At 39.8% G+C, this 461,373-nt stretch carries 424 protein-coding genes, 2 tRNA genes, 3 rRNA genes, 8 pseudogenes and 2 riboswitches (2 of these 439 cut by a window edge); of the genes and pseudogenes, 219 read left to right on the forward strand and 218 right to left on the reverse strand.

The window, feature by feature from the left end:
• The 3 genes from leuE to aceR form a co-directional block, all read right to left on the reverse strand.
• Window positions 1–311, reverse strand: the beginning of a protein-coding gene (leuE, locus tag AC4CU0_RS06120; protein WP_180170168.1) for a leucine efflux protein LeuE. The gene continues 340 nt to the left of window position 1, outside the view; 311 of the gene's 651 nt are visible here — the first part of the coding sequence; it begins with the start codon at window positions 309–311; its stop codon lies off the left edge, out of view.
• Window positions 312–384: 73 nt separating this feature from the next.
• Window positions 385–1,374 carry a transaldolase gene (gene tal, locus AC4CU0_RS06125; protein WP_490742708.1) on the reverse strand — a complete coding sequence of 330 codons (990 nt, stop codon included), beginning with the start codon at window positions 1,372–1,374 and terminating at the stop codon, window positions 385–387.
• An 89-nt stretch (window positions 1,375–1,463) separates the two neighbouring features.
• Complete coding sequence (gene aceR, locus AC4CU0_RS06130) at window positions 1,464–2,354, reverse strand: HTH-type transcriptional regulator AceR (protein WP_490742709.1); 891 nt, start codon at window positions 2,352–2,354, stop codon at window positions 1,464–1,466.
• Window positions 2,355–2,471: 117 nt separating this feature from the next.
• Between aceR and aceI the strand changes: the two genes are divergently transcribed.
• Together aceI and AC4CU0_RS06140 are read left to right on the forward strand one after the other, a co-directional pair.
• Complete coding sequence (gene aceI / locus AC4CU0_RS06135) at window positions 2,472–2,897, forward strand: chlorhexidine efflux PACE transporter AceI (RefSeq protein ID WP_078191799.1); 426 nt, start codon at window positions 2,472–2,474, stop codon at window positions 2,895–2,897.
• A 204-nt stretch (window positions 2,898–3,101) separates the two neighbouring features.
• Complete coding sequence (locus tag AC4CU0_RS06140) at window positions 3,102–4,202, forward strand: OmpW/AlkL family protein (RefSeq protein WP_490742710.1); 1,101 nt, start codon at window positions 3,102–3,104, stop codon at window positions 4,200–4,202.
• A 69-nt stretch (window positions 4,203–4,271) separates the two neighbouring features.
• Here the strand turns inward: AC4CU0_RS06140 and AC4CU0_RS06145 are convergent, their stop codons facing one another.
• Window positions 4,272–5,792, reverse strand: coding sequence for an acetyl-CoA C-acetyltransferase (locus tag AC4CU0_RS06145; RefSeq protein WP_490742711.1), 1,521 nt, complete (start codon window positions 5,790–5,792; stop codon window positions 4,272–4,274).
• A gap of 241 nt (window positions 5,793–6,033) precedes the next feature.
• Here AC4CU0_RS06145 and AC4CU0_RS06150 point away from each other — a divergent pair, with 241 nt between their 5' ends.
• From AC4CU0_RS06150 to dnaX, 6 genes are all read left to right on the forward strand, one after another.
• Window positions 6,034–7,425 (forward strand): 3-oxoacyl-ACP reductase, encoded by a 1,392-nt coding sequence (locus AC4CU0_RS06150; RefSeq protein ID WP_180005219.1) that lies wholly within the window; start codon window positions 6,034–6,036, stop codon window positions 7,423–7,425.
• Window positions 7,426–7,593: 168 nt separating this feature from the next.
• Entirely contained in the window at window positions 7,594–8,448 is an 855-nt protein-coding gene (locus AC4CU0_RS06155; RefSeq protein WP_490742712.1) for a MaoC family dehydratase, read from the forward strand.
• Window positions 8,449–8,523: 75 nt separating this feature from the next.
• On the forward strand, window positions 8,524–9,810 hold the full coding sequence (locus AC4CU0_RS06160; RefSeq protein WP_490742713.1) for a serine hydrolase domain-containing protein: 1,287 nt from the start codon (window positions 8,524–8,526) through the stop codon (window positions 9,808–9,810).
• An 84-nt stretch (window positions 9,811–9,894) separates the two neighbouring features.
• The gene (locus tag AC4CU0_RS06165) at window positions 9,895–10,347 is read left to right on the forward strand and encodes a copper resistance protein NlpE N-terminal domain-containing protein (protein WP_490742714.1); all 453 of its coding nucleotides are present in this window, start codon (window positions 9,895–9,897) and stop codon (window positions 10,345–10,347) included.
• Between the two features lie 79 nt (window positions 10,348–10,426).
• On the forward strand, window positions 10,427–11,158 hold the full coding sequence (locus AC4CU0_RS06170) for a hypothetical protein (protein WP_180010374.1): 732 nt from the start codon (window positions 10,427–10,429) through the stop codon (window positions 11,156–11,158).
• A gap of 60 nt (window positions 11,159–11,218) precedes the next feature.
• Complete coding sequence (gene dnaX / locus AC4CU0_RS06175) at window positions 11,219–13,438, forward strand: DNA polymerase III subunit gamma/tau (protein ID WP_180161154.1); 2,220 nt, start codon at window positions 11,219–11,221, stop codon at window positions 13,436–13,438.
• 21 nt (window positions 13,439–13,459) lie between these two features.
• On the opposite strand, the gene AC4CU0_RS06180 is transcribed toward dnaX, so the two are convergent.
• Together AC4CU0_RS06180 and AC4CU0_RS06185 are read right to left on the reverse strand one after the other, a co-directional pair.
• Complete coding sequence (locus AC4CU0_RS06180) at window positions 13,460–13,891, reverse strand: acyl-CoA thioesterase (RefSeq protein ID WP_180041166.1); 432 nt, start codon at window positions 13,889–13,891, stop codon at window positions 13,460–13,462.
• A gap of 36 nt (window positions 13,892–13,927) precedes the next feature.
• Window positions 13,928–15,088, reverse strand: coding sequence for an iron-containing alcohol dehydrogenase (locus tag AC4CU0_RS06185; protein WP_168377751.1), 1,161 nt, complete (start codon window positions 15,086–15,088; stop codon window positions 13,928–13,930).
• Window positions 15,089–15,206: 118 nt separating this feature from the next.
• On the opposite strand from AC4CU0_RS06185, the gene AC4CU0_RS06190 reads away from it, so the two are divergent.
• The 4 genes from AC4CU0_RS06190 to AC4CU0_RS06205 are packed head-to-tail and all read left to right on the forward strand — an operon-like array spanning window position 15,207 to window position 18,973.
• The gene (locus AC4CU0_RS06190; RefSeq protein WP_439737112.1) at window positions 15,207–15,722 is read left to right on the forward strand and encodes a low molecular weight protein-tyrosine-phosphatase; all 516 of its coding nucleotides are present in this window, start codon (window positions 15,207–15,209) and stop codon (window positions 15,720–15,722) included.
• A 9-nt stretch (window positions 15,723–15,731) separates the two neighbouring features.
• Window positions 15,732–16,769 (forward strand): UDP-N-acetylmuramate dehydrogenase, encoded by a 1,038-nt coding sequence (murB, locus tag AC4CU0_RS06195; protein WP_490742715.1) that lies wholly within the window; start codon window positions 15,732–15,734, stop codon window positions 16,767–16,769.
• A gap of 21 nt (window positions 16,770–16,790) precedes the next feature.
• The gene (locus tag AC4CU0_RS06200; protein ID WP_490742716.1) at window positions 16,791–17,930 is read left to right on the forward strand and encodes a YdcF family protein; all 1,140 of its coding nucleotides are present in this window, start codon (window positions 16,791–16,793) and stop codon (window positions 17,928–17,930) included.
• Complete coding sequence (locus AC4CU0_RS06205; protein ID WP_168377747.1) at window positions 17,930–18,973, forward strand: alpha/beta hydrolase; 1,044 nt, start codon at window positions 17,930–17,932, stop codon at window positions 18,971–18,973. The genes AC4CU0_RS06200 and AC4CU0_RS06205 overlap by 1 nt, the downstream gene beginning before the upstream one ends.
• Window positions 18,974–19,424: 451 nt before the next feature.
• Here the strand turns inward: AC4CU0_RS06205 and AC4CU0_RS06210 are convergent, their stop codons facing one another.
• Entirely contained in the window at window positions 19,425–21,095 is a 1,671-nt protein-coding gene (locus AC4CU0_RS06210; RefSeq protein ID WP_180114059.1) for an FMN-binding glutamate synthase family protein, read from the reverse strand.
• Between the two features lie 840 nt (window positions 21,096–21,935).
• Entirely contained in the window at window positions 21,936–22,934 is a 999-nt protein-coding gene (locus tag AC4CU0_RS06215; RefSeq protein WP_180102508.1) for a helix-turn-helix transcriptional regulator, read from the reverse strand.
• Between the two features lie 260 nt (window positions 22,935–23,194).
• Between AC4CU0_RS06215 and AC4CU0_RS06220 the strand changes: the two genes are divergently transcribed.
• Genes AC4CU0_RS06220 through AC4CU0_RS06235 form a run of 4 tightly spaced genes read left to right on the forward strand, consistent with a single transcriptional unit; the run spans window position 23,195 to window position 26,895 of the window.
• Window positions 23,195–24,742, forward strand: a complete 1,548-nt coding sequence (locus AC4CU0_RS06220) for a circularly permuted type 2 ATP-grasp protein (protein WP_490742717.1) — start codon at window positions 23,195–23,197, stop codon at window positions 24,740–24,742.
• Between the two features lie 22 nt (window positions 24,743–24,764).
• Entirely contained in the window at window positions 24,765–25,367 is a 603-nt protein-coding gene (locus tag AC4CU0_RS06225; RefSeq protein ID WP_168377743.1) for an alpha-E domain-containing protein, read from the forward strand.
• Window positions 25,364–26,143 (forward strand): transglutaminase family protein, encoded by a 780-nt coding sequence (locus AC4CU0_RS06230; RefSeq protein ID WP_168377742.1) that lies wholly within the window; start codon window positions 25,364–25,366, stop codon window positions 26,141–26,143. Before AC4CU0_RS06225 ends, AC4CU0_RS06230 begins: the two co-directional genes overlap by 4 nt.
• A 17-nt stretch (window positions 26,144–26,160) precedes the next feature.
• Window positions 26,161–26,895: a proteasome-type protease gene (locus AC4CU0_RS06235; RefSeq protein ID WP_168377741.1), complete on the forward strand. Its 735-nt coding sequence runs from the start codon at window positions 26,161–26,163 to the stop codon at window positions 26,893–26,895.
• A 96-nt stretch (window positions 26,896–26,991) separates the two neighbouring features.
• On the opposite strand, the gene alr is transcribed toward AC4CU0_RS06235, so the two are convergent.
• The 14 genes from alr to ppsA form a co-directional block, all read right to left on the reverse strand.
• The gene (gene alr, locus AC4CU0_RS06240; RefSeq protein ID WP_180073997.1) at window positions 26,992–28,065 is read right to left on the reverse strand and encodes an alanine racemase; all 1,074 of its coding nucleotides are present in this window, start codon (window positions 28,063–28,065) and stop codon (window positions 26,992–26,994) included.
• 48 nt (window positions 28,066–28,113) lie between these two features.
• Complete coding sequence (dnaB, locus tag AC4CU0_RS06245; RefSeq protein WP_078188586.1) at window positions 28,114–29,553, reverse strand: replicative DNA helicase; 1,440 nt, start codon at window positions 29,551–29,553, stop codon at window positions 28,114–28,116.
• Window positions 29,554–29,792: 239 nt separating this feature from the next.
• The gene (gene rplI / locus AC4CU0_RS06250) at window positions 29,793–30,239 is read right to left on the reverse strand and encodes a 50S ribosomal protein L9 (protein ID WP_078188585.1); all 447 of its coding nucleotides are present in this window, start codon (window positions 30,237–30,239) and stop codon (window positions 29,793–29,795) included.
• A 9-nt stretch (window positions 30,240–30,248) separates the two neighbouring features.
• Entirely contained in the window at window positions 30,249–30,476 is a 228-nt protein-coding gene (gene rpsR, locus AC4CU0_RS06255; protein WP_004278792.1) for a 30S ribosomal protein S18, read from the reverse strand.
• A gap of 12 nt (window positions 30,477–30,488) precedes the next feature.
• Window positions 30,489–30,875, reverse strand: a complete 387-nt coding sequence (rpsF, locus tag AC4CU0_RS06260) for a 30S ribosomal protein S6 (protein WP_004696436.1) — start codon at window positions 30,873–30,875, stop codon at window positions 30,489–30,491.
• Between the two features lie 157 nt (window positions 30,876–31,032).
• Entirely contained in the window at window positions 31,033–31,821 is a 789-nt protein-coding gene (locus AC4CU0_RS06265) for a DUF3142 domain-containing protein (RefSeq protein WP_180007955.1), read from the reverse strand.
• A 6-nt stretch (window positions 31,822–31,827) separates the two neighbouring features.
• Window positions 31,828–33,945, reverse strand: coding sequence for a PA5441 family protein (locus AC4CU0_RS06270; RefSeq protein WP_490742718.1), 2,118 nt, complete (start codon window positions 33,943–33,945; stop codon window positions 31,828–31,830).
• A gap of 101 nt (window positions 33,946–34,046) precedes the next feature.
• Window positions 34,047–34,925 carry a heme o synthase gene (gene cyoE, locus AC4CU0_RS06275; protein ID WP_078188583.1) on the reverse strand — a complete coding sequence of 293 codons (879 nt, stop codon included), beginning with the start codon at window positions 34,923–34,925 and terminating at the stop codon, window positions 34,047–34,049.
• Window positions 34,926–34,935: 10 nt separating this feature from the next.
• On the reverse strand, window positions 34,936–35,262 hold the full coding sequence (locus tag AC4CU0_RS06280) for a cytochrome o ubiquinol oxidase subunit IV (RefSeq protein ID WP_078188582.1): 327 nt from the start codon (window positions 35,260–35,262) through the stop codon (window positions 34,936–34,938).
• Window positions 35,262–35,882 carry a cytochrome o ubiquinol oxidase subunit III gene (gene cyoC, locus AC4CU0_RS06285; protein ID WP_078188581.1) on the reverse strand — a complete coding sequence of 207 codons (621 nt, stop codon included), beginning with the start codon at window positions 35,880–35,882 and terminating at the stop codon, window positions 35,262–35,264. The genes AC4CU0_RS06280 and cyoC overlap by 1 nt, the downstream gene beginning before the upstream one ends.
• A 4-nt stretch (window positions 35,883–35,886) precedes the next feature.
• Window positions 35,887–37,875 carry a cytochrome o ubiquinol oxidase subunit I gene (gene cyoB / locus AC4CU0_RS06290; protein WP_078193968.1) on the reverse strand — a complete coding sequence of 663 codons (1,989 nt, stop codon included), beginning with the start codon at window positions 37,873–37,875 and terminating at the stop codon, window positions 35,887–35,889.
• Window positions 37,876–37,878: 3 nt separating this feature from the next.
• On the reverse strand, window positions 37,879–38,946 hold the full coding sequence (cyoA, locus tag AC4CU0_RS06295) for a ubiquinol oxidase subunit II (RefSeq protein WP_490742719.1): 1,068 nt from the start codon (window positions 38,944–38,946) through the stop codon (window positions 37,879–37,881).
• A 302-nt stretch (window positions 38,947–39,248) separates the two neighbouring features.
• Complete coding sequence (locus AC4CU0_RS06300) at window positions 39,249–40,031, reverse strand: RDD family protein (RefSeq protein ID WP_180145314.1); 783 nt, start codon at window positions 40,029–40,031, stop codon at window positions 39,249–39,251.
• Window positions 40,032–40,113: 82 nt separating this feature from the next.
• Entirely contained in the window at window positions 40,114–42,492 is a 2,379-nt protein-coding gene (ppsA, locus tag AC4CU0_RS06305) for a phosphoenolpyruvate synthase (RefSeq protein WP_078188577.1), read from the reverse strand.
• Window positions 42,493–42,645: 153 nt separating this feature from the next.
• On the opposite strand from ppsA, the gene ppsR reads away from it, so the two are divergent.
• Complete coding sequence (ppsR, locus tag AC4CU0_RS06310; RefSeq protein ID WP_168377735.1) at window positions 42,646–43,482, forward strand: posphoenolpyruvate synthetase regulatory kinase/phosphorylase PpsR; 837 nt, start codon at window positions 42,646–42,648, stop codon at window positions 43,480–43,482.
• Window positions 43,483–44,482: 1,000 nt separating this feature from the next.
• Here the strand turns inward: ppsR and AC4CU0_RS06315 are convergent.
• The 5 genes from AC4CU0_RS06315 to AC4CU0_RS06335 all read right to left on the reverse strand — a co-directional run bounded on the left by AC4CU0_RS06315 (window position 44,483) and on the right by AC4CU0_RS06335 (window position 48,457).
• Window positions 44,483–45,055, reverse strand: a complete 573-nt coding sequence (locus tag AC4CU0_RS06315; RefSeq protein WP_490742720.1) for an NAD(P)/FAD-dependent oxidoreductase — start codon at window positions 45,053–45,055, stop codon at window positions 44,483–44,485.
• A 263-nt stretch (window positions 45,056–45,318) separates the two neighbouring features.
• Window positions 45,319–45,795 carry an inner membrane protein YiaA gene (gene yiaA / locus AC4CU0_RS06320; RefSeq protein WP_180007913.1) on the reverse strand — a complete coding sequence of 159 codons (477 nt, stop codon included), beginning with the start codon at window positions 45,793–45,795 and terminating at the stop codon, window positions 45,319–45,321.
• 229 nt (window positions 45,796–46,024) lie between these two features.
• Entirely contained in the window at window positions 46,025–47,032 is a 1,008-nt protein-coding gene (locus AC4CU0_RS06325; protein ID WP_490742721.1) for an LLM class flavin-dependent oxidoreductase, read from the reverse strand.
• Window positions 47,033–47,211: 179 nt separating this feature from the next.
• Complete coding sequence (locus AC4CU0_RS06330) at window positions 47,212–47,739, reverse strand: YMGG-like glycine zipper-containing protein (RefSeq protein WP_168377731.1); 528 nt, start codon at window positions 47,737–47,739, stop codon at window positions 47,212–47,214.
• A 289-nt stretch (window positions 47,740–48,028) separates the two neighbouring features.
• Complete coding sequence (locus tag AC4CU0_RS06335) at window positions 48,029–48,457, reverse strand: glycine zipper domain-containing protein (RefSeq protein ID WP_078193959.1); 429 nt, start codon at window positions 48,455–48,457, stop codon at window positions 48,029–48,031.
• 367 nt (window positions 48,458–48,824) lie between these two features.
• Between AC4CU0_RS06335 and prfA the strand changes: the two genes are divergently transcribed.
• Both prfA and prmC read left to right on the forward strand, forming a co-directional pair.
• Complete coding sequence (prfA, locus tag AC4CU0_RS06340; RefSeq protein WP_078188570.1) at window positions 48,825–49,913, forward strand: peptide chain release factor 1; 1,089 nt, start codon at window positions 48,825–48,827, stop codon at window positions 49,911–49,913.
• Window positions 49,913–50,731, forward strand: a complete 819-nt coding sequence (prmC, locus tag AC4CU0_RS06345) for a peptide chain release factor N(5)-glutamine methyltransferase (RefSeq protein WP_490742722.1) — start codon at window positions 49,913–49,915, stop codon at window positions 50,729–50,731. The genes prfA and prmC overlap by 1 nt, the downstream gene beginning before the upstream one ends.
• A gap of 76 nt (window positions 50,732–50,807) precedes the next feature.
• Here prmC and AC4CU0_RS06350 read toward each other — a convergent pair whose 3' ends face one another.
• Window positions 50,808–51,161, reverse strand: a complete 354-nt coding sequence (locus tag AC4CU0_RS06350) for a hypothetical protein (protein ID WP_078188566.1) — start codon at window positions 51,159–51,161, stop codon at window positions 50,808–50,810.
• A 200-nt stretch (window positions 51,162–51,361) separates the two neighbouring features.
• On the reverse strand, window positions 51,362–52,396 hold the full coding sequence (locus tag AC4CU0_RS06355) for an AraC family transcriptional regulator (RefSeq protein ID WP_180040374.1): 1,035 nt from the start codon (window positions 52,394–52,396) through the stop codon (window positions 51,362–51,364).
• Between the two features lie 141 nt (window positions 52,397–52,537).
• Here AC4CU0_RS06355 and AC4CU0_RS06360 point away from each other — a divergent pair, with 141 nt between their 5' ends.
• From AC4CU0_RS06360 to AC4CU0_RS06370, 3 genes are all read left to right on the forward strand, one after another.
• Entirely contained in the window at window positions 52,538–53,308 is a 771-nt protein-coding gene (locus tag AC4CU0_RS06360; RefSeq protein WP_180116734.1) for an SDR family NAD(P)-dependent oxidoreductase, read from the forward strand.
• Between the two features lie 319 nt (window positions 53,309–53,627).
• Complete coding sequence (locus AC4CU0_RS06365; RefSeq protein WP_490742723.1) at window positions 53,628–54,764, forward strand: acyl-CoA dehydrogenase family protein; 1,137 nt, start codon at window positions 53,628–53,630, stop codon at window positions 54,762–54,764.
• 311 nt (window positions 54,765–55,075) lie between these two features.
• Window positions 55,076–56,719 (forward strand): AMP-binding protein, encoded by a 1,644-nt coding sequence (locus AC4CU0_RS06370; protein ID WP_180063550.1) that lies wholly within the window; start codon window positions 55,076–55,078, stop codon window positions 56,717–56,719.
• Window positions 56,720–56,881: 162 nt separating this feature from the next.
• Here the strand turns inward: AC4CU0_RS06370 and AC4CU0_RS06375 are convergent, their stop codons facing one another.
• A complete protein-coding gene (locus AC4CU0_RS06375) occupies window positions 56,882–57,397 on the reverse strand; it encodes a pyridoxamine 5'-phosphate oxidase family protein (RefSeq protein ID WP_180026408.1) in 516 nt (171 codons plus the stop codon).
• A 659-nt stretch (window positions 57,398–58,056) separates the two neighbouring features.
• On the opposite strand from AC4CU0_RS06375, the gene AC4CU0_RS06380 reads away from it, so the two are divergent.
• The 6 genes from AC4CU0_RS06380 (at window position 58,057) to AC4CU0_RS06405 (ending at window position 62,510) form a co-directional block, all read left to right on the forward strand.
• Window positions 58,057–58,785 carry a HesA/MoeB/ThiF family protein gene (locus AC4CU0_RS06380; RefSeq protein WP_490743469.1) on the forward strand — a complete coding sequence of 243 codons (729 nt, stop codon included), beginning with the start codon at window positions 58,057–58,059 and terminating at the stop codon, window positions 58,783–58,785.
• 58 nt (window positions 58,786–58,843) lie between these two features.
• Complete coding sequence (locus AC4CU0_RS06385; RefSeq protein WP_490742724.1) at window positions 58,844–60,142, forward strand: ABC1 kinase family protein; 1,299 nt, start codon at window positions 58,844–58,846, stop codon at window positions 60,140–60,142.
• Window positions 60,143–60,225: 83 nt separating this feature from the next.
• Complete coding sequence (gene folB / locus AC4CU0_RS06390) at window positions 60,226–60,606, forward strand: dihydroneopterin aldolase (protein WP_180004951.1); 381 nt, start codon at window positions 60,226–60,228, stop codon at window positions 60,604–60,606.
• Complete coding sequence (locus AC4CU0_RS06395; protein WP_180122341.1) at window positions 60,563–61,012, forward strand: 2-amino-4-hydroxy-6-hydroxymethyldihydropteridine diphosphokinase; 450 nt, start codon at window positions 60,563–60,565, stop codon at window positions 61,010–61,012. Before folB ends, AC4CU0_RS06395 begins: the two co-directional genes overlap by 44 nt.
• A 161-nt stretch (window positions 61,013–61,173) precedes the next feature.
• Entirely contained in the window at window positions 61,174–61,752 is a 579-nt protein-coding gene (locus AC4CU0_RS06400; protein ID WP_228144785.1) for a DedA family protein, read from the forward strand.
• A gap of 77 nt (window positions 61,753–61,829) precedes the next feature.
• Window positions 61,830–62,510 (forward strand): hypothetical protein, encoded by a 681-nt coding sequence (locus AC4CU0_RS06405; RefSeq protein WP_490742725.1) that lies wholly within the window; start codon window positions 61,830–61,832, stop codon window positions 62,508–62,510.
• Between the two features lie 69 nt (window positions 62,511–62,579).
• Here the strand turns inward: AC4CU0_RS06405 and coq7 are convergent, their stop codons facing one another.
• Together coq7 and AC4CU0_RS06415 are read right to left on the reverse strand one after the other, a co-directional pair.
• Window positions 62,580–63,215, reverse strand: a complete 636-nt coding sequence (gene coq7, locus AC4CU0_RS06410) for a 2-polyprenyl-3-methyl-6-methoxy-1,4-benzoquinone monooxygenase (protein ID WP_490742726.1) — start codon at window positions 63,213–63,215, stop codon at window positions 62,580–62,582.
• A 3-nt stretch (window positions 63,216–63,218) separates the two neighbouring features.
• Window positions 63,219–64,538, reverse strand: coding sequence for an MFS transporter (locus AC4CU0_RS06415; RefSeq protein ID WP_490742727.1), 1,320 nt, complete (start codon window positions 64,536–64,538; stop codon window positions 63,219–63,221).
• A gap of 177 nt (window positions 64,539–64,715) precedes the next feature.
• On the opposite strand from AC4CU0_RS06415, the gene AC4CU0_RS06420 reads away from it, so the two are divergent.
• Window positions 64,716–67,457, forward strand: coding sequence for an autotransporter assembly complex protein TamA (locus AC4CU0_RS06420; RefSeq protein ID WP_490742728.1), 2,742 nt, complete (start codon window positions 64,716–64,718; stop codon window positions 67,455–67,457).
• Window positions 67,458–67,478: 21 nt separating this feature from the next.
• A complete protein-coding gene (locus AC4CU0_RS06425) occupies window positions 67,479–71,999 on the forward strand; it encodes a translocation/assembly module TamB domain-containing protein (protein ID WP_490742729.1) in 4,521 nt (1,506 codons plus the stop codon).
• Window positions 72,000–72,070: 71 nt separating this feature from the next.
• Here the strand turns inward: AC4CU0_RS06425 and xseB are convergent, their stop codons facing one another.
• The 4 genes from xseB to AC4CU0_RS06445 form a co-directional block, all read right to left on the reverse strand.
• Window positions 72,071–72,265 (reverse strand): exodeoxyribonuclease VII small subunit, encoded by a 195-nt coding sequence (xseB, locus tag AC4CU0_RS06430; RefSeq protein WP_180004957.1) that lies wholly within the window; start codon window positions 72,263–72,265, stop codon window positions 72,071–72,073.
• Window positions 72,240–73,535, reverse strand: a complete 1,296-nt coding sequence (xseA, locus tag AC4CU0_RS06435; protein ID WP_490742730.1) for an exodeoxyribonuclease VII large subunit — start codon at window positions 73,533–73,535, stop codon at window positions 72,240–72,242. Before xseA ends, xseB begins: the two co-directional genes overlap by 26 nt.
• Window positions 73,536–73,671: 136 nt before the next feature.
• Window positions 73,672–74,967 carry a Y-family DNA polymerase gene (locus AC4CU0_RS06440; protein ID WP_490742731.1) on the reverse strand — a complete coding sequence of 432 codons (1,296 nt, stop codon included), beginning with the start codon at window positions 74,965–74,967 and terminating at the stop codon, window positions 73,672–73,674.
• Between the two features lie 15 nt (window positions 74,968–74,982).
• A complete protein-coding gene (locus tag AC4CU0_RS06445) occupies window positions 74,983–75,630 on the reverse strand; it encodes a LexA family protein (RefSeq protein ID WP_078193940.1) in 648 nt (215 codons plus the stop codon).
• Between the two features lie 298 nt (window positions 75,631–75,928).
• Between AC4CU0_RS06445 and AC4CU0_RS06450 the strand changes: the two genes are divergently transcribed.
• The 10 genes from AC4CU0_RS06450 (at window position 75,929) to AC4CU0_RS06495 (ending at window position 84,774) form a co-directional block, all read left to right on the forward strand.
• Window positions 75,929–76,363, forward strand: coding sequence for an I78 family peptidase inhibitor (locus AC4CU0_RS06450; protein ID WP_111884976.1), 435 nt, complete (start codon window positions 75,929–75,931; stop codon window positions 76,361–76,363).
• A gap of 112 nt (window positions 76,364–76,475) precedes the next feature.
• On the forward strand, window positions 76,476–76,835 hold the full coding sequence (locus tag AC4CU0_RS06455) for a hypothetical protein (RefSeq protein ID WP_078193938.1): 360 nt from the start codon (window positions 76,476–76,478) through the stop codon (window positions 76,833–76,835).
• A 296-nt stretch (window positions 76,836–77,131) separates the two neighbouring features.
• Window positions 77,132–77,401, forward strand: a complete 270-nt coding sequence (locus tag AC4CU0_RS06460; protein ID WP_078189189.1) for a hypothetical protein — start codon at window positions 77,132–77,134, stop codon at window positions 77,399–77,401.
• 296 nt (window positions 77,402–77,697) lie between these two features.
• Window positions 77,698–80,337, forward strand: a complete 2,640-nt coding sequence (locus AC4CU0_RS06465; RefSeq protein ID WP_490742732.1) for a bifunctional aconitate hydratase 2/2-methylisocitrate dehydratase — start codon at window positions 77,698–77,700, stop codon at window positions 80,335–80,337.
• Window positions 80,338–80,436: 99 nt separating this feature from the next.
• Window positions 80,437–81,447: a hypothetical protein gene (locus AC4CU0_RS06470; protein WP_180040398.1), complete on the forward strand. Its 1,011-nt coding sequence runs from the start codon at window positions 80,437–80,439 to the stop codon at window positions 81,445–81,447.
• Window positions 81,448–81,553: 106 nt separating this feature from the next.
• Window positions 81,554–81,769: a hypothetical protein gene (locus tag AC4CU0_RS06475; protein ID WP_180059714.1), complete on the forward strand. Its 216-nt coding sequence runs from the start codon at window positions 81,554–81,556 to the stop codon at window positions 81,767–81,769.
• Window positions 81,770–81,974: 205 nt separating this feature from the next.
• A complete protein-coding gene (gene gltS / locus AC4CU0_RS06480; RefSeq protein ID WP_490742733.1) occupies window positions 81,975–83,198 on the forward strand; it encodes a sodium/glutamate symporter in 1,224 nt (407 codons plus the stop codon).
• 93 nt (window positions 83,199–83,291) lie between these two features.
• Complete coding sequence (locus tag AC4CU0_RS06485; protein WP_490742734.1) at window positions 83,292–84,149, forward strand: tetratricopeptide repeat protein; 858 nt, start codon at window positions 83,292–83,294, stop codon at window positions 84,147–84,149.
• A 203-nt stretch (window positions 84,150–84,352) separates the two neighbouring features.
• A complete protein-coding gene (locus AC4CU0_RS06490; RefSeq protein WP_078193931.1) occupies window positions 84,353–84,565 on the forward strand; it encodes a DUF4177 domain-containing protein in 213 nt (70 codons plus the stop codon).
• Window positions 84,562–84,774: a hypothetical protein gene (locus AC4CU0_RS06495; RefSeq protein ID WP_490742735.1), complete on the forward strand. Its 213-nt coding sequence runs from the start codon at window positions 84,562–84,564 to the stop codon at window positions 84,772–84,774. The genes AC4CU0_RS06490 and AC4CU0_RS06495 overlap by 4 nt, the downstream gene beginning before the upstream one ends.
• Window positions 84,775–84,859: 85 nt before the next feature.
• Here AC4CU0_RS06495 and AC4CU0_RS06500 read toward each other — a convergent pair whose 3' ends face one another.
• Both AC4CU0_RS06500 and AC4CU0_RS06505 read right to left on the reverse strand, forming a co-directional pair.
• Window positions 84,860–85,345, reverse strand: a complete 486-nt coding sequence (locus tag AC4CU0_RS06500; RefSeq protein ID WP_078188537.1) for an Lrp/AsnC family transcriptional regulator — start codon at window positions 85,343–85,345, stop codon at window positions 84,860–84,862.
• 215 nt (window positions 85,346–85,560) lie between these two features.
• Window positions 85,561–86,421 carry an alpha/beta hydrolase family protein gene (locus AC4CU0_RS06505; protein ID WP_490742736.1) on the reverse strand — a complete coding sequence of 287 codons (861 nt, stop codon included), beginning with the start codon at window positions 86,419–86,421 and terminating at the stop codon, window positions 85,561–85,563.
• Window positions 86,422–86,595: 174 nt separating this feature from the next.
• Here AC4CU0_RS06505 and AC4CU0_RS06510 point away from each other — a divergent pair, with 174 nt between their 5' ends.
• On the forward strand, window positions 86,596–87,057 hold the full coding sequence (locus AC4CU0_RS06510) for a hypothetical protein (protein ID WP_180107444.1): 462 nt from the start codon (window positions 86,596–86,598) through the stop codon (window positions 87,055–87,057).
• A gap of 273 nt (window positions 87,058–87,330) precedes the next feature.
• On the opposite strand, the gene AC4CU0_RS06515 is transcribed toward AC4CU0_RS06510, so the two are convergent.
• Together AC4CU0_RS06515 and brnQ are read right to left on the reverse strand one after the other, a co-directional pair.
• Window positions 87,331–87,567, reverse strand: coding sequence for a hypothetical protein (locus AC4CU0_RS06515; RefSeq protein ID WP_078188534.1), 237 nt, complete (start codon window positions 87,565–87,567; stop codon window positions 87,331–87,333).
• Between the two features lie 559 nt (window positions 87,568–88,126).
• Entirely contained in the window at window positions 88,127–89,419 is a 1,293-nt protein-coding gene (gene brnQ, locus AC4CU0_RS06520) for a branched-chain amino acid transport system II carrier protein (protein ID WP_180162632.1), read from the reverse strand.
• 349 nt (window positions 89,420–89,768) lie between these two features.
• On the opposite strand from brnQ, the gene map reads away from it, so the two are divergent.
• Window positions 89,769–90,563, forward strand: a complete 795-nt coding sequence (map, locus tag AC4CU0_RS06525; RefSeq protein WP_078188532.1) for a type I methionyl aminopeptidase — start codon at window positions 89,769–89,771, stop codon at window positions 90,561–90,563.
• 312 nt (window positions 90,564–90,875) lie between these two features.
• Here the strand turns inward: map and AC4CU0_RS06530 are convergent, their stop codons facing one another.
• A complete protein-coding gene (locus AC4CU0_RS06530) occupies window positions 90,876–91,790 on the reverse strand; it encodes a LysR substrate-binding domain-containing protein (protein WP_490742737.1) in 915 nt (304 codons plus the stop codon).
• 279 nt (window positions 91,791–92,069) lie between these two features.
• Between AC4CU0_RS06530 and AC4CU0_RS06535 the strand changes: the two genes are divergently transcribed.
• Window positions 92,070–92,981, forward strand: a complete 912-nt coding sequence (locus AC4CU0_RS06535) for a LysR family transcriptional regulator (protein WP_078188530.1) — start codon at window positions 92,070–92,072, stop codon at window positions 92,979–92,981.
• Between the two features lie 133 nt (window positions 92,982–93,114).
• Here AC4CU0_RS06535 and AC4CU0_RS06540 read toward each other — a convergent pair whose 3' ends face one another.
• Together AC4CU0_RS06540 and AC4CU0_RS06545 are read right to left on the reverse strand one after the other, a co-directional pair.
• Window positions 93,115–94,023 carry an alpha/beta fold hydrolase gene (locus AC4CU0_RS06540; RefSeq protein WP_490742738.1) on the reverse strand — a complete coding sequence of 303 codons (909 nt, stop codon included), beginning with the start codon at window positions 94,021–94,023 and terminating at the stop codon, window positions 93,115–93,117.
• Window positions 94,024–94,047: 24 nt separating this feature from the next.
• Complete coding sequence (locus AC4CU0_RS06545) at window positions 94,048–94,587, reverse strand: PadR family transcriptional regulator (protein ID WP_180022122.1); 540 nt, start codon at window positions 94,585–94,587, stop codon at window positions 94,048–94,050.
• A gap of 181 nt (window positions 94,588–94,768) precedes the next feature.
• Here AC4CU0_RS06545 and AC4CU0_RS06550 point away from each other — a divergent pair, with 181 nt between their 5' ends.
• The 3 genes from AC4CU0_RS06550 (at window position 94,769) to AC4CU0_RS06560 (ending at window position 98,615) form a co-directional block, all read left to right on the forward strand.
• Window positions 94,769–96,793: an oxidoreductase gene (locus AC4CU0_RS06550; protein ID WP_490742739.1), complete on the forward strand. Its 2,025-nt coding sequence runs from the start codon at window positions 94,769–94,771 to the stop codon at window positions 96,791–96,793.
• A 123-nt stretch (window positions 96,794–96,916) separates the two neighbouring features.
• A complete protein-coding gene (locus AC4CU0_RS06555; RefSeq protein WP_121532411.1) occupies window positions 96,917–97,321 on the forward strand; it encodes a nuclear transport factor 2 family protein in 405 nt (134 codons plus the stop codon).
• 202 nt (window positions 97,322–97,523) lie between these two features.
• Window positions 97,524–98,615 carry a YheT family hydrolase gene (locus AC4CU0_RS06560; RefSeq protein WP_180022124.1) on the forward strand — a complete coding sequence of 364 codons (1,092 nt, stop codon included), beginning with the start codon at window positions 97,524–97,526 and terminating at the stop codon, window positions 98,613–98,615.
• A 38-nt stretch (window positions 98,616–98,653) separates the two neighbouring features.
• On the opposite strand, the gene AC4CU0_RS06565 is transcribed toward AC4CU0_RS06560, so the two are convergent.
• Together AC4CU0_RS06565 and dkgB are read right to left on the reverse strand one after the other, a co-directional pair.
• The gene (locus AC4CU0_RS06565) at window positions 98,654–99,829 is read right to left on the reverse strand and encodes an MFS transporter (protein ID WP_490742740.1); all 1,176 of its coding nucleotides are present in this window, start codon (window positions 99,827–99,829) and stop codon (window positions 98,654–98,656) included.
• Window position 99,830: 1 nt separating this feature from the next.
• The gene (gene dkgB, locus AC4CU0_RS06570) at window positions 99,831–100,637 is read right to left on the reverse strand and encodes a 2,5-didehydrogluconate reductase DkgB (RefSeq protein ID WP_490742741.1); all 807 of its coding nucleotides are present in this window, start codon (window positions 100,635–100,637) and stop codon (window positions 99,831–99,833) included.
• 109 nt (window positions 100,638–100,746) lie between these two features.
• Between dkgB and AC4CU0_RS06575 the strand changes: the two genes are divergently transcribed.
• On the forward strand, window positions 100,747–101,631 hold the full coding sequence (locus AC4CU0_RS06575) for a LysR substrate-binding domain-containing protein (RefSeq protein ID WP_490743470.1): 885 nt from the start codon (window positions 100,747–100,749) through the stop codon (window positions 101,629–101,631).
• Window positions 101,632–101,742: 111 nt separating this feature from the next.
• Here AC4CU0_RS06575 and AC4CU0_RS06580 read toward each other — a convergent pair whose 3' ends face one another.
• Window positions 101,743–102,156 (reverse strand): internalin, encoded by a 414-nt coding sequence (locus AC4CU0_RS06580; RefSeq protein WP_168378628.1) that lies wholly within the window; start codon window positions 102,154–102,156, stop codon window positions 101,743–101,745.
• Window positions 102,157–102,385: 229 nt separating this feature from the next.
• On the opposite strand from AC4CU0_RS06580, the gene pyrG reads away from it, so the two are divergent.
• The 6 genes from pyrG to rodA all read left to right on the forward strand — a co-directional run bounded on the left by pyrG (window position 102,386) and on the right by rodA (window position 108,588).
• The gene (gene pyrG, locus AC4CU0_RS06585; protein ID WP_078188523.1) at window positions 102,386–104,026 is read left to right on the forward strand and encodes a CTP synthase; all 1,641 of its coding nucleotides are present in this window, start codon (window positions 102,386–102,388) and stop codon (window positions 104,024–104,026) included.
• Between the two features lie 31 nt (window positions 104,027–104,057).
• Window positions 104,058–104,915, forward strand: a complete 858-nt coding sequence (kdsA, locus tag AC4CU0_RS06590; RefSeq protein ID WP_078188522.1) for a 3-deoxy-8-phosphooctulonate synthase — start codon at window positions 104,058–104,060, stop codon at window positions 104,913–104,915.
• Between the two features lie 64 nt (window positions 104,916–104,979).
• A complete protein-coding gene (eno, locus tag AC4CU0_RS06595) occupies window positions 104,980–106,269 on the forward strand; it encodes a phosphopyruvate hydratase (RefSeq protein WP_078188521.1) in 1,290 nt (429 codons plus the stop codon).
• 16 nt (window positions 106,270–106,285) lie between these two features.
• Window positions 106,286–106,678 carry a septum formation initiator family protein gene (locus AC4CU0_RS06600; RefSeq protein WP_078188520.1) on the forward strand — a complete coding sequence of 131 codons (393 nt, stop codon included), beginning with the start codon at window positions 106,286–106,288 and terminating at the stop codon, window positions 106,676–106,678.
• The gene (gene ispD / locus AC4CU0_RS06605; RefSeq protein WP_180117334.1) at window positions 106,641–107,366 is read left to right on the forward strand and encodes a 2-C-methyl-D-erythritol 4-phosphate cytidylyltransferase; all 726 of its coding nucleotides are present in this window, start codon (window positions 106,641–106,643) and stop codon (window positions 107,364–107,366) included. The genes AC4CU0_RS06600 and ispD overlap by 38 nt, the downstream gene beginning before the upstream one ends.
• Window positions 107,367–107,451: 85 nt before the next feature.
• Window positions 107,452–108,588: a rod shape-determining protein RodA gene (gene rodA / locus AC4CU0_RS06610; RefSeq protein WP_490742742.1), complete on the forward strand. Its 1,137-nt coding sequence runs from the start codon at window positions 107,452–107,454 to the stop codon at window positions 108,586–108,588.
• A 194-nt stretch (window positions 108,589–108,782) separates the two neighbouring features.
• Here rodA and AC4CU0_RS06615 read toward each other — a convergent pair whose 3' ends face one another.
• A complete protein-coding gene (locus tag AC4CU0_RS06615; protein WP_490742743.1) occupies window positions 108,783–109,148 on the reverse strand; it encodes a hypothetical protein in 366 nt (121 codons plus the stop codon).
• Window positions 109,149–109,184: 36 nt separating this feature from the next.
• Here AC4CU0_RS06615 and AC4CU0_RS06620 point away from each other — a divergent pair, with 36 nt between their 5' ends.
• Together AC4CU0_RS06620 and AC4CU0_RS06625 are read left to right on the forward strand one after the other, a co-directional pair.
• Entirely contained in the window at window positions 109,185–109,640 is a 456-nt protein-coding gene (locus AC4CU0_RS06620; RefSeq protein WP_004973749.1) for a helix-turn-helix domain-containing protein, read from the forward strand.
• A gap of 16 nt (window positions 109,641–109,656) precedes the next feature.
• Complete coding sequence (locus AC4CU0_RS06625) at window positions 109,657–110,196, forward strand: IS630 family transposase (RefSeq protein WP_141730351.1); 540 nt, start codon at window positions 109,657–109,659, stop codon at window positions 110,194–110,196.
• Between the two features lie 335 nt (window positions 110,197–110,531).
• Here the strand turns inward: AC4CU0_RS06625 and AC4CU0_RS06630 are convergent, their stop codons facing one another.
• The 10 genes from AC4CU0_RS06630 to AC4CU0_RS06675 form a co-directional block, all read right to left on the reverse strand.
• A complete protein-coding gene (locus tag AC4CU0_RS06630; RefSeq protein ID WP_078188516.1) occupies window positions 110,532–110,834 on the reverse strand; it encodes a cyd operon YbgE family protein in 303 nt (100 codons plus the stop codon).
• 3 nt (window positions 110,835–110,837) lie between these two features.
• Window positions 110,838–110,939 (reverse strand): cytochrome bd-I oxidase subunit CydX, encoded by a 102-nt coding sequence (gene cydX / locus AC4CU0_RS06635; RefSeq protein ID WP_002120988.1) that lies wholly within the window; start codon window positions 110,937–110,939, stop codon window positions 110,838–110,840.
• Window positions 110,940–110,963: 24 nt separating this feature from the next.
• On the reverse strand, window positions 110,964–112,109 hold the full coding sequence (gene cydB, locus AC4CU0_RS06640) for a cytochrome d ubiquinol oxidase subunit II (RefSeq protein WP_168378622.1): 1,146 nt from the start codon (window positions 112,107–112,109) through the stop codon (window positions 110,964–110,966).
• Window positions 112,106–113,692 (reverse strand): cytochrome ubiquinol oxidase subunit I, encoded by a 1,587-nt coding sequence (locus tag AC4CU0_RS06645; protein WP_078188514.1) that lies wholly within the window; start codon window positions 113,690–113,692, stop codon window positions 112,106–112,108. The genes cydB and AC4CU0_RS06645 overlap by 4 nt, the downstream gene beginning before the upstream one ends.
• On the reverse strand, window positions 113,692–113,883 hold the full coding sequence (gene cydP, locus AC4CU0_RS06650) for a cytochrome oxidase putative small subunit CydP (protein WP_078188513.1): 192 nt from the start codon (window positions 113,881–113,883) through the stop codon (window positions 113,692–113,694). The genes AC4CU0_RS06645 and cydP overlap by 1 nt, the downstream gene beginning before the upstream one ends.
• A 528-nt stretch (window positions 113,884–114,411) precedes the next feature.
• Complete coding sequence (locus AC4CU0_RS06655; RefSeq protein WP_490742744.1) at window positions 114,412–115,491, reverse strand: porin; 1,080 nt, start codon at window positions 115,489–115,491, stop codon at window positions 114,412–114,414.
• A gap of 310 nt (window positions 115,492–115,801) precedes the next feature.
• Window positions 115,802–116,215, reverse strand: coding sequence for an HIT family protein (locus AC4CU0_RS06660; RefSeq protein ID WP_180005095.1), 414 nt, complete (start codon window positions 116,213–116,215; stop codon window positions 115,802–115,804).
• 31 nt (window positions 116,216–116,246) lie between these two features.
• Window positions 116,247–116,516: a YARHG domain-containing protein gene (locus tag AC4CU0_RS06665; protein WP_180005094.1), complete on the reverse strand. Its 270-nt coding sequence runs from the start codon at window positions 116,514–116,516 to the stop codon at window positions 116,247–116,249.
• A gap of 88 nt (window positions 116,517–116,604) precedes the next feature.
• Window positions 116,605–117,477, reverse strand: coding sequence for an NAD(P)-dependent oxidoreductase (locus tag AC4CU0_RS06670; protein WP_490742745.1), 873 nt, complete (start codon window positions 117,475–117,477; stop codon window positions 116,605–116,607).
• A gap of 18 nt (window positions 117,478–117,495) precedes the next feature.
• A complete protein-coding gene (locus tag AC4CU0_RS06675) occupies window positions 117,496–118,590 on the reverse strand; it encodes an alpha/beta fold hydrolase (protein ID WP_490742746.1) in 1,095 nt (364 codons plus the stop codon).
• A gap of 142 nt (window positions 118,591–118,732) precedes the next feature.
• On the opposite strand from AC4CU0_RS06675, the gene AC4CU0_RS06680 reads away from it, so the two are divergent.
• The 10 genes from AC4CU0_RS06680 to trpB all read left to right on the forward strand — a co-directional run bounded on the left by AC4CU0_RS06680 (window position 118,733) and on the right by trpB (window position 127,191).
• Window positions 118,733–119,920: an O-succinylhomoserine sulfhydrylase gene (locus tag AC4CU0_RS06680; protein ID WP_180077034.1), complete on the forward strand. Its 1,188-nt coding sequence runs from the start codon at window positions 118,733–118,735 to the stop codon at window positions 119,918–119,920.
• 32 nt (window positions 119,921–119,952) lie between these two features.
• Window positions 119,953–120,282 (forward strand): YbaB/EbfC family nucleoid-associated protein, encoded by a 330-nt coding sequence (locus AC4CU0_RS06685; protein ID WP_180074039.1) that lies wholly within the window; start codon window positions 119,953–119,955, stop codon window positions 120,280–120,282.
• A 12-nt stretch (window positions 120,283–120,294) separates the two neighbouring features.
• Window positions 120,295–120,891: a recombination mediator RecR gene (recR, locus tag AC4CU0_RS06690; RefSeq protein WP_078188505.1), complete on the forward strand. Its 597-nt coding sequence runs from the start codon at window positions 120,295–120,297 to the stop codon at window positions 120,889–120,891.
• A 201-nt stretch (window positions 120,892–121,092) separates the two neighbouring features.
• Window positions 121,093–122,235 carry a ribonuclease D gene (locus AC4CU0_RS06695; protein WP_490742747.1) on the forward strand — a complete coding sequence of 381 codons (1,143 nt, stop codon included), beginning with the start codon at window positions 121,093–121,095 and terminating at the stop codon, window positions 122,233–122,235.
• 124 nt (window positions 122,236–122,359) lie between these two features.
• The gene (locus AC4CU0_RS06700; protein ID WP_078188503.1) at window positions 122,360–122,668 is read left to right on the forward strand and encodes a YcgL domain-containing protein; all 309 of its coding nucleotides are present in this window, start codon (window positions 122,360–122,362) and stop codon (window positions 122,666–122,668) included.
• 21 nt (window positions 122,669–122,689) lie between these two features.
• Complete coding sequence (locus tag AC4CU0_RS06705) at window positions 122,690–123,073, forward strand: hypothetical protein (protein WP_078193907.1); 384 nt, start codon at window positions 122,690–122,692, stop codon at window positions 123,071–123,073.
• A gap of 22 nt (window positions 123,074–123,095) precedes the next feature.
• Window positions 123,096–123,947, forward strand: coding sequence for an AAA family ATPase (locus AC4CU0_RS06710; protein WP_078188501.1), 852 nt, complete (start codon window positions 123,096–123,098; stop codon window positions 123,945–123,947).
• A 185-nt stretch (window positions 123,948–124,132) separates the two neighbouring features.
• Entirely contained in the window at window positions 124,133–124,459 is a 327-nt protein-coding gene (locus AC4CU0_RS06715; protein WP_490742748.1) for a hypothetical protein, read from the forward strand.
• A 204-nt stretch (window positions 124,460–124,663) separates the two neighbouring features.
• Complete coding sequence (locus AC4CU0_RS06720; protein WP_078188499.1) at window positions 124,664–125,851, forward strand: vWA domain-containing protein; 1,188 nt, start codon at window positions 124,664–124,666, stop codon at window positions 125,849–125,851.
• Window positions 125,852–125,982: 131 nt separating this feature from the next.
• A complete protein-coding gene (gene trpB / locus AC4CU0_RS06725) occupies window positions 125,983–127,191 on the forward strand; it encodes a tryptophan synthase subunit beta (protein WP_313044249.1) in 1,209 nt (402 codons plus the stop codon).
• A 9-nt stretch (window positions 127,192–127,200) separates the two neighbouring features.
• Here trpB and AC4CU0_RS06730 read toward each other — a convergent pair whose 3' ends face one another.
• The 4 genes from AC4CU0_RS06730 to AC4CU0_RS06745 form a co-directional block, all read right to left on the reverse strand.
• Window positions 127,201–127,551 carry a hypothetical protein gene (locus tag AC4CU0_RS06730; protein WP_180111298.1) on the reverse strand — a complete coding sequence of 117 codons (351 nt, stop codon included), beginning with the start codon at window positions 127,549–127,551 and terminating at the stop codon, window positions 127,201–127,203.
• 124 nt (window positions 127,552–127,675) lie between these two features.
• Window positions 127,676–128,107: a CBS domain-containing protein gene (locus AC4CU0_RS06735; RefSeq protein ID WP_078193901.1), complete on the reverse strand. Its 432-nt coding sequence runs from the start codon at window positions 128,105–128,107 to the stop codon at window positions 127,676–127,678.
• Window positions 128,108–128,213: 106 nt separating this feature from the next.
• A complete protein-coding gene (locus tag AC4CU0_RS06740; protein WP_180182769.1) occupies window positions 128,214–128,591 on the reverse strand; it encodes a DUF2750 domain-containing protein in 378 nt (125 codons plus the stop codon).
• A 139-nt stretch (window positions 128,592–128,730) separates the two neighbouring features.
• Window positions 128,731–128,964 carry an SEL1-like repeat protein gene (locus tag AC4CU0_RS06745; protein ID WP_078188494.1) on the reverse strand — a complete coding sequence of 78 codons (234 nt, stop codon included), beginning with the start codon at window positions 128,962–128,964 and terminating at the stop codon, window positions 128,731–128,733.
• A gap of 222 nt (window positions 128,965–129,186) precedes the next feature.
• On the opposite strand from AC4CU0_RS06745, the gene AC4CU0_RS06750 reads away from it, so the two are divergent.
• Together AC4CU0_RS06750 and AC4CU0_RS06755 are read left to right on the forward strand one after the other, a co-directional pair.
• Window positions 129,187–129,546, forward strand: coding sequence for a hypothetical protein (locus AC4CU0_RS06750; RefSeq protein ID WP_180023554.1), 360 nt, complete (start codon window positions 129,187–129,189; stop codon window positions 129,544–129,546).
• 109 nt (window positions 129,547–129,655) lie between these two features.
• A complete protein-coding gene (locus AC4CU0_RS06755; RefSeq protein WP_490742749.1) occupies window positions 129,656–129,979 on the forward strand; it encodes a hypothetical protein in 324 nt (107 codons plus the stop codon).
• On the opposite strand, the gene AC4CU0_RS06760 is transcribed toward AC4CU0_RS06755, so the two are convergent.
• Window positions 129,903–131,471, reverse strand: coding sequence for a M16 family metallopeptidase (locus tag AC4CU0_RS06760; protein WP_490742750.1), 1,569 nt, complete (start codon window positions 131,469–131,471; stop codon window positions 129,903–129,905). The genes AC4CU0_RS06755 and AC4CU0_RS06760 overlap by 77 nt on opposite strands.
• A 126-nt stretch (window positions 131,472–131,597) precedes the next feature.
• Window positions 131,598–132,911: pseudogene (locus tag AC4CU0_RS06765) on the reverse strand (M16 family metallopeptidase); the annotation flags it as partial.
• Between the two features lie 250 nt (window positions 132,912–133,161).
• Between AC4CU0_RS06765 and ftsY the strand changes: the two are divergent.
• The 10 genes from ftsY to AC4CU0_RS06815 all read left to right on the forward strand — a co-directional run bounded on the left by ftsY (window position 133,162) and on the right by AC4CU0_RS06815 (window position 143,480).
• Complete coding sequence (ftsY, locus tag AC4CU0_RS06770) at window positions 133,162–134,268, forward strand: signal recognition particle-docking protein FtsY (protein WP_180162644.1); 1,107 nt, start codon at window positions 133,162–133,164, stop codon at window positions 134,266–134,268.
• A gap of 174 nt (window positions 134,269–134,442) precedes the next feature.
• Window positions 134,443–135,129, forward strand: a complete 687-nt coding sequence (locus AC4CU0_RS06775) for a nitroreductase family protein (RefSeq protein WP_490742751.1) — start codon at window positions 134,443–134,445, stop codon at window positions 135,127–135,129.
• A 213-nt stretch (window positions 135,130–135,342) separates the two neighbouring features.
• On the forward strand, window positions 135,343–135,936 hold the full coding sequence (locus AC4CU0_RS06780; protein ID WP_180007270.1) for a nitroreductase family protein: 594 nt from the start codon (window positions 135,343–135,345) through the stop codon (window positions 135,934–135,936).
• A 182-nt stretch (window positions 135,937–136,118) separates the two neighbouring features.
• Window positions 136,119–136,796, forward strand: a complete 678-nt coding sequence (locus AC4CU0_RS06785) for a DUF2057 domain-containing protein (protein ID WP_490743471.1) — start codon at window positions 136,119–136,121, stop codon at window positions 136,794–136,796.
• A 510-nt stretch (window positions 136,797–137,306) separates the two neighbouring features.
• Window positions 137,307–138,845: ribosomal RNA gene (locus AC4CU0_RS06790) — 16S ribosomal RNA — on the forward strand.
• Between the two features lie 61 nt (window positions 138,846–138,906).
• Window positions 138,907–138,983 (forward strand) — tRNA-Ile (locus AC4CU0_RS06795).
• A gap of 71 nt (window positions 138,984–139,054) precedes the next feature.
• Window positions 139,055–139,130 (forward strand) — tRNA-Ala (locus tag AC4CU0_RS06800).
• Between the two features lie 457 nt (window positions 139,131–139,587).
• Window positions 139,588–142,481 (forward strand): 23S ribosomal RNA (locus AC4CU0_RS06805).
• A gap of 190 nt (window positions 142,482–142,671) precedes the next feature.
• Window positions 142,672–142,786 (forward strand): 5S ribosomal RNA (rrf, locus tag AC4CU0_RS06810).
• The 16S, 23S and 5S rRNA genes sit together here with 2 tRNA genes alongside, the layout of an rRNA operon.
• 346 nt (window positions 142,787–143,132) lie before the next feature.
• A complete protein-coding gene (locus tag AC4CU0_RS06815; protein ID WP_180026298.1) occupies window positions 143,133–143,480 on the forward strand; it encodes a hypothetical protein in 348 nt (115 codons plus the stop codon).
• Between the two features lie 84 nt (window positions 143,481–143,564).
• Here the strand turns inward: AC4CU0_RS06815 and AC4CU0_RS06820 are convergent, their stop codons facing one another.
• The 6 genes from AC4CU0_RS06820 to AC4CU0_RS06845 form a co-directional block, all read right to left on the reverse strand.
• Window positions 143,565–144,149, reverse strand: a complete 585-nt coding sequence (locus AC4CU0_RS06820; protein ID WP_180060136.1) for a lytic transglycosylase domain-containing protein — start codon at window positions 144,147–144,149, stop codon at window positions 143,565–143,567.
• Between the two features lie 339 nt (window positions 144,150–144,488).
• A complete protein-coding gene (locus AC4CU0_RS06825; protein ID WP_490743472.1) occupies window positions 144,489–144,974 on the reverse strand; it encodes a GNAT family N-acetyltransferase in 486 nt (161 codons plus the stop codon).
• Between the two features lie 89 nt (window positions 144,975–145,063).
• Window positions 145,064–146,263: an acyl-CoA dehydrogenase family protein gene (locus AC4CU0_RS06830; protein WP_490742752.1), complete on the reverse strand. Its 1,200-nt coding sequence runs from the start codon at window positions 146,261–146,263 to the stop codon at window positions 145,064–145,066.
• A gap of 29 nt (window positions 146,264–146,292) precedes the next feature.
• A complete protein-coding gene (locus AC4CU0_RS06835) occupies window positions 146,293–147,579 on the reverse strand; it encodes an acyl-CoA dehydrogenase family protein (RefSeq protein ID WP_490743473.1) in 1,287 nt (428 codons plus the stop codon).
• A 241-nt stretch (window positions 147,580–147,820) separates the two neighbouring features.
• A complete protein-coding gene (locus tag AC4CU0_RS06840) occupies window positions 147,821–149,194 on the reverse strand; it encodes an ABC1 kinase family protein (RefSeq protein WP_180005577.1) in 1,374 nt (457 codons plus the stop codon).
• A gap of 157 nt (window positions 149,195–149,351) precedes the next feature.
• A complete protein-coding gene (locus AC4CU0_RS06845; protein WP_078193872.1) occupies window positions 149,352–149,657 on the reverse strand; it encodes a hypothetical protein in 306 nt (101 codons plus the stop codon).
• 312 nt (window positions 149,658–149,969) lie between these two features.
• Here AC4CU0_RS06845 and prmB point away from each other — a divergent pair, with 312 nt between their 5' ends.
• The 3 genes from prmB to AC4CU0_RS06860 all read left to right on the forward strand — a co-directional run bounded on the left by prmB (window position 149,970) and on the right by AC4CU0_RS06860 (window position 152,817).
• Window positions 149,970–150,980 (forward strand): 50S ribosomal protein L3 N(5)-glutamine methyltransferase, encoded by a 1,011-nt coding sequence (prmB, locus tag AC4CU0_RS06850; protein ID WP_490742753.1) that lies wholly within the window; start codon window positions 149,970–149,972, stop codon window positions 150,978–150,980.
• 13 nt (window positions 150,981–150,993) lie between these two features.
• On the forward strand, window positions 150,994–152,088 hold the full coding sequence (gene aroC, locus AC4CU0_RS06855) for a chorismate synthase (RefSeq protein ID WP_490742754.1): 1,095 nt from the start codon (window positions 150,994–150,996) through the stop codon (window positions 152,086–152,088).
• Window positions 152,089–152,301: 213 nt separating this feature from the next.
• A complete protein-coding gene (locus tag AC4CU0_RS06860; protein ID WP_180005575.1) occupies window positions 152,302–152,817 on the forward strand; it encodes a GNAT family N-acetyltransferase in 516 nt (171 codons plus the stop codon).
• Window positions 152,818–152,921: 104 nt separating this feature from the next.
• On the opposite strand, the gene AC4CU0_RS06865 is transcribed toward AC4CU0_RS06860, so the two are convergent.
• Window positions 152,922–153,185 (reverse strand): hypothetical protein, encoded by a 264-nt coding sequence (locus AC4CU0_RS06865; protein ID WP_252725827.1) that lies wholly within the window; start codon window positions 153,183–153,185, stop codon window positions 152,922–152,924.
• 440 nt (window positions 153,186–153,625) lie between these two features.
• Complete coding sequence (locus tag AC4CU0_RS06870; protein WP_490742755.1) at window positions 153,626–154,399, reverse strand: hypothetical protein; 774 nt, start codon at window positions 154,397–154,399, stop codon at window positions 153,626–153,628.
• Window positions 154,400–154,628: 229 nt separating this feature from the next.
• A riboswitch (glycine riboswitch) is annotated at window positions 154,629–154,719 on the forward strand.
• A gap of 135 nt (window positions 154,720–154,854) precedes the next feature.
• On the opposite strand from AC4CU0_RS06870, the gene AC4CU0_RS06875 reads away from it, so the two are divergent.
• Window positions 154,855–156,096: a D-amino acid dehydrogenase gene (locus AC4CU0_RS06875; protein WP_490742756.1), complete on the forward strand. Its 1,242-nt coding sequence runs from the start codon at window positions 154,855–154,857 to the stop codon at window positions 156,094–156,096.
• 93 nt (window positions 156,097–156,189) lie between these two features.
• Here AC4CU0_RS06875 and AC4CU0_RS06880 read toward each other — a convergent pair whose 3' ends face one another.
• Entirely contained in the window at window positions 156,190–156,840 is a 651-nt protein-coding gene (locus AC4CU0_RS06880) for an A1S_1983 family putative colistin resistance protein (RefSeq protein ID WP_490742757.1), read from the reverse strand.
• Window positions 156,841–156,940: 100 nt separating this feature from the next.
• On the opposite strand from AC4CU0_RS06880, the gene ispF reads away from it, so the two are divergent.
• Complete coding sequence (gene ispF, locus AC4CU0_RS06885; RefSeq protein WP_168378679.1) at window positions 156,941–157,429, forward strand: 2-C-methyl-D-erythritol 2,4-cyclodiphosphate synthase; 489 nt, start codon at window positions 156,941–156,943, stop codon at window positions 157,427–157,429.
• Here ispF and AC4CU0_RS06890 read toward each other — a convergent pair.
• The 3 genes from AC4CU0_RS06890 to AC4CU0_RS06900 form a co-directional block, all read right to left on the reverse strand.
• Window positions 157,417–157,941 (reverse strand): protein tyrosine phosphatase family protein, encoded by a 525-nt coding sequence (locus AC4CU0_RS06890; RefSeq protein ID WP_180003786.1) that lies wholly within the window; start codon window positions 157,939–157,941, stop codon window positions 157,417–157,419. The genes ispF and AC4CU0_RS06890 overlap by 13 nt on opposite strands.
• Window positions 157,942–157,998: 57 nt before the next feature.
• Entirely contained in the window at window positions 157,999–159,090 is a 1,092-nt protein-coding gene (locus AC4CU0_RS06895; protein ID WP_143221612.1) for a 3-deoxy-7-phosphoheptulonate synthase, read from the reverse strand.
• Between the two features lie 127 nt (window positions 159,091–159,217).
• Window positions 159,218–160,114 carry a sulfite exporter TauE/SafE family protein gene (locus tag AC4CU0_RS06900; RefSeq protein ID WP_078193863.1) on the reverse strand — a complete coding sequence of 299 codons (897 nt, stop codon included), beginning with the start codon at window positions 160,112–160,114 and terminating at the stop codon, window positions 159,218–159,220.
• Window positions 160,115–160,870: 756 nt separating this feature from the next.
• On the opposite strand from AC4CU0_RS06900, the gene lpxB reads away from it, so the two are divergent.
• Entirely contained in the window at window positions 160,871–162,043 is a 1,173-nt protein-coding gene (gene lpxB / locus AC4CU0_RS06905) for a lipid-A-disaccharide synthase (protein ID WP_490742758.1), read from the forward strand.
• Window positions 162,044–162,413: 370 nt separating this feature from the next.
• Here lpxB and AC4CU0_RS06910 read toward each other — a convergent pair whose 3' ends face one another.
• Complete coding sequence (locus AC4CU0_RS06910) at window positions 162,414–163,364, reverse strand: AraC family transcriptional regulator (protein WP_490742759.1); 951 nt, start codon at window positions 163,362–163,364, stop codon at window positions 162,414–162,416.
• A 181-nt stretch (window positions 163,365–163,545) separates the two neighbouring features.
• On the opposite strand from AC4CU0_RS06910, the gene AC4CU0_RS06915 reads away from it, so the two are divergent.
• Complete coding sequence (locus AC4CU0_RS06915; RefSeq protein WP_490742760.1) at window positions 163,546–164,751, forward strand: alkane 1-monooxygenase; 1,206 nt, start codon at window positions 163,546–163,548, stop codon at window positions 164,749–164,751.
• A 457-nt stretch (window positions 164,752–165,208) separates the two neighbouring features.
• Here the strand turns inward: AC4CU0_RS06915 and AC4CU0_RS06920 are convergent, their stop codons facing one another.
• The 8 genes from AC4CU0_RS06920 to AC4CU0_RS06955 all read right to left on the reverse strand — a co-directional run bounded on the left by AC4CU0_RS06920 (window position 165,209) and on the right by AC4CU0_RS06955 (window position 172,081).
• The gene (locus tag AC4CU0_RS06920) at window positions 165,209–166,153 is read right to left on the reverse strand and encodes a phosphatidate cytidylyltransferase (RefSeq protein ID WP_490742761.1); all 945 of its coding nucleotides are present in this window, start codon (window positions 166,151–166,153) and stop codon (window positions 165,209–165,211) included.
• On the reverse strand, window positions 166,153–166,803 hold the full coding sequence (locus tag AC4CU0_RS06925) for a lysophospholipid acyltransferase family protein (RefSeq protein ID WP_490742762.1): 651 nt from the start codon (window positions 166,801–166,803) through the stop codon (window positions 166,153–166,155). The genes AC4CU0_RS06920 and AC4CU0_RS06925 overlap by 1 nt, the downstream gene beginning before the upstream one ends.
• A 62-nt stretch (window positions 166,804–166,865) precedes the next feature.
• Window positions 166,866–167,294, reverse strand: a complete 429-nt coding sequence (locus tag AC4CU0_RS06930) for a hypothetical protein (protein ID WP_490742763.1) — start codon at window positions 167,292–167,294, stop codon at window positions 166,866–166,868.
• Window positions 167,291–168,643: a phosphatase PAP2 family protein gene (locus AC4CU0_RS06935; protein ID WP_490742764.1), complete on the reverse strand. Its 1,353-nt coding sequence runs from the start codon at window positions 168,641–168,643 to the stop codon at window positions 167,291–167,293. The genes AC4CU0_RS06930 and AC4CU0_RS06935 overlap by 4 nt, the downstream gene beginning before the upstream one ends.
• A gap of 18 nt (window positions 168,644–168,661) precedes the next feature.
• The gene (locus AC4CU0_RS06940) at window positions 168,662–170,416 is read right to left on the reverse strand and encodes a bifunctional alpha/beta hydrolase/class I SAM-dependent methyltransferase (RefSeq protein WP_490742765.1); all 1,755 of its coding nucleotides are present in this window, start codon (window positions 170,414–170,416) and stop codon (window positions 168,662–168,664) included.
• Between the two features lie 47 nt (window positions 170,417–170,463).
• Entirely contained in the window at window positions 170,464–171,099 is a 636-nt protein-coding gene (locus AC4CU0_RS06945; RefSeq protein ID WP_168378667.1) for a CDP-alcohol phosphatidyltransferase family protein, read from the reverse strand.
• A 90-nt stretch (window positions 171,100–171,189) separates the two neighbouring features.
• Window positions 171,190–171,696, reverse strand: a complete 507-nt coding sequence (locus AC4CU0_RS06950; protein ID WP_490742766.1) for an acyl-CoA thioesterase — start codon at window positions 171,694–171,696, stop codon at window positions 171,190–171,192.
• Window positions 171,697–171,736: 40 nt separating this feature from the next.
• On the reverse strand, window positions 171,737–172,081 hold the full coding sequence (locus AC4CU0_RS06955; RefSeq protein WP_490742767.1) for an acyl-CoA thioesterase domain-containing protein: 345 nt from the start codon (window positions 172,079–172,081) through the stop codon (window positions 171,737–171,739).
• Between the two features lie 153 nt (window positions 172,082–172,234).
• Between AC4CU0_RS06955 and ybaK the strand changes: the two genes are divergently transcribed.
• Window positions 172,235–172,702, forward strand: a complete 468-nt coding sequence (gene ybaK / locus AC4CU0_RS06960) for a Cys-tRNA(Pro) deacylase (RefSeq protein WP_180011910.1) — start codon at window positions 172,235–172,237, stop codon at window positions 172,700–172,702.
• 113 nt (window positions 172,703–172,815) lie between these two features.
• Here ybaK and AC4CU0_RS06965 read toward each other — a convergent pair whose 3' ends face one another.
• Window positions 172,816–173,307, reverse strand: coding sequence for a hypothetical protein (locus AC4CU0_RS06965; protein WP_180107185.1), 492 nt, complete (start codon window positions 173,305–173,307; stop codon window positions 172,816–172,818).
• A gap of 357 nt (window positions 173,308–173,664) precedes the next feature.
• Between AC4CU0_RS06965 and AC4CU0_RS06970 the strand changes: the two genes are divergently transcribed.
• The 15 genes from AC4CU0_RS06970 (at window position 173,665) to AC4CU0_RS07040 (ending at window position 191,738) form a co-directional block, all read left to right on the forward strand.
• Complete coding sequence (locus AC4CU0_RS06970) at window positions 173,665–173,934, forward strand: hypothetical protein (RefSeq protein WP_168378663.1); 270 nt, start codon at window positions 173,665–173,667, stop codon at window positions 173,932–173,934.
• Window positions 173,935–174,525: 591 nt separating this feature from the next.
• A complete protein-coding gene (locus AC4CU0_RS06975; protein ID WP_490742768.1) occupies window positions 174,526–176,310 on the forward strand; it encodes an IucA/IucC family protein in 1,785 nt (594 codons plus the stop codon).
• Window positions 176,303–177,760 carry a lysine N(6)-hydroxylase/L-ornithine N(5)-oxygenase family protein gene (locus AC4CU0_RS06980; protein WP_490742769.1) on the forward strand — a complete coding sequence of 486 codons (1,458 nt, stop codon included), beginning with the start codon at window positions 176,303–176,305 and terminating at the stop codon, window positions 177,758–177,760. The genes AC4CU0_RS06975 and AC4CU0_RS06980 overlap by 8 nt, the downstream gene beginning before the upstream one ends.
• A complete protein-coding gene (locus tag AC4CU0_RS06985) occupies window positions 177,760–179,595 on the forward strand; it encodes an IucA/IucC family protein (protein ID WP_490742770.1) in 1,836 nt (611 codons plus the stop codon). The genes AC4CU0_RS06980 and AC4CU0_RS06985 overlap by 1 nt, the downstream gene beginning before the upstream one ends.
• Window positions 179,596–179,649: 54 nt before the next feature.
• Window positions 179,650–180,282 (forward strand): GNAT family N-acetyltransferase, encoded by a 633-nt coding sequence (locus AC4CU0_RS06990; RefSeq protein WP_490742771.1) that lies wholly within the window; start codon window positions 179,650–179,652, stop codon window positions 180,280–180,282.
• The gene (locus AC4CU0_RS06995) at window positions 180,279–180,671 is read left to right on the forward strand and encodes a hypothetical protein (RefSeq protein WP_078190999.1); all 393 of its coding nucleotides are present in this window, start codon (window positions 180,279–180,281) and stop codon (window positions 180,669–180,671) included. The genes AC4CU0_RS06990 and AC4CU0_RS06995 overlap by 4 nt, the downstream gene beginning before the upstream one ends.
• The gene (locus AC4CU0_RS07000; RefSeq protein WP_490743474.1) at window positions 180,647–181,918 is read left to right on the forward strand and encodes an MFS transporter; all 1,272 of its coding nucleotides are present in this window, start codon (window positions 180,647–180,649) and stop codon (window positions 181,916–181,918) included. Before AC4CU0_RS06995 ends, AC4CU0_RS07000 begins: the two co-directional genes overlap by 25 nt.
• A 15-nt stretch (window positions 181,919–181,933) precedes the next feature.
• On the forward strand, window positions 181,934–184,201 hold the full coding sequence (locus AC4CU0_RS07005) for a TonB-dependent receptor (protein ID WP_490742772.1): 2,268 nt from the start codon (window positions 181,934–181,936) through the stop codon (window positions 184,199–184,201).
• Window positions 184,202–184,312: 111 nt separating this feature from the next.
• Window positions 184,313–185,533 carry an MFS transporter gene (locus AC4CU0_RS07010; protein ID WP_490742773.1) on the forward strand — a complete coding sequence of 407 codons (1,221 nt, stop codon included), beginning with the start codon at window positions 184,313–184,315 and terminating at the stop codon, window positions 185,531–185,533.
• 234 nt (window positions 185,534–185,767) lie between these two features.
• Window positions 185,768–187,939, forward strand: coding sequence for a bifunctional mannitol-1-phosphate dehydrogenase/phosphatase (gene mtlD / locus AC4CU0_RS07015; protein ID WP_490742774.1), 2,172 nt, complete (start codon window positions 185,768–185,770; stop codon window positions 187,937–187,939).
• Between the two features lie 190 nt (window positions 187,940–188,129).
• Window positions 188,130–188,804, forward strand: coding sequence for a 2'-5' RNA ligase family protein (locus AC4CU0_RS07020; RefSeq protein ID WP_490742775.1), 675 nt, complete (start codon window positions 188,130–188,132; stop codon window positions 188,802–188,804).
• Window positions 188,801–189,322 carry a bifunctional adenosylcobinamide kinase/adenosylcobinamide-phosphate guanylyltransferase gene (gene cobU, locus AC4CU0_RS07025; RefSeq protein ID WP_180110939.1) on the forward strand — a complete coding sequence of 174 codons (522 nt, stop codon included), beginning with the start codon at window positions 188,801–188,803 and terminating at the stop codon, window positions 189,320–189,322. Before AC4CU0_RS07020 ends, cobU begins: the two co-directional genes overlap by 4 nt.
• Complete coding sequence (gene cobT, locus AC4CU0_RS07030) at window positions 189,319–190,371, forward strand: nicotinate-nucleotide--dimethylbenzimidazole phosphoribosyltransferase (protein WP_490742776.1); 1,053 nt, start codon at window positions 189,319–189,321, stop codon at window positions 190,369–190,371. Before cobU ends, cobT begins: the two co-directional genes overlap by 4 nt.
• Window positions 190,372–190,995 (forward strand): histidine phosphatase family protein, encoded by a 624-nt coding sequence (locus AC4CU0_RS07035; protein ID WP_490742777.1) that lies wholly within the window; start codon window positions 190,372–190,374, stop codon window positions 190,993–190,995.
• Window positions 190,992–191,738, forward strand: a complete 747-nt coding sequence (locus AC4CU0_RS07040; RefSeq protein WP_490742778.1) for an adenosylcobinamide-GDP ribazoletransferase — start codon at window positions 190,992–190,994, stop codon at window positions 191,736–191,738. The genes AC4CU0_RS07035 and AC4CU0_RS07040 overlap by 4 nt, the downstream gene beginning before the upstream one ends.
• 64 nt (window positions 191,739–191,802) lie before the next feature.
• On the opposite strand, the gene AC4CU0_RS07045 is transcribed toward AC4CU0_RS07040, so the two are convergent.
• Together AC4CU0_RS07045 and AC4CU0_RS07050 are read right to left on the reverse strand one after the other, a co-directional pair.
• Window positions 191,803–192,513, reverse strand: a complete 711-nt coding sequence (locus tag AC4CU0_RS07045; protein ID WP_490742779.1) for an LrgB family protein — start codon at window positions 192,511–192,513, stop codon at window positions 191,803–191,805.
• On the reverse strand, window positions 192,510–192,962 hold the full coding sequence (locus tag AC4CU0_RS07050) for a CidA/LrgA family protein (RefSeq protein ID WP_168378650.1): 453 nt from the start codon (window positions 192,960–192,962) through the stop codon (window positions 192,510–192,512). Before AC4CU0_RS07050 ends, AC4CU0_RS07045 begins: the two co-directional genes overlap by 4 nt.
• A 97-nt stretch (window positions 192,963–193,059) precedes the next feature.
• Here AC4CU0_RS07050 and AC4CU0_RS07055 point away from each other — a divergent pair, with 97 nt between their 5' ends.
• Both AC4CU0_RS07055 and AC4CU0_RS07060 read left to right on the forward strand, forming a co-directional pair.
• Window positions 193,060–193,959 carry a LysR family transcriptional regulator gene (locus tag AC4CU0_RS07055; RefSeq protein ID WP_490742780.1) on the forward strand — a complete coding sequence of 300 codons (900 nt, stop codon included), beginning with the start codon at window positions 193,060–193,062 and terminating at the stop codon, window positions 193,957–193,959.
• 149 nt (window positions 193,960–194,108) lie between these two features.
• Complete coding sequence (locus AC4CU0_RS07060; protein WP_078191046.1) at window positions 194,109–194,588, forward strand: winged helix-turn-helix transcriptional regulator; 480 nt, start codon at window positions 194,109–194,111, stop codon at window positions 194,586–194,588.
• Window positions 194,589–194,670: 82 nt separating this feature from the next.
• Here AC4CU0_RS07060 and AC4CU0_RS07065 read toward each other — a convergent pair whose 3' ends face one another.
• From AC4CU0_RS07065 to tusD, 4 genes are read right to left on the reverse strand one after another with little or no spacing between them, the layout of a single operon-like run.
• Window positions 194,671–194,982 carry a TusE/DsrC/DsvC family sulfur relay protein gene (locus tag AC4CU0_RS07065; protein WP_180026275.1) on the reverse strand — a complete coding sequence of 104 codons (312 nt, stop codon included), beginning with the start codon at window positions 194,980–194,982 and terminating at the stop codon, window positions 194,671–194,673.
• A 48-nt stretch (window positions 194,983–195,030) separates the two neighbouring features.
• Window positions 195,031–195,318 carry a DsrH/TusB family sulfur metabolism protein gene (locus AC4CU0_RS07070; protein ID WP_490742781.1) on the reverse strand — a complete coding sequence of 96 codons (288 nt, stop codon included), beginning with the start codon at window positions 195,316–195,318 and terminating at the stop codon, window positions 195,031–195,033.
• A gap of 13 nt (window positions 195,319–195,331) precedes the next feature.
• Entirely contained in the window at window positions 195,332–195,682 is a 351-nt protein-coding gene (locus AC4CU0_RS07075; RefSeq protein ID WP_168378646.1) for a hypothetical protein, read from the reverse strand.
• Window positions 195,683–195,727: 45 nt separating this feature from the next.
• Complete coding sequence (gene tusD, locus AC4CU0_RS07080; RefSeq protein ID WP_078190984.1) at window positions 195,728–196,096, reverse strand: sulfurtransferase complex subunit TusD; 369 nt, start codon at window positions 196,094–196,096, stop codon at window positions 195,728–195,730.
• A 301-nt stretch (window positions 196,097–196,397) separates the two neighbouring features.
• Between tusD and AC4CU0_RS07085 the strand changes: the two genes are divergently transcribed.
• From AC4CU0_RS07085 to AC4CU0_RS07105, 5 genes are all read left to right on the forward strand, one after another.
• Complete coding sequence (locus AC4CU0_RS07085; RefSeq protein ID WP_078193832.1) at window positions 196,398–196,994, forward strand: phosphatase PAP2 family protein; 597 nt, start codon at window positions 196,398–196,400, stop codon at window positions 196,992–196,994.
• 516 nt (window positions 196,995–197,510) lie between these two features.
• The gene (locus AC4CU0_RS07090) at window positions 197,511–198,518 is read left to right on the forward strand and encodes an SDR family NAD(P)-dependent oxidoreductase (protein ID WP_180011423.1); all 1,008 of its coding nucleotides are present in this window, start codon (window positions 197,511–197,513) and stop codon (window positions 198,516–198,518) included.
• Between the two features lie 199 nt (window positions 198,519–198,717).
• A complete protein-coding gene (gene fumC, locus AC4CU0_RS07095) occupies window positions 198,718–200,112 on the forward strand; it encodes a class II fumarate hydratase (protein WP_180110934.1) in 1,395 nt (464 codons plus the stop codon).
• A 362-nt stretch (window positions 200,113–200,474) separates the two neighbouring features.
• Window positions 200,475–200,966, forward strand: a complete 492-nt coding sequence (locus AC4CU0_RS07100) for a hypothetical protein (protein ID WP_490742782.1) — start codon at window positions 200,475–200,477, stop codon at window positions 200,964–200,966.
• Window positions 200,967–201,172: 206 nt separating this feature from the next.
• Window positions 201,173–201,775, forward strand: coding sequence for a nitroreductase family protein (locus AC4CU0_RS07105; RefSeq protein ID WP_490742783.1), 603 nt, complete (start codon window positions 201,173–201,175; stop codon window positions 201,773–201,775).
• A 154-nt stretch (window positions 201,776–201,929) separates the two neighbouring features.
• Here AC4CU0_RS07105 and AC4CU0_RS07110 read toward each other — a convergent pair whose 3' ends face one another.
• The gene (locus tag AC4CU0_RS07110; protein WP_490742784.1) at window positions 201,930–203,717 is read right to left on the reverse strand and encodes an acyl-CoA dehydrogenase; all 1,788 of its coding nucleotides are present in this window, start codon (window positions 203,715–203,717) and stop codon (window positions 201,930–201,932) included.
• 122 nt (window positions 203,718–203,839) lie between these two features.
• Between AC4CU0_RS07110 and AC4CU0_RS07115 the strand changes: the two genes are divergently transcribed.
• Window positions 203,840–204,826 (forward strand): GlxA family transcriptional regulator, encoded by a 987-nt coding sequence (locus tag AC4CU0_RS07115; protein WP_490742785.1) that lies wholly within the window; start codon window positions 203,840–203,842, stop codon window positions 204,824–204,826.
• Between the two features lie 7 nt (window positions 204,827–204,833).
• Here the strand turns inward: AC4CU0_RS07115 and AC4CU0_RS07120 are convergent, their stop codons facing one another.
• From AC4CU0_RS07120 to AC4CU0_RS07140, 5 genes are all read right to left on the reverse strand, one after another.
• On the reverse strand, window positions 204,834–206,033 hold the full coding sequence (locus AC4CU0_RS07120; RefSeq protein ID WP_490742786.1) for an MFS transporter: 1,200 nt from the start codon (window positions 206,031–206,033) through the stop codon (window positions 204,834–204,836).
• A complete protein-coding gene (locus AC4CU0_RS07125) occupies window positions 206,017–206,466 on the reverse strand; it encodes a MarR family winged helix-turn-helix transcriptional regulator (protein WP_490743475.1) in 450 nt (149 codons plus the stop codon). Before AC4CU0_RS07125 ends, AC4CU0_RS07120 begins: the two co-directional genes overlap by 17 nt.
• 187 nt (window positions 206,467–206,653) lie before the next feature.
• Complete coding sequence (locus AC4CU0_RS07130; protein WP_180085043.1) at window positions 206,654–207,427, reverse strand: DUF805 domain-containing protein; 774 nt, start codon at window positions 207,425–207,427, stop codon at window positions 206,654–206,656.
• Between the two features lie 139 nt (window positions 207,428–207,566).
• Window positions 207,567–208,121 (reverse strand): thermonuclease family protein, encoded by a 555-nt coding sequence (locus AC4CU0_RS07135; protein WP_078190973.1) that lies wholly within the window; start codon window positions 208,119–208,121, stop codon window positions 207,567–207,569.
• 216 nt (window positions 208,122–208,337) lie between these two features.
• Complete coding sequence (locus AC4CU0_RS07140; protein WP_490742787.1) at window positions 208,338–209,255, reverse strand: LysR family transcriptional regulator; 918 nt, start codon at window positions 209,253–209,255, stop codon at window positions 208,338–208,340.
• Window positions 209,256–209,348: 93 nt separating this feature from the next.
• Here AC4CU0_RS07140 and AC4CU0_RS07145 point away from each other — a divergent pair, with 93 nt between their 5' ends.
• The 5 genes from AC4CU0_RS07145 (at window position 209,349) to AC4CU0_RS07165 (ending at window position 214,621) form a co-directional block, all read left to right on the forward strand.
• Complete coding sequence (locus AC4CU0_RS07145; protein WP_490742788.1) at window positions 209,349–210,590, forward strand: acyl-CoA dehydrogenase family protein; 1,242 nt, start codon at window positions 209,349–209,351, stop codon at window positions 210,588–210,590.
• Window positions 210,591–210,700: 110 nt separating this feature from the next.
• On the forward strand, window positions 210,701–211,822 hold the full coding sequence (locus AC4CU0_RS07150) for a phosphotransferase family protein (RefSeq protein ID WP_168377545.1): 1,122 nt from the start codon (window positions 210,701–210,703) through the stop codon (window positions 211,820–211,822).
• On the forward strand, window positions 211,819–212,517 hold the full coding sequence (locus AC4CU0_RS07155) for a histidine phosphatase family protein (RefSeq protein WP_078193820.1): 699 nt from the start codon (window positions 211,819–211,821) through the stop codon (window positions 212,515–212,517). Before AC4CU0_RS07150 ends, AC4CU0_RS07155 begins: the two co-directional genes overlap by 4 nt.
• Window positions 212,518–212,536: 19 nt before the next feature.
• Window positions 212,537–213,280 (forward strand): SDR family oxidoreductase, encoded by a 744-nt coding sequence (locus AC4CU0_RS07160; protein ID WP_180134707.1) that lies wholly within the window; start codon window positions 212,537–212,539, stop codon window positions 213,278–213,280.
• Between the two features lie 294 nt (window positions 213,281–213,574).
• Complete coding sequence (locus AC4CU0_RS07165; protein WP_490742789.1) at window positions 213,575–214,621, forward strand: fatty acid desaturase; 1,047 nt, start codon at window positions 213,575–213,577, stop codon at window positions 214,619–214,621.
• Between the two features lie 26 nt (window positions 214,622–214,647).
• Here AC4CU0_RS07165 and AC4CU0_RS07170 read toward each other — a convergent pair whose 3' ends face one another.
• Entirely contained in the window at window positions 214,648–216,051 is a 1,404-nt protein-coding gene (locus AC4CU0_RS07170; protein ID WP_490742790.1) for an alpha/beta hydrolase-fold protein, read from the reverse strand.
• Between the two features lie 218 nt (window positions 216,052–216,269).
• Here AC4CU0_RS07170 and AC4CU0_RS07175 point away from each other — a divergent pair, with 218 nt between their 5' ends.
• Both AC4CU0_RS07175 and AC4CU0_RS07180 read left to right on the forward strand, forming a co-directional pair.
• Window positions 216,270–216,986: an SGNH/GDSL hydrolase family protein gene (locus tag AC4CU0_RS07175; protein WP_490742791.1), complete on the forward strand. Its 717-nt coding sequence runs from the start codon at window positions 216,270–216,272 to the stop codon at window positions 216,984–216,986.
• Window positions 216,987–217,025: 39 nt separating this feature from the next.
• Complete coding sequence (locus AC4CU0_RS07180; RefSeq protein ID WP_490742792.1) at window positions 217,026–217,634, forward strand: uracil-DNA glycosylase family protein; 609 nt, start codon at window positions 217,026–217,028, stop codon at window positions 217,632–217,634.
• Window positions 217,635–217,741: 107 nt separating this feature from the next.
• Here AC4CU0_RS07180 and AC4CU0_RS07185 read toward each other — a convergent pair whose 3' ends face one another.
• Complete coding sequence (locus tag AC4CU0_RS07185) at window positions 217,742–218,179, reverse strand: hypothetical protein (protein WP_180152907.1); 438 nt, start codon at window positions 218,177–218,179, stop codon at window positions 217,742–217,744.
• Window positions 218,180–218,341: 162 nt separating this feature from the next.
• On the opposite strand from AC4CU0_RS07185, the gene AC4CU0_RS07190 reads away from it, so the two are divergent.
• The gene (locus tag AC4CU0_RS07190; protein ID WP_490743476.1) at window positions 218,342–218,986 is read left to right on the forward strand and encodes a class I SAM-dependent methyltransferase; all 645 of its coding nucleotides are present in this window, start codon (window positions 218,342–218,344) and stop codon (window positions 218,984–218,986) included.
• Window positions 218,987–219,078: 92 nt separating this feature from the next.
• Here the strand turns inward: AC4CU0_RS07190 and AC4CU0_RS07195 are convergent.
• Window positions 219,079–220,634: pseudogene (locus AC4CU0_RS07195) on the reverse strand (phospholipase D family protein).
• A 125-nt stretch (window positions 220,635–220,759) separates the two neighbouring features.
• On the opposite strand from AC4CU0_RS07195, the gene AC4CU0_RS07200 reads away from it, so the two are divergent.
• The 3 genes from AC4CU0_RS07200 (at window position 220,760) to AC4CU0_RS07210 (ending at window position 224,391) form a co-directional block, all read left to right on the forward strand.
• The gene (locus tag AC4CU0_RS07200) at window positions 220,760–221,875 is read left to right on the forward strand and encodes an S-(hydroxymethyl)glutathione dehydrogenase/class III alcohol dehydrogenase (RefSeq protein WP_168377538.1); all 1,116 of its coding nucleotides are present in this window, start codon (window positions 220,760–220,762) and stop codon (window positions 221,873–221,875) included.
• A gap of 291 nt (window positions 221,876–222,166) precedes the next feature.
• On the forward strand, window positions 222,167–223,186 hold the full coding sequence (locus AC4CU0_RS07205; protein ID WP_490742793.1) for a flavin reductase family protein: 1,020 nt from the start codon (window positions 222,167–222,169) through the stop codon (window positions 223,184–223,186).
• A 35-nt stretch (window positions 223,187–223,221) separates the two neighbouring features.
• Window positions 223,222–224,391 (forward strand): fatty acid desaturase family protein, encoded by a 1,170-nt coding sequence (locus AC4CU0_RS07210; protein ID WP_490742794.1) that lies wholly within the window; start codon window positions 223,222–223,224, stop codon window positions 224,389–224,391.
• 493 nt (window positions 224,392–224,884) lie between these two features.
• Here AC4CU0_RS07210 and AC4CU0_RS07215 read toward each other — a convergent pair whose 3' ends face one another.
• The gene (locus tag AC4CU0_RS07215; protein ID WP_490742795.1) at window positions 224,885–226,468 is read right to left on the reverse strand and encodes an ATP-binding cassette domain-containing protein; all 1,584 of its coding nucleotides are present in this window, start codon (window positions 226,466–226,468) and stop codon (window positions 224,885–224,887) included.
• 701 nt (window positions 226,469–227,169) lie between these two features.
• Between AC4CU0_RS07215 and AC4CU0_RS07220 the strand changes: the two genes are divergently transcribed.
• Both AC4CU0_RS07220 and AC4CU0_RS07225 read left to right on the forward strand, forming a co-directional pair.
• Window positions 227,170–228,255: a 3-deoxy-7-phosphoheptulonate synthase gene (locus AC4CU0_RS07220; RefSeq protein ID WP_490742796.1), complete on the forward strand. Its 1,086-nt coding sequence runs from the start codon at window positions 227,170–227,172 to the stop codon at window positions 228,253–228,255.
• A 270-nt stretch (window positions 228,256–228,525) separates the two neighbouring features.
• Window positions 228,526–229,716, forward strand: a complete 1,191-nt coding sequence (locus AC4CU0_RS07225; RefSeq protein ID WP_490742797.1) for a PilT/PilU family type 4a pilus ATPase — start codon at window positions 228,526–228,528, stop codon at window positions 229,714–229,716.
• Window positions 229,717–229,813: 97 nt separating this feature from the next.
• Here AC4CU0_RS07225 and gcvH read toward each other — a convergent pair whose 3' ends face one another.
• The 11 genes from gcvH to AC4CU0_RS07280 all read right to left on the reverse strand — a co-directional run bounded on the left by gcvH (window position 229,814) and on the right by AC4CU0_RS07280 (window position 241,948).
• Entirely contained in the window at window positions 229,814–230,188 is a 375-nt protein-coding gene (gcvH, locus tag AC4CU0_RS07230; protein ID WP_078193810.1) for a glycine cleavage system protein GcvH, read from the reverse strand.
• Between the two features lie 72 nt (window positions 230,189–230,260).
• A complete protein-coding gene (locus AC4CU0_RS07235; protein WP_490742798.1) occupies window positions 230,261–231,289 on the reverse strand; it encodes an AraC family transcriptional regulator in 1,029 nt (342 codons plus the stop codon).
• Window positions 231,290–231,438: 149 nt separating this feature from the next.
• Window positions 231,439–231,888 (reverse strand): MaoC family dehydratase, encoded by a 450-nt coding sequence (locus AC4CU0_RS07240; protein WP_490742799.1) that lies wholly within the window; start codon window positions 231,886–231,888, stop codon window positions 231,439–231,441.
• On the reverse strand, window positions 231,866–233,740 hold the full coding sequence (locus AC4CU0_RS07245) for an ABC transporter ATP-binding protein (RefSeq protein ID WP_490742800.1): 1,875 nt from the start codon (window positions 233,738–233,740) through the stop codon (window positions 231,866–231,868). Before AC4CU0_RS07245 ends, AC4CU0_RS07240 begins: the two co-directional genes overlap by 23 nt.
• A 95-nt stretch (window positions 233,741–233,835) precedes the next feature.
• A complete protein-coding gene (locus AC4CU0_RS07250) occupies window positions 233,836–235,119 on the reverse strand; it encodes a GGDEF domain-containing protein (protein ID WP_490742801.1) in 1,284 nt (427 codons plus the stop codon).
• A gap of 315 nt (window positions 235,120–235,434) precedes the next feature.
• A complete protein-coding gene (locus AC4CU0_RS07255) occupies window positions 235,435–236,691 on the reverse strand; it encodes a mechanosensitive ion channel family protein (RefSeq protein ID WP_490742802.1) in 1,257 nt (418 codons plus the stop codon).
• Window positions 236,692–236,934: 243 nt separating this feature from the next.
• Entirely contained in the window at window positions 236,935–237,471 is a 537-nt protein-coding gene (locus tag AC4CU0_RS07260; protein WP_168377529.1) for a DUF2058 domain-containing protein, read from the reverse strand.
• 12 nt (window positions 237,472–237,483) lie between these two features.
• Entirely contained in the window at window positions 237,484–238,158 is a 675-nt protein-coding gene (locus tag AC4CU0_RS07265) for a YoaK family protein (protein WP_180003692.1), read from the reverse strand.
• Between the two features lie 34 nt (window positions 238,159–238,192).
• Window positions 238,193–239,386 carry a serine/threonine transporter SstT gene (gene sstT / locus AC4CU0_RS07270; RefSeq protein WP_490742803.1) on the reverse strand — a complete coding sequence of 398 codons (1,194 nt, stop codon included), beginning with the start codon at window positions 239,384–239,386 and terminating at the stop codon, window positions 238,193–238,195.
• Window positions 239,387–239,590: 204 nt separating this feature from the next.
• The gene (locus AC4CU0_RS07275) at window positions 239,591–241,327 is read right to left on the reverse strand and encodes a SulP family inorganic anion transporter (protein ID WP_490742804.1); all 1,737 of its coding nucleotides are present in this window, start codon (window positions 241,325–241,327) and stop codon (window positions 239,591–239,593) included.
• 303 nt (window positions 241,328–241,630) lie between these two features.
• On the reverse strand, window positions 241,631–241,948 hold the full coding sequence (locus AC4CU0_RS07280; RefSeq protein WP_078193801.1) for an ArsR/SmtB family transcription factor: 318 nt from the start codon (window positions 241,946–241,948) through the stop codon (window positions 241,631–241,633).
• A gap of 282 nt (window positions 241,949–242,230) precedes the next feature.
• Between AC4CU0_RS07280 and cysK the strand changes: the two genes are divergently transcribed.
• The 5 genes and pseudogenes from cysK (at window position 242,231) to AC4CU0_RS07305 (ending at window position 247,149) form a co-directional block, all read left to right on the forward strand.
• Window positions 242,231–243,229 (forward strand): cysteine synthase A, encoded by a 999-nt coding sequence (cysK, locus tag AC4CU0_RS07285; RefSeq protein WP_490742805.1) that lies wholly within the window; start codon window positions 242,231–242,233, stop codon window positions 243,227–243,229.
• A gap of 619 nt (window positions 243,230–243,848) precedes the next feature.
• Window positions 243,849–243,956, forward strand: a pseudogene (locus tag AC4CU0_RS07290) (cation transporter); the annotation flags it as partial.
• 72 nt (window positions 243,957–244,028) lie between these two features.
• A complete protein-coding gene (locus AC4CU0_RS07295) occupies window positions 244,029–246,467 on the forward strand; it encodes a heavy metal translocating P-type ATPase (RefSeq protein WP_490743477.1) in 2,439 nt (812 codons plus the stop codon).
• 1 nt (window position 246,468) lies between these two features.
• Complete coding sequence (cueR, locus tag AC4CU0_RS07300) at window positions 246,469–246,888, forward strand: Cu(I)-responsive transcriptional regulator (RefSeq protein ID WP_490742806.1); 420 nt, start codon at window positions 246,469–246,471, stop codon at window positions 246,886–246,888.
• Window positions 246,889–246,954: 66 nt separating this feature from the next.
• Window positions 246,955–247,149: a heavy-metal-associated domain-containing protein gene (locus AC4CU0_RS07305; protein ID WP_078190942.1), complete on the forward strand. Its 195-nt coding sequence runs from the start codon at window positions 246,955–246,957 to the stop codon at window positions 247,147–247,149.
• Window positions 247,150–247,216: 67 nt separating this feature from the next.
• On the opposite strand, the gene AC4CU0_RS07310 is transcribed toward AC4CU0_RS07305, so the two are convergent.
• On the reverse strand, window positions 247,217–247,822 hold the full coding sequence (locus tag AC4CU0_RS07310; RefSeq protein WP_078190941.1) for a TetR/AcrR family transcriptional regulator: 606 nt from the start codon (window positions 247,820–247,822) through the stop codon (window positions 247,217–247,219).
• 605 nt (window positions 247,823–248,427) lie between these two features.
• Here AC4CU0_RS07310 and AC4CU0_RS07315 point away from each other — a divergent pair.
• From AC4CU0_RS07315 to AC4CU0_RS07330, 4 genes are all read left to right on the forward strand, one after another.
• Complete coding sequence (locus AC4CU0_RS07315) at window positions 248,428–250,206, forward strand: acyl-CoA dehydrogenase C-terminal domain-containing protein (RefSeq protein ID WP_490742807.1); 1,779 nt, start codon at window positions 248,428–248,430, stop codon at window positions 250,204–250,206.
• A 101-nt stretch (window positions 250,207–250,307) separates the two neighbouring features.
• On the forward strand, window positions 250,308–251,477 hold the full coding sequence (locus tag AC4CU0_RS07320; RefSeq protein WP_078193795.1) for a thiolase family protein: 1,170 nt from the start codon (window positions 250,308–250,310) through the stop codon (window positions 251,475–251,477).
• Between the two features lie 133 nt (window positions 251,478–251,610).
• The gene (gene scpC, locus AC4CU0_RS07325) at window positions 251,611–253,110 is read left to right on the forward strand and encodes a succinyl-CoA:acetate CoA-transferase ScpC (RefSeq protein WP_490742808.1); all 1,500 of its coding nucleotides are present in this window, start codon (window positions 251,611–251,613) and stop codon (window positions 253,108–253,110) included.
• A 223-nt stretch (window positions 253,111–253,333) separates the two neighbouring features.
• Complete coding sequence (locus tag AC4CU0_RS07330) at window positions 253,334–253,651, forward strand: hypothetical protein (RefSeq protein WP_373683882.1); 318 nt, start codon at window positions 253,334–253,336, stop codon at window positions 253,649–253,651.
• Between the two features lie 90 nt (window positions 253,652–253,741).
• Here AC4CU0_RS07330 and AC4CU0_RS07335 read toward each other — a convergent pair whose 3' ends face one another.
• Window positions 253,742–254,443 carry an HAD family hydrolase gene (locus AC4CU0_RS07335; RefSeq protein ID WP_490742809.1) on the reverse strand — a complete coding sequence of 234 codons (702 nt, stop codon included), beginning with the start codon at window positions 254,441–254,443 and terminating at the stop codon, window positions 253,742–253,744.
• Window positions 254,444–254,633: 190 nt separating this feature from the next.
• Here AC4CU0_RS07335 and AC4CU0_RS07340 point away from each other — a divergent pair, with 190 nt between their 5' ends.
• From AC4CU0_RS07340 to uca, 4 genes are all read left to right on the forward strand, one after another.
• Window positions 254,634–255,527, forward strand: coding sequence for a LysR family transcriptional regulator (locus tag AC4CU0_RS07340; RefSeq protein ID WP_078190935.1), 894 nt, complete (start codon window positions 254,634–254,636; stop codon window positions 255,525–255,527).
• A 197-nt stretch (window positions 255,528–255,724) separates the two neighbouring features.
• Window positions 255,725–255,836: riboswitch (guanidine-I (ykkC/yxkD leader) on the forward strand.
• Window positions 255,837–255,865: 29 nt separating this feature from the next.
• Window positions 255,866–256,603 carry an urea amidolyase associated protein UAAP1 gene (locus AC4CU0_RS07345; protein WP_490742810.1) on the forward strand — a complete coding sequence of 246 codons (738 nt, stop codon included), beginning with the start codon at window positions 255,866–255,868 and terminating at the stop codon, window positions 256,601–256,603.
• Window positions 256,604–256,614: 11 nt separating this feature from the next.
• Window positions 256,615–257,277, forward strand: a complete 663-nt coding sequence (locus tag AC4CU0_RS07350) for an urea amidolyase associated protein UAAP2 (protein WP_490742811.1) — start codon at window positions 256,615–256,617, stop codon at window positions 257,275–257,277.
• A 4-nt stretch (window positions 257,278–257,281) separates the two neighbouring features.
• Window positions 257,282–260,887 (forward strand): urea carboxylase, encoded by a 3,606-nt coding sequence (uca, locus tag AC4CU0_RS07355; protein ID WP_490742812.1) that lies wholly within the window; start codon window positions 257,282–257,284, stop codon window positions 260,885–260,887.
• Between the two features lie 119 nt (window positions 260,888–261,006).
• Here the strand turns inward: uca and AC4CU0_RS07360 are convergent, their stop codons facing one another.
• Together AC4CU0_RS07360 and AC4CU0_RS07365 are read right to left on the reverse strand one after the other, a co-directional pair.
• Window positions 261,007–261,288, reverse strand: coding sequence for a hypothetical protein (locus AC4CU0_RS07360; RefSeq protein ID WP_180088355.1), 282 nt, complete (start codon window positions 261,286–261,288; stop codon window positions 261,007–261,009).
• A 2-nt stretch (window positions 261,289–261,290) separates the two neighbouring features.
• Window positions 261,291–262,844 (reverse strand): PepSY-associated TM helix domain-containing protein, encoded by a 1,554-nt coding sequence (locus AC4CU0_RS07365; RefSeq protein ID WP_180115603.1) that lies wholly within the window; start codon window positions 262,842–262,844, stop codon window positions 261,291–261,293.
• A 118-nt stretch (window positions 262,845–262,962) separates the two neighbouring features.
• Here AC4CU0_RS07365 and AC4CU0_RS07370 point away from each other — a divergent pair, with 118 nt between their 5' ends.
• Window positions 262,963–263,094, forward strand: coding sequence for a hypothetical protein (locus AC4CU0_RS07370; RefSeq protein WP_257220934.1), 132 nt, complete (start codon window positions 262,963–262,965; stop codon window positions 263,092–263,094).
• Between the two features lie 120 nt (window positions 263,095–263,214).
• On the opposite strand, the gene AC4CU0_RS07375 is transcribed toward AC4CU0_RS07370, so the two are convergent.
• From AC4CU0_RS07375 to AC4CU0_RS07395, 5 genes are all read right to left on the reverse strand, one after another.
• On the reverse strand, window positions 263,215–263,826 hold the full coding sequence (locus AC4CU0_RS07375) for a DUF4198 domain-containing protein (protein ID WP_180088351.1): 612 nt from the start codon (window positions 263,824–263,826) through the stop codon (window positions 263,215–263,217).
• Window positions 263,827–263,892: 66 nt separating this feature from the next.
• Entirely contained in the window at window positions 263,893–266,046 is a 2,154-nt protein-coding gene (locus AC4CU0_RS07380; protein WP_490742814.1) for a TonB-dependent siderophore receptor, read from the reverse strand.
• A 131-nt stretch (window positions 266,047–266,177) separates the two neighbouring features.
• A complete protein-coding gene (locus AC4CU0_RS07385) occupies window positions 266,178–266,522 on the reverse strand; it encodes a transposase family protein (protein WP_490742815.1) in 345 nt (114 codons plus the stop codon).
• Between the two features lie 72 nt (window positions 266,523–266,594).
• Entirely contained in the window at window positions 266,595–266,990 is a 396-nt protein-coding gene (locus tag AC4CU0_RS07390; RefSeq protein WP_490742816.1) for a transposase family protein, read from the reverse strand.
• A 263-nt stretch (window positions 266,991–267,253) separates the two neighbouring features.
• Window positions 267,254–268,342 (reverse strand): zinc-binding metallopeptidase family protein, encoded by a 1,089-nt coding sequence (locus AC4CU0_RS07395; RefSeq protein WP_490742818.1) that lies wholly within the window; start codon window positions 268,340–268,342, stop codon window positions 267,254–267,256.
• Window positions 268,343–268,789: 447 nt separating this feature from the next.
• Between AC4CU0_RS07395 and AC4CU0_RS07400 the strand changes: the two genes are divergently transcribed.
• Genes AC4CU0_RS07400 through AC4CU0_RS07410 form a run of 3 tightly spaced genes read left to right on the forward strand, consistent with a single transcriptional unit; the run spans window position 268,790 to window position 270,457 of the window.
• Window positions 268,790–269,239 (forward strand): CopG family ribbon-helix-helix protein, encoded by a 450-nt coding sequence (locus AC4CU0_RS07400; protein WP_180170063.1) that lies wholly within the window; start codon window positions 268,790–268,792, stop codon window positions 269,237–269,239.
• Between the two features lies 1 nt (window position 269,240).
• Window positions 269,241–269,438 carry a hypothetical protein gene (locus AC4CU0_RS07405; protein WP_490742819.1) on the forward strand — a complete coding sequence of 66 codons (198 nt, stop codon included), beginning with the start codon at window positions 269,241–269,243 and terminating at the stop codon, window positions 269,436–269,438.
• Window positions 269,435–270,457: an ABC transporter substrate-binding protein gene (locus tag AC4CU0_RS07410; protein ID WP_490742820.1), complete on the forward strand. Its 1,023-nt coding sequence runs from the start codon at window positions 269,435–269,437 to the stop codon at window positions 270,455–270,457. The genes AC4CU0_RS07405 and AC4CU0_RS07410 overlap by 4 nt, the downstream gene beginning before the upstream one ends.
• A gap of 97 nt (window positions 270,458–270,554) precedes the next feature.
• On the opposite strand, the gene AC4CU0_RS07415 is transcribed toward AC4CU0_RS07410, so the two are convergent.
• A complete protein-coding gene (locus AC4CU0_RS07415) occupies window positions 270,555–271,223 on the reverse strand; it encodes an epoxyqueuosine reductase QueH (protein WP_490742821.1) in 669 nt (222 codons plus the stop codon).
• A gap of 145 nt (window positions 271,224–271,368) precedes the next feature.
• Window positions 271,369–271,809, reverse strand: coding sequence for an Rrf2 family transcriptional regulator (locus AC4CU0_RS07420; protein ID WP_490742822.1), 441 nt, complete (start codon window positions 271,807–271,809; stop codon window positions 271,369–271,371).
• A 108-nt stretch (window positions 271,810–271,917) separates the two neighbouring features.
• Between AC4CU0_RS07420 and AC4CU0_RS07425 the strand changes: the two genes are divergently transcribed.
• From AC4CU0_RS07425 to AC4CU0_RS07445, 5 genes are all read left to right on the forward strand, one after another.
• The gene (locus AC4CU0_RS07425) at window positions 271,918–272,805 is read left to right on the forward strand and encodes an NAD(P)/FAD-dependent oxidoreductase (protein ID WP_490742823.1); all 888 of its coding nucleotides are present in this window, start codon (window positions 271,918–271,920) and stop codon (window positions 272,803–272,805) included.
• 471 nt (window positions 272,806–273,276) lie between these two features.
• A complete protein-coding gene (locus AC4CU0_RS07430) occupies window positions 273,277–274,266 on the forward strand; it encodes a putative oxygenase MesX (RefSeq protein WP_168377507.1) in 990 nt (329 codons plus the stop codon).
• A gap of 269 nt (window positions 274,267–274,535) precedes the next feature.
• Complete coding sequence (locus AC4CU0_RS07435) at window positions 274,536–275,564, forward strand: methionine synthase (protein WP_490742824.1); 1,029 nt, start codon at window positions 274,536–274,538, stop codon at window positions 275,562–275,564.
• A gap of 104 nt (window positions 275,565–275,668) precedes the next feature.
• On the forward strand, window positions 275,669–276,163 hold the full coding sequence (locus AC4CU0_RS07440; RefSeq protein ID WP_180023652.1) for a flavin reductase: 495 nt from the start codon (window positions 275,669–275,671) through the stop codon (window positions 276,161–276,163).
• Between the two features lie 220 nt (window positions 276,164–276,383).
• Window positions 276,384–277,184 carry a sulfite exporter TauE/SafE family protein gene (locus AC4CU0_RS07445; RefSeq protein WP_078193778.1) on the forward strand — a complete coding sequence of 267 codons (801 nt, stop codon included), beginning with the start codon at window positions 276,384–276,386 and terminating at the stop codon, window positions 277,182–277,184.
• A gap of 140 nt (window positions 277,185–277,324) precedes the next feature.
• Here AC4CU0_RS07445 and AC4CU0_RS07450 read toward each other — a convergent pair whose 3' ends face one another.
• The 7 genes from AC4CU0_RS07450 to AC4CU0_RS07480 all read right to left on the reverse strand — a co-directional run bounded on the left by AC4CU0_RS07450 (window position 277,325) and on the right by AC4CU0_RS07480 (window position 283,393).
• Window positions 277,325–277,654, reverse strand: coding sequence for a DMT family transporter (locus AC4CU0_RS07450; RefSeq protein ID WP_117007380.1), 330 nt, complete (start codon window positions 277,652–277,654; stop codon window positions 277,325–277,327).
• Between the two features lie 7 nt (window positions 277,655–277,661).
• A complete protein-coding gene (locus tag AC4CU0_RS07455) occupies window positions 277,662–278,543 on the reverse strand; it encodes a hypothetical protein (RefSeq protein ID WP_490742825.1) in 882 nt (293 codons plus the stop codon).
• Entirely contained in the window at window positions 278,540–279,556 is a 1,017-nt protein-coding gene (locus AC4CU0_RS07460; protein WP_490742826.1) for an isopenicillin N synthase family dioxygenase, read from the reverse strand. The genes AC4CU0_RS07455 and AC4CU0_RS07460 overlap by 4 nt, the downstream gene beginning before the upstream one ends.
• 81 nt (window positions 279,557–279,637) lie before the next feature.
• The gene (locus AC4CU0_RS07465) at window positions 279,638–280,519 is read right to left on the reverse strand and encodes an ABC transporter ATP-binding protein (RefSeq protein ID WP_490742828.1); all 882 of its coding nucleotides are present in this window, start codon (window positions 280,517–280,519) and stop codon (window positions 279,638–279,640) included.
• Window positions 280,519–281,463: an ABC transporter permease gene (locus AC4CU0_RS07470; RefSeq protein WP_490742830.1), complete on the reverse strand. Its 945-nt coding sequence runs from the start codon at window positions 281,461–281,463 to the stop codon at window positions 280,519–280,521. The genes AC4CU0_RS07465 and AC4CU0_RS07470 overlap by 1 nt, the downstream gene beginning before the upstream one ends.
• A 188-nt stretch (window positions 281,464–281,651) precedes the next feature.
• Window positions 281,652–282,353 (reverse strand): SIR2 family NAD-dependent protein deacylase, encoded by a 702-nt coding sequence (locus AC4CU0_RS07475; protein ID WP_490742831.1) that lies wholly within the window; start codon window positions 282,351–282,353, stop codon window positions 281,652–281,654.
• A gap of 104 nt (window positions 282,354–282,457) precedes the next feature.
• Entirely contained in the window at window positions 282,458–283,393 is a 936-nt protein-coding gene (locus AC4CU0_RS07480; RefSeq protein WP_490742832.1) for a LysR substrate-binding domain-containing protein, read from the reverse strand.
• 246 nt (window positions 283,394–283,639) lie between these two features.
• On the opposite strand from AC4CU0_RS07480, the gene AC4CU0_RS07485 reads away from it, so the two are divergent.
• The 3 genes from AC4CU0_RS07485 to AC4CU0_RS07495 all read left to right on the forward strand — a co-directional run bounded on the left by AC4CU0_RS07485 (window position 283,640) and on the right by AC4CU0_RS07495 (window position 287,786).
• Entirely contained in the window at window positions 283,640–284,860 is a 1,221-nt protein-coding gene (locus AC4CU0_RS07485; protein ID WP_490742834.1) for an acyl-CoA dehydrogenase, read from the forward strand.
• Window positions 284,861–285,069: 209 nt separating this feature from the next.
• Window positions 285,070–286,497, forward strand: a complete 1,428-nt coding sequence (locus tag AC4CU0_RS07490; RefSeq protein ID WP_180050987.1) for an MFS transporter — start codon at window positions 285,070–285,072, stop codon at window positions 286,495–286,497.
• A 50-nt stretch (window positions 286,498–286,547) separates the two neighbouring features.
• Window positions 286,548–287,786, forward strand: coding sequence for a CaiB/BaiF CoA transferase family protein (locus AC4CU0_RS07495; protein ID WP_490742835.1), 1,239 nt, complete (start codon window positions 286,548–286,550; stop codon window positions 287,784–287,786).
• A 638-nt stretch (window positions 287,787–288,424) separates the two neighbouring features.
• On the opposite strand, the gene pcaD is transcribed toward AC4CU0_RS07495, so the two are convergent.
• The 6 genes from pcaD to AC4CU0_RS07525 all read right to left on the reverse strand — a co-directional run bounded on the left by pcaD (window position 288,425) and on the right by AC4CU0_RS07525 (window position 293,531).
• Window positions 288,425–289,204: a 3-oxoadipate enol-lactonase gene (pcaD, locus tag AC4CU0_RS07500; RefSeq protein WP_490742836.1), complete on the reverse strand. Its 780-nt coding sequence runs from the start codon at window positions 289,202–289,204 to the stop codon at window positions 288,425–288,427.
• A gap of 66 nt (window positions 289,205–289,270) precedes the next feature.
• The gene (pcaF, locus tag AC4CU0_RS07505) at window positions 289,271–290,476 is read right to left on the reverse strand and encodes a 3-oxoadipyl-CoA thiolase (RefSeq protein WP_490742837.1); all 1,206 of its coding nucleotides are present in this window, start codon (window positions 290,474–290,476) and stop codon (window positions 289,271–289,273) included.
• Window positions 290,477–290,600: 124 nt separating this feature from the next.
• Window positions 290,601–291,251: a 3-oxoacid CoA-transferase subunit B gene (locus AC4CU0_RS07510; RefSeq protein ID WP_490742838.1), complete on the reverse strand. Its 651-nt coding sequence runs from the start codon at window positions 291,249–291,251 to the stop codon at window positions 290,601–290,603.
• Window positions 291,252–291,270: 19 nt separating this feature from the next.
• Complete coding sequence (locus AC4CU0_RS07515) at window positions 291,271–291,957, reverse strand: 3-oxoacid CoA-transferase subunit A (protein WP_078193765.1); 687 nt, start codon at window positions 291,955–291,957, stop codon at window positions 291,271–291,273.
• A 153-nt stretch (window positions 291,958–292,110) separates the two neighbouring features.
• Complete coding sequence (gene catC / locus AC4CU0_RS07520; protein ID WP_168377484.1) at window positions 292,111–292,401, reverse strand: muconolactone Delta-isomerase; 291 nt, start codon at window positions 292,399–292,401, stop codon at window positions 292,111–292,113.
• Window positions 292,402–292,421: 20 nt separating this feature from the next.
• A complete protein-coding gene (locus tag AC4CU0_RS07525; RefSeq protein WP_490742839.1) occupies window positions 292,422–293,531 on the reverse strand; it encodes a muconate/chloromuconate family cycloisomerase in 1,110 nt (369 codons plus the stop codon).
• 103 nt (window positions 293,532–293,634) lie between these two features.
• On the opposite strand from AC4CU0_RS07525, the gene catM reads away from it, so the two are divergent.
• The gene (catM, locus tag AC4CU0_RS07530) at window positions 293,635–294,558 is read left to right on the forward strand and encodes a cis,cis-muconate-binding transcription regulator CatM (RefSeq protein ID WP_078193763.1); all 924 of its coding nucleotides are present in this window, start codon (window positions 293,635–293,637) and stop codon (window positions 294,556–294,558) included.
• A 77-nt stretch (window positions 294,559–294,635) separates the two neighbouring features.
• On the opposite strand, the gene AC4CU0_RS07535 is transcribed toward catM, so the two are convergent.
• Together AC4CU0_RS07535 and AC4CU0_RS07540 are read right to left on the reverse strand one after the other, a co-directional pair.
• Window positions 294,636–295,631 carry an ABC transporter substrate-binding protein gene (locus AC4CU0_RS07535; protein WP_490742841.1) on the reverse strand — a complete coding sequence of 332 codons (996 nt, stop codon included), beginning with the start codon at window positions 295,629–295,631 and terminating at the stop codon, window positions 294,636–294,638.
• A 3-nt stretch (window positions 295,632–295,634) separates the two neighbouring features.
• Window positions 295,635–296,222, reverse strand: coding sequence for an ANTAR domain-containing response regulator (locus AC4CU0_RS07540; RefSeq protein WP_078190882.1), 588 nt, complete (start codon window positions 296,220–296,222; stop codon window positions 295,635–295,637).
• Window positions 296,223–296,668: 446 nt separating this feature from the next.
• Here AC4CU0_RS07540 and AC4CU0_RS07545 point away from each other — a divergent pair, with 446 nt between their 5' ends.
• The 18 genes from AC4CU0_RS07545 (at window position 296,669) to AC4CU0_RS07630 (ending at window position 320,542) form a co-directional block, all read left to right on the forward strand.
• Window positions 296,669–298,018: an MFS transporter gene (locus AC4CU0_RS07545; protein ID WP_180054753.1), complete on the forward strand. Its 1,350-nt coding sequence runs from the start codon at window positions 296,669–296,671 to the stop codon at window positions 298,016–298,018.
• Between the two features lie 66 nt (window positions 298,019–298,084).
• On the forward strand, window positions 298,085–300,631 hold the full coding sequence (gene nirB, locus AC4CU0_RS07550) for a nitrite reductase large subunit NirB (protein ID WP_490742842.1): 2,547 nt from the start codon (window positions 298,085–298,087) through the stop codon (window positions 300,629–300,631).
• 113 nt (window positions 300,632–300,744) lie between these two features.
• Window positions 300,745–302,355, forward strand: a complete 1,611-nt coding sequence (nirD, locus tag AC4CU0_RS07555) for a nitrite reductase small subunit NirD (protein ID WP_490742844.1) — start codon at window positions 300,745–300,747, stop codon at window positions 302,353–302,355.
• Between the two features lie 226 nt (window positions 302,356–302,581).
• A complete protein-coding gene (locus AC4CU0_RS07560) occupies window positions 302,582–305,374 on the forward strand; it encodes a molybdopterin-dependent oxidoreductase (protein ID WP_490742846.1) in 2,793 nt (930 codons plus the stop codon).
• Window positions 305,374–305,997 carry a molybdenum cofactor guanylyltransferase gene (mobA, locus tag AC4CU0_RS07565; RefSeq protein ID WP_490743478.1) on the forward strand — a complete coding sequence of 208 codons (624 nt, stop codon included), beginning with the start codon at window positions 305,374–305,376 and terminating at the stop codon, window positions 305,995–305,997. Before AC4CU0_RS07560 ends, mobA begins: the two co-directional genes overlap by 1 nt.
• 356 nt (window positions 305,998–306,353) lie before the next feature.
• On the forward strand, window positions 306,354–307,394 hold the full coding sequence (moaA, locus tag AC4CU0_RS07570) for a GTP 3',8-cyclase MoaA (RefSeq protein ID WP_490742848.1): 1,041 nt from the start codon (window positions 306,354–306,356) through the stop codon (window positions 307,392–307,394).
• Window positions 307,395–307,396: 2 nt separating this feature from the next.
• Complete coding sequence (locus tag AC4CU0_RS07575; RefSeq protein ID WP_180004419.1) at window positions 307,397–307,648, forward strand: MoaD/ThiS family protein; 252 nt, start codon at window positions 307,397–307,399, stop codon at window positions 307,646–307,648.
• Window positions 307,649–307,650: 2 nt separating this feature from the next.
• Complete coding sequence (locus AC4CU0_RS07580; RefSeq protein WP_490742849.1) at window positions 307,651–308,214, forward strand: molybdenum cofactor biosynthesis protein MoaE; 564 nt, start codon at window positions 307,651–307,653, stop codon at window positions 308,212–308,214.
• Window positions 308,215–308,274: 60 nt separating this feature from the next.
• Window positions 308,275–309,198 carry a bifunctional molybdenum cofactor biosynthesis protein MoaC/MoaB gene (gene moaCB / locus AC4CU0_RS07585; protein WP_490742851.1) on the forward strand — a complete coding sequence of 308 codons (924 nt, stop codon included), beginning with the start codon at window positions 308,275–308,277 and terminating at the stop codon, window positions 309,196–309,198.
• Entirely contained in the window at window positions 309,195–310,445 is a 1,251-nt protein-coding gene (locus tag AC4CU0_RS07590) for a molybdopterin molybdotransferase MoeA (protein ID WP_490742852.1), read from the forward strand. Before moaCB ends, AC4CU0_RS07590 begins: the two co-directional genes overlap by 4 nt.
• Before the next feature lie 9 nt (window positions 310,446–310,454).
• Window positions 310,455–311,216, forward strand: a complete 762-nt coding sequence (gene modA / locus AC4CU0_RS07595; protein ID WP_490742853.1) for a molybdate ABC transporter substrate-binding protein — start codon at window positions 310,455–310,457, stop codon at window positions 311,214–311,216.
• Window positions 311,217–311,219: 3 nt separating this feature from the next.
• Window positions 311,220–311,918, forward strand: coding sequence for a molybdate ABC transporter permease subunit (gene modB / locus AC4CU0_RS07600; RefSeq protein ID WP_490742854.1), 699 nt, complete (start codon window positions 311,220–311,222; stop codon window positions 311,916–311,918).
• Window positions 311,905–312,543: an ATP-binding cassette domain-containing protein gene (locus tag AC4CU0_RS07605; protein WP_490742855.1), complete on the forward strand. Its 639-nt coding sequence runs from the start codon at window positions 311,905–311,907 to the stop codon at window positions 312,541–312,543. The genes modB and AC4CU0_RS07605 overlap by 14 nt, the downstream gene beginning before the upstream one ends.
• 213 nt (window positions 312,544–312,756) lie before the next feature.
• Entirely contained in the window at window positions 312,757–314,160 is a 1,404-nt protein-coding gene (locus AC4CU0_RS07610; protein WP_490742856.1) for an amino acid permease, read from the forward strand.
• 198 nt (window positions 314,161–314,358) lie between these two features.
• Window positions 314,359–314,787: a cation efflux protein, CzcI-like gene (locus tag AC4CU0_RS07615; RefSeq protein WP_490742857.1), complete on the forward strand. Its 429-nt coding sequence runs from the start codon at window positions 314,359–314,361 to the stop codon at window positions 314,785–314,787.
• Between the two features lie 47 nt (window positions 314,788–314,834).
• Window positions 314,835–316,157 (forward strand): TolC family protein, encoded by a 1,323-nt coding sequence (locus tag AC4CU0_RS07620; protein ID WP_490742858.1) that lies wholly within the window; start codon window positions 314,835–314,837, stop codon window positions 316,155–316,157.
• 13 nt (window positions 316,158–316,170) lie between these two features.
• On the forward strand, window positions 316,171–317,397 hold the full coding sequence (locus AC4CU0_RS07625) for an efflux RND transporter periplasmic adaptor subunit (protein ID WP_490742859.1): 1,227 nt from the start codon (window positions 316,171–316,173) through the stop codon (window positions 317,395–317,397).
• Window positions 317,387–320,542: an efflux RND transporter permease subunit gene (locus AC4CU0_RS07630; RefSeq protein WP_490742860.1), complete on the forward strand. Its 3,156-nt coding sequence runs from the start codon at window positions 317,387–317,389 to the stop codon at window positions 320,540–320,542. Before AC4CU0_RS07625 ends, AC4CU0_RS07630 begins: the two co-directional genes overlap by 11 nt.
• Window positions 320,543–320,646: 104 nt before the next feature.
• On the opposite strand, the gene AC4CU0_RS07635 is transcribed toward AC4CU0_RS07630, so the two are convergent.
• The 9 genes and pseudogenes from AC4CU0_RS07635 to AC4CU0_RS07675 form a co-directional block, all read right to left on the reverse strand.
• Window positions 320,647–321,345 (reverse strand): DUF1826 domain-containing protein, encoded by a 699-nt coding sequence (locus AC4CU0_RS07635; RefSeq protein ID WP_490742861.1) that lies wholly within the window; start codon window positions 321,343–321,345, stop codon window positions 320,647–320,649.
• 128 nt (window positions 321,346–321,473) lie between these two features.
• Window positions 321,474–321,714, reverse strand: a pseudogene (locus AC4CU0_RS07640) (VF530 family protein).
• 519 nt (window positions 321,715–322,233) lie between these two features.
• Complete coding sequence (locus tag AC4CU0_RS07645; RefSeq protein WP_180008152.1) at window positions 322,234–323,571, reverse strand: MFS transporter; 1,338 nt, start codon at window positions 323,569–323,571, stop codon at window positions 322,234–322,236.
• A gap of 202 nt (window positions 323,572–323,773) precedes the next feature.
• Window positions 323,774–324,799 carry an enoyl-CoA hydratase/isomerase family protein gene (locus AC4CU0_RS07650; RefSeq protein ID WP_180111521.1) on the reverse strand — a complete coding sequence of 342 codons (1,026 nt, stop codon included), beginning with the start codon at window positions 324,797–324,799 and terminating at the stop codon, window positions 323,774–323,776.
• Between the two features lie 23 nt (window positions 324,800–324,822).
• Window positions 324,823–325,596 carry an enoyl-CoA hydratase gene (locus AC4CU0_RS07655; RefSeq protein ID WP_180111519.1) on the reverse strand — a complete coding sequence of 258 codons (774 nt, stop codon included), beginning with the start codon at window positions 325,594–325,596 and terminating at the stop codon, window positions 324,823–324,825.
• Between the two features lie 80 nt (window positions 325,597–325,676).
• Window positions 325,677–326,804 carry an acyl-CoA dehydrogenase family protein gene (locus AC4CU0_RS07660; protein ID WP_490743479.1) on the reverse strand — a complete coding sequence of 376 codons (1,128 nt, stop codon included), beginning with the start codon at window positions 326,802–326,804 and terminating at the stop codon, window positions 325,677–325,679.
• A 120-nt stretch (window positions 326,805–326,924) separates the two neighbouring features.
• The gene (locus tag AC4CU0_RS07665; RefSeq protein ID WP_490742862.1) at window positions 326,925–328,580 is read right to left on the reverse strand and encodes an AMP-binding protein; all 1,656 of its coding nucleotides are present in this window, start codon (window positions 328,578–328,580) and stop codon (window positions 326,925–326,927) included.
• An 89-nt stretch (window positions 328,581–328,669) separates the two neighbouring features.
• Complete coding sequence (gene mmsB, locus AC4CU0_RS07670; RefSeq protein ID WP_180114644.1) at window positions 328,670–329,563, reverse strand: 3-hydroxyisobutyrate dehydrogenase; 894 nt, start codon at window positions 329,561–329,563, stop codon at window positions 328,670–328,672.
• A gap of 15 nt (window positions 329,564–329,578) precedes the next feature.
• Window positions 329,579–331,096, reverse strand: a complete 1,518-nt coding sequence (locus tag AC4CU0_RS07675) for a CoA-acylating methylmalonate-semialdehyde dehydrogenase (RefSeq protein WP_180011812.1) — start codon at window positions 331,094–331,096, stop codon at window positions 329,579–329,581.
• A 163-nt stretch (window positions 331,097–331,259) separates the two neighbouring features.
• Between AC4CU0_RS07675 and AC4CU0_RS07680 the strand changes: the two genes are divergently transcribed.
• Complete coding sequence (locus AC4CU0_RS07680) at window positions 331,260–332,141, forward strand: LysR family transcriptional regulator (RefSeq protein WP_078193328.1); 882 nt, start codon at window positions 331,260–331,262, stop codon at window positions 332,139–332,141.
• 179 nt (window positions 332,142–332,320) lie between these two features.
• Here AC4CU0_RS07680 and AC4CU0_RS07685 read toward each other — a convergent pair whose 3' ends face one another.
• Entirely contained in the window at window positions 332,321–332,938 is a 618-nt protein-coding gene (locus tag AC4CU0_RS07685) for a hypothetical protein (RefSeq protein ID WP_490742863.1), read from the reverse strand.
• 238 nt (window positions 332,939–333,176) lie between these two features.
• On the opposite strand from AC4CU0_RS07685, the gene AC4CU0_RS07690 reads away from it, so the two are divergent.
• A complete protein-coding gene (locus AC4CU0_RS07690; protein ID WP_168379604.1) occupies window positions 333,177–333,335 on the forward strand; it encodes a hypothetical protein in 159 nt (52 codons plus the stop codon).
• 209 nt (window positions 333,336–333,544) lie between these two features.
• Here AC4CU0_RS07690 and AC4CU0_RS07695 read toward each other — a convergent pair whose 3' ends face one another.
• Complete coding sequence (locus tag AC4CU0_RS07695) at window positions 333,545–334,360, reverse strand: hypothetical protein (RefSeq protein ID WP_490742864.1); 816 nt, start codon at window positions 334,358–334,360, stop codon at window positions 333,545–333,547.
• A gap of 197 nt (window positions 334,361–334,557) precedes the next feature.
• Between AC4CU0_RS07695 and AC4CU0_RS07700 the strand changes: the two genes are divergently transcribed.
• Both AC4CU0_RS07700 and AC4CU0_RS07705 read left to right on the forward strand, forming a co-directional pair.
• On the forward strand, window positions 334,558–335,982 hold the full coding sequence (locus tag AC4CU0_RS07700; protein WP_490743480.1) for an aminotransferase-like domain-containing protein: 1,425 nt from the start codon (window positions 334,558–334,560) through the stop codon (window positions 335,980–335,982).
• A gap of 120 nt (window positions 335,983–336,102) precedes the next feature.
• Window positions 336,103–337,539, forward strand: coding sequence for an amidase (locus AC4CU0_RS07705; RefSeq protein WP_490742865.1), 1,437 nt, complete (start codon window positions 336,103–336,105; stop codon window positions 337,537–337,539).
• 108 nt (window positions 337,540–337,647) lie between these two features.
• Here AC4CU0_RS07705 and AC4CU0_RS07710 read toward each other — a convergent pair whose 3' ends face one another.
• From AC4CU0_RS07710 to AC4CU0_RS07725, 4 genes are all read right to left on the reverse strand, one after another.
• On the reverse strand, window positions 337,648–339,777 hold the full coding sequence (locus tag AC4CU0_RS07710) for a TonB-dependent receptor family protein (RefSeq protein ID WP_490742866.1): 2,130 nt from the start codon (window positions 339,775–339,777) through the stop codon (window positions 337,648–337,650).
• A 368-nt stretch (window positions 339,778–340,145) separates the two neighbouring features.
• On the reverse strand, window positions 340,146–341,459 hold the full coding sequence (locus AC4CU0_RS07715) for a DcaP family trimeric outer membrane transporter (RefSeq protein WP_490742867.1): 1,314 nt from the start codon (window positions 341,457–341,459) through the stop codon (window positions 340,146–340,148).
• 125 nt (window positions 341,460–341,584) lie between these two features.
• A complete protein-coding gene (locus AC4CU0_RS07720) occupies window positions 341,585–342,958 on the reverse strand; it encodes an MFS transporter (protein WP_180004495.1) in 1,374 nt (457 codons plus the stop codon).
• 191 nt (window positions 342,959–343,149) lie between these two features.
• The gene (locus AC4CU0_RS07725; RefSeq protein ID WP_180022865.1) at window positions 343,150–344,064 is read right to left on the reverse strand and encodes a LysR family transcriptional regulator; all 915 of its coding nucleotides are present in this window, start codon (window positions 344,062–344,064) and stop codon (window positions 343,150–343,152) included.
• 281 nt (window positions 344,065–344,345) lie between these two features.
• Between AC4CU0_RS07725 and catA the strand changes: the two genes are divergently transcribed.
• From catA to benE, 6 genes are all read left to right on the forward strand, one after another.
• Entirely contained in the window at window positions 344,346–345,266 is a 921-nt protein-coding gene (gene catA, locus AC4CU0_RS07730; RefSeq protein WP_490742868.1) for a catechol 1,2-dioxygenase, read from the forward strand.
• 85 nt (window positions 345,267–345,351) lie between these two features.
• Window positions 345,352–346,749, forward strand: coding sequence for a benzoate 1,2-dioxygenase large subunit (benA, locus tag AC4CU0_RS07735; protein ID WP_490742869.1), 1,398 nt, complete (start codon window positions 345,352–345,354; stop codon window positions 346,747–346,749).
• Window positions 346,746–347,255 (forward strand): benzoate 1,2-dioxygenase small subunit, encoded by a 510-nt coding sequence (gene benB / locus AC4CU0_RS07740; protein ID WP_490742870.1) that lies wholly within the window; start codon window positions 346,746–346,748, stop codon window positions 347,253–347,255. The genes benA and benB overlap by 4 nt, the downstream gene beginning before the upstream one ends.
• Window positions 347,256–347,349: 94 nt before the next feature.
• On the forward strand, window positions 347,350–348,366 hold the full coding sequence (benC, locus tag AC4CU0_RS07745; protein WP_078190731.1) for a benzoate 1,2-dioxygenase electron transfer component BenC: 1,017 nt from the start codon (window positions 347,350–347,352) through the stop codon (window positions 348,364–348,366).
• 14 nt (window positions 348,367–348,380) lie between these two features.
• Window positions 348,381–349,166 (forward strand): benzoate diol dehydrogenase BenD, encoded by a 786-nt coding sequence (gene benD, locus AC4CU0_RS07750; protein WP_180027182.1) that lies wholly within the window; start codon window positions 348,381–348,383, stop codon window positions 349,164–349,166.
• A gap of 64 nt (window positions 349,167–349,230) precedes the next feature.
• Complete coding sequence (gene benE / locus AC4CU0_RS07755; RefSeq protein WP_490742871.1) at window positions 349,231–350,454, forward strand: benzoate/H(+) symporter BenE; 1,224 nt, start codon at window positions 349,231–349,233, stop codon at window positions 350,452–350,454.
• 179 nt (window positions 350,455–350,633) lie between these two features.
• On the opposite strand, the gene AC4CU0_RS07760 is transcribed toward benE, so the two are convergent.
• Window positions 350,634–351,470 carry an SDR family NAD(P)-dependent oxidoreductase gene (locus AC4CU0_RS07760; RefSeq protein ID WP_490742872.1) on the reverse strand — a complete coding sequence of 279 codons (837 nt, stop codon included), beginning with the start codon at window positions 351,468–351,470 and terminating at the stop codon, window positions 350,634–350,636.
• Between the two features lie 524 nt (window positions 351,471–351,994).
• Here AC4CU0_RS07760 and AC4CU0_RS07765 point away from each other — a divergent pair.
• Window positions 351,995–352,435 (forward strand): DUF2147 domain-containing protein, encoded by a 441-nt coding sequence (locus AC4CU0_RS07765; RefSeq protein ID WP_168379617.1) that lies wholly within the window; start codon window positions 351,995–351,997, stop codon window positions 352,433–352,435.
• 85 nt (window positions 352,436–352,520) lie between these two features.
• Here the strand turns inward: AC4CU0_RS07765 and AC4CU0_RS07770 are convergent, their stop codons facing one another.
• The gene (locus tag AC4CU0_RS07770; protein WP_490742873.1) at window positions 352,521–353,576 is read right to left on the reverse strand and encodes a Rieske 2Fe-2S domain-containing protein; all 1,056 of its coding nucleotides are present in this window, start codon (window positions 353,574–353,576) and stop codon (window positions 352,521–352,523) included.
• Window positions 353,577–353,824: 248 nt separating this feature from the next.
• Here AC4CU0_RS07770 and AC4CU0_RS07775 point away from each other — a divergent pair, with 248 nt between their 5' ends.
• Window positions 353,825–354,754 carry a LysR family transcriptional regulator gene (locus AC4CU0_RS07775; RefSeq protein WP_078190745.1) on the forward strand — a complete coding sequence of 310 codons (930 nt, stop codon included), beginning with the start codon at window positions 353,825–353,827 and terminating at the stop codon, window positions 354,752–354,754.
• Window positions 354,755–354,858: 104 nt separating this feature from the next.
• On the opposite strand, the gene hpxO is transcribed toward AC4CU0_RS07775, so the two are convergent.
• A complete protein-coding gene (hpxO, locus tag AC4CU0_RS07780; RefSeq protein ID WP_180050824.1) occupies window positions 354,859–356,016 on the reverse strand; it encodes an FAD-dependent urate hydroxylase HpxO in 1,158 nt (385 codons plus the stop codon).
• Between the two features lie 207 nt (window positions 356,017–356,223).
• Here hpxO and alc point away from each other — a divergent pair, with 207 nt between their 5' ends.
• Window positions 356,224–357,231 (forward strand): allantoicase, encoded by a 1,008-nt coding sequence (gene alc / locus AC4CU0_RS07785; protein ID WP_490742874.1) that lies wholly within the window; start codon window positions 356,224–356,226, stop codon window positions 357,229–357,231.
• 90 nt (window positions 357,232–357,321) lie between these two features.
• The gene (locus AC4CU0_RS07790) at window positions 357,322–357,822 is read left to right on the forward strand and encodes an ureidoglycolate lyase (RefSeq protein WP_490742875.1); all 501 of its coding nucleotides are present in this window, start codon (window positions 357,322–357,324) and stop codon (window positions 357,820–357,822) included.
• A gap of 203 nt (window positions 357,823–358,025) precedes the next feature.
• On the opposite strand, the gene AC4CU0_RS07795 is transcribed toward AC4CU0_RS07790, so the two are convergent.
• The 6 genes from AC4CU0_RS07795 to AC4CU0_RS07820 all read right to left on the reverse strand — a co-directional run bounded on the left by AC4CU0_RS07795 (window position 358,026) and on the right by AC4CU0_RS07820 (window position 363,170).
• Entirely contained in the window at window positions 358,026–359,405 is a 1,380-nt protein-coding gene (locus tag AC4CU0_RS07795; RefSeq protein ID WP_490742876.1) for a nucleobase:cation symporter-2 family protein, read from the reverse strand.
• Between the two features lie 30 nt (window positions 359,406–359,435).
• The gene (uraH, locus tag AC4CU0_RS07800) at window positions 359,436–359,756 is read right to left on the reverse strand and encodes a hydroxyisourate hydrolase (protein WP_490742877.1); all 321 of its coding nucleotides are present in this window, start codon (window positions 359,754–359,756) and stop codon (window positions 359,436–359,438) included.
• Window positions 359,753–360,256, reverse strand: coding sequence for a 2-oxo-4-hydroxy-4-carboxy-5-ureidoimidazoline decarboxylase (uraD, locus tag AC4CU0_RS07805; protein WP_490742878.1), 504 nt, complete (start codon window positions 360,254–360,256; stop codon window positions 359,753–359,755). The genes uraH and uraD overlap by 4 nt, the downstream gene beginning before the upstream one ends.
• 144 nt (window positions 360,257–360,400) lie before the next feature.
• Window positions 360,401–361,363, reverse strand: a complete 963-nt coding sequence (gene puuE, locus AC4CU0_RS07810; RefSeq protein ID WP_490742879.1) for an allantoinase PuuE — start codon at window positions 361,361–361,363, stop codon at window positions 360,401–360,403.
• Window positions 361,364–361,480: 117 nt separating this feature from the next.
• Complete coding sequence (locus AC4CU0_RS07815) at window positions 361,481–362,026, reverse strand: hypothetical protein (RefSeq protein ID WP_490742880.1); 546 nt, start codon at window positions 362,024–362,026, stop codon at window positions 361,481–361,483.
• Between the two features lie 958 nt (window positions 362,027–362,984).
• Complete coding sequence (locus tag AC4CU0_RS07820) at window positions 362,985–363,170, reverse strand: ferredoxin reductase domain-containing protein (protein WP_180004515.1); 186 nt, start codon at window positions 363,168–363,170, stop codon at window positions 362,985–362,987.
• 475 nt (window positions 363,171–363,645) lie between these two features.
• Between AC4CU0_RS07820 and yddG the strand changes: the two genes are divergently transcribed.
• On the forward strand, window positions 363,646–364,569 hold the full coding sequence (gene yddG, locus AC4CU0_RS07825) for an aromatic amino acid DMT transporter YddG (RefSeq protein ID WP_490747069.1): 924 nt from the start codon (window positions 363,646–363,648) through the stop codon (window positions 364,567–364,569).
• Window positions 364,570–364,592: 23 nt separating this feature from the next.
• Here the strand turns inward: yddG and AC4CU0_RS07830 are convergent, their stop codons facing one another.
• The 14 genes from AC4CU0_RS07830 to AC4CU0_RS07895 all read right to left on the reverse strand — a co-directional run bounded on the left by AC4CU0_RS07830 (window position 364,593) and on the right by AC4CU0_RS07895 (window position 382,986).
• Entirely contained in the window at window positions 364,593–365,891 is a 1,299-nt protein-coding gene (locus AC4CU0_RS07830) for an MgtC/SapB family protein (RefSeq protein WP_490747070.1), read from the reverse strand.
• 273 nt (window positions 365,892–366,164) lie between these two features.
• Entirely contained in the window at window positions 366,165–367,052 is an 888-nt protein-coding gene (locus AC4CU0_RS07835; RefSeq protein ID WP_490742884.1) for a DMT family transporter, read from the reverse strand.
• A 240-nt stretch (window positions 367,053–367,292) separates the two neighbouring features.
• Window positions 367,293–368,921 carry a long-chain-fatty-acid--CoA ligase gene (locus AC4CU0_RS07840; protein WP_180163411.1) on the reverse strand — a complete coding sequence of 543 codons (1,629 nt, stop codon included), beginning with the start codon at window positions 368,919–368,921 and terminating at the stop codon, window positions 367,293–367,295.
• A gap of 403 nt (window positions 368,922–369,324) precedes the next feature.
• Window positions 369,325–370,071, reverse strand: a complete 747-nt coding sequence (locus AC4CU0_RS07845) for an OmpA family protein (protein WP_490743481.1) — start codon at window positions 370,069–370,071, stop codon at window positions 369,325–369,327.
• A gap of 20 nt (window positions 370,072–370,091) precedes the next feature.
• Window positions 370,092–371,051, reverse strand: coding sequence for a type VI secretion system-associated protein TagF (gene tagF, locus AC4CU0_RS07850; RefSeq protein WP_168379476.1), 960 nt, complete (start codon window positions 371,049–371,051; stop codon window positions 370,092–370,094).
• A 57-nt stretch (window positions 371,052–371,108) separates the two neighbouring features.
• The gene (gene tssM, locus AC4CU0_RS07855) at window positions 371,109–374,939 is read right to left on the reverse strand and encodes a type VI secretion system membrane subunit TssM (protein WP_490742885.1); all 3,831 of its coding nucleotides are present in this window, start codon (window positions 374,937–374,939) and stop codon (window positions 371,109–371,111) included.
• A gap of 28 nt (window positions 374,940–374,967) precedes the next feature.
• Window positions 374,968–376,413 (reverse strand): hypothetical protein, encoded by a 1,446-nt coding sequence (locus tag AC4CU0_RS07860; RefSeq protein WP_490742886.1) that lies wholly within the window; start codon window positions 376,411–376,413, stop codon window positions 374,968–374,970.
• 2 nt (window positions 376,414–376,415) lie between these two features.
• Window positions 376,416–377,408, reverse strand: coding sequence for a type VI secretion system baseplate subunit TssG (gene tssG / locus AC4CU0_RS07865; RefSeq protein ID WP_180163413.1), 993 nt, complete (start codon window positions 377,406–377,408; stop codon window positions 376,416–376,418).
• Window positions 377,372–379,180, reverse strand: coding sequence for a type VI secretion system baseplate subunit TssF (tssF, locus tag AC4CU0_RS07870; RefSeq protein ID WP_180144710.1), 1,809 nt, complete (start codon window positions 379,178–379,180; stop codon window positions 377,372–377,374). The genes tssG and tssF overlap by 37 nt, the downstream gene beginning before the upstream one ends.
• Window positions 379,181–379,195: 15 nt before the next feature.
• Window positions 379,196–379,672 carry a type VI secretion system baseplate subunit TssE gene (tssE, locus tag AC4CU0_RS07875; protein ID WP_078190770.1) on the reverse strand — a complete coding sequence of 159 codons (477 nt, stop codon included), beginning with the start codon at window positions 379,670–379,672 and terminating at the stop codon, window positions 379,196–379,198.
• A 70-nt stretch (window positions 379,673–379,742) separates the two neighbouring features.
• Window positions 379,743–380,246 carry an Hcp family type VI secretion system effector gene (locus tag AC4CU0_RS07880; RefSeq protein ID WP_078190771.1) on the reverse strand — a complete coding sequence of 168 codons (504 nt, stop codon included), beginning with the start codon at window positions 380,244–380,246 and terminating at the stop codon, window positions 379,743–379,745.
• A gap of 48 nt (window positions 380,247–380,294) precedes the next feature.
• The gene (tssC, locus tag AC4CU0_RS07885) at window positions 380,295–381,779 is read right to left on the reverse strand and encodes a type VI secretion system contractile sheath large subunit (protein WP_078193363.1); all 1,485 of its coding nucleotides are present in this window, start codon (window positions 381,777–381,779) and stop codon (window positions 380,295–380,297) included.
• Complete coding sequence (gene tssB, locus AC4CU0_RS07890) at window positions 381,772–382,275, reverse strand: type VI secretion system contractile sheath small subunit (protein WP_078193364.1); 504 nt, start codon at window positions 382,273–382,275, stop codon at window positions 381,772–381,774. Before tssB ends, tssC begins: the two co-directional genes overlap by 8 nt.
• 15 nt (window positions 382,276–382,290) lie before the next feature.
• Window positions 382,291–382,986 (reverse strand): hypothetical protein, encoded by a 696-nt coding sequence (locus AC4CU0_RS07895; RefSeq protein WP_490742887.1) that lies wholly within the window; start codon window positions 382,984–382,986, stop codon window positions 382,291–382,293.
• 373 nt (window positions 382,987–383,359) lie between these two features.
• Here AC4CU0_RS07895 and tssH point away from each other — a divergent pair, with 373 nt between their 5' ends.
• The 6 genes from tssH to AC4CU0_RS07925 are packed head-to-tail and all read left to right on the forward strand — an operon-like array spanning window position 383,360 to window position 391,002.
• Entirely contained in the window at window positions 383,360–386,032 is a 2,673-nt protein-coding gene (gene tssH / locus AC4CU0_RS07900) for a type VI secretion system ATPase TssH (RefSeq protein ID WP_490742888.1), read from the forward strand.
• A gap of 19 nt (window positions 386,033–386,051) precedes the next feature.
• Complete coding sequence (gene tssA, locus AC4CU0_RS07905; protein WP_180027198.1) at window positions 386,052–387,182, forward strand: type VI secretion system protein TssA; 1,131 nt, start codon at window positions 386,052–386,054, stop codon at window positions 387,180–387,182.
• Between the two features lie 5 nt (window positions 387,183–387,187).
• Complete coding sequence (gene tssK / locus AC4CU0_RS07910) at window positions 387,188–388,552, forward strand: type VI secretion system baseplate subunit TssK (protein ID WP_180089499.1); 1,365 nt, start codon at window positions 387,188–387,190, stop codon at window positions 388,550–388,552.
• A 9-nt stretch (window positions 388,553–388,561) separates the two neighbouring features.
• Entirely contained in the window at window positions 388,562–389,365 is an 804-nt protein-coding gene (icmH, locus tag AC4CU0_RS07915) for a type IVB secretion system protein IcmH/DotU (RefSeq protein WP_111885479.1), read from the forward strand.
• Window positions 389,366–389,377: 12 nt separating this feature from the next.
• Window positions 389,378–390,049, forward strand: coding sequence for a hypothetical protein (locus tag AC4CU0_RS07920; protein WP_490742889.1), 672 nt, complete (start codon window positions 389,378–389,380; stop codon window positions 390,047–390,049).
• Window positions 390,046–391,002 (forward strand): M15 family metallopeptidase, encoded by a 957-nt coding sequence (locus AC4CU0_RS07925; protein ID WP_168379487.1) that lies wholly within the window; start codon window positions 390,046–390,048, stop codon window positions 391,000–391,002. Before AC4CU0_RS07920 ends, AC4CU0_RS07925 begins: the two co-directional genes overlap by 4 nt.
• A gap of 45 nt (window positions 391,003–391,047) precedes the next feature.
• On the opposite strand, the gene AC4CU0_RS07930 is transcribed toward AC4CU0_RS07925, so the two are convergent.
• From AC4CU0_RS07930 to AC4CU0_RS07960, 7 genes and pseudogenes are all read right to left on the reverse strand, one after another.
• Window positions 391,048–391,809 carry an alpha/beta fold hydrolase gene (locus AC4CU0_RS07930; protein ID WP_490742890.1) on the reverse strand — a complete coding sequence of 254 codons (762 nt, stop codon included), beginning with the start codon at window positions 391,807–391,809 and terminating at the stop codon, window positions 391,048–391,050.
• Between the two features lie 176 nt (window positions 391,810–391,985).
• Window positions 391,986–392,669, reverse strand: a pseudogene (locus AC4CU0_RS07935) (MBL fold metallo-hydrolase); the annotation flags it as partial.
• Between the two features lie 218 nt (window positions 392,670–392,887).
• Window positions 392,888–393,133 (reverse strand): hypothetical protein, encoded by a 246-nt coding sequence (locus tag AC4CU0_RS07940; RefSeq protein WP_180128050.1) that lies wholly within the window; start codon window positions 393,131–393,133, stop codon window positions 392,888–392,890.
• 43 nt (window positions 393,134–393,176) lie between these two features.
• Complete coding sequence (locus tag AC4CU0_RS07945) at window positions 393,177–393,908, reverse strand: ATPase (RefSeq protein WP_490743482.1); 732 nt, start codon at window positions 393,906–393,908, stop codon at window positions 393,177–393,179.
• Between the two features lie 27 nt (window positions 393,909–393,935).
• Window positions 393,936–394,196, reverse strand: a complete 261-nt coding sequence (locus tag AC4CU0_RS07950) for a hypothetical protein (RefSeq protein ID WP_078193376.1) — start codon at window positions 394,194–394,196, stop codon at window positions 393,936–393,938.
• A 267-nt stretch (window positions 394,197–394,463) separates the two neighbouring features.
• Complete coding sequence (locus tag AC4CU0_RS07955; protein ID WP_490742891.1) at window positions 394,464–394,856, reverse strand: hypothetical protein; 393 nt, start codon at window positions 394,854–394,856, stop codon at window positions 394,464–394,466.
• Between the two features lie 3 nt (window positions 394,857–394,859).
• Window positions 394,860–395,228 carry an immunity protein Imm33 domain-containing protein gene (locus tag AC4CU0_RS07960; protein ID WP_078190788.1) on the reverse strand — a complete coding sequence of 123 codons (369 nt, stop codon included), beginning with the start codon at window positions 395,226–395,228 and terminating at the stop codon, window positions 394,860–394,862.
• Between the two features lie 1,119 nt (window positions 395,229–396,347).
• On the opposite strand from AC4CU0_RS07960, the gene aroQ reads away from it, so the two are divergent.
• The 3 genes from aroQ to accC are packed head-to-tail and all read left to right on the forward strand — an operon-like array spanning window position 396,348 to window position 398,614.
• Window positions 396,348–396,803 carry a type II 3-dehydroquinate dehydratase gene (gene aroQ / locus AC4CU0_RS07965; protein WP_078190789.1) on the forward strand — a complete coding sequence of 152 codons (456 nt, stop codon included), beginning with the start codon at window positions 396,348–396,350 and terminating at the stop codon, window positions 396,801–396,803.
• Window positions 396,804–396,818: 15 nt separating this feature from the next.
• Window positions 396,819–397,235, forward strand: coding sequence for an acetyl-CoA carboxylase biotin carboxyl carrier protein (gene accB / locus AC4CU0_RS07970; RefSeq protein WP_078190790.1), 417 nt, complete (start codon window positions 396,819–396,821; stop codon window positions 397,233–397,235).
• A gap of 17 nt (window positions 397,236–397,252) precedes the next feature.
• Window positions 397,253–398,614 (forward strand): acetyl-CoA carboxylase biotin carboxylase subunit, encoded by a 1,362-nt coding sequence (gene accC / locus AC4CU0_RS07975; protein WP_180005521.1) that lies wholly within the window; start codon window positions 397,253–397,255, stop codon window positions 398,612–398,614.
• A gap of 71 nt (window positions 398,615–398,685) precedes the next feature.
• Here accC and AC4CU0_RS07980 read toward each other — a convergent pair whose 3' ends face one another.
• Window positions 398,686–399,168, reverse strand: a complete 483-nt coding sequence (locus AC4CU0_RS07980) for a hypothetical protein (protein WP_180064171.1) — start codon at window positions 399,166–399,168, stop codon at window positions 398,686–398,688.
• A gap of 251 nt (window positions 399,169–399,419) precedes the next feature.
• On the opposite strand from AC4CU0_RS07980, the pseudogene AC4CU0_RS07985 reads away from it, so the two are divergent.
• Window positions 399,420–400,851: pseudogene (locus AC4CU0_RS07985) on the forward strand (GGDEF domain-containing protein).
• 24 nt (window positions 400,852–400,875) lie between these two features.
• On the opposite strand, the gene AC4CU0_RS07990 reads toward AC4CU0_RS07985, so the two are convergent.
• Window positions 400,876–402,036 (reverse strand): MFS transporter, encoded by a 1,161-nt coding sequence (locus AC4CU0_RS07990; RefSeq protein ID WP_180005519.1) that lies wholly within the window; start codon window positions 402,034–402,036, stop codon window positions 400,876–400,878.
• A 246-nt stretch (window positions 402,037–402,282) separates the two neighbouring features.
• Window positions 402,283–404,253: a glycine betaine transporter gene (locus tag AC4CU0_RS07995; protein ID WP_490747071.1), complete on the reverse strand. Its 1,971-nt coding sequence runs from the start codon at window positions 404,251–404,253 to the stop codon at window positions 402,283–402,285.
• A 527-nt stretch (window positions 404,254–404,780) separates the two neighbouring features.
• Here AC4CU0_RS07995 and AC4CU0_RS08000 point away from each other — a divergent pair.
• The 3 genes from AC4CU0_RS08000 (at window position 404,781) to AC4CU0_RS08010 (ending at window position 407,348) form a co-directional block, all read left to right on the forward strand.
• Window positions 404,781–405,341 (forward strand): lipocalin family protein, encoded by a 561-nt coding sequence (locus tag AC4CU0_RS08000; protein ID WP_180111330.1) that lies wholly within the window; start codon window positions 404,781–404,783, stop codon window positions 405,339–405,341.
• A gap of 176 nt (window positions 405,342–405,517) precedes the next feature.
• Complete coding sequence (locus AC4CU0_RS08005) at window positions 405,518–405,751, forward strand: DUF2171 domain-containing protein (protein WP_078193451.1); 234 nt, start codon at window positions 405,518–405,520, stop codon at window positions 405,749–405,751.
• Window positions 405,752–406,134: 383 nt separating this feature from the next.
• Window positions 406,135–407,348, forward strand: a protein-coding gene (locus tag AC4CU0_RS08010) for an IS3 family transposase (RefSeq protein ID WP_490742892.1) whose coding sequence is annotated in 2 segments (ribosomal slippage) — window positions 406,135–406,462 and window positions 406,462–407,348 — 1,215 coding nt in all. Because the reading frame shifts where the segments join, the coding sequence is not laid out codon by codon here.
• A 60-nt stretch (window positions 407,349–407,408) separates the two neighbouring features.
• Here AC4CU0_RS08010 and AC4CU0_RS08015 read toward each other — a convergent pair.
• The 6 genes and pseudogenes from AC4CU0_RS08015 to AC4CU0_RS08040 all read right to left on the reverse strand — a co-directional run.
• Window positions 407,409–407,534 (reverse strand): annotated as a pseudogene (locus tag AC4CU0_RS08015) (putative metallopeptidase); the annotation flags it as partial.
• A 296-nt stretch (window positions 407,535–407,830) separates the two neighbouring features.
• Window positions 407,831–408,040: a cold-shock protein gene (locus AC4CU0_RS08020; RefSeq protein WP_180115730.1), complete on the reverse strand. Its 210-nt coding sequence runs from the start codon at window positions 408,038–408,040 to the stop codon at window positions 407,831–407,833.
• 366 nt (window positions 408,041–408,406) lie between these two features.
• Entirely contained in the window at window positions 408,407–408,676 is a 270-nt protein-coding gene (locus tag AC4CU0_RS08025; RefSeq protein ID WP_490742893.1) for a hypothetical protein, read from the reverse strand.
• 127 nt (window positions 408,677–408,803) lie between these two features.
• Window positions 408,804–409,190: a hypothetical protein gene (locus AC4CU0_RS08030; protein ID WP_490742894.1), complete on the reverse strand. Its 387-nt coding sequence runs from the start codon at window positions 409,188–409,190 to the stop codon at window positions 408,804–408,806.
• A gap of 271 nt (window positions 409,191–409,461) precedes the next feature.
• Window positions 409,462–409,677, reverse strand: a complete 216-nt coding sequence (locus AC4CU0_RS08035) for a cold-shock protein (RefSeq protein WP_067766972.1) — start codon at window positions 409,675–409,677, stop codon at window positions 409,462–409,464.
• Window positions 409,678–409,773: 96 nt separating this feature from the next.
• Complete coding sequence (locus AC4CU0_RS08040; protein WP_490742895.1) at window positions 409,774–410,643, reverse strand: IS982 family transposase; 870 nt, start codon at window positions 410,641–410,643, stop codon at window positions 409,774–409,776.
• A gap of 232 nt (window positions 410,644–410,875) precedes the next feature.
• Here AC4CU0_RS08040 and AC4CU0_RS08045 point away from each other — a divergent pair.
• A pseudogene (locus AC4CU0_RS08045) lies at window positions 410,876–412,098 on the forward strand (IS256 family transposase).
• A 160-nt stretch (window positions 412,099–412,258) separates the two neighbouring features.
• Here AC4CU0_RS08045 and AC4CU0_RS08050 read toward each other — a convergent pair.
• The gene (locus AC4CU0_RS08050) at window positions 412,259–412,489 is read right to left on the reverse strand and encodes a hypothetical protein (protein ID WP_078190858.1); all 231 of its coding nucleotides are present in this window, start codon (window positions 412,487–412,489) and stop codon (window positions 412,259–412,261) included.
• Between the two features lie 236 nt (window positions 412,490–412,725).
• On the opposite strand from AC4CU0_RS08050, the gene AC4CU0_RS08055 reads away from it, so the two are divergent.
• The 4 genes from AC4CU0_RS08055 to AC4CU0_RS08070 all read left to right on the forward strand — a co-directional run bounded on the left by AC4CU0_RS08055 (window position 412,726) and on the right by AC4CU0_RS08070 (window position 414,801).
• The gene (locus AC4CU0_RS08055) at window positions 412,726–413,202 is read left to right on the forward strand and encodes a CinA family protein (protein ID WP_180007802.1); all 477 of its coding nucleotides are present in this window, start codon (window positions 412,726–412,728) and stop codon (window positions 413,200–413,202) included.
• Between the two features lie 79 nt (window positions 413,203–413,281).
• Window positions 413,282–413,899: an aminotransferase gene (locus AC4CU0_RS08060; protein WP_490742896.1), complete on the forward strand. Its 618-nt coding sequence runs from the start codon at window positions 413,282–413,284 to the stop codon at window positions 413,897–413,899.
• Between the two features lie 89 nt (window positions 413,900–413,988).
• Complete coding sequence (locus tag AC4CU0_RS08065; protein ID WP_490742816.1) at window positions 413,989–414,384, forward strand: transposase family protein; 396 nt, start codon at window positions 413,989–413,991, stop codon at window positions 414,382–414,384.
• Between the two features lie 72 nt (window positions 414,385–414,456).
• Entirely contained in the window at window positions 414,457–414,801 is a 345-nt protein-coding gene (locus AC4CU0_RS08070; RefSeq protein ID WP_490742815.1) for a transposase family protein, read from the forward strand.
• A gap of 81 nt (window positions 414,802–414,882) precedes the next feature.
• Here AC4CU0_RS08070 and prpC read toward each other — a convergent pair whose 3' ends face one another.
• Both prpC and prpB read right to left on the reverse strand, forming a co-directional pair.
• The gene (gene prpC, locus AC4CU0_RS08075) at window positions 414,883–416,019 is read right to left on the reverse strand and encodes a bifunctional 2-methylcitrate synthase/citrate synthase (RefSeq protein WP_180051268.1); all 1,137 of its coding nucleotides are present in this window, start codon (window positions 416,017–416,019) and stop codon (window positions 414,883–414,885) included.
• Window positions 416,020–416,022: 3 nt separating this feature from the next.
• Window positions 416,023–416,907 (reverse strand): methylisocitrate lyase, encoded by an 885-nt coding sequence (gene prpB / locus AC4CU0_RS08080; RefSeq protein ID WP_180145808.1) that lies wholly within the window; start codon window positions 416,905–416,907, stop codon window positions 416,023–416,025.
• 239 nt (window positions 416,908–417,146) lie between these two features.
• On the opposite strand from prpB, the gene AC4CU0_RS08085 reads away from it, so the two are divergent.
• The 3 genes from AC4CU0_RS08085 (at window position 417,147) to AC4CU0_RS08095 (ending at window position 419,401) form a co-directional block, all read left to right on the forward strand.
• The gene (locus tag AC4CU0_RS08085) at window positions 417,147–417,800 is read left to right on the forward strand and encodes a TetR/AcrR family transcriptional regulator (RefSeq protein WP_111883702.1); all 654 of its coding nucleotides are present in this window, start codon (window positions 417,147–417,149) and stop codon (window positions 417,798–417,800) included.
• A gap of 112 nt (window positions 417,801–417,912) precedes the next feature.
• Window positions 417,913–418,833, forward strand: a complete 921-nt coding sequence (gene argF, locus AC4CU0_RS08090) for an ornithine carbamoyltransferase (protein WP_078193464.1) — start codon at window positions 417,913–417,915, stop codon at window positions 418,831–418,833.
• A 91-nt stretch (window positions 418,834–418,924) separates the two neighbouring features.
• Window positions 418,925–419,401, forward strand: coding sequence for a hypothetical protein (locus AC4CU0_RS08095; protein WP_180109203.1), 477 nt, complete (start codon window positions 418,925–418,927; stop codon window positions 419,399–419,401).
• Window positions 419,402–419,451: 50 nt separating this feature from the next.
• Here the strand turns inward: AC4CU0_RS08095 and AC4CU0_RS08100 are convergent, their stop codons facing one another.
• From AC4CU0_RS08100 to argC, 5 genes are all read right to left on the reverse strand, one after another.
• On the reverse strand, window positions 419,452–419,805 hold the full coding sequence (locus AC4CU0_RS08100; protein WP_180110966.1) for a YnfA family protein: 354 nt from the start codon (window positions 419,803–419,805) through the stop codon (window positions 419,452–419,454).
• A 76-nt stretch (window positions 419,806–419,881) separates the two neighbouring features.
• Entirely contained in the window at window positions 419,882–422,158 is a 2,277-nt protein-coding gene (gene clpA, locus AC4CU0_RS08105) for an ATP-dependent Clp protease ATP-binding subunit ClpA (protein WP_180007808.1), read from the reverse strand.
• A 12-nt stretch (window positions 422,159–422,170) separates the two neighbouring features.
• Window positions 422,171–422,584: an ATP-dependent Clp protease adapter ClpS gene (gene clpS, locus AC4CU0_RS08110; protein WP_180051274.1), complete on the reverse strand. Its 414-nt coding sequence runs from the start codon at window positions 422,582–422,584 to the stop codon at window positions 422,171–422,173.
• Window positions 422,585–422,602: 18 nt separating this feature from the next.
• A complete protein-coding gene (locus tag AC4CU0_RS08115) occupies window positions 422,603–423,352 on the reverse strand; it encodes a hypothetical protein (protein WP_180110949.1) in 750 nt (249 codons plus the stop codon).
• Window positions 423,353–423,431: 79 nt separating this feature from the next.
• The gene (gene argC / locus AC4CU0_RS08120; RefSeq protein WP_180094555.1) at window positions 423,432–424,484 is read right to left on the reverse strand and encodes an N-acetyl-gamma-glutamyl-phosphate reductase; all 1,053 of its coding nucleotides are present in this window, start codon (window positions 424,482–424,484) and stop codon (window positions 423,432–423,434) included.
• A 214-nt stretch (window positions 424,485–424,698) separates the two neighbouring features.
• Here argC and AC4CU0_RS08125 point away from each other — a divergent pair, with 214 nt between their 5' ends.
• Window positions 424,699–425,187, forward strand: a complete 489-nt coding sequence (locus AC4CU0_RS08125) for a hypothetical protein (protein WP_490742898.1) — start codon at window positions 424,699–424,701, stop codon at window positions 425,185–425,187.
• An 81-nt stretch (window positions 425,188–425,268) separates the two neighbouring features.
• Window positions 425,269–425,619: a hypothetical protein gene (locus AC4CU0_RS08130; protein ID WP_490742899.1), complete on the forward strand. Its 351-nt coding sequence runs from the start codon at window positions 425,269–425,271 to the stop codon at window positions 425,617–425,619.
• A 5-nt stretch (window positions 425,620–425,624) separates the two neighbouring features.
• Here AC4CU0_RS08130 and AC4CU0_RS08135 read toward each other — a convergent pair whose 3' ends face one another.
• On the reverse strand, window positions 425,625–426,302 hold the full coding sequence (locus tag AC4CU0_RS08135) for a YgjP family zinc-dependent metalloprotease (RefSeq protein ID WP_490742900.1): 678 nt from the start codon (window positions 426,300–426,302) through the stop codon (window positions 425,625–425,627).
• 265 nt (window positions 426,303–426,567) lie between these two features.
• Window positions 426,568–427,239 carry a ribose-5-phosphate isomerase RpiA gene (rpiA, locus tag AC4CU0_RS08140; RefSeq protein ID WP_120402688.1) on the reverse strand — a complete coding sequence of 224 codons (672 nt, stop codon included), beginning with the start codon at window positions 427,237–427,239 and terminating at the stop codon, window positions 426,568–426,570.
• A gap of 107 nt (window positions 427,240–427,346) precedes the next feature.
• On the opposite strand from rpiA, the gene ilvA reads away from it, so the two are divergent.
• The 4 genes from ilvA to AC4CU0_RS08160 all read left to right on the forward strand — a co-directional run bounded on the left by ilvA (window position 427,347) and on the right by AC4CU0_RS08160 (window position 431,700).
• Window positions 427,347–428,885: a threonine ammonia-lyase, biosynthetic gene (gene ilvA / locus AC4CU0_RS08145; RefSeq protein ID WP_490742901.1), complete on the forward strand. Its 1,539-nt coding sequence runs from the start codon at window positions 427,347–427,349 to the stop codon at window positions 428,883–428,885.
• A gap of 173 nt (window positions 428,886–429,058) precedes the next feature.
• Window positions 429,059–429,547, forward strand: coding sequence for a hypothetical protein (locus AC4CU0_RS08150; protein WP_180114236.1), 489 nt, complete (start codon window positions 429,059–429,061; stop codon window positions 429,545–429,547).
• A 104-nt stretch (window positions 429,548–429,651) separates the two neighbouring features.
• Window positions 429,652–430,311, forward strand: coding sequence for a potassium channel family protein (locus AC4CU0_RS08155; protein ID WP_180065508.1), 660 nt, complete (start codon window positions 429,652–429,654; stop codon window positions 430,309–430,311).
• A gap of 51 nt (window positions 430,312–430,362) precedes the next feature.
• Window positions 430,363–431,700 (forward strand): TrkH family potassium uptake protein, encoded by a 1,338-nt coding sequence (locus AC4CU0_RS08160; RefSeq protein ID WP_168378596.1) that lies wholly within the window; start codon window positions 430,363–430,365, stop codon window positions 431,698–431,700.
• 65 nt (window positions 431,701–431,765) lie between these two features.
• Here AC4CU0_RS08160 and AC4CU0_RS08165 read toward each other — a convergent pair whose 3' ends face one another.
• From AC4CU0_RS08165 to AC4CU0_RS08180, 4 genes are all read right to left on the reverse strand, one after another.
• Window positions 431,766–432,923 carry a phospholipase A gene (locus AC4CU0_RS08165; RefSeq protein ID WP_490747072.1) on the reverse strand — a complete coding sequence of 386 codons (1,158 nt, stop codon included), beginning with the start codon at window positions 432,921–432,923 and terminating at the stop codon, window positions 431,766–431,768.
• 18 nt (window positions 432,924–432,941) lie between these two features.
• On the reverse strand, window positions 432,942–435,881 hold the full coding sequence (locus tag AC4CU0_RS08170) for an insulinase family protein (protein ID WP_490747073.1): 2,940 nt from the start codon (window positions 435,879–435,881) through the stop codon (window positions 432,942–432,944).
• A 141-nt stretch (window positions 435,882–436,022) separates the two neighbouring features.
• Entirely contained in the window at window positions 436,023–436,790 is a 768-nt protein-coding gene (locus tag AC4CU0_RS08175) for a COG4705 family protein (protein WP_490743483.1), read from the reverse strand.
• 173 nt (window positions 436,791–436,963) lie between these two features.
• The gene (locus tag AC4CU0_RS08180; RefSeq protein WP_078188654.1) at window positions 436,964–437,413 is read right to left on the reverse strand and encodes a GNAT family N-acetyltransferase; all 450 of its coding nucleotides are present in this window, start codon (window positions 437,411–437,413) and stop codon (window positions 436,964–436,966) included.
• A gap of 277 nt (window positions 437,414–437,690) precedes the next feature.
• Between AC4CU0_RS08180 and AC4CU0_RS08185 the strand changes: the two genes are divergently transcribed.
• The 3 genes from AC4CU0_RS08185 to AC4CU0_RS08195 are packed head-to-tail and all read left to right on the forward strand — an operon-like array spanning window position 437,691 to window position 439,646.
• Window positions 437,691–438,695: an adenosine kinase gene (locus tag AC4CU0_RS08185; RefSeq protein ID WP_180173186.1), complete on the forward strand. Its 1,005-nt coding sequence runs from the start codon at window positions 437,691–437,693 to the stop codon at window positions 438,693–438,695.
• Window positions 438,695–439,021, forward strand: a complete 327-nt coding sequence (locus AC4CU0_RS08190) for a Rieske (2Fe-2S) protein (RefSeq protein ID WP_078188656.1) — start codon at window positions 438,695–438,697, stop codon at window positions 439,019–439,021. The genes AC4CU0_RS08185 and AC4CU0_RS08190 overlap by 1 nt, the downstream gene beginning before the upstream one ends.
• A 16-nt stretch (window positions 439,022–439,037) precedes the next feature.
• Window positions 439,038–439,646 carry an OB-fold-containig protein gene (locus tag AC4CU0_RS08195; RefSeq protein ID WP_180183465.1) on the forward strand — a complete coding sequence of 203 codons (609 nt, stop codon included), beginning with the start codon at window positions 439,038–439,040 and terminating at the stop codon, window positions 439,644–439,646.
• Window positions 439,647–439,745: 99 nt separating this feature from the next.
• On the opposite strand, the gene AC4CU0_RS08200 is transcribed toward AC4CU0_RS08195, so the two are convergent.
• Together AC4CU0_RS08200 and AC4CU0_RS08205 are read right to left on the reverse strand one after the other, a co-directional pair.
• Window positions 439,746–440,372 (reverse strand): YidB family protein, encoded by a 627-nt coding sequence (locus tag AC4CU0_RS08200; protein WP_490742903.1) that lies wholly within the window; start codon window positions 440,370–440,372, stop codon window positions 439,746–439,748.
• A 111-nt stretch (window positions 440,373–440,483) separates the two neighbouring features.
• On the reverse strand, window positions 440,484–440,954 hold the full coding sequence (locus AC4CU0_RS08205; protein ID WP_180114243.1) for a DUF6231 family protein: 471 nt from the start codon (window positions 440,952–440,954) through the stop codon (window positions 440,484–440,486).
• Between the two features lie 34 nt (window positions 440,955–440,988).
• On the opposite strand from AC4CU0_RS08205, the gene AC4CU0_RS08210 reads away from it, so the two are divergent.
• Window positions 440,989–441,858, forward strand: a complete 870-nt coding sequence (locus AC4CU0_RS08210; RefSeq protein ID WP_180183473.1) for a DUF2797 domain-containing protein — start codon at window positions 440,989–440,991, stop codon at window positions 441,856–441,858.
• A gap of 77 nt (window positions 441,859–441,935) precedes the next feature.
• On the opposite strand, the gene AC4CU0_RS08215 is transcribed toward AC4CU0_RS08210, so the two are convergent.
• From AC4CU0_RS08215 to AC4CU0_RS08235, 5 genes are all read right to left on the reverse strand, one after another.
• Entirely contained in the window at window positions 441,936–442,862 is a 927-nt protein-coding gene (locus AC4CU0_RS08215) for an alpha/beta fold hydrolase (protein WP_490743484.1), read from the reverse strand.
• Between the two features lie 241 nt (window positions 442,863–443,103).
• Window positions 443,104–444,453: an Ig-like domain-containing protein gene (locus AC4CU0_RS08220; protein WP_490742904.1), complete on the reverse strand. Its 1,350-nt coding sequence runs from the start codon at window positions 444,451–444,453 to the stop codon at window positions 443,104–443,106.
• 187 nt (window positions 444,454–444,640) lie between these two features.
• Window positions 444,641–446,506 (reverse strand): SurA N-terminal domain-containing protein, encoded by a 1,866-nt coding sequence (locus AC4CU0_RS08225; RefSeq protein WP_490742905.1) that lies wholly within the window; start codon window positions 446,504–446,506, stop codon window positions 444,641–444,643.
• 132 nt (window positions 446,507–446,638) lie between these two features.
• Window positions 446,639–446,911 (reverse strand): HU family DNA-binding protein, encoded by a 273-nt coding sequence (locus AC4CU0_RS08230; RefSeq protein WP_078188662.1) that lies wholly within the window; start codon window positions 446,909–446,911, stop codon window positions 446,639–446,641.
• 166 nt (window positions 446,912–447,077) lie between these two features.
• Entirely contained in the window at window positions 447,078–447,548 is a 471-nt protein-coding gene (locus tag AC4CU0_RS08235) for a phasin family protein (protein WP_490742906.1), read from the reverse strand.
• A 207-nt stretch (window positions 447,549–447,755) separates the two neighbouring features.
• Between AC4CU0_RS08235 and AC4CU0_RS08240 the strand changes: the two genes are divergently transcribed.
• The 8 genes from AC4CU0_RS08240 (at window position 447,756) to fdx (ending at window position 453,930) form a co-directional block, all read left to right on the forward strand.
• A complete protein-coding gene (locus tag AC4CU0_RS08240) occupies window positions 447,756–448,403 on the forward strand; it encodes a hypothetical protein (RefSeq protein ID WP_180004651.1) in 648 nt (215 codons plus the stop codon).
• A 112-nt stretch (window positions 448,404–448,515) separates the two neighbouring features.
• Window positions 448,516–448,989 (forward strand): Rrf2 family transcriptional regulator, encoded by a 474-nt coding sequence (locus tag AC4CU0_RS08245; protein ID WP_078188665.1) that lies wholly within the window; start codon window positions 448,516–448,518, stop codon window positions 448,987–448,989.
• A gap of 1 nt (window position 448,990) precedes the next feature.
• Window positions 448,991–450,208: an IscS subfamily cysteine desulfurase gene (locus AC4CU0_RS08250; protein ID WP_180183467.1), complete on the forward strand. Its 1,218-nt coding sequence runs from the start codon at window positions 448,991–448,993 to the stop codon at window positions 450,206–450,208.
• 104 nt (window positions 450,209–450,312) lie between these two features.
• Entirely contained in the window at window positions 450,313–450,699 is a 387-nt protein-coding gene (iscU, locus tag AC4CU0_RS08255; protein WP_078188667.1) for a Fe-S cluster assembly scaffold IscU, read from the forward strand.
• A 37-nt stretch (window positions 450,700–450,736) separates the two neighbouring features.
• Window positions 450,737–451,057: an iron-sulfur cluster assembly protein IscA gene (gene iscA / locus AC4CU0_RS08260; protein ID WP_078188668.1), complete on the forward strand. Its 321-nt coding sequence runs from the start codon at window positions 450,737–450,739 to the stop codon at window positions 451,055–451,057.
• A gap of 103 nt (window positions 451,058–451,160) precedes the next feature.
• A complete protein-coding gene (hscB, locus tag AC4CU0_RS08265; protein WP_180034816.1) occupies window positions 451,161–451,676 on the forward strand; it encodes a Fe-S protein assembly co-chaperone HscB in 516 nt (171 codons plus the stop codon).
• 39 nt (window positions 451,677–451,715) lie between these two features.
• A complete protein-coding gene (hscA, locus tag AC4CU0_RS08270) occupies window positions 451,716–453,575 on the forward strand; it encodes a Fe-S protein assembly chaperone HscA (RefSeq protein ID WP_490742907.1) in 1,860 nt (619 codons plus the stop codon).
• A gap of 16 nt (window positions 453,576–453,591) precedes the next feature.
• Window positions 453,592–453,930, forward strand: coding sequence for an ISC system 2Fe-2S type ferredoxin (gene fdx / locus AC4CU0_RS08275; RefSeq protein ID WP_180163468.1), 339 nt, complete (start codon window positions 453,592–453,594; stop codon window positions 453,928–453,930).
• Between the two features lie 172 nt (window positions 453,931–454,102).
• On the opposite strand, the gene AC4CU0_RS08280 is transcribed toward fdx, so the two are convergent.
• The 5 genes from AC4CU0_RS08280 to aspA form a co-directional block, all read right to left on the reverse strand.
• The gene (locus AC4CU0_RS08280; protein WP_490742908.1) at window positions 454,103–455,569 is read right to left on the reverse strand and encodes an adenylate/guanylate cyclase domain-containing protein; all 1,467 of its coding nucleotides are present in this window, start codon (window positions 455,567–455,569) and stop codon (window positions 454,103–454,105) included.
• A 61-nt stretch (window positions 455,570–455,630) separates the two neighbouring features.
• A complete protein-coding gene (locus tag AC4CU0_RS08285; protein ID WP_067762788.1) occupies window positions 455,631–456,065 on the reverse strand; it encodes an HIT domain-containing protein in 435 nt (144 codons plus the stop codon).
• Between the two features lie 223 nt (window positions 456,066–456,288).
• Window positions 456,289–459,756, reverse strand: a complete 3,468-nt coding sequence (mfd, locus tag AC4CU0_RS08290) for a transcription-repair coupling factor (protein WP_490743485.1) — start codon at window positions 459,754–459,756, stop codon at window positions 456,289–456,291.
• A gap of 179 nt (window positions 459,757–459,935) precedes the next feature.
• On the reverse strand, window positions 459,936–460,292 hold the full coding sequence (locus AC4CU0_RS08295; protein WP_180007827.1) for a hypothetical protein: 357 nt from the start codon (window positions 460,290–460,292) through the stop codon (window positions 459,936–459,938).
• A 334-nt stretch (window positions 460,293–460,626) separates the two neighbouring features.
• A protein-coding gene (aspA, locus tag AC4CU0_RS08300; protein WP_490742909.1) for an aspartate ammonia-lyase crosses the window boundary here: on the reverse strand, window positions 460,627–461,373 show its 3' portion. It continues 702 nt past the right edge of the window; the window shows 747 of its 1,449 coding nt (coding positions 703–1,449); its start codon lies beyond the right edge, outside the window; the stop codon is at window positions 460,627–460,629.

Here is a 461,373-nt window from a genome sequence, read left to right on the forward strand (position 1 = left end):
ATTTGAACGGCATTCCATGTTTGGTAGGCAGCCTTGAAAAGTTTGATACCTAAATAACTTAAATACAGCGCACCGACAATTTTTAATAATAAGAATAACCAAGGAAAGGCATGAAGTAAGGATGCAGCACCGAGAGCGGTGAGTAAGATTAAGATCAAATCGCCAGTATAGACGCCAAAAGCCCCTAAATAGCCGACCTTAATGCCATAGCGAGAGGCAACAGACATGACATAAAGTGAATTTGGCCCGGGTAAAATCACAATTAATATCGTACCAATAATAAAGGTCGTTAAGTCTGTGATTCCAAACACTGAAGACACTCAAATAAAAAACCGAAGCTGTAGTATACAACTTCGGTTCTAGATGAAACTGAAAATTTCTAATTTATGCTTTTATTTCAGCATCTAAGCCAAAAGTTTGACGCAGTAAGCTACTTAATTGCTCACGGGCTTTAATAAAGCCATCAATACCGCCTTGTAATAGTTGGAAAGACATTAAGTCTTTTTCAACTTCAGCTTTGAAAGTTTGCTTGTCGAGCACTTGTACATCGTGTTGACAGTGTGCATGCGCATGATGATTAGACAATTGCACTTCCACGGTACGCTGATCTTTTTCCAGTTCTGCCAATAAATTCGGTGAAACCGTCAATAAATCACAACCTGCTAAACCAAGCACTTGATCAATACTACGGAAGCTAGCACCCATAATTTCAGTTTTGATGTCATGTTGTTTATAGTAGTGGTAAATCTGCTTCACTGATAACACGCCCGGATCTTTCTCAATCGGGTAGCTATCCACATTTTCAGCTTTTTTGTACCAATCTAAAATACGACCAACAAATGGCGAAATCAGCGTGACTTGAGCATCTGCACAGGCTTGAGCTTGATGCAAACCAAACAAAAGCGTCAGATTACAGTGAATGCCTTCAGCTTCAAGGGCTTTAGCGGCTTGAATGCCTTCCCACGTTGAGGCAATTTTAATTAAGATACGGTTTTGATCGATACCATACTGTGCATATAAAGCCAATAACTCTTTAGCTTTTGCAATGGTGGCATCAGTATCATAGGACAAGGCTGCATCGACTTCTGTAGAGACACGTCCTTCGATCAATTTTAAAATTTCTACACCAAATTTGACCGTAAGAATATCGATGGTGCGCTCAACCAGCTCATCGTTTTGATAACCTTCTTTACGCGCTTGTTCAAAAGCACTTTCAATCAGTTCTTTATTTTCAGGTTGAGTTGCTGCTGCTGTAATTAAAGATGGATTTGTGGTCGCATCCAATGGACGGAATGTATTAATCGCAGCTAAATCACTGCTGTCAGCAACAATCGTTGTTAGGCTTTTTAATTGGTTTAACGCATTTTGAGTCATTTGAAATCTAGTTCTTAATGTTCTTGGTGTACATACTTTTATAACACAATCTGTTTAGAACCCAACCAAAAACCGCCCAATTAGGCGGTCTAAATCGTAGTTTTTCGTGAATTTCGGATGTGATTAATCAAAAAATGAGCAGCCGAGCCGAGAGGTTTTTCACGGTTCCAGACCAAGTCGACGAAATATTCAAATTTGGGTGTGAAATCTTGAAAGCTTAAGATTTTGAGTTGATCTTTGAGTGTCGGATTTTCATTAAACATCTCTAATGGAAGCACACCCCAACCCAGACCTTGAATAATCATCGAACAAGCAGAGTGGTGGTTATCTGTACGCCAACTGTGTTTGGAAAATAACAACTCTGGTTTGATACTTTTATCACGACTTGCAACCACGATTTGCCGACTTTGCAAAATTTGCTCAAAACTGACTTGCTTAAATTTCGACAGGCCATGTTTTGTCGCAGCAACAGGAACCAATGCTTCACGTTTCAATTCGACAAATTGTTCATAACTCTCAAGCTGTTCACGTTCAAACATTAGAGCAAGCTGTGCTTGACCTAGTAATAACATCTTTTGGGCATCTTCTTGAGGCGCAGAAAAAATATTGATTTGCAAAGATGGAAAATGAGTTTCTAGCAAAGAGATATAGTTGGTCCACTGCGTATGTAGTAGCTCTGATACCACCACGATATTCAGTGAAGACTCTAAACCATGACTCAGCGCAATTGCATGCTGTTTCCACTGATTAATTTCTATCAATAATTGTTCAGTTTTTTCATACAGGTTTAGCGCTTGAGCTGTGGGCATAGGTTCACGACCAACCCGCTCAAACAGTTTAAGGTTGAGATCAATTTCGAAATTCGCAATGGACATGCTGACCGCCGAAGGTACTTTGCCGAGTTGCCGAGCTGCAGCGGAAAATGATCCTGTTTCCATGACTGTTTTAAAAATCATCAGTTGTTCTTGATTAATATTCATGTGCATACAGAAAAAATAAAGGAATACAACCTTTCAATAATATTGAAAGAACCTGACTCGATTAATCAATAATATAAAAATAAAATAAGTTTTTTACAAATAATAGAGTGTTTCAAAATGACGATTTCCAAGAGAAGGATTATTCATGCGCTAAGCTATGAAATCATCCTATTGGTGATCATTGCTATTGCATTAAGTTTTATTTTTAAAGTTCCGATGGAGGTGACAGGTACGCTCGGTATTGCAATGGCGGTCACTTCTGTGATTTGGAACATGATTTTTAATCATTATTTTGAAAAATTTGAAGCAAAAAGAAAGTTAAAAAGAACCTTTGGTGTACGTGTTTTGCATGCGATTGGATTTGAAGGCGGCTTAATGCTTGCAACCATCCCAATGGTGGCTTATGCCATGCATATGACCTTATGGCAGGCGATTTTGCTCGATTTTAGTATGACCATGTGCATTTTAGTCTACACATTTATTTTCCAATGGTGCTATGACCAGATCGAAGCGTACCTAGGTTACCAACCACAATATCGTTAAATTTCAATAAGAAAATAACATTGGCCTGTACTGATAAATACAGGCCTTTTTTGCATCAAAATAGTGCAATATTTAACAAATAATAATATATAAAAACATAAACTAACTATAAAAAGTTAGAATAATTACATAACTTTTAAATATAAGAACAAAGAATGTTTTTATAAATTAATTAAAAAAATATGCAAAACAAGGAGTTGGCATATGAAATTGATAAAAATTGTCACACCTGTTGTTTTACTTGGGCTTACACAATTTACATTTGCAGATGGTAACTTTAAGCGCTTTTCTGTATCTGCGGGTTGGATGCATGTGATGCCGCAAGGAAAGGCAAATCCATTTAATATTAATACTGCGGTAGCAAATGGCACACAGGCTGAAGTAGGCACAATTAGTACTGAAGGTTTTCTAAAAGCGATTGATCCGAATGCAATTTATAATGAAGGGAGTAATTCTGCGAATCTTAAGGACACTTTAACCGACCTTGTGAATGGCCCTTTGGGAGGATTAATTAAAGATAAAGATGGCAATATCAAGTCAGAGATTGCAGGGATCGCAACGATCAATGGACTAGATAATTGGTCAGCTGAAGGTACGGGGCTTGAAGCAGAAGATGTTGATACATTAGGTTTAACATTTAACTACCATATTAATGATAATGTTTCTTTGCAAGTGATTGGCGGCATCCCACCTAAGGTGGACATTAAAGGTAAGGGTATGATTACCGCGCCATTATCTGGTCTAGCAGAGCCAGGTGGTCTAGGCGGTTTATTATTCCCTGATGGTTTGCCACTAGATTACGCAGTACCCATTACGGATTTATCATCTTATGGTAAAGCGGCGAGTGCAAGAGCTTGGACGCCGGTATTTCAGGCACAGTACCAATTTGGAAAATCGGGCGTGAATAAATTCAGACCTTATGTAGGTGCAGGGATTATGTATGCGTATTTTAATGATATTGAACTCAATAAAGGCATTGAATCTGACTTAATTGCTGCAGGGCATATGATTCAAAACATTAAAGATAATAATGCAGGTGCAGCACTCGATGGTAAAGAATCATCTGGAAAAATGGTGGTCGATGTCGATGCGGATGATGCGATTGCTCCAATTGTCACACTCGGATTTACCTATGACTTCACCCCAAGTTGGTTTACAGTTGCTTCGGTGTCTTATGCGAAGTTAAATAACAAAACCAAGATTGATGTGATTAACCAAACGACGGGTGAACAATTAATTCATGCAACGACCAAGGTCGATATTGATCCCATCATTACTTATTTAGGTGTTGGTTATCGTTTCTAAAGTTTTATGGAAGCTCTGAAATAAAAAACCGCTCATAAGAGCGGTCTTTTTGCTTTAAAGCATAAAGGATTATTTTTCAATAATTGCTGTTACGCCTTGACCACCCGCAGCACAGATCGATACAAGTACACGGCCTGAACCTTTTTGGTTCAATAGTTTTGCAGCAGTTGCGATAATACGACCGCCAGTTGCAGCAAATGGGTGACCTGCAGCAAGAGAAGAGCCTTTCACGTTCAATTTAGAACGATCAATTGAACCCAATGGCGCATCTAAGCCTAAACGTTCTTTACAGAATTTTGGATCTTCCCATGCTTTCAGTGTAGACAATACTTGAGATGCAAACGCTTCATGAATTTCATAGTAATCGAAATCTTGTAGCGTAATACCTGCACGTTCAAGCATACGAGGCACTGCATACGCAGGCGCCATCAATAAGCCTTCTTTTTTCTCTACAAAGTCAACCGCCGCTGTTTCTTGGAAAGTTAAATAAGCAAGAACTTCGTGACCGTTTGCTTTGGCCCATTCTTCTGACGCAAGAAGGACACATGATGCACCATCAGTTAGTGGAGTCGAGTTACCCGCAGTCATCGTACGCGCATCGCCTTTACCAAACGCTGGTTTTAACTTCGCAAGTTTTTCTACTGATGAGTCTGCACGTAAGTTGTTGTCACGCTCTAAACCAAGGAATGGTGTAATAAGGTCATCGAAGAAACCTTCATCATATGCTGCTGCCATTTTTTGATGTGAAGATGCAGCAAGTTCATCTTGCGCTTCACGAGAGATACCCCATTCAAGTGTCGTAATTGCTTGATGGTCACCCATAGAAAGACCTGTACGTGGTTCACCGTTCTTCGGTGCATCCATCAAATCTTTAACATTAATTTTAGTTAATGCTTTTAGGCGGTCTTTGCCCGTTTTAGCAATGTTCAACTCAAGTAAAGCTTTACGTAGGCCATCACCAAAAGCGATCGGTGCATCAGAGGTTGTATCTACACCACCAGCAACACCCACTTCGATTTGACCCAAAGCAATTTTATTAGCAACTAAGAAAGCAGCTTGTAAACCTGTACCACATGCTTGTTGAATATCGTAAGCAGGTGTTTCAGGAGCAAGTTCAGTATTGAGTACACACTCACGGGTCATGTTAAAGTCACGACTATGTTTTAACACGGCACCAGCAACAACTTCACCAAGGCGTTGACCTTGAAGGTTGAAACGTTCAACAAGACCATTTAATGCGGCGGTGAACATATCGCTGTTCGATGCAGTGAAGTAAGCGCCGTTAGAACGAGCGAAAGGAATACGATTACCACCGATAATAGCAACGCGGCGAACTGTGTTTTGACTCATGGTATTATCCTGTTGAACAGACGTTTGAGTTGTTGATTTTGAAGCTGTTTTAGGGGTTGAAGCGGGTGTCTTAGTACGTGTAGATGCACGACGAGGACGGCTTATTTTAGCGGCATCACTTGTAGACTTGGTTGCTGTGCCCGTACTTTTAGCGGTACGTGGCGTACTCTTTGATGTATTTGACACAGTTTCCGTAGTCGGACTTTCGACTGCTGGATTTTCTTGAGTTGTTTTGCTCATAAGGCTTTTCCAAGCATGTTGATGATCTTCTTGACGGCTACATTAGCATATTCACCAAAGGGGTAAATTGACTAAAATGACATTCGCTAAAGCATTCAGGTCAAGCCATCTGCGGTTTAACTCAAGTATGATTCCATGGAAACTGATGGAACTATTGAAATATAAGTATCTGACATCATCTTGAAGTTAAAGGGATATCTTCAGATCCATCAAAAATTAATCTGTATGAGAGATAATAAACATGACTGATCAATACCAAACATTTGCAAAATCTCCTATTGGTAAATTTGTCATCAAAAATTTAGGTTTACCATCACCGACTTTTTTAGAGCGTTTTGAGTCTGCAACCCCTGTAGTTAAAGGTGCGGTTTTATTCGGTGCAGCGCCTGCTTCAACATTATCTGGTGCTATTGCACAAGTCTTGGCAAATATTCATGCCAATAGCTATGCAGGCAATAATGCTGAATTACAACAAGCTGCGGCAAAATCAGGTCTAAACTTAAGCGCATTCAACGAAGGCGATAAAGAGTCTAAGTTTAAAGTTGTGGTGTTTGATGCTTCAGGTATTCAAAACTCAGAACAATTGCATGCCTTATATGCATTTTTTAACCCAATCGCGCGTCAAATTCAGGCATCTGGTCGCGTTGTCGTTGTTGGTACAACACCAGAGACTGCGAAAACTGTGAAACAAGCCATTGCACAACGTGCATTAGAAGGTTTTGTAAAATCAGTGGGTAAAGAGTTTAAGAAAGGGATTGCAGCACAATTAGTTTATGTGGACGAAGGTGCTGAAGCAAACTTAGAATCTGCATTACGTTTTGTGATTTCACCACGTTCAGCTTATGTATCGGGTCAGGTGATTCGTGTTTCGAAAGCAGATGTTGTGGATGTTGACTGGAATAAACCGCTTGCAGGCAAAACAGCTGTTGTAACAGGTGCAAGCCGTGGTATTGGTGAAGCAATCGCACATGTATTGTCACGTGATGGCGCGCATGTGATTTGTTTAGACGTTCCACAGCAGCAAGCAGACCTTGACCGTGTTGCAGGTGAAATTGGCGGTTCTACGCTCGCGATTGATATTACTGCAAACGATGCCGGTGAAAAAATCAAAGCGGCTGCAGCTGCTCAAGGTGGTTTGGATATCATCGTGCACAATGCAGGGATTACCCGTGACAAAACTTTGGCCAATATGAAACCTGAGCTTTGGGACTTGGTGATTAACATTAACTTGTCTGCGATTGAACGTGTAAATGATTACCTTCTTGAAAATGATGGCTTCAATGCAAATGGTCGTATTGTGTGCGTATCTTCTATTTCAGGTATCGCAGGTAACTTAGGTCAAACCAACTATGCTGCATCTAAAGCAGGTGTTATTGGTGTTGTGAAGTTCACAGCGCCGTTACTTAAAAATGGTGTAACGATTAATGCTGTTGCTCCGGGTTTCATTGAAACGCAAATGACTGCTGCGATTCCATTTGCAATCCGTGAAGCAGGTCGTCGTATGAACTCGATGAGTCAAGGTGGTTTACCTGTGGATGTTGCTGAAACGATTGCGATGTTTGCTTCAACTGCGTCGACTGGCTTGAACGGTAACGTGGTACGTGTGTGTGGTCAAAGCTTGTTAGGGGCTTAAAGCATTCCTCTTAAAATTCCCTCTCCTTTTAGGAGAGGGCTAGGGAGAGGTAAAAATTTGCTATAAATGGAATGGGGCTAAGCCGCATCCAGCCTTCTCCTCGAGCCATATATGGCGCAAGCGAAGAGGCTTTTAAAACATTGAAATAAAAACTTCCAAAGGTTTCGTATGAATACTCGCCATTTTAGTCAACTTCCAAAGCCTTATTTAGCCTATCCAAAAGTGATTCAAGGCTTGATTTTTAAAAAGCCAAAAGGTGAAAAAGTTCTGCCGCAAGTTGAATATGTGGTGGATTCATTTAAGGTCGATCAAAAGCATTTAAAAGCTTATAACGAAGTGTGTGGCTTTAAAAACAATGGTTATATCCCAGCGATTTATTTGGCTGTGCTTTCTCAAAGTTTGCAAATGCATATGATGACTACGGAAGCTTTTCCATTTGCGATCTTAGGTTTGGTACATATTCGTAACCAAGTGAAGCAATATCGCAAAGTTGGTGTGAATGAAACACTGTCATTGTCATGCAAATTCGGTGAATTACAGCCACATGATAAAGGTGTGCAATTTGACTTTATTACTACTGCAAAAGTGGGCGATGAAGTGGTTGTAGAATCATTAACCACGTATTTAGCACGTCAAAAAAACGACAACAAAGCTGTGGCAAAATCTACCGAAATAAAGCCAGCAGAGTTGCAAGTTCAAGCTGAATGGAATGTTTCTGAAAATACCGGTCGCCGTTATGCGTTGACTTCTGGTGACTTTAACTTGATTCATATTCATGCTGTAACAGCAAAAGCGTTTGGTTTTAAACAAGCCATTGCACATGGTATGTGGAGTAAAGCCAAAGCCTTGTCGAGCTTAACTTTGCCAGATGCCTATGAAGCAGATGTATGGTTTAAATTACCGATGTATTTGCCTTCTCAAGTCGAGTTCCTAACTGCGCAAACAGCTAAAGATACAGAGTTTGCCATTCGAAATAGTAAGAACAAAAAACCGCATGTCGCGGGAAGTGTGAAGGCACTTTAAGACTTAAGCCTAAATCGATATCGGTTTAGGCTTTTTTGTTTTAATCTCAAGCGATTCATATTCAAAGGAATGATGATGCAGGCGCTCAAAGAATATCTATTTGCACAGAAGAATAATTATCAAGGTACAGTCGACGAGGCGTTTCAAGATTTGGCGGTGCAATTTAGCCGGATGCAGGATGCTCGAACCCACTTAGGCGGAGCTGCCTTAGTGGTGTATTTTAAAGGTCAAAAAGTCGTGGATATTTGGACCGGTAAAAAGTCAGCCGAAGAAGCTTGGCAGTCCAATACGCCCTCGGTCTGTTATTCCACGGGTAAAGGTGTACTTGCAACGCTTGCACATATCTTAGTGAGCGAAGGCTTTCTAGATTACGATACTCCCGTTGCCGTATATTGGCCGGAGTTTGCTCAAAATGGTAAGTCGGATATCACATTAAGGCACATACTGAGTCATCAGAGTGGTTTATACGATATTCGTAATATCATTCAAACAGCATCTGAAATGGCTGATTGGTCACATATGCTTAAAGTCATCGAACAAGCTAAGCCACGTTTTGAGCCATCAACTGATGCAGCATATCAACCGTTAACCTTCGGTTGGCAAGTCGGTGGTGTACTTGAAAAGGCCACTGGTCGACCGCTTGCTGAACTAATGCAACACTATTTGGTTGAGCCTTTAGCATTGGATCATGCATTTTTTGGCGTACCAGAGCATCAACTTGGTAAGGTTGCACGCTTGATCCCGAAAAAGAAAAAAGAAGAACGTGCTGTAGATACATCTGCACAAGAAAATACCCAAGCGCAGACAACGAAAAAAAAGACAGAGACACGAAAAGCGTCAATCTTTGATCAGCTTCTGCAACTTTCTGGACAAAATTTGCAAGACTTTCAAGATGGTATGATTCCTAAAGGAATGCGCAAGTTTTCATTTTTTAGTGATGAGGGTTTACAAGCCATTATTCCTGCGGCAACAGGCGTATTTAGTGCCAATAGTTTAGCGAAAATCTATGCAATGCTAGCCAATCATGGCCAGTGGCAAGGACAGACCTTAATCACAACACAAGTTTTTGATTCTTTAAGTGAAATTCAATATAAAAAACGTGATCGTATTATGCCTTTACCGATGAATTGGCGTTTGGGATATCATCGAATTTTGACTTTAGGCAAATCGAGTCAAGGTTTTGGACATATTGGTTTTAATGGTTCTGGGGCCTGGTGTGATCCGCAGCGTGATTTAAGTTTTGCCTATACACATAACTTTGCGACGGGTTCAATCACTGGCGATTATCGCTTATGGGGCTTAACTCAAGAAACGCTACGCTGTGCAGACAAAGCACTTAAAGGACGTAAGGGCTGGCTTTAAGATACTTCGGGATAGAACAGGAATTGGGGAAATGTGAAAAATATGCTATTTTCCCACGCAGTTTTAGACTGCTGTGATATCCCTATGAAAAAAGTTGTTTTGATTCCCTTAGTAGCAACGTCGGCAATGTTGGGTTGTCAGGATTCAACTCAAACGAAAGCAAAAGAGATAGAAGCGATTACTGCCGAAAAACAGCAAGCTGCATGGGTCGGTGATTTTAAAGGTACAACGCCGTGTATGGGCTGTCTTTCTCGTTGTGAAGATTGTCCCGGTATGGCTGTGGCTCTTGAGCTACATGAAGACCAAACCTATACACTTACTCGTGAAAGTCTAAGTGGTCATAACGAAGTAGAAGTGCTAAAAGGTGTAATTCGTTTTAAAGATGAATCAAAGCAGCAGCTAGAACTTATGAATGTGCAAACGCGTAATCTTTTGTATGTTGATTTGGATCAGCAATTACTTGAAATTCGGGAAGACCAGACGGCGAAACGCTATCAAATGCAGAGTGATTTTTTGCTTAAGCGGGCAGAGACTTAATTATAATTAAATCGTTCTTTCTTTACGTAGTTTGTCAGTCATGATAAAAAACCACTTTATAGTCTAATTTTTATAAATAATGATAAAAAAAGAATTATCAATTACGGAGTTATTTGGAATTTTATCCATAGCAGCCCTCACAATTTCTGTTATTTCGAATGCATTTTTCTATTACTCTTTAGATGCTATATGGATAATGTCTGTTTTATCTCCATCATTTTATATTTTTGAAATTATTAAGGTATTAGTCTTAAGTTGTTCAGTCATAGCCGTAGTTGGTGTTCTATTAGATTTCTATAAATTTTTATTTAAACAATATTGCAAAAGTAAGCCTAAAAAGAAAATTTTAGTTTCTAATCATATTACGGAAGCAGAGCTGAAAGAAAAAATCGAACAGTTTTTAAAAAAGCATAAGCTGCTACAAGCTATATTTGTCATTATTGTATGTGTTAGTGGGCTAATTACGCTCTATGTAAATAACTTTATTGGTCAAACTTCAATGCTATGGGGTGCTGTTCTAATTGGTATAACTCTCAATATTTTTACCGATGATGAAGTGCGCAGAGATAAACCACTTAAATTTTTGGTGTTAACCATTCTTGCCATATTTGCTACCTGTTTTTCTGCACAGTTAAAATTAAATGATATAAAGAAGTCGCCTGTAGCTACATTGAAAATCAAAGACGTAAATAAATGGTATGTTCTGGACAGTTTTCAAGGTAATGTAATCTTGTTTAATGATTCAGAAAATAAATCAAATATTAAAGTCGTTAAATTCGAAGATATTGATCGAATTAGTTCCACTGACTAAGAACTTCATTCACTCTTAGACAAAAAAACAGTATGCTTACACCTGTAAAAAGGAGCATACATGTATCAAGTACTTGCACGAAAATACCGTCCACGAAATTTCATTGAACTCGTGGGGCAAAACCATGTGTCACGCGCACTTACCAGTGCCTTAGAACGTGGTCGGTTACATCATGCGTATTTATTTACAGGTACTCGTGGCGTGGGTAAAACCACCATTGCCCGTATTTTGGCAAAATGTCTGAACTGTGAAACAGGTGTAACCTCAACGCCTTGTGAAGTCTGCCCAACGTGTAAAGCAGTAAATGAAGGTCGTTTTATTGATTTAATTGAAATCGATGCGGCATCACGGACCAAAGTTGAAGATACCCGAGAACTTCTCGACAACGTTCCTTATGCACCAACGCAAGGTCGCTTCAAGGTTTATCTAATCGATGAAGTACATATGCTCTCTACGCATTCATTTAATGCGTTATTAAAGACTCTCGAAGAACCGCCAGAGCATGTGAAGTTCTTATTTGCAACCACAGATCCACAAAAATTACCGATTACTGTCATTTCACGTTGCTTGCAATTTACTTTGCGTCCTTTAGCCGTGGATGAAATCACATCGCATTTGACAGATATCTTACAAAAAGAACAAATTCAAGCAGAGCAAGATGCGATTTGGCAAATTGCTGAGTCGGCACAAGGCTCACTGCGTGATGCTTTGTCACTGACCGATCAGGCCATTGCCTATGGTCAAGGTTCAATTCAGCACCAAGATGTTAAAGACATGTTGGGCCTAATTGACCGTACGATCATTTATGATTTGATTTTAGCCATTCATCAAAATCAGCGTGAACGCGTGAGTGCTTTACTCATGCAATTCCGTCAACAAGCGCTGGATGTTTCGCTGGTATTAGATCAGTTGATTTCAACGTTACATGAACTGGCATTATTACAATACTTGCCAGACTTAGCGTTGAAATATAGCGCTGAGATCAATCAAAAAATTATGCAATTGTCGCAGTTGATTTCAGCTCAAGATTTGCAGTTGTATTATCAAGTCACATGCAAAGGTCGGGCAGACTTGCAGTTGGCAGTCACGCAAGAGCAAGGTTTTGAGATGTGTGTGCTACGTCTATTAGCATTCCGACCATTACAGCCAAACGAAATGTTGGTCTCTGCCGTACAGCAAGAGTCAGCCGCACAGCCACAGCTTGCTCAAAATCAGGCCGAAACAGTTCAGCCGACTCAAACACAGTCTTTGCAGAAACCCAATACCGTTGTTGAGTCTGCTGCACAGGTTGCCACTGTTGAGCAGCCTGAAGCTGTACCCGCTGTAGACACATCGCCAGCTTTCGATGATTTTGATGATTCACATTATGATGACGATGATGGCTATGTTTCTGCACCTGCAGTCGATGAACCTTCATCTGATGATTTTTTAGATGATCCTGAAGAAGACGCAATAAGCCAAACTTCTACAGCATCTACAGCAAATGGCACTCTAGATACGCAAGAGGTTGCACCGGTTGAGTCTGTATCGACACAGCAAAATGACACGCTTGTTATGGATGCCGTGGCAGAAGACACATTATTTGATTTAGATCCGACGCCGAGTACTGAAACTGAAGAAGTTGATGTGAGCGCTATAAATTTTGAAGATATTGCACCTTTAGAACCAACAGCTTTAGAGTCAAAAAGTGTAGAGCCTGAAACAGCTCAGCCACATTTGATAAATGCCATTGAACCACAACATGTGGTGAATGAATCAGTTTCGGGTGCTCAAGGCGACAATGGTTTTGATCTAGCATCACCACAAGTTACGCAAAGTTCCGTTTCTTCGGATGCTGTTCAAACGGGTTCATCCTCTACCTTGATGCCACAAGATATTTTGACTTTACAGCCTCAAAACCTAGAAGGTGAGTGGACGGTCGAAAAGTGGGAGTATTGGTTCCGTAATAGTCAACTTTCACCTGCGGTACAAGAGTTGGCGCAGCATGGAATTATGCGCGGTACGATTGACGGTGAATCGACTTTCCATATTCCAAAGCGGTACGAAGCTTTAGTGACTCAATTACAGCATGTATTGGAACAAGCGATTCATACGCAATGGTCAAAATGTCGTTTCCATATCAGCTTTGAAGATGTCGAAGAAACCACACCATATGCTTTACAACATGTCCGCAAGGAAAAGGCCTTTGCACGTGCAAATGAGTTATTACATGCAGAGCCTGTTGTGAAAGACTTACTCAAAAGCTTTGATGGTGAGTTGCAAAATATCCAGCTCAAATAAGTTTTAAGCTGGATATAAAAATTAAAGTAAAAACTGAGTTAAAGCATCTCGCATTTCATCGGGTATCGAGGTGCTTTTTCGTGTTTGGCGGTCGACAAACACATGTACGAAATGTCCTTGGGCTGCAGCCTCATTTTGTCCTTGTTTAAAAATAGCCAAGTCATAGCGCAGTGAAGAATTACCAATTTTTTCAATCGCAACCCCAACTTCAATGATTTCTGGATAGGACAGTTCTTGTAAAAAACTGCAGGCTGAATCGACCACTAAACCGATGATCGGGGTATTTTGCAAATCAAAACCGGCATGTTGAATCAAGAGTGCATTTGCAGCGGTATCAAAATAGCTGTAATAGGTGACATTATTAACGTGGCCATACATATCGTTGTCTGCCCAACGCGTTTGGATTGGAAATAAAAATCGATAGTTTTGGCGGCGTTTAGTTTCAGGTTTCATCGTTGGTATTTTCTTTATTTCAAAAATGAGTGAACTTTAGGCATATATTGATTGGTAAATCTGGCGAGCATCTTCAAACTGCAGTTCTCGCGGATTATTTTGTAATAGTCGTGTTTGTAATAATGCGTCTTCTGCTAAACGATCGAGCATATTTTCAGGCACATTGAGTTGACTGAGTTTAAGCACTAAACCGCTCTGATCTAAATGATTTTGCATATGATCTATAAATAAATCACATAAACCATCGGTACAGCCCGTACTGTATGGGTCTAGCCAACTCATAAGTTCTGCATAATGCTGCTTGGCCTGAGGTGCATTAAACTTTAACACTTCAGCGAGAACCAGTGCATTGGTATGACCATGCGAGAGATGAAAGTGTCCACCGAGTGGATAGGCGAGTGCATGCACCGCTGCAACTGGTGCATTAGCAAAGGCCTGACCTGCAAGCATTGAACCGACTAGCATGTGCTGACGCGCTTCGAGGTTATGTCCATCTTGTAAAACCAGTGCTAAGTTTTTATTTAATAAACGCAAAGCTTGTTTGGCGAGCATATCCGCATACGGATTTTTTTTGATTTTTGATGTATAGGCTTCAATGGCATGCACCATGGCATCGATACCGGTCGCTGCGGTAATGTGTGCGGGAAGATTTAATGTAAAGTTCGCATCGAGGATGCAGACATCGGCATACAGTACAGGGGAGACGATACCAGTTTTGGTGGTTTCACCTGTAGTGACGATAGAGATTGGTGTGACTTCAGAGCCGGTCCCTGCCGTTGTCGGGATCAAAATGAGCGGTAAGCGTGGTCGTTTTGCATTAGCAACACCATATAAATCACTGATCTGTTGTGTTTGCTTAGGATGAGCCAAGATCGCAATAATTTTAGCCACATCCATTGAACTGCCACCGCCAAAACCAATAATCAAATCCACTTTTTCATTCTTGGCAAATTGAACTGCATCCAAAACTATATGTTCTGCAGGGTCAGCTTGAATACTGGAATAAATCACATAATCTTGATGGATACTTTCTAAAATATCCAAAATGGGTAAATGTAATTGTTGTTGCAACATACCGGGGTCGGTCACAAGCATGACACGTTTGGCTTGAAAGTCGTCTAGGACCTCTCTCAGTTGGGAAATAGAGCCTAAGCCTGAAATAATATTGCTGACGGTTTGAAACTGAAATTGACTCATTGGCTTATCCCTAATTTTTTATATCCAAATAAACATTATTCTTGAGTGTTGATATAGGATTCATCCTGTAAATAACTTAACATAAGACGCTTGAAATAAAAGTAGTCTTGAGGTTGTTATGTCATCCAGCACGCCATATAAGGTGTTGTGTGTTTGTTTAGGAAATATTTGCCGTTCACCTACGGCTGAAGTGGTTCTCAGACATTTTTGTGATGAAGCGCAACTCAATATTCACGTCGATTCTGCGGGTACGAGCAATTATCATCCGGGCAAAGCGCCAGATCTACGTAGCCAAAAGCATGCAAAATTACGTGGCTATAGCTTATCTGCATTACGTGCACGTCAATTAACAGTTCATGATTTTATTGAATTTGATTTGATCTTGGCCATGGACTACGAAAATTTAGACAATATTCAAAACCTCATGCAAAAGGCGCAGCAACAATTCGGTCAACTACGTGCACAAGTGTCTTTGATGAGTCAACATGATCACCAATATCCGCAACAAGAAGTACCAGATCCGTACTATGGTGGTGATGCAGGGTTTGAACATGTATTAGATCAATGCGAATCTAGCAGTCAGGCGTGGGTCAATTATTTAAAAACTCAGTTACAAGCACAGCAAAAAAATTAAGGTTTAAGAATGCAAATTCAAACTCAGGTTCAGCTTAAGCCATTTAATACATTAAGCCTCGATGCTGTAGCATCTCATTATGTACGTGTTCAATCGGTAGAAGATATCCAAGCAGCGCTCGACTTTGCCAAAGCTGAGCAATTAAATGTATTGGTACTTTCAGGAGGCAGTAATATGCTGTTGCCTGAGCAAATTCATGCTTTAGTGATGCACATGGATATTCAAGGGATTGAATATGTACAAGACGATGCCGCAACCCAAACTTTAAAAGTGGGTGCAGGGCAAGTGTGGCATGACTTTGTGCTATGGACGACGGCACACCAGTTTTATGGCTTACAAAATTTAGCATTGATACCTGGTTTAGTCGGTGCTTCACCTGTGCAAAATATTGGAGCTTATGGTGTTGAAGCGGGTGAATTTATTGAATCTGTGCAGGTCTATGACCGAGTAACAGAACAGCAAAGTAGTATTAGCGCTGCCGATTGTCATTTTTCATATCGCCATAGTATTTTTAAAGATGAGCCAGAGCGTTTTATTATTACGCATGTCACGTTTAAACTTTTAAAACATGCCGATTTAAAATTAAATTATGGTGATTTAAAGCAGGCGGTAGGCGAAGACTTAAGTGCAGAAAACCTACAACAACAAGTCATTCATATCCGTCAAACCAAACTGCCAGATCCCAAAGAATTTCCAAATGTCGGAAGTTTCTTTAAAAATCCCGTGATTAGCCAGCAAGTCTTTGACCAAATTGCGCTGCAATTTCCAAATTTACCCCATTACCCGCAGCCGAATAATGCGGTAAAACTGGCAGCGGGCTGGTTGATTGATCAAGCGGGTTGGAAAGGGAAATCAGTAGGTTCAGTGGGTATGTTCCATAAGCAAGCTTTGGTATTGGTCAATTACCAAGACGCCACGCTGCAAGATGTACGTACAACTTACAAAGCTGTACAACATGATGTTTTTGAAAAATTTAATATTGAACTACATCCTGAGCCTGTATTATTTGATACAAATGGCTTGATTCGATCTCACGCAGATCAATAAAAACACATAGGTTTTAGATTTATGCATAAAACACATTGGATGGTTCGCTTAGTACAAATTGCCGCAGTGCTATTTGTACTTTTGGGCTGTCTAATGATTTTTATCTATACGCCGTTTTATTCTAAATTGATCGTTAAAAGTTTAAATTATTTCGTTCCAGTAGAAGTCAATCAGCTCGCAGCGCAAAGTCAAAAACTCGGCGCTTTGAGTGACGATGATAACTATGAGCCGGGTTCTGACTTATGGATAGCGCGCCAAGCGTATTTAAAACTCATGGAGCAAGCCATACAGTCTGATGAGCCTCAAGATTTAACCCTTATACAAGCACGTTATAAGGCGTTACAGCAGCTCATTGAAGAAGAACATGAAAAAGAAAAGAATGATAGTCAAAAGGACACACCGAAAGTACCTCTGCTGAATCCTTCTGCGTCCGAGGCGGCATCTTCTGAAGCATTGGCGGAAAATCCTGCTCAAAAAATGAAAGAGCTGCTTGAGCTCAATAGTGCGGAAAATAAAGGATTGATGACTCAATATACGGAGTTCTTAAAAACCCATGAAATAGAGAAAGCTGCTTCAGAAGCAGAACCGATCGATGATGAAACTTATCTTGATCTTGCCAAAATGAAAGATAAAACCCTGAAGCAGCCAACCGCAGAGCCGTATGCGATCGTGGTGTTAGGTGGTGGTTTAACCTTAGATAAAAATGATAAAGATATCGTAGTGAATGACTACACTCGACTTCGACTGGAAAAAACACTCGATGTCGAACGTGCAAATAAGTTACCGATTGTACTGAGTGGTGTAGAAGCACCGTATATGCAAGCATGGTTAAAGCAATATGATGTCGATGCGAAATTGCTAGAAGACCGCAGTATGAATACTTGCGAAAACTCACGGTTTAGTTCGTTGCTTTTGCAGAAAAAAGGCGGCGCACCGACCGTTATTTTAATCACCGACCAATATCATATGCCTCGAACACGTCGTTTATTTGCATTAAATGGTATCGAAACCATTCCTGTTGTTGCACCTATGCCAACGACATTAACCACATGGCGACCAAGTGAAAAAAATTATGACCATAGTCGTCGTGCCAATTATGAATTATTAGCTACCTTACGTGACGTTTGGTTTGGCTCAAGTGACTGTCGGGAGGTCCCATAATGTCAGATATCCCATTTCTTAATCCTTCGATCCTTAAACAATTAGATCTTCCTGTTCCAAGTCGAGAATTAACCCCACAATTATTAGAACCGCTAAATTTAAATCGGCCGTTTGAGCCTAGTGTCGAAATACAATCTTATCGACGACTCTACGGCTTAGATGCCTTGAACTGCGAACATTGGCAAGGCTATGTAGAAATGCCTTTGTTCAAACTACATGTACAAGTGTTTCAACCGAAACTAAAGGCTGAAACAGATGTCATTAAAGGCACTGTATTTTTATTACATGGTTATTTAGAGCATAGTGGAATATATCAGCCGATTATTCGTGAGCTCTTAGATCAAGGTTTTAGTGTTTTGACCTATGATTTACCGGGGCATGGTCTAAGCAATGGCTCGCCAGCCAGTATTCAAAACTTTGACCATTACCAACAAGTTTTGGAAGCGGTATATCGTTATGTGAAACATGCAGCTCAACTACCAACCCCATGGTTAGGGATTGGGCAGAGTACGGGTGGTGCGATTTGGCTGCATCATCTGTTAGATTTTGCTGAACATCGCAAAAACCCTTATGTCGAACGGGTTTTATTATTATCTCCGCTGATTCGCCCTGCAAAAACGGCATGGTGGCATAACTCGGTTGGATTAGGCATTATTCGTCGTATTAAACGTGAAGTGCCCCGTCATTTTAGACGGAATAATCACAACCCTGAGTTTTTACGTTTTGTACGTTTAAAAGATCCTCTACAACCTCGAATGATGGGCATGGACTGGATTTTGGCCATGTCAAAATGGATGCAGGAAATGGAAGAACGACCTGCGTGTCGTATTCCAGTGTGGTTAGCCCAAGGTGCACAGGATCAGACGGTGGATTGGCGTTATAACATTGAGTTTATACGTCGTAAATTCCGTTTACAGACGCTTCTCATGCTTGAAGAAGGTTCACATCAGCTGATTAATGAACGTGCCGATATTCGTGCTGCATTAACAGGTTTGATCCCGGCATTCTTGCATGCTCAATCCAACAGTAAGTCTTATTACTAACTGATGTTACGCACTAACATCAGGAGCGTAATTTGATTTAAATAAAAGTACGATACGCGGGAAGGTCATCCGCAAGTGTTTGAGACTGGACTACTCCTAATCAAAAATGTTTTTGCAATACTTTGAATAATTTGACGCTAGTGAACGAGTTTTGCGGGTGAGGTGCATTGCACCGCAAGATGGTTTCCTTGCGAAGCACGCTTCTCATTTTACCAAATGAGAAACAACGTTTCGTAAGAGTACCTCCAGCCGAAGGCTAATCCCTTTATTTAAGCCCTAGATGTAAGACTCCGTCGAATAGGCTTAAAAATTATTTTAAAAAATGCGTATTTACTTTTACGCGCGTAACATCAGTTACTAATTGACGATTGAGCACAGCTTACCTTAATCAGTGTGATGGATCTAGACGAAAAAAAGAGGCGTAGTCGCCTCTTTTTTTTGGGTGGAGGAATCAGAACTTTTCTAGATGAGCCATATTCCACATACGGAAATAGAAGTTTTCTTCATCTTTATTTTCACAACTGAGCAGCTCACCATCTTTTAACCAAAAATGTAGCTGTGCATAGTTTTTAATTTCACGGTTATTAATCCGCTGCGCTAGATGGTGCGCACGGATATCAGATGGATGTTGTAAACCTGCTGAAGCAATAAGTTCAGATAAGCCATGCAAGGTATTTTTGTGGAAATTAAAAACACGTTCTGCTTTGGTCGGAACATGGATGGCTTTTTGACGGTCTTTGTCTTGTGTCGCAACGCCAACTGGACATTGGTTGGTATGACAGCTTTGAGCTTGAATACACCCAACTGCAAACATAAAGCCACGAGCTGAGTTGACCCAATCTGCACCAATTGCCATGGTACTGGCAATATCAAAAGCACTAATAATTTTACCACTGGCACCGACTTTAATTTTTGAACGTAAGCCTGCACCAATCAGGGTGTTATTAACAAAGAGTAGGCCTTCACGCAGGGGTGTACCCATATTATCAATCAATTCAATCGGTGCTGCGCCAGTCCCACCTTCAGAACCATCTACCACGATAAAATCGGGTGTAATCCCTGTATGTAACATAGCTTTTACGATACTCATAAATTGCCACGGTTGCCCGATACACAGTTTAAAGCCTACAGGTTTACCTTCGGAAAGCTCGCGCAATTGCTGAATAAATTGCATCATTTCAATAGGGGTGCTAAAGGCAGGATGGCTAGATGGAGAGATACAGTCATGTTCACGGCTGACACCACGGATTTGAGCAATCTCTTCGGAAATTTTGTCTTTAGGTAAAATACCACCATGGCCTGGTTTTGCACCTTGAGATAATTTGATCTCAATCATTTTGACTTGAGGGTGCTTGGCTTGTTCAGCAAAACGTACAGGATCGAATTGACCATCAATGGTACGACAGCCAAAGTAACCACTACCGAGTTCCCAAACAATGTCGCCACCATTTTCCAAGTGATACGGACTAATACTGCCTTCACCGGTGTCATGGTAGAAATTGCCCATTTTTGCACCTAAGTTTAAGGCACGAATGGCATTGGCACTTAAGCTACCAAAGCTCATCGCAGAAATGTTTAATATCGATGCACTATACGGTTGCTTACATTGTTCATTACCGATGTTAATACGGAATGTTTCAGGAATGGCAGGAATGCAAGGTGACAAGGAGTGATTGATAAAGCGGTAATCATTTTGGTATACATCAACAATTGAACCAAATGGTTTATCTGCATTTTGGTTTTTTGCACGTTGATAGACCAAACTACGCTGCATACGAGAAAAGGGCAGTGCATCTTGATCAGATTCAATAAAATATTGGCGAATTTCAGGTCGAAATTCTTCAAAAAGAAAACGAAAGTGCCCCATGATGGGGTAATTTTTTAAGATAGAATGTTTGTTTTGTATGACGTCATACAAACCCAATAAACTCAAAAGCCCAGTAATGACCCAGATACTATTCAATAAGGTCTGTGGAATAAAATATTGAATATAACGAGGGGAATAACCTAAATGAAAACTCGAAATGAGTAGGAAGATAAAAATACAAACAAACCAAATGGAATGCCGAGAAAAAAAAGTATTCAGTAGCTTGTGGCGAATAGTTTGCGCTGGACTGGCCATATTTTGAAAAATCTTATTCAGCTCATTTGCTCATAATTTGCCGAGTTTATGCACAATGCTCAAGCTTTAATTTGTTGATTCAGTGTAGCATTTATAAAAAGCAGCACTCAAGTTGGATGAAATTTTCATTTAAAGCCAAATCAGATAAGAAAAGCAGGAATGTTCTTTAAGAAAATTTGTGAAAAGTAGCGCGGTTCTTGTTATTTCACAGTGCGCAAAATGGAGGTTAAAGTGATTTTACTTTCTAAACACGAGGTGCTGAATATGACTATGAAATCTATTCGTTATAATAATGCCGACCTAGCCTGCCTATGTCAGTAATTGATTATAGCCATGAGAAATTAGCGCTACGGCATAAGGTATTCAGCAGATACTTATGCTGTAGTTCCTTTGACCTAAACGACTAAAATTACAAAAATATTCTAAGAAATTATCCAGTCCCAGCGTTGGGACTTTTTTATGTGTTGATATTTTAAGGGAAAATCTAAGCATAAATAATGTACTAGATATTCATTATGCGTTAGAAGTTGTCACCTCAAATAAAAGAATGATACGCGGTAAGGTCATCCGCAAGTGTTTGAGACAGGACTACATTTATTTAAAAATGTTTTTGCGATACTTTGAATAAGTAGACGTTAGTGAACGAGTTTTTCGGATGACAATGGTTTTGGGTACTTTTGCCGAAACAAAAGTACCTCCAGCCGAAGGCTAATTCCTTTATTTAAACCCTAGATGTAAGACTCCGTCGAATAGACTTAAAAATCATTTTAAAAATGCGAAATTACTTTTATGTGCGTAACATTAGTTAGTATTTAAGGTAGCAGAAAACCTTAGATCGGTTTAATCATTGCGTTGTTGTACAACTATAGCGACTTCTTCAGGTTCAATTTTCTGAATCTTTTTCCCAAAACTACGCAGCCACCATGTTAACTGAGAGGTAAATGGTACTGTTGCACTAACTTCAACCCAGCCATCTTCGGTTTTTTGAATCACTTGATCTTTACTTAGCTGACTTTCTTCAAAATAAACTGCCTCTGCTTCAGACATGGTTAATTTGAGCTGAATCATTTCAGTCGGTTTATTGAAGTCCACACGGAAGCCAAGCGCTCCAGAGTCAATATAGGCATCAATATCAAAATCGACAGGGTGTAATGCACGTGAATTTAAGACCGTAGCAGATTTAAAACGATGTAAAGCAAAGGTTTGGATGTCTGTTTTGTCATGACGTGTGCACACCAAATAAATAATTGCACCTTTTTGGACCAAAGCCAGTGGATTTAAAATATAGGTCTTTTCTTCGCTTTGCTGTCCACGACCTTGATATAGACATTCAAGTTGTTTGTCTTGTAGTAAACCTTCATAAATCGATTGCTGTGCGGCCTTTTCAACCACTGGTGGAATCAATGGCTGAGTTGCTGGCACGATACGCACGCGGTTAATCCACTGACGAACATTATTTTGCGACGACAGGCTCCGACGTGCGAGGTCAAACCAAGGATTCATTTCTTCAATTAAGCTTGGTGGAAGCAAATGTTTTAGGTGTTCCTCAACCATCATAAAGGTGACCGCTTGTGAGCTAGTCATATGTGGCAAGCTTTGAATCGGTGCATCAGAACGCCAACGCCAGCCTTGTGGCGTTGTTTTACTACTCTCAATTGGGAAACGCAGAGAAATTTGATTTAAGTCACGCTGAATGGTGCGTAGGCTGATATCAATGCCTTCACGGTTCAGTATTTCTTGTAATTCACGCGTACCCATCCACTTACCTGTGGACAGTCGTGAAAGAATTTGCCACTGACGATAGAGGCTGTTCGACGTTTCTTTTTCTTGTGAAGACATAATCTAGTGCTTGAACTTGGACTTAAATGAATAAAATGATGCTGTGGGACACAATAAGAAATCTTCCTGCGTTAAGCAAGTCTTCATCTGAAAAAACTAAGATGATTTTAATAACGCAATTTGACACAACTTGAGCAGTTACATGCTGTACCACTTTGCAAAAATGATGCATAAATAATCAAAGAGAAGCAGCATATGTATTGATGGCATATATATTGCTTTATCTGATTTACAAAACATGACAAAAACATGGAGTTGCTATGCTGAAAGAAAATCGTAATACAACTTCAAATGGAATTGAGGGTTATGAGGCAAAGTTAGTCAATACTTCTGTCTCTACATTAAAAAATTTACCTCTTGCTCGAGGACATGCGCTGTTTAATCAATTTTATTCGGATTTTTTTAATGAAATGCGCGACAGCAAAACGGTAGCTAAAGAATCATGCCAACGGATAGAGCAGTGGTTATCACAGCATACGCTTGATGAATTGAAGCAGCTGAATCAGGTTGCAAAACAACATTTTCTCTATGAAGGCATTACCTTTACAGTGTATGGCGAAGATGAGGGCATTGAACGCACCATACCTTATGATCTTATTCCTCGTGTGATTGCACGAAAGGAATGGAATAATTTATCTCTAGGCTGCGCACAGCGCGTGAAAGCACTCAATCTGTTTTTACATGATGTCTATCATCAACAAGATATTTTAAAAGCAGGAATTATTCCTGAACTGCAAGTCTTAACCCATGAAGCCTATTTGCCACAAATGTATATGCATGGGCTAAAAGGTAAAATTTATAGCCAAATCAGTGGCATTGATATCATCCGAGATCAATCAGGCGAATTTTACGTCCTTGAGGATAATCTTAGAACACCGTCTGGTGTGTCGTATATGCTAGAAAGCCGTAAGATCAGTCAAAAACTGATGCCTGAACTTTGCCAGCAAAGCAACATCATGGGGATTGAGCAGTATCCGCAGCTTTTACGTGAAATTCTTGCAGAAAATGCCTACGTCGATAACCCGTTTATCGTGGTTTTAACCCCAGGGCGTTTTAACAGTGCTTATTATGAACATGCTTTTTTGGCAAGGGAGATGGATGTACCCTTAGTGACATCGCGTGACCTTTATGTAGAAAACGATAAGGTTTATGTGAAAACCATTAAAGGCCGACAACAGGTTGATGTAATTTATCGTCGTGTGGATGATGCTTTTCTCGATCCATTATGTTTCAAACCTGACAGTACTTTGGGCGTAGCAGGGCTCATGTCAGCGTATATGCAACATAATGTGGTCATTGCAAATACACCGGGAACAGGCGTAGCAGATGATAAATCGATTTATCCATATGTGGATAAAATGATTCATTTCTATTTAGGCGAACAAGCGATCCTGAAAAATGTGCCTACCTATCAATGTCGTGAGCAGAACGAATTGGATTATGTGCTCTCGAATATCGAAAAATTGGTGGTCAAAGAAGCGCAGGGTTCAGGTGGTTACGGCATGCTGATCGGTCCGCAAGCCTCTTTACAAGAATTAAATAGCTTTAAAGATAAAGTGGCCGCAGCACCACATTTATATATTGCACAGCCGACTTTAAATTTATCTGTCAGCCCAACCCTAAGTGAGGCGGGTGTTTCGGAACGCCATATCGATTTACGCCCATTTGTACTGAGTTCACCATATCGAACTGAAATTGTACCGGGTGGCTTAACTCGTGTCGCGATGCAAGCAGGTTCATTGGTAGTGAATTCTTCTCAAGGCGGCGGCATTAAAGATACGTGGGTAGTAGACGATTTACGCTCATAGCACTCCAGTGAAGGAGCAAAACATGATTTTATTAAACAGTAATGCAGAACATATTTTTTGGTTGGGGCGTTATTTAGCACGTACTCAATATTTATGCAGTATTTTCCCTTTTCAAGATGTTGATACGGCATTGAACTATGCACATGCTTTTTGTTTGCCAGCATTTGATGCCGACTCAATGAATGAGTTAGTTTTAAATGCGGAGCAGCCGGCGTCATTTTCCAGCCAATTTCAATATGCGCAAAGTAATATTCAGGACTTAAGGGGTGTACTTTCAGCAAAAAGTTATGCAGAACTCAGCCGTTTAATTCGTAATGCGAGTGATAACCCTGGTTATATCTGTGACGTGGTAACAGATTGCCAAGATGTTTTAGAGTCCGAATCTGAAGATGTATTTTTATTTTTTAGTTTAGGACAAGCCATAGAGCAGCTTGATCGCCAGTTACGCATGCAGCAGGACATTCAACACACCCTAGCGAAGATTGAACATATTGTCATGGCTTTGGTTCAGTTTGGATGGGAAAGCGTGCAAGAGGCATGGTTGGCACTTAAACAGCAGCCGAATAGCCAAAACTTCTACCATTTCAGTGATCATATCCAAAATATGTTTGAGGTGGCTGTATGAGGCTCATGATCAACCATCAGACCCATTATGTTTACACTGATGTGGTAAACAGAAGCATTCAATATATCAAAATGACCCCGTCCACCAATGCGCATCAACAAGTGCAAAATTGGGATGTGAGTGTGCCGGGGCAGCGTGATATGCAATTGGATACTTTTGGTAATGTGTGGTTGACCACAACGCAGCGCGAACCTTATCTGCAAATGACCATTATGGCGCAGGGCATCGTAGAGATGAATTTGAGTTCAAATGATTCAAATGCGGATGATTTAAACCCGAAATTGTTTTTACAGCCAACGCCGAGTACGCAGTACGATATTCACATGAAAAGTTTTGCCGATTGCTATGTCCCTCGTATCAATCGTGCCAATCTGATTCGTTTGGCTGAAGCGATATTGGCGCATATTCCCTATGTATCGAATCAAACATCGGTACATACTTCAGCGATTGATGCTTTTCATCATAAGCAAGGGGTATGTCAGGATCATAGCCATGTCATGATCGCAATGTGTCGCTATTTGGGTATTCCTGCACGTTATATTTCTGGGTATTTATTTGTGCCGAATAGTAGCCACCTTGCCAGTCACGCTTGGGTAGAAGTCTATATCGAAAATAAATGGTATTGTTTTGATGTCAGTAATCAGCTATTTACACCACAATCACATATTTATGTTGCGATTGGGCGGGACTACTGGGATGTAGCTCCAGTTCGAGGCGTTCGTGATAAAGGTGGTATTGAGTCTATGAGCTCAATTGTACAAGTGCTGAGTTGTTAATCATTTGAGGGATAAAAATGACCTATTGTTGTGCATTACGGTTAAAAGATGGCATGGTATTTATCAGTGATACACGGACAAATGCAGGTGTTGACCATATTTCAGTTTTTCGCAAACTTTATTCCTTTGGTATTGTGGGTGAGCGATTTATTACCATCCAAACCTCTGGAAATTTAGCCACAACACAAGCGGTCATTGGGCATTTACAAAATCAGCTAGAGGTCAAACAAGAGCCGAATTTATATAGTGTAAATACGATGTTCGAAGTGGCTGAATTGGTCGGGCATACCTTAAAAAAAGTCATCTCAGATGTCACCTCAGATATTTTAGAACAAAGTAATTATTACTGTAGTTTATTGGTAGGCGGTCAAATTGGCAGTGCGGATATGCAGTTATATAACATCTATCCACAAGGCAACTTTATTTGTGCGACACCAGATACCCCATATTTTCAAATTGGCGAAAGCAAATATGGCAAGCCGATACTCGACCGAACTTTGCGTTACGATATGCCGCTCGATGAAGCAATGCGTTGTAGCTTAATTTCTTTTGATTCAACGATACGCTCAAATGTGTCAGTGGGTATGCCTTTAGATGCTTTGGTTTATAAAAAAGACAGTTTAGAAATACCAAATGGTAAGCGCATTTATGAAGAGGACCCATATTTCACCATGATCAGTAAAGGCTGGTCAGAAGCATTGCGTCAGGGTTTGATTGAATTGGCAAAACCAACAGCTGACTATTTTCAATAACCATTTGATCAACAAATCGATCAATTTAAAAAGTGAATAAAAAAAGCGAGATAAAAAAAAGCCCAGATTTGATCTGGGCTTTTTGATTTGGCGTAATTAAGCTAATTTACGTACAGGGCGCGCGCTCATACGGCATAATAATTCATAGCCAATGGTTCCGTTCGCTTCTGCAACGTCATCAACCAGACGATCTTTGCCCCAAAGCTCAACTTCAGTGCCTATCGGTGCATGCATACCGGTGATATCAATCGCAATCATATCCATGGCAACACGGCCAATCACACGCGTTTTCTGTCCATGGATGGATACATAGTTTTGTTTAGGGAAGGCACGTGGATAACCGTCACCATAACCAATCGACACAATCGCAAGATTCATTTCTTGTTCTGCAACGAAAGTCGATCCATAACCCACAGATTCACCAGCTTGAATGGTATTTAAAGCAATCACTTCAGCGGTAAAGGTCATCACCGGTTTAAGATCTAATGCTTCTACAGAACGGTCTGAGAAAGGTGTCGCGCCATATAGCATGATGCCTGGGCGAACAAAATCAAAATTCAGTTCTGGCCATTTGAAAATCGCAGCCGAGTTACAGCACGAACCCATGATTGGCGCACAAGCTTCTTTTACGTGTAAGAATTGTTCACGTTGTTGGTCATTTAAAGGATGATTTTCTGCGTCTGCATTGGCAAAGTGCATCGCCAGTACGCAAGTAAAACCTTCCGCCTTTAAAGCATTGATGACATCAATAATTTCAGGCACTTTAAAACCTAAACGGTTCATACCGCTGTTGAGTTTGACCCAAACTTTCAGACCTTGAGCAATATAGGCATCCTTATGTGCACGTAACCAATCTAGTTGTTGCTGATGATGCACCACACATTCAATTTTTTTATCGATGATAATTTGCATTTCATCATCTGAGAAAATGCCTTCAATTAAAGTAATGGGTTGTTCATAACCCAGTTCGCGAATTTCTAAGGCTTCTTCTAGGCAGGCAACACCGAAGGCATCACTGTCTTTTAAGGCTGCTAAGCAGTCTTTAACTCCATGTCCATAAGCATTGGCTTTCACCATGCTTACAATTTTAGCGGTTGGGGCAAGTTGTTTGACACGGTTTAAATTATATTGAAGTGCTTGTTGATCAATATAAACTGTAGCTTGGCGCACCCTAAATACTCCTACAGGGTCGATGAATTAATGGATGATAAAGAGTCTTTACTCTTCATCATCATACTGAGCATAAAACTCAGGGGAGAGGTTACTAAATTTGGTGTATTGACCTTCGAAGGCAAGACGCACAGTACCAATTGGACCGTTACGCTGTTTACCAATAATAATTTCTGCAGTACCTGCTTCTTTAGACTCTTTGTTATAAACCTCGTCGCGGTAAATAAACATGATCAAATCGGCATCCTGCTCGATTGCACCTGATTCACGTAAGTCGGACATCACTGGGCGTTTATTAGGACGGTTTTCCAGTGATCGGTTCAACTGTGACAGTGCAATTACTGGGCAGTGCATTTCTTTAGCCAGTGCTTTTAAGCTTCGGGAAATTTCTGAGATCTCGCCAACACGGTTATCGCCCATACCGGGTACTTTCATAAGCTGCAAGTAATCGACCATGATGCAGCCAAGTTTACCGCCGTGCATTTTGGCAATTCGGCGCGCGCGGGCACGTACTTCCGTTGGAGGTAGTGCAGACGAGTCATCGATATACAAATTCTTTTCTTGGAGATGCACAATGGTACTGGTTACTTTCGACCATTCATCTGCATCCATTTTACCTGCACGTAAATGCCCTTGGTGTACACGACCGAACGAGGATATCAAACGCATGGCAATCGAGTCAGCGGGCATCTCCATAGAGTAAACTAGAGCGGGCAGGTTGTTATTAAACAGCACACTTTCAACCAAGTTCATGGCAAAAGTAGTTTTACCCATCGATGGACGGGCCGCCACAATAATCAAATCGCCTGCTTGCATACCTGAGGTTTTATTATCAAGTTCAACAAATCCAGTGGTTAAACCCGTGATACTGCCTTCAGTTTGAGAAAGTTCATTCAACTTATCAAAAACACTAGCAACGACAGAGTTAATAGCTTTAGGGCCTTGTGCTTTGGCGTTATTGTTGTGTTGCTCGGCAATCGAGAAAATATTGGTTTCTGCCAGATCTAAAATTTCGCTAACCGTACGACCTTTGGTGTCATAGGCATTTTGTAAAATTTCTGAGCTGACTTTAATCATGCTGCGTAAAGTTGAAAACTCTTTAATTTTAGCAGCATAAGTTTCAAGGTTATAGAAACTTGAAGGTGAATCTGACATCAGTTGCATCAGATATTCTTCGCCACCTGCAGCATCGAGCAAGTTTTGTTTAATCAGCCAATCATTGACCAATACCGCATCATAAGGTGAGCTATCTTTTGACAGTTGATCGATTGCACGGAAAATATATTTATGACGGGTCGCATAAAAATCAGCTTCAGTCAGTACATCACCCACTTGCTCAAATGATTCTGCAACGGTCATCAGTGCGGCAAGCACAGCTTGTTCAATCGCTAGGTTATGGGGTGGGGTACGAAACTCTTTCAACGAACTTTGTTCTGTGGTTTTTGCTGTTGGCGTAGAGTTTGGCTTGCTGGCATTCGCCTGTGACATAAAAATCCCTGATGCTGAAACCATTTAATGTGATGGAAATGGGTGCTAATTACAGTTTTTTCAACTCTTCATTGAACTGAAATGATAGGCGTTTTCTACAGAAATGCGAACAAGTATTTCCGATTAATTCGTCATACATTGAATTGAATGAAGAGTTAAAAATATAAAAAAAGTTGGAGCACTATTTTTTACAGATAAAAAAAGAGCATGCGTAAGCATGCTCTTTTCTTTGCAAGAAATTACTCAGCTACGATAGTAACTAGAACTTCTGCAACAACATCATGATGCAGTTGGATTGCGATGTTGAATTCACCAGTGTTGCGAAGCGCACCATTTGGTAAACGAACTTCTGCGCGGTCTACAACAAGACCAGCATTAGTTAACGCGTCAGCGATGTCACGAGTACCGATAGAACCGAATAGTTTACCTTCGTCACCAGCTTTAGCAGTGATCACGATGTTAACTTCGTTCAATTGGTCAGCACGTGCTTGAGCAGCAGCTAATACTTCAGCTTCTTGTTTCTCAAGTTCAGCACGACGAGCTTCAAATGCAGCAGTGTTAGCTTCAGTAGCAGCAACTGCTTTACCTTGAGGGATAAGGAAGTTACGGCCGTAACCAGCTTTAACTGAAACTTTATCGCCTAATTTACCAAGGTTTTTAATGCGTTGTAATAAGATAATATCCACAGCTCAACCTCACTTATGATTGTCAGTGTAAGGGATCAAAGACAAGTAGCGAGCTTGTTTGATAGCAAGCGCTAATTGACGTTGGTAACGAGCTTTAGTACCTGTAATACGGCTAGGAACAATCTTGCCGTTTTCAGTGATGTACTGTTTTAAAGTGTCGATATCTTTGTAGTCGATGTACGTAACGTTCTCAGCTGTAAAGCGGCAGAACTTGCGACGACGGTAAAAACGTGCCATGTTATGTTCTCCTTATGCTTCAGCAGAGTCTTGAGCTTGTTGTGCTTCTTCACGTTGAGCTTTACGCGCACGTTTTTCTTCAGCACTCTTAGCCAATAGTGACTCTTCAGTGATAGCGTTTTCACGACGGATGATAAGGCTACGAATGATTGCATCGTTGTAACGGAACAATTCTTCTAGCTCATCAAGAGTAGTTTGACCACACTCAACATTCATAAGAATGTAGTGAGCTTTGTGGATCTTGTTGATTGGGTAAGCCAATTGACGACGACCCCAGTCTTCAAGACGGTGGATTTGACCTTCAGCTTCTTTGATGTGAGTTAGGTAACGTTCTACCATACCCACAACTTGATCGCTTTGGTCTGGATGTACCAATAGTACGATTTCGTAGTGACGCATTGTCAGCTCCTTACGGTTTAGGCAGCCCCAATCATTAATTGATTGAAGCAAGGAGTCACAACCAAAGTTGTGTCGCAATAATTGCGAAGCGTGAATTTTAGAGCGTTTAAGTTTGAAATACAAGGCATGGATTTAAAATGCTTGAGTTATTTATGGTTTAAGGCCGATTAGCGGTACGCAATAAAAACACCACATAACCTTTAAAATAAGGATCATTAATTAAATGTTGAGGTGCGTGCCAACGGCCATGTTGTACGAGGCCTATTTTATAGGGTAGTTTCAATTTTGAGACTTTATTCAGATAACTCGTGTAATTCTCGATCGTGGCACTACCACGATAAGTTTGAATGGCGATCTCATCAATATTGCGGCGCAATATACTGAGCGTTTGCTGATCTTGAACATTGGTCCAATCCATTAAACCAGTAATGCTTAAACGATATTTTTGAGGTAGTTGCTTTCGTATATTTTCAAGGAATAAGGCATATTGATGAATGTTTTTAGTTTTGGCGTCAAAATCGATTTGTAAGCCTTGGATCTGATTGCCGTTATTTTCCCAATGTTTAAGCCGCTGCAAAATTTGCTGAATATTGTTATTTGACCATTGTAAATGATGGCTACGGATTACAATCCAAATTTTCTGCTGTGGTTTATGGAGGACTTGAATACCTTGTGGGATAAACTCGGATTGCTTTAAAGGTTTATTCCAATTCATTTCACCTTGTAAAATATAAAGCTCTGAGGCTTGCTGTAAGTAGGGGCTACTAGAAATATTGCCCCAAATCCAAAAACTTGAATAATGTGCTGCATCAACACATTGCTGTAATTCGGTTTGAGCTTGTTGTGTATTTCCAGATTGGGCCGGTGTGCAAGCTGTACACAGAGCTATACTCAAGATAAGCAAAAGTCGAAATGTTCTTGACCACTTGATCACCTGCAAAATCATCATCAATTACCAATAATATTTTAGAGATTTAGCCCAGCTGGTTTCAGGATAGTCGCGTTTGATTTGATCAAACCATTGTTTTCGAACCGACTTATTTACATCTTTGTCTTGGCATTCATTATTGCCACTTGGCGCATAACATTGAATGGCACGGTACAGCGCATAAGCCGTTAATTCAGATTTTGTCCCTGTTTTAATAATGTTTTTATATACATCGCCACGGGCAAAATAAGTACCCTTGAAACTTTGCAGTGAATGATCAGGCAGGTAGTTGAGATTTAGTATGTTATAGGCTTGTGAACTACGCACATATTCACCTAAGCATAAATTAAGGCTCAGGTCTTTTGGGTTGACTTGCAATTGTTGGGTCAAAGTTGCCAAGTCAGGACATTTAATCGAATTGCTCACGCTTGCACCTTTCCATAAGAAATTTGCAAATGGTGGCTGATTGCGAAACTTCTCCGCAGTGTTTTGTTCAGTATTAAATTGAGCCGCGTTGCTTGGTAATTCACGGTACGCTTGGTTAAATAAATCAAAGTTTTGATAAGCCAATGACTTATTTAGTAGGGTATAAAGCGCAACATTTTTTTGATCTTGTGTGGCCACGTTATTTTTGACTACAGACATTAAACTTTGTTCATTCGCTGCATCGACTAAATATTGTTGCTGTAGATAAGCTTGCTTGATTTTGGCTGAAGAACCAATAAATTGTGCAGTATTTTGCTGTTGAGCATAGTAGCGATAGAGCATAAGTTCAGCCAATCCACGTTGTTCGGCGGTTTTGCTGATGGAAAGTAGGTTTTCCCAATATTGTTGAGTGGCCTGATTTCGCCCACTAGCTTCCAGAATACGGCCTTTAAGTAGTAACTGACTCAACTGTAGATAACTGTTGATGCTGCTCGGTACTTGTTGTGGCAGATATTTGAGTGCTTCTTGTGCTTTGTTTTGCACATTAAATAAGTGATTTGCCTGCAAATACTGAAACAGTTCTGGTGAATCTTTAAAATATTTTTTCTGTGCGTTTAACTCAGCCCATGAAATGACCACATCATCGGCCATTTCTTTTTTGCGCATATGCATAAGGTCATAAATGCTAAGAAAAAATGGATCTTTCAAATTTTTGACATTGAGTCTATTACTTTGAAAAACATGTCGATCTAATTCATAAGGTAGATTTGGCAATTCTAAATTATAGACGCTGGATGTTGGATGATTGATTTGCCAAACATATTCATTGATCAGTAAATCGTGTTTACCGCTGAGCCAAAAACCACGTCTTAATAAACCGCGTGCGCTTGCAGCATATTGACCCTGCGGATAGAGCTTAAAGTACTGAGTAATGTTATTAAAAAAAGTGGTTAATAAGTTTTGATTGAGTTTGTCATGTACTAAATCACCATATTCACCAACACCACTTTGATAGGCTTCATTTAAGGTGCTACGAATAAGCATATATTGAGAAGTTTCTTTTAACCACGTTTGATCAACATTGGTTAGTACTGAATAAATCTTAGTCGCTGTGGAAAAGTTAGCATTATAAAAAGAGATCGTTGCATTTAAATAGGATACATATTGACGTGCAGCGGCAGACCAATTGGGATTCACGCTCAGTAAAGCTAATGTGTTTTCACAGTTATTAATTTTTTCACGCTCGTGGATCAACATGTCTTTTTCACTGCTTGAAAGCTTAGTGTCGGTTTTGACTTGTTGAATAAACGCGTGCGCACCATTTTGCAGGCTATTGCAATGCTCGTTATAGCTTAAATCTGGTGCTTTTAGAGGTTTGCGTGCATTTGGCAATTTATTGTGGCTATTCACTAAAAGACTGGAAACTTCAAAAGGGACTTTGCTATAGCTAGTTGTCCATAAAGTGGATTTTTCTTCTTGAATATTAAATTTGGCAATGCCTAAATCGCTAAGCAACAGCAGCATATTGGTTTGATTGTCATTTGCCGGCGTGAGCGCAGGCAATTCATTGCATGCAGTATAGGCATTGGTCTGAATTTCTGTCGAAGGTTCACAATAGACATCCATACCTGCATGACTGTGTGCACTAAAGAAAATGCCAAAAGGAATAAATGATGTGAAAAGAGCAGAGCGAAGAATTTTTTGTTGAGAAGACATAAGGCACAGTTATTTATAATTGTAGGTGCAATGATATCAAGTGGGGAAAGTTGATTGAAGATGCCTAGAAATAAAAAAGATAGAGTAAAACTCTATCTTCTTTAAAAAAATACAATTGGCTTTAGAGGGGCAGTGGAGGTAAAACTAAAAATTAAACTAATCACTGTGATCAATTTGACCGAAAACATGAAATATTGTTTTGCCCAAACTTGATCATCTTCAGCTTTGAATCCTTGAATGGTTAAATAAATCCAATACAGACTTAAGGCATTCAGGACAATCATATAAATCCAATTGGCATAACCATAAAAGTATAAACCGTTCATGGTAATGCAGAACAAAATCACGTAAACCAAAGATTCAACCTTGGTTCGATGAATTGAACGTGCTACAGGTAAAATTGGAATTCCTGCATTTTTGTAGTCATCAAATCGGTAAACTGCAATTCCCCAAGAATGAGGCATTTGCCAAAATGCATAACCAATAAAAATCAGTAATGCACCTAAATCAAACTGGTTTGCAACTGCCGTATACCCGATTACAGGTGGCGCTGCGCCAGAAAGACTGCCGATAATGGTTTGATGGATTGTTGTTCGTTTTGTCCATAAGCTGTAAAAACCAACGTATACGACAAAACCAATAACAGCAAAAAGAAAAGCGTAAGCATTTACCCAGAACCATAAAATGCTAAAACCAATTACACCTAAAACTAAAGCAAAAACTAAAGCAACAGGAATCGAGATTGATTTTTTAACCATCGCACGATTTTGTGTGCGTTGCATTTTTGAGTCGATGTCTTGGTCAATAACGTTATTGACAACACATCCAGAAGCGACCACAAAGAGGGTGCCTAAGAGGGTAAGAAGCAACAGAAGGAAATCTACAGAACCTTGGGCAGCTACAAAGTAGCCACCCAAAGCGGTAACAAAGTTACCAAAGAGAATTCCTGGTTTAGTCAGGAATAAATACTTTTTCAGCATGACGACCAGTTTAGATCATCATGTTGAAGTGAAGGTAGTTCATAATCCACACAGAACCTACTAAAAGGATAGCAATTGTGAGGATTGTATAAACAAATGCAATCACGTTCCAGCGTTGCTCTGAAGAAGAGTTCATATGCAGGAAGTAAACTAACTGAATAAGAACCTGAGCAACCGCAGTAATCGCGATTACGGCAACCAATAGACCGCGGCTAAAACCACCTGCCATTACCATACCGAATGGAATTACGGTAAGTAGAACAGAAAGGATAAAACCGATTGTATATTGTTTAACGTTACCGTGAGCTGCACCAGCAGAGTTATGATCGTGACTCATTAGATAACTCCCATCAAGTAAACAACGCTGAATACGCAGATCCAAACGATGTCAAGGAAGTGCCAGAACAAGCTTAGGCAAGCAAGACGACGAGTGTTTGGAAGTGTCAAACCATATTTCTTGATTTGGAACATCAACACAAGCATCCATACCAAACCAGAAGTTACGTGAATACCGTGCGTACCAACTAAAGTAAAGAACGCAGATAAGAACGCACTTGTGCTTGGGCCATGACCAGCATGAACTAAATGATTGAACTCATAAAGTTCCATGCCAATGAAGGCTGCACCAAATACCCAAGTAACTGCTAACCAAGTTAAAACTTGACCAACATTTTTCTTGTATGCTGCAAGAACAGCAAAACCAAAAGTTACAGAAGAGATAAGAAGGGCGAAAGTTTCAGTTAAAACGAAACCTAAAGATTCACCAAACAGCTCTTGTGCACTTGGCGTACCCACTGGAACGTGGCTACTTAATACAGCGAACGCGATGAAGAGTGTCCCGAAAAGAACCAAGTCACTCATCAAGTAAGTCCAGAAACCAAAGACAGTGATGTCAGTATCATCGTGATGATGATGTTCGTCATGTCCGTGGTTGTCGTGATGAAGTACTTCAGCCATTGTCTTAGTCCTTCTTCAAATGTTTTTCAAGAAGCGCGTAGCGTTCATTTTCAATACGTTCAACTTCTGCAGCTGGAACATAGTAGTCAACTTTCTTAGTGAAAGAAGAAACGATGAAGCTGATAATTGAAGCAATGAAAGTTACAACGACTAACCACCAAATATGCCAGATTAATGCGAAGCCCATAACTGTAATAAACATTGCAATTACGAAACCAGCCGCACGGTTTGTTGGCATGTGGATGTCTTCATAGGTAGTTGGTTTAGCGTATGCAACACCATTTTCTTTGTCAGTCCAGAAAGTATCAATACCATTGATCTTTGGAAGATAAGCAAAGTTATAGAATGGTGAAGGAGATGAAGTAGCCCACTCAAGAGTACGACCATCCCAGATATCGCCAGTAACGTCCATGTTGTCTTTGCGTTGAAGGAAACCAACAACGATTTGCATAACAAAACAGAAGATACCGATAGCAACCAATACAGAACCAAATAAAGCGATCGCTAAGTACGGATCCCATTCAGGGTTGTCATATGTATTCAAACGACGAGTCATACCCATGAAACCAAGGATATAAAGTGGCATGAATGCAAAGTAGAAACCGAAGAACCAGAACCAGAACGCTGCTTTACCCCAAGTTTCATTCAGTTTCCAACCAAACATTTTTGGCCAGTAGAAAATGATACCCGCGAACATCGCGAACACTACACCACCAATAATTACGTTATGGAAGTGAGCGATAAGGAATAAAGAGTTGTGTACTAAGAAGTCCGCTGGTGGAACTGCCATTAATACGCCTGTTAAACCACCAATACCGAAAGTCACAAGGAAGCCAAGTGTCCAAAGCATTGGAGTTGTATAGGTGATGCGGCCCTTGTACATGGTGAATAACCAAGAGAAGATTTTCACACCAGTAGGGATCGCAATGATCATGGTCATGATACCGAAGAACGCGTTAACGTTGGCACCAGCACCCATTGTAAAGAAGTGGTGAACCCATACAACTAGTGAAAGAACACCAATTGCTACAGTTGCGTACACCATTGATTTGTAGCCGAACAACGCTTTGCGTGAGAACACAGCAGTAACTTCTGAGTAAATACCAAAAGCAGGTAATACCAAGATGTAAACTTCTGGGTGACCCCAAGTCCAAATCAAGTTTACATACAACATTGGGCTACCACCCATGTCATTTGTAAAGAAATGGAAGCCGAAGTAACGGTCAAGTGAAAGCATTGCAATAGTCGCAGTCAAAACTGGGAATGTTGCAACGATAAGCACTACAGTAACTAATGCAGTCCAAGTGAAAATAGGCATGTCCATAAGTTTCATGCCAGGCGCACGCATTTTAATGATGGTAACGAAGAAGTTAACACCAGTAAGAAGCGTACCTAGACCAGAAACCTGAAGTGCCCAGATATAGTAGTCTACACCTACACCTGGAGAGTATTCGATGCCAGAAAGTGGAGGGTAAGCCATCCAACCTGTTGCAGCGAATTCACCAATTGCAAGAGAAGCCATCATTAAGCCCGCTGCGCCGGCGAATAACCAGAAGCTAAGAGAGTTTAATAATGGGAATGCTACGTCACGTGCACCAATTTGAAGTGGTACAGCAACGTTCATTAAACCAACAACTAGACCCATTGCTACGAAGAAGATCATGATTACGCCATGGGCAGTAAAGATCTGGTCATAGTGTTCTGGGTGTAAGTAACCTTCACCGCCACCTTTTGCAAGGAACAGTTGAAGACGCATCATAATCGCATCGGCAAAACCACGCACAAGCATGACAATTGACACGAGGATATACATGATACCAATTTTTTTATGGTCTACAGATGTGAACCATTCGTTCCACAAGTAGCCCCATTTTTTAAAGTAGGTGATACCAGCAACAATTGCGATACCGCCAAGGATCATCATTGCAACAGTAACCAACACGATTGGATCGTGTGGAATTGCATCTGGTCCTAACTTACCTAATAAGCTCATGTCTTATTCCCCTGCAACAGTCGCATGTTCAACGCCTGCATGAGCTTCAGAAGCAGCAGCTTCGTGTCCAACAGTAGCTGTATGATCAGCACCGTGGTAGTTACTCATGTATTTATTGATCACTGATTCGAACAATTTAGGTTCTACTGAAGAGTAATAAGTCACTGGATGTGGCTTAGTAGGGTAAGGCTTCATTGCTTCAGCTTTAGCCTTTTCTTCAGGAGTAGTTGCTCTAGCAACTAAAGCTTCGATCTGATGTTTAGAGCGGTCGCCGTCTTTAAGAGTTTGGAATTCAGCTTGGTCTAAAACAGTTTTTTGAACTGCTTGTGGATTCACTGAAGTACCATTACCAGCTTTAACAGCAGAAACCCATTCAGCAAACTGAGCATCAGTCACAGCATGTGCACGGAAGCGCATTTGTGAGAAACCGTAACCTGAGTAGTTAGATGAGAAACCACGGAAGCCTTCAGCAGGACTAAGTTCGTCAGCTAAAAGGTTCAGGTGAGTTTGCATACCCGCCATTGCATAAATCTGACCACCTAACGCAGGGATGAAGAATGAGTTCATCGTAAAGTTAGATGTAATACGAAGCGATACCGGAGTTTTCTCTGGGAAACGCATTTCGTTTACAGTCGCGATGCCTTGTTCCGGGTAGATAAAGATCCATTTAAATTGTTCAGCAATAACTTGAACTGTTAATGGTGCTTTTTCTGATTTTAATGGTTTGTATGGATCGTACTCGTGTGAGCCCCACCATGTTAATGCCGCTAAAATACCAATAATAATGACAGGAATACCCCAAACTACAACTTCAATTGCAGTCGAGTGTGCCCAAGTAGGTTTATAGTCTGCATCTTTATTTGACGCGCGATATTTCCAACCAAACCATAACGCCATAAGTGCTGATGGAATAACGACCAACAACATTAGGTAGATCGCAGTAAGCATGAGGTTTGATTGACCTTCAGCAACTGGACCTTTTGAGTTTAGAAGTACCATATCACCACCACACCCAGTTAAGAGTGCAGCGATCGCAGATAAAGACAATACAGCTAAAATTGTTTGTCTCATTTTACAACCTCGGTGAAGAGTCCCATTCCCTAAATTTAAAATTTGGGATAGCGAATAAAGTGTCGCATGATTGTGATTTTTTCAGACATGAAAAAACAGTCACAATGATGCGACACCGCTACGTTGTAGGGCATTATGCCTGATATCGGCAAACTAAGCTATACATAAAGATGCTTTAAATGACTGTATTAAAACCCTATTTTGCTAGTCGGGATTGTATTTTTTTTATCTAAATTTTATTTTAATTTCAATATAATGCACAAAAAAGGGATGAAAAAATCATCCCTGAATAAAAGTGAAAATTATTGGTTTATTACCTTGGTTTTTGCCAATTTGTCATGCAAGGTTTGACGCTTCTTGCCGAAAATGAAAACGGAATCGATGATTACGCTTAATGGCATTGATAAAAAGTTCAGGAAAATAAATAAAACACTGCGTAAAGTGAAGCCACGCATGAGGTTTACAGGTTGACTGGTTTCGGCATCTACAATTTTAATCTTGGTGATTTTTTTACCAATGCTTTGACCTGATTTAGCAATCAAATATGCTTGAATGAAAAGCATAATGAAGAGATACGCAAACATTGCAATCCAAGCTTGGTTGGGAAACATTTCAACCATTTGTGTTTGTAGTGCTTGTAAAACATTGGGGTCAGCATTTGGGGTCATCACAGCTTGCATAAACTGTTCATTTAGATTGGCAAATTGTGTCTTTTCACTTGGATTAAAAAATGCCGTTAAGATAAAAGTTGCTGGTATCCAAAGCAGTAAATCGACGATTTTCGCCAAAACACGTTTAGGAATACTAGCTAGGCTAGTTTGCTCTTGTACCGCTTGAGGCTGTGCATAGGTATTTGATGGCGTAGTTGCAGTTTGATTTGATTCGAATGCTGTTGGTGCAGTATATCCTGCAGGCATATAAACCAACTGACCTTGAGTGAGTTCACCCAAAGCTTTCCATTCGGTCATACCTTGGTGCCAAACCAAGTCCGTGAGTAACACTTGTTGGCTCGCGAGCATTTGGTTAAGTTGTTCTAAGGTGTAGGGACCAGCTTGTTGGTTATTTCGTGCCAAGTAAATCTGCATAAAACTAAAATCTCAAAAAACGTCTGTAAAAGTATAAATAAAAAAAAAGACCCACATGTGGGTCTTTTTTTAACACAGTTTATTAAGCTTGTTGAGCTTTTTCTTCAGAAAGGAAGAACCATGTGTCTAATACTGAGTCTGGGTTAAGCGAAACAGACTCGATGCCTTGTTCCATTAACCATTTAGCTAGGTCAGGGTGGTCTGAAGGACCTTGACCACAAATACCTACGTATTTGCCAGCTTTACGACAAGCATGAATTGCCATAGAAAGAAGTGCTTTAACGGCTGGATCGCGTTCATCAAATAGGTGAGAAACGATACCAGAGTCACGGTCTAGACCGAGTGTTAACTGAGTTAAGTCGTTAGAACCGATAGAGAAACCGTCGAAGTGTTCAAGGAACTGTTCAGCCAACAAAGCGTTAGTTGGAAGTTCACACATCATGATCACTTTAAGACCATTTTCACCACGTTTAAGACCGTTAAGCGCTAACAATTCAATAACACGTTTCGCTTCAGCAACAGTACGTACGAAAGGAATCATGATTTGAATGTTAGTTAAGCCCATTTCATCACGTGCTTTTTTCAGTGCGCGGCATTCAAGTTCGAAGCAGTCACGGAAGTTGTCAGACACATAACGGCTTGCACCACGGAAGCCAAGCATTGGGTTTTCTTCTTCAGGTTCGTATAACTTACCACCGATTAAGTTTGCGTATTCGTTTGACTTAAAGTCAGACATACGAACAATCACTGGTTTGTCAGCAAACGCTGCAGCAAGAGTAGAAATACCTTCAACTAGTTTTTCAACATAGAATTCGATAGGGGATGCATAACCCGCAGTACGTGACATTACAGCAGCACGAGTTTCACGTGGTAAGCTGTCAATGTTAAGCAATGCTTTAGGGTGTACACCGATCATACGGTTGATGATGAACTCAAGACGAGCAAGACCAACACCTTCGTTAGGAATTTGAGCAAAGTCAAATGCGCGGTCAGGGTTACCTACGTTCATCATGATTTTGAACGGAAGTTTAGGCATAGATTCGATAGAGTTGCGTTGGATTTCAAAGTCCAAAGAACCTTCGTAAATAAAGCCTGTGTCACCTTCAGCGCAAGACACAGTCACTTCTTGACCGTCAGTCAATACTTCAGTTGCATTACCACAACCTACGATTGCAGGAACACCAAGTTCACGTGCAATAATCGCAGCGTGACAAGTACGACCACCACGGTTAGTGACAATCGCAGCAGCACGTTTCATTACTGGTTCCCAATCTGGGTCAGTCATGTCAGATACAAGTACGTCGCCGTCTTGAACTTTGTCCATTTCTTTGATTGAAGTCACGATACGCACGCGACCAGAACCAATACGTTGACCGATTGAACGACCTTCACAAATCACATTACCTTTTTGTTTAAGAAGGTAGCGTTCCATTGTGCCTACATTTTGACGGCTCTTCACAGTTTCAGGACGTGCTTGAACGATATAGATTTGGCCATCATCGCCATCTTTCGCCCATTCGATGTCCATTGCTGAACCGTAATGGTTTTCAATGATCAATGCTTGTTTAGCAAGTTCTTGAAGTTCGTGGTCATTTAAAGCGAATTGTTGACGATCTGCTTTTTCAACGTCTACAACAACCACTGATTTACCCGCAGCACCTTCTTCACCATAAATCATTTTTTGGTGTTTAGAACCAAGGTTACGACGTAATACAGCGTGTTTTCCTGCATTTAGAAGTGGTTTAGATACATAGAATTCGTCAGGGTTAACTGCACCTTGTACAACCATTTCACCCAAGCCATAAGATGCTGTGATGAAAACTGCGTCACGGAAACCAGATTCTGTATCAAGTGTAAACATTACACCAGCAGCACCTGTTTCAGAGCGAACCATGCGTTGAACACCAGCAGATAACGCAACGACGTCATGTGCGAAGTTTTGGTGTACACGGTAAGAAATTGCGCGGTCGTTATAAAGTGAAGCAAATACTTCTTTAATCGCAACAAGGATGTTATCGATACCACGGATGTTCAAGAAAGTTTCTTGTTGGCCTGCAAATGAAGCGTCTGGTAAGTCTTCTGCAGTTGCAGATGAACGAACGGCAACCGCGATTTCAGGGTTGCCGTTTGAAAGAGCTGTGAAAGCTTCACGAATTTCTTTTTCAAGTTCAGCAGTCAGCGGAGTGTCTACAATCCATTGACGGATTTTCGCACCAGTTTCAGCAAGTGCATTTACATCGTCAACATTGAGTGCAGCAAGTTCAGCGTTAATTTTAGCGTTCAGGCCACTTTGCTCGAGGAATTCACGATATGCTTGAGCTGTAGTAGCAAAACCACCAGGAACAGATACACCAGCATTTGCGAGATGGCTGATCATTTCACCTAATGATGAGTTTTTACCGCCCACGAGTTCTACGTCGTGTTTCCCTAATTTTTCTAGACCAATTACGCGCGCTTCCAAAGTTGTTACTCCACTTTTGCAGTATTAATCACTATCTTGGCATGAAATTATAACAAATTACTTAGCATTCTAAATTTACTAAGTGACAGTCATGTAAGATGGTTTACTATAATGATTATATAGCACTAAGACAAATTTTGGAGGAGAATTTTAATGTCAGAAGGTAAACAGATTCAGCGTAGTGTTTTCTTTGTTTCGGATGGTACCGCGATTACCGCAGAAACGCTTGGTCATTCACTGTTAGCCCAGTTCCCTCATGTAGATTTTGACATTCATATTATTCCTTATATTACCTCTGAAGAAGCAGCTACAAATGTGGTTGCAGAGATCAATCTTAGAGCGCAGCAAGACGGTCAAAAGCCTTTGGTGTTTGACACCCTTGTTGACCCGTATGTACGTGACATTATTAATACGGCAGATGCAGTAAATCTTGATGTTTTTGAAGGGCTTATTAGTAAATTATCTGACGAGTTAGGCACAGCTCCTACAACTTTAGTCGGTCAAACCCATGCAGTAACAGATTCTGAGTCTTATAAAGCACGTATTGATGCGGTGCATTTTGCTTTAGATAACGATGATGGGGCACGTACTCGTCATTATGACAAAGCCGACTTAATTTTAATTGGCGTGTCACGTTCGGGTAAAACACCGACTTCCATCTATCTCTCTTTGCAATTTGGTATTCGTGTAGCGAACTATCCGTTGACAGAAGAAGACTTGGATGACAACCGTTTACCTGCAGTTTTACGTGAGCATAAACATAAGTTATTTGGCTTGATGATTGATGCAGAGCGCCTTGTAGCAATTCGTTCAGAGCGTAAGGCCAATAGCCGTTATGCAAGTTTTAGTCAGTGCCAAATGGAACTACGTGCGATTGAAGGTATTTATATTTCTGAAGGAATTAAATACTTAAACGTGTCTGAAATGTCGATTGAAGAAATTTCTACACGTGTTTTACAAATGACCGGACTGAAGCGTCGCATTGGTTAAGTGTAAATTGAGCCACTTTGGTGGCTCTTCTGATGATAATAAATTACTGTATAAATTATATAAAAATAGTATTAATTTCTGGTTTGTCATACTTTTAATGAATGATAAATATTTAAGATATTGATGAAAATTTTCCTCAATATTTAGACTTAAATTTTAAGCAATTTTTGCATTCATTTGTGTACCAGTTCGATGAATTTCTTTGCCTGGAAATTTATAAAATATGGCCAAATTGACAGCACAAATCTTTTATAAAAATCCGTGTTTTGCTGTATTTTTATCTATGAATTAAGCCTGAATAATCCACTTGATATGAGTTGTATAAATACAAGATTTAGCTAATATGGTTTAATATTTAATCAATTTTTCAAAAATACTGATTTAAATGCTAAAAAAATAGGCAGAAAATAGAATAAAAAATAATCAAACAGTTGCTTTTAGGTGTTAAATATCAAGAAATGTCATCATTTATTTAATTGATGTGGGTGAAAAGTGCTCTAATTGAGACAATTCAGGCTTTAAAAGCTGATATGAAGTGATATTAAAATTGGATTTTAAGCAGTTATTTTCCTATTGAATATAGATTAGAACATAAGTAAATGTTGGCTAAACATGAGCATCGGTATAAATTTGCAAACATATATTTTGGTACTAAAAGAGTTGTGTAAGACAAAATTAAGCGACTGAAAAATTATTGGTTTGAAATAAAGTTTTCATGAAGAATTGATCATAACTATTCAAAAATCGCACCTCTATAAACTCGCTGTAGCTGCTGGTGCAGGTCGGATGCATGATTTAAGTCTGAGCGTTTAAAAAGCATGTAGCACGATTAAAGCTATTTTCATTTATAGATTTTTAAGAATCCTTAGCCTTACCGAATAGAAGTATTCAATAACGTAGGGGATCTAGCAAAAGCCACCAGAGATGGCTATTGGTGTTGTGAGTTTTGATCAATCGGATAAATTATAGTAAATGTTATGTGAAAATCATTTCATTGTAATTACTTTTCTTTAGGCAGGTTAGATTCGCTGCGCACAATGACATCACACTCAAACGTATGCTCATCTAAAGCCGTAATTGAATTATTCTGAATATTCGCAATTGGCCAAGTATTTAAGATGCAGTTGGGCTGCTGTAATGCAGCATAATAATGATCCGATTTTAGGAAGGTTTTGTTCTGAATTGCGGTATTTGGACTGAGTAAATGTCTTAACCAATGGTTCGGCACTTGATCTTCTAAAAACCGAATCGCCAAAATACTCTTAATACGATTGCTAAATAAACGTCGATTTTTTGCAATCAGTGGATGTTGGATTAATTTATTCAGTAGACGTTCGGTGCGTGGTAAGACAAATTGCGGTTTGATTTGATAGACCATGATGTTATCTGCAACCTGACATAGATGATGTAGTTCAGAGACCACATGCTGATCTATCCCAATAATTGCAATTTTTTGATTCTTAAAATCATAATCTTTGATCTGTTCTGAACTGATGATCGTTCCACGAAAGTGTTCAAAATCCTCTAGATGATTATTAAAAATATGGTGGGTTGCATCCTGCTTGTTGGCCATATTTATTCCTTGTCTTTTGTTTTTTTAGTTGAGTCTTAGATAGGAATATATTCTGTGATGGGCCAGTCGGGGTAAAGCGTTTTTTCAGTCTGATGAGTCATGCAATTTGTCTAGAATTGATTTGCTTGGCCCTTGTCATTTATACATTTCTAGGAGTGAACTGATTTTTTTATGCGTTGTAGTTCATTAACCGCTCAAGCAGATCGATAAAACAATGAGCGATCTGCATGAACAGCTTTTGAGATCTATAAATTTTGTGAGTTTTAAAGTGGTTCATCATCTGATGAGTTATAGTCAAGCTGACTCGTGGTTGAATGTTTAAGTTCGGGTTGGTCGGTATGTGTACGTAAATAGTCCATATCACGAATATTTTTTTGTACAGCAACTGCACCAAACAGACTCATTAGGAAAGCCATCATGTAAAAACCTTTTTCACTTAATGCCAGTTCAGCATTCCATAGACCAATGGCAAGAAGTACGAGGCAAATAATGACGGATGCCCAGCACAGTCCAAAGTAGATTGCAGTGACATGCATTCCTTCTAAACGGTCACGAATGATTTTTTGTAGTGAAACCGATGAAAATAATCCATAAAGCAATAAAATGAGATAAAAGCCTTTTTCATTCAACATCATATTTGCATTGAATAAACCTATGCAAAACACCACAGCGCCTAAGATCAGTGCACACCAACTTGCTGCGATAAATGCGGGTGTGGGTTTATTAATATATTGGCTCATCTGCTTATTTTTCTCTTTGTTTTGCTTATGTTTAATATTTATACAGCAATAAAAATGAGTAAAGCAATTATTTCGTTGAGGCAATGATGGTTTTTAAGTGTAGCTTTAGTAAATGTTAGCCAAAGCATTGTTCTCGGTTGTATCCGTCTAAAAGAGCCACAAAAGACGTAATCGCAATTCTGGCTTTAGACGGATCAAACGCTTGGATTAAATCATTAAGCTTAGAGTCTTAAGCTAGATCATTTTTGATTTGCATTAAACGTTCGAAATTTGCAATGCGCTTATCGGTATCGTAAATGTCGCAGGTGAAAATAAATTCATCAACGTCATATTTGGTGAGTAGGTTTTCTAAACCTGCTCGAACGGTTGCATTTGAACCGACTTGTCCCATAGCGTAGAAATTATCAACAGACATCTTCTCTGCAGCAGACCATAAGCCTTGCATACTGTCGACTGGAGCTTTGAGTTTTAAACTTTGACCACGCATTAAACCTAAAACGCGTTGATAAGCACTCGTTGCCAGATATTCTGCTTCTTCATCTGTTTCAGCAACAACCGTTGGTACGCCCATAGAAACATAAGGTTGATCTAAATATTCGGATGCTTGGAAAGTCTCACGATAGAGCTGAATCGCTTGTCCAAGCATGCGTGGTGCGAAATGTGAAGCAAATGAATAGGGTAGACCTAAACGTGCAGCGAGTTGTGCACTGAACAGGCTTGAACCTAAAAGCCATACAGGAACATGTGTATTTTGTCCCGGTGTAGCAATGATGCGCTGCTGTGGCTCAGGTGCTTTAAAATATTGCAATATCTCAAGGACATCTTGTGGAAATTGGTCTTCGGTTTCCTGACGGCCACGGCGTAAAGCGCGCATGGTGGTTTGGTCAGTACCCGGTGCGCGACCTAAGCCGAGTTCAATACGGCCGGGATATAGCGTTTCAAGCGTGCCAAATTGTTCAGCGACAACCAAAGGTGCATGGTTGGGCAACATAATCCCGCCTGAACCGAGCTTGATGGATTGTGTATTTGCTAAGAGATAACTGAGTAAAACCGCAGTTGCAGAACTTGCGATGCCATCCATATTGTGGTGTTCGGCTAACCATAGACGCTCATAGCCAAGTTGTTCTGCTTTCTGTGCTAACTGGAGTGCATGTTTGAGTGAAAATTCGATGGTTTTATCATCTCGAACAGGTGCGAGTTCAAGTATTGAAAATTTTGTATCGGCTAGAGTACGCATGTTTTCTCTCAGAGATCTTTATATCGAAATAATACGATATAAAACGCCTAATGTATATCGAATAAATTCGATATATTGATTGGGCTGTGTAAAAAGACAACTTTAGATATATCTAAACTTTTTTTATATACAAAAAAAGCACCCGAAGGTGCTGATTTTTTTCCATTGAAATATATCGATTACCGTTTACCGTTTTTGTACCAACCTAAGTGACGACCATTGTCTCCACGGTAGCCTCGGTCGTTATAGCTATAATTATTGGTACGATAGCCACGGTTGTTATAACGACGGTCATAGCGATCATCATAACGACCATTATAGCGGTCATCATAGCGACGGTCTTCAGACACTTTTTTACCTAGTGCAGAACCACCAGCTGAACCAAGTGCAGCACCGATATAACCACCGTTTGTGCCGCCCATGTTTTTACCTACGGTATAACCACCTGCGCCACCAAGTGCACCACCGATGATGGCACCATTACGGTCACGTTTGTTTGCCGATGCTGCTGCACCTGCACCGCCACCAATTGCTGAACCAATCATTGCGCCAGTTTGGCCGCCAACTTGGTTACCGATTGCTGCACCAACAACACCACCTAAAGCAGATGTTAATGCAGTATTGGTGCTATTACCTGCATGTGTTGCAGTCATAGTAAGTGCTGAAGCGGCAATTGCTGCACTGAATAGAATTTTATTAATTTTCATTTTTAAACTCCTTACGAAGCATGATGTTTATCTGTTGATATCAATATATGAAAACACATAGCGAATATTTGGAGCGTGATGTGAAATAAAATACGTGTTCCGTTGCTGCAATGTAAATTTTGCACTTTATTTCTACATGATTGATGACTTGGTTGGAGGGAAGGCAAATCTAAATATTTATCAGGAGCAATAAATAAAGTTGTATTTATCATTTGAAAAAAGGCGATACATAAAAAAGCACCCGAAGGTGCTATTTTCACTATTCAATAAGGACTCACTAATTTTTGAATTAGTGACGACGACGGTAACGTTTTTTGTATTTACGTTCTTGGTGTTTGTCGTAAGCTTTGTCTTTAGAGATTTTATTACCTAGAGCAGCACCACCAGCAGCACCTAGTGCAGAGCCGATGTAACCACCGTTTGTACCGCCCATGCTTTTACCAACAGTATAACCTGTACCACCACCTAAAGCACCGCCGATAGCAGATTCTGTACGGTTGCGTTTATTACTTGCTACCGCAGCACCACCAGCACCACCAAGAGCGGCACCAATTGTAGCGCCGGTATTACCGCCCATGTTTTTACCAATTGCAGTACCTGCAACACTACCTAATGCACTAGCTGCAGCAACGCGTGTTGTACTATCTGCATTTGCAGACACAGTGAACATAGAAGCAGTTGCTAGAGTGGCTGTCATTAAAAGAGTATTCAGTTTCATAGTTCACTCCATGTCCTTCATAAACGCGAGGACTTTTTCATAATCATTTCGATGGCAGTAAATGTAACAAAACTATTCGCTGTAAATATGGAGAGCTTTCTCTTTATTTGGTGATTTGAGTGTCTAGTTTGTATAAGTTTTATTAATATTGTGAAAAAAATGGTCGAATGCAGAAAATCTGTACGACTTTGTGGAGAAAGGTAGGAGTGATGAAGTTCACACTTTGATATTTAGGGTCATTGATAGGCCAAAAAACAATATATATGTCATTTCAGACCCATTATCGGTACACTAGCGCCATTATTTTGAATTTTGGCATATCCGTGAAAGTTTAGCGGTAGAGCCTGTGTATTGAGATTTTTTGAAAATGAAAGAATCGTTACGTTTACGATTAGATCAGCTCTCTGACCGTCACGAAGAATTAAATGCATTACTCGCAGATGTAGAAGTCATTTCAGACAACAAACGTTTCCGTCAGTTGTCACGTGAGCATAGTGATTTATCTGAAATCACTGAAGTTTGGAAAAAATACCGTCAAGCAGAAGAAGATATTGAGACTGCTGAAGTAATGATGACGGATCCAGATTTTAAAGAAATGGCCGTTGAGGAAATCAAAGAAAATAAAGCTTTGATCGGTCAGCTTGAAGCAGACTTAAACATTCTGATGATTCCAAAAGATCCGAATGATGCGAACTCTGCTTATTTAGAAATTCGTGCCGGAACAGGTGGTGACGAAGCTGCAATTTTCTCTGGTGACTTGTATCGAATGTACAGTAAATATGCTGAATCACAAGGTTGGCGTATTGAAGTGCTGTCTGAAAATGACGGCGAACATGGCGGTTATAAAGAAGTGATTTGCCTCATCAATGGTGAAGGTGTATATGGTCGTTTGAAATTTGAAAGTGGTGCACATCGTGTACAGCGTGTTCCTGCAACAGAGTCACAAGGTCGTGTTCATACTTCGGCATGTACTGTTGCGATTTTGCCGGAAATTGATGTAGACACAAGTGTTGAAATTAATCCTTCAGAATTACGTATCGATACCTATCGTGCATCTGGTGCGGGTGGTCAGCACATTAACAAAACTGACTCCGCGGTGCGTATTACCCATATACCAACGGGTACAGTTGTAGAATGTCAGGATGAACGTTCACAACATAAAAACAAAGCCAAAGCGATGGCGCTGTTGGTTTCTCGTTTAGAAAATGCCAAACGCGCAGCGGCAGATGCCGCGACGTCTGAAATGCGTCGTGACTTGGTGGGTTCTGGTGACCGTTCTGAGCGTATTCGTACCTATAACTATCCACAAGGTCGTATGACTGATCATCGTATTAACCTAACACTGTATAAGTTGGATGCAGTGATGGAAGGTGATTTGACTGAATTGCTAGATAGTTTGCATCGTGAATATCAAGCCGATCAGTTGGCGTTATTAGCACAGCAGAATGGTGGCTAATGAATATTGCACAGGCTTTGGCCTATCGTGGTGAACCTGAGAGTTATGAACGTCAGGAAAATGCGTGGTTGTTAGAGCATATCATCAAGATTGATTCTTTTGATTTAATCATGAAAAAGGATCAAGAATTAACAGCTGAGCAAGAACAACTCTATGTTGAAAGTCTTGCACGTATTACCGCAGGTGAGCCTTTGGCTTACGTCACAGGTTCTCAGCCATTTTGGACGCTAGACTTAAAAGTGACTAAAGATACTTTGGTACCACGTCCTGATACGGAAGTACTTGTTGAAACTGTACTGCGTTTAGAACTTCCTGAAGATGCTCGTGTGGTCGATTTAGGAACAGGAACTGGTGCTGTAGCGTTATCATTAGCCAGTGAACGTCCAGATTGGTCAATTGTGGCTTCAGATATTTACGAACCTACATTGGAAGTCGCTGAGTTTAATGCCAAAAAGCATGATCTTGAACATGTGCAGTTTGTCTTAGGTTCTTGGTTGAAACCCTTTGGTCGTGCTTTCTTTGATGTAATTGTGTCAAATCCGCCGTATATCGATGCTGATGATGTACACATGAAGGATTTGGCGACAGAGCCTGAACGTGCTTTGGTTGCAGACAATCATGGGCTTGCAGATCTTGAGCAAATCATTCTTCAAGCCAAAAAACATTTAACCGTGAATGGGTGGGTGGTGCTTGAACATGGCTATGACCAAGGTGAAGCAGTCAGACATTTGTTCTTACGAGTTGGATATCGAAATGTTCGGACTGTAAAAGATTATGGTGGAAATGACCGTGTCAGCTTAGGTCAGTGGCAACATTGATTTGGTATTAGAGATAGTCAAAAATAAAGCGCATTGAATGCGCTTTATTTTTTTGTTTTTGATATTCGATCAATACTTACATTGGGTAGTCTTGTAAGCTATCGAAAACTTCAACTTGTTCTAAAGCTGCTGTTTCTACTGCAAGACAGTAAGCAATAATTTTTGCAGTTGCATTCACTAAATTTTCATCTTTTAGATTTGCACCTGCTTGAATTGCTTCAATGTCATCCGCTTGGATATCCAGTGCATGAGCAACTTCAACTGCATTTTCAGTGCTAAAAAATTGTGAGATCAAATTTTGCAAATCGATATCTGCGACAGTTTTAAGCTGTTCATGAAACAGTTCATCAATTGCGTCAATCTGAGTGAAAAGAGAATCTGAAAAGTTTTGAACAAGTTGTTGTTCAAGAACATCAATCATCTTAAGCATAGGATAGCCTTTCAAGGAGATGCAGGAGAATTGAAAAATAAATAAGCAAAGTGCTTTAAATTGAGTGAAAAATAACCTAATTAGACTAAAGTAGCAATCGTTCAAGGATGAATGGTCAGTCTATTTATTGAATATTTTTAAGTTATTGATTTTCTATTAATTAGATGAATATTCAATTTATAAATAGCGAATATCAAATTCTAGGCCTTGAATTCAGGCGCATTATTTTGTCGATACGCACCGGGACTGACGCCTGTCCATTTTTTAAATGCCCGATGAAAAGCACTCGGATCATGAAAATTTAGTTCTTCACTGATATCTTGCAAACTTTTATCGGTATGGGTTAAAAAATCGATGGCAGTATCACGTCGGATATCATTTTTGAGTTGTTGATAACTCACACCTTCACTTTTAAGACGGCGATGCATGGTGGCTTCCGACATATTCATTTTGACCGCCAACTCATAAAACTCTAACCATTCGGCAGGAGAAACGTCTAACAGTTGTTTACGAATTTGGCTACTGAGCGCATACGGGTTTTTAAAGCGCACCAAAAGGTTTTCAGGCGTTTGTTGTAGGAATTGATACCATGAACGTGTGTCTTGTTTGATTGGCAGGGTTAAATAACTGGCATCTAGTTGTATATAGTTTTGACTGGCTTGGTAATGAATATTTTCACAAAAGCGAACTTTATAGTCGTGATCATCAAGCGGCGCATCACATTTGAATTGGATTTGATTTAACAAAATTCGTTGTCCACTCAGCCAGCACAGTAGCGTATGGATGAGCATTAAATAAGTTGCATAGCTGAACATGCGTTTAGGCGCTTGTTGGTCATAGATCACGATATAAGCAAAGTGATCTTCAATGGTTAAATCACTATGCAATTCATCTAAAACCAGATTTAAAAACTGCAAAATTTGCTTGAGTGCATCTCCCAAAGTGCTGTTATGCATGACCATTTTTGAAAGCAGTTTGAAACTACCACGTCGCATGGCATGCCGATCCATGCCAAAAAATTCATCATCCATCACATCTGCAAGATGAGTCCATAAAGCCGCATATTGTGAAACGGAAACTCTGGTTTTACTCGATAGCAGTAACTCAGAGGGAATACCCGCCTTTTGTAAAATAGCAGAAATATCAAATTGCTTTTTTTGCGCATCGTATAATGCTTCATGCACCAAGTCGATTGAAATCGTCCCTTTGCTGTATTCGAGTCCATGCTTCGGCATATGTGCGGATAGGTCCTTGTTCAGAATTGTCCAAATACATCAGAAAAGATGCAACATTTGGAAATTGTACTGAATAAATTCTCTGTTTACTCTGCATCTTAAGTCGAATTTAAAACAAGACATCGTAAATAGGGAATTGATATGGACATTAAAGGAAAAGTTTTTGTTGTGACTGGTGGTGCATCAGGACTAGGCGCTGCGACAGCAACACATCTGATTGGCCTGGGTGCAAAAGTGATTATTGTGGATATGAATCATGAGCATGGCGAAGCGATGCAACGTCAACTGGGTGATCATGCCAAATTTGTTCAATTGGATGTTACCGATGAACAAGCGGTCGGTACTTTCTTTGTACAAGTTGAAGCGGAATTTGGTCAACTTAATGGCTTAGTGAACTGTGCAGGTATCGCACCCTCTGCAAAAGTTTTAGGTCGTGACGGATTACATGATTTGGCGATGTTCCAAAAAGTATTAAATATTAATGTTTCAGGCACATTCAATATGCTGCGCTATGCGGCACAACTGATTGCTAAATATGAATTAAAAGCAGGTGAAGAAGAGCGTGGCGTAATTGTGAATACGGCATCGGTAGCGGCTTTTGATGGTCAAATTGGTCAGTCGGCTTATGCAGCATCAAAAGGGGCAGTGGTTGCAATGACATTACCTCTTGCACGTGAGCTTGCACGTGAATCAATCCGTGTGATGACCATTGCTCCGGGCATTATGGAAACGCCGATGCTCAAAGGCTTAGCACAAAATGTACAAGATGCTTTGGGGCAAATGGTGCCTTTCCCTCCACGTTTAGCAAAACCACAAGAGTTTGCAAAATTAGTGACGCATATTTTTGAAAATGCTTATCTCAATGGCGAAGTGATACGTCTTGATGGCGCGATCCGTATGCAGCCTAAATAGTTATTTATTAAAACTGCTTATTCAGGCTTCTACGACGGAGTCTGATCGAGAATAACTTTGTTGACAGTAGCTCATCTTGTTACTTTTGTTTTAGGCAAAAGTAACCAAAATCATTGTCATTTGCAAAACTCGTCATCAAGTATTTATTGATTTACAGGTCGCAGAAACACTAGAGATTAATAGCGTCCTGCCTCAGACAGTTGTAAATGACGTCGTCGTGTATCCAACTTTGCTTTATACAGCCAAAGAATTTTTAATTCCGCAGTTATCCAAAATTTAAAGCTATTCCCGCTATAAAAGATTTAGAAAAGGAAGTCTCATGATTTTAAATGATGAACAAAAAATGGTTCAGGACATGATGCGAAGCTATTCGCAAGAAAAACTGAAACCAACGGCTGCAGAGCGTGACAAAACGGCAGCATTTCCTGCACAAGAGCTAAAGGAACTTGGTGAGCTGGGTGCTTTAGGCATGACGGTTTCTGACGAATGGGGTGGTGCAGGTTTAGACTATGTGTCTTTGGTTGTTGCCTTAGAAGAAATTGCTGCAGGTGATGGTGCGATTTCGACGATTGTCAGCGTACAAAACTCACTGCCATGTGGCATTACGCAGCGTTATGCTACAGAAGCACAAAAAGAAAAATACTTAAAAAAATTAGCCACTGGCGAATGGTTAGGTTGTTTTTGCTTAACAGAACCACAAGTGGGTTCAGATGCGAGTGCATTGGAATGTAAAGCGGAGCGTGATGGTGATGAGTGGGTGTTAAATGGCACCAAGCAATTTATTACCACAGGAAAACATGCCCAAGTTGCCTTAGTTTTTGCGGTAACGGACAAGTCTGCAGGTAAAAAAGGGATTTCGTGCTTTTTAGTGCCGACGGATGCACCAGGTTATATCGTATCGCGATTAGAAGAAAAAATGGGTCAGCATTGTTCCGATACAGCAACTATTGTTTTAGATCACTGTCGTATTCCTGCAGACAGTCTCTTAGGCCAAGAGGGTGAAGGTTATAAAATTGCCTTATCAAACCTAGAGTCAGGTCGAATTGGTATTGCAGCGCAGTCTGTGGGTATGGCACGAGCAGCATTAGATGCTGCCGTTGAATATGCCAATGAACGCAAGGCATTTGGGGTGGAGATTGTACAGCATCAGGCCGTGGCATTTCGCCTAGCAGATATGGCCACCCAAATTGAGGCAGCACGCCAATTGATCTTCCATGCAGCGACGTTAAAAGATGCCGGTTTTCCATGTTTAAAAGAAGCCTCAATGGCGAAACTTTTTGCATCGACGATGGCTGAACGTGTGTGTTCAGATGCCATTCAAATCCATGGGGGCTACGGTTATGTATCTGATTTTCCAGTAGAACGAATATATCGTGATGTGCGTGTCAGTCAAATTTATGAAGGTGCATCGGACATTCAGCGGCTGGTGATAGCACGTGAAGTAACCAAAAGATAGCTGATTAAAAAATAGACTTTAGTCGATGTTCAAACCCTGCAATGGCGTTGATGGTTATGGAAATTGCAGGGGATATCCAAACATGGTTATCTAGGTATAGACAGTCTAAAAATAGGTAATTTACGAATAGATAGTTTAACAAAGTATAAGTTACAAAACTAAAAACCGACATTGCAATCGGTGTATGGAAAAGCAGTAAAAGCGAACGTGGCAAAGGAATCGTCACGGATACGCAGCGGTATAACAACAAGATCAATAAACCTCAAAGTATTGCACTTTGAATCATAGAGAACAGGATAGGAATTGTCGTCATGAAGACACTAGAACAAGCATATCGTGATTTTAATTTTGAAAAGATTGTTACAGAACAATTGGTCGGTACGCCAAGTTCAATCAATGCTTATGATGAATGTTGTGGGCGCTATGTTGGGCAAAATAGAACTGCGCTGATCTGGGAAAGTAAAAATAGTGAATCTGAGCAATGGACTTTTGAGCAATTAGATTTAGCTTCTGCACAATTGGCGAATTATTATCAGCGCATTGGACTGAAAGCAGGTGATTGCATTGCAGGTCTATTACCACGCACAGCAGAGTTGTTGATTACTATTTTGGCAACATGGCGTATAGGGGCAATTTATCAGCCGTTGTTTACGGCATTTGAGTCTAAAGCGATTGAACATCGGGTGCAAACTGCGGGAACAAAGCTGATTGTAACCAACACTGAGCAACGCTCAAAACTCAATCATATTGATTTACCACATATTTTAACCGTGCATGCCGATCAAGCAATTCAGACAGATCCTGACTTTTGGTCAGAGTTGCAATTGCATGACGCCACATTTAACTCAGTTCCCCGTTCATTTGACGATGAATTTTTAATGATGTTTACATCGGGAACGACCGGTTTGGCCAAGTCTGTACCTGTGCCACACAAAGCGTTATTGGCATTTAAAGGGTATATGACACATGCGGTTGATTTGCGTGATGAAGATTCATTTTGGAATTTGGCAGATCCGGGTTGGGCTTATGGTTTGTACTATGGAATTGCAGGGCCATTAAGTTTAGGACACAGCATTATTATGGATGAACGTGCTTTTAGTGTTGATCATGCACTTCAAGTCATCAAAAAATATAAAGTCAGTAATTTGACCGGTTCACCAACGGCATTTCGTATGTTCTTTGGTTTTAAAGAAAAATTTGATGAATCCCTAAAATCACATTTACGGGTTGTGAGTAGTGCAGGAGAGCCACTAACGCCCGAAGTGATTCAATGGTTTAATCACGATTTAAACGTCAATATTTATGACCAATATGGGCAAACAGAACTCGGTATGGTGATTGCAAATCATCACGCTTTAGAACACTACAAAAAAGTGGGTTCAGCCGGTTTTGCTATACCGGGTCATCGTTTCGCGGTGCTTAATAAAGACTATCAAGAAATTGAACGCGGTGGCATTGGAACATTGGCATTAGATTGGTCGCAATCTCCACTCATGTGGTTCACAGGCTATGGTGGCAATAACCGTAAAGCCTTTGTCGGGAACTACTATTTAACCGGTGATACCGTTCGTTTAAACGAAGAAGGCGGCATTGATTTTGTAGGTCGTGCAGACGATGTCATTACAACGTCAGGCTATCGTGTTGGGCCTTTCGATGTGGAAAGCACATTATTAGAATGTGAAGAGGTTTTAGAGTCGGCAGTTGTTGGTAAGCCTGATCCTGAGCGTACAGAATTGGTCAAAGCTTTTGTGGTATTGAAACCACAATATCAAGCAAGTTCAGAACTCATGGACAAGCTACAAGCTTATGTACGATCTCGTTTATCCAAGCATGCTTATCCAAAAGAAATTGAATTTGTAGATGGGTTGCCTAAAACATCGAGTGGAAAAATCCAACGTAATCTGTTGAAGCAACAAGAAGTGGCCAAAGCTCAATTAATTCAAAAGGTCAGTTGAGTCAATTTATATACGCAAGAAAGGCTGCATGATGCAGCCTTTTTTAAATTGATGTTTGAGCTGGTGAAACCATTCATTCGAGATCATATATGTATTTGACTAACTATGGGACAATCCAAATTAACCTAAAATTAAAGCATTCATTCAAATCAATAAAATCATTTATTTTAAGTTCAGGGTATTATGTTCAGTATCAAGTTCTTGAGTTTTACCCGTTAAATTGCCCTTCAAAACTTTGAATAAATGGGTGACTTTATTGTCTTTGACATTCCAAAATTCTGCACTAATAGCATTAGCTATCAAAACGCGAACAGTAGGATCAGTCTTGCCATCGAACCAGTTTTCAGCCCAAGGATTCCATAATTTATCGATTAGGGCCGCATCTGTACTGATTTCTCCATGAGCACTAATTGATACATAAATATCGTCTGAAGATTTAGCGAATGCTAATCCAAGATGATTACGACCTGCATTGACTGCCTCTACAAGGTCATTATTTTCTTTCATAAGAAAATAGATATTTTCATGCTCATTCATCTTATCAGAATTAAGCATGGTCATGGGTTGAGAATGAATTTCTTGCTTGTCAGTAACATGGCTAATCATGGTGAAACGCACGTCTTTAATGAGTTCCCATAATTTTTGTCGCTGATCTTGTTCAACGTATTCTTGTGACATTTTATTCTCCACTTTTAAGTAATCACTTTGGGGTAAAGGGGTAAATATGACTGAGCACAAAGTATTTGAATAATGTGTGTTAGTTCATAAGTTTATCTAACATATTGTGTCAGCAATTTAATTCTCACTGAATTCATACATATACCTACGGATTAAATCTCTTTGCATACATAAACGCTTAAATGTCTTGGATTAAGTTTTATTTTCTGAGGCTAAGGTAGAAAAGAATCATTAAAATTAACCTAATATAAGCAGCTCTAGTGCAACTAAATACGGTTAAAAATATAACTATATTTTTAATTTATTATTTTTAAAACATGTATACGCTATACCTCTATGATGTTTCTACATACTAAGGTGTTTGAGATACTGTATTTTAAATAATGTAATTGAAGATACGCTAACTGAGAAAAATGCCATGTCTACAGAGCATTTATTTTAACTTTATGCTGTATATTGTCTTGCTCAAATAGCAGGGTGTTTTTACACTGTTTCGGGTTTGTACTCGAACAACATTTGATGGATATCGGTGTTTTAATCTTTTGCGTGCGATATAAACTCGCCCATTTTTTATGCTTGACGAATTTTAATAAGGAAATACTTTGTCTACGTTTAAATCGAATGAATCAACATCTGAATTTGAATTAAGTGATGATGAAATGCATTTATACAGCCGTCAAATATTGCTTGATGGATGGGACATCGATGCACAAGAGAAGCTAAAACTTGCCAATGTACTCATCGTAGGGTGTGGTGGAATTGGGTGTACCTCAGCCGAATTATTGGCACGTGCAGGCGTCGGACAAATTACTTTAATCGATGCAGATCGAATTGAAATCAGTAATTTGCAACGACAAATCGCGTATACCAAAGACGATGTGGGTTTTTATAAATCAGAAATTTTGGCTAAACGCTTAAAAGCGATTAACCCGCATATCCGAGTGCAAAGCTATACCACAAAATTAGATGAAAGCAACGCAAAGACATTGATTTCACAGCAAGATTTGGTTCTCGATGGTTGTGATAATTTCAGCACGCGTTATTTGGTCAATGTGAGCTGCGTAGAAAATAATGTGGCGCTGATTAGTGCTTCAGCGATTGGTTTCCAAGGGCAACTGTTTATGGTCGAAGGAAACGCGGCATGTTATGAATGTCTATTTCCAAAAGAACAACAAGCCAATGAAAGTTTGCGCTGTGCAGACTCGGGTGTGCTTGCAACCACACCAAATGTTATGGCAAGTTTGCAAGCACATCATGCTTTGCTTTATTTGGGTTTAGGAAAGACAGTATTGAAACAAAAACTTTTGTTGTGGGATGGTCTGTCAATGAAACAAAAAATTCTCGCTTTTGAAAAAGATCCCGATTGTCCAATCTGTCAGGCAAGATAAAGCAGCAAGCCCTTATTTTTTTGCTACACTCACGTTAATTATTTTTTTCTAAGACATTATGAAAAACAATATCTGGTTAGATGGAATTCGCTCGGTTGCCCGAATGGGTGAGACCGCAGTGGTCGCGGCTAAAGCCGGTTTTAAATACGCGACAGAAAAACCAAGTAACGCAAAACTCATGCGTGAAACTTTTGAATCACTGGGTTCAACCTATATTAAATTAGGTCAATTTATTGCAAGTACACCTTCTTTATTTCCACGTGAATATGTCGAAGAGTTCCAAGGCTGTTTAGATCAGACACCTTCATTGCCGTTTAGTTATGTGCAGCAGGTATTGGCTTCAGAATTTGCTGGTCGTAATTTAGATGAAATATTTGCTTCAATTGATGAAAAGCCTTTAGCTTCTGCATCGATAGCACAGGTACACGCTGCTAAATTGGTCAGTGGTGAAAATGTCGTTATTAAAGTGCAAAAACCGGGTGTCGAGACGATTCTCTATACAGATTTAAACGTTTTACATTGGGCAACCAAACTGGTTGAAAAAGCTGTACCTAAAGTCAAATTTGCTTCACTTGCAGATATTGTTGAAGAAATTAAAGTTCGCATGGTACGTGAGGTGGACTTTATTGAAGAAGCTCAAAATCTTGACGACTTTGTGAATTATCTGAACGTAACTCAAAACAAAGCCGCAACAGCACCAAAGGTTTATCACCAATATTCAACACGTCGTGTCTTAACCATGGAACGTTTATACGGCGTACCATTGACTGATTTTGATGTTGTCAAGAAAGTCGCTAAAGATCCATCGCAAGTTTTGGTGACAGCGATGAATACATGGTTTGGCAGCTTGATGTTATGTAATAGTTTCCATGCAGACTTACATGCAGGCAACCTGATGCTGCTTGAAGATGGTCGAGTTGGCTTCATCGATTTTGGTATCGTGGGCCAGTTGAAACCTGAAGTGTGGACAGCATGTATTGCGTTTATGGATGCCCTACAAAAAACTGACTACAACTTGATGGCTGAAAATATGCTGAAAATGGGCATGACGGCTGTCAAAATTGACACACAAGTCTTAGCTGCCGACTTAGAGCGCTTATTTAGCGGTGTGCTTTTGGCCGATCCGCAAGATTTATTAACCTCGAATCCTGCCGATTTGAATGACATCATGATGGATATGGTACAAGTCGGAGAGCGTCATGGTATTCGCTTCCCACGTGACTTCGCTTTATTATTCAAACAAATGTTGTACTTCGATCGCTTTATGCGCATCCTTGCGCCATATACTGATATTTATGCAGACCAGCGTATTCAAATGGTGCAGACTATGGACCCTAATTTATTGTTGAAGCAATAATTTAGCTGCAAGATATAAATAAAATCCTCTTGCTTAAACAGGAGGATTTTATCGATGTTTAAGATTTTATTTTGAGTGTAAGAATGGACGCAATTATCATTGAAGGTTTGAAAGTTGAAACTGTAGTCGGCTGTTTCAATTGGGAGCGTCAGATTATTCAGCCTTTGATGCTCGACCTCAATATTCAAACCAGTTTAGCGCAGGCGGCTCAGTCAGATGAGCTTGAAGATACCTTGAATTATGCTGAAATTTGCGAAATATCAGCCAAAGTCATTCAAACTGCTCAACCTAAATTGATCGAACATGCAGCAAAACTGGTGATTGATGCACTTTTTGCTACCTATGACAGCATTGAATCTATTATGATTAGCATCCGGAAGCCTGCCATTATCGCGCAAGCCAATTCTGTAGGAATTCGTCTTGAACGCCACCGAAACGATTTTCGCCCTAGCTCTGGCGAGTAATTTCAATCCTAAACCGCATTTTCAACAGGCTTTACGTCAAATTCAGGCTTTGGGTCATGTTGAATTTTCCAAAATTTATGTGATTCCTTGTCGTGATGGCATTGGGGCGGATTATTGGAATGCAGCTTGTTTGGTGAAAAGCAGTTTATCTGTAGATGAAATCAGCACCTTACTGAAAAAAATGGAAGCAGACTCAGGTCGTGTTCGTCCGTCTCATAATATCGCTTTGGATCTGGATCTGATCGCGTGGGGCGAAAGCTTAGCCCATATGCAATTTAATCCGAAAAAACTGCCTTTAGCACTCGATGTTAAAATTCCAATGTTCGATATATGGAAAAATAAGATGTTTGAACATCCAGCACATCAATTTCCTATGGTGAGTTGTCAAAAAGTTTTAGTGGATTGAGTGAATGAAACGGAATGTTTTTAACGCACATGAGTGATATTTCAAACTGACCTAACTATGCTAGATAAACAATAACAAAAATATTCAAATCCTGTCATGGTATGCGCTAACGTATAGGCTGTCGCAGGATTACATTATCTTTTTAGCTTCAAAATAATGATATGAACTGGACGGATCTGATTCAGCACTATGGCTATATTGCGATTTTTATTGGCACATTGTTTGAAGGAGAAACAGTGCTGATGATTGGCGCCTATGCCGTCCATCAACACATACTTCATTTTCCAATGTTGATTGCAGTGGCGATGTTGGGCAGTTTTATTGGCGATCAGTTTTATTATCAAATGGGCGCTCGCTATGGGCAAAAACTTATCCAGTCGAATGCAGAATTTGCACAAAAATTCGATCGTGCGAGCCAGTTTATTGAACGTTATCCTATTTTGACCATTTTATTTATGCGCTTTGCTTGGGGTTTTAGAACTATTTTACTTATTGCAGTCGGTGTGCGTGCTTATCCTGTTTGGAAATATGTGCTGATTAATCTGGTTGCCTGTTTTATTTGGGCGATGTTGGTCGCAACGATTGGCTTCCAAATCAGTCATTATTTACATCTATTTTGGGCGAAAATGCTGCCTTATCATCAAGATATTTACATCGTTATTGCCGTTATATTATGTATCGTATTCTTCCGTGTGCTCTATACGGTGTTGAAGTGGTGGCGTAAGCATCATCAACATTGATAAAGTGCAAGTGGTTGATCTGATAAAGTCGTCAAAACATAATTAAAAGATTTAAAGGGATATTTAGTGAGAGCAATATGGGCTTAGGTTATGGTGCGGGTGCGGGAGGTTTCCTTATTATTTGCTTTGCGATTTTGGTGCTATTTATCGTCATTGCAATTTGGTTGAGTTGGAATAATTGGTATAAAAAGCAAAAAAATCGACCATATAAAGTAAATGCGGCACTTAAAATTGGTTTATCTGGCGTATTGTTTTTCCCTTTATTTGTTGCAGTAACGCTTGGATTGTTCGTGATTTCAGATCTTATTTCTGACTATGCAGAGTGGCAGCATCAAAAGAAAATTCATATACAGTTGCAGGAACCCTTAAACTATGGAGAGGTTGTACTGCCTGAAGGCACGTGGATTAACCGATCATTTGAAACCGATTATACTCTGGAACAGATGACTGATATTCGTCAAGGTTTGACATCGGCTCGTTTTCCACAGCCGATTCAAATAGCTAGATTTGATGTTATTGCATTTGAGCTGCATCGTCATTTATTGCTTGAGTTGGTACATGATCAAACCGTTATGATGAATAACCAAAAAGAAATTTGTCCGGCTGGATGGTTGCTTGAGTTAGGTGGAGCTGGTTATCCGTCCACTGCACAACGTTATAGTTTGAATTTTGATTGGTTTACACCAAGTCGATGGCAGCCTATAAACTGTTTTGATGGCGAAGGAATTATTGTATTAAAGTCAAAAGATTTCTCATAAAAAAGCCTGCATCATTGCAGGCTTTTTTTTCACTATTTATAAAACTTAGCGATAATCATTAGAAAATCATTAAATGTAATAACTGGTTTTGGTCATCAGCTTTGAAATACCAGTCATGGCAATACGAACTGGAACAGGAAGGTCTACACCACCTGCATTGAGTGCTGTATCACGGTGATGCAGCTCATCTTCATTCATTTGCACTAAGATTTTACGTGAACGTTCGTCTTGTTCAGGAAGTTGGCGGATGTGGTCTTCTAAATGCAGACTCACCTGACGCTCAGTTTCAGCGACAAAACCTAAGCTGTATTTATCACCGGCAATACCTGCCAATGCGCCCATCCCAAAAGAAAGGCCGTACCAAACAGGGTTGAGCAGACTGGTATGGCTGTCTAATTCTTTTAAGCGGTCTTCACACCAAGCCAAATGATCTTGTTCTTCAATCGCAGCTTGTTCCATTTCACGGCGGACATTTGGTAGTTTCGCTGTGAGGGCTTGGCCATGATAAAGCGCTTGAGCACACACTTCACCACTATGGTTGACCCGCATTAGACCTGCCACATGACGTGCTTCACTGACTGCAAGTTGAGTCTTTTCAGCAACCGACGGATTATCACGATGTGCAGCCGTTGCTCCGGGAACTAAACTACGTAAGGCCTGATCAAATGAGTGAATAAGTTTGTCGACACCTGTAAATTGACGCATGGATTAATCCTCCAGAGAGACTTGCGTAGTGTGAAGCAAAGGTTTGATGCGTAATAGCAGCCAAATACAAAAGATTGCACTGAGTACTGCAGTTATACAAAAAAGTATTTTAATATCAATCTTTAAAACACTCAGAATAATAATTGAAAATATAGCAGAAGATACCATAAATACCGCATTTAAAATGTTGTTTGCGGCAACGACTCGTGCACGATGTGAGCGTGGAGAATAAGCTTGCATCATTACATAGAGCGGAACGATGTAAAAACCACCACTAATACCTAATAAAGTCACGGCAATCATGACATGGTAATAGCCCCAACCTTGATGAAAAACTTCTGAAAGGGTAATAAGTGGGCCAGTTTGAGTAGGGACGAGGGTCAAACTAAACGCTAAATACAGTGCAAATACCGTTAAACCTACAGCACCGATGGGAACCATCTTAATATTGACTTGAGTGCCGCCCAATTTACGACAAAGCAATGAACCTACGCCCACACCCACAGAGAAAAAGGTCAATAGCAAGCTAACGACATTTTCAGAGGCATGTAGATTTTGCTGAGTCATTTGTGGAATTTGGGTAAGGTAGGTTGCACCATAAAACCAATACCACGAGTTCCCCAATAAAATAGTAAAAATTAGTGGCAAACTTTTGGCATATTTCATCGTTTGGTAACTGGTACGAAAAAAGTTCCAATCGATTTTTAAATCTGGTGTAGTGACATTTTGCTTAAGAATAAAACGACTGGTGATATAACCTAAAATGGCGATGGTCATTACGGTCAGGCTGATCCACATTAAATTGCCTTGTGATGAAGCAATCACAGCACCACCCAAAATCATCCCGAATAAAATTGCCATGGATGTTGCCGATTGGAAGAGCGCATTGCCTGACATCAGCTCATTGGGCTTTAAAATTTCAGGCAAAATTGCATATTTGATTGGACCAAAAAATGTCGAATGGGTCCCCATCAAAAATAAAGCCAGCAACAATAACCATAAATGACCGGTCAGAAAGCCAATACTGCCGATGATCATGATGATAATTTCTAAAATTTTGATGCCACGGACAAGTTGTGAACGTTCAAACTTATCTGCGATCTGTCCCGCTGTCGCTGAAAAAATAAAGTAGGGTAAAATAAACAATAATGCAGCCAGATTGTTTAGCGTGCTGATGGGTAATGCCTGTTGTTGGATTAATCCATAGGTAATGACCAACAATAAAGCCTGTTTATAGACATTGTCATTGAGCGCCCCAAAAAATTGGGTCAAAAACATAGGCAGGAAACGGCGTGTACCTAGCAGATGTTCGTTGTTATTCATAAGCGTCTTGCTACATTAAGTTTTATTAAGAAATGTGAGTGATTGGTAAAATCTCTAAAAAAATCATGTAATATGTTTTTGAGTTTGGAGATGGCGAAAAACCAATAGATATAAGATCTTTAGCTCTACATCTGGTTGACTAAGTCCATTACATAATGAAATTTGTTAGAGTTTGCTATGCCTGCAAAAATCAAGTTTAAAAAAACAATGCTTCATCACAGTATGGCTCACTGCATACGACAGCATCATAGCAATAAAAGTCTATATATGAGCATCTTTTTGACCTTGTGTGCTCAGCATAGTTTCGCCCAAACTCCCGCAGAAACGGTTCCAACATCTACCGATACAAAAGCAGAGATTGTTGCTGAAATCAAGGATGAGGCTGTAAAGCAAGGGCTATCGACGCCTGAAGCAATTGAAAAAATTGAAAATATAAATGAACCAGAAGAATCTGTTGATAGCATGAAAATGCTGCAAGAACAGCAGCAAGCAGGAACTCAACTACAAGAATTTAAACCCATTGAGTTTGAAGATTTAGAAAACTTACCCGTGACACCGGTTGATCAAAACATGGCGAATGAAATCTTCCAAGTTGCTGAAGAGGCCAAACGTCAGGCGCAGGAGTACCGTGCAACACAGCAAACAGAAGTTGCTGTTGCAGATATTACCCAAAAAGAGTTAACGGAAATTAACCAAGCGCCAGTCAATATTGATCAGCTCATGGGTGAAATTCGTTCGGATAATGAAATTACCGCGACACGAAATGAAAATGCCAATACTCTGCAAGAGCTGCTTAACCCAACAGTTGAGGATGATGCAGAGCCGGGTATTTTCAAGCGCTTATTATATAAAGTACGTCCGCCACGTCAGATGAACACGGCAAAAGTGCCACGAATTAGTGCGGATGTTGAAATTACATCAGCACATAATACCAGTCAAACGTCGAGTAAAGCCTACGGTGCGGCACTGGAAGATCTCAAAGCCAATATTAAAGGCAAGCTTTCAAGTTTTACTCAAGAATCCTTTAGTGATTTTCCATCGGCTTTGCCTCAATTACGTAGCTTGTCCAATCAAGCCGCGCAAGCCGTGGGCTTCTATCAATCTGAATTCAAATTTGAAAAAGTGTCTGACAGCAAAGTTCGTGTATTGGTTACACCAAATACGCCTGTGCAAATTGAAAAACAGAATGTTGAATTTTCTGGGGCTGGGGCGAACCAAGCTCAGTTTCAGGTGATTGGTGTATTACCAGATCAGGAAGAAGGTGACATTCTTAATCATGGTAAATACGAAACCACGAAAAGCCGAATCAATGAGGCAGCGACCAATAACGGTTACTTCGACTCGTATTGGCGTTTACATGATGTAAAAGTGGCGCAACCGCAAAATACTGCCGATATTAATTTGCGCTTTGAGACGGGCGAGCGTTATAAGCTTGGCGCAGTTGAATTTAGAATGAGCGATCCGAATGCAGAGTTTCCATTGGATCGCGATATTTTAGAAAGTTTGGTGACGTGGAAAGACGGTGCTGACTATACTTTCTGGCGTGTGAATGGTTTGGCTAATAACTTGACCAACTCTCGCTATTTTAACTACACCTTGGTTGATGCAATTCGACCAGACCCGATTGAAAAGCCACTTGAACTGCCCCCGGATATTCAAACCTTGGTCGATCAAAATCAGTTGTCAGAAAGTTCACAAGTGGTGAAAGACAAAACTGAAGTGATGTCGAATAAAGAAGTGACGCAAAAAGTGGTCGATGAAGACCAATTTGCGGGGGTGAATGATGCAGAGCAACCATCTAAATTACGCAGTTTGCAAGATACGCAAGATGCTAAACAAGCAGAACAAGAACGCTTAAAAGCCCAAGTACGTGAAGATAAAAAAGTCCCTGTGATCGTGACACTGAATGCAGACAAGCTGAATAGTGCAGAAATTGGTGCAGGTTTCGGTACCGATACAGGTACACGTGTTCGTGGACAGTATCGCCGTGCAATCGTGAATAGACGCGGTCATTCATTTGATGCCAACATGGAAGTATCCAAAATCCGTCAATCGATTGATGGTCGCTATAACATTCCATATAACCATCCATTAAATGACTATGTCAGCTTAGTCGGTGGTTATGAACGTGAAGAACGTGATGATGTCGGTCAAGGTGTTAATCTTTCCATTGAATCTGCTGTAGCGGGTGTGGACCGGATTATTAAAAACCCCCGTGGTAGTTGGCAGCATACCTTTGGTTTACGTTATCGTTTGGACCGTATTACTGATGACGGACTTAATCCTAGTGATGATATTCCAGATGCGTTCTTGGTCAATACTAACAATGAACAGCAATCCTTAATGTTTGGCTATGAAATTTCTCGAACCGACTCAGATAAACGTGTGAATCCAAGTAAAGGGATAAAGCAAACCTATAAAGTTGAAGTCGGAAGTGAAAGCTTACTTTCGGATGTTGATATGGCGATCTTGAATGCGGGCTGGCGCTTTATTTATTCATTGGGTGAAAATGATAATCACCAGTTCGTGGGGCGCAGTGATGTAGGTTATATTCTGACAGAGAACTTTGATAAAGTTCCTTATAACTTACGCTATTTTACCGGTGGTGACCAAACCATTCGCGGCTTTGACTATAAGAGTTTAGCGGCCGAAGAAAATGGCTATAAAATTGGTGGTCAAGTCTTGGCAACGGGTTCATTAGAATACAACTACCAATTTAAAGAAGGCTGGCGTGCTGCGGTCTTTAGTGACTTTGGTAATGCGTACGATAAAGACTTTAATACACCGACTGCATATAGCGCAGGTGTGGGGATACGTTGGGCATCGCCAATTGGCCCAATTCGTTTAGATGTCGCTACCGGACTTTCTGACGACAGCAAACCAATTCGTTTACATTTCTTTATTGGTTCACAATTATAATTTTTAGGTGATGTGTTTTTTATGACTGAACAAGAACAGCAAGAACCAGAAAACGAAACGCCGGTAGAGCAACTGCCGAAGAAGCGTCGTATTCTTCGAAGTGTCATTTTGACCTTCGTGTTCGTGCTTATCTTTTTGGTGGCTGCATTGGCGGTCATGTTCTCTACAGACAAAGGCAGTAAGTTTTTACTTGACCGTGTTCTGGAACGTCAGCAAATCATTCACTATGAATATGAAGGTGGTAACCTGTGGCGGGGCATTATTCTACGAAATGTCCTCGTTACGCTAAAACCTGTCGATGTAAAAATTGACCGTGCCGATATTACACTCGGTTGGCGCGCCATTATTAATAAAGAAATTCATTTAAATAAGGCAGATGTTAAAAATCTGCAAATTATTACCAAGACCCCACCTAGCGATAAACCTTTTGTATTTAGTGAAATCCGTTTGCCGTTCGTACTTCGTGTCGATCATGCAGATTTAGATCATATGTTGATTAAAACCCATAGTTCAGGTGTGGATTTTTATGATATTGAATTAAATGAAGCGCTTTGGTCAGGGACGGAATTAAAATTCGAAGATACCCGTATGGATATGGGGTATTTGTCTGTGCGCCAAGCGTCTGGGAATATGAAGTTTGAAGACATGTATCCGCTAAATGCTGTGGGGATTGTCAATTTACCTTCACTACGTGAAAGCTTGAATATTCATGATATTCAAATGGTGGCTAAAGGATCTCTTGATACGATTCAAGCTGGTGTGGCAACTCATACCCCAGATCTTTTAACTGGTTGGGCTGTGGTTCATCCGATGCGTCAACATGTTCCAATGTTTGGTGCACTCAAATTTAAAAACTATCATTTACCTTTACTGACGGAGCAAAAGCTTTTTGCTAAAAATGGGCTGGCAAAATTCAAAGGGGATATTCAGCGTCTCAATTTAGATTTAGACACGGACCTGAGCGGGGCCAATATTCCTGAGGGTAAATATACTGCGCTCATGAGTACGGACTTGGTCAACCAACTTGATATTTCTAACCTAAATGGTCAAGTGATGGGCGGTGCTGTCAATTTGGGTGGCGTGGTGAGTTGGAAAGATCAGGTCACTTGGGATGTAAGTGGTCGTTTGGATAAAATTAATCCAAAACATAAGCTGATCCCGCAAGTGGTTCAAGATTTTCTACCTGTAAATTTAAACAGTAAGATTGCGTCCAAAGGGACCCTTGAAAAAGGTATGCACTTGACGGCGTTGGTGGATTTTGACCAATATGAAACTTGGAATTTAAAACTCGATCAAGCGCCTGCCAAAAATAATAAAGCTCAGCCGATGCTGATGGATGTGTCTTGGAAAAATATAGACCGTGCAGTGCCATATGTTGGATGGTTGAGTAGTGATTCGGGCAATGTGCAATTGGCGCTTACAGAAGGTCAGCAGAACATTAACGTGGCGACCACCGTGTCAAGACATGAAAAAGGTGCTCTGCCTGCTGGACAATATCAAGCCAAACTGAATCTGAAAAATAACAATCTCAATGTCCCTGCCTTTAGTTATGTGGCCGACAAAGGTCAGCTCAAAGGTAATGCAGTTGTAGAATTGCCTGATCAAAAACGTATGCTGAAATGGCAAGCCAATGTACAAGCACAGCAGTTCAATCCGCAAACCATCGTAGCTGCTGCGCCTGTCGATCAAATTACAGGGTCATTAAAAGCCAATGGTTATGCAAAACCAAATCAACAGATTATTCAGCTGAATAATATTGATTTGTTAGGCCGACTAGCACAGCAAAATGAAACGGTTCATTTAACAGGTAAATCTACTGCTGCGCTGACTTTCCATGATGAGAAACAAGGTGGAGGCTTTAAAGCTTTTGCTGTGAATTATAATGGTGGACTCAATGCAAGCCAAGTTGCCGCAAGTAAAGGCAGTTTGATTTTCAAAGTATCGGGTACACCTGAATTAATTAAAATAGCCGAACTGCGTCATGATGGCGTGGCAGGTAAGATTTCAGCCAATGGACAGGTTTTACTGCAAAAAGCCATTGGTTGGGATATTAATGCATCGTTAGTGCATTTTAAGCCGCATTATTTTGCTTCAAATGTACGGGGTGAATTATCTGGAAATTTAAAAACCAGTGGTGTGTGGTCAGATGCGCTAAAACGTATTCAAATTGAACGTCTGAATTTGGCAGGTATGATCAATAACAAACCTGTCCGTGGTCAAGGTAACTTGGCGATGGTGATTAACTCAAATCAATCTGGCTTTATGCCAAAACAGTTTGAAGCGAATAATTTACTGTTGGCTTATGCCAATAACCAAATTCAAGCCACAGGTAATGCACAAAATTTACAATTGAAAATTAATGCACCGGCGTTATATGAAATTTATGCAGGCCTACGTGGACGTGCTTATGGCTACTTAAATGTTCAAGCACAGCCACGACTGCAAGCATCTGCCAATATCGCAATAGATGATTTTGCTTTTAATAATTTATTCAGTGTGAAAAAAATACGGGTGCAAGGCGAGTTGCCAACTTCTGCGACTTCACCAAGTTTATTAACGGCAACGATGGATAATTTACGCAGTAACAACCGTGAGATTGTGAAAGGTCAAATTTCACTGGCCGGTACACGTAATGCGCATTTATTAAAAGTCAGTGCTGAAAATAAATTATCAAAATTTTATGTGCAGTTAGCTGGTGGTTTTAACGCACAAAATAATTGGCTTGGTCAGATTCAAAAAGGCGACTTTGACTCCTTGCGTACACGTCTTGTGCAGCGTCAAAATGCATCGATTATTTACAACACTGCACAGTCTGACTTATTTGTTGGCGCGCATTGTTGGATGAGTCAGCAAAGTGAATTATGTTTTGATCAGCCGATTCGTGTGAATAAAAACCGCGGCAATGTATCTTTTGTGACAAAAAACCTAGACCTAAATGACTTTGCTGCCTTTATGCCTGAAGGTCTGGCGATTACGGGTAAAGTGAATGGTTATGCGAAAGCGTCTTGGGCGAAAGGTGCAAAACCTAAAATTGATGCACGTTTAGTGACTCGTGATGGTTTACTGGGTTTAGCAGCTGAAGACCCACAGTATTTAGCATCTACTTTAAAATATGATGAAGTAGGTTTGATTGCGAAAAGTGTCGCTGAAGGGCTACAAATTCGACTGGATACCAAAGCTCCAGATATTGGTACAGGTTATGCCAATATTATTATTGATCCATATAAAGCCAATAAACCGATCCGCGGTGAAGTGGCCTTTAACCAAGTTCAATTGAAAATCTTAAAACCATTTATACAAGATGTCCGTTCAATGGGCGGTACGTTGTCTTATGCGGCAAAAATTAGTGGAACATTGTCTCAACCTTTAATGGATGGTGAGATTCGAGTGAAAAATGGCTCGATTAGCATGATTTCATTGCCTGTAAACTTGACCAATATTCAGTTGTATTCTGCTGTGCGTCAAAACTACGCGACGATTGATGGTGCATTTAACAGTGGGCGTGGTGTAGGCAAATTAACCGGAAATATTGACTGGAAAAATGATCCACGTATCCAGTTGAATTTAACGGGTAATGAAATGTTAGTCCGTCAAGCGCCATTGATCACCGCTGTTGTAACGTCTGATTTATCTTTAGATGTGCTGCCTTTCAGTAAGAAATTAACCTTAAAAGGTAAAATTGATGTGCCGCGTGCATTGATTTCGATGCCAGAATCGTCTGCAACAGTGGTTGGGGTATCTTCAGATGTACGTGTGGTACATGAAGGTGATAATCAACTTGAAATCTTAAAATCGGCACGTCCTTGGGATATTCGCGCTGACGTACAGGTGAATATTGGTAATCAAGTGATTTTTCAAGGTTTTGATAGCCGAATTCCTTTGATTGGTCGTTTGAATTTGACACAACGTGGTTTAGAAACAGCAATGCGTGCCAATGGTGCAATCGGCGTTTCTCAGCGTGTGAAAATCGAAGCTTATGGTCAAAGTCTGGACTTGAACCGTGCGATTGCCCGTTTTAATGGACCATTGGCGAACCCTACTTTAGATATTGATGCGAATAAAGCCGTACAAGGCAGTACCGTTGGTGTTCGTGTGACGGGTACAGCATCAAGTCCTGCAATTCAGGTGTATAACGATGCAGGTCTGTCTGAACAAGAAGCCTTAAATGCCTTAATTACAGGTCGTATTAATGAAGGAAGTTCAGGTTTAAGTCAGGCGGAAGGTTTCCGTTCTGATGTGAACAATACGATTGCTGCAGCGGGTATTAGTATGGGCTTGGGTGGTACACGTGCATTGACCAATCAAATTGGTCGTACATTTGGTTTGAGTGGTTTGGCATTGGATGCTCAAGGAACAGGGGATGATACTCAGGTTTCTGTGACGGGTTATATCACACCTGACTTATTCATTCGTTATGGCGTCGGAGTATTTACACCTGTGAATAAATTGACCTTACGTTATCAAATGAATCAACGTTTGTACTTGGAAGCGAGTCAGTCTTTAGAGCGTGCAATCGACTTGTTCTATAACTGGCGCTTCTAAGAGAAGTCAAAATTTGAGTATAAAAAACGCAGCTTAGGCTGCGTTTTTTATACAAATGATGAGCTGAGATATCAATCTTTAAACGTATCATTCAGTGCCTGTTGTACCGCTTCAACACGAGACTTACAGGCTTTATAGGCTTGCATCGACTCTTCAACGATTTTCATAAGATTATCAATATCGGGTTCTTGCTGAGATTCGAGTAATTCAGCATTACGTTTTAAAACTTCATAGCCTTCTTTAAAACTTAGAGTATCGGTCGTCATGATTTTTTACCTGTATATGTTGAATGTCAGCCGTGATGACACCGTCTTGCATTTCAATTTCAATCGGTGAATGCGTGGAAGGCTGAAGATTTTGCGTTGCACGAATGGCGTGACCTTGCTGCCGGACGATGGCATAACCTTTGGAGAGCACATGTGCAGGGTTTTGCAGCAAAGTCTCACGTATGAGTATTTCAATATTCTGTGCAGCTGTTTTAAGTTGTAACTGAGCAAAATAAGCAGTGTTATCTTGGTGTTGTTGTAAGAGCCGAGTTGAGTCATTGATTTGACTCTGTGCCAAGGTCTTAATGACCTGTAGTAACTGATCATTTTGACTTTGATAAAGGGCAATTTGATGTTGAGAGCGCAGTTGAATGCTTTGTATTGCCTCGAAAACTTCCTGAGTTCGCTCAACAATATGATTACGAATCCCCCCAATCACTTTACTCGGGGTGTCGAAAGAACGATGTGCAATTTCATCTAAGATCGTACGGTCTTTTTCATGGCCGATACCAACCCAAATCGGCACGCTACGCTTAGATAGAAGTACAGCCAAATCATAATCATTCAGATAAGCAAGATCGTTAACAGCACCGCCACCACGAATAATCACGATCAAATCTGGCGCAGTTTGAAAGTCATTGGCCCATTGTCTTAAACCCAGTGCTAAAGCATCTCGGATACTTTGTGCTGCGGTATTTCCTTGAAAGGTTGCAGCATGATAGACAAATTCACACACGCCAGCATGTTGTAGTGCATCTGCATCTTTTTTAAAGTCACCTAAGCCAGCCGCATTTTCAGGCGCAATAACCAAGACATGCTGAATATCAAATGGCGCAGGCAAGTTTCGATTTTTATGAATCAGACCTTCGCTGGTGAGTTTTTCTAAAATTTGTTGATAGCGTCGAGCCAGATCACCCAAAGTAAAACTCGAATCAATTTCTTCGATATTGACTGAAAAGCCGTACTGCGGGTCAAACTTGGCACGCACTTTAACCAAGACATTTAAGTCACGACTGAGCTCAATGCCGCTTTCACGTTCAAATTTTCCGACAACTTTATTTGCAGTAAATTTCCAAATTGTGGCCTTACAACTGGCAATGACTCTATCACTTTCTTGTTCTTTTTCAGCCAATTCTAAATAGTAATGTCCACCTTTGATGTTTAAATTTCGAATCTCGGCTTTGACCCACACGGCATCATCAAAAGCCAATTGAATGACTTCTTTGACCGCAAATAGGTATTCGCTCAGCGTTAATTGAACATCAGACATAATTTAAAATAGCAGAATATACAAATGAATATTCATTTAAATACTAAATAAATATTCAGCAATTGCAAATGATCATTTCGGTTAACACAGCAGACATTATCAGCGCCACTACAGCGTAGCGTTTCAATCAAACGTTTTATTTCACACGGAGCAGTTCATTCCAATTACTCAGATAAGCAGGGGAGCACAGATTTTTTTTCATCCGCCATGTTGCAGCATCGTCCTGTGCTAAGCCGATCGAGACAAAATGATGCCCAAATTTTTTTTGAATATCGTCGATGGTGTCGGACAGTTTCAAACGGCTTTGTCTTCGCGTCATATCGCAAAACAAATCTGGGGTAAAGTTTTGTTTTGGAATGATTTCTAATAACACCACACCGGCTTTTTTATATTTAAATCCCGCTTTAAAGATTTTTTCGGCGGCACGCGTTGCTGCTTGGGTGATACTAATTAAGTCATCGGTATGCTCATTCAGTGTAATGGCCAGATAAGGTGCGTATTTTTCAGTAGAATTAAAGCGACTCGTTTGAATAAACACTCCCACCATACGACATAGAGAATGATCTGCTCTTAAACGTGTGACGGCTCGCGCGATATATACACGAATAGAGGCTTTAATATCTTCCAGTTCGTAGACTGGCTGACCATAGGAACGACTACTGATAATTTGCTGTTTGCTCGGTGCTTCTTCTTCAATAGACAGACAAGATAGACCTTGCAGTTCCAAGACGGTTTTTTCCATCACCACACTAAATTTTTTTCGAATATCTTTAGGCTGTGCATTAATCAGATCTAAAACATAATGAATGCCAAGCTGATTCAGGGCTTTTGTATGATTGCGACCGACGCCCCAAACTTCATTGACTGGTGTCTGCGCAAGGAGTTGTTCTGAGGAACAAGGGTCCATTTCAACTAAATTGCACACACCGTTCAAATAAGCATTTTTTTTGGCAAGATGGTTGGCCATTTTGGCTTCCGTTTTAGAGCGACCAATCCCGACACAGCAGGTTAAGCCTAGCCATTTTAGGATCGTATCTCGTATTTCTTTGGCATATAGGCTCAAATCAAACAGTTCTTGATAGGCAGTGAAATCTAAAAAACACTCATCGATCGAGTAAATTTCACGGTCTTCGGGGCCGACATACATGCCTAAAATATTCATAAATCGATTAGACATTTCGGTGTAGAGAGCATAGTTACTCGACAACACCTGAACATGATGCTGTTGGATTAAATCCTGAATTTGATAGACCGGCACAGCCATTTTAATCCCGAGGTCTTTGGCTTCCTGACTTCGAGATACAACACAGCCATCGTTATTGGACAGCACGACGACAGGGACATTATTGAGCTTTGGGTTAAAGACACGCTCACAACTGACGTAGCAGTTGTTAAGGTCAACTAACGCAAATATTTTATTTGCAGCTTTCATGGTGAATTCTTGTGTTTAGGTGTGTGATGAGCGCTTATAAAATTGCTTTAAATTAAAGGTCACAACACCCTGAACAACGATAGATTCGCTATCTGAAGGGATAATATGCGCATAGGCTGGATTTTCTGCTTTTAGCCAAATTTTGGGTAAGACTTTATTGGGGTCACCAAAAATGTCGGCAATTTCTTCTTTTGACATTTTTGCGGTGATCATCAATCGCTTTAAGGTGATTTCACGATTATCAATCAGTGCAACCACGATATCGCCATGTTTGGCTTCTAAGCTACGATCGACTAAAAAAGTATCATTAATTTCAAAGCCGGCATTGAGTAAAGACTCGCTATCGACATGCGCAATAAATGTAGCGAGCGGGTTAATTACCAAATAATCATTTAGGTCTAAGACTTTTTCAAAAACATCTTTATTGGCGAAAGCTGGGCCAGCAGGAATACGTTCCAAGGCAACGGGAAGTTCAATACGGGTATTTTTCTGAACAGGCTGAACATTGAGCGAAGAATCCAAAAATGGATCCATAGATAGTTCTTGAGATTGCCTTTCAAGCAGGGCATTGATGGTGGGACTGGGTTTGCCATCTGCGCCCATGAGTTGTTGCAAAGACGACCAAGCTTCGTCCGAAAAATAAATCGGCAGTTTTTTTGACATATTTTGCTCCTACGCAACGTGGCGTGTTTGAAGAAAAGTACTTTTTTAGCATACGCGTTGAGCAGGTCATTTTTCAAATTTATAAAACCTTTAAAATCAAAGCTGCGACAAGTTTAGTCGTTTTAAATATTGCAAAAATCATCATCAGTTCAAAGAAAATGACGTTCTGTATTTTGAACATAGGGCACGTTGCTGCCTCATTACAGAAAGTGGAATGACAACTAAAAATTTCAATAAACAACTCGTTTATTTGGCACAAACTTGGTAAGTTAAATTTTTATATTCAGAAATAGACTTGATGAAAAATATATGGATTTTAGCTGCACTGACAGCATTTATGGCGGGTTGTAGCACAACACAGCAAACTGAAACGACACCAGAAAAAATTGGTATGGCAAATCCAGCCAGCCAGTATTGTGTAGAACAAAAAGGTAAACTTGAAATTCGTGATGAAGCAAATGCTCAGGTCGGGTATTGTCATCTGCCAAACGGACAAGTGGTTGAAGAGTGGGCATTATTCCGTAGTAGCCAAACTGAATGTGTCGCGGATAAAGCCAAGACGCTGATTGGCCAAGCAAAATTGACTGAAGATCAGATCAAGGCGATTAGCCAAGCTCAAATTGTCCGTTTAGTCAAACCTGGGCAGCCAGTAACAATGGATTATCGTGTAGAGCGCGTCACCGTCACTGTAAATCCAATCAATCAAAAGATTATTCAAGCAACTTGTGGTTAATTTAAACGCATAAAAAAGGCCCGAAAGGGCTTTTTTTGTTTGTTCGGTTGCGACTAATTTAAATGACAAATCCATTACGATCTTTTATATTGCCCCTCGTAAGGAGAAGTTCATGAAAAAGTTATTTGCTTTATCCGTTATGGTGGCTTTGGTCGGCTGTGCTGAAAAAAAACCATTAACCCCTGAAGAGCAGTGGCAGGGTTACTGCCGCAGTGTAGGTAATGCTGCACGTACGATTATGTTAGATCGTCAAAATGCAATTGAAAAAGACAAAGCAGTTGAGCATGCCAACAAAATTGAGGATGAAACCACCAAAGGATTTATCCTGAACATCATTGATGAAGTTTATGCCTTGCCGCAAGCTGAGATTAATACTGATGTTGAAAAAGCACGTGAAAAAATTCGTGCTGAGTTTACTGAAAAATGTATCGCAACACCGCATACTGAAATGCCAGATTATAAACCGTTCTAAGGAACGGTTTTTTATGCGAGAAAGCGCGTAAAGCAAAACCTAAAGGCTGTATTCATCAGTGAGTAGTTACAACTGGGTAACTATCCGTTGTTTAGCCATATGATTGAGTTCATGCTTATTTTGCGAATGCATATTTATCTTCGGGTTACTTTTGAGTATAAGATGCTTAAAGACTTAAAATAGCCTAAGCATAGCGGAATACAAATTGTGACAACTTGCTAAATCATAAATATAGAAAAGCAAATCTTTTTAATGAATAATGAAATGGAGAATAAAAAACAGTAGAGGAGCAGAATATGGACGTTATAGGTTATATGCATCACTCAGATCTACTCCTAGAAGATGAACAAGGCGTAGCAATTATCGGTGGTGGGAACTACGTGCTCAGCATTGGAGATAAAGTCACATTACGCCAAAAAGTAGATGAATTTTCTCAACGCTATTTGGTCGATATCAGCTTTGCAAGTAATCAACATCAAACCACATGTCAGGACGAATGGTGCCTCAGATTTACAGGCGATCGAGCAGAACTTCAGCAATATATCACTGCAACCACTGTACACTAAGGTGGAATATCCAATACTGATAAAAACAGGCAACATTTAGTTGCCTTTTTTTGATGGTTAATTTTAGTCAAAAGTTAATATGCGCAAGAAAAGCGTGTTCTAAGTATTGATTTTGCTTAATGTATAAACGATATGAGGATCATTTATTTATAAAATAACGGGCATCACGAAGAAACACTTGTAGTGCATTAACTTTTAACTGGAATTTTAGTAAAATTTAGCAGTCCATATTATTTGCGTAGCTTTATTTAAAGCAGGAATGCGTAAATAATTTTTTAAAAAAGAGGAATAACACCGTGCTAGAAGCTTACCGCCAACACGTTGAAGAACGTGCCGCACTCGGAGTCCCACCGAAGCCACTTGACGATGCTCAAACAGCTGCATTAGTTGAATTATTAAAAAACCCACCAGCTGGCGAAGAAGCATTTTTAGTTGATTTACTAGAAAACCGTGTTCCAGCGGGTGTTGACCAAGCTGCATATGTTAAAGCTGCTTTCTTAGCTGCTTTGGCAAAAGGTGAAGCGACTTCTCCACTAGTAACTAAAGAACGTGCGGTTTACCTACTAGGTACTATGCTTGGTGGTTATAACGTTGCTCCTTTAGTTGCACTTCTTGATGATGCAGAGCTTGGTGAATTAGCTGCTGACGCACTTAAGAAAACTCTTCTTGTATTTGATGCCTTCCACGACGTTGCTGATAAAGCAAAAGCGGGCAATGCGAATGCACAAGCAGTTATGCAATCTTGGGCAGATGCTGAATGGTTCACTAGCCGTAAAGACGTTCCTGAAGAAATCAAACTTACAGTTTTCAAAGTAACTGGCGAAACTAACACTGACGACTTGTCACCTGCACAAGACGCGTGGAGCCGTCCAGACATTCCGTTACATGCTAACGCAATGCTTAAAAACGTACGTGACGGTATCAATCCAGAAGTTCCTGGCGAAGTTGGTCCACTTAGCCAAATCAAAGAGCTTATCGCGAAAGGCAACCAAGTTGCTTACGTAGGTGACGTTGTTGGTACTGGTTCTTCTCGTAAGTCAGCAACTAACTCTGTACTTTGGTTCTTTGGTGACGAAATTGCTCACATCCCGAACAAAAAAGACGGTGGTTACTGCTTAGGTTCTAAAATCGCTCCGATTTTCTTCAACACAATGGAAGATGCTGGTGCATTGCCAGTAGAAATCGATGTTCAAAACATGAACATGGGCGACGAAATCACGCTTAAAATCGACCACGCTGCTGCTAAAGTAACTGCGTTCAAAGACGGCGTTCAAATCGCTGAATCTGAACTTAAAACTCCAGTTCTTTTAGATGAAGTACGTGCTGGTGGCCGTATCAACCTTATCGTTGGTCGTGGTTTAACAACTAAAGCTCGTGAAGCTCTTGGTCTTGCACCTTCAACTTTATTCCGTACTCCAGTTCAACCTGCAGCTACTGGTAAAGGCTTCACTCAAGCTCAAAAAATGGTTGGTCGCGCTTGTGGTCTTCCTGAAGGTCAAGGTGTACTTCCAGGTACTTACTGTGAACCTAAGATGACTACTGTTGGTTCTCAAGATACAACAGGTCCAATGACTCGTGACGAACTTAAAGATCTTGCTTGCCTAGGCTTCTCTGCTGACCTAGTTATGCAATCTTTCTGTCACACAGCTGCGTATCCAAAACCAGTTGACGTTCAAATGCAACACTCGCTTCCTGATTTCATCATGAACCGTGGTGGTGTATCACTACGTCCAGGTGACGGTATTATTCACTCTTGGTTAAACCGTATGCTTCTTCCAGATACAGTAGGTACTGGCGGTGACTCACATACTCGTTTCCCAATCGGTATTTCTTTCCCAGCGGGTTCTGGTCTTGTAGCGTTTGCTGCTGCAACTGGCGTTATGCCACTAGACATGCCTGAGTCTGTTCTTGTTAAGTTCAAAGGTAAAATGCAACCTGGTATCACTCTACGTGACCTAGTACATGCGATTCCTTACGTTGCGATTCAACAAGGCGACTTAACTGTAGAGAAAAAAGGTAAGAAGAACATCTTCTCTGGTCGTATCCTTGAGATCGACCTTACAGAAATGGAAACTGACCTTACTGTTGAGCAAGCGTTCGAACTTTCTGACGCATCTGCTGAACGTTCTGCTGCTGGTTGTTCTATCACGCTTTCTGAAGAGAAAGTTGCTGAATACCTTAAATCAAACATTACTATGTTGAAATGGATGATTTCTGAAGGTTATGGCGATGCTCGTACTATGGCGCGCCGTGTAGAAAACATGGAGAAATGGTTAGCGAACCCAAGCCTAATCAAAGCAGATCCAGATGCTGAATACACTAAAGTGTATGAAATTGACCTTTCTACAATTACTGAACCAGTTCTTTGCTGCCCGAACGACCCAGATGACGCTAAATTGCTTTCTGACGTTGCTGGTACAAAAATTGACGAAGTATTCGTTGGTTCATGTATGACTAACATTGGTCACTTCCGTGCGGCTGGTAAACTTCTAGACAAAGTTCCTGGTGGTTCTTTATCTACTCGTCTATGGTTGGCTCCTCCAACTCGTATGGACGAACGTCAATTGATGGAAGAAGGTTTCTATAACATCTATGGTAAAGCTGGCGCTCGTACAGAAATGCCAGGTTGTTCATTATGTATGGGTAACCAAGCACGTGTAGCTCCGAACACTACTTGTGTATCGACTTCTACTCGTAACTTCCCGAACCGTCTAGGTCAAGGTGCGAACGTTTACTTAGCTTCTGCTGAGCTTGCTTCTGTTGCTGCTGTACTTGGTAAATTACCAACTCCAGCTGAGTACCAAGAATACGCAGCTCAAATTGATAGCATGTCTGCCGACATCTACCAATACTTAAGCTTCGACAAAATGGGCGACTATACTGACGCTGCTAAAGACGTTGATACTAAGAAAATTGCTGCTGCTCAATTGTCTTAATTGATTAAGTAGTTAATAAGAAAATCCCACGTCATGTGGGATTTTCTTTATATAAAATTGCAATAGAAATAGCAAAATAATATTTTAGAAATTAGACATATGAAACTAAAAAACATTACACTTATACTATTAACACTTTGTTCATCAAATATTTTTGCTGAGGTATCTTTTACAAAGCTAGCAAATATTAAGTTAGTTGATGAAAATGCATATCGAACAAACTCAGAAGTACAATCTGACATTGAAGATTTGATCCAAGCAAAAAAATTCAAAGAAATCTCAACTAACGCCAATCAACTCTTAAATAGCGAAGAATATAATTTTGATGGTAAATTTAAACACACAAGTTATTTAGATTCTTTTCTTAGAATCGTAAATAAGCATCGTGTAACATCTTCAAATTATTACAAAGAGAATATTGCTCAAGGACAGAAATGGATCAAAGCTGAACCAGAATCACCATTAGGTTATATTTATTATGCAATGTGGGTTAGGCAACAGGCTTGGAGTGTTAGAGGGGGAAGTTATAGTTCACAGGTATCGCAAAATAATATGCAATATTTTGCTGATAAATCAATGCAGAATTTAAATTTTCTAATGGAAAATTATGATGTTGCATCAAAAGATCCTTTTTATTACTACATTCTTTTAATGACGCTACGTGATTTAGGTTTTGAAGAAAATTATCTAAGAGCTTATCAAGATGGAATTGTAAAATATCCAAAACAGAGAGTTATTTATAATACATTTATGGAAAGTTTTGAGAAAAAGTGGTTTGGAGAAAATTATGATGCTATTCAAATGATTATTAATGATATACAGGAAATGAATCCTGCAGAAAAAGATTTTCATTATTATCATATTCTATATACAGTACATAACAATAAGTATGATTTGAAAAAACTAAATGTAAATTGGGCTAGGGTTGAGCAAGGTGCCGTAGATTCTTTAAGTAAACTTACTTCTTTGAGTAAAATAAATGATGTGCAAAAATTGTATTGCTCTTATCCTGGGAATAGAGTGAGGTTGGAACGGTTATTAAAATCCTTTAAACAAGGACAATTAGAAAAAAGCTATATAGAAAATAGTTTGAATAACTGTCAAAAATAGAAATAATCGCCTCTTAATTGGAGGCTTTTATTTATAAATGTTATTTACAGTTCTAAGAATACAACGTTTAATCACAACTAATATTATTTTACAGTAGCATAGATCAGTGCCCAAACAATCCCGATTCCTCTGTATTGGTGGCTTCCTCAACGGAACCCAAGTCAAAGACCAAGGCGAAAGCTTTGTCTGTGTCGAAAATGGCAAACAGATGACTTACCACAAAAAAGAAATGTTTAACCAAGATGCTTGGGATCAAGATTACTATGTCTGTGAAACCACCAGTGATAAAGAGGCGCATAACTGGGTATTCGACATAAAATAATATCTCAAAAATCTTTATATTCAGTCATAAATAACCAATGCTCAGCACATTACATACGCTGAGCATTTTTATTTATTTCACTTATTAGGCTTCAAAAATGTGTAGTAGAAGAAGGGGCGTAAATAGCTTATTTACATTTTTCTAGCTGAAAAACTCCAATAATTATGTAAAAGGATAAATAAAATTGAGCACTTAAGATTAAATTATGAATTATGAGCTAGATGCTTTTTTGACAATTGTCGTGGCGGTATTGGTTTTATTTATCGGTTATTTCTTCGTACACAAAATTTCCATCCTGAAAAAATACAACATTCCTGAACCTGTAGCAGGCGGTTTGGTCGCTGCGGTTATTACATTTATATTATTTAAAAACTTTAATATCACTGTAAATTTTGATGCCAAAATCCAGCAAATATTCATGCTGATGTTCTTTACATCTGTGGGTTTGAGCGCAAGTCTTGGAAAACTCAAAGAGGGTGGCAAGGCGTTAGTGCTGTTTTTAGGCTGTGTCATTATATTTGTCATACTGCAAAACATCGTTGGCATCAGTTTAGCCAAAATTTTAGGATTAGATCTGCTCATCGGCTTAATTACAGGTTCCGTAACACTTACAGGTGGTCACGGTACAGCAGGCGCATGGGGTACAGTCTTTGAACAAGATCATGGTATACAAGGTGCAGTCGTACTCGGTATGGCAAGTGCAACCTTCGGCTTGGTCATTGGCGGCATGATGGGCGGGCCAGTGGCGAAATTCCTCATCCGCCGTTTTCAGTTGGCAGAAGAACTTGTACCGACAACAGGACGTAATGAAGCACCGCCTGCATCTGAAACGGCGCCTTTCGAATATCCTGAAAAAACTCGTTTAATTACCGCAGATGATGCCGTCAAAACGATGGGGATGTTTGCCGTCTGTATCAGTTTTGCCTACTTCATGACGGACTTCGCTCGCGGACAGTGGTTTGAGTTGCCAACATTCGTTTGGGCATTGGCTTGCGGTGTATTTTTAAGAAACACCCTTGAACTTGGCTTTAAAATTGAAATGTTTGATCGCTGTATCGATGTCTTTGGTAATGCATCATTGGCGCTGTTTTTATCGATGGCGCTGATGTCATTGCAGCTCTGGTTATTGGCAGATCTTGCAGGCCCACTGGTGATTATTTTAATGGTACAAACCCTCGTTTTAGCACTGTATCTGTACTTTGTAACTTTTAGGATCATGGGAAAAAGCTATGATGAAGCAGTACTTTGTGCAGGGCAGTGCGGCGTAAACCTCGGTGCGACGCCTACAGCGATTGCCAATATTCAGGCAGTGACTAATACCTATGGCCCATCACATAAAGCCTTTTTGATTATTCCTTTGACAGGGGCATTCTTTGTAGATATTGTCAATGCTGTGGTCATTCAGGCAACGATAGGCTTCTTTGGTTAATACTATATATAGCTTTAAAAAATGCTAAAGCATCTAGATAGAGTGCTTTAGCATTTCATTTTTCACCATCTTATTGATTAAGAATAATAAACAATGAAAGTTTTAAAATATCATTTACCTTACATCAAATTGTTCATGCTATTTGTATTAACAGCACTTCCATTTTCTATAACCTTTTCAGCCGAAATTGATGTCCAAAAGACCATCATTCAAGCGAAAAATAACGATAAACAGGCGCTGTATGATTTGGCTGTACTGAAACATATGGGGCTAGAAGGTGTGGAGATTAATCTGCCCGAAGCCATAGCGTTGTATAAACGTGCTTCTGCCTTAGGGCACCGCTCTGCAAATCAAAATTTGGGATTGATATATTACAAAGGTGTCGGTGTAAAAGTAGATTATGTGGAAGCTGCAAAATGGTTTGAGATTGGTGCTGAAAGAAATTTAGAAGATTCAAAGCGTATGCTTTTGATCATGAATAAATATGAACTCATTCCAAGGAATGAGAAAAAATTGGAAAGTCTTTTAATTGAATTTGCAAATAAAGGCAAGCAAGAAGATATCGAACAATTGGCCGACTATTATTACTATACGAAGCAAAATATGCAGCTTGCTGAAAAGCCAACGATGTTGTTGGCTGAACAAGGCTTGGCTCAATATCAGTCCCGTTTGGGTATGATTTATTATCAAGGTATTGATGCAAAGCCTGATTATAAAAAGGCTTATCCGTGGTTTTTAAAGGCTGCGGAAGCAAATGATTTGAACGGAAAAATTAGCGTAGCAAGTTTTTATTTGGGTGGGCTAGGCGTGCAGCAAGATTTTGAAAAAGCTGCTGCATGGTTTAATTCGGCTTATCAGCAAGACCCTGTGAAAACATGTGAAATTCACAGTCTTGTTTTGTCAAAATTGAACAATGAAATACAACAATGTGAGCTAAGTAGAAAACAATAAAAAGCCCCATGGTTAGGGGTTAGTCGTATCACTCGCGTGATACTCATATAAGGCTCATCTCATACTGTGTATATTAAAGCATAAAATTGAAAAAAATGCTGAGTAAATTGACAGTTAAAACTTGGTTGTTTTAGGAAAAAGCGATCGCTATACTTTGCCATGAACATTTGTTCAATTCACTATAACCATAAAGAACTATATTGATGAAAGAATATAAAGTTGTTATCTATCAAGAAGGTATGCTGGGATCTTTGCTGCTTGGCTCTTCAAAAGTTGATCCTGTTAAATTCACCAATTTTTTAAATCAAAATGCACAGCAAGGTTGGGCGGTGATTACGATGGAAAAGGATATCCGTCGTATGCTGCTTTTTTGGAAGCGCGAAGCTTATGTAGTTGTTTTGGAGAGAGAAAAATGAAATACGGTGTCTTTAGTGCACTTATTATTTCAGTTTTATGGGGTTTATTAGCCATCGCTCAATTATGGTTTGAGTTGCTCAGTGTCGAAGTATTTACCAAACTAACCGTCACAGTAGCGATCTTAGAAGCCATCATTATTATTGCAACATTGGTCATACGTGAGTATTTGACAGATAAAAAATTGAAAAAAGATGGCTTTATAGATTAGACCGCATAAATAGGGCGATTGAGTGCTGAACTCAATTGCCCTTAAATTTTAAAGTCATCTTATAGATTAAATCTATATTGGCTCATTACTCAATCATCATGAGGTCAGCACTGCTGGCAGATTTTAATTGTCGTAGCGCAAAAATGGAGCGGGTATGGCGTATACCTTTCATAGAATATAAATTTTTACGTAAAAAACGCTCATAGTGTTCAGCATTTTTAACTGCAACTTTCACCAAATAATCATAATCGCCAGTGACTAAATGTGCTTCTACCACTTCTGGCATATTGGCTAAAGTTTCACTAAATTGATCTAAAATTTCATCGTCGTGACGTTCTAATGTAATTTCAATAAAGAATAATTCATTGATCCCAATCGATTTTGGGTTGATGTTGGCTGTATAGCCGTCGATAATTTTTAAATTTTCTAGACGCTTTAAGCGTGTCCAACACGGCGAAGAGGAGAGACCAACACGTTCAGAAAGCTGGGCTATGGTGAGTCGTCCATCTTCTCTTAATGCGGATAATATTAAACGATCAATTCTGTCGAGGTTGTGTCGTGCTTCACTCATGCCAAAATAGAATATAATTGAGAAAAAATAGTTATATCATTTTTTGCAATGGTCGGCTGATGAAAATAAGTACACTTGGACGTTCAGTGCAGATTTTAAAGATAGAAAAATAAATTATGTAAGGTGTTAGGTAGTGTGATTGAATCTATAAGTAGAAAATCTTGTGCAGACCATAAAAAGACCACTCAGCCGGATTACTGACTGAGTGGCAAAACTTAAGCGTGTAACTGTTGTTCAATGATCGGCCATAAGTTTTGATGTGATGATTTAAACATCAACATATGTCCGATGGCTTTATGACCTGTTTCTTTCGGTTTTAACTCAATCATTTGAGTCGAAGCATTCGGGTATAAGCGCAGCAAGTCTTTGACATTGGCTTCCGTGGCGATTTCGTCATCAGAGCTCCATACGGCAGTGATCGGGCAGCTCACTTGTTGATGAAAATCATGCTGAACAGTTTTGCCTAAGGCATTGATGACATAACCAGGTTTGCTACAAAATTCAGCCCATTCACGAGCTACATCTTTTGGCAAATTTTCACCCATGCCAATTGCATTGGTCGGGCCATAGCCAATGGTATAGCGTGCAATCGGGAAGATCACATTAAACATCACCGGAGCTAAAAGCTTGGTGCGACCTTTAAGATCTTTGACATGACCTGTAGAGCCAGAAACAGCAACCACTTTGGCAACTTTGTCATAATTTGGCACGATACCTAATAATTGTCCGCCTGCGCTATGACCGAGTAATATGACTTTAGGTGCCTGCGTTTTACTGATCAAAGCGTCGATTGCCGCAGGGATATCTAGCTGCCCCCATTGCACAATACTTGCTGTCGATTGTTTTAAAGGGCTGTGTAGTGACTCACCAATACCACGAAAATCAAAAACTAAAACGTCATAGCCTTGTTGGCTCAACCATGTTGCATAACTATTATAAAATTGCTTGGTAATGCCTGTAGCTGGACAAATCAACACAGGTAAAGCCTGTTTTAGGTCTGTCTGGTGCGGATAATAGCGCGCACTCAGTGAATAACCGTCTTGGCAATGAATCGTGAGTTTTTCAGATGATGACATGATTCAAACTTCATGGGTGTGTTCCAATGTCACTAATTTACACAAGTTCCAAAAAGAAACCTGAAAAGAGTATGACTCTAAAGTCATGTCATAACAGGTTTGAAGCAAGTACTATTGCAGTAGGAATACAGATAAAAATAATGCGTGTAATTGAACAATGGATGTAAATTAAAAATGGACATGCTTCAACTTTCGGGTGCAGTAAAAATTGCGATAGTCTTTAGTGGGATTTATTTATGGGTAGGTATGCTCACAGGTGTGTGGAAATATGCACAAATAAGGCAGTCTGAACTGGCACGTGCGCATTATTATGTAGATATCGCACATCGGAGCAGTTTGTTATACGCCCCAGCGACGCTTATTTTAGCGGTATTGGCCTATTTTTCAGCACTTCCACATACACTCAATTTACTCTTTGTAATCATCAATTTGTTCTTTTTTAGCTTTTCGATTTTAAGCTATGTGCTGCATGGCTTTTTAGCTGATACCACCAATCAATTTAAAGTCCCGCACGTCTTAGGCAAATGGCATTTACCTAAATGGATGATGAGTATGGCAATGCTTGGATTGGTGATAGGCGAGTTAATTGCAACACTCGGATTGCTCTTCGGAGTCATCGTTAAATTTTGGTTTTAAACAAAGCAATATCAATTAGAAATGGTTTGCATGAGATTGGAAGCTAATCAAGAACTAAAAGCTTTTAAAGTGCAGACGATGGCTATGTAGAAGAATTTATAAAACAAAATTTGAAGTTAAATAGAATCGAAAATTCATGAGAAAAGGCTGATGATTTTCTGGTTATTTTAGGGATTATTTGTATTGTTTTTTAAAATGGATTGAATAATCGAGAAGGTAGGGGTGGCATCTTTTCTTTTTTCAAGATGGATGATGCCTCATCCATCTTCTAACTTAAAATTCTGTTGATTTTTGCTTTCGATATTTGTGGTCAATGACTGCCCATAAATAAAAGGCTACCGAGACAATAAGAGCATAAGCAAAGTATTCAGGTCTTAAATTTCCTTGTATTAAGCCTTGAATAAGTAGTGTCAGCATGAGAGCAATAGTGGTGCTTGTATAGGTCACCATGTTCTTATTTGCCTTCAGAGCGTTAATGAAGAATTGCTTTTTGAAATGTACTGATAACATCTCCACCCCTCCTTGTTGTTGTTTCGCCAAAACCCATGATTTTGGTCAGGTTTGAACTACTGTTGTACTTCGAAACTAGAAGTATTTCAATAGCAAATGTCATTATTTTGTCATAAAACTATGTTAGATCATCGTATAAGAATAATCATTTTATTCATATACTAAATATTATGAATCTAAAGGTGTTGACTGGTGAGTAAAAGGGTCAATGCATAATATCTATGTATGAATAAGCAATATATATACCAACACGGGTATATCGGCTTTATGACACGAAACCGCCTAGCTTACAGTCATAATCGGGCTTAATCATGGATTTTGTGTACGGTGTATTTTGCAGAAAGTATTTGTATTTTAACTATTATTATATTTTGTAGCCAAAGGGCTGGATTTTTTTCTCATCATGAAAATAAAACTTTATTAAAAAAGTTCAATGACTTAGGATTTTTGCGCTGTAGTAGGACAAATAAATGTCAGTTTGGGTAAAACTCGACAATTATTGGTCGCAGGTAAAATCGTCATTCGGGTAAAACTCCGATTTTAGACAGGTCAAAAAAGGTTATTTTTTAACTTTGTCAATTACAGCAGCAATAATCAGCACAATCGCAGAAGGGATCAGCCATGCTAAATTTTGTTGAGCAAGCGGTAGATTGGCAATAAAGCTTGGAAGTGCATCTTCGAAACCAGCCACTTTTAAACCGTCAAAAATACCGAAAATAAACGCACATGCGGTAACAGGCGCAATAACTCTTGATGGTGAAATAAACCATTTAGAGCAGAAGCTAAGTAGGATAACTGCAATCGCAGGTGGATAAATCGCACTTAAAACAGGTACTGAAACAGCAATGAGTTTGGTTAAACCTAAGTTTGAAATCAGCAGTGAGAAGCCAACTAAAATGAACACAAAAACTTTGTATGGAATTTTAGTCAATTCTGAGAAATATTCAGCACATGCGCAGGTTAAGCCTATCGCGGTCACCATACATGCAACAAAAATCATTGCAGATAGGAAATAAGCGCCCATATCACCAAAAGCATGTTGTACATATGCATGCAGGATCACTGCACCATTTGTTGCATTTGGAGCAATATCATGGCTGCCCATACCGAGTTTGAATAAGCTGATATATACCAGTGTAAGTCCAATACCAGAAATAATACTGGCAATGACAGCATATTTGGTGACGAGCTTACTATCCGTTACGCCGCGTGAAGTAATGGCTTTTACGATCACAATACCAAAAACTAAAGCGCCTAAGGTATCCATGGTTAAATAACCATTGACCACACCTTCTGAAACTGGTGCAGCCACGTAGTTACCAATGGCAGGTGGAATCACACCGGCAGGGATAAAGAACGCAGAGATACCCAGTACGATGAGACCTAAGATCTTGAGTGGTGAAAGGAAATAACCCACAGTATCCAAAATTTTGTTTGGATAAAGTGAAACAATCGTCACCAATGCAAAATAAATCACGCTATAAATTAGCAGACTGTTTGCGCCATTACCAAAATAAGAAGAGAAACCAATTTCATATGAAACGGTAGCTGTACGGGGTGTTGCAAATAAAGGTCCAACAGCTAAGTAACACGCGACAGTAAGGATAATGCTGGCTACTTTACCCAGAGGTGAACTTAAAACTTGAATAGAACCTTCTACACGCGACAAAGCAATAATCGTGATGACAGGTAGGCCAACTGCGGTGATTAAGAAACCAAATGCAGCTAACCAAACATGTTCACCCGCTTGCTGTGCGACAATTGGTGGGAAAATAATGTTACCTGCACCAATAAAAAGTGCGAAGGTCATAAAACCTAAGGCAACAATATCCCGTGTACGAAGACTTGTCATAAAGGGGAGATGAACTGTGAAAAAAGGCAATTTTAGTGCAATTAAGCTCGTTTTTGGAGCAAAATTTATAAATCGTATAGATAGTTTTTATAATACGAATTATGAATATATTGACAGATAAAATAATGTTTTATTTATATTCATGATAAATAAAAGAAATTTATTGTATATAAATTTTTTATAGGAATATGTTTAGCGATTAAGATTTATCAGATATAAATCAATTGTTCTAATTTTCAGCACTAAATAGGATGCTATAAGCCGAATAAATGCAGAAATATTGGCTGAATAAAACAAAAAAAATCTAAAAGGTCTATAATTCGGTGTATTCAAATTTGAGGATATTCAGATGAAAGCTTCCAAAATCACGATTAAAACCGAGCAAGATATTGAAAAATTACGCATTTCAGGTCGTTTAGCTGCTCAGGTTTTAGAGATGATCGGGGAGTATGTCAAGCCGGGCGTGACCACTGAATATCTAGACGATATCTGCAATGATTTTATCGTCAACACACTTAAAGTGATTCCTGCCAACGTTGGCTACTATGGCTATACCAAAACCACCTGCATTTCACCGAATGAAGTGGTTTGTCATGGTATTCCTTCGAAAGAAACCGTATTGAAAGACGGTGACATTATCAATATTGATGTTGCTATCATTAAAGATGGTTATTTCGGTGATACCAGTCGTATGTACTATGTGGGTGAGGTTTCGCCTGCGGCTAAAAAGTTAGTCGAAACTACTTACGAAGCGATGGTTGCAGGGATTCATGCAGTTAAACCGGGAGCAACATTGGGTGATGTAGGCTATGCCATTCAACAAGTTGCTCATCGTGAAGGCTACAGCATTGTACGTGAATACTGTGGTCACGGGATTGGTAAAGTTTATCATGAGCAACCGAGCGTTTTACACTATGGTCAACCGGGTCAAGGTGTCATTCTAAAAAAAGGCATGGTTTTTACCATTGAGCCGATGATTAACAGCGGTAAAGCGCGAACTAAAGAGTTAAAAGACGGCTGGACAGTAATTACCGCAGACCGTTCTTTATCGGCACAGTGGGAACATATGGTTGTTGTGACCGATACTGGTTTTGAGTTGTTATCTCCATGGCCAGAAGGTACAGGCGCATATCCTGCAATCTAAGCTAAATCGCGAATTTAATCCTGAATCTGCTGTATCTAAAGGATTGAAGTTAAATTAAATTGTACAAGTGTATATTTTTTGACTTTAGTCTAATAAGTTGTAGTGTGTATGAGCGTTATAGGTTTTAAGACTAAGAGGTTTTCTCTATAGCTTAATTTATAAGGTTTTGCTTATAACTCTGAAAATCAGTTAGAGCTATTAACGATTTAATAAAGATGTATTTTATTTATATAATATGATTACAGATTCTGCTGTAGTTTCTTAGTTTTTAAGTTTTCGCTTACCCATCACATGGGTAAGCTTTTTTTTTGCTTAAAATTTAGCGTGTTCATGTTTGCTGAGTTTTTCAACTAAGTAATCAATGAATACACGTACAGCAGGTAGTAAGCCACGACGAGATGGATAAACTGCATGGAAAATACCATGTGCAGCTTTCCATTCAGGTAGTACACGAACCAAAGCACCTGATTTCACGTGATCGGACACAATACTGTCGGGTAATAACACCACGCCACAATCTTGGCAGGCCAGTGCAGCTAACATCGATAGGTCAGAGCCCATCACGGTTGGGTTAACTTTGATTTTTTTCTGATGATGCTGTGCATCGGTCACAATAATATGTTGATCGAGATGCTCATCCGCCATACTTAATATTTGATGCTGAGATAAATCTTCAGGTTGTTTGAGTTCACCAAATTTATTCAGATACGCCTGACTGGCAAATAAGTGCTGCTCAATCGTTTCAAATTTACGAATGACTAAATTCGGGTCATCGTCTAGATTTGAACGGACACGTAGAGCAAGATCGAAGCCTTCATTAATGATATCTACGCGGCGATTGGTCACCATCATTTGCACTTTAATTTCTGGATATTGCTTTAAAAATTTAGGCAAAATTTTGGTCATTTCATTTTGCGCGATGGAAACAGGTAAGCTGACTTTAATTAAGCCGCGCGGCTGCGTACTGAGATGATCAACCAAATCATGTGCGGCTTGAGCGGCATTCATCATAACTTGTGCATGGCGGTAGATATTCATACCAATATCTGTAACAGCAAAATGTCGTGAACTACGTTGAATCAGGCGGACACCTAAACGTTCTTCTAAGTTATAGACCCGACGACTCAGTTTTGATTTTGGAATATCTGTTGCACGTTCGGCTGCACTAAAACCACCATGTTCGACCACTTGGGCAAAACAATAAAAATCATCTAGATCACTCAGCACGTTTCTTATTCCATATTTGCAACGATTTAGCTAATTAACTTGAATTGTTTCATGAAGTCAATCACGTTTTGTAGTTTTTCATGTGAGAAAGTTGAGCAAAATTGCCAAGACTAAAGTCGGGTTAACCTTATAATCGTTTCACATTAGCATGACCAAACAATAAATGTGGTGTATACATCTTTTAAATAACCGAATTTGAAGGATGTGATTTGAGTGTCGTCCTGATATATTCAAATAAAAGACCATTATGAAAGAAATTCGACATTAAAGGACAATGTCATGGAATTAAGACATTTACGTTACTTTGTCGCCGTTGTAGAAGAACAGAGTTTTACGAAGGCTGCTGAAAAGCTATTTATTGCTCAACCTCCTTTAAGTCGTCAAATTCAAAATTTAGAAGAAGAGTTGGGTGCACAGCTTTTTGAGCGTGGCAGCCGTCCTTTGAGAACCACCACCATTGGCCGTTTCTTTTATCAGCAAGCCGTGAAATTACTTTCAAATGCAGAAGAAATTAAGCTCATTACACAGCGGGCCAGTGCCACTGAACGTACTATTAATATTGGCTATGGCGGTTCGTTACTCTGTGGTTTATTACCTCGAATTGTTTATTTGTTCCGTCAGCAATATCCACACTTAAATGTAAATTTAATCGAACTGAGTGCAGTTGATCAGATTCAGGCATTAAAAGAAGGTCGGGTTGATGCATGCTTTAGCCGAGTTCGAGTGTCGGATCAGGCGGTTAAACGTGTGCTATTGCGTGAAGAGCCGCTAATTGTTGCGGTGCATTCGAGCCATCCTTTATCTTCACAGCAGCAGATTGCATTAAATAATCTCAAAGATGAGCAGATTTTTATCTATCCAGCAACGGATGGTCAAAGTTATGCAACGCTGATCAAGTCTTTATTTTTAGAATATGGTATGGAGCCGAAACGCTTTAACACCCAAGCAGATTTGCAGCAATCACTAGGCATGGTTGCCGCAGGCGAAGGCATTTGTATTGTTCCTGAATCTGTACAAATTATGCAGTTTAGGCATGTGAATTATGTGAAATTATCGGATAGTGCTGCCATTAGCCAAATTTATTTGATCGTGCGGAATGATGATGAAGGCGAATTGGCGCGTCCTTTATTTGACTGCGTCTACCAAGTGTATGATTTGGAAGCAATTGAATACGATCGTCGGGTTTTCTAACACTTGTTTTAACATTAAAAACAATTTGATTTTGAAATTAATTTTTAAGTTACCTATTAAGTAAAACATCCTGTATATAAAAAAATAGGTTCAATCTTGAAAAGTAATGAGCCTATTTTTTTATTCAGTCTTATTAGAGCGCTTGTTTTAAGAACTTGGTGATTTCACGGCTAAATTTGACCGGTTCACTGAGTAATGGCGTGTGTCCCGATTTTTTAAAAATAATCTGCTCTGCATTGGCTAGACTGTCAGCAATAATTTTTTGACCTTGAGCAGGGTAGAGGATCGATTTTGCCCCTGTGAAAAAAGTTGTTGGTGCGGTGAGTGCTGCAATGGCTTCACGATAATCTTCAGTATGGTTTAAATAATTTTGAATATACCAATATAAATAGGCCACACTTTGTGAGGGTAACATCAGCTTCTGTAAAGTTGGTTGTTGATATGCAATACGGAAAGCGGATAATGCATAAGGATTGCTATTTTGTAAGTCTATGAACCTTAACCAAGCGTCGACTAGACCTTGACGGTCATGTTTATTCATCTGCTGTGCAAATGGCACGGAGAGGTTGGTTGCAAGTACCTTCGAGATGTCTTCTAAAATACTTAAAAACTCATTGTGGCGTTTGCCATATAAACCATATTGCCAATCTGCATCTACTCGTATTTTAGGCGTTTGATCGATGTGCAAATAACGTTTAATTTTTTCAGCAAACTGACCGTATTTTAAACCGTGCATGGTGGTCGTTGCCCCCATGGAGTAGGCAATCACCGTGATTTTATCGTAACCGAGCTGGGAAACTAAGCTGTCAATATCTCGCCAATGGCTTGAAATGGTGTCCATATTTGGAATTTGACAAAGTTTAGAGCCGCCAAATCCACGCCAGTCTGGAATGATAAATTTAAAATGCTTTCGGTGTTGATATAGAAAAGGGTGCCATTGCCAACTTTGCATGCCCAGTCCAGATAAAACCAGAATGGGTTCTCCTTGACCATATTCACGAACATACAGTTGTTGCTGATCGGGCATTGTATAGTGTGGCATGCGGCTTCCTATTTATTTTTTGTTTTAGCGATTAAACTTATGCAACTGTGGAATGATGGTTTCAAGCCATTTGATCCAACCGATTTCCAAATCAATCCCAAGCTGTAAAATCATTTTATGAATGTACAAAGTACGGTCTTCATCATGCGCATGTGCAAAGTCTTTTGCAAAAATAGACTGGTACACTTTTAGTTTTTCTTTGTGAATTTCAAGATGGCGCTCTAATTCGGGTAATACGCCATTTGTACCCAGCTGAGCTTCTGCACGTAAACGAACCATCAACTCTTCACGTAATTGAGCCGGAGGGCTTTGCTCAACCATCCAATTGGCTAATTCAACACGTCCAAGTTGTTCAACTTGGTAGGTTTTTTTACGGGTTGTGCTGTGCTCATCTTCAATAGTGCTGATCCAGCCTTTTTGCTGCATGCCACTGAGTTCACGGTAGATTTGCTGATGTGTCGCATTCCAAAAAAAGCCCATAGAGCGGTCAAAACGGCGTGCAAGGTCGATTCCTGTACTCGGTTTTTCAAGTAAGCTCGTGAGTAAAACATGGGCTAAAGACATATATGGCTCAGTCAAAATAGTTTTGTACTTTTTATTATGCAACATGTTGCATAAAAATCAAATCTCGCATATAAATTAGTGCAACAAGTTGCAAAAATCTTGTATACGTAGATGGAAATAGAAAGCTCGTATACAAGCGAAGATAAAAATAGCCAGCTTTTCAGCACGCTAAGGAGAAAAAATGTCAAATTATCCAAATTTATTGGCACCACTAGATTTAGGTTTTACAACGCTAAAGAACCGTGTATTGATGGGTTCTATGCATATCGGTTTGGAAGAAGCACCGGGTGGTTATGAACGCATGGCAGCTTTTTATGCAGAGCGTGCGAAAGGCGGTGTAGGTCTGATTGTAACCGGTGGTATTTCTCCCAATGATGATGGTGTGACATTTGCTGGTGGTTCAAAATTAGACTCTTTAGAAGAAGCGGAAAAGCATAAAGTGATTACGCAGGCGGTACATGATGCTGGCGGTAAAATTGCGATGCAGATTTTGCATACAGGTCGCTACTCGTATCAGGCCAATAATGTTGCACCTTCATCTATTCAAGCACCAATTAACCCTGTAAAACCGCAAGCTTTAAGCACAGCAGACGTCGAACGCACGATCAATGACTTTGCTCGATGTGCTCAGTTAGCACAGACAGCGGGTTATGACGGTGTAGAGGTCATGGGGTCAGAAGGTTATTTAATTAATGAGTTTATTGCTGCACGTACCAACCACCGTGATGATGAATGGGGCGGCAGTTATGAAAACCGTATTCGTTTTCCAATCGAGATCGTGCGTCGTACGCGTGAATTAGTCGGTGAAAATTTTATTATTATTTATCGTCTTTCTATGTTGGATTTGGTTGAAGGCGGTTCGACTTTCGAAGAAGTTGTGCAACTTGCAAAAGCCATTGAAAAAGCTGGTGCAACCATTATCAATACCGGTATTGGTTGGCATGAAGCGCGTATTCCGACCATTGCAACCAAAGTGCCACGTGCTGCATTTACATGGGTGACTAAGAAATTAAAAGGTATTGTGAATGTTCCTTTAATCACCTCAAACCGTATTAACACTCCTGAAATGGCTGAGCACGTACTTGCTTCGGGTGATGCAGATATGGTGTCCATGGCACGTCCAATGCTGGCTGACCCACGTTTTGTGGAAAAAGCAGAACAAGGTCGTAGTGATGAAATTAATACCTGTATTGGTTGTAACCAAGCCTGCCTAGATCATATTTTCTCAATGAAAATTGCAACATGTTTGGTTAACCCTCAAGCCTGCTATGAAACTGAACTGATATTTAAAGAATCTGCACAGGTGAAAAATATCGCTGTGATTGGTGCGGGACCTGCAGGTTTAAGCTTTGCAACTTATGCTGCAGAGCGTGGTCATAACATAACTATTTTTGAAGCATCGAGCCAAATTGGTGGACAGTTTAATATTGCGAAAACGATTCCTGGTAAAGAAGAGTTTTATGAAACGCTGCGTTATTTCAAACGTAAAATAGAACTATTGCCTCAGATTAAATTGGTATTGAACCATACAGCAACGTATGAAGAATTAGCTCAGTCTGATTTTGATGACATCGTGGTGGCGACGGGTGTAACACCGCGTCAGTTAGATATAGATGGTATTGATCATCCAAAAGTATTGAGCTATTTACAGGTATTACGTGAACGTCAACCTGTTGGCAAACGTGTAGCAATCATTGGTGCAGGCGGTATTGGTTTCGATACGGCTGAATATTTAACGCATGAAGGTGAAAGCGGTAGCCTCAATCCTGAGAAATTTTATGATGAATGGGGAATTGATACCACTTATGCGCAAGTCGGTGGCTTGAAACATCCAGAAGTCGAAGAATCGCCGCGTGAAGTGTATTTATTGCAACGTAAGGCTAAATCGGTTGGTGCTGGCTTAGGTAAAACCACGGGTTGGATTCACCGTACAGGTTTGAAACACCGCGATGTGAAAATGATTGCGGGTGCAAGCTACGACAAAATTGATGATCAAGGTTTGCATATTACCGTTGATGGTCAATCACGTATTTTAGATGTTGATCATGTGGTGATTTGTGCAGGTCAGGAATCCTATACCGCGATGTATGAACAGCTACAAGCAGATGGGAAAAATGTGCATTTGATTGGTGGTGCGAAAGAAGCAGGTGAGTTAGATGCTAAACGTGCCATTCGTCAAGGTGCAGATTTGGCTGCGGTGATTTAATCAGCCTCATACTAAACCACGACAACTTCATTCAATTTAATATGCAGTTGTCGTGCTTCCTCTCCATTTGGGAGAGTAGTTTGAGGAAAGGGAAATGATTCATCAAAAAAAAAGGACATAAACATGACTATTGAAACAACAAAAAAATCTGTTGCACGTTGGCACGAAATGCTCGACACACGGGATATGAATATTTTAAATGAACTCTTGGCAGAGGATGTGGTGTTTCGTTCACCTGTCGCGTTTAACCCATATCCAGGTAAGCCTGTAGTAACTTTTATTTTGACCAATGTGATTCAAATTTTTGAAAATTTTACCTATCACCGTGAGTTTTACTCAGAAGATGGTTTAAATGTGGTGCTTGAGTTTTCTGCCAATGTTGGCGAGAAAAAGTTAAAAGGGATCGACATGATTCAGTTTAATGAACAAGGACAGATGATTGATTTTGAAGTCATGCTCCGTCCGAAAAGTGGGTTGGAAGCATTGGCGGCGAAAATGGGTGAGCGCATTATGCAATATCAGCCTTAACTCTGCTGTTTTTAAAATGCTCATCTCAGAATGATAAAAAGCATGATGGATATTGTCATGCTTTTTGCTTATGAGGCTTAAGCAAACAAATATTGCTAGCTAGATACGGTTTTTTAGATGCGGTTTTTTATGGACATTGTCTGCCAAAGTGAAAAGATGGAAATGATTTGCTGTGGTGCGAAGCGAGGTGAAGGTAGGGTCAATGAATAATGTGATGCATAAAGGGCGTCAGGCTCTTTTAAATTTTGTAGATCATGCAATCGGTGCAGAATTACCACAGCTTTATTATCATCCTGAAGGGCAAATGAAACATGTGCTGCCGAAGTTAAAGCAACTACATGAAAAATATCGCCCTACGCCTTGGCTGTCGAATACCCACGCACATTTACTATATTTTGATGTCATTAAAAAGCGTCAAGTGAAGCTTAAATATGATGCTATAGAGCAGCTAACCATGGCTGATGGAGGGATCACAGCCATTGCATGGTTGGGTTTGGATTTACCTGCAGATGTGCCAACTGTGGTGCTCATGCATACAATTACGGGAACGCCTGAAAGTATGCGGGAAGTGGTTCGGGATCTTCATCTATATACAGGTTGGCGTATTGCACTTTGTCTAAGACGCGGTCATGCCAATTTACCTATGCCTGTTGCCAAAATAAACTTATTTGGTTCAACCGATGACTTACGTGAACAGATTGCCTTTATTCAGCAGAAATTTCCCGCATCGAGTTTGTATGGCGTCGGTTCATCTGCAGGAACGGGGCTATTGGTCCGCTATTTAGGCGAACAAGGTGATGAAACACCACTTAAAGCGGCTTTTGCTTTATGTCCGGGCTATGACACTGAGCTTGGCTTTAAAAATGTCCACCCTTTTTACAGTAAAATGATGACTAAGAAGCTCTTTCAGAAATTTGTAGAACCCTATTCTGCAACATGGTCAGCAACACCCTCTTTAATTGATGTATTGAAAAGTAAAAATCTGGCACAGTTTGAACGTGCATATTTTCAAATGGCGGGTTTTGCAGATTATGAAAGTTATGCCAAATCTACCAACCCAATTTATGTATTTGAAAATCTTAAAATTCCTTTGATGATTTTAAATGCCGAGGATGATCCTGTTTGCCATATTCAAAACTTTGAGCCCTATAAAGAATTAATTCGTTCTTTGCCGAATGTGGTGGTGGTGACCACCAAAAAAGGCAGTCACTGTGGTTATTATGAAGGTTTAGTGGAAACCCATTCATGGGCAACCAAATTGATGGCAGATTTTTTAAAGTTATATGCGAACTAAAAAATAGCCTACTTTGGATAGGCTATTTTAAGTGTGTGTTACTCGGCTTGTGCGCAACATGCAGTTGTTTGAGGTTTAAGCTTCATCTGTATCAATACTAAAATCAACGCTATAGCACTTAGGGTGGCGCCTGCATAAGATACTGCAGCATAGCTTAGGTTTAGATTTAGCACTGCGGCACCAGCAACAGCGCCCAAAGCATTTCCAAGATTAAATGCACCGATGTTCACTGAAGAAGCGAGGCCTGGTGCATCGTGAGCGACTGTCATAACACGCATTTGTAAAGGTGGTACGACTGCAAAAGCTGCTGCTCCCCAGATGATTAATGCAATCGCCGCGCCAATGGTGGTTGTTGCTAAAATTGGAAATAACAGCATCATTAGCATCAGTAAGACTAAAAAGCCAATCAAGGTTTTATCTAAAGATTGATCTGCAAACTTACCACCGAAATGGTTACCGATTGAAAATCCGATCCCGATTAAGACCAACATGAAAGTGATAAGCTTAGGACTTGCATGGGTAAAGACTTTTAAGCTTGGTGCGATATAGGTATAGAGCGCGAACATCGCTCCAGCACTCATGACTGTGGTTAGCAGTGCTAAAACAACAGGCATGCGTGTTAATACTGTTAACTCTGCTCGTACATCAGGTTTTTCGGTCTGTTGCTGATGGGGTAGTGCTTTCCATAATGCCAACATGGTGATGATGCCCAGTAAGGTGATGGCCGCAAAAGACATACGCCAACCGATATTTTGACCCACCCACGTTGCGAGGGGCACACCGCCAATATTGGCAATGGTCAAGCCCATAAACATCATAGCAACAGCACTGGCTTGTTTATCTTTCGGCACAACACTCGCTGCAACGACAGAACCTAAGCCAAAAAATGCACCATGATTTAAACTAGTCACCAAACGTGCAGCCATTAAACCAAGATAATTGGGTGCAATCGTTGCCAAAATATTACCGATGGTAAAGATTGCCATCAGTAAAATAAGGGCAGTACGTTTAGGAAAACGTGCTAACCATAAGGTCATTAATGGGGCACCAATCATTACGCCAACGGCATAGGCACTAATCAGTAAGCCCGCTTGAGGAATAGATACCGATAAATCTGCTGCGATTTCAGGCAAAAAACCCATCGGTGAAAATTCAGTGGTACCAATAGCAAATGCACCTACGGCTAATGCAATTAATGGAAAATTGAATTTCATATTAAATATCCCAAACTGGAGCAAGTTCAGGTGGGTTCACTTCACGCGCATTTCTGTCGAGTGTGGCAATGGCCTGCATCTGTTCAGGTGTTAAGTGAATGTCTTGAGCTTTTAAATTACTGATTAAATGTTCACGTTTGGTTGATGATGGAATCACGGCATAGCCTTTTTGCAGTGCCCATGCGAGTGCAATTTGGGCCGAAGTGACTTGGTGTTCGGCCGCAATATTTAACAGGGTTGGGTCTTGCAAAACTTTACCATAGGCCAAAGTCATATAGGATGTGACATCTATAGTGTTCGCTTGTAGGTAATTGACCAAGTTTTGATTTTGCAAATATGGACTAAGTTCAATTTGATTGGTTGCAATATTTTCCAGCCCGATGTGATCAATGGCTTGTTGAGTGAGCTCAATATTAAAATTAGATACACCAATATATTCAGTCAATCCTTGTTTTTTTGCCTCAAGTAAATGTCCCATTAATTCAGGAATATCGACTCCAAGTGCAGGTGCTGGCCAATGAATAAGTGTAAGGTTAACTGCATTAGTCCTCAATTTAATTAAACTGTCTTTTAGACTGGGTATTAGTTTGTCGGCAGCATAATTTTCAGTCCAAATTTTCGTGGTTAAGAAAATATCAGCTCGATTGACCTGACTTTCATGGATTGCATGGCCTACTTCTGCTTCATTACCGTAAATTTGTGCGGTGTCTACAGCACGATATCCAAGCTCTAAGGCTGTTTTAACTGAGTGAATGACAGTATCACCTGTCAAACGGAAGGTACCGATACCAAATTGAGGAACAATCATCAGGAATTCTCTTTTTTGAATTGATGCTATTGTGCTGCTAATTTTAATGAAGAAAAATGCATGAGTTTGGAATATATTATTGATTAAAAATCACGAATTAGAATATGCAATGAAATCGACCATTGAGGAGCTGCAGGCTTTTACTGTTATTGTAGATAGCGGCTCTATTATCAAAGCAGCAGAAAGACTGGATCAAACAGCATCTGGTGTCAGCCGTGCATTACAGCGTCTGGAATCTAAATTAAATGTAACCCTGTTGGAACGAACAACCCGCAAAATTAAGCTGACGCAAGAGGGGCAATTATTTTTAGCTAAAACACGGCGGATATTGAATGATTTGAGTGAAGCGGAAGATTCTCTGCTGAAATTAGATGCAGATACTTCGGGGGTGGTGCGGGTCGATTCTGCGATTTCGTTTATTCTGCATATGATCGTTCCCTTGATACCAGAATTTAATGCACGTTATCCGCATATACAGATTGAATTGGTGAATCATGATCAAGTGATTGACTTATTAGAGCATAAAGCAGATGTCGCAATTCGCTTTGGAAAATTAAGCGACTCCAGTTTGCATGCAAAACTTATCTACAAGAGTCGACTGTGTTTGGTGGCGAGTCCTGAATACCTTCAGCAGCATGGACGTCCGCAAAATGCTGAAGAGCTAACCGCACATGCTTTACTTGGATTTAGTCAAATTACCCATATGAATACTTGGCCGATCCAAGTCGCAGGGAAGCCCCTGACGATCCGCCCGAACATCAAGGCGTCAAATGGTGAAACGATACGCGAGCTTGCGATTCATGGGATGGGCATCGCTTGTCTTTCGATTTTTATGTTAGAAAAAGATATTGCAGAAGGACGATTGGTACAACTTTTAGACGATCAAATTGAGCCACATGAACAGCTTATTCATGCTGTCTATTATCAACAAGAGCATTTACCGAAACGTGTTCGTTTATTTATTGAATATTTAGCTGAAAAATTACAAGAATAGTTGTGAGAAAAACAGTGCATCGTCGGGTACAGATTTTTATTTACATAGAAACAATAAAAAACCCGACTTTTGCCGGGTTTTTTTGATCATTTGTTTGATAAAACTTCGATCTTAGTTCTCTAAAGCTGGTGTTGCAGCAGCAATGGCAGCAGCCACGGCGTCATCTTCAGACTGAGCAGAACCTGAGTTTTGTTTAGGTTGAGCAGCTTGTGCAGGTTTTTCTGCAGCTTTAGGCGCTTCTGCTTTTGGAGCAGGAGCTTCTGCAGGAGGAGTAGGTTCACGACGAATTTCAGTTGTTGTATTCGGTGTCTCTTCACGAATCACTTCAACTTGCTGTTGAGTCGTTTCTTCAACAACTGGTTGTTCTTCAACTGGTTCTAATTGTGTAGGTACAGATGCTGTTGGTTCAGATGTTGCAACTTCAACCTGTTCCTGTTCTTCTTCTTTTGGTGCTTCTTTTTTTACACATGCTGTAAGAAGTAGACCTGTTGCGATTGCACCGCAGATTAAAAGTTTCTTATTCATAATTACACAAAACAAAAAAGTGTGGATTGGATAAATGCATTATAACAGCAAATAAGAATATAGAAATGATAAGAACTTACTCTAAATTTTTATGATAATTGCTGTTACAATAGCCAATTGTTAATTGTTCTATGAATTGATGCGTAATGACTTTGCTTTCTTGGTACAGAGTAAAGTAAAATCGCACAACATTGTAGGCCAATTTAGGCTCCATTGTACGAGAAACTTAATGACCCATTTTATTTTCGTTACTGGTGGTGTTGTATCATCACTAGGTAAAGGTATTTCAGCTGCATCAGTGGCTGCGCTTTTAGAAGCCCGTGGTTTAAAAGTAACCATGGTAAAAATGGATCCATACATTAATGTCGATCCAGGGACTATGAGTCCATTCCAACACGGTGAAGTTTTTGTCACAGAGGATGGTGCTGAAACTGACTTAGACTTGGGTTATTACGAACGTTTCTTGCGTCGTGCGAAAATGACCAAACTGAACAACTTTACTTCAGGACGAGTGTACCAAGATGTCTTGAATAAAGAACGTCGTGGTGACTACCTCGGTGGTACAGTTCAAGTTATTCCACATATTACTGACAATATTAAAGAACGTGTTCTTCGCGCAGGTGAAGGCTATGACGTTGCGATCGTTGAGATCGGCGGTACAGTAGGTGACATTGAATCTCTCCCATTCATGGAATCTGTACGTCAACTTATGGTCGAACTAGGTCATAAGCGCACAATGTTAATGCACTTAACTTTACTCCCATATATTAAGTCAGCTGCTGAATTAAAAACTAAACCAACTCAACACTCTGTAAAAGAGCTTTTGTCGATTGGTATTCAACCAGACATCCTGATCTGCCGTACAGAGCATGATGTTGATGCTGACACTACACGTAAAATTGCGTTATTTACGAACGTTGAAGCACGTGCAGTTGTGGTATGTAAAGATGCGCGTTCTATTTACCAAATTCCACGTACTTTCTATGAACAAAACGTTGATGATTTAATCTGTGAACGTTTTGGCTATAACGATCTTCCTGAAGCTGATTTAACAGATTGGGATAATGTTGTAGATGCATTACTTAACCCTGAATACACAGTACGTGTCGCAATGGTTGGTAAATACGTTGAACTTCCAGATGCTTACAAATCTGTAAACGAAGCACTTTTACATGCTGGTATTCAAAACCGTGTCAAAGTTCAAATCGACTACGTCAATGCAGAAGAACTTGAAAGCCAAGATGTAAACGACGTATTAAAAGACGCGGATGCAATCTTAGTGCCGGGTGGTTTCGGTGAACGTGGTACAGAAGGCAAAATGAAAGCGATTCGTTTTGCACGTGAAAACGGTGTGCCATTCCTTGGCATCTGTTTGGGTATGCAGTTGGCTGTGATTGAATATGCGCGCAACGTTGCGGGTATTAGCGATGCAACTTCTACTGAATTTAACCGTTCTACAAAATCACCATTGATTGGTCTAATCACTGAATGGTTAGATGAGCGCGGTGAAGTTCAACAACGTAATGCAGATTCTGACTTAGGCGGCACAATGCGTCTGGGTGCTCAAAAATCTGAATTGGTTGCAGGTACAAAAACTGCACAAGTTTACGGTTCTGAAGAGATCGTTGAACGTCATCGTCACCGTTATGAAATGAACAACCGTTATATCCCAGTGCTTGAAGAAAAAGGCATGAAGATTTCAGGTTATTCTCCAGTACAGCGTCTCGTTGAAACTGTTGAAATTCCTGAACATCCTTGGTTTATTGCTGTACAATTCCATCCGGAATTTACAAGTTCACCACGTGATGGACACCCATTATTCGCAGGCTTTATTGATGCTGCTAAAAAGCAGTACCAAAAAGCGAAATAATGTGTTTTTGACTAAACCAGGAAGAGTTTAAATGTCACAATTAAAACCACAGGAAATTGTACGTTTAGGCGATATACAAATGGCAAATCATTTGCCATTTGTACTATTCGGCGGCATGAACGTACTTGAGTCAAAAGACCTTGCTTTTGAAATTGCTGAAACCTATGTGGATATCTGCAAACGCTTGGATATTCCGTATGTGTTTAAAGCAAGTTTTGATAAAGCCAATCGTTCAAGCTTGAACTCTTTCCGTGGCCCAGGCCTGGAAAAAGGAATCGAGTGGTTAGCTGACATTAAAAAACACTTTAATGTGCCGATTATTACTGATGTACATGAACCATACCAAGCTGCGCCTGTTGCTGAAGTTGCGGATATTATCCAACTTCCTGCATTTTTAAGCCGTCAAACTGACCTTGTTGAAGCGATGGCGAAAACTGATGCCATCATCAACATTAAAAAAGCACAGTTCCTCGCACCACACGAAATGCGTCATATTTTGCATAAGTGTTTGGAAGCAGGAAATGACAAACTGATTCTTTGTGAACGTGGTTCAGCATTTGGTTACAACAATTTAGTTGTAGACATGTTGGGCTTTGACATCATGAAAGAAATGAATGTCCCGGTGTTCTTTGATGTTACACATGCGCTTCAAACGCCGGGTGGTCGTGCGGATTCTGCAGGTGGTCGTCGTGCGCAAATCACGACACTGGCACGTGCAGGTATGGCGACTGGTTTAGCAGGTTTGTTCTTAGAAGCTCATCCAGATCCAGAAAATGCCAAATGTGACGGTCCATGTGCGCTACGCATGTCACAGTTGGAACCTTTCTTGGCACAGTTAAAAGAGCTCGATACCTTAGTTAAAGGTTTCGCAAAGTTAGACACACACTAATTCGATACACATTGATGCGTCACTTTTGACGCATCATTTTTATTAATCAACTGAGGAATTGTTCATGAGCCAAATCGTTGACATTCGTGCACGTGAAATTTTGGACTCTCGTGGTAACCCTACCATCGAAGCAGACGTAATCTTAGCCTCTGGCGTTGTAGGCCGTGCATGTGCACCATCTGGTGCTTCAACTGGTTCTCGTGAAGCTTTAGAACTTCGTGACGGCGACAAAGCTCGTTACTTAGGTAAAGGCGTTAAAACTGCGGTTAACAACGTTAACACAGTAATTCGTGATGCATTGTTGGGTAAATCAGTATTCGAACAAAAAGACATTGATAACACAATGATCGCGCTTGACGGTACTGAAAACAAAGAAAAATTAGGTGCGAACGCAACTTTAGCGGTTTCTTTAGCTGCTGCGCGCGCTGCTGCTGACGAAAAGAAAATTCCACTTTTCCAATACATCGCAGACCTTCGTAATAACAGCATTTTGACTATGCCTGTTCCAATGATGAACATCCTAAATGGTGGTTCACATGCAGACAATAACGTAGACATTCAAGAATTTATGATTGAGCCAGTTGGCTTCACTTCATTCTCTGAAGCTTTACGCGCTGGTGCTGAAATTTTCCATTCTTTAAAATCAGTTTTAAAGAAACAAGGTTTAAATACTGCAGTTGGTGATGAAGGCGGTTTTGCACCGAACCTTCGTTCTAACGAAGAAGCAATTACAGTAATTCTTGAAGCAATTGAAAAAACTGGCTACAAAGCTGGTTCAGACATTATGCTTGCGCTTGACTGTGCATCTTCAGAATTCTACAAAGATGGTCAATACATCCTTGCAGGTGAAGGCAATAAAGCATTCACAAGCAACCAATTTGCTGACTACCTTGCTGGTTTTGCAAAACAATACCCAATCATCTCAATTGAAGATGGTTTAGACGAGTCTGATTGGGAAGGTTGGTCTTACCTCACTTCAATCCTTGGCGACAAAATCCAATTGGTTGGTGATGACCTATTCGTTACGAATCCTAAAATTCTTCAACGTGGTATCAATGAAAAAGTGGGTAACTCGATTCTGATCAAGTACAACCAAATCGGTACGTTGACTGAAACTCTAGATGCAATCTACCTTGCAAAAGCAAATGGTTACACTACAGTAATTTCACACCGTTCTGGTGAAACTGAAGATTCAACTATTGCGGATCTTGCAGTGGGTACAGCAGCGGGTCAAATCAAAACTGGTTCACTTTGCCGTTCTGACCGTGTAGCGAAATATAACCAATTACTTCGTATTGAAGAATTGACTAATGCTGCATATCGCGGTAAAGCTGAGTTCAAAGGTTTGAACTAAGCAGATCATGCTATCTATGTTAAATGTATTTGACTCCAAAGCGAGTAAAGCATTGTTGGGCCTTGCGATCTTTTTGATCGCAGGGTTTCAATATTTATACTGGTTCGGTGAAGGTGGTTATCATCAACATCAACAACTGAGTCAGAAAATACAACAACAAGTCGAACTCAATGACGAATTAAAAGAACGAAATCGCGTGCTTGCCGCTGAAGTATACGATTTAAAAAATGGCGTTGAAGCTATTGAAGAGCATGCTCGTCTAGATTTAGGTTTAATTAAACCGCATGAAACTTTCGTACAGATGAGTACGATTAGTACTCAGTACAAACCAATTTATATTGATCCAAACGCAAAAGTAGACCTACGTACCAATGAGTCAGAACCAGCCGAACTTCCACCAGAACCTTAAATTGTGGGCTATTATTCCTGCTGCTGGTTCAGGAAGTCGATTTTCTAAAACTGAACTAAAACAATATCAAAACATTGCGGGTCTAACTGTGCTTGAACACACAGTTGCACGTCTCAACCAATTGCCTTTAACAGGCTATGTATTGGCTATAGGTGAGCAAGATAATGTTGCGCAGACCTTGGCACTCACTAATCAAGAGAAGGCTCATTTTTGTTTAGGCGGTGCAGAGCGTGTGCATTCTGTACTCAATGCATTGCAATATCTATCTTCGATTGCCAATGATGATGATTGGGTGTTTGTTCATGACGCAGCACGACCATGTGTCTCTCAGTTGAGTTTAGAAAATTTAGTTCAATCGGCAGTAGAAACTGAGCAAAGTGCGATTCTCGCCATTCCCGTACGCGATACCTTAAAGCGAGTTGAAACGGCACCACTTATATCAACAACGGTAGATCGTTCAACTTTATGGCAAGCGCAGACACCACAAATTGCCAAATTGGGTGTGCTTAAAAATGCCATTGAACAAGCGCTTGCCGCTGGTGCGACCATCACAGATGAAGCAAGTGCCTTAGAATTTGTCGGTGAGCATGTCAATGTCGTGCAGGGTCGTTCGGACAATATTAAAATTACCTATCCTGATGACTTGGAATTGGCACGTTTAATTTTAGCGTCTCAAGTTAATAGATGATTATTTCAAGGAATATTTAAGGGACAGTGATTTTTACTGTCGCTTTAATCTATAATTCCCGCATCCTTTTTAGATCTGTTTCGCAATGATCCCTTCTCAACAGTATCGTTTTTTACGTCAGTCATTACGCGATGGCCGCAGTATAAAACACGATTCTTCTCGATGGGCTAAACTTCATTTAGACCCGTGGTTACTTTGCTTCTTGGTACTCAATGCAATATTGGGGCTGATGGTTGTCTATAGTGCGACCGCGGAAGATTCGGGAATGGTACTACGTCAAGCCACAAGTTTTGGTGTAGGCTTTATTGTGATGCTGATCTGCGCGCAAATTCCACCCAAAGTTTACCAATCTATGAGTCCGTACTTATATGCCATCGGTATATTTTTACTGTTGTTGGTTCTGGTCATTGGTGAAAAAAGGATGGGGGCGAAACGCTGGATTAGCTTGCCGGGTATTGGCAGTATGCAGCCGAGTGAGTTTATGAAATTTGCCATGCCACTCATGATGGCGTGGTATTTTGCGCGAAAACCTTTTCCACCGAAATTTTTACAAATCGTCGGGGCATTAATTTTATTATTGATTCCATTTGCATTGGTCGCTTTACAGCCTGACTTGAATATCGGTTTGATTATTCCGGGTATTTTTGTTTTATTTTTAAGCGGAATGTCTTGGCGTTTAATTGCAGCTGCTTTAACAGCCTTTGCGATTGCAGCACCTGTACTCTGGATGTTCTTTTTGCAGGAATATCAGAAAAAACGTGTACTGACCTTATTTGACCCTGAGTCTGACGCACTTGGTGCAGGTTGGAATATTATTCAGTCTAAAATTGCCATTGGTTCAGGCGGTTTAATGGGTAAGGGGTATACCGAAGGGACACAGTCGCATTTGGGTTATCTGCCAGAGCATCATACTGACTTTATTATGTCGACCTATGCTGAAGAGTTTGGTTTTATTGGTGTATTTCTTTTATTTAGTTTATTTACAGCAATTATTGTTCGCTGTTTGATTATTGGACTAAATTGCTTCCATAATTTTGGACGACTTTATGCAGGAGCGATAGGATTAACTTTCTTCTTTTTTGTATTTTTAAACTCGGGTATGGTTAGTGGTATCTTGCCTGTAACAGGCGATCCATTGCCCTTGATGAGTTATGGGGGGACGGCAGTCATATCCATGCTTGCAGGTATGGGGATTGTGATGTCGATTCATACGCATCGTTAAGTGTAATAGACAACATTAAGCCGGATTTATATCCGGTTTTTTTTTTGCTTGAGATTTAAAATAGACGAGATAAAACTGCGAAAAATTGACTATTGAAATAGTCATGAAATGTTCAAATAAATTAAAAAGCTTCATCCGGTGATGTGGTGCTTTAATCTATAGTTAAAGTTAAGGCATCATAAAAGAAATAAAATTTAATCTACTAATGTTTGGACCCAATGCAAGCTTCCGCTCATAGATATTTCAACACCACAATTTGCTATATCTAAGTATTCTTTTGGAATATAAGCAAATAACTTATCGTCAATATAAGCAATCCAAAATTCTGGCGGCGGACAATCACACTCATCGAAGAATCCATTGGTTTCTTTATATGCCAAACAATCATACATAGAGCATGAAATATCAAACTCTAATATTCCTCCAGTGGATTCAAATGAGTAAGTTTGTTCTTGCACTTTATATTTAGAAAAGACAGATTGAATTACTTCAGCGTAGTTTTTGTTTGTAAGATCACTAAAATTTCTATTACACATAAGTTGACAAAAATAACTAATCATGCGAAAAAAGTTTTTTTAGTTAACAGATGTTCACACATGCCTCGAATTGTTTCTGTACCACTTAGTTTAGAACAGCGAGAACGACTCATTTTTCTGGCCAAGCATGCAAAACATTGGCGTGAAAGACAACGTGCCCAAACTATTCTCTGGCTTTCTGAAGGTAAAAGTGTTGCGGAAGTTGCCACTCTACAAGAACGTATACCAGAAACCATAAGGCTACAACGCCGACGTTGGGAATTGTATGAGTTTGAATCGATTAAAGAAGGTCATCGCTCAGGTCGGCCCAATACATTGATCTCAGACTATCAGGCGAAAATCCTAGATTGGGTCAATACAAGTCCACTCAATGCAGAACAAATCCGAGTCAAACTACATGAAGAATACGAAGTGTCCGTGTCTGTTGAAACCATTCGTAAGTTTTTACGAGATTCAGGTATGGTCTTCAAGCGTACCCGTCATAGCTTGAAAAAAAAGAGATCCGATTGCATTTGAACAAGCAACACAGCAGATTGAAAAATTACGAGAGCAAGCGGCACGTGGTGAAATTATATTAGGTTATGTTGATGAAACAGGGTTTTCATCTACACCTGATAACCGCTATGCGTGGACAAAGATAGGTGATGTTCATGCGGTTGATGCAATAAGATTAAAACGAGTTAATGTCATGGGGTGTTTGCTTTCAACGGGGAAACTGGTGACAAGTTGTTTACAAGAGTCAGTTACAAGCACTTGGTTTTATGCCTATTTAACTGGAATAGCTCAACAAGTAAAACAGACTTATAACCTTCCATTGGTTCTTATTGTTGATAATGCCTCGATTCATAGAAGTAAAAAGATGGCTGATTACAGAGAGCTACTTAAAAGTAACTTTTCGACGAATTTGTATTTTATTCCAGCTTATAGCCCTGAGTTAAATCGAATCGAGATGGTATGGAAGCAGATGAAATATTATTGGCGAGATTTTCAAGTCATGACAGCTGATAAAATAGAGCAATGGGTGGAGAGAGTATCAAACCAATTCGGAAAAGAATACATGTTTACTTTTTAATGACAGCTTACTCCAGAGTTTTTCTATTTTTAGCATTGAAAAGTTCTTGAATATATTTGCATTTCGATCAAAAAAAATTGGATTTTGGTTTAAAAGAAAACCTTTTATTTTCATAAGACTAGATCCTATATCTAATATATCTATTGATCTAGATATTAAATCCTAATGTCTAGTTTCGATAGTCTAAATACCTTTCATTTACATATTAGTGCTCATACAAACTCTGAAGTGTGCAACTAGGATCGAATTTTTTTATTTATTTGTGGAATTTGAAACAGTTTTGTTGTTTCAATCAAAAATAAAGCCCTCAATTGAGGGCTTTATTTAGATATTAATTAATGTAGGAACCACGTGTAATAGCCCCACAACATTAGTGGCCAAGCGAGGAAGGGGCTAAAAAGCCATTTCCAGAACCAATGGTGTGGTGTAAAACCCACACCATGCACAAAACCACCTGAAATACCTATCATGATGAACATCAGCGCTCGATGGCTATATCCACCATTGTCATCCAGCATGGCAGCAGGATGTACAAGTAACACGGCTGCCAAAGGAAAAGCTAACAGGCAGGAAATGACCATTGCAAATTTATTTGGCTTCTTTTCTACAAGTGATTTTTCTACAGCAGCATCAGTCATTTGTTATTCCTCATCTAGATCTTGATGATGTTCGATGTAAAGCGCACTAAGTACACCTGCAAAACATGCCATCAAAATACCGAGAATCCAAGCAAAATACCACATCGTCTTTTCTCCTTAGACACAGCCTTAGTATAGGCTGTGTGAATTCTCTTCAATATGTTTGTTAGTAACCACGCCCCACATTTTGTAGTAACACCAAGTTGTGTAGCACAGGATAAGTGGGACAAAAATACATGCTGCAACTGTCATCACAGTTAGGGTATTTTTACTTGATACCGCATCCCACATAGTCAAACTTACAGTTGGGTTGATGCTCGATGGCATAAGGAAAGGGAACAATGCAAAACCAGCAGTTAAGATTGCACCAATGACTGCCAAGCTTGAACCAAGGAAGCTGAAACCTGCTTTACCTTTACCTGCGGCAAGGATGATGATCAGCGCACCTAAAATAGCCATGATTGGCGCAATCATAGTAATTGGATAAGTACTGTAATTGTTCATCCAACCTGGGTTGGCATTGGTGATCACTTCTTTAGCCAATGGGTTTGCAACGCCATTTGTGTCAAACGGTTGCGCTAATGTGTAGCCTTGGATATTACCGAAGTATAACCATGCGCCAGCCAGTAAGAAGCAAACCAAAAATACGATACCCATAAGCTGAGTCGCTTTTGCTGAGCGTGCACGTAGGTCGCCGTCTGTACGAAGCATGAGCCATGCACCACCGTGTGCGCAAAGCATAGATAAACTCACGATACCGCAAACTAAAGCGAATGGGTTAAGCAGCGCAAAGAAGCTACCTGTATAAGTTGAGCGAACAGTTTCGTCCATAGTGAATGGAACACCAAGGAACATATTACCAAACGCAACACCAAATACGAGGGCAGGAACGGCACCACCAATTGCTAAACCCCAGTCCCAAGAATTACGCCACTTGGTATTTTCGAGTTTAGAACGGTAGTCAAAACCGACTGGACGTAAGAAGAGAGCGAAGAGTACCAGTAACAGTGCCCAGTACATGCCTGAGAATGCAGTCGCATATACCATTGGCCATGCTGCAAACAGCGCACCACCGGCAGTAATAAACCACACTTGGTTACCGTCCCAGTGTGGGGCAATCGTATTGATTGCCGCACGACGTTCTTCGTCTTTTTTACCTACGAATGGCATGATCGCCATTGAGCCCATATCGAAGCCATCGGTGAGGGCGAAGCCGATCAGTAGGACACCGACTAATACCCACCAAATGATTTTGAGTAATTCATATTCGATCATGCTTGAGCCTCCTCATTTGCCTTTTTTGCAGCTTCAAGTTTCTCGAAGTGGTATTTACCAGTATGTAGAGAACTTGGGCCAAGGCGTGAGAATTTAATCATTAAGTACATTTCAATGATCAGCAGTACAGTGTAGAACGCTGCCAATGCAAGGATAGAACCCCATACATCACCTGTACTTAAGCTAGAAGCTGAAAGATGTGTAGGTAGAACTTCACCGATAGTCCAAGGTTGACGACCAACTTCGGCAACATACCAACCTGTTTGTGCTGCAATCCAAGGTAATGGCAGGGCAAATAAAGCAAACTTTAATAACCAAGGTTTGTTTTCTGCATTACGTTTACCGACAGCAAAGGTAGCAAGTACGAACAGAAGGAGCATTAAGAAACCAGAAGCAACCATTGCACGGAATGCCCAGAACAAGCTTGGGACATGTGGAATAGTGTCTTTTGCAGCTGCTTTGATTTGTTCGTCAGAAGCATCGACAACTTTGTCTGTGTATTTTTTCAGAAGCAGACCATAACCCAAGTCTTTTTGAGACTCAGCAAATGCTGCTTTAAGTTCAGGAGAAGTATCGCCTGCACGAAGTTGTTCTAACTGCGAGTAAGCCACCATACCGTTACGAATACGCGCTTCGTGTTGTACGATCAGGTCTTTAATACCTGTCACTTCTTTGTCAGTTGAACGTGTTGCAATAATCCCCATGACATAAGGAATTTTGATCGCGTAGTCAGTAGACATGGTTTCTTTATTTGGAATACCGAACAAAGTAAATGGCGCTGGAGCTGGGTGAGTGTCCCATTCAGCTTCAATCGCAGCTAGTTTAGTTTTTTGTACGTCACCAATTTCATAACCAGATTCATCACCCAGTAAGATCACCGAAAGTGTAGACGCTAAACCAAAGATAGCAGCGATGGCGAATGAGCGACGCGCAAATGGCAAGTCACGCTTTTTCAATAAGTAGTAACTTGAAATTGCCAGTACGAAAATAGCACCAGTCACATAACCTGCAGATACGGTATGCACGAATTTAACCTGAGCCACGGGGTTGAAAATCAGCGCACCGAAGTCCACCATTTCCATACGCATGGTTTCATAGTTAAAAGCAGAACCAACAGGGTTTTGCATCCAACCATTGGCCACTAAAATCCATAGTGCAGACATGTTCGAGCCTAGAGCAACTAACCAAGTGACAGCCAAATGCTGAACTTTGGATAGGCGATCCCAGCCGAAGAAGAATAAACCAATAAATGTTGATTCAAGGAAGAATGCCATCAGACCTTCAATGGCTAATGGTGCACCGAAAATATCACCGACATAGTGCGAGTAATACGCCCAGTTAGTACCGAACTGAAACTCCATGGTCAAACCAGTAGTAACACCTAATGCGAAGTTAATACCGAAGAGTTTTCCCCAGAATTTAGTCATGTCTTTATAAATTTCTTTGCCAGAAATCACATAGGTGGTTTCCATAATGGCAAGAATAAAAGCCAGACCTAAAGTCAGCGGAACAAAAATAAAGTGATACATCGCGGTCATTGCAAATTGGAACCGCGAAAGATCGACCACGCTTTCAGAAATCATCAACGTGTCTCCTTGATTTGGGAAGGACTGCCAGCAATATGCTCGGCAACTTGATTGTCAAAGTTTTTAGGGATAGTAGGGGCGTCGAACCAGATGTTCTTAATGATCATTAAAATAATCACTTTAATTATTAGTATTGCGGTTATTTCTCTGACCACACGACGATTTAAATCTTTGAATTTTAAGCTCATGGAGATAAGCCTATTCTTTAAACTTGTACTATATTATTAACAAATATATACAAAAAGCAAATAGGTTGAACAGTTAAAATAAAAATATATTATTAAGCATAGTAAATACAAAGACTTATTGTGTTTGATAGTTAAAAAATAAACTAATTTTTTATTTTAAATACTTGACTAAAACACTTGTGTTTAAATATTTTAAATCCGACTAAAACGCTTATATTTATATTTATATTTTAAATTCTGACTAATTTACTATATTTACTAAAAGTTATATTGTTAATAATGAGAATCTTTATTGAATGAATAAGATTTTTATTTGTTATGTTTAAGTTTTGCTAAAAAAAATGGGCTATTGATGTAGTGCTGTTAAACGATCTCTATATGGTTGATGTTAAAGAGGCTGGACTAAGTTTTTTAAATACTTTTTAAATATTTGATACATGATGAACTTAGCTTATTTTAGTCCTGAAACATTTCTTTTGAGTAAAAAAAGACATACCGGAGTATGTCTTTTGGGGGAGATATTGCAGCTTAGAAATCGTAACGTAGACCAAGAGAAAGTGCAGTTGCATTTTCATCACCGATCCCTGAAATACCGTTACCGAAGCTACGACCTTCTTTCCAAGGGTTGAGTTTAGAGTTTTTGTCGTTAAGCACAGTTGCTAAGTTGCCGTATACGCGTAATGTGCTATCCAACTTATGTTCTACACCCACACCGATCAAGCTTGCATTGGCATCATCAGCATCTACGTCACGGTAGAAGTATTCACCGCGTACTGAGGTTTTAGGCGTTACTTTATATTCGCCAGCTACACCGAAAACTTGAGTATCTGGGTTGGATGTATCGTTGTCGTGTTTGGCAATTTGGTATAAGGCACCCAAGTTAAATTCTTCAGTTAATTTATATGCACCGGCAATACGGAATGCATCTCGACTTGCGCCACCTGCTGCGTTTGCTGCATTTTCATCATACTTTTCGTAAGCTGCTGCAAAATCAATTGGACCTTCTTTATAGGTTAGAGCAAGGTCATAGGCTTTGTTATCATCTTTGCCTTCGCCATCTGCTTCACGGTCAATTTGTGTACCTGAATGCATCGACATTGCAGCTAATACATTGAAACCACCACCAAATTTTGGCGATTTATATTCAATGGTGTTTTCATTACGTTCATCAAATTTTAAGTTGCCGACACGTGTTACGTTACGAACGTCACCAACCATGTCACCGAAGAAGTTCACAGGGCTACGAGCGACTTTAAATGGGCTGTCAAAACGACCTACACGTGCTTGACCATAAGTTGAACTTTTTAAACCCACGAAGGTGTCACGTGTTGAAAAATCTACGCCTTTGCTGTCTTGGCTACCGCTTGCAAAGTTTACTTCTTGCTCAATTTGAGCGAATACGTTGAGGTCATCATTAATTTTTTGATCTACTTTGAAGCCTAAGCGTGAAGCGTTAGAAGAAAGACCAATTTCGTTGTAATCTTTACCATCATCTAGATAGTCAAGAGAGACATGTGCACGGCCATAAATTTTTACATCTGCAGCAGATGCCATCATTGGTGTAAGAATTGTTGCCCCGATTGCTAATGCACATAGAGTTTTTTTCATTTGAAGCTCCAGAAGACTTTTCCAGTCATATCAATATGTTTTATCAGTAGCTTGGCTAGAAGTAATTTCGCTATCTAATGGCGCTAAGTATTCATTACAAATAAGACAGTTCTATTAAGGAAATATTTCAAAACGGTGAAAGGTGATTTCTGGTTTAAATTGCTTTTATACTTATAAAAATGAATATTTATTAAATGCTTAGAGTTGTATTGAACAGTAAATTTTGCAGCTAAAAGTTCTTGGGATAATATTCGAGACATAAAAAATGGAGCCGAAGCTCCATTGATCATCACTTTAAACTCAATTGAACTTAAAGTGCTGCTTTGATTTTTTCGCCAATGGCTTTGATTTTTTCCATGTCGCCCATTTGTGCGGCATGTTTACCTAATTCATGGACTGAAGTCGGAATTAGGTGGAAATGCACATGCGGAACAGTTTGACCCGCAGCAGCACCAGACAACTGCATCAATACGATACCTTTCACGTCTAAGGCTTTCTCCATTGCTTTCGCAACTTTTTGGACAATCTGAATGGTATAAGCAGCCGCTTCAGGATCTAAATCAAGTAGCGTAATAGCAGGGGTTTTAGGAATTACGAGCGTATGACCTTCGGCCTGTGGCATGACATCCATAAAAGCGAGTACTTGATCATCTTCATAGACTTTAAACGCGGGAAGTTCTCCACGTAAAATCCGAGCAAAAATATTTTGATCATCATAAGTCATTGCTAAATTCCTTGAGCGAATTGAATCGTAATTATTTACAGTTCAATTCTTTCTGACGATCTTTGATCGCGTCAAGTCGTTGTTGCTCTTTTTCTGAAAATTTAGGCTTAGTTGTGTAGCAATTGTCATTGCCAAACTTCGCTTTAGCGTCAGGATCTTTAAAGCAGAAACCTTTCGATGCATAAATCACGTCATGGTCATTTTTCAACTTTTGGCATTCTTGCTCAGATGCTAAAACAGTAGTAGAAGCCCCGATTAAAGTTACAGCACCTAGCAAAGTTGCGAGGGTAAATTTGTTCATGCGAGTTTCCTCTGTCATTTGTAACAATGTGTGTTATGACACTAGAGTACAATATGATGGTTATTTATCGTTATTCAATGGCGAGTTATTACTCAATTGTAATTTTACTCCATTTTTCATACATAATCATAGCACTTGAAAAATCACTGTTTTCTTCAGCTTGATCGCTTGCTGCTTGGATTAAATTTTGCGTCAAAGAGAGCACCGGTGCTGAAAGTTTTGCTTGTCGCACCAGATCAACAGCAATTCCCGTATCTTTTGCAAGTAATGGAAGTGCAAAGGTTAATGGGAAGCTACGATTCAGTACGCGCTGCGGTAAAACTGTTTCAGTCACATTACTTTTACCGCTCGACGCATTAATACAATCGAGTGCTTCATGTAAGTCCACGCCATGCGCTTTTAAGGTGGTGAATCCTTCAGCAACTGCACAAAGATTTACAGCCATTAACATGTTGTTTACAGCTTTGACGGCAAAACCCGCACCCGGTTCACCCACATGTTTAATCAGTTTGCCAAATGTTTGGATCGCAGGTAATGCACGTTCAAAGGCTACTTTGTCACCACCAATCATGACGGTTAATGTTCCCGTTTCAGCGCCAATGGTTTGTCCACTCACAGGGGCATCTAAGAATGCAATATTTTGCTGCTTTAAGGCAGCAGCGAGTTTTTTTGCAGATTCTGGTACACCGCTGGTACAGTCGACCCAAATCGAGCCTGATTTCAGCGTTACACTCGCAATTAAATTTTCAACATCTTGGCTGATGGGTAGGCAGGAAAAAATAATGTCCGCTTGTGCTGCTTGTTCTAAAGCAGCCGCTTGCGTACCAAATTCAGCAGCATGTTGCTCTGCCTTGGTAAAGTTTCGATTCCAGACATAAACCGTGTCGAACTGTTTTGGTAGGTGCGCTGCCATACGGTAACCCATTGCGCCCAATCCGATAAATGCAACTGACTGAATCATCTTTACCCTCTAAATTTTTTATTTCAATAAACTGGATCTTTGTGTAAGCCACTGGGTCAAAGTTGGCCAAAATTGATTGGCACTTTTTTGACTCGACATCAGGCCGAGGTGACCACCGGGAATGAGAGTAAACGTGACATCTTGACTACTTGTCAATTCGCCTAAAGGACTTGCTGCATCAGCAGTAACGATTTGATCGGTAGAACCCGCGCCAATCAACAAAGAGCAGTGGATATTTTTTAATTGAATAACTTTATCTTTCAATTGAATAATGCCGTTTTTAAGTGGATTTTGTAGCCAAACATTGAACACCATGTCTTGGTTAATGCCACCAGGATAGTCAATCATGTGATTGAGAAAATCGCCCATGGTTGCATGTTCATACAGATCATGCAGATTATCTAAGTTGGAAAGAAATTGTTTTTGGCTTTTGAACCAACCCATTGGATCGACGATTTTAAATCCAATTGCATTGAGTACGCCCGGTGTATGGATAAAATGTTTAGGAATTTTCCCTGTGTAGACCGTATCTTGTAAATTCTTACTACGTGAAAGCAAGCGATTGGTTTTTTGAAATAACTTTCCGATACGACCTGAGGCATAGCTATCAATCGGCGCGCCCATCACCATTAGATTTTTAACATGTTCAGGTTGATGTAATGCGGTATACAGCGTGACAAAGACTCCAGCCATACTCCAACCGTGTAGCGAAATGTATCGACAATCTGCATGCTCACAAATTTGATCAATACAATGTGGAATCACATCATCAATAAACGATAGAAAATTTAAGAAACGATCTTGATAGTTTAATTTTCCCCATTCCAGCAAATAGACATCAAAGCCACTGTGTTGAAAATGTTTAACCAATGAGCGATATGGATACAAATCATAAATCGCCATATTGATGGCCAGTGGAGCAACAAACACTAAGGGTTCTTTGTATTTACGATCAGGCGAAGCGTAATACCGAACTTTTGCATGTTTATATTCAGTAATTACTTCATAGGGTGTCGATTGAGAAAGGACCAACGATTTTGCATTAAACACACGTGTAGACAAGTGTTTAATTTTCTTTTGCTGCGCCAGAAATTTCTGTTTGAAAGGGTGCATAACTGTCAATTGCCTAAGTCCTTGTAGGATTGGTCGAAGTCTAAGCGATAATTTAGTATTTTACCTTGACCTTAAATAGCTTAGACGCTCAAAATATTGGCAATTCTTCACAAAGGCAGTTCTTCGCGACTGAGTAATACAGATGAGCCAACAAGACGACATCGAATACCAATTAGAGACTTTAGCGATTCGTACAGGTCATACTCGTACTTTTGAGGGTGAACATAGTGAGCCAATTTTCCTGACTTCATCATTTGTTTGTGAAAGTGCAGCAGATGCCGCAGCAAAATTTTCAGGTCAAATTGAAGGCAATACCTATTCACGTTATACCAATCCAACTGTACAAGCTTTCGAAAAACGTTTAGCTGTTTTGGATGGTGCTGAAGCCGCTGTTGCGACAAGTTCAGGTATGGCGGGCGTACACGCGATCACTTTGGCATATTTGAAAGCTGGCGATCATGTGGTGTGTTCACGTGCTGTCTTTGGTTCGATCATTTCTCTGTTTGAAAAATATGTCATCAAATTTGGTGTTGACGTTACTTTTGTTGATTTGGAAGATTTAGATGCTTGGAAACAAGCGATTCGTCCAACGACACGCCTCTTGTTTATTGAAACACCGTCAAACCCATTAGCTCAAGTAGGGGATTTACAAGCCATTGCTGATATTGCACATGCGCATGGGGCATTATTTGCAGTCGATAATACTTTCTGTACACCGGTGTTACAGCAACCGATTAAATTTGGTGCGGACCTCGTGATCTACTCATCAACAAAATATATTGATGGTCAAGGTCGTGCGCTCGGTGGTGCTGTTGTAGGTAGTGCAAAATTGATGGAAGAGATTACAGGTGTTATTCGTACACTGGGTAACTCGATGAGTCCATTCAATGCATGGATCTTCCTGAAAGGCCTAGAAACTTTAAGCTTACGTATGAAAGCTCACTGTGTAAGTGCTCAGACTTTAGCTGAATGGTTGGATGCACACCCGAAAGTTGAAAAAGTGTACTATGCGGGACTTCCAAATCACGAAGGTCATGAGTTGGCGAAAAAACAACAAAAAGGCTTTGGTGGAGTTGTATCGTTTGTTGTGAAAGGCGAACGTGAAGGCGCTTGGACAGTGATTGATAATACTAAGTTCCTTTCTATTACAAGTAACTTGGGTGATGTAAAGTCAACAATTACCCATCCTGCAACGACTTCTCATGGCAGAATGTCAGCAGAAGCGAAAAAAGCAGCAGGGATTAGCGAAGGTTTAATTCGCGTATCTGTTGGTTTAGAAGATATTAATGATATTATTCGCGATCTTTCACGCGGTTTAGATCTTATCTAAAGTGAATTCATCAGTTTTGTTCGGAGATTTTTATGAACATTAATATGCTCATGCAGCAAGCTCAACGCATGCAAAAAGAAGTTGAGAGCAACATTAAAAAAGCCAAGGAAGAGCTTGCACAAGTTGAAGTTCACGCTGAAGCAGGTGGTGGTCTGGTTAAAGTTACTATGACTGCACGTCATGTAGTGAAACGTATCGAAATCAATCCTGAACTACTTCAAGATGATGCAGATATGATTGAAGACTTAATTGCAGCAGCAATGAATGATGCTTCACGTCAAGCTGAAGCGATTTCAGAAGAAAAACTGAAATCTGCAAACTCTGGTATGGGTCTTCCACCAGGTCTTTCAGGTTTATTCTAAGGAATACGTTAAATGTTTAGTGATCGTTTTGATCAACTTGTACAGGCATTGCGTATTTTACCAAGCGTTGGGCCAAAGTCGGCTCAACGTATGGCACTGCACTTAATCATGAAAAACAGGGAAGGCGCTGTCGGTCTGGCACATGCCTTGACTGAAGCAACCAACTATATTCATGAATGTTCCATTTGCCATTCATTGACTGAAGATGAAGTATGCAACATTTGCGTCTCTTCAGAGCGTGATGATCAACTGCTTTGTGTGGTTGAATCTCCTGCAGATGTCATGGCAATCGAGCAAAGTGGTAGTTTTAGAGGGAAATATCATGTATTGGGTGGGCATTTGTCGCCACTCGACGGTATTGGCCCCGACGAAATTGGTATCCCATATTTAATTCAACGACTAAGTGATGGTAAAGTGCAGGAAGTGATCTTGGCGACCAATGCAACAGTTGAAGGTCAAGCGACAGCACATTATTTGGTTGAAGCGACTAAACATTTACCAATACAAATGACCCGTATTGCACAGGGTGTACCACAGGGTGGTGAGCTTGAATATGTGGATAGTCATACCTTAAGTCAGGCCGTGCATAACCGAATGCGAATGAAGTAAATATAGAGCGAAACTCGTTTCGCTTTGTATAATTTTCATCTAATTATTTATACTTAATAACGATTAAAGTTTTTGTTTACAATGAATAAAAAAGCTAAATAAAGGAAATAAGTCACTAAAATAACGTTTTTCCTTATAGATAAATAATATATATCAGTTAATATAAGCTCATAGAGCATCTAAAATTAGACTCAGCAACTTATGTATCAATTTATTCAAAATCAGCCAGATTTAAATTCCGTTTTAAATCTTATGGACCAAAGCTCGATTTACGGACTCGACACCGAGTTTATAAAAGTAGATACCCTGTGGCCCAAACTTGGACTTTTCCAAATTAATGTACAAAATCAGGTGTATTTACTTGATGGTACAACCCTCGATTTAAGCCAATTCTGGCAAAAATTATTTGCGGCTCAGCAAAACATTTTTCATGCATGTAGTGAAGATATCGACTTGATTTATCACTATGCACAGCATAAGTCTTTGGAAAATGTCTTTGATACACAAGTTGGGATGTCATTTTTAGGGCATGGCTTACAAGTCAGCTATCAAAACGCCTTAAAAACCATGCTCGATGTCGATATTGATAAAGATCAGACCCGTTCAGATTGGTTGGCTCGCCCACTCAGTGCCGAGCAAATGAACTATGCAGCGAATGATGTACATTATTTAATGAATTTAAGTCAAACGATTCAAAACGAGTTGGCTGCGAAAAGTTTATTAAATTGTGTGCTTGAGGACTGCAAAAATTTAACTTATGAAATTGGCACTGAAACGCCGATCCATATGCTGTATCACGATGTTGGTAATTATCGACATTCACGTCGACAGCTCATGCAAATTCAGCAATTGGCCGTTTGGCGTGAGCAAATGGTGAAAGCCTTAAATCAGCCACGTAGTTTTATTCTTAAAAACTCAACCATCATTGATATGGTAGAAAAAAATCCAAAAAATAATTTTCAATTGAGTGCGGTGAAAGACATTCGTCCGAACATTGTGCGTGAGCATGGTAAAATTATTTTAGATTTGTTGAAGTTTTTACCAGAACAAGCTGAATGGCCGCTGCGTATGGCACGTCCAATTCGTCATTCTTCTCAGGATATTGGTTCGCGCGTCGATACAGTCATTCAACGTGCAGTGCAAGAAACCTCTGTGCCTAAAGAAGTTTTAATGCGCAAAAAATGGTTAAATGCCTTGTATCAGCATGTGGTTTTTCATAATGATGAACAGGATTTACCGAGCTATCTATTGGGCTGGCGCTATGATTTGCTGACGAAGCCTTTAATTGAAGTGCTGCATGCCGATGAAAGCTATCTTTCTGGTCAAATGAAAGTGTTGGAATAAGTTCTGATTGATTAAAGAACTATCACTTATACAAATTCACGACTGATGCGTTAATAAACACTAATGTATCAGTCTTTTTTTTGATGTATCCTTTGCCTTGCGTTTAATGAGTATTGATTCAATTATGTACTGTTCTATCTACAAATCGAGCAAAAAAGATGAAATGTATCTTTATATTGCTCGTCCTGAAGTTAATGAAAACGAAACTGAAGCGACAGATCCGCTTGCAGTAATGCCTGATGCTTTACGTACAGCATTTGGTCGTGCCACATTTGTCATGGATCTAGAACTTAGTGAATCACGCAAACTTGCACGTGTGAATGTATTGCATGTACTAGATTCAATTGAAACAAAAGGGTTCTTTATTCAAATGCCTCCAGAAGGTTTAATTGACCCAAATGCAGTTGAGCCAGAAGGCTTGCGCGGCGCTTAAGTTAATTCAGGAGTTGTGAAAATGAATGGTGTAGTATCGGTATTGGACTCAATTCCTGAAAGCAGTATTGCAATTACGGTTTACCTAGGTGGGGCTGTAATTGCTTTGTTGTGTTGGTATGGGCTGATGAAGCGCTTACCCAAAACGATCGGTGCCATTGGTTGGCTTATCGTATTTGCTATTTTATTAACACCAACCGTTTCTGAAGGTTCAAATGCAGCCATCGCACCTGCGATTTTTGGTTTGATTTTTGGTGTATTAACAAAAGATCAGCCATTGGTTTGGTTGAATCTATCGCTGATTCTCTTTGTGGTGGGTATTGGTTTAGTCCTCGGTTATTTTTGGACCAAATACAATGCAGCGAAACCACAGCACGTTGTAAACAAGAAAATTTCACCGCTTTAAATAAAAAAAATAAGGTTATGTCATGTCTGTTGAAACTCAACAATTTACTGGTACAGATCAATATATTGCGACCGATAGCTTAAAACTTGCAGTAAAAGCTGCACGTTCATTGCAAAAGCCACTTTTGGTTAAAGGTGAGCCGGGGACGGGTAAAACACTTTTAGCCGAACAAGTGGCTGAAAGTTTAGGCCTTAAGCTCATTACTTGGCATATCAAATCTACAACCAAGGCTCAACAAGGTTTGTACGAGTACGACGCCGTATCTCGTCTGCGTGATAGTCAGTTGGGTGATGACCGTGTTTATGACATCAAAAACTATATTAAGCCGGGTAAACTTTGGGAAGCGTTTACCAGTGAAGAACGTTGTGTGCTTCTAATTGACGAGATTGATAAAGCAGATATCGAATTCCCAAATGATTTGCTACACGAACTCGATAAAATGTCCTTCTTTGTGTATGAGACGGGGGAAACGATTACGGCAACACAACGTCCAATCGTGATCATTACTTCAAATAATGAAAAAGAACTTCCAGATGCCTTTTTGCGCCGTTGTTTCTTCCATTATATTGAATTCCCAGATGAAGCAACCATGCGTGAAATCATTGATGTACATTTTGAAAATATTTCAAATACCTTGGTTTCCGAAGCACTACAAATTTTCTTTAAATTACGTCAAGTTCCGGGTTTAAAGAAGCCGCCTTCAACTTCTGAGTTGATTGATTGGTTGAGTTTGCTGATGGCGGATGATATGCCAGAAGATATTTTACGCAACACAGATAAATCAAAATCAATTCCACCGCTTTATGGTGCCTTGATTAAGAACGAACAAGATGTGCAATTACTTGAGCGTCTAGCATTTATGTCACGTCGTTAATTGATATCAATTCTATAAAAGATTTAAAAGCCGGTTATCCGGCTTTTATTTTGAGCGTTAAATCATACAAAGGTGAATTATGCAGACAAGTGCATACGTATCTCGTGTACACATAGCTGTACCTAGGAGGTTTAAGTCGGCAGCACTCTTGTTGATTGCGAGTTTTTATTTTTCTAGTTTTAGCTATGCAATGGATGATGCTCAGTTTGAACAGCAGCATCAACAGCTACTCCAAGATGCGTATTGGGCGTAAAGAAAAGCTAATTGATCAATCAGATCATCTTGCAGCTCAAACGGCCATTCAGCAAAAGGCCTGTGCTGCAACTGTACTTGAGCTGAAATACTATGATTTTGTGATCTTGAACCTAAGCGATTTTAACCGCTATAGAAACCATCAAGGTTTTTATAAAATCGTATCTATTCAAAAGTTGCAGCAAGATCGCCTCAAAGTTCAGCGCAAATATGAAACTCTTAAACTATCGCTTAACAATAGAAATGCGACTTGCGAATAAATCATGCTGTATGTGTTTCTTTGGGTAAATAGGGCGACGTATATGAACACGCAGTAAAAGCTTTTGGCTTTACTTGTAGAGATCAATTTTTCATAATGGTGGATGTAAAGGCAAGACTCAGTTGCAGATGAAATAACAAGATCACATGCATTCACACTGGATTTGACCTCCTGATATTTAATTTTTATTGGATTTTATTCGCCTATGTTTGTGCGATTGTTTTATACCCTTCGAAAATACGGTGTTCCAGTTTCAACCCGTGAATTGATTGACTTGAACCAAGCAGTGGCAGCAGGGCTGGTCTTTGCAGATCAAAATGAATTTTATCAGCTTGCAAAAACTGTCATGGTCAAAGATGAACGTTACTTTGATAAGTTCGACCGTGCAATGAAGGACTATTTTGACGGTATTGCCACCTTTGATTTGGATGAGTTATTAAATCAGGTGCATAAACTGCCAAAGGATTGGTTTGACCTTGAACTCATCGAAAAGCATCTAACACCAGAACAACGAGAAGAATTAAAAAAAGCCGGATCATTGGAAGAGCTGATGAAAATGCTCGAAGAGCGTTTGCGCGAGCAGCATAAAAAGCATCAGGGTGGTAATCGGATGATCGGTACGGGTGGTACCTCGCCATTTGGTGCCTATGGCGACCATCCTGAAGGCGTGCGTATCGGTGGGCCTGGTCGTAAACGATCTGCGGTGAAAGTTTGGGAACAACGACAATACCGAAACCTAGATGATGAGCAGATTCTCGGAAGTCGTCAGATGCAGATGGCTTTGCGTCGTTTGCGTAAATTCGCCCGTCAAGGTGCAGCAGAAGAGCTAGATATCGATGGAACTATTCGTGAAACTGCCAAACAGGGTATTTTGGATGTGCAGTTGGTTCCTGAACGACGTAACCGTATTAAAGTCTTGATGCTTTTTGATGTTGGGGGCTCGATGGATTCACATATTGCCCAATGTGAGAAGCTCTTTACCGCTGCAAAAACGGAATTTAAAACGTTAGAGTATTTCTATTTCCATAACTGTTTATATGATTATGTATGGAAAGACAATATTCGCCGTTCAAGCACGCGTATGAATACATGGGATCTATTCAACACCTATGGTCGAGATTACCGTGTCATCGTTGTCGGTGATGCGAGTATGGCACCATATGAGTTGAACTCGGCAGGTGGATCTGTGGAGTATATGAATGATGAAGCTGGTCAGGTGTGGTTACAGCGCTTACGCAATCATTTTGATAAAACAGCGTGGTTAAATCCAGAAGAAGAAAGTTATTGGCATTACACCCAGACCATTGCTGCGATTAAACAAATCTTTGAAGATCATATGTTCCCGATGACTCTAAAAGGTGTGGAAGATATGACGAAATATTTAGCGCGCTAAAGCTTTAAAAACGCTACTTTTTCTTATCAATGATGTTTATATTACTTACTCCAATTTTGCATTGTTTCTTATTTTTAAAATTGGATAGTATTTAAAAGTCTTTGTTTTGCATACAACATGAAGGAAATATGATGGATCATCAAATTAATGGTATCGCATTACCTAATGAAGAAGGTTTCTTCGGTGAATACGGTGGGCAGTTCATTCCACCAGATTTAAAACAGGCAATGGATGACATTAATGTTGCTTATGAGCAAATTCGTCATACAGAAGAATTTCAAAATGAATTGAAAGAGTTGTTTGCACATTATGTTGGACGTCCAAGCCCATTGTTTTATGCGAAGCGCTTGTCTGACAAATTAGGTGGGGCACAAATCTACCTCAAGCGTGAAGACCTTAACCATACTGGCGCGCATAAAATTAACCACTGCCTTGGCGAAGCATTATTAGCAAAATATATGGGTAAAACCAAAGTGATCGCAGAAACTGGTGCAGGTCAGCATGGTGTGGCATTAGCAACGGCTTGTGCCTTGGTGGGTATTCCATGTGAAATTCACATGGGGCAAGTGGATATTGAAAAAGAACATCCAAACGTGGTGAAAATGAAGATTTTAGGTGCCAACCTAATCTCTGTTACTCGTGGTACAGCTACGCTTAAAGATGCAGTAGATAGCGCATTTGAAGAATATTTAAAAGATCCAACCAATTTTATTTATGCGATTGGTTCAGTGGTTGGTCCACATCCATTCCCGAAAATGGTTCGTGACTTCCAGTCAATTATTGGTGATGAAATTAAAGTTCAGACCAATGAGCGTTTTGGTGCAAATCCTGACTATGTGGTTGCATGTGTGGGTGGTGGATCCAATGCCGTTGGTGCATTTACAGCATTCCTCAATGACACCGATGTTAAACTTGTGGGTGTAGAGCCTGCAGGTCATGGTTTAGATACCAATATGCACTCTGCGACGTTGACATTGGGTAAGCCAAGTCAAATTCATGGCATGGCATGTTATGTCCTTGAAGATGAACAGGGTGAGCCATTGCCAGTGCATTCAATTGCATCGGGTTTGGATTATCCAGGAGTGGGGCCACAACATAGCTTGTTAAAAGACCTAGGCCGTGTTGAATATACAACAGCGACAGACCAAGAATGTTTAGATGCCTTCATGACGCTCTCACGTGTGGAAGGTATTGTGCCTGCACTAGAAAGTTCACATGCGGTTGCTTGGGCAATTCGTGAAGCGCCAAAACTTGCTAAAGATGTGAAGATTGTGGTTAACGTTTCAGGCCGTGGCGATAAAGACTCAGACTATGTGGCTGAAAAATTAGGTTTAAATTAATTACTGCCATTAAAAAAGACTAAGTTGCTCATCATCTGTTGATGGTGCAAAAATCTTTTGCAGTTGTATAGCCCGATCTATATTCGAAGTATCCCAGTTTTTAACTGGGATATTTTTTTTGACATAATTTTTATATAAAGTGTGGTTAACGCTTGATGTAATTGGAATTAACTCAGGATGTAGCGCATAAATAATTGCCTTTGCATCTAAAATTTCAGCGACAGCAGAAGCAATCTCTAAATTGATCGTACGTCGGTGGTATTGCAGCAGTTCATCGTCTTTCATCGATAACATTAAGCGTTCTAATTCTAAAATGATGGCATCTAGTTGGTCTAATTTATCTAAAGCGGGTTTAAACATAAGAAAGGAAATTGAGAAAAGTAATTAATTTGTAATTTGTATGTCATTACAAACTGTGAGTTATATAAAATTATTGATATTTAGAATTCCCCCTTAAAGCTTGTTAAGGGGGAAATTATTGAGTTTAGCCTGAAATATATTGTTGAAGTTGTTCGATCAGTTTTCGTTGATCATCCATTGCTGCTTTTACAAGGTCACCGATGGAGATTAAGCCAGTCAATTTCTGTTCCTCAACGACAGGTAAATGACGTAAATGGCGATCTGTCATGAGTTCTAAACATTCTTCGACAGTCGCTGCACTTGTGACAGTGATAACACTTCCCGTCATAATCTCGCTGACAGAGGTATCGAAAGATGTTCTTTCCATCAGGGCGATTTTACGTGTGTAATCACGCTCAGACAAAATCCCAACAACTGTGCCTTCATGGGTCACAACGAGGGCACCAATGCCTTTTTGTGCCATCAGGGAAATGGCTTCGAGTACAGTCGCATCTGGGGTGATGGTGTAGATTTCTTGATAAGCTTTGTCTTTAAGTACTTGGGCAACTGTAGTCATATTTTCATTCCTTTATAGTAGTTTTTGTTTAATTTAAATTAGCGCGAAATTTGAAAAAAGCAAATACTTTTCAGTGCATGTTGGGGTCAAACATGCACTGAGGGTTTTATGCCATTTGAATCTTATTTTGGTTAAAAAAGAATAAACGCATTTGCGAGGTTGTGAGCTTGAGACGGATGTGGCTAGAGCTATGCAACGCAGGGATAACTTTAAGACGTGTTAATGTCGGTAATAGCGATGCCTCAAAATCTTGTGATGTAATGCGTCGTGGAGTGTAGTTGGGCCAATGCTTTTTGGCATATTTATGCGCTTGAATGCCATTTAGCCAAAACGGGAAGATAATATGATCTTGATCGCTGGTCATTGCCCAACCTTGTTGGTGGTAGAGACCCCAAAGGACTCCACAGTACATCATGGTTTTTAAAATACTAATTTTATAAAATAAATCTTTTGGAATAGGTTTATATTGCTTTAATTTAGACATCATATGCAGCGTGTTGTTGATGTTGCTCCTATTGTAGGAAATTCTTATGAAAAAGCTGTGTAAGCTTTGAACTTGATTGTAAGAATTTATGTAGTTAAAAGTTGAAGGGTGTAAAAAACGCCACCTTAGTGACGTTTTGTTATGCTTGCAAGGTGGCCATGTTCTGCCAATATTGCGCTTTGAGTGAGTCACGTTCTACGCGGAAGCCTTGATAATAAAGTTCAGCCAAAAATAACGCTGCTTTACCATGTCCAGCACGAGCTGCATCTTCCAATTCATGAACTGCATCGCTGAAGTTCATTTGAGATTGAATTGTGTTTACCGCATTTGCGTATACATGTTCGAGTTCATGTTGAGAGAATTGTTGAATCATATTTAACTCCTTATTCTAATTATGATCATTAAGGGCCCATTCTTTAGCCCTATTAACTAATTTAACTAAGTATTATTAAACTAATATTACAATTATCTTGAATTGTCAACTATTCACGTAAATATTTCTAATTTGCTATAGTTTACATGATTAAACAATGGACAATTGTTTTCGTGAGTAAAATACTATCATAAGAAGTTGTAGATAATAAGGAGAAGTAAAATGACAAGAGTTTTAGACGGTTTAACTTTAGATTATCCTCCGACATTAGCGCAAATTGTGGAGTTGGCACATCTACATCGTCGCAATCTTGATGAAGCAATTTTTCATCAGGAAATTCATTTAGGGGATTTTGGTTTGGCACAGCGCAAACGTGTATATGATTTCACACGGGATTTAGATAAGGGACAGCGCTTAGAATTTTACAATGCATATAATGGCGAATTACTCAAAATCGCCGATGATGATGATTTACATCCTGCGCATGCAGAGGGTGGTATGAGTATATTTGCAGTATTTATCGTTTTGGCGATTATTGCATTGATACTTTATTTTGCGGTGATACGTACCATTATTCATTAAATTGTTTAGCTAACTCACAGACTGAAACAGGGGACTGATGCAGTTTTAAGCGCTGTGACTTGAACTTCTTGAACGTCAGCCATACACTACTTTGAACCTGAGGTAGTGTATGACTATTGATTTAGAAAAAATTATTCAATTCAAATCTAAAATACAGCTAGAGCAAATTTATAATATCTTTGTTTCAGTCATGATCGTGGTGATTTTGGTATTGGCTGTGATTGCCTTATATCGTCCAATTTCTGTACAGCAATACCAAAACGTGTCACGACTTGCGTTGCAGCAAAGTTATCCTGAAACTCAGGAAATGGCGATGCTGCTGGGACAGCAAGATCACATTCGCGTTGGTGCTTATCTTAAATTGATGCATGCTTATCAGATGGAGTCTGTGCGGGCACATCAACTTCCGGCTTTGGCAGAGGAACAGCCTTAGTCGCAGGGATTATCTTGGTTGGAGCTGCTTGTACATTCTCCTCCAATATCTGCTGTACTTCATTTTTATCTAAGGTTTTACTGACCACAATCACCGTCATATTTTCAGGGTGCATATAGGTACGAACCGCATTTTGTACATCAGCTACAGTTATTTTTTCCAGTAATTTAGGGTACTGGGTCAAATAATCTGGGTCTTGTTGATAAAAGCCCAATAGACCAAGCTGTGCATTGATCGTTGCATTACTGCTGTAATTATTTGGAAAAGCACGCAGCATACCGGCTTTGGTTTCTTCCATTTGTTTTTGATCAATAGGCATTTTGACAAAATCATTAAAAGCCTTATGTGCCACTCGAATACTATCTATAAGCTGATCTTGACGTGTTCCATAGCTAAAACTAAAGATTCCGGGTGCTTGGCTAAAGCTAAATGCACTATAGGCACCATAAGTATAACCACGTTTAACACGAAGCTCTTGCATGAGGACCGAGTTAAAACCACCACCGCCAAACATTCGATTGGCTACTTCTAAGGCTAATCGATCTTTGTTATCGCGTGTGGTGCCTAAATGTCCGAATATGACGTTGGCTTGGGTGGAATTGTAGGGAAGATGGATAATATCAAAGCCTTGTTTTTCTTCTGGTTGTGCAAGCGCTTTGGCTTTTTCACCTTGGTTTAAGTTTCCAGAAATACGTTCTGCTAGGTTTTGCGCTTCTTTTTTGCTGAGTTTACCTGTAATGGCAATATTCATGTTTTGAGCAACTAAAAATTGATCACGAAACTTCTTTAAAATGTCTGGTGTTATTTTTTTGATACTGCCATTGGTTCCCGTAATCGGTTCTGCATAAGGATGTGTGCCGTATACAGCCCGATAGAAACGAATATTCATTAAGCGACTTGGGCTTTCTTGGAGTTGCTTCTGACCAGCTTGGTTATTACTGAGAGCTAAGTTTAGACTAGAGGTTTTAAAAGTCGCATTTTTAATCACGTCCATCATCATACTTAAAGCAGGTTCTAATTTTTTAGGGTCTGACAATACGCGTAACCGAACGACAAACATATCTCGATGTGCTTGCACGCTAAATTGAGCACCTGTTTGGTCAAAAACCGAGGCAATTTGCGTTGCATTGTATTTTTCTGTGCCTTCATCGATTAAACGTGCAGCCATGTTGGCAACACCATACAAGCCTTTTCCGACTTCTTCATCACGAGCAGAACCTGCATTAAAGGTCAGTTGAATATCCACCATGGGTAGATCTTGCGATTCAACAAACAGGCTATTCACACCATTTCGGTTTTTCAGCACTTGAACAAGTGGAGCACGGTAGTCTTTATCAATCTGTAAATTCTTTAAACTTTGCAGCATGGGGATAGATTGTAATTGGCTCGGATTATCGTTGAGGTCAGGAACATTTTCCGTATATGTTTCTGCATGGAGGATTGAGCCAAACGCAGTGAGTAAGCTTAGGGATAAAATTTTCGTAATAGTCATCACTAATCCTTACAAGACGCTATCTGTGTTTTGGGTTGAGCTGATTTGTTGCTCTGGAATAACAACTTCCGTTTGAGCGGATTTTACTGTTTGATCTGCTTTATTTGAGGTTGTTGGAACCTCCGTCTGTTCTGGGAGTAGATACATGGTGCTTAAATTTTCTCGGACAAAATACGCATTGGCGACACGTTGAATATCTTGTGCGCTGACGTTTTCATATAATTTAGGTAATTCATCCATTAGCCTGAAACTGAGCCCATTGACTTCTAAGTTACCGATCGTCTTGGCTTGGCTGCTGATGTCATCTTGGTTATAGACTAAATTGGAGACAAAACGTGTGGTGATACGTTCAACTTCAGGTGTTTTGACTAATTCTGTTTTTAAAGTGTCGATTTCATCTTGTATCGCTTTTTGCGCTTGTTTCATTTTGACGCCATCGGCAGGGAGTGCTGAAATGGTAAACAAACTGTCTCCACGATTGTATGGATCATAAGAAACACTTACAGCAGTAAGTAATTTTCTATCGCGTACCAGTTTGTCTTGTAGGCGCGATGAGATGCCGCTGTCTAAAATATTGCGAATAATATTGAGAGCATAAGCATCTTGTGGGTTTTTTGCGGTAGCCAGTGAGCGTACATTCCACGCCATATACAAATTGGGCACTTGTACGGGTAAATTTAGTTCCATATGACGATAGCCCACACGCTCGAATTCCCTCACATCGTTACGATCAGGTGTTTTACGTGATGGAATATCACCAAAGTATTTTTGAACTTGACGAATGGCTGCTTCGGCATCGACATCACCGACAATCACCAAAATGGCGTTGTTTGGGGTATACCAATCTTTATACCATTGTTTTAAATCTGCCAATTTGATGTTTTGCAGATTTTTCATGTGTCCAATGACGGGTTGACGATAGTGACTGGTTGGATAAGAGATCCATTTGAAACGTTCATAAGCCAAAGAACGAGGGTTATCATCTGTGCGCTGTCGGCGTTCTTCCATTACCACTTTAATTTCAGGGTCGAAATCTTGTTGTTGTAATCGTAAATTACTCATACGATCCGCTTCGAGCTCCAGTGCCATAGGAAAATAGGCTTTAGGATACAACTGATAATAATTGGTGTAATTGGTAAAGGTTGCAGCGTTGATGCTGCCGCCATAGATACGGCTGAGACGTGTAAATTCATCATTAGGAACTTTGGTGGTTCCTTTAAACATCATATGTTCGAGCGCGTGGGAGATCCCTAATAGATTGCCCGACTCATCACTACTACCCACACGGTACCAAATATGGGTCATTACCATCGGCGCACGGTGGTCTTCACGGATAATGACCTTTAAACCATTTTTAAGCGTGGTTTCAAAGGTGCTACGCGTTAATTGGGTACGTGTGTCTGCATGTAGATGAGTTGCTGACCAAAGGCAACTGCTAATGACACAGATAGGAAGCGCAGAGCGAAATAAAGTTTTAAAAAGACAAGGAGAAAATCTGTTTTTATGGGACACAAAGGAATCCATTAAAATGCATTTTATAGCTATCTAGTTTTCCTAAAGTTAATTTTGATTGCAAGTTCAACATGTTGTTTTTTAGTGTGCTTCGCTCTGACAGGCGTGTAGCGACTCAATTTAAGATAACTTATGATAGAATCGGTTTTTTTAACGCAGTGCTTTTCAAGGATTCGGCATGCAACAGCAATCTCATGGGCAGAATAAATTTTTGATTGATGCTGATATCGGTGATGATGATGTCACGCTACCGAGTTTACCTGCGGTAAATGTGCCGATTATCGAGACACCGAAAGTACAGCAAGACGTTGCTGCACCATTACAAGAAACAGAGTCAGAAACTGAAGATTCGAAGGTGAAAGGCGGCTTCTTTAGTCGTATGAAAGAAGGTCTAGCAAAGTCACGTAAGAACTTGGCAGACGGCATGGTGAATATCCTGATCGGTGGGAAGGAAATTGACGATGAACTTTTAGAGGAAGTTGAAGAGCAACTTTTGGTTGCTGACATTGGTGTCGATGCAACCAAAACGATTATTGCGAACTTAACTGAACGTACTGAACGTGGCGATTTAATCTATTCGCACTCTTTATATAAAGCGCTTCAAGAAGAACTGGTGGCATTACTTGCACCACGTGTTAAACCGCTACATATCGACAGCAATAAAAATCCGTATGTGATTTTGGTTGTTGGTGTAAATGGTGTGGGTAAAACCACCACGATTGGTAAATTAGCGAAACGCTTACAAGGTGAAGGTAAAAAAGTAATGTTGGCTGCTGGTGATACATTCCGTGCAGCAGCCACAGAACAATTACAAATTTGGGGTGAACGTAATAATATTGCCGTTGTGGCGCAAGGTCATGGTGCAGATTCTGCATCTGTTATTTTTGATGCATTTGAAAGTGCTCGTGCAAAAGGCGTAGATGTGCTGATTGCAGACACTGCAGGTCGTTTACACAACAAAGGACACCTCATGCAAGAGTTGTCTAAAGTAAAACGTGTAATGCAAAAAATTGACGCTACAGCTCCACATGAAGTGATGTTGGTTGTTGATGCAGGTACAGGTCAAAATGCCATTAACCAAGTTGAAATGTTTGACGAGGCAGTAGGGCTTACAGGTCTAACCATTACTAAACTGGATGGTACTGCGAAAGGTGGTGTGTTATTTAATATTGCAAGCCGTACCCATGTGCCAATTCGTTTTATTGGTGTAGGTGAGAAAATTGATGACTTGCGTCCATTCTCAGCAAAATCATTTGTCGCAGCATTATTTGAAACTGATAAATAAATTGCGTTAAATGTCACATAAACTCCGCAAAATGCGGAGTTTTTTGTTTTTGAACTTACTGATTGATTTAAAAAGCAACATGTGAATAAATCATAGTCAAAATTTAGCCTGATATACCCTTAGAATAAGTAAGGAATTGTTGTTATATATAAAAATTGCTTTGGGGTGTTTAGGGTGGCGTTACTCGATAAAATTGGTCATGTATTGACTGCGGATATCACTAAAGATTTTAAATTAAAAAAGAAAACTACCGAACAAGAAGTAGAAGCGTCCTTTGTCGACCAACTAAAGAAACGTCGAAGTATTTATGAGCTTGGAAAAAAGGTGCATTACAGTCAGGCTTATTTGGCGGAACTGATTCAAGAATCCGTAAGAAGTTGTCCATCTGCATATAATTCGCAAAGCACACGTATTGTAGTTTTATTTGGCGAATCTCATCAAAAATTTTGGGACATTGTAAAAGACGTACAACGCAAGAATGTTGCGAGTTATATTTTTGAAGGTGTGGCGCTCAAAATAGATCAGTGTGCAGCTGGCCTGGGAACTGTGCTTTTCTATGAAGATCAAGCTGTGATTCAACAATTACAAAAGAAAGTGCCATTAAGTGCAGAAGATTTTCCAGTGTGGTCGGAGCAAACGTCAGGCATGGCTCAATTCGCAGTATGGACTTCGATCGCAGATGCAGGTTTAGGCGCATGTTTACAACATTATAATCCACACATTGATTATGCCGTTGCCGAACACTTTGATATTTCAAAACAATGGCTGCTTCGTACGCAGTTAGTCTTTGGTTCAATTGAAGGTCAAGCGCCTGAACGTTTAGAACTCGAAGATCAAGATCAGTTTAGAATTTATGAGTAATTTCTATGTTCTGTAAGTTGCTTTGATCTCTGCATTCTAAAGCAGTGAAACCAAAATCTGAATGTAAGTGAGTTGTAGGTATTTAGATGCTTATAACTGATTGTTCTAGAAATAAGACACAATGTTGTAAATATAGTCATGCAACTGTTAAAAACATCACCTATTATAAATCACAACTTAGTAAGCTAATTGAAAATAAAAAGAGGTCTTGTAATGTCATTCTTGAATCAAATCGAACAACGTCGCACAATCTATTCTATTGGTAATAACGTGAGTTTATCGCAAGATGAAATTGAGCAAACCATTAAAAATGCTGTACGTTTAAGTCCATCATCATTTAACTCTCAAACATCTCGTGTTGTTATTCTGTTTGGTGATGCACATCAAAAATTCTGGAATATCGTACGTGAAACTTTACGTAAAATTGTACCTGCAGATGCATTTGAAGGAACCAATGGCAAGATTAATAGTTTTGCAGCAGGTTTTGGTACAGCATTATTTTATGAAGATCAGGCTGTAGTAAAAGCACTCCAAGAACAATTTGCACTTTATGCAGATAATTTCCCAGTATGGTCTGAACACTCAACAGCGATTGCTCAATTTGCTACTTGGACGGCTTTGGCTGAAAAAAATATTGGTGCGTCATTACAACATTACAATCCAATTGTTGATGCTGAAACAGCTGCGGCATTTGATGTGCCAGATCAATGGAAACTACGCGCACAGCTTGTTTTTGGTTCGATTGAAGCACCTGCAGGTGAAAAAACCTTTATTGCAGATGAAGAACGATTCAAAACATTCAAGTAATGATGGTGTGTTGAATTAAAAAGGATGCATTAAGCATCCTTTTTTTATATGCAAAATTCTTGAATGAATATCAAAATAATGTCTTGAAACTAAATATACAGTGATTGTTAGATGTCATAAGATTGTCACATATGCATTGCATAGTGCAATCGAAACTAAATAATTGATAAAGAGTGATAATGATGACTTTAAGATTAACTGTTGCTGCTGCAGCGCTGATGTTAAGTAGTGCAGGATTTGCAGCTGTAACTTTGACTGTTCCGGAAGAAATCAAAATAGTTGCAGTTAATGATCAAGAAGTTACTGGTGGTATATTTCGATCTACCGAGAAATATAAGCTAGATGCAGGTGAAAACCTATTAACGGTACGTTATAGCGAATTTTTTCAACATGCTGATAATTCGCACGATATATTAAAGTCAGGTGTTGCCGCTATTCGTACTCCAGCACTGATTGATGGTCAAGAGTATCGTTTGGGTCTAGTCAATGCACCAAAAGATTTTGATGCTGCGCAAAAATATAAAGACCAACCAATATTTGGGTTGTATGACAAATCTAATCAATTACTTGTGCAGCAAGCTGGGGCAAAGAAAGAACAAAAATCGATTTTCTCCAATGGTGTTTTAGGTAATGCTGTAGATTTTACGAAGAAAGAAGCTGTACCAGAAAATCAACCGGCACCTGTTTATGCACAATCCTTAAATGTAAAACCAACAAACGTGGCAGCTCCTGTGGTCGCTCCAAAAAATATAGCTGTTCATCAAAATGGGGCAGATCAACAATTAATTCAGCTTTGGCAGAAGGCTAGTAAAGCTGAACGACAAAAATTTATGAGTTGGTTGGCTGAGCAAGCAAACTAAAGTCACTTTTGTAACTTCATTAGTTTTCTTAAAATCCGTGATATTCGAAAAGTCCGTTGAATTACGGGCTTTTTAGATTAAAGAATATAAAAATCACCAAGAATTATAAAATTCGTCTTTCATAAAGCAAAATATAAGGATATATTGATCTTTAAATAAGCAATAGATTGCTTTTGGTTTAAAAAATATACACTCAAGCAAAATATTATAGAAATTTCTATGATAGGGGCTTGTGTTTGTTTTGAAACTCTATAGAATACGCTGCATACCAACGCAGGCAGCGATAAACGTAAGGTTTTTAGTTGTTTGATGTTGTTTTCTTATTTGCTGACGAAGTATTAAGAAAATCATTAAGAGATTATGAAGAACAACTTGTGTGGATTTTTACTGATTGATCGATCGAAATTATTTTCATTGATTAATGGTAGAAATTACTCGAAGTTTATTTGAGCAAATTTTTGTCAGTAATTGATGAGCCAAGATTGGTACACTATATGTACTATTGATTTTAAACTGAAGAGTTTGATCATGGCTCAGATTGAACGCTGGCGGCAGGCTTAACACATGCAAGTCGAGCGGGAATAGGTAGCTTGCTACCGATTTCTAGCGGCGGACGGGTGAGTAATGCTTAGGAATCTGCCTATTAGTGGGGGACAACATTTCGAAAGGGATGCTAATACCGCATACGTCCTACGGGAGAAAGCAGGGGATCTTCGGACCTTGCGCTAATAGATGAGCCTAAGTCGGATTAGCTAGTTGGTGGGGTAAAGGCCTACCAAGGCGACGATCTGTAGCGGGTCTGAGAGGATGATCCGCCACACTGGGACTGAGACACGGCCCAGACTCCTACGGGAGGCAGCAGTGGGGAATATTGGACAATGGGGGGAACCCTGATCCAGCCATGCCGCGTGTGTGAAGAAGGCCTTTTGGTTGTAAAGCACTTTAAGCGAGGAGGAGGCTACTTTGGTTAATACCTAGAGATAGTGGACGTTACTCGCAGAATAAGCACCGGCTAACTCTGTGCCAGCAGCCGCGGTAATACAGAGGGTGCGAGCGTTAATCGGATTTACTGGGCGTAAAGCGTGCGTAGGCGGCTTTTTAAGTCGGATGTGAAATCCCCGAGCTTAACTTGGGAATTGCATTCGATACTGGGAAGCTAGAGTATGGGAGAGGATGGTAGAATTCCAGGTGTAGCGGTGAAATGCGTAGAGATCTGGAGGAATACCGATGGCGAAGGCAGCCATCTGGCCTAATACTGACGCTGAGGCACGAAAGCATGGGGAGCAAACAGGATTAGATACCCTGGTAGTCCATGCCGTAAACGATGTCTACTAGCCGTTGGGGCCTTTGAGGCTTTAGTGGCGCAGCTAACGCGATAAGTAGACCGCCTGGGGAGTACGGTCGCAAGACTAAAACTCAAATGAATTGACGGGGGCCCGCACAAGCGGTGGAGCATGTGGTTTAATTCGATGCAACGCGAAGAACCTTACCTGGTCTTGACATAGTAAGAACTTTCCAGAGATGGATTGGTGCCTTCGGGAACTTACATACAGGTGCTGCATGGCTGTCGTCAGCTCGTGTCGTGAGATGTTGGGTTAAGTCCCGCAACGAGCGCAACCCTTTTCCTTATTTGCCATCGGGTTAAGCCGGGAACTTTAAGGATACTGCCAGTGACAAACTGGAGGAAGGCGGGGACGACGTCAAGTCATCATGGCCCTTACGACCAGGGCTACACACGTGCTACAATGGTCGGTACAAAGGGTTGCTACTCCGCGAGGAGATGCTAATCTCAAAAAGCCGATCGTAGTCCGGATTGGAGTCTGCAACTCGACTCCATGAAGTCGGAATCGCTAGTAATCGCGGATCAGAATGCCGCGGTGAATACGTTCCCGGGCCTTGTACACACCGCCCGTCACACCATGGGAGTTTGTTGCACCAGAAGTAGGTAGTCTAACCGTAAGGAGGACGCTTACCACGGTGTGGCCGATGACTGGGGTGAAGTCGTAACAAGGTAGCCGTAGGGGAACCTGCGGCTGGATCACCTCCTTAACGAAAGATTGACGATTGGTAAGAATCCACAACAAGTTGTTCTTCATGACGATGTATCTGAGGGTCTGTAGCTCAGTTGGTTAGAGCACACGCTTGATAAGCGTGGGGTCACAAGTTCAAGTCTTGTCAGACCCACCACTACTGACGAAGTATTTGAATAAAATACGGAAGCAAACAGAGAATCAGAAACATTGACTTATTGATAAGCTGGGGACTTAGCTTAGTTGGTAGAGCGCCTGCTTTGCACGCAGGAGGTCAGGAGTTCGACTCTCCTAGTCTCCACCAAATTTCAAGATTATAAAAGCAACGCTTTTACTTGAAATTTAAGCAAGAAGCTACGCTTCGCGCAGTATGTGATCATGCAGTGTTGAAGTTGTTTAGTCCTTAAGCGATCAAGTGTTTAGGTTATAGAGCTTAGCAACAAAGTGGCGTATGATTCGCTTCATTGTTATTAAGCTCTGTGATTTATCACAGTTTCCTGACCTGACGAAGGCTGGAAAAATCATTAACAGAATATATTTGAGTTGAAATAATTTGTTCATACTCGTTTGATTTAACCTAACAAGCAATTGTGAAAGTTGAATGAAATGAGTTACTAGCGAAATTAACTGAATCAAGCGTTTTGGTATATGAATCTAATTGAAGCTGTACAGTGATTAAGTTCACGAGACTCTAACTGTGGCAATTAAGTTTGCGACGCGAAATACAACTTGTATGTATTAGCGACTGTTTGGGGTTGTATAGTCAAGTAATTAAGTGCATGTGGTGGATGCCTTGGCAGTCAGAGGCGATGAAAGACGTAATAGCCTGCGATAAGCTCCGGGGAGGCGGCAAATATCCTGTGATCCGGAGATTTCTGAATGGGGAAACCCACCCGCTATAAGGCGGGTATCATAAACTGAATACATAGGTTTATGAGGCGAACGAGGGGAAGTGAAACATCTCAGTACCCTTAGGAAAAGAAATCAATTGAGATTCCCTCAGTAGCGGCGAGCGAACGGGGAAAAGCCCATTAAGTTATCTAAGCTTTAGTGGAACGCTCTGGGAAGTGCGACCATAGTAGGTGATAGTCCTGTACGCGAAAGGGCTTAGATAATGATGTCGAGTAGGGCGAGGCACGTGAAACCTTGTCTGAATATGGGGGGACCATCCTCCAAGGCTAAATACTCCTGACTGACCGATAGTGAACCAGTACCGTGAGGGAAAGGCGAAAAGAACCCCTGTGAGGGGAGTGAAATAGATCCTGAAACCGCATGCATACAAGCAGTGGGAGCCAACTTGTTTGGTGACTGCGTACCTTTTGTATAATGGGTCAGCGACTTACATTCAGTAGCAAGGTTAACCGATTAGGGGAGCCGTAGAGAAATCGAGTCTTAATAGGGCGTTTAGTTGCTGGGTGTAGACCCGAAACCGGGTGATCTATCCATGAGCAGGTTGAAGGTTGGGTAACACTAACTGGAGGACCGAACCCACTGTCGTTGAAAAGCCAGGGGATGACTTGTGGATAGGGGTGAAAGGCTAATCAAACTCGGTGATAGCTGGTTCTCCCCGAAAGCTATTTAGGTAGCGCCTCGGACGAATACCATTGGGGGTAGAGCACTGTTTCGGCTAGGGGGTCATCCCGACTTACCAAACCGATGCAAACTCCGAATACCAATGAGTACTATCCGGGAGACAGACTGCGGGTGCTAACGTCCGTAGTCAAGAGGAAAACAATCCAGACCGCCAGCTAAGGCCCCAAAATTATAGTTAAGTGGGAAACGATGTGGGAAGGCATAGACAGCTAGGAGGTTGGCTTAGAAGCAGCCACCCTTTAAAGAAAGCGTAATAGCTCACTAGTCGAGTCGGCCTGCGCGGAAGATGTAACGGGGCTAAAACTATATGCCGAAGCTGCGGATTTACACATTAGTGTAAGTGGTAGGGGAGCGTTCTGTAAGCCGATGAAGGTGGATTGAGAAGTCTGCTGGAGGTATCAGAAGTGCGAATGCTGACGTGAGTAACGACAAAACGGGTGAAAAACCCGTTCGCTGAAAGACCAAGGGTTCCAGTCCAACGTTAATCGGGGCTGGGTGAGTCGACCCCTAAGGCGAGGCCGAGAGGCGTAGTCGATGGGAAATTGGTTAATATTCCAATACTTCAGTGTAATGCGATGAGAGGACGGAGAAGGTTAAGTCAGCCTGGCGTTGGTTGTCCAGGTGAAAGGAAGTAGGCATGTATCTTAGGCAAATCCGGGGTACTCTATGCTGAGATCTGACAGCAAGCTGTACTTGTACAGTGAAGTGGCTGATACCATACTTCCAGGAAAAGTCTCTAAGCTTCAGTTACACTGGAATCGTACCCGAAACCGACACAGGTGGTCAGGTCGAGTAGACCAAAGCGCTTGAGAGAACTCTGCTGAAGGAACTAGGCAAAATGGTACCGTAACTTCGGGAGAAGGTACGCTGCTTTTGGTGATGGAACTTGCTTCCTGAGCTGAGAGCAGCCACAGAAACCAGGCCCCTGCAACTGTTTATTAAAAACATAGCACTCTGCAAACACGAAAGTGGACGTATAGGGTGTGATGCCTGCCCGGTGCTGGAAGGTTAATTGATGGGGTTAGCGTAAGCGAAGCTCTTGATCGAAGCCCCAGTAAACGGCGGCCGTAACTATAACGGTCCTAAGGTAGCGAAATTCCTTGTCGGGTAAGTTCCGACCTGCACGAATGGCATAATGATGGGGGCGCTGTCTCCAGCAGAGGCTCAGTGAAATCGAAATCGCCGTGAAGATGCGGTGTACCCGCGGCTAGACGGAAAGACCCCGTGAACCTTTACTGCAGCTTGACATTGAACTTTGATCTTACTTGTGTAGGATAGGTGGGAGGCTTTGAAACCGAGACGCTAGTTTCGGTGGAGCCAATCTTGAAATACCACCCTGGTAATATTGAGGTTCTAACTCTGCTCCATGATCTGGAGCGAGGACCATGTCTGGTGGGTAGTTTGACTGGGGCGGTCTCCTCCTAAAGAGTAACGGAGGAGTACGAAGGTGCGCTCAGCGTGGTCGGAAATCACGCGTAGAGTATAAAGGCAAAAGCGCGCTTAACTGCGAGACCCACAAGTCGAGCAGGTACGAAAGTAGGTCTTAGTGATCCGGTGGTTCTGTATGGAAGGGCCATCGCTCAACGGATAAAAGGTACTCTGGGGATAACAGGCTGATACCGCCCAAGAGTTCATATCGACGGCGGTGTTTGGCACCTCGATGTCGGCTCATCTCATCCTGGGGCTGAAGCAGGTCCCAAGGGTATGGCTGTTCGCCATTTAAAGAGGTACGCGAGCTGGGTTTAGAACGTCGTGAGACAGTTCGGTCCCTATCTACCGTGGGCGCTGGAAATTTGAGAGGATCTGCTCCTAGTACGAGAGGACCAGAGTGGACGAACCTCTGGTGTACCGGTTGTGACGCCAGTCGCATCGCCGGGTAGCTATGTTCGGAAGGGATAACCGCTGAAAGCATCTAAGCGGGAAGCCTACCTCAAGATAAGATTTCCCTTGGACTTTATGTCCACTAAAGAGCCGTTGAAGACTACGACGTTGATAGGTTGGATGTGGAAGTGCGGTGACGCATGAAGCTGACCAATACTAATTGCTCGTGAGGCTTGACTATACAACACCCAAACAGTTGTTGTATAAAAGCTCAATTGATTCGATATTAAGCAAAATAACTTGATTTAGTTAACGCTTAAGAACAAAATACTGCAACTCAGATATGATCTGTTAATAACTCATTTGGTAGAAAACTTAGCACGAAGAGCACTGCTCTGAGATTAGACTAAGCAAGTATCCATAACAGTTGTGCTGGCGACAATAGCAAGAGTGAACCACCTGATCCCTTCCCGAACTCAGAAGTGAAACCTCTTAGCGCTGATGGTAGTGTGGGGTTACCCATGTGAGAGTAAGTCATCGCCAGCTCATTATTCGAAACACCCCCTGACTAGTGCAGGGGGTGTTTTTTTATGCGTGATGAAAAGGGAAGAAAAAAATAATAAGAAAAGCAGAAGAAAAAGCAGGGAAATGATAGATATTTAAAAAGAATAAGGCCGATCAACAATAAACTCGTCTAGAACTCTTTTATATCATTTAAAATGTTTTGCTAATGAAAATGTGTAATAAATCAATATAATAAAATCGTTTGTCTCTTTAATAATATATAGGGTATATAAGATGTTTTTAAAAAAAATTATTAGCTACAGTTTTATTTGCATTTGTTTCTTTCAATACTACAGCCGGTGTGTATCAGGATAAACTAAGTGAATGTTTGGTAAATAAAATTTCAGCAAAAGAGAGTCAGAACTTAACAGCTTGGATTTATTTGGCATTTTCAGCACATCCAGAAATTTCTAAATATAGTAAAGTAACGCCAGTTGAGATACAAAAAATTGATAAAAATATGGCTATTCTATTTCAAGATTTATTTACTAAACGTTGTAATGCTGAAATCAAAGCTGTTACAGAAAATGAAGGAACAAATGCTCTAGGTAAAGCATTTGAACTATTGGGAAATCGTGCAGCTGAAAATCTGATGAAAAATCCAATTGTTGAAAAACGTATTGCATCATTTGCGCAATATTTTGATGAAGATAAAATGCGTCAATCTATGAAATAATTGAAGAGATTAGACCTAACAAAATTTATCCTCTTAAGCTTAGTTAGGTCTATATGGTTAAATAAAAGATTAAATTTTTAGAAATTATAAGGAACTTTTTAAATTATTTTGATGTTCTTTAACTTGTTTTGCATAACGTTTGCCTTGTTTTTTCATTTTTCGATTGGTGTTATAAGCAGTAGGTCCGACATTATAGTAGGCTAAAGCTTTTGGAATACTACCTGCCGCATTTTTATATTTAGTTAAAATAAATGACCCACAATTAATATTGGTTAATTCGTCATATAAATCCCCAGGGCATGTTGCTTGCCAATAACGTGGCATCACCTGAGTTAAACCGACTGCACCTGCAGGTGAGCTGACATAAGGGCGGAAAGTTGATTCTTGGCGAATAACGGCAGCCAGTAGTAAAGGATCTAAGTTGTATTGATCAGCAGTTTGCACAATGTAGGGGGACACTCGATTTGCAGTTTCAGGATTGACTGAATAGGCCTTTTGTATCCCTGATGAAAGTTTAACAGCACGTTTCTCTACAGAGCCACCACCAAGTGATGAACATGCAGAAATCAGACTTACAGATATAATAACAGTTGAAAACTTTAAGCTGTGAGCGCTCAGGAGCGAAGTAAGACGAGTTGAAAGGCGAGTTTTATTCAGTACATTCTGCATTTATATTCACTTTAAAATAATCATGGCTAAGTGTAATTTCTAAAGCGATAGTATGAACTGGAGACTTAGAGGTCAATATTTTCTTAAGATGCTCTGTACAGTGAAATTGTAAGAATTGATGGAAATGTACTCAAATTACATAATTATTTAAGTGAAGAGAGAAAAACAGATCGTGTTAATTGAGTCAGTATTTCTCTCTTTACATTCTTACTTAAGATTGTGGGGCATTCAAATCCCGAGAACTTTAGTTATAAAAAACTAGAATATCCACTCATGAAATATCCCTATTTGAAAAAGCTATAACTTTTTTCAGAGGTATGAATGGAATCTAAGTATAATTTAAAGTGTTTTAAGCATCCAAATTTCGCATGCTTGGCTATGACCTGTATTGCCCTTGGGAGCTTGTAAATGTTGAAATCCTACTTTTTCATAGAGTTTTACCGCTTGTCCAAGTGTATGTGTAGTTTCTAAATAACACGCTTTAAAATTATGATCTTTGGCGAATTGAAAACAAAGTTCTAAAATATCTTTGGCTAAGCCATGACCACGTAATTCAGGCATAAAATACATTTTTTGGATTTCTAAAATGTTTGAGTCTTCAGCTAAAGGAGAAAGGCCGCCACCACCTAAAATTGTACCGTGTTGATTTTCAATAACCCAATATTGTGCATTTGCTTGCGCATAGACGTGATATAAATCATCTAAAATTGGATCTGCAACGGCAAATCCTGATTCAGGTGCTAATCCAAATTCTTTGGAAACTGTGCGAATGACATTGGCAATGCTTGCATTGTCTTCAAGTTGAAGTGGTCGGATCTGAAACATAATCATCGAAAAACAAAAAGATGGATTGTTTATAGACTGATCCTATATAAAAATCCATCTTTAAGTTTCAAATTGCTCAAGCAAAGTAATTATTTTAATTCGTTTGAACTTTTACCCAGTTCACGTCGTGCAACGATTAATTGTTGAATTTGCTGTGTTCCTTCAAATATATCAAGGATTTTTGAATCACGTGCCCATTTTTCCAATAATTCATCTTCGTTATAACCAACTGCAGCTGCGAGCTCTACACATTTTAATGTGATTTCATTACCTACACGGCCTGCTTTTGCTTTAGCGATGGATGCTTCACGTGAGTTAGGTCTTTTGTTGTCGGCCATCCATGCGGCTTTGAGCATGAGGAGACGTGCTGCTTCCCAGTCTGCTTCCATACGGTAGATTTGTGCAGCAATATTCGAGCTTTGTAAGATCGGTGTTGAATACTGCTCATCTAATTCATCTTTAAAGATTTCTTTAATTCGCTCTAAAGATGCTTTTGCACAGCCAACAGCCATCGCGGCAACGAGCGGGCGAGTATTATCAAAAGTTTCCATAACCCCAGCAAAACCTTTTGCTACATCAATTTCAGCATTACCTAATAAGTTTGCAGCAGGGACACGACAATCTACAAAACTAATGGCAGCAGTATCAGAAGCTTTAATACCCAATTTATGTTCTAGGCGTTCTACAGTCATGCCCAGCGTACCTTTTTCAACAACAAAGGATTTTATCGCTGCACGGCCTAATTTTTTATCTAGCGTTGCCCAAACCACCACTGAATCAGCACGTTCGCCCGAGGTGACAAAGATTTTTTCACCATTGAGTATGTATTCATCACCATCTTTCGTCGCTGTTGTCCGAATTGCTGCTGAATCAGAGCCGCAATTCGGTTCCGTAATAGCCATAGCGGCCCAAGTTCCTTTTAAGCGCTCTAATTGTTCATCATTGGCTACTGCTGCAATAGCCGAGTTTCCAAGCCCTTGGCGAGGCATGCTGAGCAACAGGCCTGTATCTCCATAGCACATCTCGATGATACTGAGGGCTGTCGACATATTGACACCGTTTTTATTTCCAGTATCTGTGTCTCCACGTTTATTGACGGCAGCACCTGCATTCATGCCATCACCGCCATCATTCATACCGTCGACGAGGGAAGACAACATGTCTAACTCTTTAGGATAGGCATGTTCGGCTTTGTCATATTTACGTGAAATAGGACGTAGAACATTTAAAGCGACTTCATGGGCTTGGTCGATCAGCAATTTAAATTTTTTCGGATTTTGTAAGTTCATGGACATTTCCTTGTTTTTATTTTGCTGAATTATGCATGTAAGCCAGATTGAAGAATCGCTGTGGCACGTAAGTCTCGATACCAACGTTCTACGGGATGTTCTTTGGTAAAGCCATGACCACCTAATATTTGCACGCCATCGGTCCCAATTTTCATCGATTTTTCAGCACATAGCACGCGGGCTAAATAGGCTTCACGATGAAATGGCTTGCCGGCTTCGGCTAGACTTGCTGCGTTTAGGATGAGCATATGCATGGCATCAATTTCGATTGCCATATCTGCAATCATAAATGCCACACTTTGACGGTGCGAAATTGGCTCTCCAAAAGCTGTACGTTCGTTTGCATATTGAATGCAATATTTTTTGACTGCAGTTGCGGTGCCAACAGCCATGGCACACCACATTAAGTTGCCAAGATCGATAAATGAGGTGTAATTGAAATCTTGATCTCCTAAGCGTTGGGCAGGGGTCTGATCAAATTTTAAAGTTACCGTTTCAGTGGCTTTTAAACCCATAGCTGGTGTTTTTTTAGCGCTAATGCTCTGGTCACGTTGCACAATAAAAACTTCAGGCTGGCCATTGAGCATGGCACTCACTAACAGCACATCTGCCTGTTCACCTAAAATGACTAAGGTTTTCTCCCCACTGATTTTATATTGTTGGCCATCTGCAATCGCTTGAGTTTTAAGTTGATAAGGATTAAATGCCGCCGTGGCCTCTTGTACCGCAAAGCTTGCACGTAGGGCTGAATCATCTGCAAATGCCGCTAAATAGGTTGCTTGAACAGATTCGGAACCCCATTGGGTGATAGCATTGATACAGCAAAACGTCGACAGTAAACCTGCTGTTAAACTAAAGTCACCTTCAGCCAATTGTTCCGCAATTAAGATATTGCTAATGATGTTTTTTTCTGCTGCAACGCCACCCAAATCTTCAGGTAAGGCATAATAATTTAGACCTAGATCTTGGATATGTTGCCATAACGCTTCAGGAAATCTTTCCTCTTGATCGGCTTGATGAGCAAGGGGATACAAGACTTCTGTGGCAAACTGCTGCATCGCATCAGCAGTCATTTGCTGTTCTCCAGTCAGGTTTAAATCAAATAATGATTTTTGTTGATTTGGCAAACGTTGCTTATGCACATCTTTGTTGGTCTGAAATGCTTTTTGCGTCTGGCTCAGGGTTTTAAAACCAGCTTTTGAGCTTTGATACAAAGATTTTTCAACAAATTTGCGCAGTTTAAACTGATCGAGTACATCACTTCCGGCAATTTTCGTTAAAAGTGAGAGCCCAAATCCTTGTGCCTTGTTTACCATATTGGTCATTGTTGTTTTCCATTTGCGTTGTTCTTATTTAATGCTGACATGCCAAAGATAGAAAAACCATGTCATAAATGACATGCATGATTGTCAAAGATAAACGGCGAGATTAGGTGGGATTTGATAGCTAAATGATTAATTAAGAATAGAAAAGTAAAAAGGCTTAAAAGGATTGTTATTTTGAAATTGACTTGGCTGACATTTGAGTCGGCCAAGTCTTAAGGTGTGCATTGAGTGTTTATTGATATTTTTGAATCATACGACGAACATTGGTTTTCGCTTCAATGACAGTCATAAAGGTATATGCACCGATAAATTTACGGCTAATAAACATAAACTCTTTCGGTGGAACTGAGAAGTAGCGAGATGCCATCGATTTTGACGCTTGTTGCATCACACGGCTATGTAATTGGCTTTTTTTCCAGTCATAGCGTTGTTGTTCGTCCATAACACCAGCAGGGATGTTTGGGTTATTTTCAGTGCTACTAAATGCCTCTGTCGCTAACAAAAAGACTTTAGCCATATCAGGTTTAATACTTTGTGGAATACCATCAAAGAACTCATAACCTGTCATCGCTTTGACCATTTGCTCAGAGCTGTGATGGTAACCCGCGGTAATCAAATTACGCGCAACGCCTAATAGATGCTCATCGAACTGACGGATCGCACCAAAGTCGAGGAGAACAATTTTATCTGGTACATCCGCACCATTGCCTAAACGGACCAAATAGTTTCCGAAGTTAGGGTCGGTTTGCATTTCACCCCATTCAAAAATTTCGCGTACGGCAATTTCAAGTGATGCTTCACCTAAGGCGTTACGGCGCTCTTGAGGAAGTGACAGCATTACTGGGCTGTTAATCGGTACACCACGTTCAAAAGTCATACACAGTACTTGAGGTGTTGAATAACCTTCAATAATTTGCGGCACGATATAGCGTGGGTCTTCTTTTAAGCGTGCAGCAAAACGGCGAGTGGTGTCTGCTTCAATTTTATAATTTACTTCACGATGCATCATTTCACGAACTTCATCAAACCACTGATCAAATTCACGGGTTTGAGGAACCATTCGTGTCAGTTTGAGCATGTTTTTGAATAGATTCATATCCGAATCGATGGCATCTGCCACACCCGGATACTGGATTTTTAAAACCAGTTCTAAACCATCAGATTTACGTTTTGCACGGTGAACTTGTGCCAAAGACGCAGTGCCAAGTGGCTCATGATCAATCACGAGATCATCAAGCTTTGAGCCTAGTTGATTTTGTAATTGGACTTTAATGGCTGGCCATGCCAATGCAACTGTTTGATTGTTCAAGGTGTTGAGGGCTTGGGTGATTTCTTCAGGCAGAAAATGTTCACCATACAACGCCATCATTTGCCCGATTTTTACAATTGAACCTTTTAATTTACCAATTTCTGCGACGAGATATTCAGCCTGATCTTTCATGGCTTTTTTACGCTTTTTCTCTTTTTCTTCTTCACTCGAAAAAATAGAAGTCGCGTTTGATGCTGCCCAACGAGTTCCCGCAAGTAGCGATGCCTTTGCGATAGATAAGCGTCGATCCATAGAAGACGTTTTCAAGTGTTTGAGCTTATCGTTCTGATCTGACATGTAAATTAAATCCTTTAATCAGCAATTCGCAGAAAAATACATTGTAGCTAATTTTAACGTTTCTTAACGTATTAAAATAGTTCAACTTACTGAATATGCAGTAAGCATTTGCAAACTTAAGCAAGATGCCGCGTAGACAGGTACATTGGAAAGAAAACTATAAACGATATTTGATTTTTACCGTGTCGTTTTGCATCAATGCCGCTTTATGTTCTTCAATATGTTGATGAATAAGGTGTTGGACAGATTCGTCTTTAAATCCGGCAGCATAACCTTTGACAATAATAATGCTCGGTAAGCTAAAAAATAGGGTACGAGCGTTTTCTAAACTCGGATCAGGGAAAACTTGATGTTCGATCAGCAGTTGCTGAAAAAATGCCTTTTCATTTTGCACGTTTAAAGACTGAGTGTCTTCCCAATAGCTTTGACGCATAGCCATGAGGTTATTGTGCTTATAGCTCATTGGAGCCCCGCATTTAAAATTTAACTGTTTGTATGGGGATGATTTTAAGAAATTAAAGCTTAGGATCAAGTACAAATTGCTAAACAATTGAGCTTGAATTGGTTTTTATTCGTAATTTTCATCTAATTAGATTTTATAGACTGCTGAAGAAAGGCATAAAGTACAAATTTCATTTCAGCGAATGTATCTGACCTATATATGTAGGTTATGAAATGCTTGCAAGCGGTGAATAATGCCGTATTTTTATTATAAATAGCATCAAAACAAGGTATCATAGGGCGTTTAAAAAATTATGAACTGGAGACGCCTTAAGTGGATCGACCGACTATTAGCCCTGAACATTTACAGGAAGCAGCTGAAAACCTATCAACAATTCGTGATTATATCCGCTTTGGGGTAACAGCTTTACGTCAATATGATGCCCACTTAGGACAAGGTACAGAAGACTATTTTGCTGAAAGCTCAGCATTGGTTTTACAAACGTTATCTCTAGATTGGAATGCAGATGCGGAAATCTTAGATGCGAAATTATTGCCAAGTGAAGTTGCAGAATTTTTAGCATTGTTAGAACGTCGTATTAATGAAAAAGTTCCGACGTCTTATTTACTTAACTTGTCGTATTTCTTTGGTAAGCCATTTTATGTCGATGAACGTGTACTGATTCCACGTTCTCCAATTGCAGAATTGATTGAAAACCGCTTTGCGCCATATTGCTTAGGTGAAAATGGCGAAATGGGTGCTGCGGTTAATAATCTACCTGAAAATGCCAATCCAAAAACTCCTCAGCGCATTTTAGATATGTGTACGGGTTCAGGTTGTATCGCGATTGCCTTAGCTTATGCATTCCCTGACGCTGAAGTTGATGCAACAGATTTGTCTAAAGATGCACTTGAAGTGGCACAAATTAACTGTGAACACCACAATAAACAATATCAAGTGGCTTTACTTGAGTCTGATTTATTCGCCAAAATTCCAGCAGAAAATCAATATGATTTGATCGTGTCGAATCCACCATATGTGGATGCTGAAGACATGGCAGATTTACCAGAAGAATTCCACCATGAACCTGAAATGGCGCTTGCTGCGGGTCAAGACGGTTTGGATCTTGTGCGTAAAATGTTGGCACAAGCTGCAGATTACCTGACTGAAGATGGCTTAATTGTGATTGAAGTGGGTAACTCAGAATGGGCAATGCGTCAAAACTTCAATACCGTTGATTTTTACTGGTTACAATTCCAAAAAGGCGGTACAGGTATCTTTGCATTGACTGCTGCTCAATGCCGCGAATACCGAGATTTTTTCATTCAATCTGTTCAGGCATAAGGAGTCGTTTGACATGGCAGGTAATAGTATAGGGCAACTCTTCCGTGTAACGACTTGTGGTGAATCTCATGGCGTTGGTCTGATGGCCATTGTGGATGGGGTTCCACCGGGTATTGAACTGACTGAAGCCGATTTGCAAAAGGATCTGGATCGTCGTAAGCCGGGCACATCTAAGTTTGCGACTCAGCGTAAAGAACCCGATGAAGTTGAAATTATTTCAGGCGTATTTGAAGGTAAAACGACCGGTACATCGATTGGTCTATTGATCCGTAACACAGATCAAAAATCAAAAGATTATGGCAACATCGCGCAAACCTTCCGTCCGGGTCATGCAGACTATACGTATACACATAAGTATGGTTTCCGTGATTATCGTGGTGGTGGTCGCTCGAGTGCTCGTGAAACTGCGATGCGTGTTGCTGCGGGTGCGATTGCTAAAAAATTCTTGTTTGAGAAATTCGGCATCGAAATTCGTGGTCATGTAACGCAAATTGGTACCGAAAAAGCACAGAAATTGGACTGGAATGAAGTTCTGAATAACCCATTTTTCTGTGGTGATGCTGATGCCGTCCCACGTTTTGAAGCTCTAGTAACGTCACTTCGTGAACAAGGAACGAGCTGTGGCGCTAAACTGGAAATTATTGCGACACAAGTGCCAGTTGGCTGGGGCGAGCCTGTATTTGATCGTTTAGATGCAGATATTGCACATGCTATGATGTCCATCAACGCTGTAAAAGGTGTTGAAATTGGTGATGGCTTTGGTGTTGCCGAGCAGTTTGGTCATGAAACCCGTGATGAGTTAACTACGGATGGTTTCTTGGCAAACCATGCTGGCGGCATTTTGGGTGGTATTTCGAGTGGTCAGGACATTCGTGTTGCGATTGCTTTGAAACCAACAGCTTCCATTACTACGCCGGGTAAAACCATTACGATTAATCGTGAAGATACTGATGTGTTGACCAAAGGTCGCCATGATCCTTGTGTCGGTGTTCGTGCGACACCAATTGCAGAGGCGATGTTGGCAATTGTGCTTATGGATCACTTCATGCGTAACCGCGCACAAAATGCGGATGTAGTCGCACCATTTGCCCCAATTGAACCCAAGTGAGGAAACAAAGCGCTGCTTTGTTCCGAACGCGGTTGGTGAGTAGCGTTAGCGAGTCACAGTAGATAAATAACAAAGCGCTGCTTTGTTCCGAACGCGGTTGGTGAATAGCTTTAGCAAGTCACACTGATGAGAAAATTGCATAAAAAAACCAGACAATTGTCTGGTTTTTTTATTTCGGTAAACTAGGCCTATGAAAATAAATAGCAAAAAAATATGAATATACGAAATGCTTTACTTGGTGATATTCAGCAGCTTGAAAGCTTAATGAATACAGCCTATCGGGAAAATCATCCCAAGAGTTGGACGACAGAACATCATATTGTTCGAGGAAATCGAATAAATGTGTCTCAACTCAGTCAACTCTTACAAAAAAGGGATTTTCATTTATATGTGATTGAGTCGGTACATGCGCAGATCATGGGGTGTATTGGTATTCAAATGCAGGGGAAGAGCTGTGAAATTGGTCATTTTGCAATTCATCCAAATGAGCAAGCTCAGGGCTTAGGAAAAAAATTATTGCAATTTGCAGAACAGCAAGCGATGTTGATTGAACCCAATGTTGAAGAATTTGTGATGTATGTGATTGATCGGCGTTTAGAATTAATAAAATATTATCAACGACGTGGCTATAAGCTTACAGATGAAAATCAAGCCTATCCTCTTCATCTAGAGGTAGGTCAACCGATTTGTGAACTGACAATTAAACAATTAATTAAACGAATAAAATAAAGACCATGTGATGCATTTGATCAATTTATAAAGCGAGATGAATAAAAAATCCCAAAAGAAAACATAGACTAACTTTTGGGATTTTGATTTTAGACTATTTGGGCTTAAGAGTAAGCACGTAAAAATAGTCGATAGGCATCTGATGATTTTTGGTTTTTTAGCATATAGTGTGCGATTTCACCTTGGTTGGTATTCATAATCACCGCAATATCTTTTGCGTCACAGAATTGTTTAAGCACAGTATCTGGGATCATCACGGTATTAGAAGAATCAATCACATTTGAATTATCTAAGCGACGATAATTTGTTTGACCTATTGCAGGATAAGACAATACTTTGCCGTCGATCACAAAAGATATTTCATTCATATCAAGCTGCTGTTGATCATAAGAATGCAGTGAAAGTGCATACTCACCTTTATTCTTTTGCTAATCAATTGCAAGTTCAGGACATTTTTGTCCAGTTTCACACAGTAATTGACCTCGAGTAATGGTTAGTTGGATTACGTTACTGTTTTCAACGGTATTCACACCATTCAGCTTTAATGTTCTGGTTTCAAGGTTTATTTTTAGGTACGGTAATACAACCTGTGAGTAGTAGGAGTGTAAATCCTAGAACTAAATAATTTTTCATGTGTTTTTCCATGTTAGCGTTATTTTTATAAGCAATATTTATTTTGGCGCATATTCACACAGAAAAAACAAAAAAGTAAAATACATCACACTTTTCTAGTTTTGTTTGAGCACTGCTTTGATATAAGTGGTCGATATTCAAATAAAAAATATTATTAAGTGATGTAAATCTTATTTCATTGAAATTTAGATAACTTAAGTAAGATCTGTGATTTTGCGCTATCAATCTGCTCGGGATTGGTTTGTTGAGACAATTGAACACGTGGTTTTTCACCTAAAAAATATTTGATCCGTTCAGCATTTGCACCTGATGGATGGGGGAGTCCCGCTAGAATTTGTTGATCATTTAAATAGCCTAAGCTACATACATAATTTAAAACCGCATCTACACCTTTGCCTAGCGGTATATAAATTGCGTTAGTAAGCTGTTGGACCATAGGAATAAAATAATCATCAATATGTTGTTTTAATAATTCATTTTTTAGCATTGCGGGTGTTGAGCCAGCATAATTTTTTCCATTGACCAAAATGCATTGCTGTAAAACCGAGCACATTTGCACTATATCTTGATGATTGCTAAATAGCTCAGCAGTGGTCTGTATGCCTAATTGATTGTGTAATCCAATATGATCTAGCAGTTGAGTTAAATTTTTACGAATAGGGCCACTAAAAGCACCACTATTCTTGGCAAATTTAAGAATGTTTTCCTCAGATAATTGCTGTTCTAAGCCGTCTTTCGCTGCAATTAATGCATTACGCCATTGTTGCTGGCCTGGGCAGATGCCGACGATGACCACTTTTGCATCATGATTTATGGCCTCGAATGGTGCATAAAAACTTTGAACAGGCCCCAGAGTCTTAAGAAGGAGTAAATCACTTTGGGTTAATTCTTCAATAGAATGTGTTTTGATCACAGATGCAAAGCGAGAGAAAAGCGTAGAATCCGACATAAAACTTCAATCTTTCTAGTTATAAATTTCATTTAATATTTTAAACCTTTATTTTAAAGATGAAGTATTTAGGTGTAGGAAAAATGATTTTAAATTTATAACCTAACAACTTAAATCGATATAAAAATAATATTTAACAATATTGACCCAAATAGGACTTGAGATTTGGTACAAATATTGCTCATATCTAACTTAGGCAATACCAAGATGAATGCCGAATAAAAATGAATGGATGATTGCAGGAGAGAAGCACAGATTGTGCTCGCCGAAGGAGCAAGTTCCCCCAGGAAACTCTCAGGCAAAAGGACTGTAATCATATAAAAAAATCTGGAGAGAAGTAGGCTAGACCTACTCACCGAAGGGGAAGGTTCACATTGCTTCGCAAGGAACCAAAGCTCTCAGGTACCAATGACAGATGGGGCGAGCATAGGAAATATAATTTCCAAGGAGCCTATATGTGTCATATTGTTGTGATTGGTGCAGGTATTACTGGGGTAACGACAGCTTACGAACTCGGATTACTCGGTTATCGTGTCACTGTGGTTGATAAACATCTTTATCCTGCGATGGAAACGTCGTTTGCCAATGGTGGTCAATTATCAGCGTGTAATGCTGAGGTCTGGAACCAAAAAGCAACGGTGGTGAAAGGCATCAAATGGATGTCACAAAAAACCGCGCCATTATTATTAAATCCAAGTTTTAATCTACACAAATATTCATGGCTCTTTGAGTTTATGGGACATATTAAAGATTATCGTGAAAATACCCATGAGACAGTGCGTCTAGCGTTGATGGCACGTCAGCGTTTATTTGAAATAGCTGAGCATGAAAACTTACAGTTTGATTTAGAAAAACGCGGCATTTTACATTTCTTTCATAATCAACATGATTATGAGGTGGCGACTCAAGTTAATAATATGCTCTGTGAGGGTGGCTTAGAGCGTCATCCTGTGACATTAGTTGAAATCCGTGATATTGAACCTAGTCTGACAGGTGAATACTATGGTGGATTTTATTGTCCGGGGGATGCCACGGGTGACATCCATAAATTTACGACGCAGCTTGCCAAAGCAACAGAACGCTTTGATGTGAAATATATGTGGGGCTTTGAGGTGACTGACTTTGAACATCATGCAAAAGGTGTCAATGTTCAGTTAAAAGCCAGTGATGAAAATATGGAACATCCCGATGCTGATACCATACTTGAAGCAGATGCTGTGGTGGTCTGTGGTGGTGTAGGGAGTTATGAACTTGCACATAAACTCGGTGATCGCGTAAATGTGTATCCAGTCAAAGGATATTCAATCACCATTAATTTAAATGATGAACAAAGTCAGGCCAATGCGCCTTGGGTAAGTCTGTTGGATGAAAGTGCCAAAATTGTGACTTCACGCTTAGGTGCAAATCGACTCCGTGTTGCAGGCACGGCAGAGTTTAATGGCTATAACCGAGACATTCGTGCAGATCGCATTCAGCCCTTAATTGATTGGTCAAATCGCAACTTTAATCTCTCTACAGAACATGTGGTGCCGTGGGCGGGTTTACGACCAATGATGCCCAATATGATGCCTGTGGTGCATGCAGGTAAGCGAGATCATATTTTCTATAATACAGGGCATGGTCACCTTGGATGGACTTTATCTGCGGCAACAGCTGCAATGATTAGCCAGCAAGTGCAGCAAACACATCCGATTTAACTGACATATTGTAGACATCAAAAAATTGTAGATATCAAAAAAGCCTCAATGTTGAGGCTTTTTTGTATGTTTCTAAGTCATTTGAAATTGATCTTAATCATATAAGCGATAAATCCCTGCAAAACGTTCACAGCCTTTTTGTTCAGTTTTTACTGAGAGTAAGGCTTTACTGTAATTGAACTGATATTTGCAGTCGTGTTCATTATCGGTGATTTGATTTTTTTGTTCGGGTGTTGTGTAGGCTAAAAATGGAATGGTTTGTGTTTCAACTCGATTGTTCGGATTACGATAGGCAATTCCTTCGATTTTGATGCTGTCTTTGCCCAGTTGATGCACTTTTAAATGTACAGGTGATGTCGCAAAATGGCCATTTTCAAATTTAAGATAATGCTGTGTTAAACTTTGGTTCATCGAGGTATAAATATTCAAATCTTCATGGCGAAGCTCAAATTGTTGTTTGAAACACTCCAAGTTTTTGCATTGCTGAACTCGGCTATACCATAATTTTTGCGTATCTATCAGTAAGCGTACAGGGGCATCGGTAATCAACTGTGCCGTTAAAAAAAGCCCATCTAGCTTTTCACGTTGTTCTTCAAAACCGTTAGAACAGTAATTTTTTTTTGCCTGAGTATTGGCATGATCACAGTCAATCTTTTCTGCATGCGTAAACGTCGCTAGGCCAGAACCTATTAGCAGAACCAGTCCGAATTTTTTGATGATATTTATTTCAGTTTTCAACAGCATGATCGCTTATACTTTCACTATGTTGCGCTTGCCCACACTATAGCGAAATAGAAAGCGTGAATACAAGATTTCAATCATTATTTTCTCAAGGAACTCAAGCATGATAGCTCAAATTCGTATCGGTCAGGGCATGGATGTACATGCATTTGAAGAAGGTGACTTTGTAACGCTTGCTGGTGTTCAAATTCCACATACACATGGACTCAAAGCACATTCAGATGGTGATGTGGTACTGCACGCGCTTTGTGATGCATTATTAGGAGCTTTGGCACTTGGAGATATTGGTCAGCATTTTCCAGATACAGATCCAAAATTTAAAGGTGCCGATAGTCGAGTACTTTTAAAACACGTCTACCAACTGATTTTAGATCGTGGATATGTACTTAATAATGCTGATATTACCGTGGCTTGTGAGCGCCCTAAACTAGCAAAACATAATTTAGAAATGCGTCAAAGTATCGCAGATGTTATGGATGTTGAAGTTACACAAATTAGCATCAAAGCGACCACCACCGAAAAATTAGGGTTTACCGGTCGCCAAGAAGGTATTCTTTCTACTGCAACAGTACTAATTTCTCACGCAAAATGATCTGGATGGATCAGCGCATGTTGTAAATCTTGAGTTGCTTTACGGCCTTGGAGTTGTAAGGCAACCGCATGGATTAAACCTGTCCATGTTTCATTAGGTTCCCAAATTTGATGCATAAATTCTTGAGCCTTTGGCATATCAACATCCATATAGTATTGACGGTATAAATACATCAAACTGCTGACACGGAAGTTTTTCGCACAGTGTAGCCAAACCGTTTGACCTTGAACCAAATGGTCAATCATATCGAGTACTAAAAGGCATTGATCATCTGAAGGGGTATCCCAAGAGATTGGAACTTGGATGTAGTTCAGGCCTAGATCTAGGCAAATGCGGTCTTCATGCTCGATATGATTGGATGCATCAGTCAGCGCTAAATTAATAACCGTTGAAACACCATATTCTTTGATCGTTTGAAGCTCAGAAGGAGATGGTTGACCGGACGTTAATAAGTGTTCATGTATATATTGGAAGTTTTCAATGTGACTTAACGCATTTTCGATTTCATTCATCTGACAAATAATCCTTCAAAGTAAAACGCCATCTCGAAGATGGCGTTTTTCATTCACTTAGCGTGTCGGTAACACGTCTTTAAGTGCTTCATGCATCTCTAACAAGACTTTTTCAGTCGTATCCCAATCGATACAGCCATCAGTCACTGATTTACCATATTCGAGGTCACAGAGGTTGGCAGGAATATCCTGACGACCACCTTTTAAGTGACTTTCAACCATAATACCCACGATTGACTTGTTTCCGTCAAGGATTTGTTCAGTAATATTTTTCAGAACAAGGGGTTGTAGGTACGGGTCTTTGTTTGAGTTTGCATGACTGGTATCAATCATGATTTTGCCACTAACTTTTGCTTTGGCTAATGCCGCTTCAGCATCTGCAACTGAACCTGCGTCGTAGTTTGGTTTACCGTTACCGCCACGAAGTACAACGTGTGCATATGGGTTACCACTAGTACGAATAACAGAAACTTGACCTTGGTCACTTAAGCCCAAGAAGCTATGACCATGTTTAACAGATTGCATGGCATTGGTCGCAACGGTTAAACCGCCATCTGTACCATTTTTAAAGCCCACAGGTGAAGAAAGCCCAGAAGACATTTCACGATGTGTTTGGCTTTCAGTGGTACGCGCACCAATCGCTGACCAAGAGATAAGATCTTGGTAGTACTGTGGTGAGTTTGGATCGAGCGCTTCAGTTGCACAAGGCAAACCTTTTTCATTCAATTCAAGTAAAAGTTTACGACCAATACGTAAGCCTTTTTCGATGTTGAAAGAGTCGTTCATATCTGGGTCATTAATTAGACCTTTCCAACCTACAGTGGTACGTGGTTTTTCAAAATACACACGCATCACGACATAGATCGTATCTTGGATTTTGTCACTTAAAACTTTTAAACGGTCAGCATAATCATGTGCAGCAACTGTGTCGTGAATTGAACATGGGCCAATGACAACAAAAAGACGTTTGTCATTTCCATCTAAAATATTACGTACAGTTTCACGGCCCTTAAGGACTGTTTGATAGGCAGTTTCAGTCAGAGGTAGCTCTTTTTTTAGTTCTGCAGGAGTAACAAGAGGCTGAATGCTTTTTACATTCACGTCATCAATGTCGTTTTGGGTAATAGAATTTGACTGTAAAGTATTCATTGCCGTCACTGGTTTGATTATACAAAAGGTTGTTTCGTGAGCCGAATATAACATGAATATAGCATTCAAATGTTATAAAAAAGATCAATAAGTCTCTGAAAAAAAAGTGATGAATCGGGCAGTTAATTTAAACCTGCTGACTATTCACCGTCGGTGCGATCAACATTGCAGTTGTTGGTTTTTCGACAGGTTTTGATTTTACTGGATTAATGATGAAATTCATGCCTAAAACAAACAAGGTAATGCCTAAGACTTTACGAATGACTTTTTCAGGTAAACGTGAGCTGATTAAAGTTCCGACCACAATTGCAGGAATAGAACCCACCAATAACCAACCCAATAAATGAAAATCGACATTACCTGAGCTCATATGACCCAAGCCTGCAACCAGTGTAAGAAGCACGGCATGTACGACGTCAGAACCAATAATACGAATCATCGGTAAGTTCGGGAACATGAGCACCAAGGCCATAATACCGAAGGCACCTGCACCAACAGACGATAGGGTAACGAATACGCCTAAAATAATCCCCATAATGATGATATATGCACGCTTATTTTTTGCTTGGAAATTGATACGTTCAAGATCCGCACTCATATCATCTAACTGATCAGTTTTTCGAAATTTATTAAAGAATTTTTCAATATGACCACGGAAAATAATTGAGATCCCAGTAATCGTCAGCATAAAACCCAAAAACATGGTTAATACGGTTTTGTAATGTGTCGATTGGCTCAGATAGTTTTCAAGGACCCAATGGGTCGCAAAAGACGCAGGGATACTGCCGACAGCAAGCCAAATAACAATGGTCCATACAATATTCATTTTACGTGCATGAACTAAAGAACCACAAAATTTTGAAATTGCGGCATATAGTAGGTCTGTGCCGATCGCAATATGGGGTTCAATTTTATACAGGCTGATCAGGATCGGGGTCATCAATGAACCACCGCCAACGCCGGTAATACCTACGCAGAAACCTACAATTACACCTGCCAGAATGAACTCTAAAGGACCGACCATCGCTGAATGCCAAATATCAAAAAACGTGCATATCTTATGACTAATTGATATAAGTCGTTGTCTCGATTAGTGATTTGCTTGTGAAAAAAATAGATAAAGAGTGGTTTTAATTTGGAAAATAAAGGATTTTAAATAAGCTAAGTTATTGATTTCGGCTTTCTCACGTGGGGGATAGTTCAAATGGAGATTATGCTGCAGTGAAATCATGTATTAAGAATATAAAGGAGTGACGATCTGAAAATAGATATCCAATGTCTAAAACGCACCGTAGATTTTATATTCCTAATCTTCAATTTGTTATTTATCGATATAGGCGACTGTGAACTTAAAGTCCATTCCTGCAAAATCTAATACTCCTTAAAAAGATAAGGTTTCGCCATTATTCGAATATGGGTAGAAGGACACTAACTAGACATTTTAAACATGCGACAGGGCTACTATCGTCACTTGGTTAAATAATGAAAGACTGCGATATGTGGCTGAATTGCTTGAAGTGACGGATTATTCGATTGATAAAATTGCGGAAAGCGCGGGTTTTAATACCGCAGTGCTATTTCGTAAACTCTTTTAAGAATAAATACGGCACAAATCCGAATCATTGGCGGAAAAATTTTAATCAGCAGCTAAATAGCAGTGATGAATATTCCTAAAATGTTGAATTAAAGACGTGCAGCTTTTTTTTGGAAATCTATTAACTTTGTGAAGGACTCGTATAGAATCTATAGCTAAAGAACATTGAGTTAAAAGGACAGACTTTTGCAAAATCGGAAACTGAAAATTGGCATCGTGGTTGGGGAAGTATCCGGGGATACATTAGGCGCCAAGCTTATCCGCAGTTTTCGAGAGCAAGGGATTGATGCGGAATTTGAAGGCATCGGCGGTCCGCAAATGATTGCAGAAGGTTTTAATAGCTATTATCCGATGGATATTTTATCGGTAATGGGGATTGTTGAGGTCTTAAAAGATATTAAAAAACTCTTTGCTGTACGCGATGGTCTGGTTGAAAAATGGACTGAAAATCCTGTCGATGTTTTTGTGGGGATTGATGCGCCGGATTTTAATTTGCGTTTATCTAAGAGCTTAAAGCAAAAACAGCTACCAATTAAAACAGTGCAATATGTTAGCCCTTCAGTGTGGGCGTGGCGCCAAGGCCGTGTGCATGGCATCAAGGCGAGTATCGATTTAGTCCTTTGTTTATTTCCTTTCGAAAAAGCGTTTTTCCAAAAATGGCAAGTTCTGGCTGCATTTGTCGGACATCCATTGGCAAGTCAGTTGCCTTTAGATAATCCACTCGTTGCGGCTAAACACGAGTTAGGCTTAGATGAGCATCAAAAACACATTGCATTACTTCCGGGCAGCCGTCGCGGTGAAATTGAGCGCTTAGGGCCTTTGGTACTGTCCGCCGCACAGATTTTGACGGAGCAGCATCCAGACTATGTGTTCCTGATTCCTGCAATCAATGATGCACGTAAACAGCAAATCGAATTGTTGCTCAAGCAGTACCCTGAAGCATTACAAGCCAAAGTTCGCTTGATGGAAAACAACGATACCGAATCTAAAATTGGCCGTCTGGTGATGAACGCATCGAATATTGTCGCTTTGGCTTCGGGTACAGCGACTTTAGAAGCGATGCTTTTACACCGTCCAATGGTGACCTTTTATAAGTTAAATTGGCTGACTTACCATGTGGTGAAATTGCTGATCAAAATTCCGTATTATTCATTGCCAAATATTATTGCGGGCAAAAAGGTGATTCAGGAACTCATCCAACATGATGCAACGCCTGAAAAATTAGCAGCAGAAATTGAAAGCTTGATGGATGTTGAAAAATCGCAAATTCAAGTGATGCAGCACATCACCATGCATAAACAACTGCTTTCAGGCAACAGTGAAAACCCTGTGGAAGCGATTTTAAAGCTTTTAAATTAAATAACTGATGTTACGCAGTAACATCAGGAGCGTAATTTAATTTAAATAAAAGTATGATACACGGTAACGTCATCCGCAACTGTTCGACGCAGGACTACTTCTAATCAAAAAAGTTTTTGCGATACTTTGAGTAATTTGACGCTAGTGAACGAGTTTTGTCGGTGAGGTGCATTGCACCGTAAGATGGTTTCCTTGCGAAGCTTCGCTTCTCATTTTGCCGAATGAGAAACAACGTTTCGTAAGAGTACCTCCAGCCGAAGGCTAATCCCTTTATTCAATCCCTAGATGTAAGACTCCGTCGAATAAAATTAAAAATCATTTTAAAAATGCAAAATTACTTTTATGTGCGTAACGTCAGTTAAATAAACCTCTAAGGTGACTCAGTTTTTGCGAGTTGATGCTGCTGTCGATACTGGCTCGGTGTGAGATCATAAAACTTTTTAAAAGTTTGGCTAAATGCCGTTTCAGATGAGTAACCTATACGATGGGCAATTTGCTGAATAGTGAGTTGCCCCATTTGTAAGTGCTGTGTTGCCAGTCGCAAACGATGTTGCTGCAAATAGGCGAGTGGTGATTCACCGAGCATTTGAGTAAATAAACTGGCAAATTTAGAACGCGACATACAACATTGTTCTGCCAAACTTTCGACGGTCCAAGCATGCTGCGGTTGTTCATGAATCGCGGCCAAAGCGTTGGATAATTCAGGATGACTCAAGGCATGCAACCAACTGCTTGAATCTGACAAGGCTGCAATATAATCACGCACACATTCGATAAATAAAATACTCACCAAATGATCCAAAATTTTGTCGCGGCCTGGACGGATCTGATGCGCTTCAACGGCCAGAAAATGTAAGCCAATTTGCAACCATTCCGGTGCGGTACTGCTCATAATGTGTGGTGTATGTAACAGCGTGGGGAGGGCATTCACTAAAGGCTTTGCCATAATGCTGTCGACATGTCCACGGATCGCTAGTACAAATAATTCTTCTGCTTCGTGAGATTCGGCAGAATTTAATTCAATGGTTTTATTTCGTTGCTCTTGAAACAGTGGTGTGATGTTCACTGATTCGACCAAGATATCAGACTGTATAGATTTGCAGTGGTGGTTTTGCCCTGACGGAATAAGGCAAAGATCGCCAGCTTCAAGTAAGACCTGCTCTTGATCTATATGTACAACACACTGACCTTGAATCACTACATACGCAACCATGGCATTGTGATCTTGAAAATGAAAAGCCCAAGGATGCTTTGATCTCAAATAAATATATTCAGATCGGTGGAGATGAATATCATCAAAAATTTTACTTAAAGCATCCATATTTCAAATATTTACTCATATTAATTTTCTATTTATAGATGGTCATTATGTGCTTAAAGGTCAACATTTATCCTTAAATGCCAAAGACGATCACATAGTTTTTTTGGACGCTTAAAACTGTTCTGGCTGCCCATATTTTACGAATATAAACACAGAAGAAGTAATTAGGGAAGTCTAGCGCATGAATGCACCAGTAAAATTAAATGAACAGCAGCTCGCTCAGTTAGAAAGCAAAATCGGTAGTGTTTTAGATAAAAAACGTTATGGTTGGCTATTGAGTCCAGGTTTACCAGTCATTGGTATGGGGATCTTGGCGGGTTATCATTTTGGTCCAAAACCGACAAAAAAACTATTTGCCATGGGCGGGCCGCTTCTACTGCATGTCATTATTCCTGCACTAGATGCACTGATCGGTGATGATGCCAACAATCCGACAGATGATGACATCAAAGTTTTAGTGAATGATCCCTATTATGATCGTATCGTCAAATTATTTATTCCACTGCAAATGGCGGCGAATGCTTTTGCTGGCTATGTGGTTACCCGTAAAGATGTTTCAATATTAGATCAAGTTCTACTTGGGATTTCGATGGGTGCCATCAATGGCGTCGGTGTAAATACAGCACATGAACTCTGCCATCGACCACATAAAAAAGACCATTACTGGGCACATGCGACGCTCGCACCTTTAGGTTATAGCCATTTCCGCATTGAACATCCTTATGGACACCATAAACGTGCGGCAACGCCTGAAGATCCTGCATCTTCAAAAATGGGCGAAACCTTTTATGAGTTTTGGCCACGCACTGTATTTGGTGGAATTAAATCGGCGGTGCAGATTGAGAAACAACGTTTAAAACGTAAAGGTTTAAGTTTCTTTTCGAAGGAAAATGAACTGTTTCATGGTTGGGCGATGAGTGCAGGTTTTCATGCCTCGATGCTGAAAATGTTTGGTAAAGGCGTGACACCGTATTTAGTTACACAGGCCTTTTATGGAATCAGCCTTTTTGAAATTATTAATTATATTGAACATTATGGCCTGAAGCGTGAGCAAAAACCGGATGGAAGTTATGCGCGAACCATGCCTGAACATAGTTGGAATAACAATAATATTGTGACCAATCTATTTTTGTATCAATTACAGCGACATTCAGACCATCATGCATATCCGACTCGCCCTTTTCAGGCATTAAGACATTTTGATGAAGCGCCAGAGTTGCCTAGCGGCTATGCCACTATGCTAATTCCTGCTTTAGTCCCATCGATTTGGTTTAAGATGATGGATAAACGGGTCTATGATCACTATCAAGGTGATTTAACTAAAGCCAATATTCATCCTAAACGTCGTGCAAGTATTTTTAAAAAGTTTGCAATTTCAGTCGTTTAAATCGAATACCTGATGAGAAGAATCCCAAGCTTGTTTGCTTGGGATTTTTTTATTGTGCGTATTATTAACCGATGCTACGCAGTAACATCAGAAGCGCACGTTGATTCAAATAAAAGAACGATACACGGTAACGTCATCCGCAACTGTTTGAGACAGGACTAATTGTAATCAAAAATGTTTCTGCGATTCTTTGAATAATTTGCCGCTAGTGAACTATTTTTACGGTGAGGAGCAATGCTCCGCAAGATTGTTTCATTATGAAGCACGCTTCTCATTTTGCCGAATAAGAAACAACGCTTCGTAAGAGTATCTCCAGCCGAAGGCTAAGATCTTTATTCAATCCTTAGATGTAAGACTCCGTCGCATAGACTTAAAAATCATTTTTAAAATGTAAAATTAATTCTACGTGCGTAACATCATTTAAAATCCCAAATTCTGTTTAAAACGGAGTCATTTCTTAAGACCACCAATAGCGCAAAATGTGGAAAAAAATCGGTGCAGAAAAGCAGATTGAATCAATTCGGTCGAGCATGCCACCATGGCCTTGGATAAGTTGTCCCCAATCTTTTACACCACGATCGCGTTTAATAGCCGACATGACAAGACCACCAAAGAAACCAAATATACAAACAATAAAGCCAATACATACAGCCTGTAGATAGCTAAAGGGTGTAAGCCATGACATAGCCACGCCTAGTGCAGTAGCTAAAGCAATGCCTCCGATTAATCCTTCTACGGTCTTAGATGGTGAAAGTATCGGTGCGACTTTGTGTTTTCCAAATAGCTTGCCACAGACATATTGTAAGACATCGGAGGCTTGTACCACCATGATCAGCCAGATCGCTAGCCAAATTTTTTCACCTTCAAATCCGGGAAGTTTAAGATTTAATAGCGCAGGCACATGCGAAATACAGAATACGCTGACCATCAGTCCCCATTGAATTTTTGAACTGCGTTCTAAAAATCGCGTGGTATCTTCGGCTTTGAGTGTAGCGATAGGGATAAGAAGAAATACATACAGTGGAATAAAAATAGAATATAGCCCATACCAATCGATATACACCAAGTAATACTGGTAAGGAATGACAAAATAAAAAGCGATCAGCAAAGGAAGATAATCACCGCGACGGGTTGGGAGCAAGCTGATAAATTCACGTAAAGCAAAGAGTGAAATCAACGCAAACAGGATCACAAAGGCAATTTTGCCTAATGAAATTGCTACACCAAGTACCAACAACATGACCCACCATGCATTGATCCGCGCATTTAAATTGTCGATGACCGGTGCAGGTGCATAACCCGCTTTAAATTTTAGTATTGAGCTAATGGTTGAGGCAATAATCAAAATAATCGCAAAGATACCAAACAATACATAAGTCATTTGCGCATTGGTGAATTCCATTATTGATACTCCAATGCTTTTAATTTGAGTAATTCTTCCTGAGCGTAGTTTAAAAACTCAGATTTGTTCTGTTCATTATGAACTTCTAAAGGCTTACCAAAAATAACGGTAGATAATAATGGCAATGGTATTAGCGCACCTTTAGGCATGACACGTTTTAAATTTGAGATCCACACCGGTACAATTTCAACATCAGGAAATTGATTTTTGAGATGGAATAAACCGCTTTTAAACTCTAATAATTCAACGTCATCATTTAAATTCCGAGTGCCTTCAGGAAAGAAAATAATCGAGTCACCTTGTGCTAATACGGTTTTGATCGGTTCTAATGGATCTTGATTTTGCTCTCGATTTCGCTGAATAGTGACGCCAGTAAACGTATCTTGAATGAGAAAACGTCGAAAGCCATCTTTTAGCCAATAATCCGAAGCCGCTACAGGACGCGTATTCCGTCTGAGATCTGTCGGTAGTGATGACCAAAGCAAAATAAAGTCGATATGGCTATTATGATTTGCATAATAAATACGCTGTTTCATAACCGGTTTGCACCCGACCCATAGACTCCGCGCGCCCGTGAGCAGCCGCGCACCACGACGAGTGAGAAAGGCAATATAGCGAGCAATTGAACGGCTTAAAAAAATACCTTTCATTGGTGAGTGAGAATTCCCTGAAGTGTCTATTGGATTTGGCATGGCTTCAAATTATTGTAAATTTATCTATACAGTAAAAATATGCAGATGAATGCGATGTATTGCAAGCAAAGCACAAATATCTGCCATTTAAATAAAGCCAGACAACCTAACTCACGCAGCTCCCATGCGCGACCACATTTATTTGCAGGCATTAATTTTAAGTTGATTAAACTTAAGTCCAGCTCCTTGGTGGTTTGTTCAAGGTTTTGAGTTTGGCTGTATTCAGCGACAGTGGCTAAAAGTGCCGAATCAAATTTGATTCTCAGGCTTAAATAATGTTGTATTCCGAGCAAAACTAGACAAATTAATATATATAGCAAATCGAATAGCATCACATTGCCAAACTGGATGATGAGCCAGAGCGTGAGAATCGCTGCCACATAAGCTGAGATGAGCAACCCTGTGGTAGATTGCAACAACTTTGATAGCACCACAAGTTGTAAATTCATGGTGCAAGTCCTTTAAGTTTCAAACGATAAGTATTTAAATGTTTTATTTGCGGTGTTTTAAGCACAACCCAAGGACGGTTATGGCGAATAATCCGTAAAACATCTTCGACTGAATATTCAGGATGTTGTTTCAATAATAATGCGGCAACTACAGCACTACTTCGTGAATATCCCAAAGCACAGAAGACCAAGATGTTTTGTGCTTCATCATTGTTATTAGATTTCAAGAATAGTTCTAAAGACTCTACAGCATTATGTAGCTGATTGGCCTGTAAAGGAATCAGGTCTAAACACAAGTTTTGGGCATATGAGCACTTTGGATAAGTGGGCAATTCTGCGCAACAATCGAGTAAAGCATCATATTGTTGCATGACCTGTTTGGACGGATAGCGACCTAAATAAATATAACTCTGATTGATTTTGATGATTTTAGAATCTTTAGGATGGCGATAGGTCCAGATTCGGCTATTGATCCAAGCAAATACAAAGTAAGGCGCAAACAATATTTTTGCAGCAATGGTCATATCACCATGACTGAGTTTTTGAAAAAAATGCGGTCGATTGAATAAATATGCAAACGAAACTAAAAGCAGACTGCTTGCAGGATAGAGCAGCCAAAGCCACCAACCTTTTGCATGTGCGATTGCGCTACACAATAAGGCAGCAAACAGATAAAGGATGCCGATTTTAATGTGCTTTAAGCTTAGACGACTCTGTCGGTTTTGAGCCCAGGGCGCAGGACAGGACATCGGGAATAGCCATAAACATAAGGCACCGACTAATAAACCTGTTGGGATATCTATAAAATGGTGCTGCCAAGTGGTTAGAACCGAGAGACCGATCAAAAAGGACCAACCATCTACCAGATATTTTAGCTTACCTGTGCTATGCCGACGGAAAAAATCCCAAAGTATCACCAGTAGCACAATGTGCAGGGAAGGTGCTTGATTAAACGGTTTATCAAAGCCCATCAAGACATCAAACCATAGGCCGAAAAAACCTGTGAGTTCGGGGCGTTCAAAGCTAAAACGTAGCGGGAAAATTAAAAAGCAGCTGATTGAAAGGATTTGTGCCGAAAATAGTCGCAGGCCATGTTGTTTTAATTCAAACTTATTCCAACAAAGTAATAAAGACAATCCATAGAACAGATCAATCGACCAATAAGGCACAATACTCCATGGCCAAAGTGGAATATATTTTTCCCATTCAAAGACGATAACAGGTACAGACGCTAAACCCGCAGCGTATTGATTGGCAAAACCATAACTTAAGAAGAAAAAAGGTGCCAGAAATGCCAAACACAGTAGGCCGTATTTCCAAGTTCCTGTTTCCGTATCCAGTTTATGCATAAGATTGACCGTCCAAGCTTAAATTTTTTGTGCAACGGAAACGGTGAAAATACCAAACTCATCAATGACTTGATCGACTTTTTTGAAACCAGCTTGCTCAACCAAGGCATCCATTTCTGCTTGTGAGCGTAAACGCATGACCCATGCATCTCCTTGGCGATGTGAGGTCAGAGCACGGGCGATAAACTCTTGTTGTGGATGCCAAATTTGACCTGTGTAGATGAGATAACCATCTTTCTCAATGGCCTGACTTAAGCCAGATAAGGACTGCTTAAGTAAATCATTATCACTAAATAATTCGTATAAACCTGAGACCACGGCTAAAGTCGGTTTAGGTTCAACACTGGCTAGTGATGTGGTATCAAAGGCATCCGCTTCTACAAATTTGGCAATCTGGCTTAAACCTCTTTGCTCAATCATTGCTTGACCTGCTTGTACATTGATCGAGCTATAGTCTCTAAGCAGGATGGATTCAGGCTGCTCAGGCAGTTTTTGTACAGCATCTAAAATATAACGGCCATGACCTGCTGCAATATCCATAATCCGTACTGCGTGTTGGGCATCATTTAACTTAGAAGCATATTTCGTTAATAGCGCTTCAATATTTTGTTTTCTAACGCGAATACCACGCCAACCAATCGCATTTAAATATTGTCGATCGATGATTTTACCCAGTGCATTTTGGCTTTCTGATTTATCTCTGTAGACAAAATCTAAGGTACTGCCGGAGTCATATCCTGTCTCTTCACCAATTTTTAAACCCTTGGAAAAGAGACTACCAATTTTAAGATTTTGTTTGGTTAAGCTCCAAAATGCATGTTTTAAAGAATGCTTTGGAAGCGTTGAACTTAAGGTTTCTGCTACAGCACAGCTCGGGCCAATTTTATCGGCATCTAAAAGTTTAGGTGCGGAATAGGGTTGTTTAAAACATTGTTGAATAAAGCGATGGATTTTATCTGTGGCGATTTTGCGATGTTTTTCACCCAAAGTATCATGATAAAAACCATCTAAGACGTGAAATTCCTTCAATGGATGAGGGAGTTTTTGATAAAACGCCAATTGCGGTTTTTGATGCACCACGAAGTCAGATCCTGAACATAAGACTTGAGTAGGAACAAAAATATTTTGTGCATCTTTAACGATTCGATCTGAGGCTGCATATAGACCCAGCAGCATACGGACCGATATGGCCCGAGCGATTTGCGGGTCAGTGTCATAACTCTGCGCACGTGCAGTATCGTGCGTCAGCATTTTGGCTTTGACATAACTATTAATAAAAAAGTTGCCAGCGAATTTATTGAGAAGTGTTAAGCCAGGTTTTGCAAAAGGCACATAGAGTTTGATGTCAAATGCAGGCGAGGCAAGGCATAAAGCACGAATTTTAGGGGCATAATCATGCACCCATGTCGCGGCTAAAACAGCGCCAACGCTTTGAGCTACAATTGCTATATTTTCTGATCGAATTTGGTAATTTTGTTCTATATGCTGAACAAAATATTGAATGTCTTGAACGCATGCAGAAAAGCTCGGTGCATCTCCTCGTTCACCAGGAGTATTACCGTGACCTCGCGCATCCCAAGCGAAAAAATCAAAAACAGGCAAATTCAATTCATTGACCAAATGCGCCATTCGTCCCGAATGTTCATGGCCACGATGAAATAAGATCACCGCTTTTTTCTTACGGTTGCTTTTTAAACTGCTATTTTCCCAATGTTGATAAAACAAGGATGTTCCATCATGGCTCGTAAAGGTATGCTGAGTATTGTTATACATTGTGTTGTTCTCAAAATAATGAATCGACTGACGATCTAAACTGAAATTTATTGTGGGTTGATAATGCTATTTTTAATGCGGTTATAAATCGTAATAAATAATAAAAAGATGGTAATAATCAAAATACTATTGCAGATAAGAGACAATGTATTTAAGCCAACATTCAATATAGAAGAGGTCACGATGATGACGCAGATGATGCTAAATACAAAAGCGCGGTCACTTTTTCCCATTGGACCATCGTAACGACGTTCTTGCCCCACTAATGGCGCCATCACACCGGTATATTCGGCAAGTATGGCGAGAAAACAGGTTAAAATAAGTAATTCAGCTTGAATAAAAGCAAAACAAATTAAACTAAAATAGAGTGCTGAGTCGGAAATCACATCACATAATTCATTATAAAAAGCACCGAGTTTGGATTGTTGGTTGAACTCACGTGCCAGCATGCCATCTATGGCATTGAAGCCCATTCGAATAAGCATCCACACGGGGAAAATCAACAGTAAAATGCCAATACCGTTGTGAGAAAAATAGATATAAATAAAAAATGCCACAGCTAGCGAAATGAACATTGCCAGTAGTGTTACTTGATTTGCTGTAATACCAAGATGATGAAGTGATTTAACCAAAGGTCGAAGCAGGTTTTGAAATGCAGGCTTAAGCTGGTAGATCGAAGGCATATTATTGTTATAGCGGTATGATTTGCATGAATTTTATACGATTGATGCTTAACTTAACAAGAATTTGAATGTTAAAGATTGTCACAGGCCTCAAGATACGCCTGTATAACGCATTAAGTTTTCTTGTGTAGTACTTGCGACTAATTTTCCATCTTGCCACATTTGCCCATGACTAAGCCCACGTGATTGGGAGGTTCGGGTGGTATTCATGTCATAGAAAACCCAATCATCCACCCGAAAGGCATGATGATAATACATCGAATGATCAAGACTAGTTGCGATGAGTTCAGGAGACAGATAATTTAAACCATGTGTTTTGAGCGCCGCAGAATATAAATTATAGTCTGAATAGTATGCTGCAATGGCCTGATGTATATGAAGTTGGTCAAATTGTGCATCCAAGGCATCATGGAGTTTTAAATATTCTGCATATTGATTTTGATTTAAGACAGAAGCTTGATTGGACGGTGGAAAATCTGTCAGCACGTATTCAATTGGTTTAGATATAAGCTGAAAAGGCTGTAAAAATGTGGATAGATATTCAGGTGAAATAGATGATTGGATTTGCGCTTTATAGAATTGCTCCTCTTTGAGCATACTTGGTGGAAACTGTTGAATTTGATCTGGTTCAGGTATTTTACTCCATACCCATTTCGTTATTCATATAGGACAACATCACCATATATATTGGTTTGCCATGCTGTATGGCGGTCACTTGTCGAGTGGAAAAACTATGGCTATCACGTAAATTTTCGACTTTAAATAAGACGGGCTGATTTGCATGACCCGCAGAAATAAAGTTGGCATGTAAAGAGTGAAGTGCGAGTGTGCAGGTATAGGATGCACTGACTATGCTCTGAGCAAGTAATTCCCCACCAAAAATATAGTCACCAAACAGAGGTTTGCTATGTGCCAAAAAGTAGCCCTGATCTTTGGGCACTACAGTTAATAATTGGATGAGGTCTTGAGTCAGCGTTGTCATATTTTTTAAAATTTTTGCTTTGTTTAAATGTATTCAACTCAAACTTATTGCACAAGTCGTGTTCATGAAAAATATAAAAGTCTTCGCCGGTCTTTCGAGAATAGGCTTATAATTACGTTTTCCTAGTTGTCCGAATGGAATGACGAAAAAGCAATGACACCTGCATGTAAACTCTTAAAATCTAATAAAATCGACTTTACAATTCATGAATATGATCATGACCCAGAAGCAAAAAGTTTTGGTTTAGAAGCTGCGGAAAAACTTGGTTTAACCGTCGAAGAAGTGTTTAAAACCTTGATGGTTACGGACGATAAAAATTACTTTGTTGCCGTATTGCCTGTGGAGTTTCAGCTGAATTTGAAAAAAGTGGCCACAGCATTTGGCTGTAAAAAACTAAAAATGGCAGACCCAAAAGATGCAGAGCGTTTAACCGGTTATTTGGTTGGTGGTATTAGTCCAGTTGGACAGAAAAAACGCTTAAAAACTGTGATCGATGTTTCTGCACAGAACTTAGCTAAAATCTATGTGAGTGGTGGTAAGCGTGGTTTGGACATTGGTTTAAAACCCGAAGATTTAGCAAAAGTTTTGGGCGCAATCTTTGCTGATGTGATTGATGATTAAATGTGGTTTTTGACTACTTAAATTTAAGTGAATTTAGAGGGAATACCTTCCACTTTAAAATTTATAAAATAACAGAAGCCGCATTGAGCGGCTTTGTGGTTCGATGTCGCATCTTAATTGGGGATATTTGAAGGAGAAATCACACATGAATATTCGAACTCTCCGGGTTTAGTCTCTTTAAGTAAGTTTTCCCAAGAACTATTCTTTGTTTTAATCCAACTATAAATATCTTCATAAAATTCAGGATTGAGATTAGCTTTTTGAATATATGATTTATTTAGAAGAAATTTTGTCATCAAACACATTGAATTCAGCTCAATTGGATTTCTATTTTTTTCTAAACTAAAATTATTTTTGGCTTCAACTTCGTATTTTCTCAACATAGTTGCTTTGAGTAGTGTTGATTTAAATAATTCCATAGTTAAATCATTAGGAGGTGTTTGATTCGCTAAGGCAAAGAGATTTCCATCAATTCTCAACATAGACGGGAAAAAATTTGCCTGTACATCTAATTCTTGCTGAGGAGACGGTGAAGATTTACATCCTGTTGTTAAAATACTGCTAAAAATGAGAAAACTTATAAACTTTAAAATTTTGTTATGCATCTAGGTGAATTCCTTGTTCAGCTAAAACTTTTAACATTTTAATCTTGGTTAATTCGTATTTTGTACATACTAATACGGCTCATTTCACTTCAACTGATTATTTATAATTTGGAAGTTCTAGCTAAGACTACACTTTTGTTGTTTCGTTTTTAGCTTTGAATAACGAAAATCCATGAAGTTGCAGAAGCAAAATTTAGTAAAACTTCATGTTTAGAGGCTCATTCATTAATAGTGCTTAATTATATTTAAATGTAAAAAATACCTATAAAAAATAGGTATTTAAAATCCGACTAAAACAGTTGTATTTTAATTTAAAAGCTGTAATTTAAAAGAGCGATCTAATAAAGAGACAACAAAATGCCTTATTCAAATACTAAAGCGATTATTGAGCAAATCTATAATTTTGTATTAGAAAAACATGGTTTAGCGTCTAAAAGTCGATTTATGCAGTTATCGATTTTCTTTAAAGAATTACATGAAGGGGATGAGTCAAAATTTACCGCAGATAGGTCTTTTTATTACAAAGGAATATTTAACAACAGAGAAAAAAGTGTATTTGCGAATGCTGCGCCAGACTTTTTTGATAAGCACAAGTTTTTGGATTGGGTTGTTAAATCAATTGATTGATTTCAACCCAATCGTTTGAGTACATATTCATCATTCATGCTGTATAGCCAGTCTGAATAGAAGATATGGATCAGAAATCAGTAGGTGTTTGTTATGAAATACATGCTTATAGTCAATAAAGATGCATGATCAGTATGATGCCAGTAAAGTCTTCAATGATTAAAATTTAACTGCACATTTCGTTCTTTGATTTAAATAAAAGCTTGGTTCAAAGCAGAATATAAAAACCCATGTAAAAGACATGGGTTTTTAGTTTAAGTTGCACAATGTGATAATTTGGCTAAAAAATAATCAATTCGATTCATTTGTTCTATGCTAAATGAGAAAATTATCATTTAGTTCCATTTCAGAAAATTGTATAAATAAAAACAGAAAAGTTCATATCAAAAAAAATTAATTTTTAAATACATAGAGATAAGACCAAATTTGCAATCCTGTAGCAAATCTTCACAAAAATGCAATTATTAACAATAATGATTATCATTAACATGGTTTCACGCTGGCCAGCGTACTAAGCATGACTTGCACAGTTAAAGAAACATAATTACATGACAAAGCTTGGAAAAGCTTAAAAATAGAGGATATGGTCAGATGAAAGAGCTTGCTAATCGCTTGGCGATGCAGCATCTTGTCAATGCATACTCACAAGAAACCGGTAAAGGTATTTTGCTGGAAAAGTATCAACAGAATTCATCACAATTGACGTTTAGCCAAGGCTTGACGTTATTATGCATCCCTTTAGATTGCATTCAATCACAGTTATTTGTACCACTATCTTATGCCAGCCTTGTTGGTAGACATCGTCTTGCAGATCTCCCACACGTCTTTAACAAGGGACAGAAACAATCATTTAGTATCACCGCGATTGCGAGTTTATTGCTTGAACAGCTCGTACAAGAGTCAGGTCATACACTGGATGCTTCATCATTATTGGAGCGTTGGATCGAAAGTCGTGAAGCGCTTACTCAATTTTTGACACTACGTGAACATGATTTTGAGGCTTTGGTCCAAGCGGAACAAAGTTTCATTGAATCGGAACAAGCTTTAATTTTAGGGCACAGCATGCATCCTGCACCGAAAAGTCGGGTCGGTTTTGTGCATGAAGATTGGGAAAGGTATTCGCCAGAAGCCAAAGGTCTCAGCCAACTGCATTATTGGTTGGTAGCTCCAGAATATATTCAAGAAGGTTCAGCTTTAGATCAATCTGTATCCGCGCAATTGAAAAGCGAATTGCAATGGCATTTATCAGAAACAGATCAAGCACTACTGAATGCTTATTCGCATTATAAGTTATTGCCTTTGCATCCTTGGCAAGCACGTTATTTACAGTCAAAAGCATGGTTTAAAAGTTTAAAAACCAAATTAAAAATTATCGATTTTGGCGAGAAAGGTTGGGTATTTTCCCCAACAACTTCGGTACGTACACTAGCAAGTTTTGCAGCACCGTGGATGTTGAAACCATCGCTATCGGTAATGATCACCAATTCAATTAGAGTCAATCTTGCCAAAGAATGTCACCGTGGCGAAATGACCCATCGACTTTGGCATTCAAGCCTCGGTGAACATATTTTACAACAATCCCCAACGCTCAAAGCGGTGAATGATCCTGCTTGGATGGCATTGAGCATAGATGATGAAATAGTCGAAGAAACTATTTGCATCTTCCGTGATCAGCCTTTTAGTGAAAAGCAGCAGGTGAGTTGTATTGCATCATTATGCCAAGATCATCCTGCACAGCCGAAAAGCCGTTTTAATGCCTTATTTGAACAAATCGCAAAACAACAACCTGAACTTGATCAAAGAGTAATTGCGATCAATTGGTTTAAACAATTCTTAGTTATCAGTCTAAAACCATTAATGTATTTGTACCATCAATACGGAATGGCCTTTGAATCACATCAGCAAAATGTCTTACTTGAGCTGGAAAATGCAATGCCTAAATATCTATGGCTGCGCGACAATCAAGGCTTTTACTATATCGAAGAACTTGCAGGTGAAATCTTAAGCGCGTTTCCAGAGTTGCAAGAAAAAGCGCATGCCGTGGGTTCAAAAGCCTTTGTCGATGAGCGCTTTAGCTATTATTTCTTTGGTAATACTTTATTCGGCATCATCAATGCAATTGGTGCAACTGGATATGTTACAGAGCAAGTGTTGATATCGATATTGCAAAATGAACTGTTGGACTTACATCAGGTTTATCCAGAGAGTTCATTGATTCATTCATTACTGTATCAGCCAACCTTGCCGTATAAGGGCAATCTGTTGACGCGCTTGTATGAGCTGGATGAATTAATTGCCCCAGTCGATAAGCAATCGGTTTATGTACAGTTGCCAAATCCTTTATGTGTGGAACAGAAGGATGTGCAATATGCTTGATTTTATTGGGATAGGCTTAGGGCCATTTAACCTTAGTTTGGCGAGTTTGCTACATAAGCAAAATCATTTGCAGTATCAATTTTTTGAAAAGAAACCACAGTTCGACTGGCATGCGGGTATGCAATTGCCCAATACAGTATTGCAAGTGCCGTTCATGGCCGATCTGGTTTCCATGGTTGATCCAACCAGTCCTTTTAGTTTTTTAAACTATTTAAAGGCACAGCAGCGTTTATATAAATTCTATTTTTTAGAACAAGCTCAGATTCCTAGACGTGAATATAACCATTATTGTCAGTGGGTTGCAGACCAACTAGAGCATATTCAATATCAATCAACCGTAAAAGCCATTTATGCCCAAGAGCAAGGCTTTGAAGTCATGGTTGAGCAAGATGGACGCTTTCGACGTTATCAATGCCGAAATTTGGTCATTGGTTCGGGCAATGTTCCGCATTTACCACAGTGTCTAAAAGATATTCAACAACAATATCCAGAGCGTTGCTTACATTCTGCAAATTATTGCAATGCAGCGTTTAATCACTTGAAAGGGAATGTAGTTGTACTGGGATCAGGCCAGTCTTCGGCCGAAGTCTTTATGGATCTTTTTGATCGTCAATATTTGCAGGATCAAACCACAACAGCGCAGTTTAAGTTGCATTGGCTGACACGCTCTAATGGGTTTTTCCCGATGGAATATGCACCGCTGGGTTTAGAGCATTTTAGTCCAGATTATACCGCGCATTTTTATCAACTAAGCCCCGAAAATAAAGCCGAACAACTGAAGCAACAAGGCTTGTTATATAAGGGCATCAGTGCAAAAACCATCCGTGATATTTACCAAAAACTATATCACCGGAGCATTGGTCAAAATATTCAACAGACGCATTTACATGCTCAGGTGGGTTTGGTCGCTGCCGAGCCGCATAGCGCGGGCATCCGTTTGCAGTTTCAGCATAAAGTCACGGCAGAACAATTCTATCTGGATGCCGACTTTGTCGTGGCTTCAACTGGATATCACAGTCCCGAGTGGCAATATCTCAAATATCTAAAACCACTGATTCAATGTGATGAATTCGATCGCTGGAAAATTAGTCAGGACTACCGCGTACAGCATGATGCTGTCGGGGAGATCTTTGTTCAAAATCAGGAAATGCACAGTCACGGTGTCGGGACTCCTGATTTAGGGTTGGGTGCTCACCGTGCAGCAGTCATTGCCAATCAATTATTGGGTTTTAACTTATACGATTTAGGTGATCAAGCGCAAAGTTTCCAACATTTTTCACCCAGTGAAAATGCTGAAATGCACAGTATGGGCATTGTAAAGAAATCAGCGCAAACCAATATCCAAAGACCATTTTCCGTAAAAAAAACCATTGCTAACTACGCAATGAACCGCAATACGACCATGCCGAATAAGCAAGAACAGAATGCGGTTAAACTCGAGAAATTATAATGACATTTGCAAAATTACAGATAAATCAAACGCAGTGGCGCCGTGCAGGGCAAAGACTGATTGAAATGGCGATTGCTGAGTTTTTATATGAAGAAATTATTCAGATTCAGCAAGTTGAAAATAACACTTGGCAACTCAATCTGGATGACAAAACGTATCAATTTGAAGCGACTCAGCTTCTGCTTGGGCATTGGCGTATTGTTGAAGGAAGTGTTCGCGAATTAAGTGAATCGACAGCACAGCTCGCATGGAATCTGCATGAATTTATTCGTGCTTTTTCAAATCAAGCTGAAGTGAAACCTTTTACCAAGGCTTATTTGATTAAAGAAATGAACAATACATGGTTGGCTGAAGCACATGTTTTTGATGAACAAAGATTGCTAAGTCAGGCTGTCCTGTCAGCGCCACACTATCAAATTGAAGGCATGTTGCGTGGACACCCTTGGCTCATTATGAGTAAAGGCCGTATGGGCTTTGGCTATGATGATTATTTAAGCTCCGCACCAGAGATTTCTCCAACAGTCAAAGTCCTGTGGTTAGCTGTTCATCGTGATTTAGCTGAGTTTCGTTCGACCGAGGCTTGGGATGCGCAAAGCTTATATCGCCATGAGTTGAACTCTGCCCAATTACACGATTTTCAACATCAATTAGCGGACAAAGCCTTAGATGCTGCTGAGTATTACTTTATTCCTGTACATGCATGGCAATGGCATCAGTGGTTAATCCCGACCTATGCCAATGAAATCGTTGATCAGCGTATTGTCGAATTGGAGATTGGACAAGATGATTATGTGCCAATGCAATCAATTCGTACCTTATGCAATACCAGTCATCCTGACCGTCATTATGTGAAGTTACCTGTCAGTATCTTTAATACGGCGGTATATCGAGGGTTGCCTTCAAAACGAAATTTGGCTGCACCTGCGGTGACCGCTTGGCTGAAGGACATTCAACATCATGATGCAGACCTGCAAAAAACACAGGTGGCATTTTTGGGCGAAATTGCGAGTCTCACTTTACAACAGCCGTGTTTTGATCAGATAGACGGTGCGCCTTACCAATTTAAAGAATTGTTTGGTTGCTTATGGCGTGAAAGTGTAGAGCCTTACATCGGTGAACATCAGTTAGCGCTTTCCCAAGCAGCATTGTTGCATCGAGATCTAAATGGTCAGTCTATTTTATCCGTGTTGATTCAGGCTTCAGGTTTGACGCCTTTGCAATGGTTGAAGCGTTTTGCCGAAGTTTGTGTAACACCGTTACTGATTTGCTTATACAAATATGGTTTGGCTTTTTCTCCACACGGTGAAAACACCATGTTGATCCATGAAAATGGTTTACCGAAAAAAATGGTGCTGAAGGACTTTATTGATGATGTCAATTTAGTTGATGAAGATTTTCCAGAACTCGAAAATTTACCACCTGAAGGGCAAATTTTACTGCGTCATCCTGCTGAAGAACTTAGTCACTTTATCTTTACAGGTTTGTTCATGGTGCATTACCGCTATATCTGTAATGTCTTCCTTGAAGATTATCCAGAGCATACAGAACTTGAGTTTTGGCAAACCATCTCCAGCGTGATCGATGAATTTCATCAGGCACATCCTGAATTGGCAGATCGTATTGAAAAATTCAGTATGTTCCGTCCAAGTTTCGTGAAAATTTGTCTGAACCGAGTTCGACTGTTTACCACCAGTTATAACGACGAAGCAGAACGACCAGTACCTGTATTTTTAGATCCAATTGCAAATCCTGTAAGTCCAAACACCTTAAATCAGTGGGTGAAACAACAGCATACTGCTAAGCAGAAAATGACAACCAACCGTATTGCGTCATAAGCAGATTTTTGAGCTAAGAACAGAAAAGATTAAATAAATTTAAAGGACGACATCATGACAACGTTATCACGACAACTACCTGATTTTTATGAATACCATGAGAATGAGACGCAATACTACTTACGACAAATGCAATATCCAGAAGATATGGCTTTGGTTCATAAATGGATGCATGAGCCGCATGTGATTCCACAGTGGCAGCTCAATAAGTCAGAAACTGAACTAAAAGTGTATTACGAAAAAATGCTAGCGGATGATCATCACCGAATTTTGATTGTAGGAGTCAATGGTGAAGATGTGGGCTACACAGAGATTTACGAGGGAAAACGGGATCGTTTAGGTTTGTACTACGACGGTGATGAGCTTGATCTAGGTTGGCATTTGTTATTTGGAGAAAAGTCCATTTTTGGTAAAGGCTATTTACGTCCTGTCATGCGTTTATTGAGTTTTTATATCTTTGAAAATGCAGCATCAGCCAAGATTGTGGGAGAGCCTGATCATAGTGTGAAGCCTTATGCCGTCGTGGTTGAAGACATGTGCTATGAAGCGCAGCGCCTAATCCCAATGCCTGAAAAGACCGCCATGTTGTATTACTGCTTTAGAGAAACATTTTATTCAAAATTTGGTCATTACTTAAACGACTCCAAGGCATTTCAGCATCAGCAACTAGCTAAGGCGGTGTCATGAGTTATCGCTGCACCCACATGCACATACTGGACATGCGCTTTTCAGCGCATGTTTCAGTGGAAGAGTTTGAACAATGGTTGACTCAAGTTGAGCGCTTTTTTCTGAAAAGTCAGCCCTTTGTTTTGGTTATGCAAACGGCTGAGGGAACGACTTTTCCTGAAGAATATCGGCAAATACAGGCCGTTTGGTACAAGAAGTTTAAACATCTCTTTTTTCAATATTGTTTGGGTCTGGTGCGTATTGCGCAAGATCCAGATGACTTCAAACGTTTAAATACACCCGCGCTGCATGCAGCGTGGCGTGTGCCTTATTACGTTTCATTAGAACAGTCTGATGCGCTGCAATGGGCAGTGCAGAGGTGGATATGCAACAACACTCAAGAAAATTAAATCATGCAATTTCACCATCTCAAATTTCAGTTCTGAGTTTGAGCGTCGTGATCATTTTGTACTTAGCACATGCATTGCCTTTGTATTTTTACAATGTGGCTTTGCCTGCCATTTTACGACATCAAGGGGTAGATTTACGCTGGATTGGCATGTTATCGCTGCTTTATATTCCATGGGCATTCAAGTTTTTTTGGGCGCCTTGGATTGATCAGCTCTATGTCAAAAAACTCGGTAAACGTAAAACATGGCTATTGTTTACGCAAATGGCATTGGTACTGGGGGTACTGGTTTTAGCCTTTACGCAGTTTTCTTATGGGCTGACTTTATTTGTTATTGTTGGTTTATGGATTTCAACGTTTGCGGCAACGCAAGATATTGCGATTGATGGTTATACCGTAGAGAAATTTACCGAAGGCAATTACCGTCTGGGCAGTATGGCACAAAGTATTGGGGTGGCCGTCGGGAGCATGCTTGGTGGCGCTGCAACTTTATGGATTTACCAATATTGGGGTTGGCAGTCAGCGCTCACAACTTTAGCGCTGCTGACATTTTTAACCATGTTTGCTGTGTTTTTTATTCAAGAAGAACCACAAACTCAACTTGCCAAAGCCAAACCAAGCCTACGACAAGCGTTTAAACGACCTGAGATTCGTTGGGCCTTGCTGCTCATCGTTTGTTATCGCGTGGTGGAAGCACCCGCAATGGCGATGCTCAATCCAATGTTGATCGATCAAAAATGGTCACTGTCTCAGATCGGGGTGTTGATGTCTGTGGTCGGTGCCGGTGTCGGTCTGATTGCAGCTGTTAGTGCAGCTGTATTGCTGAAAAAAATCAAAGGGACGCAATTGTTGGTCTGGGCAGGATGGTTACGTACATTGCTATATGCCGTCATTGGGGCAGCTGTTGTATTGGGTTGGTTGAATCAATGGCATCTGCTTTTAGGTGTATTTGTCGTGCTGATGCTAGCCATTCGTTATATCGCCATGACATCACTCTATGCCTATTTCATGCAGACAAGTTCTAAAGAACAGGCGGGTACCGATTTCACCATATTAGTGTGCTTTGAATTGCTTGTTTACTTTATTGGCGGCGCATTTTCAGGCTTTCTCGCAAAATCATTAGGCTATGGACATTTTTACTTAGTACTGGCAATCGGCTCCGTGATCAGTGTCCTACTTAGTCAACGCATTGTTTTAAAAACACAAAATTTAAAAACTCAAACACTTCCGACTCAATCGGAACTCTAAGAAATGGAAAAGAATATGAAACGTTTAGCTCTACCGATGCAACTGACTTGTCTCAGCCTTGCAATTTGCACTCAGCTTTATGCACAAGACGTCACAACGGACACAGCACAAAATACTGCAGTTGAAACACAAACTGCAGAAGCTACTAAAATGGCACCGATTGTTGTGACGGCAACGCGTTCTGCGAAAAGCATTGCGGATATTGCGGGTACGGTGTACAGCATTCCTAAAGAAGAAATTGAAAAACAAGCCAATGCAGGTAAAAGCACAGCTGATATTGTCGGTTTATTGGTGCCATCACTGACTCCATCGAGTGGTACAACGTCTAACTATGGGATGACCATGCGTGGACGTGTGGTGCAATACATGATTGATGGTGTGCCGCAAACGGGATATCGTGATGGATCTCGACAACTGGCAAGTATTAGCCCGTCGATGATTGAACGAATTGAAGTGGTCTCTGGCGCAAGTAGTATTTATGGTTCAGGTGCGACAGGCGGTATTATCAATATCATCACCAAACGAGGTGGATCAGAGCCGCTGAGTTTTGAAACGAAAGTCGGTGTTACTTCTGGTAATAACTTTAAGTCTGATGCGCTAGCTTATGAAGCTGCACAAACCATGAACTTTAATCAAGGCAATTTACGCGGGACATTAGGTGCAAGCTATACCAAACGTGGCGAAATACAAGATAGTCATGGCAACCGTATTGGGCCTGAAATTGCGCAAACAGACCGTCAAGATACCGACACCTTAGATCTAAATGGTCGTGTCAGTTGGAAAATTGCCGATGGTCAAACGCTGAGTTTCGGTGCGCAATATTATAATGATGAGCAAGATAGTGACTATGGCCCTGACTATGGTCCAAATTTAAATGCGCTGCGCTCACAGCCCGTGGGTGGAAAGCTGCCGTTGTCATTAAATGCGGTAAAAGGTTTACAACTTGCTGAACAACCACAAACTGAACGCTACAGCATCAATGCACAATATGAAAATCAAGATATTTTAGGCCATCGTCTAAACGCTGAAACCTATTATCGAAATGAAAAAGCACGGTGGTTCCCATCTGCACGTCAAATGGCACCTGAACTTTTCTTGGTGTATCAGTCAGAAACCGATATTGATGTGTTAGGCGCACGTGTTGCTCTACAAAAAGATCTTAACTTAAATGGTCGTGAACTGGGGCTAACCTATGGTGTGGACTATGAAAATGAAAAAGATCAACAAAATATCCAAATGTATGACAGTGCTACATTTATTCAAAGTAATGGTCTGAGTTATCAGCCGTTTAACTATTATGCCTTTGGCCCAGATGTTGAAACAGAAAAACTTGGCGTATTTGCCCAAGCGCAATATGAATTAACCGACCGACTAGGCTTACAAGCCGGCATTCGCCATGAACGTGTAGAAAGCGATGTCAATTCATCTGTGCCTTATATGGAAGCCATTACTGCAGATTTAACCCCAGGTTATGTAGCGAAAACACTGAATGGCGGCAAAGTGAAACATGATGCAACGCTGTTTAATGTGGGCGCGGTGTATCACTTAACAGATGCACAGCAAGTGTTTGCCAATTTCTCACAAGGTTCAAACTTGCCAGATGTGCAACGTATGCTGCGCGATGTGCCGGCAAATTCTGTGATTAATAGCCAAACGATTGACCCGATTAAAGTCAATAACTATGAACTTGGTTGGCGTGTACAAAATGCCGGTGGTTTAAATGCAGGAGTGACAGCTTTTTATAATGACTCAGATAAAAGCCTGAAATTTGGTGCGCCGAATTACACCATTGATGTTATTGATACAGATGAACGTATCTATGGTGTCGAAGCCAATGCCAGTTATGAAGTTCAACCAAATTGGACGGTTGGGGGCACAGTTGCATATACCACGGGCCAATTTAAAAATACCCAAGGTGACTGGCAAGAATTGGATGCCATTCGTGTAGCACCTTTAAAAGGTACAGCATTTTCAGAGTGGCAATTTGATAATGACATGAGCCTACGTGTTCAAGCTTTAGCGATTGGCGGTACAGACAAAGCCCAAAAAGACGCTGTGAAATATGGATCTGCTCCAGCAGCGGCAATTAAAGGCTTTGCAACGATGGACGTGATTGCCAATGCAAAAGTAGGACCGGGTAATGTGGGCTTTGGTGTCTACAACGTGTGGAATACGGATTATAAATCGGTATACAGCCAGTCGGTTGAAACTGTCTATGGCCCAATTTCTAGCCTAGCTGCTCAAGGTCGTACCTACGGTTTAAGTTATACGGTGAAATACTAATTTAAATCCTGAATCGGGTTTAAAGCACGGTATCGTGACTTACAAAATAGAGGTGGCTTAAGTCACCTCTATTGTTTATAACGTAGCCATTAAAAATGGATAACAAAAATAATGGATCGAAATAACAAACTGTTTATTGCCGCCAGTCTTGCCAATGGTGCAAGTTTCTCGATGATATTGCCGCTGTTGGCGCCATTGGTTCGTGAGTTAAAACTTACTGAGCTACAAGGTGGCGCGATGGTTTCCGTCGGTGCGCTGCTGATGGCTGTTGGTGCCATTTACATTTCAAAAAATCAATCCAAGTTTTCGATATATCAACTGTTGAGTATCGGTTTTGTGGGCATGGCTGTGACATGGGGGTTATTTACAGCCGTGTTGATGTATGGCCTTACTGTTCAGATAGGGATGTTGCTGCTGTTTAGTTTATTAATGTTGTCACGCGCAGCGACTGGGGTATTTATGGCGATGCCACAGATTGCCTTGCAAACTTATGTGATGACCCGTTTTAGCAATGAGCAGCAGCGTTCACAAGCGATGTCAAAATTCGGTGCATTAAATAGTGCAGGCGTGATCATTGGGCCATTTCTAACAACTTTGCTGTTGGGCTTCGGTGGAATCATGACGCCGCTTTGGGCTGCAATCATTATTTTAGCGTTGATTTCTGCGGTCTTGGTGTTCAGCTTTGACCGACATACCGAACAGCATAGCGTTGAAAAGCCAGTGACAGAAAAGCATGAGTCACCATCTACGGATTTGAGCATTCAGCAATGCTATCCATGGTTAATGTTGGGATTCAGTCTCTATCTTGCCATCGTGACAGTGAATTTAACGGCAGGGTTTTATATTCAAGACCGCTTTAATATGACTGCTGCAGAGGGTGCAGTGCATTTTGCAGAGTGTTCTCTCGTCGTGGGTATCGCTTTGGTGATTATGCAAACGCTGATTTCTAAGTATTTAAATTGGTCCGTATATCGCTTACTGTGGGTTGGGCTGTTTAGCATGGCAGCAGCCTTGCTGATTTCGGTTTTCACCACTGAATTACAGATATTTCAAGCTACATATCTTTTATATGGTATATCGGTTGCATGTTTAATCCCTGCATTTACAACGGGTGCAGCGCAAACGGCGCCCAATGCGTTACAGACTAAGGTGGCAAGTTGGTGTACAGCCACTCAGGCTTTGAGCTTTGTTGTCGGGCCACTGATTAGTACGGGTTTATATCAGTGGCACAAAGAATTTCCGTATTATTTTTTATTTTTAGTGATGCTCGGTCTGATCGTATTCTTTTTATTTCAAACCAAAACTCAAACCGTGAAGCGAGTGACTGAGTGAAATTGCAGTGAATTGTATATTTACAGCAATAGATCACTGTGTAGACCGTACCATCCTGACAACAGTGGGTTTTGATTACATGATGTTACTTGATCAGCGATTGATTTTACAAAATAGATTTTAAAAGCAAGCTTTTTGATTAAAAAATAACCACAATTGTTTCATTAATTCTCAAAGTACTGAATCAATAGTTTTCTCCGTTATTCTTTTCACATAAAAAATAACGGAGGTTAAATGCTTAAATTTAATAATGATTTGGTTCTGGGCGCCATTTTTGATATGGATGGAACAATGTTTGATACTGAACGTTTACGGTTTCAAACATTGAAACAGGCATCTCTTGAATTGATCGGTGTTGAGTTTTCCGAATCATATCTGATGAATTGTTTGGGGTTAAGTGCACAAAGCGCGCATCGATTGGCCCAAGCCGAATATGATGAAAACATTCCATACGCAGATATTCGCAAACGCGCAGATGAATTAGAGTTGGAGCATGTTCGTCAGTTTGGTGTACCGATCAAAAAAGGCTTGGTTCAAGTATTAGAACGCTTACGCAAGTCAGGACTGAGGATGGCCGTGGCAACATCGAGTCGCCGTGCAATCGCAGAAGAATATCTCATCAATGCCAATGTGTATAAGTTCTTTGATGTCTTAGTCTGTGGCGATGAAGTTGAAAATGGTAAGCCACATCCTGAAATATTTATGCGTGCTGCCGCAAAGCTGAATTTAAATCCTGCTGATTGTTTGATGTTTGAAGACTCGGAAAATGGTGTGACTTCGGCCTTTGACGCTGGCGGTATTACCGTACTGTTTAAAGATATTAAATCGCCCAATCAAAACATGCTGTCCAAAGCCAAATATTATTATGAATGTATGTATGACTGTTTGACGGAACTTGACCCGTTCACTGCGCATTTAGAGATGCCGCATGTGCAAGAGGCTTTTCCACAAACCCTTAATCAGCTCACTGTTGGTATTCATGGTTTTGGGGCGATTGGTGGTGGTTATTTAGCACAAATTTTGTCGCATTGGGATGGTTATACACGCCCGAAAAAAATTTATGCATCGACTCGTAACCCTTTATATCGCTCTGCGGTCAATGCATTTGGTACCTATTGTATTCGCTATGGTCAATTGTCTTATGACGAACGCATTGAAAACATGGCAGTCATTGATGCTGAAAATATTCAGCAGATGCAAGAGATGTACACAGAGTCAAGTTTGGTTGCCATCTGTTTGCCTGAAAAAGCGATTGCAGAAGAGGCCAAAACCATTGCACAAGGCCTGTATGCACGACATATTGCACATGATGAGAAAGCCATCGAACCTCTAACGATGCTGATCATTTTGAACAAAGTCGGAGCAAAACAATTATTAATGTCACATTTAAAACAGGCTTTAACTGAGCTTGCTGGAGCGGTTGTTGCAGAGAAAATCATGCAACAACACTATTTTTGCGATACCGTGGTCAACCGCATGGTATCTAAGTTAAGTGACCAAAACTTATATCGTCAGCTCCGTATAAAATATAATATCTTCAAACAATTTCAATTAGATGAAGTTGAAGTGGATGCTCAATTAGACTTAGAAGATGCGACGAAATTAAATCCAGATCAGGAACGTCAGGCTACTTTATATGTTGAGGATATGCGCCGAAATTTCCACCCAAGTCATATATTGCAAAGCATGGATTTAATTTTATTTAACGCAGAATCTGACATGCCGATCTATGTAGAAAATAATAGTCCTTTGTTAGAAAAAATGCGTCAAATGATTTTGGTCGATCATATTGAAGATATTCAGCTAATCAAAAATCGCTTATGGAATGGCGTACATGCCATGTTGGCTTGGCAATCTGCACTGTTCAATCATCAAACCATAGGTGTGGCACTTGCAGATCATCGTGTTGATCAATTTATGCATGAACTCATTGACGAGGTGCAGGCTGGTTTAGCACGATGCTTACCTAATCGTGCTTTTGATTTAACACGACTGGCAGAAAGCTTTATAAACTCTTGTGAACATGCGTATAAAGATCCATGTGCGCGTGTGGCACGAGATCCTTTACGTAAACTTGCAATTAATGAACGAGTGTTGGGTTCGTTGGCGACCAATCTGAAATATGGACTGGAGACAAAGCACCTACAGCAAGGGATTGTCTATGGTTTGATGTATGCCGTGAGTGTAAATCAATGTTCGATGGAACAGGTTATCAACTTTATCCAGTTGCAATTTTCAGAACTGAAAAAGACCAACGAGCTTGAACAACTGGAACGTATTGAACAGATTGAGGCCAATGTAATGATACAGTTGCAGCATTTTTCTGATCAGTCCACAGAGCAGTTTACATCTTGGAAAAACCATGCTGTAACGCAAGATCAGAAAGATACTGCGAAATTTGCCTAAAATATAATGCTTATCTGTGCGCAATGTATATTGAATCAAAATGCTGAGTATGACTCGGCATTTTTTTCTTACAAAGAAGCTTTAGATGAATGAATTTCAGCTTTAAATGAATATTACTAAATCAAAATTGGGCAAAGTCTGTTTTGATTCATGCTTTAATAAAGCAGATTAAATTTAAAGTGATTTATCTGTGTTTTTAAAACCCTCAATGCAAGTCGTACCGACGCTCAATCAGGATTATCCCGATTGGCATCAAGGTCGTCAGCACTATGCTTTGTGGTATATAGAAATACAGGATCCTGAATTATTGGCATATCTCACAGCACTTCGAGCGCAGTTTTCAGATATTTTATACACGCCGAATACGCGCCAATTTCATATCACCGTGTTTATTTGTGGCTTTTTTGAAGAGTTAAATAAAACCCAATTAATCGATCATTCTGAACAACGATGGAATGATAATTTCTCAGCAGATGAATTGGCACTGCACCAACAACAACTTCGACAGTTATCGCTATCTAATATTCGGTTACGTACAGGTCAGATCAATAGCTTTCAAAGCGCGCTGTTTATTGAAATTGTGGATTTAGATCGTAAGTTAGAGCATCTACGTCAAGCTTTTAATTTAAGTTCGAATGAAATTGCACCGATCGAATATTGTCCGCATATCACATTGGGCTTGTATAAACAGGCATGGAATAGCGATGATATTTTTGAAAGAATCCAACAAGTTGAACAGCACTGCTTTGATTTTGAAAGCGAGCAACTGACTTTTGGTCATTATCAGGCTCAAGTACTACAAGGGGCATTAAGTCCTTATTATCAACATCAGTTTAGACAAAATATAGAGATGGCACAGTCATGATTCATTTCATTTTGGGTGGGGCGCGTTCAGGTAAGAGCCGACTTGCAGAACAAAAAGCCAAAGAAAGTGCTCAAGCCGTCATCTATGTGGCTACAGCACAAGCCTATGATGATGAAATGCAGGAGCGAATTCAGCATCATCAAGCAGACCGACCTGAACATTGGGGGCTGATTGAAGAGCCTCTATATTTAGCCGACCGCTTAGTTGAAATAGACCAAGCTCATCAAACCATTCTTATCGATTGTTTAACGCTGTGGATGAGTAATTTATTGCTGCATGAACAAGCAGACTTTCAACAGCATCAATGCCAAAAATTACTTACGGTGCTGCCAAAATTAAAGTCAGACATTATTTTAGTCAGTAACGAAACTGGGCTGGGCGTTGTTCCCATGGGACAAATCAGTCGAAAATTCGTCGATGAATCTGGGCGCTTACATCAACAAATTGGTCAAATTGCTGACCATGTGGTGTTTTGTGTTGCAGGTTTTCCAATGATCTTAAAAGGAGATAAAGCATGAACTGGTGGCAAGAACCCTGTCAAAATCCGAGTATCGAAGCTAAGCAACAGGCGGCAAATCACCAGTTACAGCTAACCAAACCTACGGGCTCACTTTCAGAACTTGAAAATGTTGCGGTACAACTTGCATCATTACAAAACACGGATCAGCCCAATATCGACTTCCCATGGATTAGCATCTTTGCAGGTGATCATGGTGTGATGGAAGAAAATATTTCGGCCTACCCACAAGCTGTCACACGCCAAATGCTACAAAACTTCACGACCGGTGGTGCATGTATTAGTGTCATTGCACGTGAGTATCAAGCCAAACTACAAGTGATTGACTGTGGTTCGGTGGGTGAAGCCTATGAATATGCAGGGGTAGAGCGCCACTGTATTGCCGCAGGTACGGCAAATTTTGCTAAAACTGTTGCGATGAGCGAATCACAATGTATTGAAGCGATGAATCTTGGCCGTAAAAGTGTTGAAGATGCTATCGCTGCAGGTGCGTCAATTTATGTCGCAGGGGAAATGGGCATTGGCAATACCTGTTCTGCTTCTGCTGTTGCATGTTTTTTATTTAATGAGCCGGCCGAAAAACTGACAGGTGTTGGTACAGGTATTCGTGCTGAACAATTGGCACATAAGAAACAAGTGATTGATCAAGCTTTAGCCTTACATCAGGACTATGTTGGCCAAGATGTCTTTAAAGCCCTATGTGCCGTAGGTGGTTTGGAAATTGCCGCGATGGTTGGAGCATACATTCGCTGTGCGCAATTGGGTCTGGCAATGGTCGTTGATGGATTTATTAGTACGGTTTCTGCCTTGGTCGCTGTTCGTTTAAATCCTGCTGTACGTGAATGGATGCTCTTTGGTCATCAATCGGCTGAATATGGGCACCAACGTTTACTTCAAGCCCTTGAAGCTGATCCACTTTTGAAGTTGAATTTACGTTTAGGTGAAGGCAGCGGTGCCGGTGCGGCATTGGGTTTAATTCGTTTGGCATGTCGTTTACATAACAACATGGCGACTTTTGCACAAGCTGCTGTGATTGGTGAAAAAGTTTAAATGGAACATTTCCGTTTAGATATATTGCGTCATGGTGAGACTGAACTAAGCCATACCTTACGTGGCTCTACAGATGATGCTTTGACGCAAAAAGGTTGGCAGCAGATGCAGCAGACCATAGAAGATGTATTGAACGTCATACATACACACGGTTTAGCGAGCTGGGATGTCATCATCACTTCTGACTTACAGCGCTGCCGTTTATTTGCTTTAGATTTGTCTCAACAACTTAAATGTCCAATGTTTGAAAATGCGAAGTTTCAAGAAATGCATTTTGGCGACTGGGAAGCAATATCAACCAAGTATATCTATGAAAACACCCCAGAGTTACTCGCACAGTTTTGGCAAAGTCCAAGCACATTTACGCCACCGAATGCAGAAAGTCTTCAGCAATTTCAACAACGGATCTTAAGCGGTCTAGATGAGCTAGTCTTGCAGGCTCAACAGCATCATTGGCAACGCGTTTTATTGGTTTCCCATGGTGGTGTGATTAAATTATTAAAATGTATGGCACAGCAAAGTCACTTAGATGATTTATTAAAAATGACTGCAGAATTGGGACAATTAAATTCATTCATTGTGCAGAATCGTACAAATATTCGTCTTTTGGAGCAAAGTGAATGACACCTTTTTGGATTGCTCTACAGTTTCTCACGACTTTCCCGATTCAACTTAAAGCGATGCCATCGAAACAGCAAAATGGACAGTCTTTGCTGTTTTATCCAGTGGTGGGATTGTTGATCGGTGGCATTCTTGCCTTGCTTGCTTTTATATTTCACAGTCTACCAATCATCTTACTCAGCAGTATTTTGCTTGTGGTCTGGATTTGGCTCACAGGTGGATTACATCTAGATGGTTTAGCCGATACGGCAGATGCATGGGTCGGTGGCTTTGGCGATGCCGAGCGTACACTTAAAATCATGAAAGACCCTGCATGTGGGCCGATTGGTGTGTTGAGCCTCGTCGTGATTTGCTTACTCAAATGGTCGGCGCTTTATGTTTTGCTACAACAGCAAATGTATTTGGCATTAATTGTATTTCCAGTATTAGGTCGTTTAGCCCCTTTATTTTTGTTTTTAACAACTCAGTATGTTCGTGAAAAAGGCTTGGGCTCATCGATAGCAGCAACTATTCCACGAAAGTCGGCATACATGATATTTACACTCTGCCTAAGTGCATGTTTGTATTTTAGCTGGACTGGAGTGGTCAGTATTCTTACATTTATTTGTACTTTATTGTATTTACGATGGAAATTTATTCAGCGTATAGGTGGTGTGACAGGAGATACAATTGGTGCCGCGATTGAAATCACAGAAGTGTCGAGTCTTTTAACGTTTGTCATAGCAATACATTATTTAGCTGTATAGTTTTACAGATGAAACAGTTTAAATCATCATTTAAAAAGCCCAGAGACTGCACTGGGCTTTTTATTTATCCCAATAGATAAATGACTAAATGAATAAGCGATGGCCCAAGCAATACCATAAATACTCCAGCAAGTACCATGCTCAAGCAGGCTGCAACACCTTCTTCTTTATGACGTGATAATGCTTTACTTGTACCAAATCCGTGTGCAGCATTGCCAAGAGCCGCACCTTGTGCAAAGCGTAAATGCAATTTAAGCCCAGCCAAAACTAGGTCAGCCATAGCCACGCCGGCAATCCCAGTAATCATGGTAAATAGAATCACCAATTCGACTGAACCCCCAATATTCGAGGTAAGTTCCATGGCAAAGGGGGTAGAAATGGAACGTGCCATTAAGCTATAAGACGTTTCTTGGTCAAACTGAAACAACTGTGCCAAATAAAAAGCACTAATAATCCCAGCTAACATGCCAATCACGATGCCTAAACTAATGCTCAGCGCATGCTGACGGATAATTTGCCGATATTCATAGATGGGAATAGCAAAGGCCACAGTTGCCGGGCCGAGCATCCATACAATCCATTGGCTTTCTTGCATATAGGTGTCATATGAAATATGAAAGCAAAGCATGAGTATAATCAGCACAAACGGGACGAATAGTGCAGGGGAAAGAACCATATACGGTAACTTACGATGTAGCTTTTTCGCCAAAACATAACCGACAAGGGTCAGGACGAAAAACAACACTGAGATACTGTTCAACCCAAAATCGTTCATAAAGTTTTACCTGCTGTGTTGACATTATGATCTGACGAAGTTTGGTATTTCGCTTTAAGTTTTGCCTCGAGTTTAAAGCCCCAATAAACCGTAAATGCTGTAAACACCATGACACAGACGGTACCCAGTACCACGGCTAAAATTAACTGCCAGCCAGAGCTGAGTAATAAATCTTGATATTTAATTAATCCAACTACACAGGGGATAAAGAATAGAACCAGTTCAGCCAAAATAAAATCTGAGCCTTGTTTGACCCACTGCATTTTAAATAAACCACTCAACAATGCGGCTAAAAGGAGCAATAAACCAATCACGCCAGCAGAGATCGGCAAGTTAAACCAAGATTGAATGCAAGAGCCAATCCACCAGATCAATATCAATAAACTTAGCTGCGCTAAAGTTTTAAGAAACTGGGTAAATTTGGAAGTAGATTGTGGAAACGTATCCATGAGACGACAGTAGAATAGGAGATGACGCTATTTTAAAAGTGCATAACCTGTATAATTATGAATAATTAATTATTAATTATGCTTAAATGGAATAATAATGGACATTAAAAGCCTAAAAGTCTTTGTGACCATCGTACAAAAACAGAGTTTTAGTCATGCAGCAGAAGCGCTTTTTGTCACTCAGCCGACCATTAGTAAATTAATTCGTCAGTTAGAAGACGAGATCGGAGTGCCTTTATTTCATAAAGGAGAAGCAGGTCGAAAAAGGGAAGCACAGCTCACCTATATGGGAGAGCAGATTTATCAGCATGCTTTAGTGATTTTGAATGAACAACAACGGATGCTTGATACTGTCACCCAAGTTCGCGCCTTAAAACAAGGTAAATTGACTCTAGGTTTACCGCCATTGGCATCGGTATTGTTCAGTCAGTTAATTGCGCTGTTTCATAAAAAATACCCCAATATTGAACTGAGCTTTTTTGAGGTAGGGGCGACGGGTATTGAAAATGCCATTTTAAAAAAACAGGTCGATGTTGGAATTATTTTGGGTCACTTGAAACCGGTATTAAGCGGTATACCAGTCATGGAATCACCTTTGTGCTTATTATCCAAAAAAAACTCACAATGGCGAAAGCGAAAAACCGTTTCGTTGATTGAATTAAAAGAAGAGTCATTTTTATTGTATGACGATACCTTCACACTCAATGACATCATTATACAGGCGGCAAATTACGTCGGATTTGAGCCCAATGTGGTATGTAAAAGCAGCCAGTGGGACTTCATCGCCAAAATGGTGGATTCAAATGTTGGGATTGCACTCCTGCCTAAAATTTATTGTGAACAACTTGATGCGGTAAAATACCATGTGGCTGAATTAGAAAATCCGAACTTAGACTGGAAACTCAGTATGGCCTGGAATACCACTGTTGCCATGAGTCCCGCAACGCGTGCATGGCTAGAAATAATTGAGGACAATAAAGACAAAATACATTTTTAGTTCATTTACAGATCAATAGATAAAATGAATGCGTTGAAACGATGGTGGATTTTACGATTTGTACAACAAAGATTATTGAAAAGGATTTTGCAAAATCAACAGGCATGAATTAAATTGGGTGTCGGTCGTTATTTTTGATGGTTCATAAAATGAAATGGGATGATATAGGTCAACAACCGTGTTCAATCGCTCGTGCACTTTCAGTGCTAGGGGACCGTTGGACCATGTTGATTATCCGTAATGCATTTATGGGCATTCGACGTTTTGATGACTTTCAACAAAATCTCGGTGTGACGCGTCATGTGTTATCTGACCGATTAAAGCGTTTGGTTGAAGAAGGTATTTTAACCAAAGTTGCTTATGTCGAGCGTCAGGAACGGTTTGAATATCGGCTGACGCAAAAAGGCTTAGACTTGTATCCAATCCTTCTAGCTATGACCCATTGGGCTGATCAATATATGGATCAGGGCTTGGGATCACCAGTTGAATATGTACATCAAGCATGTGGGCAAAAATTTAAACCGGTTTTAGTGTGCTCATGTTGTGCCGAACCGATCCAAGCCAAACAGGTCAAACCGATATTTACCCAAGCCTATTACATCGCTCTCAACCAATTAAAACCTGCCTAAGCTGTTTTATGGCTTTATTTAAAATGCTGATTTGCATCCATCTTGCTAAAATAGCCTAAGCGGTATTTAGATTACTTTAAAATTACAAACAATTTGCAGGTTTAGGGATTCCCGCTAAACGACTTAAATGTCGAGCGACCAAACCCGTATTAAATTTGTCTTGTAACACCGCATTATTAATATCAGCGCTCACCGTTTTCATTAAAAATTTAATGAGTGGGCGAGTTGCCGGCGAGTGACCAAACTGTTGATAAAACTGTCGCACAGCTTTTAAAACTTCAAAATGCCAAGGGCTTAACTCAAGTTCTAAACTTTTAGCCAGTTCTTGGGCAACAGTTTCATTCCAAATAGTGTAATCCACCAAATGGCCATCTTGGTCTAATTCAAGATTCATATTCATTCCAAAAGAGAAGATTGTAGAAATGGATCGCTTTTACTCAATTTATTTGAGTGAAATACATCTTTTAAATCTCAGGCATAGATCAGCAAAAGCGGCATAGTCGATCACTTTCATATGACTATAATTCATGCTTTTACCTAAAATTTCAGCATCATTTTCAAGTACATAACATGTGCCAAATTGCTGAATTTGTTCATCTGCAATATGTAAGACTGCTTCACCCATCAGGATGATTGTATCTTCAGGATTGATTAAACTGGCTAACTGCTGGATGTGCTGTAGGGTATTGGCATAGCTGGCTTGGACTAAATACAGCGTAGAATTTGACATCATCATTCCTCTTTTACCAATACAACACATGATCAAATTGTTGAATCAATTCAGTATTGAATTGAACAAACTCAAGTTCTTGTTCACTATTGATCACAAATGGATGCTGTGAATTTTTTTGTTCAATATAAATCGGGGTGAGATCATAAAACTCAAAGCTATCAACCATGTTGGAAGCGAGTTTAAACGCATGCTTGAGCTGACTAAACTCTTGTTCTGCCTGAAGTAAGCTCAGCGCAGCATCTTTGAGCAACACTTTAACGTCACAACCGAAGGTTGCAAGCACCATGGTCGCAGAAAGACTTTCATGTACTTGTAAGTTTGCAAGATTTGCATGGGTTAAAACAACCAGTACAGATTTCACGTAATTTTCCTTTTCAATGCTACAAATGCGCGGCAATCAAAACACTTAGAATTGCAATAAGCGGTCAGCAGCTTGTACAGCATCGGCAAGTTCGCCTAGGCCCACAAGTTCAAATTGTTCAGCTAAATTATGTTGCTGAATATTGTGACGCTGTGCATTTTCCTGATCTGTGATCCCACGTGCGAGAGCTGCACTTACGCAAACAGGTAAACGAATGCCGAGTTTTTGCCATTCACTGCTGAGTTTGCGCTGATCATCTGGCACCCATTGCAGGGCATTTGCCACATTTACACCATCTTGATAGAAAAAAACCCGAAAGTTTTCGCCTTTCTGCTTCAGTGCTTGGGCAAGACCCAAAGCATGCCAAGCCAATATCGAAGTGGGTGAGGAGGTAATTAGTAATAGAGTACTCATCGAAATTCACTAAATGAATAAACGGTCTAGATCGACAGTTTGTTCTGAGTTCAGAAGAAAAAGCTAGTATACAATGATTTACTCAATGATCTGAATATTTGCACAGTTTTGCTTATTTAGGCAGCGAAGCCCTAGCCAATTTTTCTTCAAATATAACGATTCATTTATTTTGGGTTCAGCCTAAAGTTGCCACTTTTCATAAATTAACTGTGCGGTTACATACTGAAAAATCTTTATATGAATAAAACGCAATTTTTGATTTTGCAGAGTGCTATGATCTTTTCATTTTTTAAACCATCTCATGAATATAGAGAAATTTAACTTAAGTTTATTTAATTCAATCAATGCTTCGGACAATGCTTTAGATTTCACCATTTCTTTTGCCATATTTATAGCCAATGATCTATTTTATATCGTGATTCTCTTGATGTTTTTGGCTTGGTTTAAAGGCAGTTTTGACACCAAAAAACAAATCGTTAAAGCCACTGTTTTTACAATTGTCGCTTTTCTTATCAGCCAAGTGATTTCAAGTTTCTTTTACTATCCTAGACCCTTTGTCTTGGACGTTGGACGTACAATTATAGAACATTCACCGAATGGATCATTCCCGAGTGATCATATGCTGTTTTTTAGCACGATTGCATTTTCTTATATTTTTTCAAAGCAAAAAGCTGTCGGCTATGTATTTCTCGCTTTCGCTTTTCTTGTGGCGTGGTCGAGAGTCTATTTAGGTGTGCATTATCCAATGGATATGGCGGGAGCGCTGATCATTGCGGTTTTGCTGAATTTTGTTGGACTGTCTTTATGGCGAAAATATGGGTCTTATTTGGTGAGCATGATCTTAAAAGTTTACGAGTTCCTATTCTCAGCCATGATTAAAAAAGGCTATATCCGCTAAATTAAGTTTGCTAGATATTTGCGATTTCAAACTTTTGCTGCTGTTACAGTTACATTGCCAACATCCTGCCAGATGAATATTTCTGATGATTCATCTGGCTTTCACATCCTGCTTCTCGACCTCAAAAATAGTCAGACTGCTCAATTCAATTTGCTCATTCGATAAGATCATTTCTAATATTTTGTTGCTGTGTAATATGCTTTCTAGTGCGATTATTTTTAAATATCTTCTTCTAAAAGCGTTCACTCAAATACCACGTAATCTTGAGATTTCTTCAAAATTGATTGGCTAGCGAGGTCATTTGTCGTAAATCAAATACAGTTAATATTCATAACTGCAACACAGTCAAAATTCCAAAGCAGTAAGATAAAACTAGAATGCTCTTGCAGATTGTTCGGCTCATGGAAAATGCTGAGGCGAGGTTTAATAATTTTGATCTGTAGAAAAGTTGGTGACTACTTCAAGATGATGCCAAAGAGTTGTAAAAGCTTGATAACTATAAGGAGTATCTAAACAATGATTTTAGTGACTGGTGGTTTAGGCTTTATAGGCTCACATATAGCCTTGAGTTTAATGGCTCAAGGTCAAGAAGTCATTATTGTGGATAATTTATCCAATGCAAATTTACAAACACTTGAACGACTAGAATTTATTTCAGGCATGTATGTACCTTTTGTCAAACTCGATATTCGAAATACTCCCGCACTCAATAAAGTATTTGAACAATATACCGTCGATGCTGTCATTCATACGGCAGGCTTTAAGTCATTGGAAGAATCCGTCCTTAAACCACTTGAATACTATAATGATAATGTCAGCTGTATCATGAGTTTGCTGCGTGCCATGCAGCGAACAGGTGTACGAACACTGATCCATTTATCAAGTTTGGCGGTATATGGTCAGTCGTCGGCAGAATTAACAGAAGACACAGAAATCAATTTTACCTATCCAAATCCCTATGTGAAATCTCAACAAATGGTGGAAGAAATTATACGGGATACTGCACGTACTGATAATGAGTGGAAAATTGCGATTTTGCGTTTAGGAAACGTCGCAGGTGCTTTCGAGCATGCAGTTTTAGGTGAGTTTGTAGCGCCATTGCCAAAAAATATCGTGCCACTAGCGATGCAAGTTGGGGCTTTACAACGAGACTTTATCGAACTTCGCAAACAAGCCAAAACTGAAGATGGTACTGTGGAACGGAGTTTCTTGCATGTACTCGACTGTTGTAAGGCGGTGTGGCAATGTTTGCAATGGTTGTCGCAGCAGCAATTCGCCTGTGAGGCCTTTAATATTTCAGGTGAATTGGTTTCGATACAGCAACTGTTGGATACGCTTTCAGAAGTGACACAGGCGGAGATTAAGACGGTCGAATCTAGTTTTTACCCAAGCCATGAATATGACCAGCTTGGGGCAAGTACACAGAAAGCGAAAAGTACTTTTGATTGGCAGCCTGAACAAGATTTAAAGAAAATGCTAGAAGATGAATGGCGTTTCTATCAACAAACATTAAGAGGTAATTAACTCGTCTTGTATTCGGTAAATTTAATCGTCGTGCATGATTTTCTTTATAAAATCACGATAAAGATTATCAAATAAACCACTTATAATTGATAATGGTTATTATTTACAAATCTAAGCAAGTTACCTAAACTGTATTTATCAGCAGAGTTTGATTCTGCACAGACGTTCAAGTTTTATAAATAAGGATATGAGGTCATTTATGCAAACACGTATTGAACATGACACAATGGGCGATGTTGAAGTACCTAGCGATGCGATGTGGGGTGCACAAACACAGCGTAGTTTGCAAAACTTTAAAATTGGTGGTGAACGTTTACCGCGTCCAATGATTCGTGCAATGGGACTCGTCAAAAAATCAGCAGCGATTACCAACGCAGCTTTGGGTCAAATCCCTCAGGAACTTTCTGGATATATCGTCAATGCAGCCGAAGAAGTGATCTCCGGTCAATGGGATGCACAATTTCCACTGGTAGTTTGGCAAACTGGTTCAGGTACGCAAAGTAACATGAACTGTAATGAGGTAATTGCCAATATTGCCAATCAAAAACTAGGCAATCCATTGGGTTCACAAAAACCTGTCCATCCCAATGATCATGTCAATCGTGCTCAATCGACCAACGATTCGTTCCCAACTGCAATCCATGTGGCTGCAAGCCTACAAATCAATGAGCTTTTAATTCCTGCTGTAACGAAACTTCGTAATACCTTAGAAGCGAAATCTAAAGAATTTAAAGATATTGTTAAAATTGGCCGTACACATTTACAGGACGCAACGCCTTTAACATTAGGCCAGGAGTTTAGTGGCTATGTTTCACAGCTCGATCATGGTTTGAAGCGTTTAAATCAAGCTTTAGAAGGGCTGTATGAATTACCACTAGGCGGAACAGCGGTGGGTACAGGTCTCAACGCACATCCTGAATATGCTGTAAAAGCAGCAGCAGAACTTGCGAAACAAACGGGTCTGCCATTTGTAACTGCGCCAAATAAATTTGAAGCACTTGCAGGACGTGATGCAGCTGTATTTGCGTCGGGTGCTTTAAAAACACTTGCTGTAAGTTTAAATAAAATCGCCAATGACGTGCGCTGGTTAGCCAGTGGCCCACGCTGTGGTTTTGGTGAGCTACGTATTCCAGAAAATGAGCCAGGCTCAAGCATCATGCCAGGTAAGGTCAATCCAACTCAAAGTGAAGCCATGACGATGGTGGTTGCTCAAGTACTTGGAAATGATACAACTATTAATGTTGCGGGGGCATCGGGTAACTTTGAATTAAACGTGTTTATGCCTGTTATTGCCTTTAACTTATTGCAATCTATTCAACTCCTCGGCGATGCATGTAATAGTTTTAATGACCACTGTGCAGTAGGCATTGAGCCAAACCGTGAAAAAATCGATCATTTCTTACATGATTCATTAATGTTAGTTACGGCACTCAATCCTGTAATTGGTTATGAAAATGCTGCGAAAGTTGCTAAAACTGCATATAAAGAAGGTAAAACTCTAAAGCAAGTTGCGGTAGAACTCGGTTTAGTCACTGCAGAGCAATTTGATGAAGTGGTTCGTCCTGAGCAAATGGTTTCACCCAATACCAAATAAATTGTTTTGAGATCATTCATCTAGAGTGTTTGAAAATAAAAAGAGGGGCTGATTCATATTCAGCCTCTCTTTTTATTGGATAACTTTTTAATTCTTTTTATCGCTGAATACTGGCTAACACATATTTTTTTTGAATCATAGTCATCTTGAAATGTATGTATATAAACAGGACTGTTTATTAAAAATAGGGCAACGAACAGAATGAAGAAAGGCCTGATGATGAAGCGAGTAATTCATTGGATTGGGCTTTGAATTCATTGGCACACTTGTTAAAATGCCTTTCTTTTTCTGTTTTCGTTGCTATTTGACATTTGTTTGAATAAATATTTGCAAGACAGTGTTTTATTTAAGGATTTCCCCCAATGCTCACCATCTATTTGACAGATGTCCAAAAGAACGTTCAATTTAAAGACTATCCGGGCGAGCATCCTGTTAAATTTGTTTTGAATTTTAAAAAGATTTTCCCAAGTGTTATGGAGCTTTTGCTACCAGTTTTGCCTGAAAATGGAAATCTAGAAGAAATGAGCTGGGAATCAACAACGGCAGATTTTGAAAAATTTAAATTGCTACTCAGTGGTTGGGGCGTAATCGAACTACGTTTGAATGCTATTGCCCAATATAAAGACCGTGCTTATGCAGATAACTTGGTAAAAAAAGCACAGCAAAAGCGCAAAGAATATAAAAAAGCACAGTCAAAATTACAAACTGTTGAACTGGATTATCTATTCATGCACGAAGTTCATGGTTTAATTGATGCAGAGTTGGTTGAGCTAGGTGAAAAATTCTATCTACCGACGTTACGTGAGCTTTGGAAAAACCAAGTGTCAGCGAATGTATTAGAAGCAAAATTCTAAACTGTACAAAGTTTTAGTCGAAAAATCCTCCGCTTAGGAGGATTTTTTATATGTACAGCAGAACTTCAGATTTACTTCGACAAGTGACTGTTTCATAGTGACCGATCTAGCAAGTAAAGCATTCAAAACATTTGGAAAGTCGCGAGACTTATCATTCCAAATGTTTCTGACTCATCTGCACATTTTATTTTAAAGGACCATTTTATATGTCAAATCAGTTTATTGACCTGATTAGCAAACGTCGCACTATTTATGCTATTGGGGACAATGTAAGCCAAAGCACAAAATATTTAACTGATTTGATCCAAACAGCGATTAAACAAAGCCCGTCTTCATTTAACTCACAATCTTCTCGTGCTGTTATTTTATTTAATGGTGAAAGCGAAAAATTTTGGGGCTTAGTCGCTGACAAATTAAAATCTTATGCTAAAGATGAAGCAAGTGCTGCGAAGACCATGGCTAAAATGGCAAGTTTTTCAGCAGGTTTGGGTACAGTTCTGTTCTTTGAAGATTTAGAGGTGGTCAGTGGCCTACAAGCACAGTTTCCTTCTTATGCAGAAAACTTTCCGATTTGGGCTGAACATTCAACTGCAATCGCCCAATTTGCAACTTGGACTGCGTTGCATACCGAAGGTTTAGGCGCATCACTACAGCATTACAACCCAATTGTGGATGAACAAGTGCATGCTGAATGGGACATTCCTGCGCATTGGAAACTTCGTGCTCAATTGGTTTTTGGTTCAGTGGAAGGTGAAGCGAAAGAAAAAGGCTATATGGATGATGCCGTTCGTTTTAAAGTCTTCCAATAATTACGGCATATAGCACTCAATTTTGATAAAAAAGGAACGAAAGCTAAGTTCCTTTTTTATTGCAGTTTTATTGAAATAGATAGGGTTGGACAAGATTTTCATCCGTGAAAACCTTGTCCAGATTAGCCCATTGAGGACTGAGCTAAACGGGTGGCTAGAACCAGCTTTCTTGCATGTTGAGGCAAGTATCATCAAGTTCTAGCAATAACTTGGCTTGGTGCTCTATTTCAGGTAATTCCCAGCGGATAAAATATTGCGCGGCTTGTAATTTACCTGCTAAGAATTGTTGATCTTCAGCTAAATCTGAATGTTCAAATTTCACAAGGGCTTGATTGGCCATTTCAAGCCATAGCCATGAAATGATGACTTTGCCCATCATGTCTAGATACAAGGCAGAATTACCCAGTGCCTGATCGAAACGACCTTGGGCGAGGACTTGTCCCAAACTTTGTGTGGTTTTCTTCACCGTGTTTAAATGCGCTGAAAAAATTGCTGCAAGCGCTTGAGTTTTAGCATGTTGAGCTTGATCAATCGTATTTTGCATACGTTGTAATAACAGCATCAAACCTTTGCTGTTGTGCTGCCAAAGCTTACGACCCAACAAATCCAAAGATTGAATCCCAAATGTACCTTCATGGATCGGATTTAAGCGATTGTCACGATAGCATTGTTCAAGTGGATATTCACGGGTATAGCCCGCACCACCTAAAACTTGGATGGCTAAATCATTGGCTTTTGGACCATAGGCAGAAGGGAATGATTTGACGACAGGAATAATTAAGTCTAATAACAACGCACTGTCTTCATTGTTAGTGGCTTGATGTTCATCAATTAATCGTGCAGCAAATAGGCATAATGCAAGTGCGCCTTCCACATAGGATTTTTGCGCCAAAAGCATCCGTTTAACATCTGTATGTTGAATGATATTGACAGGTTTTGTGGCAGGATTTTTATCTAAAACTAAGCGGCCTTGTGGACGGTTTTTGGCATATTCGAGCGACTCTAAATAGCCACGGTATCCAATCATGGCTGCACCTAAGCCGACACCGACTCGTGCTTCATTCATCATCTTAAACATATATTTAAGACCAGCACCTGCTTCACCAATCAGATAGCCTGTACATTGGTCTTTTTCACCAAAGCTCAGTACCGTCGATGTTGTACCTCGGTAGCCCATTTTATGTAATAAGCCGGCCAGTTGAACGTCATTGGCGCCTGCAAGTGAACCATCGCTCAGGGTTTTAAACTTCGGAACAATAAACAGCGATATACCTTTCACGCCCTGAGGTGCATCTTGGATGCGAGCAAGGACCAAATGGACAATATTTTCAGTGATGTCTTGGTCACCTCCTGAAATAAACATCTTTTGGCCTTTGATAAGGTAAGTACCATCGGCTTGTGGTATGGCTTTTGTGGTCAAATCACCCAAAGATGAACCCACATCAGGTTCAGTCATGGCCATCGTTCCAGCAAAGCGACCACTGAACATATGCGGTACAAACATATCTTTTTGTTCAGTCGTACCGAAAGCTTGAATTACATTTGCAGCCGCAGCGGTTAGAAATGAATAAGCCACTGACGATGGATTTGCTGACATGAAATAAGCATTTGCAGCCATGTTAATTAAAGTCGGAAGTTGCATACCGCCTGCATCATAATCATGCTGCGCACAAAGTAGGCCGGCATCTGCAAATTGCTTCCATGCCGTTTTGACTTCTGTAATAGTTTTAACCTGTTGACCATCAAACGTAGGTTCGTTTTGATCGGCTGTTGCGTTATGGGGTGCAAAAAAGTCTTGAGCAATACCTTGTGCAGTTTCTAGGATGCTTTTGAAGGTTTCAGCATCATGCTCAGCAAAACGTGGGTTATGCGTTAAGTCTTGCGCTTTAAACACGTCAAATAGCAAAAAATTTAAATCTTTGTCATTGATTAACTGCGCCATTGATCAATCTCTAATCGGGTCGAATTTTATGGCTTAAGCCTAGCAGTTGATTTTTAGATATAAAATTGTCAATAATGACACTTAATAAGTCAAAAATGACATTTTGATAATTTGAACTTTAAATGAAGAAAATCATAATTTTAGCATTTGATGGTGCTTTGGCTTCTGCGATAACAGGGGTTGTTGATCTCTTTGCAATGGCGGGAGTCAGTTGGAGCCGGATTCAAAAACAAAATGTGCAGCGGCTATTTCAGGTTAAAATTGCCTCACAACATGGTCAAGCTGTGCAATGTATTAATGGCATCAAGCTTTATGCAGATTTAGCATTTTCTGAAATAACAGATGCAGATGTCATCATTGTCCCAACGATAGGCGCGGCGATTTTAGATGTTTTAGCGCAAAATTCAGCACTGATCGAATTATTAAAAACTCGGCAATTGCAGAGCGGACTGATCGCAGGAAATTGTACGGGTAATTTTTTTCTGGCAGAAGCAGGGCTTTTAGATGGTAAGCAGGCAACGACGCATTGGGGCTTTCAGCAAATGTTTAGTGAACGCTATCCTTTGGTGAAACTGAATGCAGATCAGCTCATTAGCCATGATCAAAATATTTACTGTGCTGGAGGTGGCTTAGCATGGTTTGATTTGGGACTGCACCTAATCGAACGTTTTTATGGTTTTGAAACGGCAATCCACACGGCAAAATCATTTGTACTGGATTATCGTCGTGACAGTCAGTTGTCCTATTCATTATTGAAAATATCTAAACCGCATCAGGATGGTTTAGTGCAAAAAGTTCAAGATTGGTTGGAACAGCATTATCATGAAAATATAGTCTTAGATGAACTTGCGGCGCAGTTTAATGTGACAACGAGGACATTGATTCGACATTTTAAAGGCGCTTTGGATATTCCACCGAATCAATACTTACAATCGATACGTATTGAAGCTGCACGAAAGCGTTTAGAAGAAACGGGACATGCTTTAGATCTGATTATGCGAGATGTTGGCTATAGTGACCCAAGCTCATTTCGACGGTTATTTCAGAAAAAAACTGGGCTGAGCCCCTTAGAATATCGTCGACGTTTCAGCCGACGATTTGATGTTTAAATACAGTTTAAGCGGTTCGAACGGCATAACGACCATGTAAAATGTAGTAGGCACCAATACATGCAAAGGCAGCAAATGCGCTATACAAGTACAATTGTGAGTAGCCAATATGATCGAGCAATTTACCGATAAAGTATGGTCCAAAGCCTAAACCGGCATCTAAAAAGATAAAGAAAGTTGAAGTGGCAAAGCCCATACGTTCAAGCGGTGCACTTTTTACCGCAACTGTTTGGCAGACCGACTGAATATTGCCATAACCGAGTCCAAGTAGGCTTGCACAAAGTAAAAGCATCCATGAACTCTGAGTGATGCTGAGTAATACCAATGCCACGCCCATAATCACAAAAGCAGGGTAGATCACTACATTTTCACCTTTACGGTCCATCAACGGGCCAGTAAATGGGCGAGAAATTAAAATCGCAATGGCATACATCAAAAAGAAAAACGAGGCTGTTTCAACCAAATCGATTTCTTTGGCATAGAAGTTAATGAAAGACAATACGCCTGAATAGCAGATTGAAGCGAAAAGCATGATGAACGATATCGGTAATGCTTTAGGTTCTACAAATTGAGCAATCCAACTCGGTTTTTTGACAGCTTCAACAGTATCGAGGGATTTATTGATTTTGGGTAAATCGGGCACTTGAATCAGCAAGGCAATCAATAGGCAGCTCAATGCGATAATCGTAGAAACGATAAAAATCGCGTGATAACCAATGTGTAACATCATCCAAATGGCAAGAAATGGCCCAATAGCTGTACCTAAAGTACTACTCATGCTGTAGTAGCCAATGCCTTCACCGCGACGTGTAGCCGGTAAGATTTGAGCAATTAAGGTACCCAGCACTGTTGATGCCATACCCATCATAAAGCCATGCATAAAGCGTATGAAAAGCAACATGCCGACGCCAAACTGAATGAAGTAAAAACCAGAAAAGACTAAAAAGCCAATTAAACCAACGATCAGTGTTGTTTTACGACCAAAACGTTCTAGGAACTTACCCACCAATAAACGCCCGACCAATGTGCCGACAATGAACAAGCCTGAAACTAAACCTGCTTGGGCTGTAGTCGCACCCAATTCAGCCACCGCATAGCCCACGATCACCACAACCAAGAGATAAAAGGTTAAAACCAATTGGAAGTTAATGGCGCTGACTAAAATAAAATTTCGAGTCCAAAGTGGTGCTTTATCTTGCATGATCATCACCTACAGTGTTTTGTTCAAGTTCTTGCATGACACGGTGTAAAATTTGAATGGCGTGTTGGATATCTTGGCTTGCTAATGGCGCGATCAGGCGCTGCTCAAAGGCATCTATGTCTTTTGCACATTGCTGAAATAACTCACGTCCAGTCTCGCTGAGCATCATTTTCTTTTGACGTTTATCGTCAGTTTGCACATGTGCCAAAATATCCATCTGTGCAAGAATTTTGACTCGCTTTGTGATAGATGGCTTGGATACATTTAAATATTCCGCTATTTCAATAGATGTACAAGCGGTTTTTTCACGGATGACAAACATGACTTGCCAAAGTGAATAGTTCAATTGATAGGGCAATAAAATCGTGTTGATTTCATCACTCATCAAACGCGCACAGCGTAGAAGTGAAGAGCGGAAACCTAATGTGGAATTCATGATAGTTAACTAGGGTAACTAAATTATCGCAACTTTACGCCTAATTTATTTTGAATTCAAGTGAACAACTTAAAGCATAAATAACAGGTATAAAAAAACCTGTGCGCACACAGGTTTTCTTGCATAACATTTCATATAAAGCTTATCGTTCAATGCATATCGTTGAATTGATACTTTAAACAATACGGGTTTATTCTACAGAAGCTTCTGCAGCTGCAATTGCAGCATCTTCCGCTGAACTGTCTGCATTTTCTGAAATTTCTACACTTTCACCATCTGCATAAGCAAGTTCTTCACCTTCTGATTCAGCTTGCTCTAAATAAGCCGCAATTTGTTCATCCGTTAATTCAGGTTCACCTTCAGACATCATCGCTTGTTCTTGTAATTGTGCTTGTTCTAAATTGTTCATCATACTTTGCATATTAAACATCAATGGGATCATGACCAATAAATAAACAATCATCAGGATCAGATACAGTGACCCAATAACTTTCTCTGTTTGTTCCGTTGGACGTTTTATGCCATATTTATTTTCACCTTCGGTGCCTTTTGCAGCCATCACATAAATGCTAAAGATGGTACCGACCAGGGGGATGAGAAAAATTAAACAGAGCCAACCGCTTTTATTTAGATCATGTAAACGACGAATCGTAATGCAGATCATTGCGACAAACATTGCAATAATGGAAACGACAATGAGAGCGATCGCACTGAGTCCTAAAAATGAATTAAAAAGTGCTTCAATACTACGTTCTGCTGAATTGAAAAATGCAAAAAGACCTAGCGCGACGCTGATGCCCAATAGGCAGGTATAAATCATACTAATGATAAATAACCACGCTAAATAGGACAGGCGGCCAAAACGTCCTTCAGGAGACAGTGGATGATCGGCTTTTTGAATTTGAGGCTGAATATTTTGATCTTGTTGAAACGGATTCAATTCGCTTGAAGTAAGTTCAGTCATTATTATTCCAATTTTAATTATCTAATGTATTTTCTATGCCCCAAAGGGCAGCATTATTGTATAGCGAAGTAAAAAAAGGTCAAATATTAGACATGGCTAAGTCATCAAATATTCCTTAGCCATGCTGCAATGTGGTCTGTTATTTATGTAATTTACGATACTCTTTAGGGCGCATTGGACGACTGGCTTTCCACAAACCTTTCTTTTGTTTACGTGCTTTGCTTTGTAAATTCATCATATAGTTCAAATGCTTTTGGTCACGGATGTATTCTTCGTATACCCATGCAGCCCCACGTTTTACCATCTCTTCATTCATGCATTTACGATAGCGATAAATGACCCCAACGCAGCGGCCATAACGGTCTACATCAGTGATTTTTACACGGACAAATTTTTTATAAACCATGGATTTGATCAGTCGAGCGGACTCTTTTCCGTAGGCTTGTGTCGATTCTGGCGCATCCACATAAGCAAAACGCAGTTTGGTTTTAGAACGTCTCAGATTCATCCGATAGCAGGTGAGGGTATCGCCATCACTAATGTCGGATACACGGCAGAGGTAAGATTTTCCTTTCTTAAAAGGTTGAAAAAAATCCTTTAAGAAAATGGTGACTTTATAAAGAACATAGACTGTGATCAGGCACAAAACTGCACCTAACGCCATGAGCCAATTCGCGGAAAGATTTGAAAGCATACACAATGATATGAACGAGGTCATATCGCATAAAAACAGGAATTTAGATTTTATAAGAACTCATGATTTATGGCTGTCGAATAAACCGGCGGTCAGTTAAAAATACATTAAATAATCAGCATTTGATCTATAAATATACAGCAAGTTTCATCACGCAGAATTAAATCTAAATCCATGTAAATAGCCTAAGCAAGCTGACATATCATCATAAATAGCCTAAGCAAATATTTTAGAAATTTCGCTTCGCAAAAAAACATGCCGTGAATTTAATTCTAAATCATTATGCCAATACATTCCTAGTTTAATTTCCGGCAAGTCTACAGGTACATCAAAAATATTCAGTTCGGGAGCAACCTGTAAATGCGTCAAAATATTTTGCGGAATCGTTAATATTGCCTTGGGTTGCTGTGCCAAAATTTGTAGCGCAGTAGAGTAATGCTGACAGCGTAAAAAAATCTCTCTAGAGTGTTTTTTACGATTTAAATAAATATCCTCGACTAATACACCTGCACGTCGGGAAGAAACCCCAATGTGAGGAGCAGAAAGATAAATAGACTCATCCATCTTAGGGTGTTGACTACAAATCACGAATTGGTCTTCAACTAAGGTTTGAAAATTAATCTTTTCACCAAAGTTTTGCTCAAGGTCAATCGCAAAATCAATTTGCTGTGCAGCAAGGTCAGCCACAATGGTTTTGCGGTCTAATTTGATACTGGAAAATTGAATCTGAAACTGCTGCTGTTGAAAGTGTTCAACTAACTTGGGAAAAATGATCGGTTCAATTTCATCATGTACCGCAATTTTCAAGCTCTGTACCATTGAAGGAGTAAATTGTTGTTTTTGGATAGAAATGCTTTGAATCGCAATAAGCGCATTTTTAATTACTGGATAAATCTGCTCAGCAAATGGGGTCGGAAGCATTTTTGCTCCAGCACGTACAAATAAGTCATCTTGTAAATGTTGTCTTAACCGTTGAAGTGCATGACTCGCTGCAGATTGAGTAATACACAAAATTTGCGCAGCTTTTGAAATGCTTTTTTGTTCATAAATTGCGATATACAGCGGATATAAATTGATATCCATACGGTGGAAAACACCCATATCGATGACGGTATTTTTATGAATACTATTCATGTTCATCTATTGAATTAAATCATTTTGTTCATATTAGATTTCAGGTTATGGTGTTGTAAAGCGTAAAGAACATAATATTTAAAGGATGTTGTCATGTTTGAACTTTCTGCACGTGCACAAGATTATATTGAAAGAACAAAAAAATTTATTAAAGATGAAATTGAGCCTGTAGAAACTGAGTTTTGGGCAGAAGTTCATGAGTTGAACCAAGGTGGTGATTGGACCAAATGGCAATGGCCAGCACAGTTAGAGGTTTTAAAGGATAAAGCCAAAGCTGCAGGCTTATGGAATATGTTTTTACCATGTGCTGAACTTGGGCAAGGCTTATCTGTACAAGAATATGCACACATCGCAGAACTTTCAGGCCGTAGTTTACTTGCACCCACGGTATTCAATTGCAATGCACCAGACAGCGGCAATATGGAAGTGATTTGGCGTTATGGTACCGAAGAACAAAAGCAGCAATGGTTAACACCATTACTAGACGGCACAATCCGTTCGGTATTTTGTATGACAGAACCTGCTGTTGCTTCAAGTGATGCCACCAATATGGAAGCTACGGCTGTCGTTGAAGGCGACGAAATTGTATTGAATGGCCGTAAGTGGTGGTCTTCAGGTTTAGGTGATCCTAATGCCAAAATCATTATTTTTATGGCGCATACACCAGATGAAAGCAAAGACCGTCATCATCAGCATTCTATGGTTTTAGTACCTGTTGAAACTGCTGGAGTCAAAATCGAACGTATGTTACCTGTGTTTGGCGACTATGATGCGCCACATGGACATGGTGAAATTAGCTTCACAAATGTTCGTGTTCCTGTTGCAAACTTTATTGGCGGCGCAGGTCAAGGTTTTGAAATTGCACAAGGTCGTTTAGGCCCAGGCCGTATTCATCATTGTATGCGTTGTATTGGTGCTGCCGAAAAATCGCTAGAACTGATGATTGACCGCGGTATGAGCCGTACTGCTTTTGGTAAAGAAATTTTAAAACTCGGTGGCAATTTAGAACGCGTAGCAGAAGCACGTGTTGCGATTGATCAGGCACGTTTACTGACCCTTTATGCAGCATATAAAATGGATACTCTAGGGAATATGGCTGCATTAACCGAGATTTCGGCAATTAAAGTGGTTGCGCCGAGTGTCTTAGAAAAAGTTGTCGATATGGCGATTCAAATCCACGGTGGTGCAGGGGTTTCTCGAGATACACCGCTCACAGGTTTCTTTGCGCAAGCACGTTCACTGCGTTTGGCCGATGGCCCTGATGAAGTGCATAAAGGCATGATTGCAAAATTAGAATTGGCGAAGCGCGGTTATAGCAGCCGTCGTAAAAAATAAACAAGTTGTAGTCACATATTTGGCATGGCAACCCCGAGTTGTCCATGCTATAAAACTATAGAAAATTATATTTTTATCATCATGATAGATTCAAATTTAGGAAGAAAAGCATGTCAGTGATCGATGTAGGCGGTTCAGTTCGTGAGGGTGAAGAACTGGATGTACGTGCCGTAGGCAATTGGTTGATTGAACATGGCGTTGAAATAGAAGGGCCTGTTGAAGTCACTCAATATTCAGGTGGCGCATCAAATTGGACTTATCGCTTAAAATACGACAATGCTGATTTAATCTTACGTCGTCCACCGAAAGGTACCAAAGCCAAGTCTGCACATGATATGGCACGTGAATTTAACGTACAGAAAGCATTATCTGAATTTTATCCTGTACTCCCTGAAATGGTGGCGCTATGTCAGGATGAATCAGTGATTGGCTGTGATTTCTACGTGATGAAGCGCGTAGAAGGCATCATTCCACGTGCAAACTTACCCAAAGAATTAAATTTTGATGAAAGCCAAGTTCGAGCGTTATGTACCAACGTCATCGACAAGTTAATTGAACTGCATCAAGTGCCATATGAAGGCACAGCTTTAGAAAAAATAGGCAAGGGCGACGGCTACTGTCGTCGTCAAGTGGAAGGTTGGGACGCACGCTATGAAAAAGCCAAAACCTTAAATGTTCCTTCGTTTAAATATGTCCGTAATTGGCTCAAAGACAATATTCCTGCTGACTCTAAAACCTGTGTAATTCATAACGATTGGCGTTTTGACAACGTCATTTTAGATCCAAATGATCCTACCCAAGTGATTGGCGTATTGGATTGGGAAATGGCAACGCTTGGCGATCCACTGATGGACTTAGGTTCAGCTTTAGCGTATTGGGTTGAAAGTGGCGATAACGCAATTTTTAAAGCGACTCGACGCCAGCCGACTAACTTGAAAGGTATGTTTAGTCGTAAAGAAGTCGTTGAATATTACTTAGAAAAAACTGGTCTACAAACAGACAACTGGACATTTTATGAAGTGTTCGGCATTTTCCGTTTAGCCGTAATCGCACAGCAAATTTATTACCGCTTTTACCACAAACAAACCAATAATCCGGCATTCAAAGATTTTTGGATTGTGATCCATGCTTTACATATTCGTGCCTTAAAACTTATCGGTTTGCAAAAACTTGAAGCCAATGATGTAGCGCAAAAGTACATTGAAAAAATGAAGGATATTTTAGGGAAATGACCACGATATATTTAATTCGGCACGGTCAGGCTTCTTTTGGTGCAGAAAGCTATGACAAGCTTTCTCCCAATGGTGAGCTACAGGCTAAGGTGCTGGGACAGTATTTCGACCGTATTTTAAAAGAAAGTCCTTATGTGGTTGCAGGCTCCATGCAACGTCATCAACAAACAGCCAATCTTGCATTGGCTGAATGCTTTCCAGAAGCACAAGTTGATACAGATAACGCGTGGAATGAATTTAATCATCAGCAAGTTTTTGCTCAATATGAACCTCGATTTAACCAACCGCATTTATTAAAAGAAGATGTATCTAAGCATGAAAACCCACGTGCTTATTTATCGAAAATTTTTGAAGGCGCCATTGAGCGTTGGACAGGTGGAGAATTTCATCATGAATATGATGAATCTTGGCCACATTTTAAAAGTCGAGTCGAAACAGCGCTAGAAAAGTTATGCACTCAACTGGCTGAAACCAAACCACGCTATGCTGTTGTGTTTAGTTCAGGTGGAGTGATCTCCGTTGCCGTAGGTAAAATTTTAGGGCTGAGTCCAGAAAAAACATTTGCACTCAATTGGGCCATTGCCAATACCAGTATGACAACACTGCGTTTGGTTGGAAATGAACCGCAATTACTCAGTTTAAATGAACACCATTTTATAAAAGCAGTTGATCCAAATTTATTAACTTGGATCTAAGATAAACAAAGGAATTATCATGGCTAAAACAATTTTAATTACAGGTGCAAGCTCAGGGATTGGTGCAGGAATGGCACGCGAGTTTGCACAAAAAGGCTACAACTTGGCCATTTGCGCACGTCGTTTAGAGCGTCTAGAAACGCTAAAAAATGAACTGGAAAGCCAATATGGCATCAAAGTGGTTGCGAAAACCCTCGATGTCACAAATTACGATCAAGTGTTTGAAGTATTCCGTGCCTTTAAAGCAGATTTTGGCAGTATTGATCGTGTTATTGTCAACGCAGGTGTCGGTGAAGGTCGTCGTATTGGTAAAGGTAATTTTGAAATTAACCGCGCCACAGTTGAAACCAACTTTATCTCTGCTTTGGCGCAATGCGAAGCTGCGGTTGAAATTTTCCGTAGCCAAAATGCAGGGCATTTGGTGGTGATTTCGTCGATGAGTGCTATGCGTGGTATGCCTAAACATTTAACGGCTTATGGTGCAAGTAAAGCAGGTGTTGCTGCTCTAGCTGAAGGTATTCGTGCAGAACTGATTGATACCCCAATTAAAGTGACGACTATTTTCCCTGGTTATATTCGTACAGAGATCAATGAAGGTGCGAAAAAACTGCCATTTGAAGTCGATGAAAAAACTGGTTCACATCTTTTAGCAAAAGCCATTGAGAAAGCACCGGTTAAAGCTTATGTACCACAATGGCCCTGGTTGCCTTTAGGTCTTGCAATGAAAGTATTGCCGTTAAAGATCGTGAATAAATTGGGTTAAACCTTTATGCAATAATAAAGCTCCAATTTTGGGGCTTTTTTATTCTCAAATGATCTTCACCTTCCTCTGTAGGTTAAAAAGGAATACATAAAACCTGTGATCAAAAGACATTAAAAGCAGCCGATTTTGCAAAGAAAAATTGGAGTAATTACTCAGATTATTTATAAATAAGATATTGAAAATAAATAAAATGTTGAATATTTGAACAGACGATGATTTGTTCTCAAAATAGCGATTTCCTTTTTTTTAATTTGCTTTAATGTACAACTGTTCATTAATTTTTAGGTTTGTACTATGTCTATGTCTTCCGATATGACAGATCAACAGCGAATTAACAAAGTCAGAACTGTCGTAACGAAAGCTGGTGAAGACTTACGTCAGCAATATCCCATTTTAAAACATCAAAACTTTATAGGCGCAGCCATCCTTATTTTTGCGCTACTGGGAATGTTGGGTTCAGCTTGGGCGTTTGCCGTTGGCATTTTACCGGCATGGGTTTGTGTGATTTTGGTGGCGATGTTTGCTTCACTGACACATGAATTAGAACATGACCTGATTCATTATATGTACTTTAAAAAGACGCCGTGGGCTCACCATCTCATGTTGGCCTTGGTGTGGTTAGCACGTCCGAATACCATTAGTCCTTGGGCACGTCGTCGTTTGCATCTCAACCACCATAAATATTCAGGTTCAGAATACGATTTGGAAGAACGGGGCATTAGTAATGGCATGCCGTGGGGTTTACGTCGTATATTGGTCATTAGCGATCAATTGATGACGGTGTATTTGCGCCCATTTCAAATGTTTAAAATGATAGGACAATTCATTGAAAAACAACCTGAAAAAGAACGTAAAACGGCATTGTTCTCTCAATTGACTGGATTTTTCCCTTTAAGTTTTGTTTATTACGGCATTTGGTATGTATTTGTCATTTATCATGTGGTGAATGGTATTGCTCCAATGTTAGGACAAAGTATTAGTTGGTCAGTTAATTTAGTAAAGTTAATTCCAACGATTAATTTTTTAGCTGTGATTTGGATTATTCCGAACTTTATACGTTCTTTCTGCTTACAATTTATCAGCTCAAATATGCATTATTATGGTGATATTGACCCACGCGATGTCATTAAACAAACTCAGGTGTTAAATCCGTGGTGGTTGTTCCCAATGCAATTATTTTGCTTTAACTTTGGTTCGACCCATGCCATCCACCATTTTGTGGTCAAAGAGCCGTTTTATATTCGTCATCTAACCGCAAAAACTGCACACCAAGTCATGCGTGAGGTTGGTGTACGTTTCAATGATTTTGGAACCTTTAAACGCATAAATCGCTGGAATTAAATCAGTACTAGCTTCAAAAAAAGCCCTCAATTGAGGGCTTTTTTATGATCTAAACTTTTATAAATTACTTGTGTGCAAAAAAAATGCTTGAGCGCATCTTGCAAGGCAACTTGCCATACCGCGTAGGAATGTCCGCCGATATATGATTGGTAATGCACATCATGACCTTTATTTTTTAAGTCGGCTGCAACAATAGGCGAAGTCTCTAAAATACTCAGTTCATTATTATTTCGAGAGCTTTCATAACTATTGGCAGTAATAAACCAATTCTGTTTAGGTTGTGAGGTTTTATCACGAATGATTTTACTCATGCCATTAGGGAGGTCTGTCGGCGCATTTTGCCACCAAAATGATCCAGATAACGGTACGACATGACTAATTTGATTTGGATTTTCTAAGGCTAAATAAGCTGAACTTAAACCGCCAAGACTTGACCCAAGTAGTACCGTTTTCTTCGAATCGACTTTTGCAGGTGCATTTTTTTGAATCCAAGGCATCAGTTCATCACTAAAAAATGCTGAAAATTTAGTATTTGGTGTTAATTCTTTCGGTCGTTCCTGATCGTTCGGTGGAGAAACAAAAATGGCTTGAATTGGCGGTAACTGACCTTGCTCAACTAATATATCTAATGCCTTTGGAACATTCAGCAACTCGTTATAATGCTGACCATCAAAAAATATAGCGGTGATATAGCTTTGATTTTTCTTAGCTTTAGATTGGTAAATTTGGATTTTACGTGAGTTATTCAAAATTTTGCTGTCTAGAACAAACTCTTGTAATTGGGGCTGGTGCACATTTGGATATTGTTTTGGATCAATAAAAGGCGGGGCATCTTTAAGCGCCACAAAATTTTCATTACGCAAGCCTGATGTATCATTACTTGCGAGATAAGTGTTTTTGTTGAAAGGATCAATGCGTTGTACCTGTATCACAGCACGGCGCTGTGTTCTTGATTCTTTAAGTTTTGGATTCAGATGCGGACAATAATTTGACAGATAACCTTCTAAGTTCGGTAAATCGACAGCAAAGCTATAACTGCCAATGTAACGATGATCAATAATCGATTCTTTAAACCAAATATCGGTATTTGGTAGGCGCGTTAACCATTCATGGTCATTACTCGGGCCACCAATAAGACGAACATTATGCTGCGCACCTTTCCATAAGAAAACTATGCGGCTATGTTGTTCATCATAGTTTTCGATGATTGGTGTACCCATAAGCTCTACACGCTTCCAAAAATCTTCAATAATTTGAGCATGTTGTTTTGGATTTTGATTTAACTGATGCTGTAGGTTTAATAATATTTGGCTTTGCGCTTTGACATCTTCACATGCAGCAGCATAGGGGAAATGTTTTTTTTCTGTTGTATCGGTTAAAGCGGGTGAATTTTGAGTTTGGGCAAAAGCAGAAGAAACAGCAACGCTCATAGAGCAAGCTAAAAAAAGTGGGGAAAGTTTTTTCATTGAAATAATAAAATAGGTAGGATGAAAACCAATAAATGATAATCATTATTAATATAAAAAACTAGCAATATGCCACTTTTAACAAAAGAAAACGTAGAAAAATTACAATAGAGTCAATGCTTTGTTTTTTAAACTATTTAAAATAATAAAGTCGACAAGCACTCAATCATCACCCAAATATTATGCTACTCAAAGTATCAACACTGCTGCTGTTACCTGCGTTACTGATCCAAGGTTACCGTGTGAAAAAAAATACCCCATGTTTAGCAGAACCGATGGGAGAACGTTGTGGGATGAGTGGTCAGGGTAATCGGCCATTATCGGTATTAATACTAGGTGATTCAGCAGCAGCAGGTGTCGGCGTCGAGCATCAGTCGGATGCGCTATTGGGACAATTGCTTAAAATTTTATCGCCTGATTATCAAGTTCACTTTTGCCTTGAAGCCACAACGGGGCATAACAGCCAGCAAATCATCAATGCTTTGGACAATGTCACTATGCAGAACTTTGATGTCGTGATCAGCTCTGTTGGTGTCAATGATGTCACAGCTTTAAAACAGCCAGACCAATGGTTGAACCTCCAGCAGCGTTTATATCAAGCTGTCGAGGAAAAGTTTCATCCACAGCTATTGATCATTTCAGGTGTGCCACCAATGGATGCGTTTCCAGCTTTACCGTTTCCATTGTCATGGCTATTTGGACAGTATTCACAAAAGATGAATGCGCTGTTAAAAAATTATATTAAAACAAAGCCTAATACGAAGCTAATTGAATACGATTTAAAAGAGTATCGTGAGAAAAACTTACAAATGGCCAAAGATGGCTTTCACCCGAGTAAAGAAATTTATGAATTATGGGCTGAAAAAATCGCGAAACACATCACTGAACAATTTTCATAGACATTTTATGATTCAACCACTGGGCGAAGTTAAATTTACATGAGCAAAGACATTTCCGACGCGAGTCCGCAAATCGAAACGCATCCTTTAGCGCCATTTTTGCCATCAAATGGGAAACTCTTGATGCTAGGGAGTTTTCCGCCACCCAAAACACGCTGGAAAATGGATTTTTATTATCCAAATTTTCAAAATGACATGTGGAAAATCTTTGGCCTATGTTTTTTTCAGGATAAAAATCATTTTCTCAATCTAGAGAGCAAAACTTTTAAAGAACAGCTCATTCGAGATTTTTTAAATGAAATAGGCATAGGCATTTTTGATACGGCCTATCAAGTGATTCGTTTGAAAGGCAATGCGTCAGACAAGTTTTTACAGATCCATCAGCAAACCGATATTGCGAAGCTTCTTACGCAGATGCCTAATTGCCATAGTATTATGACGACAGGAGACAAAGCGACTGATACTTTAATGCTCTCTATGCCAGAAAATACGGAAAAACCACACATTGGGCATGCTGTTCATACCGAATTTGCAGGCAGAGATTTGACTTTATACCGTATGCCATCATCATCTAGAGCTTATCCACTGGCACTGGAAAAAAAAGCTGAAGCCTACCAAAGCTTATTTAAAGATATAGGCTTACTTTAGGGAAGTTTGCGTTATTGTGAGATACCTTGAAATTTATGTCTCATTTAAACAGGCAAACATTCAATGATTAAAAGGTGGCATCTTAATAATGGATAAATGCAAACTCCTTAGCCATCATATTCAACATAATCCCAAAGGTTTAAACGCGCTTTAATTTCTTTGCGAATATGAGGCAGCATAGGCAGTAAAGTGCCATCGATCCATAAACTCAGAGTCTGGGACGAAACTTTTTTGTTTGCATCATCTACAATTTGTGCGCCTTTCACGATCACCAAAGTTTCTTCGCTAGCTGCAGTTTCAATGCCTTTAAATAAAAGCTGTAATTCATGACCTGTATCTTGGATTAACCATTCCAACTCAATTTGGATATTGTGATTAGATTTAAGCACAGCTTGCCCTTCAATCATGTCATTGTCAGATAAGCAGTCATGCTCAACCCGAACTTTCGACAAAAACCATTCTTGATGACCAAGTTCAGGAAGTGTCGTAAAAGGCGTTAAAATATCACTTAAATTAAATTGGCGGCTTAAATCAAAAAATTGCATTAGAAAACTTTAGGGGGAGATAAAACAAAATAAGAGGTGGATGTTAAAGCATCATCAAGTGTGAGTAAAACCTTTGCTTTTATTGAGATATTTTATGTATAAATAGCATTCAATCTATCTAAATTAAGTCTAAGAAAAATGAATTGCGAAAATAATATTCACATAAATGATGTGCACAGCCCTATAGACTTAAAAGATCCAATCGAAGCTAAACAATGGGCCGCTGAAGTGAATCTTAAACGACCGTGGCGTTATGACATCTTTCAAATGTATGTTGACTCTATTTTGGCTTTCAACCCGAATGCGCACGTGCTTGAACTCGGTTCAGGCCCAGGCTATTTGGCAGAGTTTTTAATCAATCATTGTCCAAATATAGATTACACAGCATTTGATTTTTCCGAAGCTATGCATGACTTGGCAAAAGAAAAATTAAGTGCAGCGCAACGCTTAAAATGTAATTTTATAACAGGGGATTTCAAACAATCTGCTTGGGAAGAATCACTTCATTTCAATGAGAAAAGCACCTTTGATGTGATTATTATTCATCAGGCCTTACATGAATTGAGGCATAAGGCGTATGCAGCAGAGTTTAATCGGACTGTAAAAACGTTGTTAAACACACAAGGCGTGTATTTTGTATGTGATCATTTATATGCACCACATGCACAGCAAAATCATGAGTTGTATATGTCAGTTGAGGAACATTTAGCCGCGCTGAAAGCAGCCAATTATGGCCAAGTGGAATGTCTGGGTGAAGTCAATGGTTTGGTTCTTTTCAAAAGCCAGCACTCATATGAACGAGACTGACTAAGACCGTTTTTGACTTGATCGAACTTATCAGATTATTTCAATAAATAGCCTCGACGAGGGCAATTCAATCATTTAGCAGTACGTTGTCATTACATCATCCATTCAATCGGGAGGTATGACACTGCTTTTATACTAAATCGTTGGAATCGAGTTGTTTCAGGTTCATGGGTATAGGTTTTGGTTTTTCCATTTTTTTGATGCTCTAACCAAATGATTTCGCCGTTTTCATCCAGTTTTAATTCATACGCAATTTGCGGTAAATATTGGTTTAATGCGGCAGAAATATCGTTTTGTAATCGATCAGATTTAACGACTAGTCCAACTTCCGAATTTAAATTTGCGGAACGTGGATCAAAGTTAAACGATCCAATAAACACCATTCCGTCGATATCGAAAAATTTGCATGCAAACTAGAGGCATTTTTGCCTTTTGCAGGGATGATATTTCCCGTCATGACCTCATACCATGTGCGTTTTGAACGCTCTATATAAGGTTTAAATTCATATAGTTTCACGCCATTTTCGAGTAAATCTTTGCGATATTTTTGATAAAACGCATGAACGACAGCGACGTCATTGGCTAAAAATGAATTGGTTAACACACGGACTTCTACATTTTTGCCTGCAAGACCCGTCAGAAAGTCAGTTCCTTGTTGCGTGGGAACAAAATAAGCTGAAACCAATTCCATACGTTCCTTGGGCTGTCCCATCAAAGTAGAAAATTGGTTATAAATTAATTCTTGCTCTTTAGCCTCACCACGAATTTTATTCGGACTATCCGCAATGAAATGTGCTTCGGCCCAATTCACCGGTATTAGTTTAAGCTGAGCCGCCAGTTGTTGCTGTGCATAGTTAATGCGCTGTTGATCTTTAGTCAACGTTGTAGAGTTTTCTTGGTATTGTTGTCTTAATTGACTTAATTCTTCTTTTGTACCTGCACCAATCCATTGTTGAACAGAATAACTTAAATCATCATTCCAAAAGTTCAAAAACACCTGATTGGCTTGTTGAATAGCTTCGACATAGAAAAGGATATCCAAATCTGTAAATTGAAAACTTTCACTGGCATCAAAATATTCATTACTGATGTTACGACCACCAGTTACGCCCATAAAACCATCGGCAATAATTAATTTATTATGCATACGATGGTTAATGTGCTTTAAGCGAAATGCATAATCAATGACACGTAATTTTCTGAATTTATATGGATTAAACAGTTTGATTGAAATGTTGGGATGAGCTGAAAGGGATTTTAAGGTCGGATCGAGTTTCGTCCCGTTTTGATCATCAATTAGTAGCCTTACTTTTACCCCACGGTCAGCGGCATGCAGTAATTCTTGAAACATCAGGTGTCCAATAGCATCATCTTCCCAAATGTAATATTGCAAATCGATGGTGTATTTTGCATTTCGAATCAAATGTAGGCGAGAAGCAATGCTTAAGAAGGCATCATCTAAGGCTAAATAAGCCGTTTGTTTTTGTTGTAATTTTTCTAAATCTGTAACAGACGTAATCCATTTTTCTGCATGTGATTGTATAGGGACATCTTTTTTTGACTGATTGCTAGGTAAGCTGCATCCAGTTAATAGGCTGATCGAAACAGTTAAACCGACAGTACAACTTATTTCACGTAATTGTATCATTCGAATAGCATTAATCATTCCTTGAAAAATTCATCATAACATCATGTTTTAAGGTTGTATTTAGGCTTAAAAAGAGGTTACTGTAACTCATCTGTTAATATAAGCCATACAGGATGTTTTTAGACATGAAATCACGTGCAGCCGTTGCTTTTGGACCGGGTCAGCCTTTAGAAATTGTAGAAATTGATGTGGCACCACCGAAAGCAGGTGAGGTTTTAGTCAAAATTAGCCATACAGGTGTGTGTCATACAGATGCATTTACATTGTCAGGTGATGATCCTGAAGGTGTATTTCCAGCTATTTTAGGGCATGAAGGTGCAGGTGTTGTGGTTGAAGTCGGTGAAGGTGTGACTTCAGTGCAACCGGGTGATCATGTTATTCCGCTTTATACTGCAGAATGTGGTGAATGTTTATTCTGTAAATCGGGTAAAACGAATCTTTGTGTATCTGTTCGAGCAACACAAGGGAAAGGTTTAATGCCAGATGGTACAACACGTTTTTCGTATAATGGTCAGCCGATTTATCACTATATGGGTTGTTCAACATTCTCTGAATATACTGTGGTTGCAGAAGTGTCTTTGGCAAAAATTAACCCTGAAGCGAACCATGAACATGTATGTTTGTTGGGTTGCGGCGTAACTACTGGTTTAGGTGCAGTTAAAAACACCGCTAAAGTTCAGGAAGGTGACTCAGTTGCAGTCTTTGGTTTAGGTGGAATTGGTTTGGCTGTGGTACAAGGTGCTAAAAAAGCCAAAGCAGGTCGTATCATTGCGGTAGATACCAATCCTGACAAATTCAAACTGGCTGAAGAATTTGGCGCTACAGATTTTGTTAATCCAAAAGATTATGAACGTCCTGTACAGGAAGTGATTGTAGAAATGACGGGCTGGGGCGTCGACCATTCATTTGAATGTATTGGCAATACCAATGTGATGCGCTCTGCTTTGGAATGTGCTCACCGTGGTTGGGGTCAATCTGTGATTATTGGTGTGGCTGGTGCAGGTCAAGAAATTTCAACCCGTCCATTCCAATTGGTTACTGGTCGTACTTGGAAAGGCACTGCATTCGGTGGTGTTAAAGGTCGTTCACAATTACCGGGTATGGTAGAAGAAGCCATGTCAGGTGAGATCAAACTTGAACCATTCGTGACCCATACCATGGGGTTGGATAAAATCAATGAAGCGTTTGATTTAATGCATGAAGGTAAATCAATTCGCTCTGTTGTGCATTTTGAAGACTAAACATTGATTTAAATATTATTGATTTATCTACTAATCATTAAATATTAATGCGTTAACTTTCACTGTTTTAAAAACTAGGCTTTGGCCTAGTTTTTTTTATTTGTGTTGTTACGACAAATCAGAACTTCAAATTTGGATTTGCAAAAAGTGACAGATTGTTAGACATAAAATGATAAAAAATGCCAAATGACAGATTTTGTCCCGAATTCACATGGTAGGAAATTAGCACTAAACATAAGGTAAGCATAATTTAAAAACAAATGTATATTAATGCATTATCCGAGGCAAAAAATGACAACTACAAGTTACAAGCCTGAGTGGATTCGGGAAGATTTTATTGATTTTATCGGAGAGAAATTTGATGCAATTTGGGCCTACAAACGTGTAAAAGCACAATTGGTCAAATCACGTTGTGTGGGGATCGGGTTTTATGAACTGAGTTTTTTAGCGAATCACAATTTTAAGGCAGCAAATTATCGACCAGGCCAATGTGTTCTGGTGACAGTTGTCAAAGATGGTGTACGTCATCAACGTAGCTATAGCGTCGTCGAAATTAATACATCTGGTCATGTGGTGATTGCAGTTAAACAGCAAGGCAAAGTGTCCAATTGCCTGACGCAATTAAAAACAGGTGAGGTTGTTGAATTATCGCAACCGCAAGGTGAGTTTGGCTTAAAGCTAAATTCGGATCGACCAATTTTGCTGCTTGCTTCTGGTAGTGGCATTACCTCAATCATGGCTTTGTTTAAACAAGCAATTCAGCTTGGGCGTACGGTTGACCTGATTTATTTCAATCGAGATGATGCTTATTTGGATGAATTGATTCAACTGGCGAAGCAATCTAACCATGCACATTTACATGGGATTAATACGCTGAAAACCAAATTGCATATCACACCAGAGGTGCTAAATTACATGGTCCCTGATTTTAAGCAGCGAGATTGCTATGCCTGTGGTGCAGCGCCAATGATGCAAAGCATTGAGCAACTGTATCGTGAGTTCAAGCTTTCAGATTATTTATACACTGAATATTTTCAAATGATTGCTGATGATTCAGTACCTGCTCAACCTGTCACTTTTAGTTTAGCCCAGCAAGATTTTTTAGCAGAAGGTAACTTACTTGAAAGTGCTGAAAAAGCCGGTTTAAAACCTGCGCATGGCTGTCGGATGGGTATTTGTAATACTTGTTCGTGTACCAAATTACAGGGTTCAGTGAAAAACTTACTCACTGGCGAAATCGATCATGCGAATAACACACAAATCAAATTATGTGTCTCTCAGGCAATTTCACCTGTACGTATTCAACTCTAACCCAAGCCGCATAAAAACAAATCAGGGGCATCATCATGAATCAATCGATATATATTCGTCCGAATAGTAAGTCACGTTATTTATCTCCAGAACAAACTGCTGAATTTGGCGAAAAAGTTGAGCAAATTCGCCGTGAAATCATGCAGAACGTAGGTGAAAAAGATGCAGCGTATATTTATAAAATTCGCAATTTTGTCCGTTATAGCGAGATTGCTTCTCGTGGCATGTTGATGTTTGCAGGTTATATTCCGCCGGTTTGGTTAATGGGTACGGGTTTATTAGGTATTTCTAAAATCGTAGAGAACATGGAACTCGGTCATAATGTGATGCATGGTCAGTTTGATTGGTTAAATGACCCGAGTTTAAATGGTGCTAACTATGACTGGGATACTATTGCCACGGGTCAAGACTGGAAATATACCCATAACTATGTGCATCATACCTATACCAATATTGTGGGTATGGACCATGATGTCGGTTATGGTTTGATCCGTGTGAGCGAATCGCAAAAGTGGGAGCCACGCTTCCTTTTTAATATTCCACTGGCTGCTCAACTCATGGTTTTCTTTGAGTGGTATGTCGGCATTCAACGTTTACATTTAGAAGATGTTATTGCGTATAAAACCAAAACTTGGAAAGATGTATGGCATGAAGCGGCCGATGTACGTCAGAAAATTAAGCGCCAAGTGATTAAAGATTATGTGTTTTTTCCGCTTATTGCAGGTCCCAATGCGATTCCTGTCTTTGCAGGAAATGCTGTAGCCAACGTGATTCGTAGCTTATGGGCTTCCGCTGTCATCTTTAATGGCCATTTTACTGAAGATGCGGAAAACTTCGAAATGGACAATACCGAAAACGAAACTCGAGCAGAGTGGTATCTCCGTCAAATTCGTGGCTCAAGTAATTTTAGTGGAACACAATGGTTGCATATACTCAGTGGTAATTTGAGTCACCAAATTGAACACCATTTATTTCCAGATATGCCTGCGAATCGCTATGCAGAAGCCGCACCTAAAATTAAAGCACTTTGTGACGAATATGGTATTCACTATAACGAAGCCAGTTTTATCAAACAATTTGCAAGCGTTTGGGTTCGCCTCGCGAAATGCTCAGTGCCGAATGACTGGAGAGCCGAAATCAAGGAACGTTCAGCATCACTTCAACAGCATGTTAAACAAAAAATCATGAAGAAAATCGGGCGTTAAAACACAGTATTGTTTAGCAATATTGTCCTAAGAGATCTTAAATTAGAAGCTGAAGCTACGTATTAACATCAGAAACGTAATTTGATTCAAATAAAAGAACGATACACGGTAATGTCATCCGCAACTGTTTGAGACAGGACTACTTCTCATCAAAAATGTTTTTGCGATACTTTGAATAATTTGACGCTAGTGAACGAGTTTAGTCGGTGAGGTGCATTGCACCGCAAGATGGTTTCCTTGCGAAGCTTTGCTTCTCATTTTGCCTAATGAGAAACATCGTTTCGTAAGAGTACCTCCAGCCGAAGGCTAATCTCTTTATCTAAACCCTAGATGTAAGACTCCGTCGAATAGACTGAAAAAGCATTTTAAAAATGCGAAATTACTTTTACGTGCGTAATATCAGTTAAATAAGAACGATTTCTAAAGCAGCAAATTCGCCAAAGTAGCGTTCATCTACTTTGGCTTTTTTTTAGATATTTCTAAAAAATAAGAGCTATTCAACTAATTGCACGCTATTCTGGATGCCACAAGATTCTACAAAATATGCATCATGTGAAACGAGGATCACCGCACCTGTATAGTGCTGAATGGCTTGAGCCAATAACACTCTAGACTCTATATCTAAGTGGTTTTCAAGTTCATCTAACAATAAAAGCTCAATATTCGGTGTTAAATAATTTAAGCCCAACAAGGTCACTTTTAAACGTTCACCACCACTTAAACAGTGAAATGACAGTTCCGATTTTTGACCACGGATTCTAAGTTGACCGAGTTGATTACGCCATTCCATTGATGAAACCTCACGATTAAACTTTGCTAGATTGTCTAAAACACTCAGTTCTGGTGATAAATCACTCAAGTTTTGGTCTAAATACAGGGTATTTACCGACAAAAATATTTCATGGGTAGACTGTGATGTGATCTGACTCAGATACTTTAGAAATGTAGATTTACCAATACCATTTTTTCCTTTTAAATGAATTTTTTCACCTGCCTGTAAGGCCAAGTCGAAAGGCTGGTGCTGAGATGTTTTGCTATGAAAATGTTTAACTCTTAAGATTTCTCCTGTTTTTTCAGCGTGATGTTGAAAAACGAATTGCTGCTCTTTAACATGTTCAAGTAGATGCTGTGACTGAGTCAGTTGAGATCTCTTTTCTTCCAATTGCTTCTGCTGTTGCGTTTGAACTGTCGCGAGGCTTTGACCTGCTTGTTCCTTTTTGAAATCAAGTAATATTTTAGCTTGTGAGCTTGACTTGCGTAGGACACGCCCTTGTTGTTCTCGTTTTTGCGCTTTCATCTGTGTTTCGTGTTGCTGTAATTTGAGTTGTTTTAACTCACGCTGATGCTGTAAAGCATTACGCTGTAAGGCTTTATTTTGCAGATCATTTTGTTGAAAGTAGTCTTCATAGTTACCAGTAACATGACTGAGTCCAAACTCATTTAAAGCATAGATATGCTCTACATGTTGCAGCAATTCTCGATCATGACTGACAACAAATGCACCGGCAGGATGGTTTTTTAAGCGATCAATGAGCCAGAAACGTGAGGATGCATCTAAATGGTTACTTGGCTCATCCAAAAGTAAATAATGGTCAGTTTTTAAAAATAATGCACACAATGCCAATTTGGTTTTTTGACCCTCACTCAGCTGAGCGACTGGGAAATTTAAATCTGTTGGTAGTGAAGCTTGCTTAAGTTGTTGCTGCCATAGTGCAGGACGGTGCCATTGGTTTTCAGTCAGCTCAAAGTCTTCAAAACTGGCATTGCCTATTTCGATACGTTGAAATGAGTCATATAAATCTTTCACACCGAGTGCAGAAGCAATCGTGTCAGCTTCTAGTCGAGAAAATTGTGATAAATAGGCATGTGGTACATTCCATGAAATTTCACCTTCATAGGGGAGATCTTTCAGATTTTGCGCATGTAAGATTTTAAGGATGCAGGATTTTCCTAAACCATTGCGACCAATACATGCCGAAAGTTGTTGTTGATTGAGGTTAAATTTCAGGTTTTTAAAAAGTGTTTTGGATGGAAATTCCAAGCTAAATTTGGAAATTGTACAAGCCGTTTGAGTCATAGATGCACCTTGCGATAGCAAAGATGCGCAATACAAATAACTAATTTTATTCTATAAAAAGACAATATTTGAGAAAATGCAGTCGAAGTCATTAGCCATGTGTTTGCACATCAAAAAAATGGATTTGATGATGAAAAAAACAGGGCTTACTTCATTGGCAAATACTCGAATTTAAAATGAATGAAAAAAGGTTGAAACAGCGGAATAATGTTGTGCAGTCTAATAAATGTTTATTTATTAATCAATACATCAAATTTTAAAAATAGGTCGCAATAATTGACAGCAGAGTTATTTAATACAACAAAATAGCAAAAAACTATTGTCAAACCGATGAATACAGCGTATTTTGGTTTTCAGATAGATACTTTTTGATGAAATCAAGATGTTAAAGCAACCTTTAATCTCAAACGCATATTATTACTTTTGGCAGTTTAGATAATTGCCTGAACGCGTTCGGGCATGAAAAAGGTTGCCCACCAAGTTTATACCTGATCGGCAACCCTGATCAGGTTTTTTTATGTCTTGATTTTTATAATATTTTTGGAGAAATCTCATGTTTACAGTAAATAATTCATATTTTAGCAACGGTTATTGGTTTTACTTTAGTCAGTCTATGTCTAAAGCCTTGAAGTCCCAAAGTCCCATAACGCTCAGATAAAAGATCGGGCTGTTAATGTATACAGTCCAAAGGAATAGAACCAATGAATGCGCTAAATACAGCTTTACAACAAACTCAAAATTCAGAAATTCAACAGAAATCTACACAGCCAAAAGAAACACTTTTGAGCTTGCCTCATCAACTGAAAAAACAATTACCCTTATCAGTTCATGCTGCTGAACAAATTGCTGCACATCGTGCAACGATTCAAAATATTTTGACGGGTCAAGACCCGCGCCTAATGATTATTACAGGTCCATGTTCAATCCATGATCCGATTGCTGCTTTGGAATATGCTGAAAAATTAAAACAATTACAGGCACAGGTTTCAGATCAAATTTTTCTTGTGATGCGCGCATATATTGAGAAACCACGTACTACAGTGGGCTGGAAAGGCTATATGTATGACCCAAGTTTAGATGGTTCATCTAATATGCAGTTGGGCTTAGAAAAATCACGTGAGCTGTACTTACAAATTATTGAAATGGGTTTGCCGATCGCCTCTGAAATTTTAAGCCCAATGGCGACGGGTTATTTTGATGACCTTTTGGCTTGGGGTGCAATCGGTGCGCGTACCAGCGAATCACAAATTCATCGTGAAATCTCGAGTCATATGCCATATAGCATCGGTTTCAAAAACGGAACAGATGGCTCAATCCAAATTGCTCTAGATGCCATTCAATCTGCTTCGCATCCACACCAGTTTTTAGGTATGAGTCAAGCCGGATTACCGTGTATCTTAGAATCCGTTGGCAATCCGCAAGCACATTTAATTTTACGTGGCTCCAATACAGGTCCAAATTATAGTTTGGCTGAAATAGACAAAATTCGCAGTAAAGTAAAAGGCGATTTACCAGCTTTAGTGATCGATTGTAGTCATGGTAATAGCTATAAAGATCCAATGAAGCAACCTGAAGTATTACGCACAATTGTTGCGGAGCGTGAGCATACCCAAGTGCGTGGTGTGATGTTAGAAAGTCATTTAGTGGATGGTAATCAAAAAATTAGTTGTGACATGACTTATGGTCAGTCTGTAACAGATGGATGCTTAGGTTGGGACAAAACCATTGATTTGATTCAACAGGTTGCGAATGAACTTCGTGCATCACAAATCAAACGTAGTGCTTAACAATCCAGAGCATACTTAGTCTGAATTGATGTAGCCCAAAGCCTTAGAACATTGATTGTTCTAAGGCTTTTATTTTGAAATTTACTTTATTGTTTACTGCGATATAAAAATTGAAAAATGGCATATTTCCTAAAATATATACTGATAATTCAGTATTTTATGTTTGAGTGAATCACACTTTTTATGCACAATAATGTCTAAGCCCAATACAGCGCCAGAAATAATGAAAATCTGTGCTTGGGTGTTTGAAATTTTATATTGGGGAAGTTGATGTACACTGCTGAATTGTTGGAAGAAGCAAGCCGTTTTATGTTCCACATGTTAACAAAAGTGGTTGAATATGGTGGTTCTGATTTATTTATTACGGCAGATTTTCCACCAAGTATTAAACATCAAGGCATGATGAAACCCTTTGGGCAGCAAGAACTTGATGCTGAGAAAACAAAGCTTTTCGCCTATAGTTTGATGAATGAGAAGCAGCGCAAAGAGTTTGAAACAGAACTAGAATGTAACTTTGCGATTAGTGTGCCAAACGTTTCGCGTTTTCGTGTCAATGTATTTCAGCAACAGTTACATGTGGGTATGGTCATTCGTACCATTACGGCAGAAATTCCAAATTTTGAAAAGCTTAAATTACCAGCATCGCTTAAGCACGTGATTATGGAAAAACGTGGTCTAGTTTTAGTGGTTGGCGGTACAGGTTCAGGAAAATCAACCTCTTTAGCGGCGCTGATTGATTATCGAAATGAAAACAGCGCAGGGCATATCATCACTGTTGAAGACCCAGTGGAATATGTGCATAAGCATAAAAAATCAATGATTACGCATCGTGAAGTCGGCGTAGACAGTCATTCGTGGCATAACGCCTTAAAAAACACTCTACGACAAGCGCCAGATGTGATTTTAATCGGTGAAATTCGTGACACCGAGACTATGGAACATGCGATTGCCTTTGCTGAAACAGGGCATTTATGTTTAGGTACGCTACATTCAAATAACGCCAATCAAACCCTAGATCGGATTATTAATTTCTTCCCAGAAGAGCGAAGAAATCAATTGCTTATGGATTTATCTAGCAATATGAAAGCGATTGTTTCTCAGCGTTTAATTAGGACTGAAGATGGCAAAGGATGCCGGGCAGCCGTTGAAATCATGTTAAATACGCCGCTTATTTCAGATTTGATTTTGAAAGGTGAGTTTCATGAACTAAAAGCGATCATGGCAAAATCTCGTGAACTTGGGATGCAAACTTTCGACCAAGCTTTATTTGATTTATATAATGACGGCGCTATTTCTTATGAAGAAGCTTTAAGAAATGCCGATTCAACTAATGAATTACGTTTGCAAATTAAACTGAAAAGTTCACGTGCAAATGGTACTTCAGCGGCTGCGCAATCTTTTAGTATGGTTGAAGAAAAGAAAGAAGAACCTGAAAGTACCGAAGCTTCGGAAGAAATATAAGCTGCATATTCATGCAAATGGTATATAAGCCAATTCAGCCATCATATTGAAATAAAAAAATCAGCCTGAGGGCTGATTTTTTAGATATTAGAAATATTTACAGGCCAGCTTCATATTGTTCACTGGTCAATAAAGCATCTACATCAGCCATATTGTCTGGTTTAATTTTATAAATCCAACCTTTGCTATAAGGCGCATCGTTTACAAAATCTGGATCATCTTCAAGGTCTGGATTGACTTCAACAACCACACCAGAAACCGGAGCATGAATATCAGAAGCGGTTTTTACCGACTCAACCACACCCGCTTGTTCGCCAGCAGTGATATGTTGACCAACATCTGGTGCTTCAACATAAACTAAATCACCCAATGCGTCTTGTGCATGATCAGAAATGCCTGTAACAACAAGGTCACCTTCAATTCGCACCCATTCATGTGTACTTGCGTACTTTAAATCTGAAGGATGATTCATTGATAACTCCTTAAATCCATTAAATTCATTTTTGGCATGAGTTATACATGCTTTTTACGTAAAACAAAAGACTTATAAGTACGGATCTTTACGCCAATTGCTTGGGCTACGACCACTCCAACGCTTAAAAGCACGGCTAAAATTGGCGACATCGCTATAGCCCAATTCATCAGCAATTTGCTCTAAGGTAAAATCAGTCCGTGATAGAAGCGAAGTAGCATGACGGTAGCGAACTTCGTCAACCAATGTTGAAAATGAAGTCCCTTCGGCAGCAAGTTGGCGTTTAAGGGTTCGATCGGACATGTGTAGCCGTTCAGCAACACTTTCAATACTTAAATAGTGCTGCTCAGAGTTGGTTAAAATGTCACGAACGCTCATGGCAATACGGTGGCGTTCGCCCAAAGCAGAAAGTTCAGCTTCACATTGGTTAATCGCGATTTGACTGGCAATCGGGTCTGCATGGACCAATTTATTGGTTAAATATTGCTTATCAAAACTAAGTAAGAGATGTGGCTGATCAAATCTAAATTGGTGTCGTGGATATTTGGCAATAAACCGCTCAAAACCTTCAGGTTGAGGGAAATCAAAATCAATTTCTCCCGCAGAATAATCCACACCGGTAATTGCTTTGCCCATGCTGATCATGCCAAAAATTAAGGCAATTGAAATCTCAGTACGTAAAGGCTCAATCGTAACGTCGGTTTGTAGTTGAACAGTCGCTTTGGTTCCAAATGTCGAGAAAAAAAGCTGTAAAAAGGGCATGCGTAACTGAATAAAACGGTTTGCCAAGACTAAGGCATCGGTTATGTCCTTCGCCGTCATGATGGCATAGCCAATAAAACCATGTATCGAGATGCGCATTTGGTTGCCTAAATGAAAACCTAATGTTGGCTCACCAGTTAAACGTAGTGCGTGCTCTACCAATTGATTGGCGATGGGTGTTGGAATACGGAAATCTGGTTCAGCCAATTGTTCGCTGTTTAATCCGAAGGGACTAAATAATGTCTCTGCAGTGTAGCCCCATCGAGAGACCACATCTAAAAGGAGCAATCCATACACTCCGGGAATACCCTGATCCTGACGGGAATTAATTGTTTTCATAGCGTTCCGTTGCAATGCGGGTTTTTCTTCTGTTCAAGCTTATATTGGCATGATTCTGTGTTGTATCCCACAAAAATTGTTGGACAAACTGACTAGGCTCAACTATTTATAGCGGCCTACCTTAGCATTGTAAAGTAGGCCATTAAGGATTAATTCGCTTTAAATTCTTTGGAAAAGACCACAATTTTGGTCGTAGACATATACAGAATGTCATTATGCTGATTGAGCGCTTGAGTGACATAGGTCACAATGCCGCGGTCTGTCTTACTTTTCGATGGCGTAATTGCAGATATTTCAACTTCTACACGAATTTTATCCCCCGGACGTGTTGGGCGCGGCCAACGCAGACTTGATTCAGAGCCAATTAAGCCATAAGCCACAGGGAAACATTCAGTCCATAAGCGCATTGTTACAGCAGCAGTATGCCAACCACTTGCCGCTAGCCCTTGAAAGATCGGGTGCTGTTGGGCTTTGACTTCATCTATATGAAATTCCTGAGGATCAAAAGCGTTGGCGAATTGCTTGATTTCTTCAACAGTCATTTCATATTCACGACTGCTAAAGTGATCACCAACTTTAAGGTCTTCCAGATACAGCATTTTCATCTTCCTTTGATTCTACTTTATGTTGTTCTATTAAAAAGCCACCGGTTTGACGCTGCCACAAGTGTGCATAAATACCATTCAAAGCGACAAGCTCTTCATGAGTGCCTTGCTCAGCAATACGTCCTTGATCCAAAACAATCAATCGATCCATTTGCGCAATGGTTGAAAGTCGATGCGCAATGGCAATCACAGTTTTGCCTTGCATCAAATCATCTAAACTCGATTGAATCGCGGCTTCGACTTCTGAATCGAGCGCACTTGTGGCTTCATCTAAAATTAAAATCGGTGCGTCTTTTAAAAATACCCGAGCAATCGCAATACGTTGACGCTGACCACCTGATAATTTTACGCCACGTTCACCGACAAATGCGTCATAGCCACGTTGGCCACGTAAATCGATCAATTGAGGAATGAATTCGTCAGCTTTCGCTTTACGCACTGCATCATACATTTCTTCATCGGTTGCATTCGGGCGACCATATTTAATATTTTCTTCAACTGTACGATGCAATAACGAGGTGTCTTGGGTCACCAATGCAATATTTTTTCTTAAGCTATCTTGGGTAATATCTTCTATATTTTGGCCATCAATCGAAATACGACCATGATTGATATCATAAAAGTGGAGTAAAAGTTGAATTAGTGTTGATTTTCCGGCACCCGAACGCCCGACAATACCAATTTTTTCACCTGGTCGAATAGTTAAATTAAATTGATCGATGACATTTTTATCATTATAAGCAAAACTGACGTCCTCAAATTTAATTTCGCCTTGCGGTACTTTTAAGTCGGTTGCATCAGCTTTGTCTTGAATCTGAATTGGGCGACCCATGGTTTTCATCCCATCTTGAATGGTCCCGACATTTTCAAATAGGGCAGACGTTTGCCACATCATAAACTCGGAAATACTACTGAGTTTTAAAATCATAGCGGTCGCTGCTGCAATGACCCCAAGCTCAGCTTGACCATCCATCCAAAGCCAAACGGCTGTTCCAAGTACGCCACCATATAAAACAATGATCAGCAAATTCGTCGCGATGTTGTATTTTGCTGCAAGACGCATTTGCTTATACACCGTCACCATAAATTCTTTCATTGAGGCTTTGGCATATTGGCTTTCGCGGCCCGCATGGGCAAATAATTTTACCGTTTGAATATTAGTGTAAGCATCGGTGACACGACCAGTCATTACTGCGCGTGCATTGGCTTGTTCATTTGAAATTTTGCTCAATTTTGGGATGAAATAGCATGCAGAACCAATAAATAAAGCCAGCCAAAGTAATAACGGAACAATCAACAGTGGCGATATAGCACCTAAAATCACGGTGATCGAAATCAGGTAAATGAAGACATAGGCCAACATATCCCCAAGAATAATCCAAAATTCACGTACAGCCAGTGAAGTTTGCATGACTTTGGCAGATAAACGACCAGCAAAGTCGTTGTGGAAGAAATCTAAACTTTGTTTCAGTAATAAGTTATGAAATCTCCAACGTAGACGCATTGGAAAGGTGCTATATAAAATCTGATGTTTAATAATGGTTTGAAGGCAAGAAAACAAGATATTTGCCAATAAAATAAAGCTTAAAATGGTCAGATTGGTCTGGTGCTGCTGTAAAAAGGTTTCAGGTTGAGACTTACTGATCCAATTGACTAATTCGCCAATTTTGGAATAAAGCAGTGCTTCAAAACTCGCTACACCTGCTGTACAGAGTACCAATAACAATAGGTATTTTTTTACACCCGTCGCAGCTTGCCATACAAAGGGGAAAAATTTTGTCGGCAATGGTTTATTCAAGTCCTGTTCAGGATAAGCGTCAACTAAATTTTCAAACCATTTAAGCATGCAGATAACCTGAGAATTTTGCTGTAATTAATCTTTCTTTCTTCAGCTCTAAGTGTAATGGATTCGCTGGTTTTTCTCCATTTTGATTTGTTTATTTACTTAAAAGCTTGGCTGCAAAAGTTCATAGAATTAAAATGTACAACCCGATTACGACCTTGGCGTTTTGCTTCGTATAGAGCAATATCGGCCTGTTTAATTAACTGATCAAGTTTGGCGTGGTCAGGGTCAATTTTGGAAACACCAATGGAGATCGAAAATTTCAGCAATTGACCATCTATATAAAACTGGTATTGTTCCATTTTATGTCTTAACCGTTCAGCAATTTTTAATGCATCTTCTGGGACGGTATAAGGCAAAAGTACAATAAATTCTTCACCCCCGAAACGCGCCAATATATCGTAAAAACGCATTTCTTTACGCGCAATTTCAGCAATTTGGCATAACACTTGATCGCCGACATCATGTCCGTATTGATCATTAATCGCTTTAAAATGATCGACATCAAAAATCAAAAGACTGGTACAGACCGTCATTGGGGTTTCTTGGATTTTTTTATTGGCAGCATGTACAAATTGGCGACGATTGCTTAACTGGGTTAATTCATCCGTATGGGCAATTTTGCGCAGGGTATGAAAGTTCCAGTCATCTAGCAGCGCTCTTAGAAACGTTTTACGAGAGTTGAGCGTAGAGTTCCAGCAGATATACATACTGAACAGCAGCACAGGAACGTACACCAATAAAAATATTGTAAAATCACCAAAATCATTAATGCGCCATGCGCCAAAAAGGATCGCTGCCGTGATCATGGCTGAGGTCATAATCGAAGGGCGAAAATGCACATGAATACTTAAATTACCCAATACGATCAAAATAATGGCGGCATATTGATAGCTATGAACCAGTTCATTTTTCGACTGAAGTAATATCTCAAACCAGAGGATTGCAGAAAGGCAAGTCGCTAGTGGTAATATTAAATCGAGCAATTTAATCTGTTTGATATATTTAAACAGAACATAGTTCAGGCTAAATGCACCAATAATAGCAATGATACGAATCACACCTGAAAGCATTTCTACGTCTGGCAGCACATAGCGATCTGCCCAAAAATAGATTAAAAATGCCAATTGAGCGAAATAGTTGACCTGTTTTAAATAGTCTTTCTGGTTGTAGTACAAAAATTTGTAATAAGCATTTTTAAACTGTGCCGGAATACGTGCAATCGGGTCGGATAAAGCACGCTCAATACGAACACGATTCTCTAGGTCACATGCTTCTGCCTGTATGAGCGTATGTTTGGCAGAAGTGCGATTCATCGATTCTATGAGTAATTGTGATTCGTTTTTAACTGATTTCCGAGAAGGTTGATTGGGGCCTTCCATGATCAAGTTCCTATTTTAGAAGCGTTTTTATGCAACTGTTAACAAATAGTATCTAAAAATGTCTACATTTGTATAGTATTTGTTCTGATTTTTTAATTATATTTAGTTGTTTCGGATGAATTATATTTTTAAGGAATCGAGCGATTAGCGCATTTATCTGATTCGCTTTTATTCCTTGTATCGCATGATCTAAAGTAATTGCGGAAGTAGAGGGGGGTAACCGATAGCCCCCATGTATATTCAAAAGCCATTGTGACTTTTTTAATTTGCAGAATTTCTCCTTTGAATATACATGGGGAGAGGAAAGTTTAGCTCTTAACTTTTATCGGCATTTGGTTGAACGAGGTCTTTAAAATCGGCACTAGAAGGAGCTTGATAGATTTTAAGTCCAAACTCGGGTGTGATTGCAATCAGATGGTCAAAGATATCAGATTGAATCGCTTCATAATCTTTCCATGCAATTGTTTTACTAAAAGCATAAATCTCTAAAGGTATGCCTTCACTCGTGGGTTGTAACTGACGCACCAAAATCGTTTGGTGTTGGGCAATGCCTGAATGCTGTTGTAAGTAGAATTCTACATAGGCACGAAAGGTCCCAAGATTGGTTAAACGGCGCTGATTATATTTCGATTGATTTGAAAGTTGCTGATTAAACTGAGCAAGCTCTTCATGCTTATGATCAAGATATTGATCTAGTAATAAAAATTCTTTGAGTTTGTTTTGCTCATCCTGTGTCATGAAATGAATAGAGCTTTGATCAATATAAAGTGAGCGTTTGATACGACGAACACCTGACTGAGCCATACCACGCCAGTTTTTAAAGGTATCAGTCACCAATTTATTGGTTGGAATCGTGGTAAAAGTCTTATCAAAGTTCTGCACGGTTATGGTATGTAATGACATATCAATGACATCGCCATCTGCATTAAGCGACGGCATCTCAATCCAGTCACCAATTCGCACCATATCATAAGAAGAAATTTGTACCGAAGCCACCAGTGACAAAATGGTGTTCTGAAAAACCAACATAAGCACGGCCGCCATAGCACCAAAGCCTGCGAGTAATGTAAATACATCTTTTTTCAGGAAAGTACCTAAAATCATCAGGCCACACACCAAAAAAATGATCAATTTGACCAACTGCAAATAGCCTTTAATCGGTTTGTTTCTAGATTTTGGATTACGTTGGTAAATCAGATTAAAAATATTCAGTAATTCAGAAATTGCCAAAGCAATGGTCAAGAAGATAAAAGCCTGACAAGCCATCTGCACGATTGAAGTAAATTTCACAGATAAATGTGGGACTGTAGTTATGCCATTTAAGATCACAATTGCTGGAACAATGTTAGCAAAGCGTTTAATCACACTATGTTCTGACAAAATTTGACTATGGCTAAAGGCCATTTTAGATACGAGCTTTCGAATACCACGCACCACAATTTGCTTGGCGATAAAATTTGCAATAATGGCAAAAACAATAATGAGACTGAGCGAAGTCAGCATTTCTAGCCAAGGGTATTGATCTGACCAATCTTGAATATTTTTAATGAACTGAATTTTTTCCAAAATCATCCTACTCTTATTGATGTAAATGAAAGGGTTAATGATCAAACTATTGTAATTATGATGATTATATAAGCAATTTTATACTCGTAAACTTTACGGAGTTACGACATGTATAGTCCATAATGTTACTTATTGGGTGCTAAGAAATGATTTTTTGAAGGTATAACCGATATTTATGGACTGAAATGGATGAACGTTGAGCTAAAAAAAAGCTCCCAAATTGGGAGCTTCATTGCTGATTTGAAGTGCTTACCACATTAAATCATCAGGAATCACATAAGCTGCATACGGATCTTCTTCATCCGTGGTTTGCTCATTCACTTCAGAATTATTCACAATAATAAAGCCTTCCATTTTCGCATTAATACGGTCGGCTAATTCTTTTGGTAAAAAAGCATAGTTGCTATTTTCCCGTGCAATAACAAGACTACCCGCAACAAGGGCATTATAAATTTGCTGATTGATATAAAGCTTTTTAATCTTGGCATCATCGATAAATTGATAGGTCGATTCGCCATCGGTATCACGAATTTTATGCTGATTAATCATTTGCATGATGGCAGCTTTTAATTCTTTTTCTTGCAAAACGGCTTTACGATCTTGCTCTAAAGCATGATCTTTGGCCATTTTCTGCTGCTGATCTTGCTCAATTTTCGCCTTGATTTCAGCATCTTTACTTTCACCAGTACGTTTTTCATGTACGGCTTGTTTTGACAATTTTTTTGCCTTTTTATTATCGACCAGACCTGCTTTAAGCAGTTGCGCCTGTAATGCATTTTTAACCATAGTACGTTCCAACTAATCGTGTATATGTCGATAATGAAAATAGATGATCCAATATACTGCGCTCATGACTAAACTGAGTGCGGCAGGAATCAGGAATGCGTTTAATTTTAAATAAGGATAAAGCCAACTGGCAAGTATGCCACCGACGATAAATCCCGCTAAAATTAATAAATGTAAGACCACACGTTTAGACTCAACCGAAAGTCCACGAGCTTTATAACCCAAAGCCAAACCTAAGTCCGTCAAAACACCAGAGAGGTGTGTGGTACGAATAATGGTGCCTTTATAGTGGCTGACCATTGCATTTTGTACACCCATCGCCACACATGCCCAAAGCAAAGCGTAACGTGGAAAATAGGGCAATAGTAGCCAACACAGGACAATAAAAAAAGCCACCAAGCTTAATGGGACGCCATAACGTCGGGTTAAGCTAAAGTGACTATTTCCAAGAATAAGCCCACTATAAAATGAGCCAATCACATAACAGAGCAAGACTAAAATCAAATAAATAATCGTAGCTGGCTGCCATGCAATGAAGGCCATGGCTAACATACTGACATTACCGGTCATGTGAGATACCGACTGGTGCAAGATCGTCACCAGCCCGAGTACATTAATCATTCCTGCATTCACTGCGAGAAAAAAAGCACCCAGTTGTATCCAAAGCGGTAAAGTTTGAAAAGGCATGGCCTCGCCTTAAAAAGTATCCAATATCAGGATATTATCTTAAACCACGGTCTACTGCAGCTGTAAATAATACGTCAGTCGAAGAGTTTAAAGCTGTTTCAGTTGAATCTTGAAGTACACTAATGACCATACCAATGGCAACAACTTGCATCGCGATATCGCTTGAAATACCAAACAGGCCACAAGCCACTGGAATAAGCAGCAATGAACCACCAGCAACACCTGAAGCACCACATGCAGAAACGGTAGCAACGACTGATAAAATCAACATGGTGCTGAAATCAACAGAAATGCCCAAAGTATGAACTGCTGCTAGAGTGAGGACTGTAATTGTGACTGATGCACCTGCCATATTGACAGTTGCACCTAAAGGAATTGCTACACTTGCAGTTGATTCGGGGACACCAAGACGCTTTGCAAGGTCAAGGTTTACAGGAATGTTTGCAGCAGAACTACGCGTAAAGAATGCAGTGATACCACTTTCGCGTAGGCATTGGAAAACCAATGGGAACGGGTTTGAGCGAGTCATAAATGCCACCATTAGTGGGTTAATGACCAAAGCTACAAAAAACATGGTACCGAGTAATACAGCAAGTAAGTGCGCATAACTAACAAGCGTTTTTAGACCTGAGTCGGCAAATGTAACAGCAACCAAACCGAAGATACCGACAGGTGCAAAGTTAATCACTAAACGGATTACTTTATTCACTGCATCAGCAGCGTCAGATAAAAAGACTTTGGTGTTCTCTGATGCATGACGAAATGCAATACCTAAGGCAAAAGCCCAAGCCAAAATACCAATGAAATTTGCTTCAGAAATTGCTGTAACAGGGTTTGCGACAAAACTTAATAATAAGTTTTTCAATATTTCAGCAAGACTGCCTGGCGGCACAAGGTTTTCTGCAGCAACATCAAGAATTAATGTACTTGGGAATAAAAGGCTTGCTACTACTGAACTTAAAGCAGCAAGGAACATACCAATAGCGTACATCAACATAATCGGTTTAATGTAAGAATTACTGCTGCCCACTTTGAAATTTGCAATGGATGACAGTACAAGTACAAAGACCAGTATCGGTGCTACGGATTTCAATGCCTTAATGAATAAATCACCAAGCAAACTTAAATAGGGTGCAACGCCCGGAGCGACGACAGCAACCAATACACCTAAAATAATGGCGATAATAATTCGGGTTACTAAACTCAAGCGTGTAAATGCTGAAAACATAGGAGAGCCTTGTCAGAATTACAATGACAAAATGATGAAAATTAGCCCTGTATTTTATACGAAAATGTGGAATGCTTAAAAAATAATTTAATTTAAAAATAAATCTTTGTTTTTTATAATCTATTTTTGTGTATTAAAATGTAAACCCTTCAAAACTCACTGTTTATCAAATTCGCATTGATTAAACAGTGAGCTAATAGGCCTTTAAATTTGGTACTCAGAACTGGCTGTCGCAAGCTCAGTAACGGCTTGATAGTGGGTGAGAAAAATTTGACCACTCAAATGCGTGAGTAATTTTGAGTGCTGCAATTTGTCCATGACAGGACCTTTGACCTCGGAAAAATGCAGTCGAATATCTAATTTTGATAATTCAGCATTTAAATCTTCCAACATTTCTAAGGCACTGAGGTCAATTGAACTGACGCTTGAGCAGTTGATAACAACATGTTCTAGGTCAATATTTTCACTGACTTCATTGATCAGGAAACCTTTAAGCGTATTTGCATTTAAAAACGAGATATTTTCATCTATACGGAGCGAGAGAATATGTGGTGCGGTATAGACATGATGGCGCTGTACATTGCGGAAGTGCTGTGTGCCCTCGACTAAACCGATCACCGCAATATGTGGACGACTAATGCGCCATAACAACAGAATAAAGGTAGAAATAATACCAATAATGAGACCAGTAGAAATGTCGATACACACCACACCGAAAAAGGTCACCCACATCGCAATCCCGTCAGCTTTTGAATAACGCCATGTATCCACAAAAGGTTTAAAGTCGACTAATTTCCAAATGGAAACAATAATTGTGGCCGCCAAGATCACTAAGGGTAAGTCTTGGAAAAACCCAGTGAAGTAGAGACTGACAACGATAATCAGCAATGACGACAACACGCCAGCCATCGGTGTTTTCGCACCTGCATCTGCATTAACCACTGTACGCGATAAGCTACCTGTCACAGGAAAGGCGGAGCTAACCCCAGCGCTTAGATTGGCTAAACCTAGAGCGACCAACTCTTGGTTACTGTTGAGTTGGCTTCGTTGTTGTAAGGCAGTGGCTTGGGCAATAGACAGTGACTCAACAAAACTGATCATGGCAATCATTGTTGCACCGGGTAATAAGGTTTGTACCAGTTCCCAGTTCCAATGTGGAAAGCTTAAGGGTGGAAATCCTGAAGGAATTTCACCGACGGTTTTAATGCCGACATTTTGCAGGTCAAATAACATCACCGATGCAATTGAGATCACCACGAGTATCAGTGGCAGTGCTTTACTTAGAAAGGCAGTAGAGCCGAATCGAGATTGAATTGATTGAGTGGCCAATATTTTCGGCACATAGATTAAAAACAGTATGGCCAGCACACCAAAGATGAGTGAAGCAAAGTGAGTTAAACTCAGGTATTCCCACAAACTTAAAACAAACTCAGGGATGTTGTTGGCTTTTAGCGGGACATCGACGAGAAACTTAAACTGACCCAGTGCAATGAGCAGAGCCGAAGCAATAATGAAGCTTTTAATGACAGGATGACTGATCAACTGAATTAAAAAACCGAAACGGAGTACACCTAGCAGCAGAGAAATCAGCCCGACCATTAAGGCCAAAAGTGTCGCTGCTTCAATATAAACAGGCGAACCGACTTCAAATAGTGGATTGAGCGTGGCGAAGGTCATCATCGAAATGATTGCCACAGGGCCAATCGATAAGGTTGAGCTTCCACCAATGAGTGCGTAGACAATCATCGGTAAAATACTGGCATATAAACCCATGATTGGGGGTAAACCTGCCAGCATGGAATACGCCATACCTTGAGGGACTAACATGGCAATCACGATCAGCGAAGCAAGTACATCAGATTTAAATTTCACAGTGCTGTAGTGCTGTAACCACTGCCAAGCAGGAAATTTCTGTAAGAAATGAGGTCTTAAATCTGACATAAACTTATCTAAATCACAATTTCATATATATTATGCATAAAAAATGCTAAGAAGTCTTGTGCAATAAATTTTGACCGTACAATATTGCAGGAAATTTAAGGGGATATTTAAGAAGCCATCATTTTAAATGAATTAATGAAAAGGATAAGCTGTTTTAACGCTTAGGATATTCGAAATAATTATTGATATTTAAAAGAAGTCTGGAGGGTAAATTAAGGTATTGAATTGCTGTCCATTGCGATAATTCATCTATAGTGGTGCAAGAACAGCATGTCTGGCTTGAAATTTTAAAATAACTGAGTGTTATTTATAAGATTGGTTGCAATACAATTGGTAAAGAGTATTGAGAACTTGAACTAAATTTGCATCTTTAATTGAATAATAAATTTGCTTTCCATCACGACGCGTGGTCACAACATCACTTTTGCGTAACATCATCAGTTGTTGTGAGAGGGTTGGCTGTTTAATATCAGTGATTTCTTCAATCTGAGACACATTCAATTCTTGCTGTGCTAGATGACATAAAATTAGTAGACGATCCGTATTTGCCAGCGACTTTAAAACGCCCACGACTAATTCGGCAGAATCACGCATAGTAGTGATTTCCAGATCGGTATTCATTGGATATGTCCATACGATTAACAACAGCTCAAGTATACGGATATCACGGCTTAATACATTGAATAAATAAGACAATTTCTATGGTTTTTTATGAAATAAAATATCATTAATTTTTATAAGTTTAAATTTAGTTAATCAGTTAAATTTATTGCTTGATTTTAGTGCAAGCTTTCACAAAATGCACATAAATATAAGACATTAGCTTAAAAAATCATGCACACTTTGAAAATAATTGTATGATCTAAAGATCGTATTCAATAAATACACAAGGGATAAATAGTCATGACAACAGATTCAGCTTTTCCAGCAACGAGTAATTTAGGTATCGCAGTATATAGTAATAACGCTGAAGCGATTGGTAATACACCTTTAGTTCGTATTAATCGTGCGATTCAGTCAGAAGCAACGGTCTTGACTAAAGTTGAAAGCCGTAACCCAGCATTTTCAGTGAAATGTCGTGTAGGTGCAGCTCTCATTGCAGATGCAGAAGAAAAAGGTTTATTAAAACCGGGTATGCATATTGTAGAACCTACAAGTGGTAATACAGGGATTGCTTTAGCATTTGTTGCAGCAGCGAAAGGTTATGCAATTACATTAACCATGCCAGCAAGTATGAGTATCGAACGCCGTAAGGTGTTGAAGTCTTTTGGTGCAAATCTCGTATTGACTGAACCTGCTAAAGGCATGAAAGGTGCGGTCGAAGAAGCACAGCGCCTCGTTGCCGAACATCCTGAAACGTATTATTTACCACAACAGTTTGAAAACCCTGCAAACCCTAAAATTCATGAATTGACCACTGGCCCAGAAATTTGGGAAGCGACCGGTGGTAAAGTGGATATTTTAGTTTCAGGTGTAGGTACAGGCGGTACGATTTCAGGCATTTCAAGCTATTTTGAAAAAGTGAAAAATCAGCCGCTTTATTCTGTTGCGGTAGAACCGGCTGAATCTCCGATTATTGCCCAAGCGAAAAAAGGCGAAACACTGACTCCTGGGCCACATAAAATTCAGGGGATTGGCGCTAACTTTATTCCGGGTAACTTAGATCTAGACCTTGTTGATGAAGTGATCGGTATTGAAAGTGCTGAAGCAATTGAGTGGGCGCGTAAAACGGCTACTCATGACGGTATTTTAGTGGGTATCTCTAGTGGCGCGGCAATGGCAGCTGCGGCAAAACTTGCTGCACGTCCTGAGAATGCAGGCAAAACCATTGTGGTCATTTTACCGGATGGTGGTGAACGTTACCTTTCTTCCGTTTTATTTGAAGATATTAGTGCTGACTAATAATTCTGACATGAAAAAAAGCCCGTTCAATTGAATGGGCTTTTTTATTGATGATTTCGTTATTTATAAGTATCTTAAGCCGGGTCTTGATCATCGTTTTTGGGATTTTGTTGTTTTATTTTTCGTTTAGGCGGTTCATATCCTAACTTTCGAGCGATGTATTTAAACAGGAAGCCTAAGAGTATGCATATCGTGACAGCAGGGATAACCACTTGAGTGAGCCAAACATCAATATGATCTAGACTCCAACTTAAAATTAAAAAAGCACATAAATATGCGCAGTTAAAGCAAATGTTCGACAGTTTGTACATGCGAAAGAGAGTAATTCGTTTGGTGGTCACGAATCTCTATCTTACTGAATAATGAGGAAAGGTGTATTTTTAATATCAGAAAAATAAACTAATTGAATAATCATTATTCAATATTATTGATTATGTTTTTAAATCTTCGCAATTCTTTATACCTTAAAGAAAAGCCTTGCTGTGAGTCAGAAAAACTTGACCTTCCCATTGTGGTAAAGTTTAAGCTATAGCCTAAAACAAGCACATATGATTGGGATTTTGCCATGACAGATTCGACAGAACGCAAACTTTTTGATGGCACACTTGCTATTGAAGGGATGACCTGTGCTTCTTGTGTGGCACGGGTGGAAAAAGCCTTAAAAAAAGTCGATGGCATCACTGATGCTCAAGTGAATTTAGCCACTGAAACAGCACATGTTCAGAGTGATAAAAATGTGGATTATTCTGCTGTAATTCAGGCCGTTGAAAAGGCAGGTTTTGGCGTTGCACAAAAGCAGATTGAACTTGAAATTGAAGGAATGACTTGCGCATCGTGTGTTGCACGTGTTGAAAAAGCCTTAAAGGTAGTTCCAGAAGTCATCGATGCAAAAGTGAATTTGGCAACTGAAAAAGCCACGATTACGGCATTGGCATCTGTTGAAAATTCTGCATTGGCGAAGTCTGTAGAAAAAGCAGGTTTTCATATTGCACAGCCCAATATTGAATTAAATATTGATGGAATGACCTGTGCTTCATGTGTGGCACGGGTTGAAAAAGCCTTAAACGCTGTAGACGGTGTCAATAAAGCAACGGTAAATTTAGCCAGTGAAAAAGCCTTTGTTCAGGCTCCCGCTTCAAAAACACAAGAATTGATCGCGGCAGTTAAAAAAGCGGGATACAGTGCTAGCATTGCTACGCAGCAACAACCGACAATGGCAGAAAAAAAAGCCGACGAAGCTCGGTTACTCAAACGTGATTTAATCATCGCATTGGTACTCGCTGTTCCTGTTTTTATCTTGGAGATGGGATCACACATGATTCCAGCTTTTCATCATTTTATTGCGCATAATTTAGGGACACAAAATAGTTGGTATATTCAGTTTATATTAACCACTTTGGTGTTAATCCTTCCTGGAAGACGTTTTTATCAGCACGGCATACCTGCACTTGCGCGACTTGCCCCGGATATGAATTCTTTGGTCGCAGTCGGGACTTTATCTGCTTATAGTTTTTCTTGTGTTGCAACGTTTGCTCCGCAATTATTACCACAAGGTACCGTTCATGTGTACTTTGAAGCAGCTGCAGTGATTGTGGCGTTAATTCTGTTGGGTCGTTTTATGGAGGCGAAGGCCAAAGGTAAAACATCGCAAGCTATTCAATACTTAGTCGGCATGCAACCCAAAACAGCACGTGTAGAGCAATCTGGTAGCTATATAGATTTGCCGATTAGTGACGTTGAAACAGGCATGCTGATTGAAATAAGGCCTGGTGAACGTTGTCCGGTCGATGGTACGGTGGTGTCTGGGAATAGTTATATTGATGAATCCATGATCAGTGGCGAGCCAATTCCTGTCGAGAAAAAAGCCGGTGATCAAGTTGTCGGTGGAACGATTAACCAAAATGGGGCCTTGAAAATACAAGCCACTGCGGTGGGTCAAGATTCTGCTTTGGCACAAATTATCCATATGGTTGAACAGGCTCAGGGTTCAAAATTACCAATTCAAGCTTTGGTGGATAAAGTCACGTTATGGTTTGTACCGGTGGTGATGGCGTTGGCCTTGATCACCTTTTTAGTTTGGTATGTTGTAGGACCTGAACCGAGTTTAACCTATGCTTTAGTCAATGCTGTAGCAGTACTGATCATCGCATGTCCATGTGCAATGGGTTTGGCAACGCCTACATCTATCATGGTCGGTACAGGGCGAGGTGCAGAACTTGGAGTTTTGTTCCGTAAAGGTGAAGCCTTACAACAACTCAAAAATACACAAGTGGTTGCGGTCGATAAAACGGGGACATTGACGGAAGGTAAACCGAAACTGACAGATTTTGAAGTCACTGAAGTTTTTGATAAAGATCGCGTATTTCAGTTATTGGCCTCTGTAGAGCAGAAATCTGAGCATCCGATTGCCTATGCCATTGTACAAGCTGCGAAAGAGATGCAAGTGCAACTTTTAGAGGTTGACCAGTTTGATTCCGTGACTGGTGCAGGGATTCAGGCGGTTGTTGAAGGACAAAGCATTTTTATCGGTGCAGATCATTTGATGCATAAACTTGGTTTAGATACACAAATCTTTTCATCACTGGCGGAACGCATGGGCAATGAAGGGAAAACCCCGCTCTATGTCTCGATCGATCAACAGCTTGCTGCCATTGTTGCTGTTGCCGACCCGATCAAAGCCACAACCTTCGCAGCCATTCAAGCTTTGCATGATTTAGGGCTGAAAGTGGCCATGATTACAGGCGACAACCGACATACTGCTTCTGCCATAGCACGACAGTTGAAAATTGATCATGTGATCGCTGAAGTAATGCCAGACCAAAAAGTGCAATCTGTACAACAATTGCAAAAAGAACATGGTGTTGTTTGTTTTGTCGGCGATGGCATTAATGATGCGCCTGCACTTGCGCAAGCAGATGTGGGCATGGCGATTGGTACAGGGACAGATGTGGCGATAGAGGCCGCAGACGTTGTGCTTATGTCGGGTAATTTGCAAATGGTACCGACAGCAATCGCACTGAGTACTGCGACGATGAATAATATTCGCCAAAATCTATTTTGGGCATTTATTTACAATGCAGCATTGATTCCTGTCGCTGCAGGTGTGTTATATCCATTCTTTGGCATATTGCTTTCACCGATGTTCGCAGCAGGTGCAATGGCACTTTCATCGGTGTTTGTTGTGTCAAATGCCTTGCGTTTAAAAGCATTTAAAGGACCAGTTTTTCAGGAGTCTTGAGATGAATATTGGACAAGCAGCAAAAGCTTCGGGCATTTCTGCAAAAATGATCCGTTATTATGAATCGATTGGGCTGTTAAATAATGCGCAGCGCACCGATGCCGGCTATCGAATTTATTCAGAAGCCGATATTAAAACCTTGAGTTTCTTAAGACATGCGCGTGATTTAGGTTTTTCTTCTGAACAAATGAAAGATTTACTTGGGCTTTGGAAAAATCAAAGTCGGCAAAGTGTTGAAGTTAAATCATTGGCGTTAAAACATATCCAGACCTTAAATCAAAAAATCGCAGACTTACAGGCTATGGTTGAGATCTTGCAACAATCTGTCGATGGCTGTGCTGGTAATGATCAAGCCGACTGTACGATTTTAAATCAAATCGAAACAGGCATGGCTGAGTGTTGTCATACATCGAAGAATTAAACTCGCTTGACCTTACAATCATGTCAAGGTTTATAGTATTGATATTAGAAAAGAAGGATGAACAGCATGAAATTTCGTATTGATAATATGACATGTGGTGGTTGTGCGCGTAGCGTGACAGCAACGATTAAAGACTTAGATGAAAATGCAACGGTCACTATTGATGTAGCCACAAAATTAGTTGACGTTGAATCTAGTGCTAGCGCAGAGCAATTGATTAGCGCTTTAACCGAAGATGGTTTCCCACCTGTCATTGCATAACTTAGATATTGTCGAATGAATAAAAAAGCCGAACAATTGTTCGGCTTTTTTTATGTATAAATCAATTTTATACAGCTGAAATTTTATCTGGCGTCATCAGGGCCTGATTAATATATAACTTGATTAAGCGTTCACGTGAACCGATTGATTTTTGATAATGCGTTGAATTGAGGAGCAGGGATGCACCATAAGTGACCGTCCAAATATAGGATAAATAATCACGAATCGACATTGCGCTTTCAAGTGATTTTAGATAATCACTGGTCATATCCTTAATTTCAATAATACGTTCTTCACGAACACGATAGAGCTCTTCAAATAACTCTTTTAATTTACGTTCATTATTGGTTAAGCGTTCTTCAATGACATGTAATAATATAGTTCTATTAGAATTCAACATATTATAAAGCATATATTGTGAAACATAAGTTTTAATATCATGATTATATTTTTTTGAAATTTCTAATAATCGTTTTTCATTTAAGATAATCAGTTCTAAATATAATTGGTTTTTACTTTTAAAATGTTTATAAATCGTGCCTTTGGCAATATCTAGTTCACAAGCTAACTCACTTAAGGTGATGTCTTGATTATTATCTAATAGCAGGGTTTCTGCCATGGCTAAAATTTTTTCCTTGCGAAGGATAAAATTTTGTTGGCGTACTGAACTCATGATAACTGTTCCATAAACATCTTGAGGGTGAACAAGCCTAGCTTAAGCTAAATCTTGTGAATCTTACATTCCACTATGGTCTCAAATATTACATAAATTGGTTTAAAAATAAACACATTAGTAGAGTGCGTAAAACATATAGAATTCATAGCATAAAATTAATGTCAATAAAACTGAACCCTTGAGGTCATTTTTTTGAAATAAAATTCCATTTTTATTTTTTTTAATTTATTGTCTTTTCGCTTTTACAACAAAAGCAGCATTTAACAAAACGGTCTTGGTTGTTATGTTATTAATACAACCTAAATTAAACATGATTATAGGTACTATTATGTTTGGTTTTAATCAATTACCAATTATAAATTTAGTCAATTCAATAAATTTATTTAATTGTAATAAAATAATGCTGCTCAAAATATCAGGTGGTTATTTTCCACTTGTCGGTAAAAACACATTATCTATATCCATTTTAGATATCTATCTGAAAAAACAGATCTTTAAAAAATCCACACAAAATTGATTTGATGATTTTGTGCGGGAGCGTGCAACTTTAAAAAAGTACTTTGTCAAAGACGCTGACAAAGCCTGTAGAAAAGGAAAGTACAATGCCAATATACAATGCGCCGTTAAAGGACATGGACTTCATCTTAAATGATGTATTCAATGCAGATGAGTTCTGGCAGTCAAATGAAAACTTAGCTCATATTGATATGGCGACTGCAAATGCCATTTTAGAAGAAATGGCTAAGTTTTCTAAAAACGTTATTCTAGACTTGAACCGTACTGCAGATGAAGAAGGTGGTGCGCAGTTTAGTAATGGTGTTGTTACTACGCCTACAGGGTTTAAAGACGCTTTTAAACAATTCGCTGAAGGTGGCTGGGTTGGTTTAGGCGCTTCTGAAGAATGGGGCGGCCAAAACATGCCGAAAATGTTGACAGTACTTGCTGACGAAATGATTTGGAGTACCAATCCATCATTTATGTTGTATCCACTACTGACTGTGGGTGCAGGTATGGCGATTAATGACCGTGCTTCGCAAGAGCAAAAAGAAACCTATCTTCCAAAATTTTATACGGGTGAATGGTCAGGCACTATGTGTTTAACTGAACCACATTCAGGGACTGATTTGGGGATCATTAAAACCAAAGCAGAGCCGAATGAAGATGGTTCATTTAATATTACAGGCACGAAAATTTTCATCACCAGTGGTGAACATGATCTGTGTGAAAACATCATCCATCTTGTGTTAGCAAAAACGCCAAATGCACCTGCGGGTTCACGTGGTATTTCATTGTTTATCGTTCCAAAATTCCATGTCAATGCCGATGGCTCAGTCGGTGAACGTAATGCTGTTTCAGCGGGTTCAATTGAACACAAGATGGGTATTAAAGGTTCTGCAACGTGTGTTATGAACTTTGATGGTGCCAAAGGTTATATCGTTGGTAAAGAAAACGAAGGTCTTGCGGCGATGTTTGTCATGATGAACTATGAACGTTTATCGATGGGTATCCAAGGGATTGGCGCTGCAGAATTTGCTTACCAAAATGCTGCACAGTATGCGACTGATCGTCTACAAGGTCGTTCTGCGACAGGTGTGAAATCTCCTGAAAAACCAGCAGACTCTATTTTAGTACATGGTGATGTACGTCGTATGTTGTTGAATGTACGCGCCAACAACGAAGCATCTCGTGCATTTGCTGTGTATGTTGGTCAGCAATTGGATATTACAAAATATTCAACTGACGAAGCTGCAGTGAAAAAAGCCAATGACCGCGTGGCTTTATTGACACCTATTGCAAAAGCCTACCTAACAGATACAGCCCTACAAGCTACTTTAGAAGCGCAAATGTGCTTTGGTGGTCATGGCTATATCCGTGAATGGGGTATGGAGCAATGCATTCGTGACTTACGTATTTCACAGATTTACGAAGGCACAAATGGCGTACAAGCGATTGATTTAATTGGACGTAAAACCACGAAATGTAATGGTGCATTTATTGCCGAATACATTACTGAAATTCGTGACTTTGCTGCAACAATGGCTGATTCAAAAGTTAAATCTGCAGCATTGCAAGTTTCTGACGAAGTTGAAGCATTAACGCAATTCATTATTGAACAATCTAAGACCACCCCAGACTTTAGCAGTTCGGTGGCAGTCGATTACCTGCACGCTGTTGGTTTACTCAGCTTTGTGTATATGTTTGCGCGTATTAGCAAAGCTGCGGCTGAAAAACCAGAGAGCTTCTTCCAAAACAAACTGGTACTCGCAGATTTCTATGTTGAGAAAGTTCTACCTGACCTTGCTGCCCGTGCTCAACGCATTAAAGCAGGTTCTGAACTTATCATGCAGCTATCTGAAGAATACTTCACCGCTCAATCTTAAAGTTTCATCGAAACCACTGTGAAAAACATTAAGATGGAAAATCTGAGGAACCAGTCATGGTTCCTTGGGGTTAAAAGATTTAAAACAGGATGAAATAAGAAATGATTGTAATTGTAGATGGCGTACGTACAGCGATGGGTGGTTTTCAGGGTTCACTTTCATCTTGTACAGCCCCAGACTTAGGTGCTGCAGCGATTCAGGCTGTTGTTGCACGTGCAGGTTTAGAACCTACAGATATTGACGAAGTTATTTTTGGCTGTGTATTACCGGCTGGTCTTAAACAAGGTCCTGCACGCCAAGCGATGCGTCAAGCAGGCTTACCAGATACAACGGGTGCCACCACGATTAATAAAATTTGTGGTTCAGGCATGAAGGCAGTGATGCAAGCAGCTGATGCGATTAAAGCCGGTTCTGCTAATATTGTGGTTGCTGGTGGTATGGAGTCGATGTCAAATGCGCCATATTTACTTGAAAAAGCGCGTTCAGGCTATCGTATGGGTCATGGTAAAACCACAGACCACATGTTTCAAGAAGGCTTAGAAGATGCTGAGACAGGTTTGTCGATGGGCATACTTGCACAAGATATGGCAGATAAAAAAGGCTATACCCGTGAACAGCAAGATGCTTTTGCCATCAACTCACTCAATAAAGCCGTTGCAGCGATTCAAGGTGGTTTCTTTAAAAATGAAATCGTGCCGGTTACCGTTAAAAGCCGTAAAGGTGATGTCGTTGTTGACACAGATGAACAGCCTTTAAGTGCTAAGCCTGAAAAAATCCCTACACTGCGTCCTGCATTCAAAAAAGACGGCACGATCACAGCTGCCAATGCCAGCTCAATTTCTGACGGTGCATCAGCTTTGGTGGTTACATCAGAAGAAACGGCTCAAGCACGTGGTTTAACGCCACTGGCGAAAGTCGTTGCTTATGCTACAAATTCACAGCATCCGTCAGAGTTCACGATTGCTCCAGTCGGTGCTATTGAGAAAGTACTTGCACAAGCCGGTTGGGATGCACAAGAGGTTGACCTGTGGGAAGTCAATGAAGCATTTGCCATGGTTACAATGCTGGCAATTGATGGATTTAACTTAGATGAAGCAAAAGTGAACATTCATGGTGGTGCTTGCTCACTTGGTCACCCACTAGGTTCATCAGGTTCACGTATTATTGTGACGCTGATTCATGCCTTAAAACGCACTGGCGGTAAAAAAGGTGTCGCAGCACTGTGTATTGGTGGCGGTGAAGCAACTGCAATTGCGGTTGAACTGATTTAATTTGCCTCAATTTATATAAGTAAGCTTTTAGATAAGTACGTTTTTAGATAAGCAATAACAAACGCTATCTCAGTTCGCTGGGATGGCGAAAAAAGATGTTTATTTTGAGATATTTATTTTTTGAGATTTTATTATGAATGGTTTAGATCGCATTCGCTTACTCTCCCTTCGCGACAAAGTGATGTCTGCTGAAAAAGCGATTGAGTTAATTCAAGATGGTTCAGTGGTTGGTTTAAGTGGTTTTGGTGGTGCAGGTGAGGCAAAGACGGTTCCATTGGCACTTGCAGATCATGCAGTTTCACATCCTCTTCGTATCACGTTGGCAACGGGTGCTAGTTTAGGAAATAGTATCGATGGTCGCCTCAATGCGGCGCATGCGATAGAACGTCGTTATCCATATCAGGCAGATCCTGGTTTACGTAAAGCCATTAACGCTGGCGAGGTCATGTATATTGACCAACACTTGTCTGAAATGGCTGACAATATTCGTCATCATAATTTACCGCGCATTAATGTGGCCGTTATTGCAGCGAATGCAATTACCGAAGATGGTCAAGTTATTCCGACAGGTTCATGTGGTAACTCAGCCAATTTCATTGAAATGGCAGATCATGTGATTATTGAAATTGATAATACGATTAACCCAGTGCTCGAAGGTGTACATGATATTTATGTGCCTAAAGCGCGACCAAACCGTGGGCCAATTCCACTGACTCAGGTCGGTGAACGTATTGGTACGATTGGGATCAATGTCAGCCCCGATAAGATTTCAGCTATTGTGCTGAATGATTTGCCAGATACCCAGTTTAAAATGGATGAACCTGATGCTGAAACCCTAGCGATTGCTCAGCATCTGATTGATTTCTTTGAAGGTGAAGTGGCAGCAGGGCGTTTGCCTGAAAATTTGGGCCCGCTACAGTCAGGTGTGGGTTCGATTGCCAATGCTGTATTTGCTGGTTTTGAGCATTCTAATTTCCATGATTTGGAAATGTATTCAGAAGTACTACAAGACTGTACTTTCCAGCTAATTGATTCTGGAAAAATGAAATTTGCCTCAGGCTGTTCAATGACGTTATCTGAGCCTTGTGCACAGCACGTGATGAACAATTTTGATCAGTACAAAGACAAAATTGTGTTACGTCCACAAGAGCTATCTAATAACCCTGAAATCATTCGACGTTTAGGCATTATCGCGATTAATACGGCGCTTGAGTTTGATATTTACGGAAACGTAAATTCGACCCATGTGAGGGGTACCAAAATGATGAACGGTATCGGTGGTTCAGGAGACTTTACTCGTCATGCGCACATTGCCATTTTCGTAACCAAGTCGATTGCAAAAGGCGGTGCGATTTCATCTGTCGTGCCAATGGTGAGTCATACCGACCATACTGACCACGACGTTGACATCGTGGTTACAGAGCAGGGCTTGGCAGATTTACGTGGTCTTTCACCACGTGAGCGTGCACGTAAAGTCATTGAAATCTGTGCACATCCAGATTATCGCGCAGCATTGTTGAGCTACTTTGAACGCGCATGTGAGCGTGGTGGTCAAACGCCGCATATTTTAAAAGAGGCTTTGTCTTGGCATGCCACTTTTGAAGAAACCGGTTCAATGCGTCAAATCGTATAAATCTAAAGATTGAAAATATTTAAATAAGCCCACGATCAAGTGGGCTTATTTATTATGAAAGACTACAAATGTTTCAAAACATGACAAAAGAAAAACAGCAGGACTTGGTTTGCAACTTTTGCACAACATGAACGGTCTTAAGTTCTCTTCAAGGCTTTCTATAATGCAAAACTCATTGACAAAGAAGGTCAGTATTTTGAAAAAGATTCAATTTTTTTCTGCGATGTTGCTCGCAGTTCTCCTCAGTGCATGTAAACAAAGTCCAGCGCCCGATTATGCAGGAACATGGCAAAATACCGCAGTAGATCCGCAACTTGAAAATGCGCTGATTATTAGTAAAAATGGTGAAAACTATTTCATTACCAATACTTTAAAAGATAAACAAAGTGGTAAATCTGAAAAGAAAAATCCTGTACCTGCGTCTGTTGCTGAATCTGGGTTACTGGCTGTAAACTCTGGGACAGGTGCTGTTGAATTTGCGATTGACGAAAAAACAGGAAATTTAGTCGGGTCTGGATCCATTTATAAAAAAGTAAAATAGATCAATTATCTATTGATGCAAAAAAATCAAAAGCAGCCTCTAAATTTGGCTGCTTTTTTAACTTTAAAGCGAATGATTGATTACTAGTCATTAGTTTAAGACAGAAGAGAAATCATGGATAAAATAATCCGCTTTATTTTTGATTTGCTCAATTTCGTGCTCTGAATATGCATCATACACGGCAACCACTTCAATGCCTGCTGCATTTGCAGCTTCTACACCAATGAGTGAATCTTCAAAAATTAAACATTCTTCAGGTCGAACTGCAAAATGTTCAATCGCCTGTAAATAGACTTCAGGATGCGGCTTAATATTTTTGACACTTTCACGGGTCAGGATCAGATCAAAGCTATTTTCAAAATGCAGCATTGGATAGATGTTAATATTTTTTTGATATCGATAAATATTTTGCAGGCTGGTCGTGGTGGTAATTGCCGCCTGAATGCCTTGCTGAATGAGCTGTTGAACAAATAACGCTGCATGTGGTTTAAGCAAGATGATATGTTCTAAAAAATGCTGTGAAATGGCATATCGTTGCTGTTTGATTTGATCAGCCGTGTGTTGTTCAATTTTATAAGTATCTTTTAGATAGTTACAGTACATTAAGTAAGGGTCTGCGGTGTTTTTAAATAATTGCAGCTGAATGTCACGTTCACGTTGAATGAAATCCAATTGGATGGTTTGTCCAGTTAACTGTTGAATCAAATCTGCATCGACCTGATTCCACACGCCAACAGAATCGATAAGTGTGCCATCTAAATCAAAACAAACCAGTTTTTTTCCTTGAAGCATGTTGATATCCAAATTCGAGCTATGTCTATTATGCGGACTGATTGGAGTGTTGAAAAGCTGAACTCAACTGAGCAGGCTAAACTGGCGTTTCATCTGCAATAAAAGTAATATTTCGTTATTGGCTTTTTGTATAATTCAGCAGATGATGCACAGCATAACTTGCAATATTTAATTAGGGACTAAATCTTTCGTGTTTGAATTGGACTGTAAACTTCTTAGCATTTTTTTTCATGTTTATAAGTACAAAAATGTGTCGCAAGCTGCTGAACACTTGCAAATGAGTCAGCCTACAGTCAGTAATATTTTAAATAAAATACGACAGCATTATAACGACCCCTTATTTTTACGTATCGGCAATGAAATGGTGCCTACGGAGTTATCACGTCAGCTATTTCCTTTGGTCAGCGAAGCCTTGAGTAAAGTCGAAGCCATTAATAATTTTACGATTAATTTTGATCAAGCCATTTCAGATCAACAATTTACCTTGGCCATGACCGATGTTTCGCATTTGGTTTTATTGCCTAAAATCAGCCAATATCTAAAAAAACACGCGCCACAAATACGTCTAAATGTACGACCGATTACCACTGAAACCAGTTATCAAATGGCGAATGGTGAAATTGATTTAGCATTGGGTTTTTTACCACATTTGGAAAGCGGCTTTTATCAACAAAAATTGTTTGAGCAATATTATGTGGTGATTGCAGCTAAGGATCATCCACGATTAACGGGTGACACCATTACAACTGAGCAATATTTATCAGAGTCGCACATTGATATTGATGCAGGGATGGGGCACTACCATATTGAAAATGAGCTGCTTAACCTTGATTTAAAACGTGATATTTTGATGCGTTTACCTAGTTATTTAGGTGTAGGCTTAGTCGTGCAAGACACTGATGCGATTGCTACTGTGCCGTATTACTTGAGTGAAGTATTGCTTTCGCGCGGCAACTTAAAAATATTTGACGCACCGATTGCATTTCCAACCTATGGCGTGAAGCAATATTGGCATATGTCTTGCCATCATAAAACCAGCCATCAATGGCTACGTCATATGTTCCATGAGATATTGGTAAAATAATTTTTATGCATTACATAAAGCCCAAAAATGATTTTGGGCTTTTTTTTTGCAATTTTTGCAGCAATTTTGTGCATGGGCTGCACCCGATTTGGTCATGCTATAGCTCAATACTATAAAAAAGTCTAATAAATAGCAGTATTACGTTTATATAAATTGGTAATACTAAATTGGCACAGCCTTTGCATTTCTACATACATCATAAAGTGATCTAGGGTTCCGATACAACTTCATGTATGACTGCGACCGAGAGTTCACGGCTTCGTTTGAATTCAAAGCAAAGCTGCACGGAGGGATAAAAGCCCGGGAGGTAAACAGTTAAGAATTAGGCAGAGGCTGCAATGAGCACAACACATTATCATGAAGATAAAGCACTATGGACTGAACTTTTACCGGGTGGGCACCACTGGTCAGCGCGTATTCAGCGTGGCGCAGTATTACAGCTTAAATCGCTAGGGCAAAATGCCAATGTGTCGCTGTACTGTGTAAATAGTGAAGATAAGCTTGAACGTTACAACATGCCAGATAGTCTTAAGGGGCAGCACACGGCTTATTTAAGTACAGGTCATATTTTGGCATCGGATTTAGGCCGTGCCATGATCTCGATTGTGAAAGATGATCACGCTTGGAATGATGCTTTTTGTGCACCAAGTACGGCATCGCAAATTGAAAACCAATTCGGCAGCAAAACTTTCCAAGATGCCCGTAACGATATGTACCGCAGCGGAAAGGATAGCTTGCTGCTTGAAATGACCAAGTTTGGTTTATCTGCAACTGACCTCAGCAGTACCTTAAATTTATTCTCTAAAGTTCAACCTGATGACAACGGTAACTTAAGTTATGTTGCTTCGGACAATACAAATCAAGTGATTGAACTGCGCTTTGAAATGGATTGTTTGGTGTTTTTATCTAGTGCACCACATGGATTATCTCAAGCAGAAGAATATAAACCTGCTGATGTACAACTAAGCTTATTTAAAGCCAATCCTTTAGCTGAAACAGATGTATGCCGTGATTCTTGCCCGCAAAATCAACGTGCTTTTCAAAATAATAACCGCTACTACGCTTTAACGGCTTGAGGGGAATGATCATGACAGCATTAGTAAATCCAACACAAAATCATGAAAAATCAGTGTTAAGCGAAGTATGTCCTGCCGGTGAAGCATGGATGTGCGAAGTGAAAAAAGGGCAGTTTTTCCGTATCATTGACCTCGAAGGCAATCAAGCGGTGGATACACTATTTATCTCGAGCCAAAACCCTGAAGAACGTTATAGCGCTACGGATACTTTAGCGATTAACCAACAGATCTATTTAGAAAAAGGCACAGCGCTATATACCAACTTTGGCAACAAAATTGCCACCATCCATGACGACAACTGTGGTCGTCATGACACCTTAGGCGGTGCATGTTCATGTGAAAGCAACACTGTTCGCTATGCACATGACAAATTTCCAATGCACAGTTGCCGTAATAATTTCATGATTGCGTTGTCACAACATCCGATAGCAAAAAAACATGGCTTAAATGTCCGCCATATTGGCCCAAACATTAACTTCTTTATGAATGTACCTGTGACTGCGGATGGTCATTTGAAATTTGATGACGGTATTTCTGCGCCGGGTAAATATGTCGAAATTAAAGCCGAAATGGATTTAATTGTCCTCATTTCCAATTGTCCACAACTAAATAACCCATGTAATGCTTATAACCCAACAAAAATTCAATTGATCATTCGTGAAGGCGAGGAGTAATGCCATGTTCAATAAAGTCCTCATTGCCAACCGTGGTGCAATCGCTTGTCGTGTGATCCGTACACTGAAAAAATTAGGCATTCAATCAGTTGCTGTATATTCCGAAGCAGACCGTGATTCTTTGCATGTGACCTTAGCGGATGAAGCGGTATTTATTGGTGATAGTCCTGCCAGCCAAAGTTATTTAAATGTCGATAAAATTTTAGAAGTCGCAAAACAAACAGGTGCTGAAGCGATTCATCCGGGCTATGGTTTCTTGTCTGAAAATGCTGAATTTTGTGATCTCTGTGAAGCGCAAGGCATCGTATTTTTAGGGCCAAATTCGGCACAAATGAAATCATTTGGCTTAAAACATACGGCGCGTGAACTTGCGATTCAAGCCAATGTACCGCTTCTTCCGGGCAGTCAGCTTTTGGCAGATGAAGCTGAAGCACTGCTTGAAGCCAATCGTATTGGTTATCCTGTGATGCTGAAAAGTACCGCAGGTGGTGGCGGTATTGGCATGCGTTTGGTGTGGAATGAAGAAGAGCTGAAAGATGCTTATTCTACAGTGTCATATCTTGCCCAAGCCAACTTTAAAGATGCAGGTTTGTACCTTGAGAAATTTGTACAAAATGCCCGTCATATCGAAGTGCAAATTTTTGGTGATGGTAATGGCTTAGTCTTGGCACTTGGCGAGCGTGATTGTTCGGTACAACGTCGTAACCAAAAAGTCGTGGAAGAAACGCCAGCACCACATATCAATGATGAGCAACGTGCCTATATTCAATCGGTTGCGATTGGGCTCATGCAGTCGGTGAGTTACCGTTCGGCAGGTACAGTTGAGTTTGTGATGGATACCGACACACAGGAATTCTATTTCTTAGAAGTGAATACCCGCCTGCAAGTTGAACATGGTGTGACAGAGCAAGTGTTTGGTGTAGACCTTGTGGAATGGATGATCACTCTCGGTAGTGGTGATTGGATTGCACCAACAGCACAACTTGAATCGAAAGGTCATTCAATTCAAGTACGTTTATATGCAGAAGACCCAATTAAAAACTTCCAACCGAGTGCTGGTTTACTGACACATGTTGCGTTTGATGCCAATGCACGCAATGAAACTTGGGTAGAAACCGGTTCAAATGTCTCATCATTTTATGACCCGATGATTGCTAAAATTATTGTGACTTCGGACGATCGTGACTCTGCAATTGCTGCAATGACCGAAACACTTGCCAAAACATCGGTTGCAGGCATCGAAACCAATCTTGAATATCTACAAAATATTATCGACTGTGATGTATTTAAAGCCGGTACGCAAACCACACGATTCTTAAATACATTTGAGTGGAAAACCCAAAAAATTGAAGTGTTGCAATCAGGCATTCAAACTGCTGTGCAAGATGTCACAGGTCGTTTGGGGTACTGGGATGTCGGTGTGCCACCATCAGGTGCCATTGATCCACTATCACTGAATGTCGCAAACCAGTTACTTGGTAATGCCTATAACACTACAGGCTTAGAATGTACGCTACAAGGTCCGACTTTAAAATTCCACTGTGATAGCCAAATTGTATTGGCGGGTGGTGATATGCCATCAACCCTTGATGGTGTGGCTGTGCCAATGTGGAAAACCGTGAATGTGCGCAAAGGTCAGATTTTAAAATGTGGCAAAATCGCCACAGGTTGTCGCACCTATATCGGGATTAAAGGTGGTCTGAATGTGCCTGAATATTTAGGTTCACAAGCGACTTTTACCCTTGGTCAGTTTGGTGGTCATGCTGGTCGTAATTTATTGATTGGAGATATGTTGCCAATCACGGCATTTACATCTGAACAAGTGACAGCACTTGCGCCTGAACAAGTGCCAACGTTTAGTCATGAATGGGAAATTGCGGTGATGTACGGCCCGCATGGTGCACCAGACTTCTTTACCAAGAATGACATTGATACCTTCTTTGCCAATACTTTTGAGATTCACTTTAACTCAAGCCGTACAGGTATTCGTTTGATTGGTCCAAAACCTGAATGGGCACGTGAGGATGGCGGTGAAGCCGGTTTGCATCCATCAAATATTCATGACAATGCTTACGCGATTGGTGCGATTGATTTCACGGGCGATATGCCGATTATCTTGGGTCCAGATGGTCCAAGTTTAGGAGGCTTTGTTTGTCCTGCCGTGGTGATTAATTCTGAGCTTTGGAAACTTGGTCAATTGAAAGCAGGAGACAAAGTCAGATTTATACCTGTGAGTTATCATCAAGCGAAACTTTTAAATGAAAAATATCATGCGCAATTAGAAGTATCTGATACGCAGGCTGTGGCATTTGATGAGTCATTTTATCCTGAACTTTCCACCTTAAAAAACGCGGTGCTTGATACTTTAAAAGGTCAGAATGGCTTGCCGGATGTGGTGTATCGTCCTGCGGGCAACAACTACATGTTGGTGGAATATGGTGAGTTAGTTTTAGATCTGAACTTACGTTTCCGTATTCATGCACTCATGCAATGGGTTCAAAAGCAAAATATCACAGGGATTATTGATCTCACACCGGGGATTCGTTCACTGCAAATTCATTTTGATTCGATCAAGCTTGATCAATTGGATTTATTGCGTTTACTGCAAGTCGCTGAAGCTGAGCTGCCTGATGTGACCCAAATGCAAGTACCGTCACGGACTGTGTATTTACCACTGGCTTGGGAAGATTCACAAACGCAACTGGCAACTGAGCGTTATATGCAAACAGTACGTCCAGATGCACCATGGTGTCCTGACAATATTGAGTTTATCCGTCGTATTAATGGTTTAAAAGACAAACAAGCCGTCAAAGATGTGGTTTATGACGCAAGTTATTTGGTCATGGGTTTAGGTGATGTTTACCTTGGAGCACCTGTGGCAACACCACTTGATCCTCGTCAGCGCTTAGTGACGACTAAATACAATCCTGCGCGTACTTGGACGCCTGAAAATGCTGTCGGTATTGGCGGTGCGTATATGTGCGTGTACGGTATGGAAGGTCCTGGGGGTTATCAGTTTGTGGGTCGTACCACGCAAATGTGGTCTCGTTACCGTAAAAACCCTGACTTTGAGCAAGGTATGCCGTGGTTACTACGCTTCTTTGACCAAATCAAGTTTTATGAAGTCTCTGAAACTGAACTCATGCAAATGCGTGAGGACTTTAAAGCAGGTCGTTTAAAACTGCGTGTGGAAGAAGGTATACTGAACCTAAAAGAATACAATGACTTCTTGATTGAAAATGCAGAATCAATCTCAGCATTTAAATCCATCCAACAAGCCAATTTTGATGAAGAACGTCGTCGTTGGCATGAAGCTGGGCTTGCAGAGTATGTTTCTGAAAGCTTAGATGCTGTGATAGATGATAGTGATGTTCAAATTCCTGAAGGTGGTTGTGCGGTGGAATCACACATGCCGGGAAGTATTTGGAAAATTGAATGCAAGTCAGGTGATATTGTGGAAGAAGGTGCAACGCTTGTGGTGATTGAAGCGATGAAGATTGAAATTCCGATTATTGCGCCTGAACGTATGATGGTTTCTGAAATTACCATTGAAAAAGGGCAAACAGTGAAAACGGGGCAGGTGTTGTTTACTTTAGCTCCAGTGGCTTAAAGATATAAAGTAGAAAAGTTTGTTTAGCAGAATTTATTATTCATTAGACGTCTAAAGTAAACGACCTATATACCTAAGCACTTGTTATAAATATTATTGTTTATAACAAGTGCTTTAAGCTATTTTGTTGATTTTAAATTATTCACTTTTAGGATAAATGCAAATAAAAGCGGTGCGGTAAAAATACAAAGTGCAATAATACTAATGCTGTTGCCATAAGGTTGAGCAAATACAAACAGTGCTATGAGCAAACATAGGCTTGCTACTAATTTGGTTAATAGTGGAGAACGAGCCATCCAAGCCAGCTGAGTTTTTTGGGTGTGTACTAAACGTTTTGCACTCACTTGATAAAAGCACCAAAGCGCAATGACAATCAACATAAAACCAAAAATCAAATGCATGTTTAGATGTTCTCCAGTACAGCCTGCTGTTTACGTTTAATTTTATCTACGGCCCTTTGTTGAATGGGCACAATATTTTGATGTAAAAATAAGGCCAACAGTCCAAAAATTAAAATCATGAGATCTACTCTCAAAAAGGTCCAATATTGAGCCCATGAATGGATGTAGCCATGTGAAATTAAATAGTAAATATTAATGATCGGTAGCAGCAGGGCGCCAAGAATAAAAATTTTAAGCTGCATTTTCCAAAGCATGCGTTGTGGCATAACTAAGCTTGTAATTAAACTACTAAGCCAAATGCCAAAAAATGCGTAAACTTCATAAGTTGCGACACTGCTATGACCTTGCATCACTCGGTTTGCATATAAGTAGGCCAGCATAGACAGCGGGAGCCCAAGAATAGCCGCAATATTGAGACGGTTCACTACATAGTGGCCCAGATGAAAACTTTCCGATTTCCTTTGCATTTGTCGTTTTAAACTCCACAGCAAAAGGCCTGAAGCAATCATGGCACAGCCTAAAATGCCAGAAAAGAAAAAGCCCAAACGTAATGCAGGCTGAGCAAACTTTGCCATATGTAGCCCATATACACCTGCATTGAGTGTTGCGATGGCACTGGTATTCCGTGTTGAGCCCAACATTTTGCCATTGGCAGCATTAAAGGTTATTTGCGCTTGATTTCGAGTAATTGATTGATCTTTCAATTCGGTAATGGTGAGCCGCGATTGGGTAGTATTGGGTTGTTGGATAGTTATATTTTCAATAGCCGAATTTCCCCACTGCTGCCGTGCTGTATTTAAAAAATAATGAATTGACTTCATCTCTGCTTTATTTATTGTAGTTTGATGAGGCATAGTTACTGTGGTACGAATTTCTTCAAAATATTGAAATGGATTATCTGGATAGATTTTTTTCATACCAGATGGCAACAAAACATAGAAAAAAATGGCTAAACCAGTAAAAGTTATAGTCAAAAAAAAGGGAAGTGCGACAACAGCAGAAACATTATGAAAATCTAAATATGATCGTTGTCCTTTAAAGGCTCTTAAAGTGAAAAAATCGGTCAATATTTTTTTATGCGTTATCACTCCTGAAATGAGCGTAATCAGCATAATAAACGCCGCGATGGTCGTAATCAGCCTGCCAATATAATAGGGCACACCGTAGAGCTGAAAGTGAAAACTGTAAAAGAAATCTCCGCCTTGAGTTGTAGATGCGGCCATTTCTTTACCTGTGGCTGCATCTAAGGTTTTACTGTCATATCCGCCATCTGCCTTTTGCCAGTAAATTTTATTCACGGGCATGCTTTGATTTGCAACCCCGATGTACCAACTTTTAGCATCAGGCGCATTTTTTTGCAGATAGCTGACTGCAGTTTCAACAGCAGTTTGCTGATTAACTTGCATACTTGCAAATTGTGGTTGCATCCATAGACTGATTTCTTGGCGGTAATATGTGACGGATCCTGTTAAAAAAATCGCAAATAACAGCCAGCCAAAGAGCAGTCCAATCCATGAATGAAGCCATGCCATCGATTGGCGTACAGATTTATGCATGAATTAGCCTATGGAATGGTCAAGTAAAAATAGCCCGAATAAAAAAGCGATGCTGATAACAGAAAAGCGTTTGATATGTGGTGTACAAAATGCACAGATGACGAAGCAGGTATAAAAAATGAATGCGCAAAAACCTGCAAGAAATACCGATTCTGCTTTAGGTAAAAATGTGCTGAACAATTGGGTTAAATTCAGCGCCACTAATGCGCAGCACAAGAAGCCTATGCCAAAGGTCAGCAATAGCCGGTAAAGAAGGATGAGTGGCTGGGGAACAGAGATCATGCTGAGTCGTTTTAATTTACTTGATGTGAAAACAGATTGATCCTGCAAGCCTAAACGAGAGGATCAATCAGGCAATTATTGGCCGAACTTACTGAATAAAACTTAGAGTTGTGACCAAATACTGCTTGCTGTAATTTTGCTGATTAAATTTTCCTACTTTGTCAGACTCTTTGCTGACTTCAATTACATATTGGCCTTTCCAAGGCGTATCTATGGTGATTTGGCCTTGAGAATTGGCAGTATATTTCTTTTGCCAAAATTGAGGGGAAAATACAGTCAGTTCCAGTCCAGCTGCAGGTTTGCCTTGATAAAATACAGCGAATGTATTGCTGTTGGCTTGAACAGGAACAATATCCAGTTCAGAAACTGCTTTTAAATCTGATCTTCCCGCTTTCGCATGGTAAGAGAGCAGTGCTTCACCATACATCAGTTCACTGCTGAGTTTTACATCAGCCGCGCCTTTGGAGGCATAGGCAAGATGATCGGACTGAACCTTGGCCTTGAGCTTCTGTTTATTTTGCTCTGCCACGGCTGAATTAAATGATTTGAGAGATGTATCTTGTGTTTCTTTCACCTGTTCGCTGTATTCGCCAAAGTAGGCACGGGTTTGATCATCTGCATCGCGTTCCAGCCAAAGCATATGCGCTTGTGCGGAGAGTGTGAATGTGAGACCAGTGCAAAGCGCAAAGATTTTTTTCATGATTCATCCTGCAATATTGAAAATCTGTGAACGGCCTTAAGGCAAATACTTAAGGCCTGTATGGAATTAATATTTAAATCTGAGTGCTACGCTGTAATTTGCTGGCGCGCCGTAAAAACCTTGCTGGTCAGGAAAACTATAGAGATATTTTTCATTGGTCAGGTTGTTGCCATTCGCTTGAATAGTCAGATGATCATTCACCTCATAGCTGACCATGGCATTCAGCAAGGCATAGGCATCCTGCTCAATCACACCCGCTTTTTGTGTAATAGTGCCATTAGAGCTGGCTTCAGGAACATCTAAATAGGTCTTGTCTTGCCATTGCAATCCGAAACCGAGTTTTAATTTTGGGAGCTGCGGGACTTGATAAGTTGTCAATAAATTAATGGCTTGTGTAGGGTTGAAGGTACGAGCATCACCGCCGTTAATTAAATCTTTAAGGCTAAATTGGGTATAGCCGAAACTTAGATTTAAATGATCTGTGAGTTGCCCAGCCAAGCCAAATTCATAGCCTTGCGAGCGCAGATCACTGACCTCAGTTTTACGTAAAGTCGGGATGCCATCTGAGTTGCGAAGCGGGTAGTTGCTTTCTTCTGTACGGAAAACGGCCATAGTTGCAGTTAACTTATCATCTAGCCATGAACTCTTAATCCCTATTTCATAGCTTTCACCTTCAATCGGTTTATTGATGCTGCCATCGAGCGCTTTTGTTGTTTGCGGGCGGAAAATTGAGGTATAGCTCATGTAGCCTGTATATTCAGGCGTAAAGTTGTAGGTCAAACCTGCATATGGCAATACTTTGCTTTCATCATAAAACATGTCGGTGCCATAACTGCTGCCTTTGCTTTGCGCTTGAACATAATTAGCACCTACAAGTAGCTTGAGATCATCATTTAAATGCAGGCGGGTTGCGGCATACAGACTGCGGTTTTTTTGCTTGGTATGTGTTTCACCCGTAATTGTAGACATATCCCAATCAGGTTCATCTGGCGTCAAACTGGCTAAGTCAGATGTTATTGGGTTAGTATAACTACCGCCATGCGCAATTTCATTCATGTTGTTGTCTGCCCATGAATAGCCAAATGAGGCTTCATGGCGTTGCCCCCATAAAGGATAGGTCCCGCTGAAATTGAGACTGGCTTGACGTTCTTTGTCATCGTCTGCGTACATGCCTGGCCATAAATAGACACCTGATGTGCCATCAGCACTTGGATTACCTAATAAATAGAGAAGTTTTGAGTCGCGAGTGGTCTGCTTTTCATCATAAACCAGTTTAGCTTTCCAATCTCCGCCCAGTTTTTGTTCTATTTCGGCGAAGTAATTTTTGACATTGGTATTCCAATAGGTCCAGTCTGGGCTGTAAGTGTAACTGCGTGGAAAATCGAGCTGCTTACCCTCGGTCGTGATCAGCGGATTTGAGCCCCAGTTATTGCCATTCGGTTTATGGTTGGTTTCGGTGTATCCGGCAGTTAATGTTGTGCTGTCTGTAAGATCAGCAGCAAAGACTGCGCCAAAGCCATTTTTCTCTAATTCATAGTGGTCTAAATAACTGCCGCCTTTTTGCTCAAAACCAAATACCCGCGCGCGAACAGTGCCATCTTGATTCAGGGGAGAGGAGACATCCGCTTCATAACGCTGAGTATCCCAAGAACCATAGCTTGCGTTTACGGAAGCTTGAAGTTCCTGTGCTGGACGTTTTCGAATCATATTAATGCTGGCACCCGGATCGCCAATACCATTGTTTAACGAATCAGAGCCTTTAACCACTTCAATTCTGTCAAATAAAAAGCTGTCTGGATTATCGTTATTGTAGTTGTAGCTGCTGAGCGGGAAGCCCACACCATCAAACATGATATTCGAGATCTCAAAACCACGTGCTAAATAGGAAGATCGTTCGGTTTCCTGATTGCCGACAATTACACCAGGAGTGTTGCGCAGTATGTCTCGTGTGTTATTCAGTGCAAAATCATCTAGTTGCTGGCGTGTAACCACATTGACAGTCTGTGGAGTTTCTTTCAGTGCAATATCCAGTTTAGATGCGGTTGAAGAGTTTTGAATAATATAAGCTTTGCTTTGTTCTGAACTTTCAGTTGCTTGCTGACGATCGACAGCAATAGTTATGGTCGGGAGCTGCTGGGATGTCTCAGCATAACTTTGATGGGAAAGTATAGCTAAACTGATGAGTGATAATTTAAAAACAGGGCTTTTGTGAGATGACATTTTATTTCATAAATGAAAACGATTATTATTTAGTTTATTATTTAATATATAGGGTGACAATGGTTACCTAATAGAAAATATGAATGGAATGTTAAATTTTAATAGAATTTGTATTAGATTTCTTTCATAAGTCATTTTTCACTCAGCTCCAAGTTATAAATTCCAGCAATTAGATTGAATCTTAATGCTAGTCTTTTGCCTCGATTGCGATATCGCTCAGCAAGAATTTTGAAGGTTTTCAAACTGCCAAATACATGCTCAATTCCAATTCTTCTTTTATTGATTTCCTGATTATAGATTTTTAGTTCGGAATCCAGTTTACAGCGCTTCTTTGCTTTTAATGGCAACAAGCTATTTGGATACACTGTATAAATTCCCTGATAACCCTTATCCGCAAGGATAAATGCACCTGCAGGAATCTGATTCAAGTTACGTTTGAAGAGTTCGAAATCATGTAGGCACCACGACTCGTACATAAACTCAGGATTTTTTGAGTTTGATAATGAATGATGGCCTGTACTTTGAAAGTGTGGGTCTTTTTCTTGCCGCTATAGCTTTTCTTCTGTTTTTTTAGGCCTTTGGATTGGAATTTCTGTGGCATCCACGATCACAACATTCCAATCGATGCCTTCGCCCTCGGGTAAATCTTTGGGTAAATTAAAGAGATTGGACCGAATCAGGCAGTCTTCAACATGACGGACAATTCTTGAGGCTGTGGGCTCTGAAACCCCGTAGCTCGTCGCAACGTGAAATAAGGTTCGGTATTCCCGCCAATAGGTTAGACAGAGCAGAACCTGGTCTTCCAGGCTTAACTTGGGCGGTCTGCCTTTGGCAGGGACATGTTTCTTCAATTGCTCAACCATCAAATAGAAAGTTGACCATGAGATGCCTGTGTATCGCTTGAACTGAGGATCAGAAAGCTTGTTTGAATCGATGTATTTCATCCGCAGATTATGCACGAATGCTAAGAAATCCGGAGTGCAAATATTAACCAAAAAGAAGATCGTTTTTTGATTTATGAAAGAGATCTATTTATAGAGTTTATTGATTGGTGACTATTGTTTATTTGATAGGTTATGAAAATGTTTCATAGGAATTGAAAATTTAAAATAAAGGTCTATTTAAATTTTTTTCTGATCAACCTATAAGTCAGTATGAGTTAAATATAGCGTTGAAATAGAAATCGAAGTTATATCCTTTGTTTTATTTAATCTAATTGTGCTGCTGATTTTTTAAGTGTCATATTGAGCAGTTTATGATGAATAAACCGCAATTTATCCAATACTGGATTCGATAATGTAAATGGATATGCATCATCTAGCCCCATGCTGCGGTTCAATGCATTTAAGTTAAAAGTCAACGTCATCCAGTGCTGCAGCAAAAGATCAAAATTCTGAGCGCCAATCGGGTTTTCTTTTAATTCTAAATTATTCAGATCCGACTTATTGGTTTTGACCACTAATCCGGCATAGTAGGCGGTTTCCAGAGTGTCCATCATGTGCAGATAATGCGCCCATGTTTCCGCCCAATCTTCCCAAGGGTGCGTACTGGCATAAGAACTGACATAGCAATCCGCCCAATTCTGCGGCGCGCCGTCATTATAATGCCGTCTCAACGCTTCAGCATAATCTTGCCGTTCATCACCAAACAGTTCCCGAAATTCATCAATCAGTTCTGGGTGTAAATGTTTAATCAAATCAAAATAATAATGACCGCTTTCATGTCTGAAATGACCTAAAAGCGTGCGGTAGTTTTCACCCATTTTTATACGCGTTGTTTCGCGGTAAATCACATCTGCTTCACTGGCATTTAAGGTAATAATTCCATTGGCATGACCGGTCATAACAGGTGTATTTTCTGTTGGCATCAGAAAATCAAAACGAAGTCCAAAACGGTCATCTTGGCTGCGTTTAGGACGCGGCATGGTATTGAGCTGCTGCATTAAATACAAAAAACGCCGTTTAGCATGTTCCAATCGTGCCCAGTACACAATATGGTCTGGGTTATCTAAGTTGGGAATGGTGTGTGTGAGCAGGCAGGATTCACAGTAAATTTCTTCACTGTCGGCAGGCACCATCCAGTTACATACCTGATGATGCTGATAATTATGACAAGGTTTAAAGCGTTTTCCCTTTATTTCAGGATTTAACGTAAGCCATAGCGTACTGCTGTGCTGTTCAAAACAGCCCATTTGCTTTTCAGAGGCAATATAACCCAGCGCAGTCTGACAATTGACACAGTGTGAATTGGCAAAAAAGATTTGGTTAGAACATACCGCGCAGCTGAAATACTTCATAGGCGTTGAGTGATGAATAGAATGATCAATCAGTATAAATGATGTTCAATGTTGATGAAATAAATTGAACTTCGAGTTTGTTACATGTCGGTCAATGCTCTTGCTTAAGAACAACGCCCTTAATAAATGGTCCTTCATCAAATGACACATCACAGCAATAGTGCAAATAAGTCGCTATTAGTGCATTTATTGCACAAATGATGAACAGTAAAATCTAAAAGAAAGTTAAAAGTCCAAAAAATCGATCATTTTTTGTATTTCTCACTTGGCACAGATTCTGCATTTCTATCGATATTACGAAATAAATATTTTGTATTACTTAAACAGGAGATGCATATGAACCGCCATCAATCTGCAACATTTCTGCATCAATTAAAGCATTTATTTATTGAACTACTGAGCGCCCGTGCGGGTTTCTATATTCAGCAAAAAAAATAAGGAAAAACAGTGCCTAAACAAAAGCTGGCGCGTATCAGTATTACAGTGCCTGAAAAAACAGTCGATGCTTTGGATCAAAAAATTGTCGATCAGCATTATGAAAGCCGTTCTCAGGCCATTGTCGACATGATCAATAAGCATCTGATTGCCGATCAGGAGCTGCGCAACGAAGTGATGGTCGGCACGTTTACCTTACTTTATGACGCAAGTAGTACGGCGCTACGTATTCAGCTTTTAGATTTACAGCAGCAGTTTTTAGAACAAGTGGTGAGTTCGCTGCATATTCAACTCGATGACCACAAAATTTTAGAAGTCATGATTCTGCAAGGCGTCAGTTCAGAGCTCAAAGTTATCAGTCAGCATTTTTCAGCACTTAAAGGTGTGATTAAAGGACATTTGGAGTTGATGGACGCTGTAATGCCGCCAATTCCGCAAAATGCAAAGGATTTAGGAGTTTAAAATGGGCCAATTATACCGTTCACAAGATCAGTTTAAAGATCAAATCACAAACCAAAAGCAAGCAAATGCCAATGCAGGCAACGATAGACCAAATCGTGCAAAGCGTAATGCTCAATCAGTCAGTAATCCGAATACACCATCGTTTTTGAACACCAATACCAAATTTAACTGTAATGCCATCGGGGAAATCTCACTATGATCAAAAAAGCCTGCTTATCTGCATCCGTTGTGACCGCTATCTTACTGGGTGGCTGTGACAATACGGCCAAAACACCTGAACCAAACGCGCAAGCAGAAGGCACAGTCAATACAAAAGCCATTACGATCGGCTATAGCGACTGGCCTGGTTTTGTCGCATGGCAAGTTGCTATTGAAAAAGGCTGGTTAAAAGAAGCCGGTGTCAATGTGGACTTTAAATGGTTTGATTATTCAGCTTCACTATCTGCATTTGCTGCAAATCAGTTGGATGCCGTTTTGGTCACCAATGGCGACAACTTAGTCACAGGTTCTGGCGGCACAAAAGGCGTCATGATTATGGCGACGGACTATTCTGCGGGTAATGATGTCATCATTGCTAAAGATGGCATCAATAGCTTAACTGATTTAAAAGGAAAAAGTGTCGCAACAGAAAAAGGCTTGGTTGATCATTTGCTTTTGACGACGGCGTTGGATGATGCAAAAATTCAAGCTTCTGAAGTGAAATTGGTCAACACCATGACCAACGAGCTGCCACAAGTATTTGCAAGTCCTGATATTGCAGCGATTGCCGTGTGGCAACCGGTCGCAAATCAAGCTTTGAAAGCGGTAGCAGGTTCTAAAATCATTTATACATCGAAAGATAAACCCGGTCTGATTTACGACACATTAACCGTCAACATGACGCATTTATCTGCCAACAAAGAAGAATGGAAAAAAATCATTCAAGTTTGGGATAAAACGGTTAAATACATCAACGACCCTGCAACGCATGCCGATGCAGTGAAAATCATGTCGACCCGTGTTGGCGTTGATCCTGCACAATATGAACAGTTTATTGGAGGGACACATTTACTGGATTTAGCTGCCAATAAACAAGTCTTTAAAAAAGGAACAGGTTTTGACTCAATTTATGGCTCTAGTTACCACGTAAATAAATTTAATGTTGCTAATGGCATTTATAAAACCGAAATGGATGTCGATGGATCAATCTATCCAACATTGGTTGAAGAACTGAAATAAGTTGAAACGTAATTCAAAAAAAGCCCTGAATAGTGTAAATTCTTCGGGGCTTAACAACATCAAATTAATATCAATGAAAGATAGCGAAGTGCAGAACTTAAGCTTCCTCATCCATCGCATTGGAATAAAACTTCACCCCTAATTTTATTCGGTCACGGCCTTGGCTCATGCGCCAGCGATTGGTATCGCGCAGTGAATAGACACAGCCGCAGTATTCCTGCTGATAAAATTCTTCTTTTTTACTGATTTCCAGCATACGTACAGCACCGCCATTTTTACGCCAGTTATAGTCCCAATAGGTTATTCCGTCATAATGTGAAGCTGAACGATGCCCGCAGTCATTAATCTGCTTCATATTTTTCCAGCGTGAAATTCCCAGTGAGCTACTAATTAAGCTAAAACCATGTTCTGCCGCATAAAGTGCAGTACGCTCGAAGCGCATATCAAAACACATCGTGCAACGAATGCCTTTTTCAGGCTCATTTTCCATACCTTTAGCGCGAGCAAACCAATTGTCTGTGTCATAGTCAGAGTCAATAAACGGAATGTTATGTTTCTCGGCAAAGCGGATATTTTCCTCTTTACGGATTTCATATTCTTTCACAGGATGAATATTGGGATTGTAAAAGAAAATTGAAAAATCGATACCTGATTCAATTAATGTTTCCATGACTTCGCCAGAACAGGGCGCACAGCAAGAATGCAATAAAAGCTTGTCATGACCTGTTGGGAGCGTCAGTTTCTGACGGTCAAGTTTGTTAGACATAATCATAAGCTATAAATATAAACTTTATATTTTAGCGATTCATGGACATGTCAAAGCTCGAATATGCTGATTTTTTCTAAGTTTGAGCTGAGTCAGATTCAGTACAGTGACTTAAAATTGAAACAAATTTGTATATCTATTTATTTTATTTCACGTTCATTTGCTGATTCCATTCAATTTGAAAATCATGTGCCAATTGGTCTAATTGAGTTGCTTTCAGGTTTTTAATCAGCACTTCTTGCGCTTCAAAAAAGGCATGATCAAGCGCCCGATTGACCACCAGTTCTACCAAGCAATCTGGTGCTGAATGTTCATTGCCTATCGCAAAAATTGAAGGTTCACCGACAGCAAGGTAAATGTCATACAGCGAAATGTCATGCAGGGGTTTAATCAAACACCAGCCACCACCTGGGCCTTTCTCAGAATCAACATATCCATGCTTTTTTAAACCCGACATGGTTCTACGTACGACAACAGGGTTTGTTTCTAGCATTTCGGCAATCTGATCGGATGTAAAAGGCTTATTTTCACGCGCCATATGTAGCAGGACATGCAGCATTCGTGAAAGTTTACTGTCTTTACGCATGAGGAAATTGATTATCGGAGAAATTGATAGATTGTAACATTAAAAGTTTCTTATACATGGATTAAATGATATAGTAACTTCAAAAGTTACATATTAGGGATTATGAACATGAATTATGAAGTTGTGATTATTGGAGGCAGTTATGCAGGGCTTTCTGCAGCTTTACCTTTAGCACGTGCGCGCCGCCGTATTTTAATTATTGATGCAGGGCAACGTCGTAATCGTTTTGCTGAACATTCACATAATTTTTTGACGCAAGATGGCCGATCACCTAGAGCTATTGCAGAAGAAGCTAAAGCACAATTAGAAAAGTATTCCACGATTTCATGGCTTGCTGAAACGGTTACAGATGTAAAAGCAGTTGATGGAAAATATTCAGTTATCGCAGGTGATCAGCAAATTCAAGCTGAAAAAATAATTATTGCCACCGGCGTACGTGACGAATTTCCTCAAGTGAATGGTTTAGCCGAACGTTGGGGGCAATCTATTTATCACTGCCCATATTGTGATGGTTATGAACTGAACTTAGGTGAAATTGGCATGTTAGTGTCGGGTATGCACTCATTGCACATGGCGTTAATGTTGCCAGATTGGGGCAATACTACTTTATTTTTAAATGATGCAATTGCTGTAGATCAATTGGATGATGAGTTATTAGCGAAGCTTTCTAAACGTCAAATTCAGATCGAAACGCGTAAAATCGACCATATTGAAGGTCATTGTGACGTTGTAATGGCAGATGGTGAACGAATTAAATTGAATGGCTTATTTGTTTCTACTGTTACTCGTTTGCAATCGAACTGGATTCAGCAGTTAGGTTTAGAGATAGACTGCAATGAATATGGCGAGGCCATTAAAACTTCGCCAGCAAAAGAAACAAATGTTAAAGGAATTTATGCTTGCGGTGATGTCACACGTTCAGGTGGTTCAGTTGCTTTATCCGTAGGTGATGGAGCAATGACAGGGATTGTCGCGCATAAATCTTTTATTTTTTAAAGTGATTGCATAGTAGTTTACAAAAATAGGGCAAGTATCTAAATGATAAATTTGGGTACTTGTAACTAAATATCAGAAATTAAAAACCAGTTAATAATTTGATCTTCTCTCAGTTTAAGCTGAGTTTAATTCACTTAGAACGATAAATAATCATATTCTAAAAGCGGACATACTTATCGATGATTTTCATTTTATCCTAAAAAGTCAGTAGAATATAGATATAAATACTTATTAAAAAATATCATAAAGCATTGTTTATATTTAATTTAATTTAAAATTATTTATATCCAGATTATTTTTAAAATGCTCTCATCGAGCCAAGTTGAAATATATTCATCCTATAAAATTACCAAACATGAATTTCACTCACTTTGTGTTGAGTTTAAATCATTTTTATTCATCTTAAGATTCACGTATAAATTACTCCATACAGAAATTTTGATTATTTTAATTTTAGGGTTGTGAATCTCCATGAGTAATAAATTTGCATGTTCAATCAAACGTATCCGTTTTGATGAAAACTATAAACCAGCTGACAATACACGTCTAACAACGAACTTTGCTAACTTGGCGCGCGGTGAGCACCGTGAAGAAAATTTGCGCCGTACCTTGGCAATGATTAATAACCGCTTCAACACTTTGGCCAGCTGTGATAACCCAAATGCGGATCGTTATTCACTTGAAATTGACATTATTTCTGCTGAGCTGGATGTAGAAGGCAACGGTCAAACTTTCCCGTTTATTGAAACTTTAAAAAGTACCATCATCGACCATAAAACCAATGAACGCATTGAAGGCATGATTGGCAACAGTTTTTCTTCGTATGTACGTGACTATGACTTCAGCGTAGTATTACCAGCACTCGGTTGCAAATTCAATGAAAAACCTGAAGATTTTGGCGATTTACACGGCAAGCTTTATCAACATTTGATCAATTCAGACGTATTCAAAGCTGAATTTAAAAAACAGCCTGTGATTTGCTTAAGTGTTTCAACGACAAAAACTTATTACCGTACTGCAAATGTACATCCGATCTTAGGTGTGGAATACACCAATGATGACCATTCACGTACCGATGACTATTTTGCAAAAATGGGCTTAAGCGTTCGTTACTTCAAACCTGAAAATGCGACTGCACCATTGGCATTCTATTCAGCAAATAACTTGCTCAGCGACTATACAGATTTCGAACTGATCAGCGCGATCAGCACCATGGAAAGCTTCCAAAAAATCTACCGTCCTGAAATTTACAATACCAATGCGACAGCAGGTTTAGTGTATCAACCAAGCTTAAGCTTTGGCGATTACTCATTAACCCGTATTGTGTATGACCGTGTTGAACGTGGTCAGTTGGCGGTTAAACAGGGCAAATGGACGGAAGAGAACTTTATCCAGCCATATCAAGACATTTTGAATGAGTGGGCGGCTAATTTTAGTATTGAAAATGCAGATGCAGCTTAATTTTAAATCATGAGTGATTTAAAGCAGCTGTTTTAAAGAATATGTTTCATGCATCAGTTAATTTGTGATCAATATTTATTTCATAAAGAAATTTCCCTCTCCTTTTAAGGAGAGGGTTAGGGAGAGGATTTATATGAAAATCTCCCTGATCCTCTTGCGGAGCATGCTCCTCATCCCAAAGGGAGAAGGGACTCTCAATATGAATTTAATAATCAATTGATCACATTTTGTTTTTGCGAAATTTAGAATATAGAGATAGAAGATCGAATATGGCCATTTTACTCCCAACTTCAACTGCTGGTAGCTTACCTAAACCATCTTGGCTGGCTGAACCTGAAAAACTGTGGTCAGCATGGAAACTTGAAGGCGAAGAATTATTATATGCAAAACGTGATGCGTTGAAATTATCTTTGCATGAACAAATCCATGCAGGCATTGATATTGTCAGCGATGGCGAACAAACCCGTCAGCATTTTGTGACTACGTTTATTGAACATCTTGAAGGTGTAGATTTCGAAAAGCGTGAAACGATGCGTATTCGAAATCGTTATGATGCAAGTGTACCGTCTGTGGTGGGTGAAGTATCGCGTAAGAAAGCAGTGTTTGTTGATGATGCAAAATTCCTACGTAGCCAAACCAATCAGCCGATCAAATGGGCGCTGCCTGGCCCAATGACTATGATTGATACCTTGTATGATGGTCATTACAAGAGCCGTGAAAAATTGGCTTGGGAATTTGCTAAAATCCTGAATCAAGAAGCTTTAGAGCTTGAAGCGGCAGGCGTAGATATCATTCAATTTGATGAGCCTGCGTTTAACGTATTTTTTGATGAAGTCAATGACTGGGGTATTGCGACATTAGAGCGTGCGCTTGAAGGTTTGAAATGCGAAACAGCCGTTCATATTTGCTATGGTTATGGCATTAAAGCCAATACCGATTGGAAACAGACTTTGGGTAATGAATGGCGCCAATACGAAGAATCATTCCCGAAACTGCAGCAATCTAAGCTCGATATTATCTCACTTGAATGCCAAAACTCTCGTGTACCCATGGATTTAATTGAACTCATCCGCGGTAAAAAAGTGATGGTTGGCGCAATTGATGTAGCAACCAATCAGGTTGAAACAGCAGAAGAAGTAGCCAATACATTACGCAAAGCGCTTCAGTTTGTAGATGCCGATAAGCTATATCCTTCAACGAACTGCGGTATGGCACCTTTACCTCGCCAAGTGGCGCAAGGCAAACTAAATGCGCTAAGCGCAGGCGCTGCCATTATTCGCCAAGAATTGACCGCATAAATTCGAGCTGACTCAATTTCATGTAAGGGCAATAAGGAAATTAAATTTGCTATTGCCCAAACCTGAGAAAGAGATAAGCCATATAGACCATTGAGATTGAAGAGATGATTGAAGCAACTGATTTTAGAAATGCAATGTCTTTATTGACGACTGCAGTCAACGTGATTACGACTGAGGGTGAAGCAGGCATGCATGGATTTACAGCATCAGCCGTATGCAGTGTGACAGATACACCGCCAACTTTGCTGGTTTGTATGAATCAATCATCTCGTTCTCATGCGCATTTTCTTGAAAATAAAGTTCTGTCTGTCAATGTTTTAGGTGCACAGCATGAGCAAATTTCCAATGCTTTTGCTTCAAGCAAATTCAATTCGGAAGAGCGTTTTAAATTGGGTTCTTGGACTGTATTAGAAACAGGTTCACCAATATTAAAAGATGCTTTAGTTAGTTTTGACTGTCAGATTGAACAGATTCAAGAAGTGGGTACGCACAGTGTGTTTATGTGCCGTGTGGTTGCAATCAAGCAAAGTCAGCAGGAGGAAAGTTTGGTGTATTTCAACCGTGCTTATCATGCTGTGGGTCAAGTGGAGTTGGCTTAATCACTTCGTGATTTATTTTTAATCAATATTAGATTTCTTGCCAAAGTCAAAAAACATTCAGAATGTGATTTTAAATGAGTAACTAAAAGTTGCTTCTCCCTTTGTGATGAGGAGCATGTTCCTCATCCTTTAAAAAAGGAGAGGGAACATTCATTATTCACCGAATGATAGTACATATTTGATTTATACAAGATTTCTCTTCATTTTAAATCGGTATATTGTGGAACTCATTACTTTCTTAATTATTGGCGCATTTGCTGGTTTTGCTGCAGGGCTGTTTGGCGTTGGCGGCGGTACTATCATTGTGCCATTGCTCTATATTGTTTTTAGCCAAATGGGTTATAGTCCCGATGTGATTATGCATTTGGCGCTCGGCACATCTTTGGCTACGATTGTTGTGACGTCTATCAGTTCATTGATGGCGCATAATAAAAATGGCGCTGTGATTTGGCCTGTATTTAAAAATTTAGCTCCGCCAATGGCGATTGGCTGTTTTGCAGGCGCGGGCATTGCAGGCTGGCTGTCAGGTTTGCATCTGCAAATGATTGTCGGTGTGTTTTTACTTTGGGTGGCTTATAACATGTTTATGGGTGCAAAAAAGCCAGTCGATCCCAACAAAACACTGCCATCTACAGGCAAGCAAATTGTGGCGGGTTCGGGTATTGGCGTTGCATCTGCCATCTTCGGTATTGGTGGTGGCAGTATTACAGTGCCGTATTTAACGGCAAATGGCGTGGTGATGCAAAAAGCGGTCGGGACGTCTGCCGCTTGCGGTTTACCTATTGCCATTGCTGGTGCATTAGGCTTTATGTTTTTTGGTATGCAACAGCAAGTTGAAATTCCAAATACCATTGGCTTTATTCATATTTATGCCTTTTTGGGCATTAGTGTGATGAGTTTCTTTACGGCTAAATATGGCGCGAAAACTGCGCATGCGCTTTCACCAGCAGTACTGAAAAAATGTTTTGCTGTGCTGTTATGTATTGTTGGATGTTTTTTTCTAGTGAAAGGCATTTTATAGAAGCCGACAGATCACAGTTAATTCATTCGAAACGTATGCTCTAGTGTGCAACAGCTAGCTAGAGCATTTTTATCTATAGCAATTTAAGTCTTTAAAATTTCAGAAATATTATTTAAAAACTACATTTCAAAACTGACATTTCAAAGCTCTGTGCTTTTAGAAAAAACATTGATAATCACAATGCCTAATAAAATAAAGGCCAAACCAATCATGGCAGGCAGGTCTAAATTTTGTTTAAACACAACCCAGCCCACACATGAAATAAGCACAATGCCTGCAGCGGACCACATGGCGTAGGCTAAGCCCATGGGAATCGATTTAAAGGTCAAACCTAAAAAAAAGAGCGCAATGGCATAGCCCAACACGGTAAAAATAATCGGTACTAGTTCGGTAAAGCCATTACTGGCTTTTAAGGCGGATGTAGCAATCACTTCGGCAATGATTGCAATGAGCAAATATATAAACGACATTGATTTCCTATAGGCATTCTACTGCATGGTGCAAGAGGTGCTGTTTTTCATTTCGTAACCAATCTGTGCTTTCTGTCGTGGTATCAGTGTGATGCTGAAATGCATAATGTGGAACATAAATATCCAACTCGAACATCAGCTGTACTGCTTGACCATTAATAATTACGTTTTGCTTTAAATGTGTTTCATCAATAACTTCAAAATGATCAAAGTTAAGCACTTGATTTTGCTGAGATGAAGTCGTTGTATAGTGCTTATGCAGACAATCTACAGCGATGGAAACTTCAAAGCTTTCAATCACCGCTTTATACATAGTAGGTGCAGATGATATGTCGATGCTGGCAACTGTTTGCTGATCTGTAGGTAAACGGCTCAGTGCAAAGGCCACATACTTATCACAAATAATTAAACCACCATCCATCGGCAATGGTTGATGACTTTCTACATCGAGGGCTGACTTCAACCGCAGGCCTAAAAATAGCCCTTCATGAACTTGCTGACGCCAGTCTTCGACATACACATTGCTTGGAGAGAATTCTAAAATACAGTTGCCAATCGCATGCAGTTTGGCAGGTTCTGGCCATTGCACATGATTTTGATAATTTGAGTGTGCTTTAACATCCCAAGACAATAATTGCTGTTCAGCATCCCAAAGAGTGTTGCCAATCCAGCCTTGACGCTCATTTACTGGCGTATTTTCTTGGCTTTTTAAACGTAGATCGATGGTGAAACTACGTGACTGAAACCAATACACAATGGTTTTTTCATCCGTTAAACCATTTGAAAAACTGATACTTTTACGGCGAAAAGCACCATACAAATAGTCTGGAATAGGACCTGAAACCTCTTGGCTGGCTGGAAGCTGTGCTAAAGCCTGAAATAGATTCATGCGCTTGCTCCTTGTACTTCTGTATTTTCATCCATACCAAATGATGACAAAGGCACAGCATTTCTTAGACTCAGCTCTCCTGAAGCGATACGTTTTTTGAGATAACTAAAGGTTTGCGCGGTTTGATTAAATAAATGTTCGCCACCAATTAGGGGCTGATATTTGGGCGCTTCAGTAGAATGTACAGGCTCAATAATTGTGTCGTAATTACAGGCACAGAACAGAGGGAAAGAGTAGCGCTCTTCAGAGACTTTTTTAACACGGTGCTTGGTGGCCAAATATTTGCCATTCGACAAAATTTCCATCATGTCGCCAATATTCATCACCAAAGTATTTTCAATCAATGGAATATCCATCCATTCACCTTGTTTATTGAGTACCTGTAAACCCGGTGCCGTCGGCAAGAGCAGTGTAAAACATTCATAGTCTGTATGTGCGCCAATGCCTTCAGCATCTTTCACTTCAGGGTTATACGGGTAATGGATTAAACGCAGTTGACTGGTCGCATGGGTAATTTTGCGATCAAAAAAATGCTCATCTACATTCAATGCTAAAGCAAAGGCCTGAAAAATCTGCTCGCTAATACTGCGTAAATGGCAATAATAATCACTGACCGTACTTTTAAATGTGGCATCATCTGGCCATAACGTAGGGCCCAGCAAGGGAAATGCCGTCGTTTCGCCGTGGTAATCATAATTAACGTCATAGGCTTCTTTTAAGTCGTAGCTGTTACCTGCAAATTGTTCTTCACCAATTGGCACATAGCCACTATGATTTTTCGACAGCCCAATATAGTGTTGCATTTTACTGGCGGTATCTTGTTGAAAATAACGCTTTGCAACCTGAATCAGTGATGTCGCAAAATCAAAATTGAACTGATCACCTTTTAAATAAAGAAAACCAACATCTTTACAGGCTTGATCCAATGCAGAGGCTACTTCTAAGCGTTCTGACAGTAGCGTGCTTTGCATTTTTGAAATATCAACAAGTGGCAAAACATAAGATTCATTCATCTTCAATTCCTATAATGTTGGCCGTCCAACGCTGTAGTACATCATTTAGGCCGTCCTAAAGATGAAGAGGGATTAATCCAGTTATTTTTGCGTACTGACTTGGGTCATACGCGGAATTTTCGGTAGGTTTTCCATCGCTGGGTCGAGCTCGTCTTCCTGTGCATGTACCAAGAAATCTACCCGTTCGCGCAGTTGTTTAAATTCAGGACTCAGCATGAGTTCAGGATTACGAGGACGGGGTAAATCGACCTCAATTATTTCTTTAATTTCACCAGGATTGGCTTTGAGCGCCACAATACGATCCGCCAATAATATGGCTTCATCCATGTCGTGGGTCACAAAAATGATGGTGATATCAATGTTTTGCCAAAGATCCATTAAATGTTTTTGCATTTTTTGACGGGTATGCGGATCAAGCGCGCCAAACGGCTCATCCATCAATAATATTTTGGGTTCATTGACCAATGCGCGGGCAATGGCAACGCGTTGTTTCATCCCGCCAGAAAGCTGATGCGGGTACTGATCTTGGTATTTTTCTAGACCAATAATATCAATCCATTCTCGGGCGCTGGATTCAGCCGAAGCATTGCTGGCACCTTTCATTAAAGGGCCAAACATCACATTTTCTTTGACCGTTTTCCATGGAAAAAGCGTGTAGCCTTGAAACACCATGCCACGCTCAGGGCTTGGGCCTTCAATCGCTTGGCCATCGACCAGCAATTCACCGCTACTGTAAGGATCAAGCCCAGCCACAATTCGGCTAAAGGTCGATTTACCGCAACCCGATGGGCCAATCACGCAGATAAATTCACGTTTATGAATCTTTAAATCCAACTGATTTAAAATAGTGCGTTCAGTTTTGCCGTGTTTGAAACTTTGTGTAAGTTTTTTTGCTTCTAAAATGACAGGGCGTGCATAAATTGCATCGAAATAAGTGGTGGCATTAAACTCTGTGATGTTCATTATTTTGCTCCTGCTTTCCATTTAAATAGACGTTGACCGAGTTTCATTAGCACCACATCGCACACCAAACCAATCACCCCAATGATGAGGATCGCGGCATAGACATTGTCAAAGTTTTGGTAACGCGCTTGTTGGGTGATAAACCAGGTAATCCCAGAGGTTGTGCCGATCAGTTCAGATACGATCAGATAGGTCCAAGCCCAGCCGAGCAATACACGCAAGTCGCGGTAAATATCAGGAAGCGCTGCTGGAATCACCACATGAAATAAGCTTTTCAATTTATTGGTGCCCAGCGTAAAACCTGCTTCGATCAGGCCACGGTCAACCATCCGTGTGGTATTGGCAATAATCAGAATTTGCTGAAACAGCGTACCAATCACGATAATGGCGATTTTAGGTGCATCATTAATACCTAAAATCGCAACGGCTAATGCACCAAAAGCAGGAGCGGGCAAGTAGCGGAAAAACTCAACAAAGGGTTCGGTCAGTTGTGATATTTTTTGAGAAAAACCGCAAAGAATACCTAGCGGAATACCGATGAGAGAGGCAATAAAAAAAGCGCTGAACACAATTTTAATACTGTGCCATAAGCTTTGATGAAACCATGGGGCATCAGGTTGGGCAGGTGGAGTTATAAAGGCCGTAACTAATGCTTTTGCTACTTCGTGCGGTGCAGGTAAATAGATTGGATTGACCAGTTTACCTTGAGGTGGTGCTAAACCTGCATTGACCGCAGATTGCGCTTCGGCATAAAACACCGCTTTGTCTACACGGCTATCCACCTGAAAATACGGCACACTGCCAGACTGCGTAATTTGCACCTGTGGATGCCATAAAAATGGCAAATAACTCACTGCACACCAAATAAGCACAGGAATTAAAAATGATCCGAAGCCGAGCAATAGCTTACTTTTTGGACTGAGCTCTCTTGCGACATAACCCATACTGACCAAGCCCCAATATTACTTTTTTAATAAAACGTAATACTGTTAAGCAATTTGAATGCCAGACGCGTGTATGTCGTGATTTATTGGACTTAAGCCAAGTTAGATAGGCTATAAACAGCAAAAAGCCTGCAAAAGAAGCAGGTAATATTAGTTTTTTTGATCGATACTGATGCCAAAATGTGCTTTTATGGCGCAACCAATTGCGTAAACAGTTTTTTCATTCCTTCACTCGCGCCTGCTTTAATCAATTGATACTGCTCAGGTACGCGTTGATAGTCTGCTTTCGGGTCGATATAAAATGCACGGCAGTTGGCAGGGATTTCGTGAATTAATCCAGCCACAGGATAGACAGCTAGACTTGTGCCAATCACAATAAAAATATCTGCTGTTTGTACACTTACACTGGCATCTTCATAGGCAGGAACTGCTTCGCCAAACCAGACCACATGTGGCCGTAAAGGATAACCCTCAGGGCATTTGTCGGTCTCTAAGTTTAAATCAGTACCTTCAATAGGGAAAAATTCCTGCGTGTATTGCGCCTGAGGGCCAGAGCTTTTTGCGTAACGAATATTGCCATGCAGATGCAGTACATTGTGACTGCCTGCACGTTCATGTAGATCATCAATATTTTGTGTGATGACTTGTACATCAAAAAAATCATCGAGTTCAGCAATCAATCTATGAGCTGTATTTGGCTCTGCGGCTAAAATATGTTTACGGCGTTCATTATAAAAACGCTGTACTAAAGCTGGATCGCGTGCCCAAGCTTCAGGTGTGGCCACATCTTCAATGCGATGCTGCTCCCAAAGACCATTACTGTCACGGAAGGTATTGATGCCGCTTTCTGCGCTCATGCCGGCACCTGAAAACACCACAATTTTTTGCATAGATATATAGCCTTATATTTTAATTGATGCGTCCATTAGGCACGGTTACATGTATTGAATGGATGATTCAGCGAATTTACTGTACTCAAAATATAGCGATTACTTCAACTGATCAGGTGCAATTCTTGTAGCACCCAATCGACAAATTTTTGTATTTGCGGTGAACTGTCTTGGCTCGAGTGGACTAAATAATATTTTCTGCTACCGTGCAATTTCTTATTTGATGCAATCACCAATTCTTTTTTTCTCAGTTCTGCTTCGATCAGCATTTGTGGAATTAGTGCCATACCCATGCCATGGCTGGCTGCCACAGAAAGCATAGAAAATAGTTCATGTCGCTGACCATCAAATGGTTTGGGATGCTGAAGCTGATGGGCTTGAAACCATTCTTGCCAAATACTTGGACGGGTGGTTTGCTGTAATAAGGGCAATTGAAGCAATTCTTCATCGCTTAAATTAAAACTGTGATCACCGGTCATTTCCGCATGGGGAAAGTTGCTTTTAATCAATTTGGGGGAACAAACGGGAACCACTTCTTCATCCATTAAATAATGCGCTTGAATGCCCGGCCAATGCTCAATTTGTTGCTGAGTTCCTGCAAAAATCGCCGCGTCAAAGACATTTTCATTAAACAAAAAAGGTTTGGTACTGGTTTCCAAATGCACGGTAATTTCAGGATGCTGTGCATTTAATTTATGTAATTTTGGCAACAGCCAACGTGTGGCAAAGGTTGGCACAACGCCCAGCTTTAAAGTACCGCCCAATCCTTTGTGCGTCATGATATCTGAGGTGCTTTTTTCGATGCCTTGCAAAAAAGGTTTAATACTTTTTGCATATTGCTTGCCTGCTTCTGTGAGATCTACACCGTGACGTGTTCGGCTAAATAGCATGATACCTAAATATTCTTCAAGCTGTTGAATTTGGCGCGACACGGCACTTTGTGTAATAAATAACTCTTGAGAAGCATGCGTATAACTTGCGTGTTTCGCAGCAGATTCAAAGCAAATTAAGCTTTGCAATGACGGAATATTGCGCCGCATAGATAAAGTCCTTTTTATCGATAGGTATCACAAAATGGCATATAAGAATGATTTTCATATACCACTATAGTCTATAAATAAAGCAATCCGCAGTTCAAATCAGTGGCTAAAGTGCTTAACACGCCGTGAACAAAGCTCAGGTATGCGAAAGGCGCATATCTACATGCAAATTAATCGTTTGAATGAATCACTTTTCACACATAGCATCGAATAAAACAACGAAAACTTGAAAAAGCAGAGGATGCGATGAATCAAATGGTCAATGTAAAAAAAGCAAAAGTACAATTTAACTGGCAAGACCCGTTTCTTTTGGAACAGCAATTAACTGAAGAAGAACGCATGATCCGTGATACTGCACATGCTTACTGCCAAGAGCGTTTACAGCCACGTGTACTCGAACAATTTCGACATGAAAAAACTGATGCATCAATTTTCCGAGAAATGGGTGAGCTTGGCTTACTTGGCCCAACGATTCCAGAGCAATACGGCGGCGCAGGTCTAAACTATGTTAGCTATGGATTAGTTGCACGTGAAATTGAATATGTAGATTCTGGCTACCGCTCTATGGCCAGCGTGCAAAGTTCTTTGGTGATGGTGCCAATTAATGAATTTGGCTCTGAAGAGCAAAAACAGAAATACCTGCCAAAGTTGGCAACAGGCGAGTACATTGGCTGTTTCGGCCTGACTGAGCCTGATCATGGCTCTGACCCGGGTAGCATGATTACTCGTGCAAAAAAAGTCGAAGGTGGCTATCGTCTCACGGGTGCAAAAATGTGGATTACCAACAGCCCAATTGCCGACGTGTTTGTTGTTTGGGCGAAAGAAGTATCGCCTGAAGGTAATGTTGGTGACATTCGTGGTTTTATTTTAGAAAAAGGCTGGGAAGGTCTATCCGCTCCTGCAATTCACGGTAAAGTTGGCTTACGTGCATCAATTACCGGTGAAATTGTCATGGACAATGTCTTTGTTCCTGAAGAGAACGCTTTTCCAGAAGTACGTGGTTTAAAAGGCCCATTTACCTGTCTAAACAGTGCACGTTATGGTATCGCTTGGGGCGCAATGGGCGCAGCTGAGTTCTGCTGGCATACAGCGCACCAATACACCATGGACCGTAAACAGTTTGGCCGACCATTGGCAGCGAATCAGTTAATTCAAAAGAAACTGGCAGATATGCAAACTGAGATAGCATTGGGTCTGCAAGCGGCACTTCGTTTTGGGCGTATGAAAGACGAAGGTATAGCTGCAGTAGAAGGCACATCACTGATTAAACGTAACAACTGTGGCAAGGCTCTAGATATTGCCCGCGTAGCGCGAGACATGATGGGCGGAAATGGCATTTCTGATGAGTTTGGTGTTGCCCGCCATCTAGTCAATCTCGAAGTCGTCAACACGTATGAAGGAACGCATGATGTACATGCACTGATCTTAGGTCGTGCGCAAACAGGCATCGCGGCTTTTGGTAACTAATTGAATTTCATATCGATAAGGTGCTCTGCATAGAGTGCCTTAGAGACTTTTTATGCAAAAATAAACTTAATCAATAAAGGATTCATCGTGAAACACTCTTGTAACTCTGTACAATAGCCTGAGCAGTGATGAAATAAAAAGAATAAAAAAGGCAAATGTGCAGACATAGGAATGCCGATGACTCATTTGGGAAAATGAGGAACAAGGAAATGAATAACGAAATGCAAAACGGAGCAGGAACGCTCAAATTGCCTTCTAACGTGGGCACGATGCATCGGATTACCAGCAACACTTGGAAAATGGCTTTTATTTTTGCCTTTATTTCCTTGGTGATTGATGGTGTAGACATCATGTTGCTGTCATTCAGCCTGACCAGTTTAAAGGCTGAATTTGGTTTAAGTACATTTCAAGCCGGAATGCTCGGTAGTTCTTCTTTAGCAGGGATGGCGCTGGGTGGTATTTCGGGTGGATGGGCGTGCGATAAATTTGGCCGTGTGAAAACTATTGCTTGGTCGGTAGTATTTTTCTCAATCATGACCTGTATTTTAGGCTTTACCCAAAGCTATGAACAATTTTTAATTTTACGTTTTATTGGCGCATTTGGTCTGGGCTCACTTTATATGGCGTGTAATACGCTCATGGCAGAATATGTACCAACCAAATACCGCACAACAGTACTTGGGACTTTGCAAACGGGTCAAACCGTGGGGTATATCGTTGCAACGCTGATGGCGGGTGCCATTATTCCAGATCACGGCTGGCGGATGCTATTTTATGTCACCATTATTCCTGCTGCATTTGCCCTGATCTTTATGCGTTTTGTTCCTGAGCCAAAATCTTGGCAGGAAGCAAAAATTGAGCAGATAAAACGCCGTGAATTAAAGCTTGAACCTGTACAGCAGCAAGCTGCAGCCAAGCAAAACGCACCTTCTGAAAGCATTTATAAACGTATTTTTGGACATACCAATCATCGTAAAATGTTCTTCTTTTGGATGTCGACCGCTGCATTTCTACAATTCGGTTATTACGGTGTCAACAACTGGATGCCAACGTATCTAGAAACCGAACTCAGCATGAACTTTAAAGCCATGACAGGCTATATGGTAGGCGCATATACCGCCATGATTCTGGGTAAAATTTTAGCAGGCTATGCCGCTGACAAATTTGGACGTCGTATTACCTTTGTGTTTGGTACGGTAGCTACGGCAGCATTCTTACCGATCATCATTTTCTATAACACACCAACCAACATCGCCTATTTACTCGTAACTTTCGGTTTCTTATACGGTATTCCATACGGTGTAAATGCAACGTATATGGCAGAAAGCTTCTCGACGGATGTACGCGGTACGGCTATTGGCGGTGCTTACAATATGGGACGTTTAGGCGCAGCCATAGCACCAGCAACCATTGGTATGATTGCCGCTGGCGGATCATTCACTATGGCCTTTATTGTAATGGGTGCTGCGTACTTTATTGCAGGTGTTATTCCGGGCTTGTTCATTCGTGAACGTCAATATGATCCCCAGCAAGCATCACTTTCTTCAGATGCGGAAAAAGAAAAACTGGCAAGTGTAGATACATATGTTGATGATGCAGAACAAAAAGCATCTGCAAAAACTGCAACAGTAAAATAATTAAAAGATCTGTGCCATAGCTCAATACTATGGCACATCTGGAGTGAACTATGGGTGCATTAAAAGGAATTCGTGTATTGGACTTAAGTCGTGTTTTGGCAGGTCCTTGGTGCGGTCAAATATTGGCTGATTTAGGTGCAGACGTAATCAAAATTGAGCGTCCAAAAGTGGGTGATGATACCCGTATGTGGGGACCACCTTGGATGCCAAATCAGCAAGGTCAAGCGACGAAAGAATCAGGCTATTACCAATGTGCGAACCGCAATAAATATTCTGTAGCCATTGATATTGCCAGTGAAGAAGGGCAAGCCCTAGTCCGTGAAATTGCCCAAACTGCAGATGTCGTGATTGAAAACTACAAAGCAGGTTCACTTGCAAAATATGGTTTGGATTATGCATCGCTCAGTGCGCTAAATCCAAATATCGTATATTGCTCAATTACAGGTTTTGGTCAGGATGGTCCACGTGCGGAAGAACCAGGCTATGACTTTATTATTCAAGGCATGTCAGGTCTGATGAGTATTACTGGTGAATCTGATGATGTAATCGGTGGTGGCGCACAAAAGGTGGGAGTCGCTGTGGTCGACATTCAGACCGGACTGTACTCAACGATTGCAATTCAGGCGGCATTGTTGGCGCGGCAACATACTGGACGCGGTCAATATATCGATATGTCATTACTCGATGTACAGGTGGCGGCTTTGGCCAATCAAGGTATGAACTATTTGACCTCAGGTAAAGCACCCAAGCGTATGGGAAATAATCACCCGAATATTGTGCCGTATCAAACTTTTAAAGCCAAAGATAAAGAATTTATTATTGCCTGTGGTAATGACAAACAATTTAAAGACTTGTGTATTGCGATTGGCTATACAGAACTGCTAGATCAACCAAACTATTTGCGTAATCAAGATCGGGTGAAGCACCGTGAAGAATTGATTCCATTATTGAGTGCCTATTTTCTGACTCAAGATGCTCAAGTTTGGGTCGATGCGATTCATGCGGTAAAAGTGCCTGTGGGTGTAATCAACTCTGTAGAAGACGCATTAAATGAACCGCAAATTCAACATCGTCAAATGGTTGTGAATATTCCACATGCTTTAAATCATGATTTTAAAGTGATTGGATCACCGATGAAATTATCTGATACGCCTGTAGAATACCGTCATGCACCGCCGCAGTTAGGGCAGCACACAATCGAAATTTTGTCCCAATTTAAAACTGAAGCTGAATTAAATGAATTGGCTGCACAAGGCATCATTGATCAACTCAATCATCCTGCAGCTTAAAATTCCCAGAGATTATTCTTCAAACTATTCTTCAATATCTGGTCGTAAACACCTATGTGGAATGAGTGGAGTTAAAAGTTTAGACCGAAGGACTCCAATACTTCGGTCTTTTTCAATATCAATATTCATTTAAGGAGTGCATTTAATGTTAATTTTCTAGATAAAGTATAATTATTCATCAAAGCTTGGGCCTGCAAAACGGTCTTTATTTTTTCGTATGAAAGAGATGTCCATACTTTTGCGCCTTGATATTTTTTCTTAAAGCTATAACATTCAAATTCTGGATTATACACAAACCAATTTCCGCAATGCTGCACGCAATAAGCATTTATATGCCTATTTTTCAAGTCTACTAATTGCACAGAAAGATTTCGATACCACCTCCATTGGCGAGAGTATAAGTCTTTATATCCTTAATACGCTGAGTTTTAACATCTGCATAAGAAATCGTAGAACTAAAGCCAATGATTAAACTAAAAAGTAATATTGATCCGTTTTTTATATAGATGAACCATTCTTCTAATTGTCCATTTATTTTAACAACGGACATTAAATCAAAGCCTTCAAACGAAATAACGCCCTGCACAATGGCAAGGCTCTATTTTAATAACATTACATTGAATTTATTCAGCTGCTTATTATTGCTGTATAAAATTCTGCAAAGCCTGATTAAATGCATCTGGCTGTTCAATGTTTGAAATATGCGATGCATTAATTTCAAATAATTGGCTATTTGCAATGTGTTCTTGCATAAATTGACCATCTGCAACTGTGGTTACGGGGTCTTGTTGACCTGCAATAATTAATACAGGTATGTGAATAGACGAGATTTCATTGCGTAAATCTGCTTTAGCCAAAGCTTCACAACAACTTGCATAACCTTCTGGGCTGCCAGCTCCGAGGTCGTTACTCAAAGATTGTACAGTTGCAGTGTTACTTTGGATAAAGGGTTCTGTAAACCATCGTGATGCTGCCGTTTCTGCAATTGGTTTCAGACCTTGTTGACGGACTAACTGCGCACGTTCATCCCAAGCTGATTCTTGCCCAATTTTTGCAGCGGTATTGCATACAATGACATGGTTAAAGCGTTTAGGATGATGTATTGCAAGCCATTGGCCTGTTAAACCACCCATCGATATTCCACAAAATGTGGCTTGTTGAATATTTAAATGATCCAATATGTGGATGACATCTATACCCAATTGATCAAGGCTATATGGCCCTTGAGGGGCAGAAGATGCACCATGACCACGTGTATCATAACAAATGACAAAATAATCCTGCTGCAGCGCCTCTATCTGAGGCTGCCACATGCTGAACTTTGTACCTAAAGAGTTAGAAAAGACAATCGCAGGTTGTGTGTGGTCACCAAAAGTTGCGTAATTAATCGTTGCATCATTGGATATAAATGTAGGCATGTTTTGAATCCTTAATTTTATAAATCCCCTAAATCCCCCTATGAGAAGGAGGACTTTTATTGAGGATTAAACACGTTCAATAATCAAAGCGATGCCTTGACCGACACCAATGCACATCGAACAGAGGGCATATTGACCTGAAATTGCCTCAAGTTGATTTAACGCAGTCGTGACTAAACGGGCTCCAGATGCACCTAAAGGATGCCCCAAAGCAATAGCGCCACCGTTTGGATTGACATGTTTAGCACCATCTTCCAAACTTAGTTCACGGGTAACCGCTAAGGCTTGAGCCGCAAAAGCTTCATTCAGCTCGATCACATCCATTTGTTCAAGGCTTAGACCTGTTTGAGCTAATAGCTTTTTGATGGCAGGCGCAGGACCAAAGCCCATGATTTTGGGTTCAACACCCACCACCGTTGCCGCAATAATTTTGGCTCGTGGCTTTAACTTAAATTTGTTAACAGCATCATCTGAAGCAATCAGTAGTGCAGCCGCACCATCATTGATTCCTGAAGCATTGCCCGCAGTTACCGTACCATCTGCTTTCACCACAGGTTTGAGTTTTGCCAAACCTTCTGCTGTCGTCGATGCACGTGGATGCTCATCTGTATCGACTATTAGTGGGTCGCCTTTACGCTGTGGAATGACTACAGGGATGATTTCTTTCTCAAAAAAACCATTGGCTTGTGCAGCAGCTGTACGGCGCTGACTTTCTAAGGCAAAAGCATCTTGATCTGCACGGTTAATATTGAATTGTTCTGCCACATTTTCAGCAGTTTGAGGCATGGTTTCCACGCCATACATTTGTTTGAGTATTGGATTGATAAAACGCCAGCCCATGGTGGTGTCTTCAATCTTTTGACTACGTCCATAAGCGCTTTCAGATTTACCCATAACAAAGGGCGCACGGGACATACTTTCTACACCACCAGCAATAATTAAGTCTGCTTCATTTGCCTTAATTGCACGGGCTGCCATCGCAATTGCATCAAGTGATGAACCACAAAGTCGGTTCACAGTTGTAGCAGGAACTTGAAAAGGGACACCTGCAAGTAGGGACGACATTCGTGCAACATTACGGTTATCTTCACCGGCTTGGTTCGCACAGCCGTAAATCACGTCATCAACAGACTCCCAAGCAATACTTGGATTTCGCTGCATCAGTGCCTTGATAGGTAAGGCACCTAGGTCATCGGTACGTACTGCTGCTAAACCGCCCGCATAGCGACCGAAAGGGGTACGGATTGCATCAATAATATAGGCATTTTTCATTTTATAAATCCTAAAAACTCAGCTCCTCCCTTTTAACGGGAGGTTGGGAGGGATTTACAGGAAGTTAATTTTTGAATATTAATCCTCCCTAAATCCCTCCTTAATCAAGGAGGGACTTTTTGCTTTAAGCTGTCGCATCAATCAGCTTCGCACCGGTCATTGACTGTAATTCGTCAAAGCTCAAGCCCTCGACTTTTTCAATCACTTTCAAACCTTCAACCGTCACATCAATGACGCACAAATCTGTGTAAATACGATCGACACATTGCAGGCCTGTCGCAGGGTATGACAATTCAGCGACAATTTTCGGTTCACCTTTTTTGGTCACATGGTCTGTAGTAATAAAGACTTTTTTCGCCCCAACAGCCAAATCCATTGCGCCACCTACAGCAGGAATCGCATCAGGCTCGCCAGTATGCCAATTTGCTAAGTCACCATTTTGGGCAATCTGAAAAGCGCCTAGTACTGCAATATCTAAATGACCGCCACGCATCATGGCAAAAGAGTCGCCATGGTGAAAAAAGCAGCCACCCGTCTGCATGGTGACAAACTCTTTTCCTGCATTAATTAATTCAGGGTCTTCTTCGCCTTTAGCCGGAGGAGGACCAAAAGCCAAAAGGCCATTTTCTGAATGTAGAAAAACATCTTTGTCCGTTGGTAAATAATTTGAAATTTTGGTGGGTAAGCCAATGCCTAAATTGACATAAGCGCCATCTGGAATATCCTGCGCAACACGTTCTGCAATTTGATCACGGGTTAATTTGGTATAGCTCATGGTTCTTTCCTCACGTGATTTATGCAGATTGCTCAAGCTGTGCAGGTTGAACAGCCACAACATGTTGTACAAAAATGCCAGGGGTAATAATGTGCTCTGGGTCTAATGCACCAAGTTCAACCACTTCTGAGACTTGTGCAATTGTCACATCTGCCGCCATGGCCATAATGGGGCCAAAATTACGCGCTGATTTGTTGTAAACCAAGTTGCCCCAGCGGTCGCCCTGATGCGCTTTGATTAAAGCAAAATCGGCCTTAATTGGATTTTCGAGAACAAAATCTTTACCTTCATAATTGAGGGTAGGTTTGCCTTCTGCCAGCAACGTACCAAAACCTGTTGGTGTATAAATTGGACCCAGACCCATACCAGCTGCCTGAATACGGCAAGCCAAATTACCTTGTGGTACAAGCTCAAGTTCTATCTTTCCTGCACGATATAATTCATCGAACACCCAAGAGTCAGATTGGCGAGGGAAAGAACAGATCATCTTTCGGACAGCACCAGCTTTGAGTAATTTAGCCAGTCCATAGTCACCATTACCTGCATTGTTGTTGACGATGATGAGATCTTTGATCCCAAGTTCTATCAGTCCATCAATCAGTTCAGCAGGCTGACCAGCCGTACCGAAACCGCCAATCATAATGGTTGATCCATCCTTAATTTGAGAAAGTGCTTCTGTTAAGGAAGCGGTACTTTTATCAATCATGCTACGATCCTTCATCAAGAACGATAAAACTATTTACCTGACTAACCACTTCAGTCATGCAAGGCAGATAATCTTTTATTTCAAATATTTACAAACTTAAAAATGCAGAAAATGGATTCCAACTATGTGCTACACAATTGGAATCCAATCGCATCAGCTGTCATCACTACGAACAGAAGAGGGATGACGATTTAAAGCCAAAACTTCAATATTCATATACGGGTAAAGGGGCAACCCTTGTAAAATGTTGTGTAGCTCTTCATTACTTTCAACATCAAAAATACTTATATTTGAATATTGACCGGTAATGCGCCAGATATGACGCCATTTGCCTTGACGTTGTAAATCTTGTGAATAAGCCTTTTCTACAGCTTTAATTTCATTGGCTTTTTCGACTGGCATATCTAATGGAATATTGACATCCATGCGTACTTGGAAAAGCATTTCTCACTCCTAGGTAAATGTTATTTACGACGTAAGTCATCAATTTTGTTTTCATCAATTTCAATCCCTAAACCTGCTGTGGTCGGAATCTTGAGTTCGAAATCTTGATATTGAAGTGGGGTTTTTAAAATTTCTTCAGTTAACAGCAATGGACCAAAAAGCTCCGTGCCATAAGCTAAATTGTCAAATGTAGAAAATGCATGTGCCGATGCAATAGTGCCCACAGGGCCTTCAAGCATGGTCCCACCATATAAATCGATACCCGCAAGTTTGGCGATTTTAGAAACCTCACAGCCTTCGATTAAACCGCCAGACTGTGCAACTTTGACTGCAAAAACAGAGGCAGAATTGTGCCGCGCAAGTTGATATGCCGTTTGAGGCCCCATCAGTGATTCATCTGCCATAATCGCAATATCAAAACGACGAGTTAAACGGCGCATCGCGTCAATGTTATCGATTGCGCAAGGCTGCTCAATCAGGTCAACACCACCATCTTGTAACAACTGAATGCCTTTAATGGCATCTAATTCAGACCAAGCACGGTTAACATCCACACGGATAGAAATGTCCGCACCTAATGCTTTTTTAATGGCTAATACATGCTCAACGTCGGCTTCAACGGGGCGTGAACCGATTTTAAGTTTGAAAATATTGTGTCGTTTTGCCGCAATCATTTTTTGTGCTTCGGCAATGTCTTTTTCCGTATTGCCAGATGCAAGTACCCAAAGAACTGGTAAGCTATCACGTAAGCGACCGCCCAATACTTCACTCAAAGGCTGATTTAAACGCTGCGCTAAAATATCGAGTAGCGCAGTTTGAATGGCACATTTAGCAAAGCGATTGCCGTTGATATTACGTTTAATGGCTTGCATGGTTTGAGCAACATTCAAACCAGTGAGGGTTTTCAGTAAAGGACTAAAATAAGTTTCAATATTGGTACGAATGCTTTCAGGGCTTTCTTCACCATAGCCTAGACCGCCAATCGTCGTCGCTTCACCCCAACCGATATAACCATCTTCGGTGGTGATTTTAATCAAAACAAGGGTTTGCGTTTGCATGGTTGCAACAGCCATCTTGTGCGGACGGATTGTTGGGATTTCCACGAGCAGGGTTTCAATCGACTTATACATCTTGCGTATTTCTTATCTATCCAACTATTTATATACCCTAATTTAATGTAATATCTTTAACTAGAGCGATTTTGGTATTTTTAGATACTTAAAAGGTATATAAATGGAATTAAGGCACTTACGTTACTTTGTCACCGTGGTTGAAGAGCAAAGTATTACCAAGGCAGCAGAAAAATTATGTATTGCTCAGCCGCCTTTGAGCCGCCAAATTCAAAAACTTGAAGAAGAACTGGGGATTACCTTGTTTGAGCGTGGTTCTAGACCCGTGAAAACCACAGAAGCAGGTATGTTCTTTTATGAGCATGCTGTACAGATATTGACGCATACCGCCCAGGCCACAACTATGGCACAGCGAATTAATGCCGTCGATAAAACTGTCCGCATTGGTTATGTCAGTTCGCTTTTATACGCATTATTGCCGCAAATTATTTATTTATTTCGACAACGTAACCCAGATATTCATGTTGAACTCATAGAATGTGGCACACGCGACCAGATTGAAGCCTTAAAAACCGGTCGAATTGATATTGGTTTTGGACGACTTCGATTAACTGATCCGTCCATTAAACGTATTTTATTAAGAAAAGAAGCGCTACGTTTAGCTATTCATAAAAATCATCATTTGGCTGAATTTAAAGACAAAGGCATTTATCTTTCTCAAATTTTAGATGAACCCATTTTTGCCTATCCAACGACACCGAAACCGAATTTTTCCACGCTCATTCAATCGATATTTACCGAATTAGGACTTGTACCTAAACATTTAACCGAAGTGCGTGAAATTCATATGGCTTTGGGCTTAGTGGCGTCGGGAGAGGGCATTTCCTTGATTCCTGAAAGTGCCAGTGATATTGGCATGAAAAATTTGATGTACATCCCAATCTTAGATTTGGAAGCCTATAGTCCAATCTCTTTGTCGGTGCGCAATATGGATCATAGTAATTACATTCCAAAGATACTGGATTGCATTCGTGAAGTCTTTGTTGAAGAAAATATCGATCTGCGCGCCATCGATGCAGATGCATAACTAAGTCAAGGTTTCATGGTCGATGTAACACAAGATCCACTATTCAGATGATAGGGTCTTATGGAATATCAATCACTTCAGCCCAAAGCATCCTGATAAATACAAGACTGAGCTATTTCAAAAACCTTTTCATCTTCAATATTCAATTGATCATATTGCTGCATTTTTTGAATCATCCATTCAAAATCTGACGTTTGTGGCGCTTGGCTCTTGCCAAAATTTTGAATGATTCTTTTGATCCGATGAAAAGCCTCGACGTGAATCTGCTCAGAACAATCAAAACGGATGATGTGATATTGCTTTAACAAAGAAAATATTTCAGAAAAATGCGTTTGTTGAAGCAGATCGTTTTGGGCTTTTTGGATGGCAAGATTGATTGCGTTTAAGGTATTAGGATGTTTTTCTGCCCAATCATGGGTAAAAGCCAAAACTTTATCTGGAATATGATCAATAATATCTTGGCTATTGACGATAATACGACTATAGCCTTGTATTTCAGCTTGCGTATTCCACGGCTCTCCGACACAAAATACATCAATTCGTTGCGTTGATATTGCTTCGACCATATAAGGCGGTGGTAAAGTTGAAAACGTTTGCGTTTGAGCAATTTCTGTGTCTGCAAGTGCCAGCCATTCTCTTAGAATATAATGATGAATCGAATGCTGAAAAACATGCGCCAACTGAATCGTTTGATTCTGTTTTATCGCAGATACGATTTTCTCTGCTGAATTAATTGGTAGATCTAAAGCATGGATATTTAATTCATAGCACAGCTTTTGACTCAAACTAATATAAGCCCAGTTAGTACTGAGTGTAAGAGAGGTTTGTAAGGGAATGCCGAGATGGTCTTTGCCCGTCACAGACGCAGGCAGCATGGCCGATAAACAGTGTGCTACATCTAAAAAACCAAAAGCTAGACGGTCACGTAAACTTGCCCAAGACGGTTCTTGAGTTAGTGTGACATTCAAGCCTTGTTCAGCAAAATAACCTTGATGTTCTGCCCAGAGCAAAGCAACACAGTCAAGTAAAGGAATATAGCCCAATTGAATATCAGTTTTTTCAAGCTTTTGCATGGTTTATTCCTTAAATTGAGACTGTAACAGAGCTTGCGCATCAAGCAGTCGGCGCGCCATTTCACCCATCGTCATACGGTGACTCATGGCATTTTTTCTCAGCAAATTAAATGCTTGATCTTCGGTTAAACCATGCATTTGTATTAAAAGTACTTTGGCTTTTTCAATATCTTTTCGATCGGCCAATTTGCACTTGGTTTCAGCCAAATCATTCAGCAGTTTTTTATGCTTTTTATATTGTTCAATCGAAATTTCTAAAATGCTATTCAAACGTGCAGGGTCAATACCATCGACAATATATGCCGTGACACCCGCATCAATCGCGCTTCGGATGATTTCAAGACTCGAATTTTTAGTGAACAGAACAGTCGGTAAGTCAAATTGGCTGACACAGCTTTCAATGACATCGCGATGTGGATGATCCATATCCAATAAAATCACATCTGCCTGAATATTTTGCAGATATGACATATTTAAATGATCAATCATGAAACTGGCGACCACATCAAAGTCATGTTGAATTAATGAGGCTTGAATAAATTCAGCGCGTTCTTGATCATCATCAATTAGGGCTATTTTTAGTTTTGGCATGCAAACACTCAGACAGAGCCAAACAAATACGTATTGAGTTTTCTAAGCAATTTAAATGCCAAATTTTAAGACAATACAAAATATAAATCTGCTTCTAAATTTTAGCTTGGTTATATGCACATTTTAAAATTGAACCATTTCCGTGCACTGATCTTGTGCAGGGCTGAACCACGTTTGAACATTCAGCCGCATCTCTATAGGCATATTGACTATCTATTTACCTTAATTCGCTTATTTTCGGATAGATCGGAGCTCAATGCTTAAATATAGAGATGAAATTTACGATTGAAATAAAAACTTGGCACGTATCGTGCTTAATACTTATTGAGTCAAAGAAGACTCTAAAAATTTGTTAGACGGCCAACGACGTCCGTTCTGATCGACTCTGTTATGTGTTAGCGACATAACCGAGTAATTCATGCGTTCAGTTCAGTCAGGAGAAGGTTATGTCTTCAAATTTAAATGCCAAAAAAGCCACAAAAATAAGTCTATTTAATTTTTCTTCAGCAGCAATGCGGGCCTTCCACATGAGTTGGCTCGCATTCTTTGTTTGCTTCTTTGCATGGTTTGCCTGTGCACCGTTGATGCCAGTGATTGCTGGCGAATTTCACCTCACGAAAGATCAAATTGCCAATATTAATATTGCCGCTGTTGCGATCACGATTTTAGTCCGTCTGATCGTTGGTCCTTTATGTGATAAATATGGCCCGCGTAAAACCTATACAGCTTTATTAATCATCGGCAGTATTCCAGTCTTTGGTGTCGCTTCTGCGAGCAGCTATGAATCCTTTCTTTTCTTCCGCTTGCTGATCGGCGCGATTGGCGCAAGCTTCGTCATCACTCAATACCATACAAGCATTATGTTTGCGCCTAATGTTGTGGGTACAGCCAATGCTGCAACAGCAGGCTGGGGCAATGCAGGCGGCGGTGCAACTCAAGCCCTTATGCCTTTACTGCTTGGCGCACTCGTTATGTTTGGTGTAGAGCAAGCGATGGGCTGGCGTATTGCGCTGATTGTACCTGGTGTGATGATGCTGATTGTTGGTGCGCTTTACTGGAAGTTCACACAAGACTGTCCGCAAGGCAACTTTAAAGAACTTCGCGAACAAGGCATCAGTGTTGGCAGTGACAAAAAAGGCGGCTTGGCAATTCTAATGCATGCAGCACGCAATTACCGTGTATGGATTCTATTTGGCGCTTACGCAGCTTGCTTCGGTATTGAAATCTTTATTCACAACATTGTAGCAATGTACTACGTCGACCACTTCAGCTTTGGATTAAAAGAAGCAGGTATGGCAGCAGGTATTTTTGGTTTGCTTGCACTGTTTGCCCGCGCGCTAGGCGGCATTGTTTCAGACAAAGTCGCGACTAAAAAAGGCTTAGATGGCCGTACCAAAGTGTTATTCGCCATGATTCTGCTCGAAGGGCTGTTTTTAATTCTGTTCTCGCAAATGAGCACGCCAATCTTCGCCATTCTTGCAATGACAGTATTCGCACTCTTCACTCACATGGCATGCGGCGCAACCTATGCCTTGGTGCCATTCATTGACCGTGATGCTTTAGGCGGCGTGGCAGGCATTATCGGTGCAGGCGGTAACGTAGGTGCAGTGGCTGCAGGCTTCTTGCTTAAAGGCATGCTGGATATTCAAACCACGCTTATGGTGTTGGGAGGTCTAGTGGTTATCGCTGCAAGCTGTGTACTGATGATCCGCTTCTCTGTAGAGCATAAAGAAAAAGAACAGCGCCTATTTGAACAAGCTGTAAATGAACGAAATTTAGCTGAAGCTCAAAACTAATACTGAAAAGTTGCCTCTAAACATCGCGATTTAGGGGCAAATAAAAAAATCTTGCGGAGAAAGAATATGAAAATCATCATGATTGGACATGGCATGGTTGGCCATAAATTTATCGAATCTGTACTGGAACACGCAGGTGATGATGTTGAATTAACCATTTTGGCTGAAGAGCCGCGTTTAGCCTATGACCGTGTGCATTTAACTGAATATTTCAGCGGTAAATCGGCTAAAGATTTAACCCTGTGCCGCAGCGACTTTGCTGATGCATACGGTATAGATTTACGCCTGAGCACCAAAGCGGTTGAAATTGATCAGCGTAATAAAACGGTCACGACCAATCATGGTGATATTCTTTCTTTTGACAAGCTGGTGCTCGCAACAGGTTCATATGCATTTGTGCCGCCAATTCCAGGCAATGAGCGTGAAAACTGCTTTGTGTACCGTACCATTGAAGACTTGGATGCCATCCGTGCCGCAAGCTTGAATGCTAAAACAGGTGTGGTGATCGGCGGCGGTTTATTGGGTCTGGAAGCAGCAAAAGCGCTGCGTGATTTAAACTTAGAAACCCATGTTGTTGAATTTGCACCACGCTTAATGGCAGTTCAGATTGATGATCTAGGCGGTAAAGTTTTACGCTCTAAAATTGAAAATCTAGGTGTTAAAGTCCATACGCAAAAAGCGACATCTTGCATCGAAGATGGTGCAAATGCGAAGCACGTGATGAAGTTTGGTGATGGTTCTGAACTGGAAACCGATATCATCTTATTCTCTGCAGGTATCCGCCCGCGCGATGAATTAGCGCGCCAAAGCGGTCTAGCGATTGGTGAACGTGGCGGTATTGCGATTAATGACTATTGCCAAACTTCAAACCCTGACATTTATGCCATTGGTGAATGTGCGCTTTGGCAGAATAAAATTTATGGCTTAGTTGCACCGGGCTATGACATGGCGCGTATTGCAGCAAAGCATGTGATGGAACAAAACTGCACACTTTTCGCTGGTGCAGATATGAGCACCAAGCTGAAACTGATGGGTGTTGATGTTGCATCTGTTGGCGATGCGCATGCAATGACACCTAATGCCTTAAGCTATTTCTATGCAGATGAAGCAGCTCAGGTCTATAAAAAAATTGTCGTGAATGCTGATAAAACCAAGCTACTTGGTGCAGTATTGGTGGGCTGTGCTAAAGAATACAATGACCTGCTGCAAATGATGCTGAATGGCTTAGACGTTCCTGAAAGCCCAGAAAGCCTAATCATGCCTGGCTATGCACAATCTGCAGGTAAATCGGGCGGAAGCGGTGTCGATCTGCTGCCAGACAGCGCAACGATTTGTTCATGTAACAACGTCTCTAAAGCAGATATTTGTTCAGCCATTGCTGACGGATCGACTTCTTTAGGCGCATTGAAAAAATGTACTAAAGCTGCAACAGCTTGCGGCGGCTGTGCGCCATTAGTCACTCAAGTACTTAAATCGGAGCTTCAGCGTCAAGGTGTAACTGTAAATAACCATTTATGTGAACACTTTGCTTATTCACGCCAAGAGCTCTATCACTTGGTACGTGTGAACGAAATCAAAACCTTTGATGACCTGATTCAACAGCATGGCCATGGTTTAGGCTGTGATATCTGTAAACCGACGGCAGCCAATATCCTAGCGTCATGCTGGAATGACTTTGTACTTAAACCAAGCCATGCGGGCTTGCAAGACAGTAATGACTACTACCTCGGCAATATTCAAAAAGACGGTTCATATTCAGTAGTACCTCGTATGGCTGGCGGTGAAGTTACTCCGGACGGATTAATTGCCGTGGGTCAAATTGCCAAAGAATATGGTCTATATACCAAACTTACAGGCGGTCAGCGTGTTGATATGTTTGGTGCACAAGTGCATCAACTGCCTGAAATCTGGGAAAAATTGATTGCTGCTGGTTTTGAGTCTGGCCATGCCTACGGCAAATCACTGCGTACGGTGAAATCTTGTGTCGGCAGTACTTGGTGCCGTTATGGCGTGGACGATTCAGTCGGCTTGGCGATTTATTTAGAGAACCGCTACAAAGGCCTTCGCTCACCGCACAAACTGAAAATGGCTGTGTCGGGCTGTACCCGTGAATGTGCTGAAGCGCAAAGTAAAGATGTTGGCGTGATTGCGACTGAAAAAGGCTGGAACCTTTATGTATGCGGCAACGGCGGTATGAAGCCGCGTCACGCAGAGCTTTTGGCATCAGACTTAGATACGCAAACATTGATCAAATACATTGACCGTTTCTTTATGTTCTACATTCAAACAGCAGACCGTTTGCAGCGTACTTCTGTATGGCGCGACAACATGGAAGGCGGTTTAGATTACCTGAAAGATGTCGTTGTGAATGATTCGCTTGGCGTAGCTGCTGAACTTGAACGCCGTATGAGCCATGTTGTGGGTACATATCAAGATGAATGGCGTACTGCTGTAGAAGATCCTGAAGTACGTAAACGCTTTGTGACTTTCGTGAATGCAAAAGCAGAACAGCAAAATGATCCGCATATTCAGTTTGCATCCGTTCGCGGTCAAATCAGACCGAAAACAGAAGCTGAACGCGATTCGTCACGCATTCCAGTGGTTGAAGCTTAAGAGAATAACGAATTTAAAACTTCTTTTATTTGGTTTACATCCTCATTCGCTTTCTCGCTAAAGCGGAAACGAAAGATGGTGAACTAAAAGAAGTTTAAAAAAGGATCAAAAATATGACAATTTTAAAAGAAATGAATGATTTAGACTGGTTTGATGTTTGTGCATTAGAAGATATTACGCCAAATACAGGTGTGGGCGCACGGATTGATAATCAGCAAATTGCGATATTCCGTGTCGGTGAAGAAAAGCGGGTTTATGCACTGAGCAATCAAGATCCGTTTAGTCAAGCCTATGTTATGTCCCGCGGTATTATTGGTGACTTGCAGGGTGAGCGTGTTGTGGCATCACCCATTTATAAACAGCATTTCAGCCTTGCTACTGGACGCTGCTTAGAAGATAAAGACCAAAAACTCTTGGTTTTTCCAAGCAAAATTGAAAATGGCCGTGTGCTGATTAGTCCAACTGCTCAAAAAACCTATATTACCAATAACGCGCCATCGTCTGAGTTGATGAAACTTGTTTTGGTCGGCAATGGCTTAGCGGGTATGCGCTGCTTAGAAGATCTGCTGGATATGGCGCCAGAGCGTTATGAAATTACGGTCATTGGTGAAGAACCTTGGGGTAATTACAACCGAATTATGCTTTCACCTGTGCTTTCAGGTGATAAAACCATTGAAGATATCATGCTGCATTCACATGCTTGGTATAAAGACAAAAATATCCGTTTTGTAGCAGGTGATGCGGCGGTACGCATAGACCGTCCGCGCAAGCAGGTATACACAGAAAAAGGCTTGGTCATCGATTATGACCGTCTGATTTTAGCGACAGGTTCTAAGCCGTTTATTCCGCCAATACCGGGAACTGACTTAAAAGGCGTTTTAAGCTTCCGTGATATTTATGATGTCAACAAAATGCTGGACTACTGCAAAACGAAGAAAAATGCAGTGGTGATTGGCGGCGGTTTATTAGGGCTAGAAGCAGCTTATGGCCTGAAACAGCGTGGCATGAATGTTACTGTACTGCATTTGATGGACCGTATTATGGACCGTCAGCTGGATGAAAAAGCCAGCCTGATGCTGAAATCAGCGATTGAGCAAAAAGGCATTCGTATTTTGACTGCAGCGAATACCCAAGAGTTGATGGGTGAAGATGGCCATGTGAAGCAGCTGCGTTTGCAAGACGGTACTGTTTTAGATGCAGATCTTGTGGTTTTTGCGGTGGGTATTCGTCCGAATATTGAGCTTGCGCAAAGTGCAGGACTGCGCTGCGGCCGCGGTGTCATGGTGAATGACACCATGCAAACTTTTGATCCGAGTATTTATGCGGTGGGTGAATGTATTGAACACCGAAGCCAAACTTTCGGTTTAGTTGAACCGCTTTGGGGACAGGCATTCATTTGTGCATCGCATTTGGCCGAACATGGCAGCTTAACCTTCAAAGCGCCTACGGTTCCGACGCAGTTAAAAGTCAGCGGCTGTGATGTTTTTTCTGCAGGCAACTTTGAACCGTTGGATGATTTTGAAGACATTATTTTGAATGATGAAAAACGCCAAATCTATAAACGCATTATTATTCAAAAAGATAGAGTGATTGGTGCTGTGCTGTTTGGCGATACTGAAGACGGGGCATGGTATGCAGAATTGATTTCAGATCAAACCCCAATTTCAAGTATCCGAAACAAATTGTTGTTTGGTAAGGATTTTGCATTAAAGAAAGCAGGGTAATGCGTCTTTAATTTTGAAAGTCCCTTCTCCCACTGGGAGAAGGTTAGGATGAGGGTGCTTATCATATAAATCCTCTCCCACTTGCGGAACTATGTTCCTCATCCTTTAAAAGGAGAGGGAACTTCCTATATGAATTAAGTGTTGATTAAAAATCTACTTATGCAAGTAGTCTAATATTAAAAATTATTGCAATACCTCGTTAGAATTGGAAAAGGAGCCAGCAGAAGTGAATAGCATCCCAATAGTGGAACTGCATAGCTCCACAGAAAATAAAATTAAAACAACGCAAACCACTTGTCCATACTGCGGTGTCGGTTGCGGCGTGAGCGCAACAGTTGAACAGACAGCTTTAGGGCAAAAAGTGAGCGTAACTGGCGATGCGAACCATCCATCAAACTATGGCAAGCTGTGCATTAAAGGCAGTAACTTAGCCGATACGATGGGATTAGAAACACGTGTTTTACAGCCGATGCTTGGGCGTCAAACATCACCATTTCATACTCGTCAGGCTACAGATTGGAACACAGCAACAGCACTGATTGCCGAAAAATTTCAGCAATGTATAGATCTTTACGGACGTGAAAGCATCGCTTTTTATGTGTCGGGCCAACTGCTGACGGAGGATTACTATGCCGTTAACAAATTTGTCAAAGGCTATTTAGGTACGGCAAATATTGACACCAATTCACGGCTTTGCATGTCATCGGCTGTGGCGGCACATAAGCGTGCATTTGGTGAAGACCTTGTACCAGCAAGCTATGAAGACTTTGAGCATACAGATATGGTGGTGCTGGTCGGATCCAATACAGCATGGTGCCATCCCGTGCTGTATCAGCGCATTATGAAAGCCAAAGAAGAACGTGATTTGTTCGTGGTGGTCATTGATCCGCGCTTTACCAGTACCTGTGAGGCTGCAGATTTGCATTTGCCAATTTTACCGGGGCAAGATGTCGCACTGTTCAACGGTTTGCTGCAGTATTTAGTACAAAATAATCATAGTGATGTAGATTTTATCACCAAACATACTCAAGGTTTGGCGCAAGCGCTGGAGCAAAGTAAAACAGAAGCTTCTATGACAGCAGTTGCTGAGCGTACAGGTATTTCTTTAGAAAAATTACAGCTATTTTTTGAAAAATTTGCGCAAACTGACAAAGTTATGTCGCTATTTTCGATGGGGGTTAATCAGTCTTCGCGCGGTGTAGACAAAGCCAACAGTATTATTAACTGCCATTTGCTGACTGGCAAAATCGGAAAATTAGGTGCAGCGCCTTTTTCTATGACAGGTCAGCCCAATGCAATGGGTGGCCGCGAGGTTGGCGGCTTAGCCAATATGCTGGCTGCGCACTTAGATGTCGATAACACAGCGCATCAGGCATTAGTACAAGCGTTTTGGCAAAGTCCATTTATTGCCAATAAAGCGGGATTAAAAGCGGTTGATCTGTTTCAGGCGGTTGAAAGCGGCAAAATAAAAGTCATCTGGATTATGGCTACTAATCCTGTAGTTAGCTTGCCAGATGCAGATCAAGTCAAACGTGCCTTAGAGCAATGCGAGTTTGTAGTGGTGTCAGATATCTGCAAGGACACTGACACAACGGTATATGCAGATGTGCTTTTACCAGCTTTAGGCTGGGGTGAAAAAGACGGAACCGTTACCAATTCTGAACGCCGTATTTCACGTCAAACTGCTTTTTTAGATGCGCCGGGTGAAGCCAGAGCAGACTGGTGGTCTATTGCACAAGTTGCGAAAAAGATGGGTTATAGCGGTTTTGACTACAGCAGCAGCTATGACATATTTATTGAACATGCAAAATTATCTGCTTATCAAAATGCGCCTTTAGATCAACGTGATACCACTGAGTCTTTTCGCTACTTTAACTTGCAGGGTTTAAGTAAGTTATCTGCACAAGATTATGCTGAATTAAAGCCCGTGCAATGGCCAGTTTGGCAGTTAGATCAGAGCGCTGATGCAGTCAGCCGTTTGTTTGCAGCAGGCCAATTCAGCCATGCCGATGCCAAAGCTAAGTTTGTAGCAACAACCGCTATTGACCCTTTGAACAAGATTTGCGGCGAATATCCGCTGGTTTTAAATACTGGCCGTATCCGTGATCAATGGCACACCATGAGCCGTACGGGTTTATCTGCAAACTTGAGTACACATATCGCCGAACCATTTTGTGAAATACACCCGCAAGATGCACTGAAGTTTGGTGTTAAAGATGGTGAACTGGTTGAGGTGAAATCTAACTGGGGCTTATGTATTTTACGTGCACAGGTCAGCAGTCAAATTCGACGCGGTCAAATTTTTGCGCCAATTCATTGGAATGACCAAGTCGCATCGGATGCGCGTATTGGCAAAGTGGTGAATCCTGTGGTCGATGCACTATCTGGTGAGCCTGAATTTAAACATACACCTGTATTTGTACAGCCGTTTTATACACAGTGGCAAGGTGTACTGTATGTACGTGACGGCTTTGAGCAAATGGTGCAAAACACCATTCAAAACACGGTGTGGTGGACCAAAATTAAAACAGCGAAAGCGACACGTTTTGAGTTGGCCGATCGTAAAAAATTTAGAAACACGGTTCAGCAGCTGAAAACATTACTGCCATTTACCGATGAAAGCTTTGAATGGCTGAATTTGGAAGATCAAACTGCCGATTTGAGTCATACCGTAGTGCTGCAAGATGGGCATTTAATTGCCAGTCTATATATTGCGCAACGCTCTATGCTGCCAGACCGTGATTGGATTGCAGGCATGTTTAAGCGTGAACGTCTAAGCGCAATGCACCGCAAAGCGCTGCTGGCGGGTCAGCCGATGAACATGACCAACAGTGCAGGTCCGCTGGTGTGCAGCTGCTTTAAAGTCGGTAAAAATACCATTATCGAAACCATTAAAGAAAAGAATATTACCCATGAAAAACAAGTTACTGCATGTTTAAAGGCCGGCGGCAATTGCGGATCGTGCTTATCAGAAATTCGAGGCTTAATTAAAGCCTGTCAGACGGAGTACGCAGAATGATGAAGAAAATCACCAAATCAGTAAGCTATCCAGAAACAGACTTGGTTATTTTGGCGGGCGGTCAGGCCCGCAGAATGAACGGCATGAATAAAGTGCTGCAAAAATTTGATAATGAAATTCAGCTGATTAAGATCCATCAGCAGTTGAAATCACGGGCTGAAAATGTCTGGATCAACAGCCATCGCGATCATTCGATTTATAAACGGCTCATTCCCTCGATCCGCTTTTATCAAGATGATGAAGCCGGATTTTTAGGGCCATTGATGGGGATGAAAAGCGCGTGGTCACATGTTGAGTCTGATTATGTGCTGTTTGTCCCGTGCGATGTGACCTATATCCCGAAGAAAGTGCTTTCGAGATTGCATCAGGCCATGCAGCGGGATCCCTTGTGTGAAGTAGCTGTAGTAGAAATTAATGGCAAAGCGCTGTATCCATTTTGTTTGCTGAAACGAAGCAGTCTCACAATGCTGCAGGTGCATCTTGATCAAAAACAGCGCAGTTTGAAGGGGTGTTTTAGTAAAATGCACATGCAAGTTGCACGTTTTCAAAATAATGAACTCTTTTTTCACAGCATTAACTCTCTAGATGAGCTGCAGCAGCACCGTCAGCTGAATTTTCTCTAAAAGCTGTACCTTTTGCGGAGCTTTCATTTCAAATAATGAGCCTAATGTGCTGTTTTTGAACCCAGAGAGAAAATCTACAGCCAATATGAAGCTTTTGAGCATGATATCTAGCGATAAAACAGACTGCTTTTATACCTTAGATAATGGGCTTAACGGCAATTTATATTTTTAATTGCTATTAGTTACTTGTAAGTTATTGATTTTGTGTATCAAAAAAACAAACCAAATCCTCTGAAATAAATATTCAAAAAAGCGCAAAGTTGGAACACTTATTGCAATTTTTACTGCAAGAAAAGAGGGCGCAAAATTTGTACTGTGCAAAGTCAGGGCAAATGACAACGCCATGGAAGATAAACATGAACAGCATGACACAATTACAGCCAGTGACCATTTTTAAGGATCAGTTTGGCCGTGAAAAACGCAAGTTGCGCATTTCAGTGACAGACCGCTGTAATTTTAAATGTGTCTATTGTATGCCTGAACATCCTGAATGGATGAAAAAGCATAATCTTCTCAGTTTTGAATCACTTTACAATTTTTGTGAGTTTATGGTGCTGCGCGGGATTGATCAGATCCGGATCACGGGCGGAGAACCTCTCATACGTCAAGGCGTTGTGCATTTTATTGAACAGCTGCAACAGCTGAGAAAGCTAGGCCTTAAACGTATATCCATGACCACCAATGGACATTATCTGAAACAATATGCACAGGCCCTAAAACAAGCTGGCTTAGATGGCATAAATATCAGTTTAGACAGTTTGGATGAAGCGCAATTTTTTCAGCTGACGCAAAAACAATTACAGCCAGTATTAGAAGGGATTGAAGCGGCTAAGCAAGCGGGCTTTGACATTAAGATTAATACAGTTTTGATTAGAGGTCTGAATGATCAGCAGATTATTCCTTTAACTTATTGGGCACAGCAGCAGCGTTTTGAGCTGCGCTTCATTGAGTTCATGCCTTTAGACGGTGATCAAAACTGGACTAAAGATTCCGTTGTCACTGAACAAGAAATATTAACGACATTGAAAACCGTTTTTGAGGTGAACATCTTGTGTGGGCAAGGTGCATCGCCAGCCCGCAGCTATGAAGTAAACGGTTTACCGATTGGGATTATCTCAACCATCAGTAATTCATTTTGCGGTAGCTGTGACCGTTTAAGGCTGAATGCTCAAGGTGAGTTTTTTAACTGTTTATTTGCAAAAAAAGGCTTAGACCTGAGCAAGGACATACGCTCACTTAAAAGCACACTGGCTGAAAATGAAAATCCGCTGGATACGTTGAACATGCAAAACAAACTTGGCAGCTATATTTGGCAAAAAGAACAGGGCTTTCACACGATTACAGCGTCTAGTACTAGCAATACCAGAAAAATCAGCATGCATATGATTGGAGGTTAATGATGACTCAAATCACCATCAAAATTGAATCTTTTGGCGCTATTGAGCGTCTATTGCCAGCGCATTTGAGTCTGACTTGCTTGGCACAGCAGTCAATTGCAGAGGTTTTGCAGCAAGTTGCAAATCAATTTCCAGAATCATTCAGCATGCTTGAGCGCTGCGCCTGTGCCATTGGGGAAGACATTGTGCCAAGACAAACCGCATTGATGCAGGACAGTACCGTTGTGCTGCTGTCACCTGTGGCGGGAGGCTGAATATGGAGCTCAAGCATATTTCACGCATACAAGATACAGTATTCAGCCAAGCTGATTTTGACAGCATTGAGGCATTTCCTGAATGCGGCGGTATAGGTGTATTTATTGGCGCGGTTCGTAATCACCATGAAGGCAAAGCGGTAAAAGCCCTGAAATATACAGCTTATGCGCCTGTGGCTGAGAAAATGATCCGACAAATTGAACAGGAAATTCAAGCCAAATACGACGTGTCATATGTACGGGTTGTGCATCGTATTGGCAGTTTAGATATTGGTGATACTGCAATTATTGCTATGGCTTATGCACCGCACCGCTGTGAAGCTTTTGCAGCCTGCGAAGAAGCGGTTGAACGTGTAAAGCATGAAGTGCCTGTTTGGAAAGAAGAGTTTTATATGGATGGCAGCAGTCAATATGTAGAGGGCTGCTGTATTCGTAAGGATCACGCGCCTGAAGTGGCAGATCACGAAACGAAGCATGCTCATGTTCATAGCGAGTCATGCGAACATTCACATCAAAATAGCCAGACCATGTATTTGAACGCCAATATTTACCAATGGCATTTATAAAACCCAAAATTCAATATTTTCAATATTACAGCTGAAAATGAACAAAATAAGGATAAAGCAATGAAAAATGTGGGCATGAAAGCGGAAAGTTACCGTACAGCCATTGCAACTGGAATACTGCATGCACCGCCACATTGCATTGAACTGCTGCGTAATGGCAATACAGAAAAAGGCGATGCGCTGAAAACTGCACGTATTGCGGGTATTTTAGGGGCTAAACGTACCGATGAACTGATTCCGCTCTGTCATCCGCTGCCAATCTACCGTGCAGATGTTGAATATGAATTGTTTGAGGCGCATGTTGAAATTAGCGCAGTGGTTGAAACCATTGGCCCAACGGGTGTGGAAATGGAAGCTTTAACTGCTGTCAGCCTTGCGGGTTTAACGCTGTATGACATGCTTAAACCGCACTGTGAACCAGAGAATTTGTGCCTAGATCAAGTCAAACTGCAAAAGAAAAAAGGCGGTAAATCACATTTTACTCGTGTGCTTAAAGAAAGCTTATCGGCATCAATTATTGTGCTTTCAGATACAGTTGCAGCTGGTAAAAAACCGGATACCGCTGGGCAAAATGTCCTCGAAATATTGGAAGAAGCAAACTTCAGCAATATCAGCTATCAAGTGATACCAGACAGTCCTGAACAGCTTCTTACCTTGATTGAGCAACAGAAAAATCAATACCCGCTGATATTGACGGTTGGCGGTACGGGTTTAGGGCCAAAAGATTTAACTGTAGAAACGATACAGCCGCTGTTAAAACGTGAAATTCCGGGTTTGATGGAGGCTTCACGCAGTTTTGGTCAAAAACGCACGCCTTATGCTGCGCTTAGCCGTGGTGTTGCGGGCTATATAGATAACAGCCTTGTCATTACATTGCCGGGCAGCAGACAAGGCGCAAAAGAATCACTTATTGCCATTTTACCTGCCTTGGTACATCTATTTGATGTGCAGAAGAATATTCCGCATGTAGGAGGCTATCAATGAACCAAGCTGTATTGCATACAGGCTGCGCTGCTGAGGCTGGACTGATTTCAGTTGACGAGGCTCTTGCGCTGATTCAGACACATACGCAAAGTTTGGCGCATGAAACTTTGGAACTTCAACACGCTTTAGGCCGTTATTTGGCGGCAGATGTGCATTCACAAATTCAGCTGCCCTTATTTGCTCAAAGCGCTGTAGACGGCTATGCCATTTGCGCGGCGGGTGAAATTAAAGCAGGTACGCAATTTGAGCTGATTGGAGAAATCCGCGCAGGGCAAACGGCTGAAACTATTTTAAAAGCAGGCCAAGCTGTCCGTATATTTACTGGCGCGCCGATTCCTGAAGGCACGACTACAGTAGCGCGGCAAGAAATTGTGAAAGCGGATGCACAGCAAATTGAATTGACTTCAGTTTTAAATAAGCATGCGGATATTCGTGATGCAGGTGAGGAATTCTCAGAGGGTCAAATATTGGCAAGAAAAGGCCAAAAACTTTCTGTGGGCGCAATTGCAGCACTGAGTATGGCAGGTATTTCTCATTGTGAGGTCTACGCTTACCCTAAAGTTGCGGTGGTCATTACAGGTGATGAAGTTGCACAAAATATAGAAGATTATCGTGCAGGTAAAATATTTGATGCCAATGCGCCGCTGATTTCAGCATGGTTTCAGTCGCAGCACGTCCAAGTTGAATTGATTCATATTGCAGATGAAAAGCAGGCGGTCTTGGATTTATTCAACCGTTTAAAAGACAGCTTTGATGTAATTTTAACCACTGGCGGTGTATCTGTGGGTGACTATGATTTTGTTCGTCCCGCAGCCTTGGACATCGGTTTTCAGCAAATTTTCTGGAAAGTAAAACAAAAACCCGGCAAACCGATACTGTTTGCACAATACTCACGCCCAGACAGCACCTCCTGTTATTTACTCGGACTACCGGGCAATCCCGCTGCTGTTTATGTCGGCATGCAAATTTATACAGATACATTAATGAAAGCTTTGCAAGGTCAAACACCTGCGCTGGACTGGTTCAGCGCAGTCATGACACATGACCTAAAAGCTGATGCCCGTGAGCGGTTTTTAAGAATGTCGGCTCAGTTTGATAAGCAAGGCAAACTTCAACTAACCAGCCTGTCTAAACAGCAGTCACATATGCTGAGCAATTTAATGCAAGCAAGTTGTCTTGTTCGGATTCCTGCAGGGCGACCAGTGCAAGCAGGACAAGTTCTTCAAGGTTTGCTGATTCAACAGTAGGAGCTTTCTATGAATATTCGACTTACTTTTTTAACTGTACTTTGCTGTACAGCGAGTATGGTGCAAGCTGAAACAGTCAAAATTTATGCTGCAGCCAGTTTAAGCAATGCTATCAGCGATATTGCAAAGCAATATCAGGCACAGAATCCAGACATCAAAATTGTACCGGTATTTGGCGCGTCATCTGCTTTAGCCAAACAGATTGAAGCCGGTGCGCCAAGTGATTTGTATTTTTCAGCAGATGTAGACTGGATGAATTATTTGGTGCAGAAGCAGAAAGTACCTGCAAAGCAAGTGTTCAATATGCTGAGCAATGATTTGGTGCTGATTACGCCTAAAGCGGTGAATATGCAATTTAGGGCCGTGCCGCAGTTTAATTTTGCCAAGGCATTTCAAGGTCACTTATGTACAGGTCAAATGGAGTCTGTACCTGCTGGAAAATATGCAAAACAAAGCCTAACCAAGTTGGGCTGGCTATCAAGTTTGAATGGAAGGATTGTCGGGACAGATGATGTACGATCGGCTTTGGCTTTTGTCGAACGCGGTGAGTGCCAAGCGGGGATTGTTTATCGTACCGATGCGATGATCAGTTCTAAAGTTAAAATAGCCGGGATTTTTCCAAACCATACCCATCAACCCATCATTTACCCATTGGCTTTAACACAGCAAGGCGCAGCTAAACCTGAGGCCGTGAAGTTTTACCGTTATCTTAAAGACCATGCGCAAAGCAAAATGCTGTTTAAGAATTATGGCTTTGGTGTGAAGGGCTAAAGCATGCTCAGCCCAGAAGAGTGGAGCGCCTTGTATCTGTCGGCTAAGGTTGCCATTTGCGCCACTGTATTTTGCTTACCATTTGCTATAGGGCTGGCATGGGTTTTGGCGCGCTATGAGTTTCATTTAAAATTTTTGGTCGAAGCACTTTTACAAATGCCAATGGTGCTGCCGCCGGTGGTTCTAGGATATTTGCTATTGGTGCTGTTTGGTTCAAATGGCTGGATCGGCAAGATGCTAATTGAATGGGGAATTCAGCTGGTTTTTAATTGGAAAGGCGCCGTTTTAGCATCGATGATTGTGTCATTTCCGCTGATTGTGCAGCCGATCCGTTTGTCTTTTCAAATGATCAATCAACAGCTTGAGCAGGTTGCAGGCTCACTAGGCGCACATCCTTTACGGGTATTTGTCTCAATCAGCCTGCCGCTGGCTTTACCAGGGATTTTAATTGGCAGCATTTTAGGCTTTAGCCGAAGTCTAGGTGAGTTTGGTGCAACCATTACCTTTGTCGGCAATATTCCAGATGAAACCCGAACCATTCCAATTGCCATTTATTCGCTGATACAGCAGCCAAATGGTGAAGAGGCCGCAATGCGTTTAGTTGTACTTTCACTGGTCGCAGCTTTTGGTGCATTGATTGCTAATTATTATATTTTACAGCGCTATCAGCGAAAACTCGGAGCAAGCCATGCTTCAGTGTGATTTTCAGTTTCAATATGCAGATTTTCAATTGCAGGCTCGGCTGCAGATGCAAGAACAGCTGCTTGGCATTATGGGGCCATCAGGCAGCGGAAAATCTACGCTGCTGAAAAATTTGGCCGGTCTGCTGCAGCCGCAGCAAGGTTATATTTCGCTGAATCAGCGTGAAGTGTTCAACATAGCGCAGAAGATTAATGTGCCGATGCATCAACGCAGTATTGCGCTGATTTTTCAAAAAGCATGGCTTTTCCCGCATATGAATGTGCAGCAAAATCTGCAATATGCAGAGAAGTTAAGCGCAAAGAAAAATGCGCAATTTCAGTTTCATCAAGTTGTGGCTTTACTTGAGTTAAAGCCGCTGCTTAAACGGCGGGCACATGAACTTTCTGGCGGCGAGGCGCAGCGCGTTTCCATAGGCCGCGCATTGCTGTCACAGCCTGACTTGCTGCTGTTAGATGAACCGCTGACAGGACTGGACCGCAGGCTGAAAGATCAAATATTGCCATTTTTAAACACGGTGAAAGAACAGTCGGCGCTGCCGATGATATATGTCACGCATCATGGTGATGAGTTAGATTATTTAAAAGCCCATATTTTGCATATAGAAAATGGTCAAATAAGTTTTTAAATAAATATAAATTATATAAGTAATAACAGTGAATTAGATGAAAAAATGGCAATAAGATGCATCTTAAAGTTTTGATTAGAACTATGAAAAACTCATTTTCTAGATTAAATTGTTACAAAACAAGGGAGAACACAGCGTTTTCCCTTTTTTATTCCTAATGATCTTGGAAATAATGATTTGTACGACTGACCGTGCAGACAGGGAATCTAATCGATGCATGATGATAGCTTAGCCACACATAATTCAACTGCAAAACTAGGTGCAGGGCTATCTAATCGGCATATCACGATGATCAGTATCGGTGGTGTAATTGGTGCTGGACTGTTTGTTGGATCATCTGCTGCGATTGCAAAAGCAGGGCCTGCCGCTGTTCTTGCTTATATAATTACTAGTATATTGGTTTTTTTAGTCATGCGAATGTTGGGGGAGATGGCAGTAGCTCAACCTGACACAGGCTCATTTTCAACCTATGCAAGAAAAGCCATTGGACCATGGGCGGGCTTTACCATCGGATGGTTATATTGGTGGTTTTGGGTTTTAGTTATTCCAATTGAAGCAATCGCTGGTGCAGAAATTTTGCATGCATGGTTTCCATCAATATCCAGTGCTGTCTTTGCAACATTCTTCATTGTGCTTCTCAGTTTAGCGAACTTTTTTAGTACTCGGAGTTTTGGTGAGTTTGAATTTTGGTTTTCTCTGATAAAAGTCTTGGCTATTGTAATTTTTATCGGCATTGGACTCACCGCCATATTGGGGTTTTGGCCCTTAGCACCTAATGTAAGTGGTGTAGAAAATCTGTTTAAAAATGATGGATTTATGCCAAATGGCCTGGGTGGTGTACTTTCAGCAATATTGATTTCAGCATTTTCATTCTTTGGTGTAGAAATACTGTCTATCGCTGCAGCAGAATCAAAAGATCCTGAACAAAAAATTAAACTTGCAACCAATTTAGTACTGTATCGGGTCATCTTATTTTTTGTGGTTTCAATTTTTATAACGGTTGCACTGGTAGATTGGCGTTCACCACAATTACAACAATTAGGCACTTTCCAATATGTCTTGGTCAGTTTAAATGTCCCTCAATCAAAATTGATTATTGATAGTGTAGTCTTTATTGCGGTTGCAAGTTGTATGAATGCTGCACTTTATAGTTCATCAAGGATGCTATTTTCATTGGGGACACGCAAAGAAGCACCTCAATGGGTCACATCAATTAATGCCTCTGGTGTGCCTGCAATTGCAGTATTGGCATCGTCTGTAGTGGGCTTAATTTGCTGTGCAGTCAATTATTTATTTCCAGGCCAAGTATTTGGATTTTTACTGTCTACAACAGGTTCAATTGCCTTATTGGTTTATTTAGTGATTGCATTTTCACAGCTTAAATTGAGAACACAAATCGAAAAAAATGGAACTGAGGTTGCGTTTAAAATGTGGCTATTTCCATGGCTGACATGGGCAGTCATTTTGGTGATCTTAAGTGTGCTGATCTATATGTTTTTATCTCCAGCCTACAGTTATGAAACTTCATTATCTTTAGGTGTTACGACATTGGTGGTTCTCTGCGGCTTAGTTGTGACAAGAAAAGCTAAGTTGAAGAATGATTCCGAACTGAATTAAAAATAAAGGTTTCGCCGATAAAAATCGTAATCATGAACCAATGGATTGTCTTTAGCATGTGCCGTGTCAGGGGATTAAAGCGAATGCCTTACGTTATATCTCTATGGCAATCCATTTTTAAGACAAATTCAAAGATTCACTTGACCTTCGACCGACTCCAAGCTTTATAATCGTTAAAATTTTCTTGATTGATGCAATATGCGTTCTGCGACATGGATAACAGTCTTAGTTGGATTGTTCATGTTCCAAAGCCTTTGGAACGTGGCAGCCGCTTTCTGTGTGCATGAAGAGCAAACTCAAGTTGTTCAAAGCTATCATTTTGGTCATCATCAAAATACCTTATGCGTCAGCAGTGAAACCAATCCACAGCATTCGTTGCATCAAGCATCTGAATCCAGTAGCAAACCAGTCAAAAATACCGCTAACGATCTGCAACTCGGTGAAGATCATCAAGACCATTTACCGTCTATGACGCATTTGATTGTACAAAACCAACAATCGATTCTTTTTATTGCACATCAGGCCTTTGAATATTCGCCAAAATTTGTTTGGAAGAATCTTTATCAAGCACCTGATCTTTTCCTGCAAACACCTCCTCCTGTTTATGCCCCGCTAATGGCGGGGTAGCCTAAAACATTCCCGCCACTTTTTTTAATAAATGAGTGGGAAAAATCATGTCTTTATATTTTATGGCGTTTATACGTCTAGGCTTAGCTGTCGGTATTTCGACGGCCTTACAAAGTACGTTTGCCGAAAATGTCAGTAGTTTTGAATCTGCATTTGCCAAAGTACAAAACGACCAAGCCCAAACTGATATTTGGCAACAACAACAGCAAATCTCTGATTTTAATCTGCGTCAAAGCAAGCTATGGCAAAACCCAAGTCTATCGATTGAACAAAATGGTTTTGGTAAAAATCAAGATCAAGAGCTCAGTATCGCAATCAGCCAGCCACTGGATGTATTCGGTCAGCGTAAAATCAATCAAGCACTCGCGAGTACCTCAGCACAGCAAATACAGTTGCAACAGCAAATTTGGAATGCGCAAAGTCAGTTGATTGTGAAGTTTGCATGGTCACAGCTAGCCATCGCTCAAAATGAGCAATCGATTTACGCTATACAGCTCAAACTCAGTAAATCTAATTTGGACAGCGCGCAAAAACGCTATCAGGCAGGCAGTATTGCTTTGGTGGATGTAGAGCGCGCTCAAATTGAAGCTTTGGAAATACAGCGTCTATACCAACAGGCGCTTTTAAAACAGCAAACTGTGGCGCGTCAGCTTTCTAATTTATGGGGTGAAACTACGTCGCAAATTGCGTTGAATAACAGCGTTACGCCTTGGCCTGAACAGAGCCAAAGTTTAGTTGAGCGTAATTTATCGGAAGGTTGGCTACAAAAATTGTATGCCTTGAATGTTCAGCAGGCAAATCAGCAAATTGAACATTTAAAAGTACAGGCACGTCCAAACCCAACCCTAAATATGGGCATGTCACGTACCAAGTCTCCAACAGATGCCAATGATACGGCCTTGGTACTTGGTGTGGATATTCCGCTAAATATTTTTAACCGCCAGCAATATGCCATTCCAATGGCGCAAAAACAGCAAATTTTATTAAATCATCAGCAACAGCGCGAGTTAAAACAGCAAGTTTTGGACATTGCCAATAGCATTCACCAGCTTAAAGGTCTGCGTATGCAGTTTGATGCCACAGGCAATCAGATTGGTTTGGCTGAAAAGGTTCAAAACCGAACTTTGCAAGGTTTTCAGGCAGGTAAATTTGCTATTACAGATGTACAGCAAACCACAAAACAACTCCAAGACCTTCGACTTAGCCAAATGCAAATTTTGGCGCAGGCTTGGCAGAGCGCACTCAGTGCTGAAGCCTTAAGTATCGGCACCAGTTATGAAGAAATCAGCCGTTCAGATGCTTATAGCCAACTCAATAAAAAAGCCATTGAGGCATCCCAAAATCTCATCAACAGCGCATCAGCACAATAAGGCAGTCAAGCATATGAAAATTAAACAAGATGGAAAAATTTCACAACCTTTGATGATTGCAGTTTTGATTGGCCTAACGCTGATGCTGTGTACTGCTATTTGGTTCAGTCAAAATAAATCCGATGCGGATAAAACTGAGCATGAAGGAGAGCATAACGAGGCTAATGATAGTGATGCTGAAGCAGAACACGCAGAAGAAGGTGAACTTCAGCTTAGTGCTCAGCAAATGATAGAACAAGGAATTAAAATTGCGACTGCGGAAAATGGTCTGGTCGAAAATATTATTCAATTGCCGGGTAAATTGGCCGTTAATACTGATCAGCAGGCACATATTTCCCCAAATTTTAGCGGTCATGTCGAGCAAGTCAATGTAGCACTCGGTCAAACTGTACAAAAAGGGCAAACCTTAGCTGTGCTGTCAGTGCCTGAATTGATTGATCAGCAAGCCAATTTACGTATGGCAGAAGCCAATCTAGATTTAGCCCGTCAAGATTATCAACGTGAGCAAAAGCTGTGGTCTCAAGGGATTTCTGCTAAACAAGACTTTCAGCGTGCTGAAAATGCCTATCGTCAGGCTCAAATTAGCGTACAGTCAGCACAATCGCGGTTGCAAGCTTTAGGTGTAAATGGCAGTCAAAATGGACGTTTTATCATTCGTGCGCCTATTGCAGGTGTAATCAGTCAAAAAGATATTGTTGTAGGTGAAAATGTGCAATTGGCAGATCAATTGTTCACCATCGAACAACTAAAAGATTTGTGGCTGGAATTTCATTTGCCAAATCAATATTCAGGCCAGCTGCAAGCAGGTCAAAACGTCTCTTTCAAAATCAATGGCTCAGATCAGCTCTATAGCGCAGAGGTACAAAGCCTGACTTCACAGGCAGATGTGCAAACTGGACGCTTAGTGGTACGTGCCAAATTAAAACAACAATCTGTTGAGCTTCGCCCAAATGTGATGGTCAATGTGCTATTGGCTGATTCGGGCACTAAAAAAGCATTACGGGTGCAAAAGTCTGCCGTACAAAGCATAGAGGGAAAAGACAGTATTTTTATTGTCGAATCTGAGCAAAAAGGTCAAGTACATTTAAAAGCACAAGCGCTAAAACTTGGGCAAGCATCCAGTGATGGTCAATGGCTAGAAGTGCTTTCAGGTCTTGAAGCAGGGCAAAAGTATATTTCCCAAGGCAGTTTTTTACTGAAATCTGAACTGGAAAAAGACGAGGCTGGCCATGAACACTAATTCAGAGAACCCGAACACAGATTTACCAAAGCCAGAAGGTCTATTCGAACGCATTATTCAGTTTTCAATTCAAAATGCAATTTGGGTGATGCTATTTGTTTGCACATGGATTGTCGTCGGGATTTACAGTTATCAAAAATTGCCTATTGATGCAGTACCTGATATTACCAACACCCAAGTGCAAATTAATACGCAGGCCAATGGCTTTACAGCATTAGAGGTGGAACAGCGGATTACCTATCCGATTGAAAATGCAATGGCAGGTATTCCAGATTTGGAGCTGACCCGCTCAATTTCACGTTATGGGCTATCACAAGTCACCATTGTATTTAAAGATGGTACGGATATTTACTGGGCACGTCAGCAAATTAATCAGCGGGTACAGGAAGTTCAGTCGACATTGCCTGCTCAGGTTTCTCCGACGATGTCGCCCGTTTCGACAGGTTTGGGTGAAATTTATCAATGGGTGCTTAAAGCTGAACCCAATGCCAAAAAAGCAGATGGCACGGTATATAGCGCGATGGATTTGCGTGAAATTCAAGATTGGATTGTGCGTCCGCAATTACAGCGTGTACAAGGTGTTGCCGAGGTCAATAGCATTGGTGGCTTTAATAAAACCTACGTGGTTTCACCTGATTTAAACCGTATGCAACAGCTGAATCTGTCATTAGAACAATTACAGCAAGCGCTTACGGAAAATAATGAAAACCGTGGTGCAGGTTTTATTGAAGAAAATGGTCAGCAGTTAACAGTTCGAGTGCCGGGAACATTAAACACCATTTCAGATATTGAAAACACCATGATTGACAGCCCTAATGGCAGTCCAATTCGGGTGGGTGATATTGCACAAGTATCGATAGGGCATGATTTGCGAACAGGTGGTGCAACCTATAACGGCGAAGAAACGGTTTTAGGTATTGCCATGATGGCTATGGGACAAAATAGCCGAACTGTCTCGAAAGCTGTAGATTCCAAAATTAAAGACATTCAAGCCAGCTTACCCAAAGGGGTAACAATTGAAACAGTGTATGACCGTACCACATTGGTGGAGAAAGCGATTAAAACCGTTCAAAAGAACTTGGTTGAAGGCGCAATTCTAGTCATCATCATTTTATTTATCTTTTTAGGCAATATCCGTGCAGCACTCATTACGGCCTGTGTTATTCCGCTGTCAATGCTGTTTACCTTAACCGGCATGGCACAAAAGAATATCAGCGCGAATTTGATGAGCTTAGGTGCGCTGGATTTCGGGATTATTGTTGATGGTGCTGTGGTCATTGTTGAAAACTGTATCCGCCGCTTGGCGCATGCACAGCAAACATTAAAGCGTCCATTAACGCAAAATGAACGTTTTAAAGAAGTCTTTTTGGCTGCACGTCAGGCGCGCCGTCCGCTGATATTCGGTCAGTTAATTATTTTAGTGGTTTATTTGCCAATTTTTGCTTTAAGTGGTGTAGAAGCAAAAATGTTCCATCCGATGGCATTAACTGTGGTATTGGCACTTGTGGCGGCGATCATTCTGTCTATTACATTTGTACCTGCTGCTGTAGCGCTTTGGGTGAAAGGTGAAATTAAAGAAACAGAAAGCCGTTGGATGAATTGGCTGAAAAAGCAGTATCTTCAAATTTTAAATAAAGCCTTTCATTACAAGGCTGTAGTGATGACTTTTGCACTGTGTTTACTGCTCATTACTGGGCTTTTAAGCACCAAAATTGGCAGTGAGTTTGCACCACAGCTGAGTGAGGGTGATTTTGCAGTTCAGTTGATGCGCTCACCAAGCACAGGCCTAGAAGAATCATTAAAAATGCAGGAGAACGCTGAGAAATTGCTGCTGAAAAAATTTCCAGAGATTCAGGCTGTATTTGCTCGTACAGGTACAGCAGAAGTGGCAACCGATGTAATGCCTCCGAACATTTCCGATGGTTATATTATGCTCAAACCACGTAATGAATGGCCGAACCCTAAAGAAAGTGTGGATGAACTGCGTGGCCGTATGGTGGCTTATGTGGCTACGATTCCTGGCAATAACAGTGAGTTTTCCCAACCTATTGAACTGCGCTTTAATGAGCTGATCTCAGGTGTGCGTAGTGATGTGGGCGTTAAAATATTTGGCGATGATATGCAAGTGCTTAACACAGAAGCCACTAAAATTGCCAAAATTATGCAGCAAGTTGCGGGGAGTAGCGCCGTAAAAGTTGAACAAACCTCAGGTTTGCCTTTATTAAATATTGAAATAGATAAGGCTTTGGCTGCGCAATATGGTTTAAGCGTTAAATCTATACAGGATACTGTGGCAGCCAGTGTCGGTGGACAAAGTGTAGGGGAGATTTTAGAAGGCGATCGCCGTTTTGACTTTGTTATTCGTTTAAATGATCAAGACCGTAATGTAAGCACGATTTCACAACTACCGTTAAAGTTGCCAAATGGTGGCAGTATTGTACTTTCAAATGTTGCCACAGTGTCTAATGTAGATGGGATCAATCAAGTCAGCCGTGAAAATGGTAAACGCCGTATTGTAGTGACTGCCAATGTTGAAGGCCGTGATTTAGGTTCTTTTGTGGCGGATATGCAGGCTCAGCTGAAACAATATGCATTACCAAGCGGTTATTGGATTGAATATGGCGGTCAATTTGAGAACCTTGCATCTGCCAAAGCAAGAATGCAAATTGTCATCCCTTTAGCACTACTAACCATCTTTATTTTATTAATGGCAGTATTTCATAATGTGAAAGAAAGCCTGCTGGTCTTTACTGGCGTACCCTTTGCCTTAACGGGCGGTGTACTGTTTCTTTGGTTTAGGGATATTCCACTTTCGATGTCGGCAGGTATTGGCTTTATTGCGCTCTCAGGCGTTGCTGTGCTGAATGGGCTGGTCATGCTGACCTTTATTAAAGAGCTGAGGGACAAATATCCATTACATGAAGCCGTATGGCAGGGTGCTGTACTTCGATTACGCCCAGTACTGATGACCGCCAGTGTTGCCTCTTTAGGTTTTGTACCAATGGCTTTGGCAACAGGTACAGGTGCAGAAGTACAACGGCCTTTAGCGACTGTGGTGATTGGCGGTATTCTTTCTTCCACCTTGCTGACCTTGGTGCTATTGCCTGTGCTTTACCGCTGGCTTAATACATCTCGATCTAAATAACCTAGACTAATCAATCTAGATTAAAACGATATTGCATTACCCCATACGGTTCATTCATTAGACAGAATGGATCGTATGGACTCAGAATCCATCAATATTTAAAATCAGCAAATCAGCAAAAGCCGATACTCACCTGCATTTTCAACAGGTGCGCGGTGCACACAAGGCAAAACTGGCTGTGTAGGATGATCCACCGCCAAACGCCATAGATGACCATTGCCAAGATTTACAGGCACAGCATTGTCTTTGAGCTGATAATGTAAATCAAAAAAATATTCCGCTAAAAAGTCATCAAATTCTGAGACAGGACCATCGTATAAAGCTTTGAGTTGCTCTCGTATTTCAGGAATTAAGATTCTTTGTGTGACGTGATCATTTGGTACAATATCACTGGAAGCACCATAATATGTACATAAAAAGGTATCTGTAGCGATCGGTGATCGATCGACATGAAAAGAATATACATCGGTTGAGATGAAATCGAATTCATCATCTCGTTCATAACATTTGAGTAAATTCAGCGAGGGTGATGCACCAAATTCTGTTAATTGTTGCAGATCATTTAAAATAATTTCTCTGGCTAAATGACCTTGCGCTGAAAGCGTTAATTTCTTCAGATCATCTATGGAAACTTCAGTAATATTTTCAATCAGTTCTAGTTTTTCGACTATTTCTTTAAAGTCGCCTTGTAAGTTGCGTTGCCAGCAAAGCGCGTTCATTTGACCTTCAAAATGACTATGAATCAATTCAGAAAATGTAGTGACTACACCAATTTGAGGATGCTTGAAAAAAGTATTGCTCATAATAGGGATCAATTTAAATCTGAGGCGAAGATACTGCGTACAAGGAAGTGCTAGAAGGATTAAGCAGTTTTATTTTATCTTAAACCATAAACTGCTATACAAAATTATTCGAGCATAGGCATTCATCGTTACGCTTTCTGTTTGGCTTTTTGGCGTAAGACATACAAATATAAGCTTTCTACTTTTTCACGTGCCCAAGGTGTAGTACGTAAGAATCGTAGTGATGATTTAACGCTTGGATCTATGCAAAAACATCCATCTAATTTCAATTTTGCGGCTTAAGCCTTCAAAACCACCGTAGTAATCCAATAATTCATCCAAGATGTCAGCAAGTTTTTTGCCGTGTAAAGGGTCATTGGAGGTGCTCATATTAGATCAATCATATTTTGGGAGACCATTATTATAACCTGAGCGAGTTGAAAAAATGAGAGGGTTTGAATTTAAACATCAGGAACGTCAGATTCGCCAATTGATAAGATTCTGATTTCGGCATAACGTATATTATGTTCATTAGCGTACTCGGCATCGTGAATGATAATTTTACAGATTCACGATGTCGAGCTGTGGCAACGGATGCGTTGTGTAGGCCACAGTCTTGGATATTCTATTTAACATAATATACATTATACGAAATAGTATAATTAAGACTTTGATATTTAATATTTTTTAATTTATTGGTGCTTAAATCTTTCATCTGTGTAACAAACTTGATTTGTTGCTCTTACACATCAAACATATTTTGTGCCGCCAAGATCCTACGCAATACTGACAATATTATTTGTCCTGCTACAATCCTCAGACAAGAAAAAAGCCATAACAACGATTGCTATGGCTAATTCACATTAATTTCTATATTTAAATCAGCCTACTGTTTACCTGATTTTTGATTTATGAAGATTTAATTTCTTTACTGCTAAATGCTTTTGTTTTTTGCTCTATTTGATCCGGCTTTAAAAATGACGACGCAATAATCGCAATCACTGCAAAGCCTGAAATATAGGCAATAATTAAATTGGGGCTTCCATCACCAATACTCAACAATTTCGTCGCGATTAATGGAGCTAAACCACCACCTAGCACGCCTGCAAATTGAACTGAGATTGAAATACCGCTATAACGTATTTCTGCTGGAAATTGGCGTGAAAATAACTGTGACTGCGGCGCATACATCAAAGGAAAAACTACGCCAATACCAATCACAATGGCCGTCCAAACCAATACAGGATCCTTGGTATTTAACATTGCAAAAAATGGATAGCTGTATAAAGCCAGTACGCATAAACCAAATCTGAACATGTTTTTTTGCCCAACTTTATCAGACAAATGCCCAAAAATTGGCGTAATGACCATGATGACCGCAGCACCACAAATCGTTGCAAACAAAATGTCTTGTCTAGGAATATTTAGCTGTGTGGTTGTATAGGCTAAAGCAAATGTCGATGCTAAATAGAACCAAGCATTTTCAGCAGCTCGAGATAAAATAATCGTAATCAACTGCTTAGGATGATTTTTAAACACTTGTTTTGCTGGAACTTTAATTGTTTCGGTTTGAGCTTTAACTTTTTCAAAGTCTGGTGACTCAGGCACTTTCACTCGAATATACCAACCTACAGCCAGTAAAATAATGCTGGCTAAAAATGGCAGACGCCAACCCCAGCTAAATAGTGCTTCTTCAGGCAACATTGAGACTAAGCCTAAAGCTACCGAAGCGAGCAATAAACCACCACCTGTACTGGCTTGCGGTAAACTTCCCCAAAAGCCTTTTTTACCCGCTGGCGCATGCTCTACCGCCATGAGGACTGCTCCGCCCCATTCTCCACCCATGGCCATGCCCTGTATAAATCTTAAAATAATTAAACAGACCGTTGCCCAATAACCAATGGTTTCAAATGTCGGTAACAACCCAATCATCACCGTTGGAATACCCATCAACATTAATGTGACCAATAACATTGATTTACGACCGATTTTATCGCCAAAATGACCAAAGACGATTCCACCAAGTGGTCGACCAATAAAGCCTACAGCATAAGTGGCAAATGCTGCCAACACGCCAGTTAATGGGTCAAGATTTGGAAAGAAAAGTCGATTGAAAATGAGTGCTGCGGCAGCACCATAGATAAAAAAGTCATACCATTCGATGGTTGTACCCACCATGCTGGAAATACCCGCTAAACGATGCGAGGACTTAGCTGGTGGAGCTGTGTTTCCCTGTACATTTTGCATTGTTATCTTCCTTATTCTGCAAGATATTTCTATGTTGCATTTTCACGATGCTTGATTTGTGTGATGATTTTCTTCATGAAAATCAATATTTTTAGATCTTATATATGTTTAATTTACGCTGAGTCACTTGTTCATATTGAATAAGAAATTGAATATGAATATTACCCAAGTGTTTGAACCGTGAATGTTTTTAAATTACTGATTAAATAGATATTTCCTCCATTATTTTATCTAAGGTCGGACTAGACTGTTGCCACTTTGGCTGTTTGTCTTTATCCACAATTAATGCGCGCACACCTTCGACAATATCGCCATGTTGAAACCAAACGTCTTGTAAATGTCGTTCAATTTGCATGCATTGCTTCAGTGAAAGACCACGACCTAAATGCTGGAGTTGTAAACTGATTCTTTTCGCGATTGGAGATCGTTGTTCCAAGGTATTGCGTATTTTTAGCGCCCACACTTGAGCATCATTATGCTGTTCATTTTCAAGACTATTTTCAATGGCATCAATGCTCTCAAAACCGAAATGCTTACGAATTAAATCTGCATTTTGACTAAGTTCACTTTCCGCTGGTTGAGTAATATATTTCGCAATCAATTGTTCAATATTTTCCTTGCTTAGTTGCTTGGAATTTCTTAATTCTTCTTCTAATTGAACAAGTTGCTCACTCGGAACATGGTAGTCAATCAAATCTAGATACAACGCATCGCTGGCACTGATTTGATCGCCTGTAGTTGCCATGTACACACCAATATCATCTAAACGTGATAAAAAGTGTGTCGCAGCCACATCTGGGAAAAATCCAATGGCAGTTTCAGGCATGGCAAATCTAGATTTTTCGCTGCTCACAAGCACATGACATGCTTGCGCTAAGCCAAATCCACCGCCAAGTACATAGCCATCGAGTATGACAATAATGGGTTTTTCATACGCACGAATGGTATTCAGCATTTCATACTCAGCTTGAAAATAAGCTTGATGATCTTCTTTACCATTCATATAACTATCATAGAGATAGCGAATATCTCCACCTGCACAAAATGCTTTGGGACTATTTGAGCGAATAAGTACGGCATGAATATTGGTTTGATCAGCCCATAGTGCTAATTGCTGTTGAACCCCTTGAATCATTTCCAAAGACAAGGCATTTAAACTTGCCACGCGATCTAAACTGATTTGGCCTAAATGTCCATGTTCTTCAATCATTAAGTTATTTGTACTCATATCCATATCATCCTTTTTTCTTTTTAATTGTTTTTAAAATTGGCTTGGCGCTTTTCAACAAATGCTTGCATGCCTTCTTTTTGGTCTTGAGTTGCAAAAATCGAATGGAATGTTCTACGTTCAAAGCGTAAACCTTCTTGCAAACTGACTTCAAATGCACGGTTAATTGACTCTTTGATCATCATGGTTGCGACTACAGATTTTTCGGCTATTTTTTCAGCAGCTTTTAAGGTCTTTTCGACCAACTCCTCTTTAGGAAAGACCTGAGCAACTAAACCACTCTGCTCTGCTTCTACTGCGCCCATTTGTCTCGCAGTCAGACACATTTCCATGGCTTTGGCCTTACCAATAGCAAGCGTTAAGCGCTGTGTCCCACCTATCCCAGGGATTACTCCCAAAGTCACTTCTGGTAAACCGAATTTTGCATTGTCGGCACAGTAAATAAAGTCACACATGAGCGCTAACTCACAGCCTCCACCTAACGCATAACCACTGACAGCTGCGATTAAAGGTTTACGGCGCTGTACAATTCGATCTGCCAGATGAAAAAAATCATCCAAATAAATATTCGGAAAACTCAGTTCAGCCATTTCTTTAATATCTGCACCAGCGGCAAAGGCTTTTTCTGAACCTGTAATAACCATACAACCGATGGTGGGATCTCGATCTAGATCATCCAAGGCAGAATTAAGGTCTTGAATTAATGTACTATTTAACGCATTTAAGGCCTGAGGACGATTTAAAGTAATAAGTCCAACACCATTGTTCTTTTCGAGCAGAATCGTTTCAAATTGCATGTGAGATCCCTATATATGTTCAATATTTATAAGTAAGCTTCGTCTGAAGCCTTGTCATTTTAAATGTCTTAAAGACAACGTTATAAGCTGCGGGCAATTACTAAACGTTGGATATCACTCGTACCTTCATAGATTTGGCAAATACGTGCATCACGATATATACGCTCTATCGGGAAATCTTTGAGATAGCCATAACCACCAAAGACTTGTAATGCTGCAGAGCAAACACGCTCAGCCATTTCAGATGAAAAAAGCTTGGCCATAGACGCTTCATTTAAGCAAGGTTGTCCTGCTTCTTTTAAACGTGCCGCGTGATAGACCAATTGGCGTGCGGCCTCTATTTCTGTTGCCATACTTGCCAATCGGAACGCAACTGCCTGATGTTCAAAAATTGGTTTACCAAAAGTAATACGCTCTTTGGCATATCGGGTTGCTTCTTCTAATGCTGCACGTGCAAGACCAACTGCTTGCGCCGCTATACCAATACGACCGCCTTCTAGATTTGATAAGGCAATTTTCAAACCTTCACCTTCTTTTCCTAACATCAAGCTTTCATGCACACGAACATCTGTTAGTGCAATTTGACAGGTATCTGAAGCATGTAACCCAAGCTTTTCTTCAGTACGAATCACTTCATAACCGGCTGTCTCACGAGGGACAATAAAAGCACTCAGGCCTTTTTTCCCTGCACTCGGATCAGTCACAACAAAGACAATAATGACCCCTGCATTATGTCCCGAGGTAATAAACTGCTTAGCACCATTAATCACCCATTCATTGCCATCTTTGACTGCACGGGTTTTAATGGCAGCAGCATCTGAACCCGTATGCGGCTCAGTTAATGCAAATGCACCGATCATTTTGCCTTGTGCTAAAGGCACTAAATATTTCTGCTTTTGTTCTTCTGTGCCAAATTTAGCAATAGGAACACAGCCTACTGAGTTATGTACACTCATAATGGTTGATGTTGCCCCATCGGCCGCGGCAACCTCTTCTAAAGCCATAACATAGGCAAGATTACCTGTATCTGAACCACCCCATTCATCTGATACCAACATACCCAATAAACCCAGTTCTCCCATCTGCGCTAAAGCCGCTTTGGGAAAGGTTCCGTGTTTATCCCATTCAGCCGCTTGAGGTTTAATTTGTTCCTGCGCGAAACTGCGTGCCATGTCCTGAATTAATAATTGTTCTTCGGTAAATTGCATCTTATCGTCCTGTACATCAATCATTTGCTTTCATCCAGTTTGAAAATGATTAAAACTGAATGAAAGCTTGATTTTGATCCTGATTGTTCGGCATTAATTTAGGGTTAATCGTTACGTCATTTAACTTGCATGCTGCGTGGATTGTTTCGCAATCTCTTGATTTCTTAATAAGAAACGCTGAATTTTTCCACTTGGGGTTTTCGGTAGTTCTTGAACGAACTCCACCAATCGTGGATAAGCATGTGCGGATAAGCGCTTTTTCACAAATTGCCCCAGCTGCTCTGCTAATTCTTCTGACGCTGTGACATGCTCAGCTAAAATTACAAAAGCTTTTACGATTTCTGTCCGATCCGGATCAGGTACACCAATGACCGCAGCTTCAATCACTGCATCATGCTCAAGTAAAGCGCTTTCTACATCGAATGGCCCGATACGATAACCTGATGTTGTAATCACATCATCATTACGACCAACGAAGCTCATACTGCCATCTGCGTGTAATTCTGCGGTATCACCAGTGAGGTAATAATGCTTTACAAAGGGTGACTTACGACTTTCTTTATATCCACCAAACCACATCATCGGTGATTGACTAATATCGACGGCAATCACTCCCGGCGTTCCTGCAGCTAGCTCTTGCCCTTGTTCATCAACAACCGCCACGCGATATCCTGGACTGGCATAACCTGCTACACCTGCGCGAATATCATGTTGTAAACCATGGTGATTACACACCACCATACCGACTTCAGTCTGCCCATAATGGTCAAAGATCGGTGCATCTAGGACTTGTTTAAACCAGCGGAACACTTCAGGGTTAAGCGGCTCTCCAGCACTACTGACCACACGAAATTTGCCTTTAAGTTTTGCCATTTGTTCAGGATCAGCCGCCATCATCATTCGATATGCTGTCGGTGCACCTGCAAGGTTTGTTACTTTGTAGTCATCTACGATCTGACACAAACTATCAATGCTAAAACCACCTTCGTAAAAGAGTGTTGCATGTCCAAGTAAAAGTGGCCCAGTAATTCCGTAATACAAACCATAAGCCCAACCCGGATCGGCAATATTCCAAAACGAATCATCTTCACGTAGCCCTACCGCATTTTTCATATATTGACCAAAAGCGATTAAGGCTTTGAGCGGGACTTCTAAAGGTTTTGCAGGACCTGTAGTACCTGAAGTAAACATCAAAAGAAATGGATCATTAATGCTCTGTAAGACAAATTCACAATCTGTAGACTGTGCTTTGACTTCATCCCAAAAGTTTAAATCCCCCTGTTGAATTCCATGACCCGCTCGATCTGCAACAGTAACGATTTGGGGACAATGTGCAACTTCATCTAATTTACTGCGATTACCCACATCACTGATCACCAATTTGCTTTGTGCAAGGTGTAAACGATGTTCAATGGCTTTGGGGCCAAAGGCGGTAAATAGCGGTTGATATACAGCACCTATTCGCCAAGCCCCTAAAATCACCACAAGTAATTCAACTGTACGAGGTAATAAACCCGATACACGATCACCTTTTTGCACACCCTGTGACTTTAAAAAATTGGCAAATTGGCTCGACCACTGTTGCAGCTCTGAAAAGGTATATTGTTCTTTCCGCCCATCTTTGCCTTGCCAATACAGTGCAACCTTATCTTGATCAATCGCATGACGGTCACAGCATTCATAACATGCATTTAATTGCTCTAAAGAGCCTGATAACATTTCTTTGGCAGCATAATTTAAGTCAAATGCCTTTGAAACATCTTGATAATTCGACATCTTCTCTACCTCAGTCTCAATTTATTGTTATTCCGACACGAGTGTTTGTATTGTTAGCCATACCTAGGCCTGATTGGTGTTCAATGCGATTATTCAGCATCCTTAGGTAAATATTGCTGCACGATGCTTGAAAAATCTAAGTGAGCATTACCTTGTAAACACAGCTGTTGATACATTTGCTGAACCAGTCCGCCTAAAATAATCGGCTGTTTGACTTGTCCTGCGGCTTCTACAGCCAGCCCTAAATCTTTCAACATCAACTGCGTTGCAAAACCATCAGTATAGCCACGTCCCGCAGGTGCATTTGCTGAGATACCCGGCCATGGATTACATACATCCGAACTCCAGCAACGTCCACTCGAACTATTCACCACACCCGCTAAGGCTTGAGGATCAATTCCCAGACGCGCACCGAGTGCCATACCTTCAGCAACGGCTGCCATGGAAATACCAAGAATCAAGTTATTGCAAATTTTCGCAATTTGACCTGCACCCACATCACCACAATGCACAATGTTTTTACCCATGTGGCCCAATACCGCTTTGGTTTTTTCAAAGGTTTGATCATCCGAACCGACCATAAAGGTTAATGTACCTGCCTGAGCACCAATAGTTCCGCCTGAAACAGGTGCATCACAGATTTTTATCTGATGTGCAGCACCCGCCTCGGCTATATCCTTAATGGTTTGCGGATCAATGGTACTGCTATCGATACATAAGCTTCCTGCTTTCATTACCGCCAATACACCATTTTCTCCCAAGTACACCTCTTTGACATGCTTGGCAGCAGGCAACATGCTAATCACGACATCTGCTTGTTTCGCGGCATCTTGTGGGCTTTGGCAAACGATGCCACCTGCTTCAGTAAAATGCTGAATCGCAATTTCGCTTAAGTCGAAACCGTAAACCGTAAAACCTGCTTTGAGTAGGTTTTGAGCCATTTTTCCGCCCATGTTTCCTAAACCGATAAAGGCAATATTCATCCTTGAACTCCTAAATTAACGTAGGTTAATGGTGGTATTCACTTCACCTTTTTCTTGTGTATCTTCAAACCAACGACTGGTGATGGTTTTGGTTTGTGTATAGAACTGAACTGCTTGCTTACCATATGGACCTAAGTCACCCAGTTTTGAACCACGCGATCCTGTAAAGCTAAAGAAAGGAACTGGTACAGGAATTGGAATATTGATACCCACTTGACCAATATCGATATCGCTTTGGAATGTACGAGCGACTGCACCGCTTTGTGTAAATAGTCCAACACCGTTGCCAAATGGATTGGCATTAATTAATTCAATTGCCTGCTCTAAAGTATCAACATGAATAATGGCTAACACGGGTCCAAAGATCTCTTCGGTATAGATGCGCATATCAGTTGAAACTTGATTAAAAATCGTTGCTCCGACAAAGTTTCCTTGCTCATAGCCGATGACTTGAACATCACGACCATCTAGCAACAGCTCTGCGCCTTGTTCTACACCGCTTTGAATTAAATCCAGTACACGTGCTTTTGCGCGAGGCGAAATGACTGGGCCAATATCGGTATTCGGCTCATGCCCTGCATTAACCTTCAGCGTTTTGGCTTTTTCAACCAGTTCATTAACCCATTCTTTACTTTCACCAACCATGACAGCAACAGACAAAGCCATACAACGCTGACCAGCCGCACCAAATGCTGCACCAACGAGAGCATTTAAAGTTTGTTCTTTATTGGCATCTGGCATTACCACCACATGGTTTTTAGCCCCCATCATCGACTGCACACGTTTTCCATGCTGTCCTGCAAGGTTATATACATGTGTACCAACGGCTGTAGAGCCTACAAATGAAATGGCCTTAATAGCTTGATGTGTACATAAACGATCAACAACGTCCTTACCACCATGCACCACGTTTAACACACCTGCTGGAATACCGGCTTCAATCGCAAGTTCTACAAGCATCATGGTAGATAATGGATCTTGTTCAGATGGCTTTAAGACAAAAGTGTTTCCACTAACAATGGCCATTGGGAACATCCACAGTGGAATCATCGCAGGAAAGTTAAATGGCGTAATTCCTGCACATACACCCAAAGGTTGCTGCAAAGTATAGGTATCCACACCACGTGCCACACCTTCTATATATTCGCCCATTTGAAGTGTGCCAACCGAACACGCATGCTCAACGACTTCTAAACCACGTTGAATATCACCTTCAGCATCTGCTAGCGTCTTTCCTTGCTCAGCAGTCAGTACACGGGCAATGTCTTTCATATTGCTACGGATCAGATCTTGTAGCTTCAACATAATGCGCATACGTGCTTGTACGGGTGTTAAGCGCCAAGTCTTAAACGCCTCTTGCGCTGAAGCAATCGCTGCATCCACTTCTTCCATAGTCGCCATTGGAACACGACCCAAAACCTCTTGAGTTGCAGGATTTAGAATGTCTTGCCACTCTGTAGTGTTTGACTCTACAAATTTACCGTTAATTAATAATTTAGCCGTCGCAGACTGAATATTTGACATTGTGTTCATGACCTCTCCATAGGCACTTATTGTTTTGTACTGACTTAGAAAATATCCAAAAGCCTTATATTTATATTTTCCAATTCACTTCAAACTAGCAAAGAAAATTTTGACTACCAATAGAGATTCACGCACGATTGATGTGCAAATATGCACAGGGATGACAATAACAATGAAAGTAGATTGGGATCATTTACAGTATTTTTTGGTTTTGGCTCGTGCGAAAACCCTAACCAATACCGCACGTATTATCGGTGTTGAGCACAGTACGGTTTCTCGACGTATACATGCGCTAGAACTGGCTTTAGGCACGCCATTATTTAAACGTGAAGCCACAGGTTATGAACTCACTTTAGAAGGTTTGGCACTGGTTCCTCGCGTTGAACAAATGGAACAGGCATTTTTACAAATCGAAAAACCCAACCAACCTATGCAAGGTCGTGTGCGAATTGGCACACCCGAAGGGTTTGGAACGGCATTTTTGACACAGCTCTTGGCAGAATTGTCCAAAAAATACCCCTTGCTGACTATCGACCTTATTCCTGTCCCGAAAATGATCAAGCTTTCACATCGTGAAGCAGATATTGTTATTTCCATCGATCGACCGAAATCTGGGCCCTATATCATTACTCGACTAGCAGACTATTGTTTAAAGATTTATGGCAGTAAGGAATACTTAAAAAACACGCAACCCATTCATACCTTAGAAGATTTAAAATCACACACTTTTGTGAACTATATAGATGATTTGGTCTATAGCCCTGAACTGTATTGTTTAGAGCGCTTACCTATTCAGCTCAATGCAAACTTTAGAAGTAGTAGTATTTTGGCACAACAAATTGCCGTGAGTGCGGGTGCAGGATTGGCAATATTGCCCAAATTTTTGGCCGAGGAAAAACCCGAATTAGAACAGGTCTTGGCGCAAGATGTTCGTTTTGTACATACCTTTTGGATGCTGACCTTAGTCGATTTACAACATGAGCCACGCATTAAATTGGTTTGGGACTTTTTGAGAAAAAGAACTGACCAATATCATAGTTTATTAATGGATTAAGAGATGAAGCTTCCTTCCAAAAGGTAAATGACAAATAATCTGAGATTCATTTTCTCAGTTAAATCATAATTTTTTTGTTTTCTTGATATTTAATCTTAGCTTGCGTTGTCATATAAGTTAAGATTTTCTGAAATTCTCTGACACACAAGCTAAGATTTTATTTCTCTTTAATTTGCGGGTTAATTGAATTCAGGATGCTTATAAACCTCAGTGTCATATTTTTTTTGTTTAGCGATGATATTGTTTTTGAGTATATCCACCTTATCTTGATGTATTTTCACAAAATCCTTTTGCGCGGCCTGCCATGTATCAAAACCTTGCTTCAAGTCATCAATCGTACCCTCCAAAAATCTACCTTTAAAAAACAAATTATGATTTTGCAAGTTAATCTCGCAAGGTCTGAATAGATACATGCAGTAACAATCGTCATTGCGCCTCTCTACATACAATACGCTGTCCATAATGGCATCCCACCCATTCAGCATCATATCACCTGTGCCTTCTTCACGAATTAAGTATTGGTGATAGTAGATTGAGCTGTTCACGATCAGAATGTTTTTCGCCCCGCTGCCATATTTCCGCACGGTGGCATGACCGTCAGGAAAATATTTTTTTATAACATCAGGTATCCATTGAAAGTCATTTTCATCAATTTTGTTGAATGGTGTGTACTCAATCCGTTCATGTTTCATCACGCCTTTTTCATCCAAATGCCATTGACGGTTTTTGGCGCTAAGTTTGAGATAAATCAATAAAATGACAGTTCCTAATATTGTTATGAGCGTAATTATTTCCATTGTATTCTGCTTGTAACCCCAAATTATTTTATGATCTAATTTTCAATGTATAGAGAGGTTTATTCAAGACTACTCTACACTTTAACAATCCCGAATCATGTGTCAATAATCTCAAATCAACTGTCATTCAACTCCAAACTATAACTGTTATAGAAATTTAGATGAATGTTGTATCTATGCTTTCAGGCGATATACCCCAATAATCACCTATAACCATTAGGGATTTAGAGTACATCTTATGAGCAATCAAGAGCCTAAAAAACCGCAAAAATATGCAGACAGTGAAATTTCAGATAAGGCCTTTAAGCGTGCCATTATTTGGTTCTCGATCTATGTGCTTTTATTCTGTATTGGTGTAGCGTTTGTCGTTGGTGCAGATAATTCCTATCTACCTTAAACGATAATCTATTCGCTTATTGCAACTCGCTATTGCATGTATATCTTACATTTCATGTTCGCTCATGATCAGTTCATAATGAATTGATCATTAAGCCAAATAATTTGGCTTTAAATTTAAAAAAAGCTTGTAAGTCTACATTTACAAGCTTTTTGCATTTTTAAAGTGATCAATTCACAGTTATAAAATTACTTTCCCATCTGAATCGCTTATGCAGGACTTTGCTTTTTAACTTGGTGCTGTAGATGCGTTTGAATATATTCACCGTATACCGACATTTTTTCAAAGATATGCTCTGAATAAAACATGTCTTCTACCAAGACTTGCGCACGGTCAAACTCATATAAACCTAATCGTTGTAAAATTTTGGCGTTAATAACCGAAAATTTTTGGCATAAATCGATATATTGCTGATCTTTGTCTTTAAATAGCAGCTTTAACATATTGATTTTATTTAGATCAAAGTCAATCGGTTCAGCTTTATCCGCCAAGACATGGATTTCAACATCTAAATATTCAGCGAGCTGTTTTAATTTTTCTAAGTCGATATCTAGATGTGTAATACAAATGATTTTGGAAACTTTCGGATTACATAAGCTATTGATCAAACTAAAATAGAAGTATTCTGCTGGCGATAGTTGTTCATTATGTAGCTCAATGTAGACATTTAGTCCCGATAAAACATCATCAACTTTAAATGCGCTAAGTTTAGTCTCAGCATGATAATAACGATTTAATATTGCAACATTTTCAGGGCTTTGCGGTGTAGCGTAGATCACCTTCTGATTCAAATTCGCTAGGATAAATGGTGCAAATAAAAAAGCAGCATTTTCAGCCTTGGCATTCATATGCTCCTGACAAATACTGACATAGCCCACTTGCTGTACTTGACGCAAAATTCGACTGCGTAAAAGCACTGCTTCTAAATTTGTATGCTGTTGTTGCAACAGATGCAGCGTTGAATCTGTCAATGGAACATCCACCAGTAAATATTGTAACAGTTCTAATTCACTGGCTTTAAACATATTCAACTCCCTAACTTCCATACCATTTGACGCCACAAGTGTTTTGGTCTATGCACCTTATAAAAAATTCAAGCTTAAAACTAGATACAGTGAATTTGAAAAAACATATAACAGTACCGACCCATCTGTTATAAAAATATAATGCTGGGAAACTTTTACTGATATATTTATAACAGAATCTTGACTTGTTGATGACTATGTATAAATCGGAACAGCTCGCACAGCACCTACGTCAACTGATTGAAAATGGCACTTTAAAAGCGCACGAAAAACTCCCTTCTTTACGTGAACAAGTACAGTTGTCCGGCTTTAGTTTAATCACAGTCATGAATGCATATCAGGAATTAGAATCGCGTGGCTTGATCTATGCACGTGAAAAATCAGGCTACTATGTGGCGCAAGGCTTAGTCGAAATAGAGGCTGAACAAACTCAAATCGTGTCCTTAAACACTCCTGTTGAAATTAACTCACTGGTCTTTAAGTATTTAAAATCGATACAAGATGAAAAAATCATTCCATTGGGTTCAGCCTTTCCAGCTCAAGACATTGTTTTTTCTAAAAAGTTAACCCAAATCATGGGGCAAATTTCCCGAAATCCCAAAAGTTATGATGCCATTGATAATCTTCCACCCGGAAATTTAGCCCTTCGTAAGTTGATTGCACAGCGTTATTGCATGCAAGGCATTGCCACAGATCTAGAGGATATTGTGATTACCTCAGGCTGTATGGATGCACTGAATCTTTCCTTACAAGCCATTGCCTCACCGGGTGATTATATTGTGTTACAGCAAAATATTTTCTATGGCGCCTTGCAAGCTGCAGAGCGCTTAGGCCTTAAAGTGGTGACCTTACCTGAACATCCACAAGACGGTTTTGATTTAACCGCGTTTGAACATATTCTAAAAACTTATCCCGTCAAGATCTGTTGGTTGATGCTGAATTCGCATAATCCTGTGGGCTTTACAGTCAGCGATGAAATCAAGCAAAAAATTGCCGTGTTATTACACCAATATCATGTGCATTTAGTTGAGGACGATGTGTATGAAGAAATGCATTATGCGTCTAAGAAACCTGTTTCAATGAAATACTTTGACCAAAATAATATGGTCTTACACTGCTCATCTTTTTCTAAAACGTTAGGTGCTGCATTTCGAGTGGGTTGGGTGCATGCAGGTAAATACTCTCAAGCGATTCAACACTTACAACTCATGAGTACTATTTCCGTCAATACCTTATTGCAAAATGCCTTGGTGGAATTTATTTCAAATTATCATTATGAAAAACATTTACGGGTCCTAAGAAAAAGTCTACAGCAACATAAATTACAGTTTTACCGTTATTTAGAAAGCCGCCTACCGACTGGATGCAAATTACAATATCATCCAAGTGGTTATTTTCTTTGGTTAAAATTACCGGAGAATGTTGAAAGTATGGCAGTCTATGAAGCCTTAATTCAACAGCAGATCGGTGTTGCTCCAGGCCGTTTATTTAACGTATCAGAAGCCAAAACTCAATATATCCGTTTAAATTGTTCCTTTGCATGGAAGGATGAGATTCAACAGGCTTTAGATGCCCTCCTTAGTACAATCTCTGCACTTTCCTCAGATCAGACGAATATTTGACAATTTTTATTGTCATTATTATGCTCAAACAGATATTGTTCAAATACATATATTTGTTGTTGAGATAACAATGAATTCATTCAATATTTACCAAAATTCAAAAAACAAATAGGTTAGTTCATGGAAGATCAAAAACACAGTCAACGCATACATGCCTTTAGTTCGGATGTACTCACAGATCTAGATGCTGTAGGGATTGCACAGCTCATCAAATCTAAAGAAGCCTCTGTGCAAGAAATAACACAAGCGGCCATTACACGTGCGGAACAAGTCAATCCGCATCTAAATGCCATTGAACTGGACTGTTTTCAACGTGCTTTAAAGAAAAATCAATATGTTGAACATGGTCTATTTGCGGGCGTCCCTTTTTTCTTTAAAGATAATCTAGATTATCAAGGATTGCCCTCACGCCATGGTTCAAAAGCCATAGGTTCAAAACCAGCCGATCGTAACCCTCAAATTAGCCAACAAATCTTAGATCAAGGTTTTGTCGTATTAGGCAAATCCAAGCTCCCTGAATTTGGTCTAAATGCCAGCACCGAATATAAAGATGGATCAGCCACCTATAACCCGTGGCATTTAAGTTATTCCTGCGGCGCATCTTCAGGGGGTTCCGCAGCTCTCGTTGCAGCCGGTGTAGTGCCAATTGCCCATGCCAATGATGGCGGTGGTTCGATTCGAATCCCTGCTGCATGCTGCGGTTTGATTGGATTAAAGCCTAGCCGTGGCCGTACTTTTGATAGTGAAGCAGCAGGTTCTCTTCCGATTAATATCATCAGTGAAGGTGTCCTAACCCGTAGCATACGAGATACTGCTCATTTCTATGCAGGAATGGAGTCAAGTTATTACAATAAAAAGTTGCCACGCATAGGCATGATTCATGGGCCTTCTAAACGTCGACTACGCATAGGCTTAGTCCCGCAATCGATTACAGGGCAAATAGATAGCGAAACAACTGCAACCTTAATGCATAGCGCAGCACTCTTAGAAAAATTAGGCCATCATGTTGAAGAACTTCAGTTACCTTTTTCCTTAAGCTTTGTTGAAGATTTCAGTGAATATTGGGGGATGTTGTCCTTTTTACTGAGTACATTTGGCAAGAAAATTTTTGGTGCTGACTTTAATCCAAAAGAGTTAGATCACTTAACCGTTGGTTTATCGATGTTATATAAAAAGAACTTTTATAAAACCCCGCTATTTCTGTATCGATTAAAGAAAATGCAGCAGCAATATCGTGAAATCTTTAAGCATTACGATGTGTTGCTATCGCCTGTACTTGCACATACCACACCGAAAATTGGCTATTTGTCACCTCAATTACCGTTTGACCAATTATTTGAACGTATTCAGAACTATGTGACTTTTACACCTATTCAAAATGTGGTGGGTGCGCCGGGTATGTCGATTCCTATGGGAGAAACGCAAAACGACGGACTACCGATCAGTATGCAAATATCAGCCGATGTCGGTGATGAAAAAACCTTGATCGAACTGGCGTATGAAATTGAAGAAGCTCAGCCATGGCGACGTATTCAAGATATGCCTCGTACTGCTTAACAACTCAATCAAAGAGTTAAAAAAAGGGAGCTGATAGGCTCCCTTTTTTATTTTTAAATCCGCAGAATAAGGCTTTTCAAGGGATCACTGTATTTGAATACAAGATGCTTAATTAAAATGATACGTCAGTCCTGCATATACTGCCCGACCTTCACCCGGTGTTAAACGAGCAGGATCTTTGCCGGCATCGTTATAGCCCGGTGTAACTGTAGATGCATATTTTTTATTGGCTATATTTCTAAAATCCAACCACGCCATATATTGTTTTTGTGGTTGTATATAGCCGAAGGATGCTCCCCAAATTTGCCAATCTTTTGCGTAGAAACTATTGGCATAGTCAGTTGCGACCTTTGCGGCATAAAGTGTATTCACCGCAGCATAAAAGCCTATAGGATGTTCGTATTTAAGTTCAGCCTGATAGATGTGTTTTGGTATACCTGCAAGCTCATTTTTTCCAAATACCGCATCATTTTTATAGTGAAAATCATTCAAGGTATAGGCTTGTTTCAGTTGAACTTGTCCATATGCATCATTTTGCCAAAGTGAACTGTTTAAACCGACTTCAATCCCTTGATGGACAGTGTCTGAAGCATTCGATTCAGCAATAATCTTTTTAGGCTCTGATTGGATTTCAACGGCCAATAGTTCATTTTTAACCTGTGAATAGTAATATGCAATATTCCACTCACCCAGTGCATGTTGACCACGCCCACCTAGTTCAAGAGTGTTCGCTGTCTGACTATTCAAATGTATCGGAGCTCTTTGGCGTCCCGTTGCTGCGCCACTACCATCTGGGAAGTATTGATCCGACCCCCAAATTAAAGCCCATGGATGTGGTGCTTCTAAGCTTCGACTGACATTGGCAAAGAGCTGTGTTTCAGGTTGGATTTGATATCGAAAACCTAGCGATGGCAGGACATTCCATTCACGAATATTTTCTTTATGGCTTTGCACAGGCCATGTCACTTCACTTTCACGATGGGTGTACGCCAATGCGACACGACTATCGAGCCAAAACTGTGGGTGTAGTGCCAAGGCATTGGCATAATGTAAAACATAGTCACCACCTTGGTAGGTATAATGCCGCGTTTCTGTACCCGCAGTATAGGCGCCTTGCGCAACACGCAAGCGTTCAACGACCTGACCATCTGGCAAATGCGTGGTACTCCGAAAACCTAAAGTATTTTGGCTTTCATGCCCCCATAGCGTTCGGTCAAATTGGTAGTTAAATAAGGTACTAATATCATCATAGTCAACATCAGTACTATAAAGTCCTTCTTGCAAATCCATCGGATAATGATGATAGGCCAGCCCCAACTGTAAGCGATCGCCTGAGTCCAAAGTCATATTGGTTTTATTCGCCAACCAAAGACTTCCCGGCTGCGGACGATTATTATTCAGCGAGATATTTAGAGGTACTGCTTGTTTTGGATCTTGTTCAATCTGTTGTTGGGTTAGACGTCCCGGTGTTTGGTGTTTAGTTTCTCGGTAACGCAGATAAAAACGTGTATCTAGGTTAGGGTTTATTTGATATCCCACATTGGCCGATATACCTTTGCTCTGGCTTGAGGCATGATCTTGATAACCATCATCATCACTTTGCGTTAAGGAAAGATAATAGTCTAAGTCACCGATTTGTTGTCCTGAGCTGATTTCACTTTTTTGATAACCATGGCTACCCATTTCATGATGCACTGACAGTTTTGCTGCATTTTTTCCAGTTGGGCTAGCATAGTTAATTAGACCACCCAAGCTTAATGCGCCACGTGTTAAACCATTAGCCCCTCGTAAAACCTCTATATGGTCTACCCACAGCGGCTCAAGCAGTTCATAAGGTGTTCCTCCTGGCCCTGTAAATGGCAAATCATCTAAGGTCACATACAAACCTGAAGCATGCGCCCCCGGTGCACGATTGATCCCCGAGCCACGTATCGACAGTTTCACCCCTTCATTCCCTGAAGATGCCGCGTAAATCCCCGGTTGATTTTTAAATAAATCAGCATTTGTTCGCTTCGGTATATCTTGAATGTCTGCTGCAACGATCGCATTGGTTGCACCATTTACTTTAGTCAGTGCTTTTTTTATTTGATCATCCATTGAACTTTGTTCAACGTTAATGGTGATTTCAGGTAATACATTGCTATCTGCAACACTATATGGTGCCATCGCGGTGAGCATCATCAGGCTTAAAAGCTTAAGTGACGTGTTGTTATATTTGGAAAATTGAGGGACATCCATGATTGCGTCTTCTAAGTGAAACGAAATTGACGGCAAGGATTATAGTGTGTTTTATCATCATGTATGTATCAAAATATTTCAAAATTCATGATATTTATCAATATCCTTCTTCGTATTTTTATATTCAAATGATTTGTTAAATGAAATAAAACAGATAATTATATTTTTTAGTCAAAAATAAAAGTTTCTAAATAAGATAAAAGCCCTCAATCGATAAAGATCAAGGGCGTGTATGGATTGAGAATACGCATTGAAAGATTTTCGGAAAGTTAGATGTCAAATCCTGAACATACTTTCAATCACACTCTCGTTAAATTGATATTGAAATTTCTAAGGCAATTTAAATTAAACAATTCTCTGTAACGGCATTAGAAGTTGTACATCGCGACCGCATTGATTCGGTTATCTTCACCCTTGGTACTGCCATTTGGCGCAGCACCAAAAGCTTCACGTTCACCATAGACATATTCCAGACCTAAACTAATCGGCTTAACAGGGCTGTAAAATACATTTGCCCATGCTTGCCACAAGTTTTTATTGGCCTTGGTTTTATCGACTAATGAGTTGACATAATCAGCATTATTATCTGCTTTCATATAACCATAGCCCAATGTTCCGCGCCATTGTGCTGAAATTTGTTGAGTTAAACCTACTGTAATCGAGTCAAATTCATTGGTGGCGATGATGTCTTTATCCGCATTAGTGACAAAACCTTGGTTGGTCCATGACACAAAACTACTGTCGCCTTTGACATGGTAATAATCCGCCTTGAGCACTGTTTTATCCGTCAAATCTAGTTTTGCGCCCAGACCAAGCCCCCATGCGGTTTCTGTATCCGTATCCGTTTTCTTTTCAGCACCCATCGCACGTGCGCTTAACATCAGCGTATCTGTCATTTTATGGTTTAAACGCGCTGTTAATGCAGGCAAACGTATGTTTGAACTGTCATCCTTAGAATCTTCGGCAGCGAGTACAAGATTTGTCTCTGGACTAAATTTGTGACTATAGCGAACTTGCGGTGTACGTTTAACAGCACCACCGACATAGCCCAATGCATCAATGGTTTCAGGCATATAATCAGGTACAGCAAAGTTAGACCATGTTTGCCCCACCAACCAATCACCATAGGTTAAATAGGCATGACGAATACGTAGTCCATCATTTGCCCCCAAAAAGTCGACTTCAATTTTACCGCCTACATCTCCCACTTGAGTCGATGTTTTAAAGTCTAGTCCTAAACGTGTGGCAGCAAGTGTTGCTTTTAAACGATCTGAACTTTCAGCATTCCCTTCTAGCGGAACACTATTCATTTGGTTATACAGGCGAGATAAACTGCCGCCTTCTGCCTGATAAGATGCATCTGCTCGCACATTGCCATACAAGCTAAACTCAGCGCCCGATTTGGTATTTAAACTCAGGCTTGGTGTTTGAGTCGGTTTTTGATTCTGCGCAGCAACTACAGGTCGTTGTTTTACGTCTTTGATTTCACTCGACAAAGTGTTTTTCTGCTGAACATATTGCTGCATCATGGCTTTTAACGCTTTGACTTCTTCACGCAACTGTTCGACTTCAGCCTCACTGACTGCCGCATGTGTCCACATGGGGAACGCGGCTGCACAAGCTAGTATCACCGGTTTCATTTTAAAGGTTTTTTTGACTAAATTTAGCTTTTGAGTTTTCATCCTGACCTCGATTTGGGCTATGCCCATTCCTTATTTTTTGTCACAATTTTCCACTAGCCCTCATGCTGTGCATCAGGGCCTGGAAATTTAAAATTTTGGGTAATGTTAAATTTATTTAAGAATGCTTAATTCGCTGGATTTTTGATGGCTTGCGTATTGAGCTTTGGCGATTGACCTTGAGTAGACGCCTCTACAGACGCTTGCAAATTCACCATAAAGATCGCCAATGCAGCTATGACACCCGGAATGGCAATCACCAAGAAGTTCATTTGATGCGGCAAATTCATCGTTAACAGCGCACCAGTAAGTACCGGTCCAACGATTGCACCAATTCGTCCAATCCCCGATGCCCAGCCCATACCTGTAGAACGTACCGTAGTTGGATAGTATTGTGCGACAAAGGTATAAAGTAGGATTTGCGAACCAATAGTAGCTGCACCTGCAACAGCAATTAAGGTATACAGAACCATTTGCGGACTGTTAAAGCCCAGTAAGATTAAAGCCAACGCGCCACACATAAACATGATGCTCAGTACTTTTTTGATATGGAATCGGTCTGCCAAAGCACCACCACCAATAGCACCTACCATTCCACCAATATTCAGCGCAAAGAGGAAAATCATACTTGCACCAAGCGAATAGCCGGCTTGAATCATCAATTTTGGTAACCAACTTCCAAGTGCATAAACCATCAATAAGCACATGAAAAATGCAATCCAGAACATAAACGTACTGAAACTACGGCCTTGTTGAAATAAAGCTTTTAACGGTGCTTTGTCTTCTTCAGAAACCTCATTGAGTACAAATTGAGTATCTGTTGTGAGGACTTGTTCAGGGGCAATTTTAGAGACAATCGTTCGAGTCGTATCTGTTTGATGCTTAGAGGTTAAATACATCAATGACTCAGGGAGGAATTTCCAAATTAAAGGCAGTGCTAGACATGGAATAATCGCAATATAAAACATGATTTTCCAGCCATATACTGGCACCAACCAAGCACCCAATAATGCTGAAGCCATACCACCAATGGCATAACCACTAAACATTAGTGCAACCAAGGTACTGCGTATACGTTTAGGAGCATATTCCGTCATTAACGCCACAACGTTCGGCATAACACCACCGATGCCTAGACCGGCAAGAAAGCGTAAAATACCAAACTCAACTGGAGTACTTGCAAAAGCACCGCAGAAGGTAAAACCACTAAAAATACCGACGCAGATCATAATGGTTTTTTTGCGACCAATTTTATCGGACAGTGTGCCAAAACACATGGCACCAAACATCATGCCAAATAAAGCCGTACTTGCCAGTAAGCCGGCTTGTACCGCAGATAATGACCACTCTTGCATCAACAACGGTAAGGCAACGCCATAGATCACCAAGTCATAACCGTCAAAAATAATAATCAAAAGACACCAAATCAAAACACCCCAATGAAATGGCGTAAATTTGGCTTCATCAACCAAGGTATTAATATTAATTTTCTGGTTTTGCATAGCCCACCTCCTAATTGTGAAGCTTGTAAAATTCGCTTTTCACAATGAATAAGTCGGTGCTTAATGTCCAAAACCGATTAGGCATGTTTGTATACCTAAAAAGTTGAATACAAATTAATCCCTTGATTCCGCTTTATTTAAATAGATCATTTCATATGTGCAGTTCATCTGAACGTCTATCAACACATTACTTAAAACACAGCACGATCATAAGGAATCGCTTCTAAATCATATACTTGATAAACACTATCAAATAAACCACGAATATCTTCGCTTTCATCCATATTACGCACAGCCATAAATACAGGGCTAATCGCGGCTTCATCTAAGATAGGAACAAAGGTTAAATGTGTTAATTGCACACTTTGAGCACTCATTGGGGTGATACAAACCCCTTCGTTCGCCGCAACAAAGCCCAATGCCAGTTGTAATTCACGTACTTCACGTACTTTTTTAGGTTCCAAACCATACTCTGAAAATATGCCACGTACTTGGGTCGAAAAGTTCGGTTTGTTGTGATTTGGGTAAAAAATCAATTGCTGATCGATCAGATCTGCAAGATATACCCCTTCCTTTTTTTGTGCCAAAGGGTGACTGGCATGTAAAGCAACTACTAAGCGTTCTTCACGAAGTAAAACCCGTTTAATTGCGGGGTCTGAAATACGCAAACGCCCAAAACCGACATCTATACGACCTTCCTTTAATGCTTTGATTTGTTCAGTGGTGGCCATTTCCTCCATTTCTATTTTTAAATGTGGATGTTGTTGTTTGAATAAATACAAAATATTCGAGAGTAAACCAAACAATAAAGAGCTCACAAAACCGATCGTCACGGTCCGCTCTGTCAAACCGATTCGTTTCGTCATTGATTTAATTTCTTCCGCATTAGACAAAAGTTTTAAAGCATGATGATAAAAAAATTGGCCTGCTTCTGTGGTCTTAAGCGGACGGCTACCGCGTTCAAATAACTGAATTCCAAGCTCATGTTCCAAATTTTGAATCTGCCGACTCAAAGGTGGTTGAGCTATATATAGTTTTTCTGCCGCTTTGGTAAAACTCTGCTCTTCAACCACTGCGACAAAGTATCTTAAGTGTCTTAGTTCCATGGCTATCGATACCTATTAAGTATAATAAAATGCAAATTTGATCTTCGACGTGAAGATTTTATTCTTTTAAGGTATATCACATAGACAGGATTAAGCAAATTTAATCCCATCCAACAGATCAAAAACATCGTGCAGCCCATAACCTGAAAGAAACTTCAGCCGCTACACGAAACAACTTAAAAAGTATTGTTAGACAACCAAACAAGGAACGTGGCAGCCAAAGACCTCTTTTATCGAGCGATAGCCACCCATACTTAAATGCATACTTAAGGAGATATAGTATGAACCGTCAAGAGATTGATGTTCTGGTTAAACAAATGAACGTAGATACAGCGACAGGGCCTGTTGACCAACGTGTACAGCAAGTTGTGGTACGTTTATTGGGTGATTTATTCCAAGCGATTGAAGATCTAGATATTACTCAAACTGAACTATGGAAAGGTCTAGAGTATTTTACAGATGCGGGTCAAGCGAACGAATTAGGTCTTTTAGCCGCTGGTTTAGGTTTAGAGCACTACCTTGATTTACGTGCCGATGAAGCCGATGCGAAAGCAGGTATTACAGGTGGTACACCACGTACCATTGAAGGCCCTTTATATGTGGCTGGCGCACCTGAATCAGTGGGCTTTGCTCGTATGGATGATGGTACGGAAACCGATAAAAGTCCAACACTGTTTATTGAAGGTACAGTGACAGATACCGAAGGCAACATCATTGAAGGCGCTAAAGTTGAAATTTGGCATGCCAACAGCCTAGGTAACTATTCTTTCTTTGATAAGTCTCAATCTGACTTTAACCTTCGCCGTACGATTCTTTCTGACCAAGACGGAAAATATGTTGCACAAACCACGATGCCAGTTGGTTATGGCTGTCCTCCAGAAGGCACAACTCAATTTGTTTTAGACAAACTAGGCCGTCATGGTAACCGTCCATCACATGTACATTATTTTATCTCTGCACCGGGTTACCGCAAGCTAACCACTCAATTTAACATCGAAGGTGATAAATACCTTTGGGACGACTTTGCCTTTGCAACTCGTGATGGTCTGGTGGCAACTGCTGTTGATATCACAGACGAAGCTGAAATTGCACGTCGTGGTCTAAACCAACCGTTTAAGCACATTAGCTTTAATGTTGAGTTAGTTAAAGAACAAGCTGCTGCACCAAATACTGAAGTAGATCGTCGACGCGCTAGCGCTTAATTACTCACTCAAAGGAAGCCGAGCTGTCTCATCCAAGTTTGACAACTCGGCGACTATCCCCTCATTGGACAGTCGGAGAATGGACATGCCACGTATTCCTGTAATTAACACCAGCCATCTAGATCGTATTGATGAACTTCTTGTCGATAATTTTGACACTGGTGAATTTAAACTGCACCGCTCAGTATTTACTGATCAAGCGTTATTTGATCTTGAAATGAAATACATTTTTGAAGGTAACTGGGTGTATTTGGCACATGAAAGCCAAATTCCAAATAACAATGATTTTTACACGACTCATATCGGTCGCCAGCCGATCATCATTGCACGTAACCGTAATGGTGAACTGAATGCCATGATCAATGCCTGCTCACACCGTGGCGCACAGTTATGTCGTTATAAAAAAGGCAACAAAGCAACCTACACCTGTCCATTCCATGGTTGGACTTTTAATAACTCAGGTAAATTACTCAAAGTTAAAGACCCTGCCGAAGCGGGTTATTCAGATTGCTTTAACCAAGATGGTTCACATGACTTGAAAAAAGTCGCGCGCTTTGAAAGTTATAAAGGCTTTTTATTTGGCAGCTTAAATCCTGATGTGCCAAGCCTTGAAAAATTCTTAGGTGAAACCACCAAAATTATCGACATGATCGAAGGTCAGTCGGAAAACGGTTTGGAAGTTTTACGTGGTTCATCTACCTATACCTATGAAGGTAACTGGAAACTGACAGCTGAAAATGGCGCAGATGGCTATCACGTTTCAGCCGTGCATTGGAACTATGCAGCAACCACACAGCACCGTAAAGAAGCACAAGCGGCAGATAATATTCGTGCCATGAGTGCAGGTTCTTGGGGCAAGCAAGGTGGTGGTTCTTATGGTTTTGACAGTGGTCACATGTTGTTATGGACCCAATGGGCAAACCCAGAAGACCGTCCAAACTTTAGTAAAGCCGATGAATATACTGAAAAATTTGGCGCGCCGATGTCGAAATGGATGATTGAACGTTCACGTAACCTATGTCTTTATCCAAACGTTTATTTGATGGATCAATTCGGTTCACAAATTCGAGTTTTACGTCCGATTTCTGTCAATAAAACTGAAGTCACGATTTACTGTATCGCCCCTGTTGGTGAAGAGCCAGAAGCACGTACACGTCGTATTCGTCAATATGAAGACTTCTTTAATGCTTCAGGCATGGCAACACCTGATGATTTAGAAGAATTCCGTGCCTGCCAAGCCGGTTATGCAGGAATTGAGCTGGAATGGAACGACATGTGCCGTGGTTCAAAACACTGGATTCATGGACCGGATGATGCAGCCAATGAAATTGGATTAAAACCGCTATTAAGTGGCATCAAAACGGAAGATGAAGGTCTTTACCTTGCTCAGCATCAATATTGGTTAAAAACCATGAAACATGCCATCGCTGAAGAAAAAGAACTAGCTGAACAAGTCGCAAATGAACAAGGAGATGTCGCATGAATGCAACTGCACATTTAGACAGCGTAAGCATTGAAGCTGTATCTCAGTTCCTCTACCGCGAAGCGCGTTTTTTAGATGATGAACAGTGGGATGAATGGCTAGAGTGCTATGCCCCATCTGCATCATTTTGGATGCCGGCTTGGGATGACGATGACCGCCTCACGGAAGATCCACAGTCTGAGATTTCTTTGATTTATTATCCAGACCGTCAAGGTTTAGAAGACCGTGTCTTCCGCATTAAAACCGAGCGTTCATCTGCCACGATGCCGGATACACGAACCAGCCATAACATTAATAACGTCGAGATTATTGAACGTGATGGCGACAACGTAACGGTGCGTTTTAACTGGAACACCTTAAGTTTCCGCTACAAAACCAACTATAGCTACTTTGGCATGTCACGTTATGAAATTGATTTTTCAGGTGAGCAGCCAAAAATCCTCAACAAATATGTTGTTCTGAAAAACGATTATATCAACCAAGTTATTGATATTTATCACCTCTAAAAGCTTATTTCACTAAGCAAGGTTTTACTTTCAGCCAGAAGGATATTTGGCTGAAAGGACACGTTATACCAGATTTTCAAAAGGATATTCAGCCATGTCAAACCATAATGTTGCACTTCAATTTGAAGATGGCGTTACTCGTTTTATTAGTGTTGCTCAAGGTGAAACCCTATCCGACGCAGCCTATCGTCAAAAAATCAATATCCCTCTAGATTGCCGTGATGGCGCATGCGGGACATGCCGTGCATTTTGTGAGTCGGGTACTTACGACATGCCTGAAGAATCTTATATCGAAGATGCTTTAACCCCCGAAGAAGCTGAGCAAGGTTATATTTTAGCTTGCCAATGTCGTCCAAGTTCAGATGCTGTTTTCCAAATCAGTGCATCATCTGACGTGTGTAAAACTGAAATTCATGAGTTTCAAGGCACATTGTCTCGTGTTGAAAATATGTCGGATTCTACGATTACCTTTGATATTCAACTGGATGAAGGTCAACCTGACATTAACTTCTTGGCAGGTCAATACGTCAATGTCGGCATTCCGGGGACTGAAGAAACTCGTTCGTATTCGTTTAGTTCAAAGCCGGGCAATCGTTTAACAGGCTTCGTGGTTCGTAATGTCCCTGAAGGCAAAATGAGTACTTTCCTGAGTGCCGATGCGAAAGCCGGCGACAAAATGACCTTCAAAGGACCTTTTGGTAGTTTCTATCTGCGTAATGTCGTCCGCCCAGTGGTCATGCTTGCAGGTGGTACAGGTATTGCGCCGTTTATGTCCATGCTACAAGTGCTTGAAGAAAAAGGGTCTGAGCAACCTGTTCGTCTTGTATTTGGCGTAACCAATGACTTTGACATCGTAGCTAAAGACAAACTCGATGAATTACAAAGCAAACTCCCATGGTTCGAATACCGTACTGTGGTCGCTCACCCTGAGTCACAACATGAACGTAAAGGCTATGTGACCAGTCATGTTGAAAAAGATTGGTTAAACAATGGCGATGTAGATATTTACCTCTGTGGTCCTGTGCCGATGGTCGAAGCGGTACGTGGCTGGTTAGATACCGAAGGCGTTAAACCTGCAAACTTCTTGTTTGAAAAATTCTCAGCGAATTAAGGGAGAATAGTTTAATGTCAGAACAAGCCAGATTTAACAATAAAGTTGTCATCGTAACCGGTGCCGCTCAAGGTATCGGTCGTGGAGTAGCACTACAAGTGGCTCGAGAAGGCGCTCAAGTGGTATTGGCAGATCTCTCAGATTTTGTTGAAGAGACGCTTAACGATATTCAAGCCCACAATGGCGATGCCATTATTGTTAAAGCCAATCTTGAAACATTTGCAGGCGCTCAATCAGTTGCTGCTCAAGCCATTGAAAAATATGGCCGAATTGATATTTTAATCAATAACGTTGGCGGTGCGATTTGGATGAAGCCCTTCCAAGAATTTTCAGAAGAAGAAATCATTAAGGAAGTTAATCGTTCATTATTTCCAACCCTCTGGTGCTGCCGAGCCGTGTTACCTGAAATGATTCAAAATCAGCAAGGGACAATTGTAAATGTATCTTCTATTGCAACCCGTGGTATTAACCGTGTGCCATATTCAGCGTCAAAAGGTGGGGTTAATGGCTTAACCGCTGCTCTCGCTTTTGAACATGCCAAAGATGGTATTCGAGTCAATGCCGTAGCCACAGGTGGCACAGAAGCCCCACCACGAAAAGTACCAAGAAATACCAATCCATTGTCAGATCATGAAAAACAATGGATGCAAGACGTGGTCGATCAAACCATTGACCGTACATTCTTAGGACGCTATGGCACAATTCAGGAACAAGTGAATGCCATCTTATTTTTGGCATCCGATGATTCATCTTATATGACAGGAACAGTCGTCCCTGTTGGTGGTGGAGATCAAGGTTAAACGCTATACCTTCATTGGTTAAATTCAACAGGCTCATTGACATAGTCGCATGGAGGCAAAAGCGATGGCACCCCTGTTAAAAACATTAAAAGAAGATTGGTCGATCTCAGCGACGGTTGCAGGATTTTTAGCCGTGCTGATCTCCTATTCAGGCCCACTGATTATTTTTTTCCAAGCCGTACAAAAAGCTCAAGTTTCCCCAGCCATGATGATTTCATGGATTTGGGGGATTTCTATTGGTGCTGCGCTGGCGGGTATTTATCTCTCTATTAAATATAAAACCCCGGTGATTACCGCGTGGTCAGCGCCCGGTACAGCCCTTTTAGTCACCCTATTTCCGAATATTTCACTGAATGAAGCCATAGCAGCTTATATCACGTCCGCTATTGTTATTTTCTTGATTGGCATCACTGGCTATTTTGACAAACTCTTAAAATGGATTCCTCAAGATGTCGCTGCGGGAATGATGGCAGGTATTTTATTTCAGTTTGGACTTGGACTGTTCACTGCGACAGATAGTATGCCGATCATTGTCTTTGGCATGTTATTGGTCTTTCTTATTTCGAAAAGACTTTCGCCACGCTACGCGATGATTTGGGTCTTACTGACTGGTGTCATCCTGAGTTTTACATTAGGAAAAATTAATCCTGTTGATGTGAATTTTCAACTCGCTATACCGCAGTTTATTGCTCCAGTTTGGACTTGGAACTCGACTTTAAATTTGGCGATTCCCTTAATTTTAGTCAGTCTGAGTGGTCAATTCCTTCCGGGGATGGCGATCATGAAACTCAGTGGATATGACACGCCAGCTAAGCCCATTATCACTGCGACCAGTATTGCCTCGCTCGCTGTAGCATGTATCGGAGGCATTACCATTGTTTTAGCGTCTATTACCGCAGCCATGTGTATGGGCAAAGATGCACATGAACTAAAAGAAAAACGTTATATAGCTGGTATTGCCAATGGTATTTTTTATATTTTAGGCGGCTTATTTGCAGGCAGTATTGTCATGTTATTTAGCCTATTACCTAAAGAGTTGGTCGCTGCACTTGCAGGTTTAGCGTTATTAGGTGCGATTGGAACAAACATTTCCGTTGCGATGAAAAATGAGGCCAACCGTGATGCGGCGCTAATTACTTTTTTAGCGACAGCCTCAGGTATGCATTTTTTAGGGCTAAGCTCAGTATTTTGGGGGATTTGTATCGGTGTCGCTGCACATGTCATTTTGACCAAACGAGTAGCCACACAAGCACCGATGACAACGACTCAAGATTCTAAAAGTTCATAATGTCCAAACGCATTGCCAATACAAAGAAGATGGAACACTACATCTTCTTTGTTTAATCGAAAACTCAATTTTTTGATTTTCTTGTCATTTAAACTTAAAAATTCAATATTCGAAATTAAGAGCTCTATAGGATAAAAAAGGGATCATGTTGCATCATCCCTTTTTTACTTATCTTTGAATTATTTACGTTTTTTCTTACCACTAAGTAGATCTATGGCTTGGGCATAACGTGTAGGTGCAATTCGCTGAATTAAATCAATAATTTTGGCATCATTACCAATTAAAACTCGACGTTTATTCTGCTTTACCGCATCTAAAATGACTTTTGCTGCGACTTCAGGCGGTGTTTTTAGCACTTTATTAAATGCTTTGGTTGCCCTATCTGGGTTCATCCCTAACGCACGAATACTGTCACTCATACGCGCGCTATTTGCAATATTGGTTCGAATCCCACCCGGATGCACGCAAGTTGCGCTGACTCCAGCATTTTCCAAGTCTAATTCTTGGCGTAAAGATTCAGTAAAACCTCGTACCGCAAACTTCGTTGCATTATAGGCACTTTGAGTCGGTTGAGCCGTCAAACCAAATAAGCTGGAAATATTAACTATATGTCCATCGCCACTTTGTTTTAAATACGGTAAAAATGCTTTTGTCCCATATACCACGCCCCAGAAATTAATATTCATAATCCACTCAATTTCATCATAATGCATACCTTCTACAGTACTGGCTAACGCGACACCTGCATTATTAAAGATCAAATTGACCTGGCCAAATTCAGCTTGGGTTGCAGCCGCCCATTGCTCGACAGCGGCACGATCAGATACATCTAACTGGGTCTGAGTTATTTTCACACCGGTGTGCTTAATCATTTCAGCCGTTTGTGCAAGGCCGTCGAGGTTGCGATCACTTAATGCTAGATGCGCACCTGATTGAGCCAGTTGAATGGCTAATTGCTGTCCAATACCTGAACCTGCTCCAGTAATGGCTGCGACTTTGTTGTTAAAATTTTTCATCGTTATTCCTATACACACTTAATCTCGTTCAGTGAACAAGCTGCATTTTCATATTATTCATAACACAAGCTTAACGAGAACTGATCTATGAATGAAATGATTTTATTTAATTGTAAAATATGAATGCTATACATAGCTCTTTAGCGTTATTGCTTCAAATCAAATTAATGTAATTCAACATGATTAGAGCAAAAATTGAAAACTTAAATGAGCCTTTTAGCTCCGGCTTTTTTTGGGATTGTAGCTCTAAATTTTTCAGCTCAAACAGCGTTTGATATTTATAAAAGTGATACAAATCCCAAATGTTATAAACAAAGCTCAACATTTATTCTATTTTTCTACACGATCCAGATTCTACATATTCAAAATCAGTATATAAAATCCACAATATATACTTATTTTTTTGTGAATATAGCCCTTGAAGACAACAAGGCTGATGCTTTGTAATTTTCCAAGTCTTGTGTATCCACCCTTTGGAAGATCAGGGATGCACATCTCTTATTATGTTCAATAGAGGTTCTAAAATGATAAAAACAACTCTTAGCCTAATCGGTTTGTCACTGGTGTCTAGCTTAGCTTTGGCTGCTGATCCATTGCATGGTACTAAATGGAAAACCATCGATGACCAAACCAAAAAACCTTTATCTGTAGTTCAATTTAATGAAACATCAAAGGGCGTTTTATCTGCAAAAATCGTTGATGTACTCACCCCGGGTGAAGCAGAAAACTGCCAAAAATGTGTAGGTAAATTCCACAATAAACCACTACTCGGTGTGCAAATCGTCAATGGTTTGAAAAATACCGGTAAAAATACCTATGACGGCGGTAAAATTACTGACCCGAAAAATGGTAAAACCTATAGTTTCAATGCCAAAATGTCGAATGACGGCAAGACCTTGAATGGTCGTGGCTATATTGGTGTATCTGCGCTTGGACGCAGCCAAACATGGATACGTGTAAACTAATCCTTTATGTACAAAGTCAAAAGCGGCTCGATTGAGTCGCTTTTTTTGTATGAAAACCAAGAATGAAATTATTCGAAAATAAAAATTAAACGGTATAACGTTTGCTTAGCCCCCATTCAGCTAATATGCGACGATAGGTTGTCGATGAGCGATCTGCTTCGAAATGCGCCTCCATACTGATATCCAGTGGCAATTCTTCAGGTTTTTGACTTTCCACCATGTCTTGATCTTCAGCAAAAATTTGTGCATTAAAATCATAGACCGCTTGTAAATCTCCTGTGGTATCAAAATTACGAGTTAAAGGCACAAATAAACGGGTTTTATTATGCGATACAGGACAACAGGCATTTAATATTTTCAACACCCCATTTTCAGGAAAATCGATGGTTAAAATTGCTGAAAATGGCGGATAGACATCAAATGTTCTTTTCCATAAAAAATCTTCTGGCGCTAAATGTTGTAAGCCATGCGGATAATTACTCACATCACTGAGATATTCTGTATGTAGTCCATAGTCTGTACGCACTGTCGAATATTTTTGCACTTTTGGGTTTTCACGGTCTGCAAAGCTTTCATGATGCACCCATGCGAAATGTGCAACATCAATAAAGCCTTCGAGCTGACGTCCACTTGAACCACCAATATCTACATAAGGTGGCAATATCGATTGGTGCTGCTCGGTATCCCACGTGTCTAAATTTGGAAAATTGGCCGTAGATTCATCTCGGTTAAATAAACTGGTCCACACTAATCCATATTTCAATACAACTGGAAATTTAGTTAATGAAAAACGCTCTGAAATTTGTGTCAGCTCTGGCTGTGCAGGAATTTTTACACACCTTCCTGCGCCGTTATAATGTAAACCATGATATGGACAAATAATGTCTTCACCCTTAACCCAGCCTTTAGTTAATGGCACCCCTCGATGTGGACAGATATCACGAACCAAATGAATTTTTCCACTTTCAGTTTGATATAACGCCATTTTTACATCGAGTAATTGCACTTGTTGCGGTTCAATTGAAACATCTTCTACACGTGCAACGGGATACCAATGCTGCGCCAAAATATTCCAGTCGTTGGCATCAAATGTACTGCACTGAGGTTGGGTAAATAAATTGAGTACAGGAATGGCATTCATAGTTCATCTCGACATTTTCAATATTTCTTCAGCATTTAGCGCTATTTAAATTTTGCTAAATCCTTATTTTCTAAGTCGAAATTAAATTCTAAACACATTTCTGTCTATTAGAATGATTTGCATAGATTGTTCTATTTTTTAGAACATTAAGCATTGAGCGCTGCACGATTTGATAAAGCTGGCATGAATATCGCTTTAAATGCATAACATTATGATTCGCTGATCACGCGATAGAGATTGAAGCCTGTATGTCGATTACTTTTTCTAGATTTTCTGAATATTTTATGGCGGTTGCACGGACTGGGAGTCTACGCAAAGCTGCTGAACAACTTTTTATTTCAGTCTCGGCAGTACATCGACAAATCGTTTTGGCAGAAGAAGAACTGGGGGTTGCCCTATTTGAACGACTACCTCAGGGCTTAAAACTGACGCTCGCGGGTGAATTACTATATGCCGATTTATTAAAATGGCAAAAAGAATATCAACTGACACGAACTCGATTTGATGAAATCCAAGGCTTAAACCGTGGAAACATTGAAATGGGCTTTATTGCAGCTTTGAATGACAGTTTTGTCGTCGACTGTATTCAAAAGATGGCTGAGACTTATCCGTGGATCAACCTCAACATCAGCATGAATAGCAGTGAAGACATTTCCAGAAAAATCGTCGATGCAGAATTAGATTTTGGCATAATTTTAAATCCGAAAAGCCATAGCCAATTAGAGATTTTATCCTTTATAGAAATTCCGTTAGGCTTTGTGATGTCGCCGCATCATACCTTGGGTGGAATGGATAAAATTTATCTTTCAGATACGTTAAATGAACGGCATATTTTGCCGAGTGATCCACTCATTATTAGTGAATATGTACAAACTTTATATAAACATCATAAGTTTAGTCCGATTCAAAAGATCGAATGTAATGACATTAGAATGATATTGTCATTGGTTCAGCAACAATTAGGCATCAGTTTGATGTCATACATGGATGCTTTGCCACTGCTTGAGAATAATAAGATTATTTTTAAACCGATCCGTGAAAAAGGCTTACACAGTTTGACCATCGCTTTATGTGTCGCATCGAAACGCCAAACCTCTCGAATTTCTCAGATCATGATTAATCTTTTGGTGGAAAAAATGGAAGAAATTAAGATCAATTTAAAATCTTTGAACCCCTAAAAGCATTATTTAAGCTTTTTTGTCACTTAATTTTTTGTAAAAAAAATCCAGTGCGAATAATTCGTACTGGCTGCTGAAAGCTAAAGTTTTATTAGTTTATTTTTTTAATCCAATGGATTACCTACAATATTACTGATAATACCTTTCATAATATGATTGCCTTGTTCCTTACGCAGTTCTGCATACCATTCACGCGTCACACTTTCATCTTTCATATGGGTCACATCACAACGCTTACGCGCTCGCAGAACCAATTCATTGGCACGCTCATTACGTTTATTTTGATAACGACGCAATGAATCTTGTAAGCCCAAAGTATTGATTTGCAAAGAACGAGCTAAATAAATTGCATCTTCCATTGCTTGGCAGCCGCCTTGTCCAATATCCGGCGTTGTACTGTGTGCTGCATCACCCACAATCACCACGCGACCTTTGTAGAAATCTGCAAAAGGTTCAATATCATGAATTTCTACCCGATTGGTTTTTTGGGCATCTACGGCATCAATCAACTTTTGAACCGGTTCACACCAACCTTTAAAGTATTCTTTAAATAAGGCCTTATATTGTGTGCGGTCATTTTCTAAGCCTGCTGCTAAAGGGACATCAAAGAAGAAATAGAATCGGTTGTCGGCAACGGGCATCAGCGAAACACGTTTACCTTCTCCTACAAATGTCGTCCATTGATCTGCCGCAGCAAATTCTTCTGAAATGTCGACTAAACCATTCCAATTGACGTAACCTGCATAGCGGCGCTCAACTTGTTCCCCCAATACATACGCCCGTGTCAATGAATGTGTACCATCGGCGCCAACCAATAAATCAGCCAGAACCTCACTTCCGTCAGCAAAACGCGTGATCACTTGATCGTCTTGTTCTGAGAAGCTCACCATTTTTTTGCCTAGATGAATATTCTCACGACCAAATTCATCCATAAGCATATTTTGTAAGTCAGCACGTGAAACGGGATAAGGTCGCTGTCCAACTTCTTCGATTAAAGGAAACAGACTAAACTGCGTCATAACATCGCCAGTTAAACCATCGATATAGGCTAAGTGATCCATCTTGCCACCGAGCTTTTCCACTTGTTCGGTTAGCCCCAAATAGTTCAAACATTTGACACCGTTAGACCATAAAGAAATAGCGGCTCCAACAGGTAAAATTTGTTCTGCCTGTTCATAGATGGTTACTTGGTGTCCAAATTTTTTCAAAGCGATCCCTGTCGTTAGGCCCGCCATACCTGCACCAATAATTGTAATGTCCATCTATAACTCCCCTGTGTTTTTTTAAATATCTTTCTCCTAAAAAGCGAAAAGCATGCCATTTTTTCAAAAAAGCAATAAAAAATCTAAAGTTGGCACACGCTGTGCTTCTAAACACGTGTAAATGCTTGTTTTTATCAAATGTTAAATTTTTAACACTGAAAACAAAATGCATATGTTTTAAATGAAAATAGTGAATGGATTTTATATATGGCGACTTTACTCGCACCAAGTTTTGATATTCCTGTACAGTTACAGACACTTACAAATTTAGCTGATGACCGTATTGGTGCAAAAATACTTGATTGTTCAGATGATTTTTTTGCAGAAGCAAAACGCATGCTGCAATTTAATGCACCAATCTTTGTCGAAGATAAATTTGATGATCATGGCAAATGGATGGATGGTTGGGAAACGCGTCGTAAACGCCATGCAGGTTATGATTGGGCAATCATCCAACTCGGTGTTGCTGGTCGAATTCAAGCCTTAGATATTGATACAACATTCTTTACAGGGAATTATCCAGCTTCCGCATCAGTTGAAGCCTGTTTTGCACCGAGTGGTGAACTAGCACAGGCAGCATGGGTCAATATCTTAGGCAATACCGTATTGGGCCCGAGCCAACACCATATATTGAAGGTCTCAACTGATCAGGTGTTTACCCATGTACGTTTAAATATATATCCAGACGGCGGTATTGCGCGATTTAAAGTCTATGGTGAAGTTCAGTTGCAAATTCAAGACAGTACGAGCACATTAGACCTCGTTGCACTAGAAAATGGTGGACGTGTTATTGCTTATAGTGATGCTCATTTTGGACATCCACGAAACTTAATTAACCCTGGTCGCGGCATCAATATGGGAGATGGTTGGGAAACTAAACGTCGCCGTGCACCAGGTTTTGACTGGTGTATTTTGGCTTTGGGTCAATCTGGTGCAATAGAGCAAATTGATATTGATACTGCCCATTTTAAAGGCAACTTCCCTGCGCAGGTTTCCATACAAGCGATCTATGTAGAAGATGCCACTGACCCTCAACTGATTCCGCAAAGTATGTTCTGGCCGTTTTTACTCGATGCACAAGACATGCAGATGGATCACATTCATAGCTTCGTCAGTGAGATTTTAAAGCATGAAAAAATATCGCATATCCGCATCAATATGATTCCTGACGGGGGGATTAGTCGCATACGGTTATGGGGAAAAATACATCCTTAATTACAGTGTTAATCACATAGGAAGCCTTCGTGCTTCATATGTATATTGTTTCAATTTTTTTTAATTAAATGCCCTATAAGATATCTAAACATGACACACAGCATAAAAATACAAGCTCTAAGTATTGAAGGCTTTGCGCCTTTTGGAGAGGTCATTTGCACGATTGAACATGATTTTTTCCACATCAATGACGCACATACAGAGCGATATCATGCCCTCGTGGAAACAGAAATTTCAGGTGATGCGGTTGCTGGAATTAGCCTCTTTAGAAATATCAAAACCACTGAATTGCCTTTTACGATTTCGATGTTAGAGCGGCATCCCAACGGCTCACAAGCGTTTATTCCAATGCAAGCGCAGGCTTTTTTAGTGGTAGTTGCACCTGCGTTGGATGATCACAGCCCTGATCTTACACAGCTATGTGCTTTCATCACTGATGGTAGCCAAGGAGTCAACTATCGTGCAGGAACATGGCATCATCCTCTCCTGACACTCGAAGCACCAAGTAGCTTTGCCGTCATCGATCGTATTGGGACTGGACATAATTGTGATGTGTTCCCGTTCCCAACGCCTATTCACATTTCAAATTAATGTATTTTTAGCTTAAATACTTAGAGTTCAATAGACTAAAAATCACTTAACCAATTGTTAGTAAATATCTTATTTCATGTCTTGGTATTAATTTATTTAAATATTACGCAATATAAAGCCCTCAATTTAGAGGGCTTTTTTTATTCTATACAAACTATATTCTATGAATCATCGTATGGTTCAAGACTTAAAATCTGCCATGATTAATGTTGCACATCTATCGCCATGCTTGGTTTTTTAACCTGATCTTTGCCCATAGTCACTTCTTTATTTTTAAATAAATTCAGATGATTGAACACAATATTTAAAATAATCGCCATCAAACAAGTTGAACTAATGCCTGAATGAAAGAGTGTTTGCACCCATTTTGGGAAGTTTGCATAGAAAGAATAATCGATAATTGGAATCATCCCTGCTGCAATCGCAGTCGCAACAATGATGAGGTTCTTTTGCTCGTTATAGTCAATTTTCGCCAAGGTACGAATACCACTTGCCGCAACCGTTCCAAACAAAACTAAACCAGCACCACCTAATACAGGGACAGGAATCGCTGCAATCAGTCGCCCCATAATTGGCAGAACGCCTAATACGACTAAAATCATTCCACCCGCTGCGACAACAAAGCGACTTTTCACGCCAGTAATCGCTACTAAACCAACATTTTGTGCAAAAGCACTTTGCATGAATGAGCCGAAGATTGGCGCTGCTGCACTAGATAACATATCTGCACGTAAGCCATTGGTAATACGCTCAGCATCCACTTTAGTACCAACAATCTCCCCAACGGCAATAATATCTGCTGTCGTTTCAGTCATAATCACTAAAGTCACGATCAACATAGCAATAATGGCACTTAACTCAAAAGTTGGCATACCGAAAGCAAAGAAGCTTGGAAATTGAATCCAGTTACCATTTGCAACTTTAGAAAAATCGCCAAAGCCAAAGGCATAAGCCAGCACCGTACCGAAGACGATGGCTAACAAAATAGATAAACGTCGGATAGTTGCATTACGGGTTAAGTTCAGCGCAATCACGATACCCAAAGTTAAAAATGCCAAACTGATGTTCTCAGCACTTCCCCAGTCTGGTGCTTTATTGTTCCCACCCATCATCCAGCGTACCGCGACAGGCAGCAATGAAAGACCAATCACAGTGATCACACAGCCAGTCACAATCGGTGGGAAAAAACGAATAATTTTTGAAAAATAAGGTGCTAGAAAAAAGCCAATTAGAGATGCAACAATCACCGCACCATAAACAGCAGAAAGCCCACCGCCTGCGGTTACTATGGCAATCATCGTCGCCACACCTGCAAATGAAACACCTTGTACTAAGGGTAATTTTGCACCGATATATTTCACACCGACGGTTTGTAGTATGGTCGCCAAGCCACCGACAAAAAGCGCCGCCGCAATCAATAAACCGATCTGCGCAGGTTCAAGTCCCGCGGCTGTACCAATAATCAATGGCGGAGCGATAATACCGCCATACATGGTTAATACATGCTGTAGTCCATAGGCAAGGCTTTTCCCTGCGCCTAAATATTCATGTTCTGGTGAAACTGTTTTATTTTGTTCTGTCATTTTTATATCCCCTATTTTTTAACTTTGCTCTTAGCTGCCACGATACGTTGAATATGCAAATGGGCTGATGAGTAAAGGAATATGAAAATGCTGCGAGGCATCTTTTACATAAAAATGAATCACAGCTTTTGGAAAAAAGGTTTCGGTATTTAAAGTCTGAAAATATTCAGCAGTCGCAAATTCAAGGCTATAAGCACCTGCTGTAAAGTCCTTCAGCGCAAAATCATTGACACGACCATCTGCATTGGTTTGGGCTGAACCTAGTAACTCTCCGTGTGCATTAAATAATTGAATGCTGACGTTTGCTGCGGGTTTGCCTAGATTGGAATCTAAAATATGTGAGCTAATCATGCGCTAAGCTCCTGTTTTAATCTTAATAAGGCAATTTCAGCCAGTTGATGATGAACAATTCGTTTTTCGGTTTCAGGATCATTCAATAATCGATATTGCAGCGCCTGTAGTACATCTTCACTACTGAGGCCAGAAGCTTTGATTAAAAAGAGGTATCCGTACTTTTTCTCATACGCGACATTGCCTTTGAGCAATGCAAATTGAGTTTCTTCATCTGCTGAAATTTCAGACTGTTCTTGATTTGAAAATTGTTGTTCCAAACAACTTAATTCTGCCTGTGCCTTTTTTTCACCAATCCGTGGATGGTTATCTAGAGCATTTTTGATTTCATCCCAAGTCCAAGCATTTGCAGCTTTTACTGCTTGCTCTGTGATTTGCGTGACAGAGGTATAAGGGCGCTGCGCCACAATGTGTTCTGCCCAGCTTTCAATTTGTACACAGTGCTTTAAAAAAGTTTTTGCATCTGCTTCGGATGCTTTATTAAATTCAACAAGTTGCACTATAAAAATCGCCTAAAATTATTGAATGATTGTTCAAATTTAGTTTTGCAATATCAGTGCCAACCTAGGTCTATGATGTCAGTTACCTAAGTTCAGGCCTAAAAAAAGAGGAGCTAAGCTCCTCTTTATCCAAATATTTTTTTATTAGACTGCATGATGTGTATACCAATGTTCCGCGATATCACCACGGCGACAGATCCAGACTTTTTCATGTGATTGCACATAATCTAAGAATCGTTGTAGTGCTTTAAAACGGCCTGGTCGCCCTAAAATACGACAATGCATCCCAATCGATAACATTTTTGGCGCGCTTTCACCTTCTGCATATAGCACATCAAAAGCGTCTTTAAGGTATTGATAAAATTGTTCACCACTGTTGAAACCACCCGGTGAACAAAACTTCATATCATTGCTTTCGAGTGTATAAGGAATAATTAAATGTGGACGGGTTTGACCACTTTCATTCGTCAAACGACTCCAAAAAGGCAGGTCATCACCATAGTGATCGCAGTCATATTTAATTTGCGGAAATTCAGCCAATAGCTGACGTGTGTTGGGACTGTCACGCCCTGTGTACCAGCCAATAGGCGTCCTTCCAAATAAAGCTTCAAGCACACTAATCGCTTGATCCATGTGCTGACGTTCTAGCTCTATCGGCATATCCTGATAATGTAACCAGCGTTGACCATGTGAAACGACATCATAGTTGGATTGTTTGATCGCATCGACAATATAAGGATTGCGCGCTAAAGCCATACCAACGCCAAAGACTGTCATGGGTAAATCACGTTTTTTAAATTCTTCATGAATCCGCCAAAAACCGGCTCTGGAGCCATATTCATACATCGAGTCCATCGACATATGTTTGGCAGGAAAACTGGCCGCTCCAATAATATCGGATAAGAATTGTTCTGATCCTGCATCCCCATGTTCGATGTGATTTTCCCCACCTTCTTCATAGTTCAACACAAACTGCACTGCGATACGTGCCTGATTAGGCCATACGACTTGAGGTACATCGCCATGATATCCAATTAGGTCTCTGGAATAATCCTGTTGTTGGATCTGATCAATTAAGTCTTGCCCGCGTAAGTAGCCTGTAGTCACTTCAACTTCCTAATTTGTTATATCAAACAGTAAAAAATTAGGTAGAAACAAGCAAATTATGCGCCAATGTCGTAGATGGCTAAATAACTTTTCATATCAATGACCATTGCCTTTTTTTTAAATATTGAATGGTTGCCCTGAATCATCTGCAATGATTGAAATTTGCCAAATTTCATCTATTTCTGGAAAATTCTGATGCAATTGATCAATGAAATAGTAATAACCTGGTGTATTTTCCGTAATATAAATGATTGTATTTGAACACAATATATAGAGTTGAATCTCATCAATGGTTCCAAGATCTTGGCGTACGACATCTATACTTTGAATATTTTTCCATAATATAGTTTTAGTGCTTATCTCAGGCCCAGTTGTAGTGTAAGTGAAACCATCATTAAAATATTCAAAATCACCTTTCTCCTGTCTTACACTCTCAAATTCATTTGTTTTATTTTTTATATCTTTTTTTAAATCAATAGAATCTACAAACCAAATATGAGGATGATAAATTATTGCATTCCAAATAATAAAAATACAAAGTGTAAAAAACCATATATTAGCTGTAATTACTATCGTAAGCACTGCCAATATAAATAAGATAAAACCCAAATTTAGGTTTAAAAATAATATAGTTGAAGTTCTTATTGGTAGTTGTACTTTCATTGGCAACTGCTTGAATAAAATATTACCATCATTCAATTTTTCGTTATATTTAAAGTAAAAACAAATTGCCAGTATTAAAAATGATATTAAGCCAATGAATGTAAAATGTTTTCCCCATATTTGCCAATTAGATAAAAAATATATAAAAATGACCATAAATATTGAAATTGAACAATACATCGTAAGTAAGGAATTTAAAAAAATATGCATCCTCATTGATTTTTTAATCTTGTAAATTTTTTAATGGTATAACTATACTTAAATATACATAAATTTAAAGCATCATGATCAAATATCTTTGTAAAATCAACACACTTAACTCTGAAAATTAATTTATATTCATAAGTCATTTTTCACTCAGTTCCAAATAAAAGATTCAAACAATAAGATTGGCTAGCAATTGATTAATCCACGCTTTGGAGAAGACAAAAGATTTTGATTAGGCCCACCTCACATCCAAGTAAGTTACATAAGTTTTAGTGACTTATGGTGGTCTGTCTTAAGAATCTTTATGCAATAGAGCCATAAACGAGCAAAACTCTACAAAATATTAAAAAAAATATTTACTCATAATTTTTAAATTTTACTCTTCACTGAACAATGCAATATATTGAAAATAAATAAATTACAAAAATATAGATAAACCTAATATAATATTCATAAACTTCACTTTCTTTTTTATCTTCCCGATCAACAAATAACTCCCATTATAAATTAGATCAACAAAGATAATAAAAAAAACTACTGCACCAATAAAACTCCAGAAACCTATCCCAAAAAAGTAAAACTTTATTAAAAAAATCAAAAACTCAATAATAAAAAAAATAGCTATAATTAGCCTTTTATAATCGTGATAAACTCTAATTACAAATTTATCCATTATTGTTCCTTTTTAAACTATCGATCCATCTCATTACGAACTGCATCATTATTTACTTCTTAAGTAGACATCAATTATTTAATACACATCACGGCGGTAACGACCTGCTTTACGCAGTGTATGCAGTTGTTCAATGCCCAGTATCTCTTGCAAAGTGGCATCTACCGCTTTGGCCATATTCAAACTGCCGCAGATATAGAGACAAGCCCCTTGCTCTAGCCAATCAAACAATTCAGCTTTTTTTACAACTAGGACATCTTGCACATACTTTTCAGCAAATCCATCACGAGAAAATACCCGATCGATTTCTGAAATTTTACCTTGGTTTTGTAATTCATGCAGTTCATCAGCAAAAATTGCATCGAAATCTTGTTAATGCTCACCATAAATTAACCAGTTTTGATAGTGCTCTGTTGCGACACGTTGCTTAAGATGTGAAAGCAAACCCGCCATTCCTGAGCCATTGCCAATCATAATTGCCGACTTAACGCCCTCTGCTAAGTGAAAATTTGGATTCGCACGAATATAGGCATGAATACATTGTCCAAGTTTTAAATCGTGCGTTAATAAGCCAGAACCTAAACCTAGTTCATCGCCATGCTGCTCTTGACGTAAGACGAGCTCTAAATCTTTTTAATTAAATAGAGTTTGATAATTTCACGCTTATACTAAACGACTGAATAAAGACTATAATAAAAATTAAAAATTCATTCGCCATTTGCGAAATCTTCGAGCAATCATGTCCAAAAATCTTGCAACGCTGATTGGATTCAGTGCAATCTTACAATGGTCTTCTATTGTTGGTTTACTTAAGAAAATTAGTTTCAGTATTGGCCCTGATCTTGCTGTGCTCTTTATGTATACCTTGAGCGCAATTATTCTATTGCTCTTATTTAAAATTCCAAACCTTAAACTGGTTCCGCGCCAATTTTTGATATACGCCACCCTTTTATTTGTGATTTATGAGTTGTGTTTTTCGTATGCCATTGCTTTGGCTCAAACAGCTCAACAAGCGATTGAAATCAGTTTAGTTAATTATTTATGGCCGAGTCTGACAATTGCCGCGTTAATATTATTTAAAGAATTAAAATTTAACTTTTTCGTAATCATTGGTTTAGCCATTAGTTTGGGCGGCATTATTTTAATCCAAACTATTAACGGAAGTTTTAACTGGTCTACAGTCTTTACCAACATTCAGTCCAATCCATTAAGCTATTTTCTTGCTTTTATGGGCGCTAGTTTATGGTCACTCTACTGTGTGATTACCCGTAAATACAGTCATGGACATAACCCTATTTCATTCTTTTTCGTCGTGATCACCATTGTGCTATGGCTAAAAATGTTGATATTTCACGGTATCCCGCGAATGCCTGCCGTAGACTTACATACCGGTAAGTATATGTTAATCGTGTCCATCGTGACCGCATTGGGTTATGCAGCGTGGAATGTAGGTATTATTAAAGGCAATATTACGATATTGGTGACTTTATCGTATTTTAGTCCGATTTTTTCTTCGGTTATTTCAATGTTTATATTACAGACACCACTGAGTTTAAGTTTTTGGCATGGTGCCATTTTGGTGACATTAGGTTCGCTGGTATGTTGGATTTCAACCAGTTGGCCACAAATTAAAGCCAGATTAATGCAATTGCGCCATGAATAATATGAAGCAGTCACTTGGCTCATTTATCTTAAACTGAATAGCAAAACCGCGATTAGGCACAGCATATGAAGTAACTGTGTTGGTGCAAAATATAGAAAATATTTCCAGCCACCTGTGAGAAATGCATTCACACATTTTGAAATCGCATGGGCTGATAATCCAATCACCACAGCATAAACCAATGTTAAATTGTCGATATTACCTTGCATCACAACGGTTGCCATAGCTGCATGGACTTCAAAGAGTGATGCTAATAATGTCCCTAAAATTAAACCTTTATCACCTAAAGCGAGATTTAATCCATAAACAAGTGCTTGGATCAAAGTAAGCGTGATGGCAATGATTGCCGCCTGTTTTAAGCTAAACATTCGACTATCGGTATTTTCTAACGGCACTGTTTCATTCGCCTCTACACGAAGCATTTCCAGTCCGGACTCATTATTAAAGTTAACTTTAGATGATCCATAAATCAGATATAGCGCAGCAAGGACCAATATTAATATGCCGACGATACATGGTATGACTAATATTTTAAACCAAGCAAAACTCACCCCAAGGACAATGATCAAGAGTTGAACCAATGTCGCAACACATGAAAAAAGTCCTGCCCCTGCATTACTTTTGGCACTGGCTTTTCCTGCTCGTACTTCCATACCTAAGCTTGCGATTGTTGCGGTGCTCGACACAAAACCTGATGCCAAGGCCGATAAAATAATGGCTTTATCAGAGGATAATAGCCGCTTGGCAATGTGTGCTAATGACTGCACCACCAAGATCAATATCAGTAATTTTAAAATCACATAGGGATTTAATACAGAACCCCAATAGGCCTGATTCGGCGTTAAAGGTAAGGCAATTAGGATCAATGCCAGTAAAAATACACCATCTCTTAACTCATAGTCTTTGATCCAATGCGCTGCAAAATGATGTAAGCCTTTTTTTCCAACTAATATGAGGGTCAGCACCACAGCCAAACACGCAGCCAGTGGAATATTAAAAACACAAGCGGCGCCGATTAAATAGGTCATGACAAAAGCAAGTTCAGTGGTTGTACCAATATCTTGTTTTTGTTGGCTTAATCCATAATAGCTAAACATACTGACGACAATTGCACCGATCACACCAACAGCTAAATGGATTAAAAAACACAATGCTCCAAACAACGCACAAATGGTAAATGAGCGTAAACCGGCAAAACTCTGTTCACTGTCCAAATTGTTGTTACGTTGACGCTCCAAACCGATGAGCAATCCACAGCCTAAAGCCGAAGCTAAAATCGTTAACAATGCGGGGAAGGATAAAGTTTGTATGAGTATTTCCAAATTTAAGCCCTCCCATCAATACATTGTTTATATTGGCAATATAAATAAAAAATAATATAAAAATTTAACGCTAAAATTTGAAAAAAACATATAAATTGAACAACTTGAGCATTTTCAATCATGTTCAAAGTTTAGTCATACTTTAAATCATAAACAATTCCATGATAAATATCCTAGTGGACATCAAATATTTCTCATCTTTTAATTAAAAAATATTCGAAAATCTGACTTAAATTCGGACTTTTTTACCTTCATGTCTGTTTAAAGCACACATTAAGCCCAAATCACCATAATCGCCGCAATCACCACTAGGGCTAAACCCCAATGATCAGTTCTTGCGAGTTTTTCCTTAAAGAAATAGGCAGAGATTAAGAGGCTAAATAATATTTCGATTTGACCTAGGGTTTTGACAATCGCAACCGTTTGCATACTCATAGCAGTAAACCAGCCCAAGGATGCTAGAAAGCTACAGACACTAACGCGAAAGGTCAGACCGACTCTATCCCACATGGCAATGAGCGTTTTGCGGCTAAATAGACTGAGGTACAGCAGCATAATCACACATTGAAAGCCAATTACACTCAACAATACCCACGCCGCACGATGCAAAGTCGGTAAATCACTTAGCTCTAAACTGGCTTCACGAACCAATAAAGAGGTAATTGCAAAACTTAATCCACTCCCTACACCAATGCATAAAGTTGGCCAAGATAACTTCTGTCGTTGAGAACCTTTGCTTAAAAGAAAAACGGCAACACCACCAACCAAAACACCAATCCAACCAAATAAACTTAAATGTTCACTTAAGAAAATCACTCCAACAATGGCCGCAAAGATCGCTTCACTTTTCGCTAAACCGACGCCGATGGCATAATTCTTTTGCTTAAAAAGCAACACCATTAAAATCGTCGCTAAAATTTGACTTAGGCCAGCAATCACCACATAAACCCAAAACATAGGTGTAAATGTGGTTACCTGAGTCACAGGCTGTTGTTGGTACAACACGAACAAATAAATGCAGGCAAATGGGAGCCCAAAAATAAACCGTGCAAGGGTGACACCATACACATCAACAGTGGTACTGAGTTGCTTTTGAAATGCATTGCGCCATGACTGCATAAAAGCAGCCATTAAAGTGAATAAGATCCAAACTGGAAACATAAGAAAGGTGGTTTAACGGTGGATGCCTCATCAATTTACGCTTTTATTGAATTGAATGCGACCCAACACGGCCAGATTATTCATTGAACTTGGTTATAAATTCGTTGAAAAAAATTTATTTAAAAACCTAATATTAAGAGCTTGGTATGTATCAAAATTTAAGTTTTTATAAAAAACGCAAAGGCATGTCACCTTTGCGTTTTGCTCTTTACCAGTATTTAGTTAGTGACTTACATTACGTTAGCTTCCTAGTAATACAGCACCAAATTGCTCACGTAGATCTTTTTTCAGCATTTTACCTGTTCCGCTCAATGGAATAGCATCCACGAAAATCACTTTATCTGGCACCTGCCATTTAGCGACTTTATCTGCATAATAATCCAAAATTTCTGTATCAGATAAATCGACATCTGGCTTTTTAATCGCAATTAGTACAGGACGCTCATCCCATTTCGGATGGCTCGCTGCAATCACAGCCGCCATTGCAATTTTAGGATGTCCCATAGCCAAATTTTCTAACTCAACAGAAGAAATCCATTCACCGCCAGATTTGATCAAATCTTTTGAACGGTCACTGATTTTTAAGAAACCATCTTCATTCAGCGTAGCAATATCCCCGGTATCAAACCAACCATCTGAGGTTAATGCGGACTCTGTTTTGCCAAAGTAATTGCCAATAATCCAATGCCCTTGGATCTGTAAATTACCTGTCGTTTCACCATCACGTGCAACTTCATATGTACCGCTTTCTTCATCGGTAATACGTAAATCGACCCCAAATGGTGGACGACCTTGTGACAAACGCACTTGTAATTGTTCTTCTTCAGATAATAACAAATGTTTGGCTTTAAACTGGTTTGAAGAACCTAATGGACTGGTTTCGGTCATTCCCCAAGCATGAATCGTTTCGCAGTTAAATTGTTCTTTAAACACTTTTAACATCGCAGGTGGGCAAGCAGATCCACCAACCACATTACGCACTAAACTTTGGAGCTGACTACCCGCTTGCTGCGCAGCATTGATTAATCCCTGCCAAATCGTTGGAACACCCAATGCAACAGATACTTTATAATCATCAATCATTTGCGTCAGGCTCGCACCATCTAAACCTGGGCCTGGTAGCACTAAAGTGCAACCTACCATAGCCGCAGCATATGGCGTACCCCATGCATTGACATGGAACATCGGCACAACAGGCATCATAATATCTCGCGCTGAGATATTTAATGAATCCGGCATACAAATCGCATAACTGTGTAAGACTGTTGAACGATGGCTATACAACACGCCTTTCGGATTGCCTGTGGTACCCGAGGTATAACATAAAGAACTAGCCGATAATTCATCTAATTCTGGCCATGTATAGTCTGCAGATTGTCCCGCAATAAGTTCATCATAAAATTTAACATCTGGCACCGCTTCGACAATTGCTGCATCTGGTGCATCTAAACAAATAAAATGTTCAACAGATTTTAATAGTGGTTTTACTGCTTTGATTAACGGCAAAAAGGTTTTATCAAATAACATCACGCGGTCTGCGGCATCATTGATGATAAAAATTAATTGTTCTGGAAATAAACGCGGATTAATGGTGTGACAAACATAGCCGCTACCTGAAATAGCGTACCAAGACTCTAAATGACGGTGGTTATTCCAAGCGATGGTCGCAACACGATCCCCTAAATTTAAACCGAGTGATGCAAGAACATTGGCAAATCGTTTTGAATTTTTATGGACATCACCCCAAGTGGTTTTCGTAATCGTCGTGTCTGTATTTTTTGAAATTACTAAACTATCCGCATGATAGCGACCCGCATGTTCAATCATGCTACTAATCAAAAGCGGTTTAAACATCATATTACCAAGCATTCTTTGCTCCCACATTCATCCATATTGAGTTGTTGTTTTTCCACACTGTCCTGCAGATTTTTTAAAACTTTGCACCATGTCAAAAGTGATTGTTCTTTATCGACAAGGTTAAAGCAGTAGATATGAAACGCATATCCAAAACTGATTCTTATGTTTTAACCTTAATTGATTTTAGAATCCACTGTTTTATTGCTCAAAATATGAATGCTTTAGTGGTATAAAATGCAAAAATTAAAGCTTTAGCCCTATTCAAAATATAGTCTTATTTAGTTATAACACTGCTGCTTTAAAAATGTCGTTTTCAGTTATCAAATAATCGACTGAGTCAATTGGCATAAAAAAACCCAGTCTAGATACACTGGGTTCATTCATTGCATTAGCCGTTGCAGTTAAGTTGAAATAGTTACAGCACTTCAAACTCAATACGACGGTTTTTCTTACGACCTTCAGGCGTAGCATTGTCTGCTACAGGCTTATTTGAGCCCATCCCTTCAGTACTTAAGTTCGCCGCTGCAATATTTTTTGAAATCAGGTAGTTTTTAACTGCATTAGCACGATCTTGGCTTAAACTTAAGTTTTTCTCAGGATTCCCCGAGCTGTCTGTGTGACCAATAATTCGTACTTTTTTCCCACCGACGCGATTCAGTGCGACAACCATTTCATCTAAGATCTGTACCCCAGATGGCGCTAAAATCGCGCTTCCAGATTCAAATTCAATAATACGATTACGTAAAGCCGCATCAATAATGGCCTGTTCAGCCTGATTGACAGAAAGCTGTGCATTGAAACGAAAAGGTGCTGTGACCAAAGACTGGAACTTCGTAGTCGTTGGTTGGATATCATCTTGATTCGACATCTTGCCACTTAAATCGACTTGCGTTCCGCGAACAGAGAGTTTTCCCTGTTTTACTTTTTTTAAGTCATCATTAATCATTTGGCTTACGCTATTGCCCCAACCATTGGGTGCAGTAACCGCTCGAACCTGAATTTTATCAACCACATTTGCCTGACCATAGGTCAAATAGGCTTTATTTAATATTTCTTGCTTGGTTGCTTCATTCGGTACAGCGCCTTCAATCACAATAGGCTCTGCCCAAAGCAAAGTCGAACAACCTAAAATGCACACACTCGCAAGAAATTTGGGCAACATTGGTAAGATTCTTTGCATCATTATTCTTCTATAAAAGTCTGTCTAAAAAGTTTAATGCCATGAATAAGGCTGATCTGACGCTCACTCAAAGACTGTTCCAATACGGCTAAGCCTGCATTTTGTTCAAGATAAGGATCAATCCAACTGGCATCAATCAAGGAAACCCAATGATCACTTTGCATATTTTGGGTAAAAACATCATTGAGTGCAGTAATATCAGCACCTTGAAAACCAAACAGTAAAACTGGCGAATCACTGTGTAGGATGCCAATGAGTAACTCAGCATCTTGGTTTTCGACAAAGCGACTAATTAAATTGACCCAAAAAGCCGCAATTTCATAACAGTAACTAATATTATTGATCGGTAAGATCAACACTTTATTCAACCGAGACGTACCCTGATGAATAATCGGTTGTAGCAGCAAACCGAGACCAATCATGCTTTGCGCCAACTGATAAGGCGTAAAATTCAATAAACGTGCAAATGAATGCAACGTATGATGCTCATAAAAAGAAGAGGTTTCTTCTGTCCCGAACACTTGAATTTCGTTATTCAGTTTGCCTAATTTATCGAGCAAAATATCGGGATCGCGAATAGAACGCATCACTCGGTTACGCTGATATAAGTCAATTAAGGTTTGTTTATAACGATAAGGTGCATACAAAATATTATCGAAAGGATCATCGATTTCTAGCAGATGAGCCAGCACCATTGGAAATTGACGCTTTGAACTGTCTTCACTGCTAATCAAATTGGCAACCAAAAAACGCTTATCTTTTGGACTGGCAATAAAGAAATCTAATGAAGGCAGTGAGTTATACGCTGCATTAAAATTGTCTGAACGCATAGCGAACTCAAGCGCCTCCGTGATCCACTGATCGATTAACTGAATCAGTGAATATTGTTCACGGCTCTTTAAGAAGTCACCACGAGCTGGACATTTTCCATAATACAGCGGTGTCGTTCTCACTTCATACATCGTCACACTCCTTGTTCTTTTGCACGAATGCCACCGCTCTCATTTTTAAATTCATCATCATGGTGTTGCTGTTCCTTGTACAACACTCATCGGTGAAGTCGCTGGCGCTACAGGCGCTTGTCCTGCAGGCATCGTTTGCGCTGCGACGACACGAACACCTTTATTCGTCACCACTTGATCAACAAGAGTCATACCTGAATAGCCTGAACCTGTAGTTGGGCCAGATGCGTTACCACTAATTAAACGGAAGTTCACTTTTACAAACACTTTTGGATTTTGTTTGCTACGCCACACCATTTCAAATGAATTACCATTTTGTGTACGCTGAGCGCCTTCAACCAATCGGTTAATACCATATTCACCCGGCTCATCAAAAATCGTATGCGTTTGACCTTCCAAGTCAATTGCAGTAATACGTGCACCCGGAATTGCCCCTTTATTTGGCCAAACGAAGTTCACCCATTGCTGAACACCGTTTTCATACACCATACGCTGACCATCAATATCAATGGTATATGAAAGTAACTGTGTGTTTTCTAATGGGAAGAACTGGAAGTTCGATTGATTGGTTGCCGCAGGTGCTGCTTGACTCAATTCCCCTGTAGCAACGCCATTACTTGGCGCAACATAGCGTTGGAAATTCGCTACGAATTGTGGATTTAAACCAATGCCCAAATCTTTCCATGTTTTCGTGGTTAAGGTATAGCCACGACGAATCACCAATGGATCTAAATATTCTTTTACAAAGCGAGCGATACTTCCGTTTTCACCAAAAATTTGGCTAATTTCATTACTGGTCGCTTGTAAAGTAGCATTGCTATTAAATGGATATTTAGGTGCAAGATTGGTTGTAAATGGTTGATACGCCTGCATTGCCCACAACTTATTAATTTCGTTTTGAGCTGGAATCAAAAGAACTTCAAATGACTGAGTCACCGGCTGCATAAAGAGTTTTTGAATCAACTGTTGATCTAATTCATTCAGACCCACAGACATTTTTTCATCCACAAATTTTTGCGTGCTATTAAAGACTGAGCTTTGATCATTGATGGTTTGTTTCACCAATGTCATGCTTGCAGGCCCCATATCACCGCCACTCTTCAAATCATTGAACTTACTACGTACTTGACTCAAAGACAGCATGTATTCATCTAAAATAGATTTGTTTTGCTGATCATCACGCTTACGAACTAGTTGATAGAACACATCAAATTCTTTTGCAATAACACCTTGACCGGCTTTAGAAGCAACTTGCTGTGCCTGCTGCGCATCATCACGGCTGAGGACTTTACGTTTAAACCACGCAATAAAACCTTTCTGAGGCGCAGCCAGTTCTGCTTGAACAATTGGATTATCCCAACTGGTTTCTTTCGCAATACGGTCCACCACTTTACGAATTGGCGAATTCTCAGGTTCACCTAAAATATCGATAAAACGTGACTGCTGAGCGACATCTGCACCTTTTCCATAATGCACAGCATTTAAAAATTTACGCCATTCAGCGATATATTCCTGCTTATAAAGTTCGGTTAACTGTTTACTGATCTGATCTGGACTACCACTAAACGTCAGGTCATCAGAGCGATTGGTATTGAGTACCCAATCTTGGGTATCTGTCGGATTATTCGCAGCTTGGTTAATCGCATCTTTTACATAATCATTCCATGCTTGGTAAGTAAAAATACCCGGCAAGGCATAACTACCTAACATGCTGTTTTGGCCTGTTTCACCTAAAATTTGCTTCACAGTTACTGCAGGGAAACGTACCGAACCACGCATTTTAATTTCATTATAAACGCGGTCACGTGCAGGAATACCCATAGTAACAGCCGTCAATAATTGACGTGTTTGATCAACCAATAAAGGATCAGATTCCATTTGCGGGAACGCAGGATCAACAGCTAAAGTCATCGCATAAGATAAAACTTGTTCTGCTTTTTGAATCATTTCCCCACGTGGCATTTGACCACGATTTGAATCTAACCATGAACGCCAGAAACGAGTAACTTGGTCACTCAAATGGCTCGATTCCATATATTTATGATTGCTCATCATCAAATACGCCTTCAGTGCATTGTAGGCATCCTGAGGATTAGTATCCGATGGTTCTAAATAGGGCTGATTTGATTTCACAGCTTGAGTGATTTGCACATTGACGTGATTTTCTTTCAACGTCGCTTCATTGGCTTTAACGCGCTGTAAGTACTGCGCCATATTTTGCTGAGATGGTGCCAATACAATTTGTTGAATACCTCGTAAATACTCAACTTTGAGTTTTTCACGAATTTTATTCCCTTGGTATAAACCAAAGCTATATTTCAAAGGACGATCTTCATCAAAATGATCGAGCTGCTGTAAATGCCCTTGTAATATCAGCAATGCATCCAATTGAGTCGAAAGCTCACTTCCGCTACGGCTTTCCATTTGTACAACTTTGTCTAGGTCTGCCTGAACTTCAGCCACGAGTTGTTGGTTATTACGATACGACCAAACCCATAATCCAAGCACCACAGCAACCAATAATAATGCAGCAATAAATGCCATAAAACGCTGACGCTTACGTGCAGGATTGATATGTTGTTTAACCAGATTTTTATCTTTTAAAATGACGGTTGAAAAGAGTCCTTTTAAGAAATAACCATGATCTTGCGAAACAGAATTTGTCGGAATGCCAAACTCACTATCCGTACTTTTCACCAAATGAAAATCTTCAGCAATTTGTTCGGTCATTGGACTTTCAATCACACCTTCTTGTAACGCACTGGTGAAATAGAAACCACGGAATACCGGTTTAAACTGATAAGGGTTGTCTTGAAACAACGTACCAATAAAAGTTTTTAGCACTGGCTTTAAGCTTTTAAACTCTAGCGGAAATGTCATTACACTTGGAGAGATATTTTGCGAATGACGACGACTCAAGTGTGTCGTACTGACGCTCTTCAAACCATCATATAAAATTGAATAATGCTTTTCGAACATCTCAACAGCATGTTCGGATGAGTCTGGATCATAAGGCAGTGTTGCACCCCAAACTTGATCAAATTCATCCTTATCATAACAATCAAAAAATTCAGTAAAGCCAGCAATCAAATCCATTTTTGAAAAAACGATATACACTGGCGCAAAAATTTCTAAACGTTCAGTCAAATCCTGTATACGTGCGCGTAAGTTTTTGGCTAATTTGATTGATTTTTCAGGACTTTGACTAACAAGCTCCGCCACAGAAACAATCACGATTAAACCGTTAATTGGTGCTTTAGAACGGTTTTTTTTGAGAATATTTAAGAAACCTAACCATTCAGAATGGTCTTCGGCATAAACTGAATATCGACCTGCAGTATCGAGTAACACCCCATCTGTAGAGAAAAACCAATCGCAGTTACGAGTACCACTTAGACCTGCCGACACCATTTTCTGATGAGTTTCTTCAAATGGAAATCTAAGACCAGAATTATAAATCGCTGAACTTTTACCCGCTGCTGGGTTACCAATCACCATGTACCAAGGTAATTCATATAGGGCTGCATTCCCCTTTTTGTCGCCGAGTTTTGATTTACGGATAAGTTGAATCGAGTCTTTCATTTGCTGATTGATCAGCGCAAGTTCTTCTTTATTTTTTTGTTTACCGTATTCAGCTTCATTATCTTTGGCAATTGCCTCAGCAAGCTCTTCGCCTTGCTGTTTATGACGATAATGTTGTACTAACTCATAAATACCCCACAGAATTAATCCGAGAATATAAACAGCAACCACAATGTAAAAAGTCTTTTGCGGAATCGAATTATGCATAGCCACAATAGCTACAAAAAATGACAAAGCCACCATCGCTTTAGGATTGGTGACGTACTGCCAAACATAACCGAGGATCGTATAAAATAGTGTGTTCACAATGTTCTCAATTTCGTCTTAATTCTAATTAAACAGTTTCTTGTTCAAGTTCATCTTCGACTGAAAATGTTTGAATAAAAGCAAATGTCGATTCTTGGTCTGTGCTATAAATCATGGCAGTTAACTCTTCTGGCAAGTGCATACCCAACATGAATCCAAAAATTTTTGCCAATTGCTGGGTATTTCCAAGATTCTGTTTTGTATATAAAAAATGATAGGTTTCAATCGCGGTTTCATTAAATTTATGCTGTAATGTTTTCACCACTTTCATATCTGTAGCATCATCTAACATCAATAAAAAGGGTTGTTCTTGATCATACTGATCTAAATTATTCAGTGCTTGAAGCTCTAAATGACGTTTCAACTCAGGTTCATGTGCCACCACTTGTAGCACTTTATTTGGAATTAAGCCTCGAACTTGAACGTCTGAAGCAGCCAAACACCAACTCGATGTAAACTCTGCAGCAATGTATTTTTCTTGTAGCCACATCTTTTCATCAATCCATTCTTGATCGATTTCAGAGTCAGCATTGAGAATCAAACTGACTTCAGACTTTTGTTTTGAAATCATTTCTAAAATGGTTAACCATTCTGAATAAGCGACTTGAGTGCCGATAAAATGTGGCTCGATATGAATTTGTTCGGGAATGATCGAAAATCCGTCAGATAGATACTGCTGAATAATTTGGGCATAATCATCATTCCATTGATGAATCAAATTATCAGCAAGCAAAATATGGACATTTAAACGATTTAAACGTGAAACTTGCTGTGCATTGTTCGCCAAATGTTCTGGATGTTCATCTTGCGTATAATCTGGATCCACCCAACCCGGATGCATACGGTACTGATATGCCAATTCACTATCATAAAAGAGTGCTGATTGCTTCAGATGCTCAGCAATTAAAAATAGACTTTCAACGTGTTGCTCTAGTTGTTGCTGAATAAGTGACTGGATTCGTTTTTCACGCATGGTGATGGCACTAAATTCATCATCTGCTTCTTCACTAGTAAGTTCATCTAAATCTTTGATTCGAAATGAAAGAACAGGCAAACCGTATGCATTAAATAACTTATCATCGAGTTCAGGACTTTTGAATTGCTGAATATCTTGGATGATTTGTTCGTTTTCACCAAAACTATGCCAAGCCGCTGAAGAATAAACATTTAAACGAAATTGCTGTACATCAATAGGCTTAGGTTTTGCTTGTTCAATGGCCTCAAGTTGTTGTTGCTCAGCTTGTTCTTCTGCACGTTTTTCAGCTTCAAGTTTTTTTTCTTTTTGATGTTGAATGCCTTTATAAATCAAATAAGGCGACAAAATAATTGCACATAAAGCTAAAGGAAGAAGTAAAAAGTATGTGACTAAATCGAAAGCCGTCGGGTCATAGCCTGTATCTCGCCAGTAAAAAATCACGAAAGCAGTACACAAAACAAAAAGCGTACTAAAGGTACCAATTATTAATTTCAGCATTATTATAAATTCCCCATTAAGGCATAACAGGTTTCTGTATTATCGACCTGTTTATTCGGCTGTAAAAATGCTCCCTGAGCTAAACCAATTCCGCTCAAAGAATTTAAACACACCGGTTTTATTTCTTCTTTTTGTAAAATTAAGCGCACATCCACCATTAATGTTGGACTGCACCAAGTTTGAATCATTTGTTTTAATTTTAGGCTGCGTGCCTGATTCGGTAAAAATGTTAAATAATCTTCATGATTTAAAGGTCCAATCACGATTTCAATTTTTTCGTCAATCTGTTGAATCTTCTCACCACAAAAAGTATTCAGCCCCAATAAGCTCGGCTGAGATCCACCTAAACATGTTCTCTGATCTTCTTCAAATACAAAAGTTTCAGGGATAAATTCTCGAATATCAAAATTCTGCTTAAAGATACAGTTCAGCATGGTTTTTAATGCATACGCTGTATTGTTTTGTCCCTGCATTAAACCTGAAAACTCTGCAAAATAATCATCTAAATCAGGCTGATCATGCTGGCTACGGATATAACCATTTAATGCATGTAAAATATCAAGATAGTGATTATCCTGCTCGATTTCATAACGAATAGGTAAATGATAATTTAAACTGGCATCAACATAATGTGCTGTTAATTTATGATTAAACAGCCCTAAAAACTTTTGAGTTTCGTGTCGCTGATGTCGCCCGCTGAGCTTAATCTTATTGGTATAACTATAAGGTAATGCACCTTGAATACCCGTTAAACCTACCATTAAATTTGTCAGTTCAACTTTCTCATCGTTGAACTCTAAACTTTCAATTTCAGTGTTCGGGAAGTTCAGATTAAGTGAACTATTAAACTCAAAGTCATTTGCCCAGTGAACTTGAGCCGCGCCATAAGGTGTATGTCTTAACAAACGAGTGGCTTGTACAAACTCGTAAGCTTTCGGTTCTTGAAAAAGTCCGTCAATTACAGAGCTTTCTTGCCACCAACGTTCTGCACGCATTGGTATAACTCCTGTTGACTATTTGCATCAAAAACCGAGACATCGACAAAGCTGTTCATATTGACTTTTAAGTTAAAGATATGTGCTAGCAATTGACTATATATATACAGGCTATGTCCTCTAAAGATATCTGCATCAATGTATAGCTGAACTTTTAAACCTCTGACAAATAATGGAAACGGTTTACTATCCACAAGTTTCTGCGTGGTAGAAAACTGAATATTTTTTATGGAGTCGATAATAATTTGGTTTTCTTTCGATTTAGGTAAATTATACAATTCCAAAAGTTCTTTAATATGAGAGACCGCATCGCCTTTCATTAAAGACATATTATTCAAAGATAAATGTGAAATGACCCGCCACTGTTCTTGTTTATTTTGCTCAAAATAATACGGTAACGACGGTCGTTTGAGCATCAGAGCACGACGTGCCAAATTACTATCATTCAGAGTTAATGCATTTTGATCTTTATTATAACTTTCGTAAGGTAACTCACGATTACTACATAGTAGTTCAGTACTAATAAAATCGGACTGAGTGCTATGTGGGTCTAAAGCACGAGATATGATTGAATAGTTTAATTCCTGATGTTTATTCTTCATCTGCTGCGGATTTAAACTATAAAAAAACTGGACTTTATCCTGATGATAATGACTCATTGCAAAAAAAGGCAGTACCGGATAATACACTTCATCTTGGTTACTTTTTTCACGCACCATATTCATTTTTAAAATGCTATAGGCTTGAAAATATTCAGGATAGTGTGCATCTGTCACCAATGGATATTCCATTCGCTTATGATTAATCTTTTGCGGCTCTGCTTGTTTATTGAAAAGATTAACAATTGGTGTAGCAAACAATTTAAAATTTGCAGCATTTAATTCAGAATAATTTCGAATCGCTGCTTGATCATTTAAATTGAGTTTAAAGTGCATTTGAACATCAAATTCACTATGTTCTAAACTTAAAAACTTAATGAAATCTAGATTTAGATTTAAAAAATTGAATTTTTCAGGAACACAAAAATATTCCATCAGTAAACGATATGCATGATGCGTATGTTGATCGATAGGTAGAACACTTTGAACTTCATCAAAGCCCATAATTTCAAATGGATTGGCAATATCAAAAATGTGCTGCCCCACACGAATCGAAAAACTTGTAGTCGATTTAAAAATACTATCTAAAACCTGCAAAGGAAAATTAGAAATAGCGTCTAAAAAGATCGGCAAAGTTTCATTTTTGAGTAAAGCGTGCTTATTCGAAAAAATTTCAAATCCTAAGCTCAATGTGGCATTTTGATTTAAATGCATATGTGCCGATGGATGAGTTTTGAAATTGAGCTGTTTTAATTGAATCGGTAATAATGTGACTTCTTGTACCGTCTGATATTCACATTGAACACCACGCGTACTTTTGGCTTTTAGACTGGTCGCCTTTGGAATAACGTGTCGATCTGTTAATTGCTTAATTTTATTTATATCTTCGAAGCTCACCACAGAACATGCAGGAAATGGTTTTAAATATTGAGGAAACATCACCTCAAAAATTGAACGGGTAAAAACGTCATAACTATCTGCAAGTTTTTTATCAATCCGTGCAGAAATTAAAGAAAAGGCTTGAATTAAACGCTCAATATGCGGGTCATCTATTTGTTCTTGGTTTAAAGACAAACGCTGGGCGATTTTGGGGTATTTACTGGCAAACTCACGGGACTGTTGTCCAAATTCCTGTAGTTGTTTTTCGTAATACGGTAACAGCTCTTCAATCACAGATAACCCACTTCATTAAGCTCTTGGAGAAATAACATATTGTTGTGTTGTTGGTTTTAATAAGGCATCAAAAATAACTGGTTCGTATAAAGGATGAATATTTAAATATGCCTGAATACTTAAACATAGTGCCCCCATATTATGGCCATCCATGAGCATTTCGACTCGAATCTGTTTTAAACGCGGTTCATGTGCAGCAATCGATTGCTCAATTGACTGGCAAATTTTGTCGCGATCCGATGGATTTGCTGTCGATAAGCCCACAAAATCGATAATACCAAATTGCAAAATAGACTTTTTTGCTAATGGAAAGTCATCAATCAGTTCATCTAACTTTGCCACCCGACTATTGAGGAGATCCTCTAAATCGGAAGCAACAGATTCACGAAGTTCTTGCAAAGACAGACCTTGAGTCTGCTGAGCATCTGCTGGTAATAAGCGGTCAAATAAAGTCGTTCTAAAACCATAAGGATAAAGCTGATCGAGATTCATATCTTGTTATAAATATTTAAAAAAATGAAAATAGAGGCTACCCAAGTAAGCCTCTATCTGAATCCATCTATTACGCTGCGTATGAAGCAGTGTTGTTAGATAATGACCACTTCTTAGTAACAGCACCTTTCGCAGTACCGTTAATATCTTGTTGGTTATATGTCCACTCTACTGCAGCATATTTCAAACCAAATGATTCGTGTGGAACACCTTCATCATTTACAGTTGGTGTCACGCTAGAAACCAACACATGTTTCAGTTTGATTTGAAGATATTTAATGCGTTTGTCGCCATTCGCACGGTAAAAATCAATTTGAACTTCATCAAATGTATAACCTGCTGAACATGCTTCCCAAAGTTTAGGGCTTGTCGCATCTAAATCTTTAACAAAAACCATGTCAGAATGTTCTACACGTTCTGCAGTGTGACCACCCACACTTGAAGAAGTCGCAGATTTAGGTTGACGGATGTTATGCGTCCAAGAGTTTACTTCTAACCAACTCTTGTGCTCTGCATCACGAGATTCGCCGTCTACTTTGTACTTACCACGAAATTGAATGTATATATCTTTCATTGTTCTGAATACCTATTTATTTAAAGTTATTATAGTGTTGACCCAAAATTAATTTGAGGACTGAGGTAACTCGGTCACAAGTCGTAATGAAACAGACAACTCATCCAACTGGAAATGTGGTCTTAAGAAAACCACAGATTTGTAGTGACCAGGCAAAGCTGGATTTTCTACAACTTTTACAGAAGCTTCACGCAATGGATACTGAGCTTTAGCTTCTTGAGATGCACCATCATCGAGTAATACATATTGCGATAACCATTCATTTAAGAAGGTCTCAACATTACCCGCTGATGCAAAACTACCCACTTTATCACGCATCATTGCTTTTAAATAATGTGCAATACGTGAAACTGCCATGATGTATTGGATCTGGCTAGACAATGCAGAGTTGGCATTTGCTGTATCGCTATCATATTTTTTAGGTTTTTGCGTCGATTGCGCACCGAAAAATGCTGCATAATCCGTATTTTTGCAGTGTACCAACGGAATAAAACCAAGATCGCTCAATTCTTTTTCACGACGGTCAGTAATGGCAATTTCAGTTGGACATTTAAAGACCACTTCGCCATCATTGGTTTTGAACGTATGGACAGGCAAGCCTTCAACTAAACCACCACCTTCTACACCACGAATCGCAGCACACCAACCATGCATATCAAAAGCATTGGTTAAACGCGTACCAAAGGCATAAGCCGCGTTCATCCATAAATATTCATTATGGTTTTCACCTGAAACTTCTTCAACGAAGTTAAAGCCTTCAGTGGCAATACCTTCTTTTGGATCATATGGCAAACGACCCAATACACGTGGCATTGTCAACGCAACATAACGTGCATCGTCACTTTCACGGAATGAACGCCATTGTACATATTCTGCTGTTTCAAAGATTTTAGATACATCACGCGGACGATCAATATCAGTAAAAGACTCTAGTCCCAACATATTTGGGCTTGCAGCCGAAATGAACGGTGCGTGTGCAGCCGCCGCGACATGTGAAATTTGCTCAAGCAAATACATATCAGATGGTGTACGGTCAAACTCAAAGTCACCAATCAATGTTGCATAAGGCGCACCACCGAATGATCCATATTCTTCTTCATAGATTTTTTTGAACAATGTGCTTTGGTCAAAATCGGTCGCACCTTGGAAATCTTTAATCAGCTCTTTTTTCGTCGTATTTAACATACGAATTTTTGTTAAAGAGTTTGAAGGTGTTTCTTGGCAGAAATAATACAAACCGCGCCATGTCGATTCAATTTTTTGAAATTCAGCATGGTGCATGATTTTACTTAACTGAGATGAAATCAACGCATCAATTTCAGCAATACGCTTATCAATTGATAAAGTCATATTGTCCGAAACGGTGATGGTACCTGCCATGACTTCTTTGGCAAGTTCACCGATCAGACTTTTTGCACGATCATGTTCTTGATCTGTACGCGCGATACGACTTTGTTCAACAATTGAATCTAAAAGTGAATATTGTTCGGTTGCTTCAAGGTTTGCAGCAGTTGCAGTATTAAAATTACTCATTTTCTGCCTCCACACTCAACTTACGAATTTGATCAGTGTTATGTAACACTTCATCCAGTAAATCTTCTAAGCGTTCATTATTTGAAATTTTATTACGCAAGTCAGACAGACGCTCACGCGCGGCAACTAACTTTTGTAATGGATCAACCTGTTGTACAACTTGCTCTGGAGTGAAATCGGCCATGCTCTTAAATGTAAGATCTACCGACATTTTTCCACCGTCTTCAGTCAAGGTATTCTCAACTTGAAAATTAGCACGTGGCGCTAAAGACTCCATTACCTCATCAATATTATCTAAATCAACATTAATGAATTTCTTGTCTTTTAATTTAGTTTTCTCTACTTCAGATGCCGCAGAGAAATCACCTAACACCCCAACAACGAATGGTAACTCTTTAATTTCTTTACCGTCGCCAACTTCAACATCGTAAGTCAATTGAACACGAGGAGGACGAATTCGTTGAAGTTTTTTCTGTACACTTTCACGTTTTGCCATGAGTGCTTTTCCTTGTTATTTATTCTTCAATGTATCGAAAGGTGAACCACCAGTAGCAGGTTTTTTCGCTGTAGTCTGCGGTTTTGCTGTCGTGGTGGTTTTCTTTTTGCTTGCAGCTGTAGTCGTTTGTTTAGACTTGGTAGACGCTGTATTGGTTCGTTTTTTAGCTGGTGTTGTCTGTTTAGATTTCACATTGCTCGAAGATTCTGTACTTTTTTCACGAACATCTGCTGCAGCAGACGTAGATTTATCAATCGTCGGCTGAATATAACGAATATTATCCGACAACACTTTGGCAGGAGAATAGGTCTGTTCATCTAGAGTACGATTTTCATTACTCCGCATATGATTCAGCGCATTATAAGAAATAGCGATACCTGCTAAAAAAGTGACATCAGTAAGTTCAGGCGACTGATAGTTCTTTTCTCGCAGCAGATTGACCGCTTGCAATGCTTTTAAATTGTAACCATTAGCTTGATATTTTTTGGCAATATCTACAAAAATTTCATTTTTTAAGTTCTCATTTTTCTTATTTTTTTTGTCACATAACTGATTATAAAAACCAATAATCTCTGGATCTGTATCACCTACTGCCAGTGGATAATCCTTTAAACAGGATTTTTTCACAGATGCCGCTTTATCTTTTGCAAAAACGGTTTGTGTTAAACTGGCTGCTAAAATTATAGGTAATAAAACACTAAATTTATTCAAAATTGCCTCTGTATTTCTACGTGCTAAAACTTAATTTATGTGGAGAAATCACCACTTATTTTCCCGTGGGTTTTCTCTTCATTTATCAAAATTAAAAATATGCTGCAGATTTAACAAAAAATAAGCACATAGAGTCAATACAAAAATGTGCCAAATACTCCAAAGTTTGTCGACTATTTGTTTTTTTTTGTTTCATTTTATAAAAAAATCTTTTTCCTTTTTTTATTTAGTCTGTATTATATCGCCTAAAGCAAGACACTAATAATATATAAGGTGTTGATTTTAAAGTTTTTATTTTTATAGCAAGAAAAAAGAGATCACAGTCAAACTTGTAAAATTTCGTACTGTGGATTCTAAATTTGATGAGTTATTTATGAATAATTTAAAAGTTTTAATTACTAAACTTTCACCTCACGCCCGCATTTCACTCGAAAAGTCAGCCAATACATGTATTTCACAGCAAAATTATGAAATCGAAATTGAACATTTTTTACTCGAATTATTAACCTATAACAATAAAAATGACCTTCAAATACTCTTAGAAAAATACAAAGTTTCTGCAGATGGTTTGGCAGATGACCTCAAAGAAAGTATTGCTCAACTTCCAAAAGGAAATACGCGCACTCCTATTTTTGCCCAATCCATTGTGCGCTTACTTGAACAAGCTTGGTTATTAGCATCTGCTGAACAAGATCCACAAATTCGTAGTGGTCATTTACTTGTTGCGCTCCTTACCGCGCCAGATTTATACCAAATTGCAGCAAGAGCTTCTTCTCTTTTCGATTTATTACCTATCGATACGATTAAACATAAATTTTTAGATCTTTGCCTAAAGAGCATTGAAAATGAAGATTTAGCAACTGCATCACTAGATGAAAAATCAGCTGCTCAAACGAATGCAACTACGCCAGTTAAAACACCTGCTCTAGACCAATACACCATTAATTTAACTGAAAAAGCTAAAAATGGTGGCATTGATCCTGTGATTGGTCGTGAGTTTGAAATCCGCCTAATGCTCGATATTTTGATGCGTCGTCGTCAGAACAATCCGATTTTAACGGGTGAGCCTGGTGTTGGTAAAACGGCCGTTGTTGAAGGTCTGGCATTAAAAATCGCAACCAACCAAGTTCCAGATGCTTTAAAAAATGTCAGCATTCATACTTTAGATATGGGCTTGCTACAAGCGGGCGCCAGTGTTAAAGGTGAATTCGAAAATCGCTTAAAACAAGTCATTCATGAAGTTCAAGCCTCTGCACATCCAATCATTTTATTTATTGATGAAGCACACACGTTGATTGGTGCGGGTGGTCAAGCAGGTCAAAATGATGCAGCAAACCTGTTAAAACCGGCGCTTGCACGTGGTGAGTTAAGAACCATTGCCGCAACCACATGGGCTGAATATAAGCAGTATTTTGAAAAAGATGCCGCATTAAGCCGACGCTTCCAAGTAATTCAGGTTGAAGAACCGACTGAAGAAGTCGCAATCGATATGCTGCGTGCCATGATTCCCGTGATGGCAAAACATTTCAATTTACAAATTGACGATGAAGCTATCGTTACTGCAGTCCATGCATCACACCGTTATATCACTGGCCGTCAATTGCCTGATAAAGCGATTAGTGTCTTAGATACGGCTTCTGCGCGTGTTGCGTTAACGCAAAATGCACAACCTGTAAAATTGGATCAACTTCATGCTCAATTACATAATTTGAAGCTTGAATTGGCGATTCTTGAAAATGAACATAAGAATATTCCTATTCACCACGAACGCATTGAAAGTGTAAAAACACAAATATCCGCGCTTGAACAAGAAATTCAGTCGACAGAAACGCAGTGGAAAATAGAACTCGAAATCGTTCAACAGATTAAAACGCTTGAACAAGAGTCCGAGCAAAAACCAGAAAATATTGAAACTTTAAGCAATATTCGTAACCAACTGGCAACTTTACAAGGTCAAACGCCGCTGGTTTTTGAACGTGTGAATGCACAAATTATTAATGAAATCATTTCAGACTGGACCGGTATCCCAGTTGGAAAAATGGTGAATGATGAAATTCAGCAAATTTTGAAGCTTGAAACACAGTTAGAACAACGTGTGATGGGTCAAGATTATGCACTGCATCAACTGGTACAAGGCATTAAAACCTCCAAAGCAAAATTGGAAGATCCAAATAAACCTCAAGGCGTTTTCATGCTGGTTGGCCCAAGTGGTGTGGGTAAAACCGAAACTGCACTTGCGTTAGCAAACGAGTTATATGGTGGTGAGTCTCATTTAATCACCATTAACATGTCTGAATATCAAGAAGCACATACCGTGTCGTCTTTAAAAGGTGCTCCTCCAGGCTATGTCGGTTATGGCCAAGGTGGCGTACTGACAGAAGCAGTTCGCCGTAACCCATATAGTGTGGTTTTACTTGATGAGATTGAAAAAGCACACAGCGATGTTCAAGAATTATTCTACCAAGTATTCGATAAAGGGACTCTAGAAGATGGCGAAGGTCGTGTCATTGATTTTAAAAATACCACGATCTTATTGACTTCAAATGCTGGCTCTAGTGCCATTATGCAGGCTTGTTTAAATCAGCCAGTAGAAGAATGGCCGTCAGCAGAAGAACTTTTAGATGTATTAAAATCAGCTTTATATAAACAATTTAAGCCGGCATTTTTAGGCCGTATGCGTATCGTGCCGTATTTCCCATTGCACGATGATCTGCTTGTACGCATTATTCAGCATAAATTAGGCAAAATCACCGCGCGTATTGAAAAACAATATGGTACGCAAACACGTTATACCGATGATTTAGTCGAATTATTATTAAGTCGCTGTACTGAGGTCGATAGTGGTGCGCGTAATGTCGATAACATTTTAAATGCGACGGTCTTGCCTGCTTTAGCCACTGAATTACTCATGGCAATGAGTGAGCAAAAGATTCCATCGGTCATTGAAATCGATGTCAAAGACGATGAAATTATTTATGTTTTAGATCCTAAAAGTAAACCTGCGAAAAAACGCAGCAGCAAAAAGACTAAAACCTTAGAAGCATAAGCTAGGAACGATGTAGAATATGAGTTTAGAGCTCGACGCTTTATTGCAACCGATTACGGATGATTTACCTTGCGGTAGTGATTTTTCATTTTCCAATGATTTTCATGCAATTAAAAAAGCTAAAACACAAGATGACCCACTCTTGGATCAAGGCGACTGGATCGCAGAACCGAAACAAGCAGATTGGGGCTTTGTGCACCAAAAATCGTCAGATCTACTTCGCGAACAAACTAAAGATATTCGCTTATATGGTTGGTTGCTTGAAGCGTGGACTCACATTCATGGTTTTGAAGGGATTGCCAAAGGGATTGAACTTACACAAAAAAGTTTGCAAGACTTTTGGCTGCAGCTTCATCCTGAAATTGAAGATGATGACCTTGATCAACGTCTAGGTTTATTACAAGGGATAATTAATCAAATCCCAACATTAATTAAATCAGTTTCAATCGTTCATGGCGCGGCAGCTTATTCCCTATCCGACTATGATCGACTACTTCATGTTCAAAACCAAAGACGTAAATCCAACCATGAAGATGATGATCAAGAAGAGTCTTTTAATGGTATGGAACAGTTTGAACATGCCTTGTTCAATACGTCAAAATCAATTCAATACCAGTATTACCAACAGTTTTTAGATATTTTAAACCATTGGGAAAACTTAAAAACGACTCTTGATGATTTGATGGGTTTAGATGCGCCAAGCTTTGCTGGCATTGACTCTCAAATCGAAATGATTCACTTGAGCTTAAAAAAAATCTATAAAGCAGATGCTTTTATCAATTCATCGAGCGCTGAACAGGTTCAATCAAATTCTCCAATTGAAAGCCAGACACTTTCCACTGTAACTTCCGTGCAGAATGATATGCAAATAATACAACAACAGCATACACAGCAATTTAAACCTCAAGTGCAAAATCATCTTGAAAATCGTGAACAAGCCATGAAAGTCTTGCAAGATATTGCTGACTATTTTCAAGTGAATGAGCCGCATAGCCCTGTTAGTTATATGCTGCAAAAAACCATTAAATGGTCACAAATGCCACTGCATGAATGGTTAACCCATGTGATTAAGGATGAAAACCCTCTTGAAGCTGTACAAGAAATGCTAGGTGTTCAGCAACAAAGCAATGAATCAAATAGCGACTGGTAAAAACAATGTTTAAAGCAGAAAAAATTTTATGGGGCGAAGGATTATTTTTACGCCCACAACACTTTCAATTACAAGATGCTTATCATGAACAGCGTTTAAACCATACGGTTCGCGCAACGATACCGTTCGCTTATGGTATTCAAAGTTTAAATTTTGATGAATCACAACTCAGTACCAATACTTTGGCTTTGAATAAAGTTGAAATGATTTGGCAAGATGGCGAGATTTATCAAGCACCTGCACAAGACTTATTACCTGAGCCTGTACTGCTTGATTCATTAAATTTACGTGGTGAAATGCAAATTTATTTGGCATTACCGATCGTTCAACCGAATAAACGGAACGTCAATTTTGAAGAAAATACCCAATCGAGTCGCTATCATTCACATTTGACTGAAACTCATGATTTGTTTACAGATGCGACGGCTGCTGAAATTACCTTATTACGCCGCCGTGCAGAGTTTAAAATATTTGAATTAGGCCAAGAACCACAGCACAATCTTGATGGTTTTCTTTACATGCCTATAGGCCGAATCAAGCGCCAAAGTTCTGGTAATTTTGTTTTAGATTATCAATTTATCCCACCAATATTACATATTAGTTCATGTGATTCGCTAATTACTGGGCTTAAACGAACGCTCAATATCATCAAAGCTAAAATTAAAACCATTCAATCGAATAATCGTGAAAACGAACAAAAGTTAATTGAATTCCGTTCAGGCGATATTGTGTCGTTTTGGTTGGTTAATGCGCTGAATACTGCGCATGCGACCTTAAATCATTTATTGCAATATCCACTGATTCATCCTGAACGTTTGTATTTTGAATTATTGCGTCTGACAGGTTCCTTACTCACCTTCTCTACAGCTTATGAAGTAGATCGGCTTCCACAGTATCAACATCATAATTTGCAAGAAAGTTTTGCTCAATTAGATGTGATTTTACGTGAGTTGCTCGATACGATTATTTCAAATCGATATATCAGTATTAACTTGAAAGAAACCCGTCAATCCTACTGGGTGGGCAGTCTTGAAAGTGACAAAATTACTCGCGATTCGCGCCTGTATTTAGCTGTTTCAAGTAGTGTGATGCCTACACATGACATTATTTCTTATGTACCGCTGCGCTTTAAAGTCGGCAATACTGTCGATGTTGAACAGCGTGTCATGGCGGCATTACCTGCTGTTCCATTGCAACATATGATGCAAGTGCCAACAGCAATTCCAGTTCGTTCAGGTGTGAGTTATTTTGAAGTTGAGCCAAATAATGATTTGTATCAGCGTATGCTTGATTCTGAATCGATCTGCGTTTACATACCAGCTGGCTTCCAAGATATCTCGATTGAACTTATTGCAGTGATGAATGGTTAAGGAGCAATCATGAATATTTCAAATAATGCCCCTTCACTTTTTGACGATGGTCAAATTGGATTAGGCTCTTCAAAACCAAGTGCTGAACCGAAAATCAACAGTTCAACCAATTTAGTTGATCTACTACATGATGGTTTTTACATCGTGTTCTTACTCAAAAATCAATATGTTCCATCCAGCCCTGAAAGTTTCAGGACAAAAATTATGGATCTATTAAACCGATTTGAAAGCCAAGCCCGTAAGCTTCAATTCAGCAATGAAGATATCACGGACGCAAAATATGCCTATTGCGCTTTATTAGATGAAACCATTGTCACCCAACAAGATGCACGTTTTTTTGATTTACAAAACAATTGGATGATGAATCCACTGCAATTAAGTCTTTTTGGTTCACAACTTGCGGGTTATCGCTTTTTTGAAAATTTAGAGCAAATTCGTTCTAAGAATAAAGATCGCTTAGCCGCACTTGAAGTTTATCATTACTGCATGCTCCTTGGTTTTCACGGTAAATACCGACTTGAATCGATTGAAATGCTCAATTCACTCGTTGCACGTGTTGGCGATGAAATTGATTATATGAAAGGTAAAAAGGCGTTTTCGCCTTTCGCTGCATTGCCGGATCAAATTAAAAACATTATTCACCGTGAATTACCATTTTTTTGGATCATTATCTTTTGGGCTTTGTTTGCTGTATTAGCATTTGGTGGACTGAGATATATGTTATCTAGCCAAAATAATCAGGCGTTATCACAATATCAAAACGTCATAACTGCCCCATCGGAACAGGCTTATATCACCATTCATTTACCATAAGACTTAGACACCATGGCAAACGAAAAATCGAATAACGTTAGAATTTTACAGTCGACTCAAAAAAATAATTTACCGCCTTTAGCTCATGCTGCTATCGGCTTTCTTGTTGGTGCAGCGGTGATTATTGTTGTTGGCCTGGGATATTTTTATCTAAATTCTGACGATCAGCCTGCAAATGCAGAGATGACTACTTCTGCCCCAACTGAAAATAAAGCTGAAACTGAGGCAACCACTGCACCCCGTCAAAGTGAAAATGAGCAAGCTTCAGCTGAAAAAGCGCCGCAAACCGTACATACAACTGAAGAAAAAGATCCAGATAATGGTTTATATTCGAATGATTTAGCTACTGCTTTCAATCATGGCAATACGGCTAAAGTGACTCAGCCTGTTCAAGCTGTAGCGAATAACCGTTCGCCTTTTGAAATTACCCAACCGCAGCGCCCTGTTGTAGCTGCAACAACAACCGTTAAACAACAAATTCCAACTACATTAGTAAAACCAAAAGCTGCGCCAACAACAGCTAAGGTGACCAAACCTACAGAGCCTTCTACGAAAGCAGCAAAAGAAGATGAGCACTTTGAAGAGCCGATGGGCGGAACGCAAATTTCTGAAACCAAACGTCCGAAAGTGGTTGCTGCAACAAACACTGCTAATGCGACTGTGAGCGCTACAGTTTCCCCATGATCATCTTTTTGGTTAGTTGTTTCTTTGTCTTAGCACTGGTGACAGTGCTTTGTTTTTCTTATGAACTCAGAGTTAAAGTTCAGGATTTTTTCTTTCAAATCATTCCACAAAGTAAAAAAAGAATTCAGCACGCCAAAAATTTTGCTTATGAACTGAACTATGCAGCAGCACCACAACAAATTCAATCACACTGGCATTTACAACAATGGTGGATTTTATTTGCAGGCTTCTTACTGTTTGCCAGTATTTTATTATTTGCTTTTACTCGCCCGATTACTGCAAGTAAAGTGGAAGCTGATTATTTGCGTAAAGTCGACCCACAAATTTACGCCATGCTCGATGGACAGGTTTTAGATGCACCTCCTGAGGTTGAAGAATATCTTGTTCAAGAAGCGATCGCTGAAGAAGCAGCAATGATTGAGCAGCCATCTGTTATGGCCTCAAGCTTTAATCCAGAAGTTCAAGATATCCATACGCATTCATACTCTACGGATGTGCCTTCAGCAGATCGTAAATGGCATAAAATGAACCCTCGTTATAAGCAGCGTTTATTGATGGTGTTCAAAATCATGCGTGAACAACATGGCTATGAAATGATTTTGCTTGAAGGTTATCGTAGTCCAGAACGTCAAAATAATTTAGCCACCAATAAAAATACCACTCGTGCCCGTGGCTTCCAAAGTTATCATCAGTTTGGTTTAGCAGCCGATGTCGCCTTTAAACGCAATGGAAAAGTGGTCATTACTGAACGAGACCCTTGGGCTATGCGTGGTTATCAACTTTATGGTCAAGCCGCTGAGTCTGTCGGTTTAACATGGGGCGGACGCTGGAAATCCATTCAAGATTATGGCCATACAGAATATCGTATGCCAGGCCTGAAAAAAACTGCAGAGATGGCGGCACTACTCACCTCTGAAGGTCAGCTTCAAGCCAATAATATTTCAATTGAGTAATATTTCGATGTTGTGCCTTCAAAATATAATTGAAGGCACATTGTATTATTCTAGATAATTTTGTATTTGCTCTATTACTTCAGTTGTTTTTTCTGCATGTAACCAATGGCCTGCGCCTTCTATCTCTACAATTTTCGCATTTGGAAATTGTTGTTCTATCGTATTGGTATGTTCCACTTTTGAAATATAAGGTGACTCTCCACCTTTGATGAACAATACAGGCTGTTGCCAAGTATTTTCAATATTTTCCCAACCAATAATTTGGTCATATTGTTTATACAACGCATCTACATTAAACAACCATTGTCCTTTGCTAAAAGACTTGAGCAGAAACTGTATCACCATATCGAAATGAATATACTCACGCATAATTTCAACCGCTTGTTGTCTAGATTGAATTTGTGCATTTTGTACAGCAATCAAAGCTATAAATATTTCATCATGATGACGTTCCTGATATGCAAAGGGCGCGATATCCAATACAACAAGTTGCTCTACCCGCTCTGAGATTAAAGCCAATTGCATTGCGACCTTGCCTCCCATGGAATGGCCAATCACTGAAAACTTATCGATACCAATCGCATCTAATGTCTCAAGTACATCGTTTACCATCTCACGATAATTCATTTCTGTACTTTGAGGTGATTTACCATGATTTCGTAAATCAAGCTGAATGACAGAATGTGAATTTTGAAAAGCTCTGGCAAGCATCCCTAGGTTACTGAGGCTGCCAAATAAACCGTGAATAAAGACTAGTGGATGCGTTTCGCCCTCTAATTTTTGATGATATTCGTAATTTAGGATCATTTTTGAATACTTTGCTATGTTGATATAATGATGCCTAGTTGAATGAATGAAATCAAATGACAGTTAAAACTTATTGATCTTACTTAGGCTATTTTTAGGTGGCAATCAATTAACTTGCTTAGGCTATTTTATTAAGTGAAATAGCCAACCGCATTCAACCTAAAGGTTCTTTGTCTTTAATTTGCAGATTTAAAGTGATTAAAAGGAATTTTTAAATAGCGAATACCATTCCCTTCTGGTTTTGGAAATTTACCTGCATCCATATTGATTTGTATTGCAGGTAAAATCAGTTTTGGCATAGCCAAATTTGCGTCACGCTGAGTTCGCATTGTGACAAAATCTTCTTTTTTCGTACCAACGTGGATATGAATATTCTGCTGTTTTTGCGCATGCACACTGCTTTCGCAGCAGTATTTTGACCGGTTTTCTGGTAAATAGTCATGATATAAAAACACGCGCATTTCAGGTGCTAACTGATAAATCTTTTGTAGAGAGTCGAATAATACTTCCGCACTGCCCTTGGGAAAATCACAGCGTGCTGTGCCATAATCAGGCATAAATAAGGTATCACCGACAAACACAGCATCATCACCAACCACATAGCTCAGACAAGCAGGTGTATGTCCAGGCGTTGGAATGTTATAGGCATTTAACTCACCAATTTTAAATGCCTCATGATCTGCAAATTAATAATCAAATGACTGATGTGAATTAAAATATTTCACATCAAAATTATAAATAGCGCTGAATGTTTCCTGCACAATCTTGATGTTATGGCTCATCGCAATTTTACCACCAAGAACCTTTTTTAAATATTGAGATGCGGTTAAGTGATCTGCGTGCACATGCATTTCTAAAATCTATTATATGCTTAGGCTATTTTATTGAAGTAACCAACTGCCGTCAGTCTAAATATTCATTCTGACATGCCTTTCCTGATTGAAAAATTCAACGTTTCAAGAGTGTTTGATTAATTTATTTAGAAATAATTTATAAACTTGAAAAATCACGAAATATATCCTCGGAGATTTTTCAATATAGGCTGTTTATTATGAAGTTAATTCAAATAATAGATAATTTATAGATCAATACTGATATCGCTGAGTGCATCGCTCACCCACATTAAAGCATCTGAACCCAATTCTATAATATTCGAACCAATTTCAGCTAAGTCAGTCAAATCTAGAGAAGATAAAGGATCAGATGATGTACTATTTTTTTGCTGTTCTTGTTCAGCTTGCTGCTCAATGGCTTGATCAAGATTAGTTTGATCTAATGGAGATGAGTTTGAATGTTGTTGTAATTCATAGTCGTTATTTTGCATAGATTCATCCTGTTATTTTGTTTTATATGATATTCAGTTGACATTAATTTGGCTCAAACTCTTTAAGCACCTTATCTACAAACCACCACGGTAAACGCTGAATACCAGAATTCATCTTTAAAATTTCAGCTTGTTCAATTTCCGCAATAAAAGAAGCATGCTGTCCATCGGCAGAGTTATCAAATAAATAACTTCGATCCGTTGATTCTACCGCCTGCATTAACAAATCCATACTTCTATAATAACGTTCGCGAATTTTTTGTTCTGGAACACCATGTCCACCCATTTTCACTCGGTACTGAACACGTGAAATATTGATAACAGGATCAATAGTGGAAACATAATATAGATAGGTTCTAAAGCCTTTTCTTTTTGCTTCGCGTAGAAATTCCACCTTGGAAATATGGGACATCACTGTTTCAAAAGTAAAACTAATTTTTAGTTCTAAAAACTGCAAACGGATGTAATCGATAATTCTTGCACAAAGATATGAGTCAATCTGATCTGGATGAAACTCAATTTTCCACGGATCTAATATCTGAGGTTTACGTGCTAATAGCGGAATAAATTCTCCATCAGCGGGACGTTTTTTCGTATCGAGAAAGTCAATTAATGCTTCTGATTTTAAAGCGGAATGGTAATCCAACAAATTGAGCCGGTGTGAATGTTTCAGTTGAGCTTCGAGTTCATCCGCATTTAAATATGCCCCAATATGATGGGGCAATAAATATTCTTTAACTGTGCTTTTACCTGAACCATTTGGACCCGCGAACATTCTAATGCGAGGTTGTGGAGGCATGTATTAAACAATTTCCTCTGTTTTCTTTTTACGTTTTAAAATTTTTGGTAGATCATCCACTTGTACGAAGTCGGCTGATACATCTTTTATTTGTACTTCTTGACCATTTTGCAGACGTTGAACCAGTTGTAGACCTTTTACATAAACCACAGTAGATGACGCACTTGCTTGTTCAAAAGCATGGCGAAATGCATGGATAGCAAGGCTCGGGATCATATCGTCCTCATATTGGCTTGCTTTCATTACTGAAGTATAAGCTGTCATGTAACAACTCCTCAAACATCAAAAATAATGTGTTCAATCATCTTATCATACTCGCAATATTTGTCTATTTATCCATCAGTCATCCTGAGAAGAAATTGATAAAAATTCAAAATGCTTAAATCATTTGATTGTATTGCTCGAAAAGAATGTCGTATATGAGTCAATGTGTGTGGATGCTACATCATGAATCATGTAAAGGTTATCCACGTTAGATTTATCACCGAATAGAATCCAAAAAGTTTTAGAAGAAAAAGTTTACGTCTCAATTTATTTTGTAGGACTCGAACAAAACGCACTTTCGTTTAGTCCAGACGACTGCATACTTTGTTGCTGTTGTTGTAAATAATGCTGTGAAGCCACTTGCATTAGATTGGCCATTTCAAGAGCTGAATTTTGTTGAGAGATTTCTAAAATCTGTCGATATGCATTCAATCTTAAACAAAACGCTTGAGTTTGCTGCTGACCCGTTGCAGTAGATGCAGGGTCATCTAAAATGGCTTTGGTTGAATTAATTTGCTCAGTATATGCTTGTATCTGAGCATTATATTCAGCTTGAGTCAGTTGTGGAGTAACGGCTTCTTTCACATTTGCATGTATTACAGAAGAAGTAAACACAGAGAAAATAAAGACATAAAGTTTATACATCAATGGAGAATGCATAAATTAAGCCTCATCACCTTCTTTCCAGACATCTTCATAATCATCAGCATCGATCATAAAACGATAACCTACATCCAAAGCTAAATACGGTAGCACTTCAGGCACGACATCTTGCAGTTTACGCACAGTCATTGTTTCAAAGTTATCTGCGCCTTCAAGCTCCCCGCCATAAATATACCAACTGACATTTTCATCACCTTCTGCAGGCTTACGAATACCGACTATTGGATCTTTATTTAAGGTATGGACAGCCACAGCAATTACATCATCGCCCTGCACTTCTACATATGCAGAACCCACTTCTTCACATAAAAGTTTTTGTTCTGCAATCAGTTCTGCCAAAGGTGATGAATTTTGCGTATGTTTTGCCATGTTTGTTCTCAGGCCATATAGGTTTCGGGCATTCTACCGTGAATTACACTTATATAGATAAATTTTTTCCGTGCGAAAGCATTCGTGCCTTGTTTTATCAATTCATTTATAACAAAAGACTCAATGCTGTAGATTCCATGTAAAGGTATAAACAGGAATAAAGGAAACTTAATTTAAGACATATACCGCTCAAACACAGAAATAGACGAAAAAAAATAGAATCAACATTCTAACAGCAAGCTTCTTTACCACCACAGATTTAACTTTTGCCAATGCCTGTGCAAATTTGGACAAATACCCGATTTTCCAAACTTACATGATTTATGAAAGAAATCGTCAATGCCTTGCACGTTTCATAGATTCAAAACACTGACTAGAAAATACACAGGATGGTTAATACGCTTATATATAGGTCTATAAAGTATGACTTAGCTAGGCAATAAATGTTCATCATATCTAAAGCTGCCTACTTATAAGGAAATGCTCCCACAGAATATTTAATTCGCTAAGGCAAACAAAATATCTAGCTTGAGCCCTATCATCTATGAAAAAAATTTCATTGGCCTAGAAATATGCTTTATAAACCATAGAAAAAGTAACTATCTTTTAATTTTTATATACTTAGCACACAAACCTGATTTATTCTTTCAAATAACTCGATTGAAAACTGAGAACAATTTAGATTGCTTTACGCGTGAAATAAGTTAAACCTTAGAATTTTTAATACGCTGAATAAATACTATCTTTACGACTATGCATGCGTAGGCAGTTCAACTGACGATCTATAAGACAAATGTACAGGCCATCTCACCTTTCAGATCATTTGTACTGGTTATTGCTACACGAATGCACCACGATAAAGCAAGTTTACACAAAAGATATCAACAGTTTTAGCCAATTGGGTTTAAAATGATGCCCTACAATATAATGATAAAAAATGTAATCTTTTAACATTGCCAATTCTCTGCAAAGTTCGCATTATATAGCCCATTCTCGGCACATGCTTTTCACGTCAATTTAAAGAAATTATAAAAAAAATGTGGAATTTTATGCCATAATGAGCAAACTTTGCAGGTATCTTGCAAAGTAAATTTGCAACTTTTTATTGGAGCAGGCTGAATGAGCTCGACCATTTTGGTCATTCATGGACCGAATCTCAACTTACTGGGAAAACGTGAACCCGAAGTTTATGGCTATCTAACACTCGAAGATATTAACCAAAAACTGATTTCACAGGCTCAAAACGCTTCCATTTCTCTCGACACTTTCCAAAGTAATTGGGAAGGCGCTGTCGTCGACCGAATTCATCAAGCGCAACAAGAAGGCGTTCAATTTATCATTATTAACCCAGCAGCCCTAACACATACTTCGGTTGCTGTGCGTGATGCCCTCCTTGGTGTAGCCATTCCGTTTATCGAAGTACATCTATCAAATGTCCACGCTCGCGAAGCATTTAGACATCACTCCTATCTATCTGATAAAGCCGTTGGCGTTATTTGTGGTTTAGGTGCAAAAGGCTATGCCGCAGCACTAGACTTCGCCATCGAAAAAATTCAACCAACTTCTCAATCTTAATTAGGAATACTGTTCATGGATATCCGTAAAATCAAGAAACTCATCGATTTGATGATTGAATCTGACTTACAGGCGATTGAAGTTAAAGAAGGCGATCAATCGATTGCTCTAACTCGTCGCAATCCAGTAGTTGCTGCCGCTGCGCCTGCTATGGCTGCTCCTGCCGCTGCGCCTGCTGCACCTCGTTCACCACGTGGTGCTGTTGAGCCGTCTCCTATGGTTGGTGTGTTCTATGCTGCGCCAAATCCAGGTGAAGCACCATTTGTGAAAGTTGGTCAAACTGTATCTGCTGGTGAAACACTCGGTATCATCGAAGCAATGAAAATCATGAACCCAATTGAAGCAACTCAAAGCGGTGTAATTGAAGAAATTTTGGTTAAAAATGGCGAAGTGATCCAATTCGGTCAACCATTATTCCGCTATCGCGCTTAAGACCACGGGGAATCACAATGTTGCAAAAAGTTTTAATTGCAAACCGTGGTGAGATTGCGCTCCGCATCACCCGCGCTTGCAAAACTTTAGGAATTAAAACCGTAGGGATTTATTCCGATGCCGACAAAGACCTAATGCACTTACGCTTCTGTGACGAAGCAGTGTGTATTGGACCAGGTGCCAGCAGCGAAAGTTATCTCAATATCCCTGCCATTATTACAGCGGCTGAAATCACCGGTGCAGATGCCATCCATCCAGGTTATGGTTTCTTATCTGAAAATGCTGAGTTTGCAGAAATTGTAGAAAACTCAGGTTTTATCTTTATCGGCCCGCGTCCTGAACACATTCGCTTAATGGGGAACAAAGTTTCTGCCATTATTGCGATGAAAAAAGCTGGTGTACCGACTGTTCCGGGTTGTGACCATGCTGTAACGATTCACAATGCTTTGGCAGAAGCTAAAGAAATTGGCTTTCCATTGATCGTAAAAGCAGCTTCTGGTGGTGGTGGTCGTGGTATGCGTATCGTTGAACGTGTAGACACGCTACTCGAATCTGTACAAGCCGCTCAACGTGATGCGGAAATGTGGTTTGGTGACGACACCGTTTATATGGAACGTTTCCTTCAAAAGCCACGCCATGTCGAAGTGCAAGTTCTTGCAGATGGTAATGGCCATGCAATTCACCTTTATGATCGTGACTGTTCATTGCAACGTCGCCATCAAAAAGTGCTTGAAGAAGCGCCTGCACCGGGTTTACCTGAAGAAGCACGTGCGCATATTCTTGAAGCATGTGTAAATGCTTGTAAATTGATGCAATACCGTGGTGCGGGTACATTTGAGTTCTTATTTGAAGAAGGTGAATTCTTCTTTATTGAAATGAATACTCGTGTACAAGTAGAACATCCTGTTACTGAGCAAGTAACTGGTGTGGATATTATCGAGCAACAATTACGCATTGCTGCTGGCTTAGGTTTGGATCTTCAACAAGAAGATATTCAACTTAAAGGTCATGCGATTGAATGTCGTATTAATGCAGAAGATCCATCTACATTTATGCCTTCACCGGGTAAAATCGACCATTTTTATGCACCGGGTGGCGCAGGTATCCGATTAGATTCTCATATCTATCAAGGATATAGCATCCCACCATACTATGATTCAATGATTGCAAAACTCATTGCGCATGGTAAAGATCGTGAAACCTCTATTGCGCGCATGAAACAAGCTCTGGAAGAGATTATCTTAACTGGCGTGAAAACCAATATTCCGCTACATAAAGATTTGATTCTTCAAGATAAAAATTTCTGCGAACAAGCAATGGATATTCACTATCTTGAAAAGCATCTATTAAAGAAAGTCGAAGGACATGAAGAGAAATAAAACTTCAGTGTCAAAAAAACCACTCAAATGAGTGGTTTTTTTATTTTCATAAGAAAGATCTATAGTCATACTTAAGGTAAAACTCGACGCAATGTCGCAAAACACTGTTGACCCTGATCATTGGCACAGAAATTAATAACAGATGGACTTTTCCACTTTACAAAGTACTGTGAAATTTCGCCGGTTTGATCTTGAATATTGCCCGAACAATCCATCTGATTATTGTCATATTTCACTTGTAAAATCAGTGCTGGAATTTGCACATTCGGATCTTGCGCAGGTTGATAGTCATATACCCCAGATGACCACTCTTCACCGCTTTTGATCACAACATCATTATTGCTCTTAAAATTATAATATTCAACGCACTTTTTATTGGTCGGAATTTCCATACCCCATAAGCCGACCAATTCAGAACGTGTTGTCACCCTAAAGCTATTCACCGCTTCAACTTGATTTTTAGCCTCTGAATTTTGAGTTGTATTCTTATTATCTGCCGCCATCACCAACGATGAACTCAACATGAGTAAAACTGTAAGATATGCTATTTTCATACATTTAATCAGTCATATAAATCATGCTCTTAAAGTAACACATTTTTTTACAAATCCGCGGTTTATCACATTTTCATAACAATCATTTTTCCTATTTATCCAAAAAATCAATCTCGGTTAACGAAACTACAAATCAGCTAAATGCCAAACAAATCACACTATTTACAATAAAATAATATAAAATCTTTTTTATCGTTTAATATACGAAAAAAACGAATTCTCCCATATTTAACCTAGGCTTACATAAGCTAATGAAACTGCATTCGAATAGTCTTGCTACGCTTAATGCAAGCCACAGCATGGCTTTTGTAATAGTCGCTGCAGTTATTCTTTGCTGCTGCTTAATCGGTATTTTCACCCGCCCATTAAGCTATTTAGCGATTTTTTGGCCTGCCAATGCAGTGCTATTAGCATTATTCTTAAGGTTCCCTAAACTGAGTAATCTGGGAGGATGGTTAGGTGCATTTACCGGTTATATGCTCGCAGATTTAGTGACGGGCAATTATTTCCAACTCACTTTATTTCTCACTTTTTCAAATTTAACCAACAGCATGGTATCGTTATTTTTTATGCGATATTTTCAGGTGAACTATCAAAACTATAATAAAGGTTTCACCTTTCTGACCATGATTGTCATCATCGCCTGTGGTGGATGCCTTGCAGGTGCTCTTTTTGCTATTTTCACTGTGCCTTATATCCCCCAACACGTTTATGTCGACCGATCGATTGTCGATTGATTTTGGTATGTGGTGGATTACTGAAATATTAAATGCGCTGATTATATTACCGCTTATTCTGTCTTTTCCTAAACTGGCCGATCTTAAACTTTATTTCAAAGATCGACGTCATCAAAGCTTTCAGATCAATAAAATATTTCCGGCAATTGCAGTTGTCTTCTGTGTATTTTTAACAGCCGTTTCTACAGGTCCAGGGGCAATTCTCTACCCTTTAGCGGCTCTAATTTGGGCAGCATTAACCTATCGATTATTTACCTTATCCCTAATTAATGCCGTAGTCATTTTAGCGACCTATTACAATTTAAATGCCTTCTATTTACATGATTCATCACTCACCTACTTGTCTACAGCCATTTCTGTACGCATTGGCCTTGCCATGCTGATAATCGCTCCATTAATTCTTTGTATTATTAGCCGCAATCGGCACGAACTATATAAAGAGGTTTTATACCTTGCAAATCATGATAGTTTAACGCATGCGATGAATCGTCGATATTTTTTCGAGCAAGGTGAGCTTTACCTACAAAACCAAATTCAGCTTAACTTTTCCATTATCATGATGGATATTGATCATTTTAAAAAATTAAATGATCAATATGGGCATTATGTCGGTGACCAAGTTTTACAAGAATTTTCGAGTATTGTGCGTAAGAATTTACGTGAAACTGATTTATTTGCACGAATTGGGGGAGAAGAGTTTAGTGTATTACTCACAAACATTGCTGCAACTGAAGCTCAAGGTATTGCTGAACGCATCCGAAAAGTCGTTGAAACCACACCTATTTTCATTGATGAACAAAATACGATTTATATTACGGTGAGTATTGGTCTGATTCATCAGTCTTTGCCCAATGCTCCAAGTTTGCAAAGTATGATTAATCAAGCCGATCAGGCCTTATATCAAGCCAAAGAGCTCGGCCGTAATCAGGTGATTTTAGTCCATTGAGACTTATCAATATACTGAATTGCTTCAAGCTGGCTTTTGAATCGTTTTAGGCAAGCCCACGACCAAAAACATGGCAGGTAGAACCGCCAGTCCTGCGATCATAAAAATAACGGGTCCCGAAAGCATGTCCCAATATCGACCTGCTAAAATACTGCCACTCGCAACACCTAAGCCCCACATGGTACTGTATAGCGCTTGACCTCGCCCTTGTTGACTTGCGGTAAAATTTTGAAAAATGATTCGCATCGCGATTAAGTGGAATAATCCAAAACTGAAGGCATGAATCGTTTGCGCAGCAAATTGAGTGATAAACACCGCCGGATATAAGCCTACAATCAACCATCGCATCCCTGTTAGCCCCAAACAAATGAGCACTAAGTTACGCCAAGAATATCGATTAAAAAAGACATTGGCATAGGCAAACATAATGATTTCCGCAATGACTCCGACAGACCATAAAAAACCGATTTGGCTCGTCGAAAAATCAGCCTGCTTAAGGTAATTGCTATAAAAACTATAAAACGGTGCATGCGAAAAGAGCAGAAAAAATTCAATGATAAAAAAACTCGCTACAATAGGCCGTTTTAAGATAGGCCAAAGTGGTTCAAGTTTTTTCTGTGAAGATGGTGCAGTAGCGGGCTCTTTAATCGTAAATGACCAAATAAATGCGAGAAATGCAATGCATAACAACATGATAGGAAGCATGGAAACAGGTATTATTTCTAGCAAAGCCCCTATTCCAAATACCCCAACAATGAAACCAACTGATCCCCATTTTCTGACTTTTCCATAAAGTTCTGCACGACGCTCAGCGAGCCAAAATAAAGTTACTCCTTCAAATTGAGCCAATATGGCATTTTGAAAGAAACTAAAAACCAGCATCAGTAATGCAACAGACTGAAAACTATTGGGAATTATAAAAATCAGAAACCAAATACAGGCTTCCATCCATGTTGCTATTCGAACTAAAAGCATGCGCTTGCCGGATTTATCTGCAATCCAACCCCAAATAAACGGTGCAAAAAAACGTGTGACAATTGCAATCGAAGATAAAATACCTATTTCTTGATAATTAAACCCTTGATCCTCTAGATACAAACTCCAATACGGCATGAATGTACCCACTATTGAATAATAGAAAAAGTAGAATCCACCGAGTTTGGAATGGATTGGAATGTTAAGCATCAAGCTGTATTCCTTTGTATTTACAATAGGTTATAAACTTTTCAGAGTTGTATACTTTTGCATCTAAAAGGCTTGGTTAGGATATGGCGAGTATACAAATTTATTTTAATTAAATTATTTCAAAATTTGTATAATTTTATCAAAATATCAAATTTCCTCATTATTCTATTTATTAAACAATATGTTATTTTTACTTATAAAACTTTCATATGTTAATAAAAACCGCCCATTTGGGCGGTTTTTTATCTATTGGTTCTTGGTTCGAACTAAATTTAAAAAATGCAGATGACGCTCATATTGATCAATGACATCTTGCAAGATATCTTCTTGCGTCCATTCGATGATGTCATAATTTTGACCACCTTCCCTCAAAAATACTTCAGCTTGATAATCTTGCGTAATTTCTCCTGAATCAATCATAAAGCTTGGTGTATTTTTTTCTTGGACAACTACTTGGTAGATAAAGTTAATCTCATCTTGATGGTTTACACGAAGCTGCAAGCCATCATCTATCGTGTTTACCGTCACATCTAAATGACGACGCTTAAACTCTTTCTGTAGATTTGAAAATGCCTGGCTTACCGTTGTATCAATATATTGTTCAACTTCTTCACGTGTATGCGGATAATGCATAATCAATCCTAAACGTTGCTGCCAACTTCTTGGATTATGAATTGCTCTAGGTGTAATACGCGCATCCTGTAATGCTTGCATCTTGGTTGCATCTAAATGTAGAGCCTTGACTAAGCCCCAGCAAATTAAAAGCATTACGAAGGTGAATGGTAGTGCACTTAACATTGTTGCAGATTGTAAAGCTCCTAAACCTCCTGCAAACAACAAAACAATCGCAAGAACAGCCATTAGAGTTGTCCAAAACAATCGTTGCCAGGTCGGAGAGTTTTCAGATTTTGCAGTTAGATAGTCTGTAACAAGTGCACCAGAGTCAGCTGAAGTCACAAAAAATAGCATAACCAGTATAGTCGCAACAAAACTCATCACGCCTGAGAATGGCAAGGTTCCTAAATATTCAAATAACGCAACGGATGAATCTCGTTGCACTGCAGAAATCAGCGAGGTGTTCGCTTCGTTTAAAATACTATAGAGTGCAGCGTTGCCCATCACTCCCATCCAGATCAGCGTGAAGCCTGTTGGAATAAGTAAAACGCCTACAATAAACTCACGAATAGTACGTCCTTCAGACACACGCGCAATAAACATACCTACAAATGGTGACCATGAAATCCACCATGCCCAGTACATAATTGTCCAACCACCGATCCAACCATCAGACTGGTAGGCATATAAATTAAAGGTCATATTGAACAAATTTGAAATGTATTGCCCCGTGTTTTGGATAGTCGTTTGCAATATAAAAATGCTTGAACTAGCAAAAAATACAAATAGCAACAGCACTAAAGCTAAGCCCAGATTAATCTCTGATAATCGTTTAATACCCTTGTCTAAGCCTATAAATACAGATAAAGATGCCATAGCTGTAACAATGACAATTAAAATAAGCTGCGTCGTCGTTGAATATTCAATTCCGAATAAATAATTTAAGCCAGAGTTAATTTGGGTTACACCAAAACCTAATGTCGTTGCGACACCAAATACTGTACCGATGGTCGCAAAAGTATCCACACCATCTCCAATTGGACCATAAATTTTCTTTCCAATAAGAGGATATAAAGCAGAGCGAATCTTAAGAGGTAGATTATGTCTATATGCAAAGTAAGCTAACGCCAAGCCAACAATTGTGTAGATTGCCCAAGCATGAAGCCCCCAATGGAAGAATGTTACGCGCATTGCTTGCTGAGCTGATTGGATAGTTTCTGGTTCACCGGTTGGAGGTGATACATAGTGCATCACTGGCTCCGCGACACCGAAGAACATTAAGCCGATACCCATACCAGCAGTAAATAGCATGGCGAACCAGGAGCTATTACTATATTTTGGCTGACTATGATCTAAACCAAGTTTAATTTTACCCATATTTGAACAGGCAATATAAATAAGCACTATTAGAAAAATGGCTACAGATAGCACATAGAACCAACTGAATGAGTTTGTAACCCATTGATTCAGTTGTTTAGTTATTAAATCAAAAGCATTGGGAGCTAAAAATACAATGGCAATAAAAATGCCAATAATAACAACTGTGCTAATAAACACATTGGGATTCACATTGGAATACCATGACGGTTTCAATGAAGACATACCTTCCCTATTCCGTTTTATTTGTAAGACAGATCTGAATTGATCAAAGAGATATCCGCTATTTGCGGAAGAAACAGGCTTGTATTGAAAAGTGCTGGCATTTTCATTTTCGTTTGAAAATTTAAAGCTGACTCGTTCAAAGCCGTTGTTTAGAGTTTGAGCATTTTATCATATTTTTAGATATATAATCCAATATTAAGTAGTAAAGCAAATTAAGAAAACGATCCATAATCATAGTTTTCAATTTTTTTCTTATTTGACGCCCCGTTTATTCTCTACGGAATTGATTTGCTAATGTAGAAAATACTCATCGTTTTGCTAAGATTAAGCATTTATTCTTTTCTAGAGTTTATAAGATTACGTATAAATTTTGTTGATCTTATAAAACGAGTATTAAACACACTTAATAAATTTTAAAGCTGAAACAATGATTAAAGATCAAATACTTAATACATAAAAAAAACAAAATGAGCTGAAAAGCAATTTATAGTAATTAATACACTTTCAAATTAAAGTAGGCTTATAACATGAATTCAAAAACGCGTAAGATTCTTTTAGCTGGTGGTGCAGTACTTATTGCAGGTTCATTGCTCTCAACGGCAAATGCAAATACTACGGAAGTTCAAGCGGTACCAAAAGTAGATTTAAATAAATATCTTGGTACTTGGCATGAGATTGCACGTAAGCCGCTATATTTCCAGAACAAATGTGATTACAACGTCACTGCTAAATATTCTTTAAATGAAAATGGTAACGTGAAAGTAGATAATAGTTGCTATAGTGCAGACGGCAAACTTAACCAATCAATTGGTGAAGCATATGTTCAGAATGCGCCAGCCAACTCGAAACTTAAAGTGAGCTTTTTACCAAAAGCAATTCGTTGGTTGCCAGTAGGCCGTGGTGATTATTGGGTTCTAAAAATTGATGATGACTATCAAACTGCATTAGTTGGGTCACCAAATAAAAAATATCTTTGGGTGCTCAGCAGAACTGCTAACCCCAACCAAGCCACAGTTGACGAATACCTAGATTATGCAAAATCTATCGGTTTTGATTTATCAGATCTCATTAAGACTCAGCATAAATAAGTTATTTAATAAGTCCCATTCTTGGGGACTTATTTCTAAATAATACAATGTAATTTATCTGGTCAAGAACGTAAGAATATAAGACCCTTTGTATCCCTTCTATTTTAATCCCTGATATCAGCGTCTATTTACGATAGGCTGAATGCTCACTCACATTGAAATAGGATAATATTCTAATGACTACTATTAATGTTGAAAATATTAAGAGCCATGCAGATGTAATTGCTTCATGTGGGACTAAAGTTGGTGAAGTAGACCACTTGCAAGGTTCGGATCAAATTAAACTGACTAAGCATGGTGATGGTCATCACCACTTAATTCCAGTTTCATGGGTTGGTGAAATTACAGACAATAAAATTGTACTGACTAAAGACTCTCAAGAAGTTAAAGATAATTGGATTGAAGCTTAAAATCCTAATCCTAAAAAAACCCTCTTAATGAAGGTTTTTTCATATCTGCTGTAATAATCATTGGAGTAAGTTAGTCTTTATCTAATGTATGAGGTGTTGTCGTCTCTTCATTTTCATTGCTGTCTTTTTGCTGGCAACCTACCAGCCCCAATACGAATACCACGCTTATAATGGCTAACGTTTTCATACTTTAGGCCTATATATTTGTTAAAACTCTACACTAACAAAGCATGACGATTACTGTGTAAATTTATGAAAATCATTGATGAGATAAATAATAAGAAAGTCTTTAAATAAAGTTTTTCATATATGTATTAACCCCCAATTAAAACGGACACTCACAATTAAGACCTAGGCATAGAACTAGAGTTAAGGAGTGTCTTATGGAGCGTATTGAAGTTATTACATCTGTTCAGCGTCGTATACGTTATACAGGTCAAGAGAAAGCACAGTTTGTTGCTATGACCATGCAACCAGGATCATCAGTTTCTTCCGTTGCCAGACAGTATGGAATTACTCCAAGTTTGCTGTTTAAATGGAAGAAACTTATGCAAGATGGTGGAGTAACTGCCGTGGAAGCGAATGATCAAGTCGTGAGTGTTACAGACTACAATTCATTATTAAAAAAAGTAAAACAGCTTGAACAAATGCTCGGTCGAAAGACCGTTGAAGCAGAAATTCTTAAAGATGCTTTAGAGATTGCACAAGCAAAAAAGTACATATCGCACATGCCCTTATTACCACCCGACGCTACCCAACACAACAAATAGCACGAACACTCGGTGTGTCGAGATCGAACTTGTATCGTCGTTTGAAGCAACCGAATATGAAGTCTCGTTCGAGGTATAACAAGGCAGATGATCACATTCTACTTCCGATGATTCGGTATATTTGCGACCAACGACCAAGTAATGGCTATCGGCGTGTTACAGCTCATCTCAATCGCAATTTACAGGCGAGTAATCTAATACTGAAGCAGGTAAATCATAAGCGTATCTACCGTATCATGAAACATAATGATTTACTCCTCACTCGATCTGAACCTCTTCAAAACGATCGTACACATGAGGGAAAAGTCATTATGTCAAAATCGAATATGCGTTGGTGTTCCGATGGCTTTGAAATTAAATGCTGGAATGGTGAAAAGGTACGAGTGATCTTTAGCCTAGACTGCTGTGATCGTGAGATCATGAGCTATGCAGCAACGACTGCTGGCATCAGTAGTGAAATGGTGTGTGATGTAATCGTACAAAGTATGGAACGACGTTTCGGTGTAGTCTCTCATCTTCCACATATGATTGAATGGCTTACAGATAATGGTAGCTACTACATCGCCCATGCAACACGTGTATTTGCTCAGTCGTTAGGGTTTCGTATTTGCACAACACCTATCCGTAGTCCACAGAGTAATGGAATGGCTGAGGCTTTCGTCAAAACTTTTAAACGGGATTATGTGTATCTGAATGATGTACCTGATGCACAAACAGTTATGCGATGTTTACCCAATTGGATTGAAGATTACAATTGCAATCATCCCCATAGTGGGCTAAAAATGAAATCCCCTCGGGAGTTTCGATCGCTAAAATTAGCAAGTTAACTGTCCGTTTTTACGGGGGCTAATACAATATATTAATGATTGTCTAGATTATGAAGTTATCCCTACATTCAAATAATTATCTTTCACCCAGGCCAATAATTCTTGTGCTGCTGCAAGACGTATGGCGTCTTCTTCCTCGGCCTGATCAATCAGATCTGAAGGTGGGAATGGTCTAAAGTATTCCAAGTTTAGCTCCTATTATTGAGAGTGACTTAATCCTGCTCTAGCTTCGACGATGATTTTTTGAATTTCTTCCCGTCGTTGTTTCTTCTTTTCATGGTAAATCCACACAGAAGAAATCAACACACTTATAATTAGTCCGCCAATCAGTACTTGTAGTCTTGTAAAGATCATTTTTATTGCTCTTATCATGAAGTTTTCATTTTAATTAAGCATTTAAATATTAAAACTTAATGGCAATTAATGACAAAAACCCGCCTTTGAAAGACGGGTCAATACATAATATGTTGAGTAAATATTTTTTAGAGAATTTGAATATTGCTGGCTTGCTTGCCTTTCTTACCATTTGTAATTTCAAACATTACGCGCTGACCTTCCTCTAGTATTTTATAGCCATCGATTCGTACTTCACTATAGTGTGCAAATAATTCTTCACCAGTATCGGAAGCAATAAATCCAAAACCTTTTGTACCGTTGAACCACTTCACTGTCCCGTTTGTTAAATTAGACATTCATATTTCCTTTAAGTAATTATAAGTTTAGAAATTGCTGTAAATATTGATTAATTAACAAGCATATTCAATATAACCAATAATCCTTAAATATGAGGATACAACTGTTAGATCTATGTGAATCAAGTTCTTGTTTTATTTTGCAATTACGCACAAAAGTGATAAATTTCTCTCATATTAAGGTAATAATCAGATATAGATTGTAATATTCGATCATTCACACTTTCCATAAATTGATGAAAAAAGCCCCACATATACATGTGGGGCTTCACCCAATTCATTTGCGCTGATATGAGCCAGTAAATTATAAAGCACTTTAATTAAAATATGTATTCAAAATATATCTTTAAAGCTAATTAATATAAACTATCGATTCAACTGCGTGTATGCCCATTTTAAAAATTTATCTTTATCATGAAAGTTTGGTACATTGATTAAGTGAATAAAACTCACTGCTCCAAATTTACCCGCAATCTTTTTAGGATCAACAATTTCAAAATCATTGTCATTACCTAAATTAAGTTCTTTGAAAAACTCCAGAACCTTGTTATGCAAACCTTGCTGTGAATGTTCAGTTCGCTCTATCAGAAAATCATAAATCTGGCTTAAAACATGTAATTCAAAATTTTCATTCATGACTTTCTTCTCATAATTGTTAAGGTTGAAATCCCAAACTAACGGTTATTATGAGAAAATTAAAGTAATCTAACATCCTGAAACAATATGCTTTGAAATATCTAATTTAAGATAACTCATGTTTTTTTTAAGCTTTTAGCCAGGCCTTTGCCCGCCCCATATTGATATCTGCAAGTTCAAACCTGTGAAATCGATATCCCAATTCTTCAGCATGGTCATAACGATCCATATTCCAAGCCTTCGTTGCAAGTTTGCCTTTACGACCTCCAGACCATGGACCAGTTGCTATTTCAATTTGCATGCGATGTTCGATGAGGTGTAAATCAAAACGCCAATGTTTGGTACTTTTGAAATGAAAGTACTCCTCATACTTCATTTCCATCCGGTCTAATATTTCTTTTAACCCCTCGAATGCTTCTAAGTATTTTTCACTGGCTTTAGGTAAAGGCCTGGTGCGTGGTTTCTTTTTGGGACGTATCTTTTTGGTTAGCGCTTTATATACATCAGGCTGCATATTTCACCCAATAAAAAACCTCCCGGAGGAGGTTAATTTAATTGCATGTAAAAATTAAAATAACTTAAATATTTTTCCAGTTTTATCACTGTAGAAATGCATATCAAAGCTAGGCTTAATTATTTCATCATCTATATTTAGATAACGGACGCAATCCCCAAAACTATTTGGCTCATCAGATGACTTTTCGCACATAGCTTCTATGTGTATAGACAGCGCCATGTTGATCAACCACATCTAACATTACTTTGTTTAATAAAGTTTCCATGTATTAGCCATCAATCCCAACGATTTCACTTGCTTGGAAACCACGTTGACCTTTTGATACGCTAAATTGTACACGCTGACCTTCAGCAAGTGATTTGAAACCACCTGAAATGATTTGAGAAAAATGAGCAAAAACTTCTTCGCCGTTATCAGCCGCGATGAAACCGAAGCCTTTAGTATCGTTAAACCACTTAACAGTGCCTGTAGTTAAATTTGACATAATAATTTCCTTTAATAATATTTAATATAGAGTTCTTGAAAAAATTAAGAAAATAAATAATTAATTTATAAATAATTTAATTAACCCGAATCCCGCTTAAGCCAATGATTCCATAATTTGAATTGTTGGTTTATTTTGATGATTAAGTTGATATGCACATAACGATGCGTAAATCCCACTCAGAAATCCATGAATACTACGAGCTTTACTCGTCATTAAATTGTATTGTCCTTTCAATAAGCTGAATAACGTTTCTATCTTATTTCGTTGTCTTAAGTGATATTCATCTGATGCAGATAGTTGGATGGATTGCATGTTTTTTCGATGGTAAGTAATCAAATCAATACCTTGATCTTTTAACCTGCTTTTTAGTTCCTGGCTGATATAACCACGATCTCCATATAGCTTTGCTTCTAAGCCGTCAGCCAATTGCTCAACCATTTTTATGTCAGCTATATGCCCATTTGATAAAGCAGAACAAGCGATTTCACCAAATGGGTTCATCGCAATATGTAGCTTACAGCCATAAAACCAGCCCATCCAGCTTTTACCACGAGATGCTATTTGAGCTAATGATTTATGGCGTTGAATTCGTTGATTTTTACAGACTGGCAAAGTCGTTGAATCAATCCACAAATATTGGGTATTTTGACCTTTCATCAGAGCCACATGTAAAGCATGTATTGCTAATTGGTGCATATTGATCAGATGAATCATCCGTTGGTAACATGGTAAGCTTTTAAACAAATGTCTTTTATCTTCTTTTAACCATGTGAAAAAGGCTTTGAAATTGCTGAAATAAGAACATTTATACCAAATGGCAATAAAGCAGATTTCTGAGATCGTCAGATGAGTACGTCTGATTCTTAAAGAATGGTTATTTTGTTTGAGAAAGTTCCAATAAGTTGCTTCAAATTTAAGAAAGAAATCATCAATTACGCAGAATAATTCGGTACTATTGAACATTAGGACTAGAGTTGTGAGTTTTGTGTGGTAACTCAACTGATGGCTCTAGTCTTCTTATTTTCAAGTTTATTTCTTATCCGCGATTCGGGTTAAATAATATCTGGGGGATTAAATAGCTGTTAGTCGAATAGCGAAGACGACACGATCAAGTGGTCTAAAAGAGACTGTAATTTAAATTGTGTAATTGCCTGAATTTGCTACCTTCATATTCACAACGGAGTCAGGCAATATGATGAACGAACAAAAACTAAAAGACCTTGCAGCAGAATTTGCTAAAGGAATCAAAACAGAAGACGATCTCAACCAATTCACCCGATTGTTGACTAAACTCACTGTTGAAACAGCTCTCAATGCCGAACTTACCGAACATCTCGGACATGAAAAAAATGCCCGTAAATCTGGCTCAAATTCACGCAATGGTTATTCTAGTAAGACTGTACTTAGCGATGATGGGGAGATTGAGATCACCACACCAGGTGATCGTTATGGTACTTTCGAACCTCAGTTGATTAAGAAAATCAGACCCGTATCACGCAAATGGATAACCAGATTCTATCCCTTTATGCCAAAGGTATGACCACCCGTGAAATCGTTGCTACCTTCAAGGAAATGTACGATGCCGATGTATCTCCAACGCTCATTTCCAAGGTGACTGATGCCGTCAATGAGCAGGTTGCTGAATGGCAAAACCGTCCGCTGGATGTAATCTATCCCATCGTTTATATGGACTGTATTGTGGTTAAAGTCCGTCATAATGGCAGTGTCATCAACAAGGCTGTATTCCTTGCCTTAGGCATTAATCTTGATGGACACAAAGAACTGCTCGGCATGTGGATGGCTGAGAATGAAGTTGCCAAGTTCTGGCTAAATGTTCTGACTGAGCTGAAAAACCGAGGGTTGCAGGATATTCTGATCGCCTGCCTTGCAAAGCAGCGCTTCTCAGGACTAAAAGGCTTTCCTGATGCCATTAACAGCGTATACCCGCAAACCCACATCCAGCTGTGCATTATCCACATGCTACGCAACAGCTTGAAATACGTGTCATGGAAAGATTACAAGGCGGTCACTCAGGATTTAAAAGCCGTTTATCAATCACCCACTGAAGAGGCAGCCTTGATGGCCCTAGATCAATTTGCCCAAACATGGGATGACAAGTACCCACAGATCAGCAAAAGCTGGCGTACGCATTGGGAGAATCTGAATACCTTCTTTGCTTATCCAGCCGAGATACGCAAAGCCATCTACACTACCAACGCAATCGAGTCATTAAACAGCGTAATACGCCAAGCGATCAAAAAACGTAAAGTCTTTCCAACGGATGATTCTGTACGTAAAGTGATTTACCTGGCCATTGATGCAGCATCTAAAAAGTGGAATATGCCGATTCGCGACTGGCGTTTAGCCATGAGCCGCTTTATTATTGAATTCGGTGACCGCTTAAGCAATCACCTTTAAATTGATGAAAAGCAATTACACAAAATTATTTACATGCTCCATTAAAAATACATATCTCCTTTAAATCTAGATTTATATATAAATTTGAATCAGGCAAATACAAAAATACAGTTCCCAACTCAATGAGAACTGTATTATTAATACTACAAATTGATCGAAATTAAACAGCAAGTACTTTCACAATAATGGTTTGCATGTCTTCATTTTCTTCAGCCAAATAAACACGCTTTAACTCTTTACTTTTCACTTTGAATTGATGATTTTGATACTGAATTACAGCCGGAATTTGATCAAAATACAGGCTATCTGCGTCTAATTCTTCTTGAAAAAGTGGCGTGCCCAATTGATAGTCTAGGCTTTTTAATACTACATATTTAACAGTCGTTTTCATTGAAATAAACCTACTTTTGTTACGCTCTTTATTTTAAGTTTTAACATCGTTTTCCTTCCGAAAAAACCTTTATTTCATATTTTCGTACAGCTTCTAAGCAATCACGCTATTTTTGTGAATTCCACAACACCCACAGTACCAACTTAGACTTTTAGTGAAATTACAGGCGAGCGGAATCAATGCTAAAATTTTAAGAATACTAATGATCATTCACCATTCTACTTTGGGGTAAGCACATGCTTAAACAGTGTTGCGATGCTTTAGAACAAAAATCCATGACTATCGCATTTATCGAGAGTGCAAGCTCTGGTTATTTATGTAGCCAATTTTCAATTTATAAGAATAGTGGTGCAGATATCTTGTTAGGTGGTCTGGTCAGCTATGATCCGTCGATCAAGCGTGAAATTTTAAAAGTAGATCCTCTACTGATAGAACAATATACGGCCGAATCGGCAGAAGTGACTCAAGCGATGGCTGAGCACGGACAACAGCTTTTTTCACGTGCAAACTTTGTGGTTGCCTGCACTGGATTACTCAAATCCGGTGGCAGCGCAACTGTAGAAAAACCCGAAGGAACATTTTATATTTCAATCTTACATGACAGTCGTATTTATAATTACCACTATTTTATTTTAGGTACAGCTTTAGAACGCTTAGATCAGTTAACTGAAAATGTTGCTCACAGTGTATTAGACATCTTAAATGCAGAATAAAACATACATAATCTTCATATTTAAATATCATTTTGCATAGCATACTGTATTGAGAAATTTTTCTCATCAGGACAAGAAAATGCAGCTACGTCATTTCAATGCATTCGCAATTAGCACACTACTGTCCTGCTCTGCTTTGGCTACGGTAGGCGGCCCTCAAACCATTGAGGTTTTAGGTTTTGATAAAAAAGACCAAAAAATCTATTTAATGCGTCATTTTGAAGATGGTCGTGGTCGTTTACCACAATTATATTATTATCAATTAAATAGCCAAAAGCCGACGCAATTAATTACAGTGAAGTCTTTATATATTAATCCTAAGACAAAACGGATTGATTACGACCAAGACAGTGCCCAGTTTGATAAAGAAATCGCGAAAATTAAAAAGCGTTTAGCCAAACTAACACCAGTAAATAACAATAATGCCCGAATACAGTTATTAACGACCATGAATGGCACTGCAAAATCTTGGTATGACCCGAATGAAACCATTGATAAATGGACCTATCAATATCGTATTAAAAATTCGCAGTATAAAAGCGCCATACAAAAGACTGAGACGTATAAAGAAGGTTTAAAAATCTCTAAAACTTATCGTGTAGTGCAAAAGCCTTTTTATTTAGTGACTGTTAAATATCTAGGGATTCCATTTGAAACGGGATATAGCGTCGAAGATCCAGTTTTATTAACCAAATAGATTAGATCTCTTTCATAAATCAAAAAACGATCTTCTTTTTGGTTAATATTTGCACTCCGGATTTCTTAGCATTCGTGCATAATCTGCGGATGAAATACATCGATTCAAACAAGCTTTCTGATCCTCAGTTCAAGCGATACACAGGCATCTCATGGTCAACTTTCTATTTGATGGTTGAGCAATTGAAGAAACATGTCCCTGCCAAAGGCAGACCGCCCAAGTTAAGCCTGGAAGACCAGGTTCTGCTCTGTCTAACCTATTGGCGGGAATACCGAACCTTATTTCACGTTGCGACGAGCTACGGGGTTTCAGAGCCCACAGCCTCAAGAATTGTCCGTCATGTTGAAGACTGCCTGATTCGGTCCAATCTCTTTAATTTACCCAAAGATTTACCCGAGGGCGAAGGCATCGATTGGAATGTTGTGATCGTGGATGCCACAGAAATTCCAATCCAAAGGCCTAAAAAAACAGAAGAAAAGCTATAGCGGCAAGAAAAAGACCCACACTTTCAAAGTACAGGCCATCATTCATTATCAAACTCAAAAAATCCTGAGTTTATGTACGAGTCGTGGTGCCTACATGATTTCGAACTCTTCAAACGTAACTTGAATCAGATTCCTGCAGGTGCATTTATCCTTGCGGATAAGGGTTATCAGGGAATTTATACAGTGTATCCAAATAGCTTGTTGCCATTAAAAGCAAAGAAGCGCTGTAAACTGGATTCCGAACTAAAAATCTATAATCAGGAAATCAATAAAAGAAGAATTGGAATTGAGCATGTATTTGGCAGTTTGAAAACCTTCAAAATTCTTGCTGAGCGATATCGCAATCGAGGCAAAAGACTAGCATTAAGATTCAATCTAATTGCTGGAATTTATAACTTGGAGCTGAGTGAAAAATGACTTATGAAAGAAATCTATTGTTAAATTAAATAACAAATAATAAAAAAGCCTCTTTTGAGGCTTTTTTATTTCACTTTAAAATTATGCAGCAGAACGCTCTGCAATAGGCACAACTTTACGTAGTTCAGGGCCCGTATAGTCCGCGCTTGGGCGGATAATACGGTTGTCTGCACGTTGTTCCATCACGTGTGCTGCCCAACCCGTTACACGTGACATTACAAAGATTGGCGTGAATAGTTTGGTTGCAATATCCATGAAGTGATATGCTGATGCATGGAAGAAGTCTGCATTACAGAACAATTTCTTCTCGCGCCACATCACTTCTTCACAGCGAACTGATACAGGATAAAGTACGGTATCACCGACGTCTTTAGCTAGGCGCTCAGACCAAATTTTGATGATGCCATTACGCGGGTCATTGTCTTTGTAGATCGCATGACCAAAGCCCATGATCTTTTCTTTACGCTCAAGTTTGCCGAGCATTTCACGTTCAGCTTCTTCTGGAGACGTCCAGTTTTCAATCATTTCCATTGCAGCTTCATTTGCACCGCCATGTAATGGGCCACGTAGTGAACCAATTGCACCTGTGATACATGAATGCATATCTGACAATGTTGATGCACATACACGCGCTGTGAATGTAGAGGCGTTAAACTCATGCTCTGCATATAGAATCAGTGATACGTTCATCACTTGCTCATGCAATTCATTTGGTTTTTCACCACGAAGTAAATGCAAGAATTGAGCGCCGATTGAATCATCATCGGTGTTTTCTTCTACACGTACGCCATCATGGCTGAAGCGATACCAGTAGCAGATGATCGCAGGTAGTGTTGCCAAAATACGATCTGCAACATCTTGTTGTTCAGCAAATGACTGTTCTGTTTCAAGGTTACCTAACATTGAAACGCCTGTACGCATTACATCCATTGGATGTGAGTCCGCAGGAATACGTTCTAATACTTCTTTCAACGCTTGTGGCAATTGACGCAATGATTTGAGTTTAGCTTTGTATGCTGCTAATTGTTCTGTTGTTGGCAATTCACCAAAGAAAATCAGGTACGCAACTTCTTCAAACTGACAGTTTTCTGCCAAGTCTTGAACGTCATAACCACGATAGGTTAAGCCCGCACCGCTTTTGCCTACAGTTGAAAGTGCAGTTTTACCCGCTACTTGTCCGCGCAGTCCTGCGCCCGTGAGTACTTTTCCTTCAGCCATTTTTTATTTTCCTTCAGTGAACAATTTATCTAATGTGTTTTCAAAAGTGTGATAATCGAGGAATTGATAGAGTTCTTTTCGTTGTTGCATTTTATCCAGTACATTGACTTGTGTACCTTCATTGCGGATCGCATGCATTACTTCTAGTGCCGCTTTTTGCATTGCACGTGTTGGTGATAATGGGTAAAGCACCATTGAAATGCCTTGCTCACCTAGTTCTTCTTTGGTGTAGTAAGGGGTATCACCAAACTCTGTAATGTTTGCCAGTACAGGGACACCAACAGCATCGCAGACAGTTTTGTACATGGTAATATCAGTCATTGCTTCAGCAAAGATCGCATCAGCACCTGCTTCTACACAGGCACATGCACGGTCGATCACTGCTTGCAAACCTTCTTTTTGTAATGCATCTGTACGCGCCATCACCACAAAGTTTGAATCGGTTTTTGCATCTACAGCAGCTTTAATACGGTCAACCATTTCTTGTTGTGACACGATTTCTTTGTTCGGACGGTGTCCACAGCGTTTTTGCGCGACTTGGTCTTCGATATGAACCGCTGCTGCACCCGCAGCAATCATTTGTTTCACAGTACGAGCAATGTTAAATGCACCGCCCCAACCTGTATCGATATCGACAAGTAATGGCGTATCTACACGTTCAGTAATACGACGAACATCTTCCAAAACATTGTCTAAACTGGTCATGCCTAAGTCAGGTAAACCATATGAATAGTTCGCAACACCTGCACCAGATAAATATATGGCTTTATAGCCAACTTCTTTTGCCATCATTGCTGCATAGGCATTTACTGTGCCAATGATTTGTAATGGTTTTTCGATTTCCAATGCTTGTCTAAATCTTAAGCCTGCAGACGTTTGTTGTGTCATATTCCTTTCCACGGCATTTACTTTAATTTTCGAAGTTTGAGTATATCCATATTTTTTTCCAACTCTATGGCTTTGTAGAATATTAACTCTAAAACTTTAGTCAAATATTTCACTTGTCACCTATCTGTTGTTATTCTTTAGTCAAAGATCCCTTATTTATGAGCAAAGCAGAAAAGTACTGAATTTTTTGCTATAATTATCGTCAGCTCAGATCTTTTTTTGTTAAATATTATCACTTTATGCAAGATTTAATACACATTGAACCTTTAACGCATGACCAGCCACAAACGCGGCGCGGACATGAACGATGTGTTGCGCTTTTAGAAAGTGCTACGGAGCTTTTTTTAAAACGTGGTTTTGATGCAGTTTCATTAGATGACATCGTGAATCATGCAGGTGGTTCAAAAGCGTCAATCTATAAATATTTTGGTAATAAAGACGGATTATTTAAGGCCATTTGTGACTATCGTCGCTGCTTATTTTTCAAAGATATTTGCCTACCATTTACGGTGAGCCCTGACACCGATATTCGTGCTTATCTCATCAATACTTTAAGTGACTTTCATCAGCATATTGTGATGCCTGAAAATGCTGCATTTATGCGGTTAGTTTTAGAACAAACTGGACGTAATCCGGAAATAGCACGTTATATTCATGAGCAAGGTCCGAAACAAATTCAGAACACCGTTGCGGAAATTTTATATCAAGCACATCAACACGGTTTGCTGTATTGTGAAAACCCGCTGTTTTCGGCTCAATTTTATTTTGGAATTTTGCGAAATTTAGAATGGCGCGTTCTCATGGGCATCACCATTGATGAAAATGATCAAGAAACCATCAATTACATCAGTTATTGCGTCGATCGTTTCCTAGACGGTCACCAAAAGCGCTAGATTTTTTGCAATTTACCTCTCTTATAGTATATTAATCGATTCCTTTTTCTCTAACCAACCAACAACTAATTGTTGTTTTGTTTTTTGATTCAGCAATTATTGTGGAGTAACAATGGCTCTACGTCACTTTCTAACTTTACGCGATTTATCGACTTTAGAACTTAACCAAATTGTACAGCGCGGTATCGAACTCAAGCGCAAACAGCATAACAATGAAGTTTTCCAACCTTTCGTTGGTAAAGTCATGGGCATGATTTTTGAGAAATCGAGCACCCGTACACGTGTATCGTTTGAAGCAGGAATGAGCCAATTTGGTGGTAGTGCAATTTTCCTTTCATCTCGCGACTCTCAATTAGGGCGTGGCGAGCCAGTAGAAGATTCTGCACGTGTGATTTCAAGCATGCTTGATATTGTGATGATTCGTACTTTTGGTCATGACATTGTTGAACGTTTTGCTTCTTATTCAAAAGTTCCTGTCATCAATGCATTAACAGATGATCACCACCCTTGCCAATTACTTGCCGATGTTCAAACATTTGTTGAACACCGTGGTTCTATTGAAGGTAAAACGGTTGCTTGGATTGGTGATGGCAACAATATGTGTAACTCATATATTGAAGCTGCTCATATGTGGGGCTTTAAATTAAAAATCGCTGCACCTAAGGGCTATGAACCTAAAGCAGAATTTTTATCTGAATTTGCACACTGTGTGGAACTTGTTGATTCTGCCGAAGATGCTGCAGTTAATGCAGATTTAATCGTTACAGATGTTTGGGCAAGTATGGGCCAAGAAGAAGAGCAAAAAATTCGTGAAAAAGCGTTTGCTGATTATCAAGTGAATGAACGCCTGATGGATCTTGCTCACGCTGACTGCCTATTTATGCACTGCTTACCTGCGCATCGTGGCGAAGAAATTTCTGAAAATATGCTTGATCACAAAAATGCCGTGGTTTGGGATGAAGCTGAAAATCGCTTACATGCACAAAAAGCACTTGTTGAATTTTTAATTAACGAAAATCTTAAAAAAGACTAAGGTTTTACTTAGATAAATGAAGCACCTTAGGGTGCTTTTTTTGTTTTTGCGTGCTTTAATAAAACCATAACTTTTATAAGTGATTTAAAATATGCACATTCAAAAACGCTTTTTAATTTTAGTCTCTTTGGGCCTAAGCACCGTTACATTTGCAGCATCTCCAACTGAGTTAGATCAATACCTCGTAAAAAAAGGAATTTTGGATGCTTCATATCAAATTAAAAATAAGACAGCATTAGATGAAATACTTTCTGCCATAAGTGACGAAGACTCTCGTACTCTTCCTTATCAAGTTGACCAAAATATGTTGATGGAAAAAATGGAAGTTTCAGCAGATAAAATAGAGATCGAAGGAATTATCACCACACCTGACTTTACACAATTTGCAGAATCGGTGGGTCAACAGCAAGTCAAACAACTGATCAAAAAGAATTCTCTACAAAATTGTGAATTGTTATTTGAGCATCAATTTCAACGTGTAAATCCATATATATTAGAAATGGATTTATCTTCACCTCAACAGAAATACGAAATAAAAATCCACAATGCTGAATGTAAATTTAAATAAACATCTGATTTCTTATAGCTCTTGGTTTAACTTCTGCAATGTTTTTTAACTTAACGAATTAAACCTTGAGGCTGTAATGCAATCACAGCTGCACCCACCAATACAATGATGCCACCTAGCATATCCCAACGCGTTAGAGTTACGTGATCGACAAAACGCAACCACAGTAATGCAGAGAAAATATAGATTCCGCCATAGGCTGCATAGATACGACCCGAAGCTGCTGGATGCAACGTCAATAACCAAACAAATGCAGCCAATGCAAGGGCTGTAGGAATCCATAACCACTGCGATTTTTGCTGATTTAAAATCAAATATGGGAAGTAACAGCCTAAAATTTCCATCAGTGCTGTTAGTGCAAATAAACCAAATGTGGTCAGCACTTTTGTTAATGGTATATCCATCATTGAGAAATCCAAATCTAGCGTCGAATAAATATAAAAAACCCGTGCAAGCACGGGTTTTTGTTAATTAAATTGATTAAGCAGGTTCAGCGGTTTGGTCTTCAAACACTTCGAGTTTTAAGCCCACAGCTTTACCATTTTCTTTCTTCACTGAAACAGCAACATTGCCGCCATGTTCCGCAAGCTCACCAAACAGAATCATTTCAGCAAGCGGTTTTTTCAAATGCTCTTGAATTAAACGCTGCATTGGACGAGCGCCCATCAAGCGATCGTATCCTTGCTCTGCCATCCATTCGCGTGCATCTTGATCAACTTCAAGAACCACTTTCTTATCATCTAACTGTGCCTGAAGCTCTGTTAAAAACTTATCAACCACACTTTCAATGACAGTTGTTGGCAATGCTTTAAATTGAATAACACCATCTAAGCGGTTACGGAACTCCGGAGAGAAGGCTTTTTTCATCGCGTCTTGGTTGTCATTACTGTTATCTTGATCCATGAAACCAATGCTCACACGTGAAATTGATTCTGCACCAATATTCGTAGTCAGCACTAACACGACGTTACGGAAGTCAGACTTACGACCATTGTTGTCCGTTAATGAACCATGATCCATAATTTGAAGTAACAAATTAAAGACATCTGGATGCGCTTTCTCAATTTCGTCTAGTAAAAGTACGCAATGCGGATTTTTATGAATCGCGTCGGTCAACAAACCACCTTGATCAAAACCTACATAACCCGGAGGCGCACCAATTAAACGAGATACGGCATGACGTTCCATGTATTCCGACATATCGAAACGTACAAGTTCAACGCCTAACAATTTCGCCAATTGCTTAGTGACTTCAGTTTTACCCACACCTGTAGGACCCGCAAAGACAAAATTACCCACTGGCTTATCTGGTGCTTTTAGACCTGCACGAGATAATTTAATCGCAGATGCAAGCGCTTCAATCGCTTCATCCTGACCGAACACCACACGTTTCAGATCACGCTCAAGATTTTCAAGGACGCTCTTGTCATCTTTAGACACAGTTTTCGGTGGAATACGGGCAATTTTCGAAACGATATCTTCAATGTTTTCAACTGAAATGACCGTATCATCTTGCTCAGCTTTTAAACGACGCTGCGCACCAGCTTCATCAATCACATCAATGGCTTTATCAGGTAAGAAACGATCATTGATAAATTTCGCTGATAGTTCAACCGCAGAAACCAGCGCTTGATCTTCGTATTTCACATGATGGAATTCTTCAAATTTGCCTTTTAAGCCACGCAGAATATCAATCGTTTCTGAAATAGATGGTTCATTGACATCAATTTTTTGGAAACGACGAGATAAAGCATGATCTTTTTCAAATACTTGGCGATATTCTTGGAAAGTCGTTGAACCGATACAACGCAAAGTACCATTCGCCAAAGCTGGTTTGATGAGGTTCGATGCATCCATCGTGCTGCCCATACTTGAGCCTGCACCGATGATCATATGAATTTCATCAATAAATAAAATAGCTTCGGGCTTTTTCTTCAATGCATTTAACAGTTGTTTTAAACGCTTTTCAAAATCACCACGGTATTTAGTCCCTGCAACTAAAGCACCAATGTCTAAGCTAAACACTTCTGCATTTTCAAGCGGTTTAGGTGCTTTACCATTTACAATGAGCCAAGCCAATCCTTCAGCAATCGAAGTTTTACCTACACCCGGATCACCCACCAAAAGTGGGTTGTTTTTACGGCGACGGCATAGAATTTGAGCTGTACGTTCAATCTCTTTTTCACGACCAATCAGTGGATCTGTTTTGCCTTTTTGAGCTTCAACATTGAGATTGGTCGTATATAGCTCTAATGGGCCAGAATTTGAAGACGTGGTGTTTTCACCATCGAGCTCTTCAATTTCCTCTTCAGCTTGGACTTCATCTTTACGTGTGCCATGAGACAAGTACTGCGTTAATGTCAAACGGTTGATTTGATGGCGTTTAAGTAAATACACCGCAAATGAATCACGCTCTGAATACATCGCAACTAAAATGTCTGCACCTTCTACAGTGCGGTCATTACCACTCGATTGCACATGGAAAATTGCACGCTGCAAAATACGATCAAAACTTTCTGTAGGATGTGGTGCTTGATCGCTATTTTCGCCAAGCTTAGGGGTATGTTGTTCTACGTATTCTTCAAGTTCTTTGCGAAGCACAATAATGTCTGCGCCACATGCTTTCAATGCATTAACAGCGGAATCATTATCCAGTAAAGCCAATAATAAATGTTCTACCGTCAAAAATTCATGTCTCTTTTGACGAGCCATGCTGACAGCCAAACGTAGTGATACTTCTAATTGACGACTGAGCATGTAATCCCCTTATTAATCTTTTGGCTCAATCTGACAAAGTAATGGATGACTTTGCGACCGAGCGTAATTATTGACCTGATTTGCTTTAGTCTCTGCGATGTCTCGCGGATAAACCCCTGCAACACCCTTTCCTTCATAATGTACAGTTAGCATTACTTGAGTGGCTTGGTCAAGATTCAAAGCAAAGTATTGTTGTAAAATTTCAATTACAAAGTCCATTGGAGTGTAATCATCGTTCATTAAAACGACAGCATACATAGGAGGACGCTTTAACTCAGGTGGCGCAGTCAATACTTGAATGTCTGAATCACCATCATCCTGCATACCTTGGCTGAGAGTCGGGTTTAGATGCCAGTCCACTAAACCAGATTGGTAAAATGAATTTTTAATGTCAGATAAACACGTTTGACGCTTATTGGTTCGCATAGGATTTAGGTTTCACACTTAGTTTGCACTTGCTTCAGTTTGAGGAATTTCTGAAAGGAAAGCAGATTGATTTTCAACAGGCTGACCTTTCGACCAGCTAAAACGGCGAATAACGGGTTTAGAACCGCTTAAACGCACTTCAATAAAGTCTGGACTAAAGCCTTTTGGCATGGTCCAACGTCCAGTGAGTCGCTCACTTTCGCTAAAGTTAAAGTTTTTGTCTTCTAAAGGCACTGCAAGTACTTCTGTACCCTTAATTAGACGCAGCTCAACACTTCCAGACACATTACTTTTTGACGGACTTACTTGAACGAGATCAAGTTGGTATTCATACGCATTTTCAGGTAACGGTTTAATCGCTAAATGTTGTACTGCAAGCGGCATACCACCACGTTGGCGCAATACTTCACGATACAAAACACCCAAATTACCGGTTAATTCTTGATCATCACGTGCTTTTTTAACAGCCAAATATAAATCATTTGAATTACTTACAGCGACATCACGCTCTTGAATTGCCGCATTCAAACTTTTATTCAGGCCTGCTAATTCATTTTTTTGCTTTTGCACCACATCAACCAGTTGCTCTGCATCTGCATCATATCCGACCACAGTTAAGCCCTGACGATGACCGATACTATATCCGAGCAAACCGCTGCTCAATGCAAGTACAACTGCACCAATCGCCAGTGGCATATTCGTCTTCATAAAAGGCGTTTTTTCACTGTTTTCTGGTTCTGACTTGAAATTAGATTCTGTATTCGACATCGTCATCTCTTATTTTTAGTTCACTCAAGGCACACATTTAAATCCAGTTTTAAATGTGTGTGAAGTTTTAAATCGTTTCTTATGGTAATAAACCAATGCCTTGAAGTCCTGCATTTTCAGCAAAACTAAACATCAAGTTCATATTTTGTACGGCTTGACCTGCAGCACCTTTCACCAAGTTGTCTTGAGCCACCAAAATCACTAATTTTTTCGGTTGAGGTTTGCAAATCGCAATACGTAATTGGTTCGCACCACGCACAGTACGTGTTTCAGGTGAGCTACCTGCCGGCATAACATCTACAAACTGCTCATTGGCATAGAACTGTTCATATATGCTTTGTAAATCCGCAGAAGCACCTGCGTCTGTCAAATCAATATAGATAGTGCTGAGCATGCCACGAATCATTGGTACCAAATGCGGTACGAATAAAATTTCGTTAAACACACCTTTTTGACCTGAAATATTTTCTAAGGCTTCTACAATTTCAGGATGATGACGGTGACCTGCAACTCCATATGCCTTAAAGTTATCTGCATTTTCAGAATAGATCATACCTAGGCTGGCTTTACGACCTGCACCAGACACACCTGATTTTGCATCAATAATAATGCTTTCAGGTTTCACTAATCCTTCAGCTTTTAATACTGGCGCTAAACCGAGCTGAACAGTTGTTGGGTAACAACCTGGGTTACCAATCACTGAAGCCTTTTGAATTTTTTCACGGTTTAATTCAGACAAACCATAAACTGACTCTTTTAATAGCTCTGGACATGCATGGTCTAGGCCATACCATTTCTCAAATTGAGCTAAGTCTTGCAAGCGGAAGTCAGCAGCAAGGTCAATCACTTTAGTATTTGCAGCAACTAACTCTTCTGCGTGTTTCATTGCTACACCGTGAGGCGTAGCAAAGAATACAACGTCACATTGTTTTAGTTCTTCAATATTTAGATCTGAATAGCAAAGGTCTGTATGTCCACGCAAGCTTGGGAACATATCATCCACACGGCGGCCATTTTCAGTACGTGATGTCAGAACTTTTACTTCTGCATTTGGGTGTCGCAGTAAAATACGCAGTAATTCAACACCTGTGTAACCTGTACCGCCGACAATACCTACTGAAATCACGCTCATTACCTCTATTCAAAGTATCCATTTGATGACTGCGTAGTATGACAGGAAGTTACGGTTTTCTGAACTGTTTTGGAGGGTATTTGACTGAATTTTGTTTTAGTAATAAAAATATTAAAATCAAATAGAAACAATCAAAAAATTCAATAAAACAGATCTATTTAAAAATAATCTTTTTCTTTTATACTCTTAATATAATTTTAAAACCGCTTAAATCATGACAAAAAACATACATCAACAACCCCAACAAGCACCGCAAACTAATAATGATTGTTTCATCATTATGCCTATTGCTGACCACCCTGATTATAAAAATGGTCACTTCAAGCGAGTATATGAAGATATATTCGCACCTGCTTGTAAAGCAGCTGGTTATAAACCTGTTCGTGCAGATGATGTTACCCAAGCAAATCTAATTCATTTAGATATTTTGCAAAAACTACTAGAATCTCCTATGGCAATATGTGATTTAAGCACTCGCAATCCCAATGTACTGTTTGAACTAGGCTTAAGGCAAGCGTTTGATAAACCAACCATATTAGTTCAGGAAATTGGTACTCCTAAAATTTTTGACATTAATATGTTCCGTTACACAGAATATCGAAACGGTTTAGATTATCGTGATGTTCTGTCCGACCAAAAATCAATTCAAAAAGTCTTAGAGGAAACTACATCCGCTGTAAATGAAGGTAAAAGTGTTAATTAAATAATAAAACTTTTATCAATTACAAGTCCTGCAACACTTCAAGACTCGTCCACTTTTGAAGAAAAAGAGTTTTTTAATATATTGAGGTCAGACATCCATAGTTTAAAAGAAGCTATTTTTAGCAAACAGCCTAACTCTTTCAGGGCACATAACTCTCGCACACAAAACAAAAATCTGAAAAATGAGATAAATAAATTATCTTTCCATAAATTTATTACTTTAGGAAAAGACACATTTGAACATAATCTTGATAAATTTATTCAAATGATAACAATTACCTTCGATGTTAAAGACATTCATATTTCAAAAGATAAACTTGATAGACCTTATATAGCAATTACGACATATCAAGATATTTCAGATGAATTACTTTTTGAAATTTCACAACACGCAGATGTAAAAATAGAGGATATCGACGATTTACCATTTTAAAATATTTATTTAATCCACCACCATGGCATTGGTGTACTTTTTAAAGTTTTCCGATGCTGCTGAAAATCAACATCATGCTTTTGCACTTCAGCCCAAAAGTTTGGGCTATGGTCAAAGTGCTTGGTATGCGCTAACTCATGTACAGCTACATATCGTGCAATTTCCAATGGAAAAAGTACCAAACCGCTATTCAGCATAATGTCATGCTTAGCAGAACAGCTGCCCCAGCGTGTTTTAGGCTGACGAATCGAGCAATCACCATATTTCAAGCCTGTTTCACTGCTCACTTGCTTTAAATAGATTGGTAAATACTCTTTGGCATTAGCAATCACAAAGCTTTTTAAATATTGCTCAGGCTGTCGATCACTGATGAATAGTTGATGGCTTTCGTCATCCAAGATAAATGAATGTTTTTGGGTTTGATACACAACCTGTAAAGGCTGCTCTAGATTGAATAGTTTTAATTCGGTTGGAAGCGCTTTATCAATCTGCCCTGCTTTTTCCTGCTGCTTTTGCCATGTTTCAATCATCCATTGTTCCGATTGTTTCAGAAAATCTTGCACTTGGCGCTGCGTGCAAAACTGGGGAACAGTTAATTTAATTTGCGTTGGTTCTACACGCAGTCTTAAGCGTGTGGCACGTAATTTTCGAGTGATTTGAATTTCAGGAAGGTTGGGAGTCATATTTTTATTGATTCTAAAATTTAAATCTCCGATCTTACGGAAATTCACATCTCACCTTTTCTAAGAGAAGTTTTAAAGGATTTTTAAAGAGTAAAAAATAGTAATGGAATTAATATTGAAAAGTCCCTTCTCCCTTAGGGAGAAGGTTAGGATGAGGGGACTTTTAAATTGACCTCTCCCTAACCCTCTCCTCAAAGGAGAGGGAACTTCCATTAGAAATTTAAATATAAATCGAAACTCAATTTACATTTAAATTTTCTATAGATTAAACCGCAGTACGCTCTTCAATACCGTTATCAGTTGCAACAACAGCAATATCCGCTTTGTTTAACGCAAAGATACCGTTACACACTACACCTGGAATGTCATTCAAAGTCTTTTCAAGCTCTAAAGCATTTAAGATATTTAAGTTGTGTACGTCTAAAATTACGTTGCCGTTGTCCGTTACCACACCCTCACGGTAAACAGGATCACCGCCTAAAGAAACGATTTTACGCGCAACAGCAGAACGTGCCATTGGAATCACTTCGACAGGAAGCGGGAAATCACGGCCTAATTGATCAACCCATTTTGAATCATCTACGATACAAACGAATTTTTTCGCAATCGACGCAACAATTTTTTCACGAGTAAGTGCAGCGCCGCCGCCTTTAATCATGTGCATATGACGGTCGATTTCATCAGCGCCATCAACATAGGCATCTAAACCGCCAACGTGGTTCATATCAACCACTTCAATGCCTAATTTTTTCAAACGTTGTGCAGTTGCTTCAGAACTTGCAACAGCAGCTTCAAGTTGAAGCTCTGGCAATAATTCGATGAGGAAGTTCACAGTACTTCCTGTACCAACACCCAAAATACCGCCCTTTGGCAAATGCTTTAACGCAGCTTTTGCGGCAGCTTGTTTCTTTTCATCTTGGGTTGCATACAGACTCATAACTTGGCTCAACTATTTTTTGACATTAGACGCTGATTTTTCAGCCCAAATGTACAGGGGTTTGTTACAATAAACCCCTATTTTAAACTGTTAGATGGAAAATTAACATGCTGTCTCGTTTGGTTCGACAAATATTACAGGCAACGGTCTATGACGTTGCAATCGAAACCCCACTCGAAGCAGCGCCACGAATTAGTGAAAAACTAAACAATAACATTCGCTTTAAACGCGAAGATTTACAACCTGTCTTTTCTTTCAAGCTACGCGGTGCCTACAACCGTATTAGTCAATTACCGAAATCTCAGTTGGAACGTGGCGTTATTACTGCTTCTGCAGGTAACCATGCTCAAGGCGTGGCATTATCTGGTAAAAAGTTGGGTATTCGCGCCATTATCGTTATGCCTAAAACCACACCAGACATTAAAGTACAAGCGGTTAAACGCTTAGGCGGTGAAGTGGTTCTGCATGGCGACTCTTTTGACGTAGCCAATAAATACGCAATCCAATGTGCAATAGATGAAGGTATGACCTTTATTCCACCTTATGATGACGAACTCGTTATGGCCGGTCAAGGAACCATTGCCAACGAAATTTTGCGTCAATGGCGTGATGTAGACTATGTATTTGTTGCTGTGGGCGGTGGTGGTCTCATTGCCGGTGTAGCCGCTTACTTAGGTGATGTGGCACCTCACGTTAAAGTCATTCCTGTTGAATATGACGAATCAGCATGTTTAAAAGCAGCCTTTGAAGCCAATGAACGTGTCATTCTGCCATCTGTAGGTTTATTTGCCGACGGTACAGCAGTTGCACAAATTGGTGAAAAACCATTTGAAGTGATTCAACTGCAAAAATCTGACAACTCTGGCCCTATTGTTGAGCGTGAAGTTGTACTGGTAAATACCGATGAAATCTGTGCAGCGATTAAAGATACCTTTGATGAATGCCGTAGCATTGTTGAACCATCTGGTGCAATGGCGCTTGCAGGTATCAAGAAGTATGTTGCAGAGCATGGTCTAGAAGGCAAAAATATGGTGTCGATTGTATGCGGCGCCAATATGAACTTTGACCGTCTGCGCTACATTGCGGAACGTACTGAACTGGGTGAACGCAAAGAAGCGATCTTTGCTGTGACCATTCCAGAAGAAAAAGGTTCATTCCTCCAATTCTGCCGCGCACTACAAGGCCGTAACATCACTGAATTTAACTACCGCGCTAGTAATTCTTCTGCTGCTCAAGTCTTTGTGGGAATCAGTCTCAAAAATGGCGAGAAAGAACGTCAGGAAATTTTTGAAACTTTAAAATTCCAATACGATGTAGATGATCTTTCTGATGATGAAGTCGCTAAGCTTCATATCCGTTATTTAATTGGCGGTCATGCAGATATCGAGAATGAACGCCTATTCCGCGTGGAATTCCCCGAACGTCCGGGCGCATTACTGACTTTCTTAGAACGTCTAGGCCCAACGCATAACATCACCCTATTCCATTACCGTAACCACGGTGCTGCTGAAGGTCGTGTATTGGTGGGTATGGAAGCAACGGATGCGAAACAAAACCCAGATGGTTTAATTGAAACATTGGAAAATATTACCTATCCATATGTTGAGATTACCAATAACCTCGGTTATCAACGTTTCTTGAAATAAATGAGACTTCTATAAAAAAGCTGGAATCTAGATTCCAGCTTTTTTATTTGCATCAACTATTTCCTGAATCAAAATAAATAAATTCATCAAATTAATTCATCAACGCTGTCATTGTTGTTAATTTAACCATACCCTATAATCCATTGAAAATAAAACAAAATGGATATTTAAAATTGAATTTTTATGCCTTATTTATGATCGTCATTGTGGGTTTAGGTGGATATTTTTATGCATATCCGGCTTATCAACTTAAGCAAGAGGAAGATAAGATTCGTCAAAGTATGAAACAAATTCCAAATCAGTCACGTACGCAAAATCTAGAAAATATTTACGGCTATACCGCGCAGGCTGAAATGTTGAATCAATATCCAAATTACATTGTATATATTCGCTTTGATGAGCTAAGTGATCAAACCGCTCCCGAATCTGTTCAAGCCATTATCCGTGAATTTTCATGCGATGGCTTAAACCGTTTAAAGAACAATTCCGAGCTCGTTCGTAAAGCCACTCTAAATGTCATTAAAGAAGATCAACATCAATTTCAATATATTCTAAAAAATAAACTAGGCTATGAAATTTTTAAATACCAACAAGTTATGGATAATTGTCCCAATATTGCTGAACTTTATGCCTATCAAAACGCTGAAGAAATTAAAAATTAAAACTTTTCGGTTTAGATGGATTATGTAAATTTTCATAGCCGCTCTAGGCTGAACAAGCTAACATCAACATATTCAATAACTTTAGAATAATTTAGGAATACGGCATGGCACAATTCGCTGTGATTGGCTTAGGAAGTTTTGGCGCAACTGTAGCCACTGAACTCATGGGTTTAAAACACGATGTCATTGGAATCGATAGCAACAAAAAGTTTGTTGAAAGTATTTCGGACCAACTAACCCATGCAGTGATTGCTGATGCAACAGATGAACACGTTTTACAAGAACTCAATATTCAAAATTGTGAAGCAGTCGTAGTCGCAATTGGTGAAGATATTGAAGCCAGCATCTTATGTGTGCTCCATCTTAAAAACATGGGGATCAACAAAATTTGGGCCAAAGCCAAGTCCAAAGCGCATCACATGATTTTAACCCATTTAGGCATCAGCAAAATCATCCATCCTGAAGAAGATATGGGCGTCCGTGTTGCCCAGTCACTGAGTTATCCGATGGTGAGTCGCTACATGGTGCTCGAAGATGATCATTATTTGGTGAAAGTTGAAATTAAAGAATCACAACAAGGCACGCGTCTAAATCAAATAATGGGTCATGTCCCTGAAGTGAAGGCGATTTTGCATAAACGTGGCACCCAGCTTCAATATAGTTTAGATCCGAACCTGATTTTACAAACAGGCGATATTTTAGTGGTTGAAGGTTTACTCGAACATTTACGTCGACTGGCTAAACACTTTAAAGCAACTTTGTAATCAGCGTCGTGTCTATTTGCACACAATCGCGCAAGATGACAGTAGAAAAACATGAAACTGCACAATAAACAGCGTAATACCATTAATCTTAGCCCACCCAGTATTTTGGCATTGGGTTTTCTTGGGCTAATTATCATTGGCACCTTGCTGTTAAAGCTCCCATATTCACATCATGGCGATTTAAGTTGGATCAATGCCCTCTTTACAGCGACCTCTGCCGTAACCATTACAGGACTTTCAGTTGTAAATGTCGGCGAAGCCTATACGGTGTTTGGTAAAGTCGTGATTATGGGTTTACTACAATGCGGTGGTCTCGGTTTTATGACCTTTGCGATATTGGCCGCTATGAGTTTGTCCCCTAAAATTGGGCTAAAACAACAGATTATGGCTCAAGAAACCATTGGACAAACCAGTCTTGCCAAAGTGACCATGACCATCAAAGGCGTACTGCTTTATTCGCTATTTTTCGAAATGGTGGGAACGGTTATTTTGACCATCGCTTGGATGCAAGAATACAATTTTAACCAGGCCCTGTTTTATGCTGCCTTTTATAGTGTTTCAGCATTTAATAATGGTGGATTTTCATTATTTCCCAATAGTTTAATGAGCTTCGCTGACCGTTATTTCATTACGTTTACCATCAGTATGCTTTACATTATTGGGGGTATCGGCTTTTTGGTACTGATGGACATTAAGCGCAATAAAAGTTGGAAAAAACTCAGTACCAATAGCAAGCTGATTTTATCGACTATTGCGGGTTTAAATGTCTTTGCCTTCATCACCATTTGGTTATTAGAAGCCAATAATGCTGCTACCTTAGCTACGATGTCACTTGGTGACCAAGCCCTCAACGCGTGGTTCCATGCAACGGTTCCGCGCTCTTCGGGTTTTAACAGCTTACCTATGGAAAGCATGAGCGATGCATCATCACTCGTCACGATGTTACTGATGTTTATTGGAGGTGGTTCTCTCAGTACAGCTGGTGGCATCAAAGTCGGGACGTTTATTATTGTTGTACTCAGTGTGGTCAGTTTTTTAAGACGTGAAGATGAACTGCGTGTGTTTAACCACTCTGTTTCAGAAAAAACCACCTTTAAAGCATTAGCGGTAATTTTCATTACAGTAACGTTGATTTTCATTGGCTTTTTCAGTCTATTGCTTCTCGAACCTGATAAACGCTTTTTAGATTTGTTGTTCGAAGCGGTATCCGCTGCTTGCACCGTTGGTCTATCTCGTGGCATCACCAGCGACTTACAACCTGCTAGTTTAGTTGCCCTGATGTTATTAATGTTCGCAGGTCGACTTGGCCCCTTAACACTGGCCTATCTGATTGCCACACCGAAGAAGAGTCGGTTAAAACACCCACCTTCTGAGATTCAGATTGGTTGATTTGTACATTGTCTCACAGTTATAAAAAAACCACGCCTTAGCGTGGTTTTTTTAAATTCGAATCTTTAGAACCAATTCATTAATGACACACCGACACCGACATAGGTTGCCCGATGGTTATAGTCAATCAGGCTTTCACCATAGCCATCAAACAATTGAACTGTGCCGCGTAATTTACCATTGATTGGGAAAGTCCAATCGAACTGCACCGCACCATGTGAATCATCACCACCTTTCAATGAATGACGTAACATCAAACTAAAGTCATGATCTTTATGACGATAAAACGCTGTTAAATCCCCACGTCCCACATAATCGGTAATGTCAGGGTTGTTATCATCTTTGGTATCTTCTTCGAAACGATACCAAGGACGTAACATCAGTGCAAAATTGTCACGTTCAAATCCAAGATTTAACATGATACGATTCCAACTCCGCGATAAAGGATCAGAACGCCCATTAGACTGATGGTTAAAAGTTAAGCCCAGCATACGCCAGTTCAAACCCAAGAGTTCATAGTTGGTACGAAAAACCAGACTGGCTTCAGGCTCATAGTTGGTTTCACGGAATGGTCGTGATTCGTCTTCATTGTAGACTTGCCAACGAGAAGACTGGGTATAGCCCAACCAGATATCACCATTATCACCAAATAAGTTTTCAACAGCTTTGGTTTTTAATGACAATTGGAATTTGGCTTCCATCGATTTCAGGTTTTGTTCCTGATCGGCTTGTACCGTGTTGTTTTCATTCGGGCTTGATGGACGTTCATTTTTATCCGAAGTCCAATATCCCGGCATTAAATACACAGGTTGATAGCCACGAATATTCCACGTCCCCAATTTACTTTCTGGAGAAAGCTCCCAACGACTATCCAATAGTGAAAGATTTGGATTGAGGTTCGGTGCTTCTACAGCAAATAAACGGTCCGTAAACGCATGACTGACTTTTTCTTTGAAAGTTAGTTTCTCTGTCGGTTCAGGCTTAATTTCTTGTGCGGCTTGACGCTCAGAGACCAACATTTCTTTTTCAGCAGGTTGCACTTTAAACAAAGCGTCATAACACGATAATCGCTCTGCATTTGACTCAAGTGCCACACATGCTTCTGCGGTTGCAGGCTTAGCAGCCACATCCGCATTTTGTGCATTTACAGTACTGACATACATTGAACTGAGCGCAATGAGGCTCAGTTGCAATGTCGTACGCTCAAGAGATTTGAACGCCATAAAAACCCCTTTTTTGTTTTAATTCACTTGTTTTATTTCGAAACCAAGCTCAACCAAAGCATCTCGCTTAGCCACCGGTGCAACCACAGCTTTTATCGGTTGTTGTTCAACCAAATACGCCACAGCAACACGTTTTAGATCTCCCAAAGTCACATTCAACAGACGTTCACGTAACATTTGACGGAAAGCTGGCGTGCGTTTATGCAATAAAGCATAACAAGCTGTAATGGCTTCACCCGCTGGTGACCCCGGTTTATCCATGCTGGCAATTAGACCCAAAATCGCTTCTTCTAGCTGATGAGGTTGTTGTTCAGCATTCAGTAGCCACTGCACACTTGCGTCAAAATCTTTAAACGTTTCAGCTAAACGTGGGTCACGGTAGCTATAGAAACGGAATGAACATGCATTGCCGTCATAGCTTGCTCCGCCACCATAAGCACCACCTTTTTCACGAATCGCGCTATGCAAGAAGCCATTACGTAGATAAGCCGCCAAAATCATTAAAGGTGCTGCATCTGGATGTGACACTTCCACCGCAGGATATGCTGAAGCGCAGAACTGAACATTGGCTTGAATGAGCCAAGCTTCGTCATTGTTGCTATCTGCAAAATTCACTTGAGTTAAAGCATGTGGGTTATCATCAATCGCCACTTTATCCCAAATGGTTTGAACTTCTTCAACCAATCGGTCTGAATGATGCTCCTCACACACCACCAAGAATTGTTTTGGTGCTTTAAGCAAACGGTTGTGAATTAACTTAAGCTCATCAATCAAGGCATTATAAGCCGTGTCGTCTTGCTCAATTTTGCTGACAAGTTCTGACAGCCAGTTCAGCGCGCCTAGGCCTGTATTATGATAATCACGTAGCGCCAATGCACTATGTTGACGACCTGCAATTTGCATTGCGTAACTATGACCAGAACCAGATACACGTGACTGCCAACGTGCTTTACGTTGTTGTAATAACTCTACGATACGATTTTTTTCATCAAAACGTAGCTGTTCAAAAGCCAATTTCAATAAGCGAATGGCTTCAAGATTATTCACCAATGATTTAGTGGTCAACGTTAGCCAAGCACTAATTTGACCTTTATCATCCACTTTTGAACGCAGCGATGCCCCCATACCTAAACCGCCACTCACAGCTGTTTGCAACTGTTGTAGCTCTAAGTAATCGTATTCACCTGCACCAACTTCACCCATCAAAATCGACAAGAGGTTGAAATACGGCGATTGCACCACCTCATCAGGAATCTGAATCAAAACTTGTTGGTAGTAAAGACCATTGGTGCCTGCGTGGTAAAGATTTAACGGCGTATCCAAGCCATTACTGATAATTTCGCGTAATTGACCTTGTACAATCTGTAATTGTGCAGGAACGTCTTCTAAACCTACTTTAGGCAATAGGTTCAAATCATCTGGGGTATCTTGACGAATGTTCAGTGCTTCAGTCTGCGCAATAATCTCTGCTTTTTGCGCTTCAGTTAAGTTCGCATCAATTTCTTTTAAACGTGCTTTTTCTGCTGCCGCTTCCAACGCATTTTTTTCAGCATCTGGAACCAAAGTTAATTGCACACGATGTTGATTATCAAGCAAGTAGGTTTTGATTAAGTTAGATAACCACATTGGGTCTTTCAACTCTTCCTTCACTTGTTCAATGGCCGTATCCACATCCCAGACATCTACAGGGTCTGAATGGTGAATCGCACTGCTTAAACCATTCAGAATTAAGCTTAGGCCATATGGTGTACCATCACCATTGATTTCACGCTGATGCAATTCAATCTGATGCAAAATCGCCTCAACTAAAGCCGGGTCAACAGGCTTAGCCGCAACGTCTTCTAATACTTTAAACACGCCATTTTTAAATTGTTCTGCATGCTCAGGGTTTGAACCTTGAATTGCACAGTAGAACGTCATTTCATAGTTTGAGTCATCTACGCCCATGAATGGACCAGTCGACTGTGCATAACCACAGGTTTCTAAGTAATGACGTAATGGCGAAGCAGAATCTTCAAGCAATACACCTTCAACCAAACGCATACCTAAACGTAATTTAATATTACTTGCTTCAGGCAATAACCAAGAAAGCACATGATATGTTTTGTCTTTGAGGTCTTCAGCATCAACTGCATACGTTTCAGTTACAGTTACAGGCGCAGTTAAGCGGCGCTCAGGTTTTGAATATAGCGTTTGACCTTTTTCAAATTTTGACAAAGCAAGCGTTTCAAACTGTTCTTGTAAATTATATGCAGGCTCATTACCAAAGGTCATGAACACGGCATTACTTGGGTGATAATGTGATTTGTAGAAACTCACTAGCTCTTCATAGCTTAAGTCAGGAATGTCTTTCGGATCACCGCCTGAGTTGTAATGATATGTCGTTTCTGGGAATAAATGATGTGCAAGTTGGTGATACAACTGATCTGAAGGTGAACTCATTGCACCTTTCATTTCATTAAATACCACGCCTTTATATACCGCTTCGCCATTTTCTAGCTCAATACGAATCCCTTCTTGCGCAAAATCAAGGGGGTTCAAATTCGCAGCAAAAGCAGCATCCATATAAACTTCTAACAAGTTTTGGAAGTCTTTTTTGTTTTGCGTTGCAAATGGATAAGCCGTCCAATCCGCTGCGGTAAACGCATTCATAAACGTATTGAGTGAACGACGAATCATTAAAAAGAATGGGTCACGTACAGGAAACTTTTCTGAGCCACACAGTGCCGTATGCTCAAGAATATGCGCCTCACCTTTTGAATCCATCGGCTGCGTACGGAAGGCAACTAAAAATACGTTTTCGTCATGGTTTGTGGCTAAGTGATAATGCACTGCGCCAGTCACTTTGTGTTTATATTCAGACACTAAAATGTCTAAAGCTTCAACATGATGTTGACGAATCAACTGAAACGCGGGATGTACAGTTTGAGAAATGGTTTCAGTGACATCTACAGTCATGTGTGCTCCTAATCTATTCATTTAAATTAGGCAAAGTATACCTTAAAAAATCACAACTAGATTCACCGAAACAACATTTCCAACTGTTTTAATCAACTTGAACTTTAATTTTAAAAATCACTTGTTTTCGCACTAAAACATTTAGACAGATTTTATGGATTGCCTATCATTTCGTGTTGACCAATAGACACAAATCACAATCGCCAACAACAGTACAAAAGAAGCCATAAAGCGACTTAGATCCAATCCACCTGAACTGATTGGCTTATCTAGAAAATCGCCGACAACTGCGCCCAATGGACGTGTCAAAACAAAAGTGGCCCAAAATAAAAACGTCTTTGAGACCCGACTAAAAAAGCACAACAACGCCATCAATAGAATTAAACCACCAAATAGCCAAATGCCACCGCTATAGCCTAATCCTGCACTATCGGAAGTCCAGTCCCCCAAAGCCGTACCTAATGTTTGAGAAAATGTAATCGTCAACCAATAAAAGATCTGTGTTCGCGGCAAATTCACTACACTTGGATTGATCGATCCTTCGACTCGATACCAACTAAAAAGCGATATGAGCACCAAACTCAGTAACAGCAAACTACCACCCAAGTAGCCAATCCCTAAAGAACGATCTACAAAATCCGCTAAAGTCGTACCTACCGTTGTACTGGCAATAATCGTGGCCCAATATAAATAAGGTTTATAGGCTTTGGACTTTATTTGAAAATACAGCAAACTGATAAATATGCCTGCGAAAATAAAGGTACTGAGTAGATAGCCCAAATTTAAGGACATGGACAATGCATCACCACTGGTTTCACCAAAGGTGGTTGCAAAAATTTTGGTCAACCAAAACAGTGCGGTAATCTCAGGGACTTTTTTAACGTAGTCTTGTAGCTCAGACACTTGCATATGCATCACTCTATGCAGTTATTTTGATGCTTATATCTTCGATAACTAAAATGAATTTTTGCTTAAAAATTTGCTTAAAATAAGGCGCTCTTTTTTAGAATTATCACAAGAAAAAAGCACCCGATATCGGATGCTTGATTTATAGTATTTACTGTCTATTTGTGGATTTACAACTAAACTAAATATTTAAAATAATTATAATTTGGATGACTTTCGACATAGACATAATTCTGTTTTTGATAGAATTTTGCAGCATTTTTAAGCTCAGTATTTAAGCATAGTGCAGAAAAGTGTTTTTTCGCACCCTTTTCCAATTCCACCAATAGCTGCTTACCCACGCCATGCTGACGGTACTGCGGATGCACATAGAAACGGCGAACTCGTCCAATCCGTTCTTCTACACCAGTATCACCCCATTGCTGATTTAAACCGCCACAAGCAATTAATTTATCGCCATCATAAGCAAGCAATAATTGCTCACCCGTTTGGTCAAAACGATTTTTACCACTTTGATATTCTTCAATTAAACGGTGTATAAATGTATAGCCTTCATGCTGCGCCAAAGCAGCAATATTTTCGATTTGAGCAGGAAGTTGCTCTGCTGGACGAATCGTAATTTCCATATATTCACACTTTTAATCTGTTATCTATTTATGATGACCAAATCATCTTGATTCAGTCTGAACACCCTATAGCTCTATAAAAGTAAAATTTTTCGATTTGCACAATAGCAAAGCTGATTAAAACGGCAACTAATTCAAAAAAAATGTAAAAATATAATGGATTTGCCCGATTTTTATACACACTTGTCCTTTAATTGAATTTTCTTCAACAAACTACAGCAATCCTGAGCATTCGTGTAAACTTAGCACTTTCATTTTTTTGATGTGAACATACAACATGGCAACTGTTGACCTTTTTGCAATTGGTAATGCACTTATTGACCAAGAATTTAAAGTCTCTGACGAATTCCTAATTCAACACAATCTGCAAAAAGGTACGATGCAACTGACTGATGGTGATACTCAAGCAGCCCTTTATAACAATCTAAAAGCGACTCAAGAATATAAAGGTCAAGCTTCTGGTGGTTCTGCAGCAAATACAACGGTTGCTTTTAGTGCTTTAGGCGGAACTGCATTTTATGGTTGTCGTGTCGGCAATGATGACTTAGGTCAAATTTACCTAAATGGTTTAAACGACGCAGGTATCCAAACTGCAACTCAATCAATCAGTGAAGGTGTAACCGGCACATGTATGGTATTAGTCAGCCCTGATTCTGAACGTACGATGCATACTTACCTCGGTATTACTGCGGAATTGACTGATAGCCAAATTGATTTTGGCAACTTAAATACTGCGAAATGGTTATATATCGAAGGTTATCTTTCTACATCAGACAGCGCACGCCTAGCGGTAAAACAAGCACGTCAAATCGCCAAAGCCAATGGTGTACAAATTGCTTTGACCTTATCTGATCCAGCAATGGTGCAATATGCACGTCAAGGTCTAGATGAGTTACTCGATGATGGCGTAGACTTATTGTTCTGTAACGAACAAGAAGCACTGATGTACACCGAAACAGATCATTTAGATGCTGCACTTGCTAAATTGCAATCACTAAGCAAACACATTGTCATTACATTAAGTGCCAAAGGCGCCTTAATCCATAATGAAGCAGCAACATTTACCGTGCCAGGTCGTAAAGTTACCGCAGTAGATACCAATGGTGCAGGTGATGCATTTGCTGGTGCTTTCCTATATGCACTGAATGCAGGTCATGACTATCAAACGGCTGCTGAACTTGCCATCTTGATTTCAAGTGAAGTTGTGGCTCAGTTTGGTCCACGCCTAGCAGTTGAAGACTATGCTCAGCTTTTACAATCATTTCAAAAGGAATGTGCTTAATGTTTAAAATTTGCATGACGGATGATGTGCCAGAACGTGAAGCACGATCATTCGAAACGCCTGAAGGTGAAACGATTTTTATCACCCAACGTGATGGCATGTTTTACGCTTATCAAAATAACTGCCCACACTTGCACGTAGAACTTGAGTTTCTAGAAAATCAGTTTCTAGATCGTGACCAAGAATTTATTGAGTGCTCAACACATGGCGCCCTGTTTATGGTCGAATCTGGGGAATGTATTTCTGGTCCATGCCAGGGTCAAGCCCTTGAAAAAGTGAACATTAACGTGCATTCTGATGGTGGAATCTACCTCACAGAAGAATAAACACTGGAATACAACCATGTCCGCATTTTTAACAGACTATAACTTAATTCCCTTTCATTTAAGTTTATTGACCGTACTGTTATTGGGCATGGTTGAAACCATTGGCTATTACATCAATATTAGTCCTAGCCAAGTTTTGAAAAGAATTGCCCCACAGCGCATACAAGAATTGGCATTATTAAATGTCAAATTTTCCAAAACTCTGATTTTGTTCTTCTTACTGATGAATTTTAGCTTTGCAGGCTATGTACTTCAGTTCTGTATCCATGCCAAAGACGGTCAATTCGTTCCTGCTTATTATCTCATTCTACCTGCGTTGATTATTGCCATATTCTTTACGGTATTTATGATTCATTGTTTGGATCAAGTCGTTCCGCCCAAATATAAAAAGCAAACGGTTAACTTGCTTGGCCGCCTTGCAACAATTTCGAGTGGTAGTGCCCGTCCCGGCTTTTCCGCTCAAGCTCGTGTGCGTGATGAGTTTGGTCAACTACATTATGTGCAAGTTGAACCAGAGTTTGGTGAGTTAGAGTTTCAGTCGAAAATCATTTTGATTCGTCAAAAAAAATCACACTATATTGGCAAAAAAATCAGTGTGTCGAACCGTTTATTTAATCCATCCTAGTGACAATCTTAGTGACACATTGTTATCATTTTTCAAATCATAAAAAAGCCAGTGTTCATTGGCTTGTATTCAATCAAATACCATCAAACGATATTGTGATTAACGCTTAAGAAAACCTGAAACCAAATTCATCACTTGTTGAATATCAGCATTCGCTTCTTGCTGATTGGTTTGTCCAGCTTGTGGCGTCAATGAGTCAATAATTTGCGGCAATACTGTTGAAATTGCACTGTACACATCTTGTTTCTGAGTTTGAGTTTCTTGTGCAACTTGCTCCACTTCGGCATCATCAAATAAATTTTGTACTTGTTGATTATTCACAGCGGCATTATCGCCAGGGCCTGTAGATACCCAATCATCAACCTGACTGCTCAAGCCCTGTCCACGTAATTTATCCAAAGCACCTTGTAGGCCACCTTGTTTTTGAATCCAAGCCAGCACCAGAGGTAACACTGCTACTAAAATGGTTGATGCATTACCACCGCTACTACGTTGCTGCGGCTGCGCTGCACCACCCAGTTGGCCCAACACAGAGCCTAAAATTCCACCTAAACCACCTGCTTGGTTTTGAGCATTAGTTTGGGTATTTTGAGTGCCTACATTTGCGCCCAATTGACCCAGCACCGAACCTAAAATACCACCCAGACTACCTTGTTGATTTTGATTGTTTGCACCACCGAGGGCCTGCTTTGCTAAAATCTCAACAATATTATTTAAATTTGTCATTTTATTTTTCCCAGTGAAACCTAGATAAATTCATTACAGCATACGTGGGAAAACACAGATTTGTCATAAATGTTTGTTAATTTTTGCAATTTCTCGCAGGCTAAGTATTTGTTACCAACGGAATTTATCCCAGTTTTCAGGATTTGCCCAAAATTTAGAGTTAAACCAATCTGGAATATGTTTATAAGTCAAAATATTAAACTGCCATAAAGCAAAATCACTTTCATGCGTGGTTTTATCAATGAGCTGAGTAAAGCCTAAAGCACGTAATAATTGTTCATCGTGTAACTTACTCACCACCACGATGCGTTTGGCAAATAGGTCACGCAATTTTACCAACATCTGCGTTTTCTGCTGCTGATCCAAACTCAACATGGTTTCAGTATCAAGAATCACAAATCCAAGGTCAAAACGCTGGGTAAAAGGCAGATTTAAAAACTCAGTTACGTTAAAATGTTGCCATTGAATTGGATGAAATTGATTGTATTGCTCAAGATCCTGACCAATACAGATTGCGGTTAAAATGGGCTGCTCTTTTGACAAATCGTCTAGCATAGAAGTGATGACATTTTGTTCAGCCATTGACCGCATCCTTAATAATGAAGTGAGTATTCGTATGGAACTACAAGGCATTTGCCATAAAATGCATGCAGGTCTTAAAGACCTTAGTGTAACTGATCAACATACACACAAGGCAAATGTTGAGTATAAATTTATTCTAGATCGCTCAGAAGTTGATCTACCATTTAGCCTTGGCCAAGAAATAGAAATCGAAGCCACGGGAAATATCTACTGCATTTCTTGCGGCGCAAAAACACCTAAATCGTATTCACAAGGTCATTGCTTCAAATGCATGAAAACTAAGGCTTCTTGTGATATGTGCATTATGAAGCCTGAAACCTGTCATTATCATCTCGGGACTTGCCGTGAAGATGATTTTGCCCATAAAGTTTGCTTTCAACCGCATATTGTCTATTTAGCCAATTCGAGTGCCTTAAAAGTGGGGATTACTCGACTTGGTCAAATGCCTACACGTTGGCTGGACCAAGGTGCGACGCAAGCTTTGCCTATTATGAAAGTTGGTTCACGTCGTCTATCTGGTCAGCTTGAAGTCATGTTTGGAACGCAAGTGGCCGATAAAACTGATTGGCGTAAATTACTCAAAGGTGAAGCAGAACCCATCAACCTGATCGAAATTCGCGACCAATTGGTGGAAGAATTTGCACCAAAAATTCAGACCATTCGTGAAGAATTTAGCCAAAATTTAGAGTTTAATGAAACTGTTGAACTGTTAGAAGATGAGTTGCCACGCCAATTTATCTACCCGGTAGATGAATATCCTGAAAAAATCAAATCGCATAATTTGGACAAAACACCAATTATTCGAGGAAAATTACAAGGGATTAAAGGTCAGTATCTGATTTTGGATACCGGTGTGATCAATATTCGTAAATACACGGGCTATGAAATTAAAGTACGTACTTAAATCGACTTAACGTGTCTAATTAAGTTTAAAAAAGCGAGATATTTCTCGCTTTTTTTCACACACTTTACCGATTTTATTCATTGAACAGTTGAAAGAAACTTTAAATATGGCAGCGCTATTAACTGCTCCGCTTCTAAGATAGGCATATGACCAACATGGTCTAAAATCAGTGGCTTTTCAGCTTTTTTAAATAAGCGTCTCAGTTCTTCTGCCACTTCAACATTGATAATCTGATCTTGCTTCCCCCAGATAATAAACACAGGTGCATCAATGCCTCGTCCAGCCAAAGCAAAGGACTCTGGCGTATACAAGGTGGCCATTTTTTGCAGTTGCTCCACCATTTTATTGGTTTGTTTAGATTGAACGATCATCAACTTTTCTTGCCCAATTTTTAATTCTTGTGGAATAAAAGGCGGAGATTGCATCACGATCTTCATCACGCGATCAAAATCACCGGTTTTTCTGACCACTAGCTCTGCAAGCTTTGCCGTATCTTTTAGATATACTGTATTGCTCGACTTAAAGACACCAGCCGAATCCACCAACAATAAAGATTTCACTTCTAAGGGATACTGAGCGCTATAGAGCATGGCAATTGCACCACCCATCGAATGCCCTGCGATATGTAAATTTGGATCTAACTTTGCAGCATCAATAAATCGTCGTAATTTTTCAGTTAAATTTGGAATTGATAGATCAAATTTATCTGTGACAATAGTTTCTCCATGTGCTGGCAGATCTGGAATAATGACATGATAATTGGGCGTTAAATAACGGGCAACGCGGTTCCAATTATCACGCGTGCCTGACAAACCATGTAGCAATAACAGCGTCGGTTTTCGTGGATCTCCTCCTTCACTATATGTCCACTCGATTTCATTATTTTTGACTTTTTTACTAGTCAAGCCCGCCCAAGCTCTTTCCTGCTCTAGAACTTTTTGAAAGTTCAGTTCTGCAGCTTGAATACTACTCGCAACACAAATGGTTAATAGCATCAATATCATGTGCTTAAAATAATGATCTATCCATAGCAATAACGGGTTCTTTAAACGTTTACATTGAGGCATATACAGAGATATCATCCGCTTAATCCTTTGTTGTGATGAGTTATTTTTTCTTCATATTATTTTTGAGAACACCAATCTACGATGCTAGAGTCGATATTTCATTTGCTAAATCTTTTAAATAAAAATTATATCTGTCAATTTAAGCCAAAAAAACCAGCTCGAAAGCTGGTTCATATTTCTAAGCAAGCCAATCAGACGGTGTCAGTGGAGCTTCAATGAGTAAGCTTGAATATTCAAACGCAGGCAGCATAGAGGGCAGATTTGAAACGTCTCTGCTCAATGCGATCAAATCCTGTTCATCGGTATGCAATACAATTGGGACTTCATTCGCATCCTGTAAAAGCGTATCTAGATTGATCACAGCCTGAATAGGCTCATTTGGACTATCAATTTGGTTTTCACTTTGTTCATCACTCAGTTCATCACTGACCAATAAAATCTCTGTAAGCTCAGCAGATGATTCAGGTTGTGCAAGTATCAGTTTAGCTATTGAGATTTCAGGCGATTGAACACCTCGGCTATCTTCAGCTACGATTGTTGCAAAGCCGCCATTTTGAATCGGGTTATCCATCGACCAGAAACCACTTTCATTGGCATAGGTCACGTAATCTTGACCATTGGCTGTCACAATGATTTTAGCCTGTTGAAATGCATTGCCTTCGAGTTTTTCACTATTTAGCGTCACTTCTGGTGCTGGTAGTACATAGCTTGGATTTTCAGGCGGGGTCTGAATAAATGGAAATGCCAAGCCAATCGCAGGAGATTGCTGACCAAATTGATCTTCCACAACAATCATCAACGTGCCACCATTTGCCACTGGGTTTTCTATTGACCAAGCGCCATTTTCATCGACCTGAATACGATACACAGCTTGATCCGACTCAATCACAACAGTTGTATTTGGTGCGGCAGTACCCGATATCACCGCGCCAGACTCTAAAATCGTAACAGCTTGCGGTAAAATGATTTGCGCTGTATGCAACGCCTCAGAACGATTACCGTCCTGATCAATTGCCACAACACTTATTGCACCTGTGGTCGTTAAAGGATTGAGCATCGACCAATCGCCATTTTCATCAGCAACTGTTATAAACTCTTGCTCACCATAGGTCACAACCACCGTATTTCCTGCATCAGCTTTACCAACCAAATATTCACCTTTTTCCAGAATTTCTGGCATCTTCGGCAGTACAATTGGCTCTGCAATTGGAGCAATCATTATTGCCTCTGAGTGTAAGCCATGATGATTTACTGCATAAATTGTAGCAACTCCGCCCTCTTTAAGTGGATTTTCAATCTGCCAATGTCCTTGTTTATCCACTTTGACACGTGTAACAGTTTCACCGACCGAAATGATCACCCATGTTTTTGGCTCTGCCGTGCCAGTTAAAAGGTCATTTAGTCCTGTCACTTCTGGTGTTGAGGGAATATGCTGATGCTGTGATTTCCCCTGAATCAGCAACTGCTTTATTTCAACTTGCCCCAAAATATTTTTTAAAATACCGTTTAAATGATTCATCTTTTGCATAACACCCTCAAATCACATCATTATATTTTTTAGGAAACTGCCTTCCCAAACTCAATTTAAGAGAATTATTCAAATAGTCAATTATATTTAATCTTTGTTTTTAAAAGTTTTTCTTAAAGTGTGATGCATTAAACTTAAACATAAAAAAACCAGCTCAAAAGCTGGTTTTTTTTTAAAGCTGCCTAAATTATTTAATTTTGGCATGATCTTTTAGATAACGTGTGTAGTCATCAAATTCTTGTTGACCACGAAGCTGTTGATAAAGTTTTTTTAACTCATCTAACTGCTCACCCGTTAATGCCGCATCGGATTGTTTGTTCACTGCAGTCACAGCAACCACAACCAATTCATTTGGTAGATTAGTCGTAGTAACAGACCAATGACCTGCTTTCGGTGCTTTTACACTAAATGCAGCACGTTGAATTTCGCGTTTCAACAAGCCATCCGCACGAGTGAAGGTACCCGCATTTTCAAAGTTTAAATTGCCTTTCGCGACTGAAGCAGCAGGTTTTGCAGCAAACTCTTTTAATGTCGCTTGAATTTGGGCTTTTGCAGCATCAGACGCTTTCTTTTCAATCAGCTGAGTTTTCACATGCGCTTTCGCCTCAGCTAAAGTTTGAACACCTGCAGCGTGATAGTTACGCACTTTCACCCAAACTACATCACCGTTTTTCAACTGAATGCTCGATGAAACATTACGTTCACCATTTTTAACATCATCGTTAAACAATTTAACTTTGACGTTTGCATCACTTAAAACTGGATGTTGCGATGCTAATGTTAAGCCATTCAATGATTGTACTTTTACGCCTTTCACTTCTTGACCCACGACATCGAGGGCATCACTACTCACCACCATATCATTGAGGCTGTTTACAGTGTCAGAAAAAACATTGGCTTTTTTCGAAGCAGCGACTTCTGCTTGCAGACGTACTTTTTCTTGTTCAAATGAAGCCACTTTTACAGCTGGCGCCACTTTTTCGATCAAGTGATAACCACTGTCTGTTTTTACTGGAGCAGTCACTTGACCAGCTTGAGCACCTTCAACTGCTGCATCAAATGCATCACCAAATACACCTTTTTCATAAGCAACCAGTTCACCACCTTTTGCTTTAGATTCAGGATCTTCAGAGAATTGCGCTGCAGCTTGGTCAAAGCTTAAACCCGCTTTAATTTTAGCTTGAACACTTTCAGCCAGTTTTTTAGCTTCGGCATCTGAACGATTGTCCGCAGTGATCATGATGTGCTTAACGAGTGGTTTAACTGACTTCTGTGCATTCTCAACAAAGCTGTTATACGCTTCTTTCAATTCAGCATCAGTTGCAGCTTCTACAGGTGCAGTAATATTGGCAGGTGTTAATACGACAAAATCAGCATCAACACTGGTTGCTTGTTTAAATTTGTTTTTATGCTGCTCATAATAAGCGGCAATTTCAGCATCAGATACTTTTACATTTTTCTTGTAATTTTCAAGATTAATGCTCGCCAACTGAATACTACGTTGTTCCGTTTGTAAGTTCGCAATTTGCAAGATATCAAGCTTACTCACCAATGCATATTCCATAAATGTTGTAGACAACATTTTTAAAGCATGGTCTTTACGTAAATTATCAATGAATGTGCGGTTCGTCATACCAATCGATTCGAGGTATCTCCCAAACGCTTCATCAGAAAATTGACCATTGACTTGGAAGCTTGGCTGCTGATGAATCATTTGCACAATTTGTGCATCACTCAAGCTAATGCCTAATTTATCAGCTTGTTGCAATAACAATTGGCGTGAAACCAAAGTATCCATCGCTTTATTGCTAATGAAATTTTGATTCAATAATGTTTCATCACCCTGAGCATATGCTAGATATTGTTCTTTTAATGAGTTCGTCAGTGCTTCGAGTTCTTTTTGAGAAATTTCAGTACCGTTTACAGTCTTTGCTGCATCTTTAGATCCACCACTAAAATATCCTTCAATACCTACAAGTGCTAAAGGGGTCAAAAACAAAACGAGCAAGACCTTGCCCAGCCAACCCTTAATGACTTTACGAAACGATTCCATAAGTATTCCAATATTTTATTTGCGGTGAATTTTAACCGAAAACCCGAGATGAATGAATGCGATATATCAATTAATCACATTTACCAATAAAAAACGCGCCAAATAATGGCGCGTCTCATGTGCTTAATAAGATTAAGCTACAGAATCTTTCAAGCCTTTACCAGCTTTGAAGCTAGGAACTTTGCTTGCTTTGATTTCTAAAGTCGCACCAGTTTGTGGGTTACGACCAGTACGTGCAGCGCGTTCTTTAACGCTGAAAGTACCAAAACCAACTAAAGTAACTGTATCACCAGCTTTCAATGCATTGGTAACTGCAGCAATTGTAGCATCTAAAGCTTTACCGGCATCGGCCTTAGATAATCCCCCATTTTCGGCAATTGCATCAATTAATTCTGATTTATTCATGAAAATTACGTCCTCTTAATATCGTTTATTTAAGGTTCAAGAATTTGTATAAAACGCCATAACGCCTTTATAGCAATGCTTTAGGGTTAAACGCAATACTCATCAACCTCTTTTTATAGAATTTTTTGACGAAAAAAACCTTGAAAATTCGATAATAGTAAAAAAGTTAGTGTTTTTTTAGTATTTCGGCCCTCAGTTGGGCATTTTCTTCGGCCAATTGGTCAACTTTAGTATGTAATTGAAGTATAAGCCTTTCTAAGTGCTGTAAATCCTTTACAGTCACCAATCCTAAACGGTTTAAAGAATGATTAACACTATTATCTAAAATTTTTTCTACTTTATCTTTCGTATCAGTTACAGATTCTTTGGCTTTTTCTGAAACCTTTTCTACAGTTTGATCTGCAATATCAATCGTTTTGGACTCAAGCTCCTCTCCAACTTTGACTAAAGAGTCAAAAAGCTTATTTCCTTCGCCTTCTGCACGTGAAAAAGCACCTAATCCAGCCAACCAAATCTGTTTGGTATATTTGCGAAAATCCATTTTAGAGCGGTGATCAGAATGACTACGTACGCGAGTTTTAGCCGGCTTTTCTGCTTTTTCTTGTGCATCATCAATTATGCTTTCTGTATTTTCCATAATCCGCACTTCTCCTGATTATTTTATGTGCACAGCAACATGTGATTCTTCATTTTAACAAAATAATAGCAAACATATGACTTGATAGATTGATTAAACTGTTCTACAAAGCTGGTGAATTACCAACTTTTTGGTATATTCTAAGTTCCTCTAGAGCAGGACGCTCAGTTTCCAGTGCTTTCAGATTTTAACAAGGACATTTTTTTTATGAGTGATACGCAACAAACACAAGCTCAACCACATTTGTTGCTTACTATGACCCTGATTGTTTTAGAAACGATTTTTACTTTCATTTTAAAACATGACCGTGTTGTAGCATTACAAGCTAAAAAATTTGTTGATCAAAAAGTCGCACTGAAAATAAATAGCTACATCCCTTATTTTGATTTTTATGTTCAGTTTACTGAGCACGGTATTCTGTTCGACACGAAATCTCCAGATAAAGCCATCGACCTTGATGTCCGCACGACACTAATAGATTTGGTAAAAATTTTTGTATTTGGTAATCGTAAAAGCATCAAAACCATGCGTATCGATGGTGATGTGGTTCTAAAAGATGAATTTCGTGATCTGGTTTCATTATTTAGTGTGCCCAAAATTTTATCTGACTGGAAACATTGGCTGTCTGAACCTGTCGAAGAAAACGATATCGTTGCGTCTAAAAAACGTATTGCCCCACTTTTAGAAAAAATTGAACAGCAACGCTCTAAAATCAACACACTGCAAGTTGAAGTTAAACAATACAAAAACCGTATTAAGCGTATCGAACGCCGTCAAAAGCGGATTAATATCGCTTTTAGTCTAATATCTGTTCTTTTAATAACGTTATTAGTGTATAATGTGTGGTTCAAATAAATACATAATTTTTCAGACAAAATAAAACAAATAAACAATCTCAAAAAAACTTGACTATTTTAGTCAGGATTCATAAAATCTGCACATCTAGACTTAACATGTGTATCGAATCATGCGCTTAACAACTCGCGGTCGCTACGCAGTGACTGCTCTACTTGATCTAGCTTTGCAGCCAACTGAACAAACGATCACTCTTGCAGAAATTGCAGCTCGTCAAACCATTTCAGTGGCCTATCTTGAGCAGTTATTTGCAAAATTAAAGCGTCACGGCTTAGTTTCCAGCATCCGTGGAGCAAACGGTGGTTATCACCTAGCTCGTAGTGCTGAAGACATCACTGTTTTGGAAATTATTGAAGCTGTAAATGAAACAGTTGATGCAACCCGTTGTGACCACAAAGGCAACTGCCAAAATGGTGCAATGTGCTTGACTCACGATTTATGGCAGGAACTCTCCCACCACATTGCCGATTATCTTGCAAAAATCACCCTTGCTGACCTTGTAGCACGCGATAACGTTCAAACCGTATCTATTCGTCAAAATTCAGCAAACTTTGATTCAGCCCTTTTATCGGTTACAGGTATTTGACATGAAGCGTCCTATTTATCTTGACTATGCAGCAACTACACCTGTAGACCCTCAAGTCGCAGAACGTATGATGGAATGTCTAACGTTTGACGGTACTTTTGGTAATGCAGCTTCTCGTTCTCATGCTTACGGCTGGCAGGCAGAAGAAAAAGTAGAATATGCACGTGAACAAGTTGCTAATCTAGTAAAAGCTGATCCACGCGAAATCGTTTGGACTTCTGGTGCAACTGAATCTGACAACCTTGCGCTTAAAGGTATTGCTCAGTTCTATGCATCTAAAGGCAAGCACATTATTACAAGTAAAATTGAACATAAAGCAATTCTTGATACTTGCCGCGAGCTTGAAGAAGAAGGCTTCGAAATTACTTATCTTGAGCCAGAAGCAAAAACAGGTTTAATTACACCTGAAATGGTTCAGGCTGTCCTTCGTCCAGATACGATTCTTGTATCTTTGATGATGGTGAACAATGAAATCGGTACAACTACAGATGTAGCTGCAATCGGTGAATTGACTCGTGCAAACAAAACTTATTTCCACGTAGATGCTGCGCAAGCTGCAGGTAAAGTAGAAATTGATCTTTCAACAATGAAAGTTGATTTGATGAGCTTCTCTGGCCACAAAATCTATGGTCCTAAAGGTATTGGTGCTCTTTATGTACGTCGTCAACCACGTGTACGTATTAAAGCGCAAATGCACGGTGGCGGTCATGAACGTGGTATGCGTTCAGGTACGCTAGCGACTCACCAAATCGTGGGTATGGGCGAAGCGTTCGAACTTGCAGGTAAAAACCTTCATGCCGAACAAACTCGTATTCGTGTACTTCGTGACAAACTTTGGAATGGCTTGCAAGGTCTTGAACAAGTCTTCCTGAACGGTCACCCAGAATACAACGTTGCAAACTATCTAAACGTCAGCTTTAACTTCGTTGAAGGTGAATCGTTAATGATGGCACTTAAAGATTGCGCAGTATCTTCTGGTTCTGCATGTACATCAGCAACTTTAGAACCATCCTATGTACTTCGTGCATTGGGTCTTTCAGATGAATTGGCTCATAGCTCGATTCGTTTCAGCTTTGGTAAATACACCACTGAAGCCGATATTGACCATGTACTTGAAATTACCAAAGCAGCAGTTGAAAAACTACGTGATCTTTCACCGCTTTGGGATATGTACAAAGAAGGTATCGACCTTAATTCTGTAGAATGGGCTGAACACTAATTCATCCCGGTGAGATAGCTTTTATTTTAAGGCTATCTCATTGATTAACGTAATTTCACCCCCATATTAATCTTAAGGCTGACCCCGAGGTTTGGAGAAGCGTCATGGCTTATAGCGAAAAAGTAATTGATCATTACGAAAACCCTCGTAATGTTGGTGTTTTAGACAAAAATGCAGAAAACGTTGGTACAGGTATGGTCGGTGCACCAGCTTGTGGCGATGTTATGCGTCTACAGATCCAAGTTGATGACAACGGCGTAATTGAAGAAGCTCGCTTCAAAACTTACGGTTGTGGTTCAGCAATTGCATCTAGCTCATTAGTAACAGAGTGGCTAAAAGGCAAAACTCTTGATGAAGCTCAAGCAATTAAGAACATTGATATTGCAACTGAACTTGCACTTCCACCAGTAAAAGTACACTGCTCTGTACTTGCTGAAGATGCAATCAAAGCTGCTGTAGAAGACTACCGTAGCAAGAAAGTAAAAGCTTAATTGTTTACGTGTTTTAAAAAAGATTAACGGAGTTTTCATGATTCATTTAACTGAAAATGCTGCAACTCATATCAGCAATTACATCAAGAATCGCGGTAAGGGTGAAGGCATTCGCGTTGGCGTGAAAACTTCTGGCTGTTCTGGTTTAGCTTATGTACTTGAGTTTGTCGATGATATTGACACGCATGACCAAGTATTCGATCAGTTTGGCGTAAAAGTATTCGTTGATCCAAAAAGCTTAGTTTATCTTGAAGGTATGGAGATGGACTATGTGAAAAATGGTTTAAACGAAGGTTTTGAATTTAATAACCCAAATAAAAAAGGCGAATGTGGCTGCGGCGAATCGTTTACGGTTTAAGCCATTTCCACGCTCCTTTTCGCATTAAAACAGTGTAAAATTCACTGTTTTAATTGCATTTAAAGCAACACTTTTTGCACCTCTATTGCGGACACCATCTCCCATGAATCATTTTGAGTTGTTTAACTTACCTGTAGCACTCGATATTGATTTAGCAGTTTTAAAAGCTGAATTTTTAAAGTTGCAGCAACAATATCATCCAGATAAAGCCGAAGACAAAGATCTAGCCCTGATAAAATCTAGTGAGATTAATCAAGCATTTAAAGCTTTATCCAATGTTGATAGCCGCGCTGCATATCTTTTAAGTCTCAAAAAACAAGATTATCACCTTGATCAATCGATTAGTGATTTTGAGTTCCTACAAGATGCCTTAGAAATTCGTGAACAGTTAGATGAGGCAGGCTCTGCTGATGACCTCACTTCACTTAAAACTGAAGTTCAGCAATGGATTGACGGTTTGGTTCGTGAATTTAAAATTGATTATGACGACGAAGACTGGGCTGAAGCACGTGATACCGTACGTAAATTACGCTTCTTCCAAAAAGTAATGGCTGACATCGATAAAGCTGAAGATCGCTTCTTAGACGACGATAGCTTTGATTTAGACGATGATTTTTAATTTATTTTTTATATTTGACGTTCAAAGGATGTAACACACATGGCTCTCTTGCAAATTGCAGAACCTGGTCAATCAAGTGCGCCGCATGAACACCGCATCGCAATTGGTATCGATCTTGGGACTACACACTCTTTAGTAGCCGCGGTACTTTCTGGTAAAGCGAAAGTGCTTAACGATGAACATGGTCGTGTGTTACTCCCTTCTATTGCACACTATGGCGAATCCACTACGCAATATGGTGACGACGCAAAGGCATTCTTAACGACTGATCCTAAAAACACCATCGTTTCTGTAAAACGCTTTATGGGTCGCTCTAAGGCAGATATTAAATTCCAACACCCGTACAACTTAGTCGGTGAAGCGAATGAAATGCCTGCTTTTGAAACTGCACAAGGTCGCAAAACACCAGTTGAAATTTCTGCTGAAATTTTAAAACAACTTAAAGACCGTGCAGAAAGCAGCTTAAACAATCCAGTAAATGGTGCTGTCATTACTGTGCCTGCCTATTTTGATGAAGCACAGCGTCAAGCAACGCGTGATGCAGCACAGCTTGCAGGCTTAAATGTACTCCGTCTTTTAAATGAACCGACTGCTGCGGCAGTGGCTTATGGCTTAGACCAAGACACCAATCTTGCACATGATCAAAACTATGTGATCTACGATCTGGGTGGTGGTACTTTTGACGTTTCAATTTTACGTTTCTCTCAAGGTGTTTTTGAAGTTCTAGCAACGGGTGGCCACACGGCGCTTGGTGGTGATGACTTAGACCGTCTGATTGTAAAATGGGCAAAAAAACAACTGAATATTGAAACTTTAGATGATGCTGAATATGCCCATTTCATCGTTTCTGCTCGTAAAGCAAAAGAAGCTCTAACCGAGGCTGAATCTGTAGAGCTTAAAGTTCTTGATCAATCATTGACTTTAGACCGCCCTACTTTTGAATCCATCATCAAAGTTGCTTTGGATAAAACCATCAGCGTTTGTAAACGTGTCATGCGTGATGCCAAGCTTGAGCTCAGCGATATTCAAAATGTGGTATTGGTCGGTGGTTCTACCCGCTCGTATGCTGTACAAAAAGCTGTTCAAGATGTCTTCAATCAAGAACCGCTCTGTACTATTAACCCTGATGAAGTTGTGGCCATTGGCGCGTCGATTACAGCGAACCAACTTATTGGTAACTCTAAAGATGGTTCACTGCTTTTAGACGTCACACCACTTTCTTTAGGTTTAGAAACCATGGGCGGTTTGGTTGAGCGCCTTATTTCGCGTAATACAGCCATTCCAGTGGCGCGTCGCCAAGAATTCACAACCTATCAAGATGGTCAAACAGCGATGTTGATTCATGTTGTACAAGGTGAACGTGATCTGGTTGAACATTGCCGTAGTCTAGGTCGTTTTGTACTTCGTGGTATTCCACCGATGACTGCGGGTCAAGCGCGTATTGAAGTGACTTTTCAGGTCGATGCTGATGGTTTACTCACGGTGTCAGCCAAAGAAACCACTTCTGGTGTGCATGCTCAAATTGACATCAAACCATCTTATGGTTTATCTGATGCCGATACTGAACGCTTACTGATTGATGGTTATAAGTTTGCTGAAGAAGATAAAAACTTACGTCATCTTCAAGAAACCAAAGTGGAAGCAAAACGTGAACTTGAAGCACTTGATCAAGCACTTAAAGTGGATGCTCAACTCCTCAACCAAGAGCAATACAATTCCCTCACTGCTGCACGCACTGTTTTAGATGCTGCACTTGAAACGACAGATATCAAAGCTATTGAACATGCTGTAGAACAGCTTAAAATACATAGCGATGCATTTGCTGCAGCTCGTATGAATCAGCACATTGATGCCGCATTGAAAGGCACAAAACTCGATGACTGGTCAAACTCAAATTAATTTATAGGTCAAGATTATGCCACGTATTAAAGTACTGCCTCACGCAACAATCTGCCCAAACGGCGCTGAGTTTGAAGTCGAATCAAATGCTAACCTTTGCGAAAGCATGTTAAAAAACGGCATCAAAATTGAACATGCATGTGATATGTCTAAAGCATGCACCACTTGCCATGTGGTTGTACGTAAAGGTTTTGATGGTCTAGATGAAATGGATGATGTCGAAGCAGATCTTCTCGATCGTGCTTGGGGATTAGAACCAGACTCTCGTCTGTCATGCCAAGTACAAATTGAAGATGAAGATTTGGAAATTGAAATTCCTAAATACACCATCAACCATGCTTCAGAAAATCATTAATTTATAGAATATTTTCTATAATTAAAAAGCCAGTTTATCGTAACTGGCTTTTTTATGGATAAATTTATTTAATATTTCAAAAATAAGAAGTTTTTATAAAAGCATGAACTGAGTTATTGTTAAAATTTTATGTGATACGATTAGATCTAATTTTTACAATGTATATGTGAAATCAAGAGTGAGATTCAGTTTTTTTGACTTCTTCAATAACTTCATCTTCTAAATTCAGTTTGACGATACCAGCAGAGTTAGTCATTTTTTGCTGTGTTTGTAGGCGCTGAATCATGCGTTCTAAGACATGTATTAGTTCTGGATATTCAAAGTTTTGTACTTCATCTAAGTTCAACAATAGATTAAAGCCTTTATATTCGTAGTCAAACCAACGTTGATAATCTGTTTTCTGTGAGGTGTATTTTTCCATCACTTGCCAAGTACGTACTGGGCCTTTGATGCCTTTTAAGAAGATCGGCGCTTTGGGTGCACATAAATAGTCATTTTTCACTAAATGATGCGTATCGTCTGAAATCAAAATTTCATCGACTTCGGCAGCGCTTTGCAAGCGTGCAGCCAAGTTAGCATCACGTCCAACGATGGTATAAGCCATACGGTGAGCTGCACCATAGTTCCCAACGTGGCAATACCCTGTAGAAATACCCATACGAATATGTAACGGCGGATAACCCATTTTAATCCAACGTTCACGCAGCAACTTCATTTGCTGACGCATGACCATTGCCATCTCTAAACAGGTTTTTGCATCTTGCTCTACGCCTTGGCTATGTGGATCACCAAAGAAGATTAGAATTGCATCCCCCATAAATTTATCGACAGTCGCTTCATACTGTTTGGCAATCTCAGTCATATGACTCAAATAGTCATTGAGTAGAAATGCTAAATCGTCTGGGATTAATGTTTCGGAAAGTTCTGTAAACCCTTGGATATCTGAAAAGAAAATCGTGAGTTTTTTACGTTTATATTCGATTTTAGCTTCAGATTCACCTTTCATAATCGATTGCCAAAGTTGCATTGGCGCATAACGACTCAGCTGATTGGCGAATTCCATATAACGATTCATCTGATCATAATAATGGTTCTTTTTATTACTTAGAGACTGAACTTGGGTGTGCTGATAAAAAGTTCCTACACTGAAATAGGTAATGAGGCACAGAAAACCAAGTACGGTTAATTCACTGCTGGTTGACTCGAAATATTCTTGGAAACCAAAGACATAAATATTACATAAATAAAATACAGTGACGCCCACAATCCCTGCCAAGGACATCATTAAAAAATTGATTTTGTTATAGATTGTTGTATATAGCAGCGCAAAGACGGCAAGAAAGGTTAAAACGAGGCTTAAATGTACTGCAGACATCAGTACAGCAATTACTATGATATCGATCAGAAACAGCACATTGCGTTTAGTTTGATTGCTATATCGATAAATTAGCCAATGGGAAAACTTGGGAACAACTAAAATCAGAAAAAATAAAAATGCAGGAATGTAGATTTGATAATGCGTATCTGGTTGGGTGTAGTGATAGACAACAATCACCAAAGACAGCATGATATATCCCATCAAACGATGAAAATATTCAAACTGTTTAGGCTCTTTGCTGATTAAATTGTCTAACGGCACTCGATCGCCCCCATACGGACACTCATTCTTCTACTATCCTGATATTGTCCGTAAATCGGGATTAGTCCATACGCCAATCAAAAGGCATATCGCCTTGACCACGTAGTGCAAGCATTAGTGTTTGGCGCATGTGTGCCAAGACATCATTGTTATAAGGAACTGCTGGCGTACCCCAAACTGGTTTCGGCCAAGCCACATCATTTTGATAACGAACAACATGATGAAAATGTAATTGTGGAACCATATTACCCAATGCAGCTACATTCATTTTGTCTGCACGGAATACACGTGACAATTGGCTTGATAACCAGCTTGATTCACGTAAAAACTGCTCTTGGTCTGCCTGACTTAATTCATAAAGCTCTGTAATTCCCGGAACACGTGGAATCAAAATAAGCCACGGGAATTGCATATCATTCATCAAACGACATGTTGACAGAGGAAAGTCGCCTACATAAAACGTATCTTGAGCAAGTTGTGGATGTAAACTAAACATATCTTTATAAATGATGCAAAATTAGAATGATGGCTAATACTATCACATCCTTATGGGTGTGAATATTCTGTACAGAACGTTTCATTACAAATAAACTGCATTTGAATAAAACGTTGCGTGCTTATGCACTCTAATAAATTTTTCAAAAAAATCAAGCGTTTCTTCTATATAAAAAACACGCATAAAATCTACTCATTCTAAACAAGCAATTTATACGCCAAATCTATTGATTTGGCGCCAATTCCTTCAGCAAACTGTCTAATAAGTCATTTATAAATTGAATGCGTTTGTCATATTCTTCGAGCATGACCATCACTTTTAGACGCTGTCCACCTTCCATTCGAAAGAAAGTCGGATGCTTTTGCATCATTTGGATAATGGATATGGCTTGAACTGGTGTATCTGGTGAGAACTCAATACTGCCGCCATGTGAGCTGATATCAATTTTTGTGATACCCAATTGTTCCGCTTTTAAACGCAACTGATGGACAGAGAATAACTGCTTGACTGCTTGCGGAGGCAAGCCGAAACGATCAATTAACTCCATACGAATGTTATCGAGTTTTTCTTGAGTATCCGTATTACTAATGCGTTTATAGAACAATAACCGTTGATGTACATCACCTAAATAATCATCTGGAATTAAGGCTGGTATGTGCATGCTAATTTCAGCCGTTAATGACAATGGAGAGTCAAAGTTAGGCGTTTTACCTTTTTGAATGGCTTTGGTGGCTTTTTCAAGCATTTCCATATACAGGCTATAACCGATGGTTTGCATTGAGCCACTTTGCTGTTCACCCAGCAACTCACCTGCGCCACGAATTTCTAAGTCTTCTGTAGCCAACATGAAGCCCGCACCCAAAGTCGATGCACGAGAAATGGCATCTAGGCGTTTTTCAGCATCACCTTTTAAACCTTTGAGCGAAGGCACTAGTAAATAAGCATAGGCTTGATGGTGCGATCGACCAACACGACCACGTAGTTGGTGCAACTGCGCTAGTCCAAGTTTATCTGCACGCTCAATCAAAATGGTATTGGCGTTTGGCACGTCAATCCCAGTTTCAATAATGGTTGAACACACCAGCACGTTATATTCTTTGTGATAGAACTGCTGCATGATTTGCTCTAGTTCACGCTCACGCATTTGACCATGTGCTACCGCAACTCGGGCTTCAGGAACCAATTCACGTAGAGTTTCTGCCGTACGTTCAATGGTCTCGACTTCATTGTGTAAGAAATACACTTGCCCGCCACGTAATAGTTCACGCAAGATCGCTTCTTTGATCGAATCTCCAGTGTGTTCTTGCACAAAGGTTTTCACAGCAAGACGACGTGCAGGTGGCGTTGCAATAATTGATAGATCACGCATACCACTAAAAGCCATATTCAGCGTACGTGGAATAGGCGTTGCAGTTAGCGTCAGCATATCGACATCGGCGCGTAATGCTTTAATTCGCTCTTTATCACGCACACCAAAACGGTGCTCTTCATCCACGATCATGAGACCGAGATTTTTAAATTGCACACTTTCCTGCAAAATTTTATGTGTGCCAATCACAATATCCACTTTACCTTCTGCGAGGTCTTCAATGGTTTTAGTATGTGATTTTGATGATCCAAAACGTGAAAGAACTTCGATACGTACAGGCCAATCCGCGAAGCGGTCTTTGAATGACTCATAATGTTGCTGCGCCAACAACGTGGTTGGAACAAGTACTGCCACTTGTTTGTTATTTTGTACTGCCACAAATGCAGCACGCATGGCCACTTCTGTTTTACCAAAACCGACATCACCACAAACCAAGCGATCCATCGGCTTCGCTTGTTGCATGTCATACAGTGTCGCTTCAATAGCATTGGCCTGATCTAGGGTTTCTTCATAGGCGAAGCCACTGGCAAACTGCATATAGAGGCTCTGATCCAGTTCAAAACCATAACCCGGCTTCGAGTGACGACGTGCTTGAATATGTAAGAGTTCTGCCGCCACATCATGGATCTGCTCTAAAGCTTTGCGTTTGGCTTTAGACCATGCATCTGTGCCCAATTTATGTAATGGTGCTAGATCTGGGTCACCACCACTGTATCGGCTAATTAAATGCAGGTTTGTCACAGGGACATAAACTTTGGCTGCATCGGCATAGTCTAACTGCAAAAATTCATGGTCTTGGTCATCGATACTCAAGGTAATTAAACCTGCATATCGCCCCACACCATAATCAATATGAACCACAGGTGCGCCAATACTGAGCTCGGTTAAACTGCGAACAAGGAACTCTTCTGATACTTCCTGTTGGCGTTTACGACGACGTTGAACCACACGGTGTTCATAAAGTTGATTTTCAGAAATTACACTAAGCTTGTCAGTTAGTAATAAACCACGATCTAAGGGCGCATTGGTGATCGCAATCGCATGCATAGAATGCATAAAATCATCAAAACTTTCGACCGTCGGGATATCACCCAAACTTGGACGCAATGCATCTTTTAAAGTTTCACGTCGACCAGCACTTTCAGCCACTAAAAGCACTGGATAATTTGCCGCATCGATATATTGCTTAACAGCAGAAAATGGCTTTTCACGTTTTGGATCGACAGGTAAACGGGGTGGAATCTCAGCTGCAAGATTGATCACGCCATTTCGTTCATCAAAAGCCTCAGGCGAAGCCACAATACGACGGCAGAGATTTAATTGTTCTAAAACCTGATTTGGTTGTAGGAAAATCTGCTCTGGCGGCAAAATCGGTTGGTCGACATTATGACGGCGGTCTTCATAACGACGCACAATATCCGACCAAAACTGAATCAATATGTCATCAATAGCTTTATCTGTAATGACAATGCCATTCTTAGGTAAGTACGAAAATAGCGTACTTTGCTCTCTCATGGTTTGTTCAGAGAAGAACAACGGAAAATAAAATTCAATACCCGGTGAAGCTATGCCATCTTGTACATCTTGATAAATTGGATTTTTCTTTGGATTTGCCGTCGGAAAATTTTCCGCATATCGATTACGAAACAGTGAACGCGCTTCTTTTAATGGAAATTCTTTTGCAGGTAAAACCGTAAAATGATCTAAGTTTTGGGTGGTTCGCTGAGTTTCAGGATCAAAGAATTTGAGGGTATCGATTTCATCATCAAATAAGTCAATACGAATCGGTGAACTTTGCCCCGAAGCGTAAATATCCATGATGCTGCCGCGTACTGCAAATTCACCATGATCATAAACGGTGTCCACCAAGTGATAGCCCGCTTGTACTAATCTTAATTTTTGTTGTTCGATATCAAATTTTTGACCTACTTTAATATCAAAGTGTTCACCTAATACCCAAGATGCAGGCGCAACTCGCTGCGCCAAGGTTGTTGCCGAAACCAACAACACGCCTTGCTGTGGCATATTAGACAAAATCGCCAAGCGCTCAGAAACGATGTCTTGATGTGGCGATAGGCGGTCATAAGGTAAAATTTCCCAATCAGGGAAAATAGTTGGCTTGATTCCGTAAAATTCCAGCTCACTTTCTAACTGCCCGAGATGCTGATTATTACGTGCTACAATCACAAACAACTGTTTCGATTGTTTGCTAATTTCTTTAAATAATAATGCAGCAGATGAGCCTTGTAAGTTTCCGACCCACCGCTTTTCGCCAGCTTTAAGCTGTTTAAGATTGAGTTGTGAAATTTCTTGCTGGAACATGATGTAAATAGCTTTTAATGTTTTAATCACTTGGTGATCATATTAACACGATGCTTTTTACATTCCGAGATTTAAGCAACTATATACAGTGTTTTAACCAATGTGGATTTGTGATTGTATTTTCTATTGATGAGTACCCTTAACGCACACATCAAACTCAAACACTGCAGTCCATTCACTTACTTACGATCACGGATGAATTGACGATAATAATCATTCAATAGTTTGACATAATGTTTAAATTGCAACAGATTTTCTTCAGTATTGCCTAATCTTGCAACAAAGCGTTGATTTGCAATTTCCAAGTCTATTTTTTCATTGATAATCATTGCAGTCGCATAGAGCTGTTTTAAATCATCGAAATTTGTCATTTTTCTATTCGACAAATATTCCATACGTTCAGACAAAGTATTTAAAACTACGCCTTCAATGATATAGCCCTGAGTTTCATCATATTGAATGTGGTGTTGTTCTAAGTAAAGTTGCTCAGGCGACTCTTTAGCGCCTTTGAATAAATCGACTAACTTATTAAACATCTGACTATCTACAACATGATAAAAAACCTATTGTACTTCGATTACGTCCTTTTTTGGGCAAGTTAAAGCTTTTCTGACTTTATCTATGCACTAAATTTTTCATCCAAACCTTCATGACTATATATAGAACAATAATTACAATCCTAAGCAAATATAGCGTTTTATTCTCAACCTAATACTTTCTTTTAGAAATTAGGTTTCTAATGGATACTTAATACATGACTGTCATTAGTTTAGTTCTCTATATTTACCACTAATTTCTTCAAATAAAAAACGAAGGATTAACCTTCGTCATTTACTCATCATTTACTATTTAAAAGTCTTAAATAAGCATTTAACTCACTTGAGCGAGTGGCATACTAAATGGTGTCACTTCAGAAACTAAATTTTCAATCGAGAAAATTTCATCCAATTGACTTTCAGTTAACAGCTCTTGCTCTAAAACCACTTGGCGAATGGTTTTATTTTCGGCAATACATTGCTTACCGATTTCATCACATTTTGCATGACCTAAATATGGATCGAGTAAGGTCACGATTCCTACACTACGCATCACAGCATCAAAACATGCTTGCTCATTTGCCTGAATTCCTTGGATACATTTGCTATCTAATGTTTTTACGGCATTCACCAAAAGCTCAATCGATTCATTCATGGACAATGCAATGACCGGCTCCATGACATTTAATTGTAATTGCCCTGCTTCTGCGGCTAAAGTTATGGTTAAATCATTGCCCATCACTCGAAATGCAATTTGGTTGACCACTTCAGGGATCACAGGATTGACCTTTGCAGGCATAATGGACGAACCTGCTTGTAACTCAGGTAAACGAATTTCCGCTAAACCTGTTCGTGGCCCCGAACTTAAAAGACGTAAGTCATTACAGATTTTAGAAAGTTTGACAGCTAAACGTTTTAAGCAACTTGATAATAAAATAAATACGCCACAATCGCTGGTTGCTTCGACATAGTCTTCTGCACCTTGCAATTTTAGACCGGTCAAATGAGCTAGATTTTCTACAGCCTTGGCCGCATAACCTGCAGGAGAATTCACGCCAGTGCCAATTGCCGTCGCACCTAA

The organism is Acinetobacter sp. LipI_15 (assembly GCF_058242865.1).

What these genes read in the sequence shown, in the direction of transcription:
- tal (WP_490742708.1), bottom strand. Translation starts at nt 1,374, where the DNA reads ATGACTCAAAATGCGTTAAACCAATTAAAAAGCCTAACAACGATTGTT.
- aceR (WP_490742709.1), bottom strand. Translation starts at nt 2,354, where the DNA reads ATGAATATTAATCAAGAACAACTGATGATTTTTAAAACAGTCATGGAA.
- aceI (WP_078191799.1), top strand. Translation starts at nt 2,472, where the DNA reads ATGACGATTTCCAAGAGAAGGATTATTCATGCGCTAAGCTATGAAATC.
- AC4CU0_RS06140 (WP_490742710.1), top strand. Translation starts at nt 3,102, where the DNA reads ATGAAATTGATAAAAATTGTCACACCTGTTGTTTTACTTGGGCTTACA.
- AC4CU0_RS06145 (WP_490742711.1), bottom strand. Translation starts at nt 5,792, where the DNA reads ATGAGCAAAACAACTCAAGAAAATCCAGCAGTCGAAAGTCCGACTACG.
- AC4CU0_RS06150 (WP_180005219.1), top strand. Translation starts at nt 6,034, where the DNA reads ATGACTGATCAATACCAAACATTTGCAAAATCTCCTATTGGTAAATTT.
- AC4CU0_RS06155 (WP_490742712.1), top strand. Translation starts at nt 7,594, where the DNA reads ATGAATACTCGCCATTTTAGTCAACTTCCAAAGCCTTATTTAGCCTAT.
- AC4CU0_RS06160 (WP_490742713.1), top strand. Translation starts at nt 8,524, where the DNA reads ATGCAGGCGCTCAAAGAATATCTATTTGCACAGAAGAATAATTATCAA.
- AC4CU0_RS06165 (WP_490742714.1), top strand. Translation starts at nt 9,895, where the DNA reads ATGAAAAAAGTTGTTTTGATTCCCTTAGTAGCAACGTCGGCAATGTTG.
- AC4CU0_RS06170 (WP_180010374.1), top strand. Translation starts at nt 10,427, where the DNA reads ATGATAAAAAAAGAATTATCAATTACGGAGTTATTTGGAATTTTATCC.
- dnaX (WP_180161154.1), top strand. Translation starts at nt 11,219, where the DNA reads ATGTATCAAGTACTTGCACGAAAATACCGTCCACGAAATTTCATTGAA.
- AC4CU0_RS06180 (WP_180041166.1), bottom strand. Translation starts at nt 13,891, where the DNA reads ATGAAACCTGAAACTAAACGCCGCCAAAACTATCGATTTTTATTTCCA.
- AC4CU0_RS06185 (WP_168377751.1), bottom strand. Translation starts at nt 15,088, where the DNA reads ATGAGTCAATTTCAGTTTCAAACCGTCAGCAATATTATTTCAGGCTTA.
- AC4CU0_RS06190 (WP_439737112.1), top strand. Translation starts at nt 15,207, where the DNA reads ATGTCATCCAGCACGCCATATAAGGTGTTGTGTGTTTGTTTAGGAAAT.
- murB (WP_490742715.1), top strand. Translation starts at nt 15,732, where the DNA reads ATGCAAATTCAAACTCAGGTTCAGCTTAAGCCATTTAATACATTAAGC.
- AC4CU0_RS06200 (WP_490742716.1), top strand. Translation starts at nt 16,791, where the DNA reads ATGCATAAAACACATTGGATGGTTCGCTTAGTACAAATTGCCGCAGTG.
- AC4CU0_RS06205 (WP_168377747.1), top strand. Translation starts at nt 17,930, where the DNA reads ATGTCAGATATCCCATTTCTTAATCCTTCGATCCTTAAACAATTAGAT.
- AC4CU0_RS06210 (WP_180114059.1), bottom strand. Translation starts at nt 21,095, where the DNA reads ATGGCCAGTCCAGCGCAAACTATTCGCCACAAGCTACTGAATACTTTT.
- AC4CU0_RS06215 (WP_180102508.1), bottom strand. Translation starts at nt 22,934, where the DNA reads ATGTCTTCACAAGAAAAAGAAACGTCGAACAGCCTCTATCGTCAGTGG.
- AC4CU0_RS06220 (WP_490742717.1), top strand. Translation starts at nt 23,195, where the DNA reads ATGCTGAAAGAAAATCGTAATACAACTTCAAATGGAATTGAGGGTTAT.
- AC4CU0_RS06225 (WP_168377743.1), top strand. Translation starts at nt 24,765, where the DNA reads ATGATTTTATTAAACAGTAATGCAGAACATATTTTTTGGTTGGGGCGT.
- AC4CU0_RS06230 (WP_168377742.1), top strand. Translation starts at nt 25,364, where the DNA reads ATGAGGCTCATGATCAACCATCAGACCCATTATGTTTACACTGATGTG.
- AC4CU0_RS06235 (WP_168377741.1), top strand. Translation starts at nt 26,161, where the DNA reads ATGACCTATTGTTGTGCATTACGGTTAAAAGATGGCATGGTATTTATC.
- dnaB (WP_078188586.1), bottom strand. Translation starts at nt 29,553, where the DNA reads ATGTCACAGGCGAATGCCAGCAAGCCAAACTCTACGCCAACAGCAAAA.
- rpsR (WP_004278792.1), bottom strand. Translation starts at nt 30,476, where the DNA reads ATGGCACGTTTTTACCGTCGTCGCAAGTTCTGCCGCTTTACAGCTGAG.
- rpsF (WP_004696436.1), bottom strand. Translation starts at nt 30,875, where the DNA reads ATGCGTCACTACGAAATCGTACTATTGGTACATCCAGACCAAAGCGAT.
- AC4CU0_RS06265 (WP_180007955.1), bottom strand. Translation starts at nt 31,821, where the DNA reads ATGATTTTGCAGGTGATCAAGTGGTCAAGAACATTTCGACTTTTGCTT.
- AC4CU0_RS06270 (WP_490742718.1), bottom strand. Translation starts at nt 33,945, where the DNA reads ATGTCTTCTCAACAAAAAATTCTTCGCTCTGCTCTTTTCACATCATTT.
- cyoE (WP_078188583.1), bottom strand. Translation starts at nt 34,925, where the DNA reads ATGCTGAAAAAGTATTTATTCCTGACTAAACCAGGAATTCTCTTTGGT.
- AC4CU0_RS06280 (WP_078188582.1), bottom strand. Translation starts at nt 35,262, where the DNA reads ATGAGTCACGATCATAACTCTGCTGGTGCAGCTCACGGTAACGTTAAA.
- cyoC (WP_078188581.1), bottom strand. Translation starts at nt 35,882, where the DNA reads ATGGCTGAAGTACTTCATCACGACAACCACGGACATGACGAACATCAT.
- cyoB (WP_078193968.1), bottom strand. Translation starts at nt 37,875, where the DNA reads ATGAGCTTATTAGGTAAGTTAGGACCAGATGCAATTCCACACGATCCA.
- cyoA (WP_490742719.1), bottom strand. Translation starts at nt 38,946, where the DNA reads ATGAGACAAACAATTTTAGCTGTATTGTCTTTATCTGCGATCGCTGCA.
- AC4CU0_RS06300 (WP_180145314.1), bottom strand. Translation starts at nt 40,031, where the DNA reads ATGCAGATTTACTTGGCACGAAATAACCAACAAGCTGGTCCCTACACC.
- ppsR (WP_168377735.1), top strand. Translation starts at nt 42,646, where the DNA reads ATGTCAGAAGGTAAACAGATTCAGCGTAGTGTTTTCTTTGTTTCGGAT.
- AC4CU0_RS06315 (WP_490742720.1), bottom strand. Translation starts at nt 45,055, where the DNA reads ATGGCCAACAAGCAGGATGCAACCCACCATATTTTTAATAATCATCTA.
- yiaA (WP_180007913.1), bottom strand. Translation starts at nt 45,795, where the DNA reads ATGAGCCAATATATTAATAAACCCACACCCGCATTTATCGCAGCAAGT.
- AC4CU0_RS06325 (WP_490742721.1), bottom strand. Translation starts at nt 47,032, where the DNA reads ATGCGTACTCTAGCCGATACAAAATTTTCAATACTTGAACTCGCACCT.
- AC4CU0_RS06330 (WP_168377731.1), bottom strand. Translation starts at nt 47,739, where the DNA reads ATGAAAATTAATAAAATTCTATTCAGTGCAGCAATTGCCGCTTCAGCA.
- AC4CU0_RS06335 (WP_078193959.1), bottom strand. Translation starts at nt 48,457, where the DNA reads ATGAAACTGAATACTCTTTTAATGACAGCCACTCTAGCAACTGCTTCT.
- prfA (WP_078188570.1), top strand. Translation starts at nt 48,825, where the DNA reads ATGAAAGAATCGTTACGTTTACGATTAGATCAGCTCTCTGACCGTCAC.
- prmC (WP_490742722.1), top strand. Translation starts at nt 49,913, where the DNA reads ATGAATATTGCACAGGCTTTGGCCTATCGTGGTGAACCTGAGAGTTAT.
- AC4CU0_RS06350 (WP_078188566.1), bottom strand. Translation starts at nt 51,161, where the DNA reads ATGCTTAAGATGATTGATGTTCTTGAACAACAACTTGTTCAAAACTTT.
- AC4CU0_RS06355 (WP_180040374.1), bottom strand. Translation starts at nt 52,396, where the DNA reads ATGCCGAAGCATGGACTCGAATACAGCAAAGGGACGATTTCAATCGAC.
- AC4CU0_RS06360 (WP_180116734.1), top strand. Translation starts at nt 52,538, where the DNA reads ATGGACATTAAAGGAAAAGTTTTTGTTGTGACTGGTGGTGCATCAGGA.
- AC4CU0_RS06365 (WP_490742723.1), top strand. Translation starts at nt 53,628, where the DNA reads ATGATTTTAAATGATGAACAAAAAATGGTTCAGGACATGATGCGAAGC.
- AC4CU0_RS06370 (WP_180063550.1), top strand. Translation starts at nt 55,076, where the DNA reads ATGAAGACACTAGAACAAGCATATCGTGATTTTAATTTTGAAAAGATT.
- AC4CU0_RS06375 (WP_180026408.1), bottom strand. Translation starts at nt 57,397, where the DNA reads ATGTCACAAGAATACGTTGAACAAGATCAGCGACAAAAATTATGGGAA.
- AC4CU0_RS06380 (WP_490743469.1), top strand. Translation starts at nt 58,057, where the DNA reads ATGCATTTATACAGCCGTCAAATATTGCTTGATGGATGGGACATCGAT.
- AC4CU0_RS06385 (WP_490742724.1), top strand. Translation starts at nt 58,844, where the DNA reads ATGAAAAACAATATCTGGTTAGATGGAATTCGCTCGGTTGCCCGAATG.
- folB (WP_180004951.1), top strand. Translation starts at nt 60,226, where the DNA reads ATGGACGCAATTATCATTGAAGGTTTGAAAGTTGAAACTGTAGTCGGC.
- AC4CU0_RS06400 (WP_228144785.1), top strand. Translation starts at nt 61,174, where the DNA reads ATGAACTGGACGGATCTGATTCAGCACTATGGCTATATTGCGATTTTT.
- AC4CU0_RS06405 (WP_490742725.1), top strand. Translation starts at nt 61,830, where the DNA reads ATGGGCTTAGGTTATGGTGCGGGTGCGGGAGGTTTCCTTATTATTTGC.
- coq7 (WP_490742726.1), bottom strand. Translation starts at nt 63,215, where the DNA reads ATGCGTCAATTTACAGGTGTCGACAAACTTATTCACTCATTTGATCAG.
- AC4CU0_RS06415 (WP_490742727.1), bottom strand. Translation starts at nt 64,538, where the DNA reads ATGAATAACAACGAACATCTGCTAGGTACACGCCGTTTCCTGCCTATG.
- AC4CU0_RS06420 (WP_490742728.1), top strand. Translation starts at nt 64,716, where the DNA reads ATGCCTGCAAAAATCAAGTTTAAAAAAACAATGCTTCATCACAGTATG.
- AC4CU0_RS06425 (WP_490742729.1), top strand. Translation starts at nt 67,479, where the DNA reads ATGACTGAACAAGAACAGCAAGAACCAGAAAACGAAACGCCGGTAGAG.
- xseB (WP_180004957.1), bottom strand. Translation starts at nt 72,265, where the DNA reads ATGACGACCGATACTCTAAGTTTTAAAGAAGGCTATGAAGTTTTAAAA.
- xseA (WP_490742730.1), bottom strand. Translation starts at nt 73,535, where the DNA reads ATGTCTGATGTTCAATTAACGCTGAGCGAATACCTATTTGCGGTCAAA.
- AC4CU0_RS06440 (WP_490742731.1), bottom strand. Translation starts at nt 74,967, where the DNA reads ATGAAAGCTGCAAATAAAATATTTGCGTTAGTTGACCTTAACAACTGC.
- AC4CU0_RS06445 (WP_078193940.1), bottom strand. Translation starts at nt 75,630, where the DNA reads ATGTCAAAAAAACTGCCGATTTATTTTTCGGACGAAGCTTGGTCGTCT.
- AC4CU0_RS06450 (WP_111884976.1), top strand. Translation starts at nt 75,929, where the DNA reads ATGAAAAATATATGGATTTTAGCTGCACTGACAGCATTTATGGCGGGT.
- AC4CU0_RS06455 (WP_078193938.1), top strand. Translation starts at nt 76,476, where the DNA reads ATGAAAAAGTTATTTGCTTTATCCGTTATGGTGGCTTTGGTCGGCTGT.
- AC4CU0_RS06460 (WP_078189189.1), top strand. Translation starts at nt 77,132, where the DNA reads ATGGACGTTATAGGTTATATGCATCACTCAGATCTACTCCTAGAAGAT.
- AC4CU0_RS06470 (WP_180040398.1), top strand. Translation starts at nt 80,437, where the DNA reads ATGAAACTAAAAAACATTACACTTATACTATTAACACTTTGTTCATCA.
- gltS (WP_490742733.1), top strand. Translation starts at nt 81,975, where the DNA reads ATGAATTATGAGCTAGATGCTTTTTTGACAATTGTCGTGGCGGTATTG.
- AC4CU0_RS06485 (WP_490742734.1), top strand. Translation starts at nt 83,292, where the DNA reads ATGAAAGTTTTAAAATATCATTTACCTTACATCAAATTGTTCATGCTA.
- AC4CU0_RS06490 (WP_078193931.1), top strand. Translation starts at nt 84,353, where the DNA reads ATGAAAGAATATAAAGTTGTTATCTATCAAGAAGGTATGCTGGGATCT.
- AC4CU0_RS06495 (WP_490742735.1), top strand. Translation starts at nt 84,562, where the DNA reads ATGAAATACGGTGTCTTTAGTGCACTTATTATTTCAGTTTTATGGGGT.
- AC4CU0_RS06500 (WP_078188537.1), bottom strand. Translation starts at nt 85,345, where the DNA reads ATGAGTGAAGCACGACACAACCTCGACAGAATTGATCGTTTAATATTA.
- AC4CU0_RS06505 (WP_490742736.1), bottom strand. Translation starts at nt 86,421, where the DNA reads ATGTCATCATCTGAAAAACTCACGATTCATTGCCAAGACGGTTATTCA.
- AC4CU0_RS06510 (WP_180107444.1), top strand. Translation starts at nt 86,596, where the DNA reads ATGGACATGCTTCAACTTTCGGGTGCAGTAAAAATTGCGATAGTCTTT.
- AC4CU0_RS06515 (WP_078188534.1), bottom strand. Translation starts at nt 87,567, where the DNA reads ATGTTATCAGTACATTTCAAAAAGCAATTCTTCATTAACGCTCTGAAG.
- brnQ (WP_180162632.1), bottom strand. Translation starts at nt 89,419, where the DNA reads ATGACAAGTCTTCGTACACGGGATATTGTTGCCTTAGGTTTTATGACC.
- map (WP_078188532.1), top strand. Translation starts at nt 89,769, where the DNA reads ATGAAAGCTTCCAAAATCACGATTAAAACCGAGCAAGATATTGAAAAA.
- AC4CU0_RS06535 (WP_078188530.1), top strand. Translation starts at nt 92,070, where the DNA reads ATGGAATTAAGACATTTACGTTACTTTGTCGCCGTTGTAGAAGAACAG.
- AC4CU0_RS06540 (WP_490742738.1), bottom strand. Translation starts at nt 94,023, where the DNA reads ATGCCACACTATACAATGCCCGATCAGCAACAACTGTATGTTCGTGAA.
- AC4CU0_RS06545 (WP_180022122.1), bottom strand. Translation starts at nt 94,587, where the DNA reads ATGTCTTTAGCCCATGTTTTACTCACGAGCTTACTTGAAAAACCGAGT.
- AC4CU0_RS06550 (WP_490742739.1), top strand. Translation starts at nt 94,769, where the DNA reads ATGTCAAATTATCCAAATTTATTGGCACCACTAGATTTAGGTTTTACA.
- AC4CU0_RS06555 (WP_121532411.1), top strand. Translation starts at nt 96,917, where the DNA reads ATGACTATTGAAACAACAAAAAAATCTGTTGCACGTTGGCACGAAATG.
- AC4CU0_RS06560 (WP_180022124.1), top strand. Translation starts at nt 97,524, where the DNA reads ATGAATAATGTGATGCATAAAGGGCGTCAGGCTCTTTTAAATTTTGTA.
- AC4CU0_RS06565 (WP_490742740.1), bottom strand. Translation starts at nt 99,829, where the DNA reads ATGAAATTCAATTTTCCATTAATTGCATTAGCCGTAGGTGCATTTGCT.
- dkgB (WP_490742741.1), bottom strand. Translation starts at nt 100,637, where the DNA reads ATGATTGTTCCTCAATTTGGTATCGGTACCTTCCGTTTGACAGGTGAT.
- AC4CU0_RS06575 (WP_490743470.1), top strand. Translation starts at nt 100,747, where the DNA reads ATGAAATCGACCATTGAGGAGCTGCAGGCTTTTACTGTTATTGTAGAT.
- AC4CU0_RS06580 (WP_168378628.1), bottom strand. Translation starts at nt 102,156, where the DNA reads ATGAATAAGAAACTTTTAATCTGCGGTGCAATCGCAACAGGTCTACTT.
- pyrG (WP_078188523.1), top strand. Translation starts at nt 102,386, where the DNA reads ATGACCCATTTTATTTTCGTTACTGGTGGTGTTGTATCATCACTAGGT.
- kdsA (WP_078188522.1), top strand. Translation starts at nt 104,058, where the DNA reads ATGTCACAATTAAAACCACAGGAAATTGTACGTTTAGGCGATATACAA.
- eno (WP_078188521.1), top strand. Translation starts at nt 104,980, where the DNA reads ATGAGCCAAATCGTTGACATTCGTGCACGTGAAATTTTGGACTCTCGT.
- AC4CU0_RS06600 (WP_078188520.1), top strand. Translation starts at nt 106,286, where the DNA reads ATGTTAAATGTATTTGACTCCAAAGCGAGTAAAGCATTGTTGGGCCTT.
- ispD (WP_180117334.1), top strand. Translation starts at nt 106,641, where the DNA reads ATGAGTCAGAACCAGCCGAACTTCCACCAGAACCTTAAATTGTGGGCT.
- rodA (WP_490742742.1), top strand. Translation starts at nt 107,452, where the DNA reads ATGATCCCTTCTCAACAGTATCGTTTTTTACGTCAGTCATTACGCGAT.
- AC4CU0_RS06615 (WP_490742743.1), bottom strand. Translation starts at nt 109,148, where the DNA reads ATGATTAGTTATTTTTGTCAACTTATGTGTAATAGAAATTTTAGTGAT.
- AC4CU0_RS06620 (WP_004973749.1), top strand. Translation starts at nt 109,185, where the DNA reads ATGCCTCGAATTGTTTCTGTACCACTTAGTTTAGAACAGCGAGAACGA.
- AC4CU0_RS06630 (WP_078188516.1), bottom strand. Translation starts at nt 110,834, where the DNA reads ATGACTGATGCTGCTGTAGAAAAATCACTTGTAGAAAAGAAGCCAAAT.
- cydX (WP_002120988.1), bottom strand. Translation starts at nt 110,939, where the DNA reads ATGTGGTATTTTGCTTGGATTCTCGGTATTTTGATGGCATGTTTTGCA.
- cydB (WP_168378622.1), bottom strand. Translation starts at nt 112,109, where the DNA reads ATGATCGAATATGAATTACTCAAAATCATTTGGTGGGTATTAGTCGGT.
- AC4CU0_RS06645 (WP_078188514.1), bottom strand. Translation starts at nt 113,692, where the DNA reads ATGATTTCTGAAAGCGTGGTCGATCTTTCGCGGTTCCAATTTGCAATG.
- cydP (WP_078188513.1), bottom strand. Translation starts at nt 113,883, where the DNA reads ATGAGCTTAAAATTCAAAGATTTAAATCGTCGTGTGGTCAGAGAAATA.
- AC4CU0_RS06655 (WP_490742744.1), bottom strand. Translation starts at nt 115,491, where the DNA reads ATGAAAAAAACTCTATGTGCATTAGCAATCGGGGCAACAATTCTTACA.
- AC4CU0_RS06660 (WP_180005095.1), bottom strand. Translation starts at nt 116,215, where the DNA reads ATGACTTATGATGATCAAAATATTTTTGCTCGGATTTTACGTGGAGAA.
- AC4CU0_RS06665 (WP_180005094.1), bottom strand. Translation starts at nt 116,516, where the DNA reads ATGAACAAATTTACCCTCGCAACTTTGCTAGGTGCTGTAACTTTAATC.
- AC4CU0_RS06670 (WP_490742745.1), bottom strand. Translation starts at nt 117,477, where the DNA reads ATGATTCAGTCAGTTGCATTTATCGGATTGGGCGCAATGGGTTACCGT.
- AC4CU0_RS06675 (WP_490742746.1), bottom strand. Translation starts at nt 118,590, where the DNA reads ATGCACCCTTTCAAACAGAAATTTCTGGCGCAGCAAAAGAAAATTAAA.
- AC4CU0_RS06680 (WP_180077034.1), top strand. Translation starts at nt 118,733, where the DNA reads ATGAGCCAACAAGACGACATCGAATACCAATTAGAGACTTTAGCGATT.
- AC4CU0_RS06685 (WP_180074039.1), top strand. Translation starts at nt 119,953, where the DNA reads ATGAACATTAATATGCTCATGCAGCAAGCTCAACGCATGCAAAAAGAA.
- recR (WP_078188505.1), top strand. Translation starts at nt 120,295, where the DNA reads ATGTTTAGTGATCGTTTTGATCAACTTGTACAGGCATTGCGTATTTTA.
- AC4CU0_RS06695 (WP_490742747.1), top strand. Translation starts at nt 121,093, where the DNA reads ATGTATCAATTTATTCAAAATCAGCCAGATTTAAATTCCGTTTTAAAT.
- AC4CU0_RS06700 (WP_078188503.1), top strand. Translation starts at nt 122,360, where the DNA reads ATGTACTGTTCTATCTACAAATCGAGCAAAAAAGATGAAATGTATCTT.
- AC4CU0_RS06705 (WP_078193907.1), top strand. Translation starts at nt 122,690, where the DNA reads ATGAATGGTGTAGTATCGGTATTGGACTCAATTCCTGAAAGCAGTATT.
- AC4CU0_RS06710 (WP_078188501.1), top strand. Translation starts at nt 123,096, where the DNA reads ATGTCTGTTGAAACTCAACAATTTACTGGTACAGATCAATATATTGCG.
- AC4CU0_RS06715 (WP_490742748.1), top strand. Translation starts at nt 124,133, where the DNA reads ATGCAATGGATGATGCTCAGTTTGAACAGCAGCATCAACAGCTACTCC.
- AC4CU0_RS06720 (WP_078188499.1), top strand. Translation starts at nt 124,664, where the DNA reads ATGTTTGTGCGATTGTTTTATACCCTTCGAAAATACGGTGTTCCAGTT.
- trpB (WP_313044249.1), top strand. Translation starts at nt 125,983, where the DNA reads ATGGATCATCAAATTAATGGTATCGCATTACCTAATGAAGAAGGTTTC.
- AC4CU0_RS06730 (WP_180111298.1), bottom strand. Translation starts at nt 127,551, where the DNA reads ATGTTTAAACCCGCTTTAGATAAATTAGACCAACTAGATGCCATCATT.
- AC4CU0_RS06735 (WP_078193901.1), bottom strand. Translation starts at nt 128,107, where the DNA reads ATGACTACAGTTGCCCAAGTACTTAAAGACAAAGCTTATCAAGAAATC.
- AC4CU0_RS06740 (WP_180182769.1), bottom strand. Translation starts at nt 128,591, where the DNA reads ATGTCTAAATTAAAGCAATATAAACCTATTCCAAAAGATTTATTTTAT.
- AC4CU0_RS06745 (WP_078188494.1), bottom strand. Translation starts at nt 128,964, where the DNA reads ATGATTCAACAATTCTCTCAACATGAACTCGAACATGTATACGCAAAT.
- AC4CU0_RS06750 (WP_180023554.1), top strand. Translation starts at nt 129,187, where the DNA reads ATGACAAGAGTTTTAGACGGTTTAACTTTAGATTATCCTCCGACATTA.
- AC4CU0_RS06755 (WP_490742749.1), top strand. Translation starts at nt 129,656, where the DNA reads ATGACTATTGATTTAGAAAAAATTATTCAATTCAAATCTAAAATACAG.
- AC4CU0_RS06760 (WP_490742750.1), bottom strand. Translation starts at nt 131,471, where the DNA reads ATGACTATTACGAAAATTTTATCCCTAAGCTTACTCACTGCGTTTGGC.
- ftsY (WP_180162644.1), top strand. Translation starts at nt 133,162, where the DNA reads ATGCAACAGCAATCTCATGGGCAGAATAAATTTTTGATTGATGCTGAT.
- AC4CU0_RS06780 (WP_180007270.1), top strand. Translation starts at nt 135,343, where the DNA reads ATGTCATTCTTGAATCAAATCGAACAACGTCGCACAATCTATTCTATT.
- AC4CU0_RS06785 (WP_490743471.1), top strand. Translation starts at nt 136,119, where the DNA reads ATGACTTTAAGATTAACTGTTGCTGCTGCAGCGCTGATGTTAAGTAGT.
- AC4CU0_RS06820 (WP_180060136.1), bottom strand. Translation starts at nt 144,149, where the DNA reads ATGCAGAATGTACTGAATAAAACTCGCCTTTCAACTCGTCTTACTTCG.
- AC4CU0_RS06825 (WP_490743472.1), bottom strand. Translation starts at nt 144,974, where the DNA reads ATGTTTCAGATCCGACCACTTCAACTTGAAGACAATGCAAGCATTGCC.
- AC4CU0_RS06830 (WP_490742752.1), bottom strand. Translation starts at nt 146,263, where the DNA reads ATGAACTTACAAAATCCGAAAAAATTTAAATTGCTGATCGACCAAGCC.
- AC4CU0_RS06835 (WP_490743473.1), bottom strand. Translation starts at nt 147,579, where the DNA reads ATGGTAAACAAGGCACAAGGATTTGGGCTCTCACTTTTAACGAAAATT.
- AC4CU0_RS06840 (WP_180005577.1), bottom strand. Translation starts at nt 149,194, where the DNA reads ATGTCAGATCAGAACGATAAGCTCAAACACTTGAAAACGTCTTCTATG.
- AC4CU0_RS06845 (WP_078193872.1), bottom strand. Translation starts at nt 149,657, where the DNA reads ATGAGCTATAAGCACAATAACCTCATGGCTATGCGTCAAAGCTATTGG.
- aroC (WP_490742754.1), top strand. Translation starts at nt 150,994, where the DNA reads ATGGCAGGTAATAGTATAGGGCAACTCTTCCGTGTAACGACTTGTGGT.
- AC4CU0_RS06860 (WP_180005575.1), top strand. Translation starts at nt 152,302, where the DNA reads ATGAATATACGAAATGCTTTACTTGGTGATATTCAGCAGCTTGAAAGC.
- AC4CU0_RS06865 (WP_252725827.1), bottom strand. Translation starts at nt 153,185, where the DNA reads ATGAATGAAATATCTTTTGTGATCGACGGCAAAGTATTGTCTTATCCT.
- AC4CU0_RS06870 (WP_490742755.1), bottom strand. Translation starts at nt 154,399, where the DNA reads ATGTCGGATTCTACGCTTTTCTCTCGCTTTGCATCTGTGATCAAAACA.
- AC4CU0_RS06875 (WP_490742756.1), top strand. Translation starts at nt 154,855, where the DNA reads ATGTGTCATATTGTTGTGATTGGTGCAGGTATTACTGGGGTAACGACA.
- AC4CU0_RS06880 (WP_490742757.1), bottom strand. Translation starts at nt 156,840, where the DNA reads ATGCTGTTGAAAACTGAAATAAATATCATCAAAAAATTCGGACTGGTT.
- ispF (WP_168378679.1), top strand. Translation starts at nt 156,941, where the DNA reads ATGATAGCTCAAATTCGTATCGGTCAGGGCATGGATGTACATGCATTT.
- AC4CU0_RS06890 (WP_180003786.1), bottom strand. Translation starts at nt 157,941, where the DNA reads ATGAATGAAATCGAAAATGCGTTAAGTCACATTGAAAACTTCCAATAT.
- AC4CU0_RS06895 (WP_143221612.1), bottom strand. Translation starts at nt 159,090, where the DNA reads ATGAATACTTTACAGTCAAATTCTATTACCCAAAACGACATTGATGAC.
- AC4CU0_RS06900 (WP_078193863.1), bottom strand. Translation starts at nt 160,114, where the DNA reads ATGGTCGGTCCTTTAGAGTTCATTCTGGCAGGTGTAATTGTAGGTTTC.
- AC4CU0_RS06910 (WP_490742759.1), bottom strand. Translation starts at nt 163,364, where the DNA reads ATGGATGCTTTAAGTAAAATTTTTGATGATATTCATCTCCACCGATCT.
- AC4CU0_RS06915 (WP_490742760.1), top strand. Translation starts at nt 163,546, where the DNA reads ATGAATGCACCAGTAAAATTAAATGAACAGCAGCTCGCTCAGTTAGAA.
- AC4CU0_RS06920 (WP_490742761.1), bottom strand. Translation starts at nt 166,153, where the DNA reads ATGGAATTCACCAATGCGCAAATGACTTATGTATTGTTTGGTATCTTT.
- AC4CU0_RS06925 (WP_490742762.1), bottom strand. Translation starts at nt 166,803, where the DNA reads ATGAAAGGTATTTTTTTAAGCCGTTCAATTGCTCGCTATATTGCCTTT.
- AC4CU0_RS06930 (WP_490742763.1), bottom strand. Translation starts at nt 167,294, where the DNA reads ATGAATTTACAACTTGTGGTGCTATCAAAGTTGTTGCAATCTACCACA.
- AC4CU0_RS06935 (WP_490742764.1), bottom strand. Translation starts at nt 168,643, where the DNA reads ATGCATAAACTGGATACGGAAACAGGAACTTGGAAATACGGCCTACTG.
- AC4CU0_RS06940 (WP_490742765.1), bottom strand. Translation starts at nt 170,416, where the DNA reads ATGTATAACAATACTCAGCATACCTTTACGAGCCATGATGGAACATCC.
- AC4CU0_RS06945 (WP_168378667.1), bottom strand. Translation starts at nt 171,099, where the DNA reads ATGCCTTCGATCTACCAGCTTAAGCCTGCATTTCAAAACCTGCTTCGA.
- AC4CU0_RS06950 (WP_490742766.1), bottom strand. Translation starts at nt 171,696, where the DNA reads ATGCTCAAAGAGGAGCAATTCTATAAAGCGCAAATCCAATCATCTATT.
- AC4CU0_RS06955 (WP_490742767.1), bottom strand. Translation starts at nt 172,081, where the DNA reads ATGACAACGCTGACTCAAGACCTCATCCAATTATTAACTGTAGTGCCC.
- ybaK (WP_180011910.1), top strand. Translation starts at nt 172,235, where the DNA reads ATGACACCTGCATGTAAACTCTTAAAATCTAATAAAATCGACTTTACA.
- AC4CU0_RS06965 (WP_180107185.1), bottom strand. Translation starts at nt 173,307, where the DNA reads ATGCATAACAAAATTTTAAAGTTTATAAGTTTTCTCATTTTTAGCAGT.
- AC4CU0_RS06970 (WP_168378663.1), top strand. Translation starts at nt 173,665, where the DNA reads ATGCCTTATTCAAATACTAAAGCGATTATTGAGCAAATCTATAATTTT.
- AC4CU0_RS06975 (WP_490742768.1), top strand. Translation starts at nt 174,526, where the DNA reads ATGAAAGAGCTTGCTAATCGCTTGGCGATGCAGCATCTTGTCAATGCA.
- AC4CU0_RS06980 (WP_490742769.1), top strand. Translation starts at nt 176,303, where the DNA reads ATGCTTGATTTTATTGGGATAGGCTTAGGGCCATTTAACCTTAGTTTG.
- AC4CU0_RS06985 (WP_490742770.1), top strand. Translation starts at nt 177,760, where the DNA reads ATGACATTTGCAAAATTACAGATAAATCAAACGCAGTGGCGCCGTGCA.
- AC4CU0_RS06990 (WP_490742771.1), top strand. Translation starts at nt 179,650, where the DNA reads ATGACAACGTTATCACGACAACTACCTGATTTTTATGAATACCATGAG.
- AC4CU0_RS06995 (WP_078190999.1), top strand. Translation starts at nt 180,279, where the DNA reads ATGAGTTATCGCTGCACCCACATGCACATACTGGACATGCGCTTTTCA.
- AC4CU0_RS07000 (WP_490743474.1), top strand. Translation starts at nt 180,647, where the DNA reads ATGCAACAACACTCAAGAAAATTAAATCATGCAATTTCACCATCTCAA.
- AC4CU0_RS07005 (WP_490742772.1), top strand. Translation starts at nt 181,934, where the DNA reads ATGAAACGTTTAGCTCTACCGATGCAACTGACTTGTCTCAGCCTTGCA.
- AC4CU0_RS07010 (WP_490742773.1), top strand. Translation starts at nt 184,313, where the DNA reads ATGGATCGAAATAACAAACTGTTTATTGCCGCCAGTCTTGCCAATGGT.
- mtlD (WP_490742774.1), top strand. Translation starts at nt 185,768, where the DNA reads ATGCTTAAATTTAATAATGATTTGGTTCTGGGCGCCATTTTTGATATG.
- cobU (WP_180110939.1), top strand. Translation starts at nt 188,801, where the DNA reads ATGATTCATTTCATTTTGGGTGGGGCGCGTTCAGGTAAGAGCCGACTT.
- cobT (WP_490742776.1), top strand. Translation starts at nt 189,319, where the DNA reads ATGAACTGGTGGCAAGAACCCTGTCAAAATCCGAGTATCGAAGCTAAG.
- AC4CU0_RS07035 (WP_490742777.1), top strand. Translation starts at nt 190,372, where the DNA reads ATGGAACATTTCCGTTTAGATATATTGCGTCATGGTGAGACTGAACTA.
- AC4CU0_RS07040 (WP_490742778.1), top strand. Translation starts at nt 190,992, where the DNA reads ATGACACCTTTTTGGATTGCTCTACAGTTTCTCACGACTTTCCCGATT.
- AC4CU0_RS07045 (WP_490742779.1), bottom strand. Translation starts at nt 192,513, where the DNA reads ATGAACGATTTTGGGTTGAACAGTATCTCAGTGTTGTTTTTCGTCCTG.
- AC4CU0_RS07050 (WP_168378650.1), bottom strand. Translation starts at nt 192,962, where the DNA reads ATGGATACGTTTCCACAATCTACTTCCAAATTTACCCAGTTTCTTAAA.
- AC4CU0_RS07055 (WP_490742780.1), top strand. Translation starts at nt 193,060, where the DNA reads ATGGACATTAAAAGCCTAAAAGTCTTTGTGACCATCGTACAAAAACAG.
- AC4CU0_RS07060 (WP_078191046.1), top strand. Translation starts at nt 194,109, where the DNA reads ATGAAATGGGATGATATAGGTCAACAACCGTGTTCAATCGCTCGTGCA.
- AC4CU0_RS07065 (WP_180026275.1), bottom strand. Translation starts at nt 194,982, where the DNA reads ATGAATCTTGAATTAGACCAAGATGGCCATTTGGTGGATTACACTATT.
- AC4CU0_RS07070 (WP_490742781.1), bottom strand. Translation starts at nt 195,318, where the DNA reads ATGTCAAATTCTACGCTGTATTTAGTCCAAGCCAGCTATGCCAATACC.
- tusD (WP_078190984.1), bottom strand. Translation starts at nt 196,096, where the DNA reads ATGAGTACTCTATTACTAATTACCTCCTCACCCACTTCGATATTGGCT.
- AC4CU0_RS07085 (WP_078193832.1), top strand. Translation starts at nt 196,398, where the DNA reads ATGAATATAGAGAAATTTAACTTAAGTTTATTTAATTCAATCAATGCT.
- AC4CU0_RS07090 (WP_180011423.1), top strand. Translation starts at nt 197,511, where the DNA reads ATGATTTTAGTGACTGGTGGTTTAGGCTTTATAGGCTCACATATAGCC.
- fumC (WP_180110934.1), top strand. Translation starts at nt 198,718, where the DNA reads ATGCAAACACGTATTGAACATGACACAATGGGCGATGTTGAAGTACCT.
- AC4CU0_RS07100 (WP_490742782.1), top strand. Translation starts at nt 200,475, where the DNA reads ATGCTCACCATCTATTTGACAGATGTCCAAAAGAACGTTCAATTTAAA.
- AC4CU0_RS07105 (WP_490742783.1), top strand. Translation starts at nt 201,173, where the DNA reads ATGTCAAATCAGTTTATTGACCTGATTAGCAAACGTCGCACTATTTAT.
- AC4CU0_RS07110 (WP_490742784.1), bottom strand. Translation starts at nt 203,717, where the DNA reads ATGGCGCAGTTAATCAATGACAAAGATTTAAATTTTTTGCTATTTGAC.
- AC4CU0_RS07115 (WP_490742785.1), top strand. Translation starts at nt 203,840, where the DNA reads ATGAAGAAAATCATAATTTTAGCATTTGATGGTGCTTTGGCTTCTGCG.
- AC4CU0_RS07120 (WP_490742786.1), bottom strand. Translation starts at nt 206,033, where the DNA reads ATGATCATGCAAGATAAAGCACCACTTTGGACTCGAAATTTTATTTTA.
- AC4CU0_RS07130 (WP_180085043.1), bottom strand. Translation starts at nt 207,427, where the DNA reads ATGACTGAACTTACTTCAAGCGAATTGAATCCGTTTCAACAAGATCAA.
- AC4CU0_RS07135 (WP_078190973.1), bottom strand. Translation starts at nt 208,121, where the DNA reads ATGCTTTCAAATCTTTCCGCGAATTGGCTCATGGCGTTAGGTGCAGTT.
- AC4CU0_RS07140 (WP_490742787.1), bottom strand. Translation starts at nt 209,255, where the DNA reads ATGAATAGTATTCATAAAAATACCGTCATCGATATGGGTGTTTTCCAC.
- AC4CU0_RS07145 (WP_490742788.1), top strand. Translation starts at nt 209,349, where the DNA reads ATGTTTGAACTTTCTGCACGTGCACAAGATTATATTGAAAGAACAAAA.
- AC4CU0_RS07150 (WP_168377545.1), top strand. Translation starts at nt 210,701, where the DNA reads ATGTCAGTGATCGATGTAGGCGGTTCAGTTCGTGAGGGTGAAGAACTG.
- AC4CU0_RS07155 (WP_078193820.1), top strand. Translation starts at nt 211,819, where the DNA reads ATGACCACGATATATTTAATTCGGCACGGTCAGGCTTCTTTTGGTGCA.
- AC4CU0_RS07160 (WP_180134707.1), top strand. Translation starts at nt 212,537, where the DNA reads ATGGCTAAAACAATTTTAATTACAGGTGCAAGCTCAGGGATTGGTGCA.
- AC4CU0_RS07165 (WP_490742789.1), top strand. Translation starts at nt 213,575, where the DNA reads ATGTCTATGTCTTCCGATATGACAGATCAACAGCGAATTAACAAAGTC.
- AC4CU0_RS07170 (WP_490742790.1), bottom strand. Translation starts at nt 216,051, where the DNA reads ATGAGCGTTGCTGTTTCTTCTGCTTTTGCCCAAACTCAAAATTCACCC.
- AC4CU0_RS07175 (WP_490742791.1), top strand. Translation starts at nt 216,270, where the DNA reads ATGCTACTCAAAGTATCAACACTGCTGCTGTTACCTGCGTTACTGATC.
- AC4CU0_RS07180 (WP_490742792.1), top strand. Translation starts at nt 217,026, where the DNA reads ATGAGCAAAGACATTTCCGACGCGAGTCCGCAAATCGAAACGCATCCT.
- AC4CU0_RS07185 (WP_180152907.1), bottom strand. Translation starts at nt 218,179, where the DNA reads ATGCAATTTTTTGATTTAAGCCGCCAATTTAATTTAAGTGATATTTTA.
- AC4CU0_RS07200 (WP_168377538.1), top strand. Translation starts at nt 220,760, where the DNA reads ATGAAATCACGTGCAGCCGTTGCTTTTGGACCGGGTCAGCCTTTAGAA.
- AC4CU0_RS07205 (WP_490742793.1), top strand. Translation starts at nt 222,167, where the DNA reads ATGACAACTACAAGTTACAAGCCTGAGTGGATTCGGGAAGATTTTATT.
- AC4CU0_RS07210 (WP_490742794.1), top strand. Translation starts at nt 223,222, where the DNA reads ATGAATCAATCGATATATATTCGTCCGAATAGTAAGTCACGTTATTTA.
- AC4CU0_RS07215 (WP_490742795.1), bottom strand. Translation starts at nt 226,468, where the DNA reads ATGACTCAAACGGCTTGTACAATTTCCAAATTTAGCTTGGAATTTCCA.
- AC4CU0_RS07220 (WP_490742796.1), top strand. Translation starts at nt 227,170, where the DNA reads ATGAATGCGCTAAATACAGCTTTACAACAAACTCAAAATTCAGAAATT.
- AC4CU0_RS07225 (WP_490742797.1), top strand. Translation starts at nt 228,526, where the DNA reads ATGTACACTGCTGAATTGTTGGAAGAAGCAAGCCGTTTTATGTTCCAC.
- gcvH (WP_078193810.1), bottom strand. Translation starts at nt 230,188, where the DNA reads ATGAATCATCCTTCAGATTTAAAGTACGCAAGTACACATGAATGGGTG.
- AC4CU0_RS07235 (WP_490742798.1), bottom strand. Translation starts at nt 231,289, where the DNA reads ATGAAAACAATTAATTCCCGTCAGGATCAGGGTATTCCCGGAGTGTAT.
- AC4CU0_RS07240 (WP_490742799.1), bottom strand. Translation starts at nt 231,888, where the DNA reads ATGCTGTATCTGGAAGACCTTAAAGTTGGTGATCACTTTAGCAGTCGT.
- AC4CU0_RS07245 (WP_490742800.1), bottom strand. Translation starts at nt 233,740, where the DNA reads ATGCTTAAATGGTTTGAAAATTTAGTTGACGCTTATCCTGAACAGGAC.
- AC4CU0_RS07250 (WP_490742801.1), bottom strand. Translation starts at nt 235,119, where the DNA reads ATGGAAGGCCCCAATCAACCTTCTCGGAAATCAGTTAAAAACGAATCA.
- AC4CU0_RS07255 (WP_490742802.1), bottom strand. Translation starts at nt 236,691, where the DNA reads ATGATTTTGGAAAAAATTCAGTTCATTAAAAATATTCAAGATTGGTCA.
- AC4CU0_RS07260 (WP_168377529.1), bottom strand. Translation starts at nt 237,471, where the DNA reads ATGGTTAAAAATGCATTACAGGCGCAACTGCTTAAAGCAGGTCTGGTC.
- AC4CU0_RS07265 (WP_180003692.1), bottom strand. Translation starts at nt 238,158, where the DNA reads ATGCCTTTTCAAACTTTACCGCTTTGGATACAACTGGGTGCTTTTTTT.
- sstT (WP_490742803.1), bottom strand. Translation starts at nt 239,386, where the DNA reads ATGTTTTCAGCATTTACACGCTTGAGTTTAGTAACCCGAATTATTATC.
- AC4CU0_RS07275 (WP_490742804.1), bottom strand. Translation starts at nt 241,327, where the DNA reads ATGTCAGATTTAAGACCTCATTTCTTACAGAAATTTCCTGCTTGGCAG.
- AC4CU0_RS07280 (WP_078193801.1), bottom strand. Translation starts at nt 241,948, where the DNA reads ATGAATACCGATCTGGAAATCACTACTATGCGTGATTCTGCCGAATTA.
- cysK (WP_490742805.1), top strand. Translation starts at nt 242,231, where the DNA reads ATGACAACAGATTCAGCTTTTCCAGCAACGAGTAATTTAGGTATCGCA.
- cueR (WP_490742806.1), top strand. Translation starts at nt 246,469, where the DNA reads ATGAATATTGGACAAGCAGCAAAAGCTTCGGGCATTTCTGCAAAAATG.
- AC4CU0_RS07305 (WP_078190942.1), top strand. Translation starts at nt 246,955, where the DNA reads ATGAAATTTCGTATTGATAATATGACATGTGGTGGTTGTGCGCGTAGC.
- AC4CU0_RS07310 (WP_078190941.1), bottom strand. Translation starts at nt 247,822, where the DNA reads ATGAGTTCAGTACGCCAACAAAATTTTATCCTTCGCAAGGAAAAAATT.
- AC4CU0_RS07315 (WP_490742807.1), top strand. Translation starts at nt 248,428, where the DNA reads ATGCCAATATACAATGCGCCGTTAAAGGACATGGACTTCATCTTAAAT.
- AC4CU0_RS07320 (WP_078193795.1), top strand. Translation starts at nt 250,308, where the DNA reads ATGATTGTAATTGTAGATGGCGTACGTACAGCGATGGGTGGTTTTCAG.
- scpC (WP_490742808.1), top strand. Translation starts at nt 251,611, where the DNA reads ATGAATGGTTTAGATCGCATTCGCTTACTCTCCCTTCGCGACAAAGTG.
- AC4CU0_RS07330 (WP_373683882.1), top strand. Translation starts at nt 253,334, where the DNA reads ATGTTGCTCGCAGTTCTCCTCAGTGCATGTAAACAAAGTCCAGCGCCC.
- AC4CU0_RS07335 (WP_490742809.1), bottom strand. Translation starts at nt 254,443, where the DNA reads ATGCTTCAAGGAAAAAAACTGGTTTGTTTTGATTTAGATGGCACACTT.
- AC4CU0_RS07345 (WP_490742810.1), top strand. Translation starts at nt 255,866, where the DNA reads ATGAGCACAACACATTATCATGAAGATAAAGCACTATGGACTGAACTT.
- AC4CU0_RS07350 (WP_490742811.1), top strand. Translation starts at nt 256,615, where the DNA reads ATGACAGCATTAGTAAATCCAACACAAAATCATGAAAAATCAGTGTTA.
- uca (WP_490742812.1), top strand. Translation starts at nt 257,282, where the DNA reads ATGTTCAATAAAGTCCTCATTGCCAACCGTGGTGCAATCGCTTGTCGT.
- AC4CU0_RS07360 (WP_180088355.1), bottom strand. Translation starts at nt 261,288, where the DNA reads ATGCATTTGATTTTTGGTTTTATGTTGATTGTCATTGCGCTTTGGTGC.
- AC4CU0_RS07365 (WP_180115603.1), bottom strand. Translation starts at nt 262,844, where the DNA reads ATGCATAAATCTGTACGCCAATCGATGGCATGGCTTCATTCATGGATT.
- AC4CU0_RS07370 (WP_257220934.1), top strand. Translation starts at nt 262,963, where the DNA reads ATGAATGCGCAAAAACCTGCAAGAAATACCGATTCTGCTTTAGGTAAA.
- AC4CU0_RS07375 (WP_180088351.1), bottom strand. Translation starts at nt 263,826, where the DNA reads ATGAAAAAAATCTTTGCGCTTTGCACTGGTCTCACATTCACACTCTCC.
- AC4CU0_RS07380 (WP_490742814.1), bottom strand. Translation starts at nt 266,046, where the DNA reads ATGTCATCTCACAAAAGCCCTGTTTTTAAATTATCACTCATCAGTTTA.
- AC4CU0_RS07385 (WP_490742815.1), bottom strand. Translation starts at nt 266,522, where the DNA reads ATGTACGAGTCGTGGTGCCTACATGATTTCGAACTCTTCAAACGTAAC.
- AC4CU0_RS07390 (WP_490742816.1), bottom strand. Translation starts at nt 266,990, where the DNA reads ATGAAATACATCGATTCAAACAAGCTTTCTGATCCTCAGTTCAAGCGA.
- AC4CU0_RS07395 (WP_490742818.1), bottom strand. Translation starts at nt 268,342, where the DNA reads ATGAAGTATTTCAGCTGCGCGGTATGTTCTAACCAAATCTTTTTTGCC.
- AC4CU0_RS07405 (WP_490742819.1), top strand. Translation starts at nt 269,241, where the DNA reads ATGGGCCAATTATACCGTTCACAAGATCAGTTTAAAGATCAAATCACA.
- AC4CU0_RS07410 (WP_490742820.1), top strand. Translation starts at nt 269,435, where the DNA reads ATGATCAAAAAAGCCTGCTTATCTGCATCCGTTGTGACCGCTATCTTA.
- AC4CU0_RS07415 (WP_490742821.1), bottom strand. Translation starts at nt 271,223, where the DNA reads ATGTCTAACAAACTTGACCGTCAGAAACTGACGCTCCCAACAGGTCAT.
- AC4CU0_RS07420 (WP_490742822.1), bottom strand. Translation starts at nt 271,809, where the DNA reads ATGCGTAAAGACAGTAAACTTTCACGAATGCTGCATGTCCTGCTACAT.
- AC4CU0_RS07425 (WP_490742823.1), top strand. Translation starts at nt 271,918, where the DNA reads ATGAATTATGAAGTTGTGATTATTGGAGGCAGTTATGCAGGGCTTTCT.
- AC4CU0_RS07430 (WP_168377507.1), top strand. Translation starts at nt 273,277, where the DNA reads ATGAGTAATAAATTTGCATGTTCAATCAAACGTATCCGTTTTGATGAA.
- AC4CU0_RS07435 (WP_490742824.1), top strand. Translation starts at nt 274,536, where the DNA reads ATGGCCATTTTACTCCCAACTTCAACTGCTGGTAGCTTACCTAAACCA.
- AC4CU0_RS07440 (WP_180023652.1), top strand. Translation starts at nt 275,669, where the DNA reads ATGATTGAAGCAACTGATTTTAGAAATGCAATGTCTTTATTGACGACT.
- AC4CU0_RS07450 (WP_117007380.1), bottom strand. Translation starts at nt 277,654, where the DNA reads ATGTCGTTTATATATTTGCTCATTGCAATCATTGCCGAAGTGATTGCT.
- AC4CU0_RS07455 (WP_490742825.1), bottom strand. Translation starts at nt 278,543, where the DNA reads ATGAATCTATTTCAGGCTTTAGCACAGCTTCCAGCCAGCCAAGAGGTT.
- AC4CU0_RS07460 (WP_490742826.1), bottom strand. Translation starts at nt 279,556, where the DNA reads ATGAATGAATCTTATGTTTTGCCACTTGTTGATATTTCAAAAATGCAA.
- AC4CU0_RS07465 (WP_490742828.1), bottom strand. Translation starts at nt 280,519, where the DNA reads ATGAACATCACAGAGTTTAATGCCACCACTTATTTCGATGCAATTTAT.
- AC4CU0_RS07470 (WP_490742830.1), bottom strand. Translation starts at nt 281,463, where the DNA reads ATGGGTTATGTCGCAAGAGAGCTCAGTCCAAAAAGTAAGCTATTGCTC.
- AC4CU0_RS07475 (WP_490742831.1), bottom strand. Translation starts at nt 282,353, where the DNA reads ATGCAAAAAATTGTGGTGTTTTCAGGTGCCGGCATGAGCGCAGAAAGC.
- AC4CU0_RS07480 (WP_490742832.1), bottom strand. Translation starts at nt 283,393, where the DNA reads ATGCGGCGCAATATTCCGTCATTGCAAAGCTTAATTTGCTTTGAATCT.
- AC4CU0_RS07485 (WP_490742834.1), top strand. Translation starts at nt 283,640, where the DNA reads ATGAATCAAATGGTCAATGTAAAAAAAGCAAAAGTACAATTTAACTGG.
- AC4CU0_RS07490 (WP_180050987.1), top strand. Translation starts at nt 285,070, where the DNA reads ATGAATAACGAAATGCAAAACGGAGCAGGAACGCTCAAATTGCCTTCT.
- AC4CU0_RS07495 (WP_490742835.1), top strand. Translation starts at nt 286,548, where the DNA reads ATGGGTGCATTAAAAGGAATTCGTGTATTGGACTTAAGTCGTGTTTTG.
- pcaD (WP_490742836.1), bottom strand. Translation starts at nt 289,204, where the DNA reads ATGCCTACATTTATATCCAATGATGCAACGATTAATTACGCAACTTTT.
- pcaF (WP_490742837.1), bottom strand. Translation starts at nt 290,476, where the DNA reads ATGAAAAATGCCTATATTATTGATGCAATCCGTACCCCTTTCGGTCGC.
- AC4CU0_RS07510 (WP_490742838.1), bottom strand. Translation starts at nt 291,251, where the DNA reads ATGAGCTATACCAAATTAACCCGTGATCAAATTGCAGAACGTGTTGCG.
- AC4CU0_RS07515 (WP_078193765.1), bottom strand. Translation starts at nt 291,957, where the DNA reads ATGATTGATAAAAGTACCGCTTCCTTAACAGAAGCACTTTCTCAAATT.
- catC (WP_168377484.1), bottom strand. Translation starts at nt 292,401, where the DNA reads ATGCTTTTCCAAGTACGCATGGATGTCAATATTCCATTAGATATGCCA.
- AC4CU0_RS07525 (WP_490742839.1), bottom strand. Translation starts at nt 293,531, where the DNA reads ATGTATAAGTCGATTGAAACCCTGCTCGTGGAAATCCCAACAATCCGT.
- catM (WP_078193763.1), top strand. Translation starts at nt 293,635, where the DNA reads ATGGAATTAAGGCACTTACGTTACTTTGTCACCGTGGTTGAAGAGCAA.
- AC4CU0_RS07535 (WP_490742841.1), bottom strand. Translation starts at nt 295,631, where the DNA reads ATGCAAAAGCTTGAAAAAACTGATATTCAATTGGGCTATATTCCTTTA.
- AC4CU0_RS07540 (WP_078190882.1), bottom strand. Translation starts at nt 296,222, where the DNA reads ATGCCAAAACTAAAAATAGCCCTAATTGATGATGATCAAGAACGCGCT.
- AC4CU0_RS07545 (WP_180054753.1), top strand. Translation starts at nt 296,669, where the DNA reads ATGTCTTCAAATTTAAATGCCAAAAAAGCCACAAAAATAAGTCTATTT.
- nirB (WP_490742842.1), top strand. Translation starts at nt 298,085, where the DNA reads ATGAAAATCATCATGATTGGACATGGCATGGTTGGCCATAAATTTATC.
- nirD (WP_490742844.1), top strand. Translation starts at nt 300,745, where the DNA reads ATGACAATTTTAAAAGAAATGAATGATTTAGACTGGTTTGATGTTTGT.
- mobA (WP_490743478.1), top strand. Translation starts at nt 305,374, where the DNA reads ATGAAGAAAATCACCAAATCAGTAAGCTATCCAGAAACAGACTTGGTT.
- moaA (WP_490742848.1), top strand. Translation starts at nt 306,354, where the DNA reads ATGAACAGCATGACACAATTACAGCCAGTGACCATTTTTAAGGATCAG.
- AC4CU0_RS07575 (WP_180004419.1), top strand. Translation starts at nt 307,397, where the DNA reads ATGACTCAAATCACCATCAAAATTGAATCTTTTGGCGCTATTGAGCGT.
- AC4CU0_RS07580 (WP_490742849.1), top strand. Translation starts at nt 307,651, where the DNA reads ATGGAGCTCAAGCATATTTCACGCATACAAGATACAGTATTCAGCCAA.
- moaCB (WP_490742851.1), top strand. Translation starts at nt 308,275, where the DNA reads ATGAAAAATGTGGGCATGAAAGCGGAAAGTTACCGTACAGCCATTGCA.
- AC4CU0_RS07590 (WP_490742852.1), top strand. Translation starts at nt 309,195, where the DNA reads ATGAACCAAGCTGTATTGCATACAGGCTGCGCTGCTGAGGCTGGACTG.
- modA (WP_490742853.1), top strand. Translation starts at nt 310,455, where the DNA reads ATGAATATTCGACTTACTTTTTTAACTGTACTTTGCTGTACAGCGAGT.
- modB (WP_490742854.1), top strand. Translation starts at nt 311,220, where the DNA reads ATGCTCAGCCCAGAAGAGTGGAGCGCCTTGTATCTGTCGGCTAAGGTT.
- AC4CU0_RS07605 (WP_490742855.1), top strand. Translation starts at nt 311,905, where the DNA reads ATGCTTCAGTGTGATTTTCAGTTTCAATATGCAGATTTTCAATTGCAG.
- AC4CU0_RS07610 (WP_490742856.1), top strand. Translation starts at nt 312,757, where the DNA reads ATGCATGATGATAGCTTAGCCACACATAATTCAACTGCAAAACTAGGT.
- AC4CU0_RS07615 (WP_490742857.1), top strand. Translation starts at nt 314,359, where the DNA reads ATGCGTTCTGCGACATGGATAACAGTCTTAGTTGGATTGTTCATGTTC.
- AC4CU0_RS07620 (WP_490742858.1), top strand. Translation starts at nt 314,835, where the DNA reads ATGTCTTTATATTTTATGGCGTTTATACGTCTAGGCTTAGCTGTCGGT.
- AC4CU0_RS07625 (WP_490742859.1), top strand. Translation starts at nt 316,171, where the DNA reads ATGAAAATTAAACAAGATGGAAAAATTTCACAACCTTTGATGATTGCA.
- AC4CU0_RS07630 (WP_490742860.1), top strand. Translation starts at nt 317,387, where the DNA reads ATGAACACTAATTCAGAGAACCCGAACACAGATTTACCAAAGCCAGAA.
- AC4CU0_RS07635 (WP_490742861.1), bottom strand. Translation starts at nt 321,345, where the DNA reads ATGAGCAATACTTTTTTCAAGCATCCTCAAATTGGTGTAGTCACTACA.
- AC4CU0_RS07645 (WP_180008152.1), bottom strand. Translation starts at nt 323,571, where the DNA reads ATGCAAAATGTACAGGGAAACACAGCTCCACCAGCTAAGTCCTCGCAT.
- AC4CU0_RS07650 (WP_180111521.1), bottom strand. Translation starts at nt 324,799, where the DNA reads ATGAGTACAAATAACTTAATGATTGAAGAACATGGACATTTAGGCCAA.
- AC4CU0_RS07655 (WP_180111519.1), bottom strand. Translation starts at nt 325,596, where the DNA reads ATGCAATTTGAAACGATTCTGCTCGAAAAGAACAATGGTGTTGGACTT.
- AC4CU0_RS07660 (WP_490743479.1), bottom strand. Translation starts at nt 326,804, where the DNA reads ATGCAATTTACCGAAGAACAATTATTAATTCAGGACATGGCACGCAGT.
- AC4CU0_RS07665 (WP_490742862.1), bottom strand. Translation starts at nt 328,580, where the DNA reads ATGTCGAATTATCAAGATGTTTCAAAGGCATTTGACTTAAATTATGCT.
- mmsB (WP_180114644.1), bottom strand. Translation starts at nt 329,563, where the DNA reads ATGAATATTGCCTTTATCGGTTTAGGAAACATGGGCGGAAAAATGGCT.
- AC4CU0_RS07675 (WP_180011812.1), bottom strand. Translation starts at nt 331,096, where the DNA reads ATGAACACAATGTCAAATATTCAGTCTGCGACGGCTAAATTATTAATT.
- AC4CU0_RS07680 (WP_078193328.1), top strand. Translation starts at nt 331,260, where the DNA reads ATGAAAGTAGATTGGGATCATTTACAGTATTTTTTGGTTTTGGCTCGT.
- AC4CU0_RS07685 (WP_490742863.1), bottom strand. Translation starts at nt 332,938, where the DNA reads ATGGAAATAATTACGCTCATAACAATATTAGGAACTGTCATTTTATTG.
- AC4CU0_RS07690 (WP_168379604.1), top strand. Translation starts at nt 333,177, where the DNA reads ATGAGCAATCAAGAGCCTAAAAAACCGCAAAAATATGCAGACAGTGAA.
- AC4CU0_RS07695 (WP_490742864.1), bottom strand. Translation starts at nt 334,360, where the DNA reads ATGTTTAAAGCCAGTGAATTAGAACTGTTACAATATTTACTGGTGGAT.
- AC4CU0_RS07700 (WP_490743480.1), top strand. Translation starts at nt 334,558, where the DNA reads ATGTATAAATCGGAACAGCTCGCACAGCACCTACGTCAACTGATTGAA.
- AC4CU0_RS07705 (WP_490742865.1), top strand. Translation starts at nt 336,103, where the DNA reads ATGGAAGATCAAAAACACAGTCAACGCATACATGCCTTTAGTTCGGAT.
- AC4CU0_RS07710 (WP_490742866.1), bottom strand. Translation starts at nt 339,777, where the DNA reads ATGGATGTCCCTCAATTTTCCAAATATAACAACACGTCACTTAAGCTT.
- AC4CU0_RS07715 (WP_490742867.1), bottom strand. Translation starts at nt 341,459, where the DNA reads ATGAAAACTCAAAAGCTAAATTTAGTCAAAAAAACCTTTAAAATGAAA.
- AC4CU0_RS07720 (WP_180004495.1), bottom strand. Translation starts at nt 342,958, where the DNA reads ATGCAAAACCAGAAAATTAATATTAATACCTTGGTTGATGAAGCCAAA.
- AC4CU0_RS07725 (WP_180022865.1), bottom strand. Translation starts at nt 344,064, where the DNA reads ATGGAACTAAGACACTTAAGATACTTTGTCGCAGTGGTTGAAGAGCAG.
- catA (WP_490742868.1), top strand. Translation starts at nt 344,346, where the DNA reads ATGAACCGTCAAGAGATTGATGTTCTGGTTAAACAAATGAACGTAGAT.
- benA (WP_490742869.1), top strand. Translation starts at nt 345,352, where the DNA reads ATGCCACGTATTCCTGTAATTAACACCAGCCATCTAGATCGTATTGAT.
- benB (WP_490742870.1), top strand. Translation starts at nt 346,746, where the DNA reads ATGAATGCAACTGCACATTTAGACAGCGTAAGCATTGAAGCTGTATCT.
- benC (WP_078190731.1), top strand. Translation starts at nt 347,350, where the DNA reads ATGTCAAACCATAATGTTGCACTTCAATTTGAAGATGGCGTTACTCGT.
- benD (WP_180027182.1), top strand. Translation starts at nt 348,381, where the DNA reads ATGTCAGAACAAGCCAGATTTAACAATAAAGTTGTCATCGTAACCGGT.
- benE (WP_490742871.1), top strand. Translation starts at nt 349,231, where the DNA reads ATGGCACCCCTGTTAAAAACATTAAAAGAAGATTGGTCGATCTCAGCG.
- AC4CU0_RS07760 (WP_490742872.1), bottom strand. Translation starts at nt 351,470, where the DNA reads ATGAAAAATTTTAACAACAAAGTCGCAGCCATTACTGGAGCAGGTTCA.
- AC4CU0_RS07765 (WP_168379617.1), top strand. Translation starts at nt 351,995, where the DNA reads ATGATAAAAACAACTCTTAGCCTAATCGGTTTGTCACTGGTGTCTAGC.
- AC4CU0_RS07770 (WP_490742873.1), bottom strand. Translation starts at nt 353,576, where the DNA reads ATGAATGCCATTCCTGTACTCAATTTATTTACCCAACCTCAGTGCAGT.
- AC4CU0_RS07775 (WP_078190745.1), top strand. Translation starts at nt 353,825, where the DNA reads ATGTCGATTACTTTTTCTAGATTTTCTGAATATTTTATGGCGGTTGCA.
- hpxO (WP_180050824.1), bottom strand. Translation starts at nt 356,016, where the DNA reads ATGGACATTACAATTATTGGTGCAGGTATGGCGGGCCTAACGACAGGG.
- alc (WP_490742874.1), top strand. Translation starts at nt 356,224, where the DNA reads ATGGCGACTTTACTCGCACCAAGTTTTGATATTCCTGTACAGTTACAG.
- AC4CU0_RS07790 (WP_490742875.1), top strand. Translation starts at nt 357,322, where the DNA reads ATGACACACAGCATAAAAATACAAGCTCTAAGTATTGAAGGCTTTGCG.
- AC4CU0_RS07795 (WP_490742876.1), bottom strand. Translation starts at nt 359,405, where the DNA reads ATGACAGAACAAAATAAAACAGTTTCACCAGAACATGAATATTTAGGC.
- uraH (WP_490742877.1), bottom strand. Translation starts at nt 359,756, where the DNA reads ATGATTAGCTCACATATTTTAGATTCCAATCTAGGCAAACCCGCAGCA.
- AC4CU0_RS07815 (WP_490742880.1), bottom strand. Translation starts at nt 362,026, where the DNA reads ATGAAAGTACAACTACCAATAAGAACTTCAACTATATTATTTTTAAAC.
- yddG (WP_490747069.1), top strand. Translation starts at nt 363,646, where the DNA reads ATGTCCAAAAATCTTGCAACGCTGATTGGATTCAGTGCAATCTTACAA.
- AC4CU0_RS07835 (WP_490742884.1), bottom strand. Translation starts at nt 367,052, where the DNA reads ATGTTTCCAGTTTGGATCTTATTCACTTTAATGGCTGCTTTTATGCAG.
- AC4CU0_RS07840 (WP_180163411.1), bottom strand. Translation starts at nt 368,921, where the DNA reads ATGCTTGGTAATATGATGTTTAAACCGCTTTTGATTAGTAGCATGATT.
- AC4CU0_RS07845 (WP_490743481.1), bottom strand. Translation starts at nt 370,071, where the DNA reads ATGTTGCCCAAATTTCTTGCGAGTGTGTGCATTTTAGGTTGTTCGACT.
- tagF (WP_168379476.1), bottom strand. Translation starts at nt 371,051, where the DNA reads ATGTATGAAGTGAGAACGACACCGCTGTATTATGGAAAATGTCCAGCT.
- AC4CU0_RS07860 (WP_490742886.1), bottom strand. Translation starts at nt 376,413, where the DNA reads ATGCTGAAATTAATAATTGGTACCTTTAGTACGCTTTTTGTTTTGTGT.
- tssG (WP_180163413.1), bottom strand. Translation starts at nt 377,408, where the DNA reads ATGCGTGCAGAACGTTGGTGGCAAGAAAGCTCTGTAATTGACGGACTT.
- tssE (WP_078190770.1), bottom strand. Translation starts at nt 379,672, where the DNA reads ATGAATCTCGATCAGCTTTATCCTTATGGTTTTAGAACGACTTTATTT.
- AC4CU0_RS07880 (WP_078190771.1), bottom strand. Translation starts at nt 380,246, where the DNA reads ATGAAAGATATATACATTCAATTTCGTGGTAAGTACAAAGTAGACGGC.
- tssC (WP_078193363.1), bottom strand. Translation starts at nt 381,779, where the DNA reads ATGAGTAATTTTAATACTGCAACTGCTGCAAACCTTGAAGCAACCGAA.
- tssB (WP_078193364.1), bottom strand. Translation starts at nt 382,275, where the DNA reads ATGGCAAAACGTGAAAGTGTACAGAAAAAACTTCAACGAATTCGTCCT.
- tssH (WP_490742888.1), top strand. Translation starts at nt 383,360, where the DNA reads ATGAATAATTTAAAAGTTTTAATTACTAAACTTTCACCTCACGCCCGC.
- tssA (WP_180027198.1), top strand. Translation starts at nt 386,052, where the DNA reads ATGAGTTTAGAGCTCGACGCTTTATTGCAACCGATTACGGATGATTTA.
- tssK (WP_180089499.1), top strand. Translation starts at nt 387,188, where the DNA reads ATGTTTAAAGCAGAAAAAATTTTATGGGGCGAAGGATTATTTTTACGC.
- icmH (WP_111885479.1), top strand. Translation starts at nt 388,562, where the DNA reads ATGAATATTTCAAATAATGCCCCTTCACTTTTTGACGATGGTCAAATT.
- AC4CU0_RS07920 (WP_490742889.1), top strand. Translation starts at nt 389,378, where the DNA reads ATGGCAAACGAAAAATCGAATAACGTTAGAATTTTACAGTCGACTCAA.
- AC4CU0_RS07925 (WP_168379487.1), top strand. Translation starts at nt 390,046, where the DNA reads ATGATCATCTTTTTGGTTAGTTGTTTCTTTGTCTTAGCACTGGTGACA.
- AC4CU0_RS07930 (WP_490742890.1), bottom strand. Translation starts at nt 391,809, where the DNA reads ATGATCCTAAATTACGAATATCATCAAAAATTAGAGGGCGAAACGCAT.
- AC4CU0_RS07940 (WP_180128050.1), bottom strand. Translation starts at nt 393,133, where the DNA reads ATGCAAAATAACGACTATGAATTACAACAACATTCAAACTCATCTCCA.
- AC4CU0_RS07945 (WP_490743482.1), bottom strand. Translation starts at nt 393,908, where the DNA reads ATGTTCGCGGGTCCAAATGGTTCAGGTAAAAGCACAGTTAAAGAATAT.
- AC4CU0_RS07950 (WP_078193376.1), bottom strand. Translation starts at nt 394,196, where the DNA reads ATGACAGCTTATACTTCAGTAATGAAAGCAAGCCAATATGAGGACGAT.
- AC4CU0_RS07955 (WP_490742891.1), bottom strand. Translation starts at nt 394,856, where the DNA reads ATGCATTCTCCATTGATGTATAAACTTTATGTCTTTATTTTCTCTGTG.
- AC4CU0_RS07960 (WP_078190788.1), bottom strand. Translation starts at nt 395,228, where the DNA reads ATGGCAAAACATACGCAAAATTCATCACCTTTGGCAGAACTGATTGCA.
- aroQ (WP_078190789.1), top strand. Translation starts at nt 396,348, where the DNA reads ATGAGCTCGACCATTTTGGTCATTCATGGACCGAATCTCAACTTACTG.
- accB (WP_078190790.1), top strand. Translation starts at nt 396,819, where the DNA reads ATGGATATCCGTAAAATCAAGAAACTCATCGATTTGATGATTGAATCT.
- accC (WP_180005521.1), top strand. Translation starts at nt 397,253, where the DNA reads ATGTTGCAAAAAGTTTTAATTGCAAACCGTGGTGAGATTGCGCTCCGC.
- AC4CU0_RS07980 (WP_180064171.1), bottom strand. Translation starts at nt 399,168, where the DNA reads ATGAAAATAGCATATCTTACAGTTTTACTCATGTTGAGTTCATCGTTG.
- AC4CU0_RS07990 (WP_180005519.1), bottom strand. Translation starts at nt 402,036, where the DNA reads ATGCTTAACATTCCAATCCATTCCAAACTCGGTGGATTCTACTTTTTC.
- AC4CU0_RS07995 (WP_490747071.1), bottom strand. Translation starts at nt 404,253, where the DNA reads ATGTCTTCATTGAAACCGTCATGGTATTCCAATGTGAATCCCAATGTG.
- AC4CU0_RS08000 (WP_180111330.1), top strand. Translation starts at nt 404,781, where the DNA reads ATGAATTCAAAAACGCGTAAGATTCTTTTAGCTGGTGGTGCAGTACTT.
- AC4CU0_RS08005 (WP_078193451.1), top strand. Translation starts at nt 405,518, where the DNA reads ATGACTACTATTAATGTTGAAAATATTAAGAGCCATGCAGATGTAATT.
- AC4CU0_RS08020 (WP_180115730.1), bottom strand. Translation starts at nt 408,040, where the DNA reads ATGTCTAATTTAACAAACGGGACAGTGAAGTGGTTCAACGGTACAAAA.
- AC4CU0_RS08025 (WP_490742893.1), bottom strand. Translation starts at nt 408,676, where the DNA reads ATGAATGAAAATTTTGAATTACATGTTTTAAGCCAGATTTATGATTTT.
- AC4CU0_RS08030 (WP_490742894.1), bottom strand. Translation starts at nt 409,190, where the DNA reads ATGCAGCCTGATGTATATAAAGCGCTAACCAAAAAGATACGTCCCAAA.
- AC4CU0_RS08035 (WP_067766972.1), bottom strand. Translation starts at nt 409,677, where the DNA reads ATGTCAAATTTAACTACAGGCACTGTTAAGTGGTTTAACGATACTAAA.
- AC4CU0_RS08040 (WP_490742895.1), bottom strand. Translation starts at nt 410,643, where the DNA reads ATGTTCAATAGTACCGAATTATTCTGCGTAATTGATGATTTCTTTCTT.
- AC4CU0_RS08050 (WP_078190858.1), bottom strand. Translation starts at nt 412,489, where the DNA reads ATGAAAACGACTGTTAAATATGTAGTATTAAAAAGCCTAGACTATCAA.
- AC4CU0_RS08055 (WP_180007802.1), top strand. Translation starts at nt 412,726, where the DNA reads ATGCTTAAACAGTGTTGCGATGCTTTAGAACAAAAATCCATGACTATC.
- AC4CU0_RS08060 (WP_490742896.1), top strand. Translation starts at nt 413,282, where the DNA reads ATGCAGCTACGTCATTTCAATGCATTCGCAATTAGCACACTACTGTCC.
- AC4CU0_RS08065 (WP_490742816.1), top strand. Translation starts at nt 413,989, where the DNA reads ATGAAATACATCGATTCAAACAAGCTTTCTGATCCTCAGTTCAAGCGA.
- AC4CU0_RS08070 (WP_490742815.1), top strand. Translation starts at nt 414,457, where the DNA reads ATGTACGAGTCGTGGTGCCTACATGATTTCGAACTCTTCAAACGTAAC.
- prpC (WP_180051268.1), bottom strand. Translation starts at nt 416,019, where the DNA reads ATGGCTGAAGGAAAAGTACTCACGGGCGCAGGACTGCGCGGACAAGTA.
- prpB (WP_180145808.1), bottom strand. Translation starts at nt 416,907, where the DNA reads ATGACACAACAAACGTCTGCAGGCTTAAGATTTAGACAAGCATTGGAA.
- AC4CU0_RS08085 (WP_111883702.1), top strand. Translation starts at nt 417,147, where the DNA reads ATGCAAGATTTAATACACATTGAACCTTTAACGCATGACCAGCCACAA.
- argF (WP_078193464.1), top strand. Translation starts at nt 417,913, where the DNA reads ATGGCTCTACGTCACTTTCTAACTTTACGCGATTTATCGACTTTAGAA.
- AC4CU0_RS08095 (WP_180109203.1), top strand. Translation starts at nt 418,925, where the DNA reads ATGCACATTCAAAAACGCTTTTTAATTTTAGTCTCTTTGGGCCTAAGC.
- AC4CU0_RS08100 (WP_180110966.1), bottom strand. Translation starts at nt 419,805, where the DNA reads ATGGATATACCATTAACAAAAGTGCTGACCACATTTGGTTTATTTGCA.
- clpA (WP_180007808.1), bottom strand. Translation starts at nt 422,158, where the DNA reads ATGCTCAGTCGTCAATTAGAAGTATCACTACGTTTGGCTGTCAGCATG.
- clpS (WP_180051274.1), bottom strand. Translation starts at nt 422,584, where the DNA reads ATGCGAACCAATAAGCGTCAAACGTGTTTATCTGACATTAAAAATTCA.
- AC4CU0_RS08115 (WP_180110949.1), bottom strand. Translation starts at nt 423,352, where the DNA reads ATGTCGAATACAGAATCTAATTTCAAGTCAGAACCAGAAAACAGTGAA.
- argC (WP_180094555.1), bottom strand. Translation starts at nt 424,484, where the DNA reads ATGAGCGTGATTTCAGTAGGTATTGTCGGCGGTACAGGTTACACAGGT.
- AC4CU0_RS08125 (WP_490742898.1), top strand. Translation starts at nt 424,699, where the DNA reads ATGACAAAAAACATACATCAACAACCCCAACAAGCACCGCAAACTAAT.
- AC4CU0_RS08135 (WP_490742900.1), bottom strand. Translation starts at nt 426,302, where the DNA reads ATGACTCCCAACCTTCCTGAAATTCAAATCACTCGAAAATTACGTGCC.
- rpiA (WP_120402688.1), bottom strand. Translation starts at nt 427,239, where the DNA reads ATGAGTCTGTATGCAACCCAAGATGAAAAGAAACAAGCTGCCGCAAAA.
- ilvA (WP_490742901.1), top strand. Translation starts at nt 427,347, where the DNA reads ATGCTGTCTCGTTTGGTTCGACAAATATTACAGGCAACGGTCTATGAC.
- AC4CU0_RS08155 (WP_180065508.1), top strand. Translation starts at nt 429,652, where the DNA reads ATGGCACAATTCGCTGTGATTGGCTTAGGAAGTTTTGGCGCAACTGTA.
- AC4CU0_RS08160 (WP_168378596.1), top strand. Translation starts at nt 430,363, where the DNA reads ATGAAACTGCACAATAAACAGCGTAATACCATTAATCTTAGCCCACCC.
- AC4CU0_RS08165 (WP_490747072.1), bottom strand. Translation starts at nt 432,923, where the DNA reads ATGGCGTTCAAATCTCTTGAGCGTACGACATTGCAACTGAGCCTCATT.
- AC4CU0_RS08170 (WP_490747073.1), bottom strand. Translation starts at nt 435,881, where the DNA reads ATGACTGTAGATGTCACTGAAACCATTTCTCAAACTGTACATCCCGCG.
- AC4CU0_RS08175 (WP_490743483.1), bottom strand. Translation starts at nt 436,790, where the DNA reads ATGCAAGTGTCTGAGCTACAAGACTACGTTAAAAAAGTCCCTGAGATT.
- AC4CU0_RS08180 (WP_078188654.1), bottom strand. Translation starts at nt 437,413, where the DNA reads ATGGAAATTACGATTCGTCCAGCAGAGCAACTTCCTGCTCAAATCGAA.
- AC4CU0_RS08185 (WP_180173186.1), top strand. Translation starts at nt 437,691, where the DNA reads ATGGCAACTGTTGACCTTTTTGCAATTGGTAATGCACTTATTGACCAA.
- AC4CU0_RS08190 (WP_078188656.1), top strand. Translation starts at nt 438,695, where the DNA reads ATGTTTAAAATTTGCATGACGGATGATGTGCCAGAACGTGAAGCACGA.
- AC4CU0_RS08195 (WP_180183465.1), top strand. Translation starts at nt 439,038, where the DNA reads ATGTCCGCATTTTTAACAGACTATAACTTAATTCCCTTTCATTTAAGT.
- AC4CU0_RS08200 (WP_490742903.1), bottom strand. Translation starts at nt 440,372, where the DNA reads ATGACAAATTTAAATAATATTGTTGAGATTTTAGCAAAGCAGGCCCTC.
- AC4CU0_RS08205 (WP_180114243.1), bottom strand. Translation starts at nt 440,954, where the DNA reads ATGGCTGAACAAAATGTCATCACTTCTATGCTAGACGATTTGTCAAAA.
- AC4CU0_RS08210 (WP_180183473.1), top strand. Translation starts at nt 440,989, where the DNA reads ATGGAACTACAAGGCATTTGCCATAAAATGCATGCAGGTCTTAAAGAC.
- AC4CU0_RS08215 (WP_490743484.1), bottom strand. Translation starts at nt 442,862, where the DNA reads ATGATATTGATGCTATTAACCATTTGTGTTGCGAGTAGTATTCAAGCT.
- AC4CU0_RS08220 (WP_490742904.1), bottom strand. Translation starts at nt 444,453, where the DNA reads ATGCAAAAGATGAATCATTTAAACGGTATTTTAAAAAATATTTTGGGG.
- AC4CU0_RS08225 (WP_490742905.1), bottom strand. Translation starts at nt 446,506, where the DNA reads ATGGAATCGTTTCGTAAAGTCATTAAGGGTTGGCTGGGCAAGGTCTTG.
- AC4CU0_RS08230 (WP_078188662.1), bottom strand. Translation starts at nt 446,911, where the DNA reads ATGAATAAATCAGAATTAATTGATGCAATTGCCGAAAATGGGGGATTA.
- AC4CU0_RS08235 (WP_490742906.1), bottom strand. Translation starts at nt 447,548, where the DNA reads ATGGAAAATACAGAAAGCATAATTGATGATGCACAAGAAAAAGCAGAA.
- AC4CU0_RS08240 (WP_180004651.1), top strand. Translation starts at nt 447,756, where the DNA reads ATGAGTGATACGCAACAAACACAAGCTCAACCACATTTGTTGCTTACT.
- AC4CU0_RS08245 (WP_078188665.1), top strand. Translation starts at nt 448,516, where the DNA reads ATGCGCTTAACAACTCGCGGTCGCTACGCAGTGACTGCTCTACTTGAT.
- AC4CU0_RS08250 (WP_180183467.1), top strand. Translation starts at nt 448,991, where the DNA reads ATGAAGCGTCCTATTTATCTTGACTATGCAGCAACTACACCTGTAGAC.
- iscU (WP_078188667.1), top strand. Translation starts at nt 450,313, where the DNA reads ATGGCTTATAGCGAAAAAGTAATTGATCATTACGAAAACCCTCGTAAT.
- iscA (WP_078188668.1), top strand. Translation starts at nt 450,737, where the DNA reads ATGATTCATTTAACTGAAAATGCTGCAACTCATATCAGCAATTACATC.
- hscB (WP_180034816.1), top strand. Translation starts at nt 451,161, where the DNA reads ATGAATCATTTTGAGTTGTTTAACTTACCTGTAGCACTCGATATTGAT.
- hscA (WP_490742907.1), top strand. Translation starts at nt 451,716, where the DNA reads ATGGCTCTCTTGCAAATTGCAGAACCTGGTCAATCAAGTGCGCCGCAT.
- fdx (WP_180163468.1), top strand. Translation starts at nt 453,592, where the DNA reads ATGCCACGTATTAAAGTACTGCCTCACGCAACAATCTGCCCAAACGGC.
- AC4CU0_RS08285 (WP_067762788.1), bottom strand. Translation starts at nt 456,065, where the DNA reads ATGTTTAGTTTACATCCACAACTTGCTCAAGATACGTTTTATGTAGGC.
- mfd (WP_490743485.1), bottom strand. Translation starts at nt 459,756, where the DNA reads ATGTTCCAGCAAGAAATTTCACAACTCAATCTTAAACAGCTTAAAGCT.
- AC4CU0_RS08295 (WP_180007827.1), bottom strand. Translation starts at nt 460,292, where the DNA reads ATGTTTAATAAGTTAGTCGATTTATTCAAAGGCGCTAAAGAGTCGCCT.